Annotated in this window: 387 protein-coding genes, 25 pseudogenes and 4 riboswitches (1 of these 416 running past the window's edge); of the genes and pseudogenes, 222 read left to right on the top strand and 190 right to left on the bottom strand. The window is 70.4% G+C overall.

Annotated elements, in window-relative coordinates; all coding sequences use genetic code 11:
• The first annotated feature begins 379 nt into the window (after positions 1–379).
• From OHA19_RS05235 to OHA19_RS05225, 3 genes and pseudogenes are all read left to right on the top strand, one after another.
• The gene (locus OHA19_RS05235; RefSeq protein WP_405753379.1) at positions 380–985 is read left to right on the top strand and encodes a hypothetical protein; all 606 of its coding nucleotides are present in this window, start codon (positions 380–382) and stop codon (positions 983–985) included.
• Complete coding sequence (locus tag OHA19_RS05230) at positions 880–1290, top strand: universal stress protein (RefSeq protein ID WP_405749493.1); 411 nt, start codon at positions 880–882, stop codon at positions 1288–1290. Before OHA19_RS05235 ends, OHA19_RS05230 begins: the two co-directional genes overlap by 106 nt.
• Positions 1236–1448: pseudogene (locus OHA19_RS05225) on the top strand (universal stress protein); the annotation flags it as partial. The gene OHA19_RS05230 and the pseudogene OHA19_RS05225, both read left to right, overlap by 55 nt.
• A gap of 176 nt (positions 1449–1624) precedes the next feature.
• On the opposite strand, the gene OHA19_RS05220 reads toward OHA19_RS05225, so the two are convergent.
• From OHA19_RS05220 to OHA19_RS05200, 5 genes are all read right to left on the bottom strand, one after another.
• The gene (locus OHA19_RS05220) at positions 1625–4315 is read right to left on the bottom strand and encodes a SpoIIE family protein phosphatase (RefSeq protein WP_405719466.1); all 2691 of its coding nucleotides are present in this window, start codon (positions 4313–4315) and stop codon (positions 1625–1627) included.
• 391 nt (positions 4316–4706) lie between these two features.
• Positions 4707–5558, bottom strand: coding sequence for a universal stress protein (locus OHA19_RS05215; protein WP_405749491.1), 852 nt, complete (start codon positions 5556–5558; stop codon positions 4707–4709).
• An 84-nt stretch (positions 5559–5642) separates the two neighbouring features.
• The gene (locus OHA19_RS05210) at positions 5643–6644 is read right to left on the bottom strand and encodes an Acg family FMN-binding oxidoreductase (RefSeq protein WP_405749489.1); all 1002 of its coding nucleotides are present in this window, start codon (positions 6642–6644) and stop codon (positions 5643–5645) included.
• Between the two features lie 160 nt (positions 6645–6804).
• On the bottom strand, positions 6805–7458 hold the full coding sequence (locus OHA19_RS05205) for a CBS domain-containing protein (RefSeq protein WP_405719473.1): 654 nt from the start codon (positions 7456–7458) through the stop codon (positions 6805–6807).
• 193 nt (positions 7459–7651) lie between these two features.
• Positions 7652–9079 carry an MBL fold metallo-hydrolase RNA specificity domain-containing protein gene (locus OHA19_RS05200; RefSeq protein WP_405749487.1) on the bottom strand — a complete coding sequence of 476 codons (1428 nt, stop codon included), beginning with the start codon at positions 9077–9079 and terminating at the stop codon, positions 7652–7654.
• 176 nt (positions 9080–9255) lie between these two features.
• Between OHA19_RS05200 and OHA19_RS05195 the strand changes: the two genes are divergently transcribed.
• Both OHA19_RS05195 and OHA19_RS05190 read left to right on the top strand, forming a co-directional pair.
• The gene (locus tag OHA19_RS05195) at positions 9256–10329 is read left to right on the top strand and encodes an alcohol dehydrogenase catalytic domain-containing protein (RefSeq protein ID WP_405749485.1); all 1074 of its coding nucleotides are present in this window, start codon (positions 9256–9258) and stop codon (positions 10327–10329) included.
• A complete protein-coding gene (locus OHA19_RS05190; protein WP_405719482.1) occupies positions 10326–12728 on the top strand; it encodes a glycoside hydrolase family 65 protein in 2403 nt (800 codons plus the stop codon). Before OHA19_RS05195 ends, OHA19_RS05190 begins: the two co-directional genes overlap by 4 nt.
• A 42-nt stretch (positions 12729–12770) precedes the next feature.
• Here OHA19_RS05190 and OHA19_RS05185 read toward each other — a convergent pair whose 3' ends face one another.
• Positions 12771–13529, bottom strand: a complete 759-nt coding sequence (locus tag OHA19_RS05185) for an HAD family hydrolase (protein ID WP_405719485.1) — start codon at positions 13527–13529, stop codon at positions 12771–12773.
• A gap of 189 nt (positions 13530–13718) precedes the next feature.
• On the opposite strand from OHA19_RS05185, the gene OHA19_RS05180 reads away from it, so the two are divergent.
• Both OHA19_RS05180 and OHA19_RS05175 read left to right on the top strand, forming a co-directional pair.
• Positions 13719–14747, top strand: coding sequence for a zinc-binding alcohol dehydrogenase family protein (locus OHA19_RS05180; protein WP_405719488.1), 1029 nt, complete (start codon positions 13719–13721; stop codon positions 14745–14747).
• 48 nt (positions 14748–14795) lie between these two features.
• Positions 14796–15047: pseudogene (locus OHA19_RS05175) on the top strand (putative PEP-binding protein); the annotation flags it as partial.
• A gap of 39 nt (positions 15048–15086) precedes the next feature.
• On the opposite strand, the gene OHA19_RS05170 reads toward OHA19_RS05175, so the two are convergent.
• The 5 genes from OHA19_RS05170 to OHA19_RS05150 form a co-directional block, all read right to left on the bottom strand.
• Complete coding sequence (locus OHA19_RS05170) at positions 15087–15962, bottom strand: universal stress protein (RefSeq protein WP_405719490.1); 876 nt, start codon at positions 15960–15962, stop codon at positions 15087–15089.
• 72 nt (positions 15963–16034) lie between these two features.
• Entirely contained in the window at positions 16035–16673 is a 639-nt protein-coding gene (locus tag OHA19_RS05165) for a CBS domain-containing protein (protein WP_405719492.1), read from the bottom strand.
• Positions 16674–16686: 13 nt separating this feature from the next.
• Positions 16687–17289, bottom strand: a complete 603-nt coding sequence (locus OHA19_RS05160) for a CBS domain-containing protein (protein ID WP_405719495.1) — start codon at positions 17287–17289, stop codon at positions 16687–16689.
• Between the two features lie 118 nt (positions 17290–17407).
• A complete protein-coding gene (locus OHA19_RS05155; protein WP_405719497.1) occupies positions 17408–18181 on the bottom strand; it encodes a CBS domain-containing protein in 774 nt (257 codons plus the stop codon).
• Entirely contained in the window at positions 18159–18833 is a 675-nt protein-coding gene (locus tag OHA19_RS05150; RefSeq protein WP_405719499.1) for a CBS domain-containing protein, read from the bottom strand. Before OHA19_RS05150 ends, OHA19_RS05155 begins: the two co-directional genes overlap by 23 nt.
• A 287-nt stretch (positions 18834–19120) precedes the next feature.
• On the opposite strand from OHA19_RS05150, the gene OHA19_RS05145 reads away from it, so the two are divergent.
• The 3 genes and pseudogenes from OHA19_RS05145 (at position 19121) to OHA19_RS05135 (ending at position 20889) form a co-directional block, all read left to right on the top strand.
• Positions 19121–20008 carry a universal stress protein gene (locus OHA19_RS05145; protein WP_405719502.1) on the top strand — a complete coding sequence of 296 codons (888 nt, stop codon included), beginning with the start codon at positions 19121–19123 and terminating at the stop codon, positions 20006–20008.
• 10 nt (positions 20009–20018) lie between these two features.
• A pseudogene (locus OHA19_RS05140) lies at positions 20019–20336 on the top strand (universal stress protein); the annotation flags it as partial.
• Positions 20337–20508: 172 nt separating this feature from the next.
• Entirely contained in the window at positions 20509–20889 is a 381-nt protein-coding gene (locus tag OHA19_RS05135) for a universal stress protein (protein ID WP_405753219.1), read from the top strand.
• On the opposite strand, the gene OHA19_RS05130 is transcribed toward OHA19_RS05135, so the two are convergent.
• A complete protein-coding gene (locus tag OHA19_RS05130; protein WP_405719505.1) occupies positions 20786–21409 on the bottom strand; it encodes a CBS domain-containing protein in 624 nt (207 codons plus the stop codon). The genes OHA19_RS05135 and OHA19_RS05130 overlap by 104 nt on opposite strands.
• A 427-nt stretch (positions 21410–21836) precedes the next feature.
• On the opposite strand from OHA19_RS05130, the gene OHA19_RS05125 reads away from it, so the two are divergent.
• Positions 21837–22709 carry a universal stress protein gene (locus tag OHA19_RS05125; protein ID WP_405722033.1) on the top strand — a complete coding sequence of 291 codons (873 nt, stop codon included), beginning with the start codon at positions 21837–21839 and terminating at the stop codon, positions 22707–22709.
• 18 nt (positions 22710–22727) lie between these two features.
• Here OHA19_RS05125 and ppk2 read toward each other — a convergent pair whose 3' ends face one another.
• Positions 22728–23549 (bottom strand): polyphosphate kinase 2, encoded by an 822-nt coding sequence (gene ppk2 / locus OHA19_RS05120; protein WP_405719508.1) that lies wholly within the window; start codon positions 23547–23549, stop codon positions 22728–22730.
• A 258-nt stretch (positions 23550–23807) separates the two neighbouring features.
• Between ppk2 and OHA19_RS05115 the strand changes: the two genes are divergently transcribed.
• The 4 genes from OHA19_RS05115 (at position 23808) to OHA19_RS05100 (ending at position 26801) form a co-directional block, all read left to right on the top strand.
• A complete protein-coding gene (locus tag OHA19_RS05115; protein ID WP_405749483.1) occupies positions 23808–24311 on the top strand; it encodes an NAD(P)H-dependent oxidoreductase subunit E in 504 nt (167 codons plus the stop codon).
• 225 nt (positions 24312–24536) lie between these two features.
• Positions 24537–25211, top strand: coding sequence for a CBS domain-containing protein (locus OHA19_RS05110; protein WP_405749481.1), 675 nt, complete (start codon positions 24537–24539; stop codon positions 25209–25211).
• 363 nt (positions 25212–25574) lie between these two features.
• Complete coding sequence (locus OHA19_RS05105) at positions 25575–25790, top strand: SHOCT domain-containing protein (RefSeq protein WP_405749479.1); 216 nt, start codon at positions 25575–25577, stop codon at positions 25788–25790.
• Positions 25791–26381: 591 nt separating this feature from the next.
• Positions 26382–26801 (top strand): CBS domain-containing protein, encoded by a 420-nt coding sequence (locus tag OHA19_RS05100; protein ID WP_405719519.1) that lies wholly within the window; start codon positions 26382–26384, stop codon positions 26799–26801.
• Positions 26802–27132: 331 nt separating this feature from the next.
• Here OHA19_RS05100 and gndA read toward each other — a convergent pair whose 3' ends face one another.
• The 3 genes and pseudogenes from gndA to OHA19_RS05085 form a co-directional block, all read right to left on the bottom strand.
• Positions 27133–28572: an NADP-dependent phosphogluconate dehydrogenase gene (gene gndA / locus OHA19_RS05095; protein ID WP_405719521.1), complete on the bottom strand. Its 1440-nt coding sequence runs from the start codon at positions 28570–28572 to the stop codon at positions 27133–27135.
• Positions 28573–29127: 555 nt separating this feature from the next.
• Complete coding sequence (locus tag OHA19_RS05090; RefSeq protein WP_405722205.1) at positions 29128–29346, bottom strand: hypothetical protein; 219 nt, start codon at positions 29344–29346, stop codon at positions 29128–29130.
• A 173-nt stretch (positions 29347–29519) separates the two neighbouring features.
• A pseudogene (locus OHA19_RS05085) lies at positions 29520–29651 on the bottom strand (NAD(P)-binding domain-containing protein); the annotation flags it as partial.
• A gap of 171 nt (positions 29652–29822) precedes the next feature.
• Here OHA19_RS05085 and OHA19_RS05080 point away from each other — a divergent pair.
• The gene (locus OHA19_RS05080) at positions 29823–30431 is read left to right on the top strand and encodes a TetR/AcrR family transcriptional regulator (protein WP_405719524.1); all 609 of its coding nucleotides are present in this window, start codon (positions 29823–29825) and stop codon (positions 30429–30431) included.
• Positions 30424–31374 carry an alpha/beta fold hydrolase gene (locus OHA19_RS05075; protein ID WP_405749477.1) on the top strand — a complete coding sequence of 317 codons (951 nt, stop codon included), beginning with the start codon at positions 30424–30426 and terminating at the stop codon, positions 31372–31374. Before OHA19_RS05080 ends, OHA19_RS05075 begins: the two co-directional genes overlap by 8 nt.
• Positions 31375–31608: 234 nt before the next feature.
• Here OHA19_RS05075 and OHA19_RS05070 read toward each other — a convergent pair whose 3' ends face one another.
• From OHA19_RS05070 to OHA19_RS05060, 3 genes are read right to left on the bottom strand one after another with little or no spacing between them, the layout of a single operon-like run.
• The gene (locus tag OHA19_RS05070) at positions 31609–32394 is read right to left on the bottom strand and encodes a 3-oxoacyl-ACP reductase (RefSeq protein ID WP_266687058.1); all 786 of its coding nucleotides are present in this window, start codon (positions 32392–32394) and stop codon (positions 31609–31611) included.
• Positions 32395–32399: 5 nt separating this feature from the next.
• A complete protein-coding gene (locus tag OHA19_RS05065) occupies positions 32400–33788 on the bottom strand; it encodes an aldehyde dehydrogenase family protein (RefSeq protein WP_405719530.1) in 1389 nt (462 codons plus the stop codon).
• 57 nt (positions 33789–33845) lie between these two features.
• Positions 33846–35210 carry a glutamine synthetase family protein gene (locus OHA19_RS05060; protein ID WP_405719533.1) on the bottom strand — a complete coding sequence of 455 codons (1365 nt, stop codon included), beginning with the start codon at positions 35208–35210 and terminating at the stop codon, positions 33846–33848.
• Positions 35211–35478: 268 nt separating this feature from the next.
• On the opposite strand from OHA19_RS05060, the pseudogene OHA19_RS05055 reads away from it, so the two are divergent.
• The 3 genes and pseudogenes from OHA19_RS05055 to OHA19_RS05045 all read left to right on the top strand — a co-directional run bounded on the left by OHA19_RS05055 (position 35479) and on the right by OHA19_RS05045 (position 38692).
• Positions 35479–36325: pseudogene (locus OHA19_RS05055) on the top strand (amino acid permease).
• A 116-nt stretch (positions 36326–36441) separates the two neighbouring features.
• Positions 36442–37152, top strand: coding sequence for a gamma-glutamyl-gamma-aminobutyrate hydrolase family protein (locus OHA19_RS05050; RefSeq protein ID WP_405719536.1), 711 nt, complete (start codon positions 36442–36444; stop codon positions 37150–37152).
• A gap of 130 nt (positions 37153–37282) precedes the next feature.
• Complete coding sequence (locus tag OHA19_RS05045; RefSeq protein ID WP_405719538.1) at positions 37283–38692, top strand: transglycosylase family protein; 1410 nt, start codon at positions 37283–37285, stop codon at positions 38690–38692.
• Here the strand turns inward: OHA19_RS05045 and OHA19_RS05040 are convergent.
• Positions 38662–39936: a DMT family transporter gene (locus tag OHA19_RS05040; RefSeq protein WP_405719540.1), complete on the bottom strand. Its 1275-nt coding sequence runs from the start codon at positions 39934–39936 to the stop codon at positions 38662–38664. The two genes, OHA19_RS05045 and OHA19_RS05040, sit on opposite strands and share 31 nt — an antisense overlap.
• Positions 39937–40160: 224 nt before the next feature.
• On the opposite strand from OHA19_RS05040, the gene OHA19_RS05035 reads away from it, so the two are divergent.
• Positions 40161–40841, top strand: coding sequence for a (2Fe-2S)-binding protein (locus OHA19_RS05035; RefSeq protein ID WP_405719542.1), 681 nt, complete (start codon positions 40161–40163; stop codon positions 40839–40841).
• A gap of 56 nt (positions 40842–40897) precedes the next feature.
• On the opposite strand, the gene OHA19_RS05030 is transcribed toward OHA19_RS05035, so the two are convergent.
• The 3 genes from OHA19_RS05030 to OHA19_RS05020 form a co-directional block, all read right to left on the bottom strand.
• A complete protein-coding gene (locus OHA19_RS05030; RefSeq protein WP_405719544.1) occupies positions 40898–41353 on the bottom strand; it encodes an ATP-binding protein in 456 nt (151 codons plus the stop codon).
• Between the two features lie 99 nt (positions 41354–41452).
• Positions 41453–43075 carry an ATP-binding protein gene (locus OHA19_RS05025; protein WP_405749475.1) on the bottom strand — a complete coding sequence of 541 codons (1623 nt, stop codon included), beginning with the start codon at positions 43073–43075 and terminating at the stop codon, positions 41453–41455.
• Complete coding sequence (locus tag OHA19_RS05020; protein WP_405719548.1) at positions 43072–44346, bottom strand: PP2C family protein-serine/threonine phosphatase; 1275 nt, start codon at positions 44344–44346, stop codon at positions 43072–43074. The genes OHA19_RS05025 and OHA19_RS05020 overlap by 4 nt, the downstream gene beginning before the upstream one ends.
• A gap of 260 nt (positions 44347–44606) precedes the next feature.
• On the opposite strand from OHA19_RS05020, the gene OHA19_RS05015 reads away from it, so the two are divergent.
• Positions 44607–46091, top strand: coding sequence for an SDR family NAD(P)-dependent oxidoreductase (locus tag OHA19_RS05015; protein WP_405719550.1), 1485 nt, complete (start codon positions 44607–44609; stop codon positions 46089–46091).
• A gap of 347 nt (positions 46092–46438) precedes the next feature.
• The gene (locus OHA19_RS05010) at positions 46439–46615 is read left to right on the top strand and encodes a hypothetical protein (RefSeq protein WP_326769518.1); all 177 of its coding nucleotides are present in this window, start codon (positions 46439–46441) and stop codon (positions 46613–46615) included.
• A 177-nt stretch (positions 46616–46792) separates the two neighbouring features.
• Here the strand turns inward: OHA19_RS05010 and OHA19_RS05005 are convergent, their stop codons facing one another.
• From OHA19_RS05005 to OHA19_RS04995, 3 genes are read right to left on the bottom strand one after another with little or no spacing between them, the layout of a single operon-like run.
• On the bottom strand, positions 46793–48229 hold the full coding sequence (locus OHA19_RS05005) for a lipase maturation factor family protein (protein ID WP_405749473.1): 1437 nt from the start codon (positions 48227–48229) through the stop codon (positions 46793–46795).
• Positions 48230–48248: 19 nt separating this feature from the next.
• A complete protein-coding gene (locus tag OHA19_RS05000; RefSeq protein WP_405719554.1) occupies positions 48249–48773 on the bottom strand; it encodes a DUF1990 family protein in 525 nt (174 codons plus the stop codon).
• Entirely contained in the window at positions 48770–49618 is an 849-nt protein-coding gene (locus tag OHA19_RS04995; RefSeq protein ID WP_405719556.1) for a YndJ family protein, read from the bottom strand. Before OHA19_RS04995 ends, OHA19_RS05000 begins: the two co-directional genes overlap by 4 nt.
• A gap of 158 nt (positions 49619–49776) precedes the next feature.
• On the opposite strand from OHA19_RS04995, the gene OHA19_RS04990 reads away from it, so the two are divergent.
• A complete protein-coding gene (locus tag OHA19_RS04990) occupies positions 49777–50232 on the top strand; it encodes a hypothetical protein (RefSeq protein WP_405719558.1) in 456 nt (151 codons plus the stop codon).
• 16 nt (positions 50233–50248) lie between these two features.
• On the opposite strand, the gene OHA19_RS04985 is transcribed toward OHA19_RS04990, so the two are convergent.
• From OHA19_RS04985 to OHA19_RS04975, 3 genes are read right to left on the bottom strand one after another with little or no spacing between them, the layout of a single operon-like run.
• On the bottom strand, positions 50249–51313 hold the full coding sequence (locus tag OHA19_RS04985) for a FecCD family ABC transporter permease (protein WP_405719560.1): 1065 nt from the start codon (positions 51311–51313) through the stop codon (positions 50249–50251).
• Positions 51310–52347, bottom strand: coding sequence for a FecCD family ABC transporter permease (locus OHA19_RS04980; RefSeq protein WP_405719562.1), 1038 nt, complete (start codon positions 52345–52347; stop codon positions 51310–51312). The genes OHA19_RS04985 and OHA19_RS04980 overlap by 4 nt, the downstream gene beginning before the upstream one ends.
• Positions 52348–52364: 17 nt before the next feature.
• Positions 52365–53414 carry an iron-siderophore ABC transporter substrate-binding protein gene (locus OHA19_RS04975; RefSeq protein ID WP_405719564.1) on the bottom strand — a complete coding sequence of 350 codons (1050 nt, stop codon included), beginning with the start codon at positions 53412–53414 and terminating at the stop codon, positions 52365–52367.
• Positions 53415–53844: 430 nt separating this feature from the next.
• On the opposite strand from OHA19_RS04975, the gene OHA19_RS04970 reads away from it, so the two are divergent.
• On the top strand, positions 53845–54897 hold the full coding sequence (locus OHA19_RS04970) for a chitinase (protein ID WP_405719566.1): 1053 nt from the start codon (positions 53845–53847) through the stop codon (positions 54895–54897).
• Positions 54898–55008: 111 nt separating this feature from the next.
• On the opposite strand, the gene OHA19_RS04965 is transcribed toward OHA19_RS04970, so the two are convergent.
• Positions 55009–56376: an FAD-dependent oxidoreductase gene (locus OHA19_RS04965; protein ID WP_405719568.1), complete on the bottom strand. Its 1368-nt coding sequence runs from the start codon at positions 56374–56376 to the stop codon at positions 55009–55011.
• A gap of 258 nt (positions 56377–56634) precedes the next feature.
• Between OHA19_RS04965 and OHA19_RS04960 the strand changes: the two genes are divergently transcribed.
• The 10 genes from OHA19_RS04960 (at position 56635) to OHA19_RS04915 (ending at position 67345) form a co-directional block, all read left to right on the top strand.
• A complete protein-coding gene (locus tag OHA19_RS04960) occupies positions 56635–58701 on the top strand; it encodes a SpoIIE family protein phosphatase (RefSeq protein ID WP_405719570.1) in 2067 nt (688 codons plus the stop codon).
• Positions 58702–58821: 120 nt separating this feature from the next.
• On the top strand, positions 58822–60210 hold the full coding sequence (locus tag OHA19_RS04955) for a wax ester/triacylglycerol synthase family O-acyltransferase (protein ID WP_405719572.1): 1389 nt from the start codon (positions 58822–58824) through the stop codon (positions 60208–60210).
• Between the two features lie 157 nt (positions 60211–60367).
• Complete coding sequence (locus OHA19_RS04950; protein WP_405722035.1) at positions 60368–61348, top strand: aldo/keto reductase; 981 nt, start codon at positions 60368–60370, stop codon at positions 61346–61348.
• Between the two features lies 1 nt (position 61349).
• On the top strand, positions 61350–61661 hold the full coding sequence (locus OHA19_RS04945; protein WP_405719574.1) for an L-rhamnose mutarotase: 312 nt from the start codon (positions 61350–61352) through the stop codon (positions 61659–61661).
• Position 61662: 1 nt separating this feature from the next.
• Complete coding sequence (locus OHA19_RS04940; RefSeq protein ID WP_405749471.1) at positions 61663–62520, top strand: amidohydrolase family protein; 858 nt, start codon at positions 61663–61665, stop codon at positions 62518–62520.
• 33 nt (positions 62521–62553) lie between these two features.
• Entirely contained in the window at positions 62554–63414 is an 861-nt protein-coding gene (locus OHA19_RS04935; protein WP_405749469.1) for an Fpg/Nei family DNA glycosylase, read from the top strand.
• 88 nt (positions 63415–63502) lie between these two features.
• Complete coding sequence (locus tag OHA19_RS04930) at positions 63503–64255, top strand: LytR/AlgR family response regulator transcription factor (RefSeq protein ID WP_405749467.1); 753 nt, start codon at positions 63503–63505, stop codon at positions 64253–64255.
• Between the two features lie 62 nt (positions 64256–64317).
• On the top strand, positions 64318–64680 hold the full coding sequence (locus tag OHA19_RS04925; protein ID WP_405719582.1) for a hypothetical protein: 363 nt from the start codon (positions 64318–64320) through the stop codon (positions 64678–64680).
• The gene (locus OHA19_RS04920; RefSeq protein ID WP_405719584.1) at positions 64677–66158 is read left to right on the top strand and encodes a cation acetate symporter; all 1482 of its coding nucleotides are present in this window, start codon (positions 64677–64679) and stop codon (positions 66156–66158) included. Before OHA19_RS04925 ends, OHA19_RS04920 begins: the two co-directional genes overlap by 4 nt.
• Positions 66155–67345 (top strand): sensor histidine kinase, encoded by a 1191-nt coding sequence (locus OHA19_RS04915; protein ID WP_405719586.1) that lies wholly within the window; start codon positions 66155–66157, stop codon positions 67343–67345. The genes OHA19_RS04920 and OHA19_RS04915 overlap by 4 nt, the downstream gene beginning before the upstream one ends.
• Positions 67346–67364: 19 nt before the next feature.
• On the opposite strand, the gene OHA19_RS04910 is transcribed toward OHA19_RS04915, so the two are convergent.
• Entirely contained in the window at positions 67365–67883 is a 519-nt protein-coding gene (locus tag OHA19_RS04910; RefSeq protein ID WP_405719588.1) for a hypothetical protein, read from the bottom strand.
• A 125-nt stretch (positions 67884–68008) separates the two neighbouring features.
• Here OHA19_RS04910 and OHA19_RS04905 point away from each other — a divergent pair, with 125 nt between their 5' ends.
• Positions 68009–68206, top strand: a complete 198-nt coding sequence (locus OHA19_RS04905) for a zf-HC2 domain-containing protein (RefSeq protein ID WP_405719590.1) — start codon at positions 68009–68011, stop codon at positions 68204–68206.
• On the opposite strand, the gene OHA19_RS04900 is transcribed toward OHA19_RS04905, so the two are convergent.
• The 3 genes from OHA19_RS04900 to OHA19_RS04890 form a co-directional block, all read right to left on the bottom strand.
• Positions 68140–68709 (bottom strand): sigma-70 family RNA polymerase sigma factor, encoded by a 570-nt coding sequence (locus tag OHA19_RS04900; protein ID WP_405719592.1) that lies wholly within the window; start codon positions 68707–68709, stop codon positions 68140–68142. The two genes, OHA19_RS04905 and OHA19_RS04900, sit on opposite strands and share 67 nt — an antisense overlap.
• 202 nt (positions 68710–68911) lie before the next feature.
• Positions 68912–70354, bottom strand: a complete 1443-nt coding sequence (locus tag OHA19_RS04895; RefSeq protein WP_405719594.1) for an amino acid permease — start codon at positions 70352–70354, stop codon at positions 68912–68914.
• Positions 70355–70463: 109 nt separating this feature from the next.
• On the bottom strand, positions 70464–70925 hold the full coding sequence (locus tag OHA19_RS04890) for a universal stress protein (RefSeq protein ID WP_124720449.1): 462 nt from the start codon (positions 70923–70925) through the stop codon (positions 70464–70466).
• Between the two features lie 165 nt (positions 70926–71090).
• Between OHA19_RS04890 and OHA19_RS04885 the strand changes: the two are divergent.
• Positions 71091–71920 (top strand): annotated as a pseudogene (locus tag OHA19_RS04885) (polysaccharide deacetylase family protein).
• Positions 71921–72058: 138 nt separating this feature from the next.
• On the opposite strand, the gene OHA19_RS04880 reads toward OHA19_RS04885, so the two are convergent.
• From OHA19_RS04880 to OHA19_RS04870, 3 genes are all read right to left on the bottom strand, one after another.
• On the bottom strand, positions 72059–72589 hold the full coding sequence (locus tag OHA19_RS04880; RefSeq protein WP_405719597.1) for a hypothetical protein: 531 nt from the start codon (positions 72587–72589) through the stop codon (positions 72059–72061).
• 175 nt (positions 72590–72764) lie between these two features.
• The gene (locus tag OHA19_RS04875; RefSeq protein ID WP_405719599.1) at positions 72765–73532 is read right to left on the bottom strand and encodes a hypothetical protein; all 768 of its coding nucleotides are present in this window, start codon (positions 73530–73532) and stop codon (positions 72765–72767) included.
• 16 nt (positions 73533–73548) lie between these two features.
• The gene (locus OHA19_RS04870) at positions 73549–73680 is read right to left on the bottom strand and encodes a hypothetical protein (protein WP_351252274.1); all 132 of its coding nucleotides are present in this window, start codon (positions 73678–73680) and stop codon (positions 73549–73551) included.
• Between the two features lie 1016 nt (positions 73681–74696).
• Between OHA19_RS04870 and OHA19_RS04865 the strand changes: the two genes are divergently transcribed.
• Together OHA19_RS04865 and OHA19_RS04860 are read left to right on the top strand one after the other, a co-directional pair.
• Positions 74697–75515, top strand: a complete 819-nt coding sequence (locus tag OHA19_RS04865) for an SAM-dependent methyltransferase (RefSeq protein ID WP_405719601.1) — start codon at positions 74697–74699, stop codon at positions 75513–75515.
• Positions 75512–77686: a putative bifunctional diguanylate cyclase/phosphodiesterase gene (locus OHA19_RS04860; protein WP_405719603.1), complete on the top strand. Its 2175-nt coding sequence runs from the start codon at positions 75512–75514 to the stop codon at positions 77684–77686. The genes OHA19_RS04865 and OHA19_RS04860 overlap by 4 nt, the downstream gene beginning before the upstream one ends.
• A 43-nt stretch (positions 77687–77729) precedes the next feature.
• Here OHA19_RS04860 and OHA19_RS04855 read toward each other — a convergent pair whose 3' ends face one another.
• On the bottom strand, positions 77730–78620 hold the full coding sequence (locus tag OHA19_RS04855; protein ID WP_405719605.1) for a LysR family transcriptional regulator: 891 nt from the start codon (positions 78618–78620) through the stop codon (positions 77730–77732).
• 95 nt (positions 78621–78715) lie between these two features.
• Here OHA19_RS04855 and OHA19_RS04850 point away from each other — a divergent pair, with 95 nt between their 5' ends.
• The 3 genes from OHA19_RS04850 to OHA19_RS04840 are packed head-to-tail and all read left to right on the top strand — an operon-like array spanning position 78716 to position 82117.
• Positions 78716–79423, top strand: coding sequence for a succinate dehydrogenase (locus OHA19_RS04850; protein ID WP_405719607.1), 708 nt, complete (start codon positions 78716–78718; stop codon positions 79421–79423).
• Between the two features lies 1 nt (position 79424).
• Entirely contained in the window at positions 79425–81374 is a 1950-nt protein-coding gene (locus OHA19_RS04845) for a fumarate reductase/succinate dehydrogenase flavoprotein subunit (RefSeq protein ID WP_405719609.1), read from the top strand.
• Positions 81371–82117, top strand: coding sequence for a succinate dehydrogenase/fumarate reductase iron-sulfur subunit (locus tag OHA19_RS04840; RefSeq protein WP_405719611.1), 747 nt, complete (start codon positions 81371–81373; stop codon positions 82115–82117). Before OHA19_RS04845 ends, OHA19_RS04840 begins: the two co-directional genes overlap by 4 nt.
• 72 nt (positions 82118–82189) lie before the next feature.
• Here the strand turns inward: OHA19_RS04840 and OHA19_RS04835 are convergent, their stop codons facing one another.
• From OHA19_RS04835 to OHA19_RS04825, 3 genes are all read right to left on the bottom strand, one after another.
• Positions 82190–83956 (bottom strand): glycosyl hydrolase family 18 protein, encoded by a 1767-nt coding sequence (locus OHA19_RS04835; RefSeq protein WP_405719613.1) that lies wholly within the window; start codon positions 83954–83956, stop codon positions 82190–82192.
• Between the two features lie 247 nt (positions 83957–84203).
• Positions 84204–86627: an ABC transporter gene (locus OHA19_RS04830; protein WP_405749465.1), complete on the bottom strand. Its 2424-nt coding sequence runs from the start codon at positions 86625–86627 to the stop codon at positions 84204–84206.
• 139 nt (positions 86628–86766) lie between these two features.
• Positions 86767–88158, bottom strand: a complete 1392-nt coding sequence (locus OHA19_RS04825; protein WP_405719615.1) for a polysaccharide pyruvyl transferase family protein — start codon at positions 88156–88158, stop codon at positions 86767–86769.
• A 247-nt stretch (positions 88159–88405) separates the two neighbouring features.
• On the opposite strand from OHA19_RS04825, the gene OHA19_RS04820 reads away from it, so the two are divergent.
• The 3 genes from OHA19_RS04820 (at position 88406) to OHA19_RS04810 (ending at position 89985) form a co-directional block, all read left to right on the top strand.
• Positions 88406–88915 carry a hypothetical protein gene (locus tag OHA19_RS04820; RefSeq protein ID WP_405719617.1) on the top strand — a complete coding sequence of 170 codons (510 nt, stop codon included), beginning with the start codon at positions 88406–88408 and terminating at the stop codon, positions 88913–88915.
• A 200-nt stretch (positions 88916–89115) separates the two neighbouring features.
• Positions 89116–89484 carry a hypothetical protein gene (locus tag OHA19_RS04815; RefSeq protein WP_405719619.1) on the top strand — a complete coding sequence of 123 codons (369 nt, stop codon included), beginning with the start codon at positions 89116–89118 and terminating at the stop codon, positions 89482–89484.
• Positions 89485–89496: 12 nt separating this feature from the next.
• Positions 89497–89985 (top strand): hypothetical protein, encoded by a 489-nt coding sequence (locus OHA19_RS04810; RefSeq protein WP_405719621.1) that lies wholly within the window; start codon positions 89497–89499, stop codon positions 89983–89985.
• Between the two features lie 72 nt (positions 89986–90057).
• Here OHA19_RS04810 and OHA19_RS04805 read toward each other — a convergent pair whose 3' ends face one another.
• Positions 90058–90273: a dodecin gene (locus OHA19_RS04805; RefSeq protein WP_093546549.1), complete on the bottom strand. Its 216-nt coding sequence runs from the start codon at positions 90271–90273 to the stop codon at positions 90058–90060.
• Between the two features lie 201 nt (positions 90274–90474).
• Between OHA19_RS04805 and OHA19_RS04800 the strand changes: the two genes are divergently transcribed.
• The 3 genes from OHA19_RS04800 (at position 90475) to OHA19_RS04790 (ending at position 93738) form a co-directional block, all read left to right on the top strand.
• Entirely contained in the window at positions 90475–91731 is a 1257-nt protein-coding gene (locus tag OHA19_RS04800; protein ID WP_405719623.1) for an extracellular solute-binding protein, read from the top strand.
• 229 nt (positions 91732–91960) lie between these two features.
• A complete protein-coding gene (locus OHA19_RS04795) occupies positions 91961–92770 on the top strand; it encodes a GNAT family N-acetyltransferase (protein ID WP_405719625.1) in 810 nt (269 codons plus the stop codon).
• Positions 92767–93738 carry a lysophospholipid acyltransferase family protein gene (locus OHA19_RS04790; RefSeq protein ID WP_405719627.1) on the top strand — a complete coding sequence of 324 codons (972 nt, stop codon included), beginning with the start codon at positions 92767–92769 and terminating at the stop codon, positions 93736–93738. The genes OHA19_RS04795 and OHA19_RS04790 overlap by 4 nt, the downstream gene beginning before the upstream one ends.
• On the opposite strand, the gene egtD is transcribed toward OHA19_RS04790, so the two are convergent.
• From egtD to egtA, 4 genes are read right to left on the bottom strand one after another with little or no spacing between them, the layout of a single operon-like run.
• Positions 93681–94643 (bottom strand): L-histidine N(alpha)-methyltransferase, encoded by a 963-nt coding sequence (gene egtD / locus OHA19_RS04785; protein WP_405719629.1) that lies wholly within the window; start codon positions 94641–94643, stop codon positions 93681–93683. The two genes, OHA19_RS04790 and egtD, sit on opposite strands and share 58 nt — an antisense overlap.
• Positions 94640–95395, bottom strand: coding sequence for an ergothioneine biosynthesis protein EgtC (gene egtC, locus OHA19_RS04780; RefSeq protein ID WP_405719631.1), 756 nt, complete (start codon positions 95393–95395; stop codon positions 94640–94642). The genes egtD and egtC overlap by 4 nt, the downstream gene beginning before the upstream one ends.
• A complete protein-coding gene (gene egtB / locus OHA19_RS04775) occupies positions 95395–96738 on the bottom strand; it encodes an ergothioneine biosynthesis protein EgtB (protein ID WP_405719633.1) in 1344 nt (447 codons plus the stop codon). Before egtB ends, egtC begins: the two co-directional genes overlap by 1 nt.
• The gene (gene egtA / locus OHA19_RS04770; protein ID WP_405719635.1) at positions 96735–98054 is read right to left on the bottom strand and encodes an ergothioneine biosynthesis glutamate--cysteine ligase EgtA; all 1320 of its coding nucleotides are present in this window, start codon (positions 98052–98054) and stop codon (positions 96735–96737) included. Before egtA ends, egtB begins: the two co-directional genes overlap by 4 nt.
• 148 nt (positions 98055–98202) lie before the next feature.
• On the opposite strand from egtA, the gene OHA19_RS04765 reads away from it, so the two are divergent.
• Positions 98203–99036, top strand: coding sequence for a TIGR02452 family protein (locus tag OHA19_RS04765; RefSeq protein ID WP_405719637.1), 834 nt, complete (start codon positions 98203–98205; stop codon positions 99034–99036).
• A 127-nt stretch (positions 99037–99163) separates the two neighbouring features.
• On the opposite strand, the gene OHA19_RS04760 is transcribed toward OHA19_RS04765, so the two are convergent.
• Positions 99164–99631 carry a type II toxin-antitoxin system PemK/MazF family toxin gene (locus tag OHA19_RS04760; RefSeq protein ID WP_405719639.1) on the bottom strand — a complete coding sequence of 156 codons (468 nt, stop codon included), beginning with the start codon at positions 99629–99631 and terminating at the stop codon, positions 99164–99166.
• Positions 99632–99854: 223 nt separating this feature from the next.
• On the opposite strand from OHA19_RS04760, the gene OHA19_RS04755 reads away from it, so the two are divergent.
• Complete coding sequence (locus tag OHA19_RS04755; protein ID WP_405719641.1) at positions 99855–100877, top strand: LacI family DNA-binding transcriptional regulator; 1023 nt, start codon at positions 99855–99857, stop codon at positions 100875–100877.
• Between the two features lie 89 nt (positions 100878–100966).
• The gene (locus tag OHA19_RS04750; protein ID WP_405719643.1) at positions 100967–101317 is read left to right on the top strand and encodes a hypothetical protein; all 351 of its coding nucleotides are present in this window, start codon (positions 100967–100969) and stop codon (positions 101315–101317) included.
• A gap of 135 nt (positions 101318–101452) precedes the next feature.
• On the opposite strand, the gene trxA is transcribed toward OHA19_RS04750, so the two are convergent.
• Positions 101453–101824 carry a thioredoxin gene (trxA, locus tag OHA19_RS04745; protein ID WP_405719645.1) on the bottom strand — a complete coding sequence of 124 codons (372 nt, stop codon included), beginning with the start codon at positions 101822–101824 and terminating at the stop codon, positions 101453–101455.
• A 114-nt stretch (positions 101825–101938) separates the two neighbouring features.
• Between trxA and OHA19_RS04740 the strand changes: the two genes are divergently transcribed.
• On the top strand, positions 101939–103381 hold the full coding sequence (locus OHA19_RS04740; RefSeq protein WP_405719647.1) for a dihydrolipoyl dehydrogenase family protein: 1443 nt from the start codon (positions 101939–101941) through the stop codon (positions 103379–103381).
• Positions 103382–103446: 65 nt separating this feature from the next.
• Here OHA19_RS04740 and OHA19_RS04735 read toward each other — a convergent pair whose 3' ends face one another.
• Both OHA19_RS04735 and OHA19_RS04730 read right to left on the bottom strand, forming a co-directional pair.
• Positions 103447–104310 (bottom strand): family 16 glycosylhydrolase, encoded by an 864-nt coding sequence (locus OHA19_RS04735; RefSeq protein WP_405719649.1) that lies wholly within the window; start codon positions 104308–104310, stop codon positions 103447–103449.
• A 435-nt stretch (positions 104311–104745) separates the two neighbouring features.
• A complete protein-coding gene (locus tag OHA19_RS04730; RefSeq protein ID WP_405719651.1) occupies positions 104746–105345 on the bottom strand; it encodes a histidine phosphatase family protein in 600 nt (199 codons plus the stop codon).
• Between the two features lie 109 nt (positions 105346–105454).
• Positions 105455–105603, top strand: a riboswitch (adenosylcobalamin (AdoCbl) riboswitch).
• A gap of 3 nt (positions 105604–105606) precedes the next feature.
• Between OHA19_RS04730 and OHA19_RS04725 the strand changes: the two genes are divergently transcribed.
• Complete coding sequence (locus OHA19_RS04725; protein ID WP_124720415.1) at positions 105607–105822, top strand: CbtB-domain containing protein; 216 nt, start codon at positions 105607–105609, stop codon at positions 105820–105822.
• Between the two features lie 27 nt (positions 105823–105849).
• Positions 105850–106623, top strand: coding sequence for a CbtA family protein (locus tag OHA19_RS04720; protein ID WP_405719653.1), 774 nt, complete (start codon positions 105850–105852; stop codon positions 106621–106623).
• Positions 106624–106699: 76 nt separating this feature from the next.
• Here OHA19_RS04720 and OHA19_RS04715 read toward each other — a convergent pair whose 3' ends face one another.
• Together OHA19_RS04715 and OHA19_RS04710 are read right to left on the bottom strand one after the other, a co-directional pair.
• Positions 106700–107206: a GNAT family N-acetyltransferase gene (locus tag OHA19_RS04715; protein WP_405719655.1), complete on the bottom strand. Its 507-nt coding sequence runs from the start codon at positions 107204–107206 to the stop codon at positions 106700–106702.
• A gap of 181 nt (positions 107207–107387) precedes the next feature.
• Complete coding sequence (locus tag OHA19_RS04710; RefSeq protein ID WP_405719657.1) at positions 107388–107771, bottom strand: tetratricopeptide repeat protein; 384 nt, start codon at positions 107769–107771, stop codon at positions 107388–107390.
• 178 nt (positions 107772–107949) lie between these two features.
• Between OHA19_RS04710 and OHA19_RS04705 the strand changes: the two genes are divergently transcribed.
• Together OHA19_RS04705 and OHA19_RS04700 are read left to right on the top strand one after the other, a co-directional pair.
• A complete protein-coding gene (locus tag OHA19_RS04705) occupies positions 107950–108915 on the top strand; it encodes a pirin family protein (RefSeq protein ID WP_405719659.1) in 966 nt (321 codons plus the stop codon).
• A 70-nt stretch (positions 108916–108985) separates the two neighbouring features.
• Positions 108986–109186 (top strand): annotated as a pseudogene (locus tag OHA19_RS04700) (ISAzo13 family transposase); the annotation flags it as partial.
• Between the two features lie 47 nt (positions 109187–109233).
• Here OHA19_RS04700 and OHA19_RS04695 read toward each other — a convergent pair.
• The 5 genes and pseudogenes from OHA19_RS04695 to OHA19_RS04675 all read right to left on the bottom strand — a co-directional run bounded on the left by OHA19_RS04695 (position 109234) and on the right by OHA19_RS04675 (position 111893).
• Positions 109234–109842 (bottom strand): alkaline shock response membrane anchor protein AmaP, encoded by a 609-nt coding sequence (locus OHA19_RS04695; protein WP_405719661.1) that lies wholly within the window; start codon positions 109840–109842, stop codon positions 109234–109236.
• A 45-nt stretch (positions 109843–109887) separates the two neighbouring features.
• Positions 109888–110574, bottom strand: a complete 687-nt coding sequence (locus tag OHA19_RS04690) for a DUF6286 domain-containing protein (RefSeq protein ID WP_405719663.1) — start codon at positions 110572–110574, stop codon at positions 109888–109890.
• A 33-nt stretch (positions 110575–110607) separates the two neighbouring features.
• A complete protein-coding gene (locus tag OHA19_RS04685) occupies positions 110608–111018 on the bottom strand; it encodes an Asp23/Gls24 family envelope stress response protein (protein WP_405719665.1) in 411 nt (136 codons plus the stop codon).
• A 116-nt stretch (positions 111019–111134) separates the two neighbouring features.
• Positions 111135–111317 (bottom strand): annotated as a pseudogene (locus OHA19_RS04680) (hypothetical protein); the annotation flags it as partial.
• A 90-nt stretch (positions 111318–111407) separates the two neighbouring features.
• Positions 111408–111893 carry an Asp23/Gls24 family envelope stress response protein gene (locus OHA19_RS04675; RefSeq protein ID WP_405719667.1) on the bottom strand — a complete coding sequence of 162 codons (486 nt, stop codon included), beginning with the start codon at positions 111891–111893 and terminating at the stop codon, positions 111408–111410.
• Positions 111894–112109: 216 nt separating this feature from the next.
• Between OHA19_RS04675 and OHA19_RS04670 the strand changes: the two genes are divergently transcribed.
• From OHA19_RS04670 to OHA19_RS04660, 3 genes are read left to right on the top strand one after another with little or no spacing between them, the layout of a single operon-like run.
• The gene (locus OHA19_RS04670) at positions 112110–112775 is read left to right on the top strand and encodes an RNA polymerase sigma factor (RefSeq protein ID WP_405719669.1); all 666 of its coding nucleotides are present in this window, start codon (positions 112110–112112) and stop codon (positions 112773–112775) included.
• A complete protein-coding gene (locus tag OHA19_RS04665) occupies positions 112766–113455 on the top strand; it encodes a hypothetical protein (RefSeq protein WP_405719671.1) in 690 nt (229 codons plus the stop codon). The genes OHA19_RS04670 and OHA19_RS04665 overlap by 10 nt, the downstream gene beginning before the upstream one ends.
• Positions 113452–113823, top strand: coding sequence for a hypothetical protein (locus OHA19_RS04660; protein ID WP_405719673.1), 372 nt, complete (start codon positions 113452–113454; stop codon positions 113821–113823). The genes OHA19_RS04665 and OHA19_RS04660 overlap by 4 nt, the downstream gene beginning before the upstream one ends.
• 352 nt (positions 113824–114175) lie before the next feature.
• Here OHA19_RS04660 and OHA19_RS04655 read toward each other — a convergent pair.
• Positions 114176–114402 (bottom strand): annotated as a pseudogene (locus OHA19_RS04655) (IS701 family transposase); the annotation flags it as partial.
• 855 nt (positions 114403–115257) lie between these two features.
• Here OHA19_RS04655 and OHA19_RS04650 point away from each other — a divergent pair.
• From OHA19_RS04650 to OHA19_RS04635, 4 genes and pseudogenes are all read left to right on the top strand, one after another.
• Positions 115258–116238 (top strand): histone H1-like repetitive region-containing protein, encoded by a 981-nt coding sequence (locus OHA19_RS04650; protein WP_405749463.1) that lies wholly within the window; start codon positions 115258–115260, stop codon positions 116236–116238.
• Positions 116239–116244: 6 nt separating this feature from the next.
• Complete coding sequence (locus OHA19_RS04645) at positions 116245–117387, top strand: SRPBCC family protein (protein ID WP_405749461.1); 1143 nt, start codon at positions 116245–116247, stop codon at positions 117385–117387.
• Between the two features lie 29 nt (positions 117388–117416).
• Positions 117417–117509, top strand: a pseudogene (gene gvpJ, locus OHA19_RS04640) (gas vesicle protein GvpJ); the annotation flags it as partial.
• A 542-nt stretch (positions 117510–118051) separates the two neighbouring features.
• Positions 118052–118225, top strand: a complete 174-nt coding sequence (locus tag OHA19_RS04635) for a CsbD family protein (protein ID WP_405719677.1) — start codon at positions 118052–118054, stop codon at positions 118223–118225.
• A gap of 80 nt (positions 118226–118305) precedes the next feature.
• Here OHA19_RS04635 and OHA19_RS04630 read toward each other — a convergent pair whose 3' ends face one another.
• The 9 genes from OHA19_RS04630 to OHA19_RS04590 form a co-directional block, all read right to left on the bottom strand.
• Entirely contained in the window at positions 118306–118479 is a 174-nt protein-coding gene (locus OHA19_RS04630; RefSeq protein ID WP_405719679.1) for a CsbD family protein, read from the bottom strand.
• Positions 118480–118490: 11 nt separating this feature from the next.
• Positions 118491–118904 carry a gas vesicle protein K gene (locus OHA19_RS04625; protein WP_405719681.1) on the bottom strand — a complete coding sequence of 138 codons (414 nt, stop codon included), beginning with the start codon at positions 118902–118904 and terminating at the stop codon, positions 118491–118493.
• The gene (locus OHA19_RS04620; RefSeq protein WP_405719683.1) at positions 118894–119142 is read right to left on the bottom strand and encodes a gas vesicle protein; all 249 of its coding nucleotides are present in this window, start codon (positions 119140–119142) and stop codon (positions 118894–118896) included. Before OHA19_RS04620 ends, OHA19_RS04625 begins: the two co-directional genes overlap by 11 nt.
• Positions 119139–119948 (bottom strand): GvpL/GvpF family gas vesicle protein, encoded by an 810-nt coding sequence (locus OHA19_RS04615; RefSeq protein ID WP_405719685.1) that lies wholly within the window; start codon positions 119946–119948, stop codon positions 119139–119141. The genes OHA19_RS04620 and OHA19_RS04615 overlap by 4 nt, the downstream gene beginning before the upstream one ends.
• Positions 119945–120388, bottom strand: coding sequence for a gas vesicle protein (locus tag OHA19_RS04610; protein ID WP_405719687.1), 444 nt, complete (start codon positions 120386–120388; stop codon positions 119945–119947). The genes OHA19_RS04615 and OHA19_RS04610 overlap by 4 nt, the downstream gene beginning before the upstream one ends.
• A gap of 85 nt (positions 120389–120473) precedes the next feature.
• The gene (locus OHA19_RS04605) at positions 120474–120725 is read right to left on the bottom strand and encodes a gas vesicle protein GvpG (RefSeq protein WP_405749459.1); all 252 of its coding nucleotides are present in this window, start codon (positions 120723–120725) and stop codon (positions 120474–120476) included.
• A gap of 10 nt (positions 120726–120735) precedes the next feature.
• Positions 120736–121449, bottom strand: coding sequence for a GvpL/GvpF family gas vesicle protein (locus OHA19_RS04600; RefSeq protein WP_405749457.1), 714 nt, complete (start codon positions 121447–121449; stop codon positions 120736–120738).
• A gap of 3 nt (positions 121450–121452) precedes the next feature.
• Positions 121453–121911 (bottom strand): gas vesicle structural protein GvpA, encoded by a 459-nt coding sequence (locus tag OHA19_RS04595; protein ID WP_405749455.1) that lies wholly within the window; start codon positions 121909–121911, stop codon positions 121453–121455.
• Positions 121912–122000: 89 nt separating this feature from the next.
• Positions 122001–122381, bottom strand: a complete 381-nt coding sequence (locus OHA19_RS04590) for a gas vesicle protein (RefSeq protein WP_405719695.1) — start codon at positions 122379–122381, stop codon at positions 122001–122003.
• A gap of 253 nt (positions 122382–122634) precedes the next feature.
• Here OHA19_RS04590 and OHA19_RS04585 point away from each other — a divergent pair, with 253 nt between their 5' ends.
• From OHA19_RS04585 to OHA19_RS04570, 4 genes are all read left to right on the top strand, one after another.
• Complete coding sequence (locus OHA19_RS04585) at positions 122635–123294, top strand: TetR/AcrR family transcriptional regulator (protein ID WP_405719697.1); 660 nt, start codon at positions 122635–122637, stop codon at positions 123292–123294.
• A 528-nt stretch (positions 123295–123822) separates the two neighbouring features.
• A complete protein-coding gene (locus OHA19_RS04580) occupies positions 123823–125208 on the top strand; it encodes a GH1 family beta-glucosidase (RefSeq protein ID WP_405719699.1) in 1386 nt (461 codons plus the stop codon).
• A gap of 14 nt (positions 125209–125222) precedes the next feature.
• Positions 125223–126479 carry an MFS transporter gene (locus OHA19_RS04575; protein ID WP_405719701.1) on the top strand — a complete coding sequence of 419 codons (1257 nt, stop codon included), beginning with the start codon at positions 125223–125225 and terminating at the stop codon, positions 126477–126479.
• 219 nt (positions 126480–126698) lie between these two features.
• Positions 126699–128771, top strand: a complete 2073-nt coding sequence (locus OHA19_RS04570; protein ID WP_405749453.1) for a discoidin domain-containing protein — start codon at positions 126699–126701, stop codon at positions 128769–128771.
• A gap of 223 nt (positions 128772–128994) precedes the next feature.
• On the opposite strand, the gene OHA19_RS04565 is transcribed toward OHA19_RS04570, so the two are convergent.
• On the bottom strand, positions 128995–129393 hold the full coding sequence (locus OHA19_RS04565; protein ID WP_405719705.1) for a hypothetical protein: 399 nt from the start codon (positions 129391–129393) through the stop codon (positions 128995–128997).
• 314 nt (positions 129394–129707) lie between these two features.
• On the opposite strand from OHA19_RS04565, the gene OHA19_RS04560 reads away from it, so the two are divergent.
• Positions 129708–131144: a serine/threonine-protein kinase gene (locus OHA19_RS04560; RefSeq protein WP_405719707.1), complete on the top strand. Its 1437-nt coding sequence runs from the start codon at positions 129708–129710 to the stop codon at positions 131142–131144.
• Between the two features lie 377 nt (positions 131145–131521).
• Here the strand turns inward: OHA19_RS04560 and OHA19_RS04555 are convergent, their stop codons facing one another.
• On the bottom strand, positions 131522–131653 hold the full coding sequence (locus tag OHA19_RS04555; RefSeq protein WP_405719709.1) for a hypothetical protein: 132 nt from the start codon (positions 131651–131653) through the stop codon (positions 131522–131524).
• Between the two features lie 401 nt (positions 131654–132054).
• Here OHA19_RS04555 and OHA19_RS04550 point away from each other — a divergent pair, with 401 nt between their 5' ends.
• The 7 genes from OHA19_RS04550 (at position 132055) to OHA19_RS04520 (ending at position 147655) form a co-directional block, all read left to right on the top strand.
• Entirely contained in the window at positions 132055–138951 is a 6897-nt protein-coding gene (locus OHA19_RS04550) for an SDR family oxidoreductase (RefSeq protein ID WP_405753217.1), read from the top strand.
• Between the two features lie 44 nt (positions 138952–138995).
• A complete protein-coding gene (locus OHA19_RS04545) occupies positions 138996–143462 on the top strand; it encodes a beta-ketoacyl synthase N-terminal-like domain-containing protein (RefSeq protein ID WP_405722044.1) in 4467 nt (1488 codons plus the stop codon).
• Positions 143459–143785 carry an acyl carrier protein gene (locus tag OHA19_RS04540; protein ID WP_405719711.1) on the top strand — a complete coding sequence of 109 codons (327 nt, stop codon included), beginning with the start codon at positions 143459–143461 and terminating at the stop codon, positions 143783–143785. The genes OHA19_RS04545 and OHA19_RS04540 overlap by 4 nt, the downstream gene beginning before the upstream one ends.
• Positions 143786–143788: 3 nt before the next feature.
• A complete protein-coding gene (locus OHA19_RS04535; protein WP_405719713.1) occupies positions 143789–144616 on the top strand; it encodes an alpha/beta fold hydrolase in 828 nt (275 codons plus the stop codon).
• Positions 144613–145818 (top strand): glycosyltransferase, encoded by a 1206-nt coding sequence (locus OHA19_RS04530; protein WP_405719715.1) that lies wholly within the window; start codon positions 144613–144615, stop codon positions 145816–145818. The genes OHA19_RS04535 and OHA19_RS04530 overlap by 4 nt, the downstream gene beginning before the upstream one ends.
• A 171-nt stretch (positions 145819–145989) precedes the next feature.
• Positions 145990–147057 (top strand): class I SAM-dependent methyltransferase, encoded by a 1068-nt coding sequence (locus OHA19_RS04525; protein ID WP_405719717.1) that lies wholly within the window; start codon positions 145990–145992, stop codon positions 147055–147057.
• Between the two features lie 61 nt (positions 147058–147118).
• Positions 147119–147655, top strand: a complete 537-nt coding sequence (locus tag OHA19_RS04520) for a hypothetical protein (RefSeq protein ID WP_405719719.1) — start codon at positions 147119–147121, stop codon at positions 147653–147655.
• A 107-nt stretch (positions 147656–147762) separates the two neighbouring features.
• On the opposite strand, the gene OHA19_RS04515 is transcribed toward OHA19_RS04520, so the two are convergent.
• The 3 genes from OHA19_RS04515 to OHA19_RS04505 form a co-directional block, all read right to left on the bottom strand.
• On the bottom strand, positions 147763–149526 hold the full coding sequence (locus OHA19_RS04515; protein WP_405719721.1) for a glycoside hydrolase family 3 protein: 1764 nt from the start codon (positions 149524–149526) through the stop codon (positions 147763–147765).
• A 111-nt stretch (positions 149527–149637) separates the two neighbouring features.
• Positions 149638–150900, bottom strand: coding sequence for an MFS transporter (locus OHA19_RS04510; RefSeq protein ID WP_405749451.1), 1263 nt, complete (start codon positions 150898–150900; stop codon positions 149638–149640).
• 121 nt (positions 150901–151021) lie between these two features.
• Entirely contained in the window at positions 151022–152044 is a 1023-nt protein-coding gene (locus tag OHA19_RS04505; RefSeq protein ID WP_405719725.1) for a LacI family DNA-binding transcriptional regulator, read from the bottom strand.
• A gap of 322 nt (positions 152045–152366) precedes the next feature.
• Between OHA19_RS04505 and OHA19_RS04500 the strand changes: the two genes are divergently transcribed.
• From OHA19_RS04500 to OHA19_RS04490, 3 genes are all read left to right on the top strand, one after another.
• Positions 152367–152753, top strand: a complete 387-nt coding sequence (locus OHA19_RS04500) for a VOC family protein (RefSeq protein ID WP_405719727.1) — start codon at positions 152367–152369, stop codon at positions 152751–152753.
• 76 nt (positions 152754–152829) lie between these two features.
• A complete protein-coding gene (locus tag OHA19_RS04495) occupies positions 152830–152961 on the top strand; it encodes a hypothetical protein (RefSeq protein WP_405719729.1) in 132 nt (43 codons plus the stop codon).
• Positions 152962–153210: 249 nt separating this feature from the next.
• Positions 153211–155238, top strand: a complete 2028-nt coding sequence (locus tag OHA19_RS04490) for a prolyl oligopeptidase family protein (protein ID WP_405719731.1) — start codon at positions 153211–153213, stop codon at positions 155236–155238.
• A gap of 17 nt (positions 155239–155255) precedes the next feature.
• On the opposite strand, the gene OHA19_RS04485 is transcribed toward OHA19_RS04490, so the two are convergent.
• The 3 genes and pseudogenes from OHA19_RS04485 to OHA19_RS04475 form a co-directional block, all read right to left on the bottom strand.
• Positions 155256–156245: a CehA/McbA family metallohydrolase gene (locus OHA19_RS04485; RefSeq protein ID WP_405719733.1), complete on the bottom strand. Its 990-nt coding sequence runs from the start codon at positions 156243–156245 to the stop codon at positions 155256–155258.
• A gap of 309 nt (positions 156246–156554) precedes the next feature.
• A pseudogene (locus OHA19_RS04480) lies at positions 156555–156822 on the bottom strand (aspartate/glutamate racemase family protein); the annotation flags it as partial.
• A gap of 26 nt (positions 156823–156848) precedes the next feature.
• Positions 156849–157286, bottom strand: a pseudogene (locus OHA19_RS04475) (carbonic anhydrase); the annotation flags it as partial.
• Positions 157287–157446: 160 nt separating this feature from the next.
• On the opposite strand from OHA19_RS04475, the gene cynR reads away from it, so the two are divergent.
• Both cynR and OHA19_RS04465 read left to right on the top strand, forming a co-directional pair.
• Positions 157447–158355 (top strand): transcriptional regulator CynR, encoded by a 909-nt coding sequence (gene cynR / locus OHA19_RS04470; protein WP_405719735.1) that lies wholly within the window; start codon positions 157447–157449, stop codon positions 158353–158355.
• A 76-nt stretch (positions 158356–158431) separates the two neighbouring features.
• Complete coding sequence (locus tag OHA19_RS04465) at positions 158432–159079, top strand: GntR family transcriptional regulator (RefSeq protein WP_405719737.1); 648 nt, start codon at positions 158432–158434, stop codon at positions 159077–159079.
• Between the two features lie 103 nt (positions 159080–159182).
• Here the strand turns inward: OHA19_RS04465 and OHA19_RS04460 are convergent, their stop codons facing one another.
• A complete protein-coding gene (locus OHA19_RS04460) occupies positions 159183–159332 on the bottom strand; it encodes a hypothetical protein (RefSeq protein WP_405719739.1) in 150 nt (49 codons plus the stop codon).
• Positions 159333–159427: 95 nt separating this feature from the next.
• Here OHA19_RS04460 and OHA19_RS04455 point away from each other — a divergent pair, with 95 nt between their 5' ends.
• The 6 genes from OHA19_RS04455 to cobM all read left to right on the top strand — a co-directional run bounded on the left by OHA19_RS04455 (position 159428) and on the right by cobM (position 165337).
• The gene (locus OHA19_RS04455; RefSeq protein WP_405719741.1) at positions 159428–159778 is read left to right on the top strand and encodes a hypothetical protein; all 351 of its coding nucleotides are present in this window, start codon (positions 159428–159430) and stop codon (positions 159776–159778) included.
• A gap of 262 nt (positions 159779–160040) precedes the next feature.
• Positions 160041–160163: riboswitch (cobalamin riboswitch) on the top strand.
• A gap of 101 nt (positions 160164–160264) precedes the next feature.
• On the top strand, positions 160265–161374 hold the full coding sequence (locus OHA19_RS04450) for a FecCD family ABC transporter permease (protein WP_405719743.1): 1110 nt from the start codon (positions 160265–160267) through the stop codon (positions 161372–161374).
• Positions 161374–162159, top strand: a complete 786-nt coding sequence (locus tag OHA19_RS04445) for an ABC transporter ATP-binding protein (protein ID WP_405719745.1) — start codon at positions 161374–161376, stop codon at positions 162157–162159. The genes OHA19_RS04450 and OHA19_RS04445 overlap by 1 nt, the downstream gene beginning before the upstream one ends.
• 15 nt (positions 162160–162174) lie before the next feature.
• Positions 162175–163272 carry an ABC transporter substrate-binding protein gene (locus OHA19_RS04440; protein WP_405749449.1) on the top strand — a complete coding sequence of 366 codons (1098 nt, stop codon included), beginning with the start codon at positions 162175–162177 and terminating at the stop codon, positions 163270–163272.
• Positions 163273–163289: 17 nt separating this feature from the next.
• Positions 163290–164591, top strand: a complete 1302-nt coding sequence (gene cbiE, locus OHA19_RS04435; protein WP_405749447.1) for a precorrin-6y C5,15-methyltransferase (decarboxylating) subunit CbiE — start codon at positions 163290–163292, stop codon at positions 164589–164591.
• Positions 164588–165337 carry a precorrin-4 C(11)-methyltransferase gene (gene cobM, locus OHA19_RS04430; RefSeq protein WP_405719751.1) on the top strand — a complete coding sequence of 250 codons (750 nt, stop codon included), beginning with the start codon at positions 164588–164590 and terminating at the stop codon, positions 165335–165337. The genes cbiE and cobM overlap by 4 nt, the downstream gene beginning before the upstream one ends.
• Before the next feature lie 29 nt (positions 165338–165366).
• Here cobM and OHA19_RS04425 read toward each other — a convergent pair whose 3' ends face one another.
• Positions 165367–166482 carry a cobalt-precorrin-5B (C(1))-methyltransferase gene (locus OHA19_RS04425; protein ID WP_405719753.1) on the bottom strand — a complete coding sequence of 372 codons (1116 nt, stop codon included), beginning with the start codon at positions 166480–166482 and terminating at the stop codon, positions 165367–165369.
• An 11-nt stretch (positions 166483–166493) separates the two neighbouring features.
• On the opposite strand from OHA19_RS04425, the gene OHA19_RS04420 reads away from it, so the two are divergent.
• Positions 166494–167249, top strand: a complete 756-nt coding sequence (locus tag OHA19_RS04420) for a cobalt-precorrin-6A reductase (protein WP_405749445.1) — start codon at positions 166494–166496, stop codon at positions 167247–167249.
• A gap of 64 nt (positions 167250–167313) precedes the next feature.
• Here the strand turns inward: OHA19_RS04420 and OHA19_RS04415 are convergent, their stop codons facing one another.
• The 3 genes from OHA19_RS04415 to cobG all read right to left on the bottom strand — a co-directional run bounded on the left by OHA19_RS04415 (position 167314) and on the right by cobG (position 170835).
• A complete protein-coding gene (locus OHA19_RS04415) occupies positions 167314–168819 on the bottom strand; it encodes a precorrin-2 C(20)-methyltransferase (RefSeq protein WP_405719757.1) in 1506 nt (501 codons plus the stop codon).
• A 2-nt stretch (positions 168820–168821) separates the two neighbouring features.
• Positions 168822–169448, bottom strand: a complete 627-nt coding sequence (locus OHA19_RS04410) for a precorrin-8X methylmutase (protein WP_388590205.1) — start codon at positions 169446–169448, stop codon at positions 168822–168824.
• A gap of 64 nt (positions 169449–169512) precedes the next feature.
• Positions 169513–170835, bottom strand: coding sequence for a precorrin-3B synthase (gene cobG, locus OHA19_RS04405; protein ID WP_405722047.1), 1323 nt, complete (start codon positions 170833–170835; stop codon positions 169513–169515).
• Between the two features lie 104 nt (positions 170836–170939).
• Positions 170940–171012: riboswitch (cobalamin riboswitch) on the top strand.
• Between the two features lie 89 nt (positions 171013–171101).
• On the opposite strand from cobG, the gene cobN reads away from it, so the two are divergent.
• Complete coding sequence (gene cobN / locus OHA19_RS04400; protein ID WP_405719759.1) at positions 171102–174698, top strand: cobaltochelatase subunit CobN; 3597 nt, start codon at positions 171102–171104, stop codon at positions 174696–174698.
• 228 nt (positions 174699–174926) lie between these two features.
• On the top strand, positions 174927–175163 hold the full coding sequence (locus OHA19_RS04395; RefSeq protein ID WP_405719761.1) for a hypothetical protein: 237 nt from the start codon (positions 174927–174929) through the stop codon (positions 175161–175163).
• A 277-nt stretch (positions 175164–175440) separates the two neighbouring features.
• Here the strand turns inward: OHA19_RS04395 and OHA19_RS04390 are convergent, their stop codons facing one another.
• Positions 175441–176451: a hydroxyacid dehydrogenase gene (locus tag OHA19_RS04390; protein ID WP_405719763.1), complete on the bottom strand. Its 1011-nt coding sequence runs from the start codon at positions 176449–176451 to the stop codon at positions 175441–175443.
• Positions 176452–177041: 590 nt separating this feature from the next.
• Between OHA19_RS04390 and OHA19_RS04385 the strand changes: the two genes are divergently transcribed.
• The 8 genes from OHA19_RS04385 to OHA19_RS04350 all read left to right on the top strand — a co-directional run bounded on the left by OHA19_RS04385 (position 177042) and on the right by OHA19_RS04350 (position 186354).
• Positions 177042–178289 carry an extracellular solute-binding protein gene (locus OHA19_RS04385; RefSeq protein WP_405719765.1) on the top strand — a complete coding sequence of 416 codons (1248 nt, stop codon included), beginning with the start codon at positions 177042–177044 and terminating at the stop codon, positions 178287–178289.
• The gene (locus OHA19_RS04380; RefSeq protein WP_405719767.1) at positions 178286–179248 is read left to right on the top strand and encodes a carbohydrate ABC transporter permease; all 963 of its coding nucleotides are present in this window, start codon (positions 178286–178288) and stop codon (positions 179246–179248) included. Before OHA19_RS04385 ends, OHA19_RS04380 begins: the two co-directional genes overlap by 4 nt.
• Positions 179245–180111, top strand: a complete 867-nt coding sequence (locus OHA19_RS04375; RefSeq protein ID WP_405719769.1) for a carbohydrate ABC transporter permease — start codon at positions 179245–179247, stop codon at positions 180109–180111. The genes OHA19_RS04380 and OHA19_RS04375 overlap by 4 nt, the downstream gene beginning before the upstream one ends.
• Before the next feature lie 100 nt (positions 180112–180211).
• Positions 180212–181549, top strand: coding sequence for an alpha-L-fucosidase (locus tag OHA19_RS04370; protein WP_405719771.1), 1338 nt, complete (start codon positions 180212–180214; stop codon positions 181547–181549).
• Positions 181550–181596: 47 nt separating this feature from the next.
• A complete protein-coding gene (locus tag OHA19_RS04365) occupies positions 181597–183027 on the top strand; it encodes a polysaccharide lyase 6 family protein (protein WP_405749443.1) in 1431 nt (476 codons plus the stop codon).
• A 135-nt stretch (positions 183028–183162) separates the two neighbouring features.
• On the top strand, positions 183163–184590 hold the full coding sequence (locus OHA19_RS04360) for a chondroitinase-B domain-containing protein (RefSeq protein ID WP_405749441.1): 1428 nt from the start codon (positions 183163–183165) through the stop codon (positions 184588–184590).
• Between the two features lie 151 nt (positions 184591–184741).
• Complete coding sequence (locus OHA19_RS04355; protein WP_405719777.1) at positions 184742–185572, top strand: sugar phosphate isomerase/epimerase family protein; 831 nt, start codon at positions 184742–184744, stop codon at positions 185570–185572.
• A gap of 68 nt (positions 185573–185640) precedes the next feature.
• Positions 185641–186354, top strand: a complete 714-nt coding sequence (locus OHA19_RS04350) for an SGNH/GDSL hydrolase family protein (RefSeq protein WP_405719779.1) — start codon at positions 185641–185643, stop codon at positions 186352–186354.
• A 35-nt stretch (positions 186355–186389) separates the two neighbouring features.
• On the opposite strand, the gene OHA19_RS04345 is transcribed toward OHA19_RS04350, so the two are convergent.
• The gene (locus tag OHA19_RS04345; protein ID WP_405719781.1) at positions 186390–186791 is read right to left on the bottom strand and encodes a hypothetical protein; all 402 of its coding nucleotides are present in this window, start codon (positions 186789–186791) and stop codon (positions 186390–186392) included.
• A gap of 118 nt (positions 186792–186909) precedes the next feature.
• Positions 186910–187635 (bottom strand): dienelactone hydrolase family protein, encoded by a 726-nt coding sequence (locus tag OHA19_RS04340; RefSeq protein ID WP_405719783.1) that lies wholly within the window; start codon positions 187633–187635, stop codon positions 186910–186912.
• A 218-nt stretch (positions 187636–187853) separates the two neighbouring features.
• Between OHA19_RS04340 and OHA19_RS04335 the strand changes: the two genes are divergently transcribed.
• From OHA19_RS04335 to OHA19_RS04315, 5 genes are all read left to right on the top strand, one after another.
• Positions 187854–189341, top strand: a complete 1488-nt coding sequence (locus OHA19_RS04335) for an aldehyde dehydrogenase family protein (protein WP_405719785.1) — start codon at positions 187854–187856, stop codon at positions 189339–189341.
• 182 nt (positions 189342–189523) lie between these two features.
• Entirely contained in the window at positions 189524–191050 is a 1527-nt protein-coding gene (locus OHA19_RS04330; RefSeq protein ID WP_405719787.1) for a GMC family oxidoreductase, read from the top strand.
• Positions 191047–192096, top strand: coding sequence for a glycine betaine/L-proline ABC transporter ATP-binding protein (locus OHA19_RS04325; RefSeq protein ID WP_405749439.1), 1050 nt, complete (start codon positions 191047–191049; stop codon positions 192094–192096). Before OHA19_RS04330 ends, OHA19_RS04325 begins: the two co-directional genes overlap by 4 nt.
• Before the next feature lie 94 nt (positions 192097–192190).
• Positions 192191–194194 (top strand): ABC transporter permease subunit, encoded by a 2004-nt coding sequence (locus tag OHA19_RS04320; RefSeq protein ID WP_405719791.1) that lies wholly within the window; start codon positions 192191–192193, stop codon positions 194192–194194.
• Positions 194187–195146 carry an ABC transporter substrate-binding protein gene (locus tag OHA19_RS04315; protein ID WP_405719793.1) on the top strand — a complete coding sequence of 320 codons (960 nt, stop codon included), beginning with the start codon at positions 194187–194189 and terminating at the stop codon, positions 195144–195146. The genes OHA19_RS04320 and OHA19_RS04315 overlap by 8 nt, the downstream gene beginning before the upstream one ends.
• Before the next feature lie 63 nt (positions 195147–195209).
• On the opposite strand, the gene OHA19_RS04310 is transcribed toward OHA19_RS04315, so the two are convergent.
• Positions 195210–196244 carry a metallophosphoesterase family protein gene (locus OHA19_RS04310; protein WP_405719795.1) on the bottom strand — a complete coding sequence of 345 codons (1035 nt, stop codon included), beginning with the start codon at positions 196242–196244 and terminating at the stop codon, positions 195210–195212.
• A gap of 211 nt (positions 196245–196455) precedes the next feature.
• A complete protein-coding gene (locus tag OHA19_RS04305; protein WP_405719797.1) occupies positions 196456–198021 on the bottom strand; it encodes a serine protease in 1566 nt (521 codons plus the stop codon).
• Positions 198022–198162: 141 nt separating this feature from the next.
• Here OHA19_RS04305 and OHA19_RS04300 point away from each other — a divergent pair, with 141 nt between their 5' ends.
• Together OHA19_RS04300 and OHA19_RS04295 are read left to right on the top strand one after the other, a co-directional pair.
• The gene (locus OHA19_RS04300) at positions 198163–198867 is read left to right on the top strand and encodes an RNA polymerase sigma factor (RefSeq protein WP_405719799.1); all 705 of its coding nucleotides are present in this window, start codon (positions 198163–198165) and stop codon (positions 198865–198867) included.
• Positions 198864–199949: a CU044_5270 family protein gene (locus OHA19_RS04295; RefSeq protein ID WP_405749437.1), complete on the top strand. Its 1086-nt coding sequence runs from the start codon at positions 198864–198866 to the stop codon at positions 199947–199949. The genes OHA19_RS04300 and OHA19_RS04295 overlap by 4 nt, the downstream gene beginning before the upstream one ends.
• Before the next feature lie 68 nt (positions 199950–200017).
• On the opposite strand, the gene OHA19_RS04290 is transcribed toward OHA19_RS04295, so the two are convergent.
• Both OHA19_RS04290 and OHA19_RS04285 read right to left on the bottom strand, forming a co-directional pair.
• Entirely contained in the window at positions 200018–200788 is a 771-nt protein-coding gene (locus OHA19_RS04290) for a DUF6193 family natural product biosynthesis protein (protein WP_405749435.1), read from the bottom strand.
• Between the two features lie 234 nt (positions 200789–201022).
• Positions 201023–201178, bottom strand: a complete 156-nt coding sequence (locus tag OHA19_RS04285) for a hypothetical protein (RefSeq protein WP_259928902.1) — start codon at positions 201176–201178, stop codon at positions 201023–201025.
• 187 nt (positions 201179–201365) lie between these two features.
• Here OHA19_RS04285 and OHA19_RS04280 point away from each other — a divergent pair, with 187 nt between their 5' ends.
• The gene (locus OHA19_RS04280) at positions 201366–201566 is read left to right on the top strand and encodes a hypothetical protein (RefSeq protein WP_405719806.1); all 201 of its coding nucleotides are present in this window, start codon (positions 201366–201368) and stop codon (positions 201564–201566) included.
• A 79-nt stretch (positions 201567–201645) separates the two neighbouring features.
• Entirely contained in the window at positions 201646–202821 is a 1176-nt protein-coding gene (locus tag OHA19_RS04275; protein WP_405722050.1) for an amidohydrolase, read from the top strand.
• A 69-nt stretch (positions 202822–202890) separates the two neighbouring features.
• Here the strand turns inward: OHA19_RS04275 and OHA19_RS04270 are convergent.
• Positions 202891–204530 (bottom strand): annotated as a pseudogene (locus OHA19_RS04270) (amidohydrolase).
• A gap of 232 nt (positions 204531–204762) precedes the next feature.
• Here OHA19_RS04270 and OHA19_RS04265 point away from each other — a divergent pair.
• Entirely contained in the window at positions 204763–205476 is a 714-nt protein-coding gene (locus tag OHA19_RS04265; protein WP_405719810.1) for a TetR/AcrR family transcriptional regulator, read from the top strand.
• A 28-nt stretch (positions 205477–205504) separates the two neighbouring features.
• Here the strand turns inward: OHA19_RS04265 and OHA19_RS04260 are convergent, their stop codons facing one another.
• From OHA19_RS04260 to OHA19_RS04245, 4 genes are all read right to left on the bottom strand, one after another.
• The gene (locus OHA19_RS04260) at positions 205505–207103 is read right to left on the bottom strand and encodes a hypothetical protein (RefSeq protein WP_405719812.1); all 1599 of its coding nucleotides are present in this window, start codon (positions 207101–207103) and stop codon (positions 205505–205507) included.
• A 331-nt stretch (positions 207104–207434) separates the two neighbouring features.
• Positions 207435–208436 (bottom strand): Acg family FMN-binding oxidoreductase, encoded by a 1002-nt coding sequence (locus tag OHA19_RS04255; protein WP_405749433.1) that lies wholly within the window; start codon positions 208434–208436, stop codon positions 207435–207437.
• Positions 208437–208627: 191 nt separating this feature from the next.
• A complete protein-coding gene (locus OHA19_RS04250; RefSeq protein WP_405719816.1) occupies positions 208628–209680 on the bottom strand; it encodes a polyprenyl synthetase family protein in 1053 nt (350 codons plus the stop codon).
• Complete coding sequence (locus OHA19_RS04245) at positions 209677–210741, bottom strand: tetratricopeptide repeat protein (protein WP_405719818.1); 1065 nt, start codon at positions 210739–210741, stop codon at positions 209677–209679. The genes OHA19_RS04250 and OHA19_RS04245 overlap by 4 nt, the downstream gene beginning before the upstream one ends.
• Positions 210742–211176: 435 nt before the next feature.
• Between OHA19_RS04245 and OHA19_RS04240 the strand changes: the two genes are divergently transcribed.
• From OHA19_RS04240 to OHA19_RS04220, 5 genes are all read left to right on the top strand, one after another.
• Positions 211177–211578 (top strand): M60 family metallopeptidase, encoded by a 402-nt coding sequence (locus OHA19_RS04240; RefSeq protein ID WP_405749431.1) that lies wholly within the window; start codon positions 211177–211179, stop codon positions 211576–211578.
• The gene (locus OHA19_RS04235; RefSeq protein ID WP_405719824.1) at positions 211559–211831 is read left to right on the top strand and encodes a hypothetical protein; all 273 of its coding nucleotides are present in this window, start codon (positions 211559–211561) and stop codon (positions 211829–211831) included. Before OHA19_RS04240 ends, OHA19_RS04235 begins: the two co-directional genes overlap by 20 nt.
• 234 nt (positions 211832–212065) lie before the next feature.
• On the top strand, positions 212066–212524 hold the full coding sequence (locus OHA19_RS04230; RefSeq protein WP_405719826.1) for a hypothetical protein: 459 nt from the start codon (positions 212066–212068) through the stop codon (positions 212522–212524).
• A 73-nt stretch (positions 212525–212597) separates the two neighbouring features.
• Entirely contained in the window at positions 212598–212789 is a 192-nt protein-coding gene (locus OHA19_RS04225) for a DUF6381 family protein (protein WP_405719828.1), read from the top strand.
• A 128-nt stretch (positions 212790–212917) separates the two neighbouring features.
• Entirely contained in the window at positions 212918–213955 is a 1038-nt protein-coding gene (locus OHA19_RS04220; RefSeq protein ID WP_405749429.1) for an MsnO8 family LLM class oxidoreductase, read from the top strand.
• A gap of 22 nt (positions 213956–213977) precedes the next feature.
• Here OHA19_RS04220 and OHA19_RS04215 read toward each other — a convergent pair whose 3' ends face one another.
• Entirely contained in the window at positions 213978–214547 is a 570-nt protein-coding gene (locus OHA19_RS04215) for a hypothetical protein (protein ID WP_405749427.1), read from the bottom strand.
• A 220-nt stretch (positions 214548–214767) separates the two neighbouring features.
• Positions 214768–215709: an aminoglycoside phosphotransferase family protein gene (locus OHA19_RS04210; RefSeq protein ID WP_405719834.1), complete on the bottom strand. Its 942-nt coding sequence runs from the start codon at positions 215707–215709 to the stop codon at positions 214768–214770.
• A gap of 210 nt (positions 215710–215919) precedes the next feature.
• Between OHA19_RS04210 and OHA19_RS04205 the strand changes: the two genes are divergently transcribed.
• Positions 215920–216429, top strand: coding sequence for a DUF664 domain-containing protein (locus tag OHA19_RS04205; RefSeq protein ID WP_405719836.1), 510 nt, complete (start codon positions 215920–215922; stop codon positions 216427–216429).
• 252 nt (positions 216430–216681) lie between these two features.
• Here the strand turns inward: OHA19_RS04205 and OHA19_RS04200 are convergent, their stop codons facing one another.
• Complete coding sequence (locus OHA19_RS04200; protein WP_405719838.1) at positions 216682–217338, bottom strand: class I SAM-dependent methyltransferase; 657 nt, start codon at positions 217336–217338, stop codon at positions 216682–216684.
• 138 nt (positions 217339–217476) lie between these two features.
• On the opposite strand from OHA19_RS04200, the gene OHA19_RS04195 reads away from it, so the two are divergent.
• Together OHA19_RS04195 and OHA19_RS04190 are read left to right on the top strand one after the other, a co-directional pair.
• Entirely contained in the window at positions 217477–218493 is a 1017-nt protein-coding gene (locus tag OHA19_RS04195; RefSeq protein ID WP_405749425.1) for an aminoglycoside phosphotransferase family protein, read from the top strand.
• A gap of 208 nt (positions 218494–218701) precedes the next feature.
• A complete protein-coding gene (locus OHA19_RS04190; protein ID WP_405753215.1) occupies positions 218702–219580 on the top strand; it encodes a hypothetical protein in 879 nt (292 codons plus the stop codon).
• Positions 219581–219582: 2 nt separating this feature from the next.
• Here OHA19_RS04190 and OHA19_RS04185 read toward each other — a convergent pair whose 3' ends face one another.
• On the bottom strand, positions 219583–220149 hold the full coding sequence (locus tag OHA19_RS04185) for a DUF4291 domain-containing protein (protein ID WP_405719844.1): 567 nt from the start codon (positions 220147–220149) through the stop codon (positions 219583–219585).
• 256 nt (positions 220150–220405) lie between these two features.
• Here OHA19_RS04185 and OHA19_RS04180 point away from each other — a divergent pair, with 256 nt between their 5' ends.
• From OHA19_RS04180 to OHA19_RS04130, 11 genes and pseudogenes are all read left to right on the top strand, one after another.
• Entirely contained in the window at positions 220406–222004 is a 1599-nt protein-coding gene (locus OHA19_RS04180; protein ID WP_405749423.1) for an ABC transporter substrate-binding protein, read from the top strand.
• Positions 222004–222726: pseudogene (locus OHA19_RS04175) on the top strand (ABC transporter permease); the annotation flags it as partial. The gene OHA19_RS04180 and the pseudogene OHA19_RS04175, both read left to right, overlap by 1 nt.
• Before the next feature lie 73 nt (positions 222727–222799).
• The gene (locus tag OHA19_RS04170) at positions 222800–223594 is read left to right on the top strand and encodes an ABC transporter ATP-binding protein (protein WP_405753213.1); all 795 of its coding nucleotides are present in this window, start codon (positions 222800–222802) and stop codon (positions 223592–223594) included.
• Complete coding sequence (locus OHA19_RS04165) at positions 223591–224364, top strand: ABC transporter ATP-binding protein (RefSeq protein ID WP_405722056.1); 774 nt, start codon at positions 223591–223593, stop codon at positions 224362–224364. Before OHA19_RS04170 ends, OHA19_RS04165 begins: the two co-directional genes overlap by 4 nt.
• A complete protein-coding gene (locus OHA19_RS04160; protein ID WP_405749421.1) occupies positions 224361–226277 on the top strand; it encodes a S9 family peptidase in 1917 nt (638 codons plus the stop codon). Before OHA19_RS04165 ends, OHA19_RS04160 begins: the two co-directional genes overlap by 4 nt.
• A gap of 23 nt (positions 226278–226300) precedes the next feature.
• Complete coding sequence (locus OHA19_RS04155) at positions 226301–227671, top strand: serine hydrolase domain-containing protein (protein ID WP_405749419.1); 1371 nt, start codon at positions 226301–226303, stop codon at positions 227669–227671.
• Position 227672: 1 nt separating this feature from the next.
• Positions 227673–228818, top strand: coding sequence for a M20 family metallopeptidase (locus tag OHA19_RS04150; protein ID WP_405719854.1), 1146 nt, complete (start codon positions 227673–227675; stop codon positions 228816–228818).
• A complete protein-coding gene (locus OHA19_RS04145) occupies positions 228815–229672 on the top strand; it encodes a GNAT family N-acetyltransferase (RefSeq protein WP_405719856.1) in 858 nt (285 codons plus the stop codon). Before OHA19_RS04150 ends, OHA19_RS04145 begins: the two co-directional genes overlap by 4 nt.
• Positions 229669–230775, top strand: coding sequence for an o-succinylbenzoate synthase (menC, locus tag OHA19_RS04140; RefSeq protein ID WP_405719858.1), 1107 nt, complete (start codon positions 229669–229671; stop codon positions 230773–230775). Before OHA19_RS04145 ends, menC begins: the two co-directional genes overlap by 4 nt.
• Positions 230776–230839: 64 nt before the next feature.
• Complete coding sequence (locus OHA19_RS04135) at positions 230840–232438, top strand: PucR family transcriptional regulator (protein WP_405719860.1); 1599 nt, start codon at positions 230840–230842, stop codon at positions 232436–232438.
• A gap of 131 nt (positions 232439–232569) precedes the next feature.
• Positions 232570–233016, top strand: coding sequence for a nitroreductase family deazaflavin-dependent oxidoreductase (locus OHA19_RS04130; protein WP_405719862.1), 447 nt, complete (start codon positions 232570–232572; stop codon positions 233014–233016).
• Here OHA19_RS04130 and OHA19_RS04125 read toward each other — a convergent pair.
• Positions 232950–234230, bottom strand: coding sequence for an MFS transporter (locus OHA19_RS04125; RefSeq protein ID WP_405719864.1), 1281 nt, complete (start codon positions 234228–234230; stop codon positions 232950–232952). The two genes, OHA19_RS04130 and OHA19_RS04125, sit on opposite strands and share 67 nt — an antisense overlap.
• A gap of 97 nt (positions 234231–234327) precedes the next feature.
• Between OHA19_RS04125 and OHA19_RS04120 the strand changes: the two genes are divergently transcribed.
• Genes OHA19_RS04120 through OHA19_RS04105 form a run of 4 tightly spaced genes read left to right on the top strand, consistent with a single transcriptional unit; the run spans position 234328 to position 237154 of the window.
• The gene (locus tag OHA19_RS04120; RefSeq protein ID WP_405719866.1) at positions 234328–234798 is read left to right on the top strand and encodes a winged helix-turn-helix transcriptional regulator; all 471 of its coding nucleotides are present in this window, start codon (positions 234328–234330) and stop codon (positions 234796–234798) included.
• 57 nt (positions 234799–234855) lie between these two features.
• Positions 234856–235533 carry an ABC transporter permease gene (locus tag OHA19_RS04115; RefSeq protein ID WP_405719868.1) on the top strand — a complete coding sequence of 226 codons (678 nt, stop codon included), beginning with the start codon at positions 234856–234858 and terminating at the stop codon, positions 235531–235533.
• Complete coding sequence (locus tag OHA19_RS04110; RefSeq protein ID WP_405722058.1) at positions 235530–236207, top strand: ABC transporter permease; 678 nt, start codon at positions 235530–235532, stop codon at positions 236205–236207. The genes OHA19_RS04115 and OHA19_RS04110 overlap by 4 nt, the downstream gene beginning before the upstream one ends.
• Positions 236204–237154, top strand: a complete 951-nt coding sequence (locus OHA19_RS04105) for an ABC transporter substrate-binding protein (RefSeq protein WP_405719870.1) — start codon at positions 236204–236206, stop codon at positions 237152–237154. The genes OHA19_RS04110 and OHA19_RS04105 overlap by 4 nt, the downstream gene beginning before the upstream one ends.
• Positions 237155–237169: 15 nt before the next feature.
• Here OHA19_RS04105 and OHA19_RS04100 read toward each other — a convergent pair whose 3' ends face one another.
• A complete protein-coding gene (locus OHA19_RS04100) occupies positions 237170–238144 on the bottom strand; it encodes an acetylxylan esterase (RefSeq protein WP_405719872.1) in 975 nt (324 codons plus the stop codon).
• Positions 238145–238296: 152 nt separating this feature from the next.
• Here OHA19_RS04100 and OHA19_RS04095 point away from each other — a divergent pair, with 152 nt between their 5' ends.
• From OHA19_RS04095 to OHA19_RS04060, 8 genes and pseudogenes are all read left to right on the top strand, one after another.
• A complete protein-coding gene (locus tag OHA19_RS04095) occupies positions 238297–239406 on the top strand; it encodes a LacI family DNA-binding transcriptional regulator (protein ID WP_405749417.1) in 1110 nt (369 codons plus the stop codon).
• A 38-nt stretch (positions 239407–239444) separates the two neighbouring features.
• The gene (locus tag OHA19_RS04090; protein ID WP_405719876.1) at positions 239445–241055 is read left to right on the top strand and encodes an FAD-dependent oxidoreductase; all 1611 of its coding nucleotides are present in this window, start codon (positions 239445–239447) and stop codon (positions 241053–241055) included.
• A gap of 100 nt (positions 241056–241155) precedes the next feature.
• Positions 241156–243285 (top strand): hydantoinase/oxoprolinase family protein, encoded by a 2130-nt coding sequence (locus tag OHA19_RS04085; protein WP_405749415.1) that lies wholly within the window; start codon positions 241156–241158, stop codon positions 243283–243285.
• Positions 243282–243869 (top strand): hypothetical protein, encoded by a 588-nt coding sequence (locus OHA19_RS04080; RefSeq protein WP_405719880.1) that lies wholly within the window; start codon positions 243282–243284, stop codon positions 243867–243869. The genes OHA19_RS04085 and OHA19_RS04080 overlap by 4 nt, the downstream gene beginning before the upstream one ends.
• A 4-nt stretch (positions 243870–243873) precedes the next feature.
• Positions 243874–245157: a transporter gene (locus tag OHA19_RS04075; protein WP_405719882.1), complete on the top strand. Its 1284-nt coding sequence runs from the start codon at positions 243874–243876 to the stop codon at positions 245155–245157.
• Between the two features lie 33 nt (positions 245158–245190).
• Positions 245191–245415, top strand: a complete 225-nt coding sequence (locus OHA19_RS04070) for a hypothetical protein (RefSeq protein ID WP_405722207.1) — start codon at positions 245191–245193, stop codon at positions 245413–245415.
• Positions 245406–245690, top strand: a pseudogene (locus OHA19_RS04065) (hypothetical protein); the annotation flags it as partial. The gene OHA19_RS04070 and the pseudogene OHA19_RS04065, both read left to right, overlap by 10 nt.
• 122 nt (positions 245691–245812) lie before the next feature.
• Entirely contained in the window at positions 245813–246088 is a 276-nt protein-coding gene (locus OHA19_RS04060) for a DUF2087 domain-containing protein (RefSeq protein ID WP_405719884.1), read from the top strand.
• A gap of 18 nt (positions 246089–246106) precedes the next feature.
• On the opposite strand, the gene OHA19_RS04055 is transcribed toward OHA19_RS04060, so the two are convergent.
• The gene (locus tag OHA19_RS04055) at positions 246107–247270 is read right to left on the bottom strand and encodes an ABC transporter ATP-binding protein (RefSeq protein ID WP_405719886.1); all 1164 of its coding nucleotides are present in this window, start codon (positions 247268–247270) and stop codon (positions 246107–246109) included.
• A 106-nt stretch (positions 247271–247376) separates the two neighbouring features.
• Between OHA19_RS04055 and OHA19_RS04050 the strand changes: the two genes are divergently transcribed.
• Positions 247377–248672: an alpha/beta fold hydrolase gene (locus OHA19_RS04050; protein ID WP_405719888.1), complete on the top strand. Its 1296-nt coding sequence runs from the start codon at positions 247377–247379 to the stop codon at positions 248670–248672.
• Between the two features lie 57 nt (positions 248673–248729).
• Here the strand turns inward: OHA19_RS04050 and OHA19_RS04045 are convergent, their stop codons facing one another.
• Positions 248730–249302, bottom strand: a complete 573-nt coding sequence (locus OHA19_RS04045; protein ID WP_405719890.1) for a rhodanese-like domain-containing protein — start codon at positions 249300–249302, stop codon at positions 248730–248732.
• 101 nt (positions 249303–249403) lie between these two features.
• Between OHA19_RS04045 and OHA19_RS04040 the strand changes: the two genes are divergently transcribed.
• From OHA19_RS04040 to OHA19_RS03990, 11 genes are all read left to right on the top strand, one after another.
• Positions 249404–249682 carry a metal-sensitive transcriptional regulator gene (locus OHA19_RS04040; RefSeq protein WP_124720304.1) on the top strand — a complete coding sequence of 93 codons (279 nt, stop codon included), beginning with the start codon at positions 249404–249406 and terminating at the stop codon, positions 249680–249682.
• Between the two features lie 258 nt (positions 249683–249940).
• Positions 249941–250672, top strand: a complete 732-nt coding sequence (locus OHA19_RS04035) for a PIG-L deacetylase family protein (protein ID WP_405719893.1) — start codon at positions 249941–249943, stop codon at positions 250670–250672.
• Positions 250673–250868: 196 nt separating this feature from the next.
• Positions 250869–253553 (top strand): beta-N-acetylglucosaminidase domain-containing protein, encoded by a 2685-nt coding sequence (locus tag OHA19_RS04030; protein WP_405749413.1) that lies wholly within the window; start codon positions 250869–250871, stop codon positions 253551–253553.
• A gap of 178 nt (positions 253554–253731) precedes the next feature.
• Positions 253732–254700, top strand: coding sequence for an NADPH:quinone oxidoreductase family protein (locus OHA19_RS04025; protein WP_405749411.1), 969 nt, complete (start codon positions 253732–253734; stop codon positions 254698–254700).
• On the top strand, positions 254697–255884 hold the full coding sequence (locus OHA19_RS04020) for an acyl-CoA dehydrogenase family protein (protein WP_405719899.1): 1188 nt from the start codon (positions 254697–254699) through the stop codon (positions 255882–255884). Before OHA19_RS04025 ends, OHA19_RS04020 begins: the two co-directional genes overlap by 4 nt.
• Complete coding sequence (locus OHA19_RS04015; protein WP_405719901.1) at positions 255881–257011, top strand: acyl-CoA dehydrogenase family protein; 1131 nt, start codon at positions 255881–255883, stop codon at positions 257009–257011. The genes OHA19_RS04020 and OHA19_RS04015 overlap by 4 nt, the downstream gene beginning before the upstream one ends.
• Positions 257012–257183: 172 nt before the next feature.
• A complete protein-coding gene (locus tag OHA19_RS04010; RefSeq protein WP_405719903.1) occupies positions 257184–258788 on the top strand; it encodes an ABC transporter substrate-binding protein in 1605 nt (534 codons plus the stop codon).
• Positions 258789–258811: 23 nt separating this feature from the next.
• Positions 258812–259777, top strand: coding sequence for an ABC transporter permease (locus tag OHA19_RS04005; protein ID WP_405722061.1), 966 nt, complete (start codon positions 258812–258814; stop codon positions 259775–259777).
• A complete protein-coding gene (locus tag OHA19_RS04000; RefSeq protein WP_405719905.1) occupies positions 259770–260627 on the top strand; it encodes an ABC transporter permease in 858 nt (285 codons plus the stop codon). The genes OHA19_RS04005 and OHA19_RS04000 overlap by 8 nt, the downstream gene beginning before the upstream one ends.
• A 62-nt stretch (positions 260628–260689) precedes the next feature.
• Positions 260690–261607, top strand: a complete 918-nt coding sequence (locus OHA19_RS03995) for an ABC transporter ATP-binding protein (protein WP_405722063.1) — start codon at positions 260690–260692, stop codon at positions 261605–261607.
• A complete protein-coding gene (locus tag OHA19_RS03990) occupies positions 261600–262313 on the top strand; it encodes an ABC transporter ATP-binding protein (protein ID WP_405719907.1) in 714 nt (237 codons plus the stop codon). Before OHA19_RS03995 ends, OHA19_RS03990 begins: the two co-directional genes overlap by 8 nt.
• 255 nt (positions 262314–262568) lie before the next feature.
• Here the strand turns inward: OHA19_RS03990 and OHA19_RS03985 are convergent.
• Positions 262569–262810, bottom strand: a pseudogene (locus tag OHA19_RS03985) (TetR family transcriptional regulator); the annotation flags it as partial.
• Positions 262811–262976: 166 nt separating this feature from the next.
• On the opposite strand from OHA19_RS03985, the gene OHA19_RS03980 reads away from it, so the two are divergent.
• The 5 genes and pseudogenes from OHA19_RS03980 to OHA19_RS03960 all read left to right on the top strand — a co-directional run bounded on the left by OHA19_RS03980 (position 262977) and on the right by OHA19_RS03960 (position 266910).
• A complete protein-coding gene (locus tag OHA19_RS03980) occupies positions 262977–264449 on the top strand; it encodes an APC family permease (protein ID WP_405722066.1) in 1473 nt (490 codons plus the stop codon).
• 77 nt (positions 264450–264526) lie between these two features.
• A pseudogene (locus tag OHA19_RS03975) lies at positions 264527–264915 on the top strand (amidohydrolase family protein); the annotation flags it as partial.
• Between the two features lie 120 nt (positions 264916–265035).
• Positions 265036–265461 (top strand): annotated as a pseudogene (locus OHA19_RS03970) (amidase family protein); the annotation flags it as partial.
• 205 nt (positions 265462–265666) lie between these two features.
• On the top strand, positions 265667–266551 hold the full coding sequence (locus OHA19_RS03965) for a phosphatidylinositol-specific phospholipase C/glycerophosphodiester phosphodiesterase family protein (protein ID WP_405719909.1): 885 nt from the start codon (positions 265667–265669) through the stop codon (positions 266549–266551).
• A 164-nt stretch (positions 266552–266715) separates the two neighbouring features.
• A complete protein-coding gene (locus tag OHA19_RS03960; protein ID WP_326769685.1) occupies positions 266716–266910 on the top strand; it encodes a hypothetical protein in 195 nt (64 codons plus the stop codon).
• A 203-nt stretch (positions 266911–267113) separates the two neighbouring features.
• On the opposite strand, the pseudogene OHA19_RS03955 reads toward OHA19_RS03960, so the two are convergent.
• Positions 267114–267422, bottom strand: a pseudogene (locus OHA19_RS03955) (SMR family transporter); the annotation flags it as partial.
• A gap of 171 nt (positions 267423–267593) precedes the next feature.
• On the opposite strand from OHA19_RS03955, the gene OHA19_RS03950 reads away from it, so the two are divergent.
• Positions 267594–267761 carry a hypothetical protein gene (locus tag OHA19_RS03950; protein WP_405719911.1) on the top strand — a complete coding sequence of 56 codons (168 nt, stop codon included), beginning with the start codon at positions 267594–267596 and terminating at the stop codon, positions 267759–267761.
• 44 nt (positions 267762–267805) lie between these two features.
• Here OHA19_RS03950 and OHA19_RS03945 read toward each other — a convergent pair whose 3' ends face one another.
• Positions 267806–268504 carry a response regulator gene (locus tag OHA19_RS03945; protein WP_405719913.1) on the bottom strand — a complete coding sequence of 233 codons (699 nt, stop codon included), beginning with the start codon at positions 268502–268504 and terminating at the stop codon, positions 267806–267808.
• Positions 268501–270099, bottom strand: a complete 1599-nt coding sequence (locus tag OHA19_RS03940) for an ATP-binding protein (RefSeq protein WP_405749408.1) — start codon at positions 270097–270099, stop codon at positions 268501–268503. Before OHA19_RS03940 ends, OHA19_RS03945 begins: the two co-directional genes overlap by 4 nt.
• A gap of 218 nt (positions 270100–270317) precedes the next feature.
• Between OHA19_RS03940 and OHA19_RS03935 the strand changes: the two genes are divergently transcribed.
• From OHA19_RS03935 to OHA19_RS03925, 3 genes are read left to right on the top strand one after another with little or no spacing between them, the layout of a single operon-like run.
• Positions 270318–271133, top strand: a complete 816-nt coding sequence (locus OHA19_RS03935; protein ID WP_405719917.1) for an ABC transporter ATP-binding protein — start codon at positions 270318–270320, stop codon at positions 271131–271133.
• Positions 271123–271986, top strand: a complete 864-nt coding sequence (locus tag OHA19_RS03930) for an ABC transporter permease (RefSeq protein ID WP_405749406.1) — start codon at positions 271123–271125, stop codon at positions 271984–271986. The genes OHA19_RS03935 and OHA19_RS03930 overlap by 11 nt, the downstream gene beginning before the upstream one ends.
• A gap of 53 nt (positions 271987–272039) precedes the next feature.
• Positions 272040–273077, top strand: coding sequence for an ABC transporter substrate-binding protein (locus OHA19_RS03925; RefSeq protein WP_405719921.1), 1038 nt, complete (start codon positions 272040–272042; stop codon positions 273075–273077).
• Between the two features lie 78 nt (positions 273078–273155).
• Here the strand turns inward: OHA19_RS03925 and OHA19_RS03920 are convergent, their stop codons facing one another.
• Both OHA19_RS03920 and OHA19_RS03915 read right to left on the bottom strand, forming a co-directional pair.
• On the bottom strand, positions 273156–274442 hold the full coding sequence (locus tag OHA19_RS03920; RefSeq protein WP_405749404.1) for a hypothetical protein: 1287 nt from the start codon (positions 274440–274442) through the stop codon (positions 273156–273158).
• An 11-nt stretch (positions 274443–274453) separates the two neighbouring features.
• Entirely contained in the window at positions 274454–276484 is a 2031-nt protein-coding gene (locus OHA19_RS03915) for a transglycosylase domain-containing protein (protein ID WP_405749402.1), read from the bottom strand.
• Positions 276485–276989: 505 nt separating this feature from the next.
• Here OHA19_RS03915 and OHA19_RS03910 point away from each other — a divergent pair.
• The 7 genes from OHA19_RS03910 to OHA19_RS03880 are packed head-to-tail and all read left to right on the top strand — an operon-like array spanning position 276990 to position 288582.
• The gene (locus OHA19_RS03910) at positions 276990–278024 is read left to right on the top strand and encodes a pyridoxal-phosphate dependent enzyme (protein ID WP_405719927.1); all 1035 of its coding nucleotides are present in this window, start codon (positions 276990–276992) and stop codon (positions 278022–278024) included.
• Between the two features lie 2 nt (positions 278025–278026).
• The gene (locus OHA19_RS03905) at positions 278027–279256 is read left to right on the top strand and encodes an MFS transporter (RefSeq protein WP_405719929.1); all 1230 of its coding nucleotides are present in this window, start codon (positions 278027–278029) and stop codon (positions 279254–279256) included.
• Between the two features lie 60 nt (positions 279257–279316).
• The gene (locus tag OHA19_RS03900; protein WP_405749400.1) at positions 279317–280393 is read left to right on the top strand and encodes an ornithine cyclodeaminase family protein; all 1077 of its coding nucleotides are present in this window, start codon (positions 279317–279319) and stop codon (positions 280391–280393) included.
• A gap of 11 nt (positions 280394–280404) precedes the next feature.
• Positions 280405–281220 (top strand): class I SAM-dependent methyltransferase, encoded by an 816-nt coding sequence (locus OHA19_RS03895; RefSeq protein WP_405719933.1) that lies wholly within the window; start codon positions 280405–280407, stop codon positions 281218–281220.
• Complete coding sequence (locus OHA19_RS03890; RefSeq protein ID WP_405749398.1) at positions 281217–284561, top strand: amino acid adenylation domain-containing protein; 3345 nt, start codon at positions 281217–281219, stop codon at positions 284559–284561. The genes OHA19_RS03895 and OHA19_RS03890 overlap by 4 nt, the downstream gene beginning before the upstream one ends.
• Complete coding sequence (locus tag OHA19_RS03885) at positions 284558–286312, top strand: non-ribosomal peptide synthetase (RefSeq protein ID WP_405719937.1); 1755 nt, start codon at positions 284558–284560, stop codon at positions 286310–286312. Before OHA19_RS03890 ends, OHA19_RS03885 begins: the two co-directional genes overlap by 4 nt.
• Positions 286309–288582, top strand: a complete 2274-nt coding sequence (locus OHA19_RS03880; RefSeq protein ID WP_405719939.1) for a M20/M25/M40 family metallo-hydrolase — start codon at positions 286309–286311, stop codon at positions 288580–288582. The genes OHA19_RS03885 and OHA19_RS03880 overlap by 4 nt, the downstream gene beginning before the upstream one ends.
• 60 nt (positions 288583–288642) lie before the next feature.
• On the opposite strand, the pseudogene glpK reads toward OHA19_RS03880, so the two are convergent.
• From glpK to OHA19_RS03865, 3 genes and pseudogenes are all read right to left on the bottom strand, one after another.
• Positions 288643–290160, bottom strand: a pseudogene (gene glpK / locus OHA19_RS03875) (glycerol kinase GlpK).
• Positions 290161–290206: 46 nt separating this feature from the next.
• Positions 290207–291052 (bottom strand): MIP/aquaporin family protein, encoded by an 846-nt coding sequence (locus tag OHA19_RS03870; RefSeq protein WP_405719941.1) that lies wholly within the window; start codon positions 291050–291052, stop codon positions 290207–290209.
• A gap of 136 nt (positions 291053–291188) precedes the next feature.
• Positions 291189–291662, bottom strand: a complete 474-nt coding sequence (locus tag OHA19_RS03865) for a MarR family winged helix-turn-helix transcriptional regulator (RefSeq protein ID WP_405749396.1) — start codon at positions 291660–291662, stop codon at positions 291189–291191.
• A 57-nt stretch (positions 291663–291719) separates the two neighbouring features.
• Here OHA19_RS03865 and OHA19_RS03860 point away from each other — a divergent pair, with 57 nt between their 5' ends.
• Complete coding sequence (locus OHA19_RS03860) at positions 291720–292544, top strand: alpha/beta fold hydrolase (protein ID WP_405719945.1); 825 nt, start codon at positions 291720–291722, stop codon at positions 292542–292544.
• Between the two features lie 58 nt (positions 292545–292602).
• Here the strand turns inward: OHA19_RS03860 and OHA19_RS03855 are convergent, their stop codons facing one another.
• Complete coding sequence (locus tag OHA19_RS03855) at positions 292603–293013, bottom strand: ArsR/SmtB family transcription factor (RefSeq protein WP_405719947.1); 411 nt, start codon at positions 293011–293013, stop codon at positions 292603–292605.
• 101 nt (positions 293014–293114) lie between these two features.
• Here OHA19_RS03855 and OHA19_RS03850 point away from each other — a divergent pair, with 101 nt between their 5' ends.
• Positions 293115–295091 carry a heavy metal translocating P-type ATPase gene (locus OHA19_RS03850; protein WP_405749394.1) on the top strand — a complete coding sequence of 659 codons (1977 nt, stop codon included), beginning with the start codon at positions 293115–293117 and terminating at the stop codon, positions 295089–295091.
• A gap of 38 nt (positions 295092–295129) precedes the next feature.
• On the opposite strand, the gene OHA19_RS03845 is transcribed toward OHA19_RS03850, so the two are convergent.
• Positions 295130–296398: an APC family permease gene (locus tag OHA19_RS03845; RefSeq protein ID WP_405719951.1), complete on the bottom strand. Its 1269-nt coding sequence runs from the start codon at positions 296396–296398 to the stop codon at positions 295130–295132.
• A gap of 204 nt (positions 296399–296602) precedes the next feature.
• Between OHA19_RS03845 and OHA19_RS03840 the strand changes: the two genes are divergently transcribed.
• Both OHA19_RS03840 and OHA19_RS03835 read left to right on the top strand, forming a co-directional pair.
• A complete protein-coding gene (locus tag OHA19_RS03840) occupies positions 296603–296983 on the top strand; it encodes a hypothetical protein (protein ID WP_405719953.1) in 381 nt (126 codons plus the stop codon).
• A gap of 106 nt (positions 296984–297089) precedes the next feature.
• Positions 297090–297758, top strand: a complete 669-nt coding sequence (locus OHA19_RS03835; protein WP_405719955.1) for a DUF305 domain-containing protein — start codon at positions 297090–297092, stop codon at positions 297756–297758.
• 86 nt (positions 297759–297844) lie between these two features.
• On the opposite strand, the gene OHA19_RS03830 is transcribed toward OHA19_RS03835, so the two are convergent.
• Entirely contained in the window at positions 297845–299509 is a 1665-nt protein-coding gene (locus OHA19_RS03830) for an ABC-F family ATP-binding cassette domain-containing protein (RefSeq protein WP_405719957.1), read from the bottom strand.
• Positions 299510–300038: 529 nt separating this feature from the next.
• Positions 300039–300224: riboswitch (cyclic di-AMP (ydaO/yuaA leader) on the top strand.
• 4 nt (positions 300225–300228) lie between these two features.
• On the opposite strand from OHA19_RS03830, the gene OHA19_RS03825 reads away from it, so the two are divergent.
• Positions 300229–300726 (top strand): transglycosylase SLT domain-containing protein, encoded by a 498-nt coding sequence (locus OHA19_RS03825; protein ID WP_405719959.1) that lies wholly within the window; start codon positions 300229–300231, stop codon positions 300724–300726.
• Between the two features lie 34 nt (positions 300727–300760).
• Here OHA19_RS03825 and OHA19_RS03820 read toward each other — a convergent pair whose 3' ends face one another.
• Positions 300761–301918 (bottom strand): FAD-dependent monooxygenase, encoded by a 1158-nt coding sequence (locus OHA19_RS03820; RefSeq protein ID WP_405719961.1) that lies wholly within the window; start codon positions 301916–301918, stop codon positions 300761–300763.
• A gap of 84 nt (positions 301919–302002) precedes the next feature.
• Between OHA19_RS03820 and OHA19_RS03815 the strand changes: the two genes are divergently transcribed.
• Positions 302003–302629 (top strand): TetR/AcrR family transcriptional regulator, encoded by a 627-nt coding sequence (locus tag OHA19_RS03815; protein ID WP_405749392.1) that lies wholly within the window; start codon positions 302003–302005, stop codon positions 302627–302629.
• 56 nt (positions 302630–302685) lie between these two features.
• Here OHA19_RS03815 and OHA19_RS03810 read toward each other — a convergent pair whose 3' ends face one another.
• Positions 302686–303003, bottom strand: a complete 318-nt coding sequence (locus OHA19_RS03810; RefSeq protein WP_405719965.1) for a hypothetical protein — start codon at positions 303001–303003, stop codon at positions 302686–302688.
• A gap of 370 nt (positions 303004–303373) precedes the next feature.
• Between OHA19_RS03810 and OHA19_RS03805 the strand changes: the two genes are divergently transcribed.
• From OHA19_RS03805 to OHA19_RS03790, 4 genes are all read left to right on the top strand, one after another.
• The gene (locus tag OHA19_RS03805; RefSeq protein WP_405749390.1) at positions 303374–304771 is read left to right on the top strand and encodes an APC family permease; all 1398 of its coding nucleotides are present in this window, start codon (positions 303374–303376) and stop codon (positions 304769–304771) included.
• Between the two features lie 202 nt (positions 304772–304973).
• Positions 304974–306086: an NAD(+)/NADH kinase gene (locus OHA19_RS03800; RefSeq protein ID WP_405719969.1), complete on the top strand. Its 1113-nt coding sequence runs from the start codon at positions 304974–304976 to the stop codon at positions 306084–306086.
• A 46-nt stretch (positions 306087–306132) separates the two neighbouring features.
• Positions 306133–306786: an HD domain-containing protein gene (locus tag OHA19_RS03795; RefSeq protein ID WP_405719971.1), complete on the top strand. Its 654-nt coding sequence runs from the start codon at positions 306133–306135 to the stop codon at positions 306784–306786.
• A gap of 251 nt (positions 306787–307037) precedes the next feature.
• Positions 307038–307910, top strand: a complete 873-nt coding sequence (locus OHA19_RS03790) for an EamA family transporter (protein WP_405749388.1) — start codon at positions 307038–307040, stop codon at positions 307908–307910.
• A 25-nt stretch (positions 307911–307935) separates the two neighbouring features.
• On the opposite strand, the gene OHA19_RS03785 is transcribed toward OHA19_RS03790, so the two are convergent.
• Complete coding sequence (locus tag OHA19_RS03785; protein WP_405719975.1) at positions 307936–308952, bottom strand: LacI family DNA-binding transcriptional regulator; 1017 nt, start codon at positions 308950–308952, stop codon at positions 307936–307938.
• Positions 308953–309176: 224 nt separating this feature from the next.
• On the opposite strand from OHA19_RS03785, the gene OHA19_RS03780 reads away from it, so the two are divergent.
• Positions 309177–312542 (top strand): glycosyl hydrolase, encoded by a 3366-nt coding sequence (locus tag OHA19_RS03780; RefSeq protein ID WP_405749386.1) that lies wholly within the window; start codon positions 309177–309179, stop codon positions 312540–312542.
• A gap of 100 nt (positions 312543–312642) precedes the next feature.
• Positions 312643–314331 carry a hypothetical protein gene (locus OHA19_RS03775; protein WP_405749384.1) on the top strand — a complete coding sequence of 563 codons (1689 nt, stop codon included), beginning with the start codon at positions 312643–312645 and terminating at the stop codon, positions 314329–314331.
• 297 nt (positions 314332–314628) lie between these two features.
• Here the strand turns inward: OHA19_RS03775 and OHA19_RS03770 are convergent, their stop codons facing one another.
• Positions 314629–315219, bottom strand: coding sequence for a lytic polysaccharide monooxygenase (locus OHA19_RS03770; RefSeq protein ID WP_405749382.1), 591 nt, complete (start codon positions 315217–315219; stop codon positions 314629–314631).
• Between the two features lie 256 nt (positions 315220–315475).
• On the opposite strand from OHA19_RS03770, the gene OHA19_RS03765 reads away from it, so the two are divergent.
• From OHA19_RS03765 to OHA19_RS03735, 7 genes are all read left to right on the top strand, one after another.
• On the top strand, positions 315476–316984 hold the full coding sequence (locus tag OHA19_RS03765; RefSeq protein ID WP_405719983.1) for a glutamate synthase subunit beta: 1509 nt from the start codon (positions 315476–315478) through the stop codon (positions 316982–316984).
• A 421-nt stretch (positions 316985–317405) separates the two neighbouring features.
• Entirely contained in the window at positions 317406–318347 is a 942-nt protein-coding gene (locus tag OHA19_RS03760) for a sterol desaturase family protein (protein WP_405749380.1), read from the top strand.
• Between the two features lie 50 nt (positions 318348–318397).
• Positions 318398–327880 (top strand): amino acid adenylation domain-containing protein, encoded by a 9483-nt coding sequence (locus OHA19_RS03755; protein ID WP_405749378.1) that lies wholly within the window; start codon positions 318398–318400, stop codon positions 327878–327880.
• Positions 327870–329552, top strand: a complete 1683-nt coding sequence (locus OHA19_RS03750; protein WP_405719989.1) for a phytoene desaturase family protein — start codon at positions 327870–327872, stop codon at positions 329550–329552. The genes OHA19_RS03755 and OHA19_RS03750 overlap by 11 nt, the downstream gene beginning before the upstream one ends.
• 20 nt (positions 329553–329572) lie before the next feature.
• A complete protein-coding gene (locus OHA19_RS03745) occupies positions 329573–331297 on the top strand; it encodes a phytoene desaturase family protein (protein ID WP_405719991.1) in 1725 nt (574 codons plus the stop codon).
• Complete coding sequence (locus OHA19_RS03740; RefSeq protein WP_405719993.1) at positions 331294–332349, top strand: MDR family NADP-dependent oxidoreductase; 1056 nt, start codon at positions 331294–331296, stop codon at positions 332347–332349. Before OHA19_RS03745 ends, OHA19_RS03740 begins: the two co-directional genes overlap by 4 nt.
• Before the next feature lie 53 nt (positions 332350–332402).
• Complete coding sequence (locus tag OHA19_RS03735; protein WP_405719995.1) at positions 332403–333605, top strand: cytochrome P450; 1203 nt, start codon at positions 332403–332405, stop codon at positions 333603–333605.
• 24 nt (positions 333606–333629) lie between these two features.
• Here OHA19_RS03735 and OHA19_RS03730 read toward each other — a convergent pair whose 3' ends face one another.
• From OHA19_RS03730 to OHA19_RS03705, 6 genes are all read right to left on the bottom strand, one after another.
• Positions 333630–334484, bottom strand: a complete 855-nt coding sequence (locus tag OHA19_RS03730) for an NmrA/HSCARG family protein (protein WP_405719997.1) — start codon at positions 334482–334484, stop codon at positions 333630–333632.
• A 157-nt stretch (positions 334485–334641) separates the two neighbouring features.
• Positions 334642–336477 (bottom strand): protein kinase domain-containing protein, encoded by a 1836-nt coding sequence (locus tag OHA19_RS03725; protein ID WP_405719999.1) that lies wholly within the window; start codon positions 336475–336477, stop codon positions 334642–334644.
• A 118-nt stretch (positions 336478–336595) separates the two neighbouring features.
• Positions 336596–337852: an MFS transporter gene (locus OHA19_RS03720; protein ID WP_405749376.1), complete on the bottom strand. Its 1257-nt coding sequence runs from the start codon at positions 337850–337852 to the stop codon at positions 336596–336598.
• A gap of 43 nt (positions 337853–337895) precedes the next feature.
• Complete coding sequence (locus OHA19_RS03715) at positions 337896–338357, bottom strand: hypothetical protein (RefSeq protein WP_405720003.1); 462 nt, start codon at positions 338355–338357, stop codon at positions 337896–337898.
• A gap of 182 nt (positions 338358–338539) precedes the next feature.
• Positions 338540–339991, bottom strand: a complete 1452-nt coding sequence (locus OHA19_RS03710; protein ID WP_405720005.1) for an NAD(P)/FAD-dependent oxidoreductase — start codon at positions 339989–339991, stop codon at positions 338540–338542.
• Positions 339992–340093: 102 nt separating this feature from the next.
• A complete protein-coding gene (locus tag OHA19_RS03705; RefSeq protein ID WP_405720007.1) occupies positions 340094–340699 on the bottom strand; it encodes a TetR/AcrR family transcriptional regulator in 606 nt (201 codons plus the stop codon).
• A 183-nt stretch (positions 340700–340882) separates the two neighbouring features.
• Here OHA19_RS03705 and OHA19_RS03700 point away from each other — a divergent pair, with 183 nt between their 5' ends.
• Together OHA19_RS03700 and OHA19_RS03695 are read left to right on the top strand one after the other, a co-directional pair.
• Positions 340883–342298, top strand: coding sequence for a purine-cytosine permease family protein (locus OHA19_RS03700; protein WP_405720009.1), 1416 nt, complete (start codon positions 340883–340885; stop codon positions 342296–342298).
• Between the two features lie 112 nt (positions 342299–342410).
• Complete coding sequence (locus tag OHA19_RS03695; RefSeq protein ID WP_405720011.1) at positions 342411–344054, top strand: amidohydrolase; 1644 nt, start codon at positions 342411–342413, stop codon at positions 344052–344054.
• A gap of 129 nt (positions 344055–344183) precedes the next feature.
• Here OHA19_RS03695 and OHA19_RS03690 read toward each other — a convergent pair whose 3' ends face one another.
• The 5 genes from OHA19_RS03690 to OHA19_RS03670 form a co-directional block, all read right to left on the bottom strand.
• Positions 344184–346196, bottom strand: a complete 2013-nt coding sequence (locus OHA19_RS03690; RefSeq protein WP_405720013.1) for a discoidin domain-containing protein — start codon at positions 346194–346196, stop codon at positions 344184–344186.
• Between the two features lie 92 nt (positions 346197–346288).
• Complete coding sequence (locus OHA19_RS03685; protein WP_405720015.1) at positions 346289–347155, bottom strand: carbohydrate ABC transporter permease; 867 nt, start codon at positions 347153–347155, stop codon at positions 346289–346291.
• The gene (locus OHA19_RS03680) at positions 347152–348105 is read right to left on the bottom strand and encodes a carbohydrate ABC transporter permease (protein WP_405720017.1); all 954 of its coding nucleotides are present in this window, start codon (positions 348103–348105) and stop codon (positions 347152–347154) included. The genes OHA19_RS03685 and OHA19_RS03680 overlap by 4 nt, the downstream gene beginning before the upstream one ends.
• Positions 348106–348109: 4 nt before the next feature.
• A complete protein-coding gene (locus OHA19_RS03675) occupies positions 348110–349372 on the bottom strand; it encodes an ABC transporter substrate-binding protein (RefSeq protein WP_405720019.1) in 1263 nt (420 codons plus the stop codon).
• A 69-nt stretch (positions 349373–349441) separates the two neighbouring features.
• Positions 349442–350692 carry a Gfo/Idh/MocA family protein gene (locus OHA19_RS03670; RefSeq protein ID WP_405720021.1) on the bottom strand — a complete coding sequence of 417 codons (1251 nt, stop codon included), beginning with the start codon at positions 350690–350692 and terminating at the stop codon, positions 349442–349444.
• 79 nt (positions 350693–350771) lie between these two features.
• Between OHA19_RS03670 and OHA19_RS03665 the strand changes: the two genes are divergently transcribed.
• Positions 350772–351923: an ROK family protein gene (locus OHA19_RS03665; RefSeq protein WP_405720023.1), complete on the top strand. Its 1152-nt coding sequence runs from the start codon at positions 350772–350774 to the stop codon at positions 351921–351923.
• 151 nt (positions 351924–352074) lie between these two features.
• On the opposite strand, the gene OHA19_RS03660 is transcribed toward OHA19_RS03665, so the two are convergent.
• Positions 352075–353556, bottom strand: a complete 1482-nt coding sequence (locus OHA19_RS03660) for an amidase (protein WP_405720024.1) — start codon at positions 353554–353556, stop codon at positions 352075–352077.
• Positions 353557–353779: 223 nt separating this feature from the next.
• A pseudogene (locus OHA19_RS03655) lies at positions 353780–354025 on the bottom strand (sigma factor); the annotation flags it as partial.
• 112 nt (positions 354026–354137) lie between these two features.
• On the opposite strand from OHA19_RS03655, the gene OHA19_RS03650 reads away from it, so the two are divergent.
• Entirely contained in the window at positions 354138–354623 is a 486-nt protein-coding gene (locus OHA19_RS03650) for a carboxymuconolactone decarboxylase family protein (protein WP_405720026.1), read from the top strand.
• A gap of 143 nt (positions 354624–354766) precedes the next feature.
• Here the strand turns inward: OHA19_RS03650 and OHA19_RS03645 are convergent, their stop codons facing one another.
• Genes OHA19_RS03645 through OHA19_RS03635 form a run of 3 tightly spaced genes read right to left on the bottom strand, consistent with a single transcriptional unit; the run spans position 354767 to position 358263 of the window.
• Positions 354767–356212 carry a glyceraldehyde-3-phosphate dehydrogenase gene (locus tag OHA19_RS03645; RefSeq protein ID WP_405720028.1) on the bottom strand — a complete coding sequence of 482 codons (1446 nt, stop codon included), beginning with the start codon at positions 356210–356212 and terminating at the stop codon, positions 354767–354769.
• Positions 356209–357444, bottom strand: a complete 1236-nt coding sequence (locus tag OHA19_RS03640; protein ID WP_405749374.1) for an MFS transporter — start codon at positions 357442–357444, stop codon at positions 356209–356211. Before OHA19_RS03640 ends, OHA19_RS03645 begins: the two co-directional genes overlap by 4 nt.
• Positions 357445–357498: 54 nt before the next feature.
• A complete protein-coding gene (locus OHA19_RS03635; RefSeq protein ID WP_405720032.1) occupies positions 357499–358263 on the bottom strand; it encodes an AraC family transcriptional regulator in 765 nt (254 codons plus the stop codon).
• Positions 358264–358732: 469 nt separating this feature from the next.
• On the opposite strand from OHA19_RS03635, the gene OHA19_RS03630 reads away from it, so the two are divergent.
• From OHA19_RS03630 to OHA19_RS03620, 3 genes are all read left to right on the top strand, one after another.
• On the top strand, positions 358733–359245 hold the full coding sequence (locus tag OHA19_RS03630; RefSeq protein WP_405709998.1) for a transglycosylase SLT domain-containing protein: 513 nt from the start codon (positions 358733–358735) through the stop codon (positions 359243–359245).
• A 235-nt stretch (positions 359246–359480) separates the two neighbouring features.
• A complete protein-coding gene (locus tag OHA19_RS03625; RefSeq protein WP_405749372.1) occupies positions 359481–359921 on the top strand; it encodes a hypothetical protein in 441 nt (146 codons plus the stop codon).
• A 156-nt stretch (positions 359922–360077) separates the two neighbouring features.
• A complete protein-coding gene (locus OHA19_RS03620) occupies positions 360078–361838 on the top strand; it encodes a protein kinase domain-containing protein (protein ID WP_405749370.1) in 1761 nt (586 codons plus the stop codon).
• Between the two features lie 70 nt (positions 361839–361908).
• Here the strand turns inward: OHA19_RS03620 and OHA19_RS03615 are convergent, their stop codons facing one another.
• The gene (locus tag OHA19_RS03615) at positions 361909–362811 is read right to left on the bottom strand and encodes a serine hydrolase (protein ID WP_405749368.1); all 903 of its coding nucleotides are present in this window, start codon (positions 362809–362811) and stop codon (positions 361909–361911) included.
• Positions 362812–362911: 100 nt separating this feature from the next.
• Positions 362912–363862 carry a LysR family transcriptional regulator gene (locus OHA19_RS03610; RefSeq protein WP_405720042.1) on the bottom strand — a complete coding sequence of 317 codons (951 nt, stop codon included), beginning with the start codon at positions 363860–363862 and terminating at the stop codon, positions 362912–362914.
• Between the two features lie 169 nt (positions 363863–364031).
• On the opposite strand from OHA19_RS03610, the gene bla reads away from it, so the two are divergent.
• A complete protein-coding gene (bla, locus tag OHA19_RS03605; RefSeq protein ID WP_405720044.1) occupies positions 364032–365003 on the top strand; it encodes a class A beta-lactamase in 972 nt (323 codons plus the stop codon).
• 16 nt (positions 365004–365019) lie between these two features.
• Here the strand turns inward: bla and OHA19_RS03600 are convergent, their stop codons facing one another.
• From OHA19_RS03600 to OHA19_RS03585, 4 genes are all read right to left on the bottom strand, one after another.
• Positions 365020–365787 carry an N-acetyltransferase gene (locus tag OHA19_RS03600; protein ID WP_405720046.1) on the bottom strand — a complete coding sequence of 256 codons (768 nt, stop codon included), beginning with the start codon at positions 365785–365787 and terminating at the stop codon, positions 365020–365022.
• Positions 365784–366077 (bottom strand): hypothetical protein, encoded by a 294-nt coding sequence (locus tag OHA19_RS03595; RefSeq protein ID WP_405720048.1) that lies wholly within the window; start codon positions 366075–366077, stop codon positions 365784–365786. Before OHA19_RS03595 ends, OHA19_RS03600 begins: the two co-directional genes overlap by 4 nt.
• Positions 366078–366190: 113 nt before the next feature.
• Positions 366191–367417: a hypothetical protein gene (locus OHA19_RS03590; protein WP_405749366.1), complete on the bottom strand. Its 1227-nt coding sequence runs from the start codon at positions 367415–367417 to the stop codon at positions 366191–366193.
• Between the two features lie 183 nt (positions 367418–367600).
• On the bottom strand, positions 367601–367828 hold the full coding sequence (locus OHA19_RS03585) for a PucR family transcriptional regulator (protein WP_405749364.1): 228 nt from the start codon (positions 367826–367828) through the stop codon (positions 367601–367603).
• 40 nt (positions 367829–367868) lie between these two features.
• Between OHA19_RS03585 and OHA19_RS03580 the strand changes: the two genes are divergently transcribed.
• On the top strand, positions 367869–368735 hold the full coding sequence (locus OHA19_RS03580) for a hypothetical protein (protein WP_405720054.1): 867 nt from the start codon (positions 367869–367871) through the stop codon (positions 368733–368735).
• 115 nt (positions 368736–368850) lie between these two features.
• Here the strand turns inward: OHA19_RS03580 and OHA19_RS03575 are convergent, their stop codons facing one another.
• Positions 368851–369009 carry a hypothetical protein gene (locus tag OHA19_RS03575; RefSeq protein ID WP_405720056.1) on the bottom strand — a complete coding sequence of 53 codons (159 nt, stop codon included), beginning with the start codon at positions 369007–369009 and terminating at the stop codon, positions 368851–368853.
• A 225-nt stretch (positions 369010–369234) separates the two neighbouring features.
• Between OHA19_RS03575 and OHA19_RS03570 the strand changes: the two genes are divergently transcribed.
• Positions 369235–370836 carry a hypothetical protein gene (locus OHA19_RS03570; protein ID WP_405749362.1) on the top strand — a complete coding sequence of 534 codons (1602 nt, stop codon included), beginning with the start codon at positions 369235–369237 and terminating at the stop codon, positions 370834–370836.
• Between the two features lie 592 nt (positions 370837–371428).
• On the opposite strand, the gene OHA19_RS03565 is transcribed toward OHA19_RS03570, so the two are convergent.
• The 3 genes from OHA19_RS03565 to OHA19_RS03555 all read right to left on the bottom strand — a co-directional run bounded on the left by OHA19_RS03565 (position 371429) and on the right by OHA19_RS03555 (position 375213).
• A complete protein-coding gene (locus OHA19_RS03565; protein ID WP_405720060.1) occupies positions 371429–372421 on the bottom strand; it encodes a bifunctional GNAT family N-acetyltransferase/NUDIX hydrolase in 993 nt (330 codons plus the stop codon).
• Positions 372422–372662: 241 nt separating this feature from the next.
• Positions 372663–373460: an NUDIX domain-containing protein gene (locus tag OHA19_RS03560; RefSeq protein ID WP_405720062.1), complete on the bottom strand. Its 798-nt coding sequence runs from the start codon at positions 373458–373460 to the stop codon at positions 372663–372665.
• Positions 373461–374403: 943 nt separating this feature from the next.
• The gene (locus OHA19_RS03555) at positions 374404–375213 is read right to left on the bottom strand and encodes an NmrA family NAD(P)-binding protein (RefSeq protein ID WP_405720064.1); all 810 of its coding nucleotides are present in this window, start codon (positions 375211–375213) and stop codon (positions 374404–374406) included.
• 87 nt (positions 375214–375300) lie between these two features.
• On the opposite strand from OHA19_RS03555, the gene OHA19_RS03550 reads away from it, so the two are divergent.
• On the top strand, positions 375301–375720 hold the full coding sequence (locus OHA19_RS03550; RefSeq protein ID WP_405720066.1) for a winged helix-turn-helix transcriptional regulator: 420 nt from the start codon (positions 375301–375303) through the stop codon (positions 375718–375720).
• 611 nt (positions 375721–376331) lie between these two features.
• Here the strand turns inward: OHA19_RS03550 and OHA19_RS03545 are convergent.
• From OHA19_RS03545 to OHA19_RS03520, 6 genes are all read right to left on the bottom strand, one after another.
• The gene (locus tag OHA19_RS03545) at positions 376332–377417 is read right to left on the bottom strand and encodes a PP2C family protein-serine/threonine phosphatase (RefSeq protein WP_405720068.1); all 1086 of its coding nucleotides are present in this window, start codon (positions 377415–377417) and stop codon (positions 376332–376334) included.
• Positions 377418–378284: 867 nt separating this feature from the next.
• Complete coding sequence (locus OHA19_RS03540) at positions 378285–378629, bottom strand: nucleotide pyrophosphohydrolase (RefSeq protein ID WP_405720070.1); 345 nt, start codon at positions 378627–378629, stop codon at positions 378285–378287.
• Positions 378630–379504: 875 nt separating this feature from the next.
• The gene (locus OHA19_RS03535; RefSeq protein WP_405749360.1) at positions 379505–380548 is read right to left on the bottom strand and encodes a hypothetical protein; all 1044 of its coding nucleotides are present in this window, start codon (positions 380546–380548) and stop codon (positions 379505–379507) included.
• Between the two features lie 464 nt (positions 380549–381012).
• A complete protein-coding gene (locus OHA19_RS03530; protein ID WP_405720078.1) occupies positions 381013–382923 on the bottom strand; it encodes an ABC transporter ATP-binding protein in 1911 nt (636 codons plus the stop codon).
• Positions 382923–384806 carry an ABC transporter ATP-binding protein gene (locus OHA19_RS03525; RefSeq protein ID WP_405749358.1) on the bottom strand — a complete coding sequence of 628 codons (1884 nt, stop codon included), beginning with the start codon at positions 384804–384806 and terminating at the stop codon, positions 382923–382925. The genes OHA19_RS03530 and OHA19_RS03525 overlap by 1 nt, the downstream gene beginning before the upstream one ends.
• Positions 384799–385083: a hypothetical protein gene (locus OHA19_RS03520; RefSeq protein WP_405749356.1), complete on the bottom strand. Its 285-nt coding sequence runs from the start codon at positions 385081–385083 to the stop codon at positions 384799–384801. Before OHA19_RS03520 ends, OHA19_RS03525 begins: the two co-directional genes overlap by 8 nt.
• Positions 385084–385290: 207 nt before the next feature.
• On the opposite strand from OHA19_RS03520, the gene OHA19_RS03515 reads away from it, so the two are divergent.
• Positions 385291–385581, top strand: a complete 291-nt coding sequence (locus OHA19_RS03515; RefSeq protein WP_405749354.1) for a transposase family protein — start codon at positions 385291–385293, stop codon at positions 385579–385581.
• Between the two features lie 31 nt (positions 385582–385612).
• Here OHA19_RS03515 and OHA19_RS03510 read toward each other — a convergent pair whose 3' ends face one another.
• The 3 genes from OHA19_RS03510 to OHA19_RS03500 all read right to left on the bottom strand — a co-directional run bounded on the left by OHA19_RS03510 (position 385613) and on the right by OHA19_RS03500 (position 390355).
• Positions 385613–386647: a hypothetical protein gene (locus OHA19_RS03510; RefSeq protein WP_405720086.1), complete on the bottom strand. Its 1035-nt coding sequence runs from the start codon at positions 386645–386647 to the stop codon at positions 385613–385615.
• A 625-nt stretch (positions 386648–387272) separates the two neighbouring features.
• The gene (locus OHA19_RS03505; RefSeq protein WP_405722069.1) at positions 387273–389135 is read right to left on the bottom strand and encodes an ABC transporter ATP-binding protein; all 1863 of its coding nucleotides are present in this window, start codon (positions 389133–389135) and stop codon (positions 387273–387275) included.
• Between the two features lie 1091 nt (positions 389136–390226).
• Entirely contained in the window at positions 390227–390355 is a 129-nt protein-coding gene (locus tag OHA19_RS03500; protein WP_405720088.1) for a hypothetical protein, read from the bottom strand.
• A gap of 242 nt (positions 390356–390597) precedes the next feature.
• Between OHA19_RS03500 and OHA19_RS03495 the strand changes: the two are divergent.
• Positions 390598–390750: pseudogene (locus OHA19_RS03495) on the top strand (esterase family protein); the annotation flags it as partial.
• Positions 390751–391079: 329 nt separating this feature from the next.
• Here the strand turns inward: OHA19_RS03495 and OHA19_RS03490 are convergent.
• The 8 genes from OHA19_RS03490 to OHA19_RS03455 form a co-directional block, all read right to left on the bottom strand.
• Positions 391080–391538, bottom strand: coding sequence for a CBS domain-containing protein (locus OHA19_RS03490; protein WP_405720090.1), 459 nt, complete (start codon positions 391536–391538; stop codon positions 391080–391082).
• A 267-nt stretch (positions 391539–391805) separates the two neighbouring features.
• Entirely contained in the window at positions 391806–392813 is a 1008-nt protein-coding gene (gene sbnA / locus OHA19_RS03485) for a 2,3-diaminopropionate biosynthesis protein SbnA (RefSeq protein WP_405753211.1), read from the bottom strand.
• A 208-nt stretch (positions 392814–393021) separates the two neighbouring features.
• Positions 393022–394092: a 2,3-diaminopropionate biosynthesis protein SbnB gene (gene sbnB, locus OHA19_RS03480; protein ID WP_405720092.1), complete on the bottom strand. Its 1071-nt coding sequence runs from the start codon at positions 394090–394092 to the stop codon at positions 393022–393024.
• Complete coding sequence (locus tag OHA19_RS03475; RefSeq protein WP_405720094.1) at positions 394089–395093, bottom strand: TauD/TfdA family dioxygenase; 1005 nt, start codon at positions 395091–395093, stop codon at positions 394089–394091. The genes sbnB and OHA19_RS03475 overlap by 4 nt, the downstream gene beginning before the upstream one ends.
• Before the next feature lie 23 nt (positions 395094–395116).
• Positions 395117–398371, bottom strand: coding sequence for a non-ribosomal peptide synthetase (locus OHA19_RS03470; protein ID WP_405720096.1), 3255 nt, complete (start codon positions 398369–398371; stop codon positions 395117–395119).
• Between the two features lie 63 nt (positions 398372–398434).
• Positions 398435–400963 carry a Pls/PosA family non-ribosomal peptide synthetase gene (locus tag OHA19_RS03465; protein WP_405720098.1) on the bottom strand — a complete coding sequence of 843 codons (2529 nt, stop codon included), beginning with the start codon at positions 400961–400963 and terminating at the stop codon, positions 398435–398437.
• A 728-nt stretch (positions 400964–401691) separates the two neighbouring features.
• Positions 401692–401865, bottom strand: a complete 174-nt coding sequence (locus tag OHA19_RS03460) for a hypothetical protein (RefSeq protein ID WP_405720100.1) — start codon at positions 401863–401865, stop codon at positions 401692–401694.
• A gap of 638 nt (positions 401866–402503) precedes the next feature.
• Entirely contained in the window at positions 402504–403145 is a 642-nt protein-coding gene (locus OHA19_RS03455) for a ScbR family autoregulator-binding transcription factor (RefSeq protein ID WP_405720102.1), read from the bottom strand.
• A gap of 548 nt (positions 403146–403693) precedes the next feature.
• On the opposite strand from OHA19_RS03455, the gene OHA19_RS03450 reads away from it, so the two are divergent.
• The gene (locus OHA19_RS03450) at positions 403694–404380 is read left to right on the top strand and encodes an HAD family hydrolase (protein WP_405720104.1); all 687 of its coding nucleotides are present in this window, start codon (positions 403694–403696) and stop codon (positions 404378–404380) included.
• Positions 404381–404556: 176 nt separating this feature from the next.
• On the opposite strand, the gene OHA19_RS03445 is transcribed toward OHA19_RS03450, so the two are convergent.
• The gene (locus OHA19_RS03445) at positions 404557–405783 is read right to left on the bottom strand and encodes an IS701 family transposase (RefSeq protein WP_405707965.1); all 1227 of its coding nucleotides are present in this window, start codon (positions 405781–405783) and stop codon (positions 404557–404559) included.
• A 263-nt stretch (positions 405784–406046) separates the two neighbouring features.
• On the opposite strand from OHA19_RS03445, the gene OHA19_RS03440 reads away from it, so the two are divergent.
• Entirely contained in the window at positions 406047–406325 is a 279-nt protein-coding gene (locus OHA19_RS03440) for a hypothetical protein (protein ID WP_405720106.1), read from the top strand.
• 87 nt (positions 406326–406412) lie between these two features.
• On the opposite strand, the gene OHA19_RS03435 is transcribed toward OHA19_RS03440, so the two are convergent.
• The 8 genes from OHA19_RS03435 to OHA19_RS03400 all read right to left on the bottom strand — a co-directional run bounded on the left by OHA19_RS03435 (position 406413) and on the right by OHA19_RS03400 (position 418763).
• Positions 406413–407936: an aldehyde dehydrogenase family protein gene (locus OHA19_RS03435; protein ID WP_405720108.1), complete on the bottom strand. Its 1524-nt coding sequence runs from the start codon at positions 407934–407936 to the stop codon at positions 406413–406415.
• A 107-nt stretch (positions 407937–408043) separates the two neighbouring features.
• Positions 408044–409294 carry a GAF domain-containing protein gene (locus OHA19_RS03430; RefSeq protein ID WP_405720110.1) on the bottom strand — a complete coding sequence of 417 codons (1251 nt, stop codon included), beginning with the start codon at positions 409292–409294 and terminating at the stop codon, positions 408044–408046.
• A gap of 104 nt (positions 409295–409398) precedes the next feature.
• Positions 409399–409992 (bottom strand): N-acetylmuramoyl-L-alanine amidase, encoded by a 594-nt coding sequence (locus OHA19_RS03425; protein WP_405720112.1) that lies wholly within the window; start codon positions 409990–409992, stop codon positions 409399–409401.
• Between the two features lie 52 nt (positions 409993–410044).
• Positions 410045–411061, bottom strand: coding sequence for an acetamidase/formamidase family protein (locus tag OHA19_RS03420; RefSeq protein WP_405720114.1), 1017 nt, complete (start codon positions 411059–411061; stop codon positions 410045–410047).
• Entirely contained in the window at positions 411058–412545 is a 1488-nt protein-coding gene (locus OHA19_RS03415; protein ID WP_405720116.1) for an APC family permease, read from the bottom strand. Before OHA19_RS03415 ends, OHA19_RS03420 begins: the two co-directional genes overlap by 4 nt.
• Positions 412546–413003: 458 nt before the next feature.
• Positions 413004–414353, bottom strand: a complete 1350-nt coding sequence (locus OHA19_RS03410; RefSeq protein ID WP_405720118.1) for an esterase-like activity of phytase family protein — start codon at positions 414351–414353, stop codon at positions 413004–413006.
• 175 nt (positions 414354–414528) lie between these two features.
• Positions 414529–415875, bottom strand: coding sequence for an SWF or SNF family helicase (locus OHA19_RS03405; protein WP_405720120.1), 1347 nt, complete (start codon positions 415873–415875; stop codon positions 414529–414531).
• Entirely contained in the window at positions 415872–418763 is a 2892-nt protein-coding gene (locus OHA19_RS03400) for a DEAD/DEAH box helicase (protein ID WP_405749352.1), read from the bottom strand. Before OHA19_RS03400 ends, OHA19_RS03405 begins: the two co-directional genes overlap by 4 nt.
• Positions 418764–419055: 292 nt before the next feature.
• Here OHA19_RS03400 and OHA19_RS03395 point away from each other — a divergent pair, with 292 nt between their 5' ends.
• Positions 419056–420198: a fatty acid desaturase family protein gene (locus OHA19_RS03395; RefSeq protein ID WP_405720124.1), complete on the top strand. Its 1143-nt coding sequence runs from the start codon at positions 419056–419058 to the stop codon at positions 420196–420198.
• An 83-nt stretch (positions 420199–420281) separates the two neighbouring features.
• Positions 420282–420464, top strand: a complete 183-nt coding sequence (locus OHA19_RS03390; RefSeq protein WP_351261712.1) for a hypothetical protein — start codon at positions 420282–420284, stop codon at positions 420462–420464.
• Positions 420465–420524: 60 nt separating this feature from the next.
• Here OHA19_RS03390 and OHA19_RS03385 read toward each other — a convergent pair whose 3' ends face one another.
• Together OHA19_RS03385 and OHA19_RS03380 are read right to left on the bottom strand one after the other, a co-directional pair.
• On the bottom strand, positions 420525–421667 hold the full coding sequence (locus tag OHA19_RS03385; RefSeq protein ID WP_405720126.1) for a hypothetical protein: 1143 nt from the start codon (positions 421665–421667) through the stop codon (positions 420525–420527).
• A gap of 96 nt (positions 421668–421763) precedes the next feature.
• Positions 421764–422072, bottom strand: a complete 309-nt coding sequence (locus OHA19_RS03380; protein ID WP_405720128.1) for a hypothetical protein — start codon at positions 422070–422072, stop codon at positions 421764–421766.
• Positions 422073–422180: 108 nt separating this feature from the next.
• On the opposite strand from OHA19_RS03380, the gene OHA19_RS03375 reads away from it, so the two are divergent.
• On the top strand, positions 422181–423083 hold the full coding sequence (locus OHA19_RS03375) for an oxygenase MpaB family protein (protein WP_405722075.1): 903 nt from the start codon (positions 422181–422183) through the stop codon (positions 423081–423083).
• 25 nt (positions 423084–423108) lie between these two features.
• Here the strand turns inward: OHA19_RS03375 and OHA19_RS03370 are convergent, their stop codons facing one another.
• Complete coding sequence (locus tag OHA19_RS03370; RefSeq protein WP_405720130.1) at positions 423109–423708, bottom strand: class I SAM-dependent methyltransferase; 600 nt, start codon at positions 423706–423708, stop codon at positions 423109–423111.
• 170 nt (positions 423709–423878) lie between these two features.
• On the opposite strand from OHA19_RS03370, the gene OHA19_RS03365 reads away from it, so the two are divergent.
• Genes OHA19_RS03365 through OHA19_RS03350 form a run of 4 tightly spaced genes read left to right on the top strand, consistent with a single transcriptional unit; the run spans position 423879 to position 428307 of the window.
• Positions 423879–424766 (top strand): MHYT domain-containing protein, encoded by an 888-nt coding sequence (locus tag OHA19_RS03365; RefSeq protein WP_405720132.1) that lies wholly within the window; start codon positions 423879–423881, stop codon positions 424764–424766.
• 46 nt (positions 424767–424812) lie between these two features.
• Entirely contained in the window at positions 424813–427416 is a 2604-nt protein-coding gene (locus OHA19_RS03360) for a nitrate- and nitrite sensing domain-containing protein (RefSeq protein ID WP_405749350.1), read from the top strand.
• Entirely contained in the window at positions 427413–427850 is a 438-nt protein-coding gene (locus tag OHA19_RS03355) for a roadblock/LC7 domain-containing protein (RefSeq protein ID WP_405720136.1), read from the top strand. Before OHA19_RS03360 ends, OHA19_RS03355 begins: the two co-directional genes overlap by 4 nt.
• A gap of 22 nt (positions 427851–427872) precedes the next feature.
• The gene (locus tag OHA19_RS03350; protein ID WP_405720138.1) at positions 427873–428307 is read left to right on the top strand and encodes a DUF742 domain-containing protein; all 435 of its coding nucleotides are present in this window, start codon (positions 427873–427875) and stop codon (positions 428305–428307) included.
• Positions 428308–428404: 97 nt separating this feature from the next.
• Here OHA19_RS03350 and OHA19_RS03345 read toward each other — a convergent pair whose 3' ends face one another.
• Both OHA19_RS03345 and tatA read right to left on the bottom strand, forming a co-directional pair.
• Positions 428405–428980: a TerD family protein gene (locus tag OHA19_RS03345; RefSeq protein WP_351262595.1), complete on the bottom strand. Its 576-nt coding sequence runs from the start codon at positions 428978–428980 to the stop codon at positions 428405–428407.
• Between the two features lie 158 nt (positions 428981–429138).
• A complete protein-coding gene (gene tatA / locus OHA19_RS03340; protein WP_405720142.1) occupies positions 429139–429327 on the bottom strand; it encodes a Sec-independent protein translocase subunit TatA in 189 nt (62 codons plus the stop codon).
• Positions 429328–429581: 254 nt separating this feature from the next.
• On the opposite strand from tatA, the gene OHA19_RS03335 reads away from it, so the two are divergent.
• Positions 429582–431021 (top strand): LCP family protein, encoded by a 1440-nt coding sequence (locus tag OHA19_RS03335; protein WP_405722078.1) that lies wholly within the window; start codon positions 429582–429584, stop codon positions 431019–431021.
• A 28-nt stretch (positions 431022–431049) separates the two neighbouring features.
• Here OHA19_RS03335 and OHA19_RS03330 read toward each other — a convergent pair whose 3' ends face one another.
• On the bottom strand, positions 431050–431376 hold the full coding sequence (locus tag OHA19_RS03330; protein WP_405749348.1) for a GNAT family N-acetyltransferase: 327 nt from the start codon (positions 431374–431376) through the stop codon (positions 431050–431052).
• Positions 431377–431398: 22 nt separating this feature from the next.
• Between OHA19_RS03330 and OHA19_RS03325 the strand changes: the two genes are divergently transcribed.
• Positions 431399–431581, top strand: coding sequence for a hypothetical protein (locus OHA19_RS03325; protein ID WP_405749346.1), 183 nt, complete (start codon positions 431399–431401; stop codon positions 431579–431581).
• A 26-nt stretch (positions 431582–431607) separates the two neighbouring features.
• Here OHA19_RS03325 and mgtA read toward each other — a convergent pair whose 3' ends face one another.
• Both mgtA and OHA19_RS03315 read right to left on the bottom strand, forming a co-directional pair.
• Positions 431608–434322, bottom strand: a complete 2715-nt coding sequence (mgtA, locus tag OHA19_RS03320; RefSeq protein WP_405749344.1) for a magnesium-translocating P-type ATPase — start codon at positions 434320–434322, stop codon at positions 431608–431610.
• Positions 434315–434680 (bottom strand): ArsR/SmtB family transcription factor, encoded by a 366-nt coding sequence (locus OHA19_RS03315; protein ID WP_405720148.1) that lies wholly within the window; start codon positions 434678–434680, stop codon positions 434315–434317. Before OHA19_RS03315 ends, mgtA begins: the two co-directional genes overlap by 8 nt.
• A gap of 450 nt (positions 434681–435130) precedes the next feature.
• Here OHA19_RS03315 and OHA19_RS03310 point away from each other — a divergent pair, with 450 nt between their 5' ends.
• From OHA19_RS03310 to OHA19_RS03290, 5 genes and pseudogenes are all read left to right on the top strand, one after another.
• Positions 435131–435757, top strand: coding sequence for a GTP-binding protein (locus OHA19_RS03310; protein ID WP_405720150.1), 627 nt, complete (start codon positions 435131–435133; stop codon positions 435755–435757).
• Between the two features lie 139 nt (positions 435758–435896).
• Positions 435897–436310 (top strand): roadblock/LC7 domain-containing protein, encoded by a 414-nt coding sequence (locus tag OHA19_RS03305; protein ID WP_405720152.1) that lies wholly within the window; start codon positions 435897–435899, stop codon positions 436308–436310.
• 177 nt (positions 436311–436487) lie between these two features.
• On the top strand, positions 436488–437573 hold the full coding sequence (locus OHA19_RS03300; protein WP_405749342.1) for a DUF6397 family protein: 1086 nt from the start codon (positions 436488–436490) through the stop codon (positions 437571–437573).
• Between the two features lie 93 nt (positions 437574–437666).
• A complete protein-coding gene (locus OHA19_RS03295) occupies positions 437667–438155 on the top strand; it encodes a GNAT family N-acetyltransferase (RefSeq protein WP_405749340.1) in 489 nt (162 codons plus the stop codon).
• A 155-nt stretch (positions 438156–438310) separates the two neighbouring features.
• Positions 438311–438594: pseudogene (locus OHA19_RS03290) on the top strand (LAETG motif-containing sortase-dependent surface protein); the annotation flags it as partial.
• A gap of 105 nt (positions 438595–438699) precedes the next feature.
• Here the strand turns inward: OHA19_RS03290 and OHA19_RS03285 are convergent.
• Positions 438700–440832, bottom strand: coding sequence for a SpoIIE family protein phosphatase (locus OHA19_RS03285; protein WP_405749338.1), 2133 nt, complete (start codon positions 440830–440832; stop codon positions 438700–438702).
• 253 nt (positions 440833–441085) lie between these two features.
• Between OHA19_RS03285 and OHA19_RS03280 the strand changes: the two genes are divergently transcribed.
• Positions 441086–442168, top strand: a complete 1083-nt coding sequence (locus OHA19_RS03280) for an enoyl-CoA hydratase/isomerase family protein (RefSeq protein ID WP_405720160.1) — start codon at positions 441086–441088, stop codon at positions 442166–442168.
• A 36-nt stretch (positions 442169–442204) separates the two neighbouring features.
• Here the strand turns inward: OHA19_RS03280 and OHA19_RS03275 are convergent, their stop codons facing one another.
• The 8 genes and pseudogenes from OHA19_RS03275 to OHA19_RS03240 all read right to left on the bottom strand — a co-directional run bounded on the left by OHA19_RS03275 (position 442205) and on the right by OHA19_RS03240 (position 450522).
• Positions 442205–443668 (bottom strand): arabinose isomerase, encoded by a 1464-nt coding sequence (locus OHA19_RS03275; protein ID WP_405749336.1) that lies wholly within the window; start codon positions 443666–443668, stop codon positions 442205–442207.
• Positions 443669–443706: 38 nt separating this feature from the next.
• A complete protein-coding gene (locus tag OHA19_RS03270) occupies positions 443707–445185 on the bottom strand; it encodes a rhamnulokinase family protein (protein ID WP_405720164.1) in 1479 nt (492 codons plus the stop codon).
• 15 nt (positions 445186–445200) lie between these two features.
• Complete coding sequence (locus OHA19_RS03265) at positions 445201–447246, bottom strand: bifunctional aldolase/short-chain dehydrogenase (RefSeq protein ID WP_405749334.1); 2046 nt, start codon at positions 447244–447246, stop codon at positions 445201–445203.
• A gap of 69 nt (positions 447247–447315) precedes the next feature.
• Complete coding sequence (rhaI, locus tag OHA19_RS03260; protein ID WP_405720168.1) at positions 447316–448482, bottom strand: L-rhamnose isomerase; 1167 nt, start codon at positions 448480–448482, stop codon at positions 447316–447318.
• A 213-nt stretch (positions 448483–448695) separates the two neighbouring features.
• Positions 448696–448923: a hypothetical protein gene (locus OHA19_RS03255; protein WP_405720170.1), complete on the bottom strand. Its 228-nt coding sequence runs from the start codon at positions 448921–448923 to the stop codon at positions 448696–448698.
• Between the two features lie 682 nt (positions 448924–449605).
• The gene (locus OHA19_RS03250; protein WP_405722081.1) at positions 449606–450097 is read right to left on the bottom strand and encodes a hypothetical protein; all 492 of its coding nucleotides are present in this window, start codon (positions 450095–450097) and stop codon (positions 449606–449608) included.
• Between the two features lie 132 nt (positions 450098–450229).
• Positions 450230–450301, bottom strand: a pseudogene (locus OHA19_RS03245) (hypothetical protein); the annotation flags it as partial.
• 29 nt (positions 450302–450330) lie between these two features.
• A complete protein-coding gene (locus OHA19_RS03240; RefSeq protein WP_405749332.1) occupies positions 450331–450522 on the bottom strand; it encodes a hypothetical protein in 192 nt (63 codons plus the stop codon).
• A 189-nt stretch (positions 450523–450711) separates the two neighbouring features.
• On the opposite strand from OHA19_RS03240, the gene OHA19_RS03235 reads away from it, so the two are divergent.
• Both OHA19_RS03235 and OHA19_RS03230 read left to right on the top strand, forming a co-directional pair.
• Positions 450712–451548 (top strand): pentapeptide repeat-containing protein, encoded by an 837-nt coding sequence (locus OHA19_RS03235; RefSeq protein WP_405749330.1) that lies wholly within the window; start codon positions 450712–450714, stop codon positions 451546–451548.
• A gap of 178 nt (positions 451549–451726) precedes the next feature.
• Positions 451727–453091, top strand: coding sequence for a radical SAM protein (locus tag OHA19_RS03230; RefSeq protein WP_405720176.1), 1365 nt, complete (start codon positions 451727–451729; stop codon positions 453089–453091).
• Here OHA19_RS03230 and OHA19_RS03225 read toward each other — a convergent pair.
• Entirely contained in the window at positions 453051–453719 is a 669-nt protein-coding gene (locus OHA19_RS03225) for a LysR family substrate-binding domain-containing protein (RefSeq protein WP_405749328.1), read from the bottom strand. The genes OHA19_RS03230 and OHA19_RS03225 overlap by 41 nt on opposite strands.
• A 7-nt stretch (positions 453720–453726) precedes the next feature.
• Positions 453727–453852: a LysR family transcriptional regulator gene (locus OHA19_RS03220; protein ID WP_405749326.1), complete on the bottom strand. Its 126-nt coding sequence runs from the start codon at positions 453850–453852 to the stop codon at positions 453727–453729.
• 116 nt (positions 453853–453968) lie between these two features.
• Between OHA19_RS03220 and OHA19_RS03215 the strand changes: the two genes are divergently transcribed.
• The gene (locus OHA19_RS03215) at positions 453969–454841 is read left to right on the top strand and encodes an oxidoreductase (RefSeq protein WP_405749324.1); all 873 of its coding nucleotides are present in this window, start codon (positions 453969–453971) and stop codon (positions 454839–454841) included.
• Between the two features lie 96 nt (positions 454842–454937).
• On the opposite strand, the gene OHA19_RS03210 is transcribed toward OHA19_RS03215, so the two are convergent.
• Positions 454938–455651 carry an NADPH-dependent F420 reductase gene (locus OHA19_RS03210; RefSeq protein WP_405749322.1) on the bottom strand — a complete coding sequence of 238 codons (714 nt, stop codon included), beginning with the start codon at positions 455649–455651 and terminating at the stop codon, positions 454938–454940.
• A 133-nt stretch (positions 455652–455784) separates the two neighbouring features.
• Here OHA19_RS03210 and OHA19_RS03205 point away from each other — a divergent pair, with 133 nt between their 5' ends.
• Positions 455785–456336 carry a glycoside hydrolase family 25 protein gene (locus OHA19_RS03205; RefSeq protein WP_405749320.1) on the top strand — a complete coding sequence of 184 codons (552 nt, stop codon included), beginning with the start codon at positions 455785–455787 and terminating at the stop codon, positions 456334–456336.
• 213 nt (positions 456337–456549) lie between these two features.
• Here OHA19_RS03205 and OHA19_RS03200 read toward each other — a convergent pair.
• Positions 456550–457749, bottom strand: a pseudogene (locus OHA19_RS03200) (IS4 family transposase); the annotation flags it as partial.
• A 224-nt stretch (positions 457750–457973) separates the two neighbouring features.
• On the opposite strand from OHA19_RS03200, the gene OHA19_RS03195 reads away from it, so the two are divergent.
• The 3 genes from OHA19_RS03195 to OHA19_RS03185 all read left to right on the top strand — a co-directional run bounded on the left by OHA19_RS03195 (position 457974) and on the right by OHA19_RS03185 (position 460949).
• Entirely contained in the window at positions 457974–458438 is a 465-nt protein-coding gene (locus tag OHA19_RS03195) for a MarR family winged helix-turn-helix transcriptional regulator (protein ID WP_405720186.1), read from the top strand.
• Between the two features lie 35 nt (positions 458439–458473).
• Positions 458474–458743 carry a hypothetical protein gene (locus OHA19_RS03190; RefSeq protein ID WP_405720188.1) on the top strand — a complete coding sequence of 90 codons (270 nt, stop codon included), beginning with the start codon at positions 458474–458476 and terminating at the stop codon, positions 458741–458743.
• Between the two features lie 1039 nt (positions 458744–459782).
• Positions 459783–460949: a S1 family peptidase gene (locus OHA19_RS03185; RefSeq protein ID WP_405720190.1), complete on the top strand. Its 1167-nt coding sequence runs from the start codon at positions 459783–459785 to the stop codon at positions 460947–460949.
• 181 nt (positions 460950–461130) lie between these two features.
• Here OHA19_RS03185 and OHA19_RS03180 read toward each other — a convergent pair whose 3' ends face one another.
• Positions 461131–461373 carry the end of a TetR family transcriptional regulator gene (locus tag OHA19_RS03180; protein ID WP_405722210.1) on the bottom strand. It continues 312 nt past the right edge of the window, so 243 of the gene's 555 nt are visible here — the last part of the coding sequence; the start codon falls outside the window, past its right edge — the gene reads right to left on this strand; the stop codon is at positions 461131–461133.

The following is a 461373-nucleotide window of genomic DNA, read 5'->3' as shown; positions in this document are numbered from 1 at the left end:
CGTTCCTGGCCGACGGCGTGTACCCGCCCGCCCTTATCGAACGATATATGCCTGCTTGCGCAGGGACGCTCGGCCACGCGACGTCCGTACTTGCGCAGGGACGCTCGGCCACGTGGCGTGAAGCGTCATCCTCCACACATCCCTCGTGGGGATCCGGTCCGGCCATCGGGCGGGCCGTTGTACTGATTGCTCCGTCCACTTCATCGTGTGCCACCCGGGGCACATGGTGCTTGGGCCGACCGGCCTGATTCCGCGACCCCGCTCAGCCCATGCGGCGGGTCGCACGGGGCGCACAGGATGGTGGCATCCGCTCCTGTCCGCGGACCCTCGCGATGCGCTATGCGCAAGGGGCGGCGGAACAGGAGAACGAGGCCGGATCATGACTGAAGAAGCGCCTCCTGGAGCGGGCCGAGGACCCGGCGGGTCCAGAACCCGTGGGCTGCCGGTCCGTGCCTCGGACCGGATCCAGCGCTGGGGCAGAGTGATCCTGGTCGTGGTCTTCCTGCTAACCGCACCCTTGGCGTCGGCCGCCAAAGGCCGTGCGGTGCACGACGCCGAGATCCGTCGCGCTGCCGCGCTCTCCGATACGACGAGAGTCGAGGCCCGGCTCGTCTCCGACGCCGGCGGTCCCGCGGTGGATGCCAGAGCACTGTCGATGGTGCGTGCCCCCGTCCGCTGGACGCAGCCCGACGGTCATGTGCGCACGGCGGTTGTCCGTGTCTGGGCGGGCAGCCGGGCCGGCACCACGGTCCCGGTCTGGACCACTGCTCAGGGTGCGGCCACCAGCACGGGACCTGCGACACCCGGCGAGGCCGTCGCATCGGCCTGGATGACGGCAACAGTGATTCTCGCGGTGGCGGCAGGACTGTTTACCGCAGTGTGGAAGATCTTCACGAAGCTGGTGGACAGCATCAGGTGCAGGGGGTGGGAGAAGGAGTGGGACGAGGTGGAGGCCGAGCTGTCCGAGCAGTTCCGGGACCGCTAGTGGACCGGTACACGCGATTCCGGGGAGAGACCGTGGACAGCACCCGATCAAGCGTGACCATCACGGGACCGGTCGTGGTCGGTACCGATGGCTCCCACCATGCGACGCGGGCGGCGCGGTGGGCCGTGGGCGAGGCGGCTGCTCGCAGGCGGCCGCTGCGGATAGTGTGCGCGACCGCGACCGCGCCGGCCCCGGCAGACCGTATCTCTCCCAGGAGGACAGCCTGCAGATCGACGGTTTCGCGGAAGGTGTGCTGGGAGAGGCCGCCGCATTCGCACGCCGACTGGCTCCCGCCGTCCCTGTGACGACGGCCGTGTGCGAGGACGAGCCGACGGCAGGCCTGCTCGGCGAAGCCGGTTCCGAGGCCACGCTTGTCGTGGGCTCCCGTGGACGCGGCGGCTTCGCATCCTTGCTGGTCGGGTCGGACTCGCTCCGGGTGGCCGCGCGTTCCCACGTCCCGGTCGTCGTCGTGCCAAGACATGACGGTCGTGAACCGGCTGGTGTCGTGCTGGCCGCGGCACGGGACGAGCGTGACAAGGAGACGTTGCGCGTCGCCGCCGCTCTGGCCGCGCGGGACGGAGCCTCGCTGCGGGTACTCAGCGCGTGGGCACACTTTTCGGGGACTTGCCGGTCCAGCGGTCAGAGTTCCGCGTCGAGGACGTCCGACCACGCCGTGCCTTTCGTGCTCCCGTCGGGCCGGGGCAACGACAGCTCCGCCCAGATGACCTTTCCCTGGGGGGTATATCGGGTGCCCCAGCGCTCGGCCAGCTGTGCGACGAGGAACAGACCGCGGCCCCCTTCGTCCATCGCGGCGGCATCACGCAGATGGGGCGAGGTGCTGCTGCTGTCGGTCACCTCGCAGGTCAGGGTGCGGTCGTACAGCAGTCGTACGGTGACCGGCGCGGAGCCGTAGCGGATGGCGTTGGTGATCAACTCGCTGAGCAGCAGTTCCGCGGCGAACGCAAGTTCCGACAGACCCCAGTCGTCGACCTTCTCTGCCACGGCAGCACGCATTCCCGCCACAGCCGCGGGATCGAACGGCACGTCCCAGTCGGCGACATGGTCGGGCGGGATCGCCCGCGCCCGGGCGATGAGCAGCGCCACATCGTCCTTGGGACGATCTGGCAGGAGCGCGTCGAGGACCGCCTGGCAGCTCTCCTCCGGCGACCGGTCGGGATGGCACGCCAGGGCCTGACGCAGCAGCTCGATCCCCACGTCGATGTCCCGGGTGCGGTCCTCGATGAGCCCATCGGTGTAGAGGACGAACTGTGTGCCCTCCGCCACCTCCAGTTCCGCCGTCTCGAACGTCATGGCGCCCAGGCCCAGGGGAGGGCCGGCCGGCAGGTCGGGGAACGACACACTGCCGTCGGGCCGGACCAGTGCGGGCGGTGGGTGCCCCGCACGGGCCATGGCGCAGCGGCGGGAGACGGGATCGTAGATCGCGTACAGGCAGGTGGCCCCTACGACCCCCGCATCGGCGGTGGTTCCCGCCTCCTCCTGGTCGATGCGCCCGACCAGGTCGTCGATGTGGCGGAGGATCTCGTCGGGCGACAGGTCGAGTGTGGAGAAGTTGTGCACGGCTGTGCGCAGCCGTCCCATCGTTGCGGCCGCGTGCAGGCCGTGGCCGACGACATCCCCGACGACCAGCGCCACCCGGCTGCCCGGGAGCGGGATCACGTCGAACCAGTCGCCGCTCACCCCGGAGATCGCGGGCAGGTAGCGATGGGCGACATCGACCGCGCTCTGTTCGGGCAGAGCCCGCGGGAGCAGGCTGCGTTGCAGAGTGACGGCCATGACGTGCTCACGGGTGTAGCGGCGGGCGTTGTCGATGCTGACGGCCGCCCGTGCGACCAGTTCTTCGGCCAGGGACTGGTCGTCCTCCTCGAACGGCTGGGGCTTCTCGGAGCGCCAGAAGTTGGCCATGCCCAGGACGACGCCCCGTGCCTGGAGGGGCACTGTGATGAGCGAATGGATGCCGTAATCGACGATCGTCCGTGTCCGCTCAGGGTCCTGGGCGAGCCAGCCGGGTGCGGCGGACAGGTCAGGCACCAGCTCCGGCCGACCGGTGGCGAAGGCCCGTGCCTGTGGTGTGGAGGGGAGAAAGCTGATCAGCCGGCCGATTTTGTACAGGGGATGATCGTCCCGGATGCCGCGTACAGCGGTGCGGCGCATGTCCGTGTCCGTACTGGTCGGCTCGTCACCGTGGAGGACCGGTTCGGCCAGATCGACGGTTGCGAAGTCGGCGAGCCGGGGGACCGCGATCGTGGTCAGTTCCTCTGCTGTGCGCACCACATCGAGCGTGGTACCGATGCCGAGACCTGCGTCGTACAGCAGGCTAAGCCGCTCGCGGGCGTTCTCCGCCCTGCCGGACAGCGACCGCAGTTCTGTGGAGTCACGCAAGGTCGCGACCGTCCCCTGGGGGCCACCGCGACGGTCCGTGGGCCGCTGGTTCACCGCGAGCAGTCGGCTTCCCGCGAGGTGCACTTCGTCCGTGGCCGTGCGTCCCGAGGCCAGCAGCTCCACCATGCCGGGATCAAGACTGGACAAGTCCGAGATGAGTCGCCCCTCGGCGTCGAGCGGCAGATCCAGCAGCCGTCTGGCCTCGTCGTTGGCCAGTAGCAGTCGGCCGTCCTTGCTGACGATGAGCACGCCTTCGCGCACGGCGTGCAGTACCGCGTCGTGATGCTCGTACATGCGACTCATCTCGGCAGGGCCCAGACGGTGGGTCTGCCGCCGCAGCCGCCTGGTCACCAGGGCCGTCCCGCTCGTGGCCAATCCGAGCGCGATCGCTCCTGCACCGAGGATGATCGGAATCTGTCGTGCCACCGCTCCGGTCACGTTCTCGACCTTCATGCCGGCAGCCACCAGGGCGACGACCCGCGCGTGATCGTGGACGGGGACGATCACCTGCGCCTCACGGCCGAGCGGGCCGTTGACACTCTCGGTGTACACATGGCCGGCCAGCACCGGCGCGATGGAGGCGACGGCCTTCTTACCGATCAGCTCCGGACGGGGATGTGTGTAGCGGATCCCTTTCGTGTCCATCACCACGATGAAGTCGACGCCGGCCGCCTTCCGCCCCGCCTCGGTGAGCGGTTGGAGCACCGCGGAGGGATCGGGGGCCCTCAGCGCGGCCAGGAGGCCCGGTGAATGAGCGAATGTCTGCGCGACGGCGATGGAGCGGTGTTTCGCCTCCGTGCTGCTGTCGTGCCGGGACTCCGCTACGAGCGCCAGCATCGCAGCGACCACGAGGAGCACGACGACAGCCACCTGCAGAGCGAAGACCTGGCCTGCGAGGCTCCGGGGACGCCTGCCTATGAGTGACCGCATCCGCGCGCTCCGGAATCGTCCGAAACGATTGACCACATTGCCATTTGTAACACCGCGAGGTCGAAGGCGCGTGTGGTCGGGGCTCGCTCGGGGACGGACCGCGCGGCGGCCCGACGCCGATCCGCCAGCCGTGGGACCGGATCGGCGCCAGAACCGTATGGATACGGCCAGCCCGGACCGGCGGGGATGAGGCCGGTAGCTCTGGCCCACCACCGAGGGCTGGATGGACCTCCGTGACCATGACGGTGTTCCGGTGCGAGCGCCAGGCCAACCAGCGTCCGCACCGGGTCTTCAGCCGCTCGCGCTCGTCGGCGCGCAGGGATATCGGGCGGGCGGCGACGACGAGCACTTGGTCGAAGGCGCCCCTTGAGGAACGGTGCCGCACTCGCGCTCAGTGGGTGTCCGGGACGACGGCGACCGGGCAGGACACGTAGTGCAACACCGAGTGGTTCACCGGTCCGAGGTGCGGACCATGGTGTCCACCGGCACGACGCGCGCCGACGACCAGGAGTTCCGCTCCCTCGGCCTCCTCGATGAGCACCTGGTGTACAGGTCCCTGTACCACGGACCGGTGGACGACGGCTTCGGATCCGGTCCGTTCCAGGACGGCCAGGACATCTTCGAGATGTTCCTCGGCCTGTCGGCGATGAGCGGAGGCAGGGGAGCCCGCGAGGAGTGGATGATCCGCGGTTTCGTGGGCGGGGCAGCGCCAGGCGCGTACGGCGATCAGTTCGCCGTGGCGCGACGCCGCCTGGACGAGTGCGAAACGGGCGGCTGCCGTCGGTCCTGCGGCGTCGCCGATTCCGACGACGACGCGGCCCGGCTTCGGCTGAGCGTCAGGTGCGGCCGCCGGGATCACGACGACCGGGCAGTGGGACCGGCCCGCGACGGCGAGACTCACGGACCCCAGGAGCATGCCGGCGATCCGACCGCGGCCCCGGGAGCCGAGGACGACCAGGGCTGCTTCATGGCTCTCGCGCACCAGCGCGCTCACCGGATCCTCGGGCTGCACGTCGGCGATCACCTTCACCTCCGCGTGGAGACGACCTACACGTTCCTGCGCGGATGCGACGAGATGCTCGGCGAGGATCTGCTCGGCCGGACGCCCGGTGTCGAAGGTGGGACGCATGCCTTCGTAGTGCTCCCACAACGACGCATGGACGACGCGCAAGGGAAGCCGTGAGCGGGCCGCTTCCGTGGCGGCCCAGTCCAGGGCACGGAGACTGCCCTCTGATCCGTCCACTCCGACGACTATCGGGAGCTGCACGGCTCCCACCGCCTTTCCTGCTCGGATGGCTGCCTGCTGCGATGTATGCGGTCAGGGTTTCTACGGTTCGATGGTCAGCACATGGTCGAGGGGACGCCGTGGTGTGCGTGGCCCGCTCGGCCCGTATCCCAGACGGACGATCATCTGTGGGTTTCCCGTGCCGAAGACCGGGTCGCGCAGGATCCAGCGCAGGTCCGGCCATTCGAGCGGCTGGGTGGCGAACGACGTGGACACCTGGTGGAGCGTGGCCGTCAGCAGGACGCGTTCGAGGGCCTGTCCGGCGCGCAGCCAGTCCGGTACGTGGTCGCCCGGTGTGCTCAGCAGGGCCAGTTGAGGCCGGTTCTCGAACAGGACACGGGCCCGGCCAGGGATGACCCGGGTCCCAGCGAAGTCGCGGGTGGTGGCTCGTTCGGAGGCGTCGCGAGGTCCGAAGGCGTAGTCGGGGATTCCGTCCACCGGAGCTTCGCTCAGCGTGTTCCGCGTCCAGCGTTGTTGCTCGGCCTCCCGCGCGGGGTCGCCGCGGTCGTAGCCCTCGGCATCGCGGATCAGTCCGAGCACGGTCTCCAGGTGGATCGGGGTCAGGAACGCGAAGTCCGCGCCCTCGGCACGGGCCGCTTCGGCGAGGCGTGCCCGGACGTCGTCGGGGACCGGCCGTTCGTCGAACGGGTAGCGACTTGTGTGCCGGTCCTTGATCGCCGGGTGGAGAACGGCGAGGGCTTCATCGGCGGGTTTCCGCGGCATGTCCGGGTGGATGCCCAGACGGACGGTGGCCAGTACGGTGGGATCCGACGGTGCGGGCAGCAGTGAGACGGCCGCGTCCAAGCCGTGGTGGGCCGCGGAGACCCGCAGGTTGAGCAGGGCCGCGCCGCAGCCGATGTGAAGGGCGCGGGCGGAGGGATCGGCCTCCGGCATCGCTCGCTCGAAGTCCGCCCGGAGCGTGAGGGTGCGGCTGCGGCGCCCGTAGCGGAAGGTCCAGGGCTGGGCGTTGTGCATGGACGGGGCGGCGGTGGCATCGGCGACGAGGTCGGCCAGTGCGGTGCCGTCGAGCGCTTCGGTGAGCATCGTGGGCTCCCGGGGGCGGGAAGGGGCGGGGCGATGGCTTCAGCATGGTGCGGATCGTCGCCCGGTACGTATGGGCCGTTCGTCCCTGTCTCGGTCCCGGATGGCTCTCGGTAGGGATACCTCCGTTCCCTGGACCAGGGCCTGTCCGGCGGGACAGCCCTTAGGCCGGTACCGGGCCTTCGAGACGGCAGTCCACGCTGACGACGCCCTCCACGGATTGGGCGAGGCGGGCGGCGACGGGAATGAGGGCGGCGTCGGGGACGCGGCCGGTGAGCGTGGCCACACCCCAGGTGACGCCGACCTTCACGTCCCGGTGCGAGTCGGGGAACAGCCGGTCGACGACCTCACGCCGTATCTCGGCGGCCAGGTCGTCGTCGGGGCGCAGGAAGATCTTGAGGAGATCGGCGCGGCTGACGATGCCCTTGAGCCTGCCGTCGGCATCGACGACCGGGAGACGCTTGACACGCCGGTCGGCCATGAGCCGGGCGGCTTGCGGGAGCGACGCGCCGGGCCCGGTCACGACGGCAGGGCTCGACATCAGCTCCTCGGCCCGGACCGAGCCGGCCTTGGCGGTGTCGCTCAGTCGGCGCATCTGGTCGATCATGCCGGGCGGGTGGTCGTGGAACTCCTCCTTCGGCAGGAGGTCGGCTTCGGAGACGACGCCGACGACGTGGTTCCCGTCCTCGACGACTGGTACTGCGGTGACCTTCCACCGCTCCATGGCATCGGCGATCTCCTTGAATTCCGTGTCGGGCGTGACGGTGACGACGGCCTTCGTCATGACGTCGTCGACGGTGTACCGGGTGGAGGTCATGGCAGGTTCCTCATGTGGGCGCGAGCGGCCGATTGCTGCCGTGGGACGAACAGGAGAGGGCAGATCCGGCACGGCCCTCGCGTCGGATCTGCGACGAGTGAGGCTCCGTGGCGTACACGTTGTGTCTCCCGTCCTTCATTCACAGCCTGGCACCGCGGAGAACGAGCCGCGCGGAACAGCCTCGTAGCGCCGCTCAGCGGACCAGCACGGCTTCTCCGGGTCTGGGTACGACCGCTGTCCAGCCCAGTTCATGGTCGATCCGGTCCCGCAGGGCATCGGACGAGGACTCCTCTCCGTGCACGGCATAGGTGTTGTGCGGTGCGGGGGCGCCGCGCAGCCAGTCCATGATCTGGTCGGCGTCGGCGTGTGCCGAGAAGTGCGGGAGATCGGCCACCTCGGCGCGTACAGGTATGTACTCGCCGAACATCTTGAGCGTGCTGGCACCGTCGACGAGGTCGCGGGCCCTGGTGCCGGCGGCTGCGAAGCCGACGATGACGACGGCATTGCGTGGATCGGGCAGGAGCCGGTGGAGGTGGTGCAGGACCCGGCCCCCGGTGGCCATGCCGGCCGAGGAGACAATGACGGCGGGTCCGGGCGCACTGTTGAGGGAGATGGATTCCTGCACGGTCCGGGTGGTGTGGAACGGGTCCGGGCTGATCGCTTGTTCGCCCAGGGCGAGGATCTCGGGCCTGATCTCGGGAGAATGGTCACGCAGCGCCTCGCGGTAGACATCGAGTGCGGCCAGAGCCATGGGACTGTCCACGTACACGGGAACCGATCGCGGCAGGATCCCACTGTGGCGCAGTCCGGCGAGCTCGTGGAGGACGACCTCGGTGCGGTCGATCGCGAAGGCGGGGATGACCGCGGTACCACCTCGCGCGAACGTACGGGCGAGTACGGCCGCGAACTCCGCCTGGGCCCTTTCGGGTTCGTGGGCACGGTCGCCGTACGTCGACTCCGTGAGCAGCACGTCGGCGCCCGAGAACGGCTCCGCAGGCAGTAGTAGCGGATGGCCGGGGCGGCCGAGGTCGCCGCTCGCGGCGAGGGTGTGGCCGTCTTCGAGGGTCAGGTGGGCCCAGGCAGAGCCGAGGATGTGCCCACCGTGATGCAGAACGAGCCGGGTGCCGGCCATGATCTCGATCTCGCTGCCTGCCTCCACGGGGTCGAAGAACCTGACGGTGGTGTCGACATCGGACTCGTCGTAGAGCGGTTTGGCGGGCCGGTGCTTGGACCAGCCGTGTTCGTTGGCGTGCCGGGCCGCCTCCATTTGGAGGCGCGCGCTGTCCCGGAGCACGATCTCCGCGAGCCTGGCGGTGTGGGCGGTGGTCAGGATCGGTCCTCGGAAGCCGTGCCGCACCAGTCGGGGCAGATAGCCACAGTGGTCCAGGTGGGCATGGGTGATGACCACGGCGTGGATGGACGAGGCGTCGCACGGCAGCTTGGCCCAGTTGCGGCGGCGCAGGTCCGCGAAACCCTGGAAGAGGCCGCAGTCGAGGAGGATCCGGGCGTGATCGCTCTCGATGAGGAATCTACTGCCGGTGACGGTCCGGACGCCGCCCAGGAAGCGCAGCAGCGCGGGTCTCGCTCTGGGCGCGGCCAGGTGCGGTTCTGTCTCGGACATCGCCGTCCCCTTCTCCGGTGGGTGGCAGCGTCTTCACCATCACATCCCCGCAACCGGGGGCGGGAGGGGCCCGAAAGGCCCCGGCGGGGACCGGCCGGCCCATGTGGAGCGGGCCCGCACCGGGGCAGCCTGGGGGAGAACCTCACCGGGACACATACGGGAAGAGGGGCCGCATCGTGAAGGCACTCGTTTTTCAGGGGCCGGGGCAGATCGCATGGCAGGAGGTTCCGGACCCCGTGGTCGAGGACGCCGACGACGTGGTGATCCGCGTCGATGTCGTCACCATCTGCGGCACCGACCTGCACATCATCAAGGGCGATGTGCCCGAGGTGGGTTCCGGCCGGGTGCTGGGGCACGAGGCCGTCGGCACGGTGGTCGAGGCCGGGGCCGGCGTCCGTACGGTACGTCCCGGTGACCGGGTCCTGATCTCGTGCATATCCGCGTGCGGCCGGTGCCGCTTCTGTCGCGAGGGCCACTACGGGCAGTGCCGGGGCGGGGGCGGCTGGGTGCTCGGCCACACCATCGACGGCACCCAGGCCGAATACGTACGGGTGCCCTTCGCCGATCTGTCCGTGCACCCGCTGCCGGCTTCGGTCGGCAGCCATGACGGCGTACTGCTCGCCGACATCTTCCCGACCGCCTACGAGGTCGGGGTGCTGAACGGCGGCGTACGGCCCGGCGACACCGTCGTCGTGGTCGGTGCGGGCCCCATCGGGCTCGCCGCCATCGTCGGCGCCGGCCTCTACAGCCCGCGAAGAATCATCGCGGTCGACCTCGCCGAATCCCGGCTGGCCGCCGCGCGTTCGCTGGGCGCGGATGCGACGGCGGGCGCGGCCGAGGAACCCGGACAACTGGTCGACGACCTCCCCGAGGGGCTCGGCGCCGACGTCGCCATCGAAGCCGTCGGCGTCCCCGAGGCTTTCGAGATGTGCACCCGCATGGTCCGGCCCGGAGGCCGCGTCGCGAACATCGGCGTCCACGGCAGGCCGGCGACGCTCCACCTCGAAGACCTGTGGAGCAGGGACATCACCATCACCACGGGGCTGGTCGACACGTACTCCACGCGCATGCTGCTGGGCATGCTGGCCGCCGGCCGGCTGCCGTCGTCATCACTGATCACCCACCGCTTCGAGCTCGGGCAGATGGAAGAGGCATATGACGTGTTCTCCCGTGCCGCGGACACAGGTGCGCTCAAGGTGACACTGGGAGGACCGCAGCACAACGAGATCATCGCCCCGGCTCAGCCATGAGCACAGCGTCCACCTGGGACTTCAACGGCTACGACCCCAAGGCGGAGCGGACGATCGAAGCCCTGTGCACGCTCGGCAACGGCCGATTCGCCACCAGGGGCGCCGCGCCCGAGTCGCCCGCCGACGCGGTCCACTATCCCGGTACCTACGCTGCTGGCTGCTACGACCGGCTCTTCTCGGAGGTCGCCGGAGAACGGGTCGGCAACGAGGACATGGTCAACCTGCCCGACTGGACGCGCCTGCGCTACCGCTGCCTGCCGGACGACGGACCGGCGGGGGACTGGCTCACCACCGATGACCCGAGTCTGCGGCATCACAAGGTCTCGCTCGATCTGCGAGGCGGCGTTCTCACCCGGCGTCTGTTCTTCCAGGACGGCCACGGGCGCCGGCTCGGCGTCACCCACACCAGACTCGTTCACATGGGCGCCCCGTATCTCGCCGCTCAGAGAACCACCTTCCACGGGTACGGCTGGAGCGGGGCGGTGGAGGTCGAGTCCGTCATCGACGGTGACGTCACCAACAGTGGCGTCGAGCGGTACCAGGGGCTCGACGGACGTCATCTCACCGGCCACCGTGCCGGAGCCGAAGCGGACGGCGTGGCCTGGCTGTCCTGCCGGACCCGTTCGTCCGGGATCCGGATCGCCGTCGCCGTGCGAACGTCGTCGCGGCCCCTCGTAGCGGTGGGATCGAGCTGCACCGGGACCGGGACGGTCCAGAGATTCAGGCTGCCGGTCTCCCGGGGGCGTTGCGCCACCGTGGTGAAGTGCGTCGCCTTGTACACCTCGCTGGACCGCCCCGCGGGCGACCCACTGCCGCTCGCTGTCGAGGACGCGTCGCACACGGCGCCGTTCGATGCGCTGCTGGCCTCCCACCGTGCGGCCTGGGAACGCCTTTGGAGCCAGGGCGAATTGAAGGCACCCGGTGAAGCGGGCCGCATCCTTCGCCTCCACCTCTTCCATGTCCTCCAGACACTGTCCCCGCACACGGCCGAGCTGGACGTCGGAGTGCCCGCCAGGGGACTGCACGGCGAGGCGTACCGGGGACATGTCTTCTGGGACGAGCTGTTCGTACTGCCCTGCCTCACCCTGCACTTCCCGGAAGTGGCACGGGGCCTTCTCATGTACCGCCACCGTCGCCTGCCCGCAGCCCGTGACGCGGCCCGCCGGGCCGGCCTGCGAGGAGCGATGTTCCCCTGGCAGAGCGGCAGTTCCGGCGCCGAGGAGGCGCAGACGCTGCATCTCAACCCCCGCTCCGGCCGCTGGCTTCCCGACCACTCGCACTTGCAGCGCCATGTCGGATCGGCCATCGCCTGGAACGTGTGGCGGTACGGTCAGAGCACCGGCGACACCGGATTCGCCCAAGGATCGGGGGCGGAGCTGCTGCTCGACATAGCCGGCTACTGGGGCGCCGCGGCCACCTACGACGCCGATCGCGAGCGCTACCGCATCCGCGGTGTGGTCGGCCCGGACGAGTACCACGACGCCTACCCCGAGGCCGCCGCTCCCGGGGTCGACGACAACGCGTACACCAATGTGACCGCGGCCTGGGTGCTGGCCCGCGCACTTGAGCTGTTCGGCGGGCTTCCCGAGGCCCGTCGACGGGAGCTGGCCGAGCGACTCGGTCTGGACGACGGGACGCTGAGCCGCTGGGAGGACATCTCCCGTCGGCTGTACGTGCCGTTCCACGGCGGTGTCATCAGCCAGTTCGAGGGCTATGGCGAGCTGGCCGAGCTGGACTGGGACGCGTACCGCTCCCGCTACTGCGACATCCGTCGGCTCGACCGGATCCTGGAGTCCGAGGGGGACACGGTCAATCGCTATCAGGCGTCCAAGCAGGCCGACACACTCATGCTCGGCTATCTCTTCCGCCCGGCCGAGCTGCGGTCTTTGTTCGACCGTCTCGGATACCGGCTCGATGACGAAGTATGGCGCGCAACGGTCGGCTACTACCTGGTCCGCACCAGTCATGGTTCGACCCTCAGTAGCCTGGTGCACGGCTGGGTGCTCGCGCGAGAGAGAGGTCCGGACGCCTGGCGGTACTGTCAGGAAGCCCTGCTCAGCGATGTGGCGGACGTGCAGGGCGGTACCACCGGCGAAGGGATCCACCTCGGTGCCATGGCCGGCACCCTCGATCTCGTCGAACGGGGCGTCGCAGGGCTGGAGGCAGGCCCGGACAGGCTCCGTGTCGATCCCATTCCGCTGAGGGAGATGCCGCGCTGCACGTTCACGTTCTGTTATCGCGGACACAGGGGCATCCGGGTCCGGCTCCTGCCGGGCCGCCTGGCGATTCACGTGCCCCGCTCCCGGCCGGCCGCCCCTCTGCCCGTGTGTCTCCCCGGCGGGCGGCAGGTGACCGTGGCCCCGGGGGAGCAGCACTGGTTCCGTCTGCCGCTGAACTGACTCCGCGCAGGCCCGGCACGGTCTGCTGGGCCTGCGGAGGAGTCAGTCCTTCCCGAGCAGCAGCTCGCCGGGGTCGGTCACGACCACATCGGCGCCATGGCGGCGCAGTCCGGCCGAATTGCTTCCCCCGGCCGTACGGTCCACTCCCACCACCAGACCGAATCCGCCCCGCCGGCCGGCTTCGACCCCGGCCAGCGCGTCCTCCAGCACAGCTGTGTCCCCAGCCAGAACGCCCAGTCGCCGGGCCGCCTCCAGGAAGAGCGCCGGGTCCGGTTTGCCCGGAAGATCCAGCCGATGCGCTTCGTTGCCGTCCACCACGCTGTGGAAGAGGCGGATCACGCCTGCCGCGGTCATCAGCTCGGTCGCGTGGCGGGACGCCGAAACAGCGGCGCAGGGTATCCGCTCACGCCGCAGCGTGTGCAGCAGACGGACGGTGCCGGGCCAGGCGGCGACACCGTGCGCACGCACGCTCGCGGTGAACAGATCTTCCTTGCGGGCCGCGACGGCCCACACCGTGGCGGTGCCCGGCGTGTCGTCGGGATCGCCGAGCGGCAGATCCAGCCCCCGGGAGGCCAGGAAACCGGTGGCCCCGTCCAGCCGTGACCGGCCGTCGACATGGCGGAGATAGTCGTCCACCGGATCGAACGGGCGTTGCCCGCCCGCGGCCGAGAGACAGGCGTCGAAGGCTCCCTGCCAGGCCGCGGCGTGGACCCGTGCGGAATCGATGACCACGCCGTCGGTGTCGAAGACCACGGCTTGCAGCGAGCGCAGGCAGGCCGCCAGGGACGGTGTGCCGCTCATGACGGATCCCTTCGTCAGGGGCCGTCTCCATGGCATCACGGCTGCCGACCGAGGGCGCGTCGACCGCAGGGGCGGCTTCGTCACCGGCTCGAACGGCCGGGCCGTTGCCGGACGGAGCGGCGTACGGCCCGGCCCTCCGATCCCCGGTGAGCGTTTGCCGGACCTGCCAGCCGGCGCCAGGCTGGGAGCATGGTGCGCGTGCCGGCTTCGGAAACGCTGACCGGGTGGGCCGTAGGGAGTCCTGGTCCGATCGGGGACGGCCCGCTGCTGCGTGTGCGGCGTGCGATGCCCTCACCGGGGCCCGGTGAACTGTTGCTCACGGTGGAGGCGTGCGGTGTGTGCCGCACGGACCTGCACCTTGCCGAGGGTGACCTGAGCCCGCACCGGGCGTCGACCGTTCCCGGCCACGAGATCGTCGGCAGGGTGGCCGTCGCAGGCGAGTCCGTCAAGGGGTTCCGGGCCGGTGACCGGGCCGGTGGGGCGTGGCTGCGCAGCACCTGCGGCAGCTGCCGCTACTGCCGGGCCGGCCGTGAAAACCTCTGCCCGGCCTCCCTCTACACCGGCTGGGACGCGGACGGCGGTTTCGCTGACATCGCCCTCGTGCCGGCCGACTACGCCTACCGACTCCCGGACGACCAGGACGCCGCAGCGCTGGCGCCGCTGCTGTGCGCCGGGATCATCGGCTACCGCGCTCTGCGCCGCAGCGCCCTGCCGCCCGGCGGCCGGCTCGGGATCTACGGCTTCGGTGCCTCGGCCCATCTGGCGGCGCAGGTCGCCCTGGCCGAAGGAGCGACCGTGCACGTGCTGACCCGTTCGGAACGGGCCCGTGAACTCGCCGCCGACCTGGGTGCCTCCTCCGTGGGCGGCGCGTACGACCGCCCGCCCGAACCACTGGATTCGGCGATCCTGTTCGCACCGGTCGGTGATCTGGTACCCGTGGCACTGGAGGCACTGGACCGTTCGGGAACGCTCGCCGTCGCGGGCATCCACCTCACCGACATCCCCGTGCTCAACTACCGGCGCCACCTCTTCGAGGAACGCAATCTGCGCAGCGTCACCTCCAACACCCGGCAGGACGGCCGCGACTTCCTGGACACGGCCGCACGGATCGGCATGCGGGTCACCGTAAGCCCCTATCCGCTGAGCCGTGCCGACCAGGCTCTGAGCGATCTGGCCGCAGACCGGGTCAGCGGCGCCGCTGTCCTCGTCCCGGGTTGAGCCTCGTTTCGGCCGGGCAGCCACCCCGTCCCGCGGCGCCCCGCACCCCCGTACCCGGTCGTCGTGCTGACCAGCGACTTCAAGACCAATGAGTACGCGCGGCTGCTCGGTGGACAGGTATTCGCACCGGTCGAGGCGAATCCGATGATCGGCTGGCGTGGCGCCAGCCGCTACTACAGCGACGGCTACCGCGAAGGATTCGCCCTGGAGTGCCGGGCATTGCGCCGGGTCCGCGACGAGATGGGGCTGACGAACGTCATCGTCATGATTCCCTTCTGCCGCACTGCGGAAGAGGCCGATGACCGGCGGGCCCGGCCAGGATCTGCCGGGACGACATCGTCATTCGTGAGCGATGACGGCGACGGGCGCGGCGGAGTGATGGAGGATCGCGTGAGCGATCGGGCCGATGTGCGTGCCGACCGAGGAGCGGCGGATGCGACGGCCGACAACCATCAGACCTGCTTCGGAACCTGCCTCCAGGAGTTGCTCGGAGGAGGGGCCGACCGTCGCTTGCGCGTCGAGTTCGACAGCCGGGTACATGTCCTGCCAGGGCCGCAGCATGTCGTCCAGTCCGGTGCGCTTGATCTGGGCGATCCGGGCGTTGACTTCAGGGTTGTACGTCGCTCCGGACCCGGCCAGAGGGGGCAGCATCCAGCTGTGCAGCGCATGGAGTGTGCAGCCTCGCCGTGATGCCTCGTCGAACGCGAAGGAGAGCAGGGCGTCGCACGGCCGACCGGTGTCGACGCCCACGACCACGCCGCGGTTCAGGTGTTGCCCCTGGGCGTGCGGCAGCGCGTCCTCTGTTGCGCGTACCAGGACAACGGGCCGCTCCACGGCATGGATGACGGCCATGCCGACGGAACCGAGTACGAAACCCCTGAGCGTGCCCAGTCCCCGGGAGCCGAGCACCAGCATGCCCGCGTCCGCTGTGGCATGCACCAGTGAGGCGGCTGGTTGTCCGTCGAACGATTCGGCGCTGATGTTCAGTCGTGGGTGCTGGTCCAGCAGTTTGTCGGAAGCTTCACGCAGGAGGGTGCGGGCTGCTTGGCGGCGCTCTTCGGAACCGGCCGCGGGAACACCGTGGGGCGGAGACCATATTTCGGCGTGGACGAGATGGAGGGGCGCACCGCGAAGGAGCGCTTCCCGGGCGGCCCAATGGGCTGCCGCGACACTCTCTGCGGATCCGTCGAGGCCGACGACAATACGCCGGTTCATGATGGCCCTCCTCGGACAGGGCTGCTTCGGGTCGGTGAGGAACTCGCGTACGCGTCGGCGAGTCAGATCCCCTTACTGCTGCTGTCGGGTGTCCAGCTGTCGTGTGTCCACGCGTACATCGTCGGACAGGTCGTCCTGCTCGTGGCCGAGCCGGTTGACCACATCCACGACTCCGTCGACGCTCCGGCACAGACGGAGGACGACGGGGACGAGGCTGTGCCGGGTCACGGTGCCGCTGAGGGTCACGACACCGTCGGTGACGTCGACGGTCAGCGACGAGGGACTGAGCCGCAGTGTGTGAGTCAGTACGTCTTCGAGGATCTCCTCCTGGATTGCGTGGTCCCTGCGCAGGAAGAGTTGCAGGAGGTCGCTGCGGCTCAGGACCCCGATCAGCCTGCCTTCGCTGTCGATGACGGGGAGCCTCTTGACCTTGTGCTTCTCCATGACGCGGGCGGCGCGGACAGCGCTCCATCCCGGAGCCGCGGTGATCGCCGGGTGACTCATGAGATCGGCTGCGGTGTTCCCGGTTTCGTGCCGACGGAGCAGGTCGGCCTCGGAGACGACGCCCACGGGGCAACCGTTGCCGTCCACGACGGGCACGGCGGTGATGCCGAACTCTTCGAGGAGCCGGGCGATCTCCTTGAACGTGGTGCCGCGCTGGACGCTGACGCCCGTGGGCGTCATGAGGTCGGAGACGCTGCGATGCCTCATCGTCGCCCTCCCCTCACGCGGGAACTTCTGACTCGAACCGGGCTGAGACATCCACGACTCCCGGCACGGTGCGCGCGACACGCACCAACACGTCACCGAGTGACGGGCCGGGAACGGTGCCGCTCAGACGGACGATGCCGTCGGACACACGGACGTACACGGACGCGGAGCCCGCCGGGACCAGCTGATTCATGATCAGCTCGCGCAGCTCCTGGGCGATGTCCTCGTCCGGACGGAGGTAGATCTTGAGCAGGTCACCCCGGCTGACCACACCCACGAGACGTCCGTCGTCGTCGACGACCGGCAGCCGCTTGAGATGGCCACGGGCCATCAGCCGGGCGGCCCCCGGTATACCCGCGTTCCGGGGCACCGTCACGGCGGGGATGGTCATCAGCTGACCTGCGGTGACGGCGCGGGACTCGTCTGCGCCCTGTGCCTTGAGCAGAAGGTCCGCTTCGGAGACCACGCCGACGACCCGTCCCTCGTCGGACACGACGGGCAGAGCGCTGATCCGCCATCGCCGCATGGCCTCCACGATGTCCTTGAACGGCGCTCCGCGGTTGACCGTGACGACGGCGTGCGTCATCACGTCGTCGACGGTACGCAGATGTTTCATCGTTCCTCCAGGAATATGAGGCCCTGCACCTCCGAGCGTCGGCATCGTCGACGTCCGCCGCCAGGACCACCCGGGTTCCGCCGGGGACTGCCCGGCCCTGTTGCCCCGGCGCGGACGCTCAGGGGCTGCCGGCGTCATGCGTGGAATCGTGATCCGGCTGCAGATCGTCCACGGCGTATGCGAGGGACTGGTCGACACTGACGACACCGTCGACAGAGAGGCACAGGAGTTCGATGATCGGAATGGTTGAGCGTTCCTCCACCGTGCCGCTCAGGGTGACGACTCCTTCCTGAACGGTGACCGTCACGCCGCCCGGTGTCAGCCGGAGAGTCCGGCCCAGTACCTCGTCGACGATTTCTTCGTGCATCGCGTCATCGCGGCGGAGCATGGGGCGCAGCAGATCCGAGCGGCTGACGATGCCCACGAGCGTGCCGGTGTCATCGATCACCGGAAGACGTTTGACGCCTCGCTCGGTCAGGAAGCGTGCCGTCTCGACGATGCCCCACGAGGGCCGGGCCGTCAGAACGGGAGTGGACATGAGATCAGCGGCGGTTCGGGCGTTCATGGCGCGGCGGTCGACGGCCGCAGTTGCGCGTAGTTGGTCACGGCCCTCCGCTTCTGGCAGACCCGCCTGCCTGCGGAGCAGATCGGCCTCCGAGACGATGCCGATGGGGTGGTGGTGGGTGTCTACGACGGGCAGGGCCGAGACATCGTTGTAGGCAAGGCTCCAGGCGACCGTCTTGAGTGATGCTTCGGGGCTGGCCGTGGCGACGTCCCGGGTCATGACTTCTGCGACAGTGCGGTGCATCATGATCCGATTTCCCTTTCGTGCAGAATGCCGTGACGGGCGGCGATGGCAGCGCGCGGCCTCACCGCTCGCAGGACGGACCATGCATAACCCCCTGGAGGGAGGCGGGTGCGGGACCGTCCGCGGGGGCGGTCGCATGACTTACGACCGCGACCACCCCGTCGAGCTGTTCGGCGAGGTAGACCAGGATCGCGATCTGGCTACGGCTCTCCAGTCGGCCTTCCAGGGTGACGACGCCGTCCACGACGTGGACGGCGACCGCGTCGGGTCCAAGCCCCATGGTGTTCACCAGCACGTCCTGGACGATGCGTCGTCGTATCTCCGCGTCGGGTCGAAGGAAGAGACGCAGCAGGTCCCGGCGAGTGACGATGCCGACAAGCCTGCCCTCGTCGTCCACGACCGGAAGTCTCTCCACGCCACTGCGCGTCATCAGCCGGGCGGCCTCCGGCGCGCTTTCCTCCGCGTGGACGGTCACCGCCGGCGTCGACATGATCTCGGTAGCGGTGAATTCCGCTCCGGACAGGGCCGGGGCACCGGCATCCGGATGACCCGCCGCCTGTCGGCCCAGCAGATCGCTCTCGGAGACGACACCGACAACCCGGTCCTCGTCGTCGAGCACGGGCATTCCACTGATGTCGTGCTGGGCGAGCAGCTTCGCGACCTCCTTGAAGGAGGTGAGAGAGATGACCGATACGACATCGTCGGTCATCAGGTCTCCTACTCTGATGTGCTTCATGGCGGCACCCCCTGCCGTCTCGCAGCGATATACCCGGACGCCATGCCGGAGGTTGTCCTGTCCAGTAACCACGATCCTTCGGGCCGCAGAGGGGCAGGAGGGCCGAACGGGGCGTGGCCGGGACCGGTCGGACCCGGTTCGAGCGTCCGGGAATCCGAGGTCCGGCAGGACTCTCCCGACGGGGGGCCACCGGTCCCCGGGCGGTCCTGGGCGGTCCTCTTCCCGCAGGGGCGAGCGGTGCCAGTGTGAGAGCTGTCTCTCTTCAGCGGTCTCGGTGAGGAGCAACCATGAAAGGCGACACCGGCAGCCTGGAACTGGGACCCGTCGTCGTCGGCGTCGACGGGTCCGAGCCGGCCCACCGGGCAGCTCTGTGGGCAGCGGCCGAGGCCTCATGCCGTGGCAGCACACTGCGCATCGTCCACGCGGCCGACACGGACAGCCGGGTTCTCCACCTCTCGGGAGAGAACATCGAGCGCGTCCGCAGAGCGGGCCACGAACTGCTGCGGGAGACCGCCGAAGCCGTCACGGAACAGTATTCCGGTCTGCACGTCACCACGGAGTTCAGCGGCGGCGCAGCCGTCCCCATCCTTCGCAGGACCGTCGGCCTGCGTGGCACTGTCGTGGTGGGCAATCGCGGTCTCGGAGGGTTCGAGAACCTCATGCTCGGTTCTGTTGGCCTGAAGGTCGCCGCCGACGCCACGACGCCCGTCGTCGTAGTCCGAGGCACCGACAACGGGGCGGAGAGCGGCGTGGTGCTCGCCGCGGTTCGTGACGAGCACGATGTCGAATGTGCTCGCTACGCGGCGCGCGAAGCCGAGATCCACAAGGCCTCGCTGCGCCTCCTGCATGCGTGGCACATTCTCGGATCAGTCGGACTTGCCGTGACCATGCTCGACGATGTCGGAGCCATCACTGGTGAACACCTCCACCATCTGAACGCCGTGACGGACCGGATCCGCGATGAATTCCCGGCTCTGAACGTTCGGGCGGAAGCCGAGAAGAGTCTGACCGTCGCCGGGGCCCTGGTGGAGGCATCGCGCGATGTGGATTTGCTTGTGATGGGTGGGCGACGGGCGCCCGGATACATCGGCCCCACCCTCGGGTGGGCGACGCACAGCCTTCTGCACCACGCCCACTGCCCCGTCCAGCTCATTCCGCGGCACGGATCCGCATAGGGAGCGATTCATGATGGAAACTGACGGACGTCGTGAGCTGGTCGTAGGTATCGACCCGGCCGGAAACCAGCATCTCGCGTTGGCCTGGGCAGCCGACGGGGCTTGTCGACGCAGGCTGGACCTCCGGCTCGTCGTAGTCGTACCTCCATCGCACGACCGGCGCGCGGATGAAGACCGCCCAGGCAGGAAGGCCACGCTCCGAACCGGGGCGGACGCTCTTCGGGAGGGGGCCGACCGGGTCCGGGCGCGCCATCCGCAACTGCGGCCGGTCACCGATCTGCTCGACGGTTTCCCGGCTGCCGTGATCGGGGGACTGTCTGTGAGCGCCCGCATGGTCGTTCTCGGATCCCGCCATCTGAGCCGTACCGCGGAGTACTTCAGCGCCGGCTCCCTCGTCGTCCCCGTCACAGCAGGCGCGCTGCCCCGTGGTGGTTGTGGGAGACGCGGAGCACATCACCCAGCAGCCGCCTACCTGACATCACCCAGCAGCCGCCTACCTGGTGGTGGGAATCGACGGCAGTGCGCCCTCGAAGGCGGCGCTGGGGCTGGCGTTCGAGGACGCCGACCTCCGCGGAGCCGCGCTCCGTGCCGTTTCGGTGTGGCAGCCGCCCAGGTTACGAGGGCATGCGGCTCGGCTCCGTCGTCCACGGGCTGCTGCACCGGGCGCACTGCCCGGTGATCACGGTTCCTCTCGCGTGAACCCCGTCGTGACGGACGCTTCCGCGAGGGAGAGGGAACCCGGAGAGGAACCGCGCGCTTCTGGAAACTTTGGAAGCTTCAGGCCAGTTCCATGCGGACGTCCACGACGCCTTCGACCGCGCGAATGGCCCGGGCCAGAAGCGGCACCTGAGAACGGTCCCGGAGAGGCCCTTGAACAGTGACGACACCGTCCAGCACAGTGAATTCCACACGGTCCGGGGAAGACAGTTCGGCGAGCACGGCGGATTGGATCTCCTCGCCGATCTCCTCGTCCGGGCGCAGGAACACCTTCAACAGGTCGCTGCGGCTCACGACGCCCTCCAGCATGCTGAGATCGTTCACGACGGGCAGTCGTTTCACTCGCTTGCGCGCCATGATGCGGGCGGCCTCGGCGAGAGTGGCGTCGGGGTGGACGGTGACGGCCGGACTCGACATCAGATCTCCGGCCAGTACGGCGTCGGCCTTGGAGGCCTCCTCGAGCTGGCCGGGCAGCTTCGGGTCGTCCTGCCGGAATTCCTCCTTCGGCAGCAGGTCCGCCTCGGAGACGACTCCGACGACGCGGCCCTCGCCTTCCAGGACCGGCACGGCGCTGACTTTCCACTGGTGCATCAGCTCGACGATCTCCTTGTACGAGGCCTCGCGGCCGATGGCCACAGCCGTGTGGGTCATGACGTCGCTGACGGTGTACGGGGACGCAGCCATGGGGTGCTCCTCGGGCGTGACTCCTCTGTGGTTCCCAGTGCAAGCATCGCCGGGCACCCGGTTCACGGACATGGGTCGTCCGGCCCCTGCCGCAGGCCCGTCCGGTCCCGGAGTACTCGGCGGCCCTGTCGGCTGAGTCTCCCTTTGCGCCCGATCGCGAGACCGGACCAGACCGCCGACCGGTCCCTCCACTATCGCCTCCTGGGCAAAGCGGGCCAACCGGGCGCCGGGGCGGCGACGAGCACGTCTGGCCCCTGTCGTGCCGCTGCTGAAAAGTACGTCGTCGTGCGACGGGTCCAGCCGGACCATGGAAAGGGTCGAACGCTCGCCATCCGGACCGAATCGGCCCTCACCGTCGACCTGCTCCGATGCGATTGTGAGAACAGGCGCTCTCCCTCCAGCAGGCGAACGGAAGGCGGTGGGGATGATGAAGCTGCCCCTGGTCTCGGGTGTGGACGGATCGGAGAGCAGCCTGAGGGCGGTCGACTGGGCCGCCGACGAGGCAGCCCTCCGCGGGCTGTCGCTGCGGCTGGTGTACGCGTCCGGGTGGGAGCAGTACGAGGGCGCCGCACTCGCACTCACCTTGGGCCGCCCTTCGGAGCAGGCACTCGCCGGCCTCATCGTCGAAACCGCCGCTGAGCGGGCCCGCCGCCGTCATCCGGATGTCGACGTCGCGGCCGAGGTGACGCCCGAGGACGCGGTGATCGCTCTGTTGCACGAGGGACGCCATGCCGAGGCGCTGATCACCGGAGAGCGAGGCCGTGGCGGGCTGACCGGACTTCTGCTCGGCTCGGTCAGTCTGGCCGTGGCCGCGCGGGCCCCGTGCCCCGTCATCGTCGTGCGCGGTGACAGGGCAGGAATCGAAGGCGGACACGGGCGGATCCTCCTGGGTATCGGGGAATCCGGGGAAGCGCCGGCGGCGGTTCGGTTCGCCTTCCGTGAGGCCGTGGCGAGGGGCTGCGAACTGGATGCCGTACGTGCCTGGCGCTGTCCCGGTCACAACCATGCCGACCCCCGGCGTACTGCCAGTGAGCACCTTTACCACAAGGAACGTGCGGCGACCCTGATCGACGAAGCGGTGGCGGAGACCGTACGCGAAGCCCCGACGGTCCGGCTGCACTCGGCGGTGGTTGAGGGAACGGCCGCGAAGGTACTGGTGCGGCGCTCGGCCGCTGCGGACCTGGTCGTCGTCGGAGCGCACCATCGCCGGGGCCACCTCGGACTCCAACTCGGCCGAGTCGCCCATGTCCTGCTCCACCACGCGGACTGTCCGGTGGCCGTCGTACCTCTCGCGACCTGATCGTGTGCGCCTTTCGCCTTACTTCCCGAGCCGCGACGCGTGGTCGGGGACGTACGTCTGAAGGTCTCTCGGCGGTCGCTGGTACCCGGTGGCCGGAGGCCGCGCTGGCAGTTCGATCACCGGCGGATCGACCGTCTCGTACGGCACGGTCGACAGGAGGTGGGAGATCATGTTCAGCCGGGCCCTGCGCTTGTCGTCGCTCTCGACGACGTACCAAGGAGCCTCCGAGATGTCGGTGTGGACGAACATCTCGTCCTTCGCCCGCGAATAGGCCTCCCAGCGGGTGATCGACTCCAGGTCCATCGGCGAGAGTTTCCACCGGCGGGTGGGATTCTGCAGCCTGCGCCGGAACCGCTCCTCCTGTACCGCGTCACTGACCGAGAACCAGTACTTGCGCAACAGGATGCCGTCCTCCACCAGCATCCGCTCGAAGATCGGGCACTGCCGGAGAAACCGCTGGTGCTCCTCCATCGTGCAGAAACCCATGACGCGCTCGACGCCGGCGCGGTTGTACCAGCTCCGGTCGAGCAGGACCATTTCCCCCGTGGCCGGAAGGTGCTCGACGTAGCGCTGGAAGTACCACTGGCCGCGCTCGCGCTCGGTGGGCCGCGGCAGCGCGACGATACGCGCCACCCGGGGGTTGAGGTGCTCGGTGACGCGCTTGATGGTGCTGCCCTTGCCCGCCGCGTCACGTCCCTCGAACACCACGACGAGCCGTGCGCCTTCGGCACGTACCCACTCCTGGAGCCTCACCAGCTCGGTCTGGAGCCGGTACAGCTCCCGCTCGTACAGCGAGCGCGGCAGCTTTCCGGGCGCGCCCGGGCTTTTCTCTTCCGACATGGGTCGACGTTATGGAAGAGACCATGCCCGAAGTCAAGCGTCAGCGCCGAGCGGGCTCCGCCGCGCAGATCCGGTACGACGCGCTCGATGAGCCGGGCCGGCCGATGAGCCGGTCCCATCGACTCGCCGATCACTCTCGACCACGCGTTCCGCTCCCACAGGTCGCCTTGCCATTGCCGTGCCACGCTCGTATACGCAAGCGCCCCATGCCGCGATTGCGGCCACGGTCGCATGGTCGGCCGCCTCCACGATGAAGGCATGGCTCCTGTCGGTTCGGCGGACCGCTTCGACGCATTCCGGGCCCTGGCAGGCCGACGCGGTCGGCCAGGCACCCGGCTGATCGAGACGCTGACCGAGGCCAGAGCGGGTACGGCGGACAGTCCCGAGGCATGGGCTCCGGCGCTCGCCGCCCAGGTCGGTCTGCCCGCTGCTGCCGCGCTCGGACCGGCCAGTTACTACGCGGACCTCGCGACCGCGCACGGTCGCCGTCATCTCAGGGTCTGCTCCGCGACCGCGTGTTTCGCCGCCCAGAACGGCCGGCATCTCACCGATACGGAGCGCGAACTGGGCATCATGGCGGGCACGGCCTCGCCGGACGGAGCGACGTCGCTGCAGGCCGTGCGCTGTCTGGGCTACTGCTACGCGGGTCCGAGCCTTCTCGGAGCGCCGACGTGTCGGCTGGATACCGCCCTACTGGTACCCCATGGACTTGGAGCCGGTGGGCTTCGCAAACAAGGCGATCGCCGAGGTGAGCTCGCATGATCTCACCGTTTCTCATCGTGTCGTTGTACTCAAACTGCCACGCACGGCGTGCCGTCGCACGAGGAGGAAAGCACAATGCCGTGGGGCCTGAGGGCTGTCCCGTAATGGGCCGTTCTCGGGGCCGAACGGCCCGGAATCGAGCCCGGTCGGTTCGACCGTGGGCGACTGGTTCCTGATCCGCTCGACACATGACCACTTCTGACAACCCCCCGAAAGGCGAGTCACATGCACCACCGGACCATTGCAGAGCTCATGACCCGTGACGTCGTTCGGGCGCGGCGTGACCTGCCGTTCAAGGAGATCGTCAAACTGTTGGCGGAGAACGATGTCACCGCGGTGCCCGTGGTGGACGAACTGGACCGGCCCATGGGTGTCGTGTCCGAGGCTGACCTGCTGCGCAAGTCCGCCGACCTGACCGATCCGACCGGCCGGACACCGATTCCTCATCTGGAGGCGTGGGAGCGGGCCAAGGCCGAAGGGGCCAGGGCCGAGGAAGTGATGTCGGCTCCGGCGGTGTGTGCTCGTCCGGAATGGACCGTGGTCGAGGCTGCCCGCCTCATGGAAGTGCAGGACGTGAAACGTCTGCCCGTTGTGGACGAGACGGATAAGCTGCTGGGCATTGTCAGCCGCAGAGACCTACTACGGGTCTTCCTGCGCCGCGATGAAGCCATCCGTGAGGAGATCGACCGGGATCTGCTGCAGCAGACGATGGGCCTCGCTCCCTCGGCGGTGACGGCCGAGGTCCGGCAGGGGGAGGTGGCTCTGAGAGGTTCCGTCGAGTTCAAGAGCCTGATCCCGATCATCGAACGGCTGTGCAGGAGCGTCGACGGTGTGGTGTCCGTCACCGAGTCCCTGGCCTACAGGACCGACGACGTACCGAGTTCACCCACCAGCACGTGAGGTTCCGTGCCGCTGTCGTCCGACCACAAGGCCAGCGGCCGTGCTCCCGGTACGCCTTTCCGCGAACACTGCTCACCCGTCAATCCTCTGCCGCCGTCCTCCACGCCTTGGACCGTGGCGCAGGGGGCGACAGCAGTGCGGAAGGGGCGACTCCCGCACCGTCGTTCCCTCGATGTGTCGCGCTCCCCAGAGTGCCGGAGGCACGCGAGGGCCAACGCGTTGAGCGGATTTGGTCAGCGACCGCCCGCGTACAGATCACACGGACCGTTCAGCCCCCTGACAGGGCCCATGTTTCCCTTCCTTATCGGCGTCATGCAGCGCCACTGTGGAATTGTTGAAGGCTGGCCGACCCGAAGGATGATCATGGTGGTGTTCTGGTCGCTGCTGATCGTCGGGATCGTTGCCTTCACCCACTACCTCACCAACACCCACCGCGGTCGCCAGTCCGGTTCGTCCTCCGGTGAGGCAGCATGGGGAAGCCGACGAGCCGAAGACCTGCTCGCAGAACGGTTCGCTCGAGGGGAAATCGACGAGGAGGAGTACAAACGCCGCCTCACGCTGTTGCGTGAGCAGCGGTGAACAGCCGCCCCACACCTGGACACTTGAGGGCGCCGCGGTGCGGGATCGCATGCGACGCGAGAAGAGAGGCGTGCTCCGACGGCCAAGAACAGGTCACGCAAGTGCTGCGCTGCACCTGCCGGTGATGGCCCGAGCGCTCCGGAGCACCACCCGTTACCCGGCCGATGAGACCTCAAGGAAGAGCGCGCTCGTAGGTCCGGCGTGTGCAGGCTGCCCGTTCTGGAAGAGTATCGGCGTGTCGTCGGCCTCTTGACCACCGATGACTTCGACTCCTCGATGTCGTCAATCACGACTGCAGCCGTATGCGGCTGACCGGACTCGCCTCCGGCTCGCAGTGACCGGCGAGGGCATCAGTCACCGTCGACGCCATGGCCCCCCGAAAACACCGAGGGGAACACCATCCGCTACCGGGGTCCCGTCCCGAACGCGGTCAGGCCAGGCGATGCCGCGCAGGTCGGGCGCGGCGACTCTGGAGACCAGCGTGCGTACGGGATACGAAGAACCCACACTGGTTTCAGGGAGGAAAGATTCGAGGCGTGCCCGGATCTGTGGGCTCTGCCGCGTGGATCCTCAGGATCGAAGGAGCCGGCCATGACCATTGCACGGGAGATCATGCACGCCGATGCAACCTGCATCCAAGAGAACGAGACGCTGGAGGTCGCGGCGCGCCGGATGAGCGAGCTGGACGTCGGAGCGCTCCCGGTATGCGGGCCGGACGACAGGCTCCACGGCATTGTTACCGACCGCGACATCGTGGTGAAGTGCCTCGCCAAGGGCAAAGACCCGAAGAGCATGACCGCAGGCATGCTTGAGCAGGGTAAACCGATCACCATTGACGCTGGGGCCGACACGGATGACGTTCTGCGGGCCATGGAAGAGCACAAGATCCGGCGGCTGCCGGTCATTGAGAACCATCGCCTGGTCGGCATGATCAGTGAGGCGGACCTCGCACGTCGCCTACCGGAGGAGCGAGTGGGCCACTTCGTCGAGGTCATTTGCGCCGCGAAGTGACCATCGGGGTGGCATCCCGGTGCTGCCTTGCAGGCAGCTGACCCAACGGCCGCATTCAATACGGCAGCGCGTCATCAAGGGCCTCAAACGCGAGGACTGACGGGCGACGAGCTTCAGTTGGTGCAGGGCTTCCTTGATCGGGCGTTGGGAGCAGGAGAGCCTGTTCGCGATGCCTGCGGTGTCGTGCCCTCCAGCGACGAGACGGAGTACATCGGTCTCGAGCACCGCCGAGCGGTGAAGGGAAGCGCGGCCCCGCCTTTGATCCCTTCAACGTCCGCGATCGCATCTGGGGTGAGGAATCCGCCCCCTCATCAGCCTTTGCGGGTGTCGGTCAGCTTTCGACTTCGGTTTTGTCGCCGCCCCAGAGGGTGTGGAAGACGCCGTCGCGGTCGATGCGGTGGTAGGTGTGTGCGCCGAAGTAGTCGCGCTGGCCTTGGGTGAGGGCGGCGGGGAGGCGCTCGGCGCGCAGGGAGTCGTAGTAAGCGAGGGTGGCGACGAAGGCGGGGATGGGGACGCCCTCGGTGACGGCGGTGGCGATCACGGTGCGCCAGTCGTTCTGTGCGGCGGCGATTTCTTCGGCGAAGCTCTTGTCGGAGAGAAGGCTTGCCATCTGAGGCTGGGCTTCGTAGGCGCTGGTGATCCTGTCGAGGAACGCGGCCCGGATGATGCATCCGCCGCGCCAGATCGCGGCGACCTTGCCGAGATCGATGTTCCAGTCGTATTGCTTGCTGCCGGCCGCGATCTCGTGGAAGCCCTGGGTATAGGCGACGATCTTCGAGGCATACAGTGCCTGCTCGACCTGGTCGGCGAATGCCGCCGCCTCGTCCTCACCGAGCTTGCGGACGGTCGGTCCGGCGAGGTGGCGTGAGGCATCACGAAGGGCGGCGTGGCCGGAGACGGAGCGGGCGAAGACGGCCTCGGCGATGGCGGAGACGGGAACGCCCAGGTCGAGGGCGATCTGTACGGTCCAGCGGCCGGTGCCCTTCTGCTCCGCCTGGTCGAGCACGACATCCACGAAGGGCTTACCGGTCGCCACATCGACATGCGAGAGCACTTCTGCGGTGATCTCGATGAGGTAGGAGTCCAGGCGCCCGGTGTTCCAGGCGCGGAAGATGTCCGCGATCTGCGCGGGGGAGTATCCGGCCACGTCGCGGAGCAGCTGGTACGCCTCGCCGATGAGCTGCATGTCCGCGTACTCGATGCCGTTATGTGTCATTTTTACAAAGTGTCCGGCGCCGTCAGGACCGATATGCGTGACGCACGGGGCGCCGTCCTTGGCCTTCGCGGAGATCTTTTCCAGCATCGGCCCAAGTGAGTCATAAGACTCTTTGCTGCCGCCTGGCATGATGCTCGGTCCATTGAGCGCGCCTTCCTCGCCGCCGGAGATGCCGGTGCCGACGAAGTGGATGCCCTGCTCGCGCAATTCGCGCTCTCGGCGGCGCGTGTCTGCGAAGTGCGCGTTGCCTCCGTCGATGATCACATCGCCGGGTTCCAAGAGAGGCGTGAACTCCGCGATCACTGCGTCCGTGGCCTCTCCGGCCTTCACCATGACGACCAGACATCGTGGCCTTTCCAGGGCTGCCACGAAGTCCTCGGCCCTCTCGGTCGCGATGAAATCACCCTCATCGCCAAACTGTTCGACGAGTTCTTCGGTGCGAGCGGCCGTGCGGTTGTGCACCGCAACGGTATATCCATTGCGTGCAAAATTCCGGGCCAGGTTACGACCCATGACGGCAAGCCCGGTGACACCGATCTGCGCTGTGCTGCTCATTGTGGCTCTGCCCACTTCCGGTTTCGTGGTCTTCGGTAGTCCGGCCGACCCCCATAACGGAACGGGCTACCGAGCTTACGAGGTACAGACGATCGCGGACTGGGAGGCTGCCATGGTGTCGCCAATGTTCCCCGGATGGTCGCCAGCACTCTGTGGCGCGACGGTTCGGTTCGTGCGGGGCGCGGTCCGGGGGCTGTTTCGCGCTGAGGACTGGTTCGGAGACGCGCAGTCGGCGTGTGTTGTCGGCACCACGTCGTGGTGATCTGAGGGGCGGCTCGCAAGGTGATGGCGCGGTCGCGGCCAGGCCGGTGTACGTCGGACCATGTGGGGAGAGAAAGTGAATGGAACGTTCTTACGTCGGAGTCGCCAACGCAGCGGTCTATCTCGACGTGACGGGACGTTGGATGTACCGAAGAGTCCCGAAGTCATGACAGCCCTTAGGTACTACTTCGGGGCAAACTGAAGTTCAAGGTGGCCGACCTCGACCGGTGAGCCCAACAGCAGAAAACCGCATGAAGGGCCAGGCATACGCCCGGCCCTTCGTCTTTAAGTGCTTCATAGTCCCTCGTTGAGGAGTCGAGCCGCCCGACCTGCCGAGGCCGGCATGAGGTGGCGGTAGATCCTGAAAGTCATGTTGATGTTGCTGTGCCCCATCCACTCTGCGACGTCGGTGATCGGAACATCCTTGGATAGGCAGTTCGAGGCAAGAAGTGTCGCAGTGAATACGGGCTGAGCTTTCGGGTGATGCCAGCCTTTTTCCTTGCTGACCACCACTGGTACTGCATAGTTGAGTGACCCCAGTGCAGGGATCGTTGTGTGCGGATTGCAGTAGGTACCCGTTCTCGTCCACTCCCTTTTCTCCGCATAGGTGAGAAGCGAGTCGCGCACGGTGGGCGGCAGCGGAGACTCGCGGGTCGGCGTGTCCTGCCATTGATCTTCTCGGTGTCGACCAGCGCGTCCGTCTTCGCGGTCGTCCGGTTGTGCACCGCGACCTCGAATCCGTTGCGGGCGAAGGTGCGGGCGAGGTTGCGGCCCATGACTGCGAGCCCTGTGGCGCCGATCTGTGCAGTGCCGCTCATCTATGGGCTCTGCAATCTGTTTCGGGGATGCCGGGATCTTCGGGAATGCCGAGATCTTCAGTATGGATACGGCGTGCGGGAACGGCCTGTTCGGCATCGCCCGGATGGAGTCGCCTGTGTATATTAGGGAGCTGCCTAGGGTGTCTAGGTATGCTTCGACGGAGGTGGCGAATGGTTCGCGCGGGTCTCACGACCGAACGCGTGGTGGAGGCGGCGGCCGATCTGGCCGACTCCGTCGGCTTCGACAAGGTCACGATCTCCGCGCTGGCCCGCGGCTTCGGGGTCAAGGACGCCAGCCTGTATTCGCACGTCAGGAATCTGCACGATCTGCGCACCCGGGTCGCGCTGCTGGCCGCGGGGGAGTTCATCGAGCGCATCTCTGCTGCCGTGGCGGGCCGGGCGGGGAAGGACGCCCTGGTCGGGTTCGCCAACGCCTACCGGGCCTTCGCGCTGGAGCGGCCGGGGCGGTACGAGGCGACGCAGATGCGGGTCGACCCCGAGATCGTCGCGCGGTCGTCCGCGTACCACCGCACCCTCGAGACGACGGGCGCGATGCTGCGCGCCTACGGCCTGGCCGAGCCCGATCTCACGGACGCGGTACGGCTGTTGCGCAGCACCTTCCACGGCTACTGCGCCTTGGAGGCGAGCGGCGGCTTCGGTGCGCCCCGCGACGTACAGACGTCCTGGGAGCGGTCCGTCGAGGCCCTGCACTTCCTGCTGGAGCACTGGCCGTCCGCGACGGACGGGAAGACGGACGAGGGGGAGAACGGTCATGGCTGACCGCACGGTGCCGGAGCGCACCGGACATCTGAAGGTGCCCGGCGCGACGCTGTACTACGAGGTGCGCGGCGAGGGCCCGCTGCTGCTGATGATTCCGGGCGGCAGCGCCGACGCGGGGCTCTACGACCGGATGGCGGCCCGGCTGGCCGGCACATGGACGGTCGCGGCCTACGACCCGCGCGGCTACTCGCGCAGCCTTCTCGACGGCGCGCCGGAGGACCAGCGGGTGGAGGTGCACAGCGAGGACGCCCATCGGCTGATCGAGCTGCTGTCCCCGGACGGGGCGCCGGCGGCCGTCTTCGGCTCCAGTTCGAGCGCGATCGTCGCCCTGGACCTGCTCTCCCGTCACCCGGAGCGGCTGCACCGAGTGGTCGCGCACGAACCGCCGTCGGTGGAACTGCTGCCCGACCCGGAACGGGGGCACAAGATCTTCGCCGCGGTGCGCGACTCCTTCCGCAGCGGTGGGGTGGCCGCGGCACTGGCCACCATGACCGAGGGCCTGACGGATCCGGAGGCGCCGCCGCCGGCCGGGCGCGAGCACCGGGCGGCGCCCGAACCGTCCGCGCGGGATGCCGAGGAGTCCCGGCGGATGGGGGCCAACCTCCCGGTGTTCCTGGAGCACGTGCTCTGTTCGTTCAGCGGTTACGTGCCGGACCTGGCGGCTCTGGGGCGCGGCGCGGAGAAGCTGGTGATCGGGGTGGGGGAGGATTCCCGCACCCTGCTCACGGCGATCGGGGGTTTCCGGCTGGCGGACCGGGCGATCGGCAGGCTCGTGGAGTTCCCCGGCGGGCACACCGGCTGCGCCGAGGACCCCGAGGCGTTCGCCGCGCGGCTGCGGGAGGTGCTGCTCGACCCCGCGCCCGGCGGGGTGCAGGCCGCCGGGCCGGCCACCCCGGCAACCGCGCGTACCGGACGTCGGCCCGCGAAGACGGTGTCGCGCTGATCGGGAATCACACGGCCGTCGCCGCGGCGCACGGGTTGCGAGGTCCCGTCCGACGCGGTGCAGCCGGTGGTGGCACACGGATGGACGCCGTCCGTCCGTCCGGCCCTTCGGCCCGATGAAACATGGGGTTGACCAGCCGCTTGCCGGCCGCGGCCGGGCGTCCGGTGACGCCCGGCCGGGCGGCGTGGTCGTACGGTCGGGGCCGCGGCGTCCCGCGCCCTCGCCGCACCTGGTCTAGAGCGGGGTGACGTAGGCGCCGGAGATCCCGCCGTCGACCAGGAAGTCGGTGGCGTTGACGAAGGAGGAGTCGTCGCTGGCCAGGAAGGCCACGGCGGCGGCCATCTCGGTGGGCTCGGCGAACCGGCCGAGCGGGATGTGCACCAGCCTGCGCGCGGCCCGCTCCGGGTCCTTGGCGAACAGTTCCTGGAGCAGCGGGGTGTTGACGGGCCCGGGGCACAGCGCGTTGACCCGGATGCCCTCCCGGGCGAACTGCACCCCCAGTTCACGAGACATGGCCAGGACGCCGCCCTTGGAGGCGGTGTAGGAGATCTGCGAGGTGGCGGCGCCCATCCGGGCCACGAAGGAGGCCGTGTTGATGATGGAGCCCTTGCCCTGGCGCCGCATGTACGGGATGGCGGCCTTGCAGCACAGGTACACGGAGGTGAGGTTGACCTCCTGCACCCGGCGCCAGGCTTCGAGGCCGGTCTCCAGGATCGAGTCGTCCTCGGGCGGCGAGATCCCCGCGTTGTTGAACGCGATGTCGACCGATCCGTACGTGTCGAAGGCGGCCTTGAACAACGCCTCGACCTGCTCGGCGTCCGTGACGTCGGTACGTACGAAGAGGCCGTCGACCTCCTCGGCGGCGGCCTTGCCGCTCGCCTCGTCCACATCGGCACAGACGACGTGCGCGCCCTCGGCGGCCAGGCGCCGGGCGGTGGCCAGTCCGATGCCGCTCCCGGCTCCGGTGACTACGGCGGTGCGGCCGACCAGGCGGCGGCAGACAGCGGTGGTGTCGGTCATGGTGCTCAGGCCTCCGTGCTGATGAAGATGTTCTTGGTTTCGGTGAAGGCGGCGAGTGCGTCGGGGCCGAGCTCGCGGCCCAGTCCGGATTGTTTGTAGCCGCCGAAAGGTGTGGCGTAGCGGACGCTGGAGTGCGAGTTGACGGAGAGGTTCCCGGCCCGCAGCCCTTGGCCGACCCGCAGCGCACGGGCCACGTCACGCGTCCAGATCGACCCGGCCAGACCGTATTCCGTGGCGTTCGCCAGCCGTACGGCGTCCGCCTCGTCGTCGAACGGCAGCACCACGGCGACCGGCCCGAAGACCTCGTCGACGGCCACCGGGGCGTCGGGTGACACCCCGGCGAGCACGGTCGGCGGGTACCAGAAGCCGGGGCCGTCGGGCGCCGAGCCGAGGATCGTCCGTACACCGTCGGGCAGGGCGTCCACGAACGCGCTCACGCGCTCCCGCTGGACGGCCGAGATCAGTGGACCCATCTGGGTCTTCTCGTCCGACGGATCACCGACCACCACGGCGGCGACGGCCGGTGCCAGCAGGTCGAGGAAGCGGTCGTGGACCGGGCGCTCGACCAGGATGCGGGTCCGGGCGCAGCAGTCCTGGCCGGCGTTGTCCAGGAAGGACATCGGGGTACCGGCCGCCGCGGCTTCCAGGTCGGCGTCGGCGAATACGACGTTGGGGCTCTTGCCGCCGAGCTCCAGGGTGAGGCGCTTCACGCGATCGGCGCAGCGGGTCATGATGTGCTTGCCGGTCCGGGTGGAGCCGGTGAAGACGATCTTGGCGACGCCGGGATGCTCCACCAGGGCGCTGCCGGCCACCGGCCCCTCGCCCGGCAGCACCTGGAACAGTCCGCCGGGCAGCCCGGCCTCCAGGGCCAGTTCCGCCAGGCGCAGCGCGGTCAGCGGGGTGGTCTCGGCGGGTTTGAGCAGGACGGCGTTGCCGGCGGCGAGCGCCGGGGCCGCACCCCAGGCGGCGATCGGCATCGGGAAGTTCCAGGGAGCGATGACCCCGACGACGCCGAGCGGTTCCAGGAGGGTGAAGTCGATGCCGCCGGCGACCGGGATCTGCCGGCCCAGCAGGCGTTCGACACCGCCCGCGCAGTAGTCGAGGAGGTCGCGGACGTTGCCCGCCTCCCAGCGGGCGTTGCCGATGGTGTGTCCGGCCTCGCGGACCTCCAGCAGGGCCAGTTCCTCGATGTGTTCGTCGACGGTGGCGGCGAACCGGCGGAGCAGCCGGGCGCGGTCGGCGGGTGCCGCCGCGGCCCAGAGGCGCTGGGCGGTGGCGGCACGGGCGACGGCCGAGTCGACATCGGCGGCTGTGGTGGCCGGGACGGTGGCGATGACCTCGGCGGTGGCCGGGTTCAGGACGTCCAGGCTGTGCGGTGCTGACTGGTGGGACACGTACGGGCCTCGATCGGGGGTGAGGGACGAGGGGGACGTCGGGGAACGGGACGGAGGTCACAGGCGCTCGAAGGAGCGGCGCAGCTCCCAGTCGGTCACGGCGGCGTCGTAGGCGGTGAGTTCGACACGCGCCATGTTCAGGTAGTGCGCGACGACCTCCTCGCCGAACGCCTCCTTGGCGATGGGGCTGGCCTCCCACAGGTCGGCGGCCTCGCGCAGGGTCGTCGGCACCTGCTCGTACTCGGCGGTGTAGGCGTTGCCCGTGCAGACCTCCGGCAGCGCCAGCTCGTGCTCCACGCCGTACAGTCCCGCGGCGACCAGCCCGGCGGTGGCGAGGTACGGGTTGACGTCCCCGCCGGGCAGCCGGTTCTCGAAGCGGCGGGAGCGGCCGTGGCCGACCACGCGCAGCGAGCAGGTGCGGTTGTCATGGCCCCAGGCGACGGCGGTCGGCGCGAAGGAGCCGGGCTGGAACCGTTTGTAGGAGTTGATGTTCGGCGCGTACAGCAGGGAGAAGTCACGCAGCGCGGCGAGCTGTCCGGCGAGGAAATGCCGCATCAGGTCGGACATGCCGTCCGGGCCGTCACCCGCCATCGCGTTGTCACCGTTGTCGTCGGTGAGCGAGAGGTGGATGTGACAGGAGTTGCCTTCGCGCTCGTCGTACTTGGCCATGAAGGTGAGCGATACGCCCTCCTGCGCGGCGATCTCCTTGGCGCCCGTCTTGTAGACGGCGTGCTGGTCGCAGGTGACCAGCGCCTCGTCGTAGCGGAAGGCGATCTCGTGCTGGCCGAGGTTGCACTCGCCCTTGGCCGACTCGACGGTCAGCCCGGCCGCCTGCATCTCGTTGCGGATACGGCGCAGCAGGGGTTCGACGCGGCCGGTGCCGAGGATGGAGTAGTCGATGTTGTACTGATTGGCCGGGGTCAGTCCGCGGTAGCCGCGGTCCCAGGCCTGTTCGTAGGTGTCCTTGAAGACGATGAACTCCAGCTCCGTGCCCACCTGGGCGCGGTAGCCGAGGCGGGCCAGGCGGTCCAGCTGCCGGCGCAGCACCTGGCGAGGTGCGGCGACGACCGGGCCGCCGTCGTTCCAGGCGAGGTCGGCGACGAGCAGTGCCGTGCCCTCGTGCCAGGGCAGCAGTCGCAGGGTGTCGAGGTCGGGGACCATGGCGAAGTCGCCGTAGCCCCGCTCCCAGGAGGACATCGCGTAGCCGTCGACGGTGTTCATGTCGGTGTCGACGGCCAGCAGATAGTTGCATCCCTCGGTACCGTGCTCAAGAACCTCGTCGAGGAAGAAGCCGGCGGCGAACCGCTTGCCCTGGAGCCGGCCCTGCATATCGGGAAAGGCCAGGACGACGGTGTCGATGGCCCCGTCCGCGACGAGCGAGCGCAGCTCCTCGACGGTGAGCGGGGGTGTGCGGTCTGCCACGGGATTCCTCCTTGGGTGCACCGAGATCCATAAGGTATGACAGGGAACCATTGCTTGGGAAGGGGCCCGGCCGATGGCGGCTGATCCTCGTCCAGGAGGCGCCCGGCGCACTTGTCACGAGCAAGGCGCTCATCCGTAACCACGGTTTAACGCGCGCCCCTTGTGTTTCACTTGGCGTTCCATAAAGGTGTGCCGGTGAACCTTTGATGCGTCCCTTCCGCCTGCCACGCCTCGGCGCAGCGCCGTCGATACACATCTGGAGCGCCCCATGGCCCAGGGGACCGACACACCCACCAGTCCACCCGGCGGCCCGTCCGGTGCCGTGACCGGCGAGGACGAGTACCTGCACCGCCGTACTCTGCGCCGGGGCAGCGCGGGCTGGCTCCTGCTGACCGGACTCGGCGTCGCCTATGTCGTGTCCGGCGACTACTCCGGCTGGAACATCGGCCTGTCCAAGTGGGGGATTCGGCGGGCTCGCCGCCGCCACCTTGTTGATGGGCCTGATGTACGCGGAGGCGGGCAACCCCCTCGTGGTCGCGCTGGAGGGCAAGGGCGGTCCCACCGGCCTGAGCCGTTTCGTGAACTACGCGGGCCTGGCGGGCCTGGTGGCCTCGTTCTTCTCGCTGATCTTCGCCGGCTCCCGTCAGCTGTTCGCGCTCTCCCGGGCCGGCTATCTGCCGCGCTTCCTCTCGCTGACCAACCGCCGCAAGTCCCCCTACCTCGGCCTGTTGATCCCCGGCGCGATCGGCTTCACCCTGGCCGCCTGGATCGGCAACGGCGGCCGGATGCTGAACGTCGCCGTCTTCGGCGCCACCATCAGTTACGCGTTGATGGCGCTCTCCCACATCGTGCTGCGCCGGCGGGAGCCGCATCTCGAACGGCCCTATCGAACGCCCGGCGGCGCGGTCACCTCGTCCGTGGCCTTCGTACTGGCATGCTCGGCCCTGGTGGCGACCTTTCTGGTGGACCGGGACGCCGCGTTCATCGCGCTCGGCGTGTACGTGGTGGCGCTGGCCTACTTCGCCTTCTACAGCCGTCACCGTCTCGTCGCGAGCGCCCCGGAGGAGGAGTTCGCCGCCCTGGCGGCGGCCGAGGCCGAACTGTCGCGGGACTGAACGAGCCCCCGGCACAGGGGTTTTGCACCTATATCCGCTAGCCGCGCCTCCGCTGCCCCACCCGTACGCGGCGGCGGCATCACGACCGAACAGCGAACGAACCGGAGGAGGCGGCCATGACCCGGCCCGTCATCGGCATCAGTACCTATCAGGAATCGGCCCGGTGGGGTGTCTGGGACACTCAGGCCGTCGTGCTGCCCGCCGTCTACCCGCGCCTGGTGCGGGCGGCCGGCGGCCTGGCGGTGATGCTGCCGCCCGACGACACCGCCGACGCGGCCCGGGAGACCGTGGCGGCACTGGACGGTGTGGTGATCGCGGGCGGCGCCGATGTCGAACCGGCCAGGTACGGTGCGTCGCCCGACCCCCGCACCGGTTCACCGGCCCGCGAACGCGACGCGTGGGAACTCGCCCTCATCGAGGCGGCGATCGCCCTGCGCGTCCCGCTGCTCGGCATCTGCCGGGGCATGCAACTGCTCAACGTCGCGCTCGGCGGCACCCTGCACCAGCACCTGGACGGGCACACCGGCGGCCCCGGCGTCTTCTGCGAACACCCCGTCACCCCCGTTCCCGGCACGGCGTACGCGGCGGCCGTCGCGGAACCGGACGTGGTGCCCGCCTACCACCACCAGGCCGTGGACCGCCTGGGATCCGGCCTCGCGGCAAGCGCCCACGCGCCCGACGGCACCGTGGAGGCCGTGGAACTCACCGGCCACGACAGCCTGGTGCTGGGGGTCCAGTGGCACCCCGAGATGGGCCACGACACCCGGGTCATGGCGGCACTCGTGGACGCGGCGGCCCGACGCCGTGCCGCCCCGTCCGTATCCTGACCCCCGGCGACGGTGGGGCAGCTGGGCCGGCGGTGACGGGTGAGCCCGTTCGCTCTCTTGTCACCGCCCTTTGCCTGCACATAAGTTGGGCGCTTGCGACGTGTCCCAATGTCAGTGGGGGAGCCAAGCCATGGCCGCGAACGGACGGCACCGCAAATATCAGCCCAGCCGGATCAACCGTGCCTCGCTCACGGTCACCGCGGGCGGTGCGGGCCTCGCGCTCCCGCTCATCGCGGCGGCTTCGGCGGGCGCCGCGTCGACGGACGTGTGGGAGAAGGTCGCGGCCTGCGAGTCGACCGGCAACTGGCACATCAACAGCGGCAACGGCTACTTCGGCGGGCTGCAGTTCACCCGGTCGACCTGGGCGGCGTACGGAGGCACCGTCTACGCCCCGCGCGCCGATCTGGCCACCCGGGACGAACAGATCGCCATCGCCGAGAAGGTGCTCGACGCGCAGGGGCCGGGCGCGTGGCCGGGCTGCTCGACGAAGGCCGGGCTGAGCAGCGGCGGGGACACCGCCGACATCAACCCGCAGTCGCAGCGCACCAGCCACGCGAAGGCTCCGGGCAGAACCGCCCAGGGCAAGCCGGCGGCGAAGCCGAAGTCCGCCCCCGCCACGCCGACCACCGTGCCCGGCAAGGGTGAGTCGTACACCGTGGCACGCGGCGACTCGCTCTCCGCGATCGCGGCGACCGAGCGCGTCCGGGGCGGCTGGCAGCACCTCTACGCGCAGAACCGCGAGGTCGTGGGGGACGACCCGGACCTCATCCTGCCCGGGCAGCGCCTGAGTCTGGACATGGCCCGGTCGCCGCGGACGGGCACACCCGCGCAGGCGAAGCCGAAGGCCGAGCCGAAGCCCCGGAAGTCCACGGCACCGCAGCGGTCGGCGGCGCCGGAGCGTCCGAAGGCCGAGCCCCACCACCAGGAAGCCGAACCGAAGCAGCAGGCGGCCGCGTCCCGGCACCAGGCAGCGAAGCCCCGCCACAACACCGCGGCGCCGGAGCCGCACCCCAGCACGGCGAAGCCGAAGCCGCACCACAGCGCCGAGACGCCCAAGTCGCACCCCAGCACCGCGAAGCCGAAGCCGCACCCGAAGAAGACCGAGAGCCACCGGCCGAAGCCGAGGACGGAGCAGCGCGCCGGTCTCGTCGCACCCGTCGCGGCCGGCATCGGCACCCCGTACCGCCAGTCCGGCTCGTGGGCCAGCGGATATCACACCGGGGTCGACTTCCCCGTCCCGACCGGTACGTCGATCAGGGCGGTGGCCTCCGGCACGGTCGTCTCGGCGGGCTGGGGCGGGGCTTACGGCTACCAGGTCGTCATCCGCCACAGCGACGGCAAGTACAGCCAGTACGCGCACCTGTCCGCGCTGCATGTGCGTGAGGGCCGTCATGTCTCCGCGGGCCAGCGGATCGCGCGCTCGGGCTCCACCGGGAACGTCACGGGTCCGCACCTGCACTTCGAGATCCGTACCGGTCCCGGCTACGGATCGGACATCGACCCGCTGGCCTACCTCAGGGCCGGTGGTGTCAGGGTCTGAACGGCTCCCGGGGACTCGGCCCCGCCGTCGGGTTCGGCAGGGGCCGCGGGCGAGCCGCTCGGCCGCTCGGGGCCGGTGTGCGACGACAGGCCGAACGTCACCCGGCCCAGACACTCCAGCGGCATCAGCACCGGCAGCGGACGCGCCGCGGAGAACGTACCCCCGACCGCCTCGGCGGGCCCGGCGGACGTCGGCGGCTCGGGCGCTGAAGCAGCGGACTCCACCGGGACCGGCCCGGAGAGCACCACGGCCCCCGGCGCGAGGACCGGGCGAACCGGATCCGCCGCCGGTTCCGCAGCCCCCGCCGCACCGGCCCCCGCTTCCGCGCCCTCCACGTCCGCGCCCGCCGCGTCCCCGTGCGCCGGAGCGTCCGGGAGCGCGCCGCCCGCCGCCTGAGCGGCCCGGTGCTCAGTGCCCAGCCGCTCCGTCGTGAGCAGGATCAGGCCGCCCGCCGCGACCACCGCACAGGCCAGCGCGAGCACGGTCCCGGCCGTGCCGTGCCGGAACTGCTCGCCGAACATCGTGATGCCCACGACCGCTGCTATCACCGGGTTCACCACGGTCACCGTCGCCAGTGGCGCGGTCAGTCCGGCGCCCCGGTACGCGGCCTGGGAGAGCAGCAGCCCGGCGGCCGCGAAACCGGCGATCGCCAGCAGCGCCGGCAGTCCCGCCACCAGCGCGCCGGAGGTCCACCCCACGGCCACCGTCTTCACGAACACCGAGGCGATGCCGAACGCGATGCCCGCCGCCCCGGCCAGGACCACGCTCCGTACCACCGGCCGGTGCACGCCCGTGGAGACCAGCAGCAGCAGCGCGACCGCGCTGAGCGTCACACCGGCGACGACCAGTTGGTCCCGGCCGCCCAGGGCGTGCGACTCGGCGTTCCCCGTGAGCGCGAGCAGGCCCGCCAGACCGACGGTCGCCATGATCGCGCCCCGCCACGCGGTGGCTCCCGCCCGGCGACGCACGAAGAGCGCCGCCATCGGCAGGGCGAACACGATGGTCAGCGCACCGAGCGGCTGGACGAGACTGAGCGGACCGTAGGCCAGCGCCACGACATGGAGCACCGCGCCCCCTCCGTTCAGCGCCACGGCGGCCCACCAGACACGGTTGCGCAGCGGTGCCAGCGAGTGGCCGTCGCCGGTCGTCGCCACGCGCTCCTGGACGATCGCCCCGGCCGCGTAGGCGACCGCGGAGACCAGTGACAGCAGCACGGACAGCGCAAGGGAACTCATGTACACCACGATGTCTCTTCGGCGCGGCTGCGTCGTCGTCCTTGAGACGGCGATTCGGCGTACTGCCTCAGTAGTACGGCCGTGGTCCCAGTGTCCTCCTCCGGAGGGTAGTTCTCCCCCGGAGGACCCGGAAGCCCTCACCCCGCAGGGTTACGGTGAACGCCGGGCCGTGGCATGCCGGGCGCCCGCACAGTCGAGGCCGGCGGCCGGAACGCCGGGAAGGAGTACCTGGGATGGACGGGTCCGAAGCTGCCCCGGTGGGCGGATTCTTCGCGCTGCGGGCCGCCGAGCCGCCCGACGCGACGCACCGCCCGCTGGCCCGGTTGTACGCGGGGGAGCAGGCCCCGCTCACGGCCCGGATCGACACGGTCGCCGCCCGGCTGAACACCACCGAGCGCAGAGTGGCCGCCTCCATCGCGCACCTGGGGCTGGCCTCCCGGCTCTGGTCGGTCGCACTCGGACCGGCGGCGTTGACCGGCCGCTTCCCCGGTCTTTCGCCCGAGGCCCTCCACTGGGACCCGCGGCACCCGGCCCCCGACGACCTGTGGCTGGACGGCACCGGGTCACTGCCCGGCACCGCCTGCCGGATCCGCGAAGCCGTCCAGTACGGCCACCTCGTGCCCCTGGCCGAGGCGGTCCACCGGGACGGCCCGCTGTCCGACCGGCTGCTGTGGGGCAACGCGGGGTCCGCCCTGTCCGGCGCCCTGCGCCAACTCGTCGCCCGGGCACGTAGCCACCGCCGCCCCGACGTGGCGGCGCGGGCCCGCGCACTGGTCGCCGAACTCTTCGACCACCCGGACCTCCGGGACACCGGCGCCCCGCACGACGTGGCATTCCGCCGCCGCAGTTGCTGTCTGTACTACCGCACTCCGGCCGGTGGCCTGTGCGGGGACTGCGTCTTCGAGCGCGGCTGACCCGCCGCCACCGGACCGTGGTCGTGGGGCGGGCGGCGTCCCGCCCGCCCCACAGCTCAGCTGCTCAGTTCGAACTCGGCGCGGATGCGCTTGCCCACCGGCACCCGCTCGGCGGTCAGCCGGTCGCACAGGGCCACCACGATCTCCATGCCGTGGCCGCCCGGGCGTGTCGGGTCGGGGGAGTAGAACCGCGGCAGGGCGGTGCTGGAGTCGTACACCGTGACACTGACGCGCTCCGCGGTGCCCTCCAGCTCCAGCAGATAGGGGCCCTGGCTGTACCGGTCGGCGTTGGTGACCAGTTCGCTCACCGCCAGCAGCAGATCGCTGCGGGTGTGCTCACCGAACACCGCGAGCCACTCGGCGGCCAGCCGGACCAGAAAACGATCGGCCAGCGCCCGGGCCTGCGCGATGCAGCCGGGCTCGCCGTCGAACACCGCGGCGCTGTGCAGAACCTCCGTGGACCGGTCCGGGCAGGGGCGGCCGGCCGGTCGCGAGGTGACCTGTTCGTTCATGTGCTCCAGCCAGGGCGACGCAGGGGTGTTCGGTGACAGCTTCTCGACGTCCGCCTACCCGCGACGAACGGTCCCACTCCGGTAAGAACCCGGCAGATCTCAGCCATGGCCGGACCGCCCGGCTGCCGTGTCCACGAGGGGCGGCTCCGCCGCGGAGCGCGCCGGCGCGGCGGCGACCGGCAGTGTGAAATGGATCCGGGTGCCTCCGGACGCCTCCTCGTCCAGCCAGATCCGGCCCCCGTGGAACTCCACGATCTTCCGGCAGAGCGCCAGGCCGATGCCCGTTCCCTCGTACTCGTCCCTGCCGTGCAGACGCTGGAAGATGACGAACACCTTCTGCGCGGACTCCGGGGCGATGCCGATGCCGTTGTCCGACACGTACAGGTGCCAGTCCTCGCCCTCCCGGACGCAGCCGACCGTGATCCGGCACGGCACGTTTGGCCGTCGGAACTTCACCGCGTTGCCGATCAGGTTCTGCCAGACCATGGAGAGCGCCGTGGCGTCCCCGGTCACCTCGGGCAGCGGGGCTTCCCGTACGACCGTGGCGCCGGACTCCTCGATGACCAGCGCGAGATCGGCCAGCGCCCGGTCGAACGTCCGGTCGAGGTCGACCCGATTCCACTTGTCGTGCACCCGCCCCACGCGGGAGAAGGCGAGCAGGTCGTCGATCAGCACCTGCATCCGGGTCGCACCGTCGACCGCGTAGTCGATGTACTGCCGGGCCCGGTCGTCGAGCGAGGCCGCGGCCCGCTTCTCCAGGAGGCGACAGAACGAGGCGACCTTGCGCAGGGGCTCCTGCAGATCGTGCGAGGCGACGTAGGCGAACTGCTCCAGCTCCGCGTTGGACCGGCGCAGCTCCTGGGCCTGCTCCGCCAGCAGCTGCTCGCGTTCCCGGGAATCGGCGAGCTCCCCGACGATACGGCGGCGCATGTCCTCGACGGCCGCCGCGACCGCCCGCACGTCCGACGGTCCGCCGACCTCGATCCGGTTGCCGAACGCCCCGGAGCGGACCGTGTCGGAGGCGGCGGCCAGCCGGCTCAGCGGCCGTCCCACCATCCGGTGCAGCAACAGCCCCAGCGCGACCACCGCCGCCAGGAAACCCACGATCAGCCCGATGAACACCCGGTCCCGGGCGGTGCGGGCGGCGCCCAGATCGGCGCGGGCCCGGTCGCGCGCCACATCGAGATGGGCCTGCTGGGCCCGGTACAGCTGCCGCAACGTGTCGAACTCGCTGTTGCTCTGCCGGATCGGGGCCGAGGCCTCGGAGGCCGGACCGTCCCGGCGGACCGCGGCGACCAGAGGTTCGGCGTGCCGGCCGCGCCACTCCCGCGCGGCCGCGGCGATCTTGTCGAGGTCGTCGGCGAAGGGCTGCTCGTTCCCGACGAGCGCATGGACCCGGGCCAGCCGGAGGCTCTCGTCCCGCCTCCCCTCCTCGTAGGGCCGGAGGAAGGTCGAGTCACCGGTGAGCGCGAAGCCGCGGACCCCGGTCTCCTGGTCCAGCAGGGCGTTCTGCAGCTGGAAGGACGAGGAACGGGCGGGCTGGATGCGGTCCACCAACTCGGTGGTGCGGTCGGATATCCGGGACTGCGCCAGACCGCCGACGACCACACCGGCGCAGACGATCAGCACGAAGACGGCGAGGATCAGATGCACCCAGCGCTGGACGGAGAGGCGCGAGGCCGGACCGGGCCGGGTGCCCGGTGACGCGTCGTGGGCACTCAACGCGAGCCGCTCCGTCCCCAGCCCAGGTGGAGCACGGCGACGTCGTCCGCGAGACCGCCGTACGGGGACGCCGCCCCCGCCGCCTCGTCGACCAGGGTGTCGACGAAGTCACGGGCCGCCAGCGCCCCGTGCCGCCGGGCCATGGCGAGCAGCCCCGCCTCGCCCAGCCGGGAGCCCGGCCCCGAACGTCCCTCGAAGAGCCCGTCGGTGAACAGCACGAGGCGGCCGTCCCCGGGCAGCGACAGCTCCGAGGCGCTCCACCGCTCAGTCCCCGTTCCCGGCACGAGACCCAGTGCCATCCCGGGCTCGGGCTCCTCCCAGGTCACCCGGGCACCGCTGCGCAGCAGCAGCCCGGGGTGCCCGGCCCGCACTACCCGCACCCGGCGTCGGTCCGGGGCGAAGGCCAGTGAGGTGACGGTCGCGAAGACATGGGGGTCCAAGCGCTCGGCGACCAGGATCTCCTCCAGCAGCCGGACCTGTTCGAGCTGGCCGGTCGCGCACAGCACCGCCGTACGCCACGCCACCCGCAGACAGACCCCCAGCGCCGCCTCCGCCGCCCCGTGCCCCGACACATCGCCGATCACCGCGTGCACCGTGCCGTCGGCGGTCTGCACCACGTCGTAGAAGTCCCCGCTGAGCAAGGCGTGCGCCCGGCCCGGCTCGTACCGCGCGACCGCCTCGAAGGAGTCGTCGAGCAGCAGGGGTACGGGCAGCAGACCGCGTTCGAGGCGGGCGTTCTCCTGCGCCATCAGCCGGTTGGCGCGCAGCGCGGCCGCCGCCCGCTCGACCTGCTTGCGCTGGAGGGCGTAGCGGACCGAGCGGCCCAGCGCCTCCGGATCGAGCCGCCCCTTGACGAGGTAGTCCTGGGCGCCGGTCGCCACGGCCGACAGGCCCGTATCGGCCTCGGCCCGGCCGGTCAGCACCACGATGGCCGCGTCCGGAGCCGACCCGACGAGCTGGGTCACGGCGTCCAGACCGAGCACATCGGGCAGATGCAGATCGAGCAGCACACAGCACGGGGTCCGGCTCCCGGCCAGGAAGCGGCGTGCCTCCGCCAGCGTCTTGCACCAGGTCAGCGCGGAGTCCAGCTCACTGTCCGCGAGCATCTCCTCGACCAGGAGCGCATCGCCCGCGTCGTCCTCGACCAGCAGGATCACGGCATCGACGTCCCACACCGAACCGTTGCCGGCCGGGGGAGGACCCGGCTGTACGGGGATGGCGTCCGCACGCGCGGGTCCGGCCGGAGAGCCGCCCGCGGGGAGCCCGGTCACACTGCACCCCCCTGTATGTACGGCACGGCCCGCCCCGGCCGTATGGCAGCGAAGCATATGTGACCGACCCGTGGAGGAGACGTCGGGGCACGGGCGGCAGACGGTCGTTCGCCGCCCGCGCCGGAGCGGCGTGAAGTCGCGCGGGAAGTCACACGAACGGAGCAGCATCCGGTGCATGGCAGACTTGATCGGGGCGTTCGGCCCGGCAGGAGCAGGTACGGCGGTCGGCGCCACGAGAGACGGATGACAGAGGAACGGCAATGACGGTGACAGAGGACAGCCCGGAGCTCGCTCCCGGAACTGAGGAGTTCGGTCCCGGTATCGACCCGGAGCGGCTGGCCGTCTGCCTGAGCGTGCTCGACGAACTCGACAACATCGACGTCGACCACCCCGACGCCATCGCCGTGCGCCGCGCCACGGCCGGCATCTACCGGACGGTGAAGCAGCGCCGCCGCCAGGAGCGCCGCGCCGCCAAGACGGCGCACGACAAGGCGGTCACCGAGGCCACCGCGACCGGCTCGGCCGACCGGATCGACGACGAGACGCAGGGTGTCCTGCCGTCCTCGTCCGCCCGTGCCGAGATCGCGGGCGTGCTCCAGCGGCCCCGCTCCTGCTACATCTGCAAGACCCGTTACGTCGAGGTGGACGCCTTCTACCACCAGCTCTGCCAGCAGTGCGCGAAGGAGAACCGCTCGCGCCGCGACGCCCGGACCGACCTCACCGGCCGGCGCGCGCTGCTCACCGGTGGCCGGGCGAAGATCGGCATGTACATCGCGCTGCGGCTGTTGCGCGACGGGGCGCACACCACCATCACCACCCGCTTCCCCAACGACGCGATCCGCCGCTTCAAGGCGATGCCGGACAGCGACGAGTGGATCCACCGGCTGAAGATCGTCGGGATCGACCTGCGCGACCCCGCCCAGGTCGTGGCGCTCGCCGACTCGGTCGCCGCCGAGGGCCCGCTGGACATCCTGATCAACAACGCGGCGCAGACGGTGCGCCGCTCCGCCAACGCGTACAGCGAGCTGGTCAACGCCGAGTCGGCGCCGCTCCCGGCGGGCGAACTGCCCGCCGCCGAGGTCATCGGCACCTTCGGCAGCGGCACCGTCGACCGGGTCGCGGCTCTGCCGGCCGCCCGCAAGGAGGGCCTGAGCGCGCAGGACGTCACCGAGCTCGCGCTGGTCACCGGTTCCGCGTCGCTGGAGCGGATCGCTGCAGGGACGGCGATCGACGCGGGCGGGCTGGTGCCCGACCTGCACGACACCAACAGCTGGATCCAGACCGTCGAGGAGGTCGAGCCGATCGAGCTGCTGGAAGTCCAGCTCTGCAACTCCACCGCCCCGTTCATCCTGATCAGCCGGCTCCGTCCGGCCATGGCGGCCACCGCCGCCAAGCGCGCCTACGTGGTCAACGTCTCCGCGATGGAGGGCGTGTTCAGCCGCGGTTACAAGGGCGCGGGCCACCCGCACACCAACATGGCCAAGGCTGCCCTGAACATGCTCACCCGGACCAGCGCCCAGGAGATGTTCGAGAAGGACGGCATCCTGATGACCGCCGTCGACACCGGCTGGATCACCGACGAGCGCCCGCACCCCGACAAGATCCGTCTCGCCGAGGAGGGCTTCCACGCCCCGCTCGACCTGGTAGACGGCGCCGCCCGCGTCTACGACCCGATCGTGCGTGGCGAGGACGGCGAGCATCTGTACGGCTGCTTCCTCAAGGACTACGCACCCGCCAACTGGTAGTCGCCGGACGACGCGGCGCCCGTGAGGCGTCATGGACCCGGTCGGGAGTCGCTCCCGGCCGGGTTATTTCCGTATCCGGTGGCTGAAAGTGACCTAGAGCACACGTTCCAACGAGCACGGAAGCGCTCATTTGGTTACTCTGATGTGAACGGACGTCATCGAGGAGTCCACAAACCTTCCTCGACCGTCCCGGGACAGACTTCCAACCAAGTCGCCGTCCCGCCCCGTACCCGGCGCCACCGCGACCGAACTGTTCTTGCCCCTGCCCCACCACGGGCGGCCGATTCCCGGCACCGAGGCCGGAACATCGGCGATGCCCCGGGCTACGCGACACAAAGGAGTGTGCGGTGACGACACCGGAACTGACGAAGCACGAGAAGCGCCCGGCCGAACGGCACGGAGACCGGCCCCGCAGGCCCGAGAAGCTCCGGAACATCGAGGTCTGGGCCAGGTCCGCACCGATCCGGCTGGCCGGCTACGAGGACGACCTCGCCGAGCCGCACATTCTGCCCGGCATCGACTGACACGGCTTGACACACAGCACGGCACCCGAGCTCCGGCCCGCATCGCGCGGGCCGGAGCTCGGCCGGTCGGGGCGCGGGCCGGTTCACAGGAACGCACGCGCCACGGCCGCCCCCGCGAACGACAGCCCGGCACCCGTGCCGTCCCGGTCCGCGTAGCCGCGTCCGAGGGCCGGGACCTCAGGACCGCCGGGCGGGCCCGGTCGGGGCGGGGCCGAGCGAGACCGGGGGCATGAACTCCCGCACATGGGTCCGGTGCCACCAGCGCCCGGTGGCCCGCAGCTCGCGCCAGGTGGTGTACCGGTAGTGGTAGACCCTGGCGCGGACATGCGCCGGCGGGACGTCGGGGAACGGGTTGTGACGCAGCAGCCGCAGAGTGTCCCGGTCGTTCTCCAGCAGCCGCTCCACGAACGGGCCGAACCAGGGGCGGGCGTACGCGGGGGAGAGCGCCGCGAACCACATCAGCCAGTCCAGCCGCAGATGGTACGGGGCGAACTGGCGGGGCATCCGGCGCGGATCGCCCGGTTTGCCGCGGAAGCCGTACTCCCGCCAGACGGTGCCGTCGTGGAGCACCCGCTCGTCCGTGCCCTCGACCACCACCTCCAGCCTGACCCGGCTGATGCTGCCGAACGCGCCGTAGGTGTTGACCAGGTGCAACGGGTCGAACGAGCGGTTCATCACCTGACGGCGGGAGACCAGATTGCGCGCCGGGCGGTAGCTGAGGAAGACGACCAGCGCGGTCACCGCGATGACGACGATCTCGTACCAGAGCGGCGGCGCGGACTGGGCGGGCGGCGCGGTGAACAGGGACCAGTCGACGGCGGACAGGGCGAGGGTGATCGTCACCCAGTTCAGCCAGGCGAAGTTCCCCGAGAGGACCAGCCACAGCTGGGTGACGATCATCAGCCCTGCGGCGGCGCTCGCCACCGGCTGCGGAGTGAACAGGAGCACCGGAACCAGCAGCTGGGTGACATGGTTGGCCGCCACCTCGGCCCGGTGGACGGGCTTCGGCAGCCGGTGGAAGAACCAGCTCAGCGGCCCCGGCATCGGCTGGGTCTCGTGGTGGAAGTACAGACACGTGAGCTTGCGCCAGCACTCGTCGCCGCGGATCTTGATCAGTCCGGCACCGAACTCCACCCGGAACAGCACCCAGCGCAGCAGCCACAGCACCAGCACCGGGGGAGCGGTGTGCGCGTTGCCGAGGAAGACGGCGAGGAAGCCGGTCTCCAGCAGCAGCGACTCCCAGCCGAAGCCGTACCAGGTCTGGCCGACCTGGACGATCGAGAGGTAGAGCGCCCAGGGCAGTGCCCAGAGCAGCATCGCCGCCCAGAGCGGAACGTACGAGTCCGCGCCCGCGAGCAGGGCGACGGCCAGTGCGCAGCCGGTCCAGGCGACGAGCGCGAAGAAGCGGTCGGAGTAGTGGAGCCGGAAGAGCCCGGGGTTCTCACGCCAGTCGGTGCGGCGCAGGAGACCGGGCACCGGCAGCATGCCGCGTTCGCCGATCAGCGCCCGGAACTGGAGCGCGGCGGTGAGGAACGCGAACAGGTAGACAGCGGCCAGCGCCCGCTGGAAGATCAGCCGGCTGAGCCAGTACCCGTCTGCGGTGAACCACTCCATCTCTTCCAGTATCGGCGATTCAGCCCCGTCCGCCGCGCTCCTCGTCCACGATGCGACGGAGCGTGCTGCCCAGCCGCCGGGCGTACCACCGCTGGAGCACCGGCACGACGGGCCCCGCGAGCCGGGTGTACCAGGCAGCCGGGCGGCTGAACGCCATGACGGTGAACCACACCGTCCCGTCGTCCGCCAGTTCCACCACGAAGGACTCCTCGCCGTGTTCCGGGTGCCGGATCTCCGTCCCGTAGGCGAACCCGATGCGGTCCTGCTCGTACGCGGTCCACACGACCCGGCAGGGCGCGGTGAACCGGAGCGGGCCGATGCCCAGCGACACCCGGACGCGTACCCCGTCCCCGGCACGGGGCGCCGAGGCGCGGACCCGGGCCCCGCTGGTGCGGTGCATGCGCCATTCGGTGACCGCGGCGCCCGCCGCTTCGAGGTCGGCCCGGCCGCGCCCGACCGGGGCCCGGTGGTGGAGGTGGTGGTACCCGGTGGGGAGCGGGCCGAGGCGGGTGGCGCCGACCTCGGAGTAGCTGAGGGAGCTCATGCGGTCCTGCTTTCTACGGGGTCGGTGCGGTCGCGCAGCCGCTGCCAGGCGAGCACCGAGCAGAGTGCGAAGCCCAGCGCGTTGCCGAGGCCGTGGGTGGCGGCCATCCAGGCCAGAGTGGGATGCGGGAGTCCGGTGGCCTCGCCGAGCGCCCAGCTCAGGGCGAGCACCATGGTGACGGCGAGCACGGCGGACGAGACGGCGAGCAGCGTCCGGGTGATCCGGTCCCGCTGCCCGGTACGGACCGACCGCCAGGTGAGGACGGCGACGGTCCACATCCCCGCCGTCAGTACCGCCGCGCCGGCCAGTTCGGCCCAGTCGCCGATGAAGTAGCCGATCAGGACGAGCAGGGTGCCGAGCGGAACGCTCAGCGCGGCGAACCTTCCCGCGACGCTGTCGGCGACCCGGCAGACGAGCCCCGCGACCAGCGCGGCGGCGAATCCGGCGAAGTGGAAGTGCGGCACGGTCAGCGCGAGGATGCCGAGCCCGAAGCCGAAGAGCGTGTGCCCCGAGCGTTCGGCGACCAGCGCGAGGGCTGCGACCGACGGGGCGACCAGGGCGGTGAGCAGGGCGATCTCGGCGGGTGCTGTGGACCTCGACGGACTTCTGCGGAGCAGCCGGTGCGGGGCGTGCATCGCGAGGAGTACGGCGCCGAGCGCGTAACAGACCGCGAGGGCGGTGGCGGCGGTGCCGCGCGGCAGCCACAGCGAGACGGCGCCGGGAACCGCGAAGAGCGGCCACAGTCGCCGGATCCGGTCCAGCTCGGCCGCACCGGTCAGCCGCAGTCCTGCGGGGACCACCACCAGCATGCCCAGCATCACGATCGAATTGACCAGTACGGACATCGCCGCCCCCCCCGACTTGAACGTGTTCAACTGTGCTCGGCGCCGACTCTACGAGCTTTCTTGAACGTGTTCAAGTGGGGGTGTGCGAGGGCGGGGAGGAGCTGTGCGTGCGAGGGGCAGGAGGGGAAGGCCCGGGCGCCGATGGCAGGATGCCCGGCATGGAGATCATCCCTGGACGCGGCGTCGCCCTCGCCATGATCGGCGACCACCGGACCCGGGTCGAGGAGCGCGTCGGCCGGCCGGGCCTCGGTCCCGCCGCCGTCCGCCCTGCCGTGTACGACACCACACCGACGCTCGTGATCACCTACGCATCCGACGACACCGTGGAACTCGTCGAGATCGGCTACAGCGGGCAGGGCGGCGAGGCCGAGGCGAGCTACGACGGGATCCAGCTGACCCACCGGCTGATCGACGACGTCGTCGCCGAACTGCACGCCAGGGGGTACACCAGCACGCCGTGCGACATCGGCTACGACTTCCACGCCGGGTTCTCCGTCTGGTCCATGCGCGTGCTGGAGGCGCGTGAGGTGGACCCGACGGCCGGGGAGGACGGCCCGAGGTGTGTCGTCGAGGGCGTGTCCGTGGCGCCGTACGGCTACTTCGGCGGCGAGTAGCGTACGGCGCCACGCCTCACAGAACTCCCCGGCGCCACTCGCGTACCAGCAGACAGCCGAGGTACACGCCTCCGATGGCCATCGTGTAGATGCCGACGGGCAGGTTGTCGAAGAGCGGCAGCTGCTGGGCGCAGAGATCCGCCAGCACCAGCAGCAGTGCGCCGGTCAGCGCCGACAGCGCCAGGTGCGGGCCGGAGACCCGGGTGATCCGCTTGGCGACCTGCGGGGACGTCAGCGCGATGAACGCGATGGGACCGGCGACACTGACCGCCCCCGCCGAGAGCACGATCGCCAGCACCACGGCGGCCGTCTTGGTGCGGCGGGGCTCCGAGCCGAGTGCGGCCGCGATGTCGTCGCCCATCTCCCCGATGTCCAGCCGCCGCGAGAGGAGCACGGTGAGCGGGGCCACCACCAGCAGCACCAGCCAGATCGTGGTGGCGTCCTCCCACGACCGCGCCGACAGGCTGCCGTTGACGTAGGCGCTGAGCACGGCGGCTCGGTCCCGCTCCATGGCGTAGACGACGTACTGGGTGATCGCGGTGCCGATCGCGGCGACCCCGATGCCCGCGATGACCAGCCGGGCCGGGTTGCGGAACCCGGTGCCGGTCGACACATAGACCAGCACCATGGCGAGGACGGCGCCGAACAGCGCGCCGAGCGCCACCGGCACGGTGTCCGGGAACAGCAGCGCGGAGATCGCGGCGCCCGCCCCGGCCCCGGACGCCAGCCCGATCACATCGGGGCTGCCGAGCGGATTGCGGGTGACGGACTGGAACAGCGCCCCCGAGAGCCCGAGCGCCGCGCCGGTGCCCACGGCGACCGTCAGCCGGGGGCCGCGCAGCCGCTCCAGCACGAACGCGTCCTTGCCCTCGGCCCCACCGGTCACCGCCCCGGCCAGGTCGGCGAGGGGAATGCCGAGCCGCCCGAGCGACAACGTGGCGACGGCGCCGGCCACGAGCAGTACCAGCAGCACGAGGGCCGTCAGCACCGACACGCGCCGGACCGGCACGGCCACCTTTCCGCCGGCTCTCAGTACCTTCCGGGGCGAAGCGGTGCGGATCGTGGTCCGATGCGACGTCATGCGTTGCCCCTCATCCTGCGTACGGCGATGAGCAGTGCGGGCGCCCCGATGAACGCGGTCACGACACCGACCATCAGCTCCTGCGGGCGCAGGACCACCCGGCCCACGACATCCGCGAGGAGCAGCAGCGCCGGACCGGCCAGCGCCGAGAGCAGGATCTGCATGCGGAAGTCGACACCGACCACGGCCCGCACCACATGCGGAACGGCCAGTCCGACGAAGGCGATCGGTCCGACCGCCGCCGTCGCCGCCGCGCTCAGCAACGTGGCCGCGAGCAGCCCGCCCGCCCGCACCAGCGCCGGATTCGCACCCAGGGACGCCGCCGTCGAGTCGCCGAGCGCGAGCGCGTTGAGGCCGGGGCCGAGCACCGCGGCCAGCACCAGACCGGCCACGGCGAACGGCAGGACCGACCAGAGCACATCGAAGTCCCGTCCGCCGAGCGCACCGACGACCCAGTACCGGTAGCTGTCGAACACCTTCGGGCGGCTCAGGGTCACCGCCTGGATGAACGCCATCAGCACCGCGGAGAGCACCGCGCCGGCGAGCACCAGCCGGACGAGACCGCTGCCCGAACCCGCCGACCCGATCGCATGGACCAGCAGACCCGCGAGCAGCGCTCCGGGCAGCGCCCACCACATGGTGTCCTTGCTGCCCGACGCCCCCAGGAACGCCGTCGCGGCGACGATGCTCGCGGAGGCGCCCGCGTTGATCCCGAGGAGGCCGGGATCGGCCAGCGGATTGCGGGTCACGCCCTGCATGAGGGTGCCCGCGACGGCGAGGCAGAGACCGGCCAGCACACCGAGCGCGGTCCGCGGGTAGCGGCTCTCGACGATGGTGGTGACATTCGGGTCCGCGGTGCCGGACAGTACGTCCAGCACATCACCGGGCGAGGTGGTGCGGCTGCCGAACATGACGCTCGCGAGGACGGCGAGCGCCAGGACGGCGACTGCGATGACGACGGAGAACACCCGCCGAGCGGCGCCGGTCCGTGAGGTACCGGCACCGCTCGACGGTGCCTGTGTGGTGGTGGCCATGTGGGTGGTGGCTGGCCTCAGCCGTTGTCGGCGGCCTTGACGGCCTTGTCGATCAGCGGCAGGTAACGGTCGATCACCCACGGCACGGTGAGCGGGTTGATGATCGAGGAGGCCGTGACGAAGGAGTTGTCCTTTCCGGCCACCACGGCGCCGCTCTTGACCGCGGGCATCGCCGCGTACAGCGGCTGCGCCTCGATCTCCTTGCGGGACTTGTCATCCATGTAGAAGGTGAAAAGCAGGTCGCTGTCCTTCAGCTTCTCGGCGTTCTCCAGACCGATGAGCGCCGAGTCGGTGCCCTTGGTCTCCTTGAAGGTGTTCACCACCGGGTCGACCTTGAGGCCGAGCGAGGAGACCATCTTGACGCGCTGCTCGTTCGGCTTGAACACACCGAGGGTGCCGGGGCCGGTGTTGTAGATGTACGAGAACGTGTGCTTCTTGTACTCGGGGCGGGTCGCGGCCGCGTCGGACAACTGCTTCTCGATCTTCGAGGTGAGGGTCTTCGCCTCGTCCGGCTGTCCCAGCGCCTTGGCGATGATCTCGATCTGCTGGTCCCAGTCCGTGCTCCACGGCAGGTCGGGATAGGCGACGGTGGGCGCGATGTCCTTGAGGATGTCGTAGTCCTTCTGCGTGATCCCGGACCACGGCGCGAGGATGACGTCCGGTTCCAGTTCGGTGATGGCCTCGAAGTCGATGTCCTCACCGCCCGTGAACTGGGTCGGCAGCTTGTCGCCGGACTTCTTCACCGCGTCGTGGATCCAGGGCAGATAGCCCGTCTTGTCGCTGCCCCACTCGTACTTCTCGATGCCCACCGGGGTGTGGCCGAGGGCGATGGCCGTCTCGGCGGAGCCCTGGCCGAGGGTGACGACCCGTTCGGGCTGTTCCTTGATCTCCGCGGTGCCGAGCGCGCTCTTGATGGAGACGGGGAACGCTCCGCCGTTCTTCCCGGATGCGCCGGAGCTCTCCTTGCCGTCGTCGCTTGACGAGCAGCCCCCGAGGGTGAGAACGAGGGCTGCGGCGGCGGCAGTTGCGGCGAGCGTCCGGCGACGCGCGCGGGTGAACCGGGACATGGATGTTCCTCATGTTTGAACGGATGGAGCAGCGGGTCCCCGCGACCGCATGAGGGCATGCCGAAGAAGCGGCCGTACGGGGGTACGACGGGCCGCCCCGATGCAGATCGCAAGGAGTTAGGCAAGCCTAAGCTAAGCCTTTGAGTGGCGACAACCGGCCCCCCGGAGAGCGGCTTCGGCCCCCTCCGGTGCCGGTATGGAAAGTCGGCCTGGGTGTCGGCGCCGGAGGTCGCCCCGGTCGCGACTTTGGTCCAGACCTATTGACGGGAGGTTCGGGCCTCCCTAGCGTGTGGCGAGCCGTGAAATGCGAGACCGCATTCCGTCTGGGGTTGTCAGGGGCATGCCATTCACGCGCCAACTCGCCCCGCGCCGGGCCGCCTCGGGCAGTACCGCCCCGGCGGCACCGGCCGCGACAGGAAGGGAACTGAGCATGTTCGGTCGGACATCGCGCCTGCTGGGGGTCGGCCTCGCGGCGGCATGTGTCGTACAACTGCTGGTGGGTGCGACGCCGAGCGCCGCGCAGGACGAGACCTGCGCGGTCAAGTCGAAGCCCTCCGGAAAGGTGCTCCAGGGGTACTGGGAGAACTGGGACGGCGCGTCCAACGGTGTGCACCCGCCGCTCGGCTGGATCCCGGTCACCGACAGTCGCATCACGGAGCACGGCTACAACGTGATCAACGCGGCCTTCCCGGTCATCCTCTCGGACGGCACCGTCCTGTGGGAGGACGGGATGGACTCCACCGTGAAGGTCCCCACCCCGGCCGAGATGTGCCGGGCGAAGGAGTCCGGGCTCACCACCCTGATGTCGATCGGCGGTGCGGCCGCCGGTATCGACCTCAACTCCACCGCCGTCGCCGACCGGTTCGTCGAGACGATCGTGCCGATCCTCAAGCAGTACAACTTCGACGGCATCGACATCGACATCGAGACCGGCCTGACCGGCAGCGGCAACATCAACCAGCTGTCCGCCTCGCAGGCCAACCTGATCCGCATCATCGACGGCGTACTCGCGCAGATGCCCTCGAACTTCGGCCTGACGATGGCGCCGGAGACGGCCTATGTCACCGGTGGCAGCATCACGTACGGCTCGATCTGGGGCGCGTACCTGCCCATCGTGAAGAAGTACGCGGACAACGGCCGGCTCTGGTGGCTGAACATGCAGTACTACAACGGCAGTATGTACGGGTGCGCGGGGGACTCGTACTCCGCGGGCACCGTCGAGGGGTTCACGGCCCAGACCGACTGTCTGGACAAGGGGCTCGTCATCCAGGGCACCACGATCAAGGTCCCGTACGACAAGCAGGTTCCGGGGCTGCCGGCCCAGCCGGGCGCGGGCGGCGGTCACATGTCGACCGGCCAGGTGTCACAGGCCTGGAACCACTACGGCGACGCCCTCAAGGGCCTGATGACCTGGTCGCTCAACTGGGACGGCTCGAAGGGCTGGACCTTCGGGGACAACGTCAAGGCGCTGCAGGGCCGCTGAGACCGCAGCACCCCCGTCGGGCCGGGCAGCTCCGTCGAAGCGTTTGTCCCGCAGGTGGACGGAGCTGCCTTCCGGCCGGCCGTGACATCGGCTGGCCGGTACGCCGTACGGTCAGGACCGGGGCTCGGAGGCATCCAGCATGGCCTCGCGCTCCACGACCTTGATCCGCTCGCGGCCCTGCTCCTCGCCCAGCGCCCGCTCGTGCGCGTCCAGGCGGTACCAGCCCTCGCGGGTGGTGTAGCGGACGCCGCGCTCCTCCAGGAGGGCGGTGACGGCCTCCGGCTCGGGCCGGACCGGCGCGGGCAGCCGGCCCTCGGCCTGGTCCTCCAGCAGACAGGCCACGGTCTCGTTGGCGTCACCCTTGGTGTGGCCGATCAGGCCGATCGGGCCGCGCTTGATCCAGCCCGTGACGTACACCGAGGGCATGTGATCCCCACCGTCGACGACGCGTCCCGCGGCGTGCGGGACGGTGCCGGAGACCACGTCGAACGGGAGCTTCGGGAGCTCCTGCGAGTAGTAGCCGACCGCGCGGTAGACGCTCTGCACGTCCCAGTCGGTGAAGTCGCCGGTGCCCTTGACGTTGCCGGTGCCGTCCAGCTCGGTCCGCTCGGTGCGCAGGCCGACGACCCGGCCGTCCTCGCCGAGGATCTCCACCGGGGACTCGAAGAAGTGCAGGAACAGCTTGTGCGGCCGGTCGCCGGCGTCGCGGATGGCCCAGTTCTCCAGCGTGGAGGCGACCATGTTGGCCTGCTTGTTGCTCCGCCGGGTCTCGATCGAACCCGCGTCGTACTCGATGTCCTCGGGGTTGACGATGACCTCGATGTTCGGCGAGTGGTCCAGCTCCCGCAGTTCCATGGGGCTGAACTTGGCCTGCGCGGGGCCGCGGCGCCCGAAGACGTGCACTTCGAGGGCCTTGTTGGCCTTGAGGCCCTCGTAGACATTGGCGGGGATCTCGGTCGGCAGCAGCTCGTCCGCCGTCTTGGCGAGGATCCGCGCCACGTCCAGGGCCACGTTGCCCACGCCGAGGACGGCCACCTTCTCCGCCTCCAGAGGCCAGGTGCGGGCCACATCGGGGTGGCCGTCGTACCAGGAGACGAAGTCGGCGGCGCCGTGGGAACCGTCCAGGCCGCTGCCGGGGATGTCGAGCGCACGGTCCGCGTCGGCGCCGGTGGAGAAGATCACGGCGTCGTAGAAGGACCGCAGATCGTCCAGGTCGAGGTCGTTGGGGTAGTCGACGTTGCCGAACAGCCGCAGCTGCGGCTTGTCGAGCACCTGGTGGAGTGCCTGGACGATGCCCTTGATCCGCGGGTGGTCCGGGGCCACTCCGTAACGGATCAGGCCGAAGGGGGCGGGCATCCGCTCGAACAGGTCGATCGAAACACCCGGTTCCTGGGCGGCCTCGGATTTCAGCAGCGCGTCCGCTGCGTAGATGCCGGCGGGGCCGGCTCCGACTATGGCGACGCGGACGGGGCGGGTCATCAGGTGCTGGTCCTTAGAACGTGCTGATGCGGGCAGTGCAGCTCAGGGTAAAGGTAAGGCTGGGCTTACCGTGCTCCATGGAACACCGTATCCGTTGCCGCCTCGCCGCCTCGGGGCGGTTCGCCCTACGAGACGTCCGGCCTCTTCGTCCGGTGCCCGAAATGGCTGAAAGTGCACTCGGGTGGCGCGAGCGCGGGATTCGCCCGGCCACGCGAGGTTCGCTCGAAGAATCGGACAATTGATGGCAGAGTGACCCACATGGATGATCGGGTAGCGGGTGCCCTGTCACTCCCGGACGACTGGCCCGCCCACCCGGATCTCAGCCTCGCCCTGAACCGTATGGGCAGCTTCGACTGGGACCTGGACAGCGGCCTCATGCACATGGACCGGCCCGCGCTCGACGTGTTCGACCTGCGGGCGGAGGAGTACGACGACCGGCCGGAGTCGCTGGGGCTGCGGGTGCCGCCGGACGAGGGCGTCCGGCTCGACGCCATGGTTGCGCAGGCGCTCAAGAGCGGGAAGAGCAATTACGGGGCGTACTTCAGGATCAAGCGGCGCGACGGCAGCCTGCGCTGGACCCACACCCAGGGTTTCATCCGGCGGGACGGCACCGGCCGCCCGCACCGCATCATCGGCATCGTCCGCGACGCGACCCAGGAGCTGGCCGACTCCACCACGCGCCGCGAGCTGGACCTGGAGCGGCGCCGCCGTACCAGCCTGGTGGACGGCACCACGGCCGCACTGGCCCACGCCCGGACCGTCGGCGACGTCATCGACGTACTGAAGAACTCCCAGGGCCTGGCGCACCTCGGCGCGACCAGCCTGGTCATGGGGCTGATAGAGGCCGGACGCATCCATCTGGTGGCCGACGGCCCGGAGGACTCCTTCGTGCCCGGCACCCGGTACACCCGGACGGAGGAGCAGTACCCGATGAGCGAGGTCGTGCGCACGCTCACCCCCCGCTTCATCGAGTCGGCCACCGATTTCGCCACCTCGTACCCGATCCTGTGGCCCCACATCAGCCACCTCGGCATCACCTCGGCCGCCTATCTGCCGCTGATCGCCCAGGCCCGCCCCATCGGTGCGCTCGGTCTGCTCTACAGCGACAAGGACGGCTTCACCGGTGACGAGCGCAATCTGCTGCTCGCGCTCGGCAGCTCCATCGCGCAGAGCCTGCAACGGGCCATGCTGTACGAGCAGGAGCACGACCTCGCCGAGGGCCTTCAGCAGGCCATGCTGCCGCGCAGGATCCCGGACGTGCCGGGGGCGCAGATCGCCGTCCGGTACCGCTCGGCGAGGCTGGGCCGGGACATCGGGGGCGACTGGTACGACGTCATTCCGCTGCCCGGCGGCCGGGTCGGAGTCGTCATCGGGGATGTGCAGGGGCACGACACCCATGCGGCGGCCGTCATGGGGCAGTTGCGCATCGTGCTGCGTGCCTACGCGGCCGAGGGGCACAGCCCCGCCACGGTGATGGCGCGGGCCTCGGTCTTCCTGCACGAGCTGGACACGGACCGCTTCGCGACCTGCACCTACGCCGAGGTCGATCTGACGACCGGAGTGGTGCAGCTGGTCCGGGCAGGTCATGTCGACCCGCTGGTGCGCGAGAGCGACGGCAACTGCCGCAGGCTTCCCGCGGAGGGCGGGCTCCCGCTGGGGCTCTCGGCCGAGTTCGGGCGGCTCGAATACCCGGTCAGCACCGTGGAGCTGGACCCCGGCCAGACCCTGGTGATGTTCACCGACGGGCTCGTGGAGCTGCCGGGCGCCGATCTCGACGAGGGCATACAACTGCTGACGGCCATGGTGCGCAACGGCCCGCAGGATCTCCAGCAGCTGGCCGACCAGCTCTGCGAGGAGGTCGACGAGCGCGGCGGAGAGGACGACGTCGCGGTCCTGCTGCTGCGTCGCAAGGCCGCCCACGCACCCCAGCCGGGCGGCCGGCTCCAGCAGCACGTCGCACAGAGCGACCCGGAGGCGCTGAGTTCGGCGCGGCACATGATCCGCGCGGCGGTGCGGGCCTGGGGCGCCAAGCCGCGGGCCGACGAGGTCGAGCTGGCCGCCGACGAGCTGATCACCAACGCGCTCATGCACACCGACGGCGGGGCCATCGTCACGATCCGGGTGCTCACCGGGCCCGAGCGGCGGCTGCGGGTGGACGTCGAGGACCGCTCCAGCGCGCTGCCCAGGCGCCGGGACGCGGGGGAGGCCGGGGTGTCCGGGCGGGGGCTGATGCTGGTGGACCGGCTGGCGGACCTGTGGGGCGTGGAATCCCGGGGCGGCGGCAAGTGCGTCTGGTGCGAATTCGTCATCCCTGCACATGAGTGACAGAAAAGCGCTTTCCTACCCGACAGTAACAGAACGTAACATGTCTGTACTTGACCGTAACCGACCGCGAGCGATTGACTGCGACGCGTCAGTCCTTGTCTTCGACGTCATGAGGATCCGTTGGGAACTGAGCTGCTGGCACCCCTCGACCTTGCCTTCTGGCACCTCGAATCCGATGCCCATCCGATGCACCTCGGCGCGCTCGCCGTCTTCTCCCCGGCCCCCGGCCCGGCGCACGGCGCCGACGCGGAGACCGTGCTCGAACTGCTGGGGGCCCGCGCCGCCGCCATTCCCCGGCTGCGGATGCGGGTCAGGGACGTACTGCTGCCCGTCGGCGGTGCGGCCTGGTTCGTCGACAAGGACTTCGACGTCCACCGGCATATCGGGCGGGTGCGGCTGACCGGGGCGGAGTCGCGGGACGAGGACGGCGGATTCATGGCGGGCGCCACCCGGCTCGCCGGTGAACTGATGGAGCGGCCGCTCGAACGGGGGCTGCCGCCCTGGCAGATGTACGTGATCGGCGGCGCCGACGGCGGCCCCTTCGCGGTGCTCGTCAAACTCCACCACGCGCTGGCCGACGGAATGCGCGCGGTCGCCATCGGCGCCGGGATCTTCGACGAGATCGCCGCCGCCGGCCGGACCCGCGCCGGAACCCCCGCGCGCCGGGCGCGCTCCGTCCCGCCCCGCTCCTGGATGCCCGGCCCGCGCCAGGTAGCCGGATTCGCGCTCGGCCGGATCGAGGATCTCGGGCGGGCGTTCGGCGTCGGCGCCTCCATGGTGCGAGCCAGCCGCCTCGATCCGCGTGGCACGCCCGCACTCATCGCGAGGTCCAGCGGCACCCGGCGGCTGGCCACCGCGGACCTGGACCTGGAAGCCGTCCAGCGGATCCGCCGCGCCGCGGGCGGCACGGCCAACGACGTCCTGCTCGCGCTCGTCGCCGGGGCGCTGCGCCGCTGGATGCGGGAGCGCGGCGAACCACTGCCCGCGGAGGACCCGCGCGCCCTGGTGCCGGTCTCCCGCCGCAGGCCGGGCCAGGCCGCGGCGACCGGGAACAAGCTCTCCGCCTATCTGCTCGGGCTCCCGGTCGGCGAACCCGACCCGTGGCGGCGGCTCGCCGCCGTCCGCACAGCCATGGACCGCAACAAGGCCGCGGGCCCCTTCCGCGGCGCCGGCGCGGTCGCCGTGCTCGCCGACCAACTCCCCTCGCTGGCCCACCGCTTCGGCGCACCGCTCGCGGGGAACGCCGCCAGGATGCTCTTCGACGTCCTGGTCACCAGCGTGCCCCTGCCGCGCTCGGCGCTCTCGCTCGGCGGCTGCCCGCTGCGCGCCGTCTACCCGATGGCGCCGCTCGCCCGCGGCCAGTCCCTGGCCGTCGCGCTGTCCACGTACGGTGGCCGGGTGCGGGTCGGACTGGTGGCCGACGGCAAGGCGCTGCCCGATCTGGACCGGCTGGCGCGCTGCGCCGACGACGAGCTGGCCGAGCTGCTGGCGCTGCTGCCGATGCACTGAGCGAACGCCGCTCAGATCGGCTGTGGATCGACTATAGGTCGGACAGATATGCGGGAAAGCGTCACAGTTGACGGCGCCTTAGGTGTTGACGTGCCCAAGTGATCCGATGAATATTCGCATTGTGCAGGAAGCGATCATCGGGGAGGGCGGCAGAAGCATGCGGCGCAACAGGCTGGGAAGCAGCGCGGTCGAGGTCACCGAGCTGTCCTTCGGGGCGGCCGCCATCGGCAATCTCTTCACCGCCGTCGAGCCGGCACGGGCGGCCGCCGCCGTCGACGCCGCCTGGGACGAGGGCATCCGCTACTTCGACACCGCACCGCACTACGGACTCGGCCTCTCCGAACGGCGGCTGGGCGAGGCCCTGCGCAGCCGGCCCCGTGACTCGTACGTGCTGTCCACGAAGGTGGGACGGGTGCTCGACCCGCTGCCCGCCGACGCCCCCGCCGCCGACGGCCTCTCCGAGGGCTTCGCCGTACCCGCCACGCACCGCCGCCGCTGGGACTTCAGCGCCGACGGCGTACGCCGCAGCATCGAGGACAGCCTGGAACGGCTCGGGCTCGACCGTATCGACATCGCCTATCTGCACGACCCGGACGACCACGCACGGGCCGCGTTCGACGAGGCCTACCCGGCGCTGGAGAAGCTGCGCGCACAGGGTGTCGTCGGCGCCATCGGCGCCGGGATGAACCAGACCGGGATGCTGACCCGGTTCCTGCGCGACACCGACGTCGACGTGGTGCTCTGCGCCGGGCGCTACACCCTGCTCGACCAGTCCGCGCTGAGCGGCCTGCTGCCCGAGGCGGCCGCCCGGGGCCGCAGCGTGGTCGTCGGCGGGGTCTTCAACTCCGGGCTGCTCGCCGACCCGCGCCCCGGCGCGACGTACGACTACACGGCTGCACCGCTCTCCCTGCTGGACCGGGCCCTGCGGATCAAGGCCGTCACGGAGGGGCACGGCGTCCCGCTGCGGGCCGCCGCCCTCCACTACCCTCTCGCGCACCCGGCCGTCGCGGGTGTCCTCGTGGGCACCCGCTCCCCGGACGAGGTGCGCGACGCCGCCGCCCTGCTCCGCCGTGAGATCCCGGACGAGCTCTGGGACGAGCTGCGCGCCGAGGGCCTGCTGACCGAGAACGGACACTGACATGAGAATCGCCCTGCACACCAAGGTCCGCGCCGACCGCGTCGAGGAGTACGAGGCCGCGCACCGCGAGGTCCCGGCGGAGCTCACCGCCGCGATCCGCGCGGCCGGCGCCGCGTCCTGGACGATATGGCGCAGCGGCACCGACCTCTTCCACGTCATCGACTGCGAGGACTACGCCGCACTCCTCGCCGAGCTGGAGCAGCTCCCCGTCAACGTGGCCTGGCAGGCCAGGATGGACGAACTGCTCGATGTGGCGCACGACTACTCGGCCGACGGCGCCGCAGCCGGGCTCCCGGTCGCCTGGGAGTTGTGACATGGCCGGTCAGGAACGGATCGTCGACGCCCACCACCATGTGTGGGACCTGTCGGTGCGCGACCAGGACTGGATCACCGGCGACGAACTCGCCCCGCTCCGGCGCGACTTCACCCTTGCCGACCTGGAGCCCGAGGCCCGCGCCGCAGGAGTGCGCGCCACCGTCCTCGTCCAGACCGTCACCGTCCCCGAGGAGACCCCGGAGTTCCTGGCCCTCGCCCACGACAACGACCTCGTCGCGGGCGTCGTCGGCTGGTGCGACCTCACGGCGCCGGACGTCGCCGACACCCTGGCCGCACTGCGAGAACTGCCCGGCGGCGACCGGCTCGTCGGCTTCCGCCACCAGGTCCAGGGCGAACCCGACCCCGCCTGGCTGCTGCGCCCCGAGGTCCTGCGCGGACTGCGCGCCGTCGCCGACGCCGGCCTCGTCTACGACCTCGTCGTCCAGGCCCGCCAGCTGCCCGCCACCGTCCTGGCGGCGGCACTGCTGCCCGAGCTGACCCTCGTGCTCGACCACGCCGGCAAGCCACCCGTCGCCGCCGGTGAGCTGCGCCCCTGGGCGGACGACGTCAAGGCGCTGGCCGCCCGCCCCAACACCGTCTGCAAACTCTCCGGCCTGGTCACCGAGGCCGATCCGCGCTCCTGGACCGTGCGCGATCTGCGCCCCTACGCCGACACCGTCCTCGACGCCTTCGGCCCCGACCGGATGATGTTCGGCTCGGACTGGCCGGTGTGCCGGCTCGCGGCGACGTACGGGGAGGTCGTCGGCACGGCACGCACCCTCACCGACTCCCTCACCGGGGACGAACGGGCCCGGGTGTTCGCCACCACCGCCGAGCGGGTCTACGGCCTCCGATAGGCGCCCCGCCGACGCCTTTGGCAGTCTGGGACCATGCCCGAACTGCCGGAAGTCGAAGCCCTGAGGGTCTTCCTCGACGACCACCTGGTCGGCAAGGAGATCGACCGCGTCCTGCCGCTCAACGTGAGCGTCCTCAAGACGTACGACCCGCCGCTGTCGGCCCTGCACGGTGCCACGGTCACCGGCATCGCCAGGCACGGCAAGTTCCTGGACATCGGCGCCGGGCCGCTGCACCTGATCACCCACCTCGCCCGGGCCGGCTGGCTGCGCTGGAAGGACACCTTCCCCGCCGGGCCGCCGCGCCCCGGCAAGGGGCCCCTTGCACTGCGCACCGTGCTCACCGGCGGTGACGGCTTCGACCTCACCGAGGCGGGCACCACCAAACGCCTCGCCGTGCACCTGGTGCACGACCCGGCCGAGGTGCCCGGCATCGCCCGGCTGGGCCCCGACCCCCTGGCGGACTCCTTCGACCGCGACACGTTCGCCGCGCTGCTCGCCGGGGAACGCCGCCGGATCAAGGGCGCGCTGCGCGACCAGTCCCTGATCGCCGGCATCGGCAACGCCTACAGCGACGAGATCCTGCACGTCGCGAAGATGTCGCCGTACCTGCTCACAGCGAACCTCACCGACGACCAGGTCACCACGCTGCACACGGCGCTGCGCACCACCCTCCGCGACGCCGTCGCGCGCTCCGGCGGGCTGGCGGCCGGGAAGCTCAAGGCCGAGAAGAAGAGCGGGATGCGGGTCCACGGACGCACCGGCGAGCCCTGCCCGGTCTGCGGGGACACCATCCGCGAGGTGTCGTTCAGCGACTCCTCGCTCCAGTACTGCCCGACCTGCCAGACAGGCGGCAGACCGCTGGCCGACCGCCGCCTCTCCCGGCTGCTCAGATGACCCGCCGGGGCGCACGGGCCGGCCGGTACGCGAAGAAGCGGTGAATCACCCGGTCCCGCACCCCCGTGCGCGCTCTACACTCCGGCCCATGCTGCGCGTACTCGCCGTCGACGACGAAGAACCCGCCCTGGAGGAACTCCTGTACCTCCTGCGCGCCGATCCCCGGATCCGCAGCGCCGAGGGGGCCACCGGGGCCACCGAGGCGCTGCGCCGCATCGGCAGCGCGGTCGAGGCCGGCCCGGACGACCCGGCCGCCATCGACGTCGTGTTCCTGGACATCCACATGGCGGGCCTCACCGGTCTCGACGTCGCCCAGCTGCTGGCCGGGTTCGCGGCGCCGCCCCTCATCGTCTTCGTCACCGCGCACGAGGGCTTCGCCGTCCAGGCCTTCGACCTGAAGGCCGTCGACTACGTCCTCAAACCCGTACGCCGCGAGCGGCTGGCCGAAGCGGTGCGCCGCGTCGCCGAACAGGTGGGGGACCGCTCCGCGCCCGTGCTCGACACCGCGGGCGACCAGATCCCGGTGGAGCTCGGCGGAGTCACCCGGTTCGTCCCGATCGACGACATCGCCTACGCCGAGGCCCAGGGCGACTACGCCCGGCTGCACACCGCCACCGGCAGCCATCTCGTCCGCGTCCCCCTCACCACCCTGGAGGAGCGCTGGCGCACCCGCGGCTTCGTCCGCATCCACCGCCGCCACCTCGTCGCCCTGGGCCGGATCGACGAACTCCGTCTCGACGCGGGCAGCATGAGCGTCCGCATCGGCACCGCGGAGCTCGCGGTGAGCCGCCGCCACACCCGGGCGCTGCGTGATCTGCTGATGCGCCAGACCGGCCGCTGACCAGGGCCTCCCGGGGGCCGGCCCTTCCCAGCGCGGTCCGGTGCTGCGTACACTCCGGGCCCATGTCCGCAGAGCCAGCGCCCCGGCGCGAAGTGGTGACGGGGGAGCCCCGGCGGGTGCGCCCGCTGCCGCGCTACCGCACCCAGTCGGAGATCGACGAGCAGACCGCGCTCGGCGGCGCGTACGTCCGATCGCTGATGCGCAGTCAACTGCGGGCCGGACTCACCGCGTTCACCGTCCTCGCCGTGGTCGTCGGGACGCTGCCACTGGTCTTCGAGGCCCTGCACAGCGCCTCGCTCGTCTGGGCGGTCCTCGGATTCGCTGCCTACCCGCCGCTCACCCTGATCGCCTGGTGGTACGTGCGACGGGCCGAGCGCAACGAACGCGACTTCGCCCGGCTCGTGGAAGGCCGCCCCGCACAGTGAGCCGCACGTACGCGGTGGCGGCGGTCGCCGCAGTTGTACTCGCCACCGTCCTCGTCGGCGGCTTCGGCCTGCGCATCTCCCGCACCACCTCCGACTTCTACGTCGCCTCGCGCACCGTCCGGCCCCGGCTCAACGCCGCGGCCATCAGCGGCGAATACCTCTCCGCCGCCTCCTTCCTCGGCATCGCCGGCCTGGTGCTCGTGCACGGCCCGGACATGCTCTGGTACCCGGTCGGCTACACCGCGGGCTATCTGGTGCTGCTGGTCTTCGTCGCCGCACCACTGCGCCGCTCGGGGGCGTACACACTGCCCGACTTCGCCGAGGGAAGGCTGGAATCACGGCAGGTACGCAGGCTGGTCAGCGTCTTCGTGGTCGCCGCGGGCTGGCTCTACCTCGTACCGCAGCTCCAGGGCGCGGGGCTGACGCTCAAGATCCTCACCGGGGCGCCCGGCTGGCTCGGCGACGTGCTCGTGGCCTCCGTCGTCGTCATCGCCGTCGCCGCCGGCGGCATGCGCTCCATCACCTTCGTCCAGGTCTTCCAGTACTGGCTGAAGCTCACCGCACTCCTGGTCCCCGCGATCTTCCTGGTGCTCGCCTGGCAGGGCGACGGACGCCCCCGCGTCAGCTTCGACGAGCAGCTCTCCGTCTTCCGCGCCGACCACCCGCTGTACGCCACCTACGGGCTGATCGTCGCGACCTTCCTCGGCACCATGGGCCTGCCGCACGTCGTGGTCCGCTTCTACACCAGCCCCAACGGCCGCGACGCCCGCCGCACGACGGTCGCCGTCCTCGCCCTCATCGGCGTGTTCTACCTGCTGCCCCCGGTCTACGGAGCACTGGGCAGGCTGTACGCCCCCGAGCTGATCCACGGCGGGGACGCGGATGCCGCCGTGCTGCTGCTGCCCGGCCGCGTCATCGGCGGGCTCGGCGGAGACCTGCTCGGCGCGCTCATCGCGGGCGGCGCGTTCGCCGCGTTCCTGTCGACCGCCTCCGGGCTCACCATGGCCGTCGCCGGGGTCATCACCCAGGACGTCCTGCCCTCGCGCGGGGTACGGCACTTCCGGCTGGCCACCGTCCTCGCCATGTGCGTACCGCTGGCCGGTTCGCTGATCGTCAGCCGGGTGCCGGTGGCGGACTCCGTGGGAATGGCGTTCGCCGTCTCCGCGTCCTCCTTCTGCCCGCTGCTGGTCCTCGGCATCTGGTGGCGACGGCTCACCCCGCCCGGCGCCGTCGCCGGACTGCTGCTCGGCGGCGGCTCCGCGTTCCTGTCCGTCGCCATCACCGTCAGCGGCGCGGTCCGCCCGCCGGGCTGGCCGCACACCCTGCTTGCCTGGCCCGCCGTCTGGTCGGTGCCGGTCGGCTTCCTCGCGATGATCCTGGTGTCCCTCGCGACCCCCGGCCGGATACCCCCCGGCACCAACGCCGCCATGACCCGATTCCACCTGCCCGAGGCGCTGACGTCCGGGAGGCACCGATGACGAGCGCCGGATACGCCGCACTCGTCCTGCTCGCCCTCCTGCTGCTCGGCGCGGGCTTCCTGCTCGGGCGCCGCACCGCCCGGCCCGTCCGCACCAGCGACGTCGGGACGCCCGTCGAGCACGCCACCTTCGAGACCCTGCACACCGCCTCGCTCGCCGCACCCCCGCTGCGCGCCGGGCTCACCGAGGAGAGTGCCCGCAGGTCCGCCCGCCGGCTGCGTTCCCTGCTCGGCACGGACGCGCTCTGCCTCACCGACCGCGACCGGGTCCTCGTCTGGGACGGCGCGGGCGAACACCACGGCCGCCACGTCATGGACCAGGTGCACGACCTCCTCGCCAGCGGCCGGGACACCGCCTTCGCCAGCGACTGCGACGACCTGGACTGCCCGCTGCGCTGGGCCGTCGCCGTGCCGCTCACTGTCGACAACCGGGTGCTGGGCACCCTGATCGCCTACGCCCCGCGCGAATCCGCAGTGCTGGCACGCGCCGCCGGAGAGGTGGCCCGCTGGGTCTGCGTGCAGTTGGAACTCGCCGAACTCGACCGCTCCCGCACCCAGCTCATCGAGGCCGAGATCAGAGCGCTGCGGGCCCAGATCTCCCCGCACTTCATCTTCAACTCACTCGCCGCCATCGCCTCGTTCGTCCGCACCGACCCGGAACGGGCCCGCGAACTCCTGCTGGAATTCGCCGACTTCACCCGCTACTCGTTCCGCAGCCACGGCGACTTCACCACCCTCGCCGACGAACTCCACTCCATCGACCAGTACCTGGCACTGGTACGCGCCCGCTTCGGCGAACGGCTCCTGGTCACCCTCCAGGTCGCCCCCGAGGTACTGCCCGTCGCCCTGCCGTTCCTCTGTCTCCAGCCGCTCGTCGAGAACGCCGTCAAGCACGGCCTCGAAGGGGCCGTCACCTCCAGCCGCATCACCATCAGCGCCCTGGACGCCGGTTCCGAGGCCGAGGTCGTCATCGAGGACGACGGCACCGGTATGAACCCGGAGCGCCTGCGCCACATCCTGCGCGGCGAGGGCGGCCCCTCCACCGGGATCGGACTGCTCAACGTCGACGAACGGCTGCGCCAGGTGTACGGGGACGACTACGGCCTCGTCATCGAGACCGGCATCGGCGCCGGGATGAAGATCACCGTGCGGCTGCCGAAGTACCGTGCCGGGGTGCACGGTTCCTGACCGGCCGAACGGGTTCCCGTCAGTGGAGATGGATCGCCAGATGACCCAGCGGCAGCCCCAGCTGCCAGGCCGGCGTCCACACCTGGGCCGCCTCCTCCGCGTCCGGCTCGTCGCCGGCCGGCTCCCAGGGCGGCGGCGCGATCGCATCGAGGTCGGCCGCGAGCAGCTCGGTCTCCTCCAGCCAGCGCCAGGCCGCGCGGGCCAGTGCCAGATCGGGATCCGGGCCGGCCGTCCCGGAGGCCGCGGCCGCGTCGAGCGCGTCCAGCCGCTCACGGACCCAGCCGCACCACGTTGTTCCGTACGCCGTCAGCAGCCGCAGCTCGTCCAGCCGGGCCGCGGGCAGCGCATCGGCCACCGCGCCGTCCGAGAGGAAGACGGTGAGCGCGAGGGCATCGCGCCCCGCCCGGTACTCCAGCGTGGACGGCTCCATCAGATCGCCGGTCCGCAGCAGCTCATCACTGATGTACTCCGCGTACATCCAGGCCATCGGGACCTGCAGTCCGGCCCCACCGGTTCCATCCTGACGCTCCGGGCGCATCCCGTCTCGCCTCTTTCTCTCTTCGGCACCGCGCTTCACGGAGCATTGAACCGGGGGAGCGCGCCCCGCGTGGCCAGAAGGACAGGATCCGTCACCACCGGATGCGTCGACGACACGAGGATGCGATGACCGCCGATACCGGGGAGGACCCGCACATGCGCCATGCGCTGGGCGCCTACGTACTCGACGCGCTCACGGCCGGCGAGACCCGCACGGTCTCCCGCCATCTGCAGTCCTGCGACCGCTGCGCCGCCGACTACGTGGAGGTCGCGGAGGCCGTCTCGCTGCTCGCCCTGCTGCGCGAGGAGGACCTGCTGGAGTAGCCGGGGAGGTTGCGGGAGAGCTGGCGCAGCGCGTAGTAGGACCGCGACTTGACCGTGCCCGCCGGAATGCCGAGAACCCGGGCCGTCTCGTCCACGGTGAGCCCGCGGAAGTACATCTGCACGAGGACCGAGCGGTGCTCCGGACTGAGGGTGCGTACCGCGTCGCGTACGTCGAGCGCCGAAACCGTGGCATCGGCCGTGTCCTCGGCGGCCGGGGTGGTCTCCAGCACCGTGTCGCCGACCTCGGCCGGCCGGGCCTGCCTGGACCGGCGTGCGTCGATCGCGAGCCGCCGCGCGACTGTGAAGAGCCAGGGCCGCATCGAGTCGTACGGGGCGTCGAAGGCCTCCGGATGCTGCCAGGCCCGGACCAGGGTCTCCTGGAGCAGGTCCTCGGCCCGCTGCCGGTCGCCGAAGGTCAGACCGAGCAGGAAATGGAGGAGGGCGGGCCCGTGCTCCCGCTGGAGATCCGCGAGGGTCCGCTCATCGGTCGTCGTGGTGGTCATCGTGAACGCCCTTTCCGCCGAGGTCCCTGCGGCTTCGCCGCCGACTGGCGTATACGAACGCATCGGGGCGCCGAGGAACAGGCGGTGGACGGTCCTGTGCGACGAGCGGTCGCACAGTGCGGCGAATGGTGCGGTGAACGGTCGGGCGGCGGCCGGCGCGGTGCGCGCACGGGGCCGGGCAGCCGCCGCCGGGCCGGCCGGGTCAGCCCGTTTCCGTACCCGTTCCGGGCGACTTCGCCATGTTCGACTTCCGGTACGAGTAGCCGAAGTAGATGACCAGACCGATCAGGAACCAGACCACGAACCGCACCCAGGTCTGCCACTGGAGGAAGGTGATCAGCCAGATCGAGAACACCACCCCGAGCGCCGGGACGAACGGCATGCCGGGGGTGCGGAATGTGCGCGGCAGCTCCGGCTGCTTGTAGCGCAGCACGATCACCGCGATGCACACCACGACGAACGCCAGCAGAATGCCGATGTTCGTCAGCTCGGCCGCCTCGCCGATCGGCAGGAATCCGGCGATCAGGGCCGAGGCGAAACCGACGATCCAGGTCACCCGGGTCGGCACGTGGCGGGTCGGGTGGGTCTTGGCGAACCACTTCGGCAGCAGTCCATCACGGCTCATCGAGAACCACACCCGGGTCACACCGAGCATGAAGGTGAACATCACCGTGAGGATGCCGATGATCGCGCCCACCGCGATCACATCGGCGAGCCGGTCGAGTCCCACCGACTTGAACGCCGTGGAGAATCCGGACTCCGGGTCGATGTCCTTGTAGCTCTGCATTCCCGTCAGCACCAGGCACGCCGCCACGTAGAGCACCATGGAGATCCCGAGGGAGTACAGGATGGCCTTCGGCATGTGGCGCTGGGCGTCCTTGGACTCCTCGGCGGCCGTGGACATGGCGTCGTACCCGAACACGGCGAAGAACACCGTGGCCGCACCGGTGAAGGCCCCGCTGATTCCGAACGGGAAGAACGGGGTGTAGTTGGCGGTGTTGATGTGGAACACACCGACGCCGATGACCAGCAGGACGACCAGGACCTTCAGGACGACCACGACCGTCTCGAAGCGGGCCGCGTTCTTGATCCCGAGGGTGAGCAGATAAGCGACGAGCAGACAGAGCAGCGCGGCGAACAGGTCCACCTTGTGCCCGTCGCCGGTGCCGGGCGCGCCCAGCATCCACTTCGGCACTTCGAGCCCCATCTCCCCGAGCAGGAAGCTGAAGTAGCCGGAGATGCCGATCGCGACCACCGCCACGATCGCCGTGTACTCGAGCAGCAGGTCCCAGCCGATGAACCAGCCCACCAGCTCGCCGAGCACCGCGTACCCGTAGGTGTAGGCGGAGCCGGCCTTCGGGATCAGGCCCGCGAACTCCGCGTAGCTGAAGGCGGCCGCCGCGCTCGCCACACCCGCGATCAGGAACGAGACCAGGACGGCGGGACCCGCGGTGCCGTTCGCCACCGTGCCGGCGAGGGTGAAGATGCCCGCGCCGATGATGCCACCCACGCCGATCGCCGTGAGCTGCCACAATCCGAGCGTTCTGGTGAGCTGAGCGGTGGCTTCTCCCGCGGGCCCGTTCTCGTCGATCTGCCCGATCGGCTTGCGGCGCAGTACACCCTCGCCCACTCGGAGCCTTGCCATGAGTCACCTCTCCGCTGACGGCTGTCCCTGACGGGCGCTCATGATGGCCCAGGCGGAGCCGGTGCGGAAGACGGCGTGCCGTCCGGCGGAGTGGAGGGTTCCGCTACGCCTACGGGACTACCGTGACGGGCCAACGGCCCGCCTTCACCAGCCGGATCGCGACGGAGCCGATGAACCGGTGTCCGGCCGATTCCGACGCACCCACCACCACCGCATCCGCCTTCAGTTCGTCCGCCGCGGTCACGAGTCCGTTGTAGGGGTCGCCGCGGAAGGTGTGGAACTCCCAGCGCACGTCCCATATGTCCTTCATCCGCCGGGTGGCCTCCCGGATCTCGCTCACCAGCCCCTCCGCGACCTCGCCGGTCGCGTCGGCGATCGGTGCGCCCAGCGCGGCCCCCGCGGGCAGTACCGGCTGGACATATACGAGGGCGAGCATGGCGCCCTGGCGGCGGGCCAGCCCCGCAGCGTATGCCGCGGCACGCATGGAGGAATCGGACCCGTCGAGGCCGGCGACGATCACTTTCGGGCCGTCTGTGCCACGTTCGAACTTATGAGGCTGCGGTTCTGTCACGGCAGTGAGGTTATCCGCTGCTCGGGCCGACTCCGGAGCGGGCCGTGGCAGGGGCTTGGGCGGGGCTGCCGGATGCCCCGCCGGGTATCCCTCCATCGGGTGCAAAACCGCCCATGGCCGGTGTCGATTGCGGGGGCGGGTCCATCGCCGTGCGAGCAGTTGGTCATGAAACATGATCAGAGGCTGCCGGGGCGCAGGGCGCTGCTGCGGCTGGCCGCCGGACTCGGCGCCGCCACCGCCGTTCGCATGGGCGTCGCAGATCCGGCCGGGGCGCCGGTCCGGACTCCCGCACCGTCCTCGGCCGGTGCGGCCGGGCCCGAACCGGCCGTCCGGACCCGGCCCACCGGCTACCGGCTCCAGCCCATGACCGGGGGCACCCCGGCCGGCTTCCGCCGGTCCGCACGAGGCCGTTCGAGGAACTGCCCGAGATCGGGAAAGCCATGGTGCTCAGCTTCGACGACGGGCCCGATCCGCTCTACACTCCGCACATTCTCGCGACCCTGCGCGAACACGATGTCCGCGCGATGTTCTTCGTCTGCGGAGGAATGGCCGACGACAACCAGGACCTGGTGCGCGCCATCGCCGAGGACGGACACACCATCGGAAACCACTCCTGGACCCACCCCCTGGTCACCAGGCTCTCCCGGGCCGGTGTCCGCGACGAGCTCGGCCCCACCAGCGAGGTGATCGAGAAGATCACCGGCGCCGCGCCGCTCTGGTACCGGGCACCGTACGGGGCGTGGAACCGCAACTCCTTCGAGATCGGCGCCGCCATGGGCATGGAGCCGATGGCCTGGACCGTCGACACTCTGGACTTGACCGAACCCGGTGTCGGCACCATCGTCAGCCGGGTCCGGGACGGGGCCGCGCCCGGCGTCGTCGTGCTGTCGCACGACGCGGGGGGAGACCGTTCGCAGAGCGTGAACGCGCTGCGAAGGTACCTGCCCGAACTGCTGGACGACGGTTACCGGATCACGGTGCCGCAGCGCCGCTGAGCGGGACGGGGACGGGTGCTTCGGCCGGGCGCGGGCCCGGCCGACTACGGCCGACGTCCCGGGACGGCCCGACACGCCTGTCGCCCCGGGTCCCGTGACGGGACCCGGGACGACTTTCGGTCGGCACCGACCCTGCTGTCAGTGCGAACGGCGCTCCCCGCGACGGCGTGCCATCCGGACGGAGCCGGCGGCCGCTGCCACCGCCAACGCCGCTCCGGCGGCGATCTCCACAGCGTTCATCGTGCCGACGCTGCCGGCGAGCCCGCCCCGCACACCGGCCGGAGCCACCGCGGGACGGGGGGCCGGTGCGGGAGCCGCGGCGATCGTGAGGCCGGACTTCGCCGTGGAGTCGGGCGACGTGCTGCAGATGAACGTCACTTCGTAGGAAGCGCCGGGTCTCGCGTCCCAGTCGACCGTGGCCCTTCCGGAGCCACCTGCGGGAATGGTGACGGTGTCGAAGACGCCCGAGCCGGCGGTTGCGGTTGTGGAGCACCCCCGGGCGGCCAGGGTGACCTGGCTTCCCGGCGCGATCACCGACGGAGTGACGGTGAATCCGGTCGCGGAGGACGCGCCTCCTGGTGTCGCGGCGTTCGCGGTTGCGGACGGAGCGGCCAGGGCGAGAGCGGCGGCGCCGAGCAGGGCGACGGGTGCGACGCCTATTGCGCGCATGGGTGAGTCCTCCGGATCCCCGAGGAGCACGTGCGGAACGGTTTTCCACAGAGCGTCAGAATGCACCTCGACGTGCCGAACGCTAGGAGCCGTGCATACCGCTCGCGATCGGAGTGCGCCGCTCGGGCGCCGGGTTCGCCCGAGCGGCGCATTCCGGCCGTGTTCTGACGGACCGCTATCCGCCCGCGGCGCGGGGGAACAGATCGAGGAACGGTGCCGCGGTGGCCGAGATCTCCCGCCCGAAGGGGGAGTCGAAGTCCCAGATCAGGAACAGCAGAAAGGCGATCAGAACGCTGAAGAGGCCCGCCAGCAGGAGTTCGCGGAAGGTTCTGCGGATCTGCAACGTGAACATCAGTCCGACGGTCACCAGCGCTCCGGTGATCAGGCCGAACCAGACCACGCCCGGCATGGTCGCACCGGCACTCTGTCCGCGTGCGCTGCGTGCGTCGTCGGCCGCTGCCACCTCGTCGACCAGTGGCTGATATGCCTGCCCCTCGTGGTCGTTCCTCGGCCGGTACTGGGTGACATCGGCGCGTACCTTGGCCAGCAGACGGGTCCCTTCCGCGGTGAGGCTGCCGTGCTCGCTCATCGCGCGCCACTCGTCGTGGACGACGTGGTGGACGTAGGCGTCGACGTCGGCGCGGATGCGGGAGCGCACATCGGCCGGGTAGACGGCGGAGCGGACATTCACCTCGTGCAGTGCCTGGGCCTCCTGACGTACGTATTCCTGCGCGGCGCCCCGGCCCTCCCAGACGCCCGCGATGGCGAGGCCGAGCACGATCGCGTAGACCACACCGATCATCATCGTCATGTACTCGATGACGTCAGGCGTCTCGGACGGGTCGTCGTCCTCTCCGATCCGGCGGTTGTTGAGTACGGCGATGGTCAGGACGACGGCGCAGGCCGCGACCATGGCGAGGGCGAGAACAAGCCATTCCGACATGGTGATCCTCCGGAGGTCAGCGGGAACGGGGACGCAGTACGGCCACGGCGAACACCGCGGGCGCCGTGATCAGCAGGGTGAGATTGACCAGGGAGGTGCCGTGCCGGACGACCTTGCGCGGCGGCTTGCGGTAGGTGGGCAGTGCCACGGGCCGGGGTGTGGGGCGTACGGACGGCGACGGTGACGGGGTCGGTGTGGGCGAGGGCGAGGGCGTGGGCGATGGCGCCGGCGCGGGGGGCGGCGGCGTGGGCACCGGCTTCGCCCGCGGCGGTGCGGGTGGTGGCGGAGGTGGTGGTGGCGGAGGTGGCGGGGGAGGCGGTGGCGGAGGTGCCGGTCGTGGGGTGGGTGGTGGCGTCGACTCGGGAATCGGGCCCGCGTGGCAACTGCCGTCGCCCGACGCGGCGACCGATGAACTGCCGCCGTTCTCACCGATGGAGGCGTATGCGCAGTTGTCCGCGACCGCCGGCGCCGGGGCGCAGAGCAGCCAGAGAAGGGCGACGGCTGCCGTGAGCCGTCCTATGAGTGATCCGTACACGACCGGGAGCATGTTCCGGCAGGTCGCGGGACACGCGGGGCGAGGGCGGGATTCGCCTGATGGTGGGGATGTGGAGCGGCGGGTGTTTGCCGCCGGGGTGAGCCCGGGACCAGGCCGGATGCGGCAGGGACGGGGCCGGTGCCCGATGTCCTGGGCGGACCGGGCGCTCTTCGTAACCGGGAAGAGCCGTACGGATGTTGACGCGGCCACCGGCCGGACCGGTGAAGTGGCGATGAAGTGACCTGTCATTGCCTCATCGGTAAAGAATGCTTCCAAAGGTGTCACCGCCAAGGCATTTGTCACCTTCAATCGACCCGACGGACAACTGCCCGGACATCGGCCGCCATCCGGTCCAGACCAAAACCCCGATGTGAAACCGGAGCATCACCGGATCCCTCAACAGCCAAGGTCGTTACGGTGTATGGAGCCCTCGGTCACGTCGCCGGGACCGGTCCGGCATCGAATGTCACACGCAGCGACGGCCCGGTTGCACATGCCACTGGTGTGTGACCAATAACGGACGGCTAATTTCCGTTTCGGCTCGCTCTCTTGGCAGTCGATCAGTAGCCTCTGGTCAACACTGACCATGAACATGGCCGGATCGCCGTGGCGACTTGTTGGAGACATCGATGGAGCGTCCCGCCTGGGCACCGCAAGGCATTGACATCTCAGTGCCGAGCGTGTCTCGCATGTACGACTTCTATCTGGGCGGATCGCACAATTTCGAGGTGGACCGGGAAGCGGCACGCAAGGCCATGGAGTTCATGCCGGGACTCCCCAAGATCATGCAGGCGAATCGCGCCTTTATGCGGCGAGCCGTGCGTTACGCGGTGAGCGAGGGCATCAGTCAGTTTCTGGACATCGGCTCCGGAATACCGACGTTCGGCAATGTGCACGAAGTCGCCCAGGCGGCCGACCCCGGGGCCCGGGTGGCATACGTCGATCACGACCCCGTCGCGGTCGCGCACAGCCGGGCCGTGCTCGAAGGAAACGACCGGGCGGTGATCGCCGCCGCCGATCTGCGCAGCCCGCAGGAGATCGTGAAAAGCCCGGAGATCTCCGGACTGCTCGACCTGGACCGCCCGGTGGCTTTGCTGCTCGTCGCGGTGCTCCACTTCATCGAGGACTCCGACGACCCGCAGACCGCGGTCGCCGAACTGCGCGAAGCGCTCGCCCCCGGCAGCCTCATAGTCATGACCCATGCCTCCTACGAAGGCATTCCGCTCACCCGGGAAGAGGCCGGCGGAACGGTCGAGGTCTACAAGAACATCCGTAACCCCCTGGTCATGCGGTCCCGTGACGAGATCGCCCGCTTCTTCGAGGGGTACGAGATGATCGAGCCCGGCCTCGTGTCGATGCCGCACTGGCGCCCGGACGCCCCGGTGGTGACGGAGCAGGAGGACCCATTCGCGTTCTCGGGCTTCGCGGGAGTGGGACGCAAGGCGTGAGCATCCCCGCCCAGTCGTCCGGTGTGCCGGACACGGAGCCCGACGGCCCCGAGGATCGGCTCCGGAGGTTCGCCACGATCTGGAGCCGGGCCATCTTCCCCTCGACGGCCACCTCCTTGACGCGCACGGAGTTCGAACAGCATCTGCTGCCGCTGGCCCGCGAGCTCAGCGACATCCTGCACGCCCGCTCCTTCGACGCCGCGCCCGCGGTCGAGGTGGGGGCCGCCCTGGTCGCCGCGCACTGCACCGATCCGGACGCGCTGAGCAGCACGCTCGGCGTCATCGACTCGTACCTGGTGCTCTACTGCGGAGGCAACGGCGTGACGGCGTTGTCGACCGAGGACAGCAGAGCCCGCTGCGCCCGGATCCAGCACACCCTCGCGGGCGGCTTCACCCAGGCGCTGCGCGAGCGAACCCTCGCCGAGCAGGAGGCCATCGCCCGCTCGGCGCTGACCGCCCGCACCGACGCCGAACACGCGCTGCACGCGACCGAGGCGCGTTTCCGCGCCGTCTTCAAGGACGCGGCCATCGGTATCGGCATCGCCGATCTGGACGGCAACGTGCTGGAGGTCAACGACACCCTCACCCGGATGTTCGGCGGGCTCGACCACCATGTGCGCAGCCACCGGCTCAACGAATGGGTCCACCCCGAGGACTCGCCGCACGTGTGGAAGTACTACGACGAGCTGGTGCGCGGCGAACGCGAGCACTACCGGGTCGAGAAGCCGTACTACCGCAACGACGGCACCGTGCTGTGGACCAATCTGACGGTGTCGCTGCTGCGTGACGCCGAAGGCAAGCCGCAGTACCAGCTGGCGCTGATGGAGGACACCACCGAGCGCCGGCTGCTCAATCTGCGGCTGCGGTACGAGGCCACCCACGACGCGCTCACCGGCCTGCCCAACCGGACGCTGTTCTTCGAACGGCTGGAGAAGGCGCTGTCCGCCGACGACAGCAGCCGGTTCGGCCTGTGCTACCTCGACCTGGACGGCTTCAAGTCGATCAACGACAGCCTCGGCCACGCGTCGGGGGACCGGCTGCTCGTCGAGGTGGCCGACCGGCTGCAGAGCTGTGCGACCGCGCCCGGCGAGATGGTCGCGCGGCTCGGCGGCGACGAGTTCGTGGCCCTGACCACCGGACCCGACACCGAGACGGAGGTCGCCGAACTCGCCTGCCGCATCCTCGGCGTGCTCGGCACCCCGATCCGCCTTGACGGCCGCGAGCTGACCGTACGCGGATCCATCGGGGTCGTCGAAGGACCGGCCCGCGAACGCAACGCCGCCGAGGTGCTGCGCAGCGCCGACATCACGATGTACCGGGCCAAGTCGGCGGGCGGCAACCGGTTCGAGCTCGCCGACGAAGAGGCCGACGCCCGCGCCATCACCCGGCACGGGCTGACCACCGCGCTGCCCGCCGCCCTGGAGCGCGGCGAGTTCTTCATCGAGTACCAGCCGCTCGTGCACCTCGACGACGGGACGGTGCACGGCGCGGAGGCGCTGGTGCGCTGGTGCCACCCGCAGCACGGGGTGCTCGGTCCGGACCGCTTCATCCCGCTCGCCGAGCACACCGGGCTGATCGTGCCACTGGGCCGCTGGGTGCTGGAGGAGTCCGTACGGCAGGCCAACTTCTGGCAGGAGCGGCACACCGACGGCGGTCCGCTGCGGATCAACGTCAACCTCTCCCCGACCCAGCTGCACCATCCGCGGCTGGTCGCCGAGACGGTCGACGTGCTGGAGCGGTCCGGGCTCGAACCCGGGGCGCTCTGCCTGGAGGTCACCGAGTCCGCGCTCATCGGCGCGGACGACGACCTGCTCAAGCCACTGCGGCAACTGGCCGAAATGGGTGTCGACATAGCGCTCGACGATTTCGGCACCGGGTACTCGAACCTGGCGAATCTCCGCAGGCTGCCGGTGAGCGTGCTCAAGCTGGACCGTTCCTTCACCATGGGCATGCAGCAGCACCCGGCGGATCCCGTCGATCTGAAGATCGTCGAGGGGATCGTCTCGCTGGCGCACAGCCTGGACCTCGCGGTCACGGTGGAGGGCGTGGAGACCGGTGCCCAGGCGGAGCAGCTGCGCAAGCTCGGCTGCGACACGGCACAGGGCTGGTACTACGCCCGGCCGGGCGCTCCGGACCGGATCCACTCGCTGCTGATGGCCGACGCCGTGTGAGGCCGGCGGGGCCGGCCCGTCCCCGACCGCCGGACGGGCCGGTTCAGGCCCGTCCGGCGGCGAGCAGCACCTTCTGCAGCTCGCGTGCCGCGCGCGGCGGAGCCACGTCGCTGCGGTGCGCGAGCGCGATCGTGCGCCGCAGCCCCGGGCGGGCCAGCGGCGTGGTCCGCAGATCGTGGCCGGAGCGGACGGCGACCATGCTCGGCACCACCGCGATCCCGAGCCCCGCCCGTACGAAGCCGAGCACGGCATCCATCTCGCCGCCCTCCACCGTGAACGACGGCTCGAACCCCTCCGCCCGGCAGGCGGCGACCGTCAGCTCCCGCAGGTCGTAGCCGTGCCGGAACATCACCAGGGGCTCGCCCTGGAGGTCGGCGATCCGCACGCTCCCGCCCCGGCCGGGCCGAGGGGCCCGGGACGACGAGACCACGACCAGGTCCTCCCGGAGCAGCTCCACCGTGGTGAGCGCGGGTGATGCGGCGGGCAGCGGCAGCACCACCAGCGCGAGATCGAGCGCGCCGCGCGCCAGCCCCCGCACCAGGTCGAGCGAGCCGCCCTCCTCCAGCAGCAGCTGGATCCCCGGATGCCGGTCGTGGAAGGCGCGCAGCACGTCCGGGAGCAGGCCGGTGCAGAGGCTGGGCGTCGCACCGAGCCGGACCCGGCCCCGGCGCAGCTGCGCCAGCTCCTGCACCTCGTGGCGTGCGGTGTCCGCGTCCGCGAGGATCCGGCGGGCCAGCGGCAGCAGGGCCTCGCCGGCGTCGGTGAGTGTGATGTTGCCGCGCGCCCGGCTGAACAGCTCCGCCCCCAGCTCACTCTCCAGCGCCCGGATCTGCTGGGAGAGCGAGGGCTGCGAGACATGCACCTCCTCGGCGGCACGGGTGAAGTGCCGGGTCTCGGCCACGGCCACGAAATACGTCAGCTGCTGGAACTGCATACCCCCAGCCTACCGAGGACGATAGCCTCAGCCTATGAACATGAGCCGCTCCATGTCTTGGACTGATGAGGTGGATCGGCCCTAGCGTCGTGTCCATGGCATTGGCAACCCGGACGGACCGACGGCCGTCCATGACGCGTACGCTCTGGGACTCATCCCTCGGCAAGAAGACGGTCATGGCCGTGAGCGGCCTGATCATGCTCCTCTACCTGGTCGTCCACATGATCGGCAACCTGAAGATCTTCTTCGGGTCCGGCGAGTTCAACCACTACGCGCACTGGCTGCGGGCCATGGGCGAGCCCTTCCTGCACTACGAGTGGGCCCTGTGGATCGTCCGCGTCGTGCTCGTCGCGGCGGTGGTGCTGCACGCCGTCTCCGCGTACCAGCTGAGCCGCCGCGACATCCGGGCGCGCCCCGCCAAGTACGTACACAAGAAGCCGCGCGCCACCTATGCCACCCGCACCATGCGCTGGGGCGGGATCATCCTCGCCCTGTTCATCGTCTGGCACATCCTCGACCTGACGACGGGCACCGTGCACTCCGGCGGATTCCAGTCCGGACACCCGTACCAGAACGTCATCGACACCTTCTCCACCTGGTACGGCAACACCATCTACATCGTCGCCGTGCTCGCCCTCGGACTCCACGTCCAGCACGGCTTCTGGAGCGCCGCCCAGACCCTCGGCGCGGGAAGGGCGACCCGTGACCGCGTCCTCAAGACCATCGCCAACACCCTCGCCGCGGTGCTGACGCTGGGCTTCATCTCCGTACCCGTCGCCGTCATGACCGGAGTCGTGAGCTGACATGACCGACTACTCGCACTACGAGACCGGCGCGCCCGTCGTCGACACCAAGGCCCCCGAAGGCCCTGTCGCCGAACGCTGGGACACCCGCCGCTTCCAGGCCAGACTGGTCAACCCGGCCAACCGCCGCAAGCACACCGTCATCGTCGTCGGTACCGGCCTCGCCGGCGGCTCGGCCGGCGCGACACTGGCCGAACAGGGCTACCACGTGGTCCAGTTCTGCTTCCAGGACTCGCCCCGCCGCGCCCACTCGGTCGCCGCCCAGGGCGGCATCAACGCCGCGAAGAACTACCGCAACGACGGCGACTCGATCCACCGGCTCTTCTACGACACCGTCAAGGGCGGCGACTTCCGCGCCCGCGAGTCCAACGTCCACCGGCTCGCCCAGATCTCCGTCGAGATCATCGACCAGTGCGTCGCCCAGGGTGTTCCCTTCGCCCGGGAGTACGGCGGCCTCCTCGACAACCGCTCCTTCGGCGGCGTCCAGGTCTCCCGCACCTTCTACGCCCGGGGCCAGACCGGACAGCAGCTCCTGCTCGGCGCCTACCAGGCGCTGTCCAGGCAGATCGCCGCGGGCAACGTCGAACTGCACGCCCGTACCGAGATGCTCGACCTGATCGTCGTCGACGGCAAGGCCCGCGGGATCGTCACCCGCGACCTCGTCTCCGGGAAGATCGACACCTACTTCGCCGACGCGGTCGTCCTGGCCAGCGGCGGCTACGGCAACGTCTTCTACCTGTCGACGAACGCCATGAACTCCAACGCCACCGCCGTCTGGCGCGCCCACCGCCGCGGCGCGTACTTCGCCAACCCCTGCTTCACCCAGATCCACCCCACCTGCATCCCGCGCACCGGTGACCACCAGTCCAAGCTGACGCTGATGAGCGAGTCGCTGCGCAACGACGGCCGGATCTGGGTCCCGAAGGCCAAGGGCGACGACCGCCCCGCGGGCGAGATCCCCGAGGACGAGCGCGACTACTACCTGGAGCGCATCTACCCCGCCTTCGGCAACCTGGTGCCCCGGGACATCGCCTCCCGCGCCGCGAAGAACGTCTGCGACGAGGGCCGCGGCGTCGGCCCCGGCGGCCAGGGCGTCTACCTGGACTTCGCCGAGGCCATCCAGCGGATGGGGCGCGACAAGGTCGAGGAGAAGTACGGCAACCTCTTCGACATGTACGCACGGATCACGGCGGAGAACCCGTACGAGACCCCGATGCGGATCTACCCGGCCGTGCACTACACGATGGGCGGGCTCTGGGTCGACTACGACCTCCAGACCACCATCCCCGGCCTCTTCGCCATCGGCGAGGCCAACTTCTCCGACCATGGCGCCAACCGGCTCGGCGCGTCCGCGCTGATGCAGGGCCTCGCCGACGGCTACTTCGTCCTCCCGTCGACGATCAACGACTATCTGGCCCGCAATCCGCACCACGCGCCGGTCGACGCCTCGCACCCCGCGGTCGAGGAGGCCCTCGCCGACACCGAGGACCGGCTGAACCTGCTGCTCGCCGTCGACGGCGACCGCACTCCCGACTCCTTCCACCGCGAGATCGGTGAACTCATGTGGGAGTACTGCGGAATGGCCCGCACCGAGGACGGGCTGCGCACGGCGCTCGACCGGATTCCGCAGATCCGCGAGGAGTTCTGGCGCCGCATCAAGGTCCCCGGCACCGGCGACGAGTTCAACCAGTCGCTGGAGAAGGCCAATCGCATCGTCGACTACCTGGAGCTCGCCGAGCTCATGTGCCTCGACGCACTGCACCGCGCCGAATCCTGCGGAGGCCACTTCCGCGAGGAGTCGCAGACCCCGGACGGCGAGGCCGCCCGCCGGGACGAGGAGTTCTCCTACGCCGCGGCCTGGGAGTTCTCCGGCACCGGCGGGGCCCCTGTCCTGCACAAGGAAGACCTCGTCTTCGAGTACGTCCACCCCACTCAGCGGAGCTACGCATGAGGCTCACCCTGCGCGTCTGGCGCCAGAAGAACGCCGACGCACCCGGCGCCATGTCCACCTACGAGGTGGACGGCATCTCGCAGGACATGTCGTTCCTGGAGATGCTCGACACCCTCAACGAGGAACTCATCCTCGCGGGCGACGACCCCGTCGCCTTCGACCACGACTGCCGCGAGGGCATCTGCGGCGCGTGCAGTCTCGTCATCAACGGCGATGCCCACGGTCCCGAACGCACCACCACCTGCCAGCTCCACATGAGGTCCTTCGAGGACGGCGACACGATCGACATCGAACCGTGGCGCGCCTCGGCCTTCCCGGTCGTCAAGGACCTGGTCGTGGACCGATCGGCCTTCGACCGGATCATCCAGGCGGGCGGCTACATCTCCGCCACGACCGGCACCGCCCCCGAGGCACACGCCACCCCGGTGCCCAAGCCGGACGCCGACTTCGCCTTCGAGCACGCCGAATGCATCGGCTGCGGCGCCTGCGTCGCGGCCTGTCCCAACGGCTCGGCGATGCTCTTCACCTCGGCGAAGGTCAACCACCTCAACGTGCTGCCGCAGGGCGCCCCGGAGCGCGAGACCCGGGTCCTCGACATGGTCGGCCAGATGGACAGCGAGGGCTTCGGCGGCTGCACCCTCACCGGCGAGTGCGCCACGGCCTGCCCCAAGGGCATCCCGCTGCCGTCGATCTCCGCGATGAACAAGGAGTGGCTGCGCGCCACCCGCAAGATCCACCGCTGACGTGACGACACCGTCCGGCCCCGGAGGCCGCCCGCCTCCGGGACCGGGAGGTCCCGTACGTACCCGGCAGGGTCAGGAAGTGACCGACAGGTCGTCCCCGTAGACCGTGCCCTGTCCGTACCAGCTGTGCAGATAGACGGTCACCGTGCCGCTCGCACCGGTGGTGAACGCCACCGACTGCTTGGCGTAACCGCTCGACGAGCCCCAGGTGTTCGCCGTGGCGCCGCCCCGGACACCGAGGTAGCCGTAGTTGCCCTGGACGTACCCCTGAAGCGTGTACTTCGTGTTGGGCGACAGGGTGAGCGTCTGCGCGCACTCACCGGTCTGCGACGAGGTGGCCGCGACGGCGAGCGCGTGCGTCCCGCCGTGCACCGGTGCGGAGACCACCGCACCGCCGGACTCACAGGTCCAGGGGCCCAGCGAACCGGTCTCGAAGTCGCCGTTGACCAGCGAACCGGTGCCGCCGCCCGGACCGGACACGGTCAGGGTGTACGGCGCCGAGTGGCTGAGCGTGCCCGAGGTGCCGGTCAGGCTGATGGTGTACGTCCCGGGCGCGGCCGACGCCGAAGCGCTGACCGTCAGCGTCGACGTACCCCCCGCGGTGACCGATGTCGGGCTCAGCGTCGCCGTCACTCCGGCGGGAGCGCCGCTCGCCGTCAGCGCGACGGTCTTGGCGTTGCCCGAGGTGACCGCGGTCTTCACCGTTACCGTGGCCGAGCCGCCCGGGGCGACCGTCGCCGAGGCGGGGGAGAGGGCCACCGAGTAGTCGTCCGTCACCGGACCGGTGCCGCCGCTGGTGAACGGGGCGAAGGTGTGGCTGAAGTACCAGGTGTCCTGCGCGATGCCCGAGCAGGTGTCGCTCCCGCCGGTGCCGGGGCAGCCGCCGTTGTCGCGCTGGAGCGCCCAGAACGACAGGGTGCTCAGGCCCTTGGACACCGCCCAGTCGTAGACCGCGGTCGCGTCCGCCGTCGTGAACGTCTCGGCCGGGCCGTAGTCGTCGATGCCCGGCATCTCGATGATCCCGGTCATGCCCCACAGCTGGGCGTCGGTCTTCGACGGGTACAGATCGGCCAGCTGGCCCTTGAGGCCGGTGATCGCCGTCCGGGTGTCCTGAGCCATGTTGTGCGTGGCGCCGTCGTAGTAGTCGAAGGTCATGAGGTTCACGACGTCGACCTCGGCGCCGTTGGCCACGGCGTTCTCCAGCACCGCGAGACCGCTGTCGGCCAGACCGCTCGTGGTGGTGGGCAGGGTGTACGAGATCTGCACCGAGCGCCCGTTGGCGGCGGCCCAGTCCTGAACCTTCTTGATCGCCTTGTTGCGGCGGTCGATCCCGGCGCTGTTCTCCAGCGAGTTGTCCTCGATGTCCATGTCGAGGCGGGACACGTCGTAGGTCGTGATGACCTTCTCGTAGGCCGCCGCGATGGAGTCGACGTTCGTGCAGCTGTCGGCGATCTCGGTACCGCCGTTGTCGGCCGTGTATCCGCCGAACGACGGGATCACGTCGCCGCCGCGCGACCGCATGGTGGTGAAGTCGGCGCCGAATTCGGACTGGGCGATGGGTGTGCTCGAATCGCCGTTCCAGTAGGGGGTGCAGGAACCCCGTGCCTCGGTCTGGATGAAGGCCATGGTCAGGTACTTGGCACCGGACGCCTGCGAGAGCGCGGCCGGGCTGTCGCCGTTCCACGCCTCGAAGTAGGGGGCGAAGACGTGCGCGGGCAGGGGAGTGGCGGCGGTCGCGGCGGCCTGTGCGCCGGTGCCGGATCCGAGGATCAGACCTGCGGACGCGACGGCGGTGGCGAAGGCGCTCAGGACGGCGCCGACTGTTCTTGGACGTCTCATGGGGCAGCTCCCAGCGGGTGAGACAACGAGCGGATCGCGCGGCTCGGCCGCGCCCGGTGAGGGGCGCGGCCCGTTCCTGTGATTCCCGGCCGGGGTCACGTGCCGCACGGCGAGGAGCGGCCGTGAGGCATGCCCATGATTGGTCTGGACCAGATAACTGTCAACGTTCTTTACTGTTTCATTCCCCTTTGCTTGCCGGGTTGGCAACTCTCGTGACAAATAAGGGGAGTTGAGGACGGCTGGGCGGTCAGTCGAGGTGGAGTGCGGAGCGGAGGTACGGAGCCGTACGGCTCTCCCGGGCCCGCGCCACGTCCATCGGTGTCCCCGCCGCCACGATCCGGCCGCCCCGGTCGCCGCCGCCGGGGCCGAGGTCGATCACCCGGTCGGCGCGGGCGACCACCGTCATGTCGTGCTCCACGACCACCACCGTGTCGCCCGCGTCGACGAGACCGTGCAACTGCCGCATCAGCACCTCCACATCGGCGGGGTGCAGCCCCGTCGTCGGCTCGTCCAGCAGATACAGGGTGTGGCCCCGGCGGGCCCGCTGGAGCTCGGTGGCGAGCTTGATGCGCTGGGCCTCGCCGCCGGACAGCTCCGTCGCGGGCTGACCGAGCCGCAGATAGCCGAGCCCGACGTCGAGCAGGGTTCGCAGACTGCGCTCGGCGGCCGGCGTACCCGCGAAGAACCCGGCCGCCGACTCCACCGTCAGGTCCAGCACCTGTGCGATGTCCAGACCGCGCAGGGTGACCTCCAGGGTCCGCGGATTGTACCGCGCACCGTGGCAGTCCGGGCAGGGTGCGTACGTACTGGGCAGGAAGAGCAGCTCCACGGAGACGAACCCCTCGCCCTGGCAGGTCTCGCACCGCCCGCCCGCCACGTTGAAGGAGAACCGCCCGGCCTTGTAGCCACGCTCCCGCGCGGTCTCCGTCGCGGCGAACAGCTTCCGTACGACATCGAAGAGGCCGGTGTACGTGGCCAGATTGGACCGGGGGGTACGGCCGATCGGCCGCTGGTCGACCTGTACGAGACGGTCCACCGCCTCCAGACCCTGGGCCGAGACGCACCAGGGGGCCGGGCGCTCCGCGGCCGGTTCCCCGGCGGTGGTGGCCTGCCGGTCGGCGAGCGCACCGGCCAGCACCTGGCCGACCAGTGTCGACTTCCCCGACCCCGAGACCCCGGTGACGGCCGTGAAGACGCCGAGCGGGAACTCGGCGTCCACGCCCCGCACATTGTGCCGGTCGACCCCGTTCAGCCTCAGCAGGCCCGTCGGCGTACGCACCTTCCGTTCCGGCGCGGGCCCGTCGTCGAAGAGGAAGCGCCGGGTGGCCGACTCCGTCACCTCCGCGAGCCCGGCCGGGGGACCGCTGTGCAGCACCCGGCCCCCGTGCTCACCGGCCAGGGGCCCCACATCGACCAGCCAGTCGGCCCGGCGCACCACGTCCATCTGGTGCTCCACGACGAAGACCGAGTTCCCGGCCTCCTTCAGCCGGCCCAGCACCCCGAGCAGTGATTCGGTGTCCGCCGGATGGAGACCGGCCGACGGCTCGTCCAGCACGTAGACGACCCCGAACAGCCCCGAGCGCAACTGGGTGGCGAGGCGCAGCCGTTGCAGCTCGCCGGAGGACAGCGTCGGAGCGGTGCGGTCGAGGCTGAGATAGCCGAGACCGAGCTCGGTGACCGTCTCGATCCGGGCGAGCAGATCCGCCGTCAGCACCCGGGCCGTGTCGCTGCCGCCCGCCGTGCGCAGCAGCTCGGCGAGCGAGGTCAGCGGCAGCGCGGCCAGCTCCGCGATGGTGCGGCCGGCGAAGGTGACGGCCAGTGCCTGGGGACGCAGTCGGCTGCCGCCGCAGGCCGGACAGGGGGCACTGGCCAGGAAACGTTCGGCCTTCGCCCGCAGGGTGCGGCTCTTGGAGTCCGCGAAGGTGTGCATCACATAGCGGCGGGCACTCATGTATGTGCCCTGGTAGGGGCGTTGGATGCGCCCTGCCTCGCGCACCGGATGGACCGTCACCACCGGCTGCTCGTCGGTGAACAGGATCCACTCCCGCTCGTCGGGCGCCAGCTCGCCCCACGGCCGGTCGATGTCGTACCCCAGAGCGTCCAGCACATCGCGCAGGTTCTTGCCCTGCCACGCCCCGGGCCAGGCGGCGATCGCACCGTCCCGGATCGACAGCGAGGGGTCGGGGACCAGCAGCTCTTCGGTGGTGCGGTGGATCAGGCCGAGCCCGTGGCACTGCGGGCACGCCCCGGCGGCGGTGTTGGGCGAGAAGGCGTCGGAGTCGAGCCGCTCGGCACCCGCCGGGTACTTCCCGGCCCGCGAGAACAGCATGCGCAGGAAGTTGGAGAGCGTGGTGACCGTACCGACGGACGAACGGGCGCCGGGCGCCGAGCGGCGCTGCTCCAGGGAGACGGCGGGAGGCAGTCCGGTGACCTCACCGACCGCGGGCGCGCCGACCTGATGGATCAGCCGGCGGGCGTACGGGGCGACCGACTCGAAGTAGCGGCGCTGCGCCTCGGCGTAGATCGTCCCGAACGCGAGGGAGGACTTCCCGGAGCCGGAGACACCGGTGAAGACGGTGAGGGTGTCGCGCGGGATGTCGACCGAGACGTCCTGGAGGTTGTGCTCACGGGCGCCGCGCACCCGGACGTACGGATCGTGGGGGGTGGACATGTGCGCGGGGACTCCGTACGGATCGGGGCAGGGCCGACGGCCCGGAACAAACACTCCGATTCTAGACATCGCGGGCCGGCTGGTGATCGCGGTGCTGTTGCCGGACAGGCCCTGCGGATCGGTGGGGAAGTCCCTGGATCTACCGGGAGGGGCGCAGCGCGCGCTTGATGGGCCTTCCCACGACGCTGCGGGCACGCTGGTACGTGGACCGCTGGACGGGCAGCGCGGAGTTCTTCTGGACCTTGCGCTTGAGCCGGGTGTTCTCGGCGGTGAGTTCGGTCAGCTGGGTCTGGAGCCAGTTCATCCGCGCCGCCATCGTGGCGGGGTCGGAGCCGGTCCAGGGGCGGACGCCCGGGGGGAAGGCCAGCTTGCTCATCCGCTTGTCGAAGGCCGCGCCGCCGTCGCCGTGGGTGAAGGTGTTCTCCAGGCCGTTCTTGTCGAGGAAGTTCATGAACCGGTCGAACCGCTCCCGATGACCGCGCGTCAGCGGCCCGAAGTCCGCCGCGGCGTGGAGATCGGCGGGGTCGAGGTCGGCCGGGACCTCGGAGAGCATCCGGTGCGGGATGTCGAAGTAGCGGCACAGCTCCAGTGTCCGGGAGTCGCCGCAGAGCACCGTGGCCGGCGTTCCGGCCAGCAGCGCCGCGATGTTGCCGTGGATCCGGGACCCGAAGGAGAAATCGAAGCCCCGCAGGTCGTCCATCCAGGTGACCGGGTCGATGTAGACCCGGACCTTGCCCTCGCCGTACATGGGGTGGTCGGGGTGGGTGGGGATGTCAGTGACCGCGGCGTTCGGGTGGGACAGGTCGCGCCAGTGCAGCTGACGGGCGTCGGAGAGGTTCTGGCCGATGAACCGGAGGTGCGGGTAGCGCGCGTGGTTGCGGTCGATGATCTGCCCGAGCTTGTGCTTGCGCACCGCGTCGTGCGATCCGTTGACGGCGATGCGCGAATCGGGCCCGAGCTCCCGGCCGTCCTCGCGGATGACGAGCCTGCTGCCGTTGAGGAACATCGAGGGGCAGCCGATGACATCGACGTCGCGGAATCCCATGTCCCGCAGATACCGCTCGGTGAATCCCCCGCGCACACCGATGGAGGCGCTGTGGTCGAGTACGGCGGAGACGAACGCGTAGACCGTGGACTGCATCGGCTTCAGCCGGTCCGCGGAGTAGTCGACGCCGGTCTGGGCGCCGACGCCCGGGACCACTACGGGTATCTTCAGCTTCGAGATGAGCTGGGTCAGCCGCTCCAGCTGCCGTTCGAAGGAGGGCCGGAAGGCGTTGGCGAGCGGGATGACGAAGGCGTCGTACTCGCTGTTGATCCGGTCGGCGTCGGCGACCCGGGTGGTGATGCCGTTCGACACCACCTGTGAACGCGGCGTCTCGAGGATCTTGTGTGCGGCATCGCTGAAGATCAGGTTGCCCGAGTTGGTGGCGAACACGTCCTCATGGAGAGCGCGCTCGACAGGTACGACGTCGTAGGGGCTCTTCCCTGAACGCAGGAGTATTCGCTTCACATCATTAACGTTGGATGCCACAAACCTGAATATAGCTTTACAAACGCTGGTGGATCCATGCGGATCCTGTACAACCTTTTGCGATCCGCGCGGAACGTGAGGGACTGATCGCCCATCCGTGCACGCGAGCGGGCGCGCACGCGGTGAACAACGGTGCCCGGCGCGGCGCCCGTGGCCACCCGTGCGGCCCTCTTGAGCCCCGGACGGCACCGACCGTACGCTGCTCCGTGCGCGTCGGCACGCCTACCGGGGAGGTGGAAGCGCCGCCATGGCCGACTCACTGTCCGAGGGCGACATCCTGGAAGCAGTCGCCCGGCACATCGGCCGCCCGGGGCAGGGGCCGCAGTTGCGGCGGGCCGGTGCCGACATCACCCCGCTCCCGATGCTCGACCTGCGCATCGTCCGCTCCGTGGAGACCCGCAGCACGCAGTTGGAGTCCAGGTCCGGCAAGTACGACATATCCGGGCGAGAGACGTACGAAGGGGAGCTTCGCGACCATCCGGTCGAACCGCCGAAGGATCCGGCCCGGTGGCGGAAGGTGGAGCTGGTGCTCAACGGTTCGGTGCGGACGGTGGACTGCGGCTGTGACGAGGGCGGCAGCCCTGTTCGCGCTGCCGGGCCAAGGGGAAACTGCGCTGCGAGACCGGACCGTTGTGTCCGGCCTGCAAGGGTGTGGAGCCGTGCACCTGGTGCGACGGCACGGGCGAACGCCGCAAGGACCGCGCGCCGGACGGACCGTCGCGGGGGCGGAACACGGCCGGACGTACCACCTGTCTGAAGTGCCGCAAGCTCCGCACCGCCTGTCCGCGATGTCAGGGGTGGGGCACCGAGAAGTGCCCGAAGTGCGACGACACCGGATTCCGGGACTGCCCGGTCTGCGAGGGCGAGAGGTCGACGGAGCACACCCCGTGCGACGGCACGGGCCTGATCACCCCGTGGACGGGAGGTTCGGTCGGGCACGCACCGCGGCGGAGCACGGTGAGACTGCCGGCCCCGGCACCGCCGCTGCGGGTCCGCCAGCAGACCGGACGCGCCGGTGCGTGGCAGCGGGCCACGCTGACCTCGGCCGGCGGGCCGCTACCCGAGGCCCTGGACCCCGCCCACGTCGAGGCCGTCGAATCGGCACTCGCGCCCCGGCCCGACGAGGTGGCCAGACGGGTCGAGATCGGGTGGCTGCAACTGGTGGTGGTCACGATCCCGGACGATCCCGACCACGTCTTCCATGTCTTCCCCGGCCCCGACGGCCCGGAGGTGCTCGCGATCTGGTCGAGGCGGAGGTCCCTGCGGGTCGCCGCAGTGGTGGCAGCGGTCGTCGTCATGCTGCTGCTGGTGGCCGCTCTGGTCTGATTTGCTGGGGGTGTGAGAAGCGACCACCGGCCCCTGGCCGTATTCGACTTGGACGGCACGCTCGCGGACTGCGGCCACCGGCAGCACTATCTGGAGGGGCGCCGACGCGACTGGAACGGCTTCTTCTCCGCGGCCGTCGACGACCCGCCGCTCGCCGAAGGCGTGCGACTGGCGCTCGAAAGCGCCGAGAACTGCGAGGTCAGGTACCTCACCGGCCGGCCCGAGCGGTGCCGCAGGGACACCGTGGCCTGGCTGGCGGAACAGGGACTGCCCGAAGGGCGTGTGTACATGCGCCGCGACGGCGACCGGCGGCCGGCCCGGCACACCAAACTGGAAATCCTGAAGCGGCTGGGCCGGGAGCGTGAGATCCGGATGCTGGTCGATGACGACGAACTCGTCTGTGACGCGGCGGAGGAGGCCGGCTTCACCGTGGTACGGGCCAGCTGGGCGAAGGCGTCGGCCGCTCTCCGGGACGCTCAGGAGCGGGAGGGCCGTACCTGAAGCCGGCGGCGTGCGACCGGCCGGACCAGGTCGCGGTCCGGTCGCGCCGCGGCGGCGATGCCGGGCGGCGTATCAGCTCGTCTCGTCGAGCCGGAAGCCCACTTTCAGCCCTACTTGGTAGTGCTCGACCCGGCCGTCCTTGATCTCGCCGCGCACCTGTGTGATCTCGAACCAGTCGAGATTGTGCAACGTTTCAGAAGCTCTTGCGACGCCTCTTCGGATGGCATCGTCCACGCCCTCGTGTGAGGTTCCGACGATTTCGGTGACCCGATAGGTGTGATTTGACATCTTATGTCTCCTCTCGTTCCTACCACGGTGCCCCACCGGGCCGGAGTCCGCGAGGGGTCGAAGTGGAGAATGTGCCATGAACGGGCCTTGACCAAATCAATGGTCCATACCAAAATCCAGCCACGCCCGTGCGAGCGCCGCCCGCAGTCCCCCACACCGGGTCCTGAATTAAGTCGTGCCGTTTCGCAGAAGGTGAACCTGGTGAAGAACCGCATACTCGTCGGAGCCGTCGCGCTCGTTTCCACCTTTGCCCTCGGGGGATGTGGCCTGCTCTCCGGATCGGAGGCATCGGACAGCAAGAAGGTCACCGTCTGGCTGATGAAGGACAGCGTCTCCGCCGATTTCCTGAAGCGGTTCACAAAGGCGTACAAGGACGAGCACCCGTCTGTCGAGCTCGAGTTCAAGTTCCAGAGCTGGAGCGGAATCGGCCCGAAGGTCATCGGCGCACTCGAGGGCACGGACACCCCGGACGTCATCGAGGTCGGCAATACCCAGGTCGCCCAGTACGCGGAGAGCGGCGGCCTGCGCGATCTCACCCTGGAGTCCGTGCGTGACCTCGGCAGCGAGGACTGGCTGCCGGGCCTCGCCGACCCGGGCAGCATCGACGGCATGCAGTACGGCATTCCCTGGTACGCGGCCAATCGAGTGGTGATCTACAACAAGGAACTCTTCGAGCAGGCAGGCATAAAGAACCCGCCGAAGACCCGGGACGAGTGGATCGCGGACAGTCGGCAGCTGAACCGGAACGGAAATCAGGGGATCTACCTCGCGGGCCAGAACTGGTACGTACTCGCCGGATTCATCTGGGACGAGGGCGGCGAACTCGCCGACGAGGAGGGCGGTCAGTGGGAAGGTTCCCTGGACAGTCCCGCCGCGCTGCGGGGCATGAACTTCTACAAGGAACTCCAGGCGCTCGGTGACGGTCCCAAGGACGCCGACGAGGAAAAGCCCCCGCAGGCCGATGTGTTCGCCGCGGGGAATGTCGCACAGATCATTTCGGTGCCCGGCACCGTCGCGCAGATCGAGAAGAAGAATCCCGAACTCAAGGGAAAACTCGGCTACTTCCCGATTCCGGGCAAGACCGCGAAGGAACCGGGCTCCGTCTTCACCGGCGGGTCCGACCTGATCGTTCCGGCCAAGGCGGACCAGCGCGCCGAGGGCATCGAAGTGATCAAGGCGCTGGCCGGCCGGAAGTGGCAGGAAGAGCTCGCCAGAACGATGAGCTACGTGCCCAACAAGCCCGAGCTCGCACGCGTCATCGTGGGTCAGGAAGGCACCGCGGCGATGGCCCGTGGCGCCACGCAGGGCCGCGCGACCCCCAACTCCCCGCAGTGGGCGGACGTGGAGGCCGACAACCCGATCAAGCCGTACATGACGGCGGTGCTGGAGGGCGGCGACCCGCAGCGGGCAGCGAGGACCGCCTCGGCGAAGATCACCGCCAAGCTCGGCGGCAGCTGACCTGCACAGCACACCCGACCGCGGCCGGCCGGACCCGGTGTTGGGGAACGCGGCCGGCGGCGTTGTGGTCCGTCGTCGGCCACCCCCGGGATTCAGCCTTCGCACATTTCGGCTCTCCCGAACGGTCATGTCGAATCCAGCCGGTCACGGAAGAAGTAAGGGGCCGGGCCTTCGCACCCAGTGCGAAGGCCCGGCGGCCGCCCTTGCCGATCCGTCCCCGGAGACCGTCATGAACGCGCTGCCCGTCACCTCCCTCCCCACCGCTCCCGTCGTACTCGCGCAGCCCGTCGCCCCCGCCCCGCCGCGCTACCGGGTGTCCCTCGCCGCAGACCGGGACGAGGTCCGTGCCGCCCAACGACTGCGCCACCTGGTCTTCGCCGGTGAGCTGGGAGCCAGGCTCGACGGACCCGAACCAGGCCTGGACAGCGACGCGTTCGACGCGTACTGCGATCACCTGCTGGTCCGGGAGGAGACCACCGGAGACGTCGTCGCCACCTACCGTGTGCTGCCGCCCGACCGGGCACGGATCGCCGGGCGCCTCTACGCGGAGAGCGAGTTCGACCTCGGCCGGCTCGACCAGATCCGCGACGACCTGGTCGAGGTCGGACGGTCCTGCGTCCACCCCGCCCACCGCGACGGTGCCGTCATAGCGCTGATCTGGGCCGGACTCGCCCGCTACATGGAACGCACCGGCCACAACTGGCTGGCCGGCTGCTGTTCCATCCCCCTCGCCGACGGAGGGACCGCGGCGGCCGGCGCATGGGAGACCGTACGGACGAAGTACCTGGCACCCGAGGACCACTGGGTCACCCCGCACCGCCTCTGGCAGCCGACCGCGGCCGCCCAGGCGGCCCCGCCCACCGGGCTCGCCACACTTCCCCCGCTGCTCCGCGGCTATCTGCGCCTCGGCGCCCGGGTGTGCGGGGCGCCCGCCCACGACCCCGACTTCAACGTCGCCGACCTGTACGTACTGCTGTCGCTGCGCCGCACCGACCCGCGCTACCTGCGCCACTTCCTCGCCCTCGCCCCGCTGCGATGAACCCCTGGCTGCCCACGGCACCCTGCACCCCGGGCACCTGCGCCGGTCACGACGGACGTTCGCGGGGCCGCCCCGCCGCCGCTGCCCTGCTGCTCGCCGGATGCCTGTGCATCATGGCCGGGGCGTTGGGTGCCCCGTTCGTGATGATGCTCGGCGCGGCACGGCGGGAACGGCTGATCCGGCGCTGGGCGTACGGCGTCGTGCGTGCCTTCGGCGTGCGGGTGCGGATCGTCGGTGCCCCGGCGCAACCCGCCGGGGCACGCGGCACGACAGGCACGCTCGTCGTCGCGAACCACATCTCATGGCTGGACATCCCGCTCGTCGCGGCCGTGTTCCCCGGCCGGATGCTCGCCAAGAGCGAAATCCGCGGCTGGCCGCTGCTCGGCCCGCTCGCCGCGCGCGGCGGCACGCTCTTCGTCGAGCGCGACCGGCTGCGCGCACTGCCCACGACCGTGCGCACCATCGGGGCGGCACTGCGCGGAGGTTCACGCGTGGTCGTCTTCCCGGAGGGCACCACCCGGTGCGGGCGCGGCACCGGTGGCCGGTTCGCACCAGCCGCCTTCCAGGCCGCGATCGACGCGGACGCCACGATCCGGCCGGTACGCATCACCTACCGCACCACGCCACCGCGGAACACCGGGACCGGCCGGAGGAGGCCCGCGACGGGCTGCCGTCCGGCCGGACATGAGAGCGCCGTACCGGGGGAACCCACCGCCCCCGCCGGACACGAGAGCGCCGCACCGGCCGAACACAACGTCCCGGCCGGTGCGGCCGCGTTCGTCGGCGACGATCCGCTCGTCGCCTCACTGTGGCGGGTGGTGACGGCGGCCGGTCTGACCGCCGAGATCCGCGTACTGCCGCAGATCCCGGCGGCCGGCCGGCCGGACCGCCGGGACCTGGCCCGTCGCGCTCAGACCGCCGTCGCCAGCGAGAGCGCGAACCGGCCGCCGGAATCCGTCCACCACTGATCCAGCTTCAGCCCTGCCGCGTCCAGCTCCGCCCGGACGCCCTCCTTGCGGAACTTGGCCGACACCTCCGTACGCAGCTCCTCGCCGGTCTCGAAGGGCACCACCAGATCCAGCTCCGGGATTTTCACAGTGTGTGCCCGACGGGCCCGCAGCCGCATCTCGATCCACTCGTGCTCCGGGTTCCAGAGCGCCACATGATCGAAACCGGCGGGGTCGAAATCCGCCCCCAGCTCCCGGTTCACGACCCGCAGCACGTTCTTGTTGAACTCCGCGGTGACGCCCGCCGCGTCGTCGTACGCGGCGACCAGTACCTTCTCCTCCTTCACCAGGTCCGTGCCGAGCAGCAGCGTGTCGCCGGGGGAGAGCAGCGACCGTGCGGACTTGAGGAACACGGCGCGCTCGGCGGGCAGCAGGTTGCCGACCGTGCCGCCCAGGAACGCGACCATCCTGGGCCCCGGGGTGCCCGGCAGCGCCAGACCGCCGGTGAAATCGGCGATCAGGGCGTGCACGGACAGCTCGGGCCGCTGCGCGAGCAGGGCCTCGGCGGCCCCGCGCAACGCGCTCTCGCTCACGTCGACCGGTACGTAACTGTGCAGCGCGTCCAGCGCGTCCAGCAGATGACGGGTCTTGTCGGACGAGCCGGACCCCAGCTCGATCAGGGTCCGCGCCCCGGAGGCCTGGGCGATCTCGTCGGCGCGATCGATCAGGATCTCCCGCTCGGCGCGGGTCGGGTAGTACTCGGGCAGCCGGGTGATCTCCTCGAACAGCTCACTGCCGTGCGCGTCGTAGAACCACTTGGGCGGCAGTGTCTTCGGGTGCCGGGTCAGCCCGTGCAGCACGTCGGCGCGCAGCGCCGCGTCCGTCGCGTCCACCGGCAGGGTGCGGGTCAGCAGAAAGGGACTCACGCAGCGGGCTCCTTGAGCGGGGTCAGCAGAACGTCGGCACGGGTGGCCGTCAGCAATGTGCGGTCGGGGACCGCGCGCCAGCGCGGATCGTCGTCGTACGGCTCCGAGGCCACGACCGTGCGCAGTCCCGGCCCGGAGAGATACGACAGGGTGTCGCCCCAGCCCGTCGCCACGATCGTCGCACCGTCGGTGAGCAGCAGGTTCAGCCGGGACTCGGGCGCCGCGGCGGCCACGTCGAGCACGGTGTCGGAGACGGCCTGCGGAAGGTCGTCACCGTCGGCGAGACGGTGCCGCACGAGAGCCCAGACGAGGGCCGAGTCGCAGCGTGCGGTGAGGCCGAGCAGTTCGGCCGGGGGCAGCGCCGCGGCGAGCGGGGCCACGGAGTGCGGCCAGCCCTTCACCGCACCGTTGTGGCTGAACAGCAGCGGCCCGGCGGCGAACGGCGCGGCCGCCGCCTCGCCGTCGGCGCCCGCCTCGGTGGCGTCACGGACGGCGGCGAGCAGCGCCGTGGTGCGCACCACCCTGGCCAGGTCGGCGAAGGTCTCGTCGCCCCAGACCGGGCCCCGGCGCCGGTAGCGTCCGGGCACCGGGTCGCCGTCCGCGTACCAGCCGACGCCGAAGCCGTCCGCGTTGACGGTCCCGTACCGCTGGTGTCTCGGTTCCCAGGACTGGCGCACGAGCGAGTGGGGCGGCCGGTCCAGCAGTTCACCGATGGCCACCGGGGGTCCCAGATAGGCGATATGACGGCACATCACATATCCCTCGCGGTACGGAAACCGGAGAAGATCTGCCGCCGCACCGGCAGGTCCCAGTTGCGGAACGTCCCCCGGCACGCCACCGGGTCCACGGCGAACGAACCGCCACGCAGCACCTTGTGGTCCGGCCCGAAGAACACCTCGGAGTACTCGCGGTACGGGAACGGCGTGAAACCGGGGTAGGGGAGGAAGTCGCTCGACGTCCACTCCCACACATCACCGATCAACTGCCCTGCACCACAGGGCGATCGGCCATTCCCGTATGCCCCGGCAGGTGCGGGCCGCAGATGGCGCTGACCCAGGTTCGCCAGCTCGGGGGACGGCTCCTCGTCGCCCCAGGGGTAGCGCCGCGAACGCCCGGACGCCGGGTCGTGGCGCGCCGCCTTCTCCCACTCGGCCTCCGTGGGCAGCCGGCGACCGGCCCAGCGGGCGTACGCGTCGGCCTCGTACCAGCTGACGTGGAGCACCGGTTCGTCGCCGGGCACCGCCTCGGTGACCCCGAACCGGCGGCGCAGCCACTGACCGGCGTCCCGGTGCCAGAACAGCGGAGCGGCCAGTTCGTGCTCACGGACCATCGACCATCCCTCAGGCGCCCACCAGCGCCGCTCGGTGTAGCCGCCGTCCTCGATGAATGCCTGGTACGCGCCGCAGGTGACCGGGGTCGTGTCGATGAAGAAGCCCGGTACGTCGCGCATGTGTGCGGGGCGTTCGTTGTCCAGGGCCCATGGCTCGGTGGACGTACCCATCGTGAACGGGCCTCCGGGGACCAGGACTTCGGCCGGAAGGCCCGCCGCGTCGGTGGCGGCGGGCGGCACGGGAGCGGTCAGCACGGCCGGCCCCGAACGCAGCTGATGGGTGATCAGTATCGTTTCGTCGTGCTGCTGTTCGTGCTGGGCGATCATGCCGAAGGCGAACCCGGACCGCACCAGTGGCCGGCCACCGTCCAGTACGGTGCCGTCGAGGATGTCCAGAGCCCGGCCGCGCACCTCCGCGGCGTACGAACGCGCCTCGGCGGGGGCCAGCAGCGGCAGCGAAGGGCGGGTCGCCCGGGGATGTTCGAAGGCGTCGTACAGCCCGTCGATCTCCGGTCGCATCGCCTCCCGCCCGGCCACCGCGCGCAGCAGCCACAGCTCCTCCTGATTGCCGATGTGCGCGAGGTCCCAGACCAGCGGGGACATCAACGGCGAGTGCTGGGCGGTCAGTTCATGGTCGTCCACACTGCCGGTGAGAAGCGCGGTGCGTTCACGGGCGGTGAGCAGCGCCGCGAGGGCGCGCTGCCGGAGAGTCTCGGGGTCCGCCCCCTGGGGCGCGGATCCGGTGGGCGTGGCGGAATCGTTCATGAGCGGGACCCCTCCCAGGGGCGGCCCGTGCCGCCGGGCGAGCCCGGCGCGAGCAGTTCGGGAAGATCGTCGGCCGGACATCGGCCCCGGGCGACGAAACGGTCGTTGAAGCCGGCCACGGCGTCCTGGACGGCCTTGGTGGCCCCCATCCGGGGCAGCGCTTCCAGCGCGGCTGCGAAGCAAGTGACCGCCGCGGCCCGCAGTTCGGGATCGGCCAGGCCGTCGCGGGCCGCGCCGACCCAGAGCGGATTGCGCGGCGCCGGCTCCGCCCCGGCCGTCTCGGCCAGCGGTTTCACGGTGCGGTACACGGTCTCGGCGGCCTCCGGGTCGTCGAACAGGGCAGTGGTGACGGCGAGCGGCACCAGCCACCCGTCCGCACCGTGCTGTGCGTCGATCATGCGCAGCTCCAGGTGGCCGCGCGGGCGCACGGGCGGGAAGAGCGTGCTGATGTGGTAGTCGAGATCGGCGCGCACCGGTGGTCTCGGCGCGCGGGTGCGGATCCAGTCACGGAACGTCAGCCCCTCCGGCACGGTCCAGGGGCCCCCGTCGTTCCGGATGCACATCACCGGGGTGTCCAGCACATGCGCCGCCCAGGCGTCGCGCGGCGGCAGCAGGCCGGGCGGTGCCAGGGACCGCCAGGGATCGAGGTCGGCCCAGAGCGACTGCCGGGCGGACCGCCAGGAAGTCGGGCAGCCGAGCCGGAAGGACGAGTTCGCGAACGCCGCCACCAGGACGGCCCCCAGCAGATGGGACAGCTGCCAGCGCCGCCCGTAGCCGAGCGGGCCGGGCTCCTCCTCCCCGGCGTCCAGACACACCTGGACGGACGCGGTGGTGCACATCATGGCGCGACCGGCCGGTCCCGACCGGTCGAGGGAGACCTCCATGGCGTCGTAGCGGGGCTCGTGCAGCAGACGGCGCGGCGGGTGCCAAGGGTCGACGCCGAGACCCACCGGAACGAGGTCCACCCGGTCCAGGGCGTCACGTACGGCGGCGAGATCGGCGGCGGTGGCATCGACACACGCCATCAGGGAATCGGCGGGGCGCGAGCTGAGCTCCAGCTGGCCGCCGGGCTCGAAGGTGAGCGCCGCGCTCAGGGGCAGTGCCCGGAGGATGTCGGCGGCTGCGTCGAGCCGGTGGTGCGGGACGGGGACGCGGGGTTGATCCCGGTCGTGAATGAGCCATTCGAGTTCCACACCGACCCTGCGGGGCGGTCCCGTCTTGAAACAGATGCAGCGCAGTAAATCCTCCGCCTCACCCTCGCCGAGGGGCGGGGAATGGCCGGGCGGACCGTGGTCCCCGGGGGTGTCGGACGACATGCCGGGCCTCCTTTTCTCGGTGCCTCCCCACCACCCAAACCCCTGTGGATGGATCGCACAAGGGTGCCCCTTCGGAGCGGAAATCCGGTTGCGTCCATGCCGCCGGAGCGCCGAGCATGCCCCGTATGCACCACACGGGGGAGTACCGATGAGCGCACGACTGCGCGGCATCGCGCGTGAGACCGAGGCCATCGTCGCGGCCGGCCGCTACCGCACGCAGGACGGGCGCGAGGTGAGCATCGAACGCGCCCTGACCACCGCGCTCTCGGGAACGAGGTTGTACGGCCCCGAGCCGGTTCCGGTCGCGGCATTCGACTCCGACCGCACGACGGCCGTCGAGGTCACCGACGAGAGCAGCCTCCGGGCGGCGCACCGGATGACCGGCGAGGACACCGGCAAGATAGCCGTCCTGAACTACGCCTCCGCCCGCAACCCCGGCGGCGGTTACCTCAACGGCGCCCAGGCCCAGGAGGAGGCGCTCTGCCGGGGCTCGGCCCTGTACGCCACCCTGTTGCGCGCCCCCGAGTACTACGCCCACCACCGTGCCGAACGCAGCGCCTTCTACACCGACCGGGTGATTCACTCACCGGGTGTGCCGGTGTTCCGCGACGACCGCGGACGGCTGCTCGACACCCCGTACACCGTGGGTTTCCTCACCTCTCCGGCGCCCAACGCCGGAGTGGTCCGCAGCCGCACCCCGGAGGAGGCCCACCGCATCCCCGCCGCGCTCGCGTCCCGGGCCGGGCGGGTGCTGGAGGTGGCGGCGGTGCGCGGGTACCGCAGGCTGGTGCTGGGCGCCTGGGGCTGCGGGGTGTTCCGCAACGATCCGGCGCAGGTGGCGGGGGCGTTCCGGGCGCTGCTGCTGGACGGCGGCAGATTCGCCGGGCACTTCGAGCAGATCGTCTTCGGCATCCTCGACCGCAGCCCCGAATCCGCCACCCGGTCCGCCTTCGTCCGGACGTTCGGCGACGAGAGCCGGTAGCCAGGACCAGCCGGACCAGGACCGACTGGCCGGTTCGGCCGGAGAAGCCCGTCCCGGCCTGGCGCGGATCGTCCCAGCCTGGCCTCCGCCGGCCCGGCACGATCCGGACGGACGGGCGGCGCAGCCCTCAGCTCCAGCCGTAGCGCTCCCGCAGCCGCCCGGCGACCAGGCCGAACCTGTCCCGGTCCAGCGCACACGCCTCACGCCGCATCCCGTCCTCGTGCACCCGCAGGACCCGGTCCAGGTCGACCCACGACTGACGGCCCGAGCTGTCCCAGGGACCGGCCCCGAGCGCCACCCACTCGCGGTCCCGGTCGTGCTGCTTGCTGGAGAGCTGTACGGCGAGCAGTGTGCCCGCGGCCTCACGGGCCACCACCAGGACCGGGCGGTCCTTGCCGCGCCCGTCGTCCTCCTCGAACGGCACCCACGTCCAGACGATCTCGCCGGGGTCGGGGTCGCCGTCCCGGTCGGGGGCGTACGAGGTGCGGACCGGCCCCACGTCGCGCGGGTCGGCCTCCGAAGTGGCGGTCGTGCCGGTGCGGCCGGGGAAGTCCGCCGAGGTGTCGATGCTGTCGTCACGGTGCTGGATGCTCATCCCCACACCGTAGATCCTGTACGACCGATTCCGTGGAGGGGGCCGGTGCGCGCCCGGACCCGGGCGCACCGGCCGCCGCCGCCCGGACCGGTCAGGAGGCCGAGCAGTCCTCCTGACCGTCCGTCAGCGGAATCCGCCGCTGCCGCGGCGAGGGCGGAGCCCCCGGCCGAGCAGCCCCCGGAGCGTACCCACGCGGAACGGGTCTGGAAGACTGCCGGACGCCATGAGCCAGTTACCGAACCAGCCCACCCAACGCCCGGTCCCCACCAGCGCCGACGTCGCGCGGCTCGCCGGGGTCTCGCGGGCCACCGTCTCGTACGTGCTGAACAACAGCTCCACCGTGCGGATCAGCGAATCCACCCGCCGCAGGGTCAGGGAAGCGGCCACCGAACTGGGTTACGTACCGCACGCCGCGGCGCGGAGCCTGCGCGCAGGACACACCCGCATGGTGCTCCTGCCCACCGTGGCCTTCCCGACCGGCCCGCTCCATCAACGGTTCTTCCACGAACTGGAATCGGGGCTGCGCCGCCTCGACTACACCGTCGTCCAGTACGGCAGCACCGGTCTGGACCCCGACGACGCACCCCGCGCCTGGGCCGAACTCCGTCCCGTCGCCGTGATCGTCCCCGGCACGATCCCCCTCGGCCCGCAAGGAATATCCGTGCTCAGGCGATCCGGGGCCAAGGCCGTGATCACCCTCGGTCCCAGGCCGGTGCCGGGCGCCCACGCACTGGTGATGGACCAGCGGGAGGTCGGCAGCTGCGCGGTCGGCCATCTGCTGGAACGCGGCCGGCGCCGCATCGGCGTGGTCATGCCCGAGGAGAGCGGCCTCGCCCTGTTCGCCGAACCCCGGCTGACCGGGGCCCGGCAGGCCGCGCAGCTCCACGGGGCCAGGGCCGAACCGCTGCCGCTGCGGTACGACGAGGAGTCGGCGGCCCGGCTCGCCGCCCGCTGGCGCACCCTGGACCTCGACGCCGTGTTCGCCTACAACGACGAATACGCGATGCTCCTGATGCGGGCCCTTCAGGACACGGGCGTCGACGTGCCCCGTGAGACCGCCGTGGTCGGTGCGGACGACCTGATGCTGGGCAGGCTGCTGCGGCCCAGGCTCAGCACCGTACGGATGGAGTTGGCCACGGCCCAGCCACTGGCGGACCTCGTCGACCGGCTGGTGCGCAGACCCGGCGGTGCGCCGGAACACCACGACCTGCTGCGGGTCGGGGCGGTCGGGCGCGAGTCGTCCTGAGGCGCCAGGTCCGGGCGCGGCGACCGGACCGCACCGCGCGCCAGCGCGGCAACATGCGCACCACCCGCCGCATGCCTAGCGTCATGACCATGAGCCATCCGCAGAGCTACGAGATCCTGCTGGTCCCGCGATTCGCCGAGGACGCCACCACCGACGCCGCGGAATCCGACGCCACCGGGTCCGATGCCGCCGAGCCGGAATCCGACGCCGCCGGGCCGGAGGCCACCGAACCCGGCGGGGCGATCCGCTCGGCGGTCGTGTCGGCGACCGGTGAGACGGGGGCATCGGGTTACCCCCGGTACTCCGGAGAAGGCATCGTCGCGGACATCGACCCCGCGACGCACGCGGTGGAGGCCCTGCTCGTCGACGGCGCCGAGCTGTCCTTCGGCCTGTCGGCCCGGATCAAGGAGAGGGACGACGGGAGCGGCACCGGCCACTGAGGCGGCGTTCCCGCTCCCCGACCCGGCCGGACACGACGAAGGGCCCGGCCGGGTCGGCCGGACCCTTCGCCCGCGCGGAGAACGCGGGGCGCGCGGAGCGCCGGGAGTGCGCGGAGCGCCGGGAGTGCGCGGAGCCTACTGCCCGCTCTTCTGCTGCTCCTCGATCGACTCGCGGACCTCGTCCATGTCCAGCTTCCGCGCCTGCCCGATCAGGTCCTCCAGCGCGGCCTCCGGCAGCGCTCCAGGCTGCGCGAACACCGCCACGTTCTCCCGGACGATCATCAGCGTGGGAATGGAACGGATCTCGAAGGCCGCCGCCAGCTCCTGCTGCGCCTCCGTGTCGACCTTGGCGAAGACCAGGTCGTCGTGGCGCTCCGAAGCCGCGTCGTAGACCGGCGCGAACTGCCGGCACGGGCCGCACCAGGAAGCCCAGAAGTCGATCAGGACGAAGTCGTTGTCAGAGACGACCTGATCGAAGTTTTCCTTGGTGAGCTCAACGGTGCTCATTGTCTGATACCTCTTCCTGTGCCCGTTCGGACCTGTCCGGACAACGGTGCTTGTACTTGCGCTATTCCGCCTGCCCGTGTGGCCGCCGCGCACACCCATGACCAGACTGTCCCCATGACAGATCCTTCACAGAACGCCGAGTACGACGTCGTGGTCATCGGAGCGGGTCCGGTGGGCGAGAACGTCGCCGACCGCGCCCGTGCCGCCGGACTGAGCGCCGCGGTCGTCGAGGCGGAGCTCATCGGCGGCGAATGCTCCTACTGGGCGTGCATGCCCAGCAAGGCCCTGCTGCGCCCGGTGGTCGCCCGCGCCGACGCCCGCCGTGTCCCGGGCCTCAGCGACGCCGTGCAGGGGCCGCTGGACACCGCGGCGGTCCTCGCCCATCGTGACGAGTACGCATCGCACTGGAAGGACGACGGACAGGTCGCCTGGCTGGAGGGCATCGGCGCGGACATCTACCGGGGCCGGGGCAGGCTCACCGGCACCAAGGCGGTCTCCGTCACCGCGCCCGACGGCACCGAACACCGGCTCACCGCCCGCCACGCCGTCGCCGTCTGCACCGGCAGCCGCGCAGTCGTCCCCGACCTGCCCGGCGTCGACGGCGCCCGCCCCTGGACCAGCCGGGAGGCGACGAGCGCCAAGAAGGTGCCCGGCCGCCTCGTGATCGTCGGCGGCGGCGTGGTCGGCGTGGAGATGGCCACGGTCTGGCAGGCCCTCGGGGCCCGGGTGACGATGCTGATCCGCGGCAAGGGGCTCCTGCCGAAGATGGAGCCCTTCGCCGGCGAACTGGTCGGGCAGGCACTCACCGAGGCGGGCGCCGACATCCGCACCGGGGTCTCGGTCGCCGCCGTTCGGCGCGCGGTCCCGGACGGTCCGGTCACCGTGGAACTGGACGGCGGCGATCAGATCGAGGCCGACGAGATCCTCTTCGCCACCGGCCGGGCCCCGCGCACCGACGACCTCGGGCTGGAAACGGTGGGCCTGGAGCCCGGCACCTGGCTCACCGTCGACGACAGCTGCCGCGTCGACGGCACCACCTGGCTCTACGCGGTCGGCGACGTCAACCACCGGGCGCTCCTGACCCACCAGGGCAAGTACCAGGCACGCATCGTCGGTGCCGCGATCGCCGCCCGCGCCGCCGGCGTACCGCTGCTGGAGACCGGCCGCTGGGGCGCCCACGCGGCCACCGCCGACCACGCGGCCGTCCCCCAAGTCGTCTTCACCGACCCGGAGGCGGCCTCGGTCGGCCTCACCCTCGCCGAGGCCGAGCGGGCAGGACACCGGGTCCGGGCCGTCGACCACGACCTCGCCGCGGTGGCCGGTTCCGGCCTCTACGCGGACGGATACCGTGGCCGCGCCCGCATGATCGTCGACCTCGACCGGGAGATCCTGCTCGGCGTCACCTTCGTCGGCCCCGGCATCGGCGAGCTGCTCCACTCGGCGACGATCGCGGTCGCCGGCGAGGTGCCCGTCGACCGGCTCTGGCACGCCGTTCCCGCGTACCCGACGATCAGCGAGGTCTGGCTGCGCCTGCTGGAGGCGTACCGGGACGCGTGAACCGCCCGCGGGGCGACGACTGACCGGGGCAGGCGCAGGACCGGCGGACCGGCCGGGCCGAACGGTCAGGCCGGCGGCCGGAGACCGCTGGTGGTGACCCGCACATGGTCGACGACGAGCTGCTGCGGGAACGAGGTGCTGCCGTCGGGGTCGCCCGGCCAGTAGCCGCCGACCGCCAGGTTGAGGATCAGGAAGAAGGGCTTGTCGAACACCCAACTGTTGCCACCGAGGTCGGTGGGCGTACGGCGTTGATAGACGTTCCCGTCCACCGACCAGGTCACCGAGCCGGGCGCCCAGTCCACGGCGAAGGTGTGGAAGTCGTCGGCGAACGCCTGACCGCCGGGCAGGGTGTACGCGGCGCCGATGCCGCCGGAGCCGGAGTAGCCCGGCCCGTGCAACGTGCCGTGGACCGTGGACGGTTCGAAGCCGACGTTCTCCATGACATCGATCTCACCCGAATTCGGCCAGCCGACCTGTCCGATGTCGTCGCCAAGCATCCAGAAGGCCGGCCACATGCCCTGACCGCGCGGGACCTTCATCCTCGCCTCGACGTGCCCGTACGTCTGGGTGAACTTGCCGGAGGTGTTCAGGCGTGCCGAGGTGTACTCACACGTGCCGTACCAGCACTGGTAGTTGTTGGGATTCTCGCGGCGTGCGGTGATGACCAGATGACCCTGGCCGTCGAGCGCCGCGTTGCTGTTGCCGGCCGTGTAGTACTGCCGTTCGTGGTTGTTGACGTTGTCGCCGGTCTCGATCTGCCACCTGGCTCCGTCCACGGCGGAGCCCGCCGGGCCGTCGAAGTCGTCGGTGAACGTCGCTGCCGTGGCGTGGGGTCCGGGTGTGGGCGTTCCGGCCGCGAGACCGGACGAGACGGAGACGAGAGCGAGCGCGGAGAGCGCGGCCACCAGTAAGCGGCGAGGGGAGGCCATGGGGGTTCCTTCCCGTGCGGAGTGGGGTGATCGAGCGATTGTCATGGGTATGACAAAAGCTCGTTGTGGGGGAGCAGGGAGAGGTTTTGGCTCTGTATGCGATTTAAGAAGTGAACCAAGGTCGTGTCAATACCTTGGTACAGACCACACTTCTTGCACCCAGTCGTCGTTGGCCCGGCCCGGCACCTCGCCGAGGCTACGGCGGCGGCCTGCGCCGGGGTGGCGCCGGCCGGGACGGCGGTGCGGCTGCGGCGCGGCATGCGCTGGGCTCTGCCGAAAGGCGGAATCCGGATCGCGGACCGTTCACCTCGCCGGTCATGACCACCGACGGAGGCAGAGTTCAGTTGCACCGCACGCCACACGCCTGGCACGTCCCCCGATGGGGTCTCTCCCGTGCTGCGTGCCTGCCTGCCCGGCCGACAGGATCGGACCGGATCAGGCGGCGGGGTCGGGTGTGGCGGGCAACGGCTGTCCGCACCGCAGGTTCCACCGGCCGGAACGGCCGCTGAGCGCGGTCAGTGTCAGCGGGGCGACATCCAGCCGCCAGAACGCCTCCACCGGCAGGGCGAGTGCCCCGACGACCACCGCTCGCACCACCGCGGGCTCGACGACGCCCAGCACGCGGTGGCCCTCGCCGCCCCGGGCGGATTCCACGGCCTCCAGCCAGCGACCGGCTCGGGAACAGAACGCCAGCAGGGACTCGCCGCCGTGCGGAGCCGCCGAAGGATCGGTCAGCCAGGCCGATACCGCCGCCGGCTCGGCCGTGCTCACTTCTGCCAGCCGCCGGCCGCTCCACCGGCCCATGTCCCAGCCCCGGACGGCCGGTTCGGGCCCAGCGGTCAGCCCCAGCGCATCGGCGGTCCCGGCACATCGCTCGGACGGCCCGCGCAGATACCGGTCGGCGGCCGGCAACGCGTCCGCGACGGCCCCGGCCCGGCGGATCCCGGCGGCGTCCAGCGGCGCGTCACCGTCGAAACGGGCCTCACGCAGCGCGGCGTTGAGCGCCGGCGAGATCAACATCACCTGTACAGGCATGACCCGGTCAACTCCCTGAACTCTGGCCCCTTGGGCGTGCCCGCCTCGGCATCAGTGCGGTCCAGCCGCCGTCGGCACCATGGCAGGGGGCCGCTCCCAAGGAGTATCGTCACGACGAGCATGACGTAGGTGCGACGGAAGTCCGGTGAGAATCCGGCACGGTCGCGCCACTGTGAACCCGTCCTCGCGCGGGAAGTCAGACCCAGCACCTACGTCTCAGGCACCACGATCGGGACGCGTGTTCCCTCAGGAGGTTCTGCCATGGCACAGACTGCTGCCCCCGCCACCGCCGTACCGGCGATCACCCCCATCTCCCTGAAGGCCATTGCCCCTTGGGCGGTCTTCTTCGGCATCCTCATGCTCGTACTGCTGTACTTCGTCGGCGCCGAACAGGGCGCCACCGCGGTCATCTCCGGCGAAGGTGTCCACGAGTGGGTCCACGACGGCCGCCACCTCCTCGGTTTCCCCTGCCACTGACGCACCGTCCGACCCTGGGGAAACCTCATGAACTCCATATCTGTCAGAGCCCTGCTCGTCCGCGGCATGCTGGCCGGCCTCGCCGCAGGTGCGCTCGCTCTGTTGGTCGCCTATTTCCTCGGTGAGTCGCGTGTGGACGCGGCCATCGCCCTGGAGGAATCGCACAGCCATCACCACGACGGCGGCGAGGAACTGGTCAGCCGCACCATGCAGTCCACCGCCGGCCTCGCCACCGGTGTGCTGGTCTTCGGCGTCGCGATCGGCGGCATCGCCGCCCTCGTCTTCTGTTACGCCCTCGGCCGGATCGGCAGATTCGGCCCGCGGGCCACGGCCGCCCTGATCGCGGGGGCGGCACTGCTGACGGTGTACGTCGTCCCGTTCCTGAAGTACCCGGCCAATCCGCCGGCCGTGGGCAATCCCGACACCATCGGCCGGCGTACCGCGCTGTTCTTCCTGATGGTCGCCCTCAGCGTACTGCTGGCCGTCGCCGCGGTCCTCCTCGGTAAACGGCTGGCTCCCCGCCTGGGCAACTGGAACGCGACGATCACGGCATCGGCCGCGTACGTCCTGGTGATCGGACTCGCCTACGCGTTCCTGCCCTCGTACAACGAAGTCGGCAAGGACTTCCCGGCCGCCCTGCTGTGGGAGTTCCGCCTGAGCACCCTCGCCGTGCAGACCACCCTCTGGGTGGCCTTCGGGCTCTTCTTCGGCTATCTGACGGACCGGCTGCTCGTGCCCGGGACCGGCGCCGTCACCACCGGAAGCAGTGGCGCGAACCGGGCGGCCACCGCGGCCGGCTGAACCGCGCCACACTTGCGGGCCGACGACCGGAACCCCGCCGGGACCTCCCGGCGGGGTTCCGGCATTCCGCCCCGCCTCACCGCTCGGGCCGGGAGCTCCAGTCGATCCGGTAGTACTTCAGCCGTTCGTCCTGCTTCACCAGGCGCATGCCGACGGCTTCCATGACGTGCTGGGACGCGGTGTTCTCCAGGTCGCTGTCACCGTGCACACAGCTCACCCCCTGGTCGCGGGCGAACAGCAGCAGGGCCCGCAAGGCCTCGGAGGCATAACCCATTCCCCGCGCCGAGGGGACGAGGCCGTAGCCGATGGTGACTTCCCGGTTCTCGTCCGGCGCACCGTGGAATCCCATCCCGCCGATCACCAGTCCGTCGGTGCGGCGCCGTATCTCGTACGAACCGAAGGGGCTGGGATCACCGGTCGTCGCACAGGTGTCGAGGAAGCGCTCGGCCGCGGCCATCTCGCCGGGGGACGGGTAGCCGGGCGCCCAGCGGGCCCCGTCGTCCGGCGTGCCCGAGATCACCCGCAGGGCGTCGGAGGCATTCATCGGGCGGAGCAGGAGGCGAGGGGTCTCTAGGTCGGTCATGAGGCAGTGAAATATCACGTGGGGCGGGCGGACAGCACCCGAGAATCGGCCGGGAAGCCGCCGCGGCATCGGTACCGGCAGGTGGGCGGCACCGTACACACTGCGGCAGCCGCCCACCCGCCCCTCGCCCGGCGCGACCGCCGAGCACCCCTACCGGGCTCCTCGCGGGCCCCTCCCGGGATCACGTGCCGGAAGGCTCCTGGGTGCTCGTCCGGTCCTGCCCGAAGTCGAAGTCACCGGAGAACGCCGCGGCCATCCGCAGATGACCGGCCGCCTCGGCACTCCGCCCCTGCCGCTCAAGGGTGCGGCCGAGCATCAGTCGCGCGTAGTGCTCCACCGGGTCGCGCTCCAGCACCGCCCGCAGCTCCGCCTCGGCCTTGCCGAGCCGCGCCGAGTGGTAGTAGGTCCGGGCCAGCAGCAGACGCGTCGACACCTGCTCCGGGACCTCCTCGACCAACCCCTCCAGGATCCGGGCGGCGGTCATGTACTCCTTCGCCTCGAAGAACATCTGCGCACGGTCCCAGCGCTCGGCAGCCGTGCCGAACTCGAAGTAGGTGTCGCTCACTTGACCTCCTCTGTCACGGACCGTCCCGGGATCGTGCCCCGCTCCGTCCAACCGCTGACCGTGCTGCTGCTCGGCCGGCCTGTGACTGTCGAAACGCGGCATGGTGGTTGAATATTCCACTAAATTATCGGCGTGGGTACCAGTACTCCCGGGCCCGCTCGGGAATAGGTTGAGCGCCATGAGCAATCTCGATCGCCAGGCCGCACTCTCCGTCTGTGGAGGGCGGGGCTTCGTCGTCGCCGAGCCCGTACGTGAGCTCCTCACCCCCCGCCATGTCCAGCTGGGCGAGTCCACCGAGGTCCGCAGGCTGCTGCCCAACCTGGGCCGCCGGATGGTCGGCGCCTGGGCCTTCGTCGATCACTACGGCCCCGACGACATCGCGGACGAACCCGGGATGCAGGTGCCGCCCCACCCCCACATGGGTCTGCAGACGGTCAGCTGGCTGCACGAGGGCGAGGTGCTGCACCGGGACAGCCTCGGCAGCCTGCGCACGATCCGCCCGCGCGAACTGGGGCTGATGACCTCCGGCCGGGCCATCAGCCACTCCGAGGAGAGCCCGAAGGCCCACGCGAGGTATCTGCACGGCGCCCAGCTCTGGGTCGCGCTGCCGGCCGCACACCGCCACGTCGAGCCCCACTTCCAGCACCACACCGACCTGCCGACCGTCTCCGCCCCGGGCCTCGTCGCCACCCTGATCCTCGGCGAGCTCGACGGCACCACCTCGCCCGGCACCGTGTACACCCCGATCATCGGCGCGGACCTCGCCCTGGCCGCCGGCGCCGAGGCCCGGCTGCCGCTCGACCCCGACTTCGAGTACGCCGTGCTCTCCATGTCCGGCCGGGCCGAGGTCGACGGTGTGCTCGTGCTTCCCGGTTCCATGCTCTACCTCGGCTGCGGCCGCACCGAGCTCCCGTTGCGGGCGGACAGCGACGCGGGCCTGATGCTCCTCGGTGGCGAGCCCTTCGAGGAGGAGATCGTCATGTGGTGGAACTTCATCGGGCGGTCCCACGAGGAGATCGAGGAGGCCAGGCGGGCGTGGATGGAGACCTCGCGCTTCGGCGAGGTGAAGGGTTACGGCGGCGACCGGCTGCCCGCCCCCGAACTGCCGCCGGTGACGCTGAAACCGCGGGGACGGGTGCGCTGAACTGGGGTGATGCGCTGTGAAGTTCGCGGTATTGCTCCCGCACCTGGACGAGCGGCAGCGGCGGCTGTTGATGGCTGCGGAGGCCCGGGTACTGGGGCACGGCGGTGTCCGGGCCGTCGCGCAGGCCGCCGCAGTCAGCGGGACGACCGTCCGCAAGGGGGTGTTCGAACTCAAGGCGGGCGAGGGGCCCCTGGGGCGGGTGCGTCGTCCGCGCGGGGGCCGCAAAAGGGTCGCGGATCTGGATCCGGGTCTGCGGCCGGCACTGCTGGCGCACTGACCATCACCGTGTGTCACCTGCCGCCCATGATCTGCAAGCCCTCAGTCGACGCGATGAGGCCGGTGGTGAGCGACCCTCAGGCGGGTGGCGGCGGGAAGCTGTTCCAATCCGACAGATTGGCGGGCTCGCTCCACAGGGCCGTGGTAAAGCTCCTGCACAACCAGCCCGGGAGCGCTGTCGGGGGTGAGGGTGAGGGTGATGCGGGCCTCGGGGTGAGCGCGGCGGCCTGCCATTCGCACGCCGACCCGTCGGACACCGGGTAGAAGGCTGGCATCGGTTGCGAGGGCCTCACTCAGCGCATGGTCGGTCACCTCGACTCCTTCGACGGGGGGCGTTCCGCCGACGGGAATTCGACCGGGGCGGTGTCGGCGCAGCTGTGCCAGCAGCCACCACAGGGCGAGCAGGACGGTGAGGCCGAGGGCGGTGATGACGGCGGGCCACCACCACCAGCCCTGGTCGGACCAGGTAATGCGGTCGGTACGGGTGAGCAGGACGTCGTGCGGCACGGTCAGTGGCCAGCCACTGGGTGGTAGGAGGGCCAATCTCTGGTAGGCATTCAAGCCGGCGGCGAGCACGAGGAGACCGCCGCCCAGTAGCACCACCCCGACCGTGGCCAGCAGGACCCGATTGACCTTGGCCTGTGACTCCATCGTCTGTCCTCCAGTTCTCGCCGGTGGTCGTGGCCGCGCAGATGGTCATGGCATGTGCTGCGCGCGGACTGTCAGCCTCGGGGGATGGGCAAGCGCGAGCCGGTCGCGTTGATCGTTCCTGATGGCGGTGACGAGCTCCTCTTTGACCTCACGCGGGTCGCGGAAGCGTACGTCCACACGTACTTTGACGCGGCGTCTGCGCACCCGGACCCTCGCCCGGCTGATTCCGGGTATGCGCATGGCGACGTCGCGTAGCAGCTGAGCCGCGCCGTCGCGGTCCAGCACCGCGCGCGTCCGGCCGCCGCGGTCGGCAGGGACCCGCAACGGCAGCAGGCGGCGCATGCCCGGGGTGAGTGCCAACAAGATCAGCCATAGGCCGAGGGCTGCGACGCCGGCTGCGCCGGTGACCACCCACACATCGTCGATCGGACGATTTGTCAGCTCGTCGGCGAGGCCGGTGCGCCAGGTGGCGGCCTCGTGTCCGGACCGCACCCGGACAACATCGAACAACAGCATCCCGGCGCAGAACAGCACCACCAGCGCGGTGAGCGCCGCTGGTATGCGGCGCGCGGACCACAGCCGACGCGAGGGAGTCTCCGCGACGGGGCCGGGTGGGAAGTCGTCGGGCCCGGGTCGCTCGGTGGCCTTGTGCCGTGCCATCGAGGTGGCCGGTCGGGGCTGCGGTCGCAGCGGTTCGGGGATCGGCATTGCGGACCCTTGGTGCCTGCTCATGGCGCTCCTTGTGTGACAGGGGGCTGCGCCTGGTCATCGGACCCTTCTCTGCTCCAGGCCCTCGGCGGGGACAAGCCGTCGCACAGTCAGTGCGACTTCGCTGACGTGCAGGCCGGTCAAGTGGGCAACCCGCTCTGCGATGTAGTGCTGCATCTCGCGTGAGGCGTGGGTGATGTCGATGGGGTAGGGCAGATCAACGGACAGTGCCAGCCGCGCCGATCCTTCGTGCACAGCGGCCGAGGCGCTGGGACTGGCCATTGACCGGCGGACGGACGCCAGGTTTGTCTGGCGCGTCACGACTTCATCCGCGGCCTTGGCTGCGATACGAGCCACCACTCTGTCGGGGACCACCGTCGCGCCGCGCTCAGCCGGCGCAGTGGCGCCTGCGCCGACTGCCTGTGGCGGGCCTGTCACAGAGGCGGGAGGAGGTGGTTGCACGGTCATCGGACCCGACTCCGAGGAGGCCTGAAGTCACTTTGGGCGTGCCCGAACTTCTCCTGACGCCCAGTGTCTTCCCTCGAGCGCCTGAACTCCTCCTGGTGTCCAAAGTCTTCCCGCGAGCGCCTGCCCTCATCCCGACGGCGGACGAAGTCGCCGACACTGAGATCACCCTGAAGGAAGCTGCCGAGGATCAGGCCCAAAGCTCCCAAGCCTGCCACCAAGAAGAACGCCCCGGCACCGCCGAAGTAGCCCGCGAAGCCCAGGGCCACACCGGTCACCATGCCCATTGTTGCTTTGCTCATCTCTCACTCACCCACCTCACGTCGATCACGCCCTCATGCGCCCTACGTCCCCTAGCGGGGATTACCCAACTGGTGACGGTGGGGATGAGGTCACGACACGCGGCCTTCGGTCTTTGGCCTCTCGTCCTCTTCGTCGGGCAGGTGGACGTCGTCGACGGCGATGTTCACCTCGACAACTTCCAGACCGGTCATGCGCTCCACGGCTGTGATCACATCGGTGCGGACTTCCCAGGCGACATCCACTATGGAGACGCCATACTCGACGACGACATCGAGGTCCACGGCAGCCTGGCGTTCGCCCACTTCGACCGTCACCCCCCGGCCGACGCCGGCGCGCCCGCCGGGGACCCGGTCGCGGACAGCCCCGAGGGCCCTGGCCATTCCGGTCCCGAGGCTGTGGATGCCCGGCACTTCCCGGGTGGCCATAGCGGCGATCTTTTCCACCACACTGTCCGAAATGGTGGTCCGCCCGCGGTGTTCGGCAGGGACGCTTTTGCCCCTACCGCCCTGCAATATTTGCTCGGCCTCGCCCGACTGGCTTTTGCCGGTCGCGGGGTAGCTGGTCATCTCCGTCATGAGGATCTCCTCAGCGATCCGTGCGGACACCCGCGCAGGGTCCGTCAAATGATTGGACATGTCCCAGCCGTATTCGTCACACAATCAATGCAATAAGGGGCGTATAGGCTGAATGACGTGAGGCTCGATTGGGAGACGAGCCTGTGATCGGCGGTTCATCGCCGGCCCGGATTCCTCCCGTGCCGCACAACGGTGCCAGGCGCAAAGTGAGGGGCCATGCGCAAGCAACACGGATCCCCGTCATCCCTGGGGGTTGCCGGCCAGGAGCACGGCGGACCCGATCCGGCCTCGGCAGGGGAACTGGCGCCGTCGGCAGGAGCAGCCGGCTCGAATACCCTCAGTGGCCTGGAGGACCGTCTGCTGGCTATACGCGCCGGAGAAGGAGATGACGAGGCCTTCGCTGTCCTGGTCCTTCGCCACAGTGCCCTACTGCTCGCGTTGGCCCGCCACCTGCTCGGTAGTCCCGAGGACGCCGAGGACGCAGTTCAGGACGCCTTTCTCAGCGCCTGGCGCCGACTGCCGGAATTCCGCGGTGATGCCACGTTCCGCACTTGGATGTACCGCATCGTCACCAACCGCTGCCTCAACATCCTGCGCAGCCGCAGTAGAGACCTCCCCCTGGACACCGTCCCTGAGCCCACCACCGCTACTACGGGCGCCGCACCCGAACGTGCCGCCGAGAGCGATGCCGCCACGGTCGCCCTGGTCCAGGCCCTTGGCGAGCTGAGCCCCGACCAGCGCGCCTGCTGGGTGCTGCGGGAATTGCATGGCCTGCGCTACAAGGAAATCTCACCGTTGGTGGGTGCCAGCGAACAGACCGTACGCGGCAGGCTCTTTCGAGCCCGACGCATTCTGATGAAGGAGATGGGCCCATGGCGCTAGACCACCCGCTTGCGCAGCCCCCCGGTTCCGAACCGCCGCAGGCAGGGACCGAGACGGCCAACTCGCGTCACTTCACCGACGTTCCGCTACTTACCGGCGATCAGCCGCTGCCCTGCGGGCGTCCACTCAGTCGTGTCTGGGAAGATGCCCGCGACTTCGACCCCACCGCGGACCCGCACACTGTCGACTGCCCGTACTGCAGGCAGGCTGTTGACGGCTTGGCGGCCCTGGACGTGGCCATCCTCGCTCTTCGCGCGGAGGAACGGCCCAGTGCCCAGGCGCTGGCCGACAGGGTGATGAGCGTGGTCCGCGCCGAGGTGCGACTCGGCCGGATGCTGCCCCTGAATGACCCCGCGCGCGACCTGCGGATTTCTGAGACCGCCGCAGCGAAAGTCTTGCGCCGGGCCGCCGACGCCGTCCCCGGCGTCTCAGCCGGCAGCCTGCGACTGACCCCTACCGGCGACGGCGAGGCCATACACATCGCCCTTACCCTGGCCGCCGCGCTCGATCAGCCGCTGCCAGAGCGTGTCGACCAGGTGCGTCGGGTCGTTTTTCGCGCCGCGCACGGAATACTCGGCCTGGCCGTCACCAGCGTCGACGTGACGATCGCGGACGTGCTCGAGCCTGCCCAGCCCCTGGGCCGCGACGCAGCCGATTTCCGAGAGGATGAAATCCGATGACTCTCAGTGAAGCGGTGGACATCCGCCAGGTCGCCGCCCGCGTGGCCCTCGCTGTTCCCGGCGTTGCCGGTCTGCAGCCCACCCTCGGCCACCGGCTTGCCAGCGTTGCCGTCCGCGTCTCGCAGACCGTAGCCACCGCGTTCCGGCCCCCCGAGGCCGGTATCCAAGCCGAACGCAGACCTCGATCTTCCGGCTGGCACGTGGAGGTGCGCTGCGTCCTGAACGGAGAGCGCCGCGCACTGGACACCGCCCGCGACGTGCGCCGACAGGTACGGTCCGCACTCACGGCCCACCTGGCTCAGCACGGCACACCGGAACCCATTACCGTCCTGGTAACCATCACTCGAATCATGAGCCAGACTTCGTAAAGCCCCTACCACCTGGGCTGAGGGCATCACAGCGTTCAGCCTGCAAGCGGTAAGGCGTTCCGGGTCGGGTGGAGGCGGAGCCCGGAAGCGGGGAGCGCGCTCGCGGGCCGAGCAAGTAGATGACGGGAGCCGAGCAGTTGCTCAAGGCGCCTGCGCGCATACGCTCCGGGGACTCTCGTTCTCTGGTTGAGGCGAATTCGCGGAGTCAGGCATAACCAGTAGGGCTTGATCAGGTTGGTATGGGTGCGGGTATGTCGCGGCGACAGGTGGGGGGGCAGACGTCGGTCCGGACCGCGAGGAGTAAATGCAGCTCGCGCACGACTTGGTAGAGCGTCAGGCCGACGCCGTCGCTTTTGGGGAACTGTGCGATGCGCTGGAGGGTGCAGAAGACGTGTGCAGCGGAGACGAGGGTGACGTGGTGGCGCCACCCGTGCCAGGTGCGGCCCTCGAAGTGGGCCAGGCCCAGTTGCCTGTTTCATCTCGCGGCAGTCGTGCTCGATGGGCCGGCGGAGCTTCGTGTTTCGCACGAGCGTGGGTCAGCGGGGTGTCGGCGGGCAGGTTGGACAGCCAGAGCTGGACGACGGCGGCCCTGGCCTTGCTTGCCCACTCAAGGACCACACGGAGATCACCGGATCTGTGACCGTCTCCCATACATGCGGACGGCCTGCCAGTAACCTCATCGACTCCCATCGTAGGTCTTGCCGGATGTGCGGGCACGTGGGGTGAACCCGGCCGGGGCCCGCAGCGCAGCTAACCGAACTGCGGTCGGACGCCGGGCCGGCCAGCGTGGACTGGCCGCCGTCGTGACCGGCGTCGCCCGGACACCGCGTGTCGAAGTAGCAGCCAGGGACGCCCGGTGCGTGGCTCCGCTCAAGATGCGTCGCTCCCCAGAGCGGCCAGACTGGAATTCATGGCAGAAGAACGTCGGCCACGGGGAAACCCTCGACGGGCCTGTGGGATTGCCATGGGACCGGAGATCCTGGGATGCAGGCACAACGTGTTGTGCCTCGGTTCCTCGTCAACCGCAACCAGAGTGAACCTCCGAACTTCGGCGGACCGATTCGCCGACGCACGCCGCGAGCACGTGGAATTGAGTGTCGCCGGCCTGCCGTCTTGTTGCGGCTTCGTTGCCACTGAAGGCACTCACCCTGGGGCGCCGGTGTATGACATGGGACCGATCTCCGGACTAATCGGGATCCCCATCGCTCGGGTCCGCGGTGGGATCCGGGTGGCGGAAAAGTACAACAACGCAGCTGGGCGAGAGGTGCACGAGCCCGAAGCGGTCCGTGCGTGCCCAGTTGGCTGTGCGGAACAGAGAACTTGAAGGCCCTGACACCAGTTGGGAGGCGTCCGAACGGGAAGGGAAACGGCGGCTCGACCGGCTGCATGCTGCACAAGTCGGAGCCGCGTCGAACGATCGAAGGTGACGCACTAATGGATGATCAGGCCAAAGTGACCCTCGCGGCCGCGGTTGTGGGCGGCTATGTGCTGGGCCGGACGAAGAAGGGCCGACTGGCTCTGTCCGTTGCGACTTACCTGGCAGGCAGGCGGTTCGGCCTCGAACCTCGCCAGCTCGTTGCCGAAGGTATGCGCAGACTCAACGAGATCCCCCAAGTCGCGCAGCTACAAGATCAGTTGCGAGGGGAGGTCCTCGACGCGGGCCGTAAGGCGTTGAGCGCCGCCGCTGACCGGGGCATGAGTTCGCTGGCCGACGCACTCAGTGACCGTACGGCGCGGCTCGGCGAGGAGTCGGAGGAAGAGGAAGAGGAGCCAGCGGACGAATATGAGGAGGAGGAAGAGCCGGAGGAGGAGGAGGAGCCGGAGGAGGAGGAGCCGGAGGAGGAGGAGCCGGAGGAGGAGGAGGAGGAAGAGCCGGAGGAGGAGGAAGAGCCGGAGGAGGAGGAAGAAGAGCCGGAGGAGACAAGGCGGCGAAGAAGTTCTCGGGGCACGGCGCACAAGAAGGCCGCCCCTGCCCGCGGAGGGAAGTCTCGGACACTCAAGAAGACCGCAGCGAAGAAGGCGGCTCCGGCCAAGAGGGCGGCAGCCAAGAAGACCGCAGCGAAGAAGGCGGCTCCGGCCAAGAGGGCGGCAGCCAAGAAGACCGCAGCGAAGAAGGCGGCTCCGGCCAAGAGGGCGGCAGCCAAGAAGACCGCAGCGAAGAAGACGGCCCCCGCCAAGAAGACCGCAGCGAAGAAGACGGCCCCCGCCAAGAAGACCGCAGCGAAGAAGACGGCCCCCGCCAAGAAGACCGCAGCGAAGAAGACGGCCCCCGCCAAGAAGACCGCAGCGAAGAAGACGGCCCCCGCCAAGAAGACCGCAGCGAAGAAGACGGCCCCCGCCAAGAAGACCGCGGCCAGGACGAGGGCGTCGTCGTCGAAGCGAGCGGCATCCAAGCGCGCCGATCGTCGGAGGTAGCCAGTCATGGCCAGGACGGAACGAGAGCAGCCAGAGTCAGGTGCGGACCGACTTCGCGAAGAGCTGTCCAACTTCCTCGGGGCGCAGGTCGAGAGACTCGCTGAAAAGGCTGGGGACAGGCTCACTGGCCTCACAGGACAGCTCACCGATGCAGCCGAGAATGCTGGGTCGATTCCCGCGATCGGCTCCCGAATCCTCCAGGGCGACTCCCCGCTTAAGGCCTTCGTCCCGGAGAAGGCCAAGGAGGTAAAGGACAAGGTCATAGGGAATGTCAAAGAATTCCTCGGCGGAGGAAAAGGGAAACGCAAGTCCAGCGGTGGCAAGGTCATGAACATCATTGAGGTGCTCGATGTGGGAGTACCCCTGCGCGTCGCTTACGACTACTGGACGCAGTACGACCAATTCAGCAGCTTCGCCAAGGGAGTTCGCGACGTCTCGAAGGGCGATGAGATGTCCAGCGACTGGAAGGTCAAGGTCGGTCCCTCCTCACGCAGCTTCAAAGCGACGGTCCAGGAGCAGATTCCCGACGACCGGATCGTGTGGACGTCCGAAGGGGCCAAGGGCACCACTCGTGGCGCGGTCAGTTTCCATGAGCTGGCACCCAGCCTGACGCGAATCGTCCTGGTCGTTGAGTATTACCCGTCAGGGTTCTTCGAGAAGACGGGCAATCTATGGCGGGTCCAAGGACGCCGAATGAGGCTCGACTTCAAGCATTTTCAGCGATACGTCACCCTCACCCAGGAAGAGCCGGAGGGTTGGCGCGGTGAAATCCGTGACGGTGAAGTCGTTGTGTCGCACGAGGACGCCTTGGAGGAAGAGGCCGCTGAGCAGGAGGAGTCGGAGGGTGAGATGCCCGGGGACGAGGATGAGAGCGAGGGTGAGGAGGACGCCGACTACGAGGGTGAGGAGGACGCCGACTACGAGGGTGAGGAGGACGCCGACTACGAGGGTGAGGAGGACGCCGACTACGAGGGTGAGGAGGACGCCGACTACGAGGGTGAGGAGGACGCCGACTACGAGGGTGAGGAGGACGCCGACTACGAGGGTGAGGAGGACGCCGACTACGAGGGTGAGGAGGACGCCGACTACGAGGATAAAGAGGGGAGCGACTACGAGGACGTAACCCCCTCCAGGAAGCAAAGAGAATAGAGAGATGGCGCCGTGACTGATGCGGAGATCTGGGCCCCAGTCTCGCCGACACCCAGGAACGCATTCTCGATAAGGGAGTCATCGCCGCCGGTGACATCAAGATCGACCTCCTCGGAGTCGAACCCGGCGTCGAGATCCGTGACGGAGCCTGGGTGGCCGAGACCGCCGGATCGCCGGTGACGTGCTCGGGGCGGCCGGGCGGGATGCGGCTGATCGTGCGGAAGGAACGACCACATCCCGGAGCTCCATTGCGGCTTTAACTGTCCCGACGCCTGAACCACCCCACCGGAGTGTGGAACCCGGCGCCCGCCCGACGTGACAGCCGGGCCATCGGCCTGCCCGCCATTGTTTCGAAGAGATGCAACGGACCTGCCGGAAGAGTAGACGGCCCCTCATGAACGATCGAGGTTAAGACTTCCCCTCAAGTCTGTACTCCGATCAAGTCTGTACTCCGAAGAAGGAGAGTGATCCAAGAGCGACGGTCGCGGTAATTAGAGCTTTCAGCTCCAGGTCAATGTGGCACAGGAGAACACCCGCTCGGCTGAATGTGTGGGGTGATCGCTTCATATCCGAGAAACCTTCCCAGTGAACCAAGTTCCGCTCGTCTATAGCGGCCCCGGTTTGTCCTTGCAGCAGTATGATCGGTGTGAGAGGAGTGATCAATATGTCCGGTAGGCAGAAATCTCGTTCGAAAGTCGAGCAAGCCAAGGGCAAGGTCAAGGAGACTCTAGGCCGCGCCGTGGGTAACGAGAGCCTGGAGGCCAAGGGGCGCGCCGAGAAGACAAAGGGTGCCGCCCGACAGGCCAAGGAGAAGATCAAGGACGTCTTTAAGCACTGATGCGGGTGCGAAGTCGTGGGGCCCCAGTCGGGCGAACTGGCTGGGACCCATCGACGTGATTGAGGTGGGTCTGCGCAGGTTCAGTGCCTGAATATTCCTTTACCCTTCTCTACCCCGTACCTCATCTTGCCCTTAACCTCGTCGGCCCTTCCCTTTCTCTCCAGATTTTCGTTACCCGTAGCCTTCCCGGTCATTTGTTTGATCTTTCCCTCGACTATCTTCCCGACACTTCTGACCTTATTTCCGACACTCATGTCGCGATCCTTCAAGGTAACTCGGGGGGTGGTAGCAGAGTTCCGAGAGGTCCCAGATCCAAATTGAGGTCCTCCATGGAGATGTCGTATCGGGCGCAGAGTTCAGTCATGCGACTGTGCAGAATCATCAGAGTTTCTCCCAGACGTTCCTCCTGTTCCTCGGTGAGATCTCCTGTGTCGACCCGGTGAAGGGCTTGGCGTTCCATGAGTTGTCGCAGCAGCTCGACGAGGGTGAGGACGAGCTTGATCAGGTCGCGTTCCACTGTGTCCGGGTCCGTGGTGACCCGGCGGGCCGGCCTTCGCGAAGACGCTCCATCCCGGGGCGGGGCGTCCTGTGGCATCGCGGGCAGCATACGGAAGGCACGGACGGCGGCGTCGGCGACCTCGTCGAGGCGATTGCCAGGTGGACGTTCCTCAGCCGTCATGGTCCTCTCCTACAGGTGCTGAGACGGCTTTCCACGGGGAGGGATTCAGCTCGCTGATGGAGACGATCAGAGCACGCAGTGATATGCGCACGAGGTCGATATCCGCGATGGAAAGCACGACGTCTCCGGTGAGGACCACGCCTCCGCTGAGCAACCGGTCCAGCAGGTCGATCAGTGCGATCTGCCGTTCCGGCAGCGGCTCCCGCGACCTGGCCGGAAGGCTGTCCGCCGCCCTCATGGCGCGGCCCCCTTCAACGGTTCGACCTCGGCGGCGAAGGAGTATGGGGGCCATGGCCCGGTGACCTCGATGCGGACCCCGCGAAGACCCTCTGCGGCCCTCATTACTGCGGCGCGAAATCCTTCGGCATGGTGCAGCGGCACAAGGTAGGCGTCGTTGACGACGTTCTCTCCCGGCCGGCGAGCGAGTTCGCCTTGCTGCGGCCGGTGCTGTACGCGATCCACCGCGTGGGCGCGGGCGGCGGCCTGAACCCGCTCAGCCGCCCGTTCGGCGTCCTGATAGGCGTCTTCGCGTGCGTGTCGCTGTGCCCTGCGCCGGCTGAGATAGGCCCGTCCGGGGCTCAGGCCTGAAAGTGTGTCTGCGTCGGCCGGACTTTCACTCGCTGCAGCCGCTTCGACGTAGAGCTTGACGCCCCACTCCACCTGTGCCGCCAGGTCGGTCAGCCGGCGATCAAACACCTCGTGGCGGGCACGGAGCATGACCCGTACCCGCTCGTCGTCCAGGTACACCGTCGCCAGACGGAGCGGCAGGACGGTGGTGCGGGCGGCCAGTGCCTCAATCACGCGGTGGTGGGAGCGGGCGACCGACTCCAGCCACTCCAAGTCCTCAAGATGGGCCCGCAGTGCAGCTTCCTGGAAGTCCCGCTCGGGTACCGGACTCACGGCGATCACCACGTCGTGACCTTCTCGTGCATGCACCAGATGCACTGGCGCATCCGACACTCCAGGGAGCTCGGAGAGAGCTTCCGTCAGTGATCCGCCGGCGTCCCGTGCCACGGCGTACGCATAGGTGACGGTCTCGGTCATGGCTCGTCCCGCCCTTCGCCGCGGTCTCTGGAATCTGCCCGTTTGGTGCGTGAGGTGCGTCGGGGAGCCGAAGAGCGACTGCTCTCCTCGGCCGGCGGCAGCTCACCGTCCTCGTGCAGGGCCGCGATCTCAGCATGCAGCCGTCTGTTCTCCTCGACGAGTGACCGATAGCCATCGTTGGCGCCGGAGGACAATGCCGGGTCGTGCTCCCACCAGTCGATGCCCATTTCCTTCGCCTTGTCCACCGAAGCGACCAGAAGGCGCAGCTTGATGGTGAGGAGTTCGATGTCCAGGAGGTTGATCTGGATGTCGCCTGCGATGACGATGCCTTTGTCCAGGACCCGCTCCAAGATGTCGGCGAGATTGGCTGAGGAGCCTTGCCCGTACGGAGTGGACCTGGACGGAAGATCGCCCGGTCTCCTGGCGACGGATTCGGACACGGACCCTGCACCTCGATTCCCTGGTGTCACGACGCATCAACGGGCGTCGCATGGCCATGCTCTTCCGTTCCGTGGACTGCGGCGATCAGGTAGGGGTGCCTCGGAAATGACCCCTGATCTCGTCCAGCCGGTCCAGCAGCGCGTCTTCGCGCCGGTCGAATGTCTCCTCGTCGATGTCCCCGGCCAGGAGCTGTCGCTCAAGTTGGGCGAGTTCCCGTTCGACGGGCGCTGGATCGTAGTACTCGTTCTCCGCAGCCTCGACCACGCGCTCCATGACCCAGGCCACGCCGCGCACCGGAGCCAGCGGAAGGGTCGCGAGCTGAGCCAGCAGTCCCATGAAAGGCTCCCTAGACGAAGCTGTAGGCGGGCAGCGGACCGACCAGCCGCAGGTCGAAGTCCTCTCCCAACTCCTCGGCGATATCCTGTTCCGCGCCGAGGAAAGTCTTCTCGTTGTCCCGCTCCACAAGGAAGGACACATTCAGGAAGTCGTTCCCGGTCGGCTGCGACGAGCGTTCTTCCCGAGCGAATCCGCGCAGCGCATCGAGGACTTCGACGGCGAGCCGTTCCTGCCGCGCCTGCACTTCCTGTGAGACCAGTTCCCCGAGGGCGAGAGGAAGTTCCGGGCTGCTGCTGCCACTTCTGACTGCCTCGTTGAGCTCGCGGGCTTCATCGGACTCCTGAAGTATCTGGCGCAGCAGGGCATTCTCGTCCTGGGCAGCCTTCAGGTGGTACTCGACGCAGTCCTCCAACGCCTGCAACCGTTCGCTGAACTCATCCGCACGGTCCTCCAGAACCGCTCGCACCGCATCGTCGTCCGTGGTGGTGAAACCGAACTGCAGCGGCAGAATGGTGCCCTCGGTCATCAGCCTCTCCTGGACAGCCTGGTGCGCGCCGAGATCCCGGCGTTTGGGCCGTAGCTTCTCGGGCGCGTCACTGACTACAGCGGACAGTTTCTCGGTATGCACGGTCCGCAGGGCTGCTGGCGGATCCCCCACCCCGTCGAGGCCGTCCAGGCGCTGCGGGTGGGTGGTCAGGAGGATGGAGTAGACGTATACGGCCATGGCTCACTCCTCGCGGCGCCGGGCGGCGGGCCGACGCCGCGGCCGCTCCCGCCTCTCCTCGGGCTCCTTGCGCCTCTTTCCGGACGTTTCCTCGTCGTCATCGCCTCCCTTGAGGGCATCGGTCAGTACTTCGGCGGCCCCGCTCAGGGCTCCCTTCGTTTTCCCGTGTGCTCCGCCCTCGGTGACCTCGCCGACCAGGTCGGTCAGCTGAGACGGAGCCTTGCGGCCCTCTTCCAGGTCGAGGCGGTTACAGGCCTCAACGAAGCGCAGGTAGGTATCCACGCTCGCCACGACGATGCGGGCATCGATTTTGAGGATCTCGATGCCCACCAAGGACACACGCACGAAGACATCGATTACCAGGCCGCGGTCCAGAATCAGCTCGAGGATGTCGTAAAGGTTCCCCGACCCTCCTCCGCCGGCCCTGGAAATGGTTCCTCCGCCCTGCGGCACCATAGTCATGGTGCCCCCTTCCAGCGGCTCACGTCCGATTCCGGCGCGGCCTTCTCGTCCGGGCGGTAAACGGTGCAGCGGCGGCGCGACGCAGGGTCTCAGCCCCGGTCGATCTGCCCTCGGGTGTAGCGCCGTGTGCGTTCGTACGACACCAGTTCGCCGTCCTTGTCCAACATCACCCGGTAGCTGGCCATCACGCTGGTCGTGCCGGGAACACGTTCCAGCTCCAAGACTTCTACGTCCGCTTGCCAGCCGTCTTCTGTCGGTTTCAGCGCCGAGACGGATTCGGGAGCTCGCCCGAGCAGCTCCTGGAGCTGCTCGGCTGCGTACCGCATGGCCTGCGGCGCCGAAACCCGGCGGTGCGTGCGCTTCGTCCCACCCGTACCGCTGCTGGCCCGGCCGGTGTTGCTTTTCCCGGCGGTCTGCCTGCTGGACGGGCGCCGGACACGCTCTGTCTTGCCCTCTTCGCCTACGGCCATGTTTACTCTCCGGAATTTCGGAGACGACGCGCTGCCCGCGCCATATTCACAAGACGCCATTACATGATAGTCGGCATGCGCTGACCCTTCACGGTTCCGCCCTGGGCAACGGCTGTGCATCCTGCCCCCCCGCACACGCTGAGTCATTGACGCCCACCGACGCACGCTACGACCCCCGGATTCGGGTGCGGGGCCGGTCCCCGTTCCGTGGCCGCGTGCTACGTTCGCGTCATCGGACGACCGGGGGAACGTGGTGACGGGAGCAGGCAAGCCGCAGCCGGTGCCGCGGGCGCGGCTACGGAGACAGCCTCAGCAGGCACGCAGCCGGGCCCGGGTCGAGGCCATCCTCGCCGCGGCCGACCGGATCCTGTCCCAGGAGGGGTACGAGGCGCTGACGATGCGGCGGATCGCCGAGGAGGCGGGCGCGCCGGTCGGCAGCATCTACCAGTTCTACCCGGACAAGAGCGCCGTCGTGGACGCGCTGGGCCAGCGGTACCTCGATGCCTTCAAGGCCGCCATCGACGAACTCGTCGAGCGTACCGTCGAGGGCGAACTGACCGACCCTGTCGGCATGATGGTCGGCGTCTACGCCGAGATCTTCCGGTCCCAGTCGGGCGGCATGGCGCTGTGGGCCGGGCGGCACCTCAGCCCCGAGCTCGCGCGGGCCGACGAGGCGAGCAACACGCACATCGCCGAGGGCCTGCAGCGCATCGTGGAGCACCTGACCGGCGGGCCCGGCGGTCACCGGGCGCAACAGGCGACGCGGATGGTGGTGTGGGCCGCCAACGCCGTGCTGCACGAAGTGTTCAAGAGCGACGGTGACCCGGACCTGGAGACCGTGGACGAGCTCAAGCGGATGCTGAGCGCCTACTGGGAGGACCTGCGCGGCCGGTTGACCGCTGCGGACGGGTGAACCGAGGCTTTCAGCAGCCCGCCGGGCCCCGACTGCCGGACCGGCCGGTACCTTCGCTGACCGGCCCGCACCCCGGGCGTCGTGACACGGACAATCATCCCGGCCGGGCCTTGCCCGGCAACACGCGTCGGTCGGGCCCAGTCACCCGAGGCCCCCCGCCAGGGGCCGATTCCGGAGGCTCGCCGAGCCGCCCATCGAGGTCTGCCCCCCGGGGGAGGCGGCCGCCGCGGACCGTGGTCCCGGCCTCGGCGCTCGCCCGCCAGGGCTGCGGGACATCCTTTCTTTAGGTCCTGGCCGTGCTGCACAGCCCGAGCAGCCCCCTTCCCCTTCCCCTTCGGCAGGGTCATGGGCAGGCCCGACCCATAGAACGTGAACACTGGTTCATGTTACGGTGCGGCCCACCTCGGACGGCGTGCCCCGGTCACGGACGGCCGCCTTCCAGGCTGTCGTTGGGGCGCGAAGGGCGACCGTCGGCAGAATTCCGGAGCCGCGCGCGGGCGGCCGACCCGGGCGACCCGTGCATCACCGATGAAGGCAGGCGTGCCAGTGACGACGAGCTCTACCGATGCCACCCGAGTTCCCCGGCTTCCGGCCGACTTCGCCTGGGGCGCCTCGACCGCCGCGTACCAGATCGAGGGCGCGGCCGACGAGGACGGCAAGGGGGCGTCCATCTGGGACACCTTTGTGCGGCGCCCCGGGGCCGTACGCGACGGCCACACCGGCGACGTCGCCTGCGACCACCACCACAGGTTCGACGAGGACGTCACGCTGATGCGCCGGCTCGGGCTCGACACGTACCGCTTCTCGGTCTCCTGGCCCCGCATTCTGCCGGCCGGCGCGGGCAAGGTCGAGCCACGCGGACTGGACTTCTACGACCGCCTGGTCGACGCGCTGCTCGACGCCGGGATCGAGCCCACGCCCACCCTGTTCCACTGGGACCTGCCGCAGGCCCTGGAGGACGAGGGCGGGTGGCTGAACCGCGAGACCGCCCATCGGTTCGCCGAGTACGCGGCCGTGGTCGCGGAACGGCTGGGCGACCGGGTCAAGCGGTGGATCACCCTGAACGAGCCCTTCGTCCACATGTCTTTCGGCTACGGCTTCGGCGTCCACGCCCCGGGCCGCGCACTGATGCTGGACGCACTGCCCGTCGCACATCACCAGCTGCTCGGCCATGGCCTCGCGACCGCGGCGCTGCGGGCCGCCGTTCCAGGCGGGCAGATACTGATCGCCAACAACTGCACGCCCGTGCGTCTGCGCTCCGACGCCCGCCAGGACAAGGACGTGGCGGCGGCCTCCGCCTATGACGCCCTGCACAACCGACTCTTCAACGACCCTTTGCTGCTGGGGAGTTATCCCGACCTGTCGGCCTACGGCATGACCGACCCGAGCTGGGGAGGCGTGGTGCGCGACGGCGATCCCGCCACGATCGCCGCCCCGCTGGACGGGCTGGGCGTCAACTACTACAACCCCACCTGGGTGACCGCCCCGGCCGATCCTGCCGCCGCGCTGCCCTTCGACCTGGCCGAGCCCGCGGAGCCGTACGAGCGAACCGCGTTCGACTGGCCGGTGGTCCCGGACGGGCTCACGGAGCTGCTCACCGGCCTCAAGGCCCGCTACGGCGACGGCCTTCCGCCGGTGTGGATCACCGAGAACGGCTGCTCGCAGCCGGCCGGGCTGCACGACCAGGCGCGCATCGAGTACCTCGCCGGACACATCACCGCGGTCGCCCGCGCCGTGTCCAGCGGGGTGGACGTGCGCGGCTACTTCACCTGGTCGCTGCTCGACAACTTCGAGTGGGCCGAGGGCTATCACCAGCGCTTCGGACTGGTCGAGGTCGACTTCGCCACTCGACGGCGCACGCCCCGGGCGAGCTTCGCGTGGTACCGCGACCTGATCGCCTCCCAGCGGTCCTGAGCGACGGAGTCGCCATGTCCCACGTATCGGCGGCGGACGACGCCGCCGTCTTCGCCGAATCCACCGTCCCGGTCAGGGCCGGCTGGACGGTGGACCTGTCGCTGGCCACGCTCGCCGTCTTCATGGCGTTCATGACACCCATTCAGATCCTGCTGCCACTCCAGTTGGAGCAGATCGACCCGCACGGCAAGAACGACGCGCTCTCGCTCGTCACCGGCCTCGGCGCGCTCGTCGCGGTGCTGGCCAACCCGCTCGCCGGCGCCTGGTCGGACCGCACCACGAGCCGGTTCGGCCGCCGTCGGCCCTGGATCCTCGGCGGCGCCCTCGCCGGGGCAGCGGGGTTGTCGGTCACCGCCACCCAGCACACCGTGGCCGGGGTCGCCGTCGGCTGGTGCCTCGCGCAGGCAGGCCTGAACGCGATGCTGGCCGGGGTCACCACCCCGATCGCCGACCGTGTACCGCTCACCCAACGCGCTCAGGTCTCCGGCTGGACCGGCATCATGCAGTCCTTCGGCCTCGTCCTCGGCGCGCTGATCACCACACTGCTGATCACCGGTGTCCGCTCCGGCTACGGCACCCTCGCCGTGCTCACCGTGGTACTCGCCCTGCCCTTCGTGCTGCGTCACTCCGAGCCGCCTCTGCCCCGGGCACTGCGTCCGGCCTTCGACGCCCGCGCCTTCGCCCGCTCGCTCTGGGTGAGTCCCCGGCGGCACCCCGACTTCGGCTGGGCGTGGCTCACCCGATTCCTGATCAACCTCGGCAACGCCCTCGGCACCCTCTACCTGTTCTACTTCCTCGCCGACGCGGTCCACTACGGCGACCCCGGCACCGGTGTGCTGATCCTCACGGTGGTCTACACCCTCTGCGCCGCACTCACGGCCATCCCCGCCGGTGTCCTGTCCGACCGCGTCGGACGCCGCAAGGTCTTCGTCGTCCTGTGTTCGCTGGTCATGACCGCAGCGGCAGTACTGCTCGCCCTGATCCACACCTGGCCGTCCGCCCTCGCCGCCGCGGCCGTCCTCGGTGCGGGCTACGGCATCTACCTCGCCGTCGACCAGGCCCTGGTCACCCAAGTCCTGCCCGAGGCCGCCGACCGTGCCAAGGACCTCGGCGTCATCAACATCGCCAACTCCGGCCCGCAGGTCCTCGCCCCCGCTCTCGCCTCGCCGGTCATCGCCCACCTCGGCGGCTACACCGGCCTCTACATCACCGCGGCCCTGGTCATCCTCATCGGCGGCCTCCTCGTCAATCGTATCCACAGCGTGGCCTGACGCGATGGACGGATGGGAGGACGGGCGGGCTCGTCCGTCCGTCCGGGCCACTCGACTCCCGATACGCGATGAACCATCAACTAACCGCATCCGGGCATGAGTTCAGCAAAGATGAGAAATTCTCATGTTTTTCGGCCCGGACCGTTGACTCCGTCGACGGCGATCGCGATTCTGAAAACTCGTCAGTAACTTGAGTGCACATGTCAATCAAGGTGAGTGATGACCATGGTTCAACCCCCGCGCCGCAGACTCGGATCCCTCACGGTGGTGTCACTGCTCCTCGCCGTGATGGCCCTGGTACTCGGCCCGATGCCCAGCTCCGCGGCGGAGCCCGACCCCGGCTGGTGGACGCCGACCGCGCGGCCCGCGCCCGACGCTCAGGTCGACGTCACGGGCGAGCCCTTCAAGGGCACCGACGCCCAGGGCCGCGTACGGGGCTTCGTCGACGCCCACGACCACATCATGTCCAACGAGGGCTTCGGCGGCCGGCTGATCTGCGGCAAGCCGTTCTCGGAGCAGGGCGTCGCCGACGCGCTCAAGGACTGCCCCGAGCACTACCCCGACGGCTCGCTCGCCATCTTCGACATGATCACCAAGGGCGGCGACGGCAAGCACGACCCCGTCGGGTGGCCCACCTTCAAGGACTGGCCCGCCCACGACTCGCTGACCCACCAGCAGAACTACTACGCCTCCATCGAGCGGGCCTGGCGTGGCGGCCAGCGGGTGCTGGTCAACGACCTGGTCACCAACGGCGTGATCTGCTCGGTCTACTTCTTCAAGGACCGCAGCTGCGACGAGATGACCGCCATCCGTCTTGAGGCGAAGAAGTCGTACGACATGCAGGCCTTCATCGACAAGATGTACGGCGGTCCGGGCAAGGGCTGGTTCCGGATCGTCACCAACAGCGCGCAGGCCCGCGAGGTCATCGAGCAGGGCAAGCTGGCTGTCGTCCTGGGTGTCGAGACTTCCGAGCCGTTCGGCTGCAAGCAGATCCTGGACGTCGCGCAGTGCGGCAAGGAGGACATCGACCGAGGCCTGGACGAGCTGCACGAACTGGGCGTGAGCAGCATGTTCCTGTGCCACAAGTTCGACAACGCCCTGTGCGGGGTGCGCTTCGACTCCGGCGCCCTCGGTACGGCGATCAACGTGGGCCAGTTCCTGTCGACCGGCACCTTCTGGAAGACGGAGACCTGCCGCGGCCCGCAGCACGACAACCCCATCGGCAACGCCGTGGCGGCGGAGGCGGAGAAGCGACTGCCGAAGGGGGTGGCCGTCCCCTCGTACGCCTCGGGCGCGCAGTGCAACACCCGCGGGCTGACCAGCCTGGGTGAGTACGCGGTGCGCGGGATGATGAAGCGTCACATGATGCTGGAGCTCGACCACATGAGCGTCAAGGCCGCGGACCAGGCCTTCGAGGTCCTCGAGTCCGAGTCATACCCGGGTGCCATCTCCTCGCACAGCTGGATGGACTCGGGGTGGACCGAGCGTCTCTACAAGCTCGGCGGGTTCGCCGCCCAGTACATGAGCGTCGCCGGGCCGTTCAGTGCGGAGGCCAAGGCCAAGGAGGCGCTGCGCGAGAAGTACAAGGTCGGCTACGGCTACGGCACGGACATGAACGGCGTCGGCGGCTGGCCGGCCCCGCGGGGCGGCGACGCCCCGAACCCGGTGAAGTACCCCTTCCGCAGCACGGACGGCGGCTCGGTGATCGACAAGCAGACCACCGGCGAGCGCACATGGAACTTCAACACCGACGGTGCGGCGCACTACGGCATGGTCCCGGACTGGATCGAGGACATCCGCAACGTCGGCGGCCAGAAGGTCGTGGACGACCTCTTCGCAGGCGCCGAGTCCTACCTCACCACCTGGGGGGACACCGAGAAGCACCGGCTGGGGAAGAACCTGGCCTCGGGTGCGGCCGCCTCGGCGTCCACGTCGGAGTGGTGGAACCCGTTCGTCAGCTTCGCTCCCGGCAAGGTCGTGGACGGAGACAAGGGAACCCGCTGGGCCAGTGAGTGGAAGGACGACCAGTGGCTGCAGATCGACCTCGGATCCGTGAAGCCGGTCAAGCGTGTCACCGTCGACTGGGAGGCGGCATACGCGAAGTCGTACCGCATCGAGCTGTCGCAGGACGGCAAGGACTGGCAGACGGCATGGTCCACGGCCGCTGGTGACGGCGGCCTGGACACGGCGTGGTTCGCCCGAACCCCGGCGCGCTACGTACGGATCCAAGGCCTGGAGCGCGGCACCCAGTGGGGCCTCTCGCTCCAGGAGGTCGGCGTCTACAGCGACTGACGGCACCGGCGGCGGTGTCCCGGGCCGGGACCGGCCGGATCAACTCCTGCGATCCGGCCGGTCCCGGCACGCCAACTGGTGCCCGCGGGCCGGCCACGGGGGCGCCGCCGACCGGGCACCACGGCTACCACCCCGTCCAGAGCGGGTGGTTGACATTGACCGGCAGAGCCGCGACTGCCCGAGCCCGGTGTCCTTCCTCCTCGCTGCCGGTACGTGTGGATGTTCAGTGTGCCGAGCTGTTGTGTCCGCCGAACCACGCCCGGGTTTCCGGCTGGTTGGGCCGGACGAGAGCGAGGATCGCGGGTATCAGCCACGCGATCCCGAGGATGGGCATCACTTGGTAGAACGCCAGGGTGAAGGGCAGGGCGGTCCAGCCGTACGCGAAGGCCGAGGTCCGCAGGCCGGGGCTGCGGGTGGGGAACTTGAGGGCGGTGGTGATGCCCCAGGCCGCGATGGCCAGCACGAGGAGACCCGCGAAGACGACCTGCCCCGAATGCGCCTCACCCTGAGTCCGGGCCCACGGATTCGGCTCGCCCTCGCCCCAGATCGACGTGGCGATGGCCACGCTGTTGGTCACCAGGGCGAGCCCGAGCACGGCCTGCATGCCGCCGAGTATCAGCATCAGAACCCGTAACTTCCTCACCGGTTCGGGCAGGGGGACCCCGGAGGAGGCTGGGGGGCTCCCGGGCCCCCAGGGCCGCCCCTGCCCCGGGCCACCGCCGCCGGCCGGACCTGGATTGCCACTCGCCCGGCTGCGCCTTTCGTGCCGCCCGTTCCCGGGTCCGTTCGGATCATCAGGTTCCATCTCGACTCCCTCCATGACAGGCGTGACGCGCCGGCGACATACTGCGGTTGCGTGGGTCGGTTGTCGAGCCCGCGGCTGGTGAACGGAACAGGCGGAGAGCCCGTGGCCTTCGTCGATACCGAGGGGGTGCTGTGGTCGGGGGACGCATCGGCACGTACGTGATCGTGCGCGAGCTGGGCAGTGGTGGAATGGGCTCGGTCTATCTGGGCCGCTCGCGTGCCGGGCGGGCGGTCGCCATCAAGGTGATCAGGGCGGAGTACGCGGCGGACCCGGAGTTCAGGAAACGCTTCCGCAAAGAGGTCGAGGCCGCCGGCAAGGTGGGCGGCTTCCACACGGCGGCAGTTGTCGATGCCGACGCGGACGCCCCGCAACCGTGGATGGCCAGCGCCTACATCGAAGGTCCGACACTGGCCGACGAGGTCGCCCGGCGCGGCCCGCTGGACGAGCGGAGACTCTGGGCACTGGCCGCCGCGCTCGCGGAGGCGCTCCAGGCCATCCATGCCTGCGGTCTGGTCCACCGTGACCTCAAGCCGGGCAACATCGTCCTCGCCGAGGACGGGCCGCGGGTACTCGACTTCGGCATCGCCCGCGCTGTGGAGGGCACCCGGCTGACCGCCGACCGGCGGGCCATCGGTACACCCGGGTTCATCGCACCCGAGCAGGCCCAGGGCCTCGAGGTCACCGGCGCGTGCGACATGTTCGCGCTGGGGGCGGTGCTGGTCGCGGCGGCGGGTGGCAGCGCGTTCGGGGAGGGACAGATCTTCGGGCAGCTGTACCGCGCGGTACACGAGGAGGCGGACGTCTCCGCGATCCCCTCGGAGCTGCGGCCCCTCGTCGTCGCCTGCCTGCGCAAGGAACCCGAACTGCGGCCCGCTCCCGAGGAGCTGCTGGTCGCGTGTGCCGGCCGGATCGACCTGACCGTCGTGGCGCCCGGCGAACCCGCGCCACCGCGGCCCGCGCCCCCGGCGCCGGCTCGGCCCCGCCCGGCGGCCGAGCTCAGGCCACCGGGGCAGGCCGCAGCCCGGCGTCGCCCCGCCGCGCGCTCCGGGTCCGAGCCGATCGCCTCCTACCTCCGCAGCAGGCTAAGCCGGAGGTCGCTGATGCTGCGGAACGCGCTGATCACGCTCGCGTTCGCCGGAATCGCGGCCAGCGGTGATCTGCTCCACACCGTCGACTGGCTGAGGGTGCTTTCCGGGTTCATCGCATTCCTGATGCTGCTGCGCATCCTCGGCCTGCTGAGCCAGAAGGACGGACTGGTGGTGAACGACCTCGGCATCGGCGTCGGCTCCGCCACGAACCTCGCGGTGCTGCGCTGGTCCGACGCCGATGCGGTCGAGTTCGGGCAGGAGGAAGGAGGCACCGTGCTGACGGTGCGGATGCCCCGGGGTCACCGGCTGCCCGAGGCATTCCTGAAGCCGCGGTGGGTACGCAGAAGCAAGGACGGAACCATCCGAATCCGGACCGCCTGGCTGGCCCCGAGCCCCGGCACGGCGCCCCTGGTCGACACGGTCCGCTCGTTCGCCGCCCGCCACGAGGTTCCCGTCACCGAGAACCACAACGGCTCATAGGCGCTGATTCCCGGATCATCTCCGAAGCCCGATGGCGAGGGTTGCGAGGGTGACGGTACCGCGGTGGACGCAGGCGCGCTGCTCATGGCGGGTGGCGACGGCTCGGAAGCCGCTGCTTTTCCTCGCCGCGTTCGCCGCGTTCGCCGGCCGGCGGTCGTTTGCTCACCGGCTGCGGATCGCTGCTGGGCCGGACGTTGGCCGGCGGCGCCGGCCGGATCATTACCACAATGGCCTCCAACAGTCTCATCACCGTACTGGCCATTCGCCTCATCATCTCGGCGGGCTGACACGAATCAACTGCTGAGAACATCACTCGGTGCAGCGCCGGGACGGCTCGCCGGCGAGACCGGTCGGCGGTTCTCCCTTGCCGAGCTCGATCAAATTTCTTGAATTTTCCGCTTGTTGGTGATGCCCGGAAGTGCGAGTGCTCGTTCGGGTTCGTCACGGATCGCCCAGGTGGCTCCACCCGCCGGCCGGTCCAGTGCGTTGCCGTCAACAGCTCCCGACACGCAGCCGATCGTGGTGGGCGGGGAAGTGTGCGGTCACCTCGACGGACGGCAGTGGATTCCCGTGCCCGGTCTGCCGGCACCCCAACCGGCCAATCCCCAACCAGGCGCACAGTAAAGGAAGTTGCAACAGCCCTGGTGAACGATGCCTCGTCGGAAAAGAATTCAGCCGTTTTCCTCCCGCCTCGCCCTCCGCTCGCGACCGACGGGATCGAAAAAGACGGTTACCGATCGCTCACTTGAACCTTGACCGGTGAGTAACCAGGCCACTACCTTTCAATCCGCTTCGAACACACGCTTCATATCGGCGTTCCGCGGTGGGCTTTTCCCTGCAGGAAGCCGGTGAGCCGCCTCGTCTGTACAGAACCCCCCACCGTGCAGTCTCACCTTTGATTCGGAGAATGATGAACTCCGCTGTGCGTTCCGAAGACATGATCATCGGCATGACCCCGTTAGGCGAGCCCGATGCCGGGCTCACCCTGGCGGTCTGCCGGGCCGGCGGTCTCGGTGTGCTCGACCTCGGGCCCGGCGACCGGAGGGCCCGAGAGGCCCTCGCTCAATTGCGGCGCACGGCTTCGGGCAGCTTCGGCGTCCGGGTCGACGCGCGTTGCGGGCTCACCCCGGCCGACCTGGCTCCGGATGGTCCGCACACCGTGGTCCTCGCGGTCGGAGCGGCGGCCGGGGAAGCAGGTCCGGCCTGGACGATCTCCGGGCTCGCGGCACGCTTTCGCGTACTCGTCGAGGTCACCGACCTGGAGGGCGCGCGGGAGGCGTTACGCGCCGGGGCGCACGGCCTGATCGCTCGCGGCACCGAGTGCGGCGGCCGGATCGGTGAATTGAGCACCTTCGTCCTGCTCCAGCGGCTCCTCGCCGCGCCCGAGGTGACCCGGCCCGTGTGGGCGTGCGGCGGCATCGGCCCTCGAACGGCCGCCGCCGCGGTGGCCGGCGGGGCGGCCGGCGTCGTCCTCGACGGCCAGCTCGCGCTGCTCGCCGAGTCGGCGCTGCCCGAACCGGTCGCCGCTGCGCTGCGCACCATCGACGGCTCGGAAACCGTCGTGCGGGCCGGTCACCGTGTCCTGCTGCGGCGGGGCCCGGACGCCCCGCGCCTCTCGGAGGGCGCCGGACCGCAGGAGGCGGCGGCGTTGCTGGGCGGGCGGGATCCTCGTACCCAGCTGCTCCCGGTGGGGCAGGACGGCTTCCTCGCCGCCCTGTTCGCCGAGAGGTGGGGCGATGTGCGCCGAACGGTGCGCGCGCTGCGGGAAGCGGTGCTGGGCACCGTTCGGGACGACTCGGCCGCACGGGCGCTGCGGCCCGGGTCACCGATGAGCCGGGCGCTCGGCACCCGGCTCCCCGTCGCACAGGGCCCGATGACGAGGGTGAGCGACGGACCCGCTTTCGCCGCGGCGGTGGCAGCGGACGGAGCACTGCCCTTCCTCGCCCTGGCGCTGGCGGACGGCACGCGGACGCGGACGATGCTGACCGAGACCCGGGACGCGGTGGCCGGCCGGCCCTGGGGCGTGGGAGTCCTCGGCTTCGCGCCGGAGGACGTGCGTACGGCCCAGCTGGAGGCCGTACGGGACGTGCGGCCGACTCACGCGATCATCGCCGGTGGGCGGCCGTCCCAGGCGCAGGCCCTGGAGCAGGACGGCATCCGGACGTTTCTGCACGTGCCCTCACCGGGGTTGCTGCGGCAGTTCCTCGAAGCCGGGACGCGCCGGTTCGTGTTCGAGGGCTCGGAGTGCGGCGGGCATGTGGGGCCGCGCGGCAGTTTCGCGCTCTGGGAGGCCCAACTGGCCGTCCTGGAGGATTTCCTGGAGAGCCACGAGGCCGAAGACCTCGAGGTGTTCTTCGCGGGCGGAGTGCACGACGAGCGCTCGGCGGCGATGGTCGCCGCTCTGGCCGCGCCCCTGACCGCGCGCGGCGCGGCCGTCGGTGTGCTGATGGGCACCGCGTATCTGTTCACCGAGGAGGCCGTTTCCCGCGGGGCGGTCCGGCCGCTCTTCCAGCAGCAGGTTCTGGAGGCCGAGCGCACCACACTGCTGGAGTCGGCACCGGGGCACGCGACGCGGTGCGTGCCGAGCCCGTTCACCGCCGGCTACCGCGACCAGGAGGCCCGGCTGCGCGCCGAGGGCGTGCCGGACCGGCGGATCTGGGAGGAGCTGGAGAGGCTCAACGTCGGCCGGCTGCGCATCGCCAGCAAGGGCGTCGACCGATCCGTCGACGGCTGCCTCACTCCGGTCGACGAGCGGCGCCAGCTCGCTGAGGGGATGTTCATGGCCGGCGAGGTGGCCGTGCTGCGCTCGGCGACCACGACCGTCGCGGCACTGCACGAGTCGGTGACCACGGGCGCCGCCGAGCATCTCGCCCTGCGGACGGCGCAGTCGGCCCCGGCGAACGAGGTGCGGGAGCCGGCCGCGCCCGCACCGCTCGACGTCGCCGTCGTCGGCATGGCGTGCATGTTCCCGCAGGCGCCCGACCTGCCTGCCTTCTGGGCGAACGTGGTCGCCGGAGTGGACGCGGTGAGCGAGGTCCCGCCCGAGCGCTGGGACCCGGCCGTCCACCACGGAGAGTCCACCCCGTCCAAGTGGGGCGGCTTCCTGCCCCGCATCCCCTTCGACCCGCTGCGCTACGGCATCCCGCCGACGTCTCTCGGCAGCACCGAACCGGTGCAGCTGCTCTCCCTGGAGGCCGCCCGGCGCGCTCTGGAGGACGCCGGATACGGCGACGGGGGACGGGAGTTCGACCGCTCCCGCACGTCCGTGGTGTTCGGCGCCGAGGCGGGCAGCGACCTGTCGAACGCGGCCACACTGCGGGCGGTGATGCCCTCGTACTACGGCCGCGTCCCCGCGGGCCTGGACGACCAGCTCCCGAAACTCACCGAGGACTCCTTCCCCGGCATGCTCGCCAACGTCATCTCGGGCAGGATCGCCAACCGGCTCGATCTCGGCGGCGCCAACTACACCGTCGACGCCGCCTGCGCCTCGTCACTGGCCGCGGTGGACGTCGCCTGCAAGGAGCTGGCCGGCGGCACCTCCGACGTGGTGTTGTGCGGCGGCGCCGACCTGCACAACGGCATCAACGACTATGTCCTGTTCTCCTCCGTGCACGCACTTTCTCCCACCGGTCGCTCACGCGCCTTCGATGACTCGGCGGACGGCATCGCGCTCGGCGAGGGCATCGCCTGTGTCGTCCTCAAGCGGCTCGCGGACGCCGAGCGGGACGGCGACCGGATCTACGGCGTCATCAAGGGCCTGGGCTCCTCCAGCGACGGCCGCTCACTCGGTCTGACCGCGCCCAGGCCCGAGGGCCAGCGCTCGGCGCTGGAGCGCGCCTATCGCAACGCCGGCGTCTCACCGGCCGAAGTCGGTCTCGTCGAGGCACACGGCACCGGGACGGTCGTCGGTGACCGCACCGAACTGCGCATCCTCAGCGAGGTGTTCACCGAGGCCGGGGCGGGACCGGGCGGCTGCGTGCTCGGGTCGGTGAAGTCGCAGATCGGCCACACCAAATGCGCTGCCGGCCTCGCCGGAATGATCAAAACGCTGCTGGCTCTGTACACCGGCGTCCGGCCGCCCACCCTGCACGTCGAGACTCCCAACCCGGCCTGGGAGGCGGACACCAGCCCCTTCGCCTTCCACGCCGAGGCCCGGCCATGGGCGGCGCCCGCGGAGGAACGGATCGCCGGAGTCAGCGCGTTCGGCTTCGGCGGGACCAACTTCCACGTGGTGCTGGCCGCTCACGCCGGTGGCGTACCGCCCGTGCGGGGACTGGACACCTGGCCGGCCGAACTGTTCGTGTTCCGCGGACGGGACGAGGCCGCGACCCGCCGGGCGATGGAGGAGCTCCTCACAACCGCTCAGCCCCAGGGCCGGTCGTGGCGGCTTCAGGACCTCGCGCTCAGCGCGGCCCGGCGGTCGGACGCGAGCGGGGACCCGGCCCGGGTCGCCATCGTGGCGACGGACGTGGACGACCTGGTCGAGAAGTTGCGGCGGGTCCTGGCCCACCCCGGCGAGCATGCTGCGGCACGCGGCATCCACCTCGCCGGTACCGGCGAGGTGGACGGCGCCAAGGTGGCATTTCTCTTCCCCGGACAGGGCAGCCAGCGCACCGGCATGCTCGCCGACCTGTTCGTCGCCTTCCCCGAGCTGCGCCCCTATCTGGAGCTCGCCCGCGCCCACGCCGACACCCTGTACCCGCCCGCCGCCTTCGATGACACCGTGCGCGAGAGGCAGCGGGCCGCGCTGACCGACACCCGAGTGGCGCAGCCCGCCCTCGGCGTCACGGGACTCGCCGCACACGCCGTGCTCACCGCGGCCGGCGTGCAGCCGGACATGGCCGCCGGGCACAGCTACGGCGAGCTGGTGGCACTGTGCGCGGCCGGCGCGCTGACCCCCGAGACGCTGCTGGAACTGAGCGCGGAGCGAGCGGCGGCGATCCTGCGGGCCGCGCAGTCCGCCCAGGGCGACGGCGGCGACCCCGGGACCATGGCCGCGGTCTCGGCCTGCGCCGAGGACGTGGCACAGGCGCTCAAGGCGGCGTCCGCGCCGGACAGTGTTGTCGTCGCCAACCGCAACTCGCCCCGGCAGACGGTGATCTCGGGACCGACGGTCGCCGTCGACGAGGCCGTCCGGCTGCTGCGCGCGGCCGGGCACGGCGCCAAGCGCATACCCGTCGCCTGCGCGTTCCACAGCCCGCTGGTCGCCGGCGCTCAAGACCGGTTCGCCGAGGCGCTCGCGGCCCGGCCGGTGCACGCGCCCGAGTTCCCGGTGTGGTCCAACCGCACGGCCGCCCCGTACGCCGCCGACGGTGACGCGGTGCGGTCCGAACTCGCCGCCCAGATCGGTGCCCCGGTCGCCTTCGTCGAGCAGATCGATGCGATGTACGAGGCCGGGGCACGCATCTTCGTCGAAGCCGGCCCAGGCTCGGTTCTGACCCGGCTCGTCGGCCAGATCCTCGGCGACCGCCCGCACCGCACGGTGGCCTGCGAACCCCGGCCGGGCAGCGGCCTGCGCGGCTGGCTCGACGCTCTGGCCGAGCTCGCCGTCGCGGGGCTGCCTGTGCGCGCCGGCTGGCTGCTGCGCGGCCGGGACGCGGTGGACGCGGCACGTACCCCGGCGCCGAAGACCCCCGGATGGACGGTCGACGGACAACTGGTCCGCACCGCCGACGGCGCCCTCCTCACCGGTGCGCTCGCACCGGCCCGACGAGTCACGGAGACCCTGGAGACGACTGTGACGACGAACTCCCCGCACAGCGCCCCGTCCGACCAGGACACACTCATCTCCGAATTCCTGCGCACCAGCCGGGAGATGATCGCCGCCCAACGGGACGTGCTGCTCACCTACCTCGGGTCCGCCCCGGGCGCGCAGTCCGTCCCGTCCCACGCGGCCCCGCAGGTGATCCAGGCCGTTCCGCAACTCCTCCCGGCGCAGCCGCCGATGAAGGACCCGGAACGCGGCACGCCGGCCAACGCCGAGGAGTCGGCAGCCGCGGAACCCGCCGGGGCGGCCGAAGTCCAGCGGATCGTTCTGGAAATCATCGGCGAGCGCACCGGCTACCCCGTCGACATGATCGAGCCCGACCTCGACCTGGAGGCGGACCTCAGCATCGACTCCATCAAGCGGGCGGAGATCGCGGGCGAACTGGCCCGACGCCTGGGTGCCGGGGCCGGCTCCGACCTCGCCGCGCTGGACGACGACGCTCTGGAAGAACTGGCGAAGGCCCGGACGGCCGCCGCGGTGACCGACTGGCTGACCGCGCGGATGGGCGGACCGGCCGAGCGGCCCGCCGCCCCGGCGGCGGTGGAGCCCGGACAGGACGCGGTCATCGCCGAGCCCCCCGGACGGCACCTCCTGCGCCCGGTGCTTCTCGACGAGCGGGCCGACGCCCGCACCGACCTGTCGTCCGCTCTCGCGGGCACCCGCTGGATCCTGCTCGGCGACGCCCCCGAGGTCGCCACCCGCCTGGCGTCCCACGGCGCCGAGGTTGGCGTACGGGCCAAGGACCACGTCCTGACCGAGGCCGACGGCCAGGTGGACGGTGTGCTGTGGTCGGGGGCCCTCGCGGGCACCGACGACATGCCCCTGCTGCCCGCCTCGTTCCCCGTACTGAAGGCCGCCCTGGCACGCGCCCCGAGGTGGCTGCTGGCCGTCCGGCCCGCCGACGGCGCGGCGCCCGACCCCCGGACCGCGGGGCTGCGCGGTCTGTTCAGGACCGTGTCGCACGAGTATCCGCAGACGGTGGCCCGGGTCGTCGAGGTCACCGACGCCTCGCCGTCCGCGCTCGCGCACGCCGTGGTCGCCGAGGCCGTCGCGTCGGACCGGACGCCGGTCGTGCTGCGGACGGCGGCAGGCCGGCACGGGTTCGAACTGGTGGCGGCGCCGCTCGGCGTGCTCGGCAGTACGGGTGCCGGACCGGCCGGGGCGGGTACCTCGGAGGCCACCGCGCTCGGCCTGGACCAGGACTCGGTGGTGCTGCTCGCAGGAGGGGCGCGAGGCATCACCGCACAGTTCGCCACCGTGCTCGCCGACGCCGCGCACTGCCGTCTGGAACTGCTCGGCCGCACTCCCGCCCCGGACGGTCCGGAGGCCGCGGACACCGCGTCCGCACGCACCCCGGCCGAGCTGCGGGCCGCACTCGCCGCCCGCGGCGGACTGAAGCCGGCCGAGATCAACCGCGCCGCCGAGCTGCTGCTCGCCCAACGGGAGATCACGGCCACCCTGACCGCGATCACCGCATCGGGCGGCCGGGCCCGCTATCGATCGGTCGACTTCCGCGAGCCGGACGCGGTACTGCAGGCGGTGAAGGAGATCCATGCCGAGCACGGCCGGCTCGACGGTGTGGTGCATGCGGCCGGTGTGATCGAGGACCGGCTCATCGCCGAGAAGAGCACGGAGTCCTTCCGACGTGTCTACGCCACGAAGGCGACCGGCGCCGACGCCCTGCTCTCCGCATTGGAGGAACTGCCCGAACCGCCCGCGTTCACCGTGCTGTTCGGCTCGATATCGGCTGTCCTGGGCAATCGCGGCCAGGTGGACTACGCGGCCGCCAACGATGCGCTGGAGACCCTCGGCGCGGCCTTCGCCGCCCGCACCGGACGGCGCGCGGTGACGGTGCACTGGGGCCCCTGGGCACCCTCGGCCGATCACACCGGCATGATCGGGCCCGAGCTGGCCCGGGAGTACGCCCGCCGCGGCATCCGGCTGATCGACCCGGAGGAGGGGACCGCGGCGCTGCTGCGGGAGCTCGCCTGGGGCGAGGAGTCCGCCACCGCCGTCGTCTACACCGCCTCGGGCTGGTGACGGTCGTGGTGGCGCCGCCCCGGCACGGTCCCGGCACGCAGGTCATGGCCGCACGACAAGTGCCGGTGGCCATCGTCGGAATGGCGGTGCTGCTGCCGGGCGCCGCGGACCTGGACGCCTACTGGCGCAACCTGCGCGACGGCGTGGACGCGATCGGCGCGGTACCGGACGGGCGTTGGGACGCCGAGTACTACCACCCGGGCACCGCTTCCGACCCGGCCGTCGCGAACCAGGTCTACGCCCGCCGGGGCGGGTTCGTGGACGGGCTCGCGCAGGTGGAGGTCACCCGGTTCGGGATCATGCCGAACTCGGTGGCCGGTACCGAACCCGACCAGCTCATCGCGCTGCACGTGGCTTCGGCCGCCCTCGACGACGCGGGCGGCACGGATCGCCTTCCCGACCGGGGGCGGGTCGGCGTCGTTCTGGGCAGGGGCGGCTATCTCACGCCGGGCCTGGTCAGGCTCGATCAGCGGGTCCGCACGGCCGGCCAACTGACCCGCACACTGGCGGAGTTGCTCCCGGACCTGACGGGAGACCAACTCGGAAGAGTACGCCAGGCATTCACCGAGCGTCTCGGTCCGGACAGCCCCGAGTCCGCGATCGGCCTGGTGCCCAATCTCGCCGCCTCCCGGGTCGCCAACCGGCTCGATCTGCGCGGGCCCGCGTACACGGTGGACGCTGCCTGCGCCTCCTCACTGATCGCCGTGGACCAGGCCGTGGGCGAACTCGCCTCCGGACGGTGCGACGTGATGCTCGCCGGCGGCGTCCACCACTGCCACGACATCACGCTGTGGAGCGTCTTCTCCCAGTTGCGCGCACTCTCTCCCAGCCAGCGCATCCGGCCCTTCCACCGGGACGCCGACGGCATCCTGATCGGTGAGGGGACGGGCGTCGTCGTCCTCAAGCGGCTGGCCGACGCCGAGCGTGCCGGAGACCGGATCTACGCCGTGATCCGGGGCACCGGCGTGGCGAGCGACGGACGGGTGGCCGGTCTCATGAACCCCGAGCCCGGCGGCCAGGCGCAGGCGGTACGGCATGCGTGGCGGGCGGCCGGACTCGACCCCGCCGAGCCCGGCTCGGTCGGCCTGCTCGAGGCGCACGGCACGGCGACCCCGGCAGGGGACAGCGCCGAACTCGCCACGCTCGCCGCGGTGTTCGGCCCCGGGGACGGTGACGCGGTTCTGGGATCGGTCAAGTCGATGATCGGGCACGCCATGCCGGCCGCCGGGGTCGCCGGTCTGGTCAAGGCCGCGCTCGCCGTCCACCACCGCACACTCCTTCCGACCCTGCACTGCGAAGAGCCGCACCCCGCCCTGGCCCGCACCCGGTTCCGCACCCTGGAGAAGGCCGCCGACTGGGAGACCACCGCGCGCGGGCCCGTGCGCCGGGCCGCGGTCAACGCGTTCGGCTTCGGCGGGATCAACGCGCATGTGGTGCTGGAGGAGGCCCCGGGCGCCCGCGGGTCCCGCGTGAGCGCGTCGGCCCGCCCGGTCCTGGAGGTCGCCGAGCCCGAGCCTGTCCTACTGCTGGCCGCCGACTCCCCGGAGCGGCTCGCCGCCCTGCTGGACGCCGACGACGACACCGTACGGGCCGCCGGCCACCCGCACCCGGAGGCGGGCCCCGCCCGTCTCGGCATCGTCGGCCCGACCGCCAAACGGCTCGCTCTGGCCCGCCGCGCGGTCGCCCGGCAGCGAGGCTGGCACGGACGCAGCGACGTCTGGTTCCGGCCGAGCCCCCTCCTGGGCGCAGGCCACGGCGGACTGGCGTTCCTGTTCCCGGGCCTGGAAGGCGAGTTCACCCCGCAGGTCGACGACGTGGCCGCGCATTTCGGTCTGACTGCCCCCGCGGTCGACGGAAACCGGACCGGGGACGTGGGCCGGCACGGGTTCGGCGTGGTCGCCGTCGGCCGCCTCCTCGACGCGGCGCTGCGCCGCAGCGGGATCGTGCCGGACGCGGTCGCCGGACACAGCGTCGGCGAGTGGACGGCCATGGCGGCGGCCGGGCTGTACTCGGGGGACGAGGTCGACGCGTTCATGGCCGCCTTCGACCCCGCCTCGGTGACGGTCCCGGGTCTCGCCTTCGGCGCGGTCGGCGCCGGTGCCGAGCATGTCCTCGCCGCCCTGCGCGACGAGGGCGGGAGCCGGGCGGGCCTGGTCCTCTCCCACGACAACGCACCCGGTCAGTCGATGGTGTGCGGTCCGCAGGCGGCGGTGGAGAACTTCGTACGGGCGCGTCGCGCCCAGGGCGTCCTCAGCCAGGTTCTGCCGTTCCGCTCGGGCTTCCACACGCCGATGCTGCGACCCCATCTCGGACCGATCGAGGAGGCCGCCCGCCGGTTCCGGCTGCATCCGCCGCACACCCCCCTCTGGTCGGGCACGACCGCCGCGCCGTTCCCGGAGGACGAGACGGGGATCCGGGCTCTCTTCGTCCGGCATCTGCTGGAACCCGTGCGGTTCCGGCAGCTGACCGAGGCCCTGAACGCGGCCGGTCACCGGGTGTTCGTCCAGGTCGGACCCGGTCAGCTCGGCTCCCTCGTGAGCGACACCCTGGGCGGTCGCGACCACCTGGTGGTAGCAGCCAACTCGCCCCACCGCACCGGTCTCGCCCAGTTGCGCCGGGTGGCCACCGCGCTGTGGACGGCGGGTTCGACGGTGGCGCCCTCCTTGCAGCCCGTCGAGGCGGCGACCACGTATCGACGGCCGCCGGTGCGACTGGACTTGAGCGGTGCTCTGGTGTCCCTCTCGCCCCAGCGGCTCCCCGAGCTGCGGGCCGAGCTGCGGGCGCCCGCGCGTGTGCCGGTCCCGGCCGGCTCGTCGCCGCTGGACTCCCTCGCCGAGAGCTCCCCGGTGGCCGCCGAACTGAGCGCCCTGCTGAGCGAGACCGCGGACACGGCCGCCGCCCTCATGTCTGCGAGAACGAGGACGCCTGAGCCGGCCCCGTCCTCCGGGCCGCGGCACACGACCGTCCGCGTCTCGACCGACACCATGCCCTACCTCCTGGACCACTGCTTCTTCCCTCAGCGGCCGGACTGGCCCGAAGTCGCCGACCGGTGGCCGGTCGTCCCGGCCACGACGATCGTGCAGCACATCGTGGACGCCGCGCAGGAGACGGACCCCGGCGGGACACCGGTCGCCGTGCACGGCGCGCGGTTCGACGAGTGGCTCACCGCCACCCCGGCCGTCGACGTGCCCGTGACCGTGACGCCGAAGGAACCGGGCCTTCTCGCCGTCTCCTTCGGCCCGCGGGCCCGCGCCACCGTGGAGCTCGCCGCCGCGTACCCCACCCCGCCCCCCGCCCCATGGGCCACCGACCCCGGAACCGAGCGCGCCCCCGACCACACCGCCGGCCAGCTCTACACCGAGCGCTGGATGTTCCACGGCCCGGCGTTCCAGGGCGTCAGCGAACTCACCGCGATCGGCGACCGACATGTGCGCGGACGTCTCACCACCCCTTCCGCACCCGGCGCGCTGCTGGACAACGTCGGCCAGATCCTCGGCTACTGGATCATGGCCACCCGTTCCGAGCGCACCGTCGTGTTCCCGGTCGGGATGCGGGAAATGCGGTTCTACGGGCCACACCCGGCGCCGGGCACGGAAGTGGAATGCCTGGTGCGCGTCACCTCGCTCACCGACGCCCTGCTGGAGGCCGACGTACAGCTGAGGGCCGGGGGCACCGTCTGGGCGGAGCTGTACGGCTGGCAGGACCGCCGCTTCGACAACGACCCGCAGACCCGGCCCGTCGAGCGTTTCCCGGATCGCAACACGCTTTCCGAGCCGCGGTCCGGCGGCTGGCGGCTGTTGCACGAGAGGTGGCCGGACCTGGCCTCCCGGGAGCTGATCATGCGCAACTCCCTGGGCAGTGCGGAGCGCGCGGAGTACGCGCGGCACGCGCCGCGCGGGCGCCGGCAGTGGCTGCTGGGGCGCATCGCGGTCAAGGACTCGGTGCGGCAGTGGCTGTGGGACCACGGCGAGGGCCCCGTCTTCCCGGCGGAGCTGCGGGTGCACAACGACGAGACGGGCCGTCCGTACGTCACCGGCGTGCACGGGCGGGCCCTGCCCCCGTTGGACGTCTCGCTGGCCCACTGCGCGGAGGCGGCCGTTGCGATCGTCCGGCCGCACCGGACCGGACCCGGCCCCGGCATCGACATCGAGGAGGTCACCGATCGCACCCCGCAGACCCTCGCCGCCGTCCTGGACGGGGACGAACTGCGGCTGCTGCACCGCCTGTCGGCCGACTCCGGCGAGAGCCAGGCCCTGTGGTTCACCCGTTTCTGGGCGGCCAAGGAGTCCGTCGCCAAGGCGGAGGGCACCGGATTCGGCGGCCGGCCACGGGACTTCACCGTGCTCGACGCGACACCCGCCGGCGACCGGCTGGTCGTCGCGGGCCGCCTGGAACGCGCCTACACCGTGCACTGCGTGCAGGCCACCAACCCGCCCCGGTTGCCGGAGCGCGCGTACGCGGTGGCATGGACGACGGGAAACCCGACCGCTAAGGAGTACGACGCCCGATGACAGCTCACACCCCCCACACCCCTGTCGCCGCCGACGAGGAGTCCGTCCTCGCCGACCTCACCGGAATGCTGGCGCGGCTCCTGGAGGACGAGTACGGCCTCGACGACGTCGAGATCGGCATGAGGACGACCTTCAACCGTGACCTGGAGCTGGAGAGCATCGACCTCGTCACCCTGGCCGGGCTGCTCCAGGAGCGCTACGGCGACCGGGTCAACTTCGCGGAGTTCCTGGCCGGAATGGATTTCGACGAGATCATCGAACTGACCGTCGGACGGCTGGTCGAGTACGTCGTGACCAGTCTGAAGGCCGGGGAGGCGAGCTGAGCCATGGCGATGGTCGACGCCGGCGCCGTCCGGTTGCACGTACAGCGGATCGGTCCCCGGGAGGGCCGGCCGGCCACCGCCACCGTGGTGCTGGTGCACGGTCTGCTCACCGACAGCCTGGCCAGCTACTACTTCACCGTCGCGCCCGCGCTCGCGGCCGCCGGTCTCGATGTCGTCATGTACGACCTGCGCGGCCACGGGCGCAGTGAACGCCCGGCCGAGGGCTACACGGTCGAGCACAACATCGACGACCTGGAGGCGCTGCTCGACCGGCTGGCGGTGACCGGTCCGGTGCACCTGGTCGGCAACTCCTTCGGCGGCACGATCGCGTTCGGCTTCGCGGCCCGGCGCCCCGAGCGGGCGGCGAGCGTCAGTCTCATCGAGTCCGAACCGGCCACCGCCGCCTGGGCGGAGAAACTGGGAGGCATCCTGGACCGCGTCGTGACCCAGCTCGCCCACAACGAGCCCGACGCGATCGCCTGGATCAGCACCCACCGCGGGCACAACACCGCCCGCCTGGCCAAGGGTGCGGCCCGACTGGCCCGTGACACCACTCTCGGTCGGGACATCCCGGCAAGCGGCGTACTGACGGCCGGTCAGATCGCGGCAGTGCGCTGTCCGGTGCTCGGCCTGTACGGAGGCGACTCCGATCTCGCCGAGCTCGCGCCCTGGCTGGTGTCGGCGCTTCCGGACTGCCGGACCGTGGTGATCCCGGGGCACGAGCACTCGGTCCTGGTGGAGGCCTCCGGGACGGTCGGCGGGCACATCCTGGCACTCGTCGAGGAGGCCGGCCGCACCACCGGGCGGGTGGCGGCGGAGGTGGCCGGGTGAGCCGCTTCCTCTTCGTCGTCCCGCCCCTGGTCGGGCACATCAACCCGACCGTCGGTGTCGCCGCCGAACTCGTCGCGGCAGGACACGCGGTGGCGTGGGTGTGTCCCGATCCGGCGCTGGTCGGCCGACTCGCGGGCCCCGGGGCCGGGCCCGTCATGGCGTGCGTCGGGGCACCTCAGGGCGAGCGGCCGGCCGAGCTGCGCGGTCCCGAGGCGCTGAAGTTCCTGTGGGACCGGTATCTGCTGCCGCTGGCCGAGGCGATGGCCCCGGGCGTCCGGGCCGCAGTCGAGGCGTTCCGGCCGGACGTCGTCGTCGCCGACCAGCAGGCATTCGCGGGCGCGCTGATCGCGGAACGGCTGGGTTTGCCGTGGGCGACCTCGGCGACCACGTCGGCCGAGTTCACCGACCCCCTCGCCGGGCTTCCCAAGGTCAGCCAGTGGTTGCAGCGGCGGCTGGGCACGCTCCGGGAGGCCGTCGGGGATCCGGCGGGCACGGCCGACCCCCGCTTCTCACCGCATCTCGTCCTCGCTTTCAGTACACCGGAGTTGGCTGGTCCGGCGCACGAGGGGGTCTGCTGGGTCGGTCCGTCGATCACGGCGCGTCCGTCCGCCGCCGGCTTCCCGTGGGAATGGCTCGACGCCGCCCGCACCACCGTCCTGGTCACCTTGGGCACGGCGAACGCCGATGCAGGCGGCCGGTTCCTCGATGTGTGCCGGAGCGCGCTGCGGGAGCGCGCCGACCGGGTGCAGGCGGTGATCGTCGATCCCGGTGGCGTGCTCTCGGCGCGGGACGGCGACAAGGATGTGCTGATCGTGCCGTCCGTGCCACAACTCGCCCTTCTGGAGAGGGGCGTTGGCGCAGTCGTCTGCCACGCCGGCCACAACAGTGTGTGCGAGGCCCTGTGGCACGGGGTTCCGCTCGTGGTGGCTCCCATCCGCGACGACCAGCCGGTGGTGGCCGGACAGGTCGTCGACGCCGGGGCCGGGGTGCGGGTGCGGTTCGGGCGGGTCACCGCCCAGAGGCTGGTCTCGGCGGTCGACTCGGTCCTGGACGACACCGGATACCGCGACGGGGCCCAACGGATCCGTACGGCGTTCCGTTCCGCCGGCGGGGCCCGTGCCGCCGCGCTCCGGCTCGGTGAACTGGACGCGTCCTTCCGGAAGCCTGCGGGCAAGGAGGGGAATGCCCGTGAGCCTCTGTGACGGCGAAGCCGGACACTCCGGGGACCTGACCGCGCTCCACAGCCCTGCCGGTCGGCCCCGGAAGGCTCCGCCATGTCCCACCCGAGCGGCCACGGCTCCGAAAGACACTCTCGCGCACTCCGAATCAGCCGATGCAACCCCACGACGTACGGGAACAGCCAGGGAGTTCAGATGAGCGAAGACACCGACCCCGCTGTCCGGATCGCCCGGCTGCGGCCCGGCTATCAGGCGGACATCGCCGCCGGCCCGGAGCGCTTCTTCGAGCCACGCCGCACCAGCTGCCCTTGGTGCGGTTCGCAGGAGCTGACCACCCGGCTGCGCACCACTGATCTGCTCCAGCACAAGCCGGGCCGTTTCGTACTCGACCGCTGCGAGGGCTGCGGTCACATCTTTCAGAACCCTCGACTCAACGCGCAGGGACTGGAGTTCTACTACCGGGACTTCTACGACGGGCTCGGCGAGAAGAAACTCGGTGACACCTTCGGGGGCCGTACCAAGATGTACCGGGGGCGGGCGGAATCGATGCTGCCGTACGACTCCGCGCCGAAGAGATGGCTGGACGTCGGGACCGGGCACGGTCACTTCTGCGCGGCCGCGCGGGCGGTGCTGCCCCACACGGTGTTCGACGGACTCGATTTCACCGACGGCGTCGAACTGGCCGAGCGGGAGGGCCGGGTGGACCGCGGCCACCGGGGCAGTTTTCCCGAGCTCGCACCCGAACTGGGCGGCGACTACGACGTGGTGAGCATGTTTCACTACCTGGAGCACAGCACGGAGCCCGATCGTGAACTGCGCGCCGCACGGGAGACGGTACGGCCCGGCGGGCACCTCCTCATCGAGGTGCCGGACCCCGAGAGCCGATATGCGAGGCTGCTGGGCCGTTGGTGGCTCCCCTGGCTCCAGCCGCAGCACCTGCACTTCGTCCCGGTGGCCAATCTACGGGAGCGGCTCACGGAGCTGGGCTTCACAGTGGTCGCCGAGCAGCACGCCGAGCCGCACGACCCGGTCGACCTGCTGGCCGCCGTATGGCTGGCGCTGGACCATGCGGCACCGCGCGACGACGCGCCGTGGCTGCCCGAGCCGCCGAGCCGGCTGCGCCGCACCCTGCGCGGGGCGCTGCTGGTCGCCGGGGTTCCGGCGCTGGTGGTGGGCACCCTGCTCGACCGGTTCGCGGTGCGGCCGCTGTCGTACCGGCTTCGGGTGTCGAACGCGTACCGGATCGTGGCCCGGCGCGACTGACGGGCGGGACGAGGTGTCGTCCCCGCCTCGGCTGTCAGTGGGTGGGGTTAAGGTCGCCGTCATGGCCAACCGTTCTTACCTCTACTCAGCGGGTACGTTGCCGACCGCAGCGGCGAATCCGGAGAAGATCCGGTGCATCTCCGAGCACAACTGGAGCATTCCGCTGGCGCACAAGCTGCTCGTCGGTCGCGAGACGAACATCGTCCCGTCCATGATCTGGAACATGCGTATAGGCATCGCGGCGGACTACGCCGGCGGTGCCGCCCTGCTCGGCGATCTCCTGCGCGTGGTCGGGCAGGGGCTCGAGGACGACAGCGAATTCGCCGAATGCGTCGCCAGGACCACGGCCCACCTGGACAAGCAGCGGGACACGTACTTCGTGCTGGAGACGGGGGAGATGGTCTCGCTCGACGACGAGGAACCCGAGGAGGCGGTGAAGTACCTGGTCTCCCGCGAAATCCCCGACGCCGTGGCCCGTGCCGAGGCGGCGATCGCCGGCGGCGACGATGCCTGGCTCGCGTCCCTGCGCGCCGATTGGCAGAACCACTTCGCTTCCTTCTACAGCGAGGCGCTCTACTTCTCGTTCCCCGACGAGTAGAGGCGCCAAGGGACCGTGCGGTCCGACCGCTCCGATCCGTGATCGGTGCCGGGGTCCGACGGGTGCCCCGGCCGATCGTCCTGTCGCCGGTCGAAGGGTGGCGGCCGTCAGAGCCGCAGGCCGTGGCCGAAGCGGTACAGCGGGTCGGCGGTGTCGAAGGGGACGTCCTCGCGGCTCTCCGCCACGGCATCGGCCGACGACGGCAGGTCGAACGGGAGCGTGCCCCGGGGAACCGTACGGCCGAACACCGTGCTGAGCAGCGAGTCGTCGTCGGAGCCGAAGTCGGCGACGACCGCGGGCACTTCGGCGTCCAGCGGGGTCAGCACCGCCGGGCGCTCCAGATAGACGAGCAGCGCGGTGGGAACGGCGGCCGCCACCTCCCGCACATGGGCGATCCGCTCCGCGGTGAACTCCAGGCTGCCGCCGTGGAAGTAGGCCCCCAGCACACCGTCGCGCTCCTGCCACGGGGAGGTCAGGCGCAACACCGCGAAGTCGGCCTCGGCGGGGGTGGCGGCCACCTCGGCGTAGGTGGCCAGGACAGCGGGATCGATGCCCTCGGCGTAGACCCGGGGGCGGCCGGGCAGGGGCAGCAGCCCGCCGGAGTTCTTGAGTACGACCTGGGCCCGCTGCTGGGCCGCCCGGCCCGCCGCGCGCAGGGATGCCGAGCCGACGAATTCGGCGGCGGCCTGCGGGTCCACGTGACGGTGCTCGAACAGGCCGAGGCGGAACTTCTCCAGGAGTAGACGGCGTACCGAGGCGTCGATGCGGGACTCGGCGACCTCGCCGGAACGGACGAGCTGGACGACGAGATCGGTGGAGACGTCTCCACCGAACTGGTCGACCCCGGCGTCCAGCGCCTTGGCGATGCGCTGGGCGGGGGTCAGGTGCTCCACACCGAAGGCATTGGGGCCGAAGACACGGCCGCCCAGCAGTGTGGACTCGATGACGTTCCAGTCGGTGCAGACGATGCCCTCGAATCCGTAGTGGTCCCGCAGCAGGCCGGTGACGACGGGCTTGTTGAAGGCAAAGCCGTTCTCCTCCCAGTCGGTGCCGACGGGCATGCCGTAGTACGTCATCACCTGCGTGACACCGGCCCGGAAGGCGGCCTCGAAGGGCAGCAGGTGCAGATTGCGCCGGCCCCCCGGATACACCTGCTCGGGGTGGCGCGGGTCGTGGGAGTCCTCCCCGTCCTTCTGCGGCCCGCCGCCCGGGAAGTGCTTGACCATCGCGGCCACGCTCTGCGCACCCAGCGCGCCCGGACCGCGCAGCCCCCGGATGAAGGCCGCGGTCAGGCGGGACACGGTCTCGGGGTCCTCGCCGAACGTTCCGTACCCGCGCGACCAGCGAGGATCGGTGTACAGATCGGCCATCGGACCGAGCGCGACCCGGATGCCGAGCGCCAGGTACTCCCGGCGCACGATGTCGCCGTACTCCTCCACGGCCCGCTCGTCACCGAGCGCGCCGAAGCCGGTGTGTTCCGGCCAGCGGGAGAGGGAGTCCATCACCTGCCCGGTGGCGGGGGAGGAGAACACCCCGTGGCGGGGGTCCGTGGAGACGGTGACGGGAATGCCGAGACGGGTGCCGGCGGCGAGGTCCTGGAGCCGGTTGTGCCATTCGGCGATACGGCGGGGGTCATTGCCGTTGAGGAGGTTGAAGTGCGTGATGTGCCGTTCCACGACCAGCTCGGCGGCGGGCAGGACACCGTTGTCGTGGTCGGCCTCGGCGAGCAGGGTGCCGTCGTCGTTCATCACGTTCGCGGTGTGGAAGAGCTGACCGGCCTTCTCCTCCAGCGTCATGCGGGCGAGCAGGTCCTCGGCGCGCCGTTCGGCGGAGAGGGACGGGTTCAGATAGGGGGCGGTGGTCTGGAACATGGAAGTACCTCGGAGAGTAAGGGGCCGCGGCCGGCGGCGGTTGTCAGGTGCCGCGCACCGGCCGCGGGGCTGAGGGGGAGGGGCGGTCGGGAGATGGACGGCGTCCGGCGGTCAGCGGCGCCGGACGGGCAGGACCACCAGCGAGGCCACCAGTGCGACGACGGCACCGAAGGCGAACAGCGCCGCGTAGTTGTCGCCGCCGCCGATGGCCAGCAGTACGGGCCCGACCAGCGCGATCAGGCTGTACGGGAGGGTGGCGGCGATGTTCATGACCCCGAGGTCCTTGGCGGCGGTGGCGGGGTCGGGCAGTACGTCGGCGGGCAGCGCGATGTCCACCGCGTAGTACACGCCCATGCCGAGGCCCATGACGCCCTGCGCGACGTAGAACAGCGCGGTCGTGTGCCCGAGGGCGAGGACCGCCATCCCGGTGGCCATCAGCACGGACGCGGTGAGGACGATGGGCTTGCGCCGGCCGATCCGGTCGGATATCCACCCGGCGGGGACCGTCGAGAGCAGGACGAAGACCGTGAAGACCAGGTTGGCGAGGAACACGGTGCGGGTGACCTCGGACGACGACATGCCGAGCACATCGCTCAGGTAGTACGCGAGGTAGGTCGTCGCCGTCGCGTAGCTGCCCCACATCATGAAGCGCGACAGCCACGCCCAGCCGAAGTCCCGGTGGCGCACCGGGTTGGTCCACAGCGACCCGAGCAGATCGCGCAGTCCGAACGGGGAGACGGAGCCGGGCTCGATCCGTCGGTCGCGTCCGTACACGAGGAACGGCACGACCAGCAGGCCACCAAGGACCGCCGGCACCAGGAGCATCAGTGTGGTGCTGTCGGTGAAGACGTCGGCCAGGTAGGTCCCGCCGAGCGTGCCCAGCGGGCTGGCCACCGCGAGGATGCTGGAGACGGTGCCCATCTGGGTCTCGGGGACCTGGTCGGCCAGCGCCCCGTAGATGGCGGCGACGAGGGCGTTGTACATGCCCTGGGCGATGCACCAGCCGAGCACGATCTGCCAGGTCGAGTGCGCCGTGGCCACCACGGCCAGCCCGACGATCCCGCCCGCGGCACCCAGTGCCATGTACGGGCGGCGGGATCCGAACCGGGAGGTGCAGCGGTCGCTGAGCGAACCGAAGAGCGGGTTGGCGATCAACGCGACCAGCGTGCCCAGTCCAAGGGCCCAGGAGAGGGCGGAGACCTTCGCCGACGCGTCCAGGTCCTCGACCTTGACCGCGAGGCTGATCATGGTGGGAGCCAGGAGGGCCAGCCACGCACCGAAGAGAGCCAGGAAGTGCACGGTGACGAACCCGCCGGGAACCTTGGCGGCCGGGGGCGACGCGGCGGGCGCGGAGGCCCCTACTGTGCTGGACATAGCTCTCCTTCGAGCATACGGGCATGCCGGAACGTGACCTGTCACGCCCGGTGAGCGGGGAGGGGGACGGGAGGGGGCGGGCGAGGCCGTGGAGTGGTGGAAAGGTCCGGAGCCGGGCCGGTCAGCTGGACTCGCGGACCACCAGCCGGGTGGGGACGGAGACGTTCCCGGGCCCCGAGCCGTTGTCGAGCGAGTCGAGGAGCATCCGTACGGCCGCCTCGCCCATTTCCCGTAGCGGCTGGCGCACGGTGGTGAGCGGTGGATAGGTGACCCGGGCGACGGGGTTGTCGTCGAAGCCGACGACCGCGATGTCGTCCGGGACGCGGAGTGCCCTGATGTGCGCCGCGTTGAGCACGGCGAAGGCGATCTCGTCCCAGGCCGTGACCACGGCGTCCGGCTCCGCGTCGAGCACCGCCGCCACACCGGCGGGGTCCGGATCGATGACCGCGCCCTCCTCGAGGGCGACCAGTTCGGGTGCGTAGGGGATGCCCGCTTCCCGCAGCCCGTCGAGATACCCCTCGAAGCGGGCCTGGGCGAACGCGGCCTCCATCTGCGCACCGACGAAGGCGATCCGGCGCCGGCCCCGCGCGACGAGGTGGCCGACCGCTTCCCGTACGCCTTCACGGTTGGTCGTGCCGACGTACGGGATGCCGGGCCGGGTCGCGCGGTCGTCGATGACGATGACCGGCATGCCGGAGCGAGCGAGATCGCCGACATGCCGGAGCATTCCCTCCGGCATCAGGAGGATGAGTCCGTCGATCGGGAGCGCGGGCAGGATCCGGGTGACGAACTCCTTCTCCGCCTCCGGTCCGGTGAGCGGTGGCTGCACCAGCAGGTGCAGCTGCCGTCGGTCGGCCTCCTGGGCGATGCCGTACTGGGTCTCCCCGAACCCCCACCAGGTCTGCTGTGGCATCAGCAGACCGATCGCTCCGTGCCGCCCCGTGCGCAGGGCGCGGGCGCCGGCGCTCGGTACGTAGCCGAGTTCGGCGGCGACGTCCAGGACGCGCTGCCGGGTGACGGCGTTGACGTCCGGGTGTCCGTTGAGCGCCCGGGACACGGTGGGCTTGCTGACGCCCGCCGCCGTGGCGATGTCATGGATCGTCGGACGGCGACGGGGCGCGGGATTGCTCTCGGAGGCTGCCATGGGTCCATCGTTTCGCTGAAACATGTTCCGGAATCGTTTCCGGAACTCTCCGAAGTTAAATCGGCGCAGGTGGCGCGTCAAGGGGCGCGATCTGTGACCGACGGCTCAGAGACGGATCGCGGGGGTACGTTCCACGGGGCGATCCGTTCCGCGCGGCGATCCGTTCGACCTGGTGATCCGGGAGTCCGCCGAGGCGCCCCGCTCGACGGGCAGGTCGATGCTTGCCCATGGCCGCCACAAGTTCCACGATCTGAACACCGAACCGCTTGAGCACATCGCCACCCGGTGGCTCAGGCCCGACCGACGATCCGGAGAGCACCCCATGAGGATCCACCTGTCCAGCGTCTTCGTCGATGACCAGGACAAGGCCCTGCGCTTCTATACGGACGTACTGGGCTTCGTGAAGAAGACCGAGGTCCCGCTGGGCAAGGACCGCTGGCTGACCGTGGTGTCGCCGGACGATCCCGACGGCACCGAACTGCTGCTGGAGCCCGACGGCCATCGCGCGGTGAAGCCGTACAGGACGGCGTTGGTCGAGGACGGCATCCCGGCCGCGTCCTTCGCCGTGGACGACGTGAACGCGGAGTTCGACCGGCTGCGCGGGCTCGGGGTGCGCTTCACCCAGGACCCGCTGGAGACGGGCCCGGTCACCACCGCTGTGCTGGACGACACCTGCGGCAACCTGATCCAGATCGTGCACAGCGAGTAGGGCCGAAACGGACCGTGCGAGCGTCGGCAGCGACACCAGTTCCTCACTGGTCCCGTTGGTGCCGCGGAGCCGGTACATGGGGCTGCGGCCGGGTGGTGGAACGGGGCCGACGGCACAGCTGCTGCGCGCGCCGGAGACGGACCACACCAAGGCCCTGCTGGCCGCGGTGCCCCACCCGGGCTGGAAGCCGCACCGGATCCGCCGCTGAAACCCTCGCCCGTGGACCGGGCGCCCGGACGGAGGTGCAGCGGATCGGCGGCATCGCCCACGACGGTGTCGAAGGAGCGTTTGTGGTACGGGTTCTTTCACGTCGCGCCGCCGTCGTGGGTGGCGAACAGTCCGAGGGACACCGAAGCCGGTTCGGCGCCGATCGTGGCCGGGGCGGCCGGCTCTGCTCCCGCACGTCCGGGCGTCGAACGCATGGTTGTGTTCCCGGTACGCGGGATGTGCCTGCACAATGCCACTCGTGACTGATGAAGATCCGTACCTGTGGCTGGAAGACATCGACGGCGAGGCCGCGCTCGAATGGGTGGCCGAGCGGAACGCCGAGACGGCGGCTGCACTGGCCGACGACGCCGGGTTCGCTGCTCTGAAGGCGCGCCTGCGGGAGGTGCTGGACGCCTCGGACCGGATTCCCTACACCGTCCGGCGCGGCCCGTTCCTCTACAACTTCTGGCGGGACGCCGGGCAGGTGCGTGGTGTGTGGCGGCGTACGACGCCGGAGCAGTACCGCAAGGACTCGCCCGACTGGGAGGTCCTCCTCGACGTCGACGCGCTCGCGGCGGCGGAGGGCGAGAAGTGGGTCTGGGCGGGTGCGCAGGTGCGCCGCCCCGATCACGACCGGGCACTGGTGTGTCTGTCGCGCGACGGCGGTGATGCCGTTGTGGTCCGCGAGTTCGACCTCGCCACCCGGACCTTCGTCGAGGACGGGTTCCGGGTGGCGGAGGCGAAGACGCGGATCGGTTGGATCGACGCCGACACCGTCTTCATCGGCGCCGACCTCGGTCCCGACTCGCTGACCGACTCCGGCTATCCGCGCACGGTACGCAGATGGCGCCGCGGTACACCCCTGGAGGAGGCCGCGCTGGTGTTCGAGGCCGGGACGGGAGACGTGGCGGCCTGGGGCCGGCACGACACCACACCCGGTTTCGAGCGGGACTTCGTCGCCCGGTGGCTGGACTTCTTCCGCAGCGAGACATTCCTCCTGAACCCCGACGCCTCGCTCGTCAGGATCGATGTCCCCGACGACGCCAATGCCTACGCCCACCGCCGGCATCTGATCGTCACCCTGAAGTCCGACTGGCTCGGGCAGCCGGCGGGCTCCCTGCTGGCGTTCGACTTCGACGCCTTCCTGGCGGGTGACCGCACCGCCGAGGCGCTGTTCACCCCGGACGAGCGGACGGCTCTGGCCGGGCACTCCTGGACCCGCCACCATCTGATCCTGGAGACCATGCGCGATGTCAGCACCCACATCGAGGTCCTGACTCCCACCCCCGGAGGCGGATGGGCCCGCAAGCCGCTCGCGGACGTCCCGGCGCTGTCCCGGGTCACGGTCGTGGACACCGACCCCGACATCTCCGACGAGTACTTCCTGGACGTGTCCGGGTTCCTCCAGCCGTCCGCCCTCCACCACGGGCGGATCGGCGCCGAATCCGAGGTCCTCAAGCAGGCCCCGGCCCGCTTCGACACGGCCGGTCTGACGGTGGAGCAGTTCTTCGCGGCCTCACAGGACGGCACCCGGGTGCCCTACTTCGTGATCGGCCCCGGCCACTCCTGCGCCACTCCCGGCCCCACGCTGCTCTACGGCTACGGCGGCTTCGAGGTACCGCTCATCCCCTCATACGACGCGGTCACGGGCCGGGCGTGGCTGGAGCGCGGCGGTACCTATGTGATCGCCAACATCCGCGGCGGCGGCGAGTACGGGCCCGGCTGGCACCAGGCCGCGCTGGGCGCGGACCGGCCACGGGCCTTCGAGGACTTCGCGGCCGTCGCGACCGACCTCGTCGCGCGTGGCATCACCACCCCGGCCATGCTGGGCGCCGCGGGAGGAAGCAACGGCGGCCTGCTCATGGGCGCGATGCTCACCCGCTACCCGCACCTGTTCGGCGCGATCGTCGCCCAGGTGCCGCTGCTGGACATGCTCCGCTTCCACAAGCTGCTCGCCGGTGCGTCCTGGACCGCCGAGTACGGCAACCCGGACAACGAAGCCGACCGCCCGCACCTTCGCGAGCTCTCCCCGTACCACCGGATCACCGCGGACCGGGCCTACCCGCCGCTGCTCCTGACCACCTCCACCCGTGACGACCGGGTCCACCCCGGCCATGCCCGCAAGACGGCGGCACGGCTGCGTGAACTCGGCCACCCGGTGCTGTTCCACGAGAACACCGGAGGCGGGCACGCGGGCGCCAGCGACAACGAGCAGTCCGCCCACAACGAGGCCCTGATGCACACCTTCCTGTGGCAGCACCTGGCGCCGGAGGCATAGCCGGCGTCCGGGTTCCCTCAGGCCAGGACGACCGGGTTGCACAGCGCCGCCATGCGCCCGTCGGGATGGCGCACCTCGATACGGACGAACGCGGAATCCGCCGTACCGGTGCGCCACTCCACGGTGCCCGTTCCCGCTCCGGGCAACGACGCGCGATGCGCCACGCCCTGCTCGGTGTGAAAGCCGACCGTGCCCGAGGGCACTCCCCGTACGTCCACCCGCACCTCGACCGGTGCGTCACCCGCCCTCAGCCGCTCACCGATTCCGGCGCTCCGGCCACCGGCCGAGGCCGTGCACGACAGCTCGACGGCGGCTGATCCGGCGATCCAGCTCCGGCCGGCCCGGATCCCGGCGAGGACCGCCTCGGTGCTCAGCTCCTCGGCCAGCACCACGGTGTGCGGGACTCCCAGCTGGCCCGCGAGATGTGTATCGCTGTTGCCCATCGCCGGCCGCCACCACCCCCGGTGGATGTCCGCGGCCAAGCCGCGCCCCCACTCGGCCAGGGCCGCCTCGTTGTCGGCGTTCCACGGCGCGTCCGAGCTCCACTCCCCGTTCCACACCTCGACCACATCGAACCCCTGGTACGGATACATGAAGGTGCCCGAGGCGTACGGTGCGTGCGGATGGGCCGCCACGCACAGGCCACCGGCTCGGTGCACCTCGTCCAGGTGTCCGTCGATCCGCCCGTCCCGCAGCCCGTACCGCCAGTCGACCACCTGCCCGGGGCGGATACCCAGTGCGAGCCAGTGTCCGGTCCGGGTGGTGACCTCTTCGCCGAGGACCACCAGCAGATCGTCACCGGCGTGCCGCCTCCAGGCGCCGTGCGCCTCGGCGGTGTTGTGTTCGGTGGTAGCCAGGAAATCGAGTCCCACCGCACGGGCGCCGGCCGACAGCTGCTCCGGCGTCAGCTCACCGTCCGAGTGCACCGAATGCACATGGCAGTCACCGCGGTACCAACCGCGCCCCCGGCCGGTCACACGTGCCGGTGGAGCTTCCGGCTCGGGCATCGTTCCTCCTGCGGCTCGACACGGCCCCGTGACTCTCAGCCTGCCACCGCCGCTGCTGCTGTATGCGCCTGGTTCCCCTCCACCCTGTCCGGCGATCCGGCGTGATCGCCGGGGCGGCTGTGCCACCGAGTGCAGCAGGTGGCGGGCACCCTCGGGAGCGATGACGCGCGTGGAGCGCAGTACGAGCTGTACATCGGGCAACAGATGCTCCTGATCCTGTGTCGTTCTCTGTTCACCGCCGTTGCCCGGCCTGGTGTCCGGGGAGCGGCGGTCACTACGCGCCGGTCGGGTCCGGCGTGGCCTGCGGCGTCACACCCGCGGCGGCCAGTTGAGGATCTTCTTGGGACGAGGCGTCGCGTACGTGCGCATCTTGGAGGTGCTCAGGCCGAGGCGGACGAGGGACTCAGCGATCATCACGGCGGCGGTCACCCCGTCGACGACCGGAACCCCGGTACGCTCGATGACGCGTTCGGTGAGGCCGGACATGCCGCCGCACCCCAGACAAGATCACCTCGGCGCGGTCCTCCTCGACCGCGCGTGCGGCCTGTTCCACGATGGCGTCCACGGCGGCCTTCTCGGGGGTGATGAGTGGGCTGGTGGTGGTCAGGCCGCGACCAGAGCGGCGCCGACCGGATCGACGGTCCCGGTGGCGATGTCGAAGACCCAGCCGTGCAGTGTGAGCGTCCGGCCGGCCAGGGCGCGGGCCACGGAGGGGTGCGTGGTGAGGTTCTGCAGTTGTGCGGCCACGTTGGCCCGCACCAGGGCGGCCACCCTGGCCGGTCCGGATCCGGTCGGCGTGGCGGCGGCCCGGGGCCGTGCGGCGTCCGCGTGCCGCAGCCAGCCGGCGACGACCGGCGCGGCGCTGAGGTCGTGCCCCTCGGCCAGGGCGGTCATCGCGCCGCAGGCGGAGTGGCCGCAGATGACGATGTCGGTCACGTGCAGCACGGCGACGGCGTACTCGATGCTGGCCGCGATGCCGTCCGGGCCGGCGGCGTGTGCCGGGACCAGATTGCCCGCGGTGCGGATGACGAACAGCTCGCCATGCATGACCTCCACCTATAGTGCCCAAGTCTTGCTATCCATAATTTCTATAGGTCATGTCAATGGCTTAAGCGCGGATGGACGGGCCGGTCGGCCTGGGTGTCATAGGTGACGGGATGCCCTCGGTGGGATATCGATTGGGCTTATCTATACTCGGAACATGGGTCCGGAACTGCGTCACCTCCGCTATCTGATCGCGGTGGCCGAGCACGGCAACTTCACGCGCGCTGCCGAAGAACTGCGCATCTCGCAGCCGACGCTGTCGCAGCAGATCAAGCAGTTGGAGCGCGTCGTCGGTGTTCAGTTGCTCGACCGCAGCGGCCGCAGCGTCCGCCCCACCGACGCGGGCGAGGCCTATGTGCACTACGCGCAGCGGGCACTGCGCGAGCTGGCCGCCGCCGACCGTGCCGTACTCGATGTCGCCGACCTCTCCCGGGGACATCTGCGTCTGGCGGTGACACCGACCTTCACCGCGTACCTCATCGGCCCACTGGTGGAGGCGCTGCACACGCACCATCCCGGCATCACGCTGGACCTGCGGGAGATGACACAGGACCGCATCGAGGCGAGCCTGCTGGCCGACGATCTCGACCTCGGGATCGCCTTCGCGGGAACCCATCTGCCCGGCATCACCACCACCGCGCTGTTCACCGAGACCCTCAGCCTCGTCGTCACCACGGACCGCGCCCAGGGCCGAGACGACCGGCCGCTGCCGGTACGTGACCTGGCCGATCAGCAACTCGCGCTGCTCAGCAGCGACTTCGCCACCCGGAACCACATCGACAGCTACTTCACGCAGCACCGTGTCAGCCCGCCGATCGCCGTCGAGGCCAACACCATCCAGGCCCTCACCGAGATCGTCCGGCGCACCGGACTGCTGGCCACCGTGCTGCCCGACGCGGTCACGGACGACCACCCGCACCTCAGGCCGATTCCCATCGACCCTCCGCTGCCCGCCCGCGTCGCCACCCTGCTGCACCGGGAGAGCGCCTACGAGAGCGCAGCCGCGCGTGCCTTCACCCGGCTCGCCCACGGCCTGGTCCGCACGCGCGGCTACGCACCGGCCTGAGAGCCCCGTCCCGCAGAACCCCGTCCCGCGGACGGCGAAACGAACAACGACTTCGAGTGATGAGAGAATTGAGGACATGACAGGGTCTGGGGAGTTCGAGCCCGAGTCGGAGCGGGTCACGCGCCTGCTGCGTGACGAGATCATCGACGGTGTGCGTGAGCCGGGCGGCAAACTCGTCGAGCGTGAGCTCGCCGCGGAGCTAGGTGTGAGCAGGCTGCCGATCCGGGAGGCCCTGAAGGCACTGGTCACCGAGGGGCTGGTCACGCCGAGGCCGCGGACCTGGGCCGTCGTACGGGAGTTCACACCGGCGGACGTCGAGGACCTCGACGAGGTCCGCGCGGCCCTCGAGACCCTGACCTTCCGGCTCGCCGCCCAGCGGCGCACCCGCGCGGGACTGGAGAAGCTCCGTTCGGATCTCGACGCCGAGCTGAAGGCGGCGGACAAGGGGGACGCCGTACGGGCCCACCGGGCCGCCGCCGACTTCCATGAGACGGTGACCGAGCTGGCCGACAACGAACTCCTCAACGAGCTCCAGAGCACGCTCCGGAGCCGGATGCGCTGGCTGCTGGGACAGCACGACGACCTGGAGGGTGTCGCGCAGGAGCACGAGGGCCTGTACCGGGCGATCGCGGAGCGGGACGTCGCGAGCGTTGAACAGCTGGCCAGCAAACATCTGGTGACCGGCCGCAACGCAGCTGCCGCGCGACGCAGGTCCCAGGGCTGAACGGAGCGGCCCCCCGGGCGGGCGCACCCGGCGGCGGGCCGCCCCTGGCGTCCCCGGAGTCTGTCGGGTGATCCGTGATCGGGCCGAGGCCACCCGGCAGGTCTCAGACGTAGACGATGCCGTCCGGGACATCCGGGCGGATCCCCGTGCCGATGTTCCGGTCGAGGAGGTCGTCGAGCCGTTCGAGGGGGCCGATGAGAGCCCGCCCGCCGGCCTGGGCGACCCGTACGGCGGCGTCGACCTTCGGCTTCATCGACCCCTCGGCGAAGGCCAGCCGGGAGATCGCCTCCGGTGAAGCCGTGAGAATGTCCCGCTGCTCATCTCCACAGGGCCAACACCCTGGACGGAGTGGACCAGGCCTTCGTGGCCATGGGCACCGAGATGAACAAGGGCGTGCTGAACAACCTCGGTCTCCTCACGGCCGAGCTCGAAGCCGCCACCAACGCACCCGACACCTCCGAGCAGTATTTCGACATGGTGATGCGCGTCTGGAGCGATCGAGGCTGGCCGACGCGAACCATCAGCACCTCGCGCCCAAGTGCGAGGGCAGCAGACACACCCGACGGCTACGGACTCAGCCTCACACAGAGTGTCAACGGATACCTCGGCATGGCCGGGGCGACGCCGTCCTTCGCCGGCTCGGAGCCGGGAGACCCACTCCCGGCCCGGATCGACCACCCAGCCCTATCACGGAACTGAGCACCGCCCGCCCCGACCCGTGGTCTTCGGCAAGCGCGGCTCCCGCCGGGGCCCACGCGCGGTCGGAGACCGGCGCGGTCGGGTGGTCGGTCAGGAGCGTCGCGAATCGGTTCCGGAGCGGGGCTGTCAGCCACACACAGGCCGTTCCGGAGCAAAGCGGTCAGCCACACACGCAGGCCGTTCCGGAGCAGGGCGGCCAGCCACGTGCAGACCTCGTGCCCGCTTCATTGCGGGGGTATCCGCGCCACCTGTCTGCGCGAGCTATAAGCTGCACCTGCCCCGCGGGGGAAGTCCGGTCGAAATCCGGCGCTGACCCGCAACGGTAGGCGGAGCCCGATATCGGGCCCCGTAAGCCCGATTACCCGCGGTGGTGAAGGCTCCTGTCAATTCGCCGTGGACTGCGAGTGGTGCTGCGCAGGGCGCTCGGCGCCCGGGCTGCTCCTTTGATCACGTAGGTGCACGGCCCGAGGCGAAAGCGATCCGCCCGTGGCCACACCCCTCGACCGCAAACCCGCCGTGCCCCCGCGCACGTCCCGTGCCGGAGCCGGGCCCGCGCCGCCCCGGCGCGTGTCACTGCCACTGCTGCTGGCCACCCTGTGCGCCGTGCTTCTGGTCTCGCTCGTCTGCGGGGCGGGGATCGGAGCGTCGGGGCTCTCCTGGGGTGAAGTGCTGCGCTGTCTGTGGGCCGGACTGACCGGCGGCCGCATAACCCCCGAGCAGGTACCGGCGTACACCATCGTCTGGGAACTGCGCTTTCCGCGCGCCGTGCTGGCCGCGGTCGTCGGGGCCGGTCTCGCGGCCATCGGCGTCGCCGTACAGGCCATGGTGCGCAACGCCCTCGCCGATCCGTTCGTCCTCGGCATCTCCTCCGGCGCGGCCGTCGGCGCCAACGCCGTGCTCATCTTCGGGGCCTTCGGCGCGCTGGGCGTCTGGGCGCTGTCCACGGCGGCGTTCCTCTCCGCACTCCTCGCCATGATGCTGGTGTACGCGATCGCACGCACCCCCCGCGGCCTGACCCCGCTGCGGCTCGTCCTGACGGGCACCGCGATGTACTACGGCTTCTCAGCCGTCACCACGTTCATGGTGTTCGCGGCCGAACGCGGCGAGGCCGCCCGCTCCGCGATGATGTGGATGCTCGGCAGCCTCGGCGGCGCCACCTGGGCCTCCGTGCCCATCGCGGCGGGAGCCGTGCTCGGAGGTCTCGCCCACCTCGCCTGGTCGGCGCGCCGGCTGAACGCCCTGGCCATGGGCGATGAGACCGCCGCCGCGCTGGGAGTGGACGCGGGACGGCTGCGCAAGGAGCTCTTCCTGGTCTCCGCGGCCGTCACCGGTGCGGTCGTCGCGGTGAGCGGTGCGATCGGCTTCGTCGGACTGATGGTGCCGCACGCCGTACGGATGCTGGTCGGCGCCGACCACCGCCGGCTGCTGGCCGTCGCGCCACTGGCGGGCGCCGTTCTGCTGATCTGGGTGGACATCCTCTCCCGTGTGCTGCTCGCGCCCGCCGAACTGCCGGTGGGCGTGCTCACCGCGGTCATCGGCGTGCCGTGCTTCGTACTGCTGATGCGCCGCCGCTCCTACACGTTCGGAGGCGCGTGATGCGGATCGACATCGACGCCCTGACGGTCGAGATCGCCGGCGCACGACTGGTGGCGGATGCCACGCTGGGAGCGGGGGAGGGACAGCTCGTCGGCCTGGTCGGGCCCAACGGCAGTGGAAAGTCCACCCTGTTGCGCTGCGTCTACCGGGCCCTGCGCCCCTCGTCCGGCACGGTGCGGATCGGCGGCGAGGACCTGCATGCCATGAGCGCGCGCGAGGGCGCCCGCCTGCTTGCCGCACTGCCCCAGGAAGCGGTCGCCGAATTCGACTTCACGGTCGCCGAGGTCGTGGCGATGGGCCGGCTGCCGCACCAGCGGTCGATGGGCCGGGCCACCGACGAGGACCGGCAAGCGTGTGAGACCGCGCTGGCGAATGTCGGCGCCGGCCACCTCGCCGAGCGCGGCTTCCTCACACTCTCCGGCGGCGAGAAACAACGAGTGCTGATCGCCCGCGCACTGGCCCAGCGGCCCCGGCTCCTGGTGCTCGACGAGCCGACCAACCACCTGGACATCGCACAACAGCTGGAAGTGCTGGCGCTGGTACGCGGCAGCGGGCTGACCGTCCTCACCGCGCTGCACGACCTCAACCTCGCCGCACTCCACTGCGACCTGCTCCATGTCATCGACAACGGCCGGATCGTCGCGTCCGGCGCACCGCACGACGTGCTCACCCCCGAGTTGCTGGCCGATGTCTTCGGCGTACGGGCACACCGCGTCCCGCATCCGGAGACCGGCGCCGTCCAACTGCTCTTCGACCGCCTGCGCCCCGCACGATCCGATTCTTGAGGAGTCGCCCCCACCATGCCGAACCTTGCACGCCCCGCCGCGCTCGTACTCGCGGCCGCCCTGGTCCTCACCGGCTGCGGAGCGGAGGTGTCCGCCCGCCAGGAGGACGGAGCCGGCCCTCGCGACGGCGACGGACACTATCCGGTGACCATCGAGAACTGCGGCCAGAAGAAGACCTACGACAAGGCCCCGCAGCGCGTGGTCACCAATGACGTCGGCATCACCGAGATCATGTTCGCGCTCGGACTCGAAGACCACATGGCGGGCTATGTGATGCCCGAGGACAAGGGTGACCTCACCTCTGTTCCCTGGAAGGACGGATACCGGAAGGCCAAGTGGCTCTCCAAGGACAGGATCAACAAGGAACTGGTCATCGACGCCCGCGCCGATCTGGTCTTCGCCGGTTGGAACTACGGATTCAGCGAGGGAGACGGGTTCACCCCCGCCGAGCTCCGAAGAGTGGGCATCGACTCGTATCTGCTGAGCGAGTCGTGCCGCAACGGCCGGGGGAAGGCACGGGGGGTGATGGCACCACTCGATGCGCTCTACACCGATTTGCGGAACCTCGGGAAGATGTTCGACGTGGAGGACCGTGCGGAAGCCCTCGTCGCGAGGTTCCGGAAGCAGGTGGCCGAAGCGCAGGCCGGAGCTCCGAAGGGCGCCGCCCGCCCGCGGGTCTTCCTCTACGACGACGGGCGGGACAAGCCGCTGACCTCCGGTGCCTACGCCGGACCGCACGACATCATCACCAAGGCCGGTGGTGATCACGTCATGAAGGACCTCAAGGACAGCTGGGTGACGGTGGGCTGGGAGACCGTCGTCGACCGCGATCCCGAGGTGATCGTGATCAACAACTACGGTGACACCGGCGCGGAACAGAAGAAGCGGTTCCTGAAGTCCTATCCGCCGCTGGCCGACGTGTCGGCCATCAAGAACGACCGGATCTTCGTCCTCGACTACGCGGATCTGGTGGAAAGCCCACGCAATCCCGCAGCCATCAGCTCACTTGCCGCATACCTGAGGAAAGCGACTCCTGAGGGCTGTCCCGGGGCGGCCACCTGGCCGAAGTCCGATCACGGCCGGACAGTAGAGTTCGGCTGCGTCATCCACTGAACACCGAGGTACCGTCCGTGACTCTCGCACCACCCGAACAACCCGTCCCACCTGCGGTGGCCGTCGTGGGAATCGGCGCCGACGGATGGGCGGGACTGCCCGACGCGGCGCGCACGGAGCTCGTCGGCGCACAGGTCCTCATCGGTGGTGAGCGGCAACTCCGCCTGCTCCCGCCGTCCTGCCGGGGGCAACGGGTGCCGTGGCCCTCGCCGTTGCGGCCCGCCGTCCCTGGCCTGCTCGCCGCGCACGCCGGGAGCAGGATCGCCGTCCTGGCCAGCGGCGACCCCATGTTCTACGGCATCGGCCGGGCCCTCACCGAAGTGCTCGGCACCGGTGGGCCGAGGATCCTGCCCCACCCGTCCTCGGTGTCCTACGCCTGCGCCCGGATCGGCTGGCCGGTGGAGGACACCGAGGTCGTCACCCTGGTCGGCCGCCCCGCCGCCCGGCTGGCCGCCGCCCTGCACCACGGCCGGCGGGTCCTGGTCCTGAGCGCGGACGCGACCACCCCGGCCGCGGTGGCCGGGCTGCTGCGCGAACAGGGCTTCGGCCCGAGCCGGCTGCGCGTGCTCGAACAGCTCGGCGGAGCGGACGAAGCATGCCTGGAGGGCACCGCGGACCAGTGGCCGCACCCACCGGGCGACCCGCTGAACGTCATCGCGATCGACTGCCTGCGCACCCCCGAAGCCCTGCGCCTCGGCGCCGTGCCCGGTCTGCCCGACGCGGCGTACGAACACGACGGGCAGCTCACCAAGCGGCACATCCGGGCCGCGACCCTCGGTGTGCTCGCACCCGCCCCCGGCGAACTCCTCTGGGACGTCGGCGGAGGCTCGGGATCCATCGCGATCGAATGGATGCGGACCCACCCCTCCTGCCGTGCGATCACCGTGGAACGTGACCCGGAGCGCGCACGACGCATCACCCACAACGCCGACCGGCTCGGCGTACCGGCCCTGCGCGTGGTCACCGGACCGGCCCCCGGCAACCTGGACCGACTCCCCGCGCCCGACGCCGTGTTCATCGGCGGCGGGCTGACCGTGCCCGGTCTTCTCGACGCCTGCTGGGACGCACTGCCGCCCGGCGGACGGCTGGTCGCCAACACGGTCACGCTGGAGTCCGAGGCGCTGCTCGCCGAGGCGCACCGCGGACACGGCGGCGAGCTCGTCCGGCTCGCCGTCGCGCACGCCGTGCCGGTCGGCGGATTCACCGGCTGGCGGCAGGCCATGCCCGTCACCCAGTGGTCCGTACGCAAACCCCTGCCCGGTCCCGAAGCGGAACACTCGGCACCCGAGCCCGCGCAACACCCAGGAGACAACAGATGACCGTGTACTTCATCGGCGCGGGCCCCGGGGCCGCCGACCTGATCACCGTGCGCGGCGCCCGAACCCTCGCCTCCTGCCGGGTGTGCCTCTACGCGGGCAGCCTGGTGCCCCGGGAACTGCTCGCCGAATGCCCCCCGGACGCCCGCCTGGTGGACACCGCGCAGCTCGACATCGACCAGATCACCGCCGAACTGCTGGCCGCGCACGAGGCCGGTCACGACGTGGCCCGGCTGCACTCGGGCGACCCCTCGGTGTTCAGCGCGGTCAACGAGCAGATGCACCGGCTCGACGAGGCCCGGGTGCCCTACGAAGTGGTGCCCGGCGTACCCGCGTTCGCGGCCGCCGCGGCGGCGCTCAAGCGGGAACTGACCGTGCCGACCGTGGGCCAGACCGTCATCCTCACCCGGATCGCCCACCGCGCGACCGCGATGCCGAAGGGCGAGGACCTGGCCACCCTGGGCCGCAGCGGTGCCCTGATCGTGCTGCACCTCGCCGCCAGGTACGTGGACCGCGTCGTCGAGGAACTGCTGCCGCACTACGGGGCCGACTGCCCGGCCGCCGTGGTGGCGCTGGCCTCACGCCCGGACGAGATCGTCCTGCGCGGAACCCTCGACGACATCGCCGAGCAGGTGAAGGCGGCGGGCGTGATCCGTACCGCCGTCATCATGGTCGGCCGCACCCTGGGCGCCGAGCGGTTCCGCGACAGCCACCTCTACTCGCCCGCACGCGAGCGCCACGTCTGCTGACGACGCCACCGCACCGGCCGGGCGGCCGGTCAGCGCACTTCGCTGCGCCCGACGACCGTGCCCGCCCGGTCGATGCAGATGACGTCGACGGCGACCGGCGCACCCCGCAGCACCGACAGCGCCTCGTCCCGTGCCGTCACGGCCACCAGGTCCCCGAGCGGAACCCCCCGCGCGAGGCACAGCTGGAGTGCCGCGAGTCCTGTGTTCGCGACCGCCACCTCGGCCGCCAGGGCCTCGTCCGCACCTCCGCGCCGGGCCAGCCCGGCCAGGAACGGCTTGTCCACCTGCGACCGGCCGGAGTGCAGGTCGAGGTGGCCGGCGGCGAGCTTCGACAGCTTCGCGAACCCGCCGCAGACCGTGAGCCGGTCCACCGGATGACGGCGGATGTACTTGAGCACCGCGCCCGCGAAGTCGCCCATGTCGAGCAGCGCGATCTCCGGCAGCCCGTACTCGGACACGACGGTCCTCTCCGAGGTGGAACCCGTGCACCCGGCCACGTGGGTGTGCCCGGCGGCACGGGCGACGTCCACACCGCGGCGGATGGAGTCGATCCACGCCGAGCAGGAGTACGGCACCACCACACCGGTCGTGCCGAGGATCGACAGGCCACCCAGGATGCCCAGGCGCGGGTTCCACGTCGAGCGGGCGATCTCCTCACCGTGGTCCACCGAAACGGTGACCTCCACGTCCCCCGCCCCCCGGTGCTCCGCGGCGACCCGCGCGATGTGGTCCCGGATCAGCCGGCGCGGCACAGGATTGATCGCCGGCTCCCCGACGTCGAGCGGCAGCCCGGGAAGGGTGACCGTGCCCACTCCGGGCCCGGCCCGGAACACCACACCCGAGCCCGGCGGCAGCCGCCGCACGGTGGCCCGGACGAGAGCGCCGTGCGTCACATCGGGGTCGTCGCCCGCGTCCTTGACCACCCCGGCCGTCGCCCGCCCCGCGGCCAGCTCCTCCACCGCGAGCGCGAAGGCGGGCGTCTGCCCCTTGGGTAGGGTGATCGTCACCGGGTCGGGGAAGTCGCCCGTCAGCAGGGCCGTGTACGCGGCGGTGGCCGCCGCGGTCGCACAGGCGCCGGTGGTCCAGCCGGGCCGCAGACCGGTGTGTTTCAGCTGGGCGCTGCGTCCGCCCTCAATCTCACCCATGGATGGATCCGATGCATGTACTCGTACTCGGCGGGACGACGGAGGCCCGCCGCCTCGCCGAGTTGCTGGTGGAGGTGTGCCCGGCCGGGGCCAGGCTGACGAGTTCGCTCGCCGGACGCGTGGCCGGTCCGAGGCTTCCGCCCGGCGAGGTCCGCATCGGCGGCTTCGGAGGAGCCGACGGGCTCGCCGCATGGCTGCGTACCCACCAGGTGGACGCGCTCATCGACGCCACCCATCCTTTCGCCGGGACGATCAGTTTCAACGCGGCCGCTGCCGCCGCTGCCGCCCATGTTCCCCTGCTGGCGCTGCGCCGGCCCGGCTGGGTGCCCGTCGACGGTGACGACTGGCACCCGGCCGGTTCGCTGGCTCAGGCCGCGGCGGCACTGCCCGCGCTCGGCCGGCGGGTGTTCCTCACGACCGGGCGGATGGGACTTGCCGCCTTCGCCGGGCTGGACGAGCTGTGGTTCCTGATGCGTTCGGTGGACGCCCCCGAGGCTCCGTACCCCGCCCGCATGGAGGTGCTGCTCGACCGGGGCCCTTTCACCCTGGACGGGGAACGCGAGCTGATCCGCCGTCACCGCATCGACGTCGTCGTCACGAAGGACAGCGGCGGCGCCGCCACCGCCCCCAAACTCGCCGCGGCCCGTGAGGCGCGGATCCCGGTGGTGGTGGTGCGGCGGCCGCCCGTGCCCGAGGGTGTCCAGGTCGTCGAAGGCCCTGAGCCGGCTGTCGCCTGGCTCCGCGAACACATCCGCCACCGGACGTAGGGCCGGCCGCCCCGGCTCGGAGGTCACCCGACGGCCTCTCAGCCCTCCGGGTACCGACGGCCTCTCAGCCTTCCGGATACCGGCGGGGCGTCCAGACGATCTGCCGTCCGTCACCGCGCTCGACCCAGCGGGTCTGCGAGGACCCGACGAGCAGGATCGTGCGCATGTCGACCTCGCCGGGGTCGAGATCGCCCAGGCGCACGGTCCGTACGTTCTCGGCGGGCCCGCCGACATCCCGGCCGAGGACCACGGGCGTGTCCGGCGAGCGGTGTTCGAGGAGCAGGTCACGGGCCTTGCCGACCTGCCAGGTCCGGCTGCGCGAACCGGGGTTGTACAGCGCGAGCACGAGATCCGCCGTCGCGGCCGCGCGCAGCCGCTCCGCGATCACCTCCCACGGCTTGAGCCGGTCGGAGAGCGATATCGTCGCGTAGTCGTGGCCCAGTGGCGCACCCGCCCGCGCGGCGGCGGCGTTGGCCGCGGTCACCCCCGGCAGCACCCGCACCGGCACCCGCGCGTACTCGTCCTGCGACGCCACTTCGAGGACGGCCGTCGCCATGGCGAAGACCCCGGGGTCGCCGCCCGACACCACGGCCACCCGCCGCCCGCGCCGGGCCAGATCGAGGGCGAACTCGGCACGCTCCGACTCGACCTTGTTGTCGGAGCCGTGGCGCACCTGCCCCGGCCGGACCGGCACCCGGTCCAGGTAGGTGGTGTAGCCGACCAGGTCGTCGGCGGCGGCCAGCGCCCCGCGCGTCTCGGGGGTCAGCCACAGCGGCCCGGCCGGTCCGGTGCCGACCACGGTCACCTCGCCGCACTCCGGGGCGCGTTCGGGACGCGGTGCCCCGACCCTGCTGGGCAGGACCGCGACCGCGAAGTACGGCACCGAGCCGGCCTCGACCTCGGCCAGCTCGCCGACCCGCTCCCCGGCCATCGTGGCGCGCTCGACGTAACGGGCCTCGGGCAGCCGCCCGGACGCCTCGAAGGCGCCGCGCACCGTGGGAAACGTACGTCCCAGCTTCATCACCACGGCCGCGTCGGTGGCGGCGAGACGGGCGGTCAGCTCCTCCTGGGGAAGTGTGCCGGGCAGGATCGTCAGCACCTCCTCGCCCTCCACGAGCGGGGTGCCGAGCCGCGCGGCGGCCGCGCTGACGGAGGTGACGCCCGGGATCACCTCGGTCGGGTAGCGGTCCGCGAGCCGCTTGTGCATGTGCATGTACGAGCCGTAGAAGAGCGGGTCGCCCTCGGCCAGCACGGCGACCGTCCGCCCGGCGTCGAGGTGCACCGCCAGACGGGCCGCCGCCTCGGCGTAGAACTCCTCCATCGCTCCCCGGTACCCGCCCGGGTGGTCCGTGGTCTCCGTGGTGACGGGGTAGACCAACCGCTCCTCGACATGGTCGGCACGGATGTGCTTCGCCGCGATGGACCGGGCGATGGACCGTCCGTGCCGGGCGCTGTGGTACGCGATGACATCGGCCTCGGCGATGATCTCCACCGCGCGTACGGTCATCAGAGCCGGATCGCCGGGGCCGAGCCCGACCCCGTACAGCCGGCCCGTCTTCTGCTCGCTCACGTCTACTCTTCCTCGCTGGCGATCGCGTTGAGGGCGGCGGCCGCGATGGCGCTGCCGCCGCGACGGCCTCGGACGATCAGATGCTCCAGCCCGGACGGGTGGGCGGCCAGGGCGTCCTTGGACTCGGCGGCACCGATGAAGCCGACCGGCACACCGATGACGGCGGCGGGGCGGGGCGCGCCCTCCTCGATCATCTCCAGCAGCCGGAACAGGGCGGTCGGCGCGTTCCCGACGGCCACGACCGCGCCCTCCAGCCGGTCGCGCCACAGCTCCAGGGCGGCGGCGCTACGGGTGGTGCCCAGCTCCTTCGCCAGGCCCGGCACCGACGGGTCGGACAGGGTGCACACCACTTCGTTGTCCGCGGGCAGCCGCTTGCGGGTCACACCGCTGGCGACCATCGCCACATCGCACAGGATGGGTGCGCCGGCCCGCAGCGCGGCGCGGGCGTGGGCGACCGCGTCCGGGGTGAAAGCGAGATCGCGGACGAGGTCGACCATCCCGCAGGCGTGGATCATGCGGACCGCGACCTGGCTCACATCTGCGGGCAGACCCGCGAGATCCGCCTCGGCACGGATCGTGGCGAAGGACTGGCGGTAGATCGCCGGTCCGTCCTTCTCGTACTGGTGCACAGTGCTTTCGCTTTCTTCCTCGGGCGTGCAACGGTCGGGTGATGGGGGAGTCGGGCGTACGGGATCAGCCGCGCGTACCGCGGGCCGCGGCAACCGCCGCGGCGAGCCCGCCGGGGCTGTCGTGGACGCTCACCGGGGCGTCCCGTTCCTCGCCCCGCACGACACAGATCCGGTGTCCGCCGGAGGGGGTGGCGACGACGTCGACCCACTCGCCGCGGGGATGGCCGCACCGGCGTTCGCACCCGGACCAGTACACCGGCAGCAGGCCCACGGGCCCCACCGCGGCCGCTGCCCGGCCCCGCACGTCGGCCAGCGATTTCGCGCAGCCGGGCCGGCCGATGCAGGCTCCCACCCCGGTCCAGGGGGAGTCGGGCCCGACGACGAGGCCGGTGGTCCCCAGACTGTCCAGCAGCCCTGCGGCCCGCCGCCGCTCCACTCCCGGTACGACGACCCCGCGCCACGGTGTCAGCCGCAATTCGCCACGGCCACCGTGCCGGGCCGTCTCCGTCAGCGACCGCCACTGCGCCGGGGTGAAGCGCCCCAGGGGGATGCCGATGGACAGCGCCGCCTCGTCGTGCCGGCCGGTCACCACGCCCGGGGCGGGGCCGTCCGATCCGTGCGGGCAGTCGCGGTTCTCGGTGGCGGCGGGGCCGTAGCCCTCCCTCCGCAACCGCCGTGCCACCTCGTCGAGAAGGGGGCCGGCGCCGCCGGGCAGATCCGTCACACGCCAGGCACCGGTGCCGGACGCCCGCTCCAGAAAGATCTCGGCCGCCATGAGGACGGCCTGCGGCGCCCGCGCGCCGGGTATCCGCACCACGGTCCGGTCCGTGCCGATCCGCAGCAGCGCCGCTCCGTCGTCCTGCGCCAGCAGCGTCACATCGCCGCCCAGCGCGTCCACATCACCACGACCGTCGTCGAGCACGAACAAGAACCTGCCCGACAGTCCGGCCGTCCGGCCGCCCGCGCACAGCAGCGCGTCCAGCGTCCGGAGCCACGGCCCGACATCCTGTGCCCCCCGGCCGTCGAGCCCCGAGAGCGGCGACGCGACGATGTTGCGTATCCGTTCGTGGCGGGCGGAGGGCAGCAGCCCCGCTTCGCCCAGCCGGCCGGCCAGTTCGCCACCGCAGTGCGGGCCCAGTCCGCGCAACTGGACATTGCCGCGCGAAGTGAGATGCAACTCACCATCGCCCAGACTCTCCGCCGCCGCCCCCAGCACATCCGCCTGCACCGCGGTCAGCAGACCACCGGGCACCCGGACACGGGCCAGAGCGCCGTCGTCCGCCCGGTGCAGCCGCAGCGTGCCGGGGCAGGCGTCACCGCGGTCCCGGGCAGACGCGTCTTCGGGCAGCGAAGGCGAAGTGGCAGGTGGGGGCATGGCGGCGAGCATACCGACCATCTGACCAGATCCGTATGTCCTCCATCGGTTGACCGGCCCTTACTATGCCTAGTGACGGGCCATCCGGCACGTCGTCGCCACAGACGGCGACAGGGGAGGAAGTCCGGTGCGATTCCGGCACGGTCCCGCCACTGTGAGCCCGGCCCCGGCCGGGCGAGTCAGGAACTCCCTTCCCCGGCCCTCGACTCCGTCGAGCAGGGGAGCTCCATTCCGACACCGCCCGGGGCGTGGACACCCCGAGGAAGGCCCGACGCCGCATGATCCTGCTCCTGTCGACGTCCGACACCGACCTGCTCAGCGCCCGCGCCTCGGACGGCCCGGTCTCCTACCGCTACGCCAACCCCTCCCGGCTCCCGCTCCAGGACCTCCCGCAGCTCCTCGACGGCGCCGACCTGGTCGTCGTACGCCTCCTCGGTGGCGTACGTGCCTGGCAGGACGGCCTCGACCAAGTCCTCGCCACCGGACGCCCCGTCGTCGTCCTCACCGGTGAACAGGCCCCCGACGCCCAGCTGATGGCCGCCTCCACGGTCCCCATCGGTATCGCCGCCGAGGCCCACGCCTACCTGGCCCACGGCGGGCCCGCCAACCTGGACCAGCTCGCCCGCTTCCTCTCCGACACCGTCCTGCTCACCGGCCACGGCTTCGCACCGCCCGCCCCGGCACCCTCCTGGGGCCCCCTGGAGCGCACCGCCCGCCGCACCGACGGCCCGGTCGTCGCCGTGCTCTACTACCGCGCCCACCACATGAGCGGCAACACCGCTTTCGTGGACGCGCTGTGCGGTGCCGTCGAGGACGCGGGCGCCCGCGCGCTGCCGCTGTACGTCGCGTCCCTGCGCACCCCCGAACCCGAGCTCATCGAAGAGCTGCGCGCCGCCGACGCGATCGTGACCACCGTCCTCGCCGCGGGCGGCACCCGGCCGGCCGAGGCATCGGCGGGCGGCGACGACGAGTCCTGGGACGCGGGCGTCCTCAGCGGCCTCGACGTCCCCATCCTCCAGGCGCTCTGCCTCACCGGTTCACGCACCGACTGGGAGGACAACGACGAGGGCGTCTCACCGCTCGATGCCGCCAGCCAGATCGCGGTCCCCGAGTTCGACGGCCGCCTGATCACCGTGCCGTTCTCGTTCAAGGAGATCGACGAGGACGGACTGCCCGCGTACGTCGCCGACACCGAGCGCGCCGCCCGCGTCGCCGGTATCGCCGTGCGCCATGCCCGGCTGCGCCACATCCCGGCCGCCGAGAAGCGGATCGCGCTCGTGCTGTCCGCGTACCCGACCAAACACTCCCGGATCGGCAACGCCGTCGGCCTCGACACCCCGGCCAGCGCCGTCGCCCTGCTGCGCCGACTCCAGGAGCAGGGATACGACTTCGGTACGCAGGAGGTCCCCGGCCTCGTGTCGGGCGACGGCGACGAGCTGATCCGCGCACTGATCGAGGCGGGCGGACACGACCAGGAGTGGCTCACCGAGGAGCAGTTGGCCCGCAATCCGGTCCGGATCCCGGCCGCCGACTACCGGCGCTGGTACGCGACCTTGCCGGCCGAGCTCCGTGAATCCGTCGAGCAGCACTGGGGCCCGGCCCCGGGCGAGATGTTCGTGGACCGGTCGAGCAACCCGGACGGCGACATCGTGCTCGCCGCCCTGCGCCGCGGCAATCTGCTCATCCTCATCCAGCCGCCGCGCGGCTTCGGCGAGAACCCGATCGCGATCTATCACGACCCCGATCTGCCGCCCTCGCACCACTACCTGGCCGCCTACCGCTGGATCGCCGCCCGGGCCGACGACAACGGCTTCGGCGCCGACGCGATGATCCACCTCGGCAAGCACGGCAACCTGGAGTGGCTGCCCGGCAAGAACGCCGGACTCTCCGCCGCCTGCGGTCCCGACGCGGCCCTCGGTGACCTGCCGCTGATCTACCCGTTCCTGGTCAACGACCCGGGCGAGGGAACGCAGGCCAAGCGGCGCGTCCACGCCACCCTGGTGGACCACCTCGTACCGCCGATGGCACGGGCCGACAGCTACGGGGACATCGCCCGTCTCGAACAACTCCTGGACGAGCACGCCCAGATCGCGGCGATGGACCCGGCGAAGCTCCCGGCGATCCGCGCGCAGATCTGGACCCTGATCCAGGCCGCCAAGCTCGACCACGATTTGGGGCTGGAGGACCGCCCCGAGGACGAGGGCTTCGACGAATTCATCATGCATCTCGACGGCTGGCTCTGCGAGATCAAGGACGCCCAGATCCGCGACGGCCTGCATGTGCTGGGCGGCGCCCCGGCCGGCGCCGACCGGGTCAACCTCGTCCTCGCGATCCTGCGGGCCCGCCAGATCTGGGGCGGCACCGCCTCCCTGCCGGGCCTGCGCGAGGCCCTCGGGCTCGACGAGTCCGCCGCGACCCGCGTCACCGCCGACGAGGCCGAGGAGCGGGCCCGCGCACTGGTCCAGGCGATGGAGGACGCCGACTGGTCCCCGGACGCCGTCGCCGAGGTGGCCGCCGGGCACCCGCGGGCGGTCGCCGACATCCTCGCCTTCGCCGCCCGCGAGGTCGTCCCGCGGCTGGCCGCCACCACCGACGAACTCGACCACGCCCTGCACGCGCTGGACGGCGGATTCGTTCCCGCCGGACCCTCCGGCTCCCCGCTCCGCGGCCTGGTCAACGTCCTGCCGACCGGCCGCAACTTCTACTCCGTCGACCCCAAGGCCGTACCCTCGCGCCTCGCCTGGGAGACCGGCCAGGCCCTGGCCGACTCGCTCCTGGAGCGCTACCGCACCGACAACGGCGACTGGCCCACCTCGGTCGGCCTGTCCCTGTGGGGCACCAGCGCGATGCGTACCGCCGGTGACGACGTCGCCGAAGCCTTCGCGCTGCTCGGCGTCCGCCCCGTCTGGGACGACGCCTCGCGCCGCGTGACCGGCCTGGAGGCGATCCCGCCGGCCGAGCTCGGCCGCCCGCGCATCGACGTCACCCTGCGCATCAGCGGCTTCTTCCGCGACGCATTCCCGCACACCATCGGCCTCCTCGACGACGCGGTCCGCCTCGTCGCCTCCCTGGACGAGCCCGCCGAGCAGAACCACGTACGCGCCCACACCCAGGCCGACTTGGCCGCCCACGGCGACGAACGCCGCGCCACCACCCGTATCTTCGGCTCCCGCCCCGGTACGTACGGCGCCGGTCTGCTCCAGCTCATCGACTCCCGCGACTGGCGCACCGACGCGGACCTCGCCGAGGTCTACACGGTGTGGGGCGGCTACGCCTACGGACGGGAACTCGACGGCCGCCCGGCCCGCGAGGAGATGGAGACGGCGTACAAGCGGATCGCGGTCGCGGCCAAGAACACCGACACCCGCGAACACGACATCGCCGACTCGGACGACTACTTCCAGTACCACGGCGGCATGGTGGCCACCGTCCGCGCCCTGCGCGGCACCGCCCCGGAGGCGTACATCGGCGACTCCACCCGCCCCGAGACGGTCCGCACCCGCACCCTGCTGGAGGAGACCTCCCGGGTCTTCCGCGCCCGGGTGGTGAACCCCAAGTGGATCGAGGCGATGCGGCGGCACGGCTACAAGGGTGCCTTCGAGCTGGCCGCCACCGTCGACTACCTCTTCGGATACGACGCGACGACGGGCGTGGTCGCCGACTGGATGTACGACAAGCTCACCGAGACGTACGTCCTGGACCCGGCCAACCGCGAGTTCCTCCAGCAGGCCAACCCCTGGGCCCTGCACGGCATCGCGGAACGCCTGCTGGAAGCGGAGTCCCGCGGCATGTGGGCCAAGCCCGACCCGGCGATCCTCGATGCCCTGCGCCAGGCATACCTGGAGACGGAGGGCAACCTGGAGGGGGAGGACTGACCCCCCCCGGGCCCGGCTCCGGACCATCGGACGGCCACAGGCGTCCGGTCCCCGCCCGAACGTGGGCCGGGGCCGGGCGGGGGCCGCCCCGCGCGGTGGTTCCGCGCGGCGGGCCGGGCCATCTGGGCGTCACCCCATTGCCCCAGGTAGACGCACTGTTCGGCGAAGGAGCGTCACCTGTCCTGCCGCCGGGCATAGTGTCGCCCGTGGCGTGGAAGCGATCTACGCATGACCGAAAGTGCTAGCCCTTACATCTCGTCGGCCCGGATCACCGTGCTCGGTGTGCAGCCCGGTGACCCGCCCTTCCGTCTCGTGGAGATCGACGGGGAGGTGGTCAGCGCGGCGACATCGATGGTGGATGTGCTCGCCGTCGCCTCGGCCGCAGGAATCAAGGTCCATGACCTCGACGACCCGACTGTGGTGCGGTGGGTGGGCGGCGGAAAATTCCATTGGCGGCCGCACTGAGGGTGGCCGTGCGGTGGCTGCGCGGGGCGGGCGGCGGGTCCGAACCCGCCGCCCGCCCCGCGACCATCGTCCGAAAACCCGACGCGCGAAAACCCAACACCCGAAACCCAACACCCAGATCCGAGCCCCGACTCGCGAGCACAACACACCAACCCACGAGCGCGTCACAAGCCGGAGCCGCCAGCTCGGCCGGGCCCCGAACTCTCCCGTCCCGCGCTGACGTTCCACGCACGTTTCGCTGACGTTTCGCTGACGTCCCGGGCCTGACGCTGCCTCCTCAGGCCAGCGAGGCGGCGCGGGCGGGGTCGATCACGTGCTGGAGAGGTCGGTCATGTATAAAGCGTCGGAGTTCGTCGAGCACAAGCTCTCCGAGACGATGACGTTCGGCCCCGAGGGCACCGCCGAGGTGGGGTGTCAGGACGACGTTGGGAAGGGTGAAAAGTGGCGAGTCATGGGCGGGAGGCTCCGGGTGCGTGACATCGAGTACGGCGGTGAGGTCGGGTCTGGCGTGCAGGACCTCCGCCACGGCGGTCTCGTCGATGAGCGCGCCGCGTGCGGTGTTGATCAGCGTCGCGCCAGGCCCCAGGGAGTTCAGCAGCGGTGCCCCGATCGTGCCGCGGGTCTCAGGCAGGAGGGGCGCGTGGAGACTGACGACATGGCAGGTGGCGAACAACTCCTCGATGCCGACCAGCCGGACCCCCGCCTGCCGGGCGGTGTCGGGGGAGGCGAGGGGATCCGTGGCCAGGACCTCGATGTCGAAGCGGCCGAGGTGGGCCGCGACGAGACGGCCGATGTGCCCGAGCCCCAGCAGGCCCACGCGTGACCGGTAGGCCCCCGGCACCTGGGGGTTGTGGGGGAAACGGCGGCTGCTCGCCACCTCCCGGGCGATGCGATGCACCTGCTTGAGTCCGAGAAGGACCTGGGCGAGAGTGAACTCGGCGACCGGGACGGCGTTGGCCGCGGCCGCGGAGACGATCGGGACGCCGCGCGCCCAGAAGGCCGGTGTGGTCAGGTGCCGCACGGAGCCCGCGGCGACGAGGACGGCCCGCAATCGAGGGGCATGTGAGAGAAAGGCGGCATCGAGCACGGGCGCGCCCCAGCCCGCGAGCAGGACATCTACCTGTCGCAGCACGTCGGGGTCCTCGTCGAGCTGCTGCCGTGTGAGGGGCGGACCCTGCAGGTGTACGAGACGTTCCACTTCGGCTAGGACCTGGCGGGGGTAGACGTCCGCCCTGCGTTCTTCCTCCATGACCAACAGGGCTGTCGGTCTGCGGGCCGGCTCGTTCATGGCGTTACGCTCCTCAGCTCTTCGCTGACGGACGGTCAGCGAATGGACTCGTGGGCTCTGGTCGGGCGCGTGGGGAAATGTCTGACCCGATGTTGAAGATTGATGTGGCTTGTTCGTTGCCCTGGTCGATGTGCTTGCAGGCACGATACATCGGATGATTGGGGGAGGCCTCGGATGAGGATCGGTCACCTGGAAGTCGCCGAACCGTCGGCTTTCGCGTTCGGGTGTGAGTGGTGCGTGGTCGGTCCGCCGGTGTGCAAGGTGGCGAAACTACCGTCTTGCCAGGGGCTTTCATGAAGCACTCCGGTTGTGACCGGAGGTGGTGGGTCGTGAGGGAGTGGCGTGGGGGCGGGTTCGGCAAGGCTTTTGCGGGCCATCGCGAAGCTTTTGTATTCATCGGACTATTGACCAAGGATTCGGACCCCGTTAGCGTCCCAGCAAGCGCTTTCCAGACCAGCTGTGACCAAGCGCTTCCAGGCCAGCTGTGATGCGGCGAAACAGGAGTTGTCATGCAGAGATCGCGGTGGATCGGTGCGGGTGTTCTCGCTTCCGCGCTAGTCCTCACCAGCTGTACATCAGGGCCTGCGGGAGTGGACGCCAAGCAGAACTCGAAGGCACCGCTCGAACTGTGGACCCGGACGACACCGGGCGGCCCGGGAGAGCAGGGGGCGCTCAAGCTCGCCGCCGCCTTCGAGAAGGCCACGGGCTACAAGGTCAAGGTCACGGCGATCTTCGACGACTTCGAGACCAAACTCCAGCAGCGGGCCGCGCAGAAGAAGCTGCCCGACATCGTCATGAACGATGTGACGCAGCTGGGCGCCATGCACAGCCAGGGCCTGCTCCGGGAGATCGATCTGGACAAGGTCGAGAACGGCAAGCAGATCGTCGGCCAGGGGCTGGACTCCGGCAAGAGCGTGGACGGCAAGCAGTTCGGCCTGCCGTACTCGGCGCAGGCGTCCGCGCTGCTCATCCGCAAGGACTGGCGTGAGAAGCTGAAGCTCGAAGTCCCGCAGAGCTGGGACGACTTCGCCGCGATGGCCGATGCCTTCACCACCAAGGACCCCGACGGCGACGGCAAGAAGAACACGTACGGCCTCGCCGCTCCGCTGTCCACCAAGCGCGGATACGCCTCCTGGTACTTCTCCAACTTCCTCTGGGCCGCGGGCGGAGACTTCATCACCGAGGCCGGGGACGGCAAGTACAAGCCCGCGATGACCACGAAGGAATCGGTTCAGGCCGTGCAGTGGTTCCGCGACCTCGGCTGCAAGAACAAGGTCATCCAGCCGGGCGCCGTGACCATGGAGACCCCGCCCACGAACGAGACGTTCGAGGCGGGCCGGACCGGCATGTTCGTCGTCGGCCCGTACCTGCTGCCCCGCTTCGACGAGACCCTCGGCAAGGACAAGTACGAGGTCGTCCCGATGCCCAAGGGCCCGAAGGATGCCACCGTGCTCGCCGAGGGCGGGTCCATCTACCTGATGGCGGGCTCCGAGAACATGGCGGGCCAGGACGCCTTCGCCGACTTCGCCGTCTCCGCCGAGGGCCAGAAGACCGGCATGGCGGGCGAGACCGGATTCACCGTGCAGCTGCCCGTCAACAAGTCGGTGGACATCTCCAAGGTCCGTCCCGACCCCCGCTGGAAGACCTACGCGGAGATCTACCAGAGCTCCGGTCGGTACGCGCCGTCGATCCCGAACTGGACCCCCGTCCGGCAGACGACCGCGGAGACCGTCAATGCCCTGATGGCCGACTGCGACCTGGACACCGGGACCAAGCTGAAGGAGCTCGACAAGCAGCTCGCCGACATCCTCAAGGAACAGGGAATCGCCGCGTCATGAGTCTTGACCAGGCGGATCCGGCCGCCCTCCCGGCGGCCGGGCCCGCCACCCGGAAACCGGGCCGCACGGCCGCCGGCCGTCGCGGGCACGACCGCCGGGCGGGCCGGTGGTGGACACCGTGGCTGTTCCTGGCACCGGCACTGCTTCTCTTCCTGTACTTCAAGTTCATCCCCATGGTCAGCGCGCTGACCATGTCCTTCCAGGACGTCCAGCCCTACCTCGGCAACAGATGGGTCGGCACCGAGAACTACTCCACGGTGCTCCAGTCCGACGGCTTCCGTGAGGCCGCCTGGCACACCGTCGTTCTCGCCGCCGGACAGACGGCCGGCTCGATGGCCCTCGGCCTCGTACTCGCACTGCTGATGGAGGGACAGGGCCGCAGGCTCGGATTCGTACGCTCCGCGGCGTTCCTTCCGGTGGTGGTGCCGATCGCGGTCGTCGCCGAACTGTGGCGGATCATGTACCACCCGACCGCCGACGGCATGCTCAACTCCATCCTCGGCCTGGTCGGGTTCGGCCCCTCGGGATTCATCAACGACCCCGACACCTCGATGGCCTCCATCATGCTCACCGGCATCTGGCGGGGTGCCCCCTACGACATGATGATCTTCCTCGCCGGCCTCACCAGTGTGGACCGCGGCCTGTACGAGGCCGCGAAGGTCGATGGCGCCTCCCGGCTGCAACGGGTCTGGCATGTGACGGTGCCCGGACTGCGATCGGTGTTCTCGATCCTGTTCATCCTCGCCGCGATCCGCGGACTGCGCGTGTTCACCGAGGTGTTCCTGCTCACCAACGGCGGGCCCGACGGCTCCACCGAGGTCGTGATGACCCTGATCTACAAGCTCGGTCTGGAGCAGAACAGACTCGGCGTCGGCGCGGCGGGAGCCGTCCTGCTGTTCATCGCGACGCTGATCCTGACAGTCGTCGTCCACCTGCTGCGACGGAGAGAAAGCAAATGAACGCGCCGAACGACACCGCGCTCGGTCTGACAGAGAGCCGTAGTCCGGGCGGGCGGATCCTGAAGGCCATCACCTACCTGCTGGTCCTGATCGTCTTCGCGGGCCCCCTGCTGGCCCTGCTGGTCAGCGCCTTCAGCCACGTCAAGGACCCGACCCAGCTCAGCGTCATCCCCTCGGGCGCCACTCTGGACAACTTCCGGATCGCCTTCGACCAGGGTGTGCTCGCCTACCTGCTGAACTCGTTCTTCGTGGTCGGCTTCGGACTGCTGCTCCAGGTGGCGGTCTCCGTCCTGGCCGGGTACGCACTGGCCAGGAAGCGCTTCCCGGGGATGACGCTGGTGCTCGTCGCCATCCTCGCGACGCTGATGCTGCCCGAGGAGATCCTGGCCCTCCCGCTGTCCGTGATCCTCTCCGACCTGCCGGTCGTCCACTTCAACCTCATCGGCACCCTGGCCGGAATGATCGTCCCGCTGGGCGCCTGGGGATTCTCCATCCTCGTGATGACCGAGTTCATGAAGGACGTGCCCCGCGAACTCGAGGAGGCCGCCCGCATCGACGGCGCCGGCGACCTGCGCATCTTCGCCCAGATCATCCTGCCGATGTGCAAGCCCGCGCTCGGGGTCATCGGGGTCTTCGGCTTCACCATGATCTGGGACCAGTACCTGCTGCCCCTCCTGGTCTCCACGGACTCCTCCTCGTACACGCTCCCGCTGGCGCTGCGGACCCTGCGGATCGACCCCGCCGTCACCCCGGGAGTGGTGATGGCCGCCTCCCTGCTGGCTCTGCTCCCCTCCGTGATCGTCTTCCTGTTCTTCCAGCGTTCCTTCGTGCACGGCCTGTCCTCCGGTGCCCTGAAGGGCTGACCCGGCAGACCGTCCGCGCTCGAACCTCCGTCCCCGTACGACCAGCCCTCCGGAAGCGCCGTGGCAAGGCCCGGACGCCGACGACAAGGAACGATGCCCCATGACCCCGAGCGCTGAGACGCCGTCGGCGTACCCCTCCGCACCCGCCACGACCCCGGACACCACCTGGTTCACCACCGACCGGTTCGGCATGTTCGTCCACTGGGGCCTGTACTCGCTCGCCGCACGGCACGAATGGGTCAAGAACCGGGAGAAGCTGACCGACGAGCAGTACCAGGTCTACTTCGACCACTTCGACCCCGACCGCTACGACCCGGTCCGGTGGGCCAGGGCCGCGAGGGCGGCGGGCATGCGGTACGTCGTCCTGACCACCAAGCACCACGACGGCTTCTGCCTGTGGGACAGCGCCCTCACCGAGTACAAGGTCACCAACACCCCGTACGGCCGCGACCTCGTCGGACCCTTCGTCGAGGCATGCCGGGCCGAAGGGCTCAAGGTCGGCCTCTACTACTCGCTCATCGACTGGCACCACCCGTCCTTCCCGGTGGACGGCACCCATCCGCAGCGCGACGACGAGGAGTTCAAGGCCGCGGCCGCCGACCGCGACATCCGCGACTACCAGCGCTATCTGCACGGCCAGGTCCGCGAGCTGCTGACCTCCTTCGGACGTGTCGACTACCTGTTCTTCGACTTCTCGTACGCGGGCCGCACCTGGTGGGGCGGCAAGGGCCCGGACGACTGGGACTCCCCGAAGCTGCTGGAGACGGTCCGCGCACTCCAGCCGCACATCCTCGTCAACGACAGGACCGGCCTGCCCGGCGACTTCATCACGCCCGAGCAGTACCAGCCCTCCGGCCCCATGACCAAGGACGGCCGGCCCGTGCTGTGGGAGGCGTGCCAGACGCTCAACGGGAGCTGGGGCTACGACCGCGACAACCTGGACCACAAGAGCGCCGACCTGCTGATCCGCATGCTCGTCGACGGTGTGTCCAAGGGCGGCAACCTGCTGCTCAACGTCGGCCCGACCGGCCGCGGCGAGCTGGAACCGCGCTCCGTCGCCGTCCTCGGCGAGATCGGCCGGTGGATGGACCTGCACGAGCGGTCGGTCCGCGGCTGCGGCCCGTCCCCGTACACCGCCCCGGCCGAGTGCCGGTACACCCAGCGCGGCGACCGGCTCTACGTCCACCTGTTCGCCTGGCCGCTGCGTCATCTGCACCTGCCGGGGCTCGCCGGCCGGGTGCGCTACGCCCAACTGCTCAACGACGCCTCCGAGATCATCCAGGTCCACATCGAGCCGGACCGGCCCGCCATGAACACGGAGATGGGCGGGCAGCCCGCCGGAACGCTCACTCTCGAGATCCCCGTCCAGCGCCCCGACACCCCGGTACCGGTCATCGAACTGTTCCTGGACACTCCGGCCGACCGGGCCGGCGCCTGACACCGGCCCCGCCCCTCACGATCCACCACCACACTCACGGAGGCACCATGCAACGCCGCACGTTCCTCATGGCTTCCGCGGCAGGGGCGGCGCTCGCCCTCGCCCCCACCGGCGGTCTCCCGACCGCGAGCGCGGTGGCCCCGGCCGCCGTCGGTTCGCTCGACGAGCTCCGGGCCGCCATCGACCGGGCACGGCCGGGCACCCGCATCGTCGTGGCCGACGGCACCTACACCGTTCCGCCGGACCGTCCCCTCACCATCCGGAACAAGCAGGGCACCGAACGCGCGCCCATCACCATCGTCGCCGCCTCCCGCGGCGGCGTCGTCCTCGACGGCGAACACAGCTTCGTCCTCGACGCGTCCAGCCACATCACGCTCAGCGGCTTCACCTTCCGCCAGAGCAGCACCCTGGACATCCCCCCGAACTGCTCGCACATCAGGCTGACCCGCAACGACTTCCAGCTCGCCGACATCGAGGGCCTGCACTGGGTGATGGTGCGTGCCGACGACAGCAAGGTCGACCACAACCACTTCCACGGCAAATCCACACTCGGCATCTACCTCGGGATCGAGGGCGCGGGCACGGAGGAGATGGCCCAGCGCGTCCACGTGTTCAGGAACTACTTCTCCGACCACACCTTCGCCGGCTCGAACGGCGGAGAGCCGATCCGGCTCGGCGTCAGCCCCCGGGCACTGTCCAGCGCCCACGCGGTCGTGGAGTACAACCTGTTCGAACGCGCCAACGGCGACCCGGAGGCCATCTCGGTCAAGAGCTCGGACAACATCATCCGGCACAACACCATCCGCGACAGCCTCGGCGGAATCGTCCTTCGGCACGGCAACCGCAACCGGGTGGACGGCAATTACCTCGTCGCAGGTACGGAAGGCGTACGTATCTACGGCAACGACCATGTGATCGTCAACAACCACCTCGCCGGCCTCTCCGGGCGGGCCATGGTGATCGGCAGCGGTTCGGAACGCGACCACCTGCCCGGCGAGTCGCCCGACGACCGCCGCGGCAACGACGCACCCGACCGGGTCCTCATCGCGCACAACTCCCTGGTGAACAACAAGGGCACACTCTCCGGCGAGAGCCAGCGCCCCCACGAGCCGCGCGATGTGACCGTCGCGGACAACCTGTTCGTCGGGGACTCGGGCGAGCTGGTCGCGATGGCGAACACCGTGCGCTTCGACTGGTCCGGCAACATCCTGTGGGGTGCCGCCGCCGACGGCAACATTCCTTCCGGCGGTTGCACCCGCGTCGACCCGAAGCTGGTGACCGGCCCGGACGGCACCACCCGGCCGGGCGCCGGCAGCCCGGTGATCGACGCGGGCACGCTTCGCCGGCCACCGGTCACCCATGACATCGACGGACAGCGGCGCGACCGGCACCCGGACGTGGGTGCGGACGAGTACTCGCTCCGGCCGCCCCGGCGTGGCCCACTGACCACCGCCGACGTCGGCCCCGACGCCCGCTGACCTCGTCCGTCCGAGCGGGACAGCCGGTCCGGTCCGCCCCGGCTGTCCCCACCGCCGATCGCCTGGCTCAGGCACGTCCAGCTGCGGGGGCTGTACGGACCGGCCCGTCACGTCCTTGTCGCCACAGGAGGCACCATGCAACGACGCACGTTCCTCAGGGGCACCGCGGTGGCAGCACTCGCCGCCGTGCCCCTCAGCACCTCGATGTCGGTCGACGCCTCGGCGGCCGACAAGCAGGTCGGCTCCCTGGCAGAACTCCAGAGCGCGATCAACGCCGCCGTACCCGGTGACCGGATCATCGTGGCCGACGGCACGTACACCGTTCCGTCGGGGGGCGCGATCGATGTGTCCGGCAAGAACGGCACCAGCGCCGCGCAGATCACCATCGTCTCCAAGACCCGTGGCGGTGCGGTGCTGCGCGGCGAACGCAGCTTCGTCTTCGCCGATTCGAGCAACATCACCGTCAGTGGCTCCGCCTTCCGGCAGAGCACCACGATGGAACTCCCGGCGAACTGCTCGTCGATCCGGATGACTCGCAACGACTTCCAGTTCGTGGACACCGGTGACCCGTACTGGCTCCTGGTACGGTCCAACGACTCGAAGGTCGACCGCAACCACTTCCACGACAAGACCACCGCGGGAATCTTCCTCGTCGTCGACGGCTCCGGCTCGACCGCCATGGCCCAGAACCTCCAGATCCTCAGGAACCACTTCTCCAACCACAGCTTCGCCGGCTCCAACGGCGGGGAGTCGATCCGGCTCGGCGTCAGCGGACGGGCGCTGTCCAGCGCCCACGCGGTCGTGGAGTACAACCTGTTCGAGCACGCGGACGGAGACCCCGAAGCCATTTCGGTGAAGTCCTCCGACAACATCATCCGTTACAACACCATCCGCAACAGCCGCGGCGGAATCGTGCTGCGGCACGGCAACCGCTCCCGGGTGGAGGGCAACTACCTGATCGGCGGCAGCGAGGGCGTACGGCTGTACGGCAACGACCACAGCATCGTCAACAACTACCTCAGCGGACTGTCCGGCCGGGCCCTGGTGGTCGGCAGCGGCACCACCCGCGACCACAACTCGGGCGAGACGGAGGAGGAGAGGCGCGGCAACGACGCCTGTGACCGCGCGGTCATCGTGCACAACACACTGATCGGCAACTCCGGTTCGCTCTCGGGCGAGACCCGGACGTACGAGCCCCAGGACGTGGTCATCGCCGACAACCTGATCGTCGGCGACAAGGGCAGCCTCGTCGCGATGGGGGCGACCAGCGGCTTCACCTGGCAGAGCAACATGTTGTGGGGTGCGGCTGCCGACGGCAACATCCCTGCCGGCGGTTACACCCGCGTCGACCCGAGGCTGGTGACCGGCACGGACGGCGTCGCCCGGCTGTCGGCGGGAAGCCCGGCGATCGGCGCGGCCACATTGGGCAGCCCGGCCGTGGCCGACGACATCGACGGCGACACACGAGGCAGCACGCGGGACATCGGCGCCGACGAGTACTCGACCGCGGTCGCTCTGCGGCACCCCCTCACCGCCGCGGACGTCGGTCCGAACGCATCGTGAGGTGACACCGGCGGTGACGGCACCACCGGTGAGAAGGTCCGTCCGTGGAGCCCGCCCGCCCGGCCGCAGGCCGGGGCCGGGCTCCACGGAAGGGCGAGGCACCGCCTCGCGGAAGAGAGCCGTCGCGAGGCGGCCGAAGGAAGGCAACGCCGTGACAGGCAGCGAAAGCCGGGACCGAACCCCGGGCACCACCGTAGCCAGCCCGGGGCTGTGCTCGGTCACCTTCCGGCAGCTGCCGGCGGCCGAGGTCGCGCGCAGGGCCGCGGACGCGGGCCTGGAAGCGGTCGAGTGGGGGGCGGACGTGCACGCGCCTCCGACGGAGCCCGACGCGCTCCGCGCGGCCCGCGGGGCCTGCGACAGGTACGGTCTCACCTGCTGCTCGTACGGTTCCTACTTCCGCGCCACGCAGGACGGACTGGCCGCGTTTCCCTGGGTCGCCCGTGCCGCGGTCCTCCTCGGGGCGCCACGGGTACGGGTCTGGGCGGGTGCACTCGGATCGGCGGCCGCCACACCGCAGGAGCGGAGCGAAACCGCGGCCTGTCTGCGGGAGGCGGCCCGGATCGGCGCGGACCACGGACTGGAACTCGCGCTGGAGTTCCACTCGAAGACCCTCACCGACACCGTCGCCTCGACGGTCCGGCTGCTGGACGAGGTCGGCGCGGACAATCTCCGTACCTACTGGCAGCCGCCGCTCGACGCTCCCGACGAGGAGGCGCTGGCAGGGCTCTCCCAGCTCGTCGACCGGGTCAGCGCGGTGCATGTCTTCTCGTGGTGGCCGGGCAACCACCGGCTGCGGCTGGCCGAGCGTGCGGACCTGTGGGCCGGCGTCTTCGGCCTGCTGAACGAACGGCGCGTCCCGATGGACGCGCTGCTGGAGTTCGTGCCCGGCGACGACCCGGCGGTGCTGGCGGACGAGGCCGCGACTCTGCGGCGCGTGGCGGCACCTCGCACGGGGCCGCTTCCCCAGGAGGCGCTTCGGTAGGACTCCGGCGCATGCGGCACACTCGACCAGCGGTCACCGACTCACCACCCCACCGTCAGGACGGCACCATGCACATCGAGGACAAGCGTGTCGCGGACACGCACATCGAGGACAAGCACAGCGCGGACGCGCACATCGAGGCGACGGACACCCTCCTCTTCATCGGTGACTCCATCACCGACGCGGGCCGCGACCGTACGGACTCCGCATCGCTGGGCAGCGGATACGTCCACGAGATCGCGCGGACCCTGCAGGGCCGGGCGAGCGGCGGACCCGGGCCCACCGTCATCAACAAGGGCCTCAACGGCAATCGTGTGTACGACCTCGAAGCCCGCTGGACCACCGACGTCATCGATCACATGCCCACCGTGGTCACGGTGAAGATCGGCATCAACGACACCTGGCGGCGCTACGACAGCGGGCTCGCCAGCCCGGTCGACGAGTTCGAGGAATGCCTCGACCGCCTTCTCGCAGAGACCACGCGGCAACTGTCCGCCCGACTGGTCGTCATCACCCCGTTCCTGCTTCCGGTCTCCGCGGACCAGGAGGACTGGTTCGAGGACCTCACCCCCCGTACCGAAGCCGTCATCCGTGCCGCGACGGCCAACGGGGCCCAACTGGTCCGCGCGGACCTCGCGTTCCGCCGTGCCGCCGAGCAGCACGAGGCCGCGGAGCTGGCGCGGGACGGCGTTCATCCGAGCCCTGCCGGCCACCGGATCATCGCCGATGCCTGGCTCGCCGCGGTCGACTCCGCCGCGGTTGCCCTGGACCTGCGACGGTAGGTCGGTCGGCGGCGCGGCGGACCCCGGGCCTTCTCCTACGCGCCGAGCAGGGGGAGGCTCACCTGCACATCCATCGACTCCGCACGTCCGTTGACCTGTGCCGAACCGCTGATGCGCAGGGTGCGGGCCGGGTCGACGGTCAGTTCGCCGATGACGTCGCCGCGCTCATGGAGGTAGAGACCGATGTCGTACAGGTCGGCCATGCCGTCGTCGAACGCCACGGTGGCCACGTCACCGGTCCGGACGGCGGGAACCGCCGTGAGGTAGAGCCGCGGTGGGCGGGTCACCCAGGCGAACGGGCCCGTGTCACCCTGCGCCTCGAAGGCCTCGTCCGTTCCCCACACCTCGATGGTCACCGTGCCGTCCGGCGCCGGCTCGACCGATGACGCCGATCGGTCGACGGCGAAGTCCGTGCCGCCCAGGACGAATCTGTCCACGGTGGAAACTCCAACGAATGTCTGTTCGGTGCAGTGATCGTGCCCATCATCGCAGCAGGCCCCTACCGGTGAGCCTCACGCGCATGACCATCCGCGACCCACTCGGCGGCCGTCCGGATCACCCCGTCACGGGAAGGCACTCGGCGAGCAGGCCGACGACGTCGCGCCAGGCTCGCTGCGCGTGCCGTGGGTGGAAACCGACGCCGGGCGGCACGGAGTGGCCGACCGTCGGGTGGTGGAAGGCGTGCAGGGCGCCGCCGTAGACCACGAGGCGCCAGTCGACGCCCGCGGCCTGCATCTCGGCGGTGAACGCGTCACGTTGCGCGGGCGGCATGATCGGGTCTTCCGAGCCGACCCCGGCCCACACCGGACAGCGAATGCGCGCCGCCTCGCCCGGCCGGCCCGTGGTCAGTGCGTTGACCGTCCCGATCGCGCGCAGGTCGACACCGTCGCGCCCGAGTTCCAGCGCGATCGCACCTCCGGTGCCGTAGCCGACGGCGGCGATCCGGTCGGAGTCGGTCCGCGGTTCGGCACGCAGCACGTCGAGCGCCGCGTGGCCGATGTCCCGCATCCGGTCGGGGTCGGCGAGCAGCGGGATGCAACGGGCCAGCATTTCCTCGGGGTCGCCCAGATAGCGCCCGCCGTGGAGGTCGAAGGCCAGCGCCACGTATCCCAGCTCGGCCAGGGCGTCGGCCCGGCGGCGCTCGACGTCGCTGAGACCCATCCCTTCGGGCCCGACCAGGACCGCGGGCCGGCGTTCGGCACCGGCCGGGAGTGCGAGGTGTCCGATCATCGTCAGGCCGTCGGCCCGGTACTCGACCCCGCGCGTCGTAACTGTTGTCATGAGAGCGGACTGTAGTGACCGTCGAGCCCGGTCGGTCCGGTGTTCCACCGCAGGCGCAACGGTGCGGCCGCACGATACGGCGGGCCGGCACCGGCACGTGAGGCGGGTCACTTTCCGTGAACAGCGGGGAATGGTTTCGCGGACCCGGGGCAGGGGGCCAGTTCGCCGGGGTAGGACCGGCGCACGAAGCAATCCGGAACCGAAAGGCCAAATACGACGTGTCGGCAGCACAACAGACCATCCACGTGGGCGGAGAGTGGCGTTCGGCCGTCTCCGGCGCCACGCGCGACATCATCGACCCCGCCGACGCAGGGGTCTTCGCCGTTGTGTCGGAGGGCGACGTCGCCGACACCGATGCCGCCGTCGCCGCCGCGCGTGCTGCCTTCGACGACGGATCCTGGCCGCGTACTCCCGTGGCCGAGCGGGCGGACCTGCTGCGTCGTGTCGCGGCCCTGCTGGAGCGGGACCGGGAGAAGATCGGTGCCCTGGAGAGCCAGGACGCCGGCAAGACCCTCGAAGAGGGGCGCGTCGATGTCGACTGCGTGCGTGACGCCTTCCGCTACTTCGCAGACCTCGTCATGAACGAGAGCGGCGGACGTGTCGTCGACGCCGGGACCGACGAGGTCCACAGCGTCGTCGTTCATGAGCCCGTCGGGGTGTGCGCACTGATCACCCCCTGGAACTACCCTCTGCTCCAGGCGAGTTGGAAGATCGCCCCGGCACTCGCGGCGGGCAACACCTTTGTGGTCAAGCCCAGCGAGATCACCCCGCTCACCACCGTCGCACTCATCGAACTCCTGATGGAGGCCGGGCTGCCGCAGGGCGTCGCCAACATCGTCACCGGCGCAGGTGCCACCGTCGGGGCCCGCCTTGCCGAGCACCCGGACGTCGACCTGGTCTCGTTCACCGGCGGCCTGGCCAGCGGTACGAAGGTGGCCCGGGCCGCAGCCGACACCGTCAAGAAGGTCGCCCTCGAACTCGGCGGCAAGAACCCCAATGTCGTCTTCGCCGACGCCTGCGCCACCGAGGAGGGCTTCGACACCGCCGTCGACCAGGCTCTCAACGCCGCCTTCATCCACAGCGGTCAGGTCTGCTCCGCCGGATCCCGCCTCATCGTCGAGGAGTCGCTGCGCGACCGGTTCGTCACCGAACTCGCCCGCCGCGCCGAGCGGATCCGCCTCGGCCGGGGCACCGACCCGGGTGTCGAATGCGGGCCGCTCGTCTCCGCGCAGCAGCTTGCGAAGACCGAGGACCATATCGCGTCCGCCATCGAGGACGGCGCCGTTCTCCGGGCCGGCGGCGAACGGCCTGGCGGCCCCGGCTACTTCTACCGCCCCACCGTCCTCGACCGGTGCGACCGCCGGATGCGCATCGTCCGCGAGGAGGTCTTCGGCCCCGTCCTGACCGTCGAGACCTTCCGCACGGAGGAGGAGGCCGTCGCTCTCGCCAACGACACCGAGTACGGACTCGCCGGCGCCGTGTGGACCGCCGAGGCCGGCCGTGCCCGGCGCGTCGCCGGGCGGCTGCGCCACGGCACCGTCTGGATCAACGACTTCCACCCCTACCTCCCGCAGGCCGAATGGGGTGGTTTCGGGAAGTCCGGCATCGGCCGCGAGCTGGGCCCGACCGGACTCGCCGAGTACCGCGAGGCCAAACACATCTACCACAACCTCGCTCCGCGCCCCGTGCGCTGGTTCGCGGGCTGAAGCACACGCGGCGCGACGCACCTGCCGCACGCGAAGCATGCCCGCACGGACAGCGGTCACGGCCGCGACGCATGCCCGCGCGGGCAGCGGACACACACACCCGCGACGCATGCCGCGCGGGCAGCGGGCGCACCCGTACGCAACCGACGCAACGCACACAACGGAGCAGAGGTAACCAGCACATGACCGACAACCACGTCTACGACTATGTCGTCATCGGCGGCGGCACCGCCGGATCGGTGATCGCCTCCCGGCTCACCGAGAACCCCGACACCACCGTCGCCGTCATCGAGGGCGGTCCCAGCGACGTCGGACGCGACGACGTCCTCACCCTGCGCCGCTGGATGGGTCTGCTCGGCGGTGAACTGGACTACGACTACCCGACGACCGAGCAGCCCCGAGGCAACTCGCACATCCGCCACAGCCGGGCCCGCGTGCTCGGCGGCTGCTCGTCCCACAACACCCTCATCGCCTTCAAGCCGCTGCCCTCCGACTGGGACGAGTGGGCCGACGCGGGCGCCGAGGGCTGGGACGCGGCATCGATGGACCCGTACTTCGCCCGGCTGCGCAACAACATCGTCCCCGTGGACGAGGCCGACCGCAACGCCATCGCCCGGGACTTCGTCGAGGCCGCGCGGACCGCACTCGACGTGCCGCGCATCGAAGGCTTCAACAAGAAGCCGTTCCAGGAAGGCGTCGGCTTCTTCGACCTCGCGTACCACCCGGAGAACAACAAGCGCTCCTCCGCCTCCGTGGCGTATCTGCACCCGTTCCTGGACCGGCCCAACCTCCATATCGCCTTGGAGACCTGGGCGTTCGGGCTGGAACTCGAAGGCACCCGCGCCACCGGTGTGCGTGTGCGCACCAAGGAGGGCGAGGAGCACGTCGTACGGGCCCGGCGCGAGGTGCTCGTCTGCGCGGGCGCCGTGGACACCCCCCGGCTGCTGCTGCATTCGGGCATCGGGCCCCGCGCCGATCTGGAGAAGCTCGGCATCCCCGTGGTGCACGACCTGCCGGGCGTCGGCGAGAACCTCCTCGACCACCCCGAATCCGTCATCGTCTGGGAGACCGACGGGCCGATCCCGGAGAACTCCGCGATGGACAGCGACGCGGGCCTGTTCGTGCGCAGGGACCCGGACGCCGACGGGCCGGACCTGATGTTCCACTTCTACCAGATCCCGTTCACGGACAACCCCGAGCGGCTGGGGTACGAGCGGCCCGTGCACGGTGTGTCGATGACCCCCAACATCCCCAAGCCCCGCAGCCGCGGCCGCCTCTACCTGACCAGCGCCGACCCCGAGGTCAAGCCCGCCCTCGACTTCCGGTACTTCACCGACGAGGAGGACTACGACGGCCGCACCCTCGTCGACGGCATCCGCGTCGCACGCCGCATCGCGGAGCAGGAGCCGCTCGCCGGCTGGCTGAAGCGGGAGGTCTGCCCGGGGCCCGGGGTCACCTCCGACGAGGAGCTCGGCGAGTACGCGCGCAAGGTGGCGCACACCGTCTACCACCCGGCGGGGACCTGCCGAATGGGAGCCCCGACGGACGAACTCGCCGTGGTGTCACCCGATCTGAGGATCCGGGGCCTGGAGGGAATCCGGATCGCCGACGCGTCCGTCTTCCCGACGATGACGACCGTCAACCCGATGATCGGCGTGCTGATGATCGGGGAGAAATGTGCGGACCTCCTGGGAGGAAATGCCCGATGAACGCCGAGCCGCCAGTCTTCTCCGTACGCGAGTTGTGGAAGGTCTTCGGCCCGAAGGCCGAACGGGTGCCGAAGGATCCGGTTCTCTCCGCTGTCGCCCCCGCCGAGCTGCGTGACCGCACCGGTTGCACAGCCGCGGTGCGGGATGTGTCCTTCGACGTCCGCAAGGGCGAGGTCTTCGTCGTCATGGGTCTGTCGGGCTCCGGCAAGTCGACGCTCGTGCGCTGCCTGACCAGGCTGATCGAGCCCACCTCCGGCTCGATGGCCATCGACGGCGAGGACGTGCTCTCGATGGACGCGTCACGGCTGCGCCAACTGCGCCGCCACCGCGCCGCCATGGTCTTCCAGCACTTCGGGCTGCTGCCGCACCGGTCGGTGATCGACAACGTCGCGTACGGGCTGGAGATCCAGGGCGTCTCGCGCGCCGAACGGCGGGAGCGGGCCGCCGGGTTCGTCGCCAAGGTCGGCCTCGAAGGCCTGGAACACCGCCGCCCCGGCCAGCTGTCCGGCGGCCAGCAGCAGCGGGTGGGGCTGGCCCGCGCACTCGCCGTCGACCCCGAAGTGCTGCTGTTCGACGAGCCGTTCAGCGCGCTGGACCCACTGATCAGGCGCGACATGCAGGAGGAGGTCGTACGGCTGCATGGTGAGGAGGGCCGCACGATGGTCTTCATCACGCACGACCTGGGCGAGGCACTGAAACTCGGCGACCGGATCGCGCTGATGCGGGACGGCCGGATCGTGCAGCTCGGCACGCCCGAGGAGATCGTGGGCGCCCCGGCGGACGACTACGTACGCGACTTCGTCCGCGACGTGCCGCGCGAACACGTCATGACCGTGCGCACGGCGATGCGCCCGGCCGAGGCCGCCGAGGCGGACAGCGGCCCGGCGCTGGCCCCCGGCGCGACGGTCCACGAGGCCATCGAGGCCGTGGTCCGCAGCGGCGGGACCGCCCGGATCGTCGAGGACGGCCGCTGCGTGGGCGTCGTCGGCCCCGCGGACCTGCTCGGTGTGGTGGCGGGGCTCGCCCCGCGGAAGGAGGCGGCCTGATGCCCGCACACACCACCTGGGGCCCGCCGGGCCCCCGCTCCGCGCAACCGGCCGCACCCGCCCACGGCCCGCACACGACGCGGAGGCGCCCGCGATGAGCAGCACCACCGCCACCACGGACGCCACCGCAGACACCACGGGAGACACCGGTACCGAGGCGGGCACCTCCTCGGTACGCACACGGCCGGGCGACTTCCTCACCCGCAACCGCACCGCACTCGTCGCAGCCGCCGCACTCGTCGCGCTCCTCCTCGGCACCCTGCTCCTGGGCGGCGGCACCTGGCCCGCGCGCCTCGCCGTCGACCTGTCCGGGCCGCTCGGCGACGCGAGCGACTGGATCATCGACAACCGGGACAGCCACCCGCTCTTCCTGTACTTCTTCGGCCACATCAGCAACGCCGTCGTACTGTCCGTACGCGCCGTCTACCTCGTGCTCCTCGCCGCCGGCTGGGCCGGGGTCACCGCCGCCGCCGGGCTCGTCGCCTGGCGCCTCGCGGGCGTCCGCCCCGCGCTCACCGCCGTCGCCGCGTTCGCCGTGTGCGGGCTGCTCGGCATGTGGGTCCCCACCATGCAGACCCTCGCCCTGATGACCGTCGCGGTCACCGCTTCCGTGCTGCTCGGCGCACTGCTCGGGCTCGCCGCCGGACTGTCCGACCGGTTGCACCGGACACTGCGCCCCGTGCTCGACACCATGCAGGTGCTGCCCGCGTTCGCGTATCTGCTCCCGGTCGTACTGGTCTTCGGTATCGGCGTCCCGGCGGCCGTCCTCGCCACCGTCGTCTACGCGGCCCCGCCGATGGCCCGGCTGACCGCGCTGGGGCTGCGCGGCGCGGACGCCGGGGTCATGGAAGCCGCGGCGTCGCTCGGCGCGACCGGCCGGCAGCGGCTGCTGACCGCCCGGCTCCCGTTGGCCCGCAAGGAACTGCTGCTCGGCGTCAACCAGTCGATCATGATGGCGCTCTCGATGGCCGTGATCGCGTCCGTGATCGGCGCGGGCGGACTCGGCGACCGCGTGTACCAGGCCCTGGCCTCCGTGGATGTCGGCGCCGCGCTAGCCGCCGGTGTGCCGGTCGTACTGCTCGCCGTCGTCCTCGACCGGGTCACCGCCGCGGCGGGGGAGCGGATCGGCGCCGTGCCCTCCCAGGGGCCGGGCACGGGTACGGGCCTCGGCTGGGCCGTCGCCGCGGCCGGAACGGTCGCCGTCGCGCTCGCCGGACGGTACAGCGGGCGGCTGTCGTGGCCCGACGCCTGGACCCTCGACATCGCCGCGCCCGTCAACCGAGCTGTCGACTGGATGACCGCACATCTGTATTCCGGGGTGCCCGTCGTCGGTGGCACCGCCGACTGGGCCGCCCGCTTCACCGGCTGGGTCCTCGACCCGGTCCGCGACGGCCTGCAGTGGCTCCCCTGGTGGTCCGTACTGCTCCTGGTGGCGGTCCTGGCCCAGCTCATCGGCACCTGGCGCACCGCGCTGACCGCCGTGCTCGCGATGGCCGTGATCGGGGTGCTCGGGGCGTGGGAACCGGCGCTGGACACCCTCTCGCAGGTGCTGGCCGCGGTCGCCGTCACACTTCTGGCCGGTGTCGCCACCGGTGTCGCCGCGGCGCGCAGCCCACGCCTGGAACGGCTCTTGCGGCCGGTGCTCGATGTCTTCCAGACCATGCCGCAGTTCGTCTACCTCATCCCGGTGGTCGCGCTGTTCGGCGTCGGCCGGGCACCCGCCGTCGCCGCCGCCGTGGTGTACGCGCTGCCCGCCGTCGTCCGCATCACCACGCAGGGCATGCGGGCCGTGGACCCGGTCGTGATGGAGTCGTCCCGCTCGCTCGGGGCGACCGGCTGGCAGCAACTGCGCCAGGTCCAGCTTCCGCTCGCCCGGCCCGCGTTGCTGCTGGCCGTCAATCAGGGCGTGGTCCTCGTCCTGGCCGTCGTCATCATCGGCGGTCTGGTCGGCGGCGGTGCGCTCGGCTACCTCGTGGTGTTCGGGCTGGCCCAGGGCGACCTGGCGACCGGGCTGGTGGCGGGCGCGGCCATCGTGTGCCTCGGGCTGATGCTGGACCGGGTCACCCAGCCTGCCGGAAAGGAGACCCGGAATGCGTAGCCGTACCATCACCGCCGCTGCCGTGGCGTTCGGCCTGACGGCCCTCACGGGCTGCGGAGCGGCGGACATGACCAAGCAGGCGTCCCCGTACGCCGACGCCCACGGCGCGAAGACCGTGACGCTGTCCGTCCAGTCGTGGGTGGGCGCGCAGGCCAATGCCGCCGTCGCCGAGTACCTGCTCGAACACGAGCTGGGGTACCGCGTCGACACCGTCCAGATCGACGAGGTCCCCGCCTGGGACGCCCTCAGCCAGGGCCGCGTCGACGCGATCCTGGAGGACTGGGGCCACCCGGAGCAGGAGCAGCGGTACGTCGCGGACAAGAAGACGATCGCGCCGGGCGGGGAACTCGGTGTGACGGGCCACATCGGCTGGTTCGTGCCGAAGTACTTCGCCGACACGAACCCGGACGTGACGGACTGGAAGAACCTGAACAAGTACGCCGACCGGCTCCGCACGGCGGAGAGCGGCGGAAAGGGCCAGCTCCTGGACGGCTCACCGTCGTACGTCACCAACGACAGGGCGTTGGTGAAGAACCTGGACCTGGACTACCAGGTGGTCTTCTCCGGCTCCGAAGCGGCGCAGATCACGCAGATCAAGCAGTTCGCCAAGGAGAAGAAGCCCTTCCTGACCTACTGGTACAAGCCGCAGTGGCTGTTCGAGCAGGTCCCCATGACGGAGGTGAAGCTGCCCGCGTACGAGGAGGGCTGCGACGCCGACCCGGAGAAGGTGGCGTGCGCGTATCCGCACACTCCGCTGCGGAAGTTCCTCAACGCCCGGTTCGCCGACGCGGGCGGCCGGGCCGCCGAGTTCCTGAAGAACTTCCACTGGACGACCCGGGCCCAGAACGAGGTGGCGCTGATGATCGCGGACCAGAAGCTCCCGCCCGAACAGGCCGCGGAGCGCTGGGTGAAGAAGAACGGGTCCATCTGGCGGGCGTGGCTGCCGAAGTGAGCCGCGAGCGTATGCCGTGCCGCACCGGACTCCGGTGCGGCACGGCATACGCGCTGCGGCAGGTCAGGCGCTGGTGTGCAGCGGTACCGTCAGCTGCTTGAGCCAGGTGCCCGTGGTGAAGTCACGGGCCTTGATGACGACGGAGTGGGAACCGACCTCGACCTGGAGCCCCTGGTTGAAGGCATCGCCCAGGGAGACCTCGCCGCCCTTGCCGTCGTCCATCCAGCCCACCTGGACGGCCGCGGTGTTGACGACGGTGAAGCCTTCGAGGTTGCCGGTACCGGGGACGACCCGGCGCACCACCCAGTCGGACAGGTTGAGGTCCCAGTGGGTGTGCCCGGAGAAGAGGAACACGTCCTTGTGGCGGCCGAGGATCGACAGAAGCCGGTCGGGCTGCAGATAGTCGTTGAGGTAGAGCTTGTTGTGGGTGCCCGACACGGTGTTGGGCAGCGGGTGATGGGTCATCACCATGACGGGCCTGCGGCGGCGGGCCCAGTACGCGAGACGGTCCTCCAGCCAGGCGAACTGCTCGTCGCTGATCCACACCTCGTCCCACAGCTTCGCGTCGTGGTAGTGCGAGTAGCGTTCGGTCCCGAGACTGAGCACGGGCACGCCGCCGAACGACGTCTCGGAGTAGACCTTGTTGCGGCCCGCGAAGTTGTAGAAGCTGCGGAAGAGGGAGTCCTCCGTAGTGCCGTTGGGCCAGGTCGCCTGAGCGAGGGTGTTGGGGTCGCTGTACTTCGGTACGTAGAACTCGTGGTTGCCGATGGCCCAGGCGACGTTCTTGGGGTGCGGGTGCCGCTCAAGGGTCTGGCGGACCGCCGCGTACTCGAAGTCGTAGCCGCGCGGAGTGATGTCGCCGGCTATGCCCAGGCCCGCACTGTCGGGGTTGACGCGGTGCAGATCGTCGAGGGCCTTGCCGAAGTCCGTCAGATCGCCCTGGATGTCACTGATGATGTTGAACCGGACCGTCCGGCCCTTGCCGGGCCGGTACGGAGCGGCCTCGGCCGCCGGCGCCGCGAGCCCGGCGCCGGCGGCGAGAGCACCGCCCACCAGGGACGCGGTGCCTGTGGTGGCCATGAACGATCTGCGATCCATCGGAACTTCCTCCGTCTGTACGCCCCCGTGCGAATGGGACAGAGGGAGTGTCGCCGCTCGTGATGGCCCGGCGGGGTATCACGGATGACCGTGGCCTGAACTGTGCGATCTGGCTGATTCCAGCGGGGGTGTCAGAGCATCCGCGTCCCGCGGGTCTCATCCACGGCCGCAGGCGCTCCGGCGACTCCGCGACGAACGGGAAGAGCTCCGGTCACTGAGTGCGGTAGGCGTCGACGATGGTCTGGGTGAGCGTGTTCCCCCTGGTGTCGGTCAGCTCCGCGCGCAGGGAAACACCGGTGCCCGCGCCCGGGTTGTGGATCAGAACGGCGCCGCTCTCGACCGGCACCCGGCTCCACGAGGTGCCGCCGTCCATGGAAACCGACACGTCCGGTGCGCGCACGCGTCCTTCCGCGGCGGCGCCCTGCACGGTGACGGGGACCCGGATCACCGCGTCCGCCGCGGCGGTGCCGGTCGGGCCGAGCACGGGGGAGAACCGGACGACGCTCACCGCGACCGGGGCCGGTCCGGTGGTCGTGTCCGAGACAAAGGTCCACGACGCGGTCACACCGGTGGCGGTGCCGGGCGCACCGGTGCGCTTCACCGTACTGGTGATCCGGTACGTCGCGCGCCCCGGTGCCACGGTGAACTCGGCCCGCCCGGGGGCCTCGGTCCGGGTCCCGACGAGTACGCCGTCGCGGTGCAGTGTCGTCGATGCCGAGGCGTACGGCGGTGAGGACGGCACATGGCCGCCGCCGTCCGCGAGCAGCGGAACATCGACGGTGAGCCTGTCCCCGTCGCGCACGACACCGGGACGGCCGGCGAGGCAGGGGCCGAAGACGGCGTTGTCGAAGACATGGGTGGTCGTGGATCCGGCGCGCACGGCGACACCGTCGGCGCTGTACCGGTTCGCCGCCCCACCGGGCGCACGGGGCGCCGTGTAGGTGATGTCCCAGGTACCGCGTTCCGGTGTCACGAGGTAGGTGGCGGTGGCGGGAGTCGCGAGGGCCTGGGAGACCCCGACGGTCAGCCCGGCACTCGGCTGCAGGTCGACGGACCCCGTCCCCGCGGTGCCCGGGAGGGCGGCGGCAAGGACCTTCACGGTGGCCAGGTCCTTGACGGAAGGGTGCCGGGTGAGGCCGGTCAGGGCACGGGCGCCGGTGAAGATGTAGCCGAGCCCGTAGTCGGCGGTCCTGGTCGTCCAGTACGAGTCGAACCACTGCTTCACCGATCCGGACTCGGCGTCGGGACCCAGGTGCGCCACGCGCAGATTCGCGGAGGACGAGATCAGGTTGACGAGCCGTTCGGCGCCCCGGTGCCTGACCTCGACGACCATCGCGCTGTGCAGGAAGCCCGCCGAGCGGTCGGGCGGCCGTACGTCGACGGGCGCCGTGGTCCGGGCGTCGACGGTGATGGTGGTGTCACGGTCCAGGTCGAGCCGCGGCTGGACGATCCAGTCCGTGCCGCCCGAGCCGTCACCGGCCGACAGGGCACTGCTCAGCAGGTAACGGCCCTTGGGCAGGCGCACGGTGGTCGTGCCGGAGGCGTCGTACGGATGGACCTCCTCGGCGGCACCAGGACCGGAGATTCCGGTGACGGTGGTTTCGTAGGCCCCCGTCGGCCGGCCGTTGCGGTCGAGGTGCTCGATCGTGAGGGCGTACGTCTGCGGCTCCGCGGCGAAGGCCGTGGTGTTCCAGGCGGTCGTCGTGGATCCGGCCACGGCCACGGCGAGAGCCATGGTCCGCAGGACGCTCCGGCGGGGTACGGAAGAATTGGTCATGACCTGCACTGCGCCGCCGGGCCCCGGAGTTCCGGTGAGCCGTGTCACATCGGGACGAGGTCACGGCGCCGGACAACGCATGTGGCGCACGTCACGGGAACCGGCGCAACGCACGTGGCAGGGCAGAGTGTGGAATCACTCATGAGGGATCGCTTCCGCCGCGGGGACCGCGGCGCCTTGGGCGAGCTGTACGACGAGCACGCCCAGGTGCTGTACCGCTACGCGCTTCGCGTGACCGGCGACTGGGCGGAGGCCGAGGACGTCGTCTCGGTGGCCTTCCTGGAGGCGTGGCGCAGCCGGGAGAAGCTGCACCCCGACGGGGACAGTCTGCGCCCGTGGCTGCTGGGCATCGCCACCAACATCATGCGCCGCAACGCACGCGCACGCCGCCGCGGTGAGATCGCCCTCGCCCGCGTCCCGGAACGCGGTTCCGTTCCGGACTTCGCCGACGACCTCGTGACGCATCTCGCGGATTCCGAGCAACTGCGCGCAGCGCACACCGCGCTCGCCCGGCTGCGGCGCCGCGACCGGGAGGTCTTCACCCTCGTGGTGTGGGAGGGCCTGGACTACGCGGCAGCGGCCGAGGCTCTCGGCGTACCGGTCGGCACCGTCCGCTCACGGCTCTCCCGCGCCCGTGCCCGGCTGCGCGAACTCGCCGGCGCCGAGGTCCGGGCCACCCGCCCGCGGACCGGGCGAGCAGGGCGTCCCGGCTCCGCAGGGTCACCGGCGCGGCCGGGGAACGTACCCGGCCCGGCGGAGGGCGGCGGCCCCCGCACCACCCCCGACAACCCCGTCCCGGGCCGCTTTCCCGCGGTCCGCACGTCCAGCCAGGAGAACCACGGATGAACACCGCCCCGCGGCACCCCTCGGACCACGCGTCCGAGGAGGACGAACGCCTCGGCCTCACCACCCTGCTGCCTCCGCCCCCGGTCCCCGGCCTGGCCCCCGGCCGTGAGCTGGTGCTGCGGCAGGCGCTGCTGGCCGACTCCGCCCCGGCCGGACCCTCCGGCAGGCTCGCCGTCCGGGCCACGCGCCCGCGCCGGCGCCTCGTCCGGCTCGCGGTGCCGGCCGTCGTCTGCGCACTGGCGGTCGGCGGCGTGGTGGCGGTGAACCTCGCGGACGCCCCGGGCCGCGGCACCACCGCGGTCCCGGGTGGCGGCGCCACCGAAGCACCCGAGGCGACGCGGCTCCTGGACCGCATCGCGCTCGCCGCCGCCGAGGAGAAGCGGCCGACGGTCCGCGCCGACCAGTTCGTGTACATCGAGAGCAAGGTCGCCTACGCCGGGCAGAGCGCCGGGGGAGGCCCCGTGAGCATGCCGCCCGTGCACAGGCGCCAGGTCTGGCTGTCCGCCGACGGCAGCCGCGCCGGTCTGCTGCGCGAGGCGGGCGAGCCCGCCACCCCGCTCGGCACCGACGGCCCCGTCGGCATCCTGGACGGCCCGGGGGCGACACCCCGGCCGAGCACCCTGCACGCCTCGGACCCGTCGATCAGCAACCCGACCCACGCATACGTCGCATCGCTGCCCACCGACCCCGACGCCCTGCTCGAACTGATCCGGGACGAGACCCGAGGAGAAGGCCAGGACCCGGACCAGCGAGCGTTCACCGCGATCGGTGACCTGCTGGCCGAGACATGGGCACCCCCGGAGGCCGGCGCGGCGCTCTACCGGGCCGCCGCGAAGATCCCCGGCGTCACCGTGATCCGCGCGGCCGACGACGCGACGGGACGCGAAGGCGTCGCCGTCGCCCGTACGGCACACGGGCAGCAGACGCAGTGGATCTTCGACCGGAGCACGTACGCCTTCCTCGGCGAACGCACGGTGCTCGCCGAAGCCGGTGACGCCGGTCCGGCAGGCACCGTCGTGGGCACCTCCGCGGTCCTTACCAGGGCCGCCGTCGACAGCGTCGGCAAGACGCCCGCGCCGTGAGGCGGAAAGGAGGGACCGAGGAGCCTTCTTCGACCGAGGAGCCTTCTTGACCCGGCCGGCCGCGGAGCTCAGGTACCGGATCCGCTCCGGCTCCCGTTGTTGAACGCCCCGAACGTGACGGGTCCGGGGCCGGCGGGCAGATGGCGCACCGCGGCAGCCACAGCCTCCTGTGCGGTGGTGACCTCGGCCAGCAGACCCGCGCCCGCGAAGCCCTTGCTGACCTTGTAGGCCTGGCCGACGCGACCCGCGAGCAGGCACGGCCCGATGATGGTCAGGCGTGGGCGGGTGGTGGTCGAGAAGCGCAGCGCCCAGTGGCTGGTGAACGGGTAGAGGGCCCGCAGTGCCGGCTCGGCGTAGGCCGCCTCGACGAGCGCGTGGTGCGTGGGCCAATCCTGTTCGCCCGCCTCCGTGCGCATGCGCTGCCACTCGGATTCGGTCAGGCGCACGGGATCGGGCTCGGGTACGTCGAAGCGGCCGGTCAGGCGCACGAAGGGCGCGGCCTCCCGGATGTCGCTCAACGCCGCCCCGGCCTGCCATGCCTGCGCGGCGCGGGCGACCTGCGCCAAGTCGTCGGTCTCTCCTTGGACGAGCGGGCTGCCCTCGAAAGGCTCCTCGCCGCGAATCGACCACCGCCGCTCGACCGCCCACGCGCTGATGACCAGAGCCTTGCGGTACGGCAGCCCGCTCTCGGCGGAGGAATGGCGCAAGGGGTCGGTGGACGAGGACGTCACGGAGAGGGAGAAGCCGCTCTCGTCCGCCAAGGCTCGCAGCGCCGCGGCCAGACTGCCGCGCGCCGCGACGTCGGGATACAGATCGGCTGGATCAGGGTGCGTGACCACAGCCCTTGATTGTGCCGTAGCCGCGGAACGGGCGTGAGGTCCACCCTTCTCCCCACCCCGAAGTCCTGGCGCGCCCAAGCCGCTGCCGACCTCGATCCGCTTCGACGCAGGCGCCGGGGCTCACGCCGGGCCCGCCCGTGTCAGCCTCGTACTCCAGCACCGACCGCTCACCCGGCTCGCAGCCGCCTCGCCGCGCTCCGGCGGGGACGGCCGCGCTCCGGCCCACCGCCCGTGTCAGGTTTCCTCGTCCTCCCCGCGGCGCTCGCCTTCGGCCTGGGACGGCTGGGTGCGCATGGTGGCGGGGTGCCGCTCCTCGGCGGGATCCCTGTCCTCGTCCAGCCTCTCGCCCTCGGCCTGCGACGGAGTGGGGTACTCGATGTTCTCCTTCATGGCAGCCTCCGTGGTCGGAACGCCTGCCTACAGGTCGAGCCTATCGCGTCCGTCCGGTCGGCGGCCGGGCCGGATGCGGGCGGTCGGGCGTCCCCGCTTGTCTATTGGTCGCACGCTCAATAGCGTCGGATTCATGACGTCAGGAGTTCACGGGCCACGAACTCGGAAGTCGCCGGCCGAACGACGTGTGGCAACCGTCGACCCGGCCGCCGCGGTGGCCCCGGCCGAAGGGCTGGACGGGCTCGGAGCCCGGGCCGAGGCCGAAAGCGGCAGCTGCCACCGAGAGGTGAACCGGAAGACCACGGCCGAACGCGAACCAGATCCGGCCGACGGCGCCCTGCCGGAACACCCCGCGCGCCGGACCGTCGCTCTCTTCGTCACCCGCTGACCAGCACTCAAGGAGTCCGCCCGTGCACCCCGGCCTCGTACTGCTCTCCGCCCGCCTCCTCGACGTCGGCACCGGCGAACTGCTCCCGCAGACCGCCCTTGCCGTCTCCGGCGGCCGGATCTCCGCACTCGACGACGACCGGCGGACCCGCGCCCTCGCCGGACCGGCGGCCACGGTGATCGACCTCAAGGGCGCCGTCGTGACACCCGGCTTCGTCGACGGCCATCTCCACCCCCTCATGGACGCCGAGCTCACCCACGGCCTGGACCTGTCCGGCTGCGCCACCCTGGACGAGGTGCGTCGGGCCCCGGCGCGGGAGGCCGGATCGCTGGCGCCCGGGGCATGGCTGCACGGCTGGGGTCTGGACCCGAACGTCTTCGGTGACCGGCCCGTCGCATCCGCCACCATCGGACCGGTCCTGGACGGCGTCCCGGCCCTCCTCCTGCTCTTCGACGCCCACTCCATGATCGTCAGCCGCCGTGCGCTGGAGCTCGCCGGCGTCGACGGGCCCCGCCGGTTCGAGCAGTCCGCCGAGATCGTGTGCGACGAGGCGGGCCGCCCCACCGGGCTGCTGCTGGAGGACGCCGCCTGTGAACTGGTCGAGCGGGCCGCACCGCCGAGCGCCCCCACCGCCACCCACGCCATCGGCGACGCCGCGGTGCGCCACGTCCTCGACGCGGTGGAGGCGGCCACGAGTGAGGAGTACCGAGGCGTACGGCACCGGATCGAACACATCGAGACCGTTCCGGACGACACCCTGCGCCGGTTCGCGGAGCTCGGCGTCATCGCGTCCATGCAGCCCACCCACTGCTGCGACTTCACCCGCGCCGACCACACCGACAACTGGTCCCGGCGGCTCGGCGAGGAGCGCGCCGCGCACGCCTGGCGCTGCCGCGACCTGTGGGACTCGGGAGCCACCGTTGTACTCGGCTCCGACTGGCCCGTCGCCCCCTACCCTCCGCTCACGGTGATGGCCGGAGCCCGCCACCGCCGCCCCACCCGCGATCTCACCCGGCCCCCGCACAACCCCGGACAGGCGCTCACCGCCCTCGAAGCGCTCCAGGGCATGACCCTCAACCCGGCCATCGCGGCAGGCGCGGAACACGAGTCGGGGCGCCTGGCCATCGGCCACCGCGCGGACCTCACCGTGTTCGCGGAGAACCCGCTCGCCACGCCCGCCACCGATCTGGCCGGCCTTCCCGTCCTGCTCACCGTGGTGGACGGCGACACCACCCACCGCGACGCCGGCCTCTGACGGGGCGACGGGCGAGGCCATTCCGGACAGCCCCGCCCCTCAACCCTCACTCCTGTCCCGCCGTGCCGTTCACTCCCCGGCAGAGGCGCCGAAGACCCGCTGCCCGCCGACATAGGTGGCCTCGACCCGCAGCGAGGCCAGTTCGGCCGGATCCACGGCATGGGGATCGCGGTCGAGCACGATCAGGTCCGCGAGATGGCCGGCCCGCAGAACGCCGGTGTCGTCGAGCCGGTTGACGTATGCGGAGCCCGATGTGTACGCGCGCAGGGCGGTCGTCGGGTCGAGCCGCTGGTGGGGGAGGAACGGCGGCCCGTCCCCGCCGGGAACGATCCGGTTGACCGCGACGTGGATGCCTTCCAGGGGGTCGGCGGAGCTGACGGGCCAGTCGCTGCCGGCGGCCAGCGGCGCGCCGGCGCCGCGCAGGTCGCCGAAGGGGTACTGCCGTGCCGCGAGTCCGTCGCCGAGGAACGGGGTGGTGAGCTCGTCCAGTTGCGGCTCGTGCGCCGCCCACAGCGGCTGGAGGTTGGCCACCGCCTCCAGCCGCGCGAAGCGCGGTACGTCGTCCGGGTGGACGACCTGGAGGTGGGCCAGGTGGTGGCGGTTGCCGCGCGGCCCGTTGGCCGCGCCGCCTCGACCGCGTCGAGCGCCTCGCGGACGGCCCGGTCGCCCAGCGCGTGGAAGTGGACCTGGAAGTCCAGGGCGTCGAGCTCGGTGACGTACCCCCGCAGCGCCTCCGGGTCGACGAAGCTGAGGCCGGAGTTGGCAGTGGCACAGCCGCAGGCGTCCTTGTACGGGGCGGTCATGGCCGCGGTGCGGTTCTCGGCGATGCCGTCCTGCATGATCTTGACGGTGTCGGCGCGGAAGCGGCCCGTGCGCAAGGTCCGGCGGCGTTCGACGAGGTGGGGGATCTGCTCGGCGCCGGCGTCGCGGTCCCACCACAGGGAGCCGTTGACCCGGGCGGTGAGCAGGCCGCGTCCGGCCGCTATGACGTAGGCGGCCGAGACGTCGGGATGTCCGCCGTACTCGCCGAGCAGGGCGTCCTGCCAGGCGGTGATGCCGTACGAGTGCAGCAGCCGCTGGGCCCGCAGCAGCCCGTCGACCAGGTCCTCCACGGTGGGCCGGGGCGCGGCGCGGCCGACGAGTTCGACCGCGCCCTCCTGCAGCATGCCCGACGGCGTGCCGTCGGCCTCGCGTTCGACGCGCCCGTCGGCGGGGTCGGCGGTCGAGCCGGTCACCCCGGCCAGCTCCAGGGCCCGCGTGTTGGCCCAGGCGCCGTGGTGGTCCCGGTTGACCAGCAGTACGGGCCGGTCGGGCACGATCTCGTCGAGCATCTGCCGGGTCGGCAGGCCGCCGGGGAAGCTCTCCATCGACCAGCCGCCGCCGGTGATCCAGGGCCGGTCGGGGTGGGCGGCGGCGTAGTCCGCGATCCGGCGGCGGTACTCGGCCGGGTCCGTGGTCCCGGTCAGGTCGCAGGTTCCCAGCTCCAGGCCGCCGAACACGGCGTGGACATGAGCGTCCTGAAAGCCCGGCAGCAGTGCCCGCCCCGCCAGGTCGACGACCCGGGTGTCCGGACCGATCAGCTCGCGCACCTCCTCACCGCCGACCGCGGTGATCCGCTCACCGGTCACCGCCAGAGCGGTGGCACCGGTGTGCGAGGGGTCCATGGTGATCACGGATCCTGAGGTGAATACGAGATCTGCGTGGCTCATCGGGGGTACTCCTCGAGGTGCTGGTTCATGGCCGGGCACGGGCTTCTCCCTGCCGTCTGCCGGGTCGGCAGGGATGTGCCGCGGCGTGGTGCGGGTGGCGGCAGCGTGACAGGGAGGAGACGATGAAGTCAACGGCGATGACAACGCCGTTGACTCGCGATGGGCGAGGGCGTGGGGTACGAGGGCGCGGCTGACGGCACAATGAGGCCGAGCGGAGCGAGGGGAGTGCGCGGTGGAGTCACATACGGGGAAGCGGCCCGCGGCGGCGAAGGGGAAGCGTGCCGACTCCGGCCGCCCCAGGCCGTCGCTCAGTCCTCGGCTGATCGTCGAGGCGTGCCTCGGACTGATGGATGCCGAGGGCGCCGACGCGCTGACGTTCCGCCGGATCGGCGCCCAGCTGGGCGCCGACCCCACGGCGCTCTACCGGCACTTCCGCAACAAGGACGATCTGCTGCTGGCGGTGGCGGACCATCTGCTGGAGGAGAGCCTCGAGGGGTTCGAGCCCTTCGACGACTGGCGGCAGACGCTGCGCGGGCTGTTCATCCGCATGCACAAGGTCTATCTCTCGCACCCGCGCGCCGCCGTGCTCGCCACGGTCCGCATCACCCGGCGCCCGGCCGAGATGCGGGTGATCGAGCTGACCCTCGGCGCACTGTCCGACGCGGGATTCCCGCCCGAGCAGGCGGTGCGCCACTACCGTGCGCTGGTGGACTTCCTACTGGCCTGGTCGTGCATGGACGCCACCTACTGCACGCTCGACGCGCAGACCCGCCGCGGCGACGAGTCCGCCTGGTCCGGCGAGTACGCGGCGGTCCCCGCCGCCACCCACCCCCATATCGCCGCGGCGGCCCCCTACCTGGCCTCGGTGGACGACGACGCCAACTTCCATTTCGCGCTGGACCTGATGCTGGACGCCATCGCCGCCCGCGCCCCCGCGAGCGACTGAGAGGGGACTGTCGCTCGCCGGGCAGCCCTCAGCCGGCGCGCCGCAGGCCGATGCGGTCGATGGCGCACGTCCCGGGGGACCGGGTGCTGTCGGGGTGCTGCCCGACGTGGGTCAGGCGGAGCGTGTTGGCTCCCGCCCGCACGGGTACCCGGCTGAACTCCGGCTCGGCGTAGGTCATGACCGGGCTGTAGAGGTCGAGCGGCGCTCCGACCGTGGTGCCGTTGACCGACAGCCGGTAGATGCCCCGGGAGTCGTGCCGCTTCACCCGTAGCCGCAGGGTCTGCGGCCCGGCGTCCGGCGACTGGAACTCGCAGGTCAGTGCGGACCCGGGCGTGCCCGGTGTGAACAACAGGCCGCGTCCGGCGCCGCACTGGGGGTCGGCGAAGACCTCGGCGCGGCCGCCCGAGGCGGAGAACGCGAGCTCCTCCGCCTCCGCCACCAGGTCCAGCGGGCGCGGCGTCCAGCTGCCGCGCGAATCGCAGAGCACCACGCGGGTGCGGTCGGTGGCGGCCTCCGTGTCGGTGAAGGCGACCATCCGGCCGTCGGGCGAGAAGGCCGGATGCGGGTGGCCGGGATGGGCGGAGCCCCAGCCCACCAGGGCGAGCGTGCGCGGTGGGTGTACGCCGGTAAGGTCGACGAGCGCCACCGAACCCACCTGCCCGAATGCCGATCCGTTGCGGCCGTTGGTATCGGTCACCGCCCAGTGGCCGTCCGCGGTGAGGTCGCAGTGGTTGTACGCGCCGTTCGTGCCCGAGGGACCCGGCGCCAGCAGCCGGTCAGGCCGGTCGTCCGGGTGAACCATCCACAGCCCCGACGCACTGCCGCCGATGCTCACGGCGAGGCAGCCGGTGTCGGCACCGGACTTCCACACGTTGTGAGTCCCGACCGGTACACCCGCGGCGGCCTGGTCCCAGATGAGCTTGCCGTGCGGCGCGTGGACCGGATGCAGCGCCCAGGCGAGGATGTTGCCGCCGAGTGAATAGCCGATCCATTCGGGATCGTGGGCGCTGTACTGGAAGTGGGTCGCGAAGACGCCCCCGGAGAAGACCTCTCGGACCCGGCCGCCCGTGAGCTCGATCTCCACCGCTGTGGTCGGTCCGGCGGTGATCGGTGCCGGGTAGTGGCTGCACAGCACCCGGTCGCCCGCCGGATGCAGATTGACGACGACACTGAGGTCGCGGCCCGGCGGCGGTGAGTAGAGCTTCACGGGCGAGGGATCGGCCAGGTCGATCAGCCAGACCGCGTTCTCGGCACAGGTGACGAGGCGTCCGGAGTGGATGTTCCACCAGACGAAAGGATTCCGGTCGCTCGCCGGGGTGGCGAACCGGGCCAGGAACCGCTCCTTGCCTGAGCGCAGATTCACCTCCCACAGGCTCGTGGCCCCGGTCTCCCGCTGACCGAGCACGATGCGGTCGGCATCGACGAAGCCGTTGTGGGTCGGGTACGTGAAGTAGCGCCGCTGGTCGAACGTACTGAGGTGGCGCAGCTCGAACGGGTCCGGGGCGGCAGCGCCGGCCGCCCGGCCCGTACCTGCGGTCCCGGCGGTGAACCCTGCGGCCATCACTGCCAGCCCGGCCATGCGGCCGAACCCTCTGCGGGTGATCTCACTCATGGTGTCCTCACTCATGCGTGCTCACGGTGGATGGCGCTCAGCTTCGAACCCGCCGAGGGAGGAAGTCAAGGTACTAATACGAATTAGTAGGTGCCGTGAGGGGGCGTGAGGGGCAGAGGGGGGGCGGGTCCGCTGACGCGCTGACAGGGGAACCGTCACGGCCGCGCCCCCGCCACCACTCCGCCCACCAGGAACGCCCGCTGCCGCAAGGTGCCCTCCGCCGGGGCTGCGCGATGCTCGTCCACCATGGTCGCGACCGGCGGCGGCAGCCACCCGGGCCCCCGGCCGCTGCCCGGGACTCTTCGCCAGGCACGCCGCCACCCGAGCGGCACCGTGCCCCGGGCCGTCAGGGCTCGATCTCCAGCACCTCGGCCACGGGGCGGCGAGGCGTGGACAGCCCCTCGGACCCGTAGCCGAGGCGAACGATCATCTGCGGATGCCCCGTGCCGAGGGCCGGGTCGCGCAGCAGACGCCGGAGTTCCGGCCATTCCAGGGGCTGCGTCGCGAACGAGGCGACGAGCCCGTGCGCCACGGCGGTGAGCAGTACGCGCTCCAAGGCCTGACCGGCACGCAGCCAGTCCGCCGGACGGTCGCGCACGGTACGGAGCAGGGCGAGCTGAGGCCGGTCCTCGAACACGGCGCGCTCCCGCCCCGGGCTGACATCCGCGCCGGCGAAATCCCGGTTGATCGCTCTGCCCGACGCGTCGGTGGGGCCGAAGGCATAGTCCGGGATGCCGTCGACCGGTGCCTCCGCCTCGGTGTCCCGGGTCCAGTAGCGCCGCTCCGCCTCCCCGGCCGGATCACGCAGGTCGAACCGCTCGGCGTCCCGGATCAGCACGAGCACACCCTCCAGGTGTTCCGGCGGCAGAAAAGCCAACTCGCTCCCCTCGACGCGGGCCGCGTCGACGAGGTGCGCGCGGACGTCGTCGGGGACGACCCGGTCGTAGAACGGACAGCGACTGGTGTGACGGGCCCGGATCGCGGGATGCAGAGCGGCGAGGGCCGCATCGGCCTGCTTCGCGGGTACGCCGGAGGGCCCGGCCAGGTGGACGGCCGCCGCGACAGCCGGATCGGTGGGGAGCGGAAGCAGAGAGGTCACCGTGTCGAGGCCCCGGTGCGACGCCGACACCCGCAGATTCAGCAGCGCCGAGCCGCACCCCACATGCAGGGCGCGCGTGGAGGGGTCGGCCTCCGGCATCTCCCGGTCGAACTCCGCCCGGAGCGTGAGCGTCCGGGCGGCGCGCCGGTACCGGAACCGCCAGGGCTGGGCATTGTGCATCGACGGGGCGGCAGTGGCATCGGCGACCAGTTCCTCGATCGTCTCGTCGTCGAGCGGCTGTGCGGGCATGCGGCACCTCCAGCAGCGCACGGTGCCCTTTCACCGTCCCACGTGCGGCGGGCCCGGCGCGAGAGGCCCACCGCACGCGGGAGGCCACATGCCGCGCAGCGCAATGTTCGAAAAGCGCCGGACGCAGGCGGGGCGGAGGAAGGGACCGGCGGCCCTGCCCCTCTCGCTCGCCCCCGCCCGGCCGGGCCGGGTCAGGCGGTGCGGTCGATGAGGTAAGGGAAGAGCGCGAGGATCTCGCCGAGGGCAGCCGGAGCGAGCGGGACGGACTCCAGACTGCGACGAGCGTCGTCCAGCTGCCGATGGGCTTCGGCCAGGGTGGCGGCGCGTCCGCCCGCCTCCTCGACGAGTTCGGCTGCTCGCCGGGCGTCGGAGTCGTCGAGCGGGCTTCCGGTGCCCAGCAGCAGTGCGAGCCGGCGGGCGGCGGGATGGTCCGCGGCCAGGGCCGAGAGGACGGGGTACGTCTTCTTCAGCCGGCGCAGATCGCTGTGCACGGGCTTGCCCGTGACCTCGGGATCTCCCCATGTCCCCAGGAGATCGTCCACCGCCTGGAACGCCACCCCGAGATGCCGGCCCGCCCGGGCGAGGGCGTCCACGGTCGGGGCCGGGGCGCCCGCGAGCACGGCGCCCAGACCTGCCGCGCAGCCGAGCAGCGCACCCGTCTTGTTCTCGGCCATCCACCGGTACTCGTGCGGCTGCACCGCCTCGGGTCCCTGCCAGGGCCGGGACTCGAAGAGCAGGTCGTCCGCCTGACCGCGCACCAGCTCGGTCAGTGTCCCGGCGAGATGCCGGACCCCCGCCGCACTGTGCCCTCCCGGCGCATCGGCCAGGGTCTGCACGGCCAGTGCGAAGAGGGCGTCGCCCGCGAGGATCGCCGGGCCGGTTCCGTACGCCTTCCACACGGTGGCGCGCCGTCTGCGGGTCTCGTCGCCGTCCATGATGTCGTCGTGCAGGAGCGAGAAGACATGGATCAGCTCTACGGCGACCGCGCCGACGACCGCTTCCTGTGCCGGTGCGCCGGCGGCCTCGGCGCTGAGCAGTGCCAGGGCCTGGCGGATCCCCTTGCCCTGTGAGCCCGGGGCGGGGCTGCCGTCCGCCGTGTCCCAGCCGAGCGAGAACGCGGCCATTTCCGCGTGCCACGGATGCAGGCGCATCACGGCCTGTGCGAGCGCCGGGCGCACCTGCTCGCGGCAGCGGGCGAGCACCTCGGGCGGGGCGGCCTGCCGGGTTGCGGGCGGTGGTGTCATCGTCGCCCGCTCTCCTCGTCCGTGCCGCCGTCGACGGGTGCCACGCCGAGCTCGGCGTACGCCTTGTCCACCATGTCCCTGGCGTTGAGCAGGCCGATCCGGCTGAGGGTGCGGCGCAACTCGTGCAGATCCGCCGCCGTGTCATCCCGGTTGCGGCCGAGCCGGGCCAGCGACTTGACGAGCCCGAGCCGGGCCAGCGCCTCGCCCCGGGGCTCGGTCATGGCACGGAACTCCGAGAGTGCTTCCTCGTACATCGCGCGCGCTTCCTCGTACCGTCCGGCGCGGAAGAGGACGTTGGCGCGCATCTTGTGGTTGTAGGCGAGTGCGCTGGACAGATTCATGGCACGGCAGGTGAGTTCGGCCTCCGCGAGCAGGGCCAGGGCACGCTCCGGATCGCCGTCCCGCAAGGAGATGATGTCGGCCATGCCGCGCAGGGCCCACGCCCGGCCGCGCCGGTCGTCCGCGTTGCCGGCAAGCTCGGCCGCCTCCTCGAACATGGCCAGAGCGGTGTCGAGCGAGCCCGTGTTGCGGTGGATCTGCGCGATGCCCTCCAGGGCCCACACGGTGTGACGCGCCTCGCCACGCGCGCGTGCCTCGGCGAGCAACTGCTCGTGCAGCGCGGCAACAGTGCGGTAGTCGCCCTGGATCCGGCCCGTCTCCGCGAGGCCGGCGAGGGAATAGCCGCGGGCGACTATGTCCCCGCCGCGCTTTCCCATGTCGGCGGCGAGCCCCAACAGCCGGAAGGCGAGCCTGAGTCGACCGCGCTGCCGGGCCAGGGTCCCGCCGCTCCAGAGCGCCCAGGCCATCGCCCCGAGGTTGCCGGCCGAGCGGGCGGACCGGTAGCTGGCCTTCCAGGCCCGATCGGCCTCCTCGACGTTGCCGAGCCGGCGGTGCGCCTCGGCGACGGCGAGTCCGCACCGGGCCACCTCCTCCTGCGAGCCGGACAGTTCGGCCTCCCTCAAGTGGCGTACTCCTTCTGCCAGTACGTCCGTGAGAGAGGAGTTCACCGACATCTTGGTGAGGGCGCCTTGGTACTCGGGCGCCAGTGCCTTGCTGTGCATGGGAGCCTTTCGCGCGCGGCGGGATCGGGACGGCAGACGACTATGCATGCAATGTATACATTCAGTGCATAGTTGCCTGGTCGGCGAACCCGGGTGCTCGTGAGGGGGTCGGTCTGGACTTTCGGGCGTGGCTGCTGCTCGTGGCGAACCGCCTTGTTGTGGATCAAGACGACGGTCGTGCGTCCGAGGTTGCTCCGCGTTCAACGGAAGTCGACATCGCCGCTACGGCCAGGCCTCGGTTCCGTGTCCGGTACGTGGCCTTCGGGTCGGAACTGCCCTGCGTTGCCGACTCCACCCGCAATTGGGCAACGAGTGTTAGCGGTTACTGTCGCGGCTATATGCCTTGGCCATAGTAGAAGACAGAAACATTTGAGTGACTCTTGCGCCCTATGGCAATCGCTTACTGGCGCGCAGCCCCCACGATCCTCCGATTCCGTGGACCACTTCAACGAGGTGAGCGTCGTGCCCAGCGGGGTGGGGGCCTACGCCTGGCACGGATACAACGGCTTCCCGCGCGCCTACATGGACCGGTTGTGCACGGTGGCGGGTCTCGCCACGCGCGGCTGGGGGCTGCACCACGAGCTCGGCCACCTTCACCGGCAAGGCGCCTGCCAGGCGGACCGGTTGACCGAGGTCACCGTCAACATCTACTCACTGGCCGCGCAGCGCACCCTCGGTCAGCCCTCCAACCTGCTGACCGTCGACCCGAAGACCGGGCTGAACCACTTCCAGACCGCGCTGCCGAAGCTCGGTATCCAGCGGGATCAGCTACGAGAAGACCTTCGGCGCTTACGAAAAGCTCGTCCCGCTCCGGCAGTTGGAGCTCGCCTTCGGTGAGGACTTCTGGCCGAAGCTGCACCGGCTCGTACGCAGTGAGCATCAGCACGACGCCCCGGTCGACGACTACACGCACGACCCCGTCGTCAATGCCCGTCAGTACCTGGCCCTGGCGAGTTGTGCCGGCCGCACCGCCGGATACGACCTCACCGACTTCTTCGTCCACAGGTGGGCTCTCCCGATCGACTCCGCGGGCGTCGCCGCACTGCGGCTGCCGAAGCCGCCCGTGGATCCCAGCACTCTCACCGACTGACCGGGGCCCTGCGACCTGCGCGGGCCGCAGGGCGCAGGGCCGGAAAGGCCCTGTCGCCGTGCACGGCGGAAGACCGAATCGCCGCGTACGGCATCAGTCCCAGCAGACCAAGGAGATGACATGAGCACGTATTTGAATCCAGAACCACGCCTGGCCCGGTCCCCTCCTTGTGAAGCGCCACCGGCGCCCACTGGCTAAGCTCGACGAGGGGCCCGGAACGGGACGGAGGCTCCCATGACGACTCTCGAACCACGCGATGTCCCCCCTCGCCTCGCCATCGGCGCGTTCATCCTGAACTCCGGCCTGGGCAAGCTGAAGGCCGACGCGGAGACGGCCCAGGGTGTGCATGGCATGGCCTGTGTCGCCTATCCGTTCCTGAAGAAGATCGAGCCGGAGCGGTTCACCCGGCTGCTCGCCTGGTCGGAGATCGCGGTCGGTGGAACGCTGCTGGCCCCCTGCGTGCCGACCAGGCTGGCCGGGCTGGCGCTGACGGGGTTCTCCGGAGGGCTGATCGGTCTGTACCTCCGGGTACCCGGGATGCGGGAACCCGGAAGCCTTCGCCCCACCCAGAACGGCATCCCGATGGCCAAGGACTTCTGGATGCTGGGCATCGGTCTCGGCTTCCTGGGCGCCCATGCCCGCCGGTCGCGCACGGCCGCGTCCGGATGCCCGTGGCGCCGGTCCCGAGGCTGACACAGACCGGTCGGGAACCGTACGGACGACGACCCGGCTCCGTGTCGGGGGCCCGCACATCCAAGGAGTGATCATGAGCGAGTCGGACGAGCTCCGCAATCGCGTGCAGCAGATGCGAGCCAAGGCGAAGGACCTGAAGAACGAGGCCGAGCGCGCCACCGATCCCGAGGAACGCCGGCGCCTGAAGGAGAAGGCCCGCCGGATCGAATCGGAGAGTGAGCAGATCAGCGGAATGGCGAGTGGGGACATCTACCCCATGAAGTGAGGCCGCGAGGACCCGTGCGGCCGGGAGGACCGGCACGGCTCCGGGAAAGCCCGGCATCGTTCCCCCGGCTCCCGCACCCGTGCGGGAGCCGGGGGAATGCGCGCGCGCCCCGGACGTTGAACAACGGTGTGAGCTCAGTGATCGCATCCACCCGGTTTTCCGTGCTCGACCGTTCCCGCATCCGTGCGGGGCACGACGGTCCGCAGGCGCTGCGCGACACGGTGCGCCTCGCCGAGGAGGCCGAGGCGCTTGGCTACCACCGCTTCTGGGTGTCCGAGCACCACAGTGTGCCGGGCGTCGCCGGCTCGGCACCGACCGTGCTGGCCGCGGCTGTCGCGGCAGTCACCTCCACCATCAGGGTCGGCACCGGCGGCGTCATGCTGCCCAACCACCAACCGCTGCTGGTGGCCGAGCAGTTCGGTGTGCTGGAGTCCCTGTTCCCCAGCCGGATCGACATGGGTATCGGCCGCTCGGTGGGCTTCACCGACGGCATCCGCAGGGCACTGGGACGGGACAAGTCGACTGCCGAGGACTTCGCCGGGCAGCTCACCGAACTGCTCGGCTGGCTGGACGGCACACAGCGGTCCCACCCGCAGGTCCATGCTCTCCCCGCCGAGGGATTGCGCATTCCGCCGTTCCTGCTGGCCACCGGCGAGGGCGCGGGCATCGCGGCCGCTGCGGGGCTGCCACTGGTGGTCGGCGACCTCAGGGGCCGGGAGAAGCTGCTGCGCGCCGTCGATCGCTACCGCCGTGAATTCCGCCCCTCCTCCTGGACCGCCGAGCCCTATGTCGTGGTGGCCGGGACCGTCGCCCTTGCCGGGAGCAGGGAGGAGGCCCGCCGCCTCCTGATCCCGGAAGCGTGGTCGATGGCCCATTCCCGGACCCATGGCGTCTTCCCGCCGCTCGCCCCCGCCGAGCAGGTCGAGGCACGAACCATGACGGAGAAGGAGCGGGGCTTCTACGAGAGCGGGCTGCGCGGCCACCTCCACGGCACGGAGGACGAGGTCGCCACGGAGCTCGAAACGGCCATCGAGGAGACCGGCGCCGCCGAGGTGCTCATCACCACCAGTACGTACGACCGTGCGGCGCTGGTCGACTCGCTGCGTCGCCTGGCCCGCATCGCACAGCTGACCCCGCACCCGGTGGGGCCCGGCGCGAGCCGTTGACCGGGCCGCGTCCGGGCCTCCGTCACGCGGGGCTCCAGCCGGACTCCGGCCACGTGTACTCGTCGAAGCCGTCCGGGATCTTCCCGCACGGGGCGTAGACCTGCACGGCGAGTATTCCGGAGGACCCGTACCAGTCCACGTCGATCATGTACTCGGAGTCCGGGTGCTCGAACCTGAAGCCCAGACCGGAGACGTTCTCGCTGGTGAGCTTCCAGCCCGCCTGCTCCAGCCGGCGGCGTACGCGTTCCTGACCGGCACGGGCCGCCTCCCTCGTGACGCCGGGCACCCGCCATCCGAGCTCGAAGCTCCGTACGTCGGGGCGGCCACGATCGAAATGGGCGAGGTAGCGCAGCCCGCGGTAGTAGCAGGTCCCGGTCTCCACCCGGTTGTTGGCCGGCTCGGGCTGACCGGGCACGGCCAACTCGTCGTGGACCCGCTGCGCCTCCTGCTTCAGCCGGACAGCGACCCGGTTCGGATCGGTCGCCGGATACGGTGCTCCGTTCCACACCCGGTATCCGGCCCAGCCCATCGCTACGACGAGCAGGAACCCCAGGAACAACAGAGTCGAGAGAAGCGGGCGCCTTTTCAGCATGTGCCGACCTCCGGACCGGCCGTGGTGACGGCCGGCCGGGGAGCGTACGACATCGACGCGGGGCGGAATCGGAAGAAGCAAGCGGCAGGATGAACGTAACTCATGGTGCGGACGCTAGAAGACGGGCGACGGCCCGTGCGTCGGGGCGGCTACTCAGGCCAGGCCTGAGTAGCCGAGCGGCCCGCATGCTTCGGAGCGGACCGGTCGTAGCGACGGCGGTTCACCCTGCCGTAGGCCGTGGCCGGGCCAACAGGGCGGTGGCGATGGCGATCTGGGCCGGTTCCAGGGCGGCCCTGCCGTCCTCGATGTCCCACAGAGCGTTCTGCAGGACGCGCCCCAGCGTCCAGCCGATCGCCCGTTGCCGGTCCAGGCCGAGTACCTCGGTCAGCAGGTCGAAGCGGCGGAGCACCGCGCGGGGCACATCTCCGGTCGCCACGACCTCGCCCCAGCGGTTGTGCATCGCCGGCATCAGGTCGAAGCCGGGGTCGCCGGCCAGCGGTTCCGGATCGATGGCCAGCCACGGTTCCCGGTGTCCGGCGAGGACGTTGTCGTAGTGCAGGTCCCAGTGCAGCAGGCGGTCGCCCGGTTCGCCGATGAGTTCGGCCACCGCCGACGCGCAGGTGCGCACCAGTCGCCGCTCGGCCGGGTCGTGCAGCTTCGGCACGCTGCGCGGCACCTCGTCGAGCATGGCCGCCGCGATGTCGGCCAGCCGCCGAAAGCCCGGTGGCGCGGGCACCGCGACCAGACGAGCCAGCAGTTCGGCGAGGATCTGCACCGCGGCCGTCCCGTCGGTCACCGCCGACAGCGGCCGCGCGGTGTCCAGCCGTTCGAGCAGCATGGTGCCGGTGTCCGGGTCGTGGTCGAGCAGGTGCACCACTCCGTTGCCGTTCCATACCCGCAGGCCCGGCGCGGCGTCGATGTTCTCCTCGGTGGCCTCCTGGAGCTTCAGCACCGCGGGTGTGCCGTCCGCGCGGGTCACCGGCAGCACCAGCGAGGCCATGCCGTGTGCCGATGGGCCGTCGAGCCGCAGGCTCCAGCGGTCCAGGAAGTCCTCGGCCAGCCCGGGGAGCGCGGCGAGCCAGGCGCGGGCGGACATACCGCCGTTCGCGCCGTAGGACGCGGCGAACGCGTCGGGGACGTCGATGGGGCGTGAGGCGCTCATGTGTATCTCCTTCGTCGGATCCGGAATCGGTCGGGTACGTACGAGGGAGGTCACGGTGGTGCCCGGATCGCGGGCAGGCGTCAAAGCATGCTGCCACCTTAAGCGCGCGCCGCGGTGGTGCGTGAGGCCGCCGCCGGTGACCGGGGCGGGCGAGGTGCGCGGCGCGTGTCGGTGGCGAGGGAGGGGCCCGGCAGCGGCGATGGTGAGGGCATGAACAGTGCTGACCTTTTGACCGACGCGTTCAGCCGCGTCCGGGAGACGGTGCACTCGGCGGTCGAGGGCCTTTCGCGCGCAGACCTCCATGCCCGTCCCGACGACGGAGCGAACTCCATCGGCTGGCTCGTGTGGCATCTGACCAGGATCCAGGACGACCACGTCTCGGACGCGGCCGGTGTCGAGCAGGTCTGGTTCTCCGAGGACTGGGCCTCCCGTTTCGATCTGCCCTTCGCGAAGGAGTCCACCGGGTACGGACACAGCAGCGCGGATGTCGCGGCCGTGCGTGTGGGCTCGGCGGAACTGCTGCTGGGCTACCACGACGCGGTCCAGGAACAGACCCTCGGATTCGTGAGCGGGCTCGACGACAAGGCCCTGGACCGCATCGTCGACGAGGCGTGGTCGCCGCCGGTCACCCTCGGGGTGCGCCTGATCAGCGTCATCTCGGACGATCTGCAGCACGCGGGTCAGGCCGCGTTCGTCCGGGGTGCGCTGGAGCGTCGGTAGGGCGGTGGACCGGGGCCGCCGCAGCGCCCGCCCCGGCCGGACCGGACGGGCCCGCTGACGCCCCTCACGGCCCGGCAGACAGGCGGCGGTCCCGGTTCCCCGCCCCACGGTGACGATCAGCGACCGGCCCGCCGAAGCGGCTGATGTGTCCAGGAGCTGCGGCCGATACGGCCAGGAGTTCTGACCGTGCGAGGGGATTTCGCGCGGTTTCCTTGGCCCCGGACCGAGCCCGGCAGATCCAAACGAGAGGCCCTAGTTCTGGTGCCAGACCAGCGTGTAGCGCCAGAACAGCCGCCGGCGCAGCCGTGCGCCGGGCAGCGCCTGGCGGGCGTCGCGAACGATGTCCGCGAAGGTCATGGTCGCCGGTCGGGTCGGGGCGGTCATTGAGGCCGGTCGCGGCGCCTCGCGGCCCTTGTTCTTGATCCAGGCCATGGCGATGTTCGACGCAATGGCGATGGCGTCGATCAGGTAGTCGCTCCGGGACTGCGGGCGGTAGAGGCCGACGACCACCAGAGTTCCGCCGGGCGCCAGGTGCTGTCGGAAGCGGGTGAGGGCGTCGCTCAAGGGCATGTGGTGGATGGTGGCGACACATGTGATGACTTCGTAGGGGCCAGGCGGTACCTCCTCCAACGCGTCTCCGACAGCGAAGGTCACCGGGGCTGCCGGGTCGGTGAGCTCCCGCGCGCGAGCGACGATGGCGGGATCCACGTCGATACCGTGGACTGCTCCGGCCCGTGAGGCCAGGAGCCTGGCGAGGTCACCGCTGCCTGATCCGACGTCCAGGGCACTGCTGAAACGTCCGGGGAGGCGGCGCCGGATCCATCGGTGGTAATGGGCGTTGTGATCCCAGGGGTGGGTGGCATGGAACTGCTCAAGTGCTCGCATGATGTGGGTCAGCGGTGCCGTCATGACACGAGTCCATCAGTGCCCCGGTCGCCTGCGAAGCCGAAGCCGAAGCCGAAGCCGGGGAGGCCGGGAGAGCGGGGCCCGGCGTCAGCTCCGGAAATTCGGATGAGGGCCCCACCGGCGCGGTGATGGGATGGTCCGATGCGAAGCGACGCAGAGGTATCGGTGGATCGAGGGCGGTACCCGGACGCGGTGACGCCCTGGGAACGGAGGGCATGGCGGGAGGACGCCCTCGACTGGGCGGAGCGCGGGCTCGCCGCGCATGGGCTGCGGGAGACCGGGCCACGGAAGGTGAGGCTCCGGCCGTGGTCCGTGCTCGTGCGGCTGTCCGTGGCGGAAGGCGACGCCGTGTGGTTCAAGGCCAACCCGCCCGCCAGCGCCTTCGAAGCGGGGCTGACTCAGGCACTGGCCCGCTGGGTGCCGGGGTACGTGCTACATCCGCTCGCCGTCGACGCGGGCCGGGGCCGGTCGCTGCTCCCGGACGGCGGCACGCTCTTCCACGACGCACTCGACTCGGCGGCCCGGACCGCGGTCGATCCGCGCGCCTGGGAGGAACCGCTGCGGCAGTACGCCGCGATGCAGCACGCGCTTCTTCCGCACACCGAGGAGATCGAGCGGCTCGGCGTTCCCGGCGCCCGCACGGCCGCGCTTCCGGAGACCTTCGACCGGGTCGTCGACACGAACACCGCACTGGAGCCCGCCGACCGCAGGGCCCTGGGCGAGTTGCGGCCCCGGCTCGTGGGGTGGTGCGAGGAGCTCGCGGGCGTGGGGATCGCCGACACGCTGGACCACTCCGACCTGCACGACGGTCAGCTCTTCGCGCCTGAGCCGGGCCGATTCACCTTCTTCGACTGGGGGGACGCGGCCGTCACGCACCCCTTCTGCAGCTTTCTCGTCCCCGCGCTCGCGGCCCGGGAGCGCTTCGGGCCCGAGGCACTGCCCCGGCTGCGCGACGCCTACCTGGAACAGTGGACGGGCGACGGCCGCACGAAGTCCGAACTGCGGCGAGCACTGAGTCTGGCCTGGCGGCTCGGGGCGATCGGCCGCGCCCGCTCCTGGGGACGGCTCTTCCCCGGCGCGTACGAAGCTGTCGGCGGGACCGGCGACGCGCAGAGCGCCCGCTGGCTGCGGGAACTCTTCACCGAGCCACCGCTGTAGCGGCGCAGCCGAGCTGGCGGGACGGGCGGGCGGTGCGCCGCGTCGGAAGCCGGGAAACTACGCTGCTCCGATGCGACGTACGACGCCTCCTCGCCCGGTCAGCATCACCCAGGAGTTCCCGGAGCTCGCTCCGCTGGCACGCACGGCGGTACGGCTGCACCCGCGCCCGGGGGAGCCGGCCGCCGGGGACAGTTCCGTCGGCGGACCGTTGCTGTGGCCGCGCGACGAACCGTGGCCCACCTGCCCCGAGCACACGGGTCCGTGGCACCACGGCTTCGTACCCGACGAGGTGCGGGACTGCCGCCGCGTCCTGACCGCGGCCTGGGCGCGGGCGGAGGGAAACCGCCTGATGCTCACCCCGCAGGAGCAGGAGGTGGTGGACCGGGTCGGCTACTGCGGTCGGCGCATCCCGCAGAGCGGGCCGGTTCCCCTCCTGGCGGTCGCCCAGGTGTACGCACGTGACCTCCCGGCCGCCGAAGGCACAGGCCTGTGGCCGGGCCCGGAAGGGACCGATCTGCTCCAGGTGCTGTGGTGTCCCTTCGAGCACGGCGACGACTGCATCCCGCAGGTCCGCCTCGTGTGGCGCGGGGCCGCGGAAGTCGGCACGCCGCTGTCCAAGCCTCCCGAGTCGTCGGTGATCGAGGACGGGAACTACCTGCCCAATCCCTGTGTCCTGCACCCCGAACCGGTCACCGAGTACCCGGCACCGCACGAACTGGACGAGGAACTGGCCGAACGCGTCAGGGCCTGGGAGGAGCCGCGCGACTACCTGTACCAGGACGCCCTGTCCGTGGCACCGGGATGGAAGATCGGCGGCTGGGGCAACTGGAGCTTCTGTGATCCGTGGCCCATGGAATGCCCGGACTGCGGAGGTGCCGTCCGTCCCCTGCTGACCGTCGACAGCGGCGAATGGGACAACGAGCGGAACTGGCTGCCCGTCGAGGACGAATCCGCCTGCGCGGCCCCCGAAGTGGTCTACCCGCAGCCGCAGGAGCCCACCCAGATCACCATCGGCCGCGGCTACACCATGCAGGTCTACTCCTGCGAGCGGTCCTTCGGGCACACCCCGCTCCAGGTGATGCAGTAGCCCTACGAGCCGATGCCGAGGCGCTTCGCGATGGCCGGGGGCACCGGATAGCTCCGCTCCGGCGGGAGCAGCCGCTGGGCCTGCGCGCTCCGGCCGCCCTGTCTGAGCGCCGCGATCTTGTGGACCGTGGGTGTGACGTCGGTGAGGTCGACGACCCACTCCTCGGCGAACGTGCGGATCAGACCGCGCCCGATCCCGACCTGGATGCTGTAGTGGTTGAGCGCGGCTCCCCGCAGCGAGCGTTCGGGATCCCACTGGACGTGCACGGGAGCCCGGGCGACAGCCGATGGACCGGACGTCGTCAGGACTGCCTGCGAGAGTGCCTCCTCCCAGCCGGCCCGGGTGATCCGTACCGCGAGGATCCGTTCCTGCCCCGACTTCCGCGCCCAGTTGCTGCGGTGCATGAGCCAGAGGAATGACGGCTTGATCCAGGTCATCCGGTTGAACGAGAACGGTGGGACGAACCGTTCCGCCCGCAGGGCCGGACCGGCGACCGCCGGTGAGTACGCCTGGTAGACGACGATCGTCCGGGCGTCGTGGTCGGCCCTTATCCGGTGCTGAGGGGTCATGCGGCACAGGGTGCCAGGAACGGGATTGCACAGCGATCGGTTTTCCGCTCCTCCGGAATGCGCCTCCCGAATCCGCCCCCGACAGAATCCGCTCACCGAAATCCGCTCTCCGGAATCCGGCCCCCGGGCATCCGTCTTCGTCGCGACGCACCGTCGGGGGGCCGTTTTTTCGTGCGGTGCGACCACTCGGAGCCGATACGACGCTGCCTACTGTTCCCTCACTCGGCGGCGGAGTGCCGCTCCCTCGGAGGTGACCATGGCCAGCACCGCAGGCACGGAGACCGGTTACAGAACGGCCCGCGGGACCAGGACGGCGGCCGCGGTGGTCACGGTGCTCGGACTCATCGGCACCGCGGCCGCCTGCGGAGGCGGTACGTCCGCAGACGGCGCCGGCGGATCGACGGTGACGGTCGCCGTCGCCGGTGACCCCGGCAGCCTCAGCCCCACCACGGCACTGGCCAGCACCGCACTGGCGATGAACTCCTTCGCGTACGACACCCTCGTGCACATCGACGCCGACGGGTCGCCGGTGCCGGGAGTGGCCGAGAAGTGGTCCGCCACGCCCACCTCGGCGAAGTTCACCATCCGCCCCGGCGTCACCTGCGAGGATGGCTCGGCGCTCACCGCCGAGGACGTGGCCGCGGAGTACAACCACATCGCCGATCCGAAGAACCAGTCGCCGATGCTCGGCCTCTCGGTCCCCGTCACCGCCGTGGCCAAGGCCGACAAGGCGGCCCGGACGGTCACCGTCACCACCAGGAAGCCCGCGCCGTTCATCGTGGAGATGGCCCGGCTGCTGCCGCTGCTGTGCGAGGAGAGCCTGGCGAAGCCAGCCGCGCTGACCAGGGCCACCCACGCGAGCGGCCCCTACCGGCTGACCGAGGCGGTTCCGGGCGACCACTACACCTACGCCAAGCGCTACGGATACAGCTGGGGGCCCGGTGGATCCACCGGCGCCGGCCTGCCGGGCAAGGTGGTGTCCCACGAGTCGACCGCGGCCAACCTCCTGATGGCCGGTCAGATAAATGTCGCCCTCGTCAACGGCGCCGACCAGGACCGGCTGGACGCGGCCGAGGTGAAGTACCGGAGCCTGGAGGCACTGTTCGGGCAACTGCTGTTCAACCAGGCGGCGGGCCGCCCGACCGCCGACCTCGCGGTACGCAAGGCCCTGATCTCCGTGCTGGATCTGAAGCAGCTGGGAAACGTCGCCACCGGCGGGAAGGGCAGGCCGGCGACCGGCATCGGCGAGATCGCTCCCACCCCCTGTACCGGCGACACGGTGACGGGCAACCTTCCCGCCCACGACACCGAGCAGGCGGCCGCCGCACTCACCGCGGCCGGCTGGACGAAGAGCGGCGGCACCTGGACCAAGGACGGCAAGCCGCTCACCGTCGGTCTCAACTACGCGACCAACCAGGGTCCGCAGGTCGCCTCGGCGGTCGAACTGGCCGTCCAGCAGTGGACGTCCTTCGGCGTGAGGGCGACGGCGAAGCCCACCGGATCCGGCAGCATCATCAGCACCCTGAGCGGCGGTGACTGGGACATCGCGTGGGCGCCCATCGGAGTCACACTTCCCGACCAGCTCACCCAGTTCTACGACGGTCCGCCACCGCCGAAGGGCAACAACTTCGGGTCCGTCGTCAACCCCGACTACCACCGGCTCATCGCCCGCGCAGCCGCCGAGCCCGGCGCCGCCGGCTGCGCCCTGTGGAACGCGGCCGACGCCGCCCTGGTCAAGCACGTCGACATCGTGCCGATCGTCAGCAAGGCGAACCGGTACTACGCAAAGGGCGTCACCTTCGAGGTGGACGGCAGCGGCATCGTCCCGAGCACCCTGCGCCGGAGCGCCGGCTGATGGCGACGATCACCCTGGACTCCCTCGGCGCGAGGGTCCGCAACCCCTGGGCCGGATTTGTCCTGCGCCGCACCTGGCGGCTGCTGGTGTCGCTCGCGGCCCTGGTCACGGCCGCGTTCGCGATGATCCACCTGATTCCGGGCGATCCGGTCCGGGCGGCTCTCGGTACCACCGCCGACCCGGCCCTGGTCGCGGCCCGCAGGGAGTCGCTGGGCCTGGACCAGTCGTTGCTGAAGCAGTACGGCGACTTCGCCGGCGATCTCCTCCAGGGCAGGCTGGGGGAGTCGATCGGAGCCCAGATGCCGGTGTCCGAGATCATCTCCGGCCGGCTCCCGGCCACCTTGCAGATCGCCGTCCCCGCGTTCGTACTGATCCTGCTGATCGCCGTACCCGTAGGCATGACAGCCGCGGTGCTGACCAAGGACGGCCGCAGGCGGCGCGGCGAACTCGCCTTCACCGGGGTCACCGGATTCCTGGGCGCGATGCCCGAATTCCTGCTGGCCGTGGGCCTGATCGCGGCGTTCGCGGTGGCCTGGCCGCTCTTCCCGGTCGCCTCGCGGGGCGGCGTGGACTCCTACGTACTGCCGGTGCTGGCCCTGACCGTCGTCCCGGCGGCGTCGCTGTCGCGCATCGTCAGGGTCGAGACGCTGCGGGTGCTCGGTGAGGACTACATGCGGACCGCGCGGGCGAAGCGGCTCCCGGCCCGGCTGCTCTATCTGCGGCACGCGCTGCCCAATCTGCTGACCTCCTCGCTCACCCTGGGCGGCCTGCTCTGGCCGGGTCTCGGCCGGCACCCTGAACTTCGACGGGCACGACCTGCGGGCGGACCCGCGGCTCGGCACCGAACTCGCCATGGTCTTCCAGGACCCGATGGCCTCGCTGAACCCGGCCCTGCGGGTGGGCCGCCAGCTCGCCGAGGTGGCCGAGGTGCACCTGGGGGCGAGCCGGGCACGCGCCGCGGCACGCGCCGTCGACCGGCTCGGCGCCGTCCGCATCGCCACGCACGAACGCCGCGCCCGGCAGCGGCCGCACGAGTACTCCGGCGGGATGCGGCAGCGGGCCGTCATCGCGATGGGACTCATGGGGAAGCCGAAACTGATCATCGCCGACGAGCCCACCACGGCGCTCGACGTGGCGGTCCAGCAGCAGGTGCTCGACCTGCTCGCCGAGGTGCGCGGGGAATCCGGCGCGGCGCTTCTGCTGATCTCCCACGACCTCGCCGTCGTCGCCCAGGCCTGCGAACGGGTCCTGGTGATGTACGCGGGTCTGGTCGTCGAGAACCTCCCGGTCACCGAACTGCTCGGCGGCGCCGCCCACCCGTACACCCGGGCCCTGGTCGGGGCGGTCCCGACCATGACCACGGACCCCGGCACGGAACTGGCGACCATCCCCGGCAGGCCGCCGGAACCCGGGGAGACCGGCGCGGGCTGCCCGTTCGCCCAGCGCTGCGAACGAGCCCGGGAACGCTGCCACGGCGAGGCCCCCGAACTGACGGAACTCGGGCCGGGGCGGCAGGTCGCCTGCTGGTACCCGGTCGAGGCGGCAACGGCCGTCGTGGCCACGTCACACACCGCGGAGGCGACGTCATGAGCTCACTCGAACTACGCGGGATCACGGTCCGCTACGGCCGCTTCACCGCCGTGGACAAGATGGACCTGCTGGTGCCGGAGGGCACGGTGACCGGACTGGTGGGCGGCTCCGGGTCGGGGAAATCGACCCTCGGCAAGGCCGTCGTGGGGCTGGCGCCGGCCCGGTCCGGGCAGGTACTGGTCGACGGGAGCGACTTTCCCCGCCGACGCGGGCGCAGCCCCGTGCAGCTGGTGTTCCAGAACCCGTTCGCCTCGCTCGATCCCCGTATGAGCGTCGGCGCGTCCGTGGCCGAAGCGCTGTCAGGCGGGGCGACCGGACGCCGGGCGCCGGCCCGCGAGCGCCGCGCCGCACGCGACGCCGAGGTGGCACGCTGCCTGGAGCTCGTCGGCATGGATCCCGCACGGGCCGCCCTCACCCCGGACGCGCTCTCCGGCGGCCAGCGCCAACGCGTGGCGCTGGCCAGGGCCCTGGCCGCCCGGCCCGCCGTGCTGATCGCGGACGAGATCACCTCGGCCCTCGACGTCTCGGTCCAGGGCGCGGTGCTCAACCTGCTCCGCCGGCTCCAGCGCGAACTGGGCTTCGCGATGCTCTTCATCTCCCACAACCTCGCGGTCGTCCGCCATATCTGCGACCAGGTCGCCGTGATGGACGGCGGACACCTGGTGGAGTGCGGCCCCACCGAACGGGTGCTGGACAGCCCGGAGCACCCGACCACCCGGAACCTGATCTCCTGCGTACCCGACCTTGCCCTCGCCGAGGAGGCGTCATGACCCGACCGCTGACGATCGACGATCTGTACCGGTTCGAGATCCCCGGCGATCCCGCACTGTCCCCCGACGGCGAACGTGTCGCGTACACCCTGACCACGCAGGACGCCGGGAACGACCGGGTGATCCGTTCGATCTGGGAGGTACGCGGCGGAGGCGGCCCCGCCCGGCGCCTCACCCGCGGCCCGGCGGACACCGCGCCGCGCTGGTCCCCGGACGGGGCGTGGCTGGCCTTCCTGCGCGACGGGCAGCTCCACCTGCTGTCCGCCGACGGGGGAGAGGCCGTGGCGCTCACCACGTCCGCCGACCGCCCGGCCGGGGCGGGTATCCCGGTCTGGAGCCCGGACGGGTCACGCATCGCCTTCGCGGCCCCCGAGGCACATCGGGCGGACAGCGCACCGGTGGTCATCGACGCCCTCGGCTGGAAGGCGGACGGAGCGGGCCTCATCGGTTCGCTCCGGAGGCAACTGTTCGTGGTGGAGGTGGAATCGGGCGAGTTCGTCCAGCTCACCGAGGGCGACCGGCACGTCGGCTCGCCGAGCTGGTCGCCCGACGGCACCCGGCTCGCCTATCCGGCGCAGACCACCCCGGACGCGGCCGTCTTCGGCCCCTCGGCCGCCCATGTCGTAGGGGTCGGGGAGAACGCGCCCGAGCCCCGCCGGGTCGGGCCCGCCGACGGCCTCGCCGGACCGGTGAGCTGGTTCCCCGACGGGTCCGCGCTGCTCGTCGTCGGCCGCGCCTCGTTCGGCGTCGGCCACTCGGAGCTGCTGCGCCAGCCACTGGACGGCTCCGCGCCGGTGTACCTCAGCGCTGCCCTGGACCGCAACGTCATGGGCGGCGGCCCCGGATACCCGGGTGCGATCCCGCAGTTCCACGGCGACGGCATCGTGTTCTGTGCCCGCGACCGGGGCGCCACCCGCCTGTACCGGGTGGACGCGGCAGGCATCAGCGCGTCCCCGCTGCCCGCCGGCACCGGCGTCAGCGGCTGCTCGGTCGCCGCCAAGGCAGGGCGGGCGGCGGTCGTGCTCTGCGACCCGACCCGCTTCGCCGAGGTCGTACTGCTCGACCTGGACGCCTGGTCATCCGGTGAGCGGCCCGCGCGGCTCACCGACCACATGGCCCGGTCGATGCCGGAGATCGCCCTCCACCCGGTCACCGAACGCGAGTTCAGCATCTCGGACGGCACGGTCGTGCACGGCATGATCACCCGCGCCGCGGACACACCCCCGGGCGGCCCGCTGCTGGTCGATGTGCACGGCGGCCCGCACAACGCCTGGGCCCCGCACTCCGACCCGGTCCACCTCTACCACCAGGAGCTGGCCTCGCTGGGCTGGACGATCCTCACGCTGAACGTCCGCGCCAGCGACGGCTACGGCGAGGCGTTCTACACGGCCGCCGTGGGCGCCTGGGGCGAGACGGACGAACAGGACGTCCTGCAACCGGTCGCCGCCCTGGTCGACGAGGGGCTCGTCGACCAGGAACGGATCGCACTCACCGGCTACAGCTACGGCGGCTATCTGACCTGCTGGCTCTCCACCCGCACCGATCTGTTCGCCGCCGTCGTACCGGGCGGCGTCCTGGTCGCTCTGACGAGCATGGCCGGCACCTCCGAGGAAGGCCACCTGATCGCCGACCACGAGATCGGCGACCCGGAACGGATGACGGAACTCTCGCCGCTCAGCCACGCCGACGCCGTACGCGCCCCCACCCTGATCCTGCACGGCGGCGCCGACGACACCTGCCCGGTCGGCCAGGCCGAGCAGTGGTTCCACGCGCTGCGCACCCGTGACGTGCCGGCGCAGCTGGTCGTGTACCCCGGCAGCTCCCATCTCTTCCTCCTGGACGGCCGGCCCTCGCACCGGGAGGACTACTCCCGCAGGCTTGTCGAATGGGTCACCACGCACACCAACCGCTGAACGAAACGGAATCGGAGCACGACATGACCGACACCACCGAGCTGTCAGCCCGCTGGACCACCCGGCTCAGCGAACTCGCCACCCGCCACAACGTCCCCGGCGCGGGTCTGGCCGTCCTGCACCGCGGCGAGATCGTCGCCGAGACCGCCGTCGGCCTGGCCAACACCGAGGCCGGGATCGAGGCGACCACCGACACCCTCTTCCAGATCGGTTCGGTCTCCAAGGTCTGGACCACCACGGTGGCCATGGCCCTGGTCGACGAGGGCCTGCTCGACCTGGACGCACCCATCGTCTCCGCACTCCCCGAACTGCGCCTCGCCAACGAGGAGTTGACCCAGGATCTGACGCTACGGCACCTCCTGACCCACACCAGCGGCATCGACGGCGACCTCTTCACCGACACCGGCCGGGGCGACGACTGCCTGGAGAAGTACGTCGCGCTGCTGGGCGACGTCACCCCCAACCACCCGCTCGGCGCCACCATGTCGTACTGCAACGCGGGCTTCACCCTGCTCGGCCGGGTGCTGGAGGCCGTCACCGGCGTCCAGTGGGACGAGCTGATGCGCGAGCGTCTGTACCGGCCGCTCGGCCTGACGCACACCGCGACCCTGCCGGAGGAGGTGCTGCGCTTCCGCGCCGCCATCGGGCACCTGGGGAGCCCGCCGGCGCAGGCCCCGATGTGGGGGCTGATGCGCTCCGCCGGACCGGCCGGACTGATCTGCTCCACGCCGCGCGAGGTGCTGGAGTTCGCCCGGCTGCACCTCGACAAGGGCGTCACCGGCGACGGGACCAAGCTCCTGTCGGAGGAGTCCGTCGCCGCCATGCAGACCCCGCAGGTCGAGCTCCCCGACCCGCACATCCTGGGCAACGCCTGGGGGCTCGGCTGGTTCCTCGACACCTGGGACGGACAACGGGTGTACGGGCACGACGGCGGCACGATCGGACAGAACGCCTACCTGCGGGTCCTGCCCGAGGCCGAGCTGGCCATCTGCCTGCTCACCAACGGCGGCGACACCTCCAGCCTCTACCGGGACGTGTACGCGGAGATCGTCCGGGAACTGGCCGGGGTGACGATGCGCCCCGCCATCGAGCCCGCGACGGAGCCGGTGGCGGTGGACCCCGCCGACTACGTCGGCGTGTACCAGCGGCTCTCCAGCCGGATGGAGATCGTGGAGCGGGACGGCGGCCTGGTGATGCTGGACCGGATCACCGGACCACTGGCCGAGCTGGCCCCCGACACGGAGAAGGAGTACGAGCTGCACCCCGTCGAACCGGGACTGTTCGTCGTGCGGAGGCCGGGGTTCGGTCTCTGGGTCCCGGTCGTGTTCTACACACTCGACGACGGCACTCCGTACATCCACCACGGTGGCCGGGCCACTCCCAAGGCGGTCTGACGTGACCGCTGTCGTTTCCGCCATCGAGGCCGGACTGCCGGACCTGCTGGCCGACATCGAGGAGCTGGTCCGCACCGAGTCGCCCAGCGGGGACCTGGCCGCGGTCGTCGACTGCGCCCGCGTCGTGGCGAAGACGGGCACCCGGCTGACCGGTACGGCGCCCGAGTGGGTCGACGGCTCGGGACGGCCCGCCCTGCGCTGGCGCTTCGGCTCCGGCGACCGGGTGCTGCTGCTCGGCCACTTCGACACGGTGTGGCCGGTGGGTTCCCTGGCCGGACACCCCTTCGAGGTGGCCGGCGGGCGGCTCACCGGACCCGGCTGCTTCGACATGAAGGCCGGCGTGGTGCAGCTGTTCCACGCACTCTCGGTCCTCGACGACCTGGACGGGGTCTCGGTCCTGCTCACCGGCGACGAGGAGATCGGCGCCCCGACCTCGCGCACCCTGATCGAGGACGAGGCCCGCAGGACCGGCGCCGTACTCGTCCTGGAGGCGAGCGAGGGCGGCGCGCTGAAGACCGCGCGGAAGGGGATGTCCGGCTACGAGCTGACCGTCGCCGGACGCGCCGCGCACGCCGGCCTGGAACCCCACCGGGGCGTCAACACCACCACCGAACTGGCCCACCAGGTCCTCGCGCTGTCCGCCCTCGCCGATCCGGCGGCCGGCACCACGGTGACACCGACCGTGGCCTCCTCCGGCACCACCCGCAACACGGTGCCCGACACGGCCCGGCTCATGGTCGACGTACGCGTGGCGACCGCCGCCGAACAGGACCGGGTGGACCGTGCGGTGCACGGCCTCCCACCGGTGCTCGACGGCGCCTCGCTCACGTTCTCCGGCGGACCGAACCGGCCGCCGCTGCCGACGAGCGCCTCGGCCGAGCTGTTCGAACGCGCCCGTGGCCACTACGCGGAGCTGGGCTTCGGCCCGCTGCGCGGCGTGGCGGTCGGCGGCGCCTCCGACGGCAACCTCACCGCCGGAGTGGGCACACCCACGCTCGACGGCCTGGGCGCCGTGGGCGGCGGTGCGCACGCGGACGACGAGCACGTGATCGTCGCCGAACTGCCCCGCCGCGCGGCACTCGTCGCCACCCTTGTGGCCTCGCTGCTGCGCGGGGCGCCGGCCGCCCCCGGCCTGGTGGCACCGTGAACGGTACGCCGGCGGCCGTCGCGGCGGCCGCCGCGGAACAGGCCGCGCAGCGTGCGGGCGTCACCATCAGGTCGCTGCACGGCCTGGACGAGATGCGCGAGGCCTGCCGGGTACTGGACCGGATCTGGCGCCCCGATCCCGGAAACCCGCTGATCACCCCGGAGTTGCTACGGGTCTTCGCCCACTCCGGCAGCTATGTCGTCGGGGTCGACCGGGGCGGTCGGATGGCCGGATTCTGTCTGGGCTTCCTGGCCAGCGCCGGACTCCACTCGCACATCGCCGGGGTGGACGACAGCGTCCGCGGCCACAACGTCGGTTTCGCGGTCAAGCAGCATCAGCGGGCCTGGGCGCTGGAGCGCTCCATCACCACCGTCACCTGGACCTTCGACCCGCTGATCAGCCGCAACGCCTACTTCAACCTGGCCAAACTGGGCGCGGCACCCAGCGAGTACCTGGCGGACTTCTACGGGGCCATGCAGGACGAGGTCAACGCGGGCACCGAGACCGACCGGCTGCTGGTCCGCTGGGAACTGACCGGCGAACACGCCGTCGGATCAGCCGCGGGCACACCCCACATCGTCACCGCCGACGGCGCGGGTGCCCGCACCGTGGTCGCACTGGACGCCAAACCCGACGGCAGCCCCGTCGTCGGGCGGCAGGACGGCGACACCGTCCTGGTCCGGATCCCCGCCGAGGCCGAGGAACTGCGCCGGACCGACCCGCCCCTGGCCCGCGCGTGGCGGTACGCGCTGCGCGAGGTACTCGGCGGCCTGATGGCCGAGGGGCACACCGTCACCGGATTCACCCGGGACGGCTGGTACGTGATCGACAGACGTCAGGAGAGTCAGGCATGAAGCTCACAGGTGTGGAACTGCGCCGGATCGCGATGCCGCTGGTCGCACCGTTCCGGACCTCGTTCGCCACGATGACCACCCGGGAGATCCTGCTGGTCAGGGTCGAGACCGAGGAGCACGAGGGCTACGGCGAATGCGTCACCATGGCCGATCCGCTGTACTCCTCGGAGTACACCGCGGGCGCCGCGGACGTGCTGCGCAGCTATTTCGTCCCCGCGCTCGCCGCCCTGCCGACGCTCGACCCGTGGGCCGTCGCCCCGGCACTGGCCGCGTTCAAGGGCCATCGGATGGCCAAGGCAGCGCTGGAGACGGCGGTCCTCGACGCCTGGCTGCGCGCCCACGACCTGTCGATGGGCCAGTGGCTGGGAGCGACGGCCGAACGCGTGCCGGCCGGAGTGTCGGTCGGCATCATGGACTCGATCCCCGCACTGCTCGACACCGTCGACGGCTATCTGGCCGAGGGCTATCTGCGGATCAAACTGAAGATCGAGCCCGGCTGGGACGTGGCACCCGTGCGCGCGGTCCGGGAACGCTTCGGCGACGACGTACAGCTCCAGGTGGATGCCAACACCGCGTACACCCTCGCCGACGCCGCGCAGCTGGCCCGGCTCGATCCGTACGGGCTGCTGCTGATCGAACAGCCCCTGGACGAGGAGGACATCAGGGGCCACGCGGAACTCGCCCGGCAGGTCCGCACCCCCATCTGCCTGGACGAGTCGATCGTGTCCGCCCGTTCGGCGGCCGACGCCATCGCGATGGGCGCCTGCTCGGTCGTCAACATCAAGCCGGGGCGGGTCGGCGGCTATCTGGAGGCCCGGCGGATCCATGACGTGTGTGCCGCGAACGGTGTCCCCGTCTGGTGTGGAGGGATGCTGGAGACCGGTCTCGGCCGCGCCGCCAACGTGGCCCTCGCCGCACTGCCCGGCTTCACCCTGCCCGGCGACACGTCCGCCTCCGGCCGCTACTACCGGACCGACATCACCGAGCCGTTCACGCTGCGGGACGGTCATCTCGACGTGCCCCGCGGACCCGGGATCGGGATCTCCCCGATCCCCGGGCAACTGGCCGAGGTGACCGGATCGACGGAATGGATCGGCCGATGACCGGCCCCGGATCCCGGCCGGCCGGCCCCGCCGTGGACGATTCCCGATCAACTACCTTGTGAAGATGACGGAGCAGCCACGGGCCGTGCTCGGCCGGATCCTCAACGATCTCGGATCGACATTGATCGAAGTGCTGGCCGGGGAGGCGGACCCGGCCCGCACCGTCACCGGGGTGCTGATCCAGGACCCCCTGGACGAACCGGCGCGGCTGCCCGGCGCGGTGGTGCTCGGCGTCGGTGTGTACGGCGCCGGGCCCGTCGCCGCCCTGGTCGACCGGGCGGCCGGGCTGGGCGCGGCGGCCGTGGTGGTCCGGTCCCCGGTCCCGGTGTACGGAGCGGTGTCCGAGGCGGCCGCCCGCACCGGCGTGACCGTGCTCGGTCTGACGCCCGGCGCGTCGTGGGCTCAGGTGGCCGCGCTGCTGCGGTCGCTGCTCGCGGTCGACGAACTGGGCACGGTGGGCGGCCCCGAGGAGGCCGACGGCGCGGAGCCGCTCGCCGGGGACCTGTTCGCCCTGGCCAACGCGACGGCCGGGCTGCTGGACGGCCCGGTCACCGTGGAGGACCGGGGCGGGCGGGTGCTGGCCTTCTCCAGCCGGCAGGACGAGGGCGACAACGACCGGATCGCGACCGTCCTCGACCGCCAGGTGCCCGCCGAGAAACTGCGCGCACTGGAGGAACGCGGCGCCTTCCAGGCCCTCTACCGGAAGGAGGAACCCGTCTACGTCGACGGTCTCTCGGACAAGCCCCGGGTCGCGATCGCCGTCCGCGCGGGCGGCGAGATCCTGGGCTCGATCTGGGTCGTGGTCGACGGACCGCTGAGCGCCGACCGGACGCAGGCCCTCCACGAGGCGGCGAAGGTGGCCGCCCTGCACCTGCTGCGCCGTCGCACGGGAGAGGACGCCGAACGCCGGCTGCGCGCGGATCTGCTCGCCACGGTCCTGGAGGGCGGTACGCACGCACCGCAGGCCGCCGTACGGCTCGGCCTGTCCGCGCAGCCCGCCTGCGTACTGGCGCTCGCGGTCACCGGCGAACAGTACGCACCCGACCGGGTGGCCGCCGGCCACCGCGTGGCCGAGGCGCTCACCCTGCACCTGGCCGCCATCCACCCGCGTACCGCCACCGCCACACTCGGCCCGGTCACCTACGCGGTCCTGCCCGCCGGTTCGGACGAACAGGGGCTACGGGTGGCCGAGGCGTTCCTCGGCCGCATCGGGGCCCGGGTGCCCGCCGTCATCGGGATCGGCCGGCTCGCCGCCCGCCCCGTGGAGCTGCGCCGCTCGCGCGCCGACGCGGACCGTGCGCTGCGGGTCCTCGGCTCCGGCCGTACGCAGCGCAGGGCGGTCCGGCTGTCGGACGTCTACGCCGCCTCGCTGCTGGAGGAGCTGACGGACCGGATGGCAGCCGAGGACGATCTGCCGGACGGCCCCGTCATACGGCTGCGCGCCTACGACGCCGAGCACAACACGGCCCTCACGGAAACCCTGGACGCCTGGCTGAGCACCTTCGGTGACGTGGCCGCCGCGGCTGCCGCCGTGCACGTCCACCCCAACACCTTCCGCTACCGGCTCAAGCGGCTGGCCACGGTCGCGGGCATCGATCTGGACGACCCGGAGGCGAGGTTCGAAGCGATGCTGCAACTGCGGCTGAGACCCCAGCTCTCCTGAGGCGGATCACTCCGTCGGCGTGCCGCACGGAGCCACCCGGGCGCCGGGCGGACGGAATGATGCGAGAGTTTCCCGGAGCAGCGGGACACACGACACCCGTGTGTCCGGAAGCCGACGACGGGACAGATTTCATGCCTCTGCAGGGTGAGTACGAACCGAGCCCCGAACAGTGGGTCCGCGACCAGGTCGAGCTGTTCGAGGGATCCGGCGGCGCCGAGGGAACCACGATGCGGGGCATGCCAGTCATCATCCTCACCACCCGCGGGGCCAGGAGCGGCAAGATCCGCAAGACCCCGCTGATGCGGGTCGAGCACGACGGCACGTACGCCGTCGTCGCCTCGCTGGGTGGCGCCCCCAAACACCCCGTCTGGTACCACAACATCGTGGCCGACCCCCGGGTGGAACTCCAGGACGGCCCGGTCCGCCGGGACATGAACGCCCGTGAGGCCACGGGCGAGGAGAAGGCCCTGTGGTGGCAGCGGGCGGTCGAGGCGTTTCCCGACTACGCCGACTACCAGCGCAAGACGGACCGGCAGATCCCGGTCTTCGTCCTCGAACCGGCGGCCGCGGCGCACTGACGGCTGTCCACCGCCCACACGAGGAGCGCGAGCAAGCTGATCGCGGCGCCGAGCAGGCACACCGCGCCCCACCCGGCCATCCCGTGGACGGCCGTCGAGGCGAGGGCGCCCGCGGCGCTTCCGACCGAGTAGAAGACCATGTACCCGCCGATCAGACGGCTTCCGGCATCGGGACGGACCGCGTAGATCAGGCTCTGACTGGTGACATGGACGGCCTGCACGGCCAGATCGAGGACGACCGCGCCGATCGCCAGCGCCCACAGCGACTGCCGGGTGAGGGCGAGCGGGAGCCATGACACGGTGAGCAGGACCAGAGCGGTGCCGGTCGTCCACCCGGAAAGACCCCGGTCGTGCAGGCGTCCGGCCGGCGCGGCCGCCAGCGCGCCCGCGGCTCCCGCGAGCCCGAACGCCCCGATCGCGGTGTGCGACAGCGAGAGCGGGGGTTCGCTCAGCGGGAGCGCCACGCAGCTCCACAGGGTGCTGAACGCGGCGAAGACGAGCAGGGCGAGCAGCGCGCGGACCCGCAGCACGCGTTCCTCGGCGAACAGCGCGAGCGTCGAACGCAGCAGTCGTACGTACCGCATGGGGGCCGGCGGTGTCGACCGGCGCGGCAGTACGCGGCACAGGGCCAGGGTGAGTGCGAGGGTCAGCGCGGCCGAGGCGAGGTAGACCGTTCGCCAGCCCGCGAGGTCGGCCAGCACGCCGGAGACCGTGCGGGCGAGCAGGATCCCGATGACGATTCCGCTGGTGACCAGGCCGACCGCGCGGCCACGCCGGTCCGGGGCGGACAGCGACGCCGCGAAGGCCACGAGCGTCTGGGTCACCACGGCGAGGAAGCCCACGGCGGCCAGGGCTGCCAGCAGGACCGGCGCGGTGGCAGCCGTACCGACGGCTACGAGCGCCGACGCGAGCAGCGCCAGCTGGGTCACGACGAGGGTCCGCCGGTCGGCCAGATCGCCCAGCGGCACCAGCAGGAACAGCCCGAGGCCGTAGCCGATCTGGGTGAGGGTCACGACGATGCCGATGGTGGCCGCGCCGATCCGGAACTCCTGGCCCAGGGTGACCAGGAGGGGCTGCGCGAAGTAGACGTTGGCCACCGCCGCACCGGAGGCGACAGCGAAGAGCACGGTGGTACGTCCCGACAGGGCGGGTGCCGGTGCCGGTGTCCCGCCGCTCGTGTCCGAGGTCCTGGTGGTTCTCTCGTCGCCGGTCACGGGTCCCCCTCGATCGATGTGGTTGCAAGTTGCTACCGAATGGACGCTAGCGCCGACTGGTAGCATGTTGCAACCGATGGGGTGAAGGGGAAACGGCATGGTGAAGCGGACACGTCTCGACGACAGCGACTGCCCGGTGGCCCGCTCGGTCGACGCGATCGGCGACTGGTGGTCGCTCCTGATCGTCCGTGACGCGTTCGACGGCAGCCGCCGCTTCGGGGAGTTCCAGCGCAGCCTGGGCATCGCGAAGAACATCCTCTCGGCGAGGTTGCGCGAGCTGGTCGGGGGCGGGATTCTCGACCTGGTCCCGGCGGACGGCGCCGGCGCCCGCCACGAGTACGTGCTGACGGACCGGGGCAAGGACCTCTTCCCGGTCATCGTGGCGCTGAGGCAGTGGGGCGAGGGCCACTACTTCGAGCCCGGCGAACCGCACTCGGAGATGGTCGACCTGCGCCACGGCCGTGCGCCCCGGGCGCTGGAGGTCCGCGCGGCCGACGGGCGTCTGCTCGGACCGGACGACGTCACGGTGCGGAAGGTCGAGCGGCCCGGAGCGCCGGGAGGCGAGTAGCCCCGGACGGGCGATCACGACGCGCGTCCACCCGCCCCCGCGCGCTCCAATGGACGGGTGACCGCGCCCCCGGACGACTGCCTAGCGCGCAACGAGTGGCTCTGCGGGGCCTATCTCTCCAGCCGTCGCGAGATCCTCTGGGACGCCGTCGTGCAGCACGTCCAGCTCACCGTGGTCTCCGTACTCATCGGGCTGGTCCTCGCCGTTCCGCTCGCCCTCGTGGCACGGCACCGGCGCTGGGCGGCGGGGCCCGTACTCGGTGTGACGACCGTTCTCTACACCGTGCCGTCGCTCGCCATGTTCTCGCTGCTGCTGCCGGTGTACGGACTCTCCGCCTCGCTCGTCGTCGCGGGGCTCGTGCTCTACTCGCTCACCCTCCTCGTACGCAACATCCTCGCCGGGCTGCTCGCCGTGCCCGAGGAGACCCGGCAGGCCGCACGAGGCATGGGATATGGCCCGCTGCGGCTGCTGCTCGCCGTGGAACTGCCACTCGCGCTGCCCGCGGCCATGGCCGGACTCCGGATCGCGACCGTCTCCGCCATCTCCCTGGTCACGGTCGGCGCGATCGTCGGCTACGGCGGGCTCGGCAACCTCATCTACTCCGGGATGAACACCTACTTCAAGGCCCAGGTGCTCACCGCCTCCGTCCTCTGCGTCGTCATCGCCGTCGCCGCCGACCTGCTGCTGCTGTTCGCACAACGGGTGCTGACCCCATGGACCAGGAGGCAGCCGTGAACACCCTCGCCGACGCCTGGTCCTGGCTCACCACCTCCGCGAACTGGTCCGGTGACGGCGGCATCTGGAACCGGCTGGGCCAGCACCTCTTCCTCACCGTCGTCTGTCTGCTCATCAGCTGCCTGATCGCGCTGCCCGTCGCCCTGGTCCTCGGCCATCTCGGCAAGGGCGGCGCTCTCGCCGTCAACATCTCCAACATCGGCCGGGCCGTGCCCACCTTCGCCGTGCTGGTGCTGCTCCTGCTCACCCCGATCGGCGGGCACGGCGAATGGCCGACCGCCATCGCCCTCGTCCTCTTCGCCGTACCGCCGCTGCTCACCAACGCCTACGTCGGCATGCGGGAGGTCGACCGCGACGTCGTGCGCGCGGCCAGAGGAATGGGCATGACGGGCAGACAGCTGATGCTGGGTGTCGAGGTGCCGCTCGCCCTCCCGCTGATCCTCACCGGCGTACGCATCGCCGCCGTCCAGCTCGTCGCGACCGCCACCCTCGCGGCACTGGCCGGGGGCGGTGGCCTCGGCCGCATCATCACGGCGGGCTTCAACCTCGCCTCCACCGCGCAGGTGGTCGCCGGGGCGGTGCTCGTCGCGGTCTTCGCGCTGATCGTCGAAGGGCTCTTCGAGGCGGGCCGACTGCTCGTGCCCGGCCGGCTCCGCGGCGGAGGATCCGGATGAGGCCGGCAGGCGCCGTCCCCGCGCTGCTGGTGCTGCTCTCGGCGGCCGCCTGCACCACCGGCCCCTCCCTGGAGAACCAGGGTGAGGTCACCGCACCGCCGGGCGACAGCAAACACCTCACCATCGGCTCCGCGGGCTTCACCGAGAGCGATCTGCTCGCCCAGATGTACGCGCTGCTGCTGAACCGGGCCGGCTACTCCACGAAGATCATCTCCGTCACCAACCGGGAGATCTACGAACCGGCGCTGGAGAGCGGCCAGATCGATGTCGTGCCGGAGTACGCCGCGACCTTCGCCGACTGGCTGAACGCCAAGAAGCACGGCGCCGACGCCGCCCCGGCCGGCTCGCCCGACCTCGCCGCCACCATGAAGGCGCTGCGCGCGCTGGCCGCACCCCGTGGCCTCACCGTTCTCGACCCCGGGCGCGCCGTCGACCAGAACGCCTTCGCGGTCGCCGCCCCGTACGCGACCGGGCACCGCCTCAAGACTCTCAGCGACCTGGGAAGGTCCGGGTTGCCCGTACGGCTGGCCGCCGGCGACGAATGCGTGCAGCGCCCCTACTGCGCACCCGGGCTGAAGAAGACGTACGGCATCCGCATCACCGCCGTGGACCCCAAGGGTGTCGGCACCACCCAGGCCAAACAGGCCGTCCAGAACGGTCAGGACCAGATGGTCCTGACCACCACGACCGACGCCACGCTCGACAACTTCGGGCTCGTCCTGCTCACCGACGACAGGCACCTGCAGAACGCCGATTACCTCGTCCCCGTCGTCAACCGGTCCCGGGCGGGCAGCGAAGGCGTCCGAGCGGCACTGGGCAGGCTCAACACCGTACTGACCACCGCCGACCTGGCCCGGCTCGACGAGCAGGTCGACAGCTGGCGGCGGCTGCCCCAGGACGTGGCACGCAACTACCTGGAGTCCAAGAACCTCGTCCCGCGCGGATGACCGCCGCCCCCGCCGTCAGGCCGTCAGCTTCCCGGGAAGCCAGCCCAGCTGCACCGCCTGCTGGAACGGGCCGCCGCCCTCGTGATCGTTGAAGTCGTACACCTCGATGGTCTTGTCCTGGTGGGTGTAGGCGTTGAAGGCGGCGAAGACGGTCGAGGGCGGGCAGGTCATGTCCTCCAGGGCGGTCGAGAACAGCGCCGGCGCGCGCCCGCGTGCGGCGAAGTGCACCCCGTCGAAGTAGGACAGCGTGGCCCTCGCCCGGTCGGCCCGGCCGCGGTGCGTTTTGAGGTAGTTGCCCACCTCGCGGTACGGGGTCCGGTCGGTGACGGTGAGGGCGCGGGGGAAGTCGCACAGGAACGGGACGTCCGGCGCGATCGCCACGAGGTCGGGTATCAGACCGCCCACGGCGAGCGTGATGCCGCCGCCCTGGCTCTCGCCGATGGCCGCGGTGCGCGCCGCGTCGGCCAGCGGGTGCGAACGCGCCGCCTCCACCGCACGCACCGCGTCGGTGAACACCCGCCGGTAGTAGTACGACTCCGGGTCCTCGATGCCCCGGGTCATGAAACCGGGGAACGCCGGGGCGCTGCCCACCGGGTCCGGGGTGTCGCCGACGAGCCAGCCGCTGCCCTGGCCCCGGGTGTCCATCACGAAGTGGGCGAATCCGGCCGAGGCCCAGAGCAGATGCGTGTGCGCCAGGCCCCGCCCGCCGCCGTAACCGATGAACTCGACCACCACCGGCAGCGGCTCCGTGGTGCCCGCCGGGACGACGAACCAGCCCTTGACCGGGTGACCGCCGAAGCCCGCGAAGGTCACGTCGTACACGTCGACGGTGCTCAGCCCGGTGCCGGCGCGCAGTTCGAAACGGGCGTCGAGGTCGTGGGACCGGGCCTCGTCGAGCGTGTTCGACCAGAACGCGTCGAAGTCCTCCGGCTCCACCGACCCGCTGCGGTAGTCGCGCAGCCGGTCGAGCGGCAGATCGAACAGGGACATGGGGGACCGCCTTCTTCGCGGGGATGGTTGATCACACCGTACGGGTGCGCGCGGTGAAGAAGTCGTGCCCGCCCCCTTGACCGGCGCCCGGCCGACCCTCACAGTACTCGTTAATGCGCATTAGTAATACGCATTAATCAATGTGAGGAGCCATGGTGGAGGAACCCAGGAAGCGGGCCAGGCCCGGCCGTTCACCCGCACCGGCGGGCCGCACGGCCCGCCCGCGCCAGGCGGAGGTCGCACGGCTCGCCGGGGTCTCGCAGGCCACGGTCTCGCTGGTGCTCGCGGACAAGAGACAGGGGCCCGCGATCTCGGAGGAGACCAGGCAGAAGGTCCTGGAGGCGGCCCGCAGTCTCGGTTACGTCCCCGACCCGGCGGCCCGCAGGCTGGCGGCGGCGCGCAACAACCTGCTGGGGGTGTTCAGCTTCACCGCGACGTTCCCGACCGATGTGCAGCACTCGTACTACCCGTTCCTGGTGGGCGTGGAGCGGGAGGCCGCGGAGCGCGGCTACGACCTGGTGCTGTTCACGGGGTCGAGCACCGGCGGCGCGGGGGCCACCGGGCCCGAAGCGCTGAGCCGGGTCCGCCTCGCCGACGGCTGTCTCTTCCTCGGCCGCCACGCGCCCGTCCAGGAGCTGGGCCGGCTGGTCGCCGACGGATTCCCGGTGGTCCACCTCGGCCGCCGGGACGAGCCGGAAGGTCTGCACTGGGTCGGCGCCGACTACGTGAGCGCCGCCCGCGAGGTCGTCGGCCACCTCGCGGGCCTCGGGCACCGCCGGATGGTGCTGATCCGCGAGGACGACGAGGCGCCCGCCTCCACCGACCGTGAACAGGGCTTCCTCGAAGGGCTGGAGGCAGCCGGCCCGGCCGGTGGCCCCGAGAGCGTCTTCCGTTCCGCGGACCCGGAACGCGACCTCACCCCCGAGCGGCTGCGGAGCTGGCTCGCCGACGGCGTCACCGCGTTCGTCGCCGAGGAGACCGACACCGGAGCCGCCTGGCGCGCCCTGCGCCGGGCGGTCGCCGACGCCGGGATCGACTGCCCGCGCGACGCCTCACTGGCGCTGCTCGGCAGTCCGCCCGCCGACCTGGCGGACGGACCCGAACCCACCGGTTTCGACATCCCCCGCACCCGGCTCGGCGCGGCCGCCGTCCGCATGCTCGCCGCTCTGGTGGCGGGGGAGGAGGCCACCGAACCCCTGGTCGCCTGCGCCTTCCGGCCCGGCGTCACATCGGGACCGCCGCCCGCCGCCGAAGACCACTGACCGACCGCACCACCCGTACGCACAGCTCAAGGAGACCCGTGATACCCGAACCGGACATCCTCGTCGTGGGCGCCGGACTCGGCGGCGTCGCCGCCGCGCTCGCCGCCTGCCGCGCCGGACGCACCGTCGTCCTCACCGAGGAGACCGACTGGATCGGCGGCCAGCTCACCTCCCAGGCCGTCCCCCCGGACGAGCACCCGTGGGTGGAGCAGTTCGGCACCACCGCCTCGTACCGCACGCTGCGCGAGGGCATCCGCGCGTACTACCGCCAGTGGTACCCGATGCGTTCCGAGGCCCTCGCCCTCACCGGCCTCAACCCGGGCGCCGGACGTGTCAGCAAGCTCTGCCACGAGCCGCGCGTCGCGCTCGCCGTGCTGGAGGCGATGCTGGCACCGCACCTGGCGGCGGGCCGCCTCACCCTGCTCACCGGGCACCGGGCCGTGGCCGCCGAGACGGACAACGATGTCCTCCAGGCCGTCACCCTGGAGAACCTGCGCACCGGCGACCGCACCACTGTCGCCGCCCGCTACGTCGTCGACGCCACCGAGACCGGTGAACTCCTCGAACTCGGCGGTGTGGAGCACGCCATCGGTGCCGAGGCGCGCGGCGAGTTCGACGAACCGCACGCCCCCGAAGAGGCCCAGCCGCTCAACCAGCAGGGCATCACCGTCTGCTTCGCGGTCTCGCACCACGAGGGCGAGAACCACACCGTCGACCGTCCCGCCGACTACGACTTCTGGCGCTCCTACCGCCCCGGCTTCTGGCCCGGCCCGCTCCTCGGCTTCCAGGCGCCCGACCCCCGCACTCTGGAATCCGTACCGCGCACCTTCGTCCCCAACCCGGACGTCGATCCGCTCGCTGTCAGCGCCGACCAGAGCGCGGACGCGGGCGACAAGGAGCTGTGGGGCTTCCGCCGTATCCTCGCCCGGGGCATGCACCGCGCCGGCGCCTTCGACTCCGACATCACGCTCGTCAACTGGCCGCTCAACGACTACTGGCTCAAGCCGCTGATCGGTGCCGGTGACGAGGTCTCCGCCCAAGCGGTCGCCGAGGCGCGGCAGTTGTCGCTCTCGCTGCTGTACTGGCTCCAGACCGAGGCCCCCCGCCAGGACGGCGGCACCGGATTCCCCGGACTGCGGATCCGCCCCGACATCACCGGCACCGACGACGGCCTCGCCAAGGCCCCGTACGTACGCGAGTCCCGCCGGATCAAGGCCGTCACCACCGTCACCGAGCAGGACGTGTCGATCGACATCGTCGGCCCGCACGGCGGAACACGCCACCGGGACGCGGTCGGCGTCGGCAGCTACCGCATCGATCTGCACCCCTCCACCGGAGGCGACAACTACATCGACATCGGCTCGGTCCCGTTCGAAATCCCGCTCGGCGCCCTCGTGCCGCGCCGCGTCCGCAATCTGCTGCCCGCCGGAAAGAACATCGGCACCACCCACATCACCAACGGCTGCTACCGGCTCCACCCGGTGGAGTGGAACATCGGCGAGGTCGCCGGTGCCCTGGCCGCCCACTGCCTCACCGAGGGCGTCGAACCGCAGCAGGTCCAGTCCGAGGACAAGCGGTACGAGGCGTTCGCCCGGCTCCTCGACCGCGACGGGGTCCAGCGCCACTGGCCCGACGTGCGCGGCTACTGACCGAAGGCGCCGAATCCGTGAACCGCCGGGTGGGACAGCTCCACCTGTCCCACCCGGCCCGCCCGCGCATCAACCCACCCGCACAAGGAGGTGCCCAGCCATGACCACCCACCGCATCCGCGTCGGTATCGACGTGGGCGGAACCTTCACCGACGCCGTGGCCGTCGACGCCACGACCCTCGAACTGCTGGGGCAGGTGAAGGTTCCCACCAGCCACCACCACGAGGACGGCGTCGCCCACGGCATCGTCGAGGCACTCGACCGGCTGCTGGAACAGACCGGCCGCGCCGCCGAGGACGTCGCTTTCCTGGCCCACGGCACGACACAGGCTACCAACGCCCTGCTGGAGGGCGACGTCGCCACCGTCGGGCTGATCGGCATCGGAACGGGACCCGGCGCCGTGCTCACCCGCCGGCTCGCCTCGCTCGACCGGCTCGAACTCGCCCCGGGCAAGCGGCTCCCGCTCTCCTACGCCCATGTGGCCGACCCCGAGGACGCGGACGAGGTGCGCACCGCCGTCGACGCCGTCACCCGGGACGGGGCCCAAGTCCTCGTCGCCAGCGAGCCGTTCGGCGTCGACCGGCCCGAGGGCGAGCAGGCGGTCCTCGAAGCGGCCCGCCCGCGCGGACTGCCGATGACGGCCGCCCACGAGATCACCTCGCTGTACGGACTCGCCAAGCGGACCCGTACCGCCGTGGTCAACGCCGCGATCCTGCCGCGCATGCTCGCCACCGCCGACCTCGTCGACGCCTCCATCACCAAGGCCGGGGTGAACGCGCCGCTGATGGTGATGCGGTGCGACGGCGGCGTCATGTCGCTCGACGAGATGCGCAGACGCCCGTTGCTGACCGTGCTCTCCGGCCCCGCCGCAGGAGTCGCGGGCGCGCTGATGCAGGAACGGATCAGCGAGGGCCTCTTCCTGGAGACCGGCGGCACCTCCACCGACATCAGCGTCGTCCGCCGCGGCAAGGTCGCCGTCCGGCACGCCACCATCCTCGGCAAGGCGTCCTACCTCTCCGCGCTCGACGTACGGACCGTCGGCGTCGGCGGCGGCTCCATGGTGAGGATCGGCGGCGGCAGGGTCGTCGGCGTCGGGCCCCGCAGCGCGCACATCGCCGGACTGCCGTACGCCTGCTTCGCCACCCTCGACGAACTGCGCGACGCACGCGTCACCACCGTCCGGCCGATGGCCGGCGACCCCGACGACTACGCCGTGATCGACGCGGCCGGCGGACGGTACGCGATCACGATGACCTGCGCGGCCAACGCGCTGGGCCGGGTGCCCGAGGGCGACTTCGCCCGCTGCGACCAGGACGTGGCCCGCGCCGCCCTGGCCCCGCTGGCCGCCGCACTGTCCACCGATGTCGGGACGGCGGCCGCCCGGCTCCTCGACGCGGGAACCGAACAGGTCAGGGCCGTCACCGACACCATGATCCGCGACTACCGGCTGGACAAGGACACCGCGGTCCTCGTCGGGGGCGGTGGGGGCGCCGCGTCCGTGACCCCGCACCTGGCCTCCGTCACAGGCCAGGAGGGCCGGATCGCCCGGCACAGCGAGGTCATCAGCCCCATCGGGGTCGCCCTCGCCCTGGTCCGCGAGCAGATCGAGCGGATCATCCCGGGCGCCGGACAGGAACAGATCCTCGCCGTCCGCGCCGAGGCCGAGGCGGCCGTCGTCGCCCAGGGCGCCGCCGCCGACGGAGTGGAGGTGGAGGTGACCGTGGACCCGCAGACCAGCACGGTACGGGCGGTGGCCACCGGCGCCACCGAACTGCGCACCCAGGACCGCGCCCACCGCGCCGACGGGGACGAACGGCTGCGCGCCGCCGCGGCCAGCCTCAAGGCCGACCCGACGGACGTGAGCATCCTCGCCACCACCCCCGCCCACACCGTCTACGGCACCGAGATCCGGCGCCGCTTCCGCGCCACCCGGCATCCCGTCCGGGTCGTCGACGCCGACGGCGTCGTCCGGCTGCACGCCCCCGACGCCCTGGTCGCGTCGACCACCGTCGCCGCCGCCCCCGAGACGCTCGCCCGGCTCGTCGGCGAGGCCACCTCGTACGGCGACGGCGGGGTCCGCGCCCCCGCCCTGCGGCTGCTTCTCGGCTCCCGCATCGCCGACCTCTCCGGCGTACTGGATCCGCAGCCCCTGCTGGCCCTGGCCCGCAGCGAACTCGGCACCCGCGCGGCGGACGAGTCCGTGATCGCGGTCGTCGAGGTACGGACATGACCGCGCCCGTCGATCTCGCCGCCACCGACGACATCGAATTCGGAGTGCGGCTCCTGGCGGCCACCCCCACGCACGAAGGGCGCGACCGCGAGCTGTTGCGTCACTGGGCCACCGTGGCGACGGAGTTCGGCGCCCGGCTCACTCCCGCCCCGTCCCGTGCCCGCGTCGTCGAACGCGACGGCGGGCTGGAACACGGCCTCCTCGCCCGCTACACCTCACGCCCCGCGACCGTCGAGCTGTACACCGACACCCTCGCCCGCGCCGAGGCCCTGGTCGACGAGAACGGCTGGCGCCACTGGTACCCGGTGGGCTCGGTGCGCGCCGCGGCGCTCGCGCACGAGGCCGTCCACGAACAGCTCCACCACGGCCCGGCGAGAGCAGCGCTGAAGCAGGCACTCGGCCATCTGGTGCTGCGGGTGGGACGCCGACGCCTCTACGGCCATGTCGCCGGGGCCGAGGAGATCGCCGCCCACGCCCATGCCCGCACCGCCTGTCGACTCGGCCGCAGCCCACTGCTGCTGACCGCCGCGCTGGCCACGGCCGGCCAACACCACACCACTGCCCCGCACGGAAGAGAGAAGTAACGCCATGGGCGTCGTCATCCTCCTCGTCATGGCGGCCGGTGTCGCCGCGATGCTCACCCGGAAACTCCCCACGGCCTTCGCGCTCGTCGTCCTGGCCGTCGTCATCGCCCTGGTGGCGGGCGCACCGCTCACCGGCGAGAACAGCGTCCTGGACACGGTCCTCCAGGAGGGCGCACCCGCCCTCGCCGCCACCATGATCGCCATCCTGCTCGGCTCCTGGCTCGGCAAGCTCCTGGACGAGACCGGCATCGCGGGCACCCTCGTCCGCAAGATCGTCGAATTCGGCGGCGACCGCCCGGTCGTGGTGGCCCTCGGCGTCCTCGCCGTCTCCACGCTCGTCGGTACGGTGACGGGCTCCGCGCCCGCGGCGATGCTCGCCGGAATCATCGGCATCCCGGCGATGATCGCCGTCGGCATCCCCAAGGTCACCGCGGCCGGCACGATCCTCATGGGCATCGCGGCGGGCATGCCGTTCGAGCTGCCCGTCTGGCAGTTCTTCTCGACGGCACTCGAACTGCCCGTCCCCACCGTGCGCGGCTTCATGATCAAACTGTTCCCGTTCGCGCTGGCCGCCGCGGTCCTCTTCGTCCTCGTCGAGTCCCGCCGCCGCGGCGTCGAGCACGCCTGGTCCGCCAAGTCCCTCGCGTCGAAACCGCGTTCCGGCCGACGCGCCCGGCTCGGCGACGCCCCCTGGTACGCGCTGCTCACCCCGGTCGTGCCCCTGGTCCTGGCCCTCGGCCTCGACGTGGCGATCATTCCCTCGCTGCTCGCGGGCGTGCTGTACTGCCTGGTCACCACCACCCGGCCGCGCGAGATGAACAAGCGGCTGCTGCGCACCCTCTACGGCGGCTTCGAGGTGGCTGCCGCACCGATCACCCTGTTCATCGCCATCGGCATCCTGCTCGCGGCGGTGAAGCTGCCCGGAGCGATCGAGGCGCTCGAACCCCTCGTCAAGGCGGTCAGCCCGCAGAACGCGGTGCTGTTCGTACTCGTCTTCACCGTTCTCGTGCCGCTCTGCCTCTACCGCGGACCGCTCAACGTCTTCGGTCTCGGCGCGGGCATCGCCGGTGTCCTGATCGCCGCCGGAATCTACCCCGCGACCGCGGTGCTGGGCCTGGCCACCTCGTACAACCAGGTCTTCGGCGTCGCCGACCCCACCAGCACCCAGACCGTGTGGAGCGCGCAGTACGCGGGCGTCACCCCGCAGCAGGTGATGGTCCGCACCCTGCCCTACGTCTGGGCCGTCGCCCTCGGCGGCTTCTGCGTGACGGCCGCCACCTACCTCTGAGACGTTCACCCACCTCCCGGGACGGAGCCCACCATGAACGAGTCGCAGACGAATCCGCAGAACGAGTCGCAGACGAATCCGCAGGACGAGCCGGGAATGGGCCTCCGCCTCTTCCTGCGCTCGGCCGCAGCCGCCGGAACGGTCCTCGCCGTCGGCACCACCACGACCGGCACCGCGGCCGCCGCACCCGCCGGCTTCCCCGACCACCGGTACGTCAGGACACTGCTCAAGCCCTCGGATCCCATTCCGACGCCGTGAACGTCGGGGGCCCGCATCTGCTCACCCGGAACGGCAGCGCGTACGCCGTCTGCAACACCGACAAGGAGAGCGGTGGCAACCTCCTGATCACCGAGGCCGGCAACGACTTCTCCCGCCGCAAGCACCTGGGCCTGTTCCACGACTCGCTCTCCGGCGCACCGGACAACGGGCGCAGCGCGGCACCGAGTTTCGGGACGCAGGACGGGGCGGCGTACATGGTCTACGAGGCGGGTGAGCGGCTCAAGGGGGTCATCGCGGTGGCCCGCGCGGTGTAAGGGCGCAGGGTGTGGGCGGATCGCGGGCGGGCCATGGGAAGGGCGTGGGAGGTCCGCGGGAGGTCTGCGGGCGGGCCGAAAAGCCGTTGCCCGCAGGCCGGCCGCCTGCGATCCTCCTTCCCATGTCCGACAACGATCCAAGCCGTTCGCACCAGGTCGAGGCGCTCTTCTCGCGCGGCCGTCTGACGGCGATCCCCCGGAAGACGGCCCGTCGAGAGCAGTTGCTCGTCCACCTCACCGAGACGCTCTTCGAGCAGGACCGGATCTACACGGAGCGAGAGGTCAACGAGGCCCTGCTCACGGTGCACGAGGACTGCTCAGCGCTGCGCCGCTACCTGGTCGTCGCCGGTCTGCTGGTCAGGCCCAAGGACGGCAGCAGCTACCGGCGCGGGCGGTAGTACCGGCCGCGCCCGCCCCTACGCGTCCGCGACCGAGTCGAAGGGCACCTCGTCCCGGGCCACGCCCCGCGCGTCCGCGTCGACCGAGCGGCGCAGCGCCTCGTGGAGCTTGGCCGGTGTCAGCACACCGAGGAACCGCGCACCGTCCAGGACCGCGACCCACCCCGCGTCGTGCTGAAGCATCTCGCTGAACGCCTGCTTCAGCGGGGCGCCGACCGGCACCCAGGCATCCATTCTGCGGGCCAGCTCGCCGACCGTGCCGTGCTCGCCCGCGATCCGCAGCGCGTCCGCCGCCACCCAGCCGTGCAGTTCGCCCTCGCCGTTCAGCACCACTGCCCAGCGGGCACCCGCGGCACTGAGCCGTGCCGCCGCCGTGCGGGCCGGCTCGTCCAGCCGGGCGACCGGCGGCTCTTCCAGGTCCTCCGGCTCGATGGTGGTGACCGAGAGCCGCTTCAGGCCCCGGTCGGCGCCGACGAACCGTGCCACGTACGGGGTTGCGGGAGCCCCGAGCACGGCGCCCGGGGTGTCGAACTGCTCGATGCGCCCCGCCCCGTAAACCGCGATGCGGTCGCCCAACCGGACCGCCTCCTCGATGTCATGGGTGACCATCAGGACCGTTTTGCGGACCGTCGCCTGGAGGCTCAGGAATTCGTTCTGCAGCCGCTCGCGCACCACCGGGTCGACCGCGCCGAACGGCTCGTCCATCAGCAGCACCGGCGGATCAGCGGCCAACGCCCTTGCCACACCCACCCGTTGGCGCTGTCCGCCGGAGAGCTGCGCGGGGTAGCGGGAACCGTACGTCTTCGGATCGAGGCCCACCAGATCCAGCAGCTCGGCCGCCCGCTTCCGGGCCCGCGCCCGCTTCCAGCCGACCAGCGCGGGCACGGTCGCGGTGTTGTCGAGGACCGTGCGGTGCGGGAAGAGACCGACTTGCTGGATGACGTAGCCGATCCGGCGGCGCAGCTTCACCGGGTCGACGCCGGAGATGTCCTCGCCGCCGACGAGGATCCGGCCCGAGGAAGGTTCGATCAGCCGGTTCACCATCATCATCGTGGTCGTCTTGCCGCAGCCGGACGGCCCGACGAGGGTGACCAGCTCGCCCTCGGCGACCTCGAAGGAGAGCTCGTCGACCGCGCTCGTGCCGTCCGGATACACCTTGCCGACCTGTTCGAACCGGATCATGCCTGCACGGTAGGAGCCGTCCGGGCGTCGCGCACACGGGCCGCGACCGTCCGTGTCGGGGCCGTGTGCTGAACTGTCCGTGGCACATCTGATTCAGGAGCACCTTGTGAGCAGCTACCGGCACCCCGGCATCGTCTTCACCGACCGCTATTTCACGGTCCCGCTCGACCACAGCGATCCGGGCGGTGAGCAGATCGAGGTCTTCGGCAGACAGGCCGTGGCGAGCGGCCGGACCGGCGAGGAGCTGCCGTGGCTGGTCTACCTGGAGGGCGGTCCCGGCTTCGGTGCCCGGCGTTTCATCGGCACGGAGGCCTGGCTGGGGCGGGCCGTGCAGGAATTCCGGGTGCTGCTGCTCGACCAGCGCGGCACCGGCCTCTCCACCCCCGCGAACCGGCAGACCCTGCCGCTGCGCGGCGGCCCGCGCGAGCAGGCCGACTACCTCACCCACTTCAGGTCCGACAGCATCGTGCGCGACTGCGAGCTGATCCGCCCGCAGCTGACCGGCGGCGAACCCTGGACGGTCCTCGGCCAGTCCTTCGGAGGTTTCTGCGCCGTCCGCTATCTGTCGGCCGCCCCCGAGGGGCTCAAGGCCGTACTGATCACCGGCGGCCTGCCCTCCCTCGACGCACACGCCGACGACGTGTACCGCGCCGCCTACCCGCGGATCGAGCGCAAGGTCGCCGCACACTACGCCCGCTATCCGCAGGACGTCGAGCGCGCCCGGGAGATCACCGCCCATCTGCTGGAGCACCCCACCGACAGCGCCGGACACCGCCTGACGGCCGAGGGGTTCCAGTCCCTCGGCATCATGCTGGGCGGCGGCAGCGGCAGTCACCAGTTGCACTACCTGCTGGAGAACGCCTTCGTCCGCACCCCGCACGGCAGCGAGCTCTCCGACACCTTCCAGGAAGCCGTGCGCACGGCCGCCTCGTTCGCCGGGCACCCGCTGTACGCACTGCTGCACGAGGCGATCTACGGCCAGGACGGGCGGCCCACCGACTGGTCCGCCGAGCGGGTGCGCGGGGAATTCCCGCAGTTCGACGCGGCCGCGGCGCTCAAGGGCGACGGCCCGGTGCTCTTCACCGGTGAGAGCATCCACCCCTGGCACTTCGAGGTGGACCCGGCGCTGCGCCCGCTGCGCGAGACCGCCGGACTGCTGGCCGCCCGCACCGACTGGGCGCCGCTGTACGACTCCGAGCGCCTGGCGGCCAACCAGGTGCCGGTCGCGGCGGCCGTCTACCACGACGACATGTACGTCGACACGGAACACGCGCTGCGCACGGCGGCGTCGATCCGGGGCCTGCGTACCTGGGTGACCGACGAGTACGAGCACGACGGGCTGCGCGCGGGCGGACCGCGGGTGCTGGACCGGCTGCTGGCCCTGGTCCGGGACGAAGTCTGACCGTTCCCGTGAGCGGGGAGCCGGTCGGTCGGCTCCCCGCTCACGGCTTCACAGGTGTCAGCTCTGAAGGGCGTGCAGCGTGTCGTCCAGGCTGGTCGCCGAGCGCGGGGCCCTGTTGTACGGCAGCTTCGACAGAACCGCCGCCATGCCGCACGTGTTGGTCACGGCGGAGAACACCAGGCCGGAGCCGACCCCGGCGGAGATCCAGCGCGTCGCCGGGAACCGCACCCCGGCGAGCAGGCCGGCCACCACGAGCGAACCGGCGGCGAGCCGGACCTGACGCTCCATCGGCCAGGTCGCGCGGGCCCCGGCGGGGTGGTCGAGATCACGTCCCTCGCCCTCCCAGGCAGAGGTGCCACCGGAGAGCGTCATGGCGTCGATGTCGGCGGCGGCGAGGATGTCGCAGGCCCGGGTGGAGCGGACGCCGGAGGCGCACACCATCAGCAGCGAGCCACGGGCCGCGGCGGACTTCAGCGCGGGCACGGCCTCGGAGAGGCGGTCCAGCGGGATGTTCAGCGCACCGGGCACATGCCCGGAGGCGTACTCGCCGGGGGCCCGCACGTCGATCACGGTGAACTCCGCGAGACGGGCCGAGGCCTGGGCGGGGGAGAGGGAGGCGGGGCTGGGCACGAGCAGTTTTTCCTTTCGTCCACCGGGGGGGCGGGAGGGACTCGGTCCGCTGTTTCCCGGTCGGGATAGAATACCCCTTGGGGTATCAGGAGGAGGAAGCAGTGGAACTCGACATGGCGGCCGACGAACTGAAGTCGGTTCTCAACCGCCTTCGCCGCGCGCAGGGCCAGCTCGCCGGGGTCATCAGGATGATCGAGGAGGGCCGGGACTGCGAGGACGTGATCACGCAGATGGCGGCCGTGTCCCGGGCGCTCGACCGGGCCGGTTTCGCGATCATCGCGACGGGTCTCCAGCACTGCATGGCCGACGGCGGCAGTGAGCCGGAGGACCGGGACCGGATGCGGGCACGGCTGGAGAAGCTCTTCCTCTCGCTGGCCTGAGCCGGCCGGGGGCGGCGCCGTGGCGTGGTCCATGCCGCGGCGCCGATGAGCATGAACACGGCCACGGTCGGCAGTGCCGTGCCGAAGCTCCGTTGCGGGGCGGCCGTGGACACCTTCGCGGCGAGCCGCAGGCCGTCCCCGGCGCCGGGCACCGCCGTGGCTGTGGGCGGGGCGGTCGTCGCCCGGCCACCGCATCGGCGATCGCCGCCCGCGTGCCCCGTCCGCCAGGGATCGCGGGACAGCCTCTACCCTGCGGGCATGACGGAGCAGCTGGAACCCATGCCCACGGACTGGCGGCGCGCCCTGGCCGTGGTCGCGCACCCCGATGATCTGGAGTACGGCTGCGCGGCGGCGATCGCCGGCTGGACCGACGAGGGCCGCGAGGTCTCCTATCTGCTCGCCACCCGTGGCGAGGCCGGCATCGATACGCTGGCGCCGGAGGAATGCGCACCGCTGCGCGAGCGGGAGCAGCGGGCGAGCGCCGCCGTCGTCGGGGTCCGTGAGGTGGAGTTCCTGGATCACCGCGACGGCGTGATCGAGTACGGTCTCCCGTTGCGCCGGGACATCGCCGCCGCCATTCGCAGGTACCGCCCCGAGCTGGTCATCACGCTCAATCACCGGGACACCTGGGGCGGTGTCGTCTGGAACACCCCCGATCACCGGGCGGTCGGCCGCGCGACCCTGGACGCAGCCGCCGACGCGGGCAATCGTTGGATCTTTCCGGAACTCGCGGAGTCGGGGCTCCGGCCGTGGAACGGGGTGCGGTGGGTCGCGGTCGCCGGGTCGAGCGCGCCCACCCATGCAGTCGACGCGACGGCCGGTCTTGAGCGTTCGGTGGAGTCGCTGCTGGCGCACCGGACGTACATCGAAGCGCTGACGGACGAGGACCCCGAGGCGTACTGCCGAAGCTTCCTGACCGGTCATGCGCGGGTCGAGGGCGAGCGCTTCGGTGGCCGTCCGGCCGTCACGTTCGAACTGTTCACCCGCTGACCCCGGTCCGGCGTGTGTCCGGCAATCCGACCGTACGTGTTCGGTGGCGCGCATACGCGGGTACCGCTTTGGAAGATAAAACCGCAGGTCCGCGAGTCGATGTTGTCCAGACCATTGACATGTAAGCGCCACGATGTTGAATTCGGTGTTGTTCTGCTGCGCGACTCCGATGACTTGAGTGATCAATGGAGGACCTGTGACGCCTCGCCCACCCCGTCTCGCCGCGCTCGGCACGGCGGCGACCCTGCTCGTCGGCGGTCTGCTGACCGCCGTCCCCGCCGCCCAGGCGGCCGGCAGCACCCGCGCCGCCACCCCGGCGAAGGCCGCGGCCGGCCGGCCGGTCCCGGCCATCACGCCGACCCCGCAGTCCGTGAAGCCTCGGACCGACCGGGTCACCATCAGCCCGACCGTCACTGTGGTGGCGGGCGAGACCTCCGATGAGTCCGCCATGCAGGTCGTGGAGAGCGCGCTGCGCCGGGCCGGTGCCCAGCGTGTCGTACGCGCCGACAGACCCGCCCGGAACGGTCTCACCGTTTATGTCGGTGACTCCGCCGCGCTCGCCGCGCAGCGGATCGACGGCCCGGCCGCGCTGCCCGCCGACGGTTACGTGCTCGGCATCGGCGCAGGCCGCGTCGTCCTCGCGGGCAAGGACACCACGGGCACGTACTACGCCGCGCAGACGCTGCGTCAGGTCCTGCCGGACGCCGGGCATCCGGGGGCGCAGGTCGCCGGGCTCGCGGTGCGCGACTGGCCGGGCACCGCGCTGCGCGGTGTCATCGAGGGCTTCTACGGCACCCCGTGGTCGCACGAGGCCCGGCTCGACCAGCTCGACTACTACGGCGAGCACAAGATGAACATCTACGTGTACTCGCCGAAGGACGACGCGTACCTCCGCGCGAAGTGGCGCGACGCCTACCCGGCCGGAAAGCTGGATCGGATCAAGGAGCTCGCCGACCGGGCCGCGCAGCGCCATGTGGAGTTCACCTACGCGCTCTCGCCGGGGCTCTCCGTCTGCTACAGCTCGGACGCCGATGCCAAGGCGCTGGTCGACAAGTTCCAGACCATCTGGGACATCGGAGTCCGTACCTTCGCCGTGCCGCTCGACGACATCAGCTACACCGACTGGAACTGCGCCGAGGACAAGGCGAAGTGGGGGACCGGCGGCGGTGCGGCGGGCGCGGCGCAGGCGTATCTGCTCAACCGCGTCAAAAAGGAGTTCATCGCCACCCACCCGGGCGCCCAGCCGCTCCAGATGGTCCCGACCGAGTACTACAACGTCGCCGCCTCGCCGTACAAGAAGGCGCTGTCCGAACAGCTCGACCCCGATGTCCTGGTCGAGTGGACGGGTGTCGGCGTCGTCGCGCCGACCATGACCGTCGCGCAGGCGGAGGCAGCCCGTACGGTCTTCGGCCACCCGATCCTGACCTGGGACAACTACCCGGTCAACGACTACGCGACGAACCGGCTGCTGCTCGGCCCGTTCAGCGGGCGGGAGAAGGGCCTGCCGGGCAAGCTGGCCGGGATCACGGCGAACCCGATGATCCAGCCGTACGCCTCGAAGCTCGCGCTGTACACCGTCGCCGACTACGCGTGGAACGACGCCGCGTACGACCCCCGCACCTCGTGGGGCGAGGGGCTGAAGGAGTACGCGGGCGGCGACCCGCGCACCCAGCGGGCGCTGCGGGCCTTCGCCGACGTGAACTACAGCTCGGCCCTCAACAAGGACCAGGCACCCGAACTGGCGGCGGAGTTCGGCCGCTATTGGAAGTCCGGTGACGCCTCCCGGCTCGCCTCCGTGCTCGGCGAGCTCGGTGCGGCCCCCGGCCGACTGCGCGACGGCCTCCCGGACCGCGGCTTCGTCGCCGACGCCGGACCCTGGCTGGACGCCACCGGGTCCTGGGCCACCGCGGCCCGTACCGCCCTGCGCATGGTCGAGGCGGCCCGCGCCGGAAAGGGCGCGCAGGCCTGGGAGCTGCGACAGCAACTGCCCGCGCAGGTCGGCGAGGCGAAGTCCTTCACGTACACCGGGCTCGACGGACGCGAGGTGCCGGTCCTCGTCGGCGACGGCGTCCTGGACCGGTTCGTCGACGCGGCGAACGCCGAGCACGACCGGATCCTCGGCGTGAGCGGCAGGCCCACGGCCTCGACGAACCTGGGCACGTACCAGAGCAACTCCGTCGCGCGGATGCTCGACGGCGACGACTCCACCTACTTCTGGAGCGACGGGGCGCCCGCCGCGGGCGACGGGGTCACCGTGGACCTCGGCCGGGTCCGCGACATCGGCTCCATCACCCTCGCGATGGGCAAGCCCGGCAGCACCGAGGACTACCTCCACCAAGGGGTGCTCGAGTACTCGGCCGACGGGCAGAAATGGCAGCAGCTCACCGCGTTCTCCGGAAAGCCGGACGTCAGCGCGGCCGCGCCCGCCGGAACACAGGCGCGCTACGTGCGGGCGCGGGCGACCGCGGGCCAGGACAGCTGGCTCGTGGTACGGGAGTTCAGCATCCCGACGGACGAGGGATCGGTGACCGGGGGGCCGCCCGCCGAGGCCGGATCCTCGCTGCGCGCGGCGTCGGACGGGGACCCCGGCACCGTCTACCGGGCGGCCCGCGCGCCGGAGGCCGGGGAGACGCTGGAACTGGGGCTGGTCGCCGCGCGCGGCGTGCCTTTCGTCACCGTCCTCCAGCCGGCCGGGTCCGCGGCCCGCGCCGACATCCAGCTGCGGGGAACCGACGGAGCCTGGCAGACCGTCGGCACGCTCGACGGTCCGTACACCCGGGTCGACACGGCGGGCCGCACGGCCGACGCGGTGCGGCTCGTGTGGCACGCCGGTTCGGCGGCACCGCGGATCGCCGATGTGGTGGTGGCCGGCCAGGGCTGAGCCCCGCACCCGGAACCGTTCCGCGCCCGGTCCGGCCCGAGGAACTTCGGGCCGGACCGGGCGCACCCATGTCCGGGTCCGGCTGGAACCGGCACCGGCAGGTTGTTCCCAGAGGGGCAAGCGACCGCTTAGTATGCCCTGGAGCAGTGGTAATGCCGACAGTGTTGTGGAGGCCCTCATGCAGGCATGGCGAGTGCACCTGAACGGCGAGCCGAGCGAGGTGATGCGGCTGGAGGAGACGGACCGGCCCACGCCCGGCGACGGGCAGGCGCTCATCGAGGTGCTCGCGGCGAACATCAACTTCCCCGACGCGCTGCTCTGCCGCGGCCAGTACCAGGTGCGGCCGCCGCTGCCGTTCACCCCCGGCGTGGAGATCTGCGGCAGGACGGCGGACGGACGACGGGTGCTCGCCACGCCCGCCCTGCCGAACGGCGGGTTCGCCGAGTATGCCGTCGCGGACGAGGCGGCGCTGCTGCCCGCCCCGGACGCCCTGGACGACGCCGAGGCCGCCGCCCTGCACATCGGCTACCAGACGGGGTGGTTCGGCCTGCACCGCAGGGCGCAGCTCCGGGCGGGCGAGACCCTCCTGGTCCATGCGGCGGCCGGCGGGGTCGGTAGCGCCGCCGTCCAGCTCGGCAAGGCCGCCGGAGCCACCGTCATCGGTGTGGTCGGCGGTCCCGAGAAGGCCAGGACCGCCACCGGACTCGGCTGCGACCTGGTCATCGACCGCCGCACCGAGGACATCGTCGCCGCGGTCAAGGAAGCCACCGGCGGACGCGGCGCCGACGTGGTGTACGACCCGGTCGGCGGCGACTCCTACGCCAAGTCCGTGAAGTGCATCGCCTTCGAGGGCCGGGTGATCGTCGTCGGCTTCGCGAGCGGCGTCATCCCCACCCCGGCGCTGAACCACGCGCTCGTCAAGAACTACTCGATCACCGGACTCCACTGGGGCCTGTACAACACCAAGGACCCGGCCGCCGTCCGTGCCTGCCACGACGAACTCACCCGGCTCGCCACGCTGGGCGTCATCAAGCCGCTGATCAGCGAACGCGTAGGGCTGGCCGGGGCCGCGGCCGCGGCCCAGCGGGTCGCCGACGGCACCAGCACCGGCCGGATCGTCGTCCTCCCGTCGGGAGCCGCCCGATGACCGCCCCCGACGCGGCAGGACTTCGCCGCCGCACCCAGGACCTGCTCGCCGCGCACCCGCCGGCCACCACCGACCGCACCGAATTCCTCAAGGCCCGCTTCGACGCGGGACTGGCCTGGGTGCACTACCCGGCCGGACTCGGCGGCCTGGACGCGCCGCGCTCCCTGCAACCCGTCGTCGACGCCGAACTCGCCGCGGCGGGCGCCCCGGACAACGACCCGCGCCGGATCGGGATCGGCCTCGGCATGGCAGCCCCCACCGTCCTCGGCTACGGCTCCGACGAGCAGAAGCGGCGCTTCCTGCGGCCGCTGTGGGTCGGTGAGGAGGTCTGGTGCCAGCTCTTCAGCGAACCGGGCGCCGGCTCCGACCTCGCGGCCCTCGGCACCCGCGCCGTCCGCGACGGCGAGGACTGGGTGGTCGACGGACAGAAGGTGTGGACATCCAGCGCCCATCTGGCCCGCTGGGCGATCCTCATCGCCCGCACCGACCCGGACCTGCCCAAGCACCGCGGCATCAGCTATTTCATCTGCGACATGACCGACCCCGGCGTCGATGTGCGGCCGCTGCGCCAGATCACCGGCGAGGCGGAGTTCAACGAGGTCTTCCTGACCGGGGTACGCATCCCCGACAGCCGGCGCCTCGGCCCGGTCGGCGAGGGCTGGAAGGTCGCGCAGACCACGCTGATGAACGAGCGGGTCTCCATCGGCGGGGCACGTATCCCGCGCGAGGGCGGCATGATCGGCCCGGTCGCCCGCACCTGGCGCGAACGCCCCGAACTGCGCACCCACGACCTCCACCAGCGGCTGCTGACCCTCTGGGTCGAGGCCGAGGTGGCCAGGCTCACCGGCACCCGGCTGCGCCAGCAGCTCGTCGCCGGACAGCCCGGCCCCGAAGGCTCCGGAATGAAGCTCGCCTTCGCACGGCTCAACCAGGAGATCAGCGGCCTGGAAGTCGAACTACTCGGCGAGGAAGGGCTGTTGTACAGCGACTGGACCATGCGGCGGCCGGAGCTGGTCGACTTCACCGGCCGGGACGCCGGCTACCGCTACCTCCGCTCCAAGGGCAACTCCATCGAGGGCGGCACCAGCGAGGTGCTGCTCAACATCGTTGCCGAACGCGTACTCGGCCTGCCCGCCGAGCCGCGCAACGACAAGGACGTCCCCTGGAAGGACCTGGCCCGATGACCGCACCGACCGAAGAGACCCGGACGCCCGATCTGCTGTACTCGGAGGCCGAGGAGGATCTGCGGGCAGCGGTCCGCTCGCTGCTCGCCGACCGGAGCGACGCGCCGACGGTGCTCGCCCGCGTCGAGTCCGACACGCCGTACGACCCGCAGCTCTGGAAGGCCCTTGCGGCCGACATCGGCGCCGCCGGGCTGCTGGTGCCGGAGAAGCTCGGCGGGCAGGGCGCGAGCCATCGCGAGGCCGCGGTGGTGCTGGAGGAGCTGGGCCGCAGCGTCACTCCCGCGCCCTATCTGACCAGCTCGGTCGTCGCCACGGAGACCCTTCTCGCGTCGACGCCGCAGGCAGGGCCGGCCGCCGGGCTCCTCGGTGAGCTCGCTGCCGGCCGCAGGGCCGCGGTGCTCGCCGTGCCGTTCGCCGCCGGGCGGCCCGGTGCCGCACAGCCGGTCGGCGTGGTGGCCGACACGCTGGAGGGCACGGTGACCGGTGTCGCCGACGCGGCCGCCGCCGATGTGCTGCTGGTGCCCACGACCGACGGTCTGTACGCGGTCGAGGCGGGCGCCGAGGGTGTCGCCGTAGAGCCGCTCGTACCGCTCGACCTGACCCGCCCGCTCGCCACCGTCAGCCTTCGCGGGGCGGCCGGGACCCGGCTGGCCGACGGCGGGTCAGCGGTCGCCGCTGTGCGCCGGGGCCTGCTGGCGGGCGCCGGACTGCTCGCCTCGGAACAGCTCGGGCTCGCCGAGTGGTGCCTGGCCGAGACGGTCCGGTACACCCGGGAACGGCACCAGTTCAACCGGCCGGTCGGCTCGTTCCAGGCGCTCAAGCACCGTATGGCGCAGCTCTGGCTGGAGGTCGTGTCGGCCCGTGCTGCCGCGCGGAACGCCGCGGACGCCCTTGCGAGCGGCGCCCCCGACACGCCGTTGGCGGTGGCCGTCGCGCAGGCGTACTGCTCCGGGGTGGCCGTGCGTGCCGCCGAGGAGTGTGTCCAACTGCACGGCGGCATCGGGATGACCTGGGAGCACCCGGCGCACCTGTACCTGAAGCGGGCCAAGGCCGACTCGGTCGCGTACGGCACCGCCGGACAGCACCGCGAGGCCATCGCCGGGCTCGTGGAGCTGCCCGCGCCGTAGCGGGAGGAGAGGGAACGGCCCGCGGAATCTCGGGACTTGGAGCGGAGGTGCGAGAAAGCGCGCCTCCGCTTCCGTGTTCCTCCGCCCGGCGGGGTACCGGGCACCCCTTTACCTGCTGTTTAATTGCGATCTGTTCGCAATAACGTTTGATCTTCAATAAGGGGTGCAGGGTATGACGGCCCGATCGATACGGGGAGCGGCCGCCGCGACACTGGCGACCGTGCTGTTGTCGGCCGCGACGGCCTGTTCGCAGCCGGGAGGCCCGGACGGCGGCGGCTCCGGATCGGGCGCGGGGGACTCGGCGGTGGTCGGCATCGCCTACGAACCCGACAGCCTCAGCCCGCTGCTCGGCTACGGCAAGGACGGCAACTCCAAGATCTTCGACGGGCTGCTCGCCCTCGATGACGGCATGAAGCTGCGGCCCGCGCTCGCCACCGCCCTGCCCGAGGTGAGCGACGACGGACTGACGTACACGTACAAGCTCCGCAAGGGCGTGAAGTTCAGCGACGGGGAGCCGTTCGGCGCGAAGGACGTGGTCTTCACCTACCGGACCATCCTCGACGAGAAGACCAACAATGCGTCCCGCACCGAATTCGACGCGGTGAAGAGGGTCGAGGCGGCCGGTGACGACACCGTCGTCTTCACACTCAAGTACCCCTACGCGCCCTTCGCCCAGCGCACCGTCCTGCCCATCGCACCCGAACACATCGCGGGCAAGCAGGACGTCAACACCGGCGACTTCACCACCCACCCCGTAGGCACCGGACCGTACCTGCTCACCAAGTGGTCCAAGGGCGAGAAGATCGCCTTCAAGGCTAACCCCGGCTACTGGGGCGGTGCGCCGAAGGTGAAGAAGTTCACCATGGCGATCATCAAGGACGACGACGTACGCGCCACCCGGCTGCGCTCCGGCGAACTCGACGGCGCGATCCTGCCGCCCAACCTCGCCGAGGGCTTCGCCCGCGGCAGCGGTACCCGGACGTACGCCGCCACGACGTACGACTACCGCACCGTGACCCTGCCCACGCACAACAAGGTCACCGGCGACATCGCCGTCCGGCGCGCACTCGATGTCGCCGTCGACCGGAAGGCCATGGTCGACTCCCTCCTCAACGGCGAGGGCAGGCCCGCCTACGGCCCGGTTCCCACCGATAGCCAGTGGTTCACCAAGGGCACCGAACGACCCCACGACCTCGCCGCCGCGAAGAAGATCCTCGACGAGGCCGGATGGAAGCCCGGCAAGGACGGCATCCGCACCAGGGACGGCGTACGCGCCGCCTTCCCGCTCTGGTACCTCACCGGCGACAAGCTGCGCCAGGACCACGCGCTCGCCTACGCCTCCGACGCCAGGAAGGCCGGCATCGACATCACCACCGAGGCCGGGACCTGGGAGGTCATCGAGCCCCGGATGAAGCAGGACGCGGTGCTCGCGGGCGGCGGATCGCCCGCCGACCCCGACTTCGACCAGTACACCCTGCTGAAGTCCTCGCTCGCGGGCGACGGCTTCAACAACATGGCGTGGTACGACAACCAGGCCGTCGACCGGGCCCTCGAATCGGGCCGCAGAAGCGGTGACAGCGCCGAACGCAAGGCCGCCTACGACACCGTCCAGCGCGAACTGGTGAAGAACCCCGGCTACACCTTCCTCACCCACATCGACCACCTCTACGTCGTGAAGGACCGCTTCGGCGCCCTCACCACCCAGGTCGAACCGCACGACCACGGACTGGCCTCCGGCCCCTGGTGGAACGTCGAGGACTGGACACCGAAGAAGTGAACCACCGCCTCCCCTGGGGGCCGATGGGCAGGATGGCGGGACGGCGGGCACTGCTCGCCGTCCCCGTCCTGGCCGCCGTGACGTTCGGCGTCTTCGCCGTCGCCGCCGCCTCCCCCTTCGACCCGGTCAAGGCGTACGCGGGCACCGCCGGCCTCACCGCGTCGCAGGAGAACCTCGATCAGCTGCGGGCCAACCTCGGTGTGGACCAGCCACTCGTGAGCCGTTGGTGGAACTGGCTGACCTCCGCGCTCGGCGGCGACCTCGGCGACTCCGCCGTGATGCGCCAGCCGGTCGCCGACGTCATCGGCGAACGCCTGGGCTGGTCCGTACTGCTCGCCGCGACCGCCTTCGCCGTCGCCGTGGTCCTGGGCACGGGCCTCGGCGTGCTGGCCGCACGCAGGCCCGGCCGTCTGCTCGACCGGTGTGTCAGCTCCGCCGCGTACACCCTCGAAGCCGCCCCGGCCTTCTGGCTCGGACTGCTCGCCATCTGGTTCTTCGCGCTGGAACTCGACGTGCTCCCGGCCGGCGGCCTCACCGACGCGGCCAGCGACACCGTCACCGCCGGGCAGGTCGCCACCCACCTGGTGCTTCCCGCGGCCGTGCTCGGGATCTCCCAGCTGCCGTGGTTCTTCCTCTACGTGCGCCAGGGCGTCGCGGACGCGCTCGGTGAGGACCCGGTGCGCGGCGCCCGCGCCCGTGGACTGCGCGAGCGCACCGTACTGCTCGGCCACGCACTGCGCTCCGGGATGCTGCCGATGCTCACCCTCATCGGCTCCCGCGTCCCCGAACTCATCACCGGCGCCCTGCTCGTCGAGACGGTCTTCAGCTGGCCCGGCATCGCAGCCGCCACCGTGCAGGCCGCCACCTCCGTCGACTTCCCGCTGCTGGCCGCGCTCACGGTCCTGGCCACCGTGGCGGTCGTCCTCGGCAACCTCCTCTCCGATCTGCTGTACGCGATCGCCGACCCGAGAGTGGGCTTCGATGGCTGAGACCGACCTCGGACCCGCGCGCCGTTCCACCCGCCGCGTCCGCGTGATCGCTTCCGCCGGGATCGTCGGCGCGGTGCTGCTCGCGGTCCTCCTGGTGCCGCCGCTGGTCCAGCTCGACCAACAGGCCGTCGACCTCGCCGCCAAGCTCCGGCCACCGTCCTGGGAGCACCCGTTCGGCACCGACGACGTCGGGCGCGACCTGCTGCTGCGCTGCGTGTACGGGCTCCGTGTCTCCCTGCTCGTCGGCGTCGTCGCCGGGCTCACCGCGACCGTCATCGGGACCGCGGTCGGCGCACTGGCCGCGGCGTTCGGCGGCTGGACCGACCGCGTCGTCATGCGGCTCGTGGACACCTTCTCGTCCGTGCCGCATCTGCTGCTGGGCATCTTCATCGTCGCGATGTTCCGGCCCGGCGTCGGCCCGGTGATCGTGTCCGTCGCCCTCACCCACTGGCTCTCGACCGCGAGGATCGTCCGCGCCGAGGTGCTTTCGCTGCGCTCGCGCCCGTTCATCGACGCGGCGATCTCCGGCGGCGCCTCGCGCGGCCGGGTCGTCGCCCGGCACCTGCTGCCCGCCGTGCTCCCGCAGGCCGGCCTCGCCGCGGTGCTCATGGTGCCGCACGCCATGTGGCACGAGTCGGCGCTCTCCTTCCTGGGGCTGGGACTGCCCACCCATCAGGCGAGCCTGGGCAACCTCGTGCAGACGGCCCGCGGTTCGCTGCTCGCGGGGGACTGGTGGCCGACGCTCTTCCCCGGCCTGTTCCTGATCGTCCCGACCCTCGCGCTCGCGGGACTCGCCGGAGTCTGGCGCGAGCGGATCAATCCGCGCCGCCGATCGGAGCTGATGCTGTGACGACCGCCCCCGGCCCGAAGGCGCCGGTGCTCTGCGTCCGTGGACTCTCCGTGCGCTTCCGGATGCGCGGTGGGCGGCACATCGCCGCCGTCGACGACGCACACTTCGACCTCGCTGCGGGGGAGTGCCTGGCCCTGGTCGGCGAGAGCGGCTGCGGCAAATCCGTGCTGGCCTCCGCGCTGCTCGGACTGCTCCCCGGCAATGCACGGACCTCGGGCTCGGCGCTGCTCGGCGACGGCACCGAACTCCTCACCGCCGGCGAACGGACCCTGGCCCGTACGGTACGGGGCCGCCGCATCGGACTCGTCCCGCAGAGCCCCGCCGCGCACCTCACCCCGGTCCGCACCGTGCGCGCCCAACTCGAGGAGACCCTGCGCGAACTGACCGGCACCCGGGGGCCCGCCCTGCGCCCGGCCGCCGAACGGGCCGCCGTACGCGCCTCGTTCCCGGCCGGGCACCTCGACCGGTACCCGCACGAACTCTCCGGCGGCCTCGCCCAGCGTGCCGCGACCGCGCTCGCCCTCATCGGCGACGCGCCGCTGCTCCTCGCCGACGAACCCACCACCGGACTCGACCGCGACCTCGTCGAGCGGACCGTCGACGAACTGCGCCGCCACACCGACGAGGACCGGGCGCTCCTGCTGATCACCCACGACCTCGCGGCGGCCGAGCGGATAGCCGACCGGGTCGCCGTCATGTACGCGGGCCGCATCGTCGAACTCACCGATGCCACCCGGTTCTTCGGCGGGCAGGGACCGCGCCACCCGTACGCGCGCGGTCTCCTCGAAGCGCTGCCGGAGCGCGCCTTCGTACCGATCCCCGGCCTGCCGCCGGAGCTCGGGGCGCTCCCCGAGGGATGCGCGTTCGCCGCCCGCTGCGGCCGCGCCGACGACCGGTGCGCCGTACTGCCCCCGTTCGACGGCCGTCTGGCCTGCCACCACGGTGTGCGGGCGGACGGGGAGGAGCCGGTCCGTGCTTGAACTCACCCGCGTCACCGCCGGATACGACCCCCGCCACCCCGTCGTTCGCGAGGCGTCGCTGAGCCTCGCGCCGGGGGAGTCGGTCGGGCTGCTGGGCCCGAGCGGCTGCGGCAAGTCCACCCTGGCGAGAGTCGCCGCACTGCTGCACCGCCCGTACGCGGGTACGGTCGTGCTCGACGGCGAACCGGTACGTGGCTGGCGGCACGCCGCCCCGCGCGCGCAGCGCACCGCCGTCGGTGTCGTCTTCCAGCAGCCCCGGCTCGCCGCCGACCCCCGGCTCACCCTGCGCGAACTCATCGTCCAGCCGCTGCTGGCCACCGGCCGCCGCGCGGAGGTGCCGGACCGGGTGGCCGGGCTGGCACCCGCCGTCGGTCTCACGGCCGAACTGCTCGGCCGGCGCCCGCACGAGGTGAGCGACGGCCAGTTGCAGCGAGCCTGTCTGGCGAGGGCGCTGGTCCTGCGGCCGCGGTGGCTGATCTGCGACGAGATGACCGCGATGCTCGACGCGTCGACGACCGCCGCGCTGGTCGCCGTGGTGGAGACCTACCGGCGGGAGTCCGGGGCCGGACTGCTGGCCGTGGGGCACGACCGGGTGCTGCTGGACCGCTGGTGCGACCGCACGGTGGGCTGGCGAACGGTCTGCGGGGCGGGCGGCACGGCGCAGGAGTCCATGAGCCCGACCGGTGGAGCGACCGTTTCGGAATGAGGTCCGGAGCCGTCTTGAGCGGATGAGGCCATGGGCGAGGCGGAGCAGGCACTGTGAACGCGACCGAGGCCGTCCAGCCGGAACGGCGTGGGGCTGGTGTGCTGGGGCGCGTGGACGGGATCCATGGAGGACTCCTCGGAGGGTGCGTGGAGCGGGCCGGGCCTGTGAGGCTTTGCCCAGCCGGGCCTGTGTGGCTTTGCCCATCAGACTCCAGCCTCAGCCTGATGCCAACGGCGTTGATGTAAGACTGGGGGCTCGGCCGCTCAGCTCGTCGACGACCGCCAGTAGCAGGTCGTCTGTGTTGTGGAAGTACCGGTAGAGCGCACTGGGTCGGCGCACAGTGCGCTTTCCCGCCGCCGGACCGTCAACGCATCCGCGCCATGCTGCCCGACCGGCCGCAGGGCCGTCTCCGCAATCACCTGCTCGGACAGTACGGTGCCCTGCTTCGCCGCCCTTCTGCGCCGCCGCTGCGGCTCCGGGGTCACACGCTCGTTCACAGGGCTTATGACAACGCCATTGACGTGTGAAGGGGGCAGCGGTTTCATGACCTGCCATCCGGGCTCTCCGGCTTCCTTCCCCGGGCAAGGCGACGATCTGTTGGTGGTACCAGTGAAGAACACAAGCACCACGCCGAGTGGAAGCGCCCAGGCCCCCGGGGCCACCATGCGGAAGTCCATCGGCGTCGTCGACGGCATCGTCCTCGCCGCGTCGAGCACCGCTGCCACCAGCAGCATCGGCATCGGACTCGGCCTGATGGCGGCCGTTGTCGGCCTGCACCTGCCGGCGATCATGCTGCTGGCGTTCCTGCCCGTCCTCTGCATAGCCGGCGGCTACGGACGGCTCAACCGTGTCGACCCCAACGCGGGCAGCAGCTTCCAGTGGGTAGGCCGCGTCTTCAGCCCCTGGCTGGGCTTCCTGACCGGATGGGTCAACGTCGTCGGCACCATTGTGTTCATGGCCTACACCACCACGGTGACGGGCTCGGCGATCATCCAGCTCGTCGGTCAGGCCGGCGTCCACAGCGTCGTCGGCCTGACTCTCGATCCGGACTCCACCTTCCAGTCCACCCTCCTGGGCATGACCGTCCTGGTCGCTGCCGCACTGGTCGCCGTGCGCGGGCTCGACCTCGCGGCACGGCTCCAGAAGTACCTGCTGATCTTCGAGTACGGCGTGCTGCTCGCCTTCTGCGGCTACGGTCTGTTCGCCGGGGACCAGCCCTTCTCCCTCCAGTGGTTCAACCCCATCGACATCCCCTCGGCCGCAGCCCTCGCCCAGGGCATGGTGCTCGCGGTCTTCTGCTACTGGGGCTTCGAGTCGGTCTTCAGCGTCGGTGAAGAGGTCAGCAACCCGAGGGACGCCTCCCGCGGCGGCTTCATCGCCCTGACCGTCATGCTGCTCCTTTTCCTCCTCGCCGGCACCGCTTTCCAGAGGGTCCTGCCTCTGGACGAACTCGCCGACAACGGTGCCCAGGGGCTCGCCTACTTCGGCATGAAGCTCGCCGACCAGCCGCTGGCCGCATTGCCGCTCATCGCCCTCATGTTCTCCGCGGTGGCGTCGCTTCAGGCCTCGGTCATCCCCACCGCCCGCGGGATGTACGCAATGGGCCGTGACGGCGTTCTCGGCCCTGTCTGGACGCGCCTGCATCCCAAGCACAAGACACCTGCCGTCGGCACTCTGCTGATCACCGCGATCGCTCTGGTCCTCTCGGCCATGGCGCTGGTCATCCCCACCGTGAACGACTTGATCTTCGCCGCGGTCAACGCGATCGGCATCGTCGTCGCCCTCTACTACGCCCTCACCGCCATGGCCGCCGCAGTGAGCTTCCGCCATCTGCTGCGCACCTCACCGATGGAGTCCCTGCGCGCGGTCGTCGCACCGGTGCTGGGCGCGCTCGCGCTGATCGCCACCGGCGGCTACCTCACCTGGACGTTCTACCGCTCCACCGATCACTTCGAAGTCTCCGCCGACAACGGCTGGTTCGCCCTGCTCGTTCCGGTGCTGATGATCGGCTCCGGTCTGCTGACCGCCGCGTGGGCCCGCTGGCACCGCCGGTCGCCCTATTTCAGCCGAACCCGCCCCCGCGGCGCCGGCGCCGACAGCGAGCCGATCAGCGTCGACCGGCCGGCGCTCCACTGACGCGCGGCACCGACCACGGCGCATCGTTCCCTTCAGCGGCCCGTTCGCGGACCGCCGATCCATCAGGAGCACCACCCATGACCAAGGCCGATCTGGTCTTCACCCAAGGCACCGTGCACACCAGGGACCCCGCACGCACCCGGGCGAGCAGCCTCGCCGTCACCGGGGAGCGGATCTCGGTCGTCGGCCATGACGAGGTACGGGAGCTGATCGGCCCGAGTACCGAAGTGGTCGACCCCCGTGGCAAGCTGCTGCTTCCCGGCTTCCCGGCTTCCAGGATTCCCACATCCACGCCGTCCACGGCGGCCTGGAGCTCGCCGAGTGTGACCTCACCGGCACCGTGGGAGTCGACGAATACCTGTGCCGCGTCCGCGAGTTCGCCGATGCCCACCCCGAAAGCACCTGGATCACCGGCGGCTGGTCCATGGAGAGCTTCGAGGGCGGCCTTCCGACCCGCCAGCTGCTGGGACGAGATCGCCGAGGACACGCACCCGGTGATCGAGCGGGTCCAGGCCGCCGGCGGCATCGTGCACGCCCGGACCACGACCCCGGAGTTCAGTTGCGCGGGGTACACGCAGTCGCGGCTGTGGGGCGTCATCCGCAACTGTGGAACCTGGAGTTCACTCCGGGCGGCTCCTCGGGCGGTGCGGGCGCGGCGCTCGCGGCGGGTGAGACGACGCTCGCGACCGGCTCCGACATCGGCGGCTCGATCCGCATCCCCGCCTCCTTCACGGGCACGGTCGGCTACAAGCCGCCGTACGGGCGAGTACCGGCGATGGCGCCGTTCAACATCGACACCTGCTGCCACGACGGTCCGATGGCGCGCACCGTCGGGGACTGTGCCCTGCTGGAGAACGTCATCGCGGGTCCCCACCCGCTGGACGCGGTCTCGCTGCGGCCCGGACTCGTCCTGCCCGAGCGGTTCGAGGGCGTCGAGGGCCTGCGGGTGGCGCTCTCGGTCACCCTCGGGGACTGGCCGGTCGATCCCGAGGTCGAGGCCGACACCCGCGCGGTCGCGGAGGCGCTGCGCGCGGCCGGGGCCATCGTCGAGGAGGTGGAGGTCCCTGTCATGCGGGCGGATGTGATGGGGAACGGCAGTCGACGGGCGGACGACGACCGAGGCAACTCTTGTGCGGGGTCTGCCCGTCGAGGTGATCACCGTCGCATACTCGGTCGCGTCCGCCCGTCCGGTCCACCACCGACTCCCGGGAGAATCCATGGCGTTCCCGACCCGCCGAAGCGTCGTCACCACCGCGCTCGCCACCGCGGCCGCAGGCGCGTTCCTGCCTTCCCAGACGGCCGCCGCCTCCGACGCGGCCGCCGCGTCCCCGGCCGCACGGCACCACGGCACCCGCGCACTGCCCAAGGCCCACGCGCACAACGACTACCTCCACCCGCGCCCGCTGCACGACGCGCTCGGACACGGCTTCACCAGCGTCGAGGCCGACATCTTCCTGGTGGACGGGGAACTGCTGGTCGCCCACGAGGTCACCGACCTCGACCCCGCCCGCACCCTGGCATCGCTCTACCTCGACCCGCTGCTCGCGAGGGTCCGGGCCAATCACGGCGCGGTCCACCCCGGCTATCGGGAACCCGTGCAGCTGCTGATCGACATCAAGACGGACGGCGCCGCCGCCTACCTCGAACTGGACCGACAGCTCCGCCACTACCGCCGGATGCTGACGTCGTACCACCACGGCCGGGTGCGGCCCGGCGCGATAACGCCCGTCATCTCAGGCGACCGCGCCGCCCGCGCCCCGATGGAGGCGCAGAGCACTCGATACGCCTTCTACGACGGTCGGCCCGAAGACCTCGGGGCCGCGGCCGACGCCACGTTCATCCCGCTCATCAGCAGCAGCTGGACCGACGACTTCAACTGGCTCGGCGGGGGTCCCTTCCCCGCGGCCGAGCGGGACAAACTGCGCGCGCTCGTCGCCGCGGCCCACCGGAGCGGCCGGCGCATCCGCTTCTGGGCCACCCCCGACACGCCGGGACCGGAGCGGGAGGCGCTCTGGACGGAGCTGCTGGCCGCCGGGGTCGACCATCTCAACACCGATGATCTGGCGGGTCTGGAGCGCTTCCTGCGCACCCACGACCGTTAGGGACGCACCTGAGGGCCGGCCCCGCGGCCGAGCAGACGCCACACCCCGAGCGTGACAGCCAGTCAACACCCGGATGGCGGACACGCCAGTGGTCCGGACGGCTCCTCCGCTACGCCACACTGGCGGCCAAATGCCGCATTCCGGCGCGGCGGAGGAGGTTGGCCATGGCCATTTCGATCTCACTGGTGCTGCTTCTGCTGATTCTCGCGGTGATCTTTCTCCGCAACGGGGGGCTGAAGATCTCGCATGCGCTGGTCTGCGCCATGCTCGGGTTCTTCCTCGCGGGTACGAGCATGGCGCCGACGATCCAGGACGGCCTGGCGGCCACGGCCGACGTCGTCAGCAGCCTCAGGCCCTGAATCCGCAGGACAGATGGCGGACGGGACCGGGACCCGCTGAGCCGGAGTGCCCGCCTTCCCCGGCGCACTCGGGGAGGCGGGCACCCGCCAGTCACGCGGACGGTGTCGTCATCCGTGCCAGGGCCACACCGCCGACGATCAGGGAGACCCGCCAGCCGTCCCGGGCTCATCGGATCGTGATGGACGAGGACCCCCAGGGCGATGGCCCCGATTGCTCCGATCCCCGTGAAGACCGCGTACGCCGTGCCCACCGGCAGCCCCTCCATGGCCCGCGCGAGCAGATACACCGCGCCGATCACGAGCACGGCGCACACCAGCGTCGGCAGCGGCCGGGTGAGGAAGTCCCGCAGGTAGCGCTCCTGGTGGTCGTAGGGTTCGCGCGGGGTGCCGGGGCCGCAGGCCCCGCCCCGGGCGGAGGCAATCACGAAGCGGCGCCCGGCCAGCGACATCCTGGGGAACGTGACCTGGTCGATCCACGCCTTCAGGGAGGCGGGGACGGAGAAGTCGTACATCGGGGTCGTGATCAGCACCACGTCCCGCGGCGACCAGTTCGGCCAGCAGCGGTCGCAACACCTGCCAGGCCCGCTCTGCTGGAGCAGCACATCCATCTCACCCTGGGCGCCGAGTCCGGCTCCGCGCGGTTCGCCACCGGCGCGTACGGCTTCTGGCGCGCGCATGTCCGCATGCTCGTCAAGGAGGCGGGCGTGCCCGGCCCCGACGCACTCGGCGACATTCTGCCGGCCCCGCCGGCACCCGAGCTCTTCGTGTACCAGCGGGACCGGGGCCGTGGCGTCGAGGAGATCAAGCCGGCCCTGGGGACACTCGCGGAACGGACGCTCGCCGCGAGCTGAGGTGCGCCGGGGTCAGCTCCCGGCGGTGACGGCCGGGACGATGCTCAACTCGCCTTCGCCCACGCGTATCGGTGCTCGGGACGGCCCGTGTCGCCGTACTTGAGGCTCAGGCTGATGCGGCCCGCACCCTCCAGATACTTGAGATAGCGCTGGGCGGTGGAACGGCTGAGGCCGGCCCGGGCGGCGACCTCGTGCGCGGACAGCGGTCCCTCGGCGGCCGACAGGACATGGCGGATCACATCGGCGGTGGGGGCGGAGTGGCCCTTGGGCAGCCCGGCTGCGGAGCCGGAATCCGTGGTGCGCAGGGCGCCGAAGATCTGGTCGACCTGCTCCTGCCCGGCCTCGCCCCGGCCGCCGCCCACGCCCTCGAGGGTCCGGCGCAGAGCCGCGTAACTCTCCAGCTTGGACCGCAGACCGCTGAAACTGAACGGCTTGACCAGGTACTGGAGCGCCCCGTACCGCATGGCGGTCCGGACGGTCGCCACATCCCGGGCCGCGGTCACCATGATCACATCGGCCGGGTGGCCGAGCTGGCGCAGCCGCCGCACCAGCGTCAGCCCCGTCTCGTCCGGCAGATAGTGGTCGAGCAGGACGAGGTCGACATGGTCGCGCTCCAGGAAGGCCAGCGCCTGAGCGGCGGTGTGCGCACGCGAGATGACCCGGAAGCCGGGGACCTTGGCGACGTACGCGGCATTGATCTCGGCAACCCGGAAATCGTCGTCCACCACCAGGACATCGATCATCGCGACTCTCCCACTTCTGTCAGCGGCCGGACGGTGAGTGCCTCGGGCAGGACGACGGTGAAGACCGCGCCGCCGCCGGCCCGGGCCGTGACGCGGGCCGCGCCACCGTAGCGCTCGGCCAGCCGGCGCACCAGCGCCAGCCCCAGGCCGCGCCTGCGGTGAGCGGGGGACTCCTTGGTGGACCAGCCCTCGGTGAAGATCTGCTCACGCATCCCGGGAGGCACCCCCGGACCGTTGTCGCTGACCCGCAGCACCGCCGTACCGCCCTCGGCGAGCAGCTCGACCTCGATGAGCGTGGCGACGTCCAGCGCGTTGTCGATCAGATTGCCGAGGACGGTCACCAGATCGCGCGGATCCACCACCACGTCCGGGAGCCGGGTGCCCGGCGAGATGCGCAGAGACGCGCCCCGCTCCGCCGCGATGGCCGACTTGCCCACCAGCAACGCGGACAGCAACGGGTCGTTGACACGCTCCGCGACCTGTTCCGCCGAGGCCCGGTGACCGCTGGTCACCTCCTCGACGAACTCCACCGCGGCGTCGTGCCTGCCCAGCTCCAGCAGCCCCAGCAGGGTGTGCAGCCGGTTGACGTGTTCGTGGTCCTGGGCGCGCAGCGCGTCCAACAGACCGTGCGTGGAGTCCAGTTCGCGGCCCAGGAACTCCAGCTCGGTGCGGTCGCGCAGGGTGACCACGGCCCCGCCGTCGCCGGTGGGCATGCGGTTGGCGATCAGCACCCGGCCCCGGCAGACGGTGATCAGGTTCGCGCCGTCGACCCGCCCCGTCAGCACCTCCGCCGTACGCCCCGGCGGCAGCACCTCTTCCAGCGCACGTCCCACCGCGTCCTGGTCCAGTTCCAGCAGCCGCTGTGCCTCGTCGTTGAGCAGCCGGATCCTGCCCCGCGCGTCGAGCGCGAGCACCGCCTCGCGGATGCTGTGCAGCATGGCCTCGCGCTCGTCGAGCAACGCGGAGATGTCGGCGAAGGCGAGCCCGTGCGTGGAGCGCTGGAGACGCCGCGAGACGGCCAGGGCCGCCAGTACGCCGACGGCGAGCGCCGCTCCCGAATACTGCAGCAGACCGGGAATGGTGCCCAGCAGCCGGTCGTGGACGCTGTCGTAGGCGATGCCCACCGACACCGCGCCCACGATGTTGCGGCGCTGGTCGCGGAGCGGGACCTTCGCGCGTGCCGACCGGCCCAGGGTCCCGTCGTCGATCTGCATGATCTCCCGGCCGCCCAGAGCCGTGCTGGGGTCGGTCGAGACATGCCTTCCGATCTGCGCGATGTCGGTGTGCGACCAGCGCACCCCGCGGGTGTCCATGACGACGATGTACAACGCTCCGGTGGCCCGCCGGATCCGTTCCGCCTCGGCCTGCACCGGTCCGCCGGGGCTGGGGCCGGTGCTCCTGAGATCGCGTGCCAGGCCGGGTTCGGCGGCGGTGGTCTGGGCGATGGACAGGGCCTGGTGCATCGCCTGGTTGTCGAGCTGACTGCTGAGCGGGGCGAGGAAGAGTCCCGTGACAAGCATGATCACGCCGGTGGTGATGACCACCTGGGTGAGGAGGACCTGGGCGAAGACACGGCGCGGCCAGTGAATGCGCATGTGCTCGCCCTCTGCCTTCCGCCTGCCAGGAACATGATGCTCCGTTTCGTCCTCGTGTGAACGCAACGTAAACGTCGCGGTCGTCGATGACCAGTCCTCGTGGCGCATTCGTTGCCGGAGCGCGAGCAGAACGAACAGAACCCCGGGTTATGGGCAGAACCCGGGGTTGTGAGCGCAAGGGTGCCCGTGTCCTCGGGGCGCCTCTAGCGTCCCGCTCCATGAAAAGCGAATCGAGCCCCGCCATCGAGCTGCGGGGGGCGAGCAAAGCGTTCCGGACTCCGTCGGGGGCGCTCCACACCGCCGTACGGGATCTGGACCTCACGATCGGGCGCGGCGAGTTCGTCGCCGTGGTGGGCCCCACCGGATGCGGCAAGTCGACCACGCTGACCCTGGTCAGCGGACTGGAGGAGCCCACCGAGGGCGAGGTGCTGGTGGCCGGGGAGCCGGTGCGCGGCATCGGGGACAAGGTCGGCTTCGTCTTCCAGCAGGACGCGGTCTTCCCGTGGCGGACCGTGCTGTCCAATGTGATGGCGGGCCCCCGCTTCCGCGGCGTGCCCAAGCCGGAGGCGAAGGAGCGGGCCCGGGAGTGGCTCGCCAGGGTCGGCCTCTCCTCCTTCGAGGACCGCTACCCCCACCAGCTGTCCGGCGGCCAGCGCAAGCGCGTGGCGCTCGCGGCCACCTTCGTCAACGACCCCGAGATCCTGCTTATGGACGAGCCCTTCTCCGCGCTCGACGTGCAGACCCGGGCCCTGATGTCGGACGAGCTGCTGGAGTTGTGGGCCGGTACCGGCGCCTCCGTCGTCTTCGTCACCCATGACCTGGAGGAGTCCATCGCGCTGGCCGACAAGGTCGTGGTCATGACCGCGGGACCGGCCACGGTCAAGGAGGTCTTCGAGATCGACCTGCCCCGCCCCCGCAAGGTCGAGCAGGTGCGGCTGGAGCCCCGGTTCGTCGAGATCTACCGGGAGATCTGGTCCTCGCTCGGCGAAGAGGTCCGCATCACCCGCGAGAGGGGTGCCCTCGATGTCGCCTGACACCATCACCGCGAGTGCCCCCGTGACGAAGACCGAGCGGACCCGGGCCCGTGCCAGGGCCGCCAGGAACCGCAAGTACCTGGTGACGGCGAGCCGGATCGCGGTGCTCCTCGCGGTCGTCGGACTGTGGGAATGGCTGGCCCGTACGGCGGTCATCGACCCGTTCAACTTCTCCATGCCGTCGAAGATCTGGGACCAGATCCGCACCTGGGCCGTCGACGGAACCGCCCAGGGATCCCTCTGGGAACAGATCTGGTACACGCTCTACGAAGCGCTGCTCGGCTGGGTCATCGGTGTGATCGCCGGGGTGCTGCTCGGGATCGCGCTGGGCCGGGTGCGGTTCGCCGCAGATGTCCTCGGCCCGTACATCAAGGTGCTCAACGCGCTGCCCCGGATCGTGCTCGCGCCGATCTTCCTCATCTGGTTCGGTCTCGGCCCCGCCTCGAAGGTGGCCTCCGCGGTCGTCCTCGTGTTCTTCCCCGTCTTCTTCAACGCCTTCCAGGGCGCACGGGAGGTCGACCGCAACCTCGTCGCCAACTCCCGCATCCTGGGCGCCAGTAACCGCCAGGTCACCCTTCAGGTGGTCATCCCCTCCGCCACCTCGTGGATCTTCACCAGCCTGCACGTGAGCTTCGGTTTCGCACTCATCGGCGCGATCGTCGGCGAGTACATCGGCGCCACCAAGGGACTCGGTCTGCTGGTCGCCGCCTCCCAGGGCACGTTCAACGCCGCCGGTGTGTACGCCGCGATGGTGGTCCTCGCGATCGTCGCGCTGCTGGCCGAAGGCCTGCTGACCTTCCTGGAGAAGCGGCTCTTCCGCTGGAAGCCGGCCGACGCCGACACCGCCCGCTGACGCCCCGTCACCACGACTGTCCCCGAATGTTTCTTCACAAGGACGTGAATCAGATGCGTGCATCCACCCGGATCCCGGCCCTCGCCGTCGTCGGCGTACTCGCCCTGACCAGCCTCACCGCCTGTGGCGGCGACTCCACCTCGGCCTCCGGCGACAAGAACGACAAGGTCAAGATCATGGTCGGGGGCCTGGACAAGGTCATCTACCTGCCCGCGATGCTGACCGAGCGGCTCGGCTACTTCAAGGACGAGGGGGTGTCGGTCCAGCTCCTGACCGAGCCCGCCGGCGTCCAGGCCGAGACGGCACTGGTCTCCGGAGACGTCCAGGGCACGGTGGGCTTCTACGACCACACCCTCGACCTCCAGGTGAAGGGCAAGCAGGTCGAGTCGGTCGTCCAGTTCTCCCAGGCCCCCGGCGAGGTCGAGATCGTCTCCAACGAGGCGGCGGGGGAGGTCCGTTCGGCGAAGGACTTCAAGGGCAAGAAGCTCGGTGTCACGGGCATCGGCTCCTCGACCGACTTCCTGACGAAGTACCTCGCCGTGAGCAACGGTGTGAAGACCAGCGAATTCACACCGGTGGCCGTCGGAGCCGGACAGACGTTCATCTCCGCCCTCCAGCAGGGTTCCATCGAGGGCGGCATGACCACCGACCCCACGGTCGCCACCATCCTGGACAAGAAGCTCGGCAAGATCCTCATCGACATGCGGACCCCCGAGGGCTCCAAGCAGGCGCTCGGCGGGCTCTACCCCTCGTCCAGCCTCTACATGCAGACCGAGTGGGTCAACAGCCACAAGAAGACCGTCCAGAAGCTGGCCAACGCCTTCGTCAGGACACTGAAGTGGATGTCCACGCACAGCGCAGACGAGATCGCCGCGAAGATGCCCGCCGACTACGCCCAGGGCGGCGGCAAGGCCCTGTACGCGCAGGCGATCAAGAGCACACTGCCCATGTTCACCAAGGACGGCGTCATGCCCGCGGACGGCCCCGCCACCGTCGAGCGGGTCCTGAAGGCCTTCAATCCGAACCTGAAGAACGCCGAGGTGGACCTCGCCAAGACGTACACGACGGAGTTCGTCGAGAAGGCGAACTGACCGCCGCCGCCCACGACACCCGCACACCCTGGCGGCGCGGCTCCCGGCAACCGGAGCCGCGCCGCCAGGGTGCGCCGGCTAGTGCTTCCAGCTCGGGGGCTGGGCGGGGTCGAGGGTCCGCCAATGCGCGAGGACCTTGGGGTCCTGCGCGTCGAGCCAGTCGGTCAGTTCGCGGAAGGACACACAGCGGACCTCCTTGCGGGGGCAGACCTCCCGCATCGTGTCCTCGGCGGCGTCCATGTAGATCCCGCCGTTCCAGTCCTCGAAGTGGTTCCCGATGAACAGCGGTGCGCGGCTGCCGTGGAAGACTCGGTCGAAGCCCGCGACGTACGCGCTCCGCGCCTCCTTGCGCCACTTCTCGTACTTCGTGGGATCGCCCTCGGTGCTTCCCTTGGACTGGTTGTAGAGGAAGTTGAAGTCCATGGACAGCACCTGGAAGTCCTTGCCGGGGAACGGCAGCATCTGCAGCGGGAGGTCCCAGATGCCGTTCTTCTTGGACGGCCAGATCTGGAAGTCGCCCGGGGAGCTCGCGTCGTAACGCCAGCCGAACGGCTTGGACGCCGGCAGCAGGTTCTTCTGGCCCTCCAGACAGGGTGCCCGCCCGCCGACGACCTCACGGGTGGGGTCGAAGGGGAGCGGGTCGAGGTCCTTGAAGCCGGTGTTCGTCTTCCAGTTCTGCACGAAGGAGTAGAACTGGCCGATCTCGCTGATCCACTCGTCCTTGCTCCAGTCCCCACCGCCCTTCTTCTCGCAGAAGTGGCCGTTGAAATGCGACCCGATCTCGTTGCCCTCCTGCCAGGCGCCGCCGAGCTGCTCCAGTGTCATCCGGATGTGCTCGCGTGTCGGGTACGAGATCGCGGCGGCGCCGGCCTTGTGCTGGGGCGGCCGGTAGAGGTCCCGCTTCTCCTTCGGGAGCAGATAGATGCCGGTGAGGAAGAACGTCATGTGCGCGTTGCTCTCCTTCGCCGCACGGCGGAAGCGGGAGAACATCTGGTCGTCGCCCTCCAGCGCGCCGTCCCACGAGAACACCACGAACTGCGGCGGCCGTTCACCCGGCTTGAGCCGCTCGGCCTTCAACTGGCCCGGCTGCGGGCCGGTGTAGGACGTGGAGCCGTCCCCCAGGATCTTGACCTTTCCGTCCCACTCCTCCTCCTCGGTGCTTCCACCGCCCCCGCGGTGCTCCCGGGCGGTCGGCTTCGGCGCGGCGATGGTGCGCGTGCCCTCCTGTGGGGTGCGGGCGTCCGAGGCATCGTCGGACAGTAGCGGGACGAGGGCCGCGGAGCCCGACACCACGAGACATGCCGCGAGCCCCAGGACGATGCGGGGCGTGAGCCGGGCCCGTATTCGGTGTGCGGTGGACTTCACTCTGTTATCCGTCACTTCGTCGTGGCTTCCGTGTATGTGTTCCAGATCTGTGCCGGGAGCTTCCCGTCGTCCTCGGGGCCACCGGCCAGCCCCTTGAGCGGCAGCGGCGCGAGGCTCTTGGCCAGGTCCATGCGGTAGACGACGACGGCGGTGGACGCGGCCGGGCCGTATCCGACGTACCAGCGCGCGGTGTCGTCCTCGGTGGTTCCGGCCTTGACGGCGACCGGCGCGGCCAGTGCGACCCCTCTCATGTCGGGCCGGGTGAGCGATCTGGTGATCGCGTCGGCGACGTCGGACCGTACGGCGCGCCTGGGCCGCGGCAGGTCGAGCCGGACCGGCTCGCCGTTGCGGGTGACCTTGCGGACCGAGTACGGATCGGTGTGCACGCCGCGGGCCGCGAACGTTCCGTACGCGTCGGCCATCCGGATGGCGCTGGGAGTGGAGCTGCCCATCGCGAACGCCGGGACGGGCGGGCCGAAGCTGGCGGGGAGCAGCCCCGATGCCTCGGCCGTACTGCGGACCAGCTTCAGGCCCGTGTCCATGCCGAGTTGGAGGAAGGGGGAGTTCGCGGACTTCGTCATGGCCTCCTGCAGGCTGATCCGGCCGAAGGACTTGTCGCCGTCGTTGTTGCCCTTGACCATCTTGCCGCTCCGGTCCCAGTAGGGGCCTTCGGGTGTCATGACGGGAATGTCGTCGTCGCCGTCGTACTCGGTCGCCGGTGTGACGGTGGAGCGCGGGCCGTTGCGTTCGTGCGTCACGCCGTGCTGGAGGCCGGCGGCGTAGACGAAGGGGGTGAACGCCGAACCGGCCGGGACGGTACCCGCGTTGGATTCGTTGAACGCCTGCCGCTCGAAGTCCGGTCCGCCGTACACCGCGAGGATCCGCCCGTCCGGTGCGACGGTCGAGGCGCCGAACCGGACGAACCGGTCGGCCTTGCGCTGCTTGGGATCGAGCTTGTCGCGCGCATCGCGGACGGCTCGGGCGAGGGCGCTCATCCGCGGCTTCTCGAACGTCGTGTAGATCTGGTAGCCGCCGAGGTCGAAGCGTGCGTCGGAGATGTGGCCGGCCCGCTTGGCGTACGACTCGGCGAGCTGTACGAGATAACCGTCCTGCCCGCCCGCGCTGTTGGGCCGGTGCGGGGGCTTCGGCTCGGGGAAGGTGGTGTACTTGGCCCGTTCGGCCGGGCTCAGCCTGCCGATCTCCACCATGCGGTCCAGCGTCCACCGCCACCGCTCGACGGCCCGCTCACGGTTGCGGGGGTTGACGGCGGGGTCGTACAACGAGGCCCCCTTGAGCAAGGAGGCGAGGAAGGCGCCCTCGCTGGCGTTGAGCTGGGTGACCTCCTTGCCGTAGTAGGCCTGCGAGGCACGCTGGAGACCGTAGGTGCCACGGCCGAACCAGCTGGTGTTCAGGTACTCCTGAAGGATCTTGTCCTTGCTCAGGCGGCGGTCCAGCTTGACCGCCAGCAGCATCTCGGTGAACTTCCGCGAGAAGGACTGGTCCTGCGACAGATAGACGTTCTTCACGTACTGCTGGGTGATGGTGGACCCACCCTGGGTGTCACCGTCGCTGACGGTGCGCCACAGCGCGCGGGTGATCCCTTGCGTCGATATGCCGTGGTCGGAGTAGAAGTCGGCGTTCTCCGCCGCCAGTACGGCCCATCGGACATGGTCGGGGATCTTCGACAGGGGCATCTCCTGGCGGCTCACCCAGCCGGTCCGGGCCATCGGCGTGCCGTCGGCCCAGTAGTAGACGGTGTCCTGCTGGGTGGCGAAGGCGTTGAGGTCCTCGGGTATGTCCGTACGGGCGTAGGCGATGCCCACCACGGTCGCCAGGGTCGCGGTGAACATCAGGACCGAGCCCAGGACCAGCCGCCAAGAGGGAACCCATCTTCGCCAGCCGCGCCGTCCCGCGCGTGGGTAGTCCGGTCTGCGCAGCCGGCGGGCGATTGGGCGCTTCGTCTGCTTCCGGCGCCCCGTCCCCGGGATCAGCACCGCTCGTGCGGCCAGCGCCGCCCTGCTGAATCTGTTGTGCTGTGTCATTTCGTCCAGCCAGGACAGGCCGGGCCGGCCGCGGACCGCGACCGTGCCCGTGCAGTGGTCATTGAATGTCCGCCGCCACACGTCGGCACATCGACGCCAACAGATCAAAGGCCAAAGCATGACCGAGAGTTCTGTTGCGAAGTCACGTAAAGATAACAGGCCCCCGGGAGAGGTGGTGCCGGGCGGCTCACTCCGTCCTCGCGGCCCGGCCGACGACCGCCCGGTAGTCCGGGCCACCCGGTGCCGAACCGGCCAATTCGATTCTTCTCGCGCGCCGACCCCGCCGGAACATCGGACCGGTACCGCGACTTCACCGGGCCCGGCAGCGGCCGGGGGACGAGAGCGAGGGGAACGTCAAGCGCCGTTCCCGGCCAACGGTGACACGCGGGCGTGAGAGTGTCGTGGTGACACCTGGGGCCACCTGCCTAAGGTCTGAGAGCACGCAACCGGGCCGGCCGGTCGACCCATCGCCATCGTCGAACGACGCATCGCACAGGGAGAAGCAGTGTCGCGTGTCAATCCCGTCCTGGCGCGGGCCCTCAGCACAACGCCCTTACTCCGCCTGGACGTCGCCCACCGGGGTCGGGTGCGGCGTCTGGGCCTGAAACTCGAAGAACACGGCCCCACCGGATCGGTGAAGGACCGCAGCGCCGTAGGACTGTTACGGGCGCTGCACGACGAACGGCCGCTCACCCCGGGCACCGTGGTGGTCGAATCCACCTCGGGCAACCTGGGCCTCGCCCTGGCCAGGCTGCTGCCGACGCTCGGCTGCGACTTCCTCGCCGTGGTCGATCTCAAGACCCCGCACGCCACCCGTCGCGGGCTCGCGGACAGCGGAGCGCGGGTGATCGTCGTCGACGAACCCGACGGCCTGGGCGGCTACCTGCTGAGCCGGTTGCGCCGGGTGCGCGAGCTGTGTGCGGACAACCCCGGATACCGCTGGCCCGACCAGTACGAGAACTGGGCCGCGCCCCACATCCACCGGCACACCACCGGACCCGAACTCACCGCGCAGGCGGGACCGGAGCTCGGCGCGGTGTACATACCGGTCTCCACCGGCGGCACCCTCGCGGGCATCAGCGCCCATCTGCGCGAGCACCGGCCCGACGTCGCCGCGGTCGCCGTGGACGTACGCGGCTCACTGGCCGTTTCGGGCAGCGGCGGACGGCGCCTGGTCCCGGGCATCGGAGCCAGCCGCCCGTCCGTCTTCCTGAGTGCGTCGCACAGCTACCACCGCGCGGTGCACGTCGACGACATCGAGGCGATCGCCGTCTGCCGGATCATCGCCGAGGACATCGGGCTCGCACTCGGCGGCTCCAGCGGTTGCGCCGTGCGCGCGATGCTGACCGATCAGGACGAGGCCGGGACGGACGGCCGGCTCGCGGTCTGCCTGGCCGCGGACGGCGGCGCCAAATACCGGGACACCCTCTACTGCGACAACTGGGCGACCGAACAGGGTGTCGCCAAAGAGATCACCTCCGCCGTGGAACGACTGCGCAGCGAAGGACTCTTCTTCGACCGAAAGCACCAGGAGCACTGAACATGGGCACCAGCACCACCCTTGACCGGCAGCGGACCCGCCCCGGCCACCGGCAGTACCTGCCGCTGGTGCAGGGCGCCACGCTGATCGAATGGACCGGCACGGGCCTCTTCCTCGCCGTCTCGACCATCTACTTCGTCAAGGTCGCCCATCTCAGTACCTCGTCCGTCGGCACCGGTCTGACCATCGGCGGGGTCGTCGCCATCGCCGCCGCCGTGCCCATCGCCCGGCTGGCCGGGCGCTTCGGGCCGAAGCCGGTGCTGATCGGTGTGATGCTGCTGCGCGCACTGGCCACCGTCGGCTACCTCTGGGTGGACGGTTGGTGGAGCTTTCTGCTCGTGGTCGCCGTCATCGCCGTCACCGAGCAGTCCTCACCCCCACTGGTCCAGTCGTACGTCGGTGCGCGCGCCCCGGAGAACCTGCGCGCGAAGGTCATGGCCGTGCAGCGCACCGTCGTCAACCTCGGTATCAGCCTTGGTGGGCTGATCGCCGGAGTCGCCCTGGGCTCCGGCACGCCGGGAGCCTTCAGGCCGCTGCTGGTCGGTGGCGCGGTCGCCTACGTGGCGGTGGCCGCCGTGTACGCCACCGCGCGGCGGGAGGAGGAGACGGCGACGGCGGTCGCGAGCGCCCGGGTGGCGGATCTGCTCAAGGACCGCCGACTACTCGGCTTCACCGCGTACAACGCACTGGTGTCGCTCTGGATGCCGGTGCTCAATGTGGCCTTCCCGCTGTGGCTGGTCACCGAGACGGATGTACCGGAGCGCTATGTGGGCATCCTGTACGCCGTCAACACCGTGCTGTGCATCGCCCTCCAGTACCCCCTCAACCGCTGCTACAGCACCACGCGCCGGGCCTGGCTCTCGTACGCGGGTGCGGCCCTGCTCCTCAGCTGCGGCGCCCTGGCCTTCGCCGCCGCGCCCGGTTTCGGGGCGCGGGAGGCACTGCTGGTGCTCGGCTCGGCCGTCGTCCTCCTGACGTTCGCCGAGCTGCTGCAGGTCGGCGCCTCGTGGACGCTCTCCTTCGACCTGGCACCGGAAGGAGCGCGCAGCGCCTACCTGGTGCTGTTCAACACCAGCCGCACGGTGGCCAACCGGGTCGCGGGCCCGGTACTGATGACCGGCGTCGTCCTTGCCCTCGGCACGGCCGGCTGGATCGCACTTGCCGGTGTACTGCTGCTGGGTGCGCTCGTCCCCTTCGTGATGCTCCGCGCGGCACACGCCCCCGGCGGCTGAACCCGCTCCCGCGTCGTCCCCACCGCAACCGACCCCTCTCGCCAAGGAGCCCCGCCCGTCATGGACTTCGAGCAATACCCCGACAGCCACTTCAGCTATCTGACCCGCGCGGACGTCATCGAGGCCGCCCGCGACGTGGACATCGTGGCGACGGTGGCCGAGGCGCTCAGGCTGCACTCCGCCGGTCGGTCCGAGCTTCCCGAGGAGGCCTACCTGGGCTGGACCACCCCGCAAGGCGACTCGGCCAGGCTGCTGGCCATGCCCGGCGCACTCGTCCAGGAGGGGCGGCCGCCGGTCATCGGCATGAAGACCATCAACGCCTCGATCGGCAACCCAGGGCGCGGAATACCCCGCTCCCAGGGCTTCACCCTGCTCCTCGACCCGGAGACCGCCCGCCCCCTCGCCCTGATGGAGGCCGCCTACATCAGCGCGATGCGCACCGCGGCGGTGACTGCTCTCGCAGTGCGCCATCTGGCGGTGGCGGAACCGCGCGGGCTCGCACTCCTCGGCTGCGGCGCCCTCGCCCAGGCGCACATCGCGCTGCTGCTGCTGCGTACCGTGCCCACCCTGCGCCGCATCGCGCTGTACGACGTGGCGTCCGACCGCGCGAAGTCCGTCGCCCACCACATCGCCTCGCTGCCGGGTGCGGCGGACATCGAGACAGTGGTCGCCGACGGACCGCGCGAGGCGGTGCGGGGCGCCGAACTCGTCGTGCCCGTCACCACGGTGACCCAGGGGTACATCGAGCCCGACTGGCTGCTGCCCGGCGCGCTCGTCTGCCATGTCTCGCTGGACGACCTCACCGAAGCGGCCGTGCTCTCGGCCGACGCGGTGATCGTCGACGACTGGAGCCTGGTCCGTGACGACCCGCGACGGCTGCTCGGCCGGATGCACCGGGCGGGCACCCTGCTCGGCCCCGAGGGCACCCCGCGGGAAGGCGTGACCGCCCGGCCCGGGGCCCGCCGCGTCGACGGCACGCTCGGCGATGTGCTCGCCGGGCGGCACCCGGGCCGCCGCGACCAGGACGAGATCGTGATCAGCAACCCGTTCGGGATGTCGATCCTCGACGTCGCCGTGGCCGACCGCATCCACGCCCGCGCCGAAGCCGCCGGTCTCGGCGCCCGGCTCACGCTCTGAGGGGGATACGCATGACGATCGATCAGAACATCCAGGAGATCAACCGGACCATGTGGTCGTACGGCGAGTACCGGCACGTCGCCGATCTGCTGCGGCCGGGCGCCGTCGAGCTGGTCGACCGGCTGGCCCCCGCGCCGGACACCGCCCATCTCGATGTCGCCACCGGCAACGGCAACGTCGCGCTGCTGTCCGCCCTGCGCGGCTGCGTCGTCACCGGGCTGGACCTGACCGACGAGTTCTTCCCCGACGCACGCGAACGGTTCGCCCGGGCCGGCGTCCAGGTGGAGCTGCGACGGGGCGATGCCCAGGAACTCCCCTTCACCGACGCATCGTTCGACCTGGTGACCTCCACCTACGGGATCCAGTTCGCGCCCGACCACGCCGCGTCGAGCGGGGAGATGGCCCGGGTACTGCGGCCCGGCGGCCGCATCGGCATGTGCAACTGGACGGCGCGCAGCTGGACCGCGCACTTCCAGGAGATCCTCTCCGCCTACTTCCCCTCGCCCAACGGCCATCAGGGACAGCCCATGCTGTGGGGATCGCCGGACTACCTCGCCGAACTCCTCGGCCCCGGCTTCACGGTCGTTTCCGAACGCCGGGAACTCTTCTACCCGTTCGACGCGGCCGAGGACCTGGTCTCCTTCTTCGAGAACTGCTTCGGCCCCTGCATCGCGGCGAGGAACACCATTTCGCCGCCCTCGCGATGGAAGGAACTGCGAGCGGAAATGGTCGAGATGACCGAGGGATTCCACACCACGGACGAGCGCGGCACGGGCGTACCGGTCGAGTACCTGCTGGTCATCGCCGAGAAGCAGGCGGGCCGGTGACCGGCCTGCCCGAGCACTACCCCCGCCTTCCGCTGGCCGACGGGGCGCGGGAGCGCGCCGTCGCCGCGGCACTCAGCCGCCACGAACCGTACGAGCTGGGGGAAGGGGTCCATGCCTACGTCGAGCGGTTCGCGGCCGCACACCCCCACCGGACCGCCGTCGAAGACGGCGAAGAGTCCCTCGGATACGGCCGGTTGGCCGACCTGATGCGCCGCATCGCCGCGCAGCTGGCGGCCGCCGGGATCTCGCGGGGGCAGATCGTCGCGGTCGGCGGGCGGCGCGGCGCCGACGTCGTCACAGCCTTCCTCGCCCTGGAGCTGCTGGGCGCCGTCTACCTGCCGGTCGATGCGAGCTGGCCCGCCGCACGCGTCGAATCCCTGCTCACCGACAGCGGCGCGGCACTGATGCTGGCCACCGGCGCGCCGACGGACACCGGGGAACTGGTCAAGGGCGCCCGCGCGGCCGGCGTACCCACCACGACACCGGAACCGGCCGATGCTTCGTACTCCCGGACCCTGTCGCCCGACCCCGACGAGGTGCGCTACGTCCTCTACACCTCGGGGTCGACCGGCCGGCCCAAGGCCGCGATCGTCGAGCACCGCGGAATGCTCAACCACCTCTGGGCCAAGATCGACGATCTGGGGCTGACCGCGGACGACCGGCTGGCCCAGACCGCACCGCTGAGCTTCGACATCTCCGTATGGCAGATGCTCGCCCCGCTGCTCGTCGGCGGCCGGGTCCAGATCTTCGCCGACGAGCAGGCACAGGACGGAGCCCTGCTGCTGGAGGCGTTGCGCGGACGCGGAACCACGGTGCTGGAGACCGTACCCACACTGATCCGCTTCCTGCTCGACGCCCAGGAGAGCGCGGGAATCCGGCCCGGCGCGCTGCGCTGGATGATCGCCACCGGCGAGGAACTGCCACCCGCGCTGGCCCGACGGTGGCACGACACCTTGCCCGGCATCCGGCTGCTCAACGCGTACGGTCCCACCGAGTGTTCGGACGACGTCACCCATGCCGAACTCGGTCCTCCGGCCGCCGGAGTACGCCATCTGCCGATCGGCTCGCCCATCGGGAATGCCGAACTGTACGTACTGCGCGAGGAGAACGGGCAGTGGCATGCCTGTGCGCACGGGGAGACGGGGGAGCTGTTCGTCGGGGGACTCGTCGTGGGCCGTGGCTACCTCGGTGACCCGGAGCGCACCGCTCTCGCCTTCTTCACCGACCCGTTCGGCACCGGTGGCGGACGCCTCTACCGCACCGGGGACGCCGTACGCGCACTGCCGGACGGCCAACTGGAGTACCTGGGCCGGGTGGACCGGCAGGTGAAGCTCGGCGGCGTACGCATGGAGCTCGCCGAGATCGAGGCGGTGCTGGGCGACCACCCCCGGATCACCGCCTGCGCCGTCACCGTCCATACCCCCGACGACACCGGAGCCCTGGTCGCCCGGGAGAGCTCACACACTCCGGTGGCGGCGCAGCCACCCCGGCTCGTCGCGTATGTCGCCGCCTCCGGTGACGAGCCGACGGAGGAATCACTGCGCGCGCATCTGAGCGAGCGGCTCCCCGCTCCCATGGTGCCGCACACCTTTGTCGTCGTGCCCCGGCTCCCGCTCACCCGCAACGGCAAGACGGACTACCAGGCCCTGCCGGCACCACCGCGCCGCCGCCGCCCCGACACGCGCCCGTACGCCCCGCCGCGCGGCGCGGCGGAAACCGCGATCGCGGACGCCGTCGCCGGGCTCCTCGGCACCGGACGGGTCGGCAGGAACGACAGGTTCCTGGAGCTGGGCGGCGATTCGCTGCTGGCCATGCGGCTGGTCGCCGCCCTTCGCGGGACGGGATCGGCCGCCGGCCTGCGTGACGTGCTGCGCGACGGCAGCCCAGCCGCGCTCGCCGCGCTCGGCCAGGAACGGAGGGCCGCGCCCGGTGCCCGCACGGAGGCGGTGCGGGACGACACGCCGCGCACCCGGCCGCTCACCCCGCAGCAGGCCGGCGTCTACTTCCACTGGCGGCTCGACCCGCTCAGCCCCTACTACAGCTACCAGGGCTCCCTGGAACTCGACGGACCCCTCGACGTGGCAAGGCTGGCCCGGGCCTGGCAGCTGCTGCTCGCCGAGAATCCACTGCTCCTCGCCCGATTCGCGGAGAACGACGGGACCGACGGGGCGGACGGGCAGGAATCGGCGCAGCAAGTGGGGCACGAGGTGGTGCACGAGGTGGTGCACCACTACCCGCACTGGGAAGTGCCGCTGCCCGGCAGCGCCCGGGACGTCACCGCGGACGCATTTCGCGCGACGGCCGCCGAGGAGGCGGCCAGGCCCTTCGACCTGCTCACCGAACCGGCCCTGCGGACCCGTCTGTTCCGGTTGCCCGACGGGCAGCACCGGCTCCTGGTCACCATGCACGAACTGCTCCTCGACGGCTGGGGAGCGACCGTGCTGTTCCAGCGCCTGGCCGAACTCTACGAACAGCGGCCCGCCGGGCCCGACCCCGAACGCGCCACCCGCTACGACCGCTATCTCGACCACCTCACCGAGCGGCTGGCCACCGAGGAGGTGGCCGCGGCGGGGGAGTACTGGCTGCGGCGGCTCGCGGGCGGGCTTCCGGTCCTCCAGATCGCGCAGAAGCAGCGGCCCGCCGCACCCACCTATCGGGGCGAGATCACCGAGGCGGTCCTCGACGAGCGGCTGTCCCGGCGGCTGCGCGACACCGCGCTGGCCGCGTCCGCCACCGTGTTCGTACCGCTGCTGGCCGCCTACGCACTGGCCCTGAGCTACTACAGCGACGCCGACGACGTGATCATCGGCGCTCCGATGGCGGGGCGGGAGCGTCCGGAGACCGCCGATGTGCCCGCTTTCGTGCTCGCCATGCTGCCATTGCGCCTGGACATCGACCCGGCCGCCACCCTCGCGGAGTTCACCGCACAGGTGAGGGAGACGGTGTACGACGCCTACGCCGCGGCCGAGCACCCCTTCGGCTGGACGCTGCGGCGGCTTCCGGCCGCCTCACGGAGCTCATCGGCGACCCCGGTCTTCCAGACCATGCTCAACATGCTTCCCTACCCGGCGCGCGCCACCACCGCGTCGGACGTCCGGTTCCGCTTCGTCGAACTGGACACCGGCTACACCAAGTACGACTGCGCCCTGTACGTCCAGCCGCACGGCCCCGGCCGACTGCTCCTCCAGTACGCCTACCAGCGGGAGCTGCTCGACGCGCCGGCCGCCCGCAACGTACTGGAATCCACCCTGATCGCGCTCCGGGCCCTCACCGACCCGGAGCGTGCCGAGCACACCACCGTTCGCTCCCTCGATCTGCTGCCCGGAGACGATCACCGATGACCACGCCGACCCTGCTGGAACGCTTCGCCGAGCAGGTGGCGGCCCACCCCCGGGCCGTCGCCCTGCGCCACACCGGCACCAGCGTCACCTACCGCGAACTCGACGAATGGAGCGGCCGGCTGGCCGCCCGGCTCACCGCCAAGGGCACCGGTCCGGGCTCGCTGGTGGCGCTCGCCGCCCAGCGCGGCCCCGCCGCCGTCGCGGGCGTCCTCGCCGTACTGAAGACCGGCGCCGCCTACCTCGGGCTGGACCCCGCGATACCCGTGCGACGGCAGCGCCGGATGGTGGAGGAGACCGGGCCGCACTGCGTGCTGGCCGAGCCCGGACTCGACCAGTTCCCCACCCTGGACGCCCCCCGAGTCACACTGGCACCCCTGGCCGACGGCCCGCTGCACCAGGCCCCCGAGCAGGAGCCCGACGAGGACGCGCTGTTCCACATCGTCTACACCTCGGGGACCACCGGAAACCCCAAGGGCGTACGCATCAGCCACCGTTCGGTCCGTGGCCGGCTGGAGTGGATGTGGCAGGACCACCCGTTCCCCGAGAACGCGGTGCTCGCCGTCCAGAAGTCCCTGGCACTGGTCGCCTCGCCCTGGGAACTGCTGGGCGGACTGCTCAAGGGCATCCCGTCCGTCGTGCTCGCCACCGATGAGCTCCTCGATCCGGTGCTCTTCGCCGCCGCCGTCGAGCAGGAACGGATCACCCATCTCTTCCTGACCCCGCAGCTGATCGCCGGACTGCTCCAGGAGTGCGCCGGACGCCCCGACGGGCACCGCCCGGTGCTGGTCACCAGCGGCGCCGACACCCTGCCCGTGGAAACCGTCCTGCGCTTCCGCGAGGTCTGGCCCGACACCACCCTGCTCAACCTGTACGGCATGACGGAGACCGCCTCCAACGTCGCCGCCTACGACACCGTCCGGCTGCCCGCCGACGCCGAACGCGTCCCAGTAGGCAGCCCCGTGGCGGGCGCCTCGCTCTCGGTCCGTGACCGGCTCGGCCGACGCCTCCCGGCCGGTGTGACCGGCGAGGTGTGGGTCTCCGGACCACCACTCGCCCTCGGCTATGTCGGCGGCGACGGCGAGGACCGCTTCACCACCGATGACGCCGGAGTCCCGCACTACCGCACCGGCGACCGTGGCCGCCAACTCCCCGACTCCGTGCTGGAGATCACCGGACGCGCCGACAATCAGATCAAGGTGCGCGGCTACCGCGTCGAGCTGGAGGAGATCGAGGCCACCCTGCGCAAGGCACCGGACGTCACCGACGCGGGGGCCTACGCGGAGACCGAGGACGGCGAAACACGCATCGTCGCCTGTGTCACCGCCGACGAGGAGACCGGTGCCGCCGCACTGCGCGCGTATCTGCGCGACCGGCTGCCCGACTACATGCTGCCCGCCCGCATCCAGCAGGTCCCGCGGCTCCCGCTGAGCACCAACGGCAAGCTGGACCGCACCGCCCTGGGCACACTCGTGGCAGGCATCGGTCAGGAACGGGTGGCCGGATTCACCCCGTCCGACGCCACCGAGACCGCCGTCGCCGCGCTCTGGCAGGAACTGCTCGGCGCACCGCCCGCATCGGCGGACCAGAACTTCTTCGACGCCGGAGGCCACTCCCTGCTCGCCGTCCGGCTCGCCAACCGGCTGGCGGCGACGGCGGGCCGCCGCGTGCCGCTGCGCCGCGTCCTCGGCGCACCCACCGTCACCGCGATCGCCGCCCTGTGCCGCGAGATCCAGCAGGAGGAGCAGAAATGAACGACCCATGGCTGACCGTGCCGGGCGAGCAGCAGCAGGGCGCCGGCACAGGTACCCTCGCCGTCTGCTTCGCACCCACCGGCGCCCACGGCTCGACGTTCGCGAGCTGGCGGGGCCTGACTCCCGAGGACACCACCCTCGCGTTCGTCGCACCGCCGGGCCGCGGGACCCGCGTCGACGAGGAGCCCGTCACCGACATGGCCGCCTACGCCGACGCGGTGGCGGCCGGGACACGCGAACTACTGGGCGGGCGACGGCTGGTACTGATCGGAGTCAGCCTCGGCGCCCTGCTGGCGTACGAGACCTGCCGCCGGCTGCTCGACGCCGGGGTGCCCGTCACGCGGCTGTGCGCCGTTGCCGGACAGTGCCCCGGCGACTTCCACGGCCGCGGCGAGGACGTGACCGTCGAGGACGCCCGTGCCTTCGTCGCCGGAACCGGACTGACCGACCCGGAGCTGCTTGCGGACCCCGAGTTCGAGGAGGTGCTGCTGCCTCCCGTCATCGCCGATCTGCGGCTGGCCGCCCGGTACGACGGCCGGCGGGGAACCGTTCCGCAGGTCGAGTTGCGTGCGGTGTGGGCCACCGACGACCCGCACGTGCCCGAGGTCACCGTGCGCCGTTGGGCCGAGTGGACCCGGGGCGAATGCACCCTGAAGTCCGTCGGGGGCGGTCACTACGCCCACCAGGAGAATCCTGCCGCGGTCATCTCCGCCTGCCTCGACGGACTTCCCGGAACCCGGCCGTCACGGCGTTCCGTGCTCGGTGCCGGCGCGACGGCCGTCGCGTCCACGGTGCTGGGCCTCGGCGCGGTGGCATCGGCGTCACCTGCGGCGCGGGCCGACGCGCCGACGGGGACGGGCGGAGCCTCCTTCGACGGCGATCCCACCGACCCCGTGGCCCTGGCCGTCGCCATGATCCGCCAGAACACCAGCAACCCCGGCGACGGCGCGGTCACCCTGCCGTTCGCCCGGATGCTCCAGGGCATCTTCCGGGATGCCGGAGTCGGAACCGAGATCGTGCCCACTCCGAAAGACGGCAACGTCCACTTCTTCGCCCGCGTACCCGGCAGCGGACCGATCACGAAGAAGCCCCTGATCCTGCTCGGCCACTCCGACGTGGTACCCGCAATCGGCGACAGGTGGGAGACGGACCCCTTCGCCGCGGAGATCAAGGACGGCAAACTGTACGGTCGCGGCTCGCTGGACATGAAGGGCGTCAACGCCGCCTTCGTCGCCGCTCTGCTGCGCCATGTCCGCGAGGGAGCGGCCTTCGACCGTGACATCGTCCTCTGGTCCGACTGCGACGAGGAACAGGGCCCCTACGGCGTGCGCTGGTTCCTCACGGAACACCCGGGCAAGGTGGCGGCGGGCGCGGTCATCACCGAGGGCGGCTGGGTACTCAACCAGCGCGACGGCACCACGCCCATGATCGCCTCGCTCACCTGCAACGACAAGCGCTCCCTGCTGCTGCGTCTGGAGACCGCGTCGTACGCCACCCACACCTCCAAGCCGTTCAGCGGACAGGCGGTGATCCGGCTGGGCGAGGTGCTCGACCAACTCGGTGGGTGGCGTGCCCACATCCGCCCGAACGCGCTGTCCCGGCAGTACTTCGCCGAACTGGCCGAGGCCACCACCGACCGGCCGTTCGCCGAGGCGCTCCGGGAGATGCTGGCAGCCCGCACGGACCAGCGGCGGGACCGGGCGGGGGAAGCGGTGGTGCGGCTCAGCGAGACCCCGGAGCTGCACAACGCGATGCTGCGGACCACGCTCGCCTTCACCTCCGCCCAGTCCGGCTACTACCCGAGCATCGTGCCGGGCACCGCGACCGCGGAGTTCCGGGCGGCCTTCCTGCCGGGGGCCGATGACCCCGGACGCATCGTCGCCGAGCTCCGCTCGCTGATCGGTAACCGGGCGACTCTGAGTGTGGTCGGAAACCCCGGCGAGAGCGAGCGGCAGGCCCTGGACCGATTGCGCGGCTATCTGGCCACACCCGACTCCGACTACGACACGGACGTCTTCCGCGCCTGGCAGAGCGCTGTACGCCGGACCCACCCCGGAGTACGGGCTACCGCCTGCCAGTTCGAGGCGGTCACCAGCGCGGTGCCGTTCCGGGAACAGAACGTACCCGTGTACGGCATGTACCCGTTCACCGTGAACCGGGACATGCTCAAGCGCATGCACGGCACGGACGAACACATCGGCGTCGAAGCACTGCGACAGGGCACCGAGACCGTCTACCAACTCCTGGCCGGACTGCGGACGCGGGCCTGAGCCCCTGGCGCACTGTGCGGGCACGCCCGGCCGGGCACGCCCGCACAGTGCGTCGGACCGTCATCCCACGCTGACCCAGTCGAGGGTGCGCTCCACCGCCCGTTTCCAGTTCGCGTAACCCTCCGACCGCTGCTGCTCGCTCCACTCGGGCTCCCAGCGCTTCGACTCCTGCCAGTGCTCGCGCAACTCGTCCTGGTCCCGCCAGAATCCGGTGGCGAGGCCGGCCGCGTAGGCGGCGCCGAGCGCTGTCGTCTCGGCGACGACCGGGCGGCTGACGGGGACGCCGAGCACATCGGCCTGGATCTGCATGCACAGGTCGTTGGCCGTGACCCCGCCGTCCACCTTGAGCACGTCGAGATGGACACCGGAGTCCTGCTCCATCGCCTCCACCACGTCCCGGCTCTGGTAGCAGATCGCCTCCAGCGTGGCCCTCGCCAGATGGCCGTTGGTGTTGTACCTGGCCAGACCGACGATGGCACCCCGGGCGTCGGAGCGCCAGTACGGGGCGAAGAGCCCCGAGAAGGCCGGCACGAAATACATCCCGCCGTTGTCCGCGACGGACCGGGCCAGCCGCTCGCTCTCCGCCGCATCGGTGATGATCTTCATCTGGTCCCGCAGCCACTGCACCGCCGACCCGGTGACCGCGATCGACCCCTCCAGGGCGTAGACCGCCGGACTCTCCCCGAACCGGTAGGCGACCGTGGTGAGCAGACCGTGCTGCGACCGGATGGCCTTCGTACCGGTGTTGAGCAGCAGGAAGTTGCCGGTGCCGTACGTGTTCTTCGCCTCGCCCGGCTCGAAGCACACCTGCCCCACCGTGGCCGCCTGCTGGTCGCCGAGCACCCCGGTGATCGGGACCGCGGCCCGCAGCGGACGCGAGGTGCGCGTGCGGCCGTACGCCTCCGGGTCGGAGGACGGATTGATGACGGGGAGCATCGCCCGGGGGATGCCGAAGATGTCCAGCAGTTCGTCGTCCCAGTCCAGCGTCTCCAGGTTCATCAGCATCGTGCGGCTGGCATTGGTCACATCGGTGGCATGGGTGCCGCTGTCGGGGCCGCCGGTGAGATTCCACTACACCCAGCAGTCCGTGTTCCCGAACACCGCGTGCCCCCGCTCCGCGGCCTCGCGGACCCCATCGACATTCTCGAGAATCCACTTGATCTTCCCGCCGGAGAAGTAAGTGGCCGGGGGAAGACCCGACTTTCGCCGGATGACCTCGCCGTGCCCCTCGTTCTCCAGGGCCTTGGCGATCGAGTCGGTACGGGTGTCCTGCCACACGATGGCGTTGCAGTACGGACGACCGGTGCGGGGATCCCAGACGACGGTCGTCTCGCGCTGGTTGGTGATTCCGATGGCGTCGAGATCCGTGCCGTTGAGACCGGCGGTGCGCAGGGCGTTCTGTATCACCGAGTTGGTGCGCTCCCAGATCTCCACCGGGTCGTGCTCCACCCAGCCGGGACGGGGCAGGATCTGTTCGTGCTCCAGCTGGTGCCTGGCCACTTCGTTCCCACCGTGATCGAAGATCATGAAGCGGCTGCTGGTGGTGCCTTGGTCCACTGCGCCGATGAAGTCCGCCATGGCATGCTGCCTCTCCTGAGTCCGGGCCCCGTGATGTGACCGGGCGTCAAGTCTCCGGCGGTACGGGGATGGTCCCCTCCGGCTCCTCCTCCACCGAGGGGAGGTAGCGGCTGATGAAGACCTTGTAGACGAACGCCCCCAGCGGGCCGCCGACCAGCGGGCCCACGATCGGCACCCAGAAGTAGAAGTTCCCGTACTGATCCCGCCATGCCCCGCCGTAACCGGTGAGGAAACTCGCGAGCCGCGGACCGAGGTCACGGGCCGGGTTGATGGCGTATCCGGCGTTGGTGCCGAACGCCATGCCGATGGCCACCACGATGAGGCCCACGATGAACGGGCCGAGATTGGAGCCCGGCGGGGTGTTGAGGAGATCGGTGACCGCGAAGATCAGCAGCACGAGGATCGCGGTGCCGATGACCTGGTCCCGGAACGCTCCCCATTCGTGCACCGGGAGAGCGGGGTTTCCGTTGGCGGGCAGAGTGGAGAACACGAACTGTGTCTTGATGGTGTGCCCGGGGTCCGCCTTCGCCAGCGCTTCCGTATAGTTCCACCGCACCAGCAGCGCCGCGACGAACGCCCCCGCTACCTGGGCGAGCGAGTACGGCGCCACCTTCTTCCAGGGGAAGTCCTTGAACGCGGCGAGGGAGACGGTCACGGCGGGGTTGAGATGGGCCCCGCTGAGCCGGCCCGCCACATAGACACCGAGAGTGACGCCGAGCCCCCAGGCCCAGGCGATGCTGTCGTGATTGCCGAGGCCGCCCGGCGGATCGGTGAGCGCACCGCCCGCGACGACCTGGGCCACCACACCACAGCCGACGAGGATGAGAATCATCGTGCCGAGGAACTCCGCGGAGAGTTCCCCGGCGAGTCCCGACCGCTTGAGCCGCTCCATGGGGTCTCGCTTCCTGTCGATGCACGGCCTTTGCGGCATAGATCCACATCTGAGCGTAGACGGGGGCAGTTGGATCCGCACTCGGTGGCGCACGCACCTTTCCCGCCCCCTGACAGGGCGGGAAAGGTGCCCGGCTTCAGTCCACGTCGACCTGGTCGAAGAGCTCCAGCATCGCCCCGAGCACCCGTACGCAGGCCGACACATCGGCATCGGTCAGACCCCCGTCCACCTGGCGCAGCAGCGACTGCTCACGGGTCAGGGCCGCGGTGATCGCCGCCCTGCCGCTCTCGGTCAGCCGGACCAGCGACGACCGTTGGTGTGCGGGGTTGGGAGTGATCTCGACCAGCCGCGCGGCCGCGGCGTCGTTGACCATGCGCTGCACGAACTGCCGGCTCAGCGCCTGCGCCCGGCCCATCTGGGGGACCGTCATGGGTCCGTTCTCGCGCAGCAGATCCAGTACGGCGCGTACGCCGACGGACAGGCCCTCGATCGGCGCGGCCTGTTCCACCTCGCGCTGCACACGCCGGTAGAGCGGGCCGACCAGGGCGAAGACCTCCGTGAGCCGGTGGGCCAGTTCGTCGGGCGCCAGGGGTGGGTCGATATCGGTCATCCGGCAATAATGACACCTGGGTTGCCAATATGACGAGTGGATGACACCTTGGTTGTCATGAGTGCTGCTTCCGAGCTGAAATTCTTCGAGTCCGAGGACGGCCGCCTCGTCCACCGGGACACCGGCGAGGGTCCGCTGCTGGTGCTGTTGCACGGCGGCTTCCTGGATCACGGGATGTGGGACGACCAGGTGCCGGAGCTCGCGCGCCACCACCGCGTGATCGTGCCGGACGCCCGCGGGCACGGCGGATCGGCCAACGCGACCAGGCCCTTCCGGCACACCGACGACCTGGCCGCCCTGCTGCGCCACCTCGATGCCGGGCCCGCGGTTCTGGCCGGAGTGTCGATGGGTGCGGCCACCGCGGTCGACACCGCGCTGGAACACCCGGATCTGGTGCGTGCGCTGGTCGTCAGCGGGGCGGGGACGAGTGAGCCCGAATTCGACGACCCCTGGACCCTGGGGGTGCTTGCCGCTCAGGCCCGGGCCCTGGGCGCGGGCGACATCGAGGGCTGGATCGATGCCTTCATGCTCCCGGCGGCGGGTCCGCACCGCGCGCTCGGCGACGTCGACCGCACCGTGGTGGAGCGGGTGCGGGGGATGGCGGCCCGGACGCTGTCCAAGCACAGCGCCGGCGAGCCCGACCTGAGGGTGCCCGTTTCCGGCACCTGGGCGCGGGTGGCGGGGATCGGGGTCCCGGTCCTGGCGGTCAACGGCGGAATCGACGCGGCGGATCACCTCGCCATGGCCCGGCGCCTGGTGCGGACGGTCGCCGACGGGCGGGAGGTGATCGTCGAGGGTGCCGCCCACTACCCCAACATGGAGAAGCCGGACGTGTTCGGCCGGATCCTCGAAGACTTCCTGGCGGGCGCGGCCGCATCCTGAGGGCTGTCCCGCAATCCCTTGCGGGCGTGCGACGGCAGACCCCGGGGCGGAACCGTGCTCAGCGGTCGGCGGCGGCCATCCCGTCGTCGGTCATGGCCCCGGCGCTGCCCCGGACCGGGGCGTCGTGCAGCCCGAGGCGCAGGTGCTCGACGTGGAAAAGGGCCTGGTCGAGGAGTTCGGCCACGTGGTTGTCGTACAGCGCGTAGATCACCGAGCGGCCCCGGCGCTCGCCCGTGACCAGGCCGAGATTGCGCAGCAGTCGCAACTGGTGCGAGCAGGCGGACTGCTCCATGCCGACCGCGTCCGCGAGCTCCGTGGCGGGGCAGGGGCCCTCCTGGAGGCGGGCCAGGATGCGGAGCCGCGACGGGGTGGCGAGTGCCTGGAGGGTGGCCGCCACATCGGTGGCCCCCACTGCGTCGAGGCGCTCGCGCGCGGTGGCAGCGGTCTTCGCGTCAACTCCGTGGCCCATGGCCTCATCCTACGGAGATGTACACATGAATGAGTGTTCATGTGATCCTGTATGGTGCGGAGGTCGAACCACTCCGCCCTCTCGCGTGAAGGATCACGCTCATGTCTTCCACCCTCACCCGCCCGGCCGCGCCCGCCGGCCCGGCCCGAACGGGAGGCCCCGGGCGGCGCACCCGGATCCTGACCCTCCCGGAGGCCCGCTGGGCCGCGGTCGCACTGCTGCTGTTCCTGGCCGCGCTGCCCATGCAACTGCTCGGTGCCCCGTGGTGGACCTGGAGCCCGCTGTACGCGCTGACGTACCTCACGGGCGGCTGGGAACCGGGCTGGGAAGGGCTGAAGGCGCTCAGGGAGAAGACGCTGGACGTCGACCTGCTGATGGTCGTCGCGGCTCTCGGTGCGGCGGCGATCGGGCAGGTGCTGGACGGCGCCCTGCTGATCGTCATCTTCGCCACCTCGGGCGCCCTGGAGGCGTTCGCCACCGCTCGGACGGCGGACTCGGTCCGTGGTCTGCTCGACCTGGCACCCGCCACAGCCACCCGCCTCGGCGCCGCGGGCACCGAAGAGACCGTGCCCACCGAGGAGTTGACGGTCGGGGACGTGATTCTGGTACGTCCCGGCGAACGTGTCGGGGCCGACGGCCGGGTCCTCGACGGGGCGAGCGAGGTGGACCAGGCCACCATCACGGGCGAGCCGCTGCCGGCGGCCAAGGAGCCCGGCGACGAGGTCTTCGCGGGAACCCTGAACGGCACGGGGGCGCTGCGGGTGGCCGTGGAGCGCGACCCGTCCGATTCGGTGATCGCCCGGATCGTCGCCATGGTCGAGGAGGCGTCAGGGACGAAGGCGCCCACGCAGTTGTTCATCGAGAAGGTCGAACAGCGGTACTCGATCGGCATGGTGGCCGCCACCGTCGCCCTGTTCGCGGTACCCCTGGCCTTCGGCGCGGCACTGCAGCCGACGCTGCTCCGGGCGATGACCTTCATGATCGTGGCATCGCCGTGCGCCGTGGTGCTGGCCACGATGCCGCCGCTGCTTTCCGCGATCGCCAACGCCGGGCGGCACGGGGTGCTCATCAAGTCCGCGGTGGTGATGGAACGTCTCGGTCAGATCGACGCCGTCGCACTCGACAAGACCGGCACCCTGACCGAAGGCACCCCACGCGTCACCGACATCCGTCCGCTAGCGTCCTCGGGCCTGACCGAGGACACCCTTCTCGCCCTGGCGGCGGCGGCCGAGCATCCCAGCGAGCACCCCCTCGCACGCGCCGTCACCGACGCCGCCCGGACCCGCGGGCTCGTCCTGCCCCCGGTGGCGGACTTCACCTCCGCCCCGGGCACCGGCGTCACCGCCGCCGTGGACGGCCGTACGGTCGCAGTGGGCAGCCCGGCCCGCCTGCTGGACGTCCGTACCGGTGCCTCCGGTCCGGCCGCCGAACTCGCCGCACGACTGGAGAAGGGCGGCCGCACCGCCGCGCTCGTCGTACTCGACGGCACGCCCGTGGGCGTCCTGGGCATCGCCGACCGGCTGCGCACCGACGCCCGGTCCACCGTCGCCCGCCTCACCGAACTCACCGGCGGAACGCCGGTACTGGTCACCGGGGACAACCCGCGCGCCGCCGCCCGCCTGGCTGCCGAGGCCGGGATCGACGACGTACGGGCCGGTCTGCTGCCGCAGGAGAAGGCGCACGTGGTCAGGGAGATGGAGAGCGTCGGGCGGAAGGTGCTCGTGGTCGGGGACGGCGTGAACGACGCCCCGGCACTGGCCGCGGCCCACACGGGCATCGCCATGGGCAGGGCCGGCTCCGACCTCGCTCTGGAGACCGCCGACGCCGTCGTCGTCCGCGATGAACTCGCCACCATTCCCACCGCCGTGGCGCTCTCGCGGCGGTGCCGCCGCCTCGTCGTGCAGAACCTGGTGATCGCGGCCGTCTTCATCACCGGTCTCGTCATCTGGGACCTGGCCGGCACGCTGCCGCTCCCACTGGGCGTCGCCGGGCACGAAGGATCCACCGTCATCGTGGGCCTCAACGGCCTGCGCCTGCTCCGCGACGCCGCCTGGACACGCGCCGACCGCCACCGTTGAACCGGGGCCGGGCATCCGCTCCACCCACCGGACGGCCGCTAACCACGTGCGCGGCGCAGAACCACGCGCACGCCGTGGGCCGAAGCCCCGGCCGCGAGCACTGCGGTGCCGGAGACGACCGATGCCGACGGCAGCGCGAACGCGAGCAGCAGACAGCCGGCCAGCCCGGCGGCGGGCACGGCGAGCGGCGGGCGGCCCTCGTCCGGGGCGAGCTTCAGGGCGGCGGCGTTGGCGATGGCGTAGTACGCGAGGACGCCGAACGAGGAGAAGCCGATCGCCCCGCGGACGTCCGCCGTGGCCGCGAGGACGGCGACGACGGCGCCCACCGCGAGCTCCGCCCGGTGCGGCACCCCGAAGCGCGGGTGGACCGCGGCGAGGGCGTGCGGCAGATGGCGGTCGCGGGCCATGGCCAAGGTGGTGCGTGAGACACCGAGGACGAGCGCGAGGAGCGAGCCGAGCGCGGCGACGGCCGCGCCGGCCCGGACCACGGGCACGAGACCGGGGACCCCGGCGGCACGTGCGGCCTCGGCCACCGCGTCCGGGGTGTGCGCGAGACGGTCGGGTCCCAGGACGGCGAGCAGCGTGACGACGACGGCCGCGTAGACGAGCAGCGTGATGCCCAGCGCGAGCGGGATCGCGCGCGGGACGGTGCGTCGCGGGTCGCGGACCTCCTCGCCGAGAGTGGCGATCCGCGCGTACCCGGCGAACGCGAAGAACAGCAGACCGGCGGCCTGGAGCACGCCCCCGGCCGTGACGTCCGTGCCGAAGGCCAGCCGCCCGGCCTGCGCGGTGCCGCTGCCGAGGCAGGCGGTGACGACCGCCGCGAGGACGGCGAGGACGAACGCGACCATCACCCGGGTCAGCCGGGCGGACTTGTGCACGCCGGTGTAGTTGAGGGCGGTCAGGGCCACCACTGCCGCGACGGCCACCACGTGCTCCCGGCCGGGCCACACATAGGCGCCCACGGTCAGCGACATCGCCGCGCAGGAAGCCGTCTTCCCGACGACGAAAGCCCAGCCGGCGAGCAGGCCCCAGAACTCGCCGAGCCGCTCCCTGCCGTACACATAGGTGCCGCCGGACTCCGGGTGGCGGGCGGCCAGCCGGGCCGAGGACGTCGCATTGCAGTACGCCACCAGCGCGGCCAGCCCCAGCCCGGCCGGCAGCCAGGAACCGGCCGCGCCCGCGGCGGGCGACGGTGCGACGAAGACGCCTGCCCCGATCATCGAGCCCAGGCCGATCACCACGGCGTCGAACACGCCCAGGCGGCGCTTCAGCCCGCCCGCCGCCGATGATGCCGATGCGGTCATCGCCCACTCCAGTCGCTACAGGTGCACAGGTCGGGGGCACCGTAGCCGGGCAAGGTGTCCGGCAGGGGGCGGGGCGGCACACGACGGGAAACCCGGTGGGGGTATCGTCGGGCACACCGCAGGACCCATCGACCCGTACGACGAGCATTCGAGGCAGCCGTGGATCGCGGACGGACACGCACACCGGGAGCGTCCCGGCTGCTCGTGCTCTGTGCCGTCCTGCTCGGGCTGTTCCTCATGCACGGAGCGCCCGCGAGCGCCGCGGAGGGCTGCCACGACGCGATGGCCGTCACGGCGGCCGAACCCGCGCCGGGGGCCATGCCGATGGCCGACGGCCACTCCGCCATGGAGACCGGGCACGGTCCCGGTCAGGCGGCGGCCGCCATGGCCGCGATGAGCGGCGAGTCGTGCGTATTCACCCATGCCCGTGACCGGGTGCTGCCGCTGCTGATGGCACTGGGCCTGGTACTCCTGGCCGTTCGGGCGCTCGCCGGGCGCCGTACGGGTGTACGCGGACCGGCCCGGCGGGGACCGCCGTTCGCCGGCAGAGGGCTGCTGCTCCAGGTGTGCATCGCGCGGACGTGACAGGAATCCGCCGGTCCACGGGCCTTCGAGGCCGGGCCGGCCGGACGCCCCTGCCCCTTTCGCGCGCCACGGACGTGGCGCACCCACCTGGAAAGAACCTGTGATGATGTCCGCTTCCCGCTTCCCCGCGTCCCGACGCCGCCCCCTCGCGGCCGCCGGCACCGTCGCCGCCCTCGCTCTGGCGCTGACCGCCTGCGGCTCCTCCGACGGCTCGAAGAACGACGGTTCGTCCATGCCCGGCATGGACCACGGCTCCGCCGGCGCCTCCGCACCGGCCACCCCTGGCGCCGAGTTCAACGACGCCGATGTGAAGTTCGCTCAGCAGATGATCCCGCATCACCAGCAGGCCATCGAGATGGCGGAGCTGGCGGACGGCCGCGCCGCCGACCCCGAGATCAAGAAACTGGCCACCGCGATCGAGAAGGCCCAGGACCCCGAGATCAACACGATGAAGGGCTGGCTGACGTCGTGGGGCAAGCCGTTGCCCTCGTCCTCGATGGGTGACATGCCCGGGATGGATCACGGTGCGGACGGCTCGGGCATGCCCGGAATGATGTCCGGCAAGGCCATGAGCGATCTGGCGGCCGCCAAGGGCAAGGACTTCGACAAGAAGTTCGCCCAGCTCATGATCGGGCACCACCAGGGCGCCGTCACCATGGCCGAGGACGAGCAGAAGAACGGCGAGAACGCCGAGGCGAAGAAGCTCGCCGGTGCTGTCGTCACGGCCCAGACCGCCGAGATCGAGCAGATGAACAAGATCATCGACAGGCTCTGATCCCGGCAGGGGTGCGGGCCTCCGTCGCACGGAGGCCCGCACCCCCTCCCGGTCCGGCCGGTACGGAACGTTCCGACGCAGACCGCTCAGCCGGCGGCCTCCGGCGCAGAGAGCAGCCCGGCCACCTCCTCCGCGCCGGTCTCCCGCAGCTCCTCCCCGACCAGCAGCCACCTGGTGATGCCGACCGATTCGAGGAAGGCCAGGTCGTGACTGGCGATCAGGAGCGCGCCCTCGTAGGAGTCGAGCGCACCGGTCAGCTGCCGCACGCTGGCGATGTCGAGGTTGTTGGTCGGCTCGTCCATCATCAGCAGCTGCGGGGCCGGTGCGGCAAGCATCGTCGCCGCGAGGGCGGCACGGAAGCGTTCTCCGCCCGACAGTGTGCCCGCCGGCTGTTCCGCGCGCTTTCCCTGGAAGAGGAAGCGCGCGAGCTGGGCGCGGATGTGGTTGTCGGTGACCCCGGGCGCCATCCGGGCCACGTTCGCCGCGACGCTCAGTTCCTCGTCCAGCACATCGAGCCGCTGCGGAAGGAACCGCACCGGTACGAAGGTCCTTGCCTCGCCGGACAGCGGGGCCAGCTCGCCGGTGAGTGTGCGCAGCAGCGTCGTCTTCCCGGCGCCGTTGCGGCCGACGAGCGCGATGCGCTCCGGCCCGTTCACCTGGAGGGTGCCCTCGCGCAGGCGGCCGAACCGGGGGCGCAGCCCGTCCAGGCTCAACACGGTGCGCCCGGTGGGCACCGCCGTGTGCGGGAGGCTCACCCGGATCTCGGCGTCGTCGCGGATCGCGTCGGCGGCCTCCTCCCGGCGTTCGCGAGCCTCGTTGAGGCGCTCCTCGTGGACGCCGCGAAGCCGGCCCGCGGACTCCTGCGCCGACCGCTTCCGGCGGCCGGCCAGGATCTTCGGCAGACCGCCCTCGGCCTCCGCCTTCCGGCCGTTCTTCTGGCGCCGGGCCAGCTTCACATGGGTTTCCTCCAGTTCGCGCTTCTGGCGGCGCACATCGGCCTCTGCCGCACGCAACATCCGCCCGGCGGCCTCCTGTTCGGCGGCCACGGCCTCCTCGTAGGCCGACCAGCCACCGCCGTACCAGTTCACCGAGCCGGTGCGCAGTTCGGCGATCCGGTCCACGCGCTCCAGCAGTTCCCGGTCGTGGCTGACCACTACCAGTACGCCCGAGCGCCAGGAGTCGACGGCCTCGTAGAGCCTGCGGCGCGCGAACACATCGAGGTTGTTGGTGGGCTCGTCCAGGAGAAGGACGTCGGGGCGCTCCAACAGCAGCGCGGCCAGCCTGAGCAGGACGGTCTCCCCTCCGGACAACTGCCCCACGGTGCGGTCCAGTTCGATGCCACCGAGGCCGAGCGAGCCCAGTGTCGCCAGGGCCCGTTCCTCGACGTCCCAGTCGTCGCCGATCGTCTCGAAGTGCTTCTCGTCGACGTCCCCGGCCTCGATGGCGCGCAGCGCGTCGCGCCGATCGGCGATACCCAGGGCCCGGTCCACCCGCAGTGTTGTGTCGAGGGTGATGTTCTGCGGAAGGTGGGCGAGGCTGCCGCCGACGGTCACCGACCCCTGGGACGGGCGCAGTTGACCGGCGAGCAGTCGCAGCAGGGTGGACTTGCCGGCGCCGTTGGTGCCGACGAGACCGACGCGCCCCCGGCCGATGCCGAGCGAGAGCCCGTCGAAGACGGTCGTGCCGTCCGGCCAGCGGAAGGTCAGCGCCGAGCAGGTGAGGGAGGCGTGGGGAGTGGTGGGTGTCGCCATGGTGTTCCTCGCATTCGCAAGCGCAGTGAAGGGGGCTTCGTATGCGAGCACCACGCAGCGACCGGGCAGCGGAAGGAGGTGCGGCGGTCCTGGAGATCGAGGGACGGCTCATGCACCGAGGTCGCATCCACGCGGGGTCACGGGCAGTGCCAAGCACTGCTACGGCGTGACGGGCGTACGGACGGAGCCGTACGGCGCGATGTTCGCGAACCTCAGATGCGCAACGTCCACCTCAATCGGAGACAACAGGACATCAAGACTGTAACGACAGGGAGGAGGAAAGGCAATGTCACCGATGCCGGGCGACCGTAGTGCGAAATGCCCGCTTTTGTGAATTCGTGGCGCGAGTCACGTTCGGCCTCCGAGCTGCCGTGCCCCGTGCATCGGTTCCCTTTCCGCGCAAGGGGAGTGGCTTGTCCGGTGTGAGGTGGGTTACCGAAATTCCCGTTACTCGATCTTGTGGGTGAATTGCATTCGGAAATTAGGGTCTTGTCCCGTTCGGCTCTTCTCGCCTACGGTCACGGTCAATCCGGACGGAACGCCGAATCCTGCCGCCGTCCGGCAATCCGACCACCCATGTACGGCAGGAGCGGGGGACCCAGGTAAGCCGCCGATCCGGAATCCGGAACGGCTCGGGGTGAAGCCGCGTTCGTGCGCGGCCAGGCATCTCCAGCCTGAACCCGACAGCTCACCTCGCAGGCGACGGAGAGGAATCCACCATGCTCGCAACGGGCACGTACCGTCGTCGCAAGTCCACCCCGCTGACCCGCGGTTTCATCGCCGTGGGCACGGGCGCCGCCGCCCTCCTGCTGCCGCTGCTCGGCGCCCACACCGCGTCGGCGGCTCCGGCGCAGTCCGTCAGCGCCGCCGCCCCGGCCGCGCAGTCCGCGACGTACACGAACGATCTGGACGGCTGGATCAAGGAGTCGCTGGCCATCATGGCCGAGCACGGCATCCCGGGCAGCTACGACAGCATCCACCGCAACATCATGCGCGAGTCGTCCGGCAATCCGAAGGCCATCAACAACTGGGACTCGAACGCCGCCGCCGGGACGCCGTCCAAGGGCCTCCTCCAGGTCATCGATCCGACGTTCCGGGCCTACCACGTGCCCGGGACCGCGATGGACAGCTACGACCCGGTCGCCAACATCACGGCAGCGTGCAACTACGCGGCCGCCAAGTACGGCTCCATCGACAACGTCTTCGGGGCCTACTGACGTACGCCGCCGCATGACCGGGGCCGTCCCGAGGTCAGCCCAGCCTCGGGGGTGTCCAGTCGGCGTGGCGGAGGATCGTGCGGACGGTGACACGGGACGGTGCGAGACGCAGTGCCGTGTTGCGCAGGGCGACGGCCGCCGGGCGGGACAGCTGCTGGCCCATCCGGCCGGCCTGCCGCGCGGCCCGGGCGACCGACTGGCTGCGGGGCCGGCGCTCCGCGTCGTAACGGCCGAGAGCCGACTCGACGGTGGCTTCGGTGGAGAGCGCGGCGGCCAGTGTCGCCGCGTCCTCCAGCGCCTGGCAGGCCCCCTGGCCGAGATTCGGGGTCATGGCGTGCGCGGCGTCGCCGAGCAGTGCGATCCGGCCCACCACGTAGGAGGGAAGCGGGACGGCCAGCTCGTCGACGTCATGATGCAGGACGGCATCGGGCCGGGTCGCCGCCAGCAGGGCGGGAATGGGGTCGTGCCAGCCGCCGAACCGGCGGCGGACCTCCGCCAGCGGGTCCGGATGGCGCACGCCGGCGGGGGAGTTGAGCACCGCGTGCCACTCGGCCCGGCCGTCCGCGAAGGCGATGTGACCGAACTCGGCGCCCGCTCCCCACGTCAGCTCGAAGTCGGTACGCAGGTCGACCGGCGTCTCGGTGATGGCGCGCAGCACCGTCGAGCCGCTGTAGGCCGGACCGGGGTGCCCCGGGAGCAGCAGGCCGCGCAACCGGCTGCCGATCCCGTCGGCGGCCACGACCAGATCCGCTTCCAGCCGGGTTCCATCGGCGGCCATCCGCACCCGCGAGGCGTCGGAGCGGTCGACGGATGTCACCTCCGCCCCGATGATCAGGGATTCGGGAGGCAGCGCCGCGCGCAGCAGCCGGTGCAGCCCGGCCCGGGGGATGCCCATGATCGGGGTGCCCAGCTCTCGTTCCAGCGCGGCTCCGTCCATGCGCGCCAGCAGACGGCCGTCCGGGGTGCGGGTGCCACCGGTGTACTGGGGGCGCGCGGCCGCGCGTACCGCCGCGCCGACACCGAGGGCGTCCAGCGCGTGCATCCCGTTCGCGTGCAGGGAGATGCCCGCGCCCGCGTCGTCGAGGGTGCGGGCGCGTTCGACGACCGTCACCTCCCAGCCGATGAGCCGCAGCCCGATCGCGGCGGCCAGTCCACCGATGCCGCCGCCGACAATCACCGCGTTGTTGCCCATGCCGGGTCCCCTCTCGTGCTCCGCCTCGCCCTTCTACACCTGTAGAAGGAGGGTACGCCGTCTCTACAGGTGTAGAAAGGGGTGATGACCACAGAACGACGTGCCGTCCTGGCCGATGCCGCCATCCAGGTGCTGGCCGAGGAAGGGATGCGGGGCCTGACCCACCGGGCCGTGGACCGGGCGGCGGACCTGCCGCCCGGCACCACCTCGGCGTACTTCCGCACCCGTCAGGCCCTGCTCACCGCGCTCGTCAGGCGGCTCGTCGCGCACGACCAGGCGGAACTCCAGGAGGCCGGCGAGCGGGCGCCGGTGCCGCGTGACGCCGGTGAACTGACGGACGGGCTCGCCGGCTTCGTCGAACGGCGGCTCACCGGAGAGGGGCGGCAGCGGTCGCTCGCCCGTTATGCGTGCGCGGTCGAGAGCGTGCGCCACCTCGAGCTGCGCGAGATCCTCCTGCCGCGGGAGAACGCGGCCCGTGACGCCGTGCGGGCGTTCCTGCGCGCGCAGGGCGTGGCCGACGCCGAGGGCCGCACGCTCACGCTGCTGGCCTGCGTGGACGGGCTGGTCTTCGACCGGCTGGTGGGCGGCGGGGGAGTGCCGAGGGAGGAGATCTCGGGGCTGGTCGCCGCGGCCCTCCGCGGCTCCGGCCCCGGCGAAGGACCTGACTCCGGATCCGGCGGAGGATGTGACTCCGGCTCCGGGGGGGCGTGACTCCGTCGCTCAGGGATGACGCCCGGCCGCGTCACGCGGGGTGATGCCCGGCCGTGTCACTCCTGGGCGCGTTCCGCCGCCCGCCGCGGTTCGCGTCGGGGCATCACGGGAACGGTCGCAGCCTCCCCGCCCCGCACCGCCTGCACCGCCGCGTCGTGCAGGCGACGGCTGTCCTCCTCCGAACAGCACCGCACCGGACTGCCCGACATGGTGAACCAGTCGATCGCACCGGTGTACTGCACCGTGACCTGAGCCGAGTCGTCCGCCCAGGTCGTGTGAACGGTCAGGTCCCCGGACAGCACACCGACCTCGTCCGTGAGCACGCCACCGCGCCCAGAGAACACACCGCAAGTCGTCCATGACGCCCAAGCCATGACTCCAGGCTGGCACCAACTCCGGGAATGCGCGACCTGCGAGCCCCGCACCCAGGCTGCCCGGGACGCCGACCCGCCTGCCCAGGACGCCGCCCTGACCTTCCGGATGCTGGAAATGGGGGAAACTTTCCATCGGGTCCGACTGCGGTTCCCGCACCCCCCGATCCCCGGGCCTTGACGCGTTGTTAGCGCAAAATCGTCGAATCTGGCTCCCGGAACAACGAATTCCGAAGGTGAACACCTCTTGACCTGCGGAACACGTCAGGATTGCATGTCGCGCTGGGAGCGACGAAACCACTCACCACGTCCTCGTCTGGAGGCGATACCGCTCCCGTGCTCGGACACCGCACCTGTTGATCGGAACCGCACGATGACCGAAACGCTCAGCGCTCCCCAGGCGCTCGCACCAGCGACCGGCCCCACCCCACAGAAGCTCAAGCGTTCCATCGGCGTCGTGGGCGGAACACTGCTCACGCTCTCCTGCGTGACGCCCGCCTCGACCCTCTTCGTGGTCGTGCCGGACCTGTTCTCCAGCCTCGGCACGTACACCGCCCTCACCATCGCCATCGGCTCACTGCTCTGCATCGCGGTCGCCTTCTGCTACTCGGAACTGGGCACGCTCATTCCGAGTGCCGGGGGCGAGTACGCCATGGTGTCGACGATGGCGGGGCGGCTCGCCGGGTGGCTCGTCTTCGTGCTCTCGCTGCTGGTCGTGATGATCGTGCCCCCGGTCATCGCCATGGGAACGGCCGACTACCTCGCGCCCATCGTGCACATTCCGGCTTCCGTCGCGGGCGCGGGCGTCATGGTGCTCGCCACCCTCGCCGGTCTGCTGGACCTGCGTGCCAACGCGTGGATCACCGGCATCTTCCTCGTCCTCGAAGTGATCGCGGCGGCCGTCGTCGCCGTACTCGGCTTCGCGCACTCCGAGCGCGGTGCCTCGGCACTGGTGCACGGCTCGGTCGCCTCGTCGGACGGCGGGAGCTCGACCGTCACCGCGATGATGGTGGTCTCCGGGCTCGCCATCGCGCTCTTCATCACCCAGGGCTTCTCCACGGCCGTCTACCTCTCCGAGGAGCTGGAGAACCCGCGGCGCAATGTGGCCCGCACCGTGCTCGCCACCCTCGCCATCTCCACGGCGGTCATCCTCGTCCCGGTCATCGCCGTCACCCTGGGCGCCCCCGACCTGGCGGCCCTGACCTCGGGCGACCTCAACACCATGGTCGCAGCCTGGTCCAATTCCGCCGTCGGGACCTTCGTCAGCCTCTGCGTCGCCCTCGCGATCATCAACGCGGGCATCGTGATGGTCATCCAGAACTCGCGGGTGCTGTTCGCCTCGGCCCGCGACAGGGCCTGGCCCGGGCCGGTCAACAACGCCCTGTCCCGACTCGGCCGGTTCGGCTCTCCGTGGGTCGCGACCCTGGTCGTCGGCGTACCCGGCGCGGCGCTCTGCTTCGTCAACCTCGACACCCTGTACGGCGTCACCGGCGTTTCCGTCACCGCGATGTACCTGCTGGTCGCCGTCGCCGCGCTGCTCTGCCGCCGCGGCGCGCACCGCGAGGCGTCGGCCTGGCGCATGCCGCTGTGGCCCGCGATCCCGGTGCTGCTGATCGCCGTACTGGCGTACATCCTGACTCAGCAGGAGACCGAGTACCTGCTGTGGACCGGCGGGATCACGGCGGTTGCCACGCTCTACTGGGCGTTCTACCTGCGGCCCCGCAGGGAGACCCGCTGGCTGGTCAGCATTCCGGAGGACGTGCGGTCCTGACCCGGACGAGTTCTGTGCCGTGCCCGGCCCGTCGGCGGAGACCATCCGCAGGCGGGCCGGGCACGTGTCGTCCGGGGCGCCGTTGCGGGTCGGTTCGCCCGACCGGGCGCCGCGACCGCCCGGCGACGGGCGGACCCACCCCCGACTCCCGCACAGTGGGGTGAGGACAGGCCGTCGTCGCGACACAGGGAGTCGGAGCCGGATGAGCGTGGATCGGGTCGGAGTCGTCGTGCACCAGGGCCGTCCCGAGGCCGTCGTCGCGGCGGGCGTCGTACGCGACTGGTGTGCCCGCGAAGACATCCCGTGCACGGACATCGATGTGTGGCGCGACGACGAACGCAGGCGCGGCGGCCGCGAGGAGGCAGATGTCGCGGGCAACCCCGATCTCATCGTGACGCTCGGTGGCGACGGGACATTCCTGCGCGGCGCCCGGATCGCGGCCAAGACCGACGGCGCCGTCCTGGGGATCGACCTGGGCCGCGTCGGCTTCCTCACCGAGGTCCCGGCCGAGGACGTGGTCCGGGCGCTCGACGCCGTCCACCGGGGCCGGGCGGCGGTCGAGGAGCGCATGACCCTGACCATGCGGGCCTCCCGCGTACTCGAAGTGCCCAAGGACATCGACGCCCTGATGGCCTACGGGCGACGCCCGATGCTGCCGCCACCACACGTCGACCTCGACGCGGAGGCCGCGGCGGAGGACTGGGGGGTGGCACTGGATGTCATCGCGCTCAACGACGTCGTCGTGGAGAAGCTCGCCCGCGACCGGCAGGTGAGCCTCGGCGTCTACATCGGCGGCCGGCTCCTCGCCTCGTACTCGGCCGACGCGGTCATCATGGCGACCCCGACCGGCTCGACCGCCTACAGCTTCGCCGCGGGCGGTCCGGTGGTCTCGCCACGCATGGACGCCGTCCTCTTCACGCCCGTGGCGGCGCACATGACCTTCGACCGCACCGTCGTCGCCGCGGCCGACGAACCGATCGCCGTACGGGTCCTGCCGCACTCGGGGCAGGGCGCGGTGACCATCGACGGCCAACTGCGCGGAGTGCTGGACGTCGGGGACTGGATCGGGGTGTACGCGGCACCGAGCCGCCTCCACGTCATCAGGCTCGGCCCGCACGACTTCTACGGGCGGCTGCGCACCCGCCTGCGGCTCACCGACGCGCCGGCCACGACGGCCGACGGGGCGAGCGCACCGCTCTTCCGCCCCGACGGACCGGTCCCGCACGACCTGGCACACCTCCATCTCTCCCTGGCGGACCGGGACGGGGCCGACGGTGTCCGGCCGCACACGGCGCCTCCCGGATCCCGCCCGTGAACCCGGACCGCAAGGCCGAAGCACCCCCTACGTCGAAGGAGTCCCCATGGCCGGCAGCGTCGATCTCCCCGCCCTCACCGACGTGACGGTTCCCCGCACCGGACTGACCTCGGCCGCCACCGAGTTGGTGCGGGACACCACCGACGACCTGATCTACCACCACTCCCGCCGCGTCTACTTCTTCGGCGGTCTCCAGGGGCGCAACGGCGGGCTGAGCTTCGACCCGGAACTGCTCTACGTCGCGGCCATGTTCCACGATCTCGGCCTCAACGAGGAGTTCCGCGCCAGCGGGCGCCGGTTCGAGGTGGACAGCGCCGACGAGGCACGGCGGTTCCTGCAGAGCCACGGTGTGCCCGAGGACAGCATCCGCCGCGTCTGGACAGCGATCGCGCTCCACACCACGCCGGGCATCCCGTCCTTCATGGAGCCCGAGGTCGCACTCGTGACGGCGGGGGTGGAGTACGACGTACTGGGCATCGGGTACGACGACATCAGCGAGGCGGACCGAGCGGCGGTCGTCGCACTCCACCCCCGGCCCGACTTCAAGCGGCGCATTCTCAGGGCCTTCACCGAGGGCATCGAACCCAAGCCGGACACCACGTTCGGCAATGTGAAGGCCGATGTCCTGGAGCGTTACGTGCCCGGGTTCGAACGGGGCGACTTCGTGGACACCATCCTGGATTCCGCCTGGCCCGAGTGAGATTCCGGCATCCGGACGGACCACCGGGAAGGAACAGACCCGCATTCCCCCGGCCCTCCCGGCAGCCCTGGTGGAGCAGAACCCCGTCGTTATAGTTGGCGCCTACAGGAAAGTGACTGTGCAGAGGTGCCCGGTGCGCCAGGCACCGGCTCCGCGGCCCCGACGGGCACCTCGCCGGCGCGGACGGTCCGGCCGCCGAACGGCTCCGTGCCCGCTGCCCGTTCCCCCACCGTCCACGGAAAGGGCGTGCGATGCCGGCCGTCCTCGTACTGCTGCTCGCCGGAACCTGGCTGCTCTCCGGCGCCCTGGTCACCGGGACCGATCCGCTGATCGTCGCCGTGGGCCGCACCGCGGTGTGCTGCGTGGTGCTCACCGCCGTCGCCGCGGCCACCGCCGAGGGCAGGGCCGATCTGCGCCGGGCCGCCGCCAGGCCGGGCACCGTGTGGCTGCTCGGTCTGCTCGGCTTCGCCGGGTACGCGGCAGGGACCCTTCTCGCCATCCCGCGCATCGGGACCTCGCTCACCAATCTCGTCGTCGCGCTGATGCCGTGCGCCTCGGTGGCCGTGGGCGCGTTGTTCTTCGGCGAACGGTCCGGGCCGCGCAAGGTGGCGGGGGCGGCGCTCGCCTGCGCCGCGGCCGTCGGATACGCGGCACTCGGCGCGGACGCGGACGATGCGGACGGGCCGGGGCTGCTGCTGGTCGCGGCGGCAACCGTGGCCTTCGCCGGGTACGGGTTCCTGTACCGGGAGCGGCTCTCCGGGCTGCCGCCCCTCGCCGTGCTGCCCGTACTCCTCGCGGCTGCCACCTGCCTGCTGCTCCCTATGGCGCTGCCCGCGCTGATCTCCCACCCCCCGACCCCCGCCGCGATCGGCGGCACGGTCGTGCTGGGCGCCGCCGTGTACGCACCCGCCTACCTCGTACAGCACAGGCTCATCCTGCTCCGCGGGCCGGTCTTCACGGCCGCTGTGCAGCTGGCCGTTCCCTTCACCGTGCGACTGGGTGACTGGGCCCTCGGCACTGCGTCCGCCCCCTCCGCGCCCGAGCTTCTGCTCCTCGCCGTGTGCTGCGGGGGCATCGCCCTCGTCACCGTCCAGCCGCCGCCCGGGCTCGCCGCCGCCGAGTGAACGCGGGGCCGATGGGCGGACCGGCTCAGCCCTCCGGCTGCGGTCCGGCCGTCGTCGCGCCGACCACCAGCGTGCACGGGTGGGCGTGCGTGCCAGGGGCGTCGCGGCCATCGGCCACCTGGGCCGCTGCGGCGGCGCCCAACGCGGCCAAGCCCGTGTCGACGGTCGTGAGATGGCGGGTGCGCTGACCGCTGATCACGTACTCCCAGTTGTCCACACCAACCAGTGCGACATCGTCCGGGACGCTCCTTCCCGCCTCCCGCAGAACGGACTCCGCGCCCAGCGCGATCTGGTCGTTCCCGCAGAACACGGCGTCGAACCGGGCGCCGGATCCGATCAGCCGGCGGCAGGCGGTGGCGCCCCAGGCCCGGCTCCAGTCGCCCCGGAGAGTGCCGGTCGCGGGTGGCAGCCCGGCCTCGGCGAGCGCGCCGAACAGCCCCTGCTCGCGCCCCGTCGCGGCGGTGTCGGCCGCCTCGCCGGTGATGTGCGCGATGCGTCGCCTGCCCAGCGACAGCAGATGCTCGCCTGCCAGCCGGCCTGCCATCCGGCCGTCGGGAACGTAACAGGAATCGTCCTCCCGGTCGGTGAGGCCGAACGCGTAGGCCACCGGGACGGAGAACTCGGCCGTGACGGAGCGCATTTCGGCCCCGAAGCCGTCGCCGAGCACCAGCAGCCCGTCGACGCGCCGGGCCAGCAGTCTGCGGACGCTCTCGGCCATCGCGTCCGGGTCGAAACCCGTGTCGTAGAGCAGGCACGCCTGTTCCCGGCCGCCCAGGTGAGTGACCGCCCCGACCAGTACCGGTTCGGTGAACGCTCCCCGGGCGTTCTGGGCGAGGATGCCGATCGTCCGGCTCCGACCCAACGCGAAGGACTGGGCCAGGGCGTTGGGACGGAAGTCGAGTCTGCGCGCGGCCTCCGCGATGCGCGACCGGGTCGCCGTCGAGACGCGGCCGCCGCCGTTCAACGCCCTTGACGCCGTGGAGAGCGACACTCCGGCGACCGCCGCGACATCGCTCAGTGTGACCCTGCCCCGTTCTGTCATGTCCGGATCCTAGCCCTGATGCACAACTGCTTGTGCAATTAAGGCGGTTACTGTGCGAACCCTTGACAGGTCTTGTTTGCGGGGCCAGTCTGTGCCGCGCTTGAGCAAGCGGTTGCGCAACGGCCCGGAGCCGCCTCGGGCCCAGTTCGGACAGGCCCTTCACCAAGACCGTGCGCAGCATTCCGCGCAGCACCCCGCGCCCGATGATCAGGGAGTTTCACGCCATGCGACATCGACCACGCAGACGTCTGTCCCGAGCGGCGGTGGCCTTCTCCACGCTGCTGGGCCTTCTGGCCTTCGGCCCGGCCGCAGCCTCCGCGGAGCGGGCCGGGTCCACCGCCGCGGGCGGCGATGAATCGGCAACCGTCCTACTGGGCAAGACGCTTGAATCCCGGGGCGCCATCATCGACGCATCCCCGGGCGGCGGCGGGGCGAGCGCCAACGCCATGACGTACGGCGGCCGCGACTGCTGGGAGATCGGCCCCGGCCGCCCCAGCCAGTACCTGTACGTCACCCTGGACGCCCGCCTCAAGCACGAGGGGGCGAACCACGCGGCCGTCGACATCGACTACTTCGACGCACCCGGAACCAAGTTCGCGCTGGTCTACGACGCGGGCACGAACCCGTGGCGCACCTCACGGGTCGTGCGGACCACCGGCACCAACACCTGGAGGACCGCGCACTTCTACATCCCGGACGGGGCGTTCACCGGTGGTCAGTACGGCCGGGACATGCGCATCGCCACCTGGGCACAGGACATGGGATCCAGCGAGAAACCGGTCTGCTTCGCCCGCTACGCATTCGAGCCCTCCTCGGTCGACACCGATGACGTACAGGTCGATGTGACGACCCCCGGCAACCTCTTCGACCCGGGCGAGCGGGCGACGTTCGGAGTCCTGTCCGCCCGCGACCGCTCCGTACCCTGGAGCGTGCGCGACTACCGCGGCCGTACGGTGCGGCAGGGGACCGCCGCCATCGACCCAGCCACCCGCGCAGGAGCTGTCGACGCCGGTGAACTGCCCGTCGGCTACTACACATTGACGCTTCGCGGGAATGCCGCGGACGGAACGCCGGTCGCCCGCACCGCCGGTTTCGCGGTGCAGCGTCCCGGCCCCGACCCGAAGCGCACCACCGACTCCTTCTTCGGCATCAACCACCACCACCGCTCCGCCCCCGGCGACGCCTGGGACGACAGCACGAAGCTGGCCGCCCGCGCCGGCGCCGGCGCACTGCGTGTCGACTCCGTCTACTGGAACAGCATCGAGCACCCCAAGGGCGAGTACCAGTGGCCCGAGGCCAGCGAACGCGTCACCGCGGACTTCGGCGCCCGCGGCCAGGACGGCCTGATGCTGCTGGGCTTCGGCAACTCCGACTACGGCAACATCCCGAGCACCGACGAGGCGTACCGGGCATTCGGGAAGTACGCCGGACAGGTCGCCGAGAAGGCCGGTGGCCGGATCGAATCGCTGGAGGTCTGGAACGAGTACTACGGAGGCTTCTCCAACGGTGTGTGCTCGCAGAGCGCCAAGTGCTACGCCAGGATGCTGGATGCCGCGTACTCGGGGGTCAAGGCCGCCGATCCGAAGGTCACCGTGGTCGGCGCCTCGTCCTTCAAGGTCCCCCTGGACTGGTTCGAGGAGCTGTTCAGGCTCGGCGGGCTCAAGCACATGGACGCGATCTCCATCCACCCCTACCGCGCCCCGGGCGACCCCGAGGGTGTCGAGCTGGACATCGCGGGCCTCAAGCGGCTGATGCGTCAGTACAACGACGGCAAGGAACTCCCCATCTGGATCACGGAGCAGGGCTGGACCTCCGCCGACCGGGACGGCGTCGGCGTCAGCGAGCAGACCCAGGCACAGGCCACCGCACGCGCCCTCCTGGAGGCCAGGGCCGCAGGCGTCGCCCGCTACTACTGGTACGACCTGATCAACGACGGCAACGGGCCCAGCAGCGCGGAACACAACTTCGGCCTGCTGCGAAAGACGGGTCCGGAGGCCAACGGGCTCAACCCGAAACCCGCGTACCTCGCGTACTCCACCACTGCCCGTGAACTGACCGGGGCGCGGTTCACCGGCCGGCTGCACACGGGCGACCGCGACCTGCACGCCTACAGCTTCAGGTCCGCGCCCGGATCGCCCGGCGGCGGCGCGGTGACCACAGCCCTGTGGAGCAGCGACCGTGCCAGCAAGCCGGTACGGGTGCGGACCGGGAAGCCGGTCACCGTGGTGGACATGCTCGGCTCGGAACGGGTCCTGGAGCCGGTGGACGGCTGGGTGCACCTCACGGCCACCGGCGCCCCGGTCTATCTGCGGGCCGCGGTGGACAAGGTGGAGCGATCGCCGCTGCTGTCGCTGTCCGCGCCCCGGGACATCGCGGCGGGTGCGGAGGTTCCGGTGACCGCCGTACTCGACAACCGGGCCACCGGTCAGGGTGACGGGGCGTCCGTACGCAAGCGCACCGCGGTCTTCGAGGTTGAGGGCGAGCGGGTCAGCGTCTCGGCGGCCCCGGGCCGGCGGGCGACCGCCGTGCTGAAGGTCCCGGCCGGTGACACACCCGGCAACCGGGGACTGGCCGCAGCGGTCACCCTCGACGGAAGGCGGGCCGGCGCGGTCGCGACCGGCACGGAGGTGACGGCCCGACCGGTGACGGTCGACGTGTCCCCGGAAATGTCGGTGAAGGGCGTCGCCCGCACGGACCGGCTGGCGGTGACCGTCACCAACCACTCGCCGGACGCACCGGTGAGGGTGACCGGCATCGACTGGTCCTTCGGCGACCTCACCGGAACGATCGGGGGCCGGGGCATCGACGACGGCGCTACGGTGCCGCCCCTCGCGGCCCGCACTTTCCGCACCACCGTCGACGGAGCCACCGCCTATGCCGTCAAGCCCGTAGAGGTGACCGCCAGACTCGCGGACGGAGGTACCGCAAGCGACAGCGACTCCTTCGGTTTCAGCCCGGTCGCCAGGGCCACCCCGCACCTGGTGGACGGGAAGCTCACCGGCCTGGGGGATGTCCCGAAGGTGGACCTCTCCGAAGTGGGCTCGTACAACGGCATCGAGCCCTCCGTCGCCGACGGTGACATGTGGGCGACCTGGGACGACAAGAACCTCTATGTGTCCGCGGTCGTCAGGGAGAAGGACCACCGGGTCGCGGGCAAGGTGGCCTGGCTGCCCGCCGGTGACAGCATCGGCATCGGGGTACAGCCGGGCAAACCGGGGGAGGGGCTCGGGCGTTGGGGCGCCGACTGGTACATGCTCTACGCCGGTGACACCGTGGCCGAGGGGCCGGGTGTCTTCGTGGAATCCCTGCCGAAGGACTACCCGGTGGGACCCGTGGCGGGTGCCGAGGTCCGAGTGTCCCGCGACGACGAGGCAGGCACCACGACCTACCTGGTCGCCGTCCCGTGGAAGCGGATCGCCCCCCTGTCGCCCGAGAACCCCGCGTTCTCGCTGACCCTGACGGTCAACAAGAACGACGGTGTGCAGCGCGACAACTACCGCTCGCTCGGCCTCGACGGATGGCAGACCTGGGGCGACGGACTCAACAACTGGAAGCTGGTGCGCTATCAGCAGGTCCAGCTGACCCGCTGACCCGCTTCTGGGCCGGTGGGTGCCCCGACACGCGGCGCCCACCGGCCATCGTTCCCGACAACCGTAACGCCGACCATCAGCAGAGAGAGGGCGGACCACCATGACCAACACCTCCATCGACACCGGCGATACGGATGGCTCCCGGCACCCGCGCCGCAGCCGGCCGGATCCACGACAGCTCCCACCGTTCGCCCGCGTGCCGGCCCTCGCCCTCGCGTCGGCCCTCGCACTGACCCTGGTCGTCGCGCTCCCGCCGTCCGCCCCGGCCGCGACGCACACCCTGTCCGTCACCTCCCCGAGCCTGATCTTCCAACGGGGCCGGGGCGCAGTGGAGTTCGGCTCGTCGGCGGCCTCGGTCTCGTGGACGGTCACCGACGAACAGGGCACGCGGGTGCGCGGCGGCACCAGCTGGCTCTCCGGCGGGAAGGCCACCGTCCCCGTCGCCGACCTGGCTCCCGGCTACTTCGAACTCTCCCTGCACGCGGGCGCCGCCCCCGACCCGACCGACCTGCGCACCTCGTTCGCCGTCATCGAACCCGTGCCGGCCGGTACGGTCGGCCCGGCCTCACCGTTCGGCGCCGCCGTGCACATCGGACGCGCGGGCTGGGGACTGGACGTGCTGGACGAGGCTCGAAAGACAGGCATCGCGCACATCCGCGAGGACGCCTGGTGGAACCGGTTCGAGACCACGAAGGGCAGTTACACCTTCCCCGCCGCCTTCTCCACCGAGATGGCGCGCGCCCGCGAGCTGGGCATCACGCCGCTGATCATCGCGAACGGCGCCAACTCTCTGTACGACAAGGGCCGGACGCCGAGCAGCCCCGAAGGCATCGCCGCCTTCGGGAAGTTCGCCGCGGCGGTGCTCGAGCACTACGACCAGCGCGATGTCGAGGTGCTCAACGAGTACAACGCAGGCACCTTCAACAACAGCGCCTGCGGGAAGACCGCCGCCTGCTACCTGGAGGTACTCAAGGGGGTCCACCAGGCCGTGAAGACGGCGGACCCGGGCGCCTCGGTCGTCGGGCCGGCCACCATCGGCATCGGCAACTGCGTGCAGGCCGACGGCACCAAGTGCTTCGCTCCGGACCTGATCGACCGCGGCGGACTGAAGGCGATGGACGCCTACAGTGTCCACCCCTACCACTTCCCCGGCGGACCGGAGTGGCTGGGCGGCTCCGGCGACACCATCGCCGGGCTGCGGCAGCGGATCCGTGCGGCCAACGGCGGCAAGGACAAGCCGATCATCCTCAGCGAGATGGGCTGGCCCACCGACACCGGTCACGGCACCACCGAACGCCAGCAGGCCGACAACCTCATCCGGCTCTACGCCACCGGCCTGGCCAATGGTGTGACCAGGATCTACTGGTACGACCTGGTCGACGACGGCCTCGATCCCGCCAACAAGGAACACAACTTCGGCATGCTCCGGCAGCCCGTGACCGCCTCCGCCGCGAATCCGGTCTCGGTCACCGCCAACGCCCCGAAACCGGCCGCGGTCGCCCAGGCAGTTGTGGCCCGGCTGCTCGGCGGCAAGACGTATGCCGGTGACGACGGGCCGGCCGCACCGGCCCACTCCCTACGTTTCACCGGCGGCGGCACGACCCGCGTGGTGTGGGCGACCACCGCCCGCGACCTCACGGTCTCGGCGACCGGCCCGGTCACGCTGGTCGACTCCTGGGGCCGACGCTCGGTCAGGCAACCGACGGACGGCCGCCTCACGTTGGAGGCCGGCCCGTCGCCGGTATTCGTCGTGGGCCCGGTCACCGGCGTCGCAGCGGCGACGCCGTAGTGCGGTGGACGTTGGATACCGGTCGATCCTCGGACAGCTGATGCGGTAGCTGTCCAGCAGGCCCGCGGCCCCCGCCCTCCGACCACGATGGCGATCACCTCTGCCATTAGCACGTCCCGTTCAGCTTCCGGCCTCGGCCGATGATTCTGAGCCAAGACACGTGCCCGGCTCGGACGGCGCCCGCCGGAACGCCGAGGCTCGCCGCGGGTGACCGCCGCTGCCCCGGGTGGGCGGCCCTCACTGTCGGGAACCGCCCACCCGGGGCTGGGGCATGTGACCGTCGGGTGCGGACCGGATTCAGAAGGTGACGTCCGAGCAGGCGTAGAACGCGTTGCCGGTGTCGGCGATCGTCCAGACGCCGAGGATCAGGTGCTTGCCCGACTTCTGCGGCAGGACCCCGTCGTGGGTCACGGTGGACCCCGGCAGGCGGTCGCCGAAGGGCACCGTCAGGAACGGCTGCGGATCCAGGTCGGCCCTGGTGAGGGGCTTGGCGGGGTCGTAGCCGTCCTTGGTGATGTAGTAGCGGAAATCGGTCGTGGCGTGCCGGGCCTCGATGCGCCAGCGGAATGTGTAGCTCTGCCCGCCGGTGACCTGCGTCGCGGGCCAGGCACCGCCGCGCGGGTCGTCGAGCTCGGAGAACCGGCCATTGCCACCGGCGCAGATGGTGCCGTCGACCGGGCCGCGGGCGGGGAAGCCCTTGGGCCCCTCGACGCTCGGCGGCTCCCACTGGATCTGGCCGCAGTTGCGCACGGTGCCGTTGCCGCAGAGCTGCTGACGGCTGACCGGAGAGTCGGTGTAGCCGTGGCTCTGGGCGCTGCCGGTGGTGACGAGGAGGGAGGCCCCGGCGATCCCGAGGCCGAGGACGAACGAGGTGATCCTTCTGCGCATGCTTCGCTCCTGGGGAGGTGTGGGGGCGCTGCGTGGCGAGTGGGGAGGGCGCGCTCCACCCCGCTAGGTCTAGACCAACTTCGAGACTAGCCAGGGCGATTGGTCATGTCCATACCAGTAATGCGCCGCCGGGTGGCCGGTCGACGGTGGCCCCGAGCGGGCCGAATGGGCCCCGTCGGCATGCTGGGCCGGGGGCAAAGCAGGCGTAGGCTGGCAAAAACGCCTGTGCACCGCGTGTGAGCGATGGAGGCGGCCCATGACCGACCCACACGGCTTCCTCAAGTTCCCCCGCCGGCCCGTTCCGGCGCGCCCCGTCCAGGAACGGCTGAGCGACTGGAACGAGGTCTACGCGGGACAAGCGCGGCTCCCCCTGGTGTCCGAGCAGGCCGGGCGCTGCATGGACTGCGGCATCCCGTTCTGCCACAGCGGCTGCCCGCTGGGAAACCTCATCCCCGAGTGGAACGCGTACGCCAGGCGCGAGAACTGGCGTGCCGCGGCCGAGCGGCTGCACGCGACGAACAACTTCCCCGAATTCACCGGGCGACTGTGTCCGGCCCCGTGCGAGGACGCCTGTGTGCTGACGATCAACGCCGACCCGGTGACGATAAAGAACGTCGAGCAGGCCATCGCCGACCAGATCTGGGAGCGCGGGTACGCGGCACCGCGGCCGCCCGAGCGGCTCAGCGGGAAGACCGTCGGCGTGGTCGGTTCCGGTCCGGCGGGCCTGGCCGCGGCGCAGCAGCTCACCAGAATCGGCCACACCGTCGCCGTCTACGAGCGCGCCGACCGCATCGGCGGACTGCTGCGCTACGGCATCCCCGAGTTCAAGATGGAGAAGCGCCACCTGGACCGCCGCATCGAGCAGATGCGGGCGGAGGGCACCAAATTCCGCACCGGTGTGGACATCGGCAGCGACCTCGACGCCGCCGAGCTCGCCGGGAGGTACGACGCGCTCGTCATCGCCGTCGGCGCGCGAGGGCGACGGGAACTGCCCGTACCCGGCCGTGAACTGCGCGGCATCCACCAGGCCATGGACTATCTGACCCTTGCCAACCGGGTCACCGAGGGCGACTGCGACGCTCCGGCCGTCACCGCCGAGGGCAAGTGTGTGGTGATCATCGGGGGAGGGGACACCGGATCGGACTGCATGGGCACCGCACTGCGCCAGGGGGCGGCGTCGGTGGTGCAGTTGGACATCAATCCGGAGCCCGGCGGCAACCGTCCCGAGAGCGAGCCCTGGCCCGTATACCCGAAGGTCTACCGGATATCCCATGCCCATGAGGAGGCCCGGGGACGGGAAGGCGCGGATCCACGGGTCTTCTCCTCGGCCACCCTCCGCTTCGATGGGGACCGGACCGGGCGGGTGCGCGCCCTGCGCCTCGCGGAAGTGGAGCCGGAGGCCAGAAGGCCGCGCCCCGGGACCGAGCGGGAGATCCCGGCGGATCTGGTCCTGCTCGCCCTCGGCTTCTACGGCCCCGAACACGGCACGGGGCTGATGCGGCAGCTGGGACTCACGCTGGACAGTCGGGGGAACTTCGCTCGGAACGCCTGCTTCGGGGCCGAGACGGCGGAGCCGTCCGGGCGGGTGGCCAGACCTGGGACGGACGGGATCTTCATCGCCGGTGACGCGGGGCGCGGCCAGTCCCTCGTGGTGTGGGCCATCGCGGAGGGGCGGTCCGTAGCCGCCGCGACGGACCGCTACCTGAGTGGTTCCACGGTGCTTCCCGCACCGATCGCGCCACAGGACCGCCCCCTGGTGGCTTGAGGGCCCCGGCCGCGCACCCCGCCGCGCGAATCGGCCGAAGCGCGGCCGGGGGCAGTGCCTCGCAGAGGCGGTCAACCTTGCCATGTCGATATTATTAGTAATTAATATTCACGCTGAATCGCGTGGTTCGGGCCTTGCCCACGACTCTCGCCACGACCCTCGCCGGGTATCGGCATGCGGCTTGAATTCGACGGTTGAGGCCGCTGAGTGGGGAAAAGTTAGTAGAGCGGGCCGGCCTGGAGAAGGCTCTCGGGTCCGTGGGGTCCATGAGGCGATCCCCATCACACTTCAGTCCGTATTTTTTGCGTGCGACACGTGGCGACCGGTGTGCCGGCCCCGTGCGCCCGCATGCGGTAAATCATCATCTCTTTCCTGGTCCGTGCACTTTGCTGAGCCGGTTCTTTTCGTGAAGGTGCTGTGAGTGGAAAATTGCGAACCGCTGCCCGGCGGTGATCCGGGGGCGGATGCCGGTCGGGTCGGAGGGGAAGGTGCCCCGGCGCCCGTCACGCGCGCGGTCCTGCGTGCGGCGGGGTACCCGTTCCTGCTGGCGGGCACGGTTTCGGTGGCCGCGGCGGCTCTGTGTCTCGACTGGGATCCCGATCGTGTGAGCCCGCTCTTCCTGCTCGGCGTCATTTCCTATCTCACCGTGCTCGAACGAGTGATTCCGCACTGCCGCGCCTGGCATCCGAATGTCGGTGAATGGCGCTGGTACGGGGTCTATTTCCTGCTGACGATGGTGGCCAGCGCATTCGCGCAGTATCTTGTCTCCGTCATTGTCTCCGAGGTGTCGCCGAGCGAATCGGAGCTCAATCTCTGGGCAGAAATACCCGCGGCATTGCTGATCGGTTCTCTCGCCAGTTATCTGGTGCACAGGTTCGGTCATACCAATGCGATATTGTGGCGGCTGCACGGTGTGCATCATGTGCCGGAAAAGGTCAATGTCGCCAATAATGGCGTCAATCACGTCCTCGATATCGTTCTCGCGCAGGGGGTCGTTCAGCTGGCTCTGGCGCTGGTCGGCTTCTCCCGCGAATCGGTGTTCGTCGTGGGCCTTTTTGTGGCCGCTCAGGGATATTTCATCCACGCCAACATCGACGTGCGCATCGGCCGGCTCAACCATGTGCTCGCCAGCCCCGAACAACACCGACTGCACCACAGCACCGATCTGTCCGAGGCGGGCCACTACGGCTCGGACCTGTCGATCTGGGACCACGCCTTCAACAGCTACACCTGGCGGCCCGGCCGCGAACCGGTCGCCGTCGGCCTCGGCGATCCCGCGCCCTTCCCCGGTACCGGGGAGATCGTCGCCAGCCTTCTCCACCCCCTGCGCAGTGCGAAGGGGCCGGGGACCGGTTCTGCCTGAACTGCCCTTTTATGCCGGTCCGCGGCGTCATGACTTGAGGAGTTACAGCCTTGCCCGACGTGAACAGTGCCTCTGTGAGCGAAAAAGTAGCGATCATCGGCATGGGGTGCCGACTGCCCGGCGGTGCGTCGGACCACCGCGCGTACTGGCAGAATCTCATGGAGGGCAAGGACTGCATCACACCGACACCGGCCGATCGCTATGACGTGGGCAGTCTCGGCAGCAGGTACAAGGAGAAACCGGGACGTCTGATCGGCGGCCGCGGTGGCTACATCGACGGTTTCGACGAATTCGACCCCGCTTTCTTCGGTATCAGCCCGCGCGAGGCCGACCACATGGACCCGCAGCAGCGAAAACTGCTCGAAGTCGCATGGGAGGCGCTGGAGGACGGTGGACAGCGGCCCGCGGAGCTCGCCGGCAGCAATACCGCCGTGTTCGTCGGCGCGTTCACGCTGGACTACAAGATCCTTCAATTCTCCGACCTGGGCTTCTCGTCACTCGCCGCCCACACCGCCACCGGCACCATGATGACGATGGTCTCGAACCGTCTCTCGTACTGCTTCGACTTCCGCGGACCGAGCCTGTCGCTCGACACCGCGTGCAGTTCCTCCCTGGTCGCGGTGCACCTCGCCTGTCAGAGCCTCAACAACCGGGAGACCGACCTCGCGCTGGCCGGCGGCGTTCTGCTGCACATGGCTCCGCAGTACACCATCGCCGAGACGAAGGGCGGATTCCTGTCGCCCGACGGTCGTTCACGGGCGTTCGACGCCACGGCCAACGGCTACGTCCGGGCCGAGGGTGTCGGCCTGGTCGCGCTGAAACGACTGGACGACGCCCTGCGCGACGGAGACCCCATCCACGCGGTGATCCTCGGCGCGGGAGTCAACCAGGACGGCCGGACCAACGGCATCACCGTGCCCAACGCGGACGCCCAGGTCTCCCTCATCCGGCGCGTCTGCGGCGAGGCCGGCATCACGCCCGGCGACCTCCAGTACGTGGAAGCGCACGGCACCTCCACGCCCGTGGGCGACCCCATCGAGGCGAACGCACTGAGCCGGGCGCTGGCAGAGGGCCGCCGACCGGACGCGCCCTGCTACGTGGGCTCGGTGAAGACGAACATCGGGCACACCGAATCGGCGGCGGGCATCGCCGGCCTGATCAAGACCGTGCTCTGCCTCAAGCACCGCACCATCCCGCCGCACATCAACCTGGAGCAGCTGAACGCCGCCATCGACCAGGGGGCGTCCCCGTACCGCATCCCGACCGAGCCGACCCGGTGGCCCGCACACGAGGGACCCGCAAGGGCCGGGGTGAACTCGTTCGGGTTCGGTGGCACCAACGCGCACGTCGTGCTGGAGCAGGCACCGGACCGGAGTGCCCCGTCTGCCCCGTCCGGCGAACGGGCCTGGAATCTCCTCCCGTTGACCGCCCGCGCCCCGGAAGCACTGCCGGAGGTGGCGGTCGGCATCCGCCGCGAGCTGGCGGGGGCGCACGGGCCCGAGGTGCCGCTGCCCGACCTCGGCTACACACTGGCCCACCGCCGCCAGCACCTGGAGTCGCGGCTCTCCGTCGTGTACTCCTCGCGGGCCGGACTGGACGAGGCGCTCGACGCCTTCCTGCGCGGCGAACCGCACCCCGGAGTCGTCCACGACAGGCAGCTCGAAGCCGAACAGAGAGGCCTGGTCTGGGTCTTCACCGGCATGGGGCCGCAGTGGTGGGGGATGGGCCGCCAACTGCTCGACGGTGACGAGGTGTTCCGGGACGCCGTGACCCGCTGCGACGGGGCCATCCGCTCGATCGCGGGCTGGTCCCTGATCGAGGAGATGAGGGCCGACGAGGCCGGCTCGCGCATGGGCGAGACCTGGCTCGCACAGCCGGCCAACTTCGCCGTTCAGGTGGGGCTCGCTGCCATGTGGCGCCACTACGGAGTGCGGCCGGACGCCGTCGTCGGTCACAGCACCGGCGAGGTCGCCGCCTTCTACGAGGCAGGGGTCTACTCCCTGGAGGACGCGGTGAAGGTGGTGGTGCACCGAAGCCGTCTCCAGCAGAAGCTGACCGGCACCGGCACCATGCTCGCCGTGAGCCTGCCCGAGGACGAGGCGCAGGCCCGGGTGGCCGCGTTCGGGGGCAGGGTGTCCGTGGCCGCGGTCAACAGCCCCTCGGCGGTCACCCTGGCCGGTGAGCGCGACGCACTGGCCGAGCTGGCGGACCGGCTGCACGCCGAACAGGTCTTCGCCAAGTTCCTCACGGTGCAGGTTCCGTACCACAGCGCGGGCATGGACGTGATCAAGGACGAACTCCTGGCCTCGCTGCACGATCTCGACCCCCGGGCGGCGACGGTTCCGCTGTACCTGACCGGACAGGAGGGCACGGCGCACGGCAGCGAGCTGGACGCGAGCTACTGGTGGAAGAACGTCCGCCACCGGGTCCGCTTCCGCTCGGCCGTCGACCGGCTCGCCGACGACGGATACGGACTGTTCCTGGAGATCGGTCCGCACCCGGTGCTCGGCCACTCCATCCGCGAGTGCCTCGAAGACCGAGGCACGGCCGCACGGACCCTGCCGTCGATCCGCCGCCAGGAGAACGAGCCGGAGCGCTTCGCCGCCTCGCTGGCCCAGCTGCACAACCTCGGCGTTCCCATCGCCTGGGACACCCTGCACCCGGCGGGCAGACCGGTGGTCCTGCCCCGCTACCCGTGGCGGCGCGACCGCTACTGGACGGAGCCCGCACCCGTGGCCCAGGTCCGTCTCGGCCACGCCGACCACCCACTGCTGGGCCGTCGCACCGCGGACACCGAACCGACCTGGGACACCGCCCTGGACACCGAGCGGCTGCCCTACCTCGACGACCACCGCATCCAGTCCACCGTGGTCTTCCCGGCAGCGGGATACCTGGAGATGGCCACGCAGGCGGTCCGCTCCCTGACCGGCGGCACCCATGTCGTGCTGACAGACATCGAGTTCCGCAAGGCACTGTTCCTGCCGGAGGGCGAGGACCGGGCAGTCCGGCTGACCCTCTCCTCGCAGAACGCGGCGTTCACGATCGCGTCGAAGGGCGCGGACGAGGGCGGCCGGGCGGTGCACGCGAGCGGAGTCGTGCGCTCGGGGCAACCACGACCGGCCGGGCCCGCGGCCGACACCGAAGCCCTCCGGGACCGAGCCCGCCGCCGGCTGGGAGGCGAGGACTGCTACGCGGAGCTCGCCGCCCTCGGCTACCACTACGGGCCCGCGTTCCGGGCCATCGACGAGGTGTGGATCGGCTCCGGAGAGGTACTCGCCCGACTCCGGCCGCCCACGGTGATCGGTGACGACGCGGCCGGACACCACATCCACCCCGTACTGCTCGACGCCTGCTTCCAGTCGCTGCTGACGACACAACTGCTCGAAGCCGAAGGTGCGGGCACGGGTGCAGGTGGACCGGAGCGGCGGACGACCGGGATCCGCCTGCCGCTCTCGATCGACGAGCTGCGCCTGGCCCCGGTGGGAGACCGGCCGATCTGGGTGCACGCCACGGTGACCCGCGACGGTGCGGACGAACTCGTCGGGGACATGGCCGTCTACGCGGACGGCGGCGAACCCCTCGGCGGCATCAACGGCTTCCGCGCAGCCGACGTGGAGAAGGCATCCACCGCGGTCGGACTCGGCACGATCGACTCCTGGCTCGCCGAGACCGTCTGGATCGACAGCCCCCTCGATCCCGCCACGGACGAGGCCGAGCACGGCGTGGTGACCGGCGCCGAAGGCCGTCCCGCCGAGTCCGCCGGCGGCGACTGGCTGGTGTTCGCCGACGGTCAGGGCGTCGGCGACGCCCTGAGTGCCCTGCTGACCGCCCGGGGCGGGCGCTGCCACCTGGTGCGTCCGGGCGACACGTACCGGAGCGGGGGCGAAGGCAACGAGTTCACCGTCGTCCCGGGGTCCGCCACCGACCTGGAGCGGCTCTTCGCCGACCTGGGCGAAGGCAGCGGCGACGCGGGGCGCGTGGGATCCATCGTGCATCTGTGGAACCTCGACCTGCCTCCGCTCGCCCAGGCCTCGCCGCGGGACCTCGTACGGCACAGCGGCACCGGGTCCTACTCGCTGATCGCGCTCGCCCGCACGCTGCTCCGGCGCGGCAGGGCCGGACGGCTGCACATCGTGACCCGTGGTGCCCAGCACGTCGAGCCCGGCGAGAGCGTCGAGCCGCTGGGAGCACCGGCGTGGGGAGTTGGCCGGGTGCTCAGGCACCAGGAGCTGACCTCCCACCCCGGCAAACTGATCGACCTGGACGCCCGCGTGCCGGGCGAGGAGGAGTGCCGGGCCGAGGCCCGCGCGCTGCTGCGTGAACTCCTGACCGACGACGAGGAGGAGATCGCGCTCCGTGGCTCGGCCCGTCGGACCAGCCGCGTCCGGCGGGCCGAACAACTGACCCACCCACTCCCGCTGCGACTGCGCACCGACGCGAACTACCTGGTCACCGGTGCCTTCGGAGCGCTCGGCCGGCTGCTCTGCCGCACGCTCGTCCGACGCGGGGCGCGCAGCCTGATCCTGATCGGACGCACCGCACTGCCGGAGCGCTCCACCTGGCGGGAGCTTGAACCCGACACCGCCGCGGGCCGTGCCACCGCCTTCGTCAAGGAACTGGAGGCGCTGGGCGCACGGGTTGTCCTGGCGCCGCTCGACATCACCGATGAAGCCGCGTTCACGACCTGGCTGGACACGCACCGACGCACCGATCCGCTGCCGATCCGCGGCGTGTTCCATCTCGCCGGGCAGGTCCGCGACACACTCGTCGAGGACATGGACCGGCGGACGTTCGCCGAGGCCCACGACCCCAAGGCCATCGGTGCCCATCTGCTGCACCGCCACCTCCGGGACGAACCGCTGGACCACTTCGTGCTGTTCGCCTCGATCGCGTCGCTGCTCACCACGGCGGGCCAGACCAATTACGCCGCGGGCAACGCGTTCCTGGACGCGCTGGCCCAGCACCGCCGGGCACTCGGGCTGCCGGGGCTGAGCGTGGACTGGGGGCCCTGGGCCACCGGCATGATCGAAGAGCTGGGGCTCGTCGACCACTACCTCCACAACCGGGGGATGAGCTCGCTCGCACCCGACGTCGGCATGGCCGTACTGGAACGCGTCATCGGCCAGGACCGCGCCCAGCTGCTGGTCGCGACAGTCGTCGACTGGCCGGTGTTCCAGGACTGGTACGCCTCACCACCCCGGCTGGTCGCCGAGCTGGCGGCGACGGCCCCCTCCAAGGCGGCGACCGGGCCGGGCGAGGGCATCCTCGAAACCTTCCGCCACGCGGACACGGCGGAACGCCTGGCCCTGGTGACCGGGCGGTTCATCGAGCTGACCGCCTCGGTGCTGCGGACCGGCGCCGACCGGGTCGATCCGCAGGCCGGGCTCAACGCGCTGGGGCTCGACTCGCTCCTGGCGATGGAGCTGCGCGCCCGCCTCAGCTCCGAGCTCGGCGTCGCCCCGCCCGTGGTGGCACTGCTGAGCGGCACTCCGGTCGCCGAGCTGATCAAACAACTCCACGACGCACTGGCCGAGTTGGTCGCCCACGAAGCCGGCGGTACGGACACGGCCCAGGTGGAGGTGTTCGAGGACGAACTCAGCCACCCGCTGACGCAGAACCAGAAGGCCCTGTGGTTCCTCAGGCAGCTCAACCCCGAGGGCTACGCGTACAACATCGGCGGCGCGGTCGAGGTCCGGGTCGCACTCGACCCCGACCTCATGTTCGAGGCCGTGCGCTGCACGGTGGCGCGCCATCCCGCGCTGCGCACCAACTTCCGCACCGTGGACGGCGTGCCGCTGCAACAGGTGTCGCCGGAGGCGAGCCCGGACGTCGCGCTGTTCGACGTGCAGGACCAGGAGTGGGAGGACATCCACCGCACGATCGTCGCCGAGTACCGCAGGCCGTACGACCTGGAGAGCGACCCGCTCTTCCGCTTCCGCCTCTTCAAGCGAGCCCCCGACCGGTGGGTGATCATGAAGGCGGTGCACCACATCGTCTCCGACGCGATCTCGACGTTCACCTTCATCGAGGAGCTCCTGGCGGTGTACGAGGGGCTGCGCCAGGGCCGGGCCCCCTCGTTGCCGCCCGTCACCGCACGCTACCTGGACTTCCTCAACGCGCAGAACCGCTTCCTGGCCGGCCCCGCGGCTCCGCGCATGCTCGACTACTGGCGTTCGCACCTGCCGGCCGATGTCCCGACCCTGGAACTGCCCGTCGACAAGCCCCGCCCCGCCGTGCAGACGCACAACGGCGCCTCGGAGTTCTTCGTCCTGGACACCGAACTGAGCGCCCGGGTGCACACCCTGGCCCGCGAGCACGACGTGACCCCGTTCATGGTGCTGCTGAGCGCCTACTACCTGCTGTTGCAGCGCTACTCCGGCCAGGACCAGGTCATCGTGGGCAGCCCGGTGACCGGCCGGACCGAGCAGGATTTCGCCGCCGTCTACGGCTACTTCGTCAACCCGCTCCCGCTGCACGCGGATCTGTCCGGCGACCCGTCCGTCGCCCGGCTGCTCCAGGAGGTCCGCACGACCGTGCTGGGCGGTCTGGACAACCAGGAGTACCCGTTCGTGCTGCTGGTCGACAAGCTGGGACTCCAGCACGACCCCAGCCGCTCCGCGGTGTTCCAGGCCATGTTCATCCTGCTCACCCACAAGGTCGCCACCGAGAAGTACGGCTACCGGCTCCAGTACATCGAACTGCCGGAGGAGGAGGGGCAGTTCGATGTGACGCTGTCGGTCTACGAGGACGAGGCGGAGCACCGTTTCCACTGCGTCCTGAAGTACAACACCGACCTGTTCCTGCCGGAGACCATGCGGCGGATGGCATCGCACTACACCGCACTGCTCGACAGCATGACCCGGGCCCCGGCGGACCGGCCCACCTCGCGGCTGGAGATGCTGGGTGCCCAGGAGCGCGAGCGGCTGATCGGCGAGTGGAGCGGTGCCGGACGCGCGGCCCTGCCGCCTGCGGCGGGGGAGGGCGAGGCGGACGGCTTCCGCCCGGTGCACAGGCTGATCAGTGAGACCGCCGCCCGCTGCCCGGACACCGTGGCCATCACGGCTCCGGCGCTCAACGGGCCGGCGCACCGGCTGACGTACGCGGAACTGGACCACGGTTCGGACGAGTTGGCCCGGAGGCTGCGCGCACTCGGGGTCGGGGCCGGGTCGGTGGTGGCGCTCTGCCTGGAGAAGTCGCCCGACCTCGTCGTCGCGCTGCTCGCGGTCCTCAAGGCCGGCGGCGCCTATCTCCCGATCCCGGCCGACCACCCGGCCGACCGCGCCGCCCACACCGTACGGACCGCGGACGCCACCCTCGTCGTCACCGAGGACGACGCCTGCCGGGACCGGATGGCGGGGCTGCCGGTCCGGACCCTCACGCTGCGGGAGCTGCGGGAAGCTGACCCGGACACGGCTCCCGAGCCGGACGGCCGGACCGCGAGCGAGGCAGGCACCGAGGACCCGATCGGTCCCGACTCCGCCGCGTACATCATCCACACCTCCGGATCGACCGGCCTCCCCAAGGCCGTACGGGTCAGTCACCGCAATCTCGCCTCGGCCTACGCGGCCTGGCTCCAGGAGTACCGGCTGGACCGCGACGTCCGGGTGCACCTCCAGATGGCCGCCCCGTCGTTCGACGTCTTCACCGGCGACGTGGTGCGGGCGCTGTGCTCGGGCGGCAGCCTGGTGCTGGTCGACCGCGATCTGCTCTTCGACACAGAGCGCCTGCACGCCACGATGCGCAGGGAACGCGTCGACTGCGCGGAGTTCGTGCCCGCCGTCGTGCGCGGACTGATGGACCACTGCGAACGCCACGGACGGCGCCTGGACTTCATGCGTCTGCTGGTCGTCGGTTCCGACGTGTGGAAGGCCGGGGAGTACCGGCGGCTGCACGACCTGTGTGGGCCGCACACCCGGCTGATCAACTCCTACGGGGTCACCGAGGCGACCATCGACAGCGCCTTCTTCGAGGGATCCGTCGACGACCTGCAACCGGGCCGTACGGTGCCGATCGGACGGCCCCTGGGCAACAGCACGCTCCATGTGCTCGACCGGCACGGCGAGCCGGTGCCGCCCGGCGTGCCCGGCGAGCTGTGGATCGGCGGCGAGGGCGTCGCCCTCGGCTACGCGGGCGACCCCGCGCTGACTGACCGGCGCTTCGTCACCCGGACCCTGAGCCGGGAGCCGGGCGCCGCCCCCGTGCGCCTCTACCGCAGCGGCGACGCGGCACGCTGGGACGCGGACGGCCGGGTCCATCTGCTGGGCCGGGTCGACGACCAGGTCAAGATCCGGGGCCACCGGATCGAGATCGGCGAGATCGAGGCACACCTCGCCCAGCGGCCCGAGCTGGTCCGGACGGTCGTCACGGTGCGCCCCGACGCCCGGGGCGAGGACGTGCTCGTCGCCTACTGCGTACCGGCCCGAGGAGCCGCACCGGACCGGCGCGCGCTGCGCCGGTACCTCGGGGACCGACTGCCCGCCTACATGGTTCCGGCACACTTCGTCGTACTGCCGCGACTGCCGCTGACCGCCAACGGCAAGGTCGACCCCACCGCCCTTCCGATGCCCCGGTTCGACGTGGACGACGAGCCCGAGGAGACGCCGCGCACCCCCTTCGAGCTGAGCATGGCCCGGCACTGGGAGGAACTGCTCGGGCTGGAAAGGGTCGGCCTGGCACAGGAGTTCTTCGAAGCCGGCGGCAGCTCCATCAAACTGATCGAGCTGATCCACCGGCTGCGCAAGGAGTTCGGCGTCGGCATTCCCGTAAGCCTGCTGTACCGGGTCACGACCCTGCACGGAATGGCCGCGACGCTGGAACGCCTGGCCACCGGATCGATCGCCGACGACCTGCCCTGCCTCAGCTTCAACAGCGAACGGGAGCAGACCGTGTTCTGCTTCCCGCCGGCGGGCGGCCACGGACTCGTCTACCGGGGGTTCGCCACCACGCTGCCCGAGTACCGGCTGATCGCCTTCAACTATGTCCCCGGTGCCGACAAGGTGGCCCGCTACGCCGACCTCGTCGAGTCCCACCGGCCCGACGGCGGATGCCTGCTGCTCGGCTACTCGCTCGGCGGCAACCTCGCGTTCGAGGTGGCCAAGGAACTCGAGAGCCGGGGCCGCGAAGTCGCCCATGTGGTCGTGCTGGACTCGCACCGCATCGTCGAGGCGTACGAACCCGGCCCCGAGCAGATCGAGTTCTTCGAGGCGGAGCTGGCCGAACACCTGCGCAAGCACACCGGATCGGACGCGGTGGCACGCGAGACCCTCGATCACGCCGCGGAGTACCTGGCCTTCTGCGGGCGCACCCCGAACCTCGGCACGGTGTCCGCGACCGTCAGCGTGATCACCGACCAGGAGAAGACGGCACTCTACGCCGCCGACGCGTCCGGCACCTGGCACGGCAGCTCGACCACGGCCACGGCCCTGCTGCGCGGCTCCGGGATCCACGCCGACATGCTCGACCCCAAGCACTCGGCCCGCAACGCCGAGCTGGTGCGCGGCATCCTCCAGGAGGGCGGCGCCGATGCCCGATGAGACGGAGGACGACTGGAGCGTCCCCGGACGGGAAACGGACGGAAGGCCCCGTGTCATCGTGATCGGAGCCGGTGTCGCGGGAATGTCGACCGGGTGCTACGCGCAGATGAACGGGATGCGCTCGCGCATCTTCGAGAAGCATGTGCTGCCCGGCGGCTGCTGCACGGCCTGGTCGCGCGACGGCTACATCTTCGACTACTGCATCGAATGGCTGATCGGCACGGCCACCGGCAATGACGCCAACCAGGTGTGGCGTGAACTGGGTGCGCTCGACGGCAAGACCATCACCAATTTCGAGATGTTCAACCGGGTGGTCGACGAGACCGGGCGCTCCGTGACCTTCTACAACGACCCGGACCGGCTGGAACACCACCTGCTGGGAATCTCGCCCGCCGACGCCCGGCTGATCCGTTCCTTCTGCCGTGATCTGCGCCGGTTCACCGAGATCGAGCTGTACCCGTTCCTGACCGCCCCCGCACTGCGCACCGTAAAGGAGAGAGCGGCGCTGCTGCGCACCGTGCTGCCCGCGTTCCGCCTGTTCTGGCGGACCGCGGCGACGCCGATGCACCAGTTCGCCGACCGGTTCCAGGACCCGTTGCTCCGCAGGGCGTTCCGCAACATCTTCTTCCAGGACCCGGAGGGCTTCCCGCTCCTCCCGTACCTGTTCAACATGGCCGGCGCCCACCATCACAACGCCGGCTTCCCGCAAGGAGGTTCGCTGGGCCTGGCCCGGTCGATCGAGGAACGCTACACCGGGCTCGGCGGTGAGATCAGCTACCGGGCACGGGTCGAACGGATCATGGTCGAGGACGGGCGCGCCGTCGGGATCGAACTGCGCAACGGCAAGCGGTACTACGCCGACCACGTCGTCGCGGCCTGCGACGGCCACACCACGATCCACGGCCTTCTGCAGGGCCGGTACACCGGACCGCGCATCGACAAGCTCTACGACGAACTGCTGCACCGACCCGGCACGCTGTTCCCCGCGGTGGTCTCGGCCTTCGTCGGGGTCCGGGGCGAACCGGGCCCGGACCGGGCCCACAGCACCACATACCTGCTCGACCCGCAGGACGCCGGTCAACTGCCCGGCGCACTGCAGAGCAGCGTGGTGGTGCAGATGCGCTCCGACTACTCGGACGGATTCGCCCCGCCCGGAAGATCGGTCATCCACTGCACCTACTTCAGCGACTTCGCGTACTGGAAGGAGCTGCGCGCCGCCGACCGCAAGGAATACCGGGAGAAGAAGCGCCAAGTGGCCGACTTCGTCCGGGGGTTCCTGGAGCGTCGGCTGCCGGGTCTGGGCGAGCGCATCGATCTGGTCGATGTCGCCTCCCCGGCGACGACCCGGCGCTACACCGGCAACCACGACGGTTCCATCCTGGCCTGGAAGGCGTTCTCCGAGGCCGACGACATCGCGGCCAAGCTGGTCGGCAAGGACCGCATGCGCCTGCCGGGCCTGCGCGGATTCTCGATGGCCGGTCAGTGGGTCGGCATGGGCGGTCTGATCCGCGCCGCCTCCACCGGGCGTTTCGTCGTCCAGTACCTCTGCGACGAGCTGGGACGCGGGTTCACGGCCACCGAGAGCCGGGGCACCGAGCCCTGGCACCCAGGGAAGCTGGGCCGACTGCCCCAGCTCGACAACTGGTCCATGCGTGGTGACAGCCGCACATGAGCACTGAGGAGAACAGGTTCATGCCGCGTTCCGAACGAGAGTCGGTGATCATCATCGGCGCAGGACTGGGCGGTCTGTCCACCGGGTGCTACGCCCGGATGAACGGCTACCGGACCCATGTCCTGGAGATGCATGAACTGCCCGGCGGCTGCTGCACGGCCTGGGACCGGGGCGACTTCAGGCTGGACCCCTGCGTCAGCTGGCTCCTGGGCAGCGGGCCCGGCAACGAGATGCACCAGATCTGGCTGGAGCTCGGCGCGTTGCAGGGCAAGGAGATCCGGCACTTCGACGTGTTCAACGTCGTACGCGGCCGCTGCGGCCGGGCCGTGTACTTCTACTCCGACCCCGATCGGCTCCAGGCCCACCTCACCGAGCTGTCGCCCGCCGACTCGGCCCTGATCAGGGACTTCTGCAAGCAACTGCGCGGCTTCCGTAAAGCCCTCGCGGTCTATCCCTTTCTCAGACCGGTCGGACTGATGCCGACGATGGAACGTTGGCGCATGCTGGCCTCCTTCATTCCGTACTTCAACGTCGTACGCAAATCCATCGGCGTACTGATGACCGACTACTCGGCGAGATTCAAGGACCCGCTGCTGCGCGAGGCGTTCAACTTCATCCTCTACGAGAAGCACCCGGCGTTCCCCGTACTGCCGTTCCACTTCCAGCTCGCCTCGCACGCCAACCTCTCCGCGGGCGTCCCCGAAGGGGGCTCGCTCGGGCTGGCCGAGTCGATCGAGCGGCGCTACCGCGGACTCGGCGGCGAAGTGACCTACAACGCCAAGGTCGAGGAAGTGCTGGTCGAGGACGACCGAGCGGTCGGGGTGCGGCTCAGCGACGGGCGTGAACTGCGCGCCGACATCATCGTCTCGGCCTGCGACGGACGCACCACCATGATGGACCTGTTGAAGGGCCGCTATCTCAACGAGGCGTACCGGCGCCTCTACACACGCACCATCCGGGAACCCGGCATGGTGTTCCCCGGCTACTTCACACTCTTCCTCGGCCTGCGCCGCGACTTCCCCGACGCCGACCCCTGCACCACCTATCTGCTCGACGAGACGGAAGCGGCCGGACTGACCGGCATCCGGCACCCCAGCATCAACGTCCAGTTCCGCAACCAGCACTACCCCGAGCTCTCCCCGCCCGGGACGAGCGTCGCCTACGCCACCTACTTCTGCGACATCGCCCCCTGGCGTGCCCTGGACGAAGGCCCGGAACAGGCGACCCGCAGCCGGGGCGGGCAGGAGCTGCACACGCTTCCGGTGCGCCACGGCCGCGGGTACTACGCGGCCAAGCGCCGGGCCCGCGAGACGCTCGTCGCGTTCCTGGAGCGGCAGCACCCCGGGATCGCCGACGCGATCGCCGTCCGTGACGTGTCCAGCCCGCTCACCCAGGTCCGCTATACGGGCAACTACGACGGCACGGTGCTCGGCTGGCAGCCGTTCGTGGAGAGCGGGGAGACGCTGGAGAAGCTCATCAAACGGCACGGCCCCGGGCTGCCGGGGCTGCGGAACTTCTACCAGTCCGGCGTATGGGCGACCACGGGCGGCCTGATCCGCGCGGCGGCGGCCGGCCGGCACGTCATGCAGTTCATCTGCCGCGACGACGGCCGCGAGTTCACCGCGTCCATCGACGAGAGCGATCCGTCACCGACCCACCGGGTCATCGAGGTGGGGCCCCGGCCGGTGCCGCGGTCCGTTCCGGAGGGCCGCCCGGCCCCCGTCGAAAGTGAGGTAGCGCGATGAGGGCCAGGAAATGGGTGGTGCGCGAGCACATCGAGGGTGTGCCCGACGTCGAGCGGGTCTACGGCGAGGTCGAGGAGGAGATCGACACTGAACTCGCTCCGGACGAGATGCTGCTGAGGACGCGCTACGTATCGGTGGACCCCTACCTCCAGGGCATCGCGCTGGACACTCCGCTCGGTGCGCACATGGGCGGCGACTCGATCATGGAAGTGCTGGAGGCGGGGCCGCTCGCCGCCCACCGTCCCGGTGACCTGGTGCAGGGTTTCGGCGGCTGGCGCACCCATCTCGTCAGCAACGGTGCGGCCACCCCGTGGCAGACCGGCACGTTCCCGATGGTCTTCCCGGCCTTCCGCCGCCTGGACCCCGACTGGTACGACGAAGCGCTGCCACTCCACACCGCACTCGGCGTCATGGGCGGCCCCGGCATGACCGCCTGGGGCACCCTGACCAAGTTCATGTCGATCCGCCCGGGGGACACCGTCGTGGTCAGCGGCGCCTCCGGCTCCGTCGGCTCACTGGTCGGCCAACTGGCCAAGCTCGCGGGCGCCAGAGTGGTGGGCACCACATCGACGCCGGAGAAGGCGGACTACCTCGACGAACTGGGATTCGACGCGGTCGTCGTCTACCGCCACGGAGACAACAGCGAGGCCGTGCGGGACGCGCTGCTGTGGGCCGCGCCGGACGGCGTCGACAAGTACTTCGACAATCTGGGCGGCGCCGTCACCGACGCCGTGTTCTCCATGCTCAACATCGAGAGCCAGGTGGCCGTGTGCTGGCAGTGGGCCACCCAGGTGGGCCGCGACTTCACGGGGCCGCGACTGCTGCCCTACATCATGTTCCCGCGCGCCCACATCCGGGGCATCTTCTCGTTGGAATGGTTCACCGAACAGAACTGGCGCGCGCTCCACGACGAGCTCGGTGGCCTGGTCCGACGGGGCGAGGTGCGCTGCGGACACACTCTCCACCAGGGCTTCGAGAACATCCCGGACGCCTACCGGAGCCTCTACCGGGACCCCGGGGCCAACCGGGGCAAGGTACTGGTCGAACTCTGAGCCCCGGCCCCGCACCCAGCAGCTCGCCACCCCCGTGCAAGCCAGGAGGACACGTGTCCTGCCCCCCCGATGCCCACATCCGACCTGTCCCGCCCCTGCCCCCGCTGCACCGGCTGGACTTCGATCCGCCCGGTCCGCCCCGGCCCGTCGCGTTACCCGACGGGACCCCGGCCTGGCTGGTGAGCCGATACGCCGACGTCCGCACGGTGCTGACCGACGCCCGGTTCGGACGCGCCGGGCTCCACTCGCCCGACTCCCCGTCAATGTCGGGCGAATCCGGCCTGGTGAGCAGCCTCGACCTGATCTTCAACCAGGACGGCGAGGACCATCTGCGCCTGCGCCGCACGATGCGGCGCGCGTTCACCCCCAGGGCCGTCGCCCGTTGGGGGCCCTGGATCGCCGAGATCGTCGAACAGTGCCTGGACGACCTCGCCGACAGCGCACGTCCGGCGGACCTGGTGGCCGGCTTCACCCTCCCGCTCCCGGTCGCCGTGATCAGCAAGGTGATGGGCCTCGACACCGAGGCCCGGGAGCGGCTGCGTCACTGGAGCCAGTACGCCTTCTCCGACGGCTCCCACGCCGAGGAGGAAATGGCGTCCGTGCTGGCGGAGTTCGCCGCGTTCGGGACGGCTCTGCTGGCAGAGCGACGGAGCATGCCGGGCGACGATCTGACCAGCATGCTGGTCCGGGCGGCCGACGAGGCGGGCGGCATCCCGGAGCGTCAACTCATCGACCTCGTATGCGGGTTGGTGGTGGGAGGCCATGACAGCACGATGACCATGCTCAGCAATTCGCTGCTCTATCTGCTCGGCGAACGGCCGGACGTCTGGCCCCGTCTCGGAGCGGACGAACAGGCCGCAGGCACTCTGGCGGACCGCCTGCTGCACCTGATTCCGCTCGGCGACGACCGGGGGACCGCACGTCACGCCGCCACCGACACGGAGGTCGGCGGTGTGACGATCCCGGCGGGGTCGGTGGTGCTCGCCGACTGCGGCATGGCCAACCGCGACCCCGAGGTGTTTCCGCCCCGGCCGCTGGATGACCTCTTCGCACCGCTGGCGGCGCCCACTCTGGCGTTCGGAGCGGGCCCGCACTACTGCCTGGGCGCCTGGCTGGCCAGGCTGGAGCTCACGCTCGCCCTGCACCGGATCGCCGCACGCTTCCCCGGCCTGCGCCTGGCACAGCCCGCCGAAGCGGTCGAATGGCACCTGGGCTCCACCTCCCGCAGCCCGCGGCGGATCGCCGTCACCTGGTAGGAGCGCCCGTGTGGGGTTCGGCAGTCATCCTCGGGGCTTCGGCCAGTCCTGGGCGTCCGCCCACGCGGCGTAGGACGTCCAGGGGACTGCGGGGAACTGTGCCCGCAGCGCCGCCATGTCCACCTGATAGCCGCCGCTCACAAAGAAGTTGTACATGGCAAACATGTCGGGGTTCGCGGTTCGCAGGTCCTCCAGCGGGGACTGGCGGAACGCGACCGTGCCACCCGCGGCCCGTCCGATCTCCTCGGCCATCCGGACCGGCGTGGGATCGTCGCCCGCCACCTCGATCCGCTGCCCGGTCCACCGGTCCGGATCGGCGACGACCGCGGCCACGACCCGCCCCAGATCCTGCCGCGCCGTCTGCTGGAGGGGAGTGTCGCCGGGCATCGGCATGGTGAGGAGACCGGCAGCCACCTCGTCGCGGGAGCCCAGGGCGTTGTCGTAGAAGTAGGCCGGTGCCACCACCGTCGCCGGCAGTCCCGAGCGAGCGAGCAGTTCCTCGGTCCTGGCCTTGGTCTCGAAGTGCGGGACACCGGTGTCCCGGTCCGCACTGGCGACGGAGGCCAGCACCAGATGGGGCAGTGCGGCGTCCACGGCCGCCCGCACGATCGCCGCGCCCTGGGCGAGCTCGGCATCCAGGCCGTCCTGGAAGGGGGTGGTGACGGCGAACGCGGCCTCCGCGCCCCGGAACGCCTCGGCGAGCGAGGCGGCGTCGAACAGATCGCCCGGCACGACCTCCGCTCCGGCCGCCACCAGCGCCCGCGCCCGCCCACTGCGGGGATCGCGCACCACGGCCCGTACGGCCCGCCCGGCCTCCAGCAGGGCGGCGACCACCGCGCCACCCTGACCACCGGTCGCACCGAGTACCGCTGTCGGCATGAGAACTCCCTGATCGAGCGACATGGGTCCATGCTGACCCGGATGTGACCGGCCCTGCCACCGGGAGGAAGCCGGGGAGGCCCGGAGGCGTACCCGGCGCGCCGCCTCGGCCTCCGCATTCCGCCGGAGCCGAGGTGACGTGCCGTACGGCGGGGGCTCAGCTGCCGGAGGCGGACCCGGCGGCATTGCGCCAGACGGTGAGGTCCAGCGTCATGTACTCACTGGGCGAATCCTCGCTCGGGAGCCCCTGGACCGTCACGAGGCCCATGTGCCCCGTACCCGTCGTGACGCAGATCTGCCTGCCCTTGGAGAGCGCGCTGAGTTCGACGGTCTCGGTGAACCGGGTCTCCGCGAGGCAGACTTCGAGCGATCCCACCTGCCCCGGATCGAGCAGCACCAGACTGCCGCCCGTGGTCTCGGCATCGAGGTATCCGCCGGTGTCGTAGGAGAGTTCGTATTCACCGTCCTCACCCTTTTGGGGCCGGACGTCGTCGTCCCCGAGCGTCAGGTGGTAGCCGGCCACGAGGTTGATGCCCTTGAAATCGGCGGGCTGCGGCCGGGGCCTGGTGCTCGGCTTGGAGTCGGTCTCCTTGTCCCCGTTGTCCCCGCTCGGGCTCTCGTTCCCGGTCGTGTCGCTCGTCTGCCTGCCGCCCGAGGAACTGCCCGCCCGGGACTTCTGATCGTCGTTCTTGAGCAGGAAATACAGCGTGCCGCCAGCCACGACACCGAGGACCAGCGCGGCGGCGATGGCCATGACCGCACGCTTCTTGCCGGAGCGTCCGGGCCGCTGGGGCGCCTGCGGTACGGGGCTGCCGGGGTACGTCTGCGCCTGCGTCGGGAACTGAGTCGGGGCGTACGCGTTGGCGTGAGCCTGTCCCTGGGCCGGATGGGGCACCTGGTACGGGGGCTGGGCCTGGGGCGGGACGGGAGAGGGCTGAGCCGGCTGAGTGGGCTGCTGCGCCACGGGCGGACCGTAGCCCGGAGGCGGGGTCGACGGGGCCACCGGCGCGGTGGGCGAGTAGGCGACGGGCGGGGCGGCGGCCGGCGGCGGCGGAGTCTGGACCGGGGCCGGGGCCGCCGCGCGTACCGTGATGTCGGCGGAGACCGGGGCGGGCAGCCAGTCCTCCGGGCGGCGCAGCACCGTCTCCGCGTTCGCGGACTGGCAGAGCGCGATGACCTCGGCGATCGACGGCCTGGCCGCCGGATCCTTGGCGAGGCAACGGCTGACCAGCTCCATCAGCCGCTCAGGGACACCGGTGAGGTCGGGCTCCTCATGGACGATCCGGTAGAGAACGCCGTGCGATGTCCCCTCGCCGAACGCCGGGGTCCCCGTCGACGCGTACGCCGCCACCTGACCGAGCGCGAAGACGTCGGTGGCCGGGGTCACCTTCCGCCCGGCGGCCTGTTCCGGCGCCATGAACGAGGGGGTGCCGATGGTGACGCCGCTGCCGGTGAGCGAGGTCGCGTCGGCGGCATGGGCGATGCCGAAGTCGATGACGCGGGGGCCGTCGGCGGCGAGCAGCACGTTGGACGGCTTGAGGTCGCGGTGGACGATGCCCGCGCCGTGGATGACGTGCAACGCCTCGGCCATGCCCGCGATCAGCAGCACCACCGTTTCGACAGGCAGCGCCCCGTGCGCGACGACCGCGTCGGCGAGCGAGGGGCCCGGCACGTACGCGGTGGCCAGCCACGGTTGCGCGGCGTCCGTCGCGGCGTCGATGACCGGCGCGGTGAACAGGCCCTGCACGCGCTGCGCGGACTTCACCTCCTGGGCGAACCGGCGGCGGAATTCGGCGTCCTCGCCGAACTCGGGCCGGATCACCTTGATGGCCACCGGCCGCCCGCCGGGTGTGTACGACAGGTACACCTTGCCCATACCGCCCGCGCCGAGCTTGGCGGCGAGCCGGTATCCGGCGATGGTGGTCGGGTCGTCTCCCTCAAGCGGTTGGAAGACCTGCGAGGCACTTCCCGGGTCCGGCTGCTGACCACTCATCACTAACGTCTCCCACGCAGAACGCCGATATCGAAACGGCACCTTATACAAGTCCGGGCCGTCGGTGCCCGTTCCGGTCGGGCAAGGGCTGTCCCGTACGGCGAGGGCTGTCCCGTGCTCAGAACCGGGAGGACGCCGTGGGCGGCGGACCCGGTTGCAGATCCGGCACACGGGACAGCCTGCGCGCCGCGTATGTGCCCGCGCCCGCCGCCAGCAGCATCACGCAGCCCGTGAAGATCAGTCCGGCCTGGCGCAGCCCGAGCCAGGTGGCCAGGGCGCCGACGCCGACCACCGGCAGGGAGATCCCGCCGTAGGCGACGACGAAGAACGTCGAGATGGTGCCGCCGCGATGCCGTGCCGGGGCCGCGCCGCTGATCAGGGTGAGCGCGGCGCGGAAGGCCAGCCCCTGGCCGGTGCCGCCGCACAGGGCGCCCAGGACGAGCAGGAGCAGGGATTCGGCGATCAGCGACGACGCCACCAGCAGCAGGCCGGCGACGAGGACGCCACAGCCGACCGGGAGTGCGAGGCGTGCGCCGATGCGTTGGGACAGGGACTGTCCGGCCGTCGAAGCGAGGAACACGGAGAAGACCACGGCGCCCGAGACTGCCAGATTGTGCACACCGAGCGTCCGCGCGGCGAAGCTCGGTGCGACCGCCGTGAACAGGCCGAGAAGCGCGAATCCGGCGAAGGCCGCCAGCGAGGCGGGGAGGAAGACCCCTTTCACCTCGGAGGGGACGGACAGCCCCTGCGGCCTCAGGCGCGGCCGGCGCTTCGGCTCGGCGACGGTCTCCGGCAGGAGCCAGGTGATGCCGCAGGCCAGGGATACCAGGCCCAGATGGATCCAGAACGGAAGCGTCAGCGGCCAGGGCGTGTACTGCGCGATGATTCCGGAGAGCAGTGGCCCGCAGCCCAGACCGCCCATGTTCGCCGCGGTGGCGGCGAACCCCGCGCGCGCCTTGTGCCCGGGTTCCGCAAGTTCGATCACGGCCGCCGTCGCCGCACCGCTCAGCAGACCGGCCGCGCAGCCGGACAGCAGCCGCCCCGCGAAGAGCAGCGGCAGACCGCCCTCCGCCAGGAAGCAACCCGCGCTCGCCGCCGACAGGCCCAGCGCGCACAGCAGCACAGGTTTTCGGCCGGACTCGTCGGAGTAGTTCCCCGCCACCAGCAGCACCGTGATGACGGCGATGGCGTAGACGGCGAAGACGACCGTCACCATCAGTTCGGAGAATCCGAGCTGTTCCTGGTAGAGCCCGTACAGCGGGGTGGGCAGGGTGGTCCCGGCCATCCCGATGGCGAACACCGACGCGGCAGCCACGTACCCGGGCCGCCATCGGCCGCGGGCATTGGCTGTGCATTCGCGAGCGTTCACGCACATCACCTCGCGGCCGGTGTCCTCGACGCGGCCGGGCCCGGAACGGTCAGTCCCAGAGCTGGTGCGTCGCGACCCGCTCGGTGTACGCCGGCCTGCCGTCGGTGTAGACGAGCTGCAGCCTGGTGAACTGCCGCAGCTCGGGATCGGCCTTCCAGGTCTCCGGGCGGTCCAGTCGGACGATGACGGGATAGGTGTGGAACTTGCCGGCCGCGCAGTAGGGATCGCAGTCGTTCACCGCGTCAAGTGCCCTGCCCACGGCGGATTTCGGTCCCCAGTGGGACCAGTGGATGTCGATGAGACGGTTGTTGCCGTCGCCGCAGGCGAGCAGGAAGTCGCCGGGCCGTACCTGTGCGTTCGAGAAACAGTCGACGGCCACCACGCGAGCCGACGAGTGGGACTTCGTGGAGGCGGGTGATGACGTGGAGGCGGATGCCGGAACGGGAATCGCCGCCGCGAGTGCCGTGGCGGCGCACAGCATGAGCGCTGTCCTGAATTTGCGTGTGTGCATATCGGCTCCTCGGCTGCCTGATGTCGGGCCCACGCCGACCGGCACAGTCGTCGGTCGTGGGCCCTTTTTCCAGCCGTCGTTCCTGAAACGACAATATGGCCACACCCAGTGATACACCACCTGTAAGGGCTACAACAGTGCAAAAATGGTACGAAGGGTTGTCTGTGTGCTTGCGGCACTCGTCATCGGCTGGCCCGGACGGTGCGCGGGGCACAGGCGGCGTTCTTCGTCTGCCCCACCGCAGACTCCCATTCCGCACGGCCGGGGCCGTCGAACCGGGGTGTGAAGTCCGGGTGTTGGTCCAGCCAGTTCGCCAGCCTGGCGCGTACCTCTTCGGTGCCGTATGCCTGATCGGCGGTGAGGAGGAGGTGACGGACCTTCGCGCGTGCACGCATGACCAGCGGGTCGTCGAACGCGCAGGCGGCGAGGGCGGCCCGCTCGCGGGCGGCGGCGGTGGGGGGATCGTTCGACATCCTTGTGGGATTGCCGAGTTGATCCGCGTTCGCCCGGTCCGCGGCGACCTGCGCGTCGAACCGCAGGCGAAGGGTCTGTGCCAGCCATCGGTGGTACTCGCCGGTGAATGCCGCCGGATCCGATGCGGCACCGGCGTTCCGGGCCACCCACTGTGCCGTCTCCAGGGCCATGGCCACTCCCTGCCCCATCGTGGGGTTGGTGTACGCGACCGAGTCCCCGACGCCGACGAGCCCGGTGACCACGGGCCCGTCGGCGTCGGCCGGGGTGGTCCAGCGATTGTGCAGGCCCCCCATCGCGAGCACTCCGGAGACCGGCTCGGGTTCCAGCTCCAGCCAGGCCGCGATGGCGGGGAACGTCCGGGCGACCCGCTCGAAGACCGCCGGGTCCCGCAGTGCCGCGCGGGTCGGATCGGCGGTGGACACCGTCAAGGAAGCCGCGAAGATGCCGTTGTCCGACGGGAACACCCCGCCGACGGCGAAGGCCGAGGACGATCCCGCCTTGACGCGTCCGGCTTCACGTGGTCCGTCGGGGCGCAGCCGGTACCAGCGGCAGAAGTACGCGATCCGGACGCGGTGGTTCTCCACGGCGGCATCCCGGCAGCCCGCCCCGGACAGCCAGCGGGGCACCGGGGACCGGCGCCCCCCGGCGTCGAGCACCAGATCCGCATCGTGCGTCCCGGAGGCGGTCCGGACCCCCGTGGCCTGCGGGATGTCGGCACGCCGGTCAAGCAGGAGCCCCTCGGCGGGTTCCCCGAGCAGCACCTCCACGCTCGGCTCACGGTGCACCGCATCGTGCAGGGCGGCCTCCAGTACGATGCGCCGGGTCTGGATCGTGACCAGGTCCTCGTCCCCGGGGCGGGCGGGCCCGCGGTCGTCGAACCATTCGAATTCGTTGCGTTCCCGGGCACCCATGCGCAGCATCGCGCGGTACACGTCCGAAGCCTCCGCCCGGAGTACGGTCCTGACCGGGGCCAGGAGTCCGTGCGGCTGGACGGCGTGCGGCACACCGGGGCGGTGCCACTCGAAGAAGTCCCGGTCGAGATCCGGTCCGGGCCTGTGGCCGTCCCGCTCGAACAGGGTCACCTGATGACCTCGACGCCCCAGGAACAATGCTGCGGCCAGGCCGCCGATCCCGCCACCGACAATCGCAACCCGCGTCAATGTGGTCCCCTCCACGCCGTGTTGCGAACCAACGGTATCCCAGTCCGGCAGGCGGATCGCGGCAGGTGGTCGGGGAGCGGGGCATGATCCGAAGGGGAGACCCTAACTCCGCTCCACCAGCCGCTCGGTGGCCGAGAGCGCCAGACGCAGCGCACTCGCCCGGTCCGCTCCGCGCTGACCGAGGACCACACGCGTACTCAACCCGTCGAGCAGGGCCAGCAGTTCGGAAGCGCGGGTCGCCGTGTCGAGGTCCTCGGCGAAGCGGCCCTGCCGCACACCCTTGGCGAGGAGCGATTCGAGGTCCTCCTGCCAGCCTCGGTCGATCTCGGCCTGGGCCTGTCGCAACGGCTCGTTCGACGCCGTGCGCGCCCACAGTTCGATCCACAGGGTCCAGCGCGGATCGCGCGGCCCGCGGGGGAGGTACAGCTCTACGAACTGGCCCAGCTTGCGTGTGGCGCCGGCCCGGCCCGCCAGCAGCGCCCGCCGCTGCTCGGTGAGCGCGCTCTCGCTCCAGCCCAGCACCTCCAGGAGCAGACGGTCCTTGCTGCCGAAGTAGTAGAGGATGTGGCCGCCACTGGTGCCGAGGCGCTTGGCGAGTGCCGACATGGTGAGTGCGGCAAGGCCGTCCTCGGCGATGGCCGCCATCGCCTCCTCAAGCATGCGTTCCCGGGCCAGGAGCCCGTCGCGCCGTCGCGCCGTCGTCGCCACGCCACCCCTCCTCTTCCATGAACTCCGTGACGACCTTACGGGACGGTCCGCGGGCCGCCGATTTCGGCAGAGGTCTTGACGGACCCCCGGAGACACATCTTGAATGCCGTTCTAACTTTTAGAACGGCATTCAAAGTGCGTGTTCCGGTGCCCCGGAACACGCACGGATGAGGGGCAGGCCGCATGACGCAGCAGGAGACGACCGTGAGGGCGTCCGGCGGGACGATGGCCACCGATCAGGTCTTCCAGGTCGAGACCAACGGCATCGAACCGGTTCCTGACGAGGAACGCCACGGCAGCGCGAGGGACCTGTTCTGGCTCTGGTTCGGCTCCAACCTCACCTTCACCTACGTCATCAACGGAGCCCTGGCCGTCGCCTTCGGCCTGTCCTTCTGGCAGGCCACCGGGGTCGTCGTCCTCGGCGGACTGGCATTCTTCGCCATCAGCGCCGCCGGACTGAGCGGCGTGCGCACCGGCACCGCCACCCTGGTGATCTCCCGAGCCCCCTTCGGCGTACGCGGCAACTGGCCCGCCGGCATGCTCAACTGGGTGGTCAGCATCGGCTACACGATCCTCAACACGGTCGTCGGGACGCTCGCCCTCGAAGCGTTCTTCGCCGATCTGGGATGGGCGTCCGGCCACACCGGGCGGGCCCTCGCCCTGCTGATCACCCTCGCCCTGACCTTTGTCGTCGCCCTCTGGGGCCATGCCACCGTTCAGTTCGCCGAGCGCTGGATCGCGTACGTCCTCGCCGTCGGCTTCGCCGTGCTCCTGGTGTTCCTGCTGCCGGGCGCCGACACCGCGGGAGCGGCGGCCCGGCCCGGGGCGTCCGGGTGGAGTCCGGCCTTCGTCGTGATGCTGGCCGGGCCGTTCTCGTACGTTCCCATGCCCGCCGACTACACGCGCTACCTGCCGAGGACGACCTCGATGCGGTCGCTCACCTGGTACGGGGCGCTCGGCGGCTTCGTCTCGTCGGTCGCGCTGGGTGTGGCCGGGGTGGCCGCCGCCACGCAGACGGACATGACCGACGCGGTGGCGGGCACGGAGAAGCTGCTGCCGGGATGGTTCCAGCCGATCTTCCTCGCCCTCGTGCTCGGCGGATCGGTCACCAACTCGATCGTCACGCTCTACTCGTCGAGCCTGAACCTTCAGGTGCTGGGCGTCCCCTGGAGCCGCTCCAAGGCCATCGTCATCAGCGCGGCCGTCACCGCGGCGGGTTCCCTGTGCGCGCTCTTCCTCACCGACTTCACCAGCTCGCTGCTGTCCTTCCTCTCGCTGCTGATCATCGTGTTCGCGCCCTGGGGCGGTGTGTTCCTCGCGGACATGCTCATGCGCCGCTGCCGCTACGACGCGCCGGCGCTGCACGCCGGACCGGACGGCGCCTACTGGTACCGGTCCGGCTACCACCCCGCCGGCATGACCGCGCTGCTCGTCGGCATGCTCTTCGCCGCGCTGACCTGCGATTCCGAGCTGTGGACCGGCCCGCTCGTCGCACCGCTGGGCGGCGCCGACCTGACCCTGCTCGGCTCGGTCGTCTCGGGGCTCGTCTACTGGGCGCTCGCCCGGCGTACCGTCGCACCGCACACCGGCCCCTCCTGACCCGACCCGACCCGACCCGCCCCGAGCCACCGACCGGCCGGAACACCGCACCGACCGCACGACAGCACAGACCGCAGCACAGCACCGACCGCACCACAAGGAGTCACCTCACATGGCCAGCCCCGCCCACCTCGTCCTGCGCAATGCCCGCATCCACACCGTCGACCCGGCGCTCCCCGAGGCGCAGGCCATGGCGGTGGTCGACGGCCGGATCGCCTGGCTCGGCTCCGACGAGGACGCGAACGGGTGGACGGGGCCCGGTACCCGGGTGATCGATGCCGAAGGCAAGCTGGTGCTCCCCGGGTTCGTCGACGCCCACAACCATGTCCGGCTCGGCTCGGACGACGCCTGCGTCCAGCTCTCCGGCGCCGGAACCCTCGACGAGGTCCACGCCCGCATCCGCGCCTGGCACACCGCCAACCCTGACGCCGGGTGGATCGAGGCGGAAGCCTTCGACTACTCGGCCATTCCGGACGGCCGGATGCCCACCGCCGCCGATCTCGACCCGGTCACGGGCGATGTGCCGGCCTTCGTGCTCAGCTACGACGTGCACACCGCCTGGGTCAACACCGCCGGCCTGCGCCGCCTCGGCATCGACCGCGACCACACCCACCTGCCGTTCGGCGAAGCCGTGACCGACCCGGCCACGGGTGAACCCACCGGCTTCATCAAGGGTTTCGCGGTCAAGGGCCTGTCCCGCGACGGCCACCGCGCCCTGAAGCAGCTGGGTCTTCCGTGGGCCTCACCGGACCGGCAGTACGGGCGCCTCGCCAAGTCCCTGGACGACGCCATCCGCTTCGGCATCACCACGGTGGTCGAACCCCAGAACTCGCTCGACGACCTCCCGCTCTTCGACCGCGCACGCGCCGAGGGCCGGCTCAAGTCCCGGATCGTCGCCGCCCTCTTCCACCCGCGCGGCACCACGGACGCCGACCTCGACGACTTCGCCACCGCCGCCCACCGCTACGACGACGACCGGATCCGGGTCGGACCGCTCAAGCTCTACATCGACGACGTGGTGGAACCGCGGACTGCGGCCCTGCTGGAACCCTACGCGGGCTGCCGCCACCACCGGGGCGACACCTTCTACCCGCCCGAGGAGTTCGCCGGACTGCTGACGAAGCTGGACGCCCGCGGCTTCCAGTGCTTCGTCCACGCGACCGGCGACCGGGGCATCCGCACCGTACTGGACGCCGTCGAGCGGGCCCGTACGGTCAACGGGGAGCGGGACGCGCGCCACCAGGTCGTCCACGTCGAGTGCCTGGACCCCGACGACACTCCGCGGTTCGCCGCCCTCGGTGTGGTCGCGTGCATGCAGCCCCGCCACTGCGCCCCGGAGGTCGCCGGGCCCGGCAAGGACTGGGCGGAGAACGTCGGCGCCGAGCGCTGGCACAAGGCATGGCCGATGCGCAGCCTGCACATGGCCGGGGCCGTGCTCGCGCTCTCCAGCGACTGGAACGTGGCGGAGATGGACCCGATGATCGGCATCCACACCGCGGTCACCCGGCGCCCGCTGGGCGGTGGCGAGCCCTGGATGCCGCAGGAGACGATCAGTGTGGAGACCGCGGTCCACGGCTACACGATGGGTTCGGCCTACGCCAACTTCCTTGAGAACGAACGGGGTTCGCTGACTGTCGGCAAGGCCGCCGACTTCGTGGTCCTGTCCTGTGACATCCTGCGCGCCGCACCGGAGGACATCCCCGGCACCGTGGCGGAGACCGTCGTGGTCGGCGGTGTCGTCGAACACACCGTGTGACCGGCCCCGGCGGCCTCCCGGAGTGTCACGCGTCCGCGTGTCCGGGAGGCCGTCGGGTTTCCTGCCGTTCGTGGTGCGAGGTGGGATGGCCCGGGTGGCTGTCAGGTACCGTACGGGCCACCCCACCGGTCAGGCGGCCTGGATCTCGTAGAGCGCGAAGTTGCCCCACTGGAGGTGGGCGTCACGGACCGTCAGGCGCAGGCGCTCGGTCGTGACCCGCTGGGGCAGGGTGATCGTGCGCTGCTCGACGGTCGACGTGTTGCCCGTCCAGGACAGTTGCTGCCCGGCTGCCAGGGTCACCCAGGCGGAGCCGTTCCAGGTCTGCACGTCGAGTTGCTTGATGCCCTGGCCGGTGGCGAAGGCGGTGTGCAGGGTGACGGTGCCGATGCTGGTGGGCCGGCGGAAGTCCACGTCGATGGTGCCGGGGAAGGCGACCCCGGAGGACACACTGCTCCACGCGGTCGCGGTGTCGCCGTCGGCCATCCGGTAGGCGTGGCTGTTGCCGAGCGTGGCGTACGAGGTGGTGACGACCGGCCGCGGCGGAGCTCCGGTGAACTGGTGGAAGCCCCGGTCGGGAGCGGTGGCAGGGACCGCGTTGCCGAAATAGTCCTCGATGCCCTGCGTCACCGTCGCGCCGCGCCCCCTCGCGGGGGAGTCGGACTGGAGCTTGTAGCCCGCCGGGTCGGTGCCGACGGAGACCAGCTTCGGGTCCGCCTTGACGGCGTTGATGTCGCCGGAGGGGGCGACAGGGGTGTCGGTACCCCAGTAGAGGTTGGAGTCGTAGACGGTGCTGTTGGCGGTGTCGTAGCCGGCCGTGGTCCGGTTGTAGAAGATGTTGTTGTGGATCTCGATGCCGCTCGCGTTGTTGTAGATGTGCACGATCTTGCCGAGCGGATAGTCGCCGGCCCCCGTGTACGGCGGATGCACGGTGACGACCCGGCCGCTCGCGTAGACCGTGTTGTTGTAAATGGAGGTGCCCGACGTCTCGGTGGAGAGGCTGAAGACCTCGAAGCCGTCGTCCTTGCTCAGGTTGTAGCGGACCACGGTGTCCTTGGTCGGCGCACCCTTGAAGGAGACGGTGATGAAGAACCCGCCGTCGTTGTCGTGGCTGTAGTTGTACTGGACGACGCTGCGGTTATTGTCCGCGTCCGCGTCGAAGCCGTGGCCGTCGGTGCCCGGCCCGTTGAAGCCGGAGCCCGACACCTCGTTGCGCTGCACGAGCAGGTCGTCGTTGCCCTGCCACCAGATGCCGACGTTGCCGCCCTTGAGGTTGAGTCGGCCGGTGGCGGCCTTGTGGACGCGGTTGCCCTCGATGACGGCGCCCTTGGTGTGCATGGGAGTGATTCCGCCGGCCGTCACGTCATGGACGTAGTTGTCGCGGATCCTGACGTTCGTGCTGGGAGTCCAGGTGACGACCTCGCTGTCGGGGATGCCGGTCTCCACCGGGTACAGGCTGGTCATGCCGTTGCGCCGGGACCAGGTGGACCAGGTGATGATCCCGTACGAACGGATCTTGCTGACCTCGTTCTTCTCCACCACCAGGTTGTCGAAGAACGTGGGCGTCTGGCTGCCGCGGATGGAGACCAGCAGCCCGGCCGAGCTGACCGTGCTGCCGCCCGGTCCGTCCACGTCGTGGATGCTCAGATTGCGCAGGGTGATGTTGGACAGCTTGCCCGCGTCCTTGGCGAACAGGTTCACACCGGAGCGGGGCGTGGTGCTGTCGCTCCAGTTGGTCACCTCCAGCCCGTCGAGCGTGAAGTCGTGGACGTTGTTGAGCTTGACCGCGACATCGGTCGTGCCCGCGCCCTCGATCAGCGGCTTGGCGCCGGTGCCGTACGAGCCGACGAGCGCGGGACTGCCGACCGCCCCCGCCCCCTGCACGTCGAGCCGCCCCTTCCACCGCTGACCGGCCTTGAACAGCAGTTGGTCACCGGGGCCCAGCGTCAACTGGCTCGCCTTGGCGAGGGACTTCCAGGCCGCCGCCGCGTTCCGGCCGGATGCGCTGTCGTTGCCGGATTCGGAGTCCACGTAGTACGTGGTGCCCGCCGCGCGCGGATGGGGCCGGTCCGGGGCCGCCGCCTGCGCGGGCCCCGCCGCCACCCCGGAGAGCGGGAGAGCGAGAGCCGCCAGGAGGGCCCCCATGAGCCGCCTTCGACGGACGGGTGGGGTACTCGGGATACGTGAGGTACGCAAGTCTCGGTCCTTCCGATTGGATTGCCGGTCTCTGTTGCGCGTTACTTACCGATTCCCGCAGTCATGCCCTCGACGATGCGGCGGCCCAGCCAGAGGTAGAGCACGATCATGGGATAGACCAGGATCACGATTCCGGCGAACAGGGCGCCCCAGTCGGAGCTGTACTGCATGGAGCCGTAGAGGCTGAGAAGGGCCGCGGGCAGCGTGCGCTCCTCAGACGTGGGGGTGATCAGCAGGGCGAGCAGGGTCTCGTTCCACAGGCCGATGACGTTGAGGATGAGCACGGTCATCACCCCCGGCTTGGCCACCGGCAGCACGACCTGGACGAAGGCGCGCAGCGGACCCGCACCGTCCAGCTCGGCCGCTTCCTCGATCTCGTGGGGAAGCGAGCGCATGTAGCCGGTCAGCACGAACACGGCGAACGGGAGCGACAGCACCACCTGGAAGACCAGGAGCGTGATCCGGTTGTCCCACCAGCCGGTCACCCAGTCGATCATGAACGTGGACACGGACAGCTTGATCACGATGATGGGGATCACGATCGTCTGGACCGGGATGCTCAGCCCCATCGCGAAGTAGCCGGTGAGCCGTCCGGCGGCGCGCCGGTCGGAACGGGCCAGGACATACGCGGCGGGCGCCGACAGCGCGACGATCAACAGCGATCCGACCACTGTCAGGACGGTGCTGTTGAGCGCTGCGGCGGAGAAGCCTGCCGCCTTCCACGCCGCGGAGTAGTTGCCCCACTCGACGCTGTCCGGCAGCGCGAACGGCGAGAGCCAGACCTGCCCGGAGTCCTTGAGCGACTGGAGGCCGACCCAGGCGACCAGCGCGAGGTTGAAGACGACCCAGGCCCAGAGCGCGACGGTCGTCGCGCGCGGCACCAGGATGTCGCCGAGCAGGCGCCTCATGACAGCTCCACACGTTCGCGGCGGGTGACACGCCGGGTCAGTACGATCAGGATCGTCGTCACGATCAGGATGACGACGCCCATGGCGGCACCCGAACCCAGCTCGGGCACACCGCCGCCGGCTACCGAGGCGTACTGCTGCACCGCCACGGTGCGGGCCTGGATCGGCGGGCTCGCCGGTGTGCCCGCCGTGGTGAAGGCGATCACGATCTCGAACACCTTCAGGCTGTTGACCACCCACAACACGGCCGACACCGCGAACACGTCCCAGGTCAGCGGCAGTGTGATGTGCCGGAACTGCTCCCACTTCGTGGCGCCCATCAGCTTGGCGTCCTCGTAGAGGTAGGGCGGGATGGAGTCGGCGGCCGACATCATCAGCGCCACGTAGAAGCCCGTGCTCGACCAAACCAGCCCGCCGACGATGCACTTGAACACCATGTCGGGGCCCAGCCACGGCCGCGCCTCGATGCCGACCCAGCCCAGGATCGTGTTGACCGCACCGTCGGGATTGAGCAGGAAGCCGATGGCCACACCGACCGCGATCACCGAGATGATCATCGGCAGGAAGATCACGGACCGGATGAACGCCCGGCCCTTGACCTGCCGCAGCACCATCATGGACAGAAAGGTGAAGGCGAAGACGAGCGCCCCACCGCCGAAGGCCAGCACGAAGGTGTTGACGAAGGCGGTGCGGAAGGCTTCGCTGCGCGTCAGCTCAAGGTAGTTGCCCAGGCCGTTCCACGTCATGGCGGACCCCGGCCCGGCCCACTTGTTGAAACTGACCCAGAAGCCGAACAACGACGGCAGGACGAAGAGCGCGGAGTAGGCGATCAGCGCGGGGAGCAGGAAGGGCCAGAAGGCGCGTTCACGCGCCGGCCGCACCCGTTTGCCCCCCTTGCCCGCGGCAGGCGGCGCCACTGCCGCGGGCGGGGTGAGTGTTGCTGTCCCCATGGGTTCAGCCCTTGCTGGCGAGGTAGTCGGCGGCCTTCTTCTTGCCGGTCTTCACGAAGGTCGCGGCATCGATCTTGCCGGAGAGCAGCTGGTCGTCCAGGGGCAGGAAGACGTTGTTCCACCAGTTCTTGTCCGCGGCCATGTCGTCGTAGGTCCGGTGGGTGAACTCCGCCTCGGCCACGTCCTTCTGGACGCCCGCCAGGTAGCCGGGCGCGGGGACGTCCGGGCGCGCGGGAATGTTGTGCGCGGCGGTGGAGATCTTCTGCTCGTACTTCTTCTGCAGGGCGAAGGCGAGGAACTCCTTGGCCACCTCGATGTTGTGGCCCTTGGCGTTCACGCCCCAGCCGAGCGTGCCGACCTCCACGGAGTTCTTGCCGCCGGCCGGCAGCTGGAACGAGGCGACCTCGGTGCCCTTGGCCAGCTTCGCGTCGGTCTCGGCGGCGAGCCAGGTGCCGTTGAGGTTCAGGTCGTACTTGCCCTGGGCCCAGGCGTCCTGCGCGGCAGGGTACTTGGTGGCCATGAAGTCCTTCTGGAAGTAGCCGCCGTCGGCCAGCTGCTCCACCTTCTTGGCCGCCTCGAGAACGGCCGGCTTGTCCCAGGCGGCCGGATCCTTGCCCAGGGCGCTGAGGCTGCCGGCACCCTCGGAACGGACCAGGGCCGAGTAGAACCAGTACGCGTTGTAGAAGTTGACCGTGCCGTCCTGGCCCAGCGGTGTACGGCCGTCCTTCTTCGCCTCGTCGAGATAGGCGATGAACTCCTTCCACGTCTTGGGAGCGAGCCCCGCGTGCTTGGACGCGTCGTACCAGACCGCGGTGGAGATCACGGTGTGGGCCATGAAACGGACGTGGTCCTTGGCGGTCGACGCCTTCACCACCGACTCCGGCAGCACGTCCCGCACCTTCTTGCCCTCGCCCGGTACCTCCATGTCCAGGACGTCGTCGAGCGGTGCGGCGAGATTCTGGGCGACGAAGGCGCCGACGCTGTCGGTGGAGGTGTCGAACAGGTCCGGGCCCTGGCCCGCGTTCATCTCGGTGGGGAGTGTGTCGGTGCCCTTGCGGCCCACGAACTTCAGGTCGACCTTGGTGCCGGTCGCCTTGGCGAAGTCGTCGGCTATCGACTTGATGAGCTTGCCCTGCGGCTCGTCGGCACCCCAGGAGGAGGTGTAGACGAGCTCTTTGTCCGAGGAGGCGGAACCGTTCTTCTTGCCGCAGGCGCCTACGCTCAGGGCGAGAGCTCCGACGGTGAGCATGACTGTCAACTTACGCACGGGGGTGTGCCTTTCGTGAGGGTGTCCGGTGAGCGCGGGAGCCGGCGGGCGTGGCGCCACGGCCGGGGATCAGTGCGGCAGGAGGGATACGACGGTGCCGGTGAGGCGAGCCTGCTCGGCCGCCCAGACGACCCGGTGCGTGGCCAGGCTCTCCGCACCGTCGGTGAGTACCAGGGAGGGATCGTCCTTGCCGATGGCATCGACGAAGGCGTCGAACAGGGCCGCGTCACCGCCGCCGTGCCCGGTGGCGGCCGAGGGATCCTCGCCGGCACCGGTGTCGATGACGGTGACCTCGTCGGTCAGGAAGTCGTGCACGCGCAGCACGACTCCGTCCCCGTCGATGGAGCCACGGGTGCCGAAGATCCGGGTCTTTCGGTGCTCCAGCGCGGCGAACGCGGTGACCGTGCAGGTGGCGGAGGTGCCGTCGGCGAACTCCATGGTCACCACCTGGGTGTCGACCACGTCGTTGTCACAGGTGTACGCGCACCGGCCGTAAGGGCCCTCGCGCAGCGCCGCGAGTACCCCCTCCTTCGTGTGGTCGGCCGTCACCGCGGACAGCGGCCAGAACTCCTTGTCCGCGTCGCCCAGGCAATCGAGATAGATGCGCTTGGCGGAGTACGGGCACGTGGACTCCACCGGGCACTCCACGCATCGGTCCGCCGCGCCCTCGGGCCGGTTCTCGGCCCGGAAGTGCACCAGATTGCCGAACGAGGACACCCGTTCGGGCAGCGCCCCCTTGACGTGGGTGATCCAGTCGAGGTCGTGGCAGGCCTTGGTCATCAGCAGCGGCCCCGACCCCTCCTCGCTGCGCCAGTTGCCCCGTACGAACGAGTGGGCCTGATGCCACCAGCCGACCTGTTCCAGGTGCTGGATGTTCATCACGTCGCCGATCCGGCCCTCTCCGATGAGCTCCCTGAGCCTGATCGTGTAGGGCGTGTAGCGCATGACATGGCAGACGGCCAGCAGAACGTCATTGCGGTCGGCGGCCGAGGAGATGGCGGCCGCCTCCTCCTCGCTCTGTGCCATCGGCTTCTCCAGCAGCAGGTGGTAGCCGAGACCGGCCGCCCGCACCGCGGGTTCCGTGTGCATGCTGTCCTGCGTCGAGATCACCGCCGCGTCGGCCAGCCGGTCCCGTGCGAGCAGATCCCGCCAGTCGGCGAAGACGTTCTCGGCCGGTACGTCGTGCGCGGCGGCCATGCTGCGCCTGCGCTCCGGATCGGGTTCGGCCACGGCCACAACACGCGCCATGCCGGTCTCCAGAGCACGCCGCGCATAGCTCATACCGCGCAGCCCCGCCCCGATGATGGCGAGAGTGACCACAAATACCCCCTCGGACTTGCGACTTACTAATGCAACCTGTTTTTATTTCTCATGCACAGAGCCTGTCAAGGGAGTGACGGTGACAATTTCCGGAGGCGACACCTCGCGGCTGCGGCGCATCAACCTGGTCACGACGCTTCGCGCCCTGCGCGGCCAGGGCCCCCTCAGCCTCACCGAGGTCACCAGGCGCACAGGCCTGTCCCGCCCGACCGTGGAGAGCCTGACGGAGGAACTGCTCGGTTCGGGATGGCTGAAGGAACTGCCCCCGCAGCCGGGCCACATGGGCCGCCCCGCCAGGCTGTTCAGTTTCCACTCGACCGGCGACTACGTGCTCGGGATCGATATCGGCTCGTACAGCATCAGGGCGGCCGTTGCCGACCTCGACGGCACCGTCGTGGCGGCCCGCACCGAGCGGGTGAGCGCGGACGCGGGACGTTCCGTACGCCTGGCCGCCGTGCGTGCGACGGCCGTCGGGGCGCTGGAATCGGCGGCGGTCAGGTCCGCCCAGCTCTCCGCCGTCTGTGTCGGCACCACGGGCGTGGTCAGCCATGACGGCCGGGTCAAACGCTGCGTCGGCCTGCCGGAATGGGACGGTCTGGACCTCGCGGGCGAGTTGGGCGCCGACTTCGACTGCCCGGTCCTGGTGGAGAACGACTGCAACCTCGCCGCGCTCACGGAGGGCTGGATCGGCGAGGCGCAGGGTGTCGGCGACGTGGCCTTCGTGCTGTCCGGGGTACGCACCGGGGCCGGTCTGCTGATCGGCGGCCGGGTGCACCGGGGGCGTGGGGGAGCGGCCGGTGAGATCGGCGCACTGCCCCTGCTGGGCTGGCACCGGGCCACCTCGCATCTGACCGGCTATCCGAAGATGCCGGCCGACACCCTGCCCCAGGAGGCCGCCGAGTATGTCTTCGCCCAGGCCCGAACCGGCGAACCGGCCGCCCGCTGGGCCGTGGAGCAGTACGCCCACGACCTGGCCGAGGGCATCGCCGCCCTGGTCCTGGCCCTGGACCCGGAACTCGTCGTGATCGGCGGCGGGGTCTCGCGCTCCGGCGACGTACTGCTGGAGCCGCTGCGGCGGCACCTCGACCCGCTGTGCCTGGAACCCCCGGCACTGGCGGTCTCCACCCTTTCCGACCAGGCCGTGGTGCTGGGCGCCGTCCGGCTCGCCCTCGACCATGTGGACGCCCGGCTGTACGACGTCGACACGGCGCTGCCCGAACCGTCCTCCTGAAACCCGGCCCCGGGTTCGGGATGCCCGCTGCCCGCTCCGTTCCCGCCCCTCTTAACAAAAGAGTCTGAATATGTCATGGTCCGACGCACTGGCCATCACGGCACGGCCGCCCGGCCGCAATACCTGAGCGGGCGCACGGACGGCCGGGCGCTCAGAGCACCGGTTCGAGGTGCGCCCAGGGGCGTTCGGTCTCCAGCTGGGCGGCGAGGGCGAGCAGCGTTCCCTCGCCGCCCAGCGGGCCCACGAACTGGACACCGAGCGGCAGGCCGTCGGGAGTGCGGTACGTGGGGACGCTCATCGCCGGCCGGCCGGTGATGTTGGCCAACTGGGTGTACGGCGTCGCCGAAAGGTTGGCGATCACCGCGCTCTCCCACGCCTTGGTCCCGGCCAGGGTCCCCAGCAGCCCCAGTCGCATCAGTACCCGGGCCACGGCGCGTACCGGCCGTGGCGTGTCCAGTTCGCCGATCCGTACCGCCGGCCGGGCCAGGGTCGGGGTGAGAAGCAGGTCGTAGCGGCTGTGGAAGGCGGCGAGCTGCCGGCTGTACGTGTTCCAGCGGTCGTGGGCGGCGTAGTAGTCCGGAGCCCTCAGGGCGCGGCCGGCGGCAGCCAGCAGATGGGTGTCCAGCTCGAACGCCTCCGGCCCGGCACCGGTCGTCCGGCGGATCTCGTCCACGGTGTGGGCGAGTTGAGTGGTCCACATCGCCAGGAAGTCGAAGGCGAGCTGCCGCTGGTCGATCTGCGGTTCTGCGGGCTCGACGTCGTGGCCGAGGCGGCGGAGCAGCTCCGCGGCATCCTCGACCGCGGCGACCGCCTGCGGATCGACCTCGGTGTCGATGGGGGAGCGGGTGGCGAAGCCGATCCGCAACTTCCGTGATCTGCGGGCGAGTTCGGCGTAGGGCAGCTCCGGGCGTTCGTGCAGGAACGGTCCGGCCGGGTCCGCGCGCGAGGTCAGCACGTCCAGCATGGCTGCGCTGTCACGGACGCTGCGCGATACGACGCCGTCGGTCGCGGCACCGTGCAGGTGCTCGGCGACGGCCGGACCCGCCGGGACCAGTCCGCGTCCCGGCTTCAGGCCGAACAGACCGCAGCACGCGGCCGGAATGCGGATCGAGCCGCCTCCGTCGTTGGCACCGGCCACCGGGACGATGCCGGCCGCCACCGCCGCCGCCGATCCTCCGGACGAGCCGCCCGGGGTGCGGGCGAGGTCCCAGGGGTTACGGGTGGGCCCGTTCACCTCCGGCTCGGTGACGCCCTTCGCGCCGAACTCCGGAGTGTTGGTCTTGCCGAATATCACCATGCCGGCGCCCAGCCATCGGTCGACCACCGCGCTGTGCCGTTCGACGGGGCGGAGGCGAAGCACCCGGTTGCCGCTGCCGGTCGGCAGCCCGGCGTAGTCCTGCGAGAGGTCCTTGATCAGGAACGGAACCCCGGCGAACGGTCCGCTCAGCGACTCCTTCGCCCGCTCGCGGGCGAGTTCGTGCATCGGCTGCACGATCGCGTTGAGCCTGCTGTCCACGGCCTCCGCGCGGGATATGGCGACATCGAGCAGTTCGCCGGGCGAGACCTCGCCCCGGGCGACCAGCTCGGCCAGGCCCACCGCGTCATGGGCTCGGAACTCGGTGTAGTTCAGCATCAGGACCTCCATGGATTTCGCTGCCGACGTGCGCCTTCGAAAGGCCGTGGCCGCCGCACCTCCGCAGTGGGCGGTGCCTCCGGTCGGCGGCGTCACCGCCTCCCACCGCGTGCCGCAGGCCCCCGTGGAACCCGGACGCTCTCACAGTGCGTCCGGGCTGTCACCCCTGACGCGGGTGTGCAGATGCTGGTCGTGCCATCCGTCCGCGTGCAGCAGCGCGCCGCGCCCACCGCAGCCAGGTCTCCTGCAACACGTCCTCCGCGTCGGCGGCCGAGCCGAGCATCTCGTAGGCCACCGTGAACAGCAGACTGCGATGGGCGACGAACGCCTCGGTGGCAGGGTCCGCGCGCACGCCGTCCGCTACCTGTCCGTCCGTGTCCGCCGTGCGCCCGCTCTGCTCGCTCTTCACCGGCTGCTCCTGCCTGTTCGCCTTCGACGGCGCCACGCACAAGACGCCGGTCCGCGTCATTCTGTGACACCGATGGGCAGTGGCGCAGGTCACACAACGAGTGCTGTCACAACGGGCGGGGCGTCGGCGTCTCGTGTCCGTCGAGTGCAACACCACGAGTGAGGACGAAGTCATGGACGCCCGATTCAACCTGTTCGAGAACGAGATCGCCGCCAAGTTTGCCAAGCGGTTCGCCAATGCCGGCCTGGTGATCCAGCAGTCGTCGCTGCCTCACTCCACCCAGGAGCTGGTGTCGCTGCGGGCCAGCCAGATCAACGGCTGCGGATGGTGCATGGACATGCACACCAAGGAGGCCGCGGCCGCCGGTGAGACCGCGGTCCGGATCAACCTGGTCGCGGCGTGGCGCGAGTCCACCGTGTTCACCGAGGCCGAACGGGCCGCGCTGGCCCTCGCCGAGGAGGGCACCCGGCTCGCGGACGCCCACGAAGGCGTGTCCGACGAGACCTGGGCCGAGGTGCGCAAGCATTACGACGACGAACAGGTCGCCTCATTGGTCGCCCTGGTCGCCCTGATCAACGCGGCCAACCGGCTCGCCGTGATCGTGCACCAGAAGGGCGGTTCCTACGAGGTCGGCATGTTCGCCGCCGCGCACGGCTGACCGTCCGGCCGTCTGACCGGGGGACGGCGACAGGCGAGAAGCGCTGCCTGCCGTGTGGACCACGGTCCGTGCGAGCAACGTGAAAGGGGCGCCTGATGAGCAGCTGCTCATCAGGCGCCCCTTTTCACCGCGCGTCCGGAGGATCAGACCGCCGGGGCCGGGTAGGTCGGGTACTCCACGCCGGAGACGTGCTGGACGACCCGGATGACCTGGCACGAGTAGCCGAACTCGTTGTCGTACCAGAGGTAGAGGATGGCGTTGTCACCGTCGACCTTGGTGGCGCCGGCATCGACGATCGACGCGTGGCGCGAGCCCATGAAGTCGCTCGACACCGCGTCGGGCGCGGTGGTGAAGTCGATCTGGCGCTTGAGCGGCGAGGTCAGCGACACGTTGCGGAGGTAGTCGAGGACCTCTTCGCGGTTCGTCTCGCGCCCGAGCCGCAGGCTGAGGATCGCGATCGAGACGTCCGGCACCGGAACGCGGATCGAGCTGCCGGTGATCGGCGCCTTGAGGTCGGGCAGCGCCTTGGCGACGGCGGACGCGGCACCGGTCTCGGTGATGACCATGTTCAGCGGCGCGGAACGGCCGCGGCGGTCGGCCTTGTGGTAGTTGTCCAGCAGGTTCTGGTCGTTGGTGAACGAGTGGACGGTCTCCACGTGGCCACGCAGTACGCCGTACTCGTCCGCCATCGCCTTCAGCGGCGGCACGATCGCGTTGGTGGTGCAGGACGCGCAGGACAGGATCTGCTCGTCCGGCTTGATCACGTCGTGGTTGACACCGTGCACGATGTTGGGGACGTCGCCCTTGCCCGGCGCGGTCAGGACGACCTTGTCGATCCCGGGGCGCAGGTGCTTCGAAAGACCCTCACGGTCGCGCCACTTGCCGGTGTTGTCGATGAGGATGGCGTCCTTGATGCCGTACGCCGTGTAGTCGACCTCGGACGGATCGTTGGCGTAGACCACCTTGATCTCGTTGCCGTTGGCGACGATGGTGTTCTTCGCCTCGTCGACGGTGATCGTGCCCTGGAACTGGCCGTGGATCGAGTCGCGGCGCAGCAGCGAGGCACGCTTGACGATGTCCTGGTCACCGCCCCGACGGACGACGATGGCACGCAGCCGCAGCCCGTTGCCGGAGCCGGCCTTCTCGATCAGCAGACGGGCGACGAGGCGGCCGATGCGGCCGAATCCGTACAGGACGACATCGCGTCCGTCACCGCGCTCGATCTTGTTGGCACCCGTGGCACCGGCGACGGCCTCGGCGGTGAACTGCTCGACCGTGAGACCGCGGTCGTCGGCCGCGTAGGTCGCGGCGAGCATGCCGATGTCGATCTGGGAAGGACCGAGGTCGAGCGTGGTGAGGGCCTGGAGGAACGGCAGGGTGTCGGTGACCGACAGCTCCTCACCGGCGATCTGGCGGGCGAATCGGTGGGTCTTCAGGATGCTGACCACCGACTTGTTCACCAAGGATCGGCTGTGGAGCAGGACCGTTACATCCCGCTCCCGGTGCAGTTTCCCGATGACCGGGATCATCGACTCCGCGATCTCCTCGCGGTTCTTCCAGCTGGTGAACGAGTCGTCATTGACAGTCACAGGTTTATCTTTCGAGCTAGGCGGCGCTCATATGGTAACCCCTCGCTACTTTGATCATCCAAACGGGTCGCCGGGGTCGGGCCGCCGAGATGGTTCGGCGTGGCCGGTTCGGGCATGCCGCGGTACAGCAGCCAGCTCAGGGCGGGCATGAGGATCAGCGGGGCGAGCGCCGTCCGCAAGGACGCGGCGTCGGCGATGCTTCCGATGAGGGGGCCGGCCAGACCGCCGGCACTGACGGTCAGTCCGAGGGTGACCCCACTGGCCGTGCCGACGCGTGAGGGCAAGTAGTCCTGGGCGAGGGTGACTTGCAGCGAGAACGGGACGTACAGCCCGACCGAGGTCAGGGCGATGAACAGATAGATCGACGGGCCGGGGACGAAGACGGTCCCGGCGACGGCACCGACCGTGATCAGATACGACATGCGCACCACCGTGACCCGGTCCCACCGGTTGGCCAGGCGGCTGCCCAGCACGGTTCCCGCCGCGCCGCCGAGGTAGAGGACGAAGAGCGCGGCCGTGCCCGCTGTCGTACCTCCTCCGGTGCGCTGCCGGGCGTAGAGGGAGATGAACGTGCTCAGGCCGACGAAGACGATCGACCGGCAGACCACGGCGAGCGACAGTTTCACGAACGACACCTTGTCGTCGGTCCCCTTCACCGCCGCGGCCCCGGGGCCGGCGGCTGCCGTCTTCTCCAGCGCGCGCAGCACCGGCAGGCACAACACACTGCCGACGAGGGCCGGCGCCACGAGCAGTGGGGTGAGCCGCAGTCCGCCGGTGGCCACAACGGTCGCGACCATGAGCGGAGCGACCGCGAAGCCGACATTGCCGCCGAAGGAGAACCATCCCATCGCGCTGTGGCTCCCCCTGCCGGCGAGCCGTGCGACGCGGGCGGATTCGGGGTGGTAGGCGGCGACCCCGATCCCGGACACCGCCACGAACAGCAGGGTCAGCGGGTACGAACCGCTGAGGCCGCTCAGCGCGACCCCGAGCCCGCCCAGGACCGTGCTCACGGGCAGCAGCCAGGGGACGGCCCGACGATCGGTGAGCGCGCCGAACACCGGCTGTGCCACCGAGGACAGCAGGGACGCGGCGAGCACGATGCCCGAGGCCGCCGCGTAGGTGTAGGCGCGCTCGGCGACGAAGAACGGGACGAGTGATGCCACCGCGCCCTGGTAGACGTCCACGCACGCATGCCCCACCGACAGCAGAACGATTGATCTGTTCCTTGGCATGCCGTCATCGTCGTTGCCGGGACTCCTGGCGCGCTTCCGGGAATCTGCCAACCACTACCGAAAATCCGCCTCTCGGTGCCGGCGGTTGTGGGAGCCCGGGGTGTACCCGAAAGCACGGCGGAAGACGTCGATGAAGGCGCTGGTGGACGACCAGCCGCAGCGGTGGGCGACCGAGGTCACCGGTACGTCGTCGGCCAGCATGCGAAGGGCGTGGTACAGGCGCAGCTGGGTGCGCCACTGCGGGAACGTCATGCCCAGCTCGCGACGGAAGAGGCGGCTGAGGGTGCGTTCCCCGGCTCCCGCGAGGCTCGCGAGAGCGGCCAGTGAGCGCGGGTCGGCGGGGTCGTGGTGCAGTACGTCGCAGACGGCTCCGAGGCGGGGATCGGTGGGGGTGGGCAGCTGGACGGGCTGCTGGGGCGAGGCGCGCAGGCGGTCGAGGAGAACCAGGCGCAGGCGCAGCCGCTCCGGTGAGTGGTCGTGGGGGCTGCGGGTGCAGGCGAGGATCAGCTCGCGGAGCAAGGGGTCGACGGAGAGCACGGTGGGGGTGTCGAGGCCGAGAGGATTGGTGTCGGCGGGCAGGCCCAGCAGATGGAGAGCGAGATGCCCATGGGCGCGGTGCGCATGTACGCAGCCGGCGGGAACCCAGATGGCCCGGGTGCCGGGGGTGAACCATGTGCCCGCGTCGGTGGTGACCGCGAGGACGCCGGAGCCCGCGTAGACGACCTGGTGGTCGTCGTGGCGGTGTGCGTCGATGCGCTCGCCGGGGGCCATCGCCTGCGTGCGGGTGGGTGCCTCGGGGGAGTGGCGGATGTCCGGCATGCGTGGGGACCCTAGCGGAGGGACGCCGGGCCGCGCCGTCGGACTCCGGCCGTCGTGGCGTACGGGGGCTGCGAGCGGTTCGTCCCTCGGTGGCGCGACAGGCGTAGGTGGCGACGGGGGTGCGGACACTCGCGGCGGCCTGGCCTCGCACCGGGCTCGAAGCCCTAGAAATGGCCCTGTGGATGTGATGCCACCCATAGGGGCCACGTCACATCCTAGGCCGGATAGTAGAAGCGGGCCCGCCCGAACGGCACAGAAACAGCTCAGAGCGGCTCATTTCGGACATTGCTCCGTAATCGGGTAGTACGTCACATCATTGACCCCCGCCCCGGCCACCGCTAACCATGGCTCTCGTCGCCGGACACCGCGACCGGCCCGGACGGACCCCCGCCGGACCACGCAGGGCCCCCGCCCCGCACGCCGCCCACACCGGACGGCACACCCCACACCACAGGAGAGTCACTTCCGCATGACCACCCACACCCTGAACCGCACCAGCCGCCTGCGCACCCTGTCCCTCACCGCCCTGGCCACCACCGCCGCAGCAGCAGCCGCACTCACCCTCACCCCGGCCTCCGCACACGCGGCCGAGACCAAGCAGCCCACCACCGCCCCCGCGGCCCCCACCGGCGACACCCAGCAGGGCAACAGCAACGCCTACGCCAACAACCTCGACGGCTGGATCAAGGAATCCCTCGCCGTCATGAAGGCCAAGGGCATCCCCGGCACCTACGAGGGCCTGCACCGCAACATCATGCGCGAGTCCAGCGGCAACCCCAACGCCCAGAACGGCTGGGACGTCAACGCCCAGAAGGGCACCCCCTCCAAGGGCCTGCTCCAGGTCATCCAGCCCACCTTCAACGCCTACCACGTCAACGGAACCGCCCACAGCCTCACCGACCCCGTCGCCAACATCACCGCGGCCGCCAACTACGCCGCCGACCGCTACGGCTCCATCGACAACGTCAACTCCGCCTACTGAGCCGGGGAACCACGCAGTGGACCCAGCCGCCCCACACGCACGCAGGCCGTCCGACCACCGTCGCACAGGGCACCGTTCGAGCAGGCAGCACTCGACGGACCCTCGGAGTACGGAAGAACGTGACGGCCCCGGGGTGCTGTGGCCGCCGACAGCGAGGCCGGGCACCGGACGGCCGTATCCGCCTTGTGGCGGTCGGGACTGATACGGTGCGGGCTTCGACGGGCAAGGCGGGACTGTGGGAACGATCGAGCAGTTGTGGGCGTCCGAGGAGATGCCGTTCCACGACGGGCTGTACCGGCCGGACGACACCGGCCTGGAGCTGTACGTGGACGGACCCGGGGCCTACCACCCGGATGCCGGACAGCCGATTCCGTTCCGCCTCGGAGGACCGCTCGACGTGGCCCGTGCCATCGAGGAGGACGGCATCACCGAGGTGGAAACCTTCTTCGAGTCCGCGTTGCCGGACGGATCGGGCTGGATGTCCGGCGGTGGCGGCGGAATGGGCAACATCGGTTACCTCGCCCGCCTCGGCGCCGACCGTTCCTTGCGATGGGTCGCCGTGATGTTCTGTTCCAACCCCTTCGTGGGCGGTCACCACGACGGAGCGACCGCGGTCTTCACCAACGACTGGAACAACCGGCTGACCCTCGACCTCACCGTTCCCGAGCTTTCCTGACCCCGCTCACGAGCAGGGGATACCGGCGAGTTCTCCCCCCGAGAACCCGCATCCTTCTCGATCGGGTTGCCGCTCCCGCGAGTTGACGCAGATCGGTCCGATCACGAGTTGTGATCCACAGCTCCGGCGGGTGCGCACATGTGGCACAGTCATGCCGTGGATGCACTGAGACCTCAGGACCCCGTGCGCATGGGCGCCTATCACCTGCTCGCCCGTCTCGGCGCGGGCGGCATGGGGCAGGTGTATCTCGGCAGGTCGCCCGGTGGGCGGCTGGTTGCCGTGAAAGTGATCCGCGACGAGATCAGCGACCACCTCGAATCGCTGGCCCGGTTCCGGCGGGAGACCGCGACCGTCGAGGCCGTTCGCAGCGCCTACACCGCGCAGTTGATCGAGGCCTCGCTCGACGCACCCCCTTACTGGCTGGCCACCGAGTACGTGGCCGGACCCACACTGCGCGGCGCCGTCGGCGCGAGCGGCCCCTTCCCGGCGGACAGCGCGCTGAGACTGCTCGCCGCGCTCGCCGAGGGCCTGGCCGCCGTCCATGCCCATGGAGTCACGCACCGGGACGTGAAGCCGCACAACGTCATCCTCTCGCCGCAGGGACCGCAGCTGATCGACTTCGGCATCGCGCGAGGACTTGAGCAGACGATCCTCACCCGGGACGGAATGGTGTCGGGGACACCCGGCTACACGGCACCCGAGGTTCTCCTGCGCAACGAGGTGGGCCCGGCGGCCGATGTCTTCGCTCTCGGCGCGACCCTCGCCTACGCGGCGACGGGCCGTCCTCCGTACGGTACGGGCGAACCGGCGGCGGTGAGCTACCGGACCGTGCACGAGGACATCGACCTGGAGGGGCTCCGGCCCGCGCTGGCCGAACTCATCCGGTCGTGCGTCGCCAAGGATCCGGCGGACCGGCCGGATCCGGCCTCCGTGATCGCCCGGTGCGAGGTGGACTCGCCACTGGCCTCGGACCCCCACTACCGGATGCTGGCGCGCACCGCCGAACCCGTCCCCGTACCTCAGCCGGAGGCCGGGACACAGGGGGAGACGGAGGCGGAGACGACGCGGGTGACGGGGACGGAGGAGCGGACACGGCCCGTCAGCCATGAGTCCGAGGCCCAGGAGGCGGGCCGGGCCGGGACCACCGCACCCACCGGGCCGTCGGGCACCGCGCCGGCCGATCGGCCAGAACCGCGGGGGCGCACCGGCCAGGGGCGGCGGAGCAGGACCTGGCTTGCGGTCTGTGCGGTGGCGCTCGCGGTGCCGGTGACGGTCTGGCTGCTCCCGGAACCGGACGGCCGGAAGACCGACGCCGCCCCCACCACGGAAGTGACCACGTCCGGGCAGCCGGCCCCGTCACGACCGGCCACCGAAAAACCGGACGGTCGGCCACCGGACCACATCGTGAACGACCGTGTCTCGCAGGACCGTTGGTCCCTCTCCGAGGATTCGGAGCAGGCGGCCCAGGGCATGGGCTCCTGCGATCTGTCCAGCATCGTCGATTCCTCACCACCGACGGGCCTGCGGTCCTCCGTCTCCCACACCACCGGTTCGGACACCGCCTCGCTGGAGATGCGCCCCAAGGACGCCGGATCAGGGAAGCGGCCCGCGCCGTACTACATATCCGTGGGGGTGCGGCCCCCGCACGAGACGGACCCTGTCACCGGACGGCCCCTCCGATCCCTGAGCAAGGGCATCGGCTTCACCAGCAAGCCCGTCGACATCTACTCCCGTTGGTCCTCCGGCGGAACCGTCAAGTTCAAGTACCCCGACGACTTCCGCGCGCATTTCGGCAAACGCACCGTCGACGCGATCCCGGTCGGGGACGACAGGGGCGACTGGACCGTGGTGCTGTACCACGTCGAGGGCGGGCCGACGAAGTACACATCCATCGTGTGCAACGGATTCCACGCCTGAGACACCGGCGCGCAGTGTGCCCGAGGAGCGGGCTTCACTGTGTTCCTGCGGGTGCTGTGCCGGTCGCCCCTCAGCGCTGACGAAGGTGATCGCGCAGTTCGCGGGCCACCTGGGCCATCAGGGCGTCGGCGCCGGGCTGCGCACTGGCCGGGACGAGTGACTCGGTCAGGGCGGCGATGGCGAAGGTCTGGCCGTCGGAGTGCTCGACGACACCGATCTCGTGCCGGAGGTTGAGCAGGGTGCCGGTCTTGGAGGACCAGGTGGAGGCGTCCGAGCTGAAGTCGGGGGCGAGCCGGTGCCGGATGAGGTTGTGTGCCATCAGGCCACGTACGCGCTCGGCCACTTCGGGAGGGATCGCCGACGGCATCCACAGAGCCTGCAGCAGTTCGACGTAGGAGCGTGCGCTGCCGGCGCTGGCACGCGTGGTGTCGAGCTGGGGCACCCGATGCCCGCGGCCGCTGGTACCGGCGCCGATGGCGAGGGACAGGGCGAGATGGGCCTGCGTGGCGTCGAAGCGTTCCAGCGGGGTGTCGGTGAGCTCGTCGAGACCGTGCCGGACGGTGATGCCGCGGAGACCGAACTCGCGGAGCATGCCGGTGACCTGGGCGGGCGGGGTGAGGTCGAACAGTACGTCGGCGGCCACGCCGTCACTCAGACAGGTGCTCATGTAGAGCAGGTCGTCGACGGCGATCCGGACTGGGTGGCGGAACCGGCTCAGCCCCGTGGGGCCCGGCGTGGCCGTACGTCCGGGCAGCACATCCATCATCGACGCCCCGTCGAGCTCGCCCCGTCGGATGCGCTCCACCGTCGCCAGCGCGAGCGGAACCTTGACCAGCGACGCGGCAGGCAACTGGGTGTCCGGGGCGATTCCCACTTCCTCACCCGTGTGGAGATCCCGCACGAGCAGACAGCCGTGCAGTCCGCCGTCAAGCAATCGCCGGCGCAGCTCGCTGAGCAGCGTTTCGGTGCTCACGCCGCAGCCCCTCCCGCCCCGCTGTCCATGCCTAGGGCCTCTCGTTTGGATCATGCGGGCTCGCGTGCCCCGGTGACGCACCTCGCCGCGTTGTCGTCAGTCACCGACGCTCCGCGTCGCTTCCCTCCTCCGCCTTGCGACGCACGGCACCGGACCCCGCTCCCTGATCCGGCCCGATCCAAACGATAGACCCTAGGCAGCGGCCGATGGCCTCGCCCAGCCGCGCCTCGATGTGTTGTGGATTGCCGCCCGCCGCGGCGACGAGTGCGAACCCCCGGCTGAGTGCGACCTCACCGATGGGCCGCCAGCTCAGGGCGAGTTCCTCGGCCTGGGCGGGGGAGCACAGCAACAGGTCGCTCGTGCAGAGCACCTCCGCCGCGGCAGTTGTCAGGCCGGTCGCGGCAACGAGCTGAGCGGGCCGCAGGCCCAGCGCGTCCCGAAGCCGGGTCAGCGGGTCACGGATGTGCGGCACGTCGTCCTCCGGCTGGATCCAGATGCGGCGGGCCGGGCCCGGCGATGCCCGTCCCATCCGTAACGTCTCGATGTAGACGCGCCGCACGCCGGGATCCCGGACACCGGCGAGACCCAGTGGCACGGACCACGTCGCCTCGTCCGCGGGTACCGCGAGCAGAGCGGCACGCACCAGTTGCGCGTGGATGAGCTCGATGCGCTGTGCGGGCGCGGCGGTCCGGAGATCGAGTGTGATGCCGTGCTCCCGTGCCTCGGCGATCAGCCGGGCGAGACCGGCCGTCGAGCAGAGACCGGGCACCGCGAGCCGCCAGGGCCTGCACCTGGCAGCTTCGGCCTCGTGCAGCACCACATCGGCCGCCTGGACCAGTTGTCTGGCGGCCGGAAGCATCTCCCGGCCGAAGGGCGTGAGGACGGCCCGCCGTGACATGCGTTCGAACAGCTGCTCACCGAAGCGTTCCTCCAGGGCGGCGACCCGACGGCTGGCCACCGGCTGGGACATCCGGGCCGCGGCTGCTCCTACGGTGAAACTGCCGTGCTCGCTCACACTGATGAATGCCCGACAGGCTCCGACCAGATCCACAGCCCTCACCCTATGCCAGATCGGCATGAAACCGCGCCCGAGCGTATTGGACCGCATGGCTGCCGGACGGCGAAGGTGGGCCCGGTACTCAAGACCGCCCGGGACGGCGAGGTCTCTCTCCCGTCCCCAATGCGCCCTGGCCTCGGGGCGCCTCGGAGGTTCGGACCCCATGAAGAAGCCCAGCAGTGCCCGGCGTTCCCTTCTCGGCGCGCTGGCCGCGCTCGCTCTCGTACCGCTCGTGGCGTGCGGCGGAGAGGACTCACCTTCCCGGTCCTCCGCGTCTGCGGTGGCGTCCTCCCCTCATGCCGGGGCGACGGGACCGGCCGCGAACGCGAGCACGAAGCCGTTCTCCCGTCAGCAATTCACCCGGCAGTTCAAGGAACTCGAGCGCAAGTACGATGCCCGGCTGGGCGTTTACGCCATCGATACCGGCACCGGCCGCGAGGTCACCCACAACGACGGTGAGCGCTTCGCCCATGCCTCCACGTTCAAGGCGCTGGCCGCCGGTGCCGTGCTGCGCAAGTACTCCCTGGGCGGGATGGGCGAGGTGATCAGGTACTCGAAGGACGATCTGGTCAGCGACTCTCCGGTGAGCGAGAAGCATGTCGCGACCGGGATGAGCCTGAGCGCGCTGTGCGACGCCGCGGTCCGCTTCAGTGACAACACCGCCGCCAACCTGCTGCTCGACCGGCTGGGCGGTCCCCGGGGGCTGGACGCCGTACTCGCGGGGCTCGGTGACGACGTCACCCGGATGGAACACCGCGAACCGGAACTCAACCGCTGGTCCCCGGGTGCCACGTCCGACACGAGTACGCCGCGGGCACTCGCCGAGGACCTGCGCGCGTTCGTCCTCGGAGACGTTCTCGGTACGGGCGAACGCGCGCAGTTGACGAAATGGCTGCGGACCAACACGACCGGAGCCGAGCTCATCAGGGCCGGGATGCCCAAGGGCTGGGTGGTCGGCGACAAGACCGGATCCGGTGGCAGCTACGGCACACGCAACGACATCGCCGTGGTGTGGCGCCCCGACGCCGCCCCCGTCGTCGTGGCGATCCTGTCGAACCGGTGGAAGGAGGACGCCGAGTACGACAACGAACTCATCGCGGAAGCGGCGTCCGTAGTCGCCGGGGCGCTGCCGTAGCGGGGAGTGTGCGTTGTCAGGCGGTGTGCGGCTCTCCGCCGTGCCGAATCCAGACGTTGGGTTCGACGTAGACGGCGTGATCGTGTGCGGTGTCGCAGTGCACCGGCGCCAGGGCGCCGGGCACCTCCACCTGACCGTCCCGGTCGAAGGGCAGCCCGGTCCACTGCCGCCACTGCGCCAGCGAACCGCTGACCGTCATCGAGGCCGGGGCGACCTTCTCGATGGTGCCGCCGGCCTTGACGTGCACCCGCACCCATGGGTCGGCCGGCAGTCCGTCGTCCCGACGCCGACGGAGGTACTCGGTCATGGGGACACGCGGATCCAGGTGCTTGGCCGTCGGGCGGACCGGTGCCAGCAGGGCATCGTGCCCCTGCCGGCCCGCCGCCCGGCGCAGCGCGGACAGCATGCGGTAGGACAGGCCACGGCCGAGATGGTCCGCGTCCACCGAGATCTCCAGCGCACTGGCCGCAGTCACGGCGTTCCCGTGACGGCGGTCACGGAAGGCCCAGGCCAGCACCCGGTCCCAGCCCTGGTCGGGCATCTCCTCGCGTCCGTCGAGCACGGAGTTGAACGGCACCGCGAGTCCGCGTGCGACGACCCGGTCGCCGTCCGTCGCCGCCACGCAGTACTGCGGGAAGTCCTCGGGAACCCGGCTCAGCAAGGCGCTCGCGACCATGTCATGGGGCGTGAAGACGGGCCAGGAGTCGTTGATCTCGTACACGCGAGAGATCAGCGAAGGGTCATCGGCCAGCGGGACGATGCGAATGTTGTCTATCTCTGTCACGACGCAGCACCCTGCCACAGGCCGGCGCGGTGCTGCACGCCAGGCTGGACGACGACGCGAGACGCTGGTACGTCGCCGCCCGGCGCTTCCCGGCCCACCACGGCGCGCTGGAGGAGGTGATACAGAGGTTCGACCGGCCGACGAAGGGTACGGAACGCCGCTTCCCCGATCTGCGAGTTCTGCTGACCGCTCCGGCCGAGGTGGTGGTCGCCGTCGTCGCCGGACTCGGCGACGAGGAGCTCCAGCAGGCACGACGGCCCGCTGCCCGAACTGCTCGACGCGGCCGCCACCGAAGTATCCGCGCGATCCGCGCGGACCGACCCCGCAGCGAGGATCGCACGTCGCCCCGGACCGCACCGGTAAGGTCCGGGGCGGGTCGCGAGCCAGGAGTCCGCGGGAAGGATCAGCGGAGTTCCACGGTGATGCCGACCTGTGCGAGCAGCCGGAGCACGTCGTCGACGTATGGTGTCTCGCCCGCCGTGTCCACGCTCACCGAGGCGAGCGCACGCCGGGCCACCTCGGCGTCGTGCCAGACGAGCGTGAATGGAGAGGGCGGCCGCTCTCCACCGCACACGCAGCCTCGCAAGGCGCCCCAGCACTGCTGGTAGTGGCCGCCGGGGCCGGCGACCGCCTCGCCCAGCGCGCACACCAGCGCAGGCACATCGGTGATGTGCCGGCCGTCGAGGTGCCGCACGGGGTCGGACAGCGGCCCGTCGGCTCCCTGCCGTGCGGCGGCGAAGGCGGCCCACTCGGCCCGGCCCTCGGGTGGATACGCGGCCCACGCCCCGCGCTCGGCAGGCGGCCCCTCGAACCAGGCGTCCCACACCGGACGGACCGCCGGTACGGGCCGCACCGCCGGGCCCTCGCCCAGCCACAGGTCCACGAGGGCCCCGCCGAGCACCGACGGGCGGGAGGCGACGACTCCCAGAGGCATGTGCTCCTGGTGGCGCATCACACGGCCTGCCCGGTCCAGGGCGAGCAGTGTGACGCGATCGCCATCGGCGCGCGAGCGCACCAGCCGGGTCAGCAGACGCTCACCGGGCTCGCAGCCGATCAGCCGGAGCGGCGGTGCCGATGGGAGCGGACGATGGGCGTAAAGACCGTCGGCCCGGCGGCAGTTGCCCAGGCCGGCACCGCCGGTGCCGTTGAACAGCCGCCAACGGGCCTCCGCGGGCTCGGTCCGGTGCCATACCGGGCCGGCGACCTCGGCCTCGACGGTCACATCGACCAGCGACACGTCGCCGGTCGAAGGCCGACAGCCGAGCACGACGGGATCGAGCAGCTTCCAGCGGTGCGCGTCGTGGGACCAGAAGGGACCGTCCTCGGGATCGGCCCCGGGCTCGGGACGGTCCACGACGATGTCGAGCTGTCCGAGTCCGGCGGACTCGACGGGTGCGTCCGGCGCGGGCAACCGGCGGCGGAGGCGCTCGACCGCCTTGCGCAGCCGCCCGGTCGGGGCGCAGTCCACCAGGGTCAGCCGTTCCCGGCGCGGAGCCGGCTCGACGAACAGGCCGTCGGCGTCGGCGCAGCGCGCCCACACGACCAGCTCCCCGTCCCATTCCTCGCTGACCAGAACGTACTTGAGCGGGAGCGGGCGCTCCCAGGCCCAGACGGCCTCTTCGACCAGCACCGCTTCCGCCACTCCTCGCTCACGTTTCTTGCCTGTTCACCGCTGCCTCAGCCTGCCACGCGGGAGCGACGCCACCGGCACCGGGGCTCATGCAGGGGCGATGGCGGCCGCCGCGGAGCAAAGCCGTGTGCCCGACCCCGACGCGCATCATCGTTGTGTCCGTGGGCACGCGACGGCGATGCCCTACCCCGCCGTTCTCCGCATGGTCAGGGCCAGATGGACCTGCAGTGCGTGGTCGCCGTGGCGCCATCGCGGGCCGAGCAGCGCCGAGATCCGGTCCATGCGCTGGTAGAGCGTGTTGACGCGGACGTAGAGAGCGGCAGCGGTGCGGCTAAGGTTTCCGTCGCACACGAAGTAGGTGAGCGCGGTGTGCACCAGATCGCTGCCGCGGTTCTCGTCGTGCTCCACCATCACCGATACCTACGTCACCGGAATCTCTTCCGGCGGGTTCATGGCCACACAGCTCCAGGTCGCCTACTCCGCCACCTTCAAGGGTGCGGGCATAGTCGCCGCAGGTCCGTACTACTGCGGCAAGGGCGGCATCGTCGTAGGCCTGATCGCCTGCGGTACGGGGCTGATCTCCACCGACCCGGAAGGCATCGAGCAGATCGTCCGCCGCTGGTCGGCCGAGGGACGGATCGATCCCGCGTCGAACCTGGCGGGCGAACCCGTCTACACGTACCACGGCACCAAGGACCCTCTCGTCCGAACCTCGGTGAGCGACGAAGGAGTCCAGCTCTACCGCGACTTCGGCGCCCGGGTCGCGTACCACGACACCGATCCGGCAGGGCATGGCCGGCCCACCCCGAACGCCCCGCTGAGCTGCGGCACCACGTTCTACCTGTTCCTGATCAACTGCGGCAATGATCCGCAGGGCGAGATGCTCGGCCACTGGCTGGGACAGGTGAACCCACCGGCCGCCTCCCAGTCGGGCACGGTCACCCGGCACGACCAGAACCGGTACGTGCCGGGCGGCCTGGCCCAGTGGTACAGCAGGGGAAGCAGCAGCTTCCTCTACACACCGGACTCCTGCGCGGCGGGGGCGGCGTGCAGACTGGTCGTCGCCCTGCACGGCTGCATGAGCGACAACAAGTTCGTGGGCGACCGGTTCGCCCGGGAGTCCCATCTCAACGAGTACGCCGACACCAACAACCTGGTGATCCTCTACCCGCAGACCGACATCAGTCTGCTGCGCGGCAATCCCAAGGGCTGCTGGGACTGGAGGGGCTGCACAGGCAGCGACTACGCCCAGAAGCCGGGGCCGCAGATGCGTGCCATCCTGAACGAGGTCCATGCCCTGGGCGCTGCTCAGCAATGATCACGCGGAGCGACGCCACAGGTGGTTGCCGACCGGCTGTGGCGTCAGTCCGGGGTGGTGGCCTCCCACACCTGGCGGAGGACCCGCCCGAAGAGGTGTCCGAGGCACGGGGAGCTCAGCCATGTCGTGTCAGAAGGTCCTGCAGTTCGACCAGGTGATCGTGCAGGGCGGGATCAGGGCTGCCACTCCAGGAGCCGTCGAGGTCGGGCCGGTGCCGGGTGACATGGACGGTGAACGCGGCCAGCTGATCGCGGGCGTTCTCCTGCGGAGTCACGTCCTCCCCGTTGTCCGGGCCGCGGATGGCGGGAGACTGCGGCGCGAGGCGGGCCGCTCCGCCCGTGGGCCGCGGGCGGGAGCGGCCGTACCCAGGACTCCCGACCCTACTGCGCGGCCCTGAGCGACCCTGCGCGGCCGACGGCCGGTGCGAACATCGGGGCTGGTCGGCCGGTCTGATCAACCGGACCGTTCAGCGGTGATCACCGGACGATACGCTCCTGCGATGCGCCTGATACCCGACGACCCGTTCCCCGAGATCGGCCACCCTTTCACGACCGACGTGAGTGCGGACGGCCGCTGGATCGCCGTCAGTTGTTACGCGAGTGGCCGCGGAGACCGTGGTCGGATCCTCGTCTACCGGACGAGCGACCTCGCCCTGTGGGACCGGATCGTGCTGGACCAGGGCATCGAAGGGCTCGCCTTCCACCCGGCCCTGCCCGTGCTGGCCGTGGGCACGGAGGAGGGCGACGAGTTCGAACTGCGGGGCGGGTTGCACATGTACGAGCCGGAGACCCGGCGCCGTACCGACGTGGCCGTCGCCGGGGCCGGTGTCAGTGCCCTGCGCTGGCGGGACGCGAGCCGCCTGGAGGTGACGTTCGCCCGGCCGGTCGTCGACTACGAAGACCCGGGCCTGGTGACGTACACACGGACCATTGCTGAGCGCGAGGACTGGCAGGACGTTACTGCCGACGTGCTCGCGGCGCTGGTTTCCTGGCCGCAGGTGCCCGCGGAGGTCGACTGGGGCCGCATCAAAGGACCGGACATCGACCAACCGCAGCGGTACCTTGCCGGCATCGCCGCCGACAGGGGCCGTGCCTGGACCCGGCGGCCCGGAGCGGCCGTTGTACAGGCGCTGGGGGACGGCCGGGTGCTCGTTGCGGCAGAGAGCGGGCCCCTGTTGGAGTGCTGGTCGCCGGAAGGCACCCTGCAGTGGTCCGTTTCGGTACCCGACAAGGACCGGCAACGCAACGGCTGCCGGCTCCACGTCACCCCGGACGAGGGGAGCGTCTGGATCACCGTCCTGACGGGCGACAGCAGCGACCGGCGCACCCAGCTGTTCCGGTTCGCTCTCGCAGACGGCGCCCAACTCGCCGAACGCCGCTTCGACTTCCCGGTCGCCATCGCCACGCGCACGGACGGTGCCTGGGTGGCCCGGGACTCCCGGGAGCTGTTCCCCGGACCGCGCTGGCCGCCGAACGAGAGCGTAGTGCTCACGCCTTCCGGGCGACAGTTGGCCACCCTGTCCCTGGGGGAGAGCGACGGCTCCTACGACTTCCCGGTTCGACGCTCGCCCCACCTGCTCTTCCTCTACGGCGTCGGCGTCGTCGACGGGGAAGGAGGCGGGGACAGGGACGAGAGGCCGGAGCTGCTGGAGAAGTGGGTCGTGCGGGCCGACCCCGACGGGATCGAACGGCTGTTCCCGCTCGCCTGGAGTGACTGCCTCGGTCCTCATCTGCGCGGTGGTCCCGCCGTGTATGTCGACGACACCGCCGGGCCGGGGCTCGTCCACACATGTACGGCGCGCGACGGCACCCATCTCGTGCGTCGCGGTTACCCGGACGGTGCTGTGACGTGGGCACATCGCTTCGACACGCGAGTCACCGGAGTCGACGTGCACGGCGATCTCGTCCACGCCGTGACCGGAGCCGGAGCCGGAGCCTGTGAGCTGATCACCCTGCGAGCAGCGGAGGGCACGGTGGTGCAGCGGAGGACGCTCACCCTCGGCGGGCATGTCTACACTCCTACCTGCCTGAGCGCCGGTCCGGACGGCGACCTGGTGATCGGCACGGCGGAGGGGCGGCTGATCAGGACGCGGGCAGATTGAGGACTGCCTCCGGCGGGCGCCCTCACCGTGATCCGGATACGGTGAGCGCGCCGCGCGGGCGCCCGCGCGGTCGGACGGCCCTTCTCCATCGCGGTGTACGACCCGCCCGCCCTCCGCAGCACCAGCACCGCCGGGCCCTGTGCGTCGAACCTCGCGGCCTCCTCAAAACCGTCCGTGATCCGGCAGAGCTCGTCCTTGTCCAGGGCGAGATGCCGACGCTCCCGAGGGGGGTGTGCCACGACCGGCGTGCCGAAGACGAGCGCGCCGCCCTCCCACAACTGCGCGCCCAGAGCACGCAGGACGCGCTATCGGGCGCGGATGGACGCAGCACTCAGCCGCATGGTGACCAGGTCGTATGCGGCAGGGCCGGGAGCCGGTAGCCCTCGACGAGCAGCAGACGAAGGCCTACGGGCAGCTGGCGCCGGGCATGCAGCAGCCGGGGCGCGGACGTGTTGACGCAGGTGTGCGAGGCCCCGTCCTGGCCGCTCCTGCGCCCACCGACCAGTAGGGCTGCCGGGCCCGACGGACATGGACGAGTGGCTCGCCGCAGCCGCAGCCGCAGCCAACCGCGGTTTGGCCATCGGCGTGATGCTCAACTGTTCCCCCATTCCCAGGAGTCGATGTACGCGGCCACGCCGGTACGGCGCGCTTCCTCCACGGCGATGAGGCGGGCGAAGTCGCCGGGCGGCATCAGCTCCTTCCACCCGGTCAGCGGCAGGACGCGGACCTCGTCGTGCTCCTCAGGGTTGAGGACGATGCCGCGGATCTGCGCTGCGGTGAGCCGGCCGCCGTCGAAGACACAGCCGATCGTGCTGTAGGGCCATCCGCCGCCGGGCAAGCTGTACACCGTGGCCAGGAGACGGGGCTGCCCAGCAGGCGTGATCCCGATTTCTTCCGCGCACTCCCGTACGGCCGTCTGCCAGGGGTGCTCGCCGGGGTCCACCGTGCCGCCCACCAGCTGCCACGGGTACGCGGGGGAGTAGACGGAGTGCACCTGGAGCGGCTGGTCGTCCTCGTCGGTGAAATAGAGACACGCCCACATGGTTGCCTTGGCGACTGTCTCGGCATAGTGCTCCGGCTTCGGCGACGACTTGGTGGCCACGTGTTCCGGCCGCAGATCCGGGACGGTCGGCTGCGCAGCGGTGGCCGCCATCCGCATCAGTGCCGGACTGCCCGCGAACCCCAGCTCGCGGTAGAGCGGTGCCGCTTCCTCGCTGGCGTGGAGCTCGAACAGCGTGATCTGTTCGGTGCGCAGGTGGTCGAGGAGCGCGGACACCACGGCCCGGGCGTAGCCGCGGCGCCGGACGTCCGGACGCGTAGCGACGACATGCACGCGGGCGGCCAGGCCCTTGGGGTAGGCCGGCGTCGGGAGCAAGGGATGGATCAGGCCGAGGGCGCATGCGTCGATCGAGCCGTCCCCGGTATCGATGACGAAGGCTCGCGCGTCCCCCGTATGTGCCAGCCGCGGCGCCAGCTCCTCGGTGCACCGCAGGATCCACTCCTCGTTCATGGGCTCGGACAGGACGTGGGCGGAGCGCAGCCGGACGATGCTCTCGGCGTCTGCCGGAACGGCTGGGCGAACCACCGGTCGCCGGGCTGTAGCCGGGGTCCCGGACGTGGCGATTCGGGCAAGGGGAATGTTCATGAGCCTTCTCCGGCCGACGAGTTGCAGGGGCGGTGCCCGGTGTGCAGCCGGGCGAGAGGCCGTCGGCCGCGCCCCGACAGTTCGGGATCACTGTGGGTGACGCCGAATGCGGCGGCGCCGGGACGACGGGTCGGCCCACGGCCGCCGCGCGGGCCGTGCCGGATTCGGCTTTCACCGCAGTTCACCTGCGACCGGTCGCAGGCACTGCGGGCGTCCAGCCGAGCTCGGTGTACGCGGTGCCGGTACGGATGCCCGCGATCGCGGCACGGGTGTAGCGGACCATGGGGCCCGGCAGGCTGTCCAGCGGCCACCACTGCCAGGCCGTGCACTTGTCGGGCTCGCGGACCTCCGGCTCTCCGGACCACTGGCTCGCCCGGAAGAACAGTTGAATCCGGGGTTCGGCGTTCTCGTGATCGTCGAGCAGGTGCACGGTGTGCACCAGGGCGAGGTCTGCGGGATCGACGACGATCCCGGCTTCCTCACACGCCTCCCTGACCAGGCACGCGCGCACGCTGTCCCTCTCCACATGACCGGCCAGGGCATGCCACTCGCCGCCCGCGAACGTCACATCCGGGTGACGCAGACCGAGCAGAGTGCGGCCGTCGCGCTCCAGGAACAGGTGCGCGCCGATCACGTTCCTCACCGCTCCCGGCCCGCCCTGACCGGCGTCGTCCGGCGGCTCGGGCAGCGACGGAGCGGGGTGCTCGGCGTGGTGGGCCTTGAGCACCGCATGTGCCCACCCGCACATCGACAACTGCTCCATGGTAGCGACGTCGAGCCAGGCGAACATGATCCCTTCGGTGACGGGAAGCTGATGGGCGGCACCGTCCCACTTGGCCGTGTAGACCTGGATGGTCCCCTCGGTGCGGTTGGGGCCGTGGGCCTGCACGGTCCTGTAGCGGGTGATACCGGAGAGGACGAGCCCCGTCTCTTCGAGGATCTCGCGGGCGATCGCTTCGTCCAGAGTCTCGCCGGGCACGGGCGCCCGCCGCCGACCAGCGACCAGGTGCCGGGGTCGCAGATCGGTTTGTGTGCATCCCTCAGGTGAAGGAGGTACTGGCCGCGGCCGTTGTCGATCAGGACGGCAGTGCTGGCGGGCCGGGAGGACGGGGATGTGTTCAAGGTATTACCGCCCGGCTTCGGGGAGTTGGCCGGACTGTCGGGCATGCACCCGAGGGTGTGGAACGGGGAGCGGCAGGACCGGCAGGCACCCGGCACCCGGCCGCGCCGAGCGCCGACCGGACACGCCGAAACGCTGTACACCAGCGGCGGGACAGGCGGGGGCGGGCCGCGATCGTTCGAACCCGAGGGGCTCGTGCACGGAGGCGGGAACTGAAGTCATCGTGTCCTCCAGCAGGTCATCGAATGGCACGGGTGCTCTAAGAACGGGCCCCGCAGCTCGCCGTAACGGGTGACGGCGAGGGGAATCCTGGACATCTTTGCGAATATCGTGGTTTGCGCCGGGCACACGGGGGCGGGGTGTCTGAAACGCCCTCGTTCGATGGATGGTCACCCCTTCGGCCGCATCCGCCGCAGGTTTCCGGCCAACCTGAATCCCGGGCATCCCCCTGCCCCCAGGTCCGCACCTGCTGCACCTCGAGGTCATGCGGCATCACAGACGTCGCTCGACACGGGTCCGGTAGAACGTTGTGCTCGATCGGGGGAGACATTCTCCTGGTGACGTGCGACCCGGTGCAGCCGAACGTCTTCCACCGGCGCAGTCCCGTGGTGGACACCTGGAGCGCCCAGGTTCTCCAGCAGCACCAAGCGGATTCGTAGCGGAGCGAACAGCAGGTGGAGGGGAGGATCTTTCTTGTCGGAGACTCCGAGCGGCCAAAGACGCAACTGAGTCCTCCCGGGAAACGATTGCCGGGAGGACTCGGTTCGCTGCTCAGCGCGCGGTACCGCTGCTGGAGGCTTGCTTACGGCCGTGTGGCGGACGCGGCTGCCACGGCCATCGCCAGTGGATCGCGGGCCGGGCGGCCAAGAAGATCCGTGAGGTCGGGAGCGGTGCCGCCCAGGAAGCCGTGCCGGATCCCCGTGGCGATCGAAGCGAGCATGGGCGGCTGGAACGGCAGGAGCCCCGGCGTCTCATCGAGGAGCCTGCGCCGGTACTCGCCCAGACCGATGGTGCGGTGCGGGACCCCGAGCCGGTCGGCCACCTGGCCCGCTGTGACCGGCGTACCGACAAGGTCGTAGACCCGCCCGCTGTGTCGGGCCGGATCCGCCGCAACGGCCGCCGCGGCATCGGCGAGATCCTCCCGCCCGACCGCAGCCAGGGCCCCGTCCCCGAACGCGGACTCCACGCCGTCGCCGGCCCATATCAGCAGGCCGCCGAAGAGTTCGGCGTACAGGCCGTTGCGCAGGATCGTCCACGGCAATCCGCTCGCCCGTACAAGGCGCTCGGTGACACGGTGCGCCGCCGCGAAGCCGAGATGGTCGCCGGCCGTGGTCAGGCTCGTGTAGACGATGTGGTCGACGCCGTCGCGCACGGCGGCGTCCAGGACCGCGGCGTGCCGCCCGACGACCTGGTCGTCCTCGGCGTAACCGGCGGAAATCAGTACCAGGGTCGACACCCCGGTGAGAGCGAGGCTCGCGTGGTCGTCGAAGTCGAGGTGCCGCATCCCCTCTCCCGGTGTGCGGCTGCCGCCCGTCGCGGCGGCGCCACTGGCCCGCAGCACCGCAAGGGTGGCAGAGCCGAGGTTCCCGGTTGCTCCTGTCACCAAGATCATGTCAATCGCAGTCTTCCGTCGTGGTTCTCATCGGTAACTACGCTTGATCCTTGACCGCACGCCCACCGGCCACAAGAAGGCAGTTCGATGTCACTCACGCACACCGGAGTAACCGCCCCCGCCGACCTCGATCCCTGCGGCCGCCAGGACCACCCCGACTGCGGTATCCGCGACGTCCTGGACCGCATCGGCGACAAATGGTCGGTGCTCGTGATCGTCGAGCTCGCAGGCGGGCCGCGCCGGTTCCGCGAACTGCAGCGCGCCATCGACGGCATCTCCCAGCGCATGCTCACCCTCACCGTGCGCCGGCTCGAACGCGACGGCCTCGTGCTGCGTACCGTGTATCCGACAGTCCCGGCCCAGGTCGACTACCGCCTCACCGAGACCGGAGCGGACCTGACCCATCTGGTCAAGGCACTCGCCGACTGGTCACTCGCCCACCGCGCCGTCATCGCCGAAGCACGGCACGCGTACGACCGGACCCACCCCGACCATGACATCCGCTGACCGGAAACGCCGTGACCGCCCGTTGAAGGCTGCAAGGCCGATCCTCTTCAGCTCGTCGGCCAGTGGTTCAGCACGCTCCTGGTGACACTGGCGGAGTTCCATGCGTCGCCCGTACGATCGGCTTCGTGGCTACCGATGCTCTTGTGCCCTCCGATGTCGTCCGTTACGTCGCTGAGGTCTCAGACGCTCTCGCCGGACTGCGCCCCGACCTGGTCGGCGTCTACTTGCATGGCTCGGCTGTGCTCGGGGGTTGTGCGGCCCCGCTCAGGCAGCGATCTCGGTAGCGGCTGATGTGATCACGGTTTCGGAGCCGTCGTGGGCAGCCCCACCCTCGTGGCGTCCGACCGCAGGTCAGCGCGCGTCTGCCTGGGGACCCAACTGAGATACTCCGGGGTCGGGCCGAGCAGGGGGTGGGGAGATTCAAATGCTCCCATCATGGGTGGTCGGACCGCTGGGTTCTCGTCCTGCGGGACCTGGAGGACGCGGAGATCGCTGAAGGTCCTGCTCTCACCGTCAAGTTCGCGCCAGATCGCCGGAAATCCAACTGGTATGAACCGATGCAAGGCGGGCGCGATTTCAAGATCTTCAAGGTACTTCTACTCAGGGTACTTCTATTCGGGCAAGTGGTAGATGGCGAGGGCCGCGGTGTCGTCGTGGAGGTGGTTGTTGCTGTAGACGAGGAGATCGTGGTGGAGGCGGTCGAGGAGTTCCCGGGGCTGGAGAGGGCCCCAGGAGAGGACACGCTGGCGGAGGGGGTAGAAGGCCCCGGTGTGGTCGCGTGCCTCGGTGACGCCGTCGGTGTAGAGCAGCAACTGGTCGCCGGGACCGAAGGGGTACTCATCGATCGGGTAGACCTCGGTGATGAGCAGGCCCAGGTTGAGGGGCGGTGCGGGGTCGGACGTCTCCAGTTCAGTGACCCCGTCGGCGCGGATGAGGAGGGGTGGGGGGTGGCCGCAGTTGACGATGCGGACCACGTGACGGCGGGGGATCTCCGCGAAGACAGCGGTGACGAAGCGCTCGCCCACGTTGTTTCCGGTCATGAGGGCGGCTCTGCGATTCATGCTCGTCTCCGCCCGGCGGGCGACGGCGGCGAGGTCGGGTTCGTCGTGGGCGGCCTCGCGGAAGGCGCCGAGGAGGGTGGCGGCCGTCTCGACGGCGGGGAGGCCCTTGCCGCGGACGTCGCCGATGACAATGCGGAGTCCGTAGGTGGTGGGAACGGCCTCGTACAGGTCACCGCCGATACGTGCTTCCGCGGCGGCGGACAGGTAGAGGGTTTCGACCAGAATGGGGCCGATGCGGTGCGGGACCGGGCTGAGCAGGACGTGCTGCGCGATCTCGGCCACGAAGCGCACGTTGGCGAGGGTGCGTTCCCGGCGCACGCGGTGGGCGGCCAGGAATGTTCCGAGGACGCCGACCACCGCGGTGCTCAGGTAGGCGGCCACGTAGTGGCGCTCCCACACGTAGCTCACCGGGCGGCCCGCGCAGCACGGGGTGCCGGCCAGGACTCCTTCGAAGGCGATCGCGAACACGGTGACGCCGGCGACGACAGCGGGGCCGTGGGCGAAGGCGGCGATCACGGGGAGGGCGATGAGCAGGAAGCTCACCGGCCACGGCACGGGCGTAAGCGGTTCGAGCACCAGGATGCCCGCGACATAGAAGACGGGCAGCCAGCGCATCCACGCCGGCGCGGCCGGCACCTGTGGACCCTCATCGCCGGGCGTCGCTGCCCAGCCACTCTCCGCCCCTGGGCGGCCCGGCCACCTCACTGCTCACTCCGTCGCAGAGCGAGCGGCGCGAGCACGGACGCTGCCCGGTCGGAGGGCGGAGCCGCCGTGTGGGCCTGCATGCGGATGTTGTTCCTGGCGGCTCCACTGAAACAGCCTGTACACGCGGGACTCCTGGCACATGATGTGGGCAAGACGTCCATCCTGCTGTCCAGGAACACTGCGGGCCGACCATTGCTCCAGCCAATGGCATGTCAGAACCTTCGCGCGGGGGCCGCGGTGCCGGGTGGGAGGCCGTGCACGTCGGGATCGTTCCCCAGTCCTGCCCCGCTGGGCCAGGACCACCGTGTGGCCGCACCGGCGCAGACGCGCACGCGTACCCGCAGGGGCTGCCGACTGGAAGCGGCCAGTTTGCGACCAGTCGGCCAGGGGCGGTCGTAGCCGTGCAAGCCAGGACGGCTACGACGGGTGGCAAGGGCCTCCAACAGACCCGGATCGCTTCACTTGGTGATCGCGGCGGCGACGGCCGAGGGCCGGTGAATTCCGTGGCCACGGCCTGGCACCAGCGGATGCTGGGGCGCCGGGCGCCATCGCCCCAGCATCGCGCCATCGTCACCGACCTCGCCCAGCGCCACCCCCGCACCAGCGGTGTCCGTGAACTCGTCGCCGTACCCCGGCTACGCGCCGCCTGGCTGCCGCCCTCTGGCGAGCACTGTTGGGTTCCAGCGGCTTGAGGAGCCCCCAACTGCCCGGATCCTGCCGTCCGCTACGCAGCAAATGCCCGCTGAGAAGGGCGGGATTCACCACCACTGAGCGGAACTGTCGCAGAGTGCCAGTGGGCTATGGGGTGGGGGCGTCGTCCGAAGCGAGTCGGACGCTGATCTTCTCGTCGAGCTCTGTCATGGTGCGGTGGAAGGCGCCTTCGAGGTCGACGCCGTAGCGGTGAGACAGAATGAGCACCGACCACAGACAGTCGGCGAGTTCATGCTCCAGTGCAGGGCGGCCACCCGGGTATTCCCTCGCGCCCTCTTCGGCCATGACGAGCTTGGCCAGGTCGCCGACATCTCCCATGAAGCCGAGCATGAACTCGTCGCGTGTCCAGACTCGGCCACGCTCACGACGGTTCAGCTCGTCATAGAGGTCGTGGATACGGACGGCCTGCCGCTTCAAATCGTTGAGATCCACAGAATTGTCCTTCCGGGCGGGTGTGCTGTGGAGGGGAGCCACACTGAACGCTGCCCGGCAGGTCGGCTGGTATGCCGGTGCGGCCACTCTCTGGACGCGGCACTGCGCTGCACCGACCGCCCGCGGACGTACTGGTGCGACGGCGACGGACCGGCCGCCGGGCACCAACCGTGCCGCTGAGTGAGAAACGCACCAGCCTGTCACTGTTCCGTGCCGGACAAGTGATGCTCTCCGAGCCGTCCGAGCGGCACGGGTGGCGCCCTGTGCAGCAAGAGGCTCTCCGTGACCGGGTGTTGACCGATATGCGGTGGGTCGACATGAGCAGGGGTGCGATCCGGGGCCCTGGTGGGATCGGAGGGCTTTGGACCGCGAGCTGCTCGTCGCCCGGAACGCTCTCGGGTGGTGACAGCGCCTGGGCTGGATTGAAGGCAACCCGACGAGCGGTGCCGGCCGGCGGCCGGCGCCGTCGACCGCACCAGGGCCCTGGTCGAGAGCCGGATCGTGGCCCCGTGGCTCCTGGACGTCGCCCTGCGGCAGCAGACCACGCTGGACGATGCGAGAGAGCCGCGCAGGTGTATATCAGGCGACTCCCTCAGCGGGGATTTCCGTGATGGGGGACGGTGGTCGGCTTGACCAGCAGGACTCGCCCCAGCTCGTCAGTCACAAGTGCGGCTGTGCCCAACCAGACAGCGTGCCGTGACCGGGCGTACTCCTCCTGGGACATCCTCGGCTGTTCGGGTACCGCGGCTGCGTCACCGTGCGTGGGGGTATTCACTTTTGCTCCCGTCCGCGGTGAGAACGAGGCCGGCGGCCCACCGCTCGAAGACTCTTCGCCGTCGGGTGGCCCGGATCTCGCGGCGATCAGCTCGTTGGATTCAGGCACGCTGTCCGCCCACCACGAGCAGGGGCGTCCCGTCGGGAACGCGGCCGGGCCACTGGAAGACGAGCCTCGCGAAGGGCTTGTCGAGCACATCACCGGCCGGCAGCTGCTCGTCAGGCGTTCCGGCCGCGTGGACGGTCATCGGTGGGTAGCCGCTCTCGCGCACCTTCTGGTCCCAGGTGCGCACGCAGCCGGCGAAGCGTTCCGCCAGCTCGTCGGAGGCCGGGCCGTAGGCGTGGATGAATAACTCGGTCAGACGGTCGGCCGGATCAGGGGCGTCGTTGACCATGCGATGGGTCAGGTAGGCGAGGGAGCCGTCCGCCAGCATCGCGGTCGCGTCCTGCTGCGCCACCAGCGTCGACCTCTTGGGGGCGGCCAGGCGACAGAACCCCGGCAAGGTGGTCGCGGCGTAGACCTGCAGGGTCTCGAAATCGAAGGTCCCCCGGACCACGAGGCCAGTGGTGAGCTCGTGCCGGGGCCCGCGCAGTGCCTCGTCGAGCCCGGCAGTGTCGCTGGGCGCCCCGTCCTCCCACCGCACGGTGACGTCACCGTCGGCCAGGCGGACGGCGGGTGCGGTGCGGGCGGCGGCACCGCGGTCCCGCACGAAGCCGCAGTACGTCCAGTGCTCTGCGTGCAGCACGTCGCCGCGCCGGACCAAAGTGAGCGAGCGGGTGTGGCCGCCTATCTCCAGCGGCACGATCAGCCGTGCTCCCTCGGCGAGTTGTTCCCGCCACGACGGCGCGATGTCTGCCGCGTTGTGGCTGATCACCACCCCGTCGAACCCCCGGGCGGGGACGTGGCCGGGGGCGCCGAAACCACCGTCACCGAGGACTGCGGTGACCCGGCCGCTTCCGGCTTCCGCGCACAGCCGCTGCGTGCGGTGCACCACGAACGGGTCCACGTCCATGGACACCACGCGGCCGCGTTCCCCGACAACGTGCGCCAGGAGCTCCGCGTTGTACCCGCCGGATCCGAGAAGCCGACGAGTTCGCAGAATCTTGAGGGGGAAGTTGCGGGAACCCGAGGGACACCCAGGCAAGTATCGCCTCAGGCATGCGGGTTCGCTGCTGCATCACGGGATTGTGACGGTACAAGTCGCGACTTGCTGAGACCGCCCGTGCCACGTCGGTCAACGCCGTGCTGGTTGAGTCCCTCAGGGTGGAGAAATCGGACCTTCGGCGAACGCGCACCACGGGATCGTGGGCTTTGCCGGCGTACTGCCCGACCCGCTCGGCCATGGCGAGCTCGTCCCGCTCGGCCCGCACCTCGGAGAGCTGCTCTTCGAGTCCGGCCGGCTCCACCGCGCGGCGATCCGCTCCAGCACCTCGGGGTCCATCATGCGCGGAGCGCATGATGGACCCCGGTCACGACGGACGAGAATCCACGAAACTACCCCTGCCAGACGATCTGCACCCCAGACTGCCGCCCACGACCAGCACGAGCACCCCGCCGCAGCTCCATGCCAGACCCCTGACCAGCCACTTCAAGATGGCGCAGCTTCATTCATCGCTGTCTAGGCAAGGCCGATGGGCCTGTGGCGGCAGGCCATGCTCTCCCGCTATTGAGATCGGCTGGGGTGCAGTCCTCGATGACGCGACCGTTGGCCAGCACCACTACACGGTCGGCGACTTGGATCGTCGACAGCCGGTGAGCGATGACGAGCGCCGTCCGTCCCCGGAACACCGTGCGCATCGCGTTCTGCACTGCGCGCTCGCTCGGAATGTCGATGACCGCGGTGGCCTCATCCAGCACGATTACGGAGGGGTTCACCAGGAAGACGCGGGCCAAAGCGATCAACTGCCGCTCGCCCGACGAGAAGCGGCCACCGCGGTCACCGACCTCGGTCTGGTAGCCGTCTTGGAGGGCGGAGATGAACCGATGGGCCCCGGTCGCCTTGGCGGCGTGTCGGATCTCGTCGAGCGTGGCGTCGGGACGCGCCAGAGCGATGTTCTCGGCAACGGTGCCGGAGAAGAGGAAGCCTTCCTGGGGGACCATGACCACGCCGTGGCGCAGCTCGGTCGTCGCGAGAGATCGCAGATCGACACCGTCGAGGAAGACTCGGCCGGCGGTTGGATCGTGGAACCGTGCCAGCAGCTTGGCCAGCGTGGACTTTCCGCCGCCCGAGGGGCCGATCAGCGCGACCGTCTGGCCGGCTGGGATGTCGAGTTCGAAGCTGCGCAGCACCTCATGCCCGCTGTGGTAGGCGAAGGAGACGTCCTCGTAGCGCACTTGACGTCCGGCGAAGTGTCCAGAAAGCGCGGGGAGGGAAACGGGACGGGCAGGTTCGACGACGGTCGGCTGGATGGCCAGCAGCACTGCGATCTTGCCCAGTGATGCCGCCGCTGCCTGGTAGGCGCCGAGGACGCCGCCGAGTCTGAGTGGTTTGTCGTACAGATCCCGCAGGTACAGCACGACACCGGCGTAGGTGCCCAACTCCAACGTGCCGGAGGCCACACGGTATCCGCCCCACAGCACCAGCCCCGCCACGGCGATGTTGGCTACGAGACGCGAGGAGGTCACGTAACGCGCCATTTCCAGTTCGGCCTGTCGGTTCTCCTTCCGGTGCCGTCCGTTGAGGCGGACGAACCGGCGCTCGTTGATGCCTTCGCGGCCGAACGCCTGGACGGTGCGGATGCCGGCGAAGGTCTCGCTCATGTCGCCGGCCGCCGCGCCAGCCGCTGTCGAGCGCCGGTGATACACCTGGAGCGAGCGTCTGCGGAAGGAGCGCATGGTCCAGTAGATCGGTGCCATCGCGGCCAGCGCAGCGGCGCCGAGCTGCCAGTCGAGCACCAGCAAGACCGAGGTGATGTAGACCAGGGACACCGCCGCGGTGACGATCTGATCGATCCCGCTCTCGAAGAGCTCGCGGACAGCCTCGACGTCACTGGACGCCCGGGAGGCTAGCGTGCCGGACGCGTGCTCGTCGTGGAAAGCCACGCTCTGCGTCTGAAGGTGGGTGAATAGACGCATACGGAGTTCGGTGATCACACTCTGCCCGACTCCGACGGACAACCGGATGAACATGTTCTGCAACAGGCCAGCAGCTGTGACACAGCACGCATAGCCGATGGCGATGGCGATGAGGGGTTTCGCATCGTCGGCGCGCAGCGCCGGGATCGCTCGGTTGATGGTGATGGCGATGAACACCGGCCCGGACAGCGCGGCCGCCTGCTGGAGCAGGACGATTACCACGGCCAGCCACAAGCGCCGGATGTCCGATCCCAGTACCGAGCGGAGCAGGCGCCCTGCCGCCCCCCTCGGTGGCGTTGCCTCAAGCAAGTCGACCGTCTCGCCGGTCGCAGCGGCCGTGTCGGCGACTGTCGTGGGCCCGTCCGGATTGTCGTCGTCAGCGAGGGAGTCATCGGGCCATGGCCTCGACGCTTGGGATGTCGATGTGCGTGTTGATCGGCGCATCAGGGCCCCTCCCGCGGGTCAACTGTCATCTCGATCGGTGTCATCAAGGCCCTATATGCCGAGCTGGTGTGCAGCAGCTCCTCGTGAGTGCCAACGGCGATCACCCGGCCGCCGGCCAGCACCGCGACCCGATCGGCCATCAGCACGGTCGACGGCCGATGGGCGATCACCACAGCCGTCGTCGAGGCCAGCACCTCCCGTAGCGCGTCTTGGATCTGAGCCTCGGTGTGGATATCCAAAGCCGAGAGCGGATCATCCAGGACGGCGACCCGAGGACGGCGAACCAGGACCCGCGCTAGCGCAATCCGCTGTCGCTGACCGCCAGACAGCGACATCCCGTTCTCACCGACACGGGTTCGACCACCTTCGGCAAGTCGGTCCACGAACTTGTCGGCCCGGGTGGCCCGCAGGGCCCGATCAAGCTCACCTGGGTCGGCTTCCGCACCCATAAGGACGTTGTCCAAGATGGTGCCGGAAAACAGGACTGGTTCGTCGAAAGCGACGGCCACCGTGGACCTCATTTCGGCATGGGAGATGGCCGAAATGTCGACGCCATCGAGCGTGATATGGCCAATGGTGGGGTCGTACAGCCGTGCCACCAAAGAAGCGAGCGTGGACTTGCCGCTTCCGGTAGCCCCAACCACGGCCAGTGTTTCACCGGGTGCGACACGCAGACTGATGTCTTGCAGTGCTGGCGGATCGTCGGCGGGCGCGTTTGGGTAGCGGAAGCCGACTCCAGAGAATACGAGCTCGGCAGGCCGCTGAGAGCAGGGAGCGTCATGGCAGGCAAGCGCCGCTCTGCCCGCGTCCCGGTTCGTGCCGGATCCGCCTTCGCCCACCGCTGTGTCCGGCATGCTGGCCTCCAGCCTTGGATAGGCACCGCGCGGTTGATCGAGCACCTCGAAGTACCTGTTCACAGCTGCTGCCCCGTCATGACATACGGCCAGCAGCACCCCTGTCTGCTCGATCGCCGGTCGTAGCGCGGCCACCGTTCCCATGAACGCCAACAGCGTCCCGGCCGACAGATGCCCGTGTGCCGCCTGGACCGCGCCCGTCAGCAGCGCGCCTGCCATGGCGAGTCCCGGCATCACGGTGATTGGCACCGTGATGCCGCCAAGCAGCCGCGCCTTGTGCAACTCGGCCTCGCGCGCCCGCCTGACCTGGTCACCGAACCGGGTGATCCGGTGGTCGCTCCGGCGGAAGCCTTTGATCACGCGGATACCTGTCACTGACTCCAAGACCGTCGTCGTCAGGTCACCCGACAGATCCTGCGCCCGGCGGGTCGCACCCGCGTACCTGAACTCGAACCGATAGGACAGGAAGATCAGCAGGGGAACAGGTGACAGCAGGATGACGGCGAGCAGCCACTGCTGGGAGATCAGGATCACCGCACCGATGACGAGCGTGGACGCGTGCACCGGCAGGAACGTCAGCGGCCCGGCGATTACCATGTGGATGACCTGCGGATCCGATGTCCCCCGCGACAACAGCTGCCCGCTGGACCAGCCGTCATGAACCGCGATCGGCAGCCGCTGTACGTGGCGGTGGAAGTCGGCACGCATCCCCGCTTCAATGTCGGCGAGAGGCCCGGCCATCACCCAGCGCCGGACGCCGAAGACCAACGCCTCGGCGGCTCCCACGAGCAGGAGCGTCAGCCCACCGAGGACCACCTCGGACGGCTTCCGCTGTGACACCGGTCCGTCGACGATCCACTTCAGTACCTGAGGCATCACCAGCGCCAGGAGTGAGGCCAGCGCAGCCAACGCCGTTGCCATCCGCAGCCGCCAGCGATATGGCCGCACATACGGCCGCAGCCGCCTCAGGGACCGCACGGTTGAAGCCGCGGCAGAGGAAAGGACTTCCGTCCCTGTCTGCTCAACCATGCGCTTCACCGGCCGGGTCGCACGAGTGTGAGGAAGACGTCGGCTTCTTCGCCGCTTTTGATGACTCCAAGCTCTTGACCGCGGCGGCTAGCTCAGTGACCAACCATTCGGGAAAGGGCCGCATGAAGGCAGGGCGCTGTTCAGAAGTGGGAGGGCTCTGCTCGGCGTACTGGGGGAATGCCGCATCGAGCATTCGACCACCAGCGGCGGCAATTTGGCTTCGCTTCGACTTCTTTTCGGTGGCGCCAAAGGGGACAAGGTTTTCGTGGCTGGGCACGATGGTCTCCCGAGAGAGGTGCCCACCGATGCGCCGATACGGCGTTCTAAGCGGTGAGCAGGGTGCAATGGACGGCTAGCTGCACGCATGTTTGCGTGCTGGGCATAAGGACGGCAGCCATCGACAACACCCCCTTCACTCCGGCAAGTCAGATCATCCTGTGGCGGCGATCAACATACCCCGGGACGCCGGGCCCAACCAGTGCGGTTGGACCGCGCACTGAAGAAGATCGCACGGCGAGACGGAGAGGTCGTCCTGATCGACGGCACCCTCATCTCCACCCAGCGCCGCACCAGGACAGCGAACCGTCCCGACTACTCCGGCAAACACCACCGCCACGGCCTGCACGTCCTCGCCTTGACCGACGACAAGGGGCGCCTGATCTGGATTTCGGCCGCCCGTCGCGACCACATCCTCGCCCATCTGCGCGCCGCCGGTCTCGGCGCCCTGGCCGACCTCGGCTTCCTCGGCCTGGACGACAACCAGGAACCATCGTGACCTCGGAGTCTCGCTGTCGGGCGGAGCGGACCTACGGCGCGATGGGGTCAGTGGGAAACTTCTCGGGGTGGGCTGACGCGATGTAGTCCATGGCCGTGTCCTCGGTGATCCCGAACACCGTTATCAGGTGAACTGGGTCAGCGGTCGCCCGGGCCTCGTCCAAGATCCTGTCGATGCGCACCTGCTCCGCGTTGATCCCGAGGCACCGAAAGAAATACTGGAATGCCTTGTGGCTCATTTGAGGACCCGCAGGATCATGCGCCGTCACTCGCGTGACCAGCAGGTGTGGGTTGGTGGAGTGCGGCCAGCGTGCGGCACGTTCCTTGAGCATCGTGGCGATCAGGGACAGCGTGAAGTCGTCAAGGTAGACGAGCCGGGTCTGCCGGCCGGAGGCACCTCGCACGCCGAGGGTCCCCTTCGAACGGTTCAGATCGGATAGCAGCGTCCCGCGGATGGTGTGCGCCCGCAAAGCATGGATGGCCGTGAGCGCGACGGCGACGCTGCCTGACGCGGTGGGAACACGGTCAATGAGCCCGACGAGCCGGTCCGAGGGCACGGGCCTGCGGACGGCGACGCGGAACGTGAACGTGACTGAGCGGGCAGGATCGTGAAAGATGACCCGCTCCCGCTTGAGTGCCTTGAACAGAGACCGCAGGGCGGTGAAGACACCATCAACACCGGAAGCGTTGTCGACGGCGTCTTGGACATGAGCTGTGGAGATCTCGCGTAAGGAGGTGACCGACGGGCCCCACGATTCCAACAGGGGCGTCGCATAGCCGAGATAGCCGTTCACCGTCTTCCAGGGAAACGGGCGCGATGGCCGCCTGCCCTCGCCGCGCAGCACTGCGATCCATACGTCGACCTCGGGGAGCAGATGGGCAGGAATCCGTCTGCGTAGGCGGGCGACACCGGCTCGGTGAGGGTCGGCGTGCCGCACTTGGTCAGCGATGAGCAGACCGCGCTCCGCGAGAAAGGGAACGAGCCGACGGGCATTGTAGGAGTTGCCCAGACGAGCGATCGCCCACAGGTCGGCTTCCTCGATCGGCGCGTCTACGCTGCTCGCCACACGGCAGCGAGGTCCTGGATCTCTCTCCAGATGTCACGCGGACCGTGCGTGATGAGCTGCCAGCGCCGGTGGCCAAGTGGCTCCGCGCGCAGCCACGACCCGCAGTCGGGGGGCGCCGATCACCAGGTGCTCGGCGCCGAAGTCCCGCACCAGGCCGCCCAGGAGACGATCGGCCGCCGGCCACAGGCCTCGGTCGGTGTCCGCGGGCGGAGCCGGCGTGCTCCGCTGCGTCCACGTGCCCGGCTCGGCCGTGATGCGCTGCCGGAACTTCCCGGTGAGCCAGATCCTTTCCAGGCCGTGACCTGCCGACGAGAAGCAGCCCCATGCCCTTGCGGCCGATGTGCAGCACGCGCCGATCACGGTCGATGACGACCGCGCTGCAGGTGACGTGGCCGGGCGGCGTGGCACGACTGCACGGGTTGCCGACACTGTCCAGGACGGACAGCAACCCGGTCGGCGCCCTCCGCTCACCCGGATACCGGGCCGGATATGCCTCGGCGGTCGCACGAATGTGGGAACGGGTGGGCGGCACGTCATCACCTCGGGAGAGCATGGAGTGGTCGAAGAAGCGCGGGCCGGTGGGCGAGTTCACGTCGGCTCGGATATCCGCAAGGGCACTGGTGGCTCATGTGCGTGTCCCGTCCTTCTCGCCGTCCGGCTCGGACGAGATCTGGTAGGACAGCAACTGCTGGAACAGGCCGGGCTGTTGGGCGAGCTGCTGATAGGTGCCCTCCTGAACAATCCTGCCTTCGTCGAGCACGACGATCCGGTCGGCCACGGCAACGTTGGTGATGCGATGGGTCACCAGCAACACCACCCGGTCCCGGGCCAGGTCCCGCAGTCGCTGGAAGATCCGGTACTCCGCGCGGGGATCGAGGTTCGCGGTCGGCTCGTCAAGAACCAACAGCCCGGCCTCCCTGAAGAACGCCCTTGCCAGGGCGATGCGCTGCCACTGACCTCCGCTGAGCTCCTCCCCGTTGAGCCATTCACGGGCAAGGAGTGTGTCCAGCCCGGCACCGAGCTTGTCGACGACCTCATCGGCGCCGGATGCCTCGCACGCCTCACGCACTGCCATGTCACCGCGAGCCGTTGGCTGCCCCAGGGTCACGTTCTCGCGCACGGTCAGTGGCCAGTGGGCGTAGTCCTGCGGCACCAGAGCCACCTGCTCCCACAGCGCCTGGGGGTCGGCGTCGCCGGTAGGCACACCGTCCCACAGCACCTGCCCTTCGGTGGGCAGGTACAGACCGCTGACCAGCTTCGACAGCGTCGACTTACCCGACCCGTTGAAACCGACCAGGGCGGTGACCTCGCCGCGGCGCAAGGTGAGTGACACGTCGGACAGCGCGTTGCCGTCCTTGCCCGAGTAGCGGTGGGTAACCGAATTGATCACGACCTTCTCCGGCGCCTCCGGACGGTGCGCGCCCCGACGCATGCGGAAGCCGCCGGCCTTGTCCAGGAAACCGCTCCAGTCATCCATGTACAGGCCCGTGCGCACGGCGCGCGCCCCGACGGCTACAAGCCCCCGGACCGACTGCCCGACCGTCTGAAGAGCGAAGACAGCCGTCCCAGCGTGCCCGACACTGATACGGCCGTTGGCCAGCAGCCACACGACCGCCGACCACACCACCGCGGACCCCACGCCTCCGCACAGCGCACCGACCAGAGACATACGGGCACCCGTGTCGGCCGCGGCCCGGTCCTCGCGGTTGATCCGGGCAACCGTCTGCCGATACCGGCCGGACAGGAACGCGGCCATGGTGCCGGCGCGGATCTGATCGGCCGCCTCCCTTGTGAAGATGTGCCACCGCAGCACCGACAGCATCCGGTTGTCGCCATTGCTGCGCAGATTCGCCAGGTACCGCACCCTGGCGGCACTGACCTGGGCCAGGGCCTGCGGAAGACTGGCCGCCACCAGGAGCGGGAGGAGGACCCAGTGCACACCCGCCAGCACAACGGCCCCGGCGAGGAAACTGGCACTCGACGCGATCAGGTCCTGGCCCTCGTCGATCAGATCCCCGGTGACCTGAGCCCCGCGGTCGGCGGCCTCGCGGTCGCGGTTGAAGTCGGGCTCGTCGTAGGCGCACAGCTCCACCCCGGCGCAGCCGGTGAGCAGCATCTGCTCGGCCTCGCGCGACATCAGCGGGCCCAGCCGGGAGGACAGCCAGCTGACAGTGATTCCCAGAAGGGCACGCACACCCGAGGCACCCGCCAGCAGGGCCACGGACGGCCACGCCTCCAGAAGCCGGTGGTAGACGTCTCCGCTGCTCAGCAGCGCCGTCAAGGTGCCGGCGATGGCGACCAGGCCAAGGGCCTGCATCACGCCGGCGACGGCCTGGCACAGCAGGAGGCCGATGGTGGCCCGCCGGTCGACCTGCCAGGCAAGGGCCAGTGAGCGGCGCACCAACTGGGGCAGGCGCCGGGCCATGCCGCGCATCCGGATGGAGCGCCCGGCTGCTTCACGGCTGCCGGTCAGGTCGACGTACCGCATCTGCGGGGCGGAGGCGTCGGCTGCGGTCTCGGACGCGGTCTCGGTCTCGGTCTCGGTCTCGGGGAAGGAGCCGCTGGTAGCACCTTCTGGCCGGCCGGGCGTTGTCGCTTCGGCGTTCCTGGGAGGGGTGGCGCGCGGTCCTGGCACCTTGCGGGCTGAGGCATCGGGCTCGCTCATGCTTCCCACCCCGTACCCGGGCCGTCCGAGGTACGGATGCTGCCGATGTCGAGTGTGATCGAGGCGGGCCGTTCGATTCCAGTAGGCCGGTTCGTGGGGGCGGGGCTGGGGTGCATGGCTTCCTCCGTCTGGGCGTCGGTGTGGCACTGGTGCACTAAAAAACGTGGCTCACAGCTCGCCGTAACGGGTGACAGCGAGGGAAATGCAGAACATCTCTACGAATATTGCAGTTCGCGCCGGGCGTGCGGTGCGGAGCATTTGAGGTGTCCTCGTTCGATGGATGGTCGCCCCCTCGGCCGCATCCCCGAGGGTTTCCGGCCAACCTGAAGACCAGGCCGATCCGTGCAGCAGTTGCATGGCGACGGCGCGCGCCGCACGGAGTCACGGCGACGGCAATGGCCCGATTCAGTGCGTCGCGCCACAGTCACGAAGCAGGCGTGCCAGTCTGCGGATCCTGCTGAAGCTCGCAAGGGCTCCAGAGCCGCGATGACCTCACACTTCGTGTTCCTTCGTGGATCTTGAGCGCTGGATGATCTCGAGTCATGAGGTGGGGAGTTCTCACGGACGAGCAGTGGGCGGCGCTGGAGTCGTTGTCGCCGAAGAACACGAAGGTGGGGCGGCCGCCCGTCCGGCCTCGGCGGCAGCTGATCGACGGGCATACGGTTCCGGGCCCGGACCGGCCTACTACCGCGAGCGTCATGCGGTCGAGTGCGGGATCAACCGCCTCAGGAGGAACCGCGCTGCCGCCACGCGGTATGACAAGCTCGCGGTCCGCTACGTCGCAGTTTTCCTGTCCGGCTACTTCTTGGGCGTGTCTCATACCGACCGATCCCGAGGGTCACAGGCCGGCGTTGGCCGGGGAAGGGTGGCGGGAATGGATCGAGGTGCGCTACGACGTTTTCGACCTTGCTTGGTCATGGACTCGGATTTCGCTGCACCACCATGTCGATGACCAGGGGGTTTTCGAGGTTCTTCCGTCCCTGTTCCGCCAGTTCCTGGCAGAGCTGGCGGCACGTGGTGTTGAAGAACTCAAAAAGCGTCATAGGAAGCAGTTCAGCGATCGGTGGCCGACACCCGAGCACACGCACACTGTGGACCCTCGCTGAGTGTGCCTGGAACGAAGACACCCTCGTTCCACCACAGATGAGCCCGCATGCCTCCTGCCGGACCTTCTCACTACCTTCAACCCCGGCGCAGTGTCTGCCCGCGCGTCAACCCCCGAAGGGCTTCGAGCCTCGACCACTGAGTTCCTCGCCAAACCGGGCTTGGCCGAGAGTGGGCTGGGAACCAAGCCCTTGCCGGCGAACTCGAACGCGAGGGCGCGAAGCATGTGACCACCAACTTCTACGGACCGGGGACCCACGGCTGGCCTTACCGGCAGCGTGAGTTGCACTCCTCGCTACCGATGCTGCTCCAGGCCCTGAGGACCGACGGCTGAACGGCCGCGCGCCGACGTCGTCCGTCATGGCATCCCCGGCGTGCCATGCCCGACCGCGTCCAGGACGCGCACGGGCGCAGCCGGGACCGACGCTCGACCGGCTTGCGCGATGAGTGGTCGTGCGGTCATTGCGCGCTCTGTACGACCGCGCCGAAGAGGGGCGGAAACGGCTCGGACCCGGCGGTCGGTGCCCGGTCGATCTGATTCATCACGGGACGAAGGCGAGGCACCCGACGAGTCCGATCGGCACACCGACATGACGGGCTCCATCGCCCCTCGGACAGCACAGATCAAACCCCGGGCCGGAGCCTGTGGGGTTCGGCGGGACCTCAGTCCCCAGACCGGCCGGACATCCCGGCGCTCGTGTACACGCGGCTCGCGAACTCGGCGATCTGTTCGTCGCTCAGATTCTTCGCAAGATTGGCCTCCGTGATCATGCCGATCAGACGGTGGCCGCCCTGGACGTCGATCACCGGCAACCGCTTGATCTGGTGTTCCTCCATGGTTCTCAGGACATCGCCCGCGTCCGCTTCGGCATCGATCCAGTGCACCTTGGCCATGAGTGATCCGGCCTGCACGGTTGCCGGGTCGATGCCCTCGGCGCAGCAGTTGACAACGATGTCACGGTCGGTTATCAAGCCTGTGAGCCTGTTGTTGTCGCCGCAGATGGGTAGGCAACCGATGTTCAGATCGCGCATCATCTTCGCCACGTCGAACAGCGACTGGTGCGCGCCGACGCACTGCACGCCGGCGGACATGATGTCTCGTGCTCGCAGTTTCGCAGCCATGATTTCCTCCCGTTCCGACTGCGTTGCCTCCTCCGTCATCGATCACAACACGAATGGCTCAGCACCGCTCCTCAAAAGCGTTGGCGATACAGGGATCCCGAGCGTCGCGCCCGACCGGATCGAACCCGAGCGGTCGAGGCGGGCATCGGGAAGGGCCTGGTCGGAGCTGCCGGCTCCTCGGACGGAGAGCCCGGGGCTCACGAACCTGGAGCTCGTGCGGGTTGCCACTGCGGCTTCCGGTCCGCAGGCAGGGTCCGGCCGACGGCTCTACCGTGTTGTCGACGGAGGGACGGCTGCCCAGGAATGGGCGGCCTCCTTGTCGGAGTCGAGCACGTTCTCACCGTAGAGATCCTGCAGCCAGTTGGTCTGGTAGATGGTGTCGAGGTAGCGCTCACCGAGGTCAGGACCGACGGCCACTGCGGTGAGTTCGCTCGCGTCGTGCCGTGCCAACCAGTCCGTTGCGCCACTGACTACCGTGCCGGTGGAGCCGCCGAACAGGAATCCGCGCCTGGCCAGACGATGGCAGGCACGTATGGTGTCCGCCTCCTCGACAAGAATCACCTCATCGACATAGGACTCGTCGAGCAGCGGCGGGCGCATGCTCATGCCCAGGCCGGGAATCATCCGGGGGCCCGGCGAACCGCCGAAGGACACCGAGCCGACGCTGTCCACCGCGATGATCCGCACCGGCCGGTGCCATCCCCGGAAGTAGCGCGCACAGCCCATCAGGGTCCCGGTGGTGCCGGCTCCGACGAACAGCACGTCCAGCCGCGGGAACTGCCGGGCGACCTCCGGCGCGGTCGTACGGTAGTGCGCCTTCCAGTTGCTCGGATTGGTGTATTGGCTGAGCCACACGTATCGGTCGTCGGAGGCGCACAGCTCGCGGAGGTAGTCGAGCCGCGCGCCGAGAAAGCCGGAGTCCGCTCGCGGTTCGGCGAGCACATGCACCTTGCTGCCCAACGCCTCCATCATCATTCTGTTCGACAGATTGCCGCGGGAGTCCGTCACACACAGGAACTGGTAGCCCTTGCTCGCCGCAATCACGCTCAGCGCCACGCCGAGGTTTCCGGACGAGGACTCGACCAGGATCGATTCCGGTGTCAGGATTCCGTCCCGCTCAGCAGCTTCCACCATCGCGGTCGCGGCCTTCAGCTTGATCGAGCCGGCGAAGTTGAAGCCCTCGCACTTCAGGAAGAGCGAATGTCCGAAGATCGACCGGAGGTCGACATAGAGATCCTCTTCGTTGAAGCCGTAGGGAGTGGAAATGACGGGCACCATGGTCTCCTCTGTCTGGAGCAGAGCACTTTCGGAGTCGTCCCGCTGGGGGCGGGCTCCTCGCCTGTGCGGGCGAGACCCTGTCTCCAACCGGCGGGACAGGGCCCTGGTCAGCGGCCGCTGTCCCGTGCGTCAGGACCTGCTTCGACGTGACTGGTGTTCTCCTCCGGGCTCAGCCTCGAAGGAGCCTCCTGCGCTCTCGGCCGGCTCATCCGTACCGGCTCATTTCGTGGAAGAAGTCGTCGACGACGTGCAACTCTCCGGAGCGGGCCACTTCGGTGTACACGTACTTGCCCACCGCGAGGTCGAGCACCCCGAGACCGAAGGGCGAGAACACCACCGGCCGGTCCGCCGGCACCTTTACCCGTCCGGCCATCACGTCGTCCAACGTGCCGTGAAGGAAGTCCCGGTTGCCCGTGAGTTGCTCGGCCAGATGCGGGGACGTGTCGGCCTTGAGGCAGTGCTCGACGTCATCGACGATGTTGGTCGAGGCGAGCAGGATCTCCGGCGCGAGGTCGCGCAGCGAGACATGCAGCACCAGCGGATTGTGTGCGAACCACGACAGGTCACTGACGTGCGGTTGACCGGCGACCGTGGCGAAGACGACCAGGTCGCTGTTTCGGATCAACTGCTCGGCGCTGTCGTGCACGGTGATCCGGCCGGCGGTGTCCGACTGCTCCAGGTAGCACCGGAAGCCTGCCGCGCTCTCGGCGGACAGGTCGTGTACGCCGATCTCGTCGAACGACCAGCCGGTGCCGGCCAGGAAGGAGTGGATGTAGCGGGCGATCAAGCCCACCCCGAAGAACCCGACACGCGTCGGTCGCCGCCGGTCGCGGCTGAGCCAGTCGGCCGCCGACGCCGCCGACGCGGCCGTCCGGGTGGCGCTGATGATCGAACTCTCCAGACAGGCGAACGGGTAGCCCGTGTCGGGGTCGTTGAGGATCAGCACCGCCGATGCCCTTGGGATGCCTGCCGTCACGTTGTCCGGGAAGCTGGAGATCCACTTCAGGCCGTCCACCCGTGCCTTCCCGCCGATCGAGGCGGGCAGCGCGATGATCCGGGAGGACGGACGGTCGGGGAAACGAAGGAAGTACGACGGCGGGTTCACCGAATCACCGGCGCCGTGCAACCGGTAGGTGGCCTCGACCAGCTCCGTGATCCGCTTCTCGCATCTGTGCAGCGTGCGCTGGACCTGGGCACCGGAGATCACCGCGAACGGTGGAGCGGTGATCGGTGCGACCGTTGCGGGCCCGCTTTCGGTGGAATCGACGGTGGTCATTGCGTGGTCACCTCTACGGTCGGCGAGCAGTCGTCCAGACGCACCGGATCGGCCATGGCGACGAGCACCTCACGCGGTCCCTCGAAGGGCTCCCTGCTGTGCGCGGTGCGGACGTTGTCGACGAGCATCAGGTCGCCGGCCTGCCACGGTTCGCGTGCGGTGTTCGCTTCGTAGACGCTGTTGAGCAGCTGCACGACATCCTCGCCGATCGGGTCGCCGTTGCCGAAGCGGGTGTTGAACGGCAGCCCGTCGGCGCCGTAGACGTCCACCAGGTACTCGTGCACCTCGGGGGCCATCGTCCACTCGTTGAGGAACGCGATCTGGTTGAACCAGCAGCGTCGGCCGGTGACCGGGTGGCGCACCACTGCGCTGCGGTGCTGTCTGGTACGTAGTCCACCGTCGGGCTGCCACTCGAACGTGATCGCGTTTGCGCGGCAGTAGCGCTCGACGGCGCCCCGGTCCTCGGTGCCGAAGGCCTCGGCGATGGACGCGCCGATCTCGTCGTTGTAGCTGCGGGTGAGCAGCCAGCCCTCGCGCTCGAACCGTTCGGTCAACTCGGTGGGCAGGGCGTCGAGCACGGTCGGTGAGTCGGCCACCGCGGTCGCCCCGCCGTCGGTGGGCGCGCTGAGACAGGCGAACATCATCAGGCCGGGGAACTCGAGCGTGTAGCTCAGTTCGTGGTGCATGCACATTGGCTGGTTCGGCGGCCACTTCGATGAGGAGTACACCCCGTCGGAGTAGGTCTGCCGGGGCGCGAAGGCCTCCTGCTCGGTCATCAGACCGGTGGCCAGCTTTGAGAAGACGGCTGCGGTCTCGGCCGCGTCACGCAGCCCGAGGCCACGGACCAGGACCGAACCGTGTTCGGCGACGACTGCGCGCAGTGTCTCCCGGTGCTCGGCCGCCCAGGCCGGTGCGTCGCCGGTGACCTCGGCCCTCAGCCGCGGGGGTTTGCCGGATTCCAGTTCCACGTCGACCAGCGAAGTCGTGGATGTGGACGACATCTCAATCTCCTTTCAATCGATGCTCAGGAAGAAGCGAACAACTCGGTGGCCTGCAGAACAGCCTTGGCTGCCTCGGCCGGACGGGTACGCAGGAAGTAGTGGCCGCCGTCGGCGAGCTCGTGCAGGCCGACCTCGTCGGCCAGGAGCTGCCAGTCGAGGTACCGGCGCGGGTACTCCGCCGTGCTCGGGTCGTCCGAGGCGACGACCACGGTGACCGGCACGGACAGCTTCTGCGCGGGCGGGCTCTCCAGGGCATCGATGAAGTAGCGGTGAGCGGACACGCAGTCGTGCCGGTAGGCGGCGCCGACGTGCTCGGCGTGCTGCGGCCCCAGCTCACCGACTGCGCTGCAGCCGCCGCCCGTGCTCAGGTCCGTGGCGATCTCGGCGTCGCTCCGCCCTGTCAGCTCGGCGATGGTGGCGCGCCGGTCGTCGGCGTCACCGAGCAGTTGCGCGCCGAGGAACACCCGTCGGACGTCCACCCCGTGCTCCCGCAGCTTTCTGGCGGTCTCCACGGCCAACGCGGCGCCCGAGGAGTGGCCCCACAGCAGGACCCTGGTCAGACCACGCCCGGTGATCTCGTCGACGACCTGCTCGACCACCTGAGTCATCGGCGCGAGCGGCTCGCTCTCGGCGGCCACGTCGTGACCGGGCAGCTCGACGGCGTAGACCGCCGGTCCACCGTCCGGCAGTGCCCTGGCCAGCGGCTGGAAGTTCACCGCGTTGCCGCCGGCGTAGGGGAAGCACACCAGGGCTGAGGTCTGCGCACCGTCCGATGCCGACAGCGGCTGAAGCAGCCCGGCACGCCGCCCGGATCCGTCGTCGACCAGCCCGGCCAGATCCGCGAGGATCGGGTGACGGGTGACATCCTTGAGGGACACCGCGCGGTCCAGGACGATGGCCAGCTTCACTGCCGACAGCGACGTACCGCCCCGGTCGAAGAAGTGGTCCCGCCGTCCGATCTGCTCCTGCGGGATGCCGAGCACCTTCGACCATGCGGCCGCCAGCTGCTGTTCGGCCGGCGTATCCGGCGCGCGGAAGTCGTCCCGGACGACATCGAGTTCTCCGGCGAGTGCCTGCAGAGTTCTTCTGTCGATCTTGCTGTTGGCCGTCAGCGGGAGGGTCTCCCGCCAGTGAAGGGCCGACGGGACCATGTACGCGGGCAGCGACTCACCGAGCCGGTCCAGCACCATGTCCACCTCGAGCGGCCGCCTGCCGGAGTAGAACGCCACCAGGTGCTTGCTCTGGTCGGCCCGCTCGGTGACCACGACCGCACCGTCGCGAACACCGGGCACCTGCAACAAGGCGTTCTCGATCTCGCCGATCTCGATCCGGAAACCACGGATCTTCACCTGGGTGTCGCGGCGGCCGAGGAACTCCAGCTTTCCCCCGGGCGTCCAGCGGCCGTAGTCGCCGCCCCGGTAGAGCCGGGCGCCCTCACGGTGCGGATCGGCCAGGTAGGCCTGCCGGGTGAGCTCGGGGTCGTTGACGTATCCGCGGCCGACGCAGACGCCGGAGAAGACGATCAGACCGGGGGCTCCGAGCGGCACCGGGATCAGGTGCTCGTCGACGACGTAGACGTGCACGTTGTTGACCGCGGGACCCAGCAGGACCCGGTCTCCGTCGGGCGCGCGGTCCATGACCTCGTGGTTGGTGTCGTCCGAGGTCTCGGTCAGCCCGTAGGCGTTGACCAGCTTGATCCCGGGCTGGGCGGCGAACCAGCGCTGCACGAGCTCCTTCTTCAGCGCCTCGCCCGTGACCGACACGCACTGCAGGTCCGGCAGCTCGCGGGGGTGCTGATTCAGCCAGGACACCACCACGTCCAGGTAGGCGGGTACGACCTGGAGGATGGCGACCCGGCCGTCGATGATCTTGTCGACGAACCGCTGGACGTTCAGGATCACTTCCTGCTCCACCAGCAGGGTCCGTCCCCCGACCAGGAGCCCGGACATCAGCTGCCAGAGCGAGATGTCGAAGCATTGGGGTGCGGTCTGGGCGACCACCTGTCCCTCGCCGATCTCCAGGTCGTCGATCTTGGCGTAGAGGTGGTTCAGCATGCCCGCGTGCTCGCACATCGCGCCCTTGGGCTCACCTGTGGAGCCGGAAGTGAAGTAGATGTAGGCGAGCTGGTCCGGTGCGACGCGGACGGCCAGATCATCGTCGGCATGGTCTTCCTCGTAGGCTGCGCCGACGAAGAGCTTTTGGACCCCGGGCAGTGGGCCGAGGGCCTGGTCGAGCGTGGTGGTGCTGCCGGGTTCGGTCAGCACGAGCTTGCATGCGGCACGGGAGAGCATGGTCGCGAGCCGGTCGGCCGGGAAATGCGGCTCGATGGGCAGGTAGACGCCGCCGGCCTTGAAGACCGCGAGGACGGCGACCATCCAGTCCAGGTTGCGCTCGGTCACCACCGCGACAACACCCTCAGGGCGCAGCCCCCGCGCCAGCAGGGCTCGTCCCACCCGGTTGGCGCGCGCGTTGAGTTCTCGGTACGTCAGTTGCAGCTCCCCGTGCACCGCGGCGACGGTGTCCGGGTGTGACGCCACCCGCTGCTCGAACAGTTCGTGGAACCGGTGGTTGGGCAGTTCCCGGTGCGGACCGGCGAGTTCTTCGAGCTGGAAGTGGAGTTCCTCGGGGGAGAGCAGGCTCTGCCGCTCGTGCTCGGCGTCCGGATCGGCGGCGATCAGCGCGAGTGCGGTGAGGTGGTAACCGGCGATCCTGACGGCGCAGTCCTCGTCGAATGCGTCGGTCCGATACCGCAGGCGCAGCGCAAGGTGGCCGCCGCGTTGCGAAAACCCCACCCGCAGCATGGTGTCACCGGTGACTTCGCCGCCCATGCCGTGCGGATCGAGCACGACCTCTGTCGACGGCTCGGCCAGGCCCAGTTCATGCCTGAGCTCATCGACCGGGAAATCCTGGTGCGACAGCAGATCCGACGAGACCCGATGCGCGTCCAGCAGCAGCGTCCGCCACGAGTCGGGCTCGGTCGTCAGCCGGCAGAGCAGCGGCCGGCCGCCCCCCGCACCGACATATCCGGTCGCGACCTCGTGCTCGCCGGAGAGCGCGGCGAGCACCTTGGCGTGTGCTGCCAGCAGTACCGAGTCGAGCGGCACCGCCAGGTCCTCGGCCAGCCGGCCCAACGCCGCCACGACGCCGTCCGGGATCGGCGCCTCGTGTTCGCCGACGCCCTTCACCGGATTGAGCGTCCACCGCGGGATTTCGGTGGGTCCACCGGCGACGAGCACATCGCGCCAGAATTCCCGGTCGGCCTTCACTTGCATTCCCATCTGGCCGTCTCTCTCCATTCGCCTCAGCTACCGTGCTTTGTCGCGCTGACAAGGGCCGAGCTACTACCCCTTCCGTGTCAGCGCCTCGGGCTGATGGGGGGCGTCTCGCATCTCTGCGGCGGGGTTTCCTCCCCAGCGTGCGTGCGGGGGGACCTCTTCGCCCTTCATCAGGAAGGAGTCGGGTGCGAGCACCGCGTCGGCGCCCATCGTCACGCCGTAATGGACGTGGGCTCCCACACCGACGGTGCAGCCGGCTTCGAGGGTGCTGCGATCGGATTTGAAGGTGCCGTCCTCCTGCGAGTGGCACTGGATCTTGCTTCCCGCATTGAGCGTGCAGTCGTTTCCGATGGTGGTGAGCGTTCGCTCCGTCATATAGCAGCCGTCATCGAAGACCCTGCTGCCGATCCGAACCCCCAGCATTCGCCAGATCACGTTTTTGAAAGGCGTTCCGTTGAAGATGTTGAGGTAGGTATCGGGCACCTTCCAGAGGCGCTCGTGCCACCAGAAGTAGGGCTCGTAGATGGAGCACACCTGCGGTTGCAGCACGTGGAATGCGGCGATGCCGCGCTCCACAAGTACGAAGTAGACAGCGGTGAATCCGAGGCTGAACACCAGGAACGCGGCGATCATCACATGCCCGTAGGAGTCGTACAGTTCGGCGTTCGCCAGGCCGAAAATCGTGAGCACGAAGAAGTGCAGCCACCGCACGAGGAGGAAGAAGATCATCGAGCGGATGTTGTAGCGGTTCTTCGCAGCGAGGCTGCGGCGCAACTCGTCGCCGGTGCGCAGATGGTCGAACCGGGAATCGCGCTCGACCGACCGGGGAATCTCGAAGCACGGCGAGCCGAGCAGTCCCACCCCTTCGCGCACCTCGCCTTCGAGTGGAACCATCACCTTCGTCGCGAGAAGACAGTTCTCGCCCGTTCTGGCTCCCGAGGGATAGGCGATGTTGTTCCCGAGGAAGTTGTATGACCCGATCGAGGCCCGGGACACCCGGAAGGACGTGCTCGAATAGTCGGCGTTGATGACGGAGAGCCCGTCGGCGACCATCGTCCCGCTCCCGACCGAGCACAGAAACGGGGTCTCGTGCTGCACTTCTGTGCCGAAGTTCGACCCGGTCTGCTCGACCCGGGACAAGTCGTATCCGATGCCGCGCAAGTAGTGGACGATGTAGGAGCTGTCACCGAACAGCCATGTGAAGAACTTGATGTTGGTCATGCGCCCGATCGCCCGGTGCGCCGAGTAATGAAGCCCGTACAGCGGATAGACCTTGTCCGGCTTGACGACCAGGTTCAGCAGGCGCGGAACGGTGAACATCACTGCCATGCCCAGGACGACGAAGCCGAAGAACAGCAACAGGGAAAGGACCAGCGCGTCGACGTAGAGATCCGGCGACGTGAGCCCCCCCGTGCCCGGCCCCAGCCGGTCGTGCAGCGCCGGAACCAGGGCTACCAGCATGTACGCGCCCCCGACGGCCAGTGGCACGTAGAGGAAGAACAACTGGAGCACGGTGATGAGGCCGAAGCCGGTCCGGCGCAGCGTGCCGCAAGTGGCCGGCTCGATCCTCAGATAGTCGTGCTGCGTGGGCTGTGCTGGGGACCCGTGCCAGCGCTGACCGTCCGGGACCGCCTGGCCGCTGTACAGCGTGGACGTGTGGCCGAGTTGAGCCCCGTCGCCCATCGACACGTCGATGTCGAGCACGGTCTTCTCGCCGATGAACACGTCCTGGCCCAGGGTGACCCGGCCGGTCTGGATACGGCCGGCGTGCGCTCGGTAGCAGAGGAAGAACGAGTCCTTGCGGATCACCGTGCCGGCGCCGACGGTGAGCAGGTCGGGGCAGACCGGAACGTTGCGGGAGAGGATCGTGACCCCTTTGCCGATCCGTGCGCCCAGCGCTCGCAGGTACAGCACGTACAAGGGATTGCCGACGAAGAAGATCATCGGGTTGGCGTGGATCAGCACCTTGACGGTCCAGAAGCGCAGATAGGTCAGACCCCAGACCGGGAACTCGGATGGTCTGAACCGACCGATGAGGAGCCATTTGGCCGCGACGGGGAAGGTGCACAGAGCGACGAAGCCGACGCCTCCGAAGACGAACGACCGCAGATAGACATCGATCACACCCGATCCGGCGGAGACCCATGCATAGCCTCGGTCGGCGACAAGTCCGGCGAGGAAGGAGTACCCCAGGAAAAGCAGGAACTGCAGGGTTCCGCAGAGGGCGTAACGCACCGTGCGGGCCGGGGCCACCACCCCGGTCGGCACCGGGATCGACGGCTCGACGGGCGCGGCATTCGCGAGCCCCGTCGCCAGGCTGCGGATCGTCGGGTGCCGGTAGATGTCCTTCATCGACGCCGAGGGAAGGTCCGCCTGCTTCCTGACTCGTGCACAGAAATGAGCCATTACCAATGAGTTGGCGCCGAGGTCATCGAAGAAGTGGCTGTCGACAGACACCCGTTCGACGCACATGACGTCAGCCAGCACTTCGGCGAGGTTCTTCTCGATGCCGGTCTCCGGGCCGTTGTACTTGCGTGTACCGATTGCGGATTCATCCGGCCCGGGAGTCAAGACGTCGAGGGGTTTGTCCTCCATGCGAGCTCCTTGAGGAACTTTTTGAGCGCCGTTTCATTGTGGTCGGCGCCCTGTACTCGCGTTTTCGATGGCCGGAGCGAGTGGTCCGGAACCACGGGATCGGGATCTGTTGTCCGTATCCCAAACCGCTGCCCCAGTCTTAGCTGTCCACCGCCGGGCTGCCACTCGAACTCGGTCGCTTTGTTGTGGCAGTAGCTCTCCCGGTTCACTCCCCGTCCGTGATCCTGCCTGGCGGGACGGCGACCCCCTGGCGGATACACGTGATCTTGGTCGAGGACCCGTCTACCAGGAGCTTCGTCGTTCCGTACAGCCCTCACTCATCAACAGCCCCGCTCTGGTGCCGGGCCGGAAAGGGCTCAGTGACGGCATCCGGGGGTATCGCAGCTGTGAGGCGGCGGAGCGACGCCCGCGCGCTTCGCAGTGGTCGCACGGTGGCACACACGGCCTCAACCGTCTGATGTCACTCCAGCAGCGAGATGCGCTCGCCCGCCAGCAGAGTGATCGTGGTCATGCTCCGAGATCATTCACTCACTGGTGTCATGACGAAGCGATCGTGCAGGGCGGACTCGGTACACGTCGCATACACCGATGGCTTCGTGCTCAACGGCCCCGGAGCGGGAGGACCCGGCAAGCACCTGGTCGTCGCGGCCTCCGGGCAGCGGGCGAAGCATTTGCTGTCCGGCCTGCCACCGGCCCGGACCGCAGTCCGACGAACCACCGCTGTAGCCTCACGTACCGTCCTCGTACCAGCGTTGTTCGTCGACACGTTGCACATCGACCGGCTCGGCATTGCGCCGGATGGCCGACTGCTCCGAAGCGAGGCCGGCGGCCATGTCGATACCGCTGGTCACGGCAGAACGTGGGCGCGAGCGCGTGAGGGTGCCTTCGACGTCGGCGAGCATGCAGTCAGGCCCGAGCGGCCGTAGCGCCTCCACCTTGCGGGCATCGCGTTCCGGCTGGTTTCGGGGAGCTGGCGCCGCGCAGTGCGCCCGACGCGCCGGGCAGAGCGTCCAGGTCCCGCTTCGCTGCTTCGCCGAGTTTCTGTCCGGAGCACAGGACCACGCCCATCGTCTGATCGGGGATTCCGCGAGGCAGCGGGGGAGACCCTGAGGAGTCACCGGCGAGGGCTCAGTACTCCAGCAGGGGATCGTGATCTTCAGGTCTGGGATGCGGCTTTTCCCCTATGCAGAACTGGCCCGCTCGATCGGGCTCGATGGCACGCATGTGGAGAGGCCCGGCGAGGTGGAGGCAGCGTGGCACCAAGCGCTAGACGCCGAATGCCCTTTGGACCGCTGGCTTCGTGGCCGACCGGCCGTCCGCTGATTCTCTCGCACGACACGTGGTGGGGGCAGATCGAAGCCGTGGTCTCCGCCGTGGTCAAGGACGACAACGACCGCCGGGGCGCGGTCGAACAGGGATCAAGGCGCAGGCACAGGGACTGTTCCGGGGATACGCGCACCGTGGGCCGAGCATCCGATCACCATGGTGCGGCACGTCTCTTCGGGGACCGGAACCGGGACCGGCGGTTCGGCCGGGAGGTTCATCCGGTGGGCGCCGGCCGGTGGTGCGCCAGGGCCCGCTCCACCAGAGCGGCGGGCTCGGGGCGTGCCTGCAACGCCTTCAGGATCAGAAGCCACCACCGGTGCAGCCGGTCGGAGAGGTCCTCGTGCTCCGCCATCTCCTCGGTGAGGTCGTACAGCCCGAAGAACGCGCACACCAAGGTCGTGGCGGTGCTCGACGGCTCGATTTCGTCGGCCAGTTCGCCCTCGGCGCGGGCCTCGGCCAGAAGGTGCGTGACGGCAGCGGTCCAGACGGCGAAGGGTGTGGGTATGGCGACGTCGATGGTGCGGCGCTCGGCCCAAAGACGCGCGCCGGCCCGGGCCATGACGTCGTCGCACAGTGCCTCGGCGATATCGAAGCTGAGGGCGATCAGCTTCTCCAGAGGGGGGATCCCGGGGGCGGCATAGCGGTCGGCCAACAACGGCCAGGATGCGAACTGTTCCCGCACGACCGCCAGCGCGAGTCTCTCCTTGCTGGAGTAGTGGAAGTAGACGGCTCCGCTGGTGCGCCCCGAAAGTTCGCTGATCTCATTGATGCTGGTCCGTGCATACCCCTGTTCAACGAAAAGGTGTGCTGCGGCTTCCAGTAGATACCTTCGGGTCGCGCGTGCCCTGTCCTGCATGCGTGTTCTACCTTCGTTCGTCTGTACCCATTTTTTTGATCCGGGAAAGTCGTGCGCCGTGGCGCACTGACGGCGCTCTGTGCCGTTAATGCGTGGAGATTATTATTGTTCTTGGGCTGTAAGCGAGTGCGGTCAATGGTGGAAATTCGCGCTTCACCGGTCTCCAGGGTTCGGCGTCTGCGGCCAAATGCCCTAGATTTCAACGGTGTTGGGGGGATGAGGAGTCTCGTTCGCCCGTCGCCGACTGTCGCGCGCGCTTCGCGAGTACTTGGTAATGAGCGTGCCGTCAAACACTCGAAATGATGATTGCGTCCGTACGACCGGAAAATTATCGTAGTCATCACGATGTTTCTCGCGTCATCCGCAGAGACCGGACGATGTCCATCGCTGGCGGGCCCGGAGGCGAAGCATCGGACTTCACGCGTGGTCGATCGGGGCTCGTTCGACAGCGCACCTTCTGCGGCCGAGCGGGCCTTTCCGCAGTTCCCTGCTTCATACTGCGAGCACTGACGACGCGGGGCGGCGCGCTCTTCGAGAACGGCAGGCAAATGACATCTCGTCGCATCTTCACTTGGTCCCCGGCTGCCATCGTCTTCGACTGTGACGGAACCCTGGTGGATACCGAACGACACTGGCAGGACGCGCGCATCCGGGTCTTCGGAGAGTTCGGGCTGAAGCCCCGCCCCGGCTTCGCCGAGCGGGCGAAGGGCGTGCACTACACCGAGTGCGGCAGTCTCATGGCCAGAGAGGCCGGGAAGCCGCAGCTCGCCGACGACATGACGCACGCGCTCCTGAGAAACTTCAAGGCGCTCGTTGCTGAAGACCCCGTGACCATGCCAGGTGCGGCGGCACTGGTCCGCCTCGCCGCCCGCAGTCTCCCGCTCGCGGTCGCCAGCAACTGCCCCTTGGACGTGGTCGAGTCCAGCCTCGCCCGGGTCGGCCTGCTCAGCTACTTCGCCCATGTCGTCGTCGCGGGTGACGGACTGCTGCCGAAACCCCATCCCGACGTCTACGCCACCGCGGTCCGTCTGTGCAGCGTGCGGCCGGAGGACGCGATGGCTGTGGAGGACTCGGTCACCGGCGTCGAGTCGGCCCGGAGAGCCGGCATGCGCGTGCTCGGCGTGGGACCTCGACCGGCTGAAGAGGGTGCTGACCGGGCCGACCTGTGGCTGCGCACTCTGGCTGATCCGGAGCTCCAGGCATGGGCCCATACCTGGGCGGATGGGACCGCCTAGTACTCCAGCCGGACTTCTTCATTCGTGCTGGTCAGCGGCTTGGGTGTGGGGAGTGTAGCGGGCTGGAATGGGGGTGGGGCGGTCTTTGCCGGGCCGTCCCACGAAGGCATGGCCGCGCTGCCTGTAGTGGCAACGGCGGGCGCGTGCTTGGTGGCGGCGACGCCAGTGGGACCACGTCATCGCGTGGTCGCGGTCCGGAGCACGGCGGTAGGGTCCAACTGCCAGCAGACGTCGAATCTCGGCCGGTGTGAGGTCCACGAGGTCGGGTGTGTCCCGCTCACTGCCCCCTTTTCTCGTTCCTGGCTGGCCAGGACAGCGAGGAAAGCGTGCGCGAGCATGGCGAGTGTGATGTGCCGGTACCAGCCCACGTAGCGGCGGACTTCGTACTGGTCCAGGCCGCATTCGTTCTTCGCGCTCTGGAAGCATTCCTCGACCTTCCAGCGGCAGCCGGCGATGCGTACGAGGTCGGCGACGGTGGCTTCCAGGGGTGCGCTGGCGAGGTAGTAGGCGAGTTCGTCGGGCTTGGCGATGCTGCGGCGGGCCAGCATCCAGCGTTGCCGGGTGGGTTCGTCGCCGTCGAATTCCCACACAGCGGGCAGGCGGGCTGCGGCCCAGTCGTAGAAGCGCTCGCCCTTCGCGCCGCTTCCTGCGGATAGCCGCTGCCATGCTTCGGGCGGGGCCTGGCTGATGAGGTGGTCGATGCGCGGGCCGTGGACCTGCTGGGACTTCGGAACGGCCACGACGTAGGAGAGCTGGTGGTCTTCCAGGAAGCGGCGGAAGTGGGAGTCCTGGCCGTAGGCGGAGTCCGCGGTGACCCAGCCGACGGGCAGGGGTGAGGCGAGGGCCCGCAGGATGATGGCCCGCGCCAGTTCGCCCTTGGTGGCGAACACGCGGTCGTCGGGGACACGGGCGGCCCGACAGCGTTCGCGGTCCTCGGTCCAGGACTTGGGCAGGTAGAGCTCGCGGTCGACCAGGGTATGGCCGCGGAAGGTGGCGTAGGCGGCGAAGACCCCGATCTGGCAATTCTCGGTGCGGCCTGCGGTGCCGGAATACTGGCGCTGGACCCCGGCGGAAGTGGTGCCCTTCTTCACGAAGCCTGTGTCGTCAATGATCAGCACGCCGTTCTTCGCGCCGAGGTGCTCGGCGACGTAGGCGTGCAGGTCGTCGCGGACCTCGTCGGCCTCCCAGCGGCTCCGGGAGAGCAGGTGCTGCAGCCCGTCGGGGGTGGCGTGGCCGGCGTATTCGGCGAGCTGCCAGCCGTTCTTGCGGCCCACCGGGCCAAGGAGCCCACGGACGTAGTCCCGCATCCGTCGCCGGGATTCCACCCGGGCAAAACGTCCTCCGATCCGCAAGAGCAGCTCAGCAAGTCCCTCTTCCCACAGGCCCGTTGGTACATCACTCATGCGAGCGGCCTGCCCGGAAGGTTGCCACTACAAGCAGCGCGGCCACACGTTCGTGGGGCGACCCGGCAAAGACCGCCCCACCCCCATTCCAGCCCGCTACACTCCCCACACCCAAGCCGCTGACCAGCACGAATGAAGAAGTCCGGCTGGAGTACTAGTACTCCAGCAGGACTTCGGTTTATGCCCTGGTCCGGCTTGGGTGTGGATGTGCAGCGGGCTGGAACAGGGGTGGGGCGGTCCTTGTCGGGCCGTCCCATGAACAGGTGGCCGCGCTGCTCGCATCGTATGGCGTGGCAGTCGCCGGGTTCGACCAGGACGTCGGCGGACGGGGCGGCCTGGCCAGAGGTGATCTGCCGGACGTGCAGGCCGTGGACCTCGACGACGTGGGGTTGGGCGGCGAGTCCGACGCAGAGGGCGTTGGGGGCGATGCCGGCAGGGGCGGCTTTCAGGAAGATGCGGTCGGCGCCGCGCAGGATCTGCTCGGCGACTTCCGTCGTTGGTCCGCGCCTGGTCCGGAGACCCCCCGAGAGGTCGGATGGTGATTCGCGGCGCCCCCGGGTGCACAGGGGTGAGTCCTGCGCAGGGTTGCCTGGAGCGCAACGACGCCTCCAGGCAACCGACTTCAGGCTCTAGAAGAACCCAAGTTTCTTAGGGCTGTAAGAACAAAGAATGTTCTTCGTCTGCTGATAATGCTCCAGCATCATCTTGTGGTTCTCGCGGCCGATCCCGGACTGCTTGTAGCCGCCGAACGCCGCGTGCGCCGGGTACGCGTGGTAGCAGTTCGTCCAGACGCGGCCTGCCTGGATGGCGCGGCCCGCACGGTACGCGGTGTTCATGTCGCGAGTCCATACGCCGGCTCCGAGGCCGTACAACGTGTCGTTCGCGGTCCCGATCGCGTCGTCGAAGTCGGAGAAGGACGTGACCGCCACGACCGGGCCGAAGATCTCCTCTTGGAAGACCCGCATCCGGTTGTCGCCCTCGAAGATCGTGGGCTGGACGTAGAAGCCGCCCGCCAACTCCCCGTCGTACTCGATCAGCTCGCCGCCCGTGAGGACCTTCGCGCCTTCCTGCCGGCCGATTTCCAGGTACGAAAGGATCTTCTTCAGCTGCTCGTCGGAGGCCTGCGCGCCGATCATCGTGTCTGTGTCCAGCGGGTGTCCGGGTACGATCCGTTCGGTGCGGGCGATGCCGGCTTCCAGGAATTCGCCGTACACCCCGCGCTGGACGAGCGCCCGCGACGGACAGGTGCAGACCTCGCCCTGGTTGAGGGCGAACATGGTGAAGCCTTCGAGGGCCTTGTCGCGGAAGTCGTCGTCCGCGTTCCACACGTCGTCGAAGAAGATGTTGGGCGACTTGCCGCCGAGTTCCAGAGTCACCGGCCTGAGGTTCTCCGAGGCGTACTGCATGATCAGCCGCCCCGTCGTGGTCTCACCGGTGAAGGCGACCTTGGCGACGCGCGGGCTGGAGGCGAGGGGCTTGCCGGCCTCCGTTCCGAAGCCGTTCACGATGTTGACGACGCCCGGCGGCAGCAGGTCGGCGACCAGCTTCAGCCATACGTGGATGGAGGCCGGGGTCTGCTCGGCCGGCTTCAGGACCACCGCGTTGCCGGCCGCGAGAGCCGGGGCCAGCTTCCACGTGGCCATCAGGATCGGGAAGTTCCACGGGATGATCTGCGCGACGACGCCGAGCGGCTCATGGAAGTGGTACGCGACCGTGTCGTCGTCGATCTCGCTCAGCGAACCCTCCTGGGCGCGCAACGCACCGGCGAAGTAGCGGAAGTGATCGATGGCGAGGGGGATGTCGGCGGCCAGGGTCTCGCGCACCGGCTTGCCGTTGTCCCAGCTCTCGGCGACCGCGAGCTCCTCCAGATGGGCCTCCATCCGGTCGGCGATCCTGTTGAGCAGCCCAGCTCGGTCGCCGGCCGCCGTGGCACCCCAGGCAGGTGCCGCGGCGTGTGCCGCGTCCAGGGCCAGTTCGACGTCCTCGGCCGTGCCACGGGCGATCTCGGTGAAGGGCCGGCCGTTGACGGGGCTGGGGTTCTCGAAGTACTGACCGCGGGCGGGTGGTACGTAAGCGCCGCCGATCCAGTGGTCGTAGCGGGACTCGTACGAGACGATGGCGCCCTCGGCACCCGGCGCGGCGTAACGGGTCATCTCTGTGGCCTCCCGGATCCGGTGCCGCCCGCCATTGGGCGGCCCTCGGCGCGAGGGTAGGCAGCGGTACGTTGCAACCCCGTTGCACAGGGCGCGCGGGACGGCGTCTACCGCTGCTCGGCGTCCAGCGTCCGGACCCTGGCGAGCAGGGCCGGGCGCTGCCCGGCGGGAACGGCCGCGGCGAGTGCTTCCCACACCGGGAGGTCGTCCTCGCCCCAGGGGCTGTACGCCCAGTCGGCCAGCAGCCCCGGGTCACCGCGTGCGATGAGCGCCGCCCGCAGCTGCTCATCGAGCCGGCGCCGCAGCCGGATGACGGAGGGCGCCCGCGACCCCGGCAGCAGCGGGCCCGCGTACGCCGCGAGCGCCGCGGACACCGCACCCGATGCCAGCCGCCGCGCCACCGTGTCGAAGTCGGCGTCGACCGGGGCCGAGAGCCGGTAGGGGCGCGAGAGGAGGAGTTCCGGACCGAGCAGCCGCCGCAGCCTGGAGAGTTCGGCCCGCAGGGTCACCGGGGTCACCGACTCGTCCTCGTACAGCTCGACGAGCAGCTCGTCGCCGCCGAGGCCCTCGGGGCGGCGGGCCAGCGTCGCCAGGATCTCGCTGTGCCGTCTGCTGAGCCGGATCCTGCGGCCTCCCGTCACCAGCAGCGCCTCGTCCCGGCCGAGTGCGCTGAGCCGCACGGTCCCGGCGGCCGGTGAAGGTGTGAGCAGTGCGAGGTGCGACTCGGCGGCGCGCGCCACCGCCTGTACGAACGCCAGGCTGTGCGGATGCGCGAGCCGGTCCCCGCCGGTGATGTCCACGGCACCCAGCACCCGCCCGGTGTGGGGGTCGTGCAGTGGTGCCGCCGCGCAGGTCCACTGCTGGACCGGCCGCAGGAAGTGCTCGGCGGCGAAGACCTGAACCGGACGGTCCACGGCGATGGCCGTGCCCGGCGCGTTCGTCCCGGCCGCGGACTCGGACCAGCGGGCGCCCTCCACGAAGTTCATCCGGCCGGCGGCCCGTCGGGTCACCGCGGGTCCCTCGACCCACAGCAGCCTGCCGTGCACGTCGCACACGGCGAGGAGATGCTCCCCGTCCGTCGCGTAGGCACCCGTCAGTTCACGGATCACCGGCATGGCCTGGGCCAGCGGATGGCCGTCCCGGTACGGTCCGAGGTCGTCAGGGCCCAGCTCGACCAGGGCCGCACCGTCCGGGCTGACCCTGGCCCGCGCCGAGCGCCGCCACGACTCACCGACGACCGGCCGGACCGGTCGCTCCAGCCGGCCCGCCGAGGTGAACACCTCATGTGCGCGGCGCAGTTGGCCGATCCGCGCACCCGGGTCCGTATCGGCTGCCAGCGCCACCCAGGGATCCGTCAACTCACCCTCCCGTCCAGGGGCTTCCCGCACCCCCATCGTCGTCGCAGCAGGCCGCTGCGACAACCGCGGTGAAGAGAGTGATCGGCCCGGGTGGCGAAGAAGGGTCAGCCCGCCGAGTACAGATTGACGAGCCGGATGTACCGCACCCAGTCCCAGTTCGGGCCGGGATCGGTGTGGTCGGTGCCGGGAACCTGGGCGTGGGCCAGGATGTGCGCGCGGTCCTTGGGGATGTTGTAGCGGTCGCACACGGAAGCGGTCAGCAGCGCGGACTTCTCGTACATGGCGTTGGTGAAGTACGAAGGCTTGTCCACCCAGCCCTCGTGCTCGATTCCGATGCTGCGTGTGTTGTAGTCCCAATTGCCCGCATGCCAGGCGATGTTCTTCTCCCGGACGCACTGGGCGACATAGCCGTCGGCCGAGCGCACCAGATAGTGCGCGGAGACCTGCTTGGCCGGATTCTGGAAGATCCCGATCGTGTCCGGGTACGTCTCCTGTGTCACATGGATGATCACGTACTGGACCGGATAGGCCGAAGGACGGCTCGACGCCGTGTAGTTGGACGTGGACGCGGGCGTCCAGTGGGCGAGCGGGTAGTCCGTGTCGCCCGCGGTCGTGGTGGCCATGGCGCGGGTGGAGGCCGGGATCAGGGCGGCGGCCGCTGTCGCGGCGGCGCCCTGGAGGATCCTTCTGCGGTGCATGAACACTCCTGTGGGGGGATGGGGATGCGGAAGAAAGGAGTCGGGCAGGTGGTCAGGGGCTCGACAGCAGGGTCGCGGTCTCCCGCAGATGGCGGTGGAGGCCGCGGTGGGGGTCGCCTGCGGGCAGCCATTCCTTGCGGATCTTCGCCACACAGGTGTAGTTGGTGTCGCACACATTGGCCAGCGGAGCCTCACCGGCCTGGCTGACCAGCTGGTAGGCGTCGAGTTCGGACAGACCGTAGTCGCGCGCGAGCCACTGCACCAGGTCCAGCTGGGAGATCCGGAAGGCGTCTTCGAGCGGGCGGGCGGATCCGGTCGACATCAGATGGGTGTCGGACTCGATGCGCGGCCACGGGGTGGTGACGCCCTTCAGTAGCTCGACGAGCACCACTGTGTTCATCGCGCACTCAACGGCGACCCCGCAGGTCTCACCCTCGCCCTGACGGGTATGGCCGTCCCCCAGGCTGAGCAACGCGCCCTCGACGTTGACGCCCAGATAGCAGGTGACGCCCGCCCGCATCTCGGGCGTGTCCATGTTCCCGCCGTGCGCGTCCGGCACCAGCGCGGACCGTACCTCCAAGTTGGCCGGGGCCACCCCGACCGTGCCGTGCATCGGGTCCATCGGCAGTTCCACCTGGATGTCGCTGTCCCTGGCGCTGAACAGACAGGTGCGGCGCTCCCGGTCGAGCTGCCACATCCACACCACTTCGGGCAGCGGCGCCTGCAACGACGCGGTGGTGTGGGTGGAGGTGAGCGCCCCGAAGAGCGGCACGGTCGTCGAAGCCGCCCAGTCCCTGGCCGGTTCGACGGAGACGAAATGCACCGCGACGGTGTCGCCGGGTTCTGCGCCCACCACATGGAAGGGGCCGGTCTGCGGGTTCAGGAAGGGGAACTCGCAGACCTCGGAGACCAGGTCCTTCTCGGATCGGACCCGCCCGGCGAAGCAGTCCTCCGTGTACACGTCGAGGAACGTCCCCGGCTCGATGCGGGCGACCGGAGCCGCCCCGCCGAAGGTCCAGGCGTACTCGCCCTCCTTGGGGCGGACGGTCAGGATACGGGGGTCGTTCATGGCTGTACTGCTCCTGTCTCTGCTTCTCCGGCCGGTGCCGCGGTGTCGTCGAGATGGATCCGTCCGGTCTGGGCCACCCGCTCCGGATGTCTGCGCAGCAGCACCACGAGCACAACGATCCCGATCAGCATCCAGACACCGACGACGGGACCGGCGTACGAGACGGGCGGGCTGAGTTCGGAGACGAAGTCGAACGCCGGGATCCCGGCGGCGGTCAGCAGGGCGGGGACGAATGCCACGATGCCCAGCACCGGGAACAGGAGGTGGAGCACGGGGTTGAAGGCGTCGCGACGCCGTCGCAGGAAGTACCCGGCACAAGACAGGTTCACGATGATGTACACACCGATGATCACCGTGACGATCACGGTGGCCAGCAGCGTGAACGCGGTCACCGGGTCATAGGCGAGCCCCAGTCCGAGCGCCGCGCCGACCGCGATCACGAACTGCGCGGCCACGCCGACGACGGGGGAGCGGAACCGCGGGTGGAGCCTCGCGAAGGCCTGCGGGAACACGCCGATCCGGCCGAGGGCGAACGCCGTCCGGGTCGACACATTGGCACACGCGTTGGCGTTCGCCACGGTCGAGTTGACCACGGCGAGGAAGAGCAGCACCCAGAACAGCCCGAACGAGGCACGGGCCACACCTTCCCACGAAGCCGCCCCGGATCCGCCGAATCCGGCGAACCTGTCGGGCCCGAAGTACACCGACATCGCATACGTGGTCAGGACGTACACCAGGCCGATGGAGAGCGCCGCACCCAGCACCGCACGCCGCATCGTTCGCCGGGGGTTCCGGGCCTCCTCGGCGAGCGGCGCCGCCGCCTCGAAGCCCGCGAAGGCGAGCACGGTGTAGACCGAACCGGCGAAGATCCCGCTGATGCCGCCGTAACCGTCGGCGGTGTGCGAAGTGCCGAACACCGAAAGGGTGTTGTCGGCTCCTGCCTGCCCGATGAGCAGCACGGCGAAGGCGACGAAGACGAGCACCTCGAAGATGCCGAGCACGGTGCCGAACCGGGCGCTGGCCCGTACGCCGAAGTAGCCGGCCAGCGCGATGACGACCGCGCCCAGCAGCGACCACGGCCACCACAGCTCCGCCGGGTAGGACGACCACTCCTGGTGCAGGGTCCCCGCGGTCGTGAAGCCGAGTTGGAGCAGCAGCAACGCGGGGACCAGTGCTTCGACGAAGACATAGCCCCAGCCGACGAGGAACCCGATGGCCGGATGCAGCCCCTGCGCGGAGTAGGTGGCGACGGAACCGGCGGCCGGCAGTCGGCGGGCCAGCTCGGCGACGCACGAGGCGGTGAACAGGCAGGCGACCAGGGCCACCAGCACGGACAGCGGCAGACTGCCACCCGCGAATGCGGCCCCGGCCGGAATCGACGCGGCGATGGCCGCGGCGGGTGCCATTGCCGTGATGCTCTGGAAGAGGACCTCGCGCAGCCCGATGGCATCGCGTAGGAGGCCGCTGTCCGATTCCCCCGACATCCCGCGGCTCCCTTGTGTCCGATGACCGGAAGGTGTTGTCCGATGTACGGCCGAGCGTCTCGCGCGCCCTACCGTACGGGCGCCGCGCGGGCGGCGGAAGACGGCGGGGGCGGAAATGGCCTCTGTGGACCGGGGAGAACGCGGGAATGTGCGTCGATGTCGGTACGGGGCGGTCACCCGGGGTCGGTGGTCGCGCCGGATGCGGAGTTCATCTCGGTCAAGTCCGTTACGGGCAGCGTCGGTTGCCGATCCCGGCCCTCGGCTGGTATGCACTGCGGAGGGCCGGGACACGGCGGAAGCGCCCGTGCGCGGGGCAGCTTGCGCAGGGAGGGTCCGTGCGCCGGTCAGCCCGTGCCGCGTCGCGGCGTGTGACCAGTGTGGGCTCCCACGCGAGCGCGCCGGTCAGCCGGTACCGCGTCGCGGCATGTGACCGACAAGGCCCCCACGTGGGCGCGCCGTCAGCCGTGCAGCGGGCGGGCCAGCTTCAGTTCCGTCACCGACGTCTCGATGCCGCTGTCGACCAGTCGGCCGTTCGCGTCGAACGCCTCGGCACCGTCGGTCATCCCGAAGTCGTTGTCGTTGATGAGGACGAGCGTGTCCCGGCCCGTCACAGCCACCCCTTCGATCTTCCCGGGCACGCCCGCGACCTTGCCCAGGTCGACGACCAGACTCTTGCGGAGCACCGGCACGCCCGACGCCGAGGGGTCGGTGAGTTCCTCGTACGAGGGAGACGTCGTCGCGTCGTCCCAGGCGGACCCCAGAATTCCGGAGCCGCGCGGGAGCGTCACCCGGTGCAGCCGGGCCGCCTTGTCCGTGCGCTCCTCGACCAGCAGCTCGTGCCGGCCGAGCGCGACGACCGAGGAGATCTTCAGCTCGGAGGGGTCGTCCTCGCCCGGGTCCACGACATCCACCGCGTCGAACCGGTAGGCGTACTCCGCGGTGACCGCCCGCTTGCCCGTCGAGAAGCGCAGGAGGCGCACATTGCGCGAGGACTCGCCCGCGTCCTGGTCCGGCAGCGAGAGCGGACTCTGTACGGCGAGCACCAGATCGCCGTCCGGGAGGAGGGCCAGCCCCTCGAAACCGCGGTTGGTCTTGCGGTGCAGGAGCACGCCAGGAAGCGCCTCCACCACCGGATAGCCGGCGCCCGTCAGCCCGAGGCCTTCCGGCACGTAGCGGGTGAGCACCCGGCCGCGGGCGGAGACATGCACCAGGGAGGGGCCGTACTCGTCGACGAGCCAGAAACTGCCGTCGGCGGCACGGACGATGCCTTCGGTGTCCAGACCGTTCGGGTCGTAGCCGAGCGGAGTCTTCGCGTCGTACGTGTACGGGGCCTCGTCGCGGTCACGCTGGTTGGGCAGACCGGTGACCGCGGCGCCGGACCGGGTGGTGATCGGAATGGCCTTCAGCACCCGGATGTGCTTCCCGCTGACCCGAATCCTGACGATCGCCGGGTCGAAGCCGGGGACGGGGAAGGTGCGCCGCTTCTTCCCGTCGATCTTGATCTGGCCGTTGGGTCCGCGGTCGGTGACGGTCCAGAACTCGCCCCTGCGGCCCGCGGGATAGATGTCGCTGCCGATGCCGCCGAGTTCCACGCCGCGATCGTCCGCGACCGTCCCCGGCAGCAGCCCGTTGCTGAAGCCGGCCAGCGGAATGTCGCCGAGCACGGCCGTCCCGGTGACCCGTGCCGTGCGCTCCGGGCGCTGGTGCCGGTCCTGCGCGCCGGTTGCCGTTCCGGCCGCGATGGCCGTACCGAGCAGAGCGAGCGGCAGGCCGACGGCAAGGGAACGACGGGCAACGCGCGTGGACATGGGGCCTCCTGATGCATGAACAGCTCTGACGGCCGTCAGGTTCTGCCCTCGCCCTCAACGCGCGGTGACATCCAGTTGAACGCACGGGCAGAACGCGGCGACGGGCCGGGGCGGGGGCTCGGCCGCCCCACCCCCGCCCGTCACCGACCGGCCGTGCCGGCCGTACGGGCCGGCCTCAGGCCTCCGAGGTGCCCGAGCCGGCCAGCGCGGCCGCCGGATCATCGTCCGCCGGACCGGCCGGGACCCAGCGCCCGCCCTCCTTGCGGTACGGCCACCAGCGCCCGTCCCGGCCGTACCGGAGCTGCATGCCACCGTCCACCGCGGTCCAGCGATTGCCGACCGACCGCAGCCGGGGCCGCTCGCCCTCCTCCCAGGCCTCGGCGAGCCGGGCCCGTGCCCTGGCCAGGTGCTCCGGACCGGGCGTCCACTCCTCTTCGAGCACGGTCAGCGCCGCCACCCCGCCGTACCGCCAGGCCCGCACCGCCGCGTCGAGCTCTGCCTCTCGCCGCCCCGAGCCGGTGGCCAGCCGCTTCGTGATCCAGGACTCGGGCCGGGCCTCCGCGGCCAGTCGCACGGCATCCTGACGCGCGGTCAGCCCGGTCGGCAGCGGCTGCTGTCCATGGCCGGGCGAGAGCGCGTCGGCCAGCATCCGGTGGGCGCGCGCCGCGCCGTCCGTCGCCAGCATCTCCAGTGCCGCCGGATCGATTCCGGCCTGCGGTTCGGACTCCGTGTCCAGGGACGGCGCCGAGCCGGGCCCCGCGGGCAGCGGCGGAGGATCGGGCAACGGGGGCAGGATGTCCCGGGCGGCGAACGCCTCGTCCGCCCGTATCCCCCGCTCACCGGCCTTCGCCGCCGCAGCCTCGGTCCCGTCGGCCGGACCCGACGCCGCGTGCCCCTCGGCGCGGGCCGCTATCCGGACCTGGAGCTCGTCAAGCAGCCGCCGCTCACCACGCCCCCGCATCAGCAGCAGGACGAACGGGTCCTGATCCAGCAGCCGCGCCACCTGATAGCACAGCGCAGCCGTGTGCGGACAGTGGTCCCACGCCTCACAGGTGCACTCCGGGTCCAGATCGCCGATCCCGGGCAGCAGCTCCACCCCGGCCGCCGCCGCGTCCTCCACCAGGTGCGGCGGCATCTCCCGGTCCAGCAGCGCCGCGATGTGCCCGGCCCGCTCGACGGCCATCGCGAGGAACTGCTCCCAGTCCGCCTCGCTCAGCTCCTGGAGCAGCACATCGCTGCGGTGCGTGGACGAGTCCCCGTCCCGGACCACCGCGGTGATCCGGCCGGGCCGCACGGAGACCGCACCGACCCGGCCCTCGCGGGCGAACCTGCGTCCCTTCTTCAGCTGCTGGCCGTCCAGCGCGGTGTCCTCCAGGGCCTTCAGCCATGCCTGGCCCCACCAGGACCGGGCGAAGCCGCGGCCGTGCGCGGGCGGCAGGGCGGCGAAGGTCCGCTCCTGCCCCGGAGCGGTGTCGCCCCGGCCGTCGCTCTCGTACTCGCCGCCGTCGTAGCGGTCGCTCATCGTGTGCCCCCTCGCAGCTCCACCAGATCGGCCAGTTCCGCATCGGTCAGTTCGGTCAGCGCCGCCTCGCCGGAGCCGAGCACCGCGTCCGCGAGCCCCTGCTTACGGGCCAGCATGTCGGCGATCCGGTCCTCGATGGTGCCCTCGGCGATCAGCCGGTGCACCTGCACCGGCTGGGTCTGGCCGATCCGGTACGCGCGGTCGGTGGCCTGGGCCTCGACCGCAGGGTTCCACCAGCGGTCGAAGTGCACGACATGACCGGCCCGGGTGAGGTTGAGCCCCGTACCGGCCGCCTTCAACGACAGCAGGAAGACCGGTGCCTCGCCTGCCTGGAAGCGGTTGACCATCGCCTCGCGCTCCGCGACGGGCGTACCACCGTGCAGGAACTGCGTTCGCACCCCGCGCGCCGCCAGATGCCGCTCCAGCAGCCGGGCCATCTGCACGTACTGGGTGAACACCAGCACGCTCGCCTCCTCCGCCAGGATCGTGTCGAGCAGCTCGTCCAGCAGCTCCACCTTTCCCGAACGGTCCGCGATCCGGGGCTCGTTCTCCTTCAGATACTGAGCCGGGTGGTTGCAGATCTGCTTGAGCGCCGTCAGCAGCTTGACGACGAGACCGCGTCTGGCGAAGCCGTCGGCGCCGGAGATCGCTTCCAGCGTCTCGCGCACCACCGCTTCGTACAGACCGGTCTGTTCCGCCGTCAAAGACACCGTGCGGTCCGTCTCGGTCTTCGGCGGCAGCTCCGGCGCGATACCCGGATCGGACTTGCGCCGTCGCAGCAGGAACGGCCGCACCAGCGCGGCGAGCCGCTCGGCAGCCGCCGGATCGCCGCCTTCCGCGGTCCGCGCGTACCGGGCACGGAAGGTACCGAGCCGTCCCAGCAGACCGGGCGTCGTCCAGTCCAGGATCGCCCACAGCTCGGAGAGGTTGTTCTCCACCGGTGTGCCGGTGAGCGCCACCCGGGCCTGAGCGCCGATCGTCCGCAACTGCTTGGCCGTCGCCGAGTACGGGTTCTTCACGTGCTGCGCCTCGTCGGCCACCACCAGGCCCCACCGGATCCCGGCGAGCTTCGCCGCGTCGAGCCGCATGGTGCCGTACGTGGTGAGGACGAACTCGCCGTCCGCCGGCTCGGCCAGACTGCGCGATGCACCGTGGAAGCGGCGTACCGGCGTGCCCGGCGCGAACTTCTCGATCTCCCGCTGCCAGTTCCCCATGAGGGAGGTCGGGCAGACCACCAGCGTCGGCCCGGCGGCGGATTCGATGCTCTGGCGGTGCAGATGCAGCGCGATCAGCGTGATGGTCTTGCCGAGACCCATGTCGTCGGCGAGACAGCCGCCCAGACCGAGTGAGGTCATGGTGTGCAGCCAGTTCAGACCACGCAGCTGATAGTCGCGCAGGGTGGCGGCGAGGGCCTCGGGCGGTCCGACCGGCTGCGGCTCGCCCTGCTGCCCGGTGGCCTCCGGGTCGGCCAGCCTGTGGCGCAACCGCTCCAGCCAGTCGGTGGCCCGGACCTCGATCCGCTGACCGTCGACCTCGGTGGAACCGGTCAGGACCGCGCCCAGCGCATCGATCGGTGTGACCTTGTGGTCCCGGGTCTCACGGGCCCGCCGGGCCTCCTCGGGGTCGATCAGCACCCACTGGTCCCGCAGCCGCACCACCGGGCGATTCGCCTCGGCCAGGCGGTCCAGCTCTGCGCGGCTGAGTTTCTGGTCACCCAGCGCGAACCACCAGTCGAACGCCAGCAGCGCATCGGCCGACAGGAGCGGCGGTGCTTCGGAGCCGGTGCGTGCGACCCCCTCACGCTCCTCGTCCGCCTCGTCGTCGGGTGGCCCGATCACCGCGCGGGCGGTCAGCTTGCGGGCCAGCTCCTTGGGCCAGTGGACCTGGACCCCGGTCGCGGCCAGTGCCCGTCCCGCGGGGCCGAGGAGTTCGGCGAGCTCGTCGTCGTCCGGCTCGACGGAGTCGGGCACCGCGGCGGACAACAGCGGGGACAGCGGCGGCCAGGCACGGGCGGCCCGGCGCAGTGCCGGCAGGACGTCCATCCGGGCACGCGGTCCGAAAGCCGCGGCGGTGTCAGGGCCGCCCGCCCAGACCTCGGCCGCATCGGTCACCAGTGTCGGATCGCTGACACTGTGGATCTGCAGGACGGCCCGGAAGGAGGGGCCGACGGGCCGCTCGCCGTCCTCGTCCGGAGCGGTGAGCCCGGACACCTCCACCCGGAGCGAGAGCCGGACGCCCGCGTCGTGTCCGGCCGCGACATCGTTGGCCCAGGCCCGATGGTCGGGCAGATGCTGCGGTTCGTCGACGGTGAAGGCCGGGCCGCCGGCGAACGACGCGGCGGGGGTGCGGGGCAGGCCGTCCGCCACCGCGTCGAGGAATGCGCGCAACAACCGTTCGGGCTCGGGAAGCAGGACGGGCTCCGCGGTCCCGTCGAGCGGCACCGCGTGGGCCGGGGGCGGCATCGAGGCGGCGAGCGTGCGGATCCGCGACTGGTCCTCGGCGGTCAGCGGACCGGCCCGCCAGGCATCGTGACCCGTGACGCTGAGCCCTGGCAGCAGCAGGCCCCGGGCGGCGAGTTGGAGGGCGAGGAGAGCGGCCGCACCCCAGAAGGCGGCCGCATCGGAGGCATGCGCCGAGACCCGCGCACGCGTCAGCACGGGCAGTGCGTCGCGTACCGGCAGCAGCCGTGCCGGTACGGCGTACACCCGCGCCTCGGCGCCGACGACGGCCAGTTCCTCCACGGACCCGGGACCGTCGGGCGGGCCGCTGCCGTCCGGATGCCAGAAGGCGACGCGGCCGGTACGGGCGGGATCCCCGGGCAGGAAGACCACGGAGCAGGTGGAGAGTGCGGAGATCTCGGGGAGGGTTTCCGCAGGGAGTCTTTGCACAGTGATGCCGAATTCCTCAAATTTGACTAGTGGGGGTCGGGTCGCCGAGGGTACCCCACCGATGTCATCGGTCGTGAGCGGGATCGCCGTGATCCGGGACACATATCGATCCGTCGGGATGCCGGGCGATGCGTCGACCGGGGGCGTACCGCACCCCTGGGTGTGGTCAGCACCCCCACCGGGGGAGGGGGTATGCCCCCGGAGATCCCGGGTGTTGGCGCCATGGTTGCCGCATGCCAGGCCACCGTACGTTTCTACAGGTCAGCGCAGCTTTCCAGAGACCGGAGACGTCATGCCCCAGGCCACAGCCACCGCAGCGGAAGGCACGCGCGACGGTGCGGGAAGCGCGCGAGGCGCGGTAGGTGTCACCGGAACCGGAACCGGGACAGGAGCTGGTTCCGGTCCTGGCGCTGGCGCTGGCACCGGAACCGGAACCGCTCCGGCTCAGGGCAGCGATTTCGCGCCCCTGCTGCGGGCCGTGAAGGGGCAGGGCCTCCTGGAGCGGCGAACCGGGTGGTACGCCGCAGGCATCGCAGCCAATCTGGCCGCACTGGGTGCAGTGATCACCGGCATGGTCCTCCTCGGCAACACCTGGTGGACCCTGCTTCTCGCACTGCCGCTGGCGGTCTTCTGGTCGCGTACCGCGTTCGTCGGACACGATGCCGGACACGCCCAGATAGCCGGCGGCCGCAGGGCGGGCCGCGCCATCGGCCTCGTTCACGCAAACCTGCTGCTCGGGATGAACGAGGCATGGTGGAACGACAAACACGTACGCCATCACGCCAATCCCAACCACATCGACAAGGATCCTGACGTCGGCGTCGGCGCCCTGGTCTGGACGCAGAAGCAGGCGGCCCAGCGTGAGGGCTTCGCCCGCTGGCTCACCCGCAACCAGGCCCGGCTCTTCTTCCCGATGCTTCTCCTGGAGGGCATCGCGCTGAAGATCTCCGGATTCCAGTACCTGCGACAGCAGCCCGCCCGGGAACGGGCCCTTTCAGGACTGCTTCTGGTCGCCCACCTGGGCATCTACGCAACGTTGCTGCTCAGTGTGCTGTCCCCGGGGAAGGCCATCGCCTTCGCGCTCGTGCACCATGCGCTGTTCGGACTCCATCTGGGCATGGCCTTCGCCCCCAACCACAAGGGAATGGAGATGCCGGACCCCGACGGCGAACGCTGGGGCCACCTCCAGCGTCAGGTCCTCACCTCGCGCAACGTACGTGGCGGCATGCTCACCGACTGGTTCCTCGGTGGGCTCAACTACCAGATCGAGCACCATCTCTTCCCGAGCATGCCCCGTCCGCACCTGCGCCTGGCGCAGCCCATGGTGCGCGCCCACTGCAAGTCGCTGGGCATGCCGTACGTGGAGACCGGACTGATCGAGTCCTACCGGCAGGCGCTGCGGCACATGTACGAGGTCGGCGAGCCCCTGAGGTGAGTTCTTGACCTGCTGGAACCGATGGACAGGCGCATGCGTTCTCACAGCAGGAGCGGCTCCGTGCCGCGAAGGAGGCGTGGACGATGTCGAACAGCGCGAAGATCGCCATCGGGGGAGTGGTCGTAGCGGTCATCCTGATGCCGTTCATCGGTTTCTGGCTGTCGTTGCTTGTCCTGGTCGGAGTTCCGGCCGTTGCGTATCTGCTGCTGGACCCCGGTCAGCGGCGCAGGCTCCGCAGGATCACCCGCAAGGAAATAGGTCGCTGAGGCAGTCGGGCACCGAGGAGCCCGACCGGCGGTGCCCCTGCCGATTTCCCGGGACGGGTCTCAGGCCGGCCGTACCGCGAGTGCGTCCAGAGCCTTCAAGAGACCTGGCAGTTCGGTACCGCGCCCGACCGGCAGCACCTCGCCCGGCTCCTCGTCGAGCAGGATGAACGCGATGTCGTCGGTCCGGGCGACCAGGGACCAGCCGGGACCGTCGGCGCGCACCATCCGTGCGTCGCCCGTGGCGAACGAGGACCGGACACGGCCGGGCGGCGGCGGGGTGTCGACGTAGCCGTGTGCCTGGGCGAGCGCCCGCCGCACACCGGGGTGCACTCCCGAAGGCGCTTCCGTGGCCGGGCTCGCCAGGGTGTCGCCGGGCCGGCCGTTCGCGGATCCGGTCTCGATGTCGACCTCACTCTGAACCTCTACCTCAGGGTGAGGGTCAGGTTCGGATCCGGGTTCGGACTCGGGCGCGGATCCAGGTTCGGGTCCGGTTTCGGTGACGGCTTCGGCTGCGGGGTCGTCTCCGGCCTCGGCCCCCGACTCGGCTGCGGGCCTGGGCCCGGTCTCGTCCCCGGCCTCGGTCCCGGCCTGGGGTTCGCCACTGGCGCCACCGACCTCGCTCCCGGCTCCGGCCCTGCTCCCGGTGCTGTCCGCCCCCGACGGGGCGGCGAAGGCCGTCGCGTCATCGATCTGCTCGCGCCACGCGCTCCACTGGTGCGCTATCTCGTCCGCGCCCATGCGCCGCTGGGCCGGTCCCCACGTCTCCGTGTCGGGCGGGGTCAGCGGCGCCGGATCGGTGCCGTCGGCCTCCGGATCCGGCAGTGGATCGTGCGGCGCGGCCACGCCCGGAGCGGCGACCGCCACCGGGAGGGGCCAGCCGGGCAGCGCGCAGACCACCGAACGGTCGTCGGGAGAGAGGTCGTAGTCCATTCCGCAGTCCCAGGCCGCGATCGCGACGGCCACCAGCGACACGTCCTCGACGACGACGGTCCACCGCGCACCACTGCCGTCCTGGCCGAGGACCAGCCCGTATCCCTCGGCGTACGGTTCGAGGGCGAGCGCCGCGCACGCGGCCGGGTAGTCGTCACCGAGGACGCTCGGGAACTGCGCCGGTGTCAGCAGCACGGCGGTCAGCACAAACAGCGCGTCGTCGTCGGCGACCGTGTCGTTCGGCGCAGCCACGGCACTCTCCTCGTCCGTCATCGTTGTCCGTCGGCGCACCTTAACGAGTGAGTAACCCACTCGTCGAGGCCCTGACAAGGCGGGACGTCGGTTCCGTGCGCGACCGGACGGCGCGCGTCACCGGGCGGGCAGACCGAGCAGGGTTCGGGCCACTGTCTGCGGAGATTCGCCGCGCTCGCGGGCCAGTGCGATGACGGCCCGGCAGGCCAGCTCGCTGACACCGAAGGAGAGCGCCTCCGGAGACACCCAGCCGCTCGCCTCGTCGATCCGTGCCTGATCCTCCTCCACGGATGCCGAGACGAAGGTGGCGGCCGCCTCGAAGAGGTTGTGCTGCTTGCGCCGGTCCTCCTTGGAGGGCGCTGCGGACCGATCCTCCTTCCGGTCGGAGGTGACGACCTTCCGCAGGCTGCCGATTATGTCGATCATGGGGACCACCTTCCCGAGGGGCTGTGAGTGCGTGACGTGCCGTACCTGCTTGTGGTGTTCCCCGCCGACGTAAAGTTGGACCTTCGGCCGATGCAAGGGGGCATTGCGGTGAAGCGGTACGACCTGTTGAGGGAGATTCAGCGCCTTGATCCGGAGCGGGACTTCCTTCGAATCTACCGGATCATGGCAACCTACGAGTTTCCCTGGGACATCACCAGAGCGCTCGAACTGGCCCTCTACCGCACCTACGCCGTACCCAGCATCGGCCGACTCCTCGCGCAGACCGCTGAACTGACGGACCGTTCGCAGAAGCGATACGACGACACCGCGCTGCTCCTCGACACGGTCCTTGAACACGGTTTCGACAGCGACCCGGGTCGTACGGCGCTCCGCCGGATCAACCAGATGCACCGCAGCTACGACATCAGCAATGACGACATGCGTTATGTGCTGTGCACCTTCGTCGTCACGCCGAAGCGCTGGCTCGACTCCTACGGCTGGCGTCGGCTCTCCGACCACGAACTGCGGGCGTGCGCCGCCTACTACCGGGTGCTGGGCGCGCACATGGGCATCAAGGAACTGCCGCGGACGTACGAGGACTTCGAGCGAACCCTCGACACCTATGAGGCCGAGCACTTCGGCTGGGACGAAGGCGGACGTCGCGTCTCCGACGCCACCCTTGACCTGATGAGCTCCTGGTATCCGCGCCCGCTGGCCCCCGCCGCGCGGAAGTTGGCCCTCGCGCTGCTCGACGACTCCCTGCTGCGCGCCTTCCGGTACGAACGCCCTGGCGCCGCGGCCCGTAGCCTCACACACGGCGCCCTGAGGCTGAGGGCGCGCGCGGTGCGACTCCTGCCGCCGCGTTCCACCCCGCATTACGCCCGGCAGAACCCGGAGATCAAGGGCTACCCGGGCGGTTACGAGGTCTCCGGGCTGGGGACGTTCCCGGTCCCGGGCGTCGGTGGCTGTCCGATCCTGCACAACCGGCGTTCCGACGCGCCGTCGGAGTGAGCACGATGAACAGGGGGTGGGCGGGTCAGGCCGTGCGGATGGCAAGGGCGAGGAAGCGGTCGTCCTCATCGGTGTATTGAACGAGTCGCCAGCCCGAACGTGCCAGCAACGGGCGGAGGTTGGGCTCGGCCCGCAGATCGTCGTCCGTGATCCGGCGGCCGTGGCGCGCCGCGAGGGCCGCCCGCCCGATGGGGTGGAAGAGCGCCAGCCGCCCGCCCGGTCGCACCACCCGTGCCAACTCCGCCAAGTCCGGACCGGGGCGCGCCAGGTGGGAGATCAGTCCGGCCGCGAACACCGCGTCCAGCGCCCCGGATCTCAACGGCAGGCGGGCGACATCGGCGAGCAGCAGCATCCCCTCGCGGTCCCGCCCCGCACGTACGGCCGCCTCCAGCATCGCTGCTGTCAGGTCCACGCCCACGACCGTGCCCAGCGGTCCGACCGTCGTGCGCAGGGCGGGAAGCGCCCGCCCGGTGCCGCAGCCGGCGTCGAGCACCGCGTCGCCCGGCTTCAGTGAGAGAGAGACTGCGGCCGCGTCGTAGGCGGGTCCGTCGTCCGGGAAGCGGGTGTCCCAGTCCGCCGCGCGAGCCGTGAAGAACTCCTGGACGTGTGTGTGGTCATCGGCCATACAGACATGATCGCGGAGTCGACGGTGGAGCCAAACGGAGCGAAACGTCGGAAAATGAGGTGGGTGTTCGAGCTCTGGGTGATCGTTCGGCAACCTCTCTCTGTCATATTCCGGCAGTTTCGAAATGCGCCCCTGGCGCGCGCCTCCATCGCGGCTAGCGTCCCCGATCCATGGGACACCTGGACCACGCCGCCTTCGGCTGGCTGACACCCGCGCTGTCGTACGTCATGGCATGCATCGGCTCGGCTCTCGGCCTGAGCTGCACCGTGCGCGCTCTCGACTCGACCGGCCGATCACGCCGCAACTGGCTGATCACGGCCGCATCCGCCATCGGTTCGGGCATCTGGACGATGCACTTCATCGCGATGCTCGGATTCGGCGTGGGCGGCACCGACATCCGCTATGACGTACCACTGACCCTCCTCAGCCTGCTCGGCGCCATGGTGGTGGTCGGTGGCGGCGTCTTCGCCGTCGGCTACAGCCGCGACCGGACCAGGGCGTTGCTGCTCGGAGGGCTCGCCACCGGACTCGGCGTCGCCAGCATGCACTACCTCGGCATGGCGGCACTCCGTCTGCACGGCACGATCCACTACGACCCGCTGCGGGTCGCGCTCTCCGTGGCCATCGCGGTCGCCGCAGCGACCGCGGCGCTGTGGGCCGCACTCAACATCAAGTCGTCCCGGGCCATCGCGCCGGCCTCCCTCGTCATGGGCGCCGCGGTCAGCAGCATGCACTACACCGGCATGTTCGCGGTCTCCGCACAGGTCGCACCTTCCGGCGACGAGCTGCCCGGCGCCACCACCATGCAGTTCATCTTTCCCCTGGCCGTAGGCCTCGGCTCGTATCTCTTCCTGACCTCGGCATTCGTCGCGCTCTCCCCGACAGCCGGGGAGCGCGCCGCCTACGCCTTCGCCGAACGTGCCGAAGGCCCCGCCGACACGGAACCCGCCGCCGTTCCGCAGGGCTTCACCGGGCGGGGTGCCGCCTTCCGCTCACGGCGCGGCGGCCCAGGCGCCCCCGACGCACCGCCCGTCGGCGCACCCGTCACCGGCCCCTGAAGCGGCCATGACCCGCACTCAGCACCACACTCGGAACGAGGAGGCCATGCGCCCACCCCGCACGACCCCTGCACCCGGTGCGTCGGACACCGCCCAGCCGGCGCGAGGCCGCCGCGCACACGCGGGCCCGCCGGCCGACGAGAGCGCCGAGCACGATATGCGGATACTGCGGGCACCGGCACCGCCCACGCCGCGAGGACGGTGGACGCTGCGCCCCAGGACCGTGCGCGCGAAGATCATCTCGCTGCTGATGGTGCCCGTTGTCTCGCTGCTCGCCCTGTGGGGATTCGCCACCGTCACCACAGCCCGGGACGTGGCACGCCTCCGTCAGCTGGAACGGGTCGACGACGAGGTCCGGGCCCCGATATCCACCGCTGTCGCGGCGCTCCAGAGCGAGCGCCGGGAGGCCATGCTCCAGAGCGCCGCGCCCAGCAGTACCCAGGCCGCCGTGCTGGAACGCCAGGCCGGACGCACCGACAAGGCGCTCACAGCCCTGAGGCTCGACAGCGGGCACACCATCGCCGACACGGTCAACGTCCCGTCCGAGGTCGCCCACCGGCTCGACGGATTCCTCGCTCTCACCCGGAGCCTGCGTGCCGACGAGGGGGCGGAAGAACAGGCCGGCGGCAACGCGGGCGCCGTGTACGACAGGTACACCGAGGCTGTTTCCGCGGCCCTGGGAGTCTCCGGCGCACTCACCACGGTCCAGGACGACACCGGCGGCTCCGACGCCCGCGTGCTGTTCGAACTGGCCCACGCCGACGAGATGCTGGCCCGAGAGGACGCCCTGCTGGCCACCGCGGCCCGCATCGGAACGCTCAAGGGAGGCCAACTGCGTCTGTTCACCGGCGCGGTGGAGACCCGGAGGAACCTCGACGAGAGCGCGGGCACGGATCTCCCCGCCGCCGAGCGGGCCGCCTGGCAGCGGCTCACCGCCGGCTCCGCCCACCGGCAGATCCAGGCAGCCGAGGACAAGGTGCTCGCCGCACCCGCCGGGCGCGGAGCCGCACGGGCCGCGCCGGCCGAGGACTGGGAACGAGCGGTCGATCGTGTCCGGAGCGAGGCCCGCGCCATCGACACCTCGGCCCGACAGCACACCGCCGGCGACTCCACCCCGCTCGCCCGAGGACTCTTCACCCCGTCCGGAGCCGCCGTCCTGTTCGGCTGCGTCGCCGTGACGGTCTCCCTGGTGATCTCCGTACGCATCGGCCGGGCACTCGTCGTCGAACTCGTCAGCCTCCGCAACAGCGCGCTGGAGATCGCCCGCCGCAAACTTCCCCGGGCCATGCGGCGGCTGCGCTCCGGGGAGGAACTGGATATCGGTGCCGAGGCTCCGCAGGGCCCGGACGCCCACGACGAGATCGGCCAGGTCGTCGAAGCGCTCGGTACCGTGCACCGGGCAGCCCTCGGCGCCGCCGTCGAGCGGGCCGAACTCGCCGACGGCATCTCCGGAGTCTTCGTCAACCTGGCCCGGCGCAGCCAGGTGCTGGTCCACCGCCAGCTCAACCTGCTCGACAGCATGGAACGCCGCGCCGACGACCCGGACGAGCTGAGTGACCTCTTCCGGCTGGACCACCTCACCACCAGGATGCGGCGGCATGCCGAGAGCCTGATCATCCTCTCCGGCGCGGCACCGGGTCGCGCCTGGCGCGTGCCCGTACCACTGACCGACGTCGTACGGGCCGCCGTGTCCGAGATCGAGGACTACGCCCGGACCGAGGTGCGGCAGCTTCCCGACGTCGCCGTGAAGGGCACGGTCGTGGCCGACCTCACCCATCTGCTCGCCGAACTCATCGAGAACGCCGCACAGTTCTCACCACCCCACACCAAGGTACGCGTCAGCGGCGAACCCGTGGGCAACGGCTACGCCCTGGAGATCGAGGACCGAGGTCTCGGCATGGGCGACGAACTCCTCGGCGAGGCGAACCGGCGGATCGAGCAGGCCGAGGCGCTCGACCTCTTCGACAGCGATCGGCTCGGACTCTTCGTCGTCAGCAGGCTCGCCGTGCGACACCACATCAAGGTCCAGTTGCGCACGTCCGCGTACGGCGGGACGACCGCGGTGGTTCTGCTGCCCACCGCGCTGCTGCAGAGTGCGCCGCCGTCCGCCGCGGATCCGGCCGCCGCGCTGAACACGACAGGCCGACCCGTGGACGCCCATGGCTGCCCGCCCTCCGGCCCGGGCGCGGACTCACGGCCGGGCCCCCGCCCCCGTGCCGCCCGGGCGACGACCACCGCCTTCCCGCCACCGGCACCCCCGTCCGCGCTCGACGCCGGTCGCGAGCCGGGGCGCTCTCCCGGACCCGCCGCCGTCACGGCGTTGCGCGGGCGTCCGGGCCGAGCGGACCAGCCCTCCGGTGCCCCGCTCCACACGGAAGCGCCGTCCGACGGGGACGCGCTGCCGCGCCGGGTGCGGCAGGCCGGCCTTGTCCCGCAGCTCCGCGAAGAGCCCCGTCAAGGCGAACCACCGCCCGGGGACGGCCTGAACGGCACCGGCCACCCGCCGCGGCTCACCCCCGAGCAGGCCAGAGACCGGATGACCGCCTACCGCAACGGCTGGTTGCGCGGTGGCGGTACGGCTCCCGGCACGTCCGCGCACCGGCCCGATGCCACAGACCCTCTTCCAGGCAGCGAAGGAGACCTTGAATGATCGCGAACGAGAGGACCGTTGGGCGCCGCGCGTCGGGTGAGCTCGACTGGCTGCTGGACGACCTGGTGACACGGGTCGGCGAGGTCCGGCATGCTGTCGTGCTCTCCGGCGACGGCCTTGCAGTGGGCGCCTCCAGCGCACTCAGCCGCGAGGACGCCGATCATCTGTCCGCGGTGGCCTCCGGATTCCACAGTCTCGCCAAGGGTGCGGGCCGGCACTTCGAGGCCGGGAACGTACGGCAGACGATGGTCGAGATGGACGAGGGTTTCCTGTTCGTGGTGGCGGCCGGTGACGGATCGTGCCTCGCCGTGCTCAGCACGGCCCTCGCCGATATCGGCCTGGTCGCCTACGAGATGGCCCGGCTCGTCAAACGCGTCGGCGAGCATCTCCGTACCCCGCCGCGGTTCGCCGCACCCCCGCCGACGGCCGGCTGAGCGGGCGGAGGCGGCTGTGTCCATGACCGATGACGGCCCGGGAGACATCCCGCGGCTCCCGGGAACGCGTCTGCCTCCGGGCAGCCAGTGGTACGACGACGAAGCCGGCCGACTGGTGCGTCCGTACGCGGTGACGGGCGGCCGGACCGAACCGGGCTCCGGCGGCGCTCAGCTCGACCTGATCGCGCTCGTCACCTTCGATGACAACGCACCGGACCGGTCGGAGGAGCATCTCCTGGGCCCTGAACACCGGGCCCTGCTCGTGCTCTGCCGGTCGCAGACCCAGTCCGTCGCGGAACTCTCGGCTGATGCCGACCTTCCCGTGGGCGTCGTCCGCGTACTCCTCGGCGACCTGCTCGAATCCGGCCGCGTACGCGTCAGCCGCCCCGTTCCACCAGCACAGTTGCCCGACGAGCACATCCTGCGCGAGGTGATCAACGGCTTGCGGGCCCTGTAGCAGCGCGCCGGGCCGACGGCCCGCACGGGTCCTTGCTCCCCGCTCCGGCGAAGGGGAAGAAAGGACCCGTGCCCGTTGAACGTGGGGTTCGTTTCGGTCAGACGTTGACGCCGTAGTCGGACGCGATCCCCGCCAGGCCCGAGGCGTAACCCTGGCCGACCGCGCGGAACTTCCACTCCGCACCGTGCCGGTACAGCTCGCCGAAGACCATGGCGGTCTCCGTCGACGCGTCCTCGCTGAGGTCGTAGCGGGCCAGCTCGACGCCGTTCGCCCGGTTCACCACGCGGATGAACGCGTTGCGGACCTGGCCGAAGCTCTGCCCACGGCTCTGCGCGTCATGAATGGAGACCGGGAAGACGATCTTGGCCACATCCGACGGGACGGCCGACAGGTCCACGTTGATGGACTCGTCGTCGCCCTCGCCCTCACCGGTCAGGTTGTCGCCGGTGTGCTGGACCGAACCGTCCGGGCTCGTGAGGTTGTTGTAGAACACGAAGTGCAGATCGGAGAGGACCTTGCCCGCGTCCGAGCACAGCAGCGCGCTCGCGTCCAGGTCGTGGTCCGCGCCCGTCGTCGTCCGTACGTCCCAGCCCAGGCCGACCGTCACTGCGGTCAGGCCGGGTGCCTCCTTCGACAAGGAGACGTTGCCGCCCTTGGCCAGGGTCACACCCATGAACATCCTCCATTGATCCAGTGGTCCAGCGATTCGGTGAACGGCGCTGCTTCGGCCGTCCCCTGGTCAACGACGGCGTCGTGACCATGGTTCCCTTGCTTGCGCAAGCCTTGAAGTGAACGTCCGTGAGACGTGCCGTACGTTGGTGGGCCGGTGTTCTAGGCGGGTGGGTCGGCGCGGGGTGCCTGCACATCGGTCTCCTTCATGGCCTTCGCCTCACTCTTCAGGATCCGCATGGATTTGCCCAGGGCTCGGGCTGTGTCCGGCAGCTTCTTCGAGCCGAAGAGGACAATCACCACGATCGCCAGGATCAACAGGTGCCAGGGTGCGAGGCCGTTGTGCAACATTTACGTCCCGCCCTTCCTTTCGGTGTTTTGGCCGGAGTTCCGCTCGGAGTTCGCGGACAGTGCTACAAGCTGGCTGTAGGCAGGTCCGATGATCCGCCCAGACATCAATACTTGCTACATTGCGCAACTGTACAACCATGGGGTGGTGGGGCACGTCTTGCTTCATGGGAACCGGACGGACGGGGTGGGCGATGACGGGAAGTCGTAAAGCGGGAGCGGGCCGGGGCAGGGCCGCGCGCCTGCGCCGGACAGCCATGGTCGGGCTGTCGTTCCTCGTACTGCTGGTCGCCGGCGTCGGGTGGGGCTACCTCAAACTCGGCGGCAGCATCGACACCTTCAGTGCGGACGGCATCTCCGACGACCGGCCGCCCGGTTCGTCGCAGGGGCAGAACGTCCTGGTCATCGGATCGGACTCGCGCTCGGGCGACAACAGCAGACTCGGTGGCGGCACCGGCGCCGTGGGGCGCTCCGACACCGCGTTCCTCCTCCATGTGTACGGCGACCACGAGCACGCCGTCGCCGTGTCCATTCCGCGTGACGCGCTGGTCGACATCCCGGCCTGCAAGGGGCCTGACGGCCGGTGGACCGCCCCGCAGCGCGGAGTGATGTTCAACGGGGCGTTCTCGGTGGGGGAGACGGCCGAAGGGAACCCGGCCTGCACCCAGAACACCGTCGAACATCTCACCGGCCTGCGCGTCGACCACACCGTCGTCATCGACTTCGCCGGATTCTCCGCACTGACCTCGGCCGTCGGCGGCGTCCGCGTCTGTCTGCCCCAGGACATCTACCAGCGTGACCTCAGCCCGAAGCGGACCACGCGAGGGGCCAAGATCTTCACGAAGGGTCCGCAGACCGTCTCCGGCCAGCAGGCACTCGACTATGTCCGGCTGCGGCACGGCATCGGAGACGGCTCGGACATAGGGCGTATCAAGCGGCAGCAGGCCTTCGTCGCCTCCCTCATCAAGAAGGTCAAGTCCCAGGGGCTGAATCCCACCACGCTGCTTCCCCTGGCCAACGCGGCCACCGACGCGATGACCGTCGACCCCGGACTCGGATCGGCCGACCGGCTGCTGTCGTTCGCCCTGTCGATGAAGAAGGTCGATCTGCACAACACCAAGTTCGTGACCGTGCCCTGGCGTTACGAGGGAGCCCGCGTCGCGATCGTCGAACCGGACGCCGACGCGCTCTGGGCCGCGCTGAAGGCAGACCGTACGGTCGACGGCAAGGACGCCAGCGGCAAGGGATCGGACAAGCCCTCGGACAAGGGCGACGGGAAGGACGGCCGCCCGGCATCCCCCGCGGCGGACGCTCCGGTCTCCGGCAGGGGAATCAGCGTCGCCGTCTACAACGGAACCACGGTCAGGGGACTCGCCGCCCAGGCGGCCGAACTCCTGCGCTCCCGGGACTTCACCGTCACCACCACGGCCACCGCGAGCAGCCAGGACCACACCTCGACCGTGATCGAGTACGGGACCGGACTGCGGGACGAGGCGGAGACCACCGCGCGGCTCTTCGCCGGGGCACGGACGACGGCGTCGGGCACTGCCGGAATCCAGGTGATCCTGGGCAGTTCCTACGCTCAGAACCCCTCGGCCTCACCCGGGGCGCCGACCCCCTCCACCGTTCCGTCCACCGTCGCCGACGAGGCGCGGTCGGCCGACGACGACCCGTGCGCGGACCTCTCGTACGGCTGACCGGCCATCAGAGCCGGGACAGCGGAGCTCAGCGCGTCGTCCCGGCCGTGCGCAGCTGCAACGCCGGGTGACGGGGAGCCGCGAAGCCGTACGACTCGTACAGCGCGGCCCCGTCCGCGGTGGCGTTCAGATGGACCACCGTGACCCCGGCCTCCTCGCGGAACCAGGTGAGCAGGGCATCGAGGCAGATCCGGGCATGACCCAGACGGCGCCGTCGGGGGTCGGTGCTGACATTGGAGACGGGCCCCTGCAGACCGCTCAGGTTCGCCGGGCCGGGGGCGTGCGCGTCGCACGTCCCGACCGCACTGGCGACGACGCCGAGCACGGGATCGTCGACCAGGTACGCGGCGAACACGCCGGGGCGGCGCAGCCGCTCCGTGAACCACTGGGCGGAGGCTGCCCGCCACGGCGCGTCCGGGCCGCCCGTCTCCCCCCCCCATGCCGTCCAGCATCAGCCCGCGCAGCCGGACCAGAGCGGGCACGTCGTCGAGCGTGGCCCGACGGGCACGGACCACTGGCACACCATCGAGACCGGCACCGGCACCGCCCTCGATGCCTGACTCCGGGCGGTCGATGCGTGACGAGATCACGGCCGGCTCCAATTCTGCTCGTAGCGGGTCCGGGCCGCCCGCAAGCCATATGCGTACAGGGCCAGCACCGTCGCCAGCAACAGGTAATAGAGAGGCGGTAGCGCGCTCATGCCCAGCAGTCCGCCGAGCGGGGTGAGCGGCAGCAGCAGTCCGACCACGGACAGAGAGCACGCGGCCACCCGCAGCGGACTGCCGCCGTGACCGCCGACAACCCGTCCGCCCGTTCGCAGCAGCAGCATCACCAGGGCCTGGGTCAGCAGATTCTCGGTGAACCATCCGGAGTGGAAGGCCTCCTGCCCTCCCGATGTCGCGGAGCTGTGCAGGGCGACGGCCAGCACGGCGAACGTCGCCAGGTCGGCGGTGGCGTTCAGCAGACCGAAGCGCGTGATGAAGTGGAGGAAGTCACGCGGGCGCAGCACCGTGGGCCACCGCAGCACCTCGGACGCGGGCCGGTCGAAGGCGAAGGCGAGCTGCGCCACGTCGAAACACAGGTTCTGCACCAGGACCTGAGCCGGAAGCATCGGCAGGAACGGCAGCATCAGCCCCGCGGCAAGCATCGCGATGACATTGCCGAGGTTCGACGAGAGCGTGATCCGCAGATACGCGGAGATGTTCCCGCTGGAGTGCCGGCCCGCGGTGATCGCATGATCGATGGCCGCGAGGTCCTTTTCGGCGAGAACGACGTCCGCGGTCTCCCGCGCCACGTCGACCGCGTTGCGCGGACAGATGCCGACGTCCGCCGCGTGCATCGCGGGCAGATCGTTGACCCCGTCACCGAGGAATCCGGCGGTCCGCCCGGCGGTCCGCAGCGCGGAGACGATCCGTGCCTTGTGTTCCGGCGTGCAGCGCGCGAAGACCGTGACCCGGTCGGCGGCCTCCGCGAGCTTCCCGTCCGACAGCGCGTCGATCCGCTCCGCGGACATGACCTCGCCAGGATCGAGCCCGAGATCCCGGCAGGTGCGGGCCACGGTGCCGGGATCGTCACCGGTGAGGACCTTGACGGCGATGCCCCGGTTCCCGAGCGCGTCCAGGGCGTCCGACGCGCTCGGCGTGAGTGCGTCCCGCAGAGTGACGAAGCCGAGGAACGTCAGTCCCCTCTCGTCGGCCGCGGTGTACGCACGAGGCCGGGCCGGGCGCTCGGTGCGGGCCACGGCGAGCAGCCGCAGACCGCCCGCGGCCTCGCGGGCGGCGAGTTCACACAGCCGGATCCGTTCGGCCTCGTCCAGCGCGCACCGTTCGAGCACCGCCTCGACCGCTCCCTTGGCCACGAGAGTGTGCACGCCGAGCCTGCCGGGGCGACGGACGACCGCGGTGGCGAGGCGGCGCACCGGATCGAACGGAAGCGCGGCGACGCCGTCGTACGCGGACAGCGGCTCCTCCCGCTCCTCGGCCGCGTCCAGCACCGCCTCGTCGAGTGCGTCGGGGACGGGCAGGTCGGCCAGCTGGAGCGTCCACAGCGCGTTGACCGCGGCCCAGTGGAGCGCCTCGGGATCGGACCGGCCCGAGGCGCTCAGCGAACTCTCGACGACCGGCCGGTCCTGGGTGAGGGTTCCGGTCTTGTCCACGCACAGCACATCGATCGCGCCGAGGTCGTGCAGCGCGGGCAGCCGCTTGACGATCACCCCATGGTTCCTGGCGAGCAGCGAAGCACCCCTGGCCAGTGCCGTCGTGACGATCACCGGCAGCATCTCCGGAGTCAGCCCGACGGCCACCGCGACGGCGAACGGCAGTGTCTCCAGGCCCCGGCCGCGCAGCGCCGCGTTGGCCATGAGGACCAGGGGCGGGGTGAGCAGCATGAAGCGGATCAGCGTCCAGGAGATCCCGTGCACCGAACGATCGAAGGCGCTGGTCCCGCGACGGCGCGCCGAACTGTCGTACGCGGCGGCGAACCTGGTCTCCGCGCCCGTCGCCGTCACCACTGCCGTACCGCTGCCGGAGGCCACGCTGCTGCCCTGGAAGCACAGCTCCGGCCGGGCGAACGGCCCTTCCCCGGCACCGCACCCGGGGCCGGCGGCGCGCAGCCGTGCCGGTGTGTCCACGGGGTGCTTCGTGACCGGCACCGACTCGCCGGTGAGCGCCGACTGGTGAACGGTCAGACCACTCGCACGCAGCAGCCGCACATCGGCGGGTACGAGATCACCGGGACCGAGCCGGATCACATCACCCGGCACCAGCTCCCCGACCGGCAGCTCACGGGCGCTCGGCGCGGCATCCGGCCCTGCGCGGCGCAGTACGGTCGCGGTGGTCGCCACCAGCTCCCGCAGCGCGGCCGTGGACCGGTCGGCCCGGTGCTCCTCGGCGGAACGCAGCAGACAGCTGACGACCACGAGCACCAGCGTCACGCATGCCGTTCCCCATGAGGCCACCGCCGCCGAGACCAGGCCCAGACACAGGAGGACCGAGGTGAACGGATCGCGCAGGCTGCGCAGGAAACGGCGGGGCCAGGAGACCGGACGCCAGGCCGGCAGCGTGTTCTCGCCGAACAGCGCCAGCCGTTCGCCGGCCTGCTCCTCCAGCAGCCCCCTCGGTCCGCTGTCCAGCGAGCGCAGTACCTGCAAGGAGGTCGGTGCGGCAGCCGCGGAAGAGCTCGCCAGGACATCGGGGGCGGCGCCCCGCCCGGCTTTCGCACCGGCTATCGGCACGACGACGGCGGACGGGGCATCGGGGTCGTCGGTGCTGCCGGGACCTGCGGCGGCACTGCTCTCAGGCACCGAGCCCACGGAGGCGTGAGGGCTGTGCGGGCGTGTGTCCGGCCCGCTCCGCGAGCTGCCCGACCATCAGCCGGACCACGGTCACCACATCGGGATCGTCGACCAGGTACACCTGTCGGCGGCCCTCGCGCCGGGACCGTACGAGACCTGCCAGTTTGAGCTTCGTCAGGTGCTGGCTCACCGAAGGAAGAGTGCCGCCCACCCGGTCCGCGAGCCCGGTCACATCGCTCTCGCCCTGGGACAGCGCCCATACGATGTGCAGCCGCGCAGGCGTCGCCAGCAGGCCGAAGGCCGCTGCGGCCTCAGCCAGTACCTCCGCGGGCGGATCCTCGAAACCGCCGTCGGCAGCTTTCGACACTCTTGCTCTCCCTGTCCGCGTGGCCCGATTCCTCGCACCCGAAGCCTTCAGTGTAGGCGGCGGGCGTCCGGCGCCCGTGGGCCGCTCGGGCAGCAGGGGGCCGGACCTCCGGACCGGTCCGGTCCGCCGGGGGAGGGGCGGGCTTCTGTGCAGACGACCGGAAGCGCCGGACATAGTCCAGGAGACCGGCGGACATTGCCGGGAATGGCGTGCTGGATTGCGGACCACCGATCTGATTTTGGACCGATCCATGCCGGGAATGATCTGAACTTGTCACATCACCAAGAAATCGAACTCGCCCCGTGGCGTGGGCTCTTCTTTGCCATGCTGTCGGCCTGCGCAGGCGGGAAGTGGGTGTGCGATTGCTGACGCACGTGACGTCCGAGCGCCCGGCGGAAGCTCCGGCCTGCGCATTCGACATCCAGGACGCACTGGTGAGAGAAGTGATCGATGCCTTCCGAGCAAGCTGACAACACATACGGGGAGAAGGCCGGAGAGGCCGTGGAGACCGATGCCCTCGCGCTGAAGATATTGGTCGCCGGAGGCTTCGGCGTCGGAAAGACAACGCTGGTCGGTGCCGTCAGCGAGATCCGGCCACTGCGGACGGAGGAATTTCTCAGTGAGGCGGGGCAATCGGTCGACGACACGGACGGGGTCGATCAGAAGACCACCACAACCGTCGCCATGGACTTCGGGCGGATCACCATCCGGTCCGGCCTCTCGCTCTATCTGTTCGGCACCCCGGGACAGGACCGCTTCTGGTTTCTGTGGGACGAGCTGTCCCAGGGCGCGCTCGGTGCCGTCGTCCTCGCCGACACCCGTCGGCTGGAGGACTGCTTCCCGGCCGTCGACTACTTCGAACACCGCCGCATTCCCTTCGTCGTCGCGGTCAACTGCTTTGCAGGCGCCCGCACGTACGGCGAACGCGACGTATCCCGAGCTCTCGACCTCGACCTCGGTACCCCCGTCGTCCTGTGCGACGCGCGCGACCGGGACTCCGGCAAGGAAGTGCTGATCCGCATGGTCGAGTACGCCGGCCGGATGCACACCGCCCGGCTCCTCGACTCGGTGAGCTGACCCTCCCGGGCGCTCCTCCACCGCGTGATCCGGGGCAGGACCAAGCCACATGGTGAAGGAGTGCTTGCCCCTGCGTGACCAGTGCGCAAGGCTTACGGCAACGGGGCACGGGGAACGTACGAGCGGGGAGGAGCGGGGAATGGCGCTGGACAGGGGACTCGACTGGCTCCTTGACGACCTCACGAGCAGGGTCGAGTACATACGGCACGCACTGGTGCTGTCGAACGACGGACTGGTGACGGGGGCGAGTACGGGGCTGGCCCGCGAGGACGCCGAGCATCTCGCCGCGGTCTCGTCCGGGCTGCACAGCCTGGCCCGAGGGTCGGGACGCCACTTCCGGGCAGGGAAGGCCCGGCAGACCATGGTGGAGTTCGACGAGGCGCTGCTCTTTGTGACGGCGGCCGGGGACGGCAGCTGTCTGTGTGTGCTGAGCGAGGCCGAGGCCGACGTCGGTCAGGTCGCCTACGAGATGACGCTGCTGGTCAACAGGGTCGGTGAGCATCTCGGCGTTGCCGCGCGACAGTCGCCGGGTGAAGGAACCGACCGCCTCTGATGCGGCCGCAGGGTTCTGATCTGGCTGCCGGAGTCCTGGTCGGATCGCGGGAGTTCCGACCGTGGGCCACGACAGTTCCGATCGGGCCGTGGGAGTTATCCACAGGCCGGGCGGACGGTTTCCCTTCCGGGTTACGGTGCTCACAGAGAGTGACCGAGCCTCATGGGGGAGAGTGTCATGACTGTTGGCGAAGACGCGTGCACGAAGACCGCCGGTGTGCCTGCCGCGAGCGTGCCTGCCGCAGGTACGAGGGCGTTGGGCGCGGCCGCCCAGGAACTCCGGTTGAAGCGCGGTGAGTTCGCGATCGCCGTGCATCTGGGGCTGATCCGCCTGACAGTGCCGCAGGACGACGGGCGTCCGAGGGTCGGCTGCGACGAGATCGAACGGCTCCGGTCGCAGGACGGGTTCCCGGAGGCGCTTCGGGAGAGGGTGCGCGCGGTCGGGACGGCAAAGGGGGCTCAGCAGCTCGGGATCAGCCCGGACCGCTTCACCAGACTCGCCCGTGCGGGATGCCTGACGCCGATCACCTTCTACCTCAACCGGTACCGGGCGATCGTCTGGCTCTATCTCGACCACGAGCTCACGGGGTTCGCCGCCCGGGAATCGCAGCTTCTGACCGGCAGGAGTCCGGCTTGGCTGCGTGACCGCCTGGAAGGAGGTGCCGACTGCCGGGCAGCCAACTGGCGCTCGCGCCGGGTCGAACGGCTTCTGAGCCTCGTGGAGGATCCGTGGGCCCGAGCGGCCGTGCTCGCGGACACACTGGACCCGATGCAGCTGGCTGAGGTCGTCGACGATCCGTACGAACGCGCGTACCTCGCCAGGATCCGGCCCCAACCGGCCTTCGGGCCGACCGGGCCGACATGGGCGCGGGAGACCATGTCGCACCTCATGCAGGCCGATGAACCGGACGAGATGCTGTGGCGACGGGTGAGCCTGATCATGGAGCTGGACAACGCGCGGGAGCTTCGGCCGGCGCCGCGTCCGGGCGACGATCGGCGCGTCTTCCCCGCGCCGGGCACCGGGCGTACGCCCGCGCCGGATTCCCGTGCCGACGCGGGATCCGGTCCGGTGCCCGCTGCGGTCCCCGCGTCGCCTCCCGCCGCCCCACCGAGCGCGGGGCAGGCGGCACTTCGCGTCCAAACCGCGACAGAAGCAGCAGAGCCCGCGGTCGGCCTGCTCGCCCGTTTCGCTCTGCGCAGGCGCACGGTCAGGGCCGCGAACCGTCGGCCGCCCCCGCCGGGGCGCGCGCCGTTCGGCGGATGACAACGAGGATTCCGACGACCGCGACCGATGGGAAGCTGCTGGACGGAGGAAAAGAGCTCGCACAGGAAGAACGACAACGGCATTCTGTCTGCCATGCTGATCAAGGAAGCCACCACCGAGGACTGGCCCGCCATCTGGCCGTTCTTCCACGAAATCGTCGCAGCGGGCGAGACCTTCACCTACCCACTCGATCTCGGCGAAGCAGACGCCCGTTCCTGGTGGCTCCTGGAGTCCCCCAACCGTACGGTCGTCGCGGTCGACGACGACGGGACGATCCTCGGCACGGCCAAGATGAATGCCAACCACATGGGCAATGGCTCGCACATCGCCAGTGCCAGTTACATGGTCGATCCCAAGCACTCGGGGCAGGGCGTCGGCCGGGCCCTGTGCGAGTACACCCTGGACTGGGCCCGCACTGCGGGATTCAGGGCGATGCAGTTCAACGCGGTGGTGGAGACGAACGTCCACGCAGTCGGGCTCTACCGTTCGCTCGGCTTCGAGATCCTCGGAACGCTCCCGGAAGGGTTCAACCATCCGGAACAGGGCTTCGTCGGGCTGCACATCATGCACCGCCGCCTCTGACAACGGCATTCCCGCTCACCTCTCGCTCCACAGTGCGTCCGTCATGTCCGAACCCATGGTCGTGTGTGAGCAGTTGGCGCCGCAGTGCCTCGTGGGGCGGGTGCGTGGGGTGTCAGCAGGGGCAGTACTCTGCGCCCCACCGCCATCCGGGCGCCAAGACGGCGCCCGTGTGCGAGGACGCCACCACGCCGGCGCCCACGCCGTCCGAGGGCACGCCGTCCCAGGCTCCTCCACCGAGGCGCCGACCGCGAGCGCAACGCCCAGTGAGGAGTCTTCGACGTCCGCGCCTGCCGCGGCCTCGCCGAGCCCCAGCTCGCCGGACCTGGCCGGGACGGGCTCCTCGTCCGCCACCCCGGTCATCGCCGGAGCGGCCGTGGCCGTTCTGCTGGCGGGCGGCATCATGTGGTCCGTGCGCAAGCGTCGTACCGCACAGCACTGACGAATGGGCCGGTGGCCCTGGAGCGGGCTGTGCCGGGACCACCGGTCGAGGCGTTGGCCGCCGCATGCCCGGCGCGCGCGGGGCGGTACGTCCTTCGGAACGTCCTCAGACCTGCTGCACGGCCGGCGGGGGAGTGGGGACGGGCGGCGTCGAGGGCCCGATCTCGCACCAGACCGCCTTGCCCTCGCCGCGAGGCTCGATGCCCCAGCGAGTGGCGACGGCGTCCAGGAGCAGCAGCCCCCGGCCCGATGTCGCGGTTTCGCCCGGACTGCGCCGCCTCGGCCAGGCGCTGGAGCGGTCCTGCACGGAGAGGCGGACCCGCCGCACGGGTTCCGGCAGCACCTCCAGGGCGAGGACCGCGCCGCCTTCGGTGTGCAGCAGGACGTTCACCAGGAGCTCGCCCGTCACCAGCTCCGCGTCGTCGGCGAGTTCGGCCATGTCCCAGTCGGTCAGGGCCTGACGCACGATGTTCCGGGCGTCGGACAGCCCCTCCGGGTCCGCCTGGTGGATGTACTGGTGCAGCCGCGGAGCCCGCGGAGACCCGGGATCCGGGCTGCGCCGAAGGACCAGCAGAGCGACATCGTCCCCCGAACCCCAACGTTCCCAGAGCCGGTCCGACAGATGGTCGGCCAGCGCCTGGGCACTCGCCGGCCCCGCGCTCACCTCATCGATCAGCGCCTGGAAACCCGTGTCGAGGTCGGCGCCGGGCTCTTCCACCAGCCCATCGGTGTACAGGACCAGCGTTTCGCCCGGCACCAGGTCGAGGCGGGTCTCCGGGAACTCCTCGTCCTCGAACTCGGTCGAGATGCCCAGCGGCAGACCGCCGCGCACCTGCGGGCTGCCGACCCGGCCGTCCATGTGCCGGATCAGCGGGCCGAAATGCCCGGCCCGAACCACGCGTACAGTCCCCGATGCGAGATCGACCTGGGCATACGTACAGGTCGCGAAGCGGTCCGTGTCCAACTCGGCGAGGAAGCGCGACGCCCGGGCCAGCACCGTCGACGGAGGGTGCCCCTCGGCGGCGTACGCTCGCAGGGCGATGCGCAACTGGCCCATGATGGCCGCGGCGTGCGTGTCATGCCCCTGTACGTCACCGACCACGATCCCGAACCGGTTCTTGGGCAGTGCGATCACGTCGTACCAGTCACCGCCGACCTGGCGTCCGCTCCAGGCGGCGTGGTAGCGCACGGCGATCTCGCCGCCCTCGATCTCCTGGATCCGCCGTGGCAGCATCGCGGCCTGGAGCCCGGTGGCGAATTCGCGTTCCTCGTCGAAGAGCTTGGCGCGCTGGAGGGACTGCGCCACGATCGCCGCCAGCCCCAGGCACAGATTGCGCTCGTCCGCGTTGAAGGTCGTGTTCTCGCGGTAGAAGAGCGCCAGAGTGCCGAGGGAGCGTGCCTGGGCGACGAGGGGCAGATAGGCGGCGGCCCGGAATTTCAGCCGGTCGGCACAGGGTGCCAGCACGGGGTAGCGATGGGTGAGAGCCGGGACCGAGGTCAGGAACCGGGGACGGCTGCTGAGCACGGTGTCCGCCAGGGGAAAGCGCCGGTCCAGGCCGGCGTCCCCGATGTCGTCGATCGCCTCCACCGAGTCTCCGCTCAGAGCGATGACACTCAGCGTGGTGTTCTCGACCAGACCGAGCGAGAGCCCGTCCGCCCCGAGCCGGGCGAGCCCGCCCGGCCCGGTGAGCGCGGCGGTCACATCGTCGACGGTCACCGCGCGTGACAGTGCGCTCGTTGTTCGTTCAACGATGCTGGTCTGTCGCTGCCGCCGCTTTTCCAGATCGAGCACGAAGGCCGAATGGGTGACCTCCGCCGTGGCGTCCTGCACCACGCCGACGATCCGGTGCGCCCGGCCGTCGTCGCTGCGCAGTATTCGTGCCTGGATGTGGGTCCACTGGTCCCTGCCGTCGTCCAGCGGCACCCGGAAATGAACGCTGTAGGAACTGCGACCGCTCTTGATCGCCTCGTCGATCGCCACGTCGAGACGGGTCCGCTCCGACTGTTCGAGGCGTTCCAGCACGGTCTCGGGCCGCGAGTCGAAGGTCTGCGGATCCAGACCGAACACCAGCAGCCCGGCATCGTCCATGTCGAGCGTGCCTGCCTCCACGTCCCACTCGAAGCTGCCCGTCCGATTCATGGCAAGGCGCTGAGCCGTCGCGATCTCGCCGTTGTGCGTCTTCTCGATCAGCGAGCGAGGCGGGACGGAAGTGCTCGGTTGCTGGTCTTGATCGGTCATTCCTGCTCCGGAGGTCGCCGGGCGGGGCTTCCGGGCGGCGCGGCCCGAACCGGGTGACTCAATTGTCGAACCGCTTCCGGCAGGTTGCCACAGCGGAAACCCGGCGAAATCAGGCCGGAGGCGAGGACCGGGCGGGCCGGGCGGACCCGGGGACCCCTGCTGTCCCGGCACCGGCCCCGCCCCGCAGAATGGCAGCGGAAGATCGTCCGCGATCGGCGGTCGATACGGTACAGGGGCTGACCGGAGCGTATTCATGACCCACGAAGATCCAGTTCTGCTGCACACCGAAGGACGCGTCCGGCACATCACGCTCAACCGCCCACGTGCCCTCAACGCGCTGAATCACGCCATGGTCGCGCGCGTCGCCGGAGCACTCGCCGACGCCGAGCACGACGAGTCCGTCACTGCGGTCCTGATCACCGGTGCGGGCGAGCGCGGCCTCTGCGCGGGCGGCGACATCCGGTCCATCTACGAGGACGCCCGGGCCGGTGGCAGCGCATCGCTCGACTTCTGGCGGGACGAGTACCGGCTCAACGCCCGTATCGCCCGATTCCCCAAGCCCTATGTCGCGATCATGGACGGCATCGTGATGGGCGGAGGCGTCGGCGTCTCGGCCCACGGCGACGTCCGTATCGTGACCGAACGCTCGCGCATCGCCATGCCCGAGACCGGCATCGGATTCGTCCCCGACGTCGGCGGCACGCGCCTGCTCGGTGCGGCGCCGGGCGGACTCGGCACCCACCTGGCGCTCACCGCGGAAGCGGTCGGCGCGGGCGACGCGCTGCTGTGCGGGCTCGCCGACCACTTCGTACCGTCTCAGCGCCTCGCCGAACTCACCGCGGACCTCGCCGCCTGCGGCACGGCCGCCGAGATCGAGAGGACGGTGCGGCAGTACGCCGCACCCGCGCCGGAGGGCGAACTGGCCGCGCAGCGCGAGTGGATCGACTCCTGCTACCGGGCGGCCTCGGTGGAGGAGATCGTCGACCGGCTCCACAACAGTGGTGTCCCCGCCGCCAAGCAGGCTGCGGAAACCATCCTGACCAAGTCGCCCACCTCGCTCAAGGTGACGCTCTCCGCTCTGCGCAGGGCACGCCGGCTCGGCAGCCTGGAGGCAGTGCTCGACCAGGAGTTCCGGACCTCGTGCACCGCTTTCACCAGGCCGGACTTCGTGGAAGGTGTGCGGGCCCAGATCGTCGACAAGGACCGCGATCCGCACTGGAGTCCGGCGGACCTCGCCGAGGTGACCGACGCCGACGTCGCACTCTTCTTCACCCCGCTGGGCGACCGCGAACTCGGCCTGGCAGCCGCTTCCGGGACTTCCGGGACGGCGGACTGAGACGCACCGGGCGGGGTGGGAGACCACGTACGGGAATCAGAGGTTGCTCGGCCCATCGACCGTGCGGAACGGGAGGCCGAGCAGATCGGCCGCGGCCCTGAGGTCCTGGGCGCGATGACCGGTGCACAGCGTCCAGTGGTGACCGATGCCGGTCGCGGACCAGGCATCGGTCCACTCGCCGGGGTCGAAGCCGAAGTCCACCCGTGAGGTGGTGTTGCCGATCTCCAGCAGCGGCCCGGGTACGACCTCGCCCTCGGAGGCGATGAAGGTGAAGGTCCCGTCGGCTTCCTGTCCGACGCCGAACGTGGTGACCGGTCCGTGTCGCACGTCGAATTCCACGCTCACGCCCCAGCCACGCTTGCCGTGGTAGACACCCAGCCCGCGCAGCAGCGGATCCTTGGCGCTGATGGCGAGGTGGGCGGGACCGTCGTGGCCCATCTCCACGACCCGGTCCCGGAAATTGAGGGCCTGGAGTTCGGTGAAGGAGCCACCGGCACCGATGGTGTCGGCGATCAGCATGGCGAGGCTGGTGCGCAGTTCGTACTCACCGGCCATCGGGATGCCACGCGCGGTCAGCAGTGACGCGCCGAGGATCATGCCGGCGCCGAGCCGCTCGTGGATCTCGCCGTCCAGGCCGCGGTGGTAGTAGGCGAGACTGTCGAGTGCGAAGTCGTCGACGAGGCGGTCCAGTCCGACCGAAACCCGGGCTGCCCAAGCGAGATCGTCCTCGTCGACGGAGTCGTCGAGAGTGAAGACCGTACGCGCGAGCGCGACGCGCTCGGCGGCTGCCTCGTCCGTCACGGCGGCGACCCGGACTCGCAGGTCGTCGAATTCGAGAACCTCGACATGCCCGCCCAGCTGGGTGGAGAGCAGCGTCATGTCTGTGGAGACGTCGAGCATGCCGGGGTAGAGATGGCCCATCAGACCGTGCCGGCCGTGGCGCAGCACGCCGCGGACCTGAGCGGCACGGATCCAGCGGCGGATCCGGTTCCACGCGTTCTCGTCGCGCAGATGGCCCGAGACGGAGCGGAAGGGGATGCCGCCGCGCCGGAACACATTGGCGACCTCCGGGAGCGGACATTGCCCGCAGTACGCCAGCCACTTGCCCGTATCGGTGTCCGGGTGGTCCATCGCCTCGGTCGGCTGGAGGTCGATGACCAGCACGGGAGCATGTGCGCGCTGGGCGATCGGCAGGACCATCGAGGCGGTCAGATACGTCGTCAGGAACGTCACGACGATGTCGCAGTCGGCCGAACGCAGCCGTTCCGCGGCCTTCGCCGCCTCCTGCGGGTCGGAGATGAAGCCGGCGTCGACGACCTCGCAGCCCATCTCCTCGAACCGCCCGGTCACGAAGCGGGCCGACTCCCGCAGCCGGTCCAGCAGACCGGGGAACTGCGGCCAGTACGCACCGAGTCCGCCGGACACGAGACCGACCCGGGTACGCCGGCGCGCGGTACGGGTGAGCACACCGTCGAGCGCGACGGGTGAGACGTCAGTCATGGGCTTCCTTCCATCGGTTCCGTCGAGACCGGACGGACTCAGGTCTGCTCCAGCCGTGCGGCAGCCCGGTCCCAGGCCCGCCGATCCCCCCGCGGGGTGTAGCGGCGCAATTCTTGTGTTCGTGCCACCAGTTGTCGCATGTCCGTGAGGTCACCCACCAGACCTCGGGCACGCGCCTGCACCAGGATGTTGCCGAGCGCGGTCGCCTCTGCCGGGCCGGCCGTGACGGGAAGCCCCGTGGCATCCGCGGTCCACTGGCACAGGAGCTCATTGCGCGAACCCCCGCCGACAACATGGATCCGGCTCAACTCCCGCCCCGCCAGGTCGGCTGCTTCCCGAAGCGTCCTGCGATGAGCCAGCGCCAGGCTCTCCAGGACACACCGGACATAGCCACCGGGACTGCCGGGCGGCACCTGTCCGGTCCGTACGAGATGGGCGTCGATCCGCGACGGCATGTCACCCGGCGCGAGGAACGCCTCGTCGTCGGGATCGATCACCGCGGCGAACGGCCGGGTACGGGACGCGTCCGCGAGCAGTGCGGCCAGCCCCGGATCCTCGCCCCGCCGGTCCCAGGTCCGCCGGCACTCCTCCAGCAGCCACATCCCCATGATGTTACGGAGATAGCGGACGGTGCCGTCCACCCCGCGCTCATTGGTGAAGTTCGCCGCGCGCGACTCCTCCGAGAGCACCGGAGTGGGCAGTTCGAGCCCTGCGAGCGACCATGTACCGCAGGACACATAGGCGAACCCGGGCCCGGTCGCGGGCACCGCCGCGACCGCCGACGCCGTGTCGTGCGAGGCGACGGCCGTCACCGGTGTGCCGGCCGGCAGTCCCGTGTACTCGACAATGTGCGGCAGGAGTGTCCCCGCCGGATCACCAGGCTCACGCAATGACGGGAACCAGGAACGCTCCAGACCCAGTCTGCCGATCAGCGCATCGGACCAGGCACCGGCCGACGCGTCGAACAGACCGGTCGTCGACGCATTGGTGATCTCCGCTCCCACTGCGCCCGTCAGCCAGTGCGTCAGCAGATCGGGCATCAGCAGCATCGTCCGTGCCGCGCCCCACTGGGCACTCGTACGGTGAGCGGCCAGTTGGAACACGGTGTTGAACGGCAGATGCTGCAACCCGCTGACGGTATAGAGCTCCCGAGCCCCGCACACCGCCAGCACCTGTTCGGCCGCCGTGTCGTTCCGGCTGTCGCGGTAGTGGAACGGCAGCCCCAGCAGGGCCCCGTCCGCATCGAGAAGGCCGTAGTCCACCGCCCACGTATCGATCCCGATCGATGCGATCGGACCGCTGCGCGCCGCCCTTCGCAAACCGTCCAGCATTCCCTGGAACAGCGCGAGTACGTTCCACCGCAGCCCGTCCGGCAACCGGACCGGCGTATTGGCGAACCGGTGCACCTCGGTCAGAGTGAGCCTTCCGGGCCCGGCCAGGCCGGTGATCACCCGGCCGCTGGTGGCACCGAGGTCCACGGCCGTGAAGGCCGCGTCGCCGCGTGACGTCACAGACATCGACACCTCATCGGGTCATCGGAGGAAGGCCGCGGCCACGCCGGCGTCGACGGGAACATGCAGCCCGGTCGTGTGCGTGAGGTCCCCGCCGGTCAGTGCGAAAACGGCGTTGGCCACATGCTCCGGGAGCACCTCGCGTTTGAGGAGGGTCCGCTGGGCGTAGAACTCGCCGAGCTTCTCCTCCTCGACACCGTACGTCGCCGCACGCTGGGCGCCCCAGCCGCCCGCGAAGATCCCCGAACCCCGCACCACACCATCGGGGTTGATGCCGTTGACCCGGATGCCGTACTCGCCCAGCTCGGCGGCCAGCAGCCGCACCTGGTGCGCCTGATCGGCCTTGGTGGCCGAGTAGGCGATGTTGTTCGGGCCCGCGAACACCGCGTTCTTCGACGTGATGTAGAGGATGTCACCGCCGAGATCCTGCGTCCGCATCAGCCGGGCGGCCTCGCGCGACACCAGGAACGAACCGCGCGCCATGATGTCGTGCTGAAGATCCCAGTCCCGGGCCGTCGTCTCCAGCAGGGACTTGGAGATGGAGATCCCGGCGTTGTTCACCACGAGATCCACACCGCCGAACGCCAGCGCGGCGGCCCGGAACGCGTCGGCGATCTGCTCCTCACTGGTGACATCGACCGTCACTGCGACGGCTTTGTCCGACCCGCCGAGATCCTGCGCCACCGAAGCGGCACTCGCCGCGTCGATGTCCGCGACGACGACACATGCCCCCTCCGCGGCCAGCCGGTGCGCGATGGCCTTGCCGATGCCGGACCCCGCGCCCGTGACCAGCGCGACCCGGGTGGCCAGCGGCTTGGCCTTCGGCATCCGGCGAAGCTTGGCCTCCTCCAGCTCCCAGTACTCGATCCGGAACTTCTCGGACTCCTCGATCGGTGCGTACGAGGAGACGGCCTCGGCTCCGCGCATCACATTGACGGCGTTGAGGTAGAACTCCCCGGCGACCCTGGCGGTCTGCTTGTCCTTGCCGAACGAGAACATGCCGACCCCGGGCACCAGCACGATCGCCGGGTCCGCACCGCGCATCGCGGGGGAGTCGGGCGAGGCATGACGCTCGTAGTACGCGCGGTACGCCTCCCGGTACGCGCCGTGCAGTTCCTTCAGCCGCGCCGCCGCCTCGTCCAGTGGGGCATCCGAGGGCAGGTCGAGGACCAGCGGCCTGACCTTCGTGCGGAGGAAGTGGTCCGGGCAGGAGGTCCCCAGGGCGGCGAGCCGTGGGTGTTCGGTACGGGCGAGGAAGTCCAGCACCGGCTCGGTGTCGGTGAAGTGGCCCACCTGCGGACGGTCGGTGGAGGCCAGACCACGGATCAGCGGGGCGAGGGCGGCCGCACGCTCGCGGCGCCGCGCCTCGGGAAGCGGCTCCCGGCCCGCCCATTCGGGGCCGAAGGGTTCGGCCGCGCCCCGTTCCTGAAGGAAGGTCTCGGCGGTGCGGATCAGCCAGAGGGCATTGCGCTCACACTCCTCGGACGTCTCGCCCCAGGCAGTGATGCCGTGCCCGCCGAGGATCACCCCGACGGCCCGCGGGTTGGCCTCCTTGACCGCCGCGATGTCCAGACCGAGCTGGAACCCCGGCCTTCGCCAGCCCACCCAGGCCACCTTGTCGCCGAAGCACTCCGCGGTCAGCTTCTCGCCGTCGGCGGCGCACGCCAGCGCGATCCCCGAGTCCGGATGCAGATGATCGACGTGAGCCGCCTCGACCAGGGCATGCATCGCCGTGTCGATGGACGGTGCCGCACCGCCCTTTCCGTGCAGGCAGTAGTCGAACGCCGACACCATCTCGTCCTCGCGTTCCACCCCCGGGTAGACGTTCTTGAGAGCCCGCACCCGGTCGAGACGCAGCACGGCGAGCCCGGCCTCGGTGAGCGTGCCGAGATCACCGCCGGAGCCCTTGACCCACAGCAGTTCGGCATTGCCACCGGTGACCGGGTCGGTGCCGGCGGCTTTGACCGATGCGTTGCCACCGGCGTAGTTGGTGTTCCGGGCGTCGGAACCGATTCGGTGGGCGCGCTCCAGGAGCGCGGCGACTTCGGCATGTGTCGCGGAGGCCATGAGTTTCCTTCGTGGTCGTGGGTCCGTCTGAACGAGGCGATGGTCGTACGGGGGAGTGGGCGGACGCGATCAGGCGCCCCAGCCGGCCTGGTCGCCACCGACCCGGGCGGCGGCGATCCGCTCCTGATTGCCCGAGGCCAGATAGGCGGCGAACGGATCCCTCGCCAGCCCGACTTCCTCGCGCACCTCGGCCAGCAACGGACGTACATCGGTGTTGTACGCGTCCATCAGGGCGGCGTTCGCGGCCAGTACGTCGCCGGAACGCTGCGCAGCACTCAGTGCCGACATGTCGACCAGCAGCGCCTTGGCGGTCGCCTCCTGCACATTGGCGACCGACCGGATCACGGCGGGGATCTTCGCCTCGATGTTGTGGCACTGGTCGAGCATGAAGTTGACATTCGTCTCGGGCTTCAGGCCGCCGTTCCTGACCACCTCGTGCATGATCCGGAACAACTGGAACGGGTCGGCGGCCCCGGCCATCAGATCATCGTCCGCGTAGAACCGGGAGTTGAAGTCGAACGCGCCGAGCTTTCCCGCGCGCAGCAGGGAGGCCACGATGAACTCGATGTTGGTGCCCGGCGCGTGGTGACCGGTGTCCACGACCACCTGGGCCTTCGGGCCGAGCTTCAGACAGTGCGCGTACGCCGTACCCCAGTCGGGAACATCGGTCGCGTAGAACGCGGGCTCGAAGAGCTTGTACTCCAGCAGCATCCGCTGACCTTCGCCCAGCCGCTCGTACACCTCGGCCAGGGCCTCGGCGAGCCGGTCCTGGCGGGCCGTGATGTCGTCCTGCCCGGGGTAGTTCGTACCGTCGGAGAACCAGAGCTTGAGATCGGGGGACCCGGTCTCGTCCATGATGCCGACGCACTCCAACAGATGGTCGGTGGCCTTTCGACGCACCTTCGGGTCGGGGTGGGTGACCGAACCGAGCTTGTAGTCGTCGTCCTGGAAGACGTTGGAGTTGATCGCCCCGATCCGCAGACCGAGCCCCTCGGCGTGCCGGGTGAGCGCGGTGTAGTCCTCTACCTTGTCCCACGGAATGTGCAACGACACCTTCGGCGCCACACCCGTGAACGCGTGTACCTGGGCCGCGTCCTCCATCTTCTCGAACGGGTCGCGCGGCACACCCGGTTGCGTGAACACCTTGAAACGCGTCCCCGAGTTCCCGTAGCCCCAGGAAGGCGTCTCGATGACCTGGGACCTCAGAGCTGCCTTGGCGGCCGACACATCAGACATGAACACCTCGTAAGCAGAGTCATCCAGCGATCGGAGACCGTCCGGGCGTATGAATCGTTTCACCTGACTCGTACGCTAGATATTCCCCGAGCTTCCAGTCAAGGAGCCGGGCGGGTTCTCTTGGGATTTTGAATCAATTCACCATGTGGTGTTCCGGCCTGCCCCGACGTCTCCGGCGCAGGAGCACCGCGCGTGGCGCCCGGAAGATGCGCCTCAGCGGCCGCCGCCGGACATGCTCGGCCGCAGCGAGCTCACGAGGTCGAAGAACCGGGACTCGTTGCCGCGGAGCCCGGCTCGCTGAAGCGCGCTGTCGGCCTCGGTGATCGGCGAGGCGAGCAACGGCACGTACAACGGGCCGTCATCGGGATCCGCGAGTGCGGCGCGAGTGGCTTCCAGGAGTCGGACATACGCCTGGGCCGCGGCGAGTTCGTCATTGCGCATCTCAGCATCTCCCGGTCAGCGGTGTCGGACCCACCAGCATCCACCATGGGTCTGACATTGATTCTCGTAGCGGGTTCCGGTGGTTGTGGCTCAGGGCGTGACTGACGCCCTGCTGGGCTGTCCTGCAGTCGTTCTGTCCGGTTGCCGGGACCCGTTCTCCATGGCTTCGGCCAGGTGGAGCACGAACCTGACAGGAGCTTGGCCAGAGGCCCCCTCAATGTCCTGTCCGACTCACCTGGCCGGTGTCACCGCCGGCCAGGAAGGCAGCTCACAGGACGAGCGTGACGACAAGTCCGCCGCAGAAGTGGATGCGGTGTTCGGCGGAGTGGACTCCCGTGCGACGCGATTCGCGTTGCTGTCATCACCGACCGAGGGGGCCACGCCGCCGATGCCCAGCTCCCGGCGACGGCGGCCGGATACGTCGCGGCGTTCGCGTTCCTGAACGCCCAATGGCACGGTGACCGCCCTCGGCGTCGAGGGGACCTCCTCCTACGGTCCGGGGGTCACGCGTGCTGCCCGCCAGGCGGGCCTCACCGCGATCGAGGTCAACCGGCCCGACAAGACCGAGCGGTGCCGGATCGGCGAGCCCGATCCCGTCGACGCCTGCGCAGCCGCCCGGGCTGCGCTGTTCCGGCCGGGCATCGGTCATCAACGCCCGACGGCAGCGGCACGGGAACGTCCGCTATCCGCCGTCCGGTCTTCGTGCACCGGCCGGTGGTTCGATCTCCAGGAATCTTCGGCGTCGCGCCCCTCGGTACAGCAGCACCGTCCACCCCAACTCCCGCAGCACCGCCGCGCACCGGGCCAGCTCCTCTTCCTCCGAACGGGCCGCCCCACTGCCGGGTGGACCGAGCCACTCGACGCGCACACCGCCCGGTGCCTCGCCCTGCTGCAGGCGGTAACCGGTCGCCGTCCGCAGGCCCGATCCGTCAACGGCCGAGGGGGCCAGGCCCGATGCCTCCAGGGCGATGGCGACCGCCCGTACCGGCCGGAGCGTCTCCCACTGTGCGGGTACACCCTGCGGATCGGGGCGTCCGGTGTTCGTCAGCCGGCGGATCTGAAGCATTCCCTCGAACGCGGTCCGCACGGAAGCGGTGCGTCTTGCGTCCGGCACCGGCGCCCTCGGGCCGTCCCCCGTGGCCGGTTCGAACCCGGCCCCGTCCTCGGTTTCCATCGGCGTCCCCCTTTCGATCGTGCTGTACTGCTGCCAGTCTGCGCCGTGCCACTGACAGCGGCTCGGGCACCGGCGCGAGGCTTCGTCGCCAGGCGTCGTGATGCTGAGTGGATGCAGTTTTCCGCCCCCGCCATGGGCGATGTCGGCCACCGGAATGTAGTGCCGGGCCGCCGTCCGCTCGATCCGGGCCGGTATCTCGGGCACCGCGGTCCGCGGTACGCACACGTCGTCGGTCAGGACAGGGCCGAGCCGTCCAGCGCCGGACAGGCCGACCGGCGTGCCTGGAACAGCGCGTCGCCCTCCTGCTGGTCCGTGGAGACCGCGGCCCAGGTCGCTCCCGCCGGCTCGAAACACTCCCGGACCAGCTCGGCCTCCGCGTCGCCCGCGGCTCCCGGCGGTGTGTCGACCCGGCCGAGCAGCACCACGTCCCAGGGTGCCCTCGGAGCCGACCACCAGTCCGGCCGGGTCGTGGCCCGTCACGCCTTTCGCGGTCCGGCGGCCGTCGGACCGCAATCGATACGTCAAGGTGGTGATCATGTAAGTGACGCGAACGGGTGACGGATCCGGATAAGGTCGACCGTCCGACAATTCCGTACCCGGAGGATCCACGCACCGTGCCCGACAACGTCGAAGGCCCCGGCATCGATCGTGCCGCCCTGCGTGCCGACTGCGCGAACTGCTTCGGGCTGTGCTGTGTAGCACTGACCCTGACACGGTCCGCGGACTTCGCGATCGACAAGGACGCCGGAAAGCCCTGCCAGAACCTCCAGGAGGACTTCCGCTGCGGCATCCACACCGAGCTTCGTGACCGGGGCTTCCCCGGCTGCACCGTGTACGACTGCTTCGGGGCCGGCCAGAAGGTCTCCGGCGAGACCTTCGACGGACAGGACTGGCGCAGAGCCCCGCAGACCGCCCAGCAGATGTTCCAGGTGTTCCCGGTCATGCGGCAACTCCATGAACTGCTCTGGTACCTCACGGAGGCGCTGTCCCTGGAACCGGCGCGACCCCTGCACGTGGAGATCCGGCGCACCCTCGACGAGACGGAACGCCTCACCCACCTACCGGCGGACGCGTTCCGTGAACTGGACGTGGCAGGGCACCGCGACGTCGTGGCCGAGCTGCTGCTCCGGGCCGCCACACTGGTACGAGCCACGGTGCCGCGCAAGAAGAAGCGCGACCACCGGGGCGCCGACCTCATCGGAGCCAGGCTCAGGGGAGCCGACCTGCGGGGCGCCGACCTGCGCGGCGCGTATCTGATCGCAGCGGACCTCACCGGTGCCGATCTGTGCCTGGCCGATCTGATAGGCGCCGATTTCCGGGACGCGGACCTGGCCGGCGCCGACCTCACATCGAGCCTCTTCCTCACCCAGGCCCAGCTCAACGCGGCCAAGGGCGACGCGGCGACGAGGCTCCCGCCGTCCCTCGGCCGCCCCGCGCACTGGGACCGGTGAACTCCGGCCCGGAGGCGGGCACCGACGGACGACCCGGACCACACCACTGACCGTGGGCCACCCCTGACACACCATGCCGAATCGGCCAGCGTGTCGGGGCACTGCGGACGTGTCCGGTTCGTTGCACGGTGTGGCGTACCCGGAACGCCGCAGACGACCGGACCGAGGAGTCCCGCACATGCCCAGCAGTACCGACCGCAGCCGCACCGAACCCAATCGCACGGACGGGAACCGCACCCGTCTGGTCGAGCGCCTCATGGAGCAGTTCCCGCACGTACCCCGGGAAGCCGTCATCAAGGAGGACCTGCTGCGGGGCGGTCTGGCGTTCGACGAGTCCGCGCTCAGCGACAACGAGGGCGGTGACGTCAAGCCGAAGTCCTACTTCATCTTCTCCTTCGACCACGGCACCCTCCCCGAGCTCGGCGCGGCCGCCCTGCGCCGCCCGCCGGAGGAGATCGTCCTCACCGGCGGTCCGTACGACCTGCGCAGGACCGTCGTGTCCGTCCGGGTCAACCCGGCGTCCCCGTACCGTGTCGCGGCCGACGACGACGGCGTGCTCGGGCTGTATCTCGACGGCCGGCGGATCTCCGACGTGGGTCTTCCTCCCATGCCGGACTACTACCGGCACACGCTGGAGAACGGCAAGTCCGTGATGGAGGTGGCACCCACCATCCAGTGGGGATACCTCGTCTATCTGACGGTCTTCCGGGTCTGCCAGTACTTCGGCGCGAAGGAGGAGTGCCAGTACTGCGACATCAACCACAACTGGCGCCAGCACAAGGCGGCGGGGCGCCCGTACACAGGAGTGAAGCCGGTCGAGGAGGTCCTGGAAGCGCTCGCCATCATCGACAAGTACGACACGGCGAAGACCTCCACCGCCTACACCCTCACCGGTGGGGCCATCACCTCCCACATCGGCGGCCGCGACGAGGCCGATTTCTACGGTCAGTACGCCAAGGCCATCGAGGAACGCTTCCCCGGCCGCTGGATCGGCAAGGTCGTCGCCCAGGCTCTGCCCAAGGCCGACGTGCAGCGGTTCCACGACTACGGCGTGCAGATCTACCACCCCAACTACGAGGTGTGGGACCGCCGGCTGTTCGAGCTCTACTGCCCTGGCAAGGAACGCTACGTCGGCCGTGACGAGTGGCACCGCCGCATCCTGGACTCCGCCGAGGTCTTCGGCCCCCGCAACGTCATCCCCAACTTCGTGGCGGGCGTGGAGATGGCCGAGCCCTTCGGCTTCACCACGGTGGACGAAGCCATCGCCTCGACCACCGAGGGTCTGCGGTTTTTCATGTCGCACGGCATCACCCCGCGGTTCACCACCTGGTGCCCGGAGCCCACCACCCCGCTCGGCAAGACCAACCCGGACGGGGCGCCGCTCGAATACCACATCCGCCTGCTGGACGCCTACCGCGCGACCATGGAGGAGTACGGTCTCAGCTCGCCCCCCGGCTACGGCCCGCCCGGACCCGGACGCGCGGTCTTCTCCGTCAGCTCCTTCATGGACAGTCTTCCGGCCCGTCCGGACGACGTCCGCTAGTTCCGGCCCGGCCGCCGGATCCGGCGGCCGCCAGTTCACGCACGACGCGCGCGAACCCCCGCACCAGGCTGCTGTCCGTGCCGTCGACCCAGGCGAGCACGGTCCGCAGAGGCTCGACATCGGTCAGCGGAACCCAGGTGAGATCGGGCCGCGCGTAGTACCTGGCCATGCTCATCGGCGCGAAGCAGATGGCCGAACCCTCCGCCACCTGCTCCAGCATCTCCTCGACGTTGTCATTGGTCGGCCCCCACCTGGGACTCGACCCGTCAGGGCGGGGGTTGACCGCCCACCAGTCCACCCATTCGCGAGGCGCACGCTCGGTCCACATCAGCGGCTCGTCCCCGACGTCGAGCACGGAAACCTCCTCGCGTCCCGCGAACGCATGCCCGGACGGCAGCCCCACGACGCGCGGCTCCGTATGCACCAGCTCCGAGCGGAGGCCGGTCAGATCGTTGGGCAACCAGACGAAAGCCACGTCGACCAGCCCTTCGCGCAGAGCCGCGGCCTCCTGCCCCCAGTCATACCGCCGGGGCACCACTCGTACCCCGGGATGGCGCTGTGCGAACTCGGCCCGTGCCCGGGTGGTGAGTTCACCCGCACCGCTCGCCTCGAAGCCCACCCGCAGCACACCCGTCTCACCGAGTCGGTGCCGCTAATGCGTAGGACAGGGCCGGCTGGCTGACGTACAGCCGCTGTGCGGCCCGTCCTAGGTTCTCCTCGTCGGCGATCACGGCCAGGTAGCGCAGCTGACGCAGTTCCATACAGCGATCATAAGTTGCCTCTATGGAGCGAGAGGGGCTCTGTCTTGGACTGTGCCGGTCACCGGATGAAATAACTGGCGCAGCTCAACAACCCCTTTGAACAAGTGGAGTTACCGATGAATGCAGAGACAGGTGCCTCTGACCGCGACAGGACGACGGGGCGCGTCTGGCTCATCACGGGAGCCTCCTCCGGCTTCGGCCGTTCGATCGCGGCCGCCGCCCTCGCCGCCGGGGACACGGTCGTGGCCACGGCCCGCAGGCCCGAAGCGCTCGACGATCTTGTCGCCGCGCACCCCGACCGGGCCGTCGCAGCCCAGCTGGACGTCACCGACACCGCACGCATCGCCGCGGCCGTCGCCGACACGGTGCTGTGGCACGGCCGCATCGACGTCGTCGTCAACAACGCGGGCCTCGGCCTGGTCGGGGCGGTGGAGGAGACCACCGACCAGGAACTGCGGGACCTGATGGATCTGCACTTCTTCGGCCCCGCGGCGTTGGTCCGCGCGGTGCTGCCGCACATGCGCCGTCAGCGGTCCGGCGCCATCGTGCAGATGAGCAGCATGGGCGGCCGGTTCACATTCCCCGGAGTCGGTGCCTACTCGGCGACCAAGTTCGCCCTCGAAGGCCTGTCCGAGGCGCTTGCGGCAGAGGTCGCCCCGCACGGGATCAGAGTGCTCATCGTCGAACCCGGATCGTTCCGGACCGGTTTCGCCGGGGGAGGGGCGCTCCGGCAGACCGCGGCGATGCCCGCGTACGAGGCAACCGTCGGCCCGGTACGTACGGGCCTTCCCGACTCGGACGGCAAGCAGGAGGGCGACCCCGACAAGGCTGCGGCGGCCATCCTCACCGCCCTCGCCGCCGAGCAGACGCCCCTGCGACTGCCGCTCGGGGGCGATGCGACCGACGCGATCCAGGCCCACCTCGAAGCGGCCCGCGCCGAGACGCTCGCATGGGAGAAGGTCAGCCGGAGCACGGCCTTCGACGGCTGAGGAGCCCGGCCGTTCCTACGGCCGCCGACGCGCCCGACGGCGACGGAGCGCCGGGGACGGCAACGGCGACCCGCCGGTCCCCGGTGCCGGGGAGCGTCAGGCGCGCCACTCGGCAGTGCGCTCGGGCGACGCCTCGGCGAGCGCCTTGCGGATGGCCTCCACGTCGCCCTGATGACCGTAAACAGGGGTGCCGGGCTGCTGGCGCCAGGACTCGTCGAGGCCCCCCGCGTCCACGGTGTCGAAGCCCAGCTCGTCGATGAGCTCGCGCACGACCTGCTTGGCCGCCGCGTCGTCACCGGCCACCGGAAGCGCCTGACGGCCGGGACTTCCCCCGGGGAGCCCGTTGGAGAGGATGTCCTGTGCGTACGTCCCGTTGAACGCCTTGATCACCGGATGGCCGATCTGCTCCTCGGTCCACCGGCTCTCGGGCCTGCCGTCCTCGATTTCGGCAATGCGGCCGTCGCGCTGCTGCGGGTAGTAGTTGCCCGTGTCGATGACCGCGACTCCGTCCGCAGCCCCGTCGATCAACCCGGCGGGCAGGTCGGGGACGGCCTTGAGGGGGACGGTCACAACCACCACCTGGGCTCCTTGAGCCGCCTCCGAGGCGTTGACCGCCGTGGCTCCGGTCTCGGCGGTGAGCGCGGCGAGCGTCTGAGGACCACGCGAGTTGGCGATGGACACCTCGTGGCCCAGCGCGGTGAGGCGCCGGGCGAGATTCCCGCCGATGTTGCCCGCTCCGATAATGCCGATCTTCATGGATCCGACCTTCCGATGGCGACTGCGGTACGTGATGTGGTCTCGCCGGTTCATCAACTACCCGTTTCCGGTCCGTATTCCTGGCAATGGCAAAACGATTCGCCCGATCATCCGAAGGATGGGAACGACTGGCTGCGGGCACCTACAGAGAGAACGGAAGCGCTCATCCCACCCGAAGGCGGTGCCCATGCTCCACGGCGTCGATGTCAGCTCCCATCAGTCGTCCTTCGACACGGACGGACTGGACTTCGTCTTCATCAAGGCCACCGAGGGCCGTTCGTACATCAATCCGCATCTCTCGGCACAGGTGAAACGCGCGAGGGACGCGGAGTGCGTGGTCGGCTTCTACCACTTCCTCTGGCCGGGGAACATCACGGCCCAGGCCGCGTACTTCGTGAGCAAGGCTCCGGAGAAGGCGGGCGATCTGCTCGCCGTGGACTGGGAGGAGAACGGTGAAGGCACAAGGGCCGACAACGCGGAGAAGGACCGTTTCATCCGTGAGGTCAAGCGCCTGCGCCCGCACCACAAGGTTCTGCTGTACTGCAACCGCTACTTCTGGCTGAACCACGACACCACGTCGTACGCGGGGGACGGTCTGTGGATCGCCGACTACGTGACCGCGGGGAAGCCCAGGATCAAAGCCTCCTGGCGTATCCATCAGCACACCGACCATCCGCTCGACAAGGACGTCGCCGCCTTCTCCTCACGGACCGCCATGCGTGACTGGGCCCGGGGCTAGGCCCAATACCGTTCAGTTAGTGGCTTGGATGGTGATGTGGGGGCTGTGTTTGGGCTGGGGCCAGTGTGTGTGGTGGGAGCGTTTCGCGGCCCATTTCAGGACTTTGCGTTTGACGACTCGGGGGTGTGAGCGTTTTCGGCGTGTTGGGTTGAGGTGTTGGGTGAGCCATCGGATGGCGTGATGCCAGATCGCGTCGGCTGCGTCAGCGCCCGGAGGGGGAAATGCGCTCTGCGCGACTGAACGGCGAGCGATGCGGAGGGCTTTGACGAAGGAAACTCTGTCGGGGTCGTGGCCGGAGAGTGCGGCAGTGTCGGCCATCAGGGTGCGGATGGCGTAGTGGCAGCACAGGTGTCCCCAGATTTCTTGCTGGACAAGGTCGGGGGCTTTCGAGCGCAGTACCGCGCGGGGCCCGCGCTGGTGGGTTTTCAGCTCGTCGAAGGTGGTCTCGATCTCCCACCGTTGGGCGTAGGCGGCTGCGAGGTCCTCGGCGCCGGCCTCGGCAGGGTCGAGGATCGTGGTCAACAGCCGGTACTCCTCGGCGTTGTCCCGGCCGTCATCGACCGTGTAGTCGATCACTCTGACCGTGAGCGGCTCCGTCGTGGCCCGGTTCGTGCCCGACGTCGGGACGATCCGGGCCAGCCAGGACCCATCGGCCAGGGTTTCCAGATACCGGGGCCGCAGGTTCGTCTTCACTCGCCAGAGCAGATCCGCACCCGTGGCCGCGGCCTGCTGCCAGAGGCGGAACCCGTAGAAGCCCCGGTCTGCCAGGACCAGCTGGCCCGGCTCCAGCCGCCCGACGAGCTGCCGGGACAACTCGATCTCCGACACGCTGCACGGGCCGGTGGCAGCGTCGAAGACCACATGGGTGCCGCATTCCGCCAATGCCACCAGGCGGGCCTGCGGAAACGCGGCCCGCTCCCCCCGGCTGGAAGCGGGCCGCCCGAAGAACTCCGCGTTGGCTGCCGTGTCTGCCACATCCAGGCACGTCCCGTCGATCGCCACCAGGCGACGCCCGGCCAGCCACGACCCCGGCGTGCCAGGCCCCGCCAGCGGACGCGCAACCCGAGCGAAGAGATCCCGCACCGGCTCGAACCCCAGACGAGACCTGGCCTGGAAGATCGCCGACTTCGAGGGCGGCGTGAACGACTCCGACCACCCCGACGCCCACGACAGCCCGTCCGCGAGCTGCGCGAACACATCCTCGTAGGAGCCATCCGAATACAGCGCCATCCCGATCGAGAAGTACGCCATCACCCGTGCGGGCAACGACCGGTGACGCCGCTCGGTACGCCCCGCCTCCTCGATCACCGCGTCAACCACATCCGCGGGAAACACCCGCGTCAGCAACCCCACAGACACCAAATCCGACAACCGGACATCAGACGACGGCTTCACCCAACCAGAACGCGGCATCCCCCACGATAACCCAGAAGCACTTAACTGAACGGTATTGGGGCTAGGCCGCGGGATCTGCACATCGGCGGTCCGGCCCCGATCGGGAGGGGCGGGACCGTGCCGTGGCAGCGGAAGAAGCGTTCGGCGGCCCCGCACACCAGCAGGTGTGCGTACCGGCATCCGAGGCATGCGCCGATCAGTGGGCGGAAGCCCACCGTGGGTGCGGTCCTAAGATGGCGTCGATGAGCGAGACCCCGCCCAGCCTCCTGGGACTCACGACATACCTGCTGTCCAGGACCGGCAAGGCGGCGCGGAGCCGGCTGGCGGCGCGACTGGCCGAGCGCGACATGCGGGTCTGGCACATGGCCGTGCTGTCGGCGCTCGTCGACTTCGGCCCGCACGTGCAACGGGAACTGGCATCGCGGCTCTGGATCGACCGGAGTGACATCGTCAAGATCGTGGACGATCTCGTGCTGGCCGGTCTCGTCTACCGGGCCCGGGACACCGACGACCGCCGCCGGGTGAACGTCACGCCCACTCCGGCCGGCCGCGCAGTGCTCGCAGAGCTCCAGGACGATGCGCTGAGCGTGCAGAAGACACTGCTCGCCCCCTTGACCGCGCCTGAACAAGCCCAGCTGGCAGCACTGTTGAGGCGTGTCCACGCTCATGTCCACGACGGCCCCCAAGAGCTGAGGCCAGGTCGCTGACCGAATCCCCGGGGCCGGTGCGGCACACTTCTCGGGTGACCACAGCCGCGGCTCAGCCGCCTCGCGACCGCGCGCTCGGGCGCGGAATCACCACACTCATTCCGCAGGCCGCCACGGCCACTCCGGCCGAACAGGCAGCGGCCGTACTGACGGCGATGCAGAGCGTTCCGGTACGCGTGGGTGTCCTCCAGGCAGCCGCGGTACTCCTGGAGGAGCGGGTACGCGCGACGGAGGACGACGCGGAACGCGCGGCCGCCGCGACGACGGTCGCCATGCTGCGCAGCGCGATCAACCGGGCCGGCTGACGGGCCGGCCGGCCCGGCCGACTCAGCGGGTCGGTTGCCCCGGGCCAGGCTCGGGGAGCGGATCGGCGCAGCTCGCCGGGGGCCCGGCCGCATGCCTCGGGTGATCCCGCCGGTATCGCCGACTTCCCTCATGCGACAGGATCCTGGCGAGCGCGTCGGCCAGACCGAGGTCACGGGGCCCCGTGACCTCCCGTACGACCAAGACGGCCGCCGTCAGCCCGTCCTGCCCGCCTCTGGAAAGAAACCCGAAGGTAGCGGCAGGATCCTCGGGGGCGGTCGTACGCGTGGACTCCACCAGCGGTTCCAGCCACTGGGCCCGCGGCCGATACCGGGCTGACATTTCCGAGTCCGCCCGGCCGACCGAGTCCGCCTCTCCCGCTTTTCTCGCCGAGCCCGCCTCGCTCACCACGTCCGGTCGCTCCGCCATCGCCGGCAGCGGTGCCAGTGTCCGCGCGAGACGCCCGCTGTAACTCGCCGCGCTGTCCGTGACCCACGGGTGCTCGGCTGTGAAGTGCCCCCGGGGGTCGTCCATGGCCCATTCCCGGGGCACGAAGAGGAAGTCCAGATCTCCCGGATTGCGGGCGGCTGCACCGGATCACGTGGCCATCAACACGCTGCGAAGCAGCACCAGTTGGCAACCCCGCAGGCCGTCCGCGATGGACGCGAGCACCGTGTCCAGGCCTCGAGGTCCTGGCCCGGATCGCCGGAAGCCCTGTTGGCGAGCCGGACGTTGGTGGAGGGCGACCGGAAGCTCGTGGCCAACAGGACCAGGGCGACGGGCCTTGCGATCAGCATGGGCATCGATGCCGAGACGGAGAGCGGTGGGTCCGGGGCGGGAGGGGCAGGAGCGTCCGGGACAGGACACGTCCGTCGTCCAACGGCTCGGAAACATCCCTCTATTGGCATGGACCTGGTGGATGTGCTGCGCTACAGTCCGTTGCGGCACACTCTGAGAGCGCTCTCAGAACGTAGCTCTCGGACGCCTGCTGTTCCTCCCCCACGATGCCGGAACAACAGAAGGGCCATTGCCTTGAGACGTATGAACGCACTGCGAACGAGCCTGGCTGCCGCACTGGTCGTCGGGGCCTGGGCGACTGTGGGGCTTGCCTCCGGCCCGGCATCCGCCGCCGCGGACTCGCCTCGCGCGACACCCCGCACCACGACCGATGAAGCACCGGCGTCCGCAGGACTGCTCTCCGCCATGCGGAGGGACCTCGGCCTGACAGAAAGCCAGGCCAGGGCGCGGCTGGCCGCAGAGAAGACGGCAACTTCCGTACAGGGCAAGGCGCGACGGGCTGCGGGTTCCTCCTATGCCGGTTCCTGGTTCGATCCGGCCACTGGCAGGCTCGCCGTGGCCGTGACCGACGGTCGGAAGTCGGCCGCCGTACGCGCCTCCGGTGCATCCGTCCGGCTGGTGCGCCACAGTGCGCGGCAACTCGACGCGGCCAAGGCCCGGATCGACGGGCTGACTGCTCCGGCAGGTGTCAGCAGCTGGCACGTGGACCCGAAGGTCAACCGGGTCGTCATCGAGGTTGTCGCCCCGGCATCGGATGACAACGATGTCCGCACCTTCGTCGAACGGGCCCGCAGGACTGGCCCCGTTCTGGTGAAGCAGACCCTCGAGGCGCCCAGAACCTTCGCTGCCGGCACTGTGGGCGGCGATCCCTACTACACGGGCAACGTCCGATGCTCCATCGGCTTCTCCGTGCACGGTGGCTTCGTCACAGCGGGCCATTGCGGACAGGCAGGTGCTGCGGTCAGCGGATGGGACCGCTCGGCCATCGGCAACTTCCAGGGGTCGTCCTTCCCCGGCGACGACTACGCCTGGGTCAGTGTCGGCAACGGCTGGTGGACCGTCCCCGTCGTGCTCGGGTGGGGCACCGTCTCGGACCAGTTGGTTCGGGGCTCCGCAGTGGCACCCATCGGCGCCTCGATATGTCGTTCCGGCTCCACGAGTCACTGGCACTGCGGCAACGTGCTGGCCACGAACGAAACGGTGAACTACAGCCAGGGCGCGGTTCACCAGATGACCAAGACGAGTGTCTGTGCCGAGCCGGGAGATTCGGGCGGCTCGTTCATCAGCGGTGACCAGGCTCAGGGGGTCACGTCCGGCGGCTGGGGCAACTGCACCAGCGGCGGGGAGACCTGGCACCAGCCGATCAATGAGATTCTGAACCGGTACGGGCTGACACTGCACACGGCCTGACGCCACCCAGGGCCGGTTCGCCCCGGACCGCCGAGTCCCACCGCGAGGGCCTGCCGCGCGACACGAGCATGATTGCTCGGGTGCGGCAGGCCCTCGACGCCGGACAACTGGTCGTTCCGCTGGTCGCCCGGGGCAGGGGCGGAAGGGTTTCGGTGCTCGGGCCGGACAGACGGCGCCGCGGTCACGGCGGGCTCGGACGCCGATGACCCCGCGACCGGCATGCCGTCGACACCCGGAGTTGATCAAGCCTCGTCGTCGGCCAACAGCTGAGAGCTGAGGGTGTCGTACGCCCATTGTCCCACTTGGCCGGTGGCCACGCGCGGTCACGGGTGAGGACCAGGAAGAGTTCCGGGCTGAGGACGGCATAGATGATGTCCGCTGCTGTTTCGACGGGGACAGCGGGGCGTGCACCCGGCTTCTTCGT

Origin of the sequence: Streptomyces sp. NBC_00012 (assembly GCF_045040875.1) — a bacterium.
In the GTDB taxonomy this organism is placed as follows: Bacteria; Actinomycetota; Actinomycetes; order Streptomycetales; family Streptomycetaceae; genus Streptomyces.
This window is presented reverse-complemented; position numbering and strand designations above follow the sequence as displayed.

Bases quoted from the DNA above. Each gene is read 5' to 3' on its own strand.
- OHA19_RS03725 (WP_405719999.1), bottom strand. From the start codon at position 336,477: ATGAGTGGTCAGCAGCCGGACCCGGGAAGTGCCTCGCAGGTCTTCCAA.
- OHA19_RS04620 (WP_405719683.1), bottom strand. From the start codon at position 119,142: ATGAGGGCGGCGGACAGCCTTCCGGCCAGGTCGCGGGAGCCGCTGCCG.
- OHA19_RS05050 (WP_405719536.1), top strand. From the start codon at position 36,442: ATGACCCGGCCCGTCATCGGCATCAGTACCTATCAGGAATCGGCCCGG.
- OHA19_RS03455 (WP_405720102.1), bottom strand. From the start codon at position 403,145: ATGCAGGACAGGGCACGCGCGACCCGAAGGTATCTACTGGAAGCCGCA.
- OHA19_RS03350 (WP_405720138.1), top strand. From the start codon at position 427,873: ATGACCGATGACGGCCCGGGAGACATCCCGCGGCTCCCGGGAACGCGT.
- OHA19_RS03850 (WP_405749394.1), top strand. From the start codon at position 293,115: ATGTCTTCCACCCTCACCCGCCCGGCCGCGCCCGCCGGCCCGGCCCGA.
- OHA19_RS04820 (WP_405719617.1), top strand. From the start codon at position 88,406: ATGGCCGACTCACTGTCCGAGGGCGACATCCTGGAAGCAGTCGCCCGG.
- OHA19_RS04195 (WP_405749425.1), top strand. From the start codon at position 217,477: ATGCGAAGCGACGCAGAGGTATCGGTGGATCGAGGGCGGTACCCGGAC.
- OHA19_RS03435 (WP_405720108.1), bottom strand. From the start codon at position 407,936: ATGACCCGTTACGCCGCGCCGGGTGCCGAGGGCGCCATCGTCTCGTAC.
- OHA19_RS03295 (WP_405749340.1), top strand. From the start codon at position 437,667: ATGCTGATCAAGGAAGCCACCACCGAGGACTGGCCCGCCATCTGGCCG.
- OHA19_RS04205 (WP_405719836.1), top strand. From the start codon at position 215,920: ATGAACAGTGCTGACCTTTTGACCGACGCGTTCAGCCGCGTCCGGGAG.
- OHA19_RS04910 (WP_405719588.1), bottom strand. From the start codon at position 67,883: ATGCGCCCGGAGCGTCAGGATGGAACCGGTGGGGCCGGACTGCAGGTC.
- OHA19_RS04965 (WP_405719568.1), bottom strand. From the start codon at position 56,376: ATGACCCGCCCCGTCCGCGTCGCCATAGTCGGAGCCGGCCCCGCCGGC.
- OHA19_RS03885 (WP_405719937.1), top strand. From the start codon at position 284,558: ATGACCACGCCGACCCTGCTGGAACGCTTCGCCGAGCAGGTGGCGGCC.
- trxA (WP_405719645.1), bottom strand. From the start codon at position 101,824: ATGAGCACCGTTGAGCTCACCAAGGAAAACTTCGATCAGGTCGTCTCT.
- OHA19_RS04625 (WP_405719681.1), bottom strand. From the start codon at position 118,904: ATGACGGCTGAGGAACGTCCACCTGGCAATCGCCTCGACGAGGTCGCC.
- OHA19_RS05000 (WP_405719554.1), bottom strand. From the start codon at position 48,773: ATGAGCTCCCTCAGCTACTCCGAGGTCGGCGCCACCCGCCTCGGCCCG.
- OHA19_RS04035 (WP_405719893.1), top strand. From the start codon at position 249,941: ATGACGGAGCAGCTGGAACCCATGCCCACGGACTGGCGGCGCGCCCTG.
- OHA19_RS05210 (WP_405749489.1), bottom strand. From the start codon at position 6,644: ATGCTCACCGAAGCGCTCGACGGCACCGCACTGGCCGACCTCGTCGCC.
- OHA19_RS04880 (WP_405719597.1), bottom strand. From the start codon at position 72,589: ATGCGCGCAATAGGCGTCGCACCCGTCGCCCTGCTCGGCGCCGCCGCT.
- OHA19_RS03960 (WP_326769685.1), top strand. From the start codon at position 266,716: ATGGCCATTTCGATCTCACTGGTGCTGCTTCTGCTGATTCTCGCGGTG.
- OHA19_RS03490 (WP_405720090.1), bottom strand. From the start codon at position 391,538: ATGGCTGCGAAACTGCGAGCACGAGACATCATGTCCGCCGGCGTGCAG.
- OHA19_RS03745 (WP_405719991.1), top strand. From the start codon at position 329,573: ATGCCGCGTTCCGAACGAGAGTCGGTGATCATCATCGGCGCAGGACTG.
- OHA19_RS03740 (WP_405719993.1), top strand. From the start codon at position 331,294: ATGAGGGCCAGGAAATGGGTGGTGCGCGAGCACATCGAGGGTGTGCCC.
- OHA19_RS04100 (WP_405719872.1), bottom strand. From the start codon at position 238,144: ATGTCCCTGTTCGATCTGCCGCTCGACCGGCTGCGCGACTACCGCAGC.
- OHA19_RS03345 (WP_351262595.1), bottom strand. From the start codon at position 428,980: ATGGGTGTGACCCTGGCCAAGGGCGGCAACGTCTCCTTGTCGAAGGAG.
- OHA19_RS03815 (WP_405749392.1), top strand. From the start codon at position 302,003: ATGACCACAGAACGACGTGCCGTCCTGGCCGATGCCGCCATCCAGGTG.
- OHA19_RS03965 (WP_405719909.1), top strand. From the start codon at position 265,667: ATGGCGTTCCCGACCCGCCGAAGCGTCGTCACCACCGCGCTCGCCACC.
- OHA19_RS04660 (WP_405719673.1), top strand. From the start codon at position 113,452: ATGACTCTCAGTGAAGCGGTGGACATCCGCCAGGTCGCCGCCCGCGTG.
- OHA19_RS03465 (WP_405720098.1), bottom strand. From the start codon at position 400,963: ATGGAGGACAAACCCCTCGACGTCTTGACTCCCGGGCCGGATGAATCC.
- OHA19_RS04080 (WP_405719880.1), top strand. From the start codon at position 243,282: ATGACCGCGCCCGTCGATCTCGCCGCCACCGACGACATCGAATTCGGA.
- OHA19_RS05170 (WP_405719490.1), bottom strand. From the start codon at position 15,962: ATGAACCGGCGTATTGTCGTCGGCCTCGACGGATCCGCAGAGAGTGTC.
- OHA19_RS04075 (WP_405719882.1), top strand. From the start codon at position 243,874: ATGGGCGTCGTCATCCTCCTCGTCATGGCGGCCGGTGTCGCCGCGATG.
- OHA19_RS04425 (WP_405719753.1), bottom strand. From the start codon at position 166,482: ATGGGTGAGATTGAGGGCGGACGCAGCGCCCAGCTGAAACACACCGGT.
- OHA19_RS03210 (WP_405749322.1), bottom strand. From the start codon at position 455,651: ATGAACCGGCGAGACCACATCACGTACCGCAGTCGCCATCGGAAGGTC.
- OHA19_RS04230 (WP_405719826.1), top strand. From the start codon at position 212,066: ATGACGACTCTCGAACCACGCGATGTCCCCCCTCGCCTCGCCATCGGC.
- OHA19_RS03800 (WP_405719969.1), top strand. From the start codon at position 304,974: ATGAGCGTGGATCGGGTCGGAGTCGTCGTGCACCAGGGCCGTCCCGAG.
- OHA19_RS03695 (WP_405720011.1), top strand. From the start codon at position 342,411: ATGGCCAGCCCCGCCCACCTCGTCCTGCGCAATGCCCGCATCCACACC.
- OHA19_RS04535 (WP_405719713.1), top strand. From the start codon at position 143,789: ATGGCGATGGTCGACGCCGGCGCCGTCCGGTTGCACGTACAGCGGATC.
- OHA19_RS04000 (WP_405719905.1), top strand. From the start codon at position 259,770: ATGGCTGAGACCGACCTCGGACCCGCGCGCCGTTCCACCCGCCGCGTC.
- OHA19_RS05165 (WP_405719492.1), bottom strand. From the start codon at position 16,673: ATGAGGCATCGCAGCGTCTCCGACCTCATGACGCCCACGGGCGTCAGC.
- OHA19_RS04685 (WP_405719665.1), bottom strand. From the start codon at position 111,018: ATGACCGTGCAACCACCTCCTCCCGCCTCTGTGACAGGCCCGCCACAG.
- OHA19_RS04665 (WP_405719671.1), top strand. From the start codon at position 112,766: ATGGCGCTAGACCACCCGCTTGCGCAGCCCCCCGGTTCCGAACCGCCG.
- OHA19_RS03585 (WP_405749364.1), bottom strand. From the start codon at position 367,828: ATGGTGGAGCACGACGAGAACCGCGGCAGCGATCTGGTGCACACCGCG.
- OHA19_RS04245 (WP_405719818.1), bottom strand. From the start codon at position 210,741: ATGCACAGCAAGGCACTGGCGCCCGAGTACCAAGGCGCCCTCACCAAG.
- OHA19_RS03280 (WP_405720160.1), top strand. From the start codon at position 441,086: ATGACCCACGAAGATCCAGTTCTGCTGCACACCGAAGGACGCGTCCGG.
- OHA19_RS05205 (WP_405719473.1), bottom strand. From the start codon at position 7,458: ATGACCTCCACCCGGTACACCGTCGACGACGTCATGACGAAGGCCGTC.
- OHA19_RS04600 (WP_405749457.1), bottom strand. From the start codon at position 121,449: ATGGCCGTATACGTCTACTCCATCCTCCTGACCACCCACCCGCAGCGC.
- OHA19_RS04015 (WP_405719901.1), top strand. From the start codon at position 255,881: ATGACCGCACCGACCGAAGAGACCCGGACGCCCGATCTGCTGTACTCG.
- OHA19_RS03650 (WP_405720026.1), top strand. From the start codon at position 354,138: ATGGACGCCCGATTCAACCTGTTCGAGAACGAGATCGCCGCCAAGTTT.
- OHA19_RS03685 (WP_405720015.1), bottom strand. From the start codon at position 347,155: ATGAGGCGCCTGCTCGGCGACATCCTGGTGCCGCGCGCGACGACCGTC.
- OHA19_RS03450 (WP_405720104.1), top strand. From the start codon at position 403,694: ATGACATCTCGTCGCATCTTCACTTGGTCCCCGGCTGCCATCGTCTTC.
- OHA19_RS04550 (WP_405753217.1), top strand. From the start codon at position 132,055: ATGAACTCCGCTGTGCGTTCCGAAGACATGATCATCGGCATGACCCCG.
- OHA19_RS04970 (WP_405719566.1), top strand. From the start codon at position 53,845: ATGTTCGGTCGGACATCGCGCCTGCTGGGGGTCGGCCTCGCGGCGGCA.
- OHA19_RS03355 (WP_405720136.1), top strand. From the start codon at position 427,413: ATGATCGCGAACGAGAGGACCGTTGGGCGCCGCGCGTCGGGTGAGCTC.
- OHA19_RS03660 (WP_405720024.1), bottom strand. From the start codon at position 353,556: ATGCTGAACTACACCGAGTTCCGAGCCCATGACGCGGTGGGCCTGGCC.
- OHA19_RS04485 (WP_405719733.1), bottom strand. From the start codon at position 156,245: ATGCCCGAGCCGGAAGCTCCACCGGCACGTGTGACCGGCCGGGGGCGC.
- OHA19_RS04180 (WP_405749423.1), top strand. From the start codon at position 220,406: ATGGCCAGCACCGCAGGCACGGAGACCGGTTACAGAACGGCCCGCGGG.
- OHA19_RS04250 (WP_405719816.1), bottom strand. From the start codon at position 209,680: ATGACACCACCGCCCGCAACCCGGCAGGCCGCCCCGCCCGAGGTGCTC.
- OHA19_RS04960 (WP_405719570.1), top strand. From the start codon at position 56,635: ATGGATGATCGGGTAGCGGGTGCCCTGTCACTCCCGGACGACTGGCCC.
- OHA19_RS04295 (WP_405749437.1), top strand. From the start codon at position 198,864: ATGAACACCGCCCCGCGGCACCCCTCGGACCACGCGTCCGAGGAGGAC.
- OHA19_RS03385 (WP_405720126.1), bottom strand. From the start codon at position 421,667: ATGACGGACGAGGAGAGTGCCGTGGCTGCGCCGAACGACACGGTCGCC.
- OHA19_RS05150 (WP_405719499.1), bottom strand. From the start codon at position 18,833: ATGAAGCACATCAGAGTAGGAGACCTGATGACCGACGATGTCGTATCG.
- OHA19_RS04730 (WP_405719651.1), bottom strand. From the start codon at position 105,345: ATGCCTGTACAGGTGATGTTGATCTCGCCGGCGCTCAACGCCGCGCTG.
- OHA19_RS04595 (WP_405749455.1), bottom strand. From the start codon at position 121,911: ATGACTATGGTGCCGCAGGGCGGAGGAACCATTTCCAGGGCCGGCGGA.
- OHA19_RS03500 (WP_405720088.1), bottom strand. From the start codon at position 390,355: ATGACGCTTTTTGAGTTCTTCAACACCACGTGCCGCCAGCTCTGCCAG.
- OHA19_RS05200 (WP_405749487.1), bottom strand. From the start codon at position 9,079: ATGTCCGAGACAGAACCGCACCTGGCCGCGCCCAGAGCGAGACCCGCG.
- OHA19_RS04755 (WP_405719641.1), top strand. From the start codon at position 99,855: ATGAGCCAGTTACCGAACCAGCCCACCCAACGCCCGGTCCCCACCAGC.
- OHA19_RS04200 (WP_405719838.1), bottom strand. From the start codon at position 217,338: ATGACGGCACCGCTGACCCACATCATGCGAGCACTTGAGCAGTTCCAT.
- OHA19_RS03205 (WP_405749320.1), top strand. From the start codon at position 455,785: ATGCTCCACGGCGTCGATGTCAGCTCCCATCAGTCGTCCTTCGACACG.
- OHA19_RS05105 (WP_405749479.1), top strand. From the start codon at position 25,575: ATGGTGGTGTTCTGGTCGCTGCTGATCGTCGGGATCGTTGCCTTCACC.
- OHA19_RS03255 (WP_405720170.1), bottom strand. From the start codon at position 448,923: ATGCGCAATGACGAACTCGCCGCGGCCCAGGCGTATGTCCGACTCCTG.
- OHA19_RS03900 (WP_405749400.1), top strand. From the start codon at position 279,317: ATGGACTTCGAGCAATACCCCGACAGCCACTTCAGCTATCTGACCCGC.
- OHA19_RS03335 (WP_405722078.1), top strand. From the start codon at position 429,582: ATGGTCGGGCTGTCGTTCCTCGTACTGCTGGTCGCCGGCGTCGGGTGG.
- OHA19_RS03445 (WP_405707965.1), bottom strand. From the start codon at position 405,783: ATGAGTGATGTACCAACGGGCCTGTGGGAAGAGGGACTTGCTGAGCTG.
- OHA19_RS04995 (WP_405719556.1), bottom strand. From the start codon at position 49,618: ATGTCCGTACTGGTCAATTCGATCGTGATGCTGGGCATGCTGGTGGTG.
- OHA19_RS03425 (WP_405720112.1), bottom strand. From the start codon at position 409,992: ATGCACCGCAGAAGGATCCTCCAGGGCGCCGCCGCGACAGCGGCCGCC.
- OHA19_RS04835 (WP_405719613.1), bottom strand. From the start codon at position 83,956: ATGAGACGTCCAAGAACAGTCGGCGCCGTCCTGAGCGCCTTCGCCACC.
- OHA19_RS03230 (WP_405720176.1), top strand. From the start codon at position 451,727: ATGCCCAGCAGTACCGACCGCAGCCGCACCGAACCCAATCGCACGGAC.
- OHA19_RS04695 (WP_405719661.1), bottom strand. From the start codon at position 109,842: ATGGAGTCACAGGCCAAGGTCAATCGGGTCCTGCTGGCCACGGTCGGG.
- OHA19_RS04210 (WP_405719834.1), bottom strand. From the start codon at position 215,709: ATGAGCGCCTCACGCCCCATCGACGTCCCCGACGCGTTCGCCGCGTCC.
- OHA19_RS03820 (WP_405719961.1), bottom strand. From the start codon at position 301,918: ATGGGCAACAACGCGGTGATTGTCGGCGGCGGCATCGGTGGACTGGCC.
- OHA19_RS04515 (WP_405719721.1), bottom strand. From the start codon at position 149,526: ATGTTCCAGACCACCGCCCCCTATCTGAACCCGTCCCTCTCCGCCGAA.
- OHA19_RS03945 (WP_405719913.1), bottom strand. From the start codon at position 268,504: ATGATCGATGTCCTGGTGGTGGACGACGATTTCCGGGTTGCCGAGATC.
- OHA19_RS04460 (WP_405719739.1), bottom strand. From the start codon at position 159,332: ATGAAGCCGAAGGTCGACGCCGCCGTACGGGTCGCCCAGGCCGGCGGG.
- gndA (WP_405719521.1), bottom strand. From the start codon at position 28,572: ATGAGCAGCACAGCGCAGATCGGTGTCACCGGGCTTGCCGTCATGGGT.
- OHA19_RS04440 (WP_405749449.1), top strand. From the start codon at position 162,175: ATGCCGAACCTTGCACGCCCCGCCGCGCTCGTACTCGCGGCCGCCCTG.
- OHA19_RS03220 (WP_405749326.1), bottom strand. From the start codon at position 453,852: ATGGAACTGCGTCAGCTGCGCTACCTGGCCGTGATCGCCGACGAGGAG.
- OHA19_RS04505 (WP_405719725.1), bottom strand. From the start codon at position 152,044: ATGGCAGCCTCCGAGAGCAATCCCGCGCCCCGTCGCCGTCCGACGATC.
- OHA19_RS03855 (WP_405719947.1), bottom strand. From the start codon at position 293,013: ATGGGCCACGGAGTTGACGCGAAGACCGCTGCCACCGCGCGCGAGCGC.
- OHA19_RS04260 (WP_405719812.1), bottom strand. From the start codon at position 207,103: ATGAGTGAGGACACCATGAGTGAGATCACCCGCAGAGGGTTCGGCCGC.
- OHA19_RS04055 (WP_405719886.1), bottom strand. From the start codon at position 247,270: ATGATCCGGTTCGAACAGGTCGGCAAGGTGTATCCGGACGGCACGAGC.
- OHA19_RS04935 (WP_405749469.1), top strand. From the start codon at position 62,554: ATGCCCGAACTGCCGGAAGTCGAAGCCCTGAGGGTCTTCCTCGACGAC.
- OHA19_RS04495 (WP_405719729.1), top strand. From the start codon at position 152,830: ATGGGGCTGCGGCCGGGTGGTGGAACGGGGCCGACGGCACAGCTGCTG.
- OHA19_RS03285 (WP_405749338.1), bottom strand. From the start codon at position 440,832: ATGACCGATCAAGACCAGCAACCGAGCACTTCCGTCCCGCCTCGCTCG.
- OHA19_RS04675 (WP_405719667.1), bottom strand. From the start codon at position 111,893: ATGACGGAGATGACCAGCTACCCCGCGACCGGCAAAAGCCAGTCGGGC.
- OHA19_RS04650 (WP_405749463.1), top strand. From the start codon at position 115,258: ATGGATGATCAGGCCAAAGTGACCCTCGCGGCCGCGGTTGTGGGCGGC.
- OHA19_RS04790 (WP_405719627.1), top strand. From the start codon at position 92,767: ATGAACCCCTGGCTGCCCACGGCACCCTGCACCCCGGGCACCTGCGCC.
- OHA19_RS04760 (WP_405719639.1), bottom strand. From the start codon at position 99,631: ATGAGCATCCAGCACCGTGACGACAGCATCGACACCTCGGCGGACTTC.
- OHA19_RS03525 (WP_405749358.1), bottom strand. From the start codon at position 384,806: ATGGTTGAGCAGACAGGGACGGAAGTCCTTTCCTCTGCCGCGGCTTCA.
- OHA19_RS04225 (WP_405719828.1), top strand. From the start codon at position 212,598: ATGAGCGAGTCGGACGAGCTCCGCAATCGCGTGCAGCAGATGCGAGCC.
- OHA19_RS04340 (WP_405719783.1), bottom strand. From the start codon at position 187,635: ATGACAACAGTTACGACGCGCGGGGTCGAGTACCGGGCCGACGGCCTG.
- OHA19_RS04925 (WP_405719582.1), top strand. From the start codon at position 64,318: ATGTCCGCAGAGCCAGCGCCCCGGCGCGAAGTGGTGACGGGGGAGCCC.
- OHA19_RS03570 (WP_405749362.1), top strand. From the start codon at position 369,235: ATGCGCCTGATACCCGACGACCCGTTCCCCGAGATCGGCCACCCTTTC.
- OHA19_RS03460 (WP_405720100.1), bottom strand. From the start codon at position 401,865: ATGCTCGCCGACGTCGAAGGCACCCTCACGCGCTCGCGCCCACGTTCT.
- OHA19_RS03420 (WP_405720114.1), bottom strand. From the start codon at position 411,061: ATGAACGACCCCCGTATCCTGACCGTCCGCCCCAAGGAGGGCGAGTAC.
- OHA19_RS04740 (WP_405719647.1), top strand. From the start codon at position 101,939: ATGACAGATCCTTCACAGAACGCCGAGTACGACGTCGTGGTCATCGGA.
- OHA19_RS03795 (WP_405719971.1), top strand. From the start codon at position 306,133: ATGGCCGGCAGCGTCGATCTCCCCGCCCTCACCGACGTGACGGTTCCC.
- OHA19_RS05075 (WP_405749477.1), top strand. From the start codon at position 30,424: ATGGCTGACCGCACGGTGCCGGAGCGCACCGGACATCTGAAGGTGCCC.
- OHA19_RS04350 (WP_405719779.1), top strand. From the start codon at position 185,641: ATGCACATCGAGGACAAGCGTGTCGCGGACACGCACATCGAGGACAAG.
- OHA19_RS04705 (WP_405719659.1), top strand. From the start codon at position 107,950: ATGAGCAATCTCGATCGCCAGGCCGCACTCTCCGTCTGTGGAGGGCGG.
- OHA19_RS04975 (WP_405719564.1), bottom strand. From the start codon at position 53,414: ATGTCCCGGTTCACCCGCGCGCGTCGCCGGACGCTCGCCGCAACTGCC.
- OHA19_RS04895 (WP_405719594.1), bottom strand. From the start codon at position 70,354: ATGGCAAGGCTCCGAGTGGGCGAGGGTGTACTGCGCCGCAAGCCGATC.
- OHA19_RS03370 (WP_405720130.1), bottom strand. From the start codon at position 423,708: ATGGCCGATGACCACACACACGTCCAGGAGTTCTTCACGGCTCGCGCG.
- OHA19_RS03830 (WP_405719957.1), bottom strand. From the start codon at position 299,509: ATGGCGACACCCACCACTCCCCACGCCTCCCTCACCTGCTCGGCGCTG.
- OHA19_RS04715 (WP_405719655.1), bottom strand. From the start codon at position 107,206: ATGACCGACCTAGAGACCCCTCGCCTCCTGCTCCGCCCGATGAATGCC.
- cobM (WP_405719751.1), top strand. From the start codon at position 164,588: ATGACCGTGTACTTCATCGGCGCGGGCCCCGGGGCCGCCGACCTGATC.
- OHA19_RS04375 (WP_405719769.1), top strand. From the start codon at position 179,245: ATGAACGCGCCGAACGACACCGCGCTCGGTCTGACAGAGAGCCGTAGT.
- OHA19_RS04160 (WP_405749421.1), top strand. From the start codon at position 224,361: ATGACCCGACCGCTGACGATCGACGATCTGTACCGGTTCGAGATCCCC.
- OHA19_RS03895 (WP_405719933.1), top strand. From the start codon at position 280,405: ATGACGATCGATCAGAACATCCAGGAGATCAACCGGACCATGTGGTCG.
- OHA19_RS03250 (WP_405722081.1), bottom strand. From the start codon at position 450,097: ATGGAAACCGAGGACGGGGCCGGGTTCGAACCGGCCACGGGGGACGGC.
- OHA19_RS03550 (WP_405720066.1), top strand. From the start codon at position 375,301: ATGTCACTCACGCACACCGGAGTAACCGCCCCCGCCGACCTCGATCCC.
- OHA19_RS03360 (WP_405749350.1), top strand. From the start codon at position 424,813: ATGCGCCCACCCCGCACGACCCCTGCACCCGGTGCGTCGGACACCGCC.
- OHA19_RS04025 (WP_405749411.1), top strand. From the start codon at position 253,732: ATGCAGGCATGGCGAGTGCACCTGAACGGCGAGCCGAGCGAGGTGATG.
- bla (WP_405720044.1), top strand. From the start codon at position 364,032: ATGAAGAAGCCCAGCAGTGCCCGGCGTTCCCTTCTCGGCGCGCTGGCC.
- OHA19_RS04670 (WP_405719669.1), top strand. From the start codon at position 112,110: ATGCGCAAGCAACACGGATCCCCGTCATCCCTGGGGGTTGCCGGCCAG.
- OHA19_RS04310 (WP_405719795.1), bottom strand. From the start codon at position 196,244: ATGGATCGCAGATCGTTCATGGCCACCACAGGCACCGCGTCCCTGGTG.
- OHA19_RS03265 (WP_405749334.1), bottom strand. From the start codon at position 447,246: ATGGCCTCCGCGACACATGCCGAAGTCGCCGCGCTCCTGGAGCGCGCC.
- OHA19_RS05005 (WP_405749473.1), bottom strand. From the start codon at position 48,229: ATGGAGTGGTTCACCGCAGACGGGTACTGGCTCAGCCGGCTGATCTTC.
- OHA19_RS03310 (WP_405720150.1), top strand. From the start codon at position 435,131: ATGCCTTCCGAGCAAGCTGACAACACATACGGGGAGAAGGCCGGAGAG.
- OHA19_RS04590 (WP_405719695.1), bottom strand. From the start codon at position 122,381: ATGGCCGTAGGCGAAGAGGGCAAGACAGAGCGTGTCCGGCGCCCGTCC.
- OHA19_RS04070 (WP_405722207.1), top strand. From the start codon at position 245,191: ATGAACGAGTCGCAGACGAATCCGCAGAACGAGTCGCAGACGAATCCG.
- OHA19_RS04445 (WP_405719745.1), top strand. From the start codon at position 161,374: ATGCGGATCGACATCGACGCCCTGACGGTCGAGATCGCCGGCGCACGA.
- OHA19_RS03730 (WP_405719997.1), bottom strand. From the start codon at position 334,484: ATGCCGACAGCGGTACTCGGTGCGACCGGTGGTCAGGGTGGCGCGGTG.
- OHA19_RS03410 (WP_405720118.1), bottom strand. From the start codon at position 414,353: ATGTCCACGCGCGTTGCCCGTCGTTCCCTTGCCGTCGGCCTGCCGCTC.
- OHA19_RS05235 (WP_405753379.1), top strand. From the start codon at position 380: ATGACTGAAGAAGCGCCTCCTGGAGCGGGCCGAGGACCCGGCGGGTCC.
- sbnB (WP_405720092.1), bottom strand. From the start codon at position 394,092: ATGACCACCGTCGATTCCACCGAAAGCGGGCCCGCAACGGTCGCACCG.
- OHA19_RS03405 (WP_405720120.1), bottom strand. From the start codon at position 415,875: ATGAGCGACCGCTACGACGGCGGCGAGTACGAGAGCGACGGCCGGGGC.
- OHA19_RS05110 (WP_405749481.1), top strand. From the start codon at position 24,537: ATGCACCACCGGACCATTGCAGAGCTCATGACCCGTGACGTCGTTCGG.
- OHA19_RS04840 (WP_405719611.1), top strand. From the start codon at position 81,371: ATGAGGCTCACCCTGCGCGTCTGGCGCCAGAAGAACGCCGACGCACCC.
- OHA19_RS04545 (WP_405722044.1), top strand. From the start codon at position 138,996: ATGGCCGCACGACAAGTGCCGGTGGCCATCGTCGGAATGGCGGTGCTG.
- OHA19_RS05125 (WP_405722033.1), top strand. From the start codon at position 21,837: ATGAAGCTGCCCCTGGTCTCGGGTGTGGACGGATCGGAGAGCAGCCTG.
- ppk2 (WP_405719508.1), bottom strand. From the start codon at position 23,549: ATGTCGGAAGAGAAAAGCCCGGGCGCGCCCGGAAAGCTGCCGCGCTCG.
- OHA19_RS03750 (WP_405719989.1), top strand. From the start codon at position 327,870: ATGCCCGATGAGACGGAGGACGACTGGAGCGTCCCCGGACGGGAAACG.
- OHA19_RS03555 (WP_405720064.1), bottom strand. From the start codon at position 375,213: ATGATCTTGGTGACAGGAGCAACCGGGAACCTCGGCTCTGCCACCCTT.
- OHA19_RS04615 (WP_405719685.1), bottom strand. From the start codon at position 119,948: ATGACCGAGACCGTCACCTATGCGTACGCCGTGGCACGGGACGCCGGC.
- OHA19_RS04135 (WP_405719860.1), top strand. From the start codon at position 230,840: ATGACGGAGCAGCCACGGGCCGTGCTCGGCCGGATCCTCAACGATCTC.
- OHA19_RS03765 (WP_405719983.1), top strand. From the start codon at position 315,476: ATGACCGACCCACACGGCTTCCTCAAGTTCCCCCGCCGGCCCGTTCCG.
- cobG (WP_405722047.1), bottom strand. From the start codon at position 170,835: ATGCTCGCCGCCATGCCCCCACCTGCCACTTCGCCTTCGCTGCCCGAA.
- OHA19_RS04380 (WP_405719767.1), top strand. From the start codon at position 178,286: ATGAGTCTTGACCAGGCGGATCCGGCCGCCCTCCCGGCGGCCGGGCCC.
- OHA19_RS05045 (WP_405719538.1), top strand. From the start codon at position 37,283: ATGGCCGCGAACGGACGGCACCGCAAATATCAGCCCAGCCGGATCAAC.
- OHA19_RS04105 (WP_405719870.1), top strand. From the start codon at position 236,204: ATGAGGCCGGCAGGCGCCGTCCCCGCGCTGCTGGTGCTGCTCTCGGCG.
- OHA19_RS03700 (WP_405720009.1), top strand. From the start codon at position 340,883: ATGACGCAGCAGGAGACGACCGTGAGGGCGTCCGGCGGGACGATGGCC.
- OHA19_RS05100 (WP_405719519.1), top strand. From the start codon at position 26,382: ATGACCATTGCACGGGAGATCATGCACGCCGATGCAACCTGCATCCAA.
- OHA19_RS05070 (WP_266687058.1), bottom strand. From the start codon at position 32,394: ATGACCGACACCACCGCTGTCTGCCGCCGCCTGGTCGGCCGCACCGCC.
- OHA19_RS04525 (WP_405719717.1), top strand. From the start codon at position 145,990: ATGAGCGAAGACACCGACCCCGCTGTCCGGATCGCCCGGCTGCGGCCC.
- OHA19_RS04985 (WP_405719560.1), bottom strand. From the start codon at position 51,313: ATGACGTCGCATCGGACCACGATCCGCACCGCTTCGCCCCGGAAGGTA.
- OHA19_RS04805 (WP_093546549.1), bottom strand. From the start codon at position 90,273: ATGTCAAATCACACCTATCGGGTCACCGAAATCGTCGGAACCTCACAC.
- OHA19_RS04855 (WP_405719605.1), bottom strand. From the start codon at position 78,620: ATGCAGTTCCAGCAGCTGACGTATTTCGTGGCCGTGGCCGAGACCCGG.
- OHA19_RS03715 (WP_405720003.1), bottom strand. From the start codon at position 338,357: ATGCACACACGCAAATTCAGGACAGCGCTCATGCTGTGCGCCGCCACG.
- OHA19_RS04725 (WP_124720415.1), top strand. From the start codon at position 105,607: ATGGCACAGACTGCTGCCCCCGCCACCGCCGTACCGGCGATCACCCCC.
- OHA19_RS03770 (WP_405749382.1), bottom strand. From the start codon at position 315,219: ATGCGCAGAAGGATCACCTCGTTCGTCCTCGGCCTCGGGATCGCCGGG.
- OHA19_RS03785 (WP_405719975.1), bottom strand. From the start codon at position 308,952: ATGACAGAACGGGGCAGGGTCACACTGAGCGATGTCGCGGCGGTCGCC.
- OHA19_RS04010 (WP_405719903.1), top strand. From the start codon at position 257,184: ATGACGGCCCGATCGATACGGGGAGCGGCCGCCGCGACACTGGCGACC.
- OHA19_RS04950 (WP_405722035.1), top strand. From the start codon at position 60,368: ATGCGGCGCAACAGGCTGGGAAGCAGCGCGGTCGAGGTCACCGAGCTG.
- OHA19_RS04085 (WP_405749415.1), top strand. From the start codon at position 241,156: ATGACCACCCACCGCATCCGCGTCGGTATCGACGTGGGCGGAACCTTC.
- OHA19_RS04365 (WP_405749443.1), top strand. From the start codon at position 181,597: ATGCAACGCCGCACGTTCCTCATGGCTTCCGCGGCAGGGGCGGCGCTC.
- OHA19_RS03380 (WP_405720128.1), bottom strand. From the start codon at position 422,072: ATGATCGACATAATCGGCAGCCTGCGGAAGGTCGTCACCTCCGACCGG.
- OHA19_RS03860 (WP_405719945.1), top strand. From the start codon at position 291,720: ATGAGTGCTGCTTCCGAGCTGAAATTCTTCGAGTCCGAGGACGGCCGC.
- OHA19_RS03925 (WP_405719921.1), top strand. From the start codon at position 272,040: ATGCGTGCATCCACCCGGATCCCGGCCCTCGCCGTCGTCGGCGTACTC.
- OHA19_RS04915 (WP_405719586.1), top strand. From the start codon at position 66,155: ATGACGAGCGCCGGATACGCCGCACTCGTCCTGCTCGCCCTCCTGCTG.
- OHA19_RS03640 (WP_405749374.1), bottom strand. From the start codon at position 357,444: ATGCCAAGGAACAGATCAATCGTTCTGCTGTCGGTGGGGCATGCGTGC.
- OHA19_RS04020 (WP_405719899.1), top strand. From the start codon at position 254,697: ATGACCGCCCCCGACGCGGCAGGACTTCGCCGCCGCACCCAGGACCTG.
- OHA19_RS04605 (WP_405749459.1), bottom strand. From the start codon at position 120,725: ATGGGACTGCTGGCTCAGCTCGCGACCCTTCCGCTGGCTCCGGTGCGC.
- OHA19_RS04690 (WP_405719663.1), bottom strand. From the start codon at position 110,574: ATGAGCAGGCACCAAGGGTCCGCAATGCCGATCCCCGAACCGCTGCGA.
- OHA19_RS03215 (WP_405749324.1), top strand. From the start codon at position 453,969: ATGAATGCAGAGACAGGTGCCTCTGACCGCGACAGGACGACGGGGCGC.
- OHA19_RS03935 (WP_405719917.1), top strand. From the start codon at position 270,318: ATGAAAAGCGAATCGAGCCCCGCCATCGAGCTGCGGGGGGCGAGCAAA.
- OHA19_RS04940 (WP_405749471.1), top strand. From the start codon at position 61,663: ATGGCCGGTCAGGAACGGATCGTCGACGCCCACCACCATGTGTGGGAC.
- OHA19_RS04875 (WP_405719599.1), bottom strand. From the start codon at position 73,532: ATGTCGGAATGGCTTGTTCTCGCCCTCGCCATGGTCGCGGCCTGCGCC.
- egtA (WP_405719635.1), bottom strand. From the start codon at position 98,054: ATGTCGTCCGACACCCCCGGGGACCACGGTCCGCCCGGCCATTCCCCG.
- OHA19_RS04330 (WP_405719787.1), top strand. From the start codon at position 189,524: ATGACCGACAACCACGTCTACGACTATGTCGTCATCGGCGGCGGCACC.
- OHA19_RS03790 (WP_405749388.1), top strand. From the start codon at position 307,038: ATGCCGGCCGTCCTCGTACTGCTGCTCGCCGGAACCTGGCTGCTCTCC.
- OHA19_RS05185 (WP_405719485.1), bottom strand. From the start codon at position 13,529: ATGAGCGGCACACCGTCCCTGGCGGCCTGCCTGCGCTCGCTGCAAGCC.
- OHA19_RS03835 (WP_405719955.1), top strand. From the start codon at position 297,090: ATGTCCGCTTCCCGCTTCCCCGCGTCCCGACGCCGCCCCCTCGCGGCC.
- OHA19_RS04635 (WP_405719677.1), top strand. From the start codon at position 118,052: ATGTCCGGTAGGCAGAAATCTCGTTCGAAAGTCGAGCAAGCCAAGGGC.
- cynR (WP_405719735.1), top strand. From the start codon at position 157,447: ATGGGTCCGGAACTGCGTCACCTCCGCTATCTGATCGCGGTGGCCGAG.
- OHA19_RS04390 (WP_405719763.1), bottom strand. From the start codon at position 176,451: ATGAACGAGCCGGCCCGCAGACCGACAGCCCTGTTGGTCATGGAGGAA.
- OHA19_RS04305 (WP_405719797.1), bottom strand. From the start codon at position 198,021: ATGACCAATTCTTCCGTACCCCGCCGGAGCGTCCTGCGGACCATGGCT.
- OHA19_RS04510 (WP_405749451.1), bottom strand. From the start codon at position 150,900: ATGTCCAGCACAGTAGGGGCCTCCGCGCCCGCCGCGTCGCCCCCGGCC.
- OHA19_RS04300 (WP_405719799.1), top strand. From the start codon at position 198,163: ATGAGGGATCGCTTCCGCCGCGGGGACCGCGGCGCCTTGGGCGAGCTG.
- OHA19_RS03805 (WP_405749390.1), top strand. From the start codon at position 303,374: ATGACCGAAACGCTCAGCGCTCCCCAGGCGCTCGCACCAGCGACCGGC.
- OHA19_RS03580 (WP_405720054.1), top strand. From the start codon at position 367,869: ATGGCCACACAGCTCCAGGTCGCCTACTCCGCCACCTTCAAGGGTGCG.
- OHA19_RS04795 (WP_405719625.1), top strand. From the start codon at position 91,961: ATGAACGCGCTGCCCGTCACCTCCCTCCCCACCGCTCCCGTCGTACTC.
- OHA19_RS03870 (WP_405719941.1), bottom strand. From the start codon at position 291,052: ATGGAGCGGCTCAAGCGGTCGGGACTCGCCGGGGAACTCTCCGCGGAG.
- OHA19_RS03530 (WP_405720078.1), bottom strand. From the start codon at position 382,923: ATGCGCCGATCAACACGCACATCGACATCCCAAGCGTCGAGGCCATGG.
- OHA19_RS03195 (WP_405720186.1), top strand. From the start codon at position 457,974: ATGAGCGAGACCCCGCCCAGCCTCCTGGGACTCACGACATACCTGCTG.
- OHA19_RS04465 (WP_405719737.1), top strand. From the start codon at position 158,432: ATGACAGGGTCTGGGGAGTTCGAGCCCGAGTCGGAGCGGGTCACGCGC.
- OHA19_RS04735 (WP_405719649.1), bottom strand. From the start codon at position 104,310: ATGGCCTCCCCTCGCCGCTTACTGGTGGCCGCGCTCTCCGCGCTCGCT.
- OHA19_RS04155 (WP_405749419.1), top strand. From the start codon at position 226,301: ATGACCGACACCACCGAGCTGTCAGCCCGCTGGACCACCCGGCTCAGC.
- OHA19_RS05115 (WP_405749483.1), top strand. From the start codon at position 23,808: ATGGCTCCTGTCGGTTCGGCGGACCGCTTCGACGCATTCCGGGCCCTG.
- OHA19_RS04575 (WP_405719701.1), top strand. From the start codon at position 125,223: ATGTCCCACGTATCGGCGGCGGACGACGCCGCCGTCTTCGCCGAATCC.
- OHA19_RS04570 (WP_405749453.1), top strand. From the start codon at position 126,699: ATGACCATGGTTCAACCCCCGCGCCGCAGACTCGGATCCCTCACGGTG.
- cobN (WP_405719759.1), top strand. From the start codon at position 171,102: ATGATCCTGCTCCTGTCGACGTCCGACACCGACCTGCTCAGCGCCCGC.
- OHA19_RS03300 (WP_405749342.1), top strand. From the start codon at position 436,488: ATGACTGTTGGCGAAGACGCGTGCACGAAGACCGCCGGTGTGCCTGCC.
- OHA19_RS03470 (WP_405720096.1), bottom strand. From the start codon at position 398,371: ATGGGAATGCAAGTGAAGGCCGACCGGGAATTCTGGCGCGATGTGCTC.
- OHA19_RS04420 (WP_405749445.1), top strand. From the start codon at position 166,494: ATGCATGTACTCGTACTCGGCGGGACGACGGAGGCCCGCCGCCTCGCC.
- OHA19_RS04990 (WP_405719558.1), top strand. From the start codon at position 49,777: ATGGAGATCATCCCTGGACGCGGCGTCGCCCTCGCCATGATCGGCGAC.
- OHA19_RS04490 (WP_405719731.1), top strand. From the start codon at position 153,211: ATGCCACTCGTGACTGATGAAGATCCGTACCTGTGGCTGGAAGACATC.
- OHA19_RS04540 (WP_405719711.1), top strand. From the start codon at position 143,459: ATGACAGCTCACACCCCCCACACCCCTGTCGCCGCCGACGAGGAGTCC.
- OHA19_RS05155 (WP_405719497.1), bottom strand. From the start codon at position 18,181: ATGGTCCGTCCTGCGAGCGGTGAGGCCGCGCGCTGCCATCGCCGCCCG.
- OHA19_RS03395 (WP_405720124.1), top strand. From the start codon at position 419,056: ATGCCCCAGGCCACAGCCACCGCAGCGGAAGGCACGCGCGACGGTGCG.
- OHA19_RS04120 (WP_405719866.1), top strand. From the start codon at position 234,328: ATGGTGAAGCGGACACGTCTCGACGACAGCGACTGCCCGGTGGCCCGC.
- OHA19_RS05015 (WP_405719550.1), top strand. From the start codon at position 44,607: ATGACGGTGACAGAGGACAGCCCGGAGCTCGCTCCCGGAACTGAGGAG.
- OHA19_RS04520 (WP_405719719.1), top strand. From the start codon at position 147,119: ATGGCCAACCGTTCTTACCTCTACTCAGCGGGTACGTTGCCGACCGCA.
- OHA19_RS04325 (WP_405749439.1), top strand. From the start codon at position 191,047: ATGAACGCCGAGCCGCCAGTCTTCTCCGTACGCGAGTTGTGGAAGGTC.
- OHA19_RS03365 (WP_405720132.1), top strand. From the start codon at position 423,879: ATGGGACACCTGGACCACGCCGCCTTCGGCTGGCTGACACCCGCGCTG.
- OHA19_RS03275 (WP_405749336.1), bottom strand. From the start codon at position 443,668: ATGACTGACGTCTCACCCGTCGCGCTCGACGGTGTGCTCACCCGTACC.
- OHA19_RS04900 (WP_405719592.1), bottom strand. From the start codon at position 68,709: ATGACCACCACGACGACCGATGAGCGGACCCTCGCGGATCTCCAGCGG.
- OHA19_RS03905 (WP_405719929.1), top strand. From the start codon at position 278,027: ATGGGCACCAGCACCACCCTTGACCGGCAGCGGACCCGCCCCGGCCAC.
- OHA19_RS04630 (WP_405719679.1), bottom strand. From the start codon at position 118,479: ATGAGTGTCGGAAATAAGGTCAGAAGTGTCGGGAAGATAGTCGAGGGA.
- OHA19_RS03415 (WP_405720116.1), bottom strand. From the start codon at position 412,545: ATGTCGGGGGAATCGGACAGCGGCCTCCTACGCGATGCCATCGGGCTG.
- OHA19_RS04845 (WP_405719609.1), top strand. From the start codon at position 79,425: ATGACCGACTACTCGCACTACGAGACCGGCGCGCCCGTCGTCGACACC.
- OHA19_RS04095 (WP_405749417.1), top strand. From the start codon at position 238,297: ATGGTGGAGGAACCCAGGAAGCGGGCCAGGCCCGGCCGTTCACCCGCA.
- OHA19_RS04315 (WP_405719793.1), top strand. From the start codon at position 194,187: ATGCGTAGCCGTACCATCACCGCCGCTGCCGTGGCGTTCGGCCTGACG.
- OHA19_RS04565 (WP_405719705.1), bottom strand. From the start codon at position 129,393: ATGCTGATACTCGGCGGCATGCAGGCCGTGCTCGGGCTCGCCCTGGTG.
- egtC (WP_405719631.1), bottom strand. From the start codon at position 95,395: ATGTGCCGTCATATCGCCTATCTGGGACCCCCGGTGGCCATCGGTGAA.
- OHA19_RS03810 (WP_405719965.1), bottom strand. From the start codon at position 303,003: ATGGCTTGGGCGTCATGGACGACTTGCGGTGTGTTCTCTGGGCGCGGT.
- OHA19_RS03635 (WP_405720032.1), bottom strand. From the start codon at position 358,263: ATGCCGGACATCCGCCACTCCCCCGAGGCACCCACCCGCACGCAGGCG.
- OHA19_RS05160 (WP_405719495.1), bottom strand. From the start codon at position 17,289: ATGAAACATCTGCGTACCGTCGACGACGTGATGACGCACGCCGTCGTC.
- OHA19_RS04320 (WP_405719791.1), top strand. From the start codon at position 192,191: ATGAGCAGCACCACCGCCACCACGGACGCCACCGCAGACACCACGGGA.
- OHA19_RS03940 (WP_405749408.1), bottom strand. From the start codon at position 270,099: ATGCGCATTCACTGGCCGCGCCGTGTCTTCGCCCAGGTCCTCCTCACC.
- OHA19_RS03185 (WP_405720190.1), top strand. From the start codon at position 459,783: ATGAACGCACTGCGAACGAGCCTGGCTGCCGCACTGGTCGTCGGGGCC.
- egtB (WP_405719633.1), bottom strand. From the start codon at position 96,738: ATGAACGATTCCGCCACGCCCACCGGATCCGCGCCCCAGGGGGCGGAC.
- OHA19_RS04215 (WP_405749427.1), bottom strand. From the start codon at position 214,547: ATGCTGAAAAGGCGCCCGCTTCTCTCGACTCTGTTGTTCCTGGGGTTC.
- OHA19_RS05035 (WP_405719542.1), top strand. From the start codon at position 40,161: ATGGACGGGTCCGAAGCTGCCCCGGTGGGCGGATTCTTCGCGCTGCGG.
- OHA19_RS03475 (WP_405720094.1), bottom strand. From the start codon at position 395,093: ATGTCGTCCACATCCACGACTTCGCTGGTCGACGTGGAACTGGAATCC.
- OHA19_RS03775 (WP_405749384.1), top strand. From the start codon at position 312,643: ATGACCAACACCTCCATCGACACCGGCGATACGGATGGCTCCCGGCAC.
- OHA19_RS04395 (WP_405719761.1), top strand. From the start codon at position 174,927: ATGACCGAAAGTGCTAGCCCTTACATCTCGTCGGCCCGGATCACCGTG.
- OHA19_RS04720 (WP_405719653.1), top strand. From the start codon at position 105,850: ATGAACTCCATATCTGTCAGAGCCCTGCTCGTCCGCGGCATGCTGGCC.
- OHA19_RS04750 (WP_405719643.1), top strand. From the start codon at position 100,967: ATGAGCCATCCGCAGAGCTACGAGATCCTGCTGGTCCCGCGATTCGCC.
- OHA19_RS03930 (WP_405749406.1), top strand. From the start codon at position 271,123: ATGTCGCCTGACACCATCACCGCGAGTGCCCCCGTGACGAAGACCGAG.
- OHA19_RS03720 (WP_405749376.1), bottom strand. From the start codon at position 337,852: ATGTGCGTGAACGCTCGCGAATGCACAGCCAATGCCCGCGGCCGATGG.
- OHA19_RS04060 (WP_405719884.1), top strand. From the start codon at position 245,813: ATGTCCGACAACGATCCAAGCCGTTCGCACCAGGTCGAGGCGCTCTTC.
- OHA19_RS03780 (WP_405749386.1), top strand. From the start codon at position 309,177: ATGCGACATCGACCACGCAGACGTCTGTCCCGAGCGGCGGTGGCCTTC.
- OHA19_RS04905 (WP_405719590.1), top strand. From the start codon at position 68,009: ATGACCGCCGATACCGGGGAGGACCCGCACATGCGCCATGCGCTGGGC.
- OHA19_RS03880 (WP_405719939.1), top strand. From the start codon at position 286,309: ATGAACGACCCATGGCTGACCGTGCCGGGCGAGCAGCAGCAGGGCGCC.
- OHA19_RS04865 (WP_405719601.1), top strand. From the start codon at position 74,697: ATGGAGCGTCCCGCCTGGGCACCGCAAGGCATTGACATCTCAGTGCCG.
- OHA19_RS04005 (WP_405722061.1), top strand. From the start codon at position 258,812: ATGGGCAGGATGGCGGGACGGCGGGCACTGCTCGCCGTCCCCGTCCTG.
- OHA19_RS03980 (WP_405722066.1), top strand. From the start codon at position 262,977: ATGCGGAAGTCCATCGGCGTCGTCGACGGCATCGTCCTCGCCGCGTCG.
- rhaI (WP_405720168.1), bottom strand. From the start codon at position 448,482: ATGTCTGATGTGTCGGCCGCCAAGGCAGCTCTGAGGTCCCAGGTCATC.
- OHA19_RS03680 (WP_405720017.1), bottom strand. From the start codon at position 348,105: ATGGGGACAGCAACACTCACCCCGCCCGCGGCAGTGGCGCCGCCTGCC.
- OHA19_RS03915 (WP_405749402.1), bottom strand. From the start codon at position 276,484: ATGACACAGCACAACAGATTCAGCAGGGCGGCGCTGGCCGCACGAGCG.
- OHA19_RS04945 (WP_405719574.1), top strand. From the start codon at position 61,350: ATGAGAATCGCCCTGCACACCAAGGTCCGCGCCGACCGCGTCGAGGAG.
- menC (WP_405719858.1), top strand. From the start codon at position 229,669: ATGAAGCTCACAGGTGTGGAACTGCGCCGGATCGCGATGCCGCTGGTC.
- OHA19_RS05030 (WP_405719544.1), bottom strand. From the start codon at position 41,353: ATGAACGAACAGGTCACCTCGCGACCGGCCGGCCGCCCCTGCCCGGAC.
- OHA19_RS03630 (WP_405709998.1), top strand. From the start codon at position 358,733: ATGACCACCCACACCCTGAACCGCACCAGCCGCCTGCGCACCCTGTCC.
- OHA19_RS04360 (WP_405749441.1), top strand. From the start codon at position 183,163: ATGCAACGACGCACGTTCCTCAGGGGCACCGCGGTGGCAGCACTCGCC.
- OHA19_RS03390 (WP_351261712.1), top strand. From the start codon at position 420,282: ATGTCGAACAGCGCGAAGATCGCCATCGGGGGAGTGGTCGTAGCGGTC.
- OHA19_RS04500 (WP_405719727.1), top strand. From the start codon at position 152,367: ATGAGGATCCACCTGTCCAGCGTCTTCGTCGATGACCAGGACAAGGCC.
- OHA19_RS05220 (WP_405719466.1), bottom strand. From the start codon at position 4,315: ATGCGGTCACTCATAGGCAGGCGTCCCCGGAGCCTCGCAGGCCAGGTC.
- tatA (WP_405720142.1), bottom strand. From the start codon at position 429,327: ATGTTGCACAACGGCCTCGCACCCTGGCACCTGTTGATCCTGGCGATC.
- OHA19_RS03995 (WP_405722063.1), top strand. From the start codon at position 260,690: ATGCGCGGTGGGCGGCACATCGCCGCCGTCGACGACGCACACTTCGAC.
- OHA19_RS04285 (WP_259928902.1), bottom strand. From the start codon at position 201,178: ATGAAGGAGAACATCGAGTACCCCACTCCGTCGCAGGCCGAGGGCGAG.
- OHA19_RS03270 (WP_405720164.1), bottom strand. From the start codon at position 445,185: ATGTCTGTGACGTCACGCGGCGACGCGGCCTTCACGGCCGTGGACCTC.
- OHA19_RS03505 (WP_405722069.1), bottom strand. From the start codon at position 389,135: ATGCGGTACGTCGACCTGACCGGCAGCCGTGAAGCAGCCGGGCGCTCC.
- OHA19_RS03305 (WP_405720152.1), top strand. From the start codon at position 435,897: ATGGCGCTGGACAGGGGACTCGACTGGCTCCTTGACGACCTCACGAGC.
- OHA19_RS03845 (WP_405719951.1), bottom strand. From the start codon at position 296,398: ATGACCGCATCGGCATCATCGGCGGCGGGCGGGCTGAAGCGCCGCCTG.
- OHA19_RS04830 (WP_405749465.1), bottom strand. From the start codon at position 86,627: ATGTCCACCCCCCACGATCCGTACGTCCGGGTGCGCGGCGCCCGTGAG.
- OHA19_RS05190 (WP_405719482.1), top strand. From the start codon at position 10,326: ATGAGCACAGCGTCCACCTGGGACTTCAACGGCTACGACCCCAAGGCG.
- OHA19_RS04765 (WP_405719637.1), top strand. From the start codon at position 98,203: ATGAGCGCACGACTGCGCGGCATCGCGCGTGAGACCGAGGCCATCGTC.
- OHA19_RS04165 (WP_405722056.1), top strand. From the start codon at position 223,591: ATGAGCTCACTCGAACTACGCGGGATCACGGTCCGCTACGGCCGCTTC.
- OHA19_RS04930 (WP_405749467.1), top strand. From the start codon at position 63,503: ATGCTGCGCGTACTCGCCGTCGACGACGAAGAACCCGCCCTGGAGGAA.
- OHA19_RS04185 (WP_405719844.1), bottom strand. From the start codon at position 220,149: ATGACCCCTCAGCACCGGATAAGGGCCGACCACGACGCCCGGACGATC.
- OHA19_RS03690 (WP_405720013.1), bottom strand. From the start codon at position 346,196: ATGGGGGCCCTCCTGGCGGCTCTCGCTCTCCCGCTCTCCGGGGTGGCG.
- OHA19_RS03865 (WP_405749396.1), bottom strand. From the start codon at position 291,662: ATGACCGATATCGACCCACCCCTGGCGCCCGACGAACTGGCCCACCGG.
- OHA19_RS05080 (WP_405719524.1), top strand. From the start codon at position 29,823: ATGGTTCGCGCGGGTCTCACGACCGAACGCGTGGTGGAGGCGGCGGCC.
- OHA19_RS04580 (WP_405719699.1), top strand. From the start codon at position 123,823: ATGAAGGCAGGCGTGCCAGTGACGACGAGCTCTACCGATGCCACCCGA.
- OHA19_RS04255 (WP_405749433.1), bottom strand. From the start codon at position 208,436: ATGCCCGCACAGCCGCTCGACGACGAGACGATCGAGGAACTGGTCGCC.
- OHA19_RS03950 (WP_405719911.1), top strand. From the start codon at position 267,594: ATGCTCGTCAAGGAGGCGGGCGTGCCCGGCCCCGACGCACTCGGCGAC.
- OHA19_RS03825 (WP_405719959.1), top strand. From the start codon at position 300,229: ATGCTCGCAACGGGCACGTACCGTCGTCGCAAGTCCACCCCGCTGACC.
- OHA19_RS05180 (WP_405719488.1), top strand. From the start codon at position 13,719: ATGGTGCGCGTGCCGGCTTCGGAAACGCTGACCGGGTGGGCCGTAGGG.
- OHA19_RS04850 (WP_405719607.1), top strand. From the start codon at position 78,716: ATGGCATTGGCAACCCGGACGGACCGACGGCCGTCCATGACGCGTACG.
- OHA19_RS05145 (WP_405719502.1), top strand. From the start codon at position 19,121: ATGAAAGGCGACACCGGCAGCCTGGAACTGGGACCCGTCGTCGTCGGC.
- OHA19_RS04370 (WP_405719771.1), top strand. From the start codon at position 180,212: ATGACCCCGAGCGCTGAGACGCCGTCGGCGTACCCCTCCGCACCCGCC.
- OHA19_RS04130 (WP_405719862.1), top strand. From the start codon at position 232,570: ATGCCTCTGCAGGGTGAGTACGAACCGAGCCCCGAACAGTGGGTCCGC.
- OHA19_RS04645 (WP_405749461.1), top strand. From the start codon at position 116,245: ATGGCCAGGACGGAACGAGAGCAGCCAGAGTCAGGTGCGGACCGACTT.
- OHA19_RS04980 (WP_405719562.1), bottom strand. From the start codon at position 52,347: ATGGCCACCACCACACAGGCACCGTCGAGCGGTGCCGGTACCTCACGG.
- OHA19_RS05130 (WP_405719505.1), bottom strand. From the start codon at position 21,409: ATGGCTGCGTCCCCGTACACCGTCAGCGACGTCATGACCCACACGGCT.